We start from the raw sequence: 461,373 nt of genomic DNA, 5'->3' as shown, positions 1-461,373 counted from the left end.
AAGGAATTTCTAATTGGCTTTCCATTTTATATTTTAGCGATTTACTTGATCAAAAAACAAGTGAAGTTCAGTAAGTTATTATTAATCCCGGCAACTATTGGTTTTTTATCCATGATGAATACCTTTTTACATTTCCATATTCCGTTGCACCTCTCTCTCCTCCGTTCATTTTACGGAATTGTGCTCGGATATATAATCGGCGTTCTTTTCATATACATCTATAAGGTTTTATCACCAACTGTTCATCGTCTTTTTAAAGGGAGGGCATCCTAGTGCATGTTGTTTTGTCTGGGTATTATGGTTTTGACAACGTTGGAGATGAAGCAATTTTATATGCCATCATTGAAGCACTTAAGAATAACCAACCTTCGATAAAAATTACTGTTCTATCGAATAATCCTGAGGCTACAAAGGCTGCCTATCAAGTAGAGGCTGTTAATCGGCAGAAGTTGAGTGAATTGATACGTGCTTTAAAAGCTGCGGATGGGCTTATTAGCGGTGGAGGAAGTTTGCTACAGGATACGACGGGAATGAAATCAATTCCTTATTATACATCGATTATGCTGCTCGCAAAATTTTATAAGGTTCCTGTTTTTGTATATGCCCAAGGGATCGGGCCAATAAATAGAAAATTAAACAGAAGGCTTGTTGCGTTTACTTTAAACAAAATAGATAGATTAACGGTCAGGGATCCGAAATCAAAACAATTGTTGCAGAATTTAGGAGTAAAACAAGATGTTAGCGTTGTACCTGACCCTGCATTTGTTCTTGGTGGCGAGCATTTTGAATATAGGACATCTTTCAACAAGAAACGGACCATTGTTGTATCTGTTAGAAATTGGAAAGGGCATTCCCATTTTAAAAAACATTTAGCAATTTGCTTAGACGAACTTGCAAGCGACGGTTATACGATTCTCTTTTTACCGATGCATGCAAATCAAGACGAAATAGTTTCACTAGAAATTGCCCAGGAAATGAAAGCGAAAAGTGAAGTCGTTTCCTCTTCTCTTTCAATAAAGGAAAAATTGGAGCTAATCGCCAACGCTCAACTATTAATTGGAATCAGACTTCATGCACTAATTTTTTCTGCGATTACATACACACCATTTGTTGCAATTTCCTACGACCCTAAAATTGATGCTTTTGCTGAGATGTTTAATGAAACCGTTGTTGGACATGTGTCTACAGAAGATTGGGACAGCGAAGTGTTATATTCTACTATTAATGAAAAGCTAGAAAACAGTAGCCACGTAAAAAAGCTACTGAAACAGAAAGTTAATGTATTATATTACTCTGCAACAAACACTGCGAAAGATGCCTTAGAAGTTTTCAGAAATTCTAAGGCTTAGTTTTTATCTACTCTTGATTCATCTCCCTAACCTTCTCATCACTCGGCAGCCTAAATGTGAGTACACCTAAAAGTGGCAGGAAAGAAACAATAATCATTGTGTTTGTTAGCCCGATCCCATCGATCATTATTCCAAACAAAACAGAACCGACTGCTCCCATTCCAAATGCAAGTCCAACAATTAACCCCGACATCGTGCCAATTTTTCCAGGGACAAGCTCCTGAGCATAGACAACCGCTACGGAAAAACTAGAAAGAATAAGTACCCCAATAAGTGCAATTAAAATAATGGCTACAAATGAACCTACAAAAGGTAAAAGAATCGTTAAAGGTGCTGGAACGAGTAAGGAAATAGCAATGATTGTTTTTTTCCCGAATCGGTCTGCAAGCGGACCCCCAATAAAGGTTCCTACAGCTCCCATTAGTAAAAAGGTAAATATAAATGTTTGTGCTTGGGCGATTGTGACGCCATATTCCTGAATCGTATAAAATGCATAATAATTGGAAATTGCACTATGATAAAGCGATCTAGCAAATACTACAAAAACAAGCAAGATAACGGCATTTCGTATCGCTTTTGGCAACTTCACTTTTGTTTTCGGTTTCTTGTTGCCCGCGGTATTTTTCTTGATGATGCGAATTTGTTCCGCGTACCATCTTGAAATATAGACAAGTACCAATGAAGCAATAAACGCTATTGCAACAAACCAAATTGCTCCAAATTGTCCCATGGGAACGAGTACAAGTGCTGTAATGATCGGAGCAAGCGCTTGTCCACTATTTCCACCGACTTGATAGATCGACTGGGCAAATCCACGTCTTGGACCAGCTGCAAGATAAGCTACTCGTGATCCTTCTGGATGGAAAACGGCCGAACCAAAACCAATGAAGACAACACTAATTAAAATCGTCGGTAGGTTTGGTGCAAAGGCAAGACCTAGCATCCCGAACATACTTGATAATAATCCGATTGGAAGTGCATATGGCATTGGGCGTTTATCCGTGTACATGCCTACCACAGGTTGCATAACGGAAGCAACCATATTTAATGTAAAAGTTATCAGTCCAAGTTGCGTAAATGTCAGGCCAAGTGATTGTTCTAGTATTGGAAACATCGCTGGAACGACGGCTTGTAGTGAGTCATTTAATAAATGTGCTAATCCAATAATGATTAAGATGGAATACATTGTTTTATTTTCAGATTGATTTTTAGTTTTTGCTTTCAATTTTTTCGCTACCTTCTACTTTGTCTTTCTACTAATGATAGTGTAGCTTAAATTCCCTCGTTAGACATAATACTTCACTTTGTTTTCAAGAATAGTGTCATCTTTTGTTCGTACATTTCTATGATATACTGAAAAATGAGTAGGTGACAGAAATGAATATTGAAAAAGCAATGACAGAAATGCATGGGATGCTGATTAAGATTATGGATAAACTTGATGAGCATAGTAGGATGCATGAAGAGCACAGTAGAATGCTTAAAGAGCACACAATCCAACTAAAAGAACATAGTCAAATCTTAAACGCACTCAGCACTGGACAAGAGTATTTAAAAGCTGAATTTGACGGGATGAAAGTTTCAACAGCAAAAGAAATTGGTAGTGTGAAGGAAGATAACGAGACCCTTTCCATAAACCAAGAATTATTACGGAATGAAGCATGGACAAACAAAGTAGATATTGAACGTATTAAGAAAACGATGGGAATGAGCTAAAATAACCCTCTATTATAATTCCTCTGTCGTCTTCTTAAAATTAAACCTTCGTTAAAAACTTAAAGCAGCGTAGATTCCACGTCTACACTGCTTTTTTCTGTTTTAACTCTTAACGACCTTATGAAAACATCAAATCGACAATTCGATCAATATGAATTTCTGTTGTATTTAATTGTGGAATATCTAGATCATTTTCTTTAATAATCATCGGTAGCTCTGTACATCCCAAAATAACTGCCCCGACATTATCTCTTTCTACCATCTCATGAATAATTTCCAAATAACGTTTTTTCGTTACTTCGTTCACAATACCTTTTTCGAGTTCCGCAACTATTTTTTCATGGATATAATGTTGTTCTTCTTCTCTTGGAACAACTAATTCTATACCGGCTTTAGTAAAAGGCTTCTTGAAAAAGTCATTTTCCATCGTGAATTTTGTTCCAATTAAAGCAATTTTATCGAGGTTTAGATCTTTTGCTTTTTCTAATGTTTCTTCGACGATGCTATAGATAGGAATCTCCACTTGAGCCTGCACTTTATCGAAAACAATATGTGGGGTGTTTGCTGAAATAACTGCAAAGTCCGCTCCAACTTTTTCAAGAGGTTTTATGGCATCAACTAAATAATTTGTAAGTCCATCAAGGTCATCATTCTCAATAAACGCAAAAATTTGGTACATATTAATACTGTTAATGAAAAATTCTGGAAGTACTTCTTGATCACCGATTCTATCCTGGAATTTGGAAATAATTTTTTGATAATATTCTACTGTTGACTCTGGACCTAATCCACCAACCATACCAAATTTTTTCATATGATCTCCCCTTCTCCATGTTAGATTGCTTTTAGTAACAACCGCTTCAACAGTGGCGCAAAATGATCGGCTAGCTCTGAAACGGAAGGAACCATCAGTTTTTCTTTGCCATAAATATTTTCCATAATAACATCTTCTCGCTCTCCAATTTCCCCATCGGCCAAAAACATGCCTATGACATCAATACCTTTCTTTCTAGCTTCTGAAACTGCTAGATGGGTATCAATAATCCCGTTTTGTTCATAACCACTCGCAGCAGGCTCACCATCAGAAAACACGAGTAGAAATTTATGTTTTTCTCGTCTTGCTTCTAAGTCATGAGTAGCAACACGAATGCTAAAACCATCACGGTTATCTTCTTCAGGTGCTAGCTGCATTATTTTCGCTCCGTTATTTTGATAAAGTGAATCTGTATGAGAATGAATCACGTGAAAATAATTCGGTTGGTAACCTTCTTTCACTTGATTCGCATCTTCCCAAAATCCGTGAATCGCATGAGGTATTTTTAACGCTTTAAGCACTTCATGAAAAAGAATAACAACTTTCTTTGTTTCTTCCATTTTATTTACCATGGATGCCGAGCAATCAATAAGCAAAGTAAAAACAGCATCTACTTCTGGTGACTCTTGGTTTTTCTTATAGAATATCCGTTGTGAATTTTCAATGACAAGTGGCAGTAATTTCTTTGACAAACGCCCGACTAGTAAGTCACTGCGCGGACTATTCTTCTTGTGTTCAATTGTTTTTTCAATAACTGTACGCAGCTTTCTTTCGAGATGCTCCACTTCTAAAGCGATTTGATGGTAAAGCTGTTCCTCTAGGGCTGATGGTTTTTCGGCTTCTTTTAATAGGAGCACAGCGTCAGCATTCTCTTCGCCATAAACACTTTCAGACCCTTGCTTTTCTTTGCCTTCTTGTTTCTTGTCTAGTGCCTCTAATCGTGAGTAATCCTTCTTCTCACTTTCGCCTGAAGCCCCTTGAATCGATGCTAGCGCTTGGTCTGCGTCCTCCGTCTCCCGAGCCCCACCACCAAGCATACTTGATTTAGAGCCTTGCTCCAGTTCAAATTGAAGAAAATTTTGTTTGCGATCTTCATTTTTATTTTCTCTATGCCATGTGGAAAACTTCTCATCAAAGTATTCACTTTTCTCTTTATCCACTTCAGAAATATCATCATTTGCTAATTCATCTGTACGTGTAAGTTCATCAAATAATGTATTTTGCGTGTATGTTTCTAATGATCCAATTGGAAAAATAAAATACTCATTTAGCGAGTCTTTATATTTTTTATCTAAGCGAAAAACCACTTGCTCACAAATATCTGCGATTTCTGTCGTCGAACTTCCTTCGTAAGCGCTATATAATAACTGTCTCAATTTATCCAATTCATGGAGCTGTTCAGAGTTTGCTCGAGGAAAACTTGGGTCCGGCTGATCTGATTGAAGCAAAATGTAAATCATACAAAATAATTCATCAAGCGCGAAACCTCGCATTGCATTCGTTGCCAGTTGTTGAGAGAAATATTGGAAATAGTAATTTTTTCGTATTTGAAAATGTTCTTTCGTTCCAGGTCGCTCCTGTTTAATTAACTCCTCCAAACGGATATCTTCAAGCAATGCAAATAATTGTCCTGCAAATTTTGGCAAACTCGTCTCGTGAATGGAATCAAGATAGTTTTGCATCGGAGCGATTTTGGAATACTTTAAGGTGCCGATTGCACGTAAGAAAAGATCTGTCTTCAATCCAGCTTCTTTTGTGTCGTCGTCAAGTTTTTCCCAAAGTCTACTTGCTGTTACTTTATTCGCTTGGAGGTCAATTGCTGCTCCATAGCCATATTCAAAATTCAAGTCAGCATTTTCTGCAAACACAGTCGTCATATCTTGTAATTGTATAAAAATTCTCGTATCTACAACGGATTCATGGAAACGCACCATATTTTTGCCTCCCTTTTGAAAGCTGATGTGCTTTTAAAATAATGTGTTCGCTAGATTTTTCACGAATTCTCTTTCACGTTCTTCATCCAGTTTGTCAACGATGGAACGCAAGATTGCGCGCTTCGGTGGAATCAACACACTCAAATCACAAGCATCTAACAAAGCTCTGATTGATGCAGCTTCTTCTGGTAACTTCCCTTGAAAGACCGCTGTAATTAAATCCGTGGAAAGCTTCACGAATAACTTAATCATTGTTTCGTCCTTGAGGTTGGTAGTTGTGCGAATTAATTCCGTGAGCTGCTCCCCTTCAATATATGGAACATCAATAACAATAAAACGATTTTTCAGTGCTTCGTTTAGAGGCACAGTACCGATATATCCTTCATTGATTGCTGCAATCACACCAAATCCATTTTCAGCTGTGATAATTTCATTTGTAAAGGGGTTCGTGACGGTACGACGGTAGTCAAGCACACCATTTATCAATGGCAACGTTTCAGGCTTAGCCATATTTACTTCATCGATATATAAAAAAGTGCCAGCTTTCATCGCCTTTGTAACTGGCCCTGGGATAAACTCAATTATTTGCTTGTTGCCTTCATATGCAAGGGTTTTGAATCCGAGCAAACTTTCTGCATCTAGATCTACTGAACAGTTCACGCTAAACATTGGTTGCTGAAATAGCTCAGACAATGTCTCAGCGAATCTTGTCTTCCCTGCACCGGTTGGGCCTTTGAGTAATATATTTTTTCCTAATGATAATGCAGTAATCGCGTCTATTAATAACTCAATTGATGGAGGAATATAGCCACCAGGACGAATTAGGTTTTTATATTCACTTGGTTGTTGGCGTTGATTTTTTTCTAGTTCAAGTTGTATGTTTTCAGGTAATTGATTTATTAGATTCATTTTAAAAACTCCTTCCTCGTATAGTGTAACTTAAGTTGTGGAGAAGGAAAAATGATGTGGTTGGATGTGGAGGCTCGATGTTCGTGAGTCGAGCGAATCGAGGGCTAACAATCACCGAAGGAAGTTTATCGACTCGTAAATTCCGAAACGAAGAATAGCGACCGTTAAAAGAAAGATACTGGCTTGTAAATTTCGAAGCGAGGAATAGCGACCGATAAAAGTAGGATATCGGCTCATAAATATCGAGGCGGGGAATAGCGACCAATAAAATTATCGGTGGAACGAATTTGAGTTGGGAAGTTACAGGTGGAGCGAATTGGAGACCATTATGATTGTGGACGGTAAAAAACTCATGTAGTATATAATACAAGTTAAAGTATATGAAGAAAGAAATATCTCTATCTCAAGATTTCAGAATTGAAAGTGAATAAAACTAGCTACATAGTTTTAAATATAAAATACAATAGGAGGAATTTATCATGGCTTCAATTACATTCGGTCAAGAACCAGTTACATTATTAGGTACGGAGGTAAAGGTTGGAGATACGGCACCTAACTTTACTGTACTATCCAATGATTTAAAAGAAGTAACATTGGAAGATTACAAAGGGAAAGTTAAATTGATTGCAGCAGTGCCGTCGATTGACACAGGGGTATGCTCAGATGAAACACTTCGCTTTAATCAAGAAGCTGACTCCCTTCCTAACACACAGGTTTTAACTATTAGTATGGATCTACCTTTCGCGCAACGTCGTTGGTGTGCAGCAAATGGTGTGAAGAACTTAGACACATTATCTGACCATCGTGATGCAAGTTTTGGTGAAAGTTATGGTGCATTAATTAAAGAGAATCGTCTATTAGCGAGATCTATCTTCGTTGTTGATGCTGACGATAAAGTTGTCTATGTAGAATACGTAAGTGAAGCAACCGACCACCCTGATTACGAAAAAGCACTTGAAGCAGCAAGAAAAGCTTAAATCTTCTAGATAAAACCACATGAACGACGTTGAAAGTGACGTCTCATGTGGTTTCTTTTTTATGCTGATCTTCTTGAAGAAAAAATACCAACAAACAATTTCCCGCCTGTTGGTAATTACACTCTACATCAATTCTTCTTCTCCAGCTTTTTCCTGTAGCTCATTATAATACTGTACGCTAGTCATAGCGCCTTCATCGACCATCTTTGCGTCATCTGTCGCGCCTACCGCTCCTGGTCTTCCTAACTTTTTCACATATTCACTGTTGTCTTTACCAACGATTTTTTCAATCTGACCTCTTAACTTATCTCGATTTTCTTCCTTAGATAAGTATACGGCTCCCATTGCAGCTCCTGCAGCTGCGCCAGCAATACCAATTGTTTTCGTAAGTTTACCCATTCGATCTCATCCCTTCTAAAAAGTGATTAGACTCTTTCCCTTTATTATACCATCTTTACTCTACTTATTTAAATTTTCTGTTTATAAAATAGTTAAAAAAAGGGATAACGCATGATTATCCCTTTTCTAAGACTTATTTATCAGTGTTCATATATTCCAAAGTTGCTGCTCCTAATACTTTCGCTGCAACTAAAAGAGATTTTTCATCAATATCAAATTTTGGATGATGATGTGGATAGGAATGTTCTACGCCAAGCTTTTCAGCACCAACAAACAAAAAGCTTCCTTTCACTTTTTCTAAGTAGTACGCATAATCTTCTGCACCCATCTCTGGTGTAATTTCACGAACTGCTGTCACATCTGGAACTGTTTCTGCTAGTTTTGTAATGAATTTCGTTTCTTCCTCGTGATTCACCACTGCTGGGTAGCCGCGATTATAGATCAACTTCCCTTCGGCACCATATAATTGGCAACTCGCATTGACGACATTTTCCATTTCTTTTTCAATAAAGTCTCTTACATCATCATTATATGTGCGAACCGTACCTTTTAAAGTAGCCGTGTCAGCAATAATATTATTGGCATTAATTGCCTCAAATGTTCCTACCGTAATAACTGCAGGCTCTAGTGGATCAATTTTTCGACTAATAATTTGTTGGAGATTACCAACTAGTTCACTACCAATTACGATACTATCCTTTGTTTGATGCGGGTAGGCGCCATGCCCACCTTCTCCTTGGATTTTTATTTCAAAGAAATCCGCTGCTGCATACATTGGTCCAATGCTATAGGTTACCTCGCCAACAGGAGTCTGTGCTTGTAAATGAACACCAAAAATAACGTCCACTCCATCAAGACAGCCGTCCTCAATCATTGATTTTGCACCGCCTGGGATGACTTCTTCTGCATGCTGGTGAATAAACACGACAGTCCCAGCAAGGTCAGCCTTCATGCTATTCAACGCTTTCGCTAAACCGAGTAAAGTTGCAGTGTGCCCATCATGACCGCAAGCATGCATCACACCATCTACTTTTGAACGAAATGGGACATCTGTTTCCTCCTGAATTGGTAGTGCATCAAAATCCGCACGAAGCGCAACTGTTGGACCTGGTTTGTCACCTTTTAAATAAGCAACAACCCCGTTCCCACCAACATTTCTTCTGACTTCATGTCCTAAGTGCTCTTGGTATTCAGCAATATATTTCGCCGTATATGTTTCTTGAAAAGATAATTCCGGATTTTCATGAAGATGACGTCTAATTTTAACAATTTCATCGTAAAGCTCGTCAAGTGTTGTATATAATTTTTCCAATGCATTTCCCCCTATATTAACTAAATTTTTACACAATTTATACTTTTTATTTTAAAGATAATTCCTAGCTCTGTCAATCTGCAGGACGCAAGGATGAGCAACTTCAACTAACGGTATTTACTGGTTCACCATCAAGGAATTTTTTTAGATTATGCACGGCAATATCCAGTAGACGTGTTCTCGCTTCCAATGTCGCCCAAGCAATATGTGGAGTGATGATACAATTCTTCGCTGTGAGTAGTGGGTTACTAGTTTCAATTGGTTCTTTGGAAACGACATCAACAGCTGCTCCAGCAACCTTTCCGCTATTTAGTGCGTCAGCCAGATCTTGTTCTTGAATAAGTTGCCCACGTGCGTTATTGATAATAATGACTCCGTCTTTCATTTTTCCAATAGAATCTTTATTTATCATGCCTTCATTTTCATCTGTAAGTGGACAATGTAAAACAACTACATCTGATTTCTCATAAAGCTCATCAAGTGTTGCGTATTTTACTGTCTCTGTTTCGATAACTTTTTCTCGTGTTCGATTATGGGCTAGTATTTTCATTCCAAAGCTTTCAGCAATTCTTGCGGTTGTTTGGCCGATGCGACCGTAACCGATGATTCCCATTGTTTTACCTGAAAGCTCCATTAATGGGTGGTTCCAAAAGCAAAAATCTTCACTGTTTGTCCACTGCCCGTTCTTTACCGCTTGATTATGGCTGCCAACTCGGTTTGTCAGCTCGAGTAGTAAAGCGATCGCTCCTTGAGCAACTGTTTCTGAGCCATAATCAGGGATATTTGTAACAACGATGTTTCTTGCTTTCGCAGCTTCCATATCGACAACATTATAGCCTGTCGCAAGTACACCTATGTATTTCAGCTCTGGAAGTTTATTGATTATCTCAGCTGTAAGTGGTGTCTTATTCGTTATAACAATTTCAGCTTCCTTTGCACATTCGATAATCAACTCACTATCGGCGGCAGATAAAGACGTCCGATCAAAAATTTCAAAGTTAGCTAGATTTTTAAATGGCGTCCAATCTAAGTCGCCTGGATTTAATGTATAGCCGTCCAAAATTACTGCTTTTTGCACTTTGTAAGCTCCTCCTTTATCGTGAATGTTCTTATGATACCGTAATGATTTTGACGATATTTATTCATTTTATTGCTCAAGGCTTTCTATATCCCATTTCCAATAACCACTTTAGTTTCACAAAACTTAATATGACTTTCAATCGTCCTTATAATCGTTTTTTCATCTTTTCCTTTTACAGCTTCGTAAAGGTCTACATGTCTTTCGTAATGCAAGTCTTTTTGGTCTTCATGATAATGATGGGTTTCTGCTAGGAAGGAACGAATTTGAACGAGTAAAGTATAGTAAATATCGATAATCCGTGAATTATTGCATTGATTAATTAAATACCAATGAAAGTCTCTATCAACATTAAATGCTTCAAACCAATCATTTTGATCAATACTTTGTTTTAATCGCTCTAATATGTATTCAAGTTCGCGTTCATTTTCTTCTGTTAAATTTTTAGACGCTTGAATCAATGCTGGTCCTTCCAGTAAAAGTCTTATTTCCTGAACTTCTTGAGCATCTTTCTTTGTAAACTTGTTTACGTAACTTCCTTTCTGGTTCTTTGTAATAATCAACTTCTCCAACTCTAGTATTTTTAGTGATTCTCTTAATGCATTTCTGCTGATGCCATATTGACTAGTCAATTCTATCTCAAGAATTCTTTCCCCAGGTACGAGTTCTTTTTTCCAAATACTGTGAGCAATTTCGATTGCAATTGCTTCGCTTAGAGATTGGTGATTTATCCTACTCGTTAGCATCATTTAAACTCCTTCTTCCAACATATTTTGCATGCCAGCACTTATAATTGCTAATTTTAAGATATTACTGATAAAACATATTGTCAAACGACTGTATCTGATTTTTTATGACATAGAGTGAGAGATTCCTGTATGATAGAGGGTAAATAATAGATTAAGACTAAATTCAGTGATTGGAGGAGATATTCATGCGAATCTATTTTTCTATCATTATGCTATTCGTGCTTTTCTCTCCCTCAGTAATTTCTGCTGAACCGATTCAATTAGAAAGAACGGAATATATTCACTTTAATACACCAATAATTGACACACATGTAGATACGATGATGGAAGTTATTGATGAGTCAACCTGGCTACCTCAAACAGACATTGGGACAGAAACAAACTTTCATTTTGATTTAGAAAAGGCCAAGCTTGGTGGAGTAAACGTTCCATTCCTAGCTGCTTATACATCTGGATTCTATGAAAATACACCTCGTTCCATCAGTCGTACACTTGCAATGCTCAACGGTGTACATTGGACCCTTGAACAAAATACAAGTGAAATGGAAATTGCGACTTCATTAAATTCTTTAAAAGAGATTACCCGGAACGATAAAGTTGCCGCTTTTTCTTCTATTGAAGGAGCATATGCTTTGAACGAAGAAAATGCCGTTGAGCTCACCGAACAATTTTATGATATAGGTGTGAGAATGATTGGTTTCACTTGGAATTATTCGAATACCTTGGGCGAAGGAGCAAATCGTGTATATGGAAATACCGAGCAAACACCATCTGAAGGTGGCCTAACGGAACTTGGAGAAAATGTTGTAAGAAAAATGAACGAACTTGGCATGATTGTTGATGTTTCGCATATGGCGAGAGAAACCTTCTGGGATGTTTTGGAAATAAGTGAAGCTCCCATAATTGCTTCGCATTCTGGAGTGAATGCTTTGAAGGAGCATCAGCGCAATTTAACAGATGAACAGTTACTAGCACTTAAAGAAAATCGTGGTGTCATTAGTATTGTTTTCTATCCAGCTTTTTTAACGGATCACTCAACTGGTTATGTTAGCGATATCGTTGACCATATTGACTATGTCGTTGATTTAATAGGAATTGATTATGTCGGAATTGGCTCAGATTACGATGGAGCGTCGATGCCTGAGGATTTACAAAACGTTTCTGACTTCCCTAAGATAATTGAAGAGTTAGCGTTTAGAGGCTATACAAAACAAGAAATAGAGCAGATTCTTGGCGGAAATGTTTTACGTTTATTAGAGGAAGTCGAAGCAGCTGGAGTAAAGCCTGACTCAAGCACGACATCCATTTATCCTGCGATCGAAATGGGAGAAGCAATATCTGATAGAAATCCATTGTTGGCTGCTGAAGTTAAAGGGAAAAATATTGATAACAGTGCCTTTAACATTATTGTCGATGGGATTAGATATGAAGCTGATTATGAGGAGGAATCCGCAGTATTTTCATTGGCGGTTCCCGAGAGCTTAGAAGAGAAATTTCATATTGTAACCTTTGAAGTGGCAAGTGAAGATGGTGCTGTGAATAGAGAAACTAGAATATTTTATATCAGTGAATAGGAAGCTTTAGTAGTACTTAATAAAGAGAATGTCTACCTGCTAATAATTTGGCTCTGTGAAAGCATATTGTTGAGATTCATCCCTCAGTAAATAAGAAGGCTAAATTGAGCTTCGGAAATATATGAAGACTCCTGCGCAAAGCGAAGTATATTTCCGAAGAGTTGTTGTACTCATAACAACATTCCACTTTAACAGAGCCATTTATATTCTAATATTTTAAAGAGACATGTAGACTCCCTGCGATTAAATCCTTTATCTCTTCCGTTTTATTTTCATGAAAAAGCTGAACTATCTTACTGCCGACAATAACCCCATCACAACTCTCGCTCAAAGCTTGTGCTTGCTCTTTCGTTGACACACCAAACCCAGCTAGCACTGGAACTTTACTATAAGTTTTAAGTTGAGATAAATAATGAAGCACCTGTTTATCGTGCTCTGACCTTTCTCCTGTCGTTCCATTTACAGCCACAGCATAGAGAAATCCTTCCGAACGTTCAGCAAGCTTCATGAGACGTTCCTTTGGACTTGTCATTGCAGCTAAACGAATAAAGGCAATCTTTTCATGAGCTAAGGCCTCGGCAATTATCTCCTCTTCTTCCATGGGTAAATCGGGGATGATTACTCCGTCTACTCCAGCTGCTTCGCATTTTTCCGAAAATTCATTCACACCATAGGCTAAAATTGGATTTAAATATGTCATGATTACAATCGGGATGGGCCGACTTTCTTTTGTCTCTTCAAGTGTTTTTAGCACCTTTTCTAAAGTCGTACCATTTTCCAGAGCACGCAGACCGGCTACTTGAATTGTTGGCCCATCTGCGACTGGATCAGAAAATGGAATTCCAATTTCAAGCGTTGCTGCTCCACAACTAGCTAAAAAGTTAATCCGTTCTGGTAAAAGATCCAAGCCACCGTCTCCAGCCATGATAAAAGGAGAGAATATCTTTTCATCTCTATTTACTTTCTCTAGTAAACTACTTTCCAATCTTTCCTTTCCCATTATAGCTCCCCTCCAATTAAGCGTTTTACCTGTTCTACATCTTTATCTCCCCTGCCAGAGAGACATACAACAATCGATTCATCTTTATTCATTTCTTTTGCTAATTTCATCGCATAGGCGATTGCATGAGAACTTTCCAGTGCAGGAATGATTCCCTCAGTTTTTGATAAATACTGAAAAGCTTCTAGCGCCTCTCCATCTTCAATTGATGTATAGGTTACGCGGTTTGTTTCCTTTAGATGACTATGCTCTGGTCCAACTCCTGGATAATCAAGTCCTGCTGAAATAGAAAACGCTTCTTTAATTTGACCATCTTGATCTTGTAAAAGATGTGTCATTGTTCCGTGTAAAACACCTACAGTTCCGGATGTTAAGGTTGCAGCATGTTTATTTGATTCTAGCCCGGCTCCTCCTGCCTCTACACCTATAAGCGCAACTTCCTCTTCCTCAATAAACGGATAAAACATCCCCATTGCATTACTACCTCCACCAACACAAGCGATGATCGCATCAGGAAGGTTACCAACTGCTTTCAATATTTGTTCTTTTGTTTCCAACCCAATTACTGATTGAAAATCTCGTACAATTCTTGGAAATGGATGCGGACCAACGACAGATCCAATGATATAGTGCGTATCCTCTACGTGATTTACCCAATAGCGCAAGGCTTCGTTTACGGCATCTTTTAATGTCCCACTTCCTTGTGAAACACTGCGGACTTCTGCTCCAAGTAGCTCCATTCGGAAGACGTTTAGCTTTTGTCGTTTTATATCTTCTTCACCCATAAAAACAATACAATCCAAGCCGAGTAATGCGCAGACTGTTGCAGTTGCCACACCATGTTGTCCCGCACCTGTTTCAGCAACGACTTTTTTCTTCCCCATTCTTACCGTTAACAATGCCTGGCCAATCGTATTGTTAATTTTATGTGCCCCTGTATGATTCAGGTCTTCACGTTTTAAATATATTTTTGCACCACCGATTTTTTTCGTTAATTGTTCTACAAAATATAAAGGTGTTTCTCTTCCTACATAGTTTTTCAAATAATAGTCGACATCTTTTAAAAAATCCGCGTCCTGTATTGCTTTCTCATAAGCTTCTTCCAACTCTAAAACCGCTGGCATCAATAACTCTGGAATAAATCTCCCTCCAAAGTCTCCAAATCTTCCTCTTTTATCTGGCATTGTGTAGGTTGTCATTTTCTCCATCCTCCCCTTGTTTTGCGTTCTTTAAAAATTGTTGGATTTTTGAAAGACTCTTTTCTCCATTTATCTCCACTCCACTGGACACATCGACCGCTAATGGTCTGACTTCTTCAATTGCTAATGCTACATTTTCTGGTGTTAACCCTCCAGCTAGTATTAATTTATTGTGATTTAAATTAAGTTCTTCAAAAATGGTCCAATCATACGTTTTACCTGTCCCACCTCTTTGTTTTTTACTTGGTGTATCGATAAGGTAAAAATCACAAGGGTAAGATTGCATTTCTAACACTCGCTCTTTCTGTGCTGGGAAAGCTTTAATTATCTCATAAGGTAGGGAAGTTGCAGTCTCGTGTGACTCGTCACCATGTAGCTGAATCACATCTAATCCTACTTGTTCTGCAATAGCAATCATATTTTCAACCGTCTCATTTACAAAAACGCCTACCTTTTTAACTGTATTAGGTGTTGCTCTAGAAATCTTTGTTGCAGCTTCAGGTGTTATTCTTCTTTTACTTTTGGCAAAAACAAAACCGATAAAATCTGCTCCCTCTAGCACAGCGACTTCTGCAGCTTCAAATGTTTGAATCCCACAAATTTTAACAAGCATTTATTTAGCATCCTTTTGCAATAAAGGGATCTGCAGTGCTTTAAATGTTTTCTGTAGATTCTCAGTTTGCATCAAGCTTTCACCGACGAGAATCCCTACCGCTCCCGCAGCTGTTACTTTTTCTACATCTTCTTTCTTCTTGATGCCACTTTCACTAATTAAAATTATATTTTTGCTATCTACCATACTTGCAAGCTGCTCCGTCGTATTTAAGTTGACTTGGAATGTTTTTAAATCGCGATTATTGATTCCGATTATCTCTGGTTTTATTTTAAGTGCACGATGCATCTCCTCTTCGTTATGAACTTCTATTAAAACTTCTAGGCCAAGCTCCTGCGTGTAATTGTTTAAAAGGTTAAGTTGTTCATCTGACAATGCAGCAACAATTAATAAAATAATGTTTGCTCCCGCTGCATTTGCATGATCAATTTGCATGGTATCGATAATAAAGTCTTTACATAAAATTGGGAGATTACTAGTTTTTCTCACAGCACTTAAATCTTCAAAGGAACCTTTGAAAAAATGGCCATCTGTTAATACAGAGATTGCCGCTGCACCGTTTTGTTCATAATTCCTTGCTTGCTCTGCAGGGTCGATGTCAAGATTAATAGCACCTTTGGATGGGGAGGCTCGTTTTATCTCTGAAATAATATTCACATGCTTTGCTGAAGCTACAATACTTTTAAATGTTGGTACGTCTTTTTTCTCGGTAGTCATTAATGGTTTATGAATTAACTGAACAAGTTCTTTCTTCTTTTCAGCTAAAATTTTATCTAGGATCGTCATTTAATACACCTCACTTTTCACTTTTTTACTACTTGTAATTAAGCCTTCTAATTTTTTAAGAGCTGCTCCTGATACGATACTTTCACGAGCAAGATGAATTCCTTCCTCGATGCTATTCACAAGTCCACTCGCATAGATCCCTAGACCACTATTTAACAGAACCGTATCAAAATAGGCGCCACGCTTTCCATTCAAAACAGAAAGTAGAATTTCAGCATTTTCTTTGGAATTCCCTCCACGAATTGCGTCTTGCGGATACATTGCTAAACCGACTTCTTCGGGGTGCACTTGAAACGGGCTAGTCTCTCCATTTTCAAGGATAATCAACTCATTCAAGCCAGCAAGTGATGCTTCATCCATTGCATTTGCCCCAGTAACAATGACCGCTCGCCTTCTACCTAGTCTTTGGAGGGTTGAGGCAACCTTTGGCAGTAAATCTTTTTGGTAAACACCGATAAGCTGTGTATCTAAATCAACTGGATTTGTTAAAGGACCGATAATATTAAAGATGGTTGGAACGCCGAGATTTTTACGTACAATTGAAAATGGTTTTAATCCTTGATGAACATGAGGAGCATAGAGAAATGCTATTTTATTTTCGAGTAACATCTCTTCCATATGTTCTTGTGAAGATGTGAGTGAGACACCAAGCTGCTCTAACACGTCAGCACTTCCTACTTTGCTTGAGATGCTGCGGTTACCATGTTTTGCAACTGTAAGACCTGCCCCAGCCATAACAAATGCTGATGTCGTACTAATATTAAAGCTGTTCGATCTGTCGCCTCCTGTCCCACAGTTATCTATCGCACCAGCTACTCGGTGGAAATGGAATGTAGATTTTTCACGGATCACTTCTACTAATCCAGCAATCTCGTCTGCAGTTTCTCCTTTTATCTGAAGAGCAGTAAGTAGGGCTGCAATTTCTGATTCTGTGGCATGCTCAGTGAAACAATAAGAAGCAGCTTCCTTCATTTCTTCTAAGGACAAATCTTCCATTTGAATCAACTTTTCAAGATATTTCTTCATTTTTGGTCGCTCCTTTTCTATAATATTTCCATTAATGTCTTTGCTTTATTTAATGTTTCTTGGTATTCACTTGCAGGATCTGAACCTGCAACAATTCCCGCTCCGGCTTGTAGATATGCTTTTTGGTCTTTGATAATTAGGGACCGAATCGCCAAGGCTATATTTATATCCCCGTTAAAGTTGATATAGCCAATCCCCCCGCCATAAGCGCCACGTTTTTTCACTTCCAATTCGGCAATAATTTGCATCGCACGAGCTTTCGGTGACCCTGAAACCGTCCCTGCAGGTAGGCAGGTAATTAAAGCGTCTAGACTGGTATGGTTTTCAAGGAGTTTCCCTTTTACCTCCGAGACAATATGCATCACATGCTGGTATTTCTCAATTTCCATATAAGTTGGTGTCATAATGCTTGTCGGCTCACAAATTTGCAGAAGTTCACTTTTACTTAATGCAACAAGCATTTTATGTTCAGAGAGCTCTTTTTCATCAGAAAGCAATTCTTTTTCTAGCGCTTCATCTTCCGCTGTTGTTTTTCCTCTTGGTCTTGTTCCTGCGATCGGATTCGTAATGACCTTATTTCCGATTGTTTGCACTAAGCTTTCTGGTGAAGCACCAAGAATGAGATATTCTTCAAAATCGATTAAAAACATATATGGTGATGGATTTACTTTTCTTAATGTTTGGTAGAAAGCAAAAGGAAACCTAAAACTCTTATCAATCGTTGCTGTCATCCGCTGGGATAAAACAACTTGAAGAACTTCTCCGTTCAAAATATATTCTTTTGCCTGCCGAATTTTTTCCTTGAATTCTACTTCTGAGATTTCTGATCGGAAATCAATTGCTTTATAATCATCTTCATAGGTCTTATCACTTTTTTTGACCACTGTTTTTAACTGTTCTAACCTCTCGTCAAAAGTGTCAACTTGGTATTCGGTTGCTTCGATTACAATGAGATAGATTTCTTTATTGAGATGATCAAAAACAATTAAATCCTGGAAAAGCATAAAGTGAACATCGGGCATTTTAATGTCATCCTGTAATGAATGACTGAAGTCCATCTCATTTTGGAGCGCGTCATAGCCGACGTACCCGACTGCCCCACCGTAAAATGGTACTGGGATCGGTAATTCAAGTTTCGGCAAATACTGTTTTAAAAAATCTATCGCGTGTACATCCTCTAACCTCGTTTCTTTTGATTGGGAATTTCTTATCATTGTCTTCTTGCCGTTACTAATTACTTCCTCATATGGATTCACACCTAGAAACGAGAACTTCCCTTTTGTCTCATGCTTTGTCGTACTCTCTAAAAGAAACTTTTTCTTCCCTGTAAAATGACTCCAAACATCAATTGGTGTAATACCTTCAGCAGCTACTCTTTCGTAATGATAAGCTTTCTTTGTTTTTTGCATCTGTCGCCCTCCTTTTTTAGAAAATAAAAAAGCCCTCTATAAACACAATCAACATGTGTTTATAGAGGGCGTATTTGCGCGCGGTGCCACCTCAACTTAGGAAGAATGTATCTTCCTATCTTCTTCAGGTACGGATTCAGTCAAGCCGAAGCGATACCCTATCCGTGTAACGGCGGAACTCCGTGTTTTCCTACTCATGTACATACATTTTAAGAAAACCTCTCGTAAGTCCATTCAACAATAAGTAATGTGCTGGAATCTCACCTCCACCAGCTCTCTTTAACACTACAACAATTGTTTACTCCTCTTACTTAGCGATTTAGAGATATTTAATTACGATAAACATTCAATGCTAAAGACGACAAAAATCCCTCATCCGAAAAAGGACGAGGGACCGTGGTACCACCTTTATTAGCTAAAATAGCTCACTTTATAAGTACCAAGTTTACTTGATACTTTACCTCTGATAACGAAGAGGTGATTTCGCCAAAGCCTACTTAAACAAGTGTCTTTCAGTTTGGAAGCTCAGAAGTCCATTCATTTATCCGACCACACTAGTTTTCACCATCCACTAGCTCTCTATAGTGTCCAAATAAATTACTACTCTCCGTCATTGCTTTGCTATAAATTTATTAAAGATAAGATTATGACAATTGAAACTAATTGTCAAGTGTTTTTTAAAATTAATTTCAAAATAGCTCAAACTTTAAATGTTTAACTTTCCAATATCAATATTACCGCCACTTAACACACAAACTACATGTTTATCTTGGACTCCTAGCTTTCCACTGATTGCTGCTGCAACTGAAACTGCTCCAGATGGCTCAATCAACTGCTTCATTCTTTCTAAAACAAGTTGCTGTGCTTGCTTGATTTCTTTTTCAGTAACAAGAACGATTTCATCAATATATTCCTGAACTATTGGAAAAGTCATATAGCCTGGCACTAGAGTACGGAGCCCGTCCGCAATCGTATTTGGCGCAGCAATTTCAGTTAATTTTTCATTTTTCAAAGAAAGATAGGTATCATTCGCTAATTCCGGTTCTACGCCAATTACTTTTATTTTAGGATTCGATTGTTTAATAGCAGTCAAAACTCCAGCAATTAAGCCACCACCGCCAATTGGGACAACGACAATATCTGCATGTGGGACTTGCTCGAGAATTTCGAGTCCAACTGTACCTTGGCCTGCGATGATTCGTTTATCATTATATGGAGGGATAAAGACGCCTCCACGTTCCTTCGCTAGATCTTCAGCTCTTTGAATTCTCTCTTCTGACGTATATCCACATTTCTCGATTGTTCCGCCATATGCTTCAATCGCTTTTTGCTTACTTGGATTCACGTCTTCTGGAACAACAATTGTAGCTGGTATTCCGAAGTGATTTGCCATATAAGCAACCGCTTGGCCATGGTTTCCACTTGATGCCGCAGTTAGGAAAGGCGCTTTTTCTTTAGCCATTTCACTTACCATATTAGCTGCTCCACGGATTTTAAATGAACCTGTTTTCTGTAAATGTTCTGCTTTAAAATATAAATGATTGCCGCTTAACTCACTAAGTTGTTTTGATTCAAGAACTGGTGTTGTATGAATAATGTCGGCTATCTCTTTTTTTGCCTGTAAAATATCTTGTAAATTAATCACGCATAATCCTCTCCCCTACATAATTTCTATACTTCTATTAAAACGATTTTAATCATTTGCGTCCAATTTAAATGATTATCATTTGACTATCGATTCCCACTTATTTATCATTCTAGCAAAGTACTTTATTAATGATGAAAGGGTTGAATAACATGGAAAAATATATTTATGGAAATACACCAACCTTCCTTGGAGCGAAAAACCTTTCGAAAAGTAAAAATTATGAAGATGTTGATGCGATTGTCTATGGTGTGCCTTGGGAGGGTGCCGTCACTTGGGGTGATTATACGGGATGTGAACTCGGACCAAAAGTAATGCGAATAACATCTGAACGTTATAGTGGCTATTTACCAGAATTAAATCATATCGATGTTTTTGAGCATCTAAAAATTGGAGATATCGGTGACTTTGACCTTGTCCCTGCAGACGTTAATGAGACAATGACAAGGATTACCAACTACACGAGTGAGTTATGGAAAACAGGTAAATTTCTAATTGGACTCGGTGGAGACCATGGGATCACTTTCCCTATCGTTAAAGCACTTGCTGAAGAAGGGAAAAAAGTTGGGATCATTCATTTGGATGCACATTACGATAATCTTCCTTCACATAATGGCGATGAGTATGCACGTTGTAGCCCATTTGCAAGACTTTATGAACAAGAAGGTGTTCGTAATGAAAGTATTATTCATACTGGAATTCACGGGCCGAGAAATGAGCCGCAAGCTGGAAGAAATGCACGTGATGCAGGAGCAGTGACGGTTACGATTAATGATATTCGGAATCATCCTGACTTAAAGCAACTTGCACGCGAACTTTATGATTTGGCGAGTACAGATGTCGATGTTGTCTATTTAAGTATTTGTAGTGATGTATTGGATTTTGCCTTTAACCCAGGTGGACCTGTTGATGGGAATGGACTTACTTCTTTTGAGTTACTAACACTTGTCCATGAAATTTCGAAGTTTGGTGTCGTGGGAATGGATTTTGTCGAAGTTTATCCACAACAAGATTCCAATCAAAATTCTGCACATTTTGTTTCAACTGTTATTTTATATGCACTTGCAGGCCTTATTGAACATCGTAAGGACAATTAGTGACAATCGATAATTTATGTGACAGCTGCCCAAGTTTTCCCGTATACTGGAAGTAGAAGAAATTAGGGGGAGTTACATGGAAGAAATGATTTTTAGATACATGGATACCATTCGAGATTATACGATTGAAAAAATTAAGGAGATCCCGGAAGATAGAGCAGATATAATTCCAGCAGGGTTTACAAACAATATTCGCTGGAATATCGGTCATATTGCTTTTATTCAAGATAGGGTTATTTTTCATCAGCAAGGAGCACAAATGGGTGTGCCAAAGCTATATAAATTACTTTTTGCACCAGGCTCAAGCCCTGCAAATTGGCAATTCCCTACGCCTTCCTTAGACGAGCTATGTGAAGAACTGCATAGCCAAAAAGCAAGGATTAGAGAATTCCTAACAGGCAGACTCGATGAAAAATTAGACCCACCGTTTACAAATGGAATCGGATTAACCTTCTACACAGTCGGCGAATGCCTACAATTCAGCTTTTACCATGAAGCATTGCATATGGAAGTAATTAAGCGGATTAACCAGGCTTTGAGATAGTGAGCATTTAAGCATTGATGTTTTGAAATCTATTAAAAAGCTGCAAAAGCTGAAGTTCACAGTGAAGTCGCCGAAGTTCACTGGAAAGTCGCCCAAGTTCACAAGAGACTTGCCTAAAGTTCACAATTAGTTCGCCCAAGTTCACAATTAATCATGATTTGATACGACTTTTTTAATAAAAAAAAGTAAAAAACCTTCCCTCGGGTTGTCAATCTAAACTCTAGCTTTAGATTGACACCCGTTGAGAAGGTTTTTTATTATCTAGGATTACGACACATCCCAGGAATAAGAAAAATATCAATAAACATCCAAATCCATAAAAATATCAAAGGAATATACCCGATGAAAATCCATGCCGTTCCCCAACCGATAACTCCTAAAAGCAACATCATAATTCCAGTAAATATTCTACCTGTATACATGCGGTGAAGCCCAAAGTGGCCGAAAATAATCCATAAAATATATGCAATAACAATGTTTTTTTGATACATCATCTTACCTCCATATTCACATGTTCCCTACCCATAATTAGAGTATGTCAAAACATATGAAAAACAACAAGCAATTGCGGATGTCAAAGAAGTTTATCTTTCGAGAGAATCACGCCATCTTCATCAGCATAAACATAATCACCCGGATTCCATCTTACATTTCCAAAAGCAAAACTTACATTGCGCTTGCCAATTCCATTTTTTCTACTTTTTAATGGATTTGTTCCGAGAGCAAATACCCCGACATCCATTGTTGCAATATCTGCGGAATCACGAATGCACCCATTTATAATCACGCCTGCTAGGTTGCGCTTTTCAATAATCCCTGCAAGCCTGTCACCCATCAATGCACAGTTCATCGAGCCACCGCCATTTACTACGATAACAGATCCAGCTGGTACGCTTTCCAGTGCTTCTTCAAACAATACATTATCTTCGTAAACATGAACCGTTTCAATTTTTCCAGCAAAGCGTTTTTTCTTACCAAAAGATCGAAAAGGTGTCTGACATACTTCTAGCTGTTTTGCATAATCATCACACAGGTCGGCTGTTTTAAATGCTTCCATTATTTTTCCCCCTTGTTCTTCCTTTATATTCTTGGGTTGGGTTCCCCTTTAATAAATTCCCATAACCCTTCAAATACCTTCGCATCGTATAAAGACATGATTAAAACCAAGCTAATTGGACCAATAATAAGCCCGACAAGACCAAATAATTGTAACCCTGCAAAGAGAGAAACCAGGATAGCAAGCGGGTTCAACTTCATACTAGATGATAGCACTTTTGGCTCTGCGACTTGTCTTGCAACTACCGTTGACGCATATAAAATTAAAAGACCTACACCTAAGAAAATATCTCCCGTAATAAAGCTATAAATGCTCCACGGAATAATAATGAGACCTGGGCCAAGATATGGTAATAAGTCGATTAGCCCGAGAATGACTGCAATCGTAAACGCTTGGTCAACTCTAAGAATCAATAACCCAATAAAACTAACCAAAGCAGTGAGTACCATCAAAATGACTTGTGAGCGGAAAAATCCAAAAATCTTTGTTTTTAAATCTATAATGACATTCCAAGTTTTTCTGCGGAAAATAGCTGGTAGTTTTTCCTGATAAACCTTTTTATAGTGTTTCGATTCCTTGCTAATGAAATACACAGCGAGCATCGAGAAAATAATTACTGTAAATGTAATTGGTAGCGCGCCGATAAATGACGTCACTCCGTTGGCAACGCTTTGTCCAATGGTACCTAATACTGCAGCGAGGTTGCTTCCGACGATTTGAAAACCTTCTTGCATCACCTGTTGCTGCGAAGTATCAAGGGTATCAAGAAAACCGATTCCTTGAATCCATAATGGCAAAACGACTTCATTAAAATAACTTTGTACGTTCCCCGAGATTACTTCAATTTGATTTGGGATATACTCTGATAAATAGATAATCCCATCCACCGTTAATTTTACTAGTACGGTTAAAATACTACCGATAACGCCAATTAAAAATAAGATTCCCATCAAGATGGCGAGAGGTCTTGGAAAACGCAAATATTTTTCAAATAATTTTACGATCGGTTGAATAAAAAATGCAAATAACCCTGCAATTAAGAAAGGATATGTGAGCCTTATAAAATGAAAGAGCAAAAACAATCCAATTACTGTAACGAGGAGAACGATTAGAATGCGAAAAATGATTTGAATGTTTGGATGGTTCAAAGGCTGACACTTCCCTTCAATTATTTTACATATATTTAAATTATTCTTACTTTTATATGTTCTATCGTATCATAATTCAGCTTAAAACTACATTTTTAAAAGGCGAGTTCATGTAAAATTTTCTTAACTTGTGAAAGATGTTTAACAACTCTTTAAAAGTGGATTTACCCTGTTGGAATGGTCGTTAATCTTATTTTATTTCGTGTGGGAAAAGGTTGGCTTAAAAATTTTAAATAAAGTCTTTACATCTTTTGTAGAAGCTTGTAGAATAGAGAATGGTTAAACTAAAGTTTAATTATTAAACATAAGTTTTCAAAAGGAGGCAAGAGCATGCGCGATGCAGAAAAAACCCCTTTAAATAAGAATGAAAAGAAATTATACGAATTAATTAAACAAGACCCTTTTATTAGCCAACAAGCACTGGCAGATGAAATGAATTTATCCCGCCCATCCGTTGCGAATATGATTTCAGCTATGGTTCAAAAAGGATATATTCTTGGAAAAGCATATATTTTAAATGAAGGCCAACAGGTCATTTGTATTGGTGGCGCGAACGTCGATCGGAAGTTTTATCTAAAAGATTCTATCCAGATGGAAACGTCGAATCCAATTCGCTCTGAACAAAGTGCAGGTGGTGTCGCTCGGAATATCGCAGAAAATATTGGTAGACTCGGACTCGACACAACTTTACTTACAGCTGCTGGAAAGGATCCTGACTGGACGTTTATTGAAGAAGTATCCGCTCCTTACATGAATCTTGATCAAGTCAATCAATTTTTAAATGAATCAACAGGCTCGTATACTGCGGTTATTGATGACGCGGGAGATTTGGTTGTCGCACTTGCCGATATGGACGTTTTCGAAAAAATATCCTCAGAATATATGATGTCCAAGGTGAATTTATTAACACAGGCAAAAATGATTATCGCAGATTTGAATTGTCCGAAAGAAACGTTAGAGCAGCTCGTTATTTATGCAAAACATCATCAAGTTCCGCTAGCATTCATCACGGTTTCCACTCCAAAAATGAAACATATGCCAGAAAATCTCGAGAGTTTATCTTGGTTGATCACGAATGTGGATGAGACTGAAGCATTTTTCAAGGGAACGATTGCAACGGAGGAAGATTGGAAAACAGCTGTTCAAGATTGGTTAGATATGGGTATTGAAAATGTAATCATTACGAATGGTAGTGAAGGCGCGATGGTTGGGAATAATGAGGAAGGAATTCATCATGTTCCAGCCGTTAAAGCGGACAAAGTCATTGATGTGACTGGCGCTGGAGATGCTTTTTCATCGGCGGTATTATTTTCTTGGTTAAATAACAAGCGTTTGACAGAGATTGCCCATATTGGAGCAGTCCACGCAGCAAAAACAATTGCATCACCCTATACCGTTAGACAAGATTTATCAGCAACACAATTACAAAAAGACATGGAGGAAACAAAATGAAAGAATATATCGTTTTATCAAAAGAAGTTCAGGAAGCAAAGGATGCTGGAAAACCAATTGTTGCACTAGAATCTACTATTATTTCTCACGGAATGCCATACCCGCAAAACGTTGAAACTGCACGTGCTGTCGAAACAATCATTCGTGAAAATGGAGCCGTTCCTGCAACGATTGCTCTTATTGATGGGAAAATTAAAATTGGATTAACAGATGAAGAATTAGAAGCTTTTGGAAATAGTGATGATGTTGCGAAGGTTTCGCGTCGTGATTTCCCTTATATTCTTGCGACTCGAAAAATGGGAGCAACAACGGTTGCAGCAACAATGATTGCCGCTGCACTAGCTGATATTAAGGTTTTTGCAACTGGTGGAATCGGTGGGGTTCACCGTGGTGCGGAAACAACAATGGATATTTCTGCGGACTTGGAAGAACTTGCGCAAACAGATGTTGCAGTTGTATGTGCTGGAGCAAAATCAATTCTCGATTTGGGATTAACCATGGAATACCTTGAAACAAAAGGTGTGCCTGTGATTGGTTATGAAACAGATACTTTGCCAGCATTCTTTAGTAGAGAAAGTAATTTTCCAGTGAATTTCCGTGCAGATGATGTTTCAGTAATCGCTGCGACACTGAAAACGAAATGGAAATTAGATCTTCATGGCGGAGCAGTTATTGCTAACCCGATTCCTGTAGAAAATGAAATCCCGCGTGCTGAAATCGATTCTATTATTGATCAAGCAATCGCAGAAGCGGAAGAAAATAATATTCAAGGAAAAGATGCTACCCCATTCCTTCTAGCAAAAGTAAAAGAACTGACAGAAGGAAAAAGTCTTGAAGCTAATATTGCATTAGTTAAAAATAATGCTAAAGTTGGCGCACAAATCGCTGTGGCTTTAGAAAAATAAATTTTAATTATGTACGAGAAAACAGTCCCGCTACATTTTGGTAGTGGGACTGCTTTTTTATGTTATTTTTCTAGAAGTTCCATGATGTTTTTTTCTGCCTGAGGATGACGTAATTTTCTTCTGGCTTCTTTTGCCCAGCCCTTTACAGCTTCGACGGAGACATTTTCCTTCTCGGCAATTTCTTTTAATGATATGTCTTCAATAATATAGTATTGCACCCACTTCCACTGTTTTTCTGTTAAAAGTTCTCTAATTTGCATCCAGAGGTGGCTGTTGTCTGTGAGGTGCTCTGTAATGATGTCTTTTTGTGGTTCGGTGTTAGTTGAATTTTGGTAATTTGCTCGGTCTAATGTTTCTTCCTCTTCTGTTGCCATTGGTGTTTCTTTGTTTATTCTCCGACTTTCCTTCCGAATCAAATCAATTAAACGACGATGAATAATAAAATTAAAATAGGTTGAAAGTGGCCCTTTATCTGGCTGGTATTTTTTATATGCACTCCACATGGCAATTAGCCCCTCCTGATAAAATTCCTGGTGCGGATCCTGAATCCTTAACTTATGAAGATGATAATGAATCCGCCGCTCATTCTGCTCAACAATCTCCTCAAACGAAAACCCCTTCATAAAATCCCCCCTACCAAATACATCCTCACCCCTATAATCGAAAACCAACTCGGAAAGGGGGTGAATGAAACATGGGGACGGTTCTCATGTTGCAATGAATGCAACGCGAGAACCGTCCCCATGTTTCACTTTTCTTCTAGATCGACTGGCCAGTGTTGTTGTTTTTCGGCCATTTCCCAGAACATGTATTCAAATAGGCTTGTTTTTACTACGATTTCTTCTAATTCTTTTAGATCACGTTCTGGTTTTCCTTCGGTTATTTCATTGATGAGCGTTTTACAGTCCTCGGCTAATGCTGTGAAGCCGTCTGAGGAATACATTCTCACCCAATGTCCGTAAAATTCATGCTCCAATGCGCCGTCCCATTTGGCTAATTCTTTTCCAATAAAATTATAGCTCCAAGCACAAGCCAAAACGGATGCAACGACATTTTCAACTCCGCCTCGCTGCGATACGTTTAGCATATAGCTTGTGTATGCAGTCGTTGTTGCTGCTGTCTCTGTTTCCTCAAGTTCTTCATGCGTTATTCCAAATCTACTTGCATATTGGCGGTGTAAATCCATTTCCATGTTCAATGTTCCATCAAGTAGCTTTGCAAAAACGGACATCGTTTTTAAGTCAGGCGCTTTTGCACTTCCGAGAGCAAATAAACGAGAGTATTCAATTAAATAAACATAATCTTGGTTCAACCAATGTTTAAATTTATCCTGCTCCAGCCAACCTTCTCCGAGCCCTTTCACAAATGGATGCTCTAAATATGATTCCCAAATCGGTTCAACTTTGTCCCATAATCGATCTGTAAATTGTTTACTCATTATTTTTCCTCCTAATTTTTTTGATAATGCATTAGAACTTGATTCGAACAGGATCACCTCTTTTGACTAGGAAAAGAAAACACAAAAAACCCCATCACTAGAGTACTAGAAATGGGGTTAGCAATTTATAAATAAATTCAGCTAGATTTCTTCATCCACTTCCCTACGCTAGCGTTAACTAGATCAGGTTCGAAGGGTCGATTACACATCTCTCAGCATTTCCATGCTCCCCTAGTCGATTCTTTAATATTCACTTAACACATACCATTATAGACATAGCGACATGAGCAAAGCAAGGAGATTGAAACATGGGGACGGTTCTCTTGTTTCAATTAATGCAACATGAGAACCGTCCCCATGTTTCACTAAATTTGTAGTTTATTTGAATTATGTTAGGGAAAGGCTAATTGTGGGTAGTACTATTGGTTGGTCAAAATAAATGGAGGGAGGTTTTTTGGTGAAGGAGTCTGAAAATAGACAAGAGCATGAAAATCCTGAAGAGGAACTTTCTTTTAAGAGTGCTTTGTATTCGTCTGTTTTATTTGTAGGTGGAGGAATTGTTTTGTTTTGGTTTCTATTATTTATCGCTTTTTCCCTAAGAGTATAAGGAGGTAAAAATAATATGCATCGTTATGAAAAGATTTGGCTCACATTAGCAGCTGCAATGTTGGTAATTGCAGTTGTATACAGTGGTTATCAAACCTTTGCACTTGGGCACGGACCCCCGAGCGGAGTTGGAACGATTGATCCAGAAAATGTAGAGAATACTGCTCCATTTGATAATCCAGGTGTATTTGAAGTAGGTGAAAATGAATATGAGGTTGTTATGATTGTAAGGGCTTTCTCTTTTGAACCTAGTGAAGTAGTCGTTCCTGCTGGTTCTACTGTTAATTTTATAATGACTTCTCCAGATGTTATCCATGGTTTTCAGGTAATTGATACAAATATTAATGCGATGGTCATGCCAGGACATGTTCAGGAGGCCTCACAAACATTCAATGAACCTGGTGAATATTTGGCTGTGTGTAATGAATATTGTGGAGCGGGACACCAGATGATGAGTATGACAATTACTGTTGAATAGGAGGGTTGCAATTGGAAGCGACTACGACACTTCGAACGAAATTAGATTCTGTATCTGGAAAAAGATCAGAAGATTCACGGATTACATTAACTTATTTTTCCATAGCATTTCTTACAATAATTATCGGAGGATTTTTTGGTTTACTGCAAGTGTTAAATCGGGCAGGCTATCTTGAACTTCCTGCTTGGCTAGATTACTATCAAGTATTAACTGCACACGGGGTATTACTAGTCTTAGTATTCTCTGTGCTATTTGTGTTTGGTTATTTTTATGCTGTACTTTCACATACAACGGACGGCTTACTTCCTATTGTAAGAAAAATGGGCTGGGCAGCATTAGGCATTATGCTCGTCGCTGTAGTTTTTGTTGTCACAACAATTCTAAATGGAACAGCCTCTGTCATGTATACTTTTTATGCACCAATGCAGGCTTCTCCTTGGTTTTATGTGGGGCTCTTCATTCTTGTTGTGGGAATTTGGACGGCTGCATTCAGCGGGTTTATTCAAATAGCCAAGTGGAGAAAAAGAAACAAAGGAAAACATATCCCAATTCTTGCGTTTTTTGCGATGGGTGTTTTTACGCTTATGTTTTTTGGGAGTCTTGGTGTAACCGCAGAAGTTTTAATGCTTATTCCTTGGGCTTTTGGCTGGACAGAAACGATTAATGTCATGCTTAGTAGAACGTTATTCTGGAGCTTTGGACATACATTTGTAAACATTTGGTATTTAACAGCTGTTTCTGTTTGGTATGTAGTCGTTCCGAAAATTATTGGTGGTCGATTATTTAGTGATACATTAATTAGAGTTGTCGTTATTTTATTAGTTATTGCAAATATCCCTGGTGGTTTTCACCATCAGATTGTTGACCCTGGAATGTCAGAAGGTGTGAAACTTATTCACGCAGGAATGAGTATGGTAATTGGTTTCCCTTCTTTGATGACTGCCTATGCGATGTTTTATGTATTTGACCGAACAGGAAGGAAAAAAGGTTCAAAGAGCATCTTTGGTTGGGTAAAGAAAATGCCATGGGGTGACGTTCGTTTTCTCGCTCCAATGATTGCAATGATTGCATTTATTCCAGGTGGTGCAGGTGGAATTGCACAAAATGCCAACCAGCTGAACCAAGTCGTCCATAATACTTTATGGGTTGTCGGACATTTCCATCTAACTGTTGGTGTTACTGCAGTGCTCACCTTTTTCGGTGTGGTATATTGGTTAATTCCATACCTTTCAAAACGTGTGCTTACTCCACAAATGAATCGATTAGGTGTTATTCAAACTATATTCTGGGCGGCAGGTATGTTAATTATGACGACTGGAATGCATAGTGTTGGTGTTTTAGGTTCACCACGGAGAACATCCTATTCTACGTATGGAGATAACGCTGTTGCACTAAGTTGGGATCCGTATTTAGTTACGCTAGTGATCGGTGGGACTCTCCTTGCGATCGGCGGAGTATTAATGCTATATATCGTAATCAATTTAATGTTCTTCGCACCAAAAGGACATACAGAATTTCCAATTGGTGAAGTAGAAGACAATGCCAGTACAACACCACTATGGACAGATCGATGGAGCATTTGGATTTCCATCATGATCCTAGTAATCGCATTCGGCTACGTCTTCCCAATCATAGAAATGATCCAACATGCCCCACCAGGCTCCCCACCATTTATAACCTGGTAGCATAACGGGGACATGGCGAGTGAGTGAAACATGGGGACGGTTCTCGTGTTGCAATGCGTGCAACATGAGAACCGTCCGTCCCTCTGTTTCACTCTTTTTTACTTGTTACAACTTTGTTAACCCTCTCAAAAATTGACGTAGGTCAAATATTTAGTTTCTACTATGGTGGTATTATTAACTCACAGACTTGTGAAAGTTTGAACATAACAGAAACTATAGGAGCTGAGTAGATATGATTATGGATTTCCTTAGAGGTAATAAAGTTGTTGCTGGTATTTTAACAGTATTGAGAATATATATTGGATATAAATGGCTTACTGCTGGTTTAGGTAAACTCAAGATGGACACGTTTGATGCAGGTGGGTTTATCATGATGGCTGCAGAAAGCTCAACAACTCCAGCATGGTGGCAATCATTTTTACATACAGTAGCAGTGCCAAATACAGAGCTATTTTCATTTATGGTTATGTGGGGAGAAGTTTTGGTTGGTGCCGCTTTAATTTTAGGAGTATTTACTAACTTCGCAGCCTTAATGGGAATTTCCATGAACTTATCATTTCTTTTCAGTGGTGCAGGATTACTCGATGCACAAATGGCAATTTTGACGGTGTTCATCGTAATCACAGGAACCAACGCCGGCCGATATGGCTTAGATCGCTGGATTCAACCAATTATAAAAAAAGTGATTTTCCAGAAAAAACAATGCAACGAACAAATGGAAAAAGAAGTAGCCGCAGTTTAAATTATAGATGAAGCGTGGGGACGGTTCTCATGTTGCAATGAGTGCAACGCAAGAACCGTCCCCATGTTTCACTTAACTTTTAATGATGAACATGTCCGCCTTTTGAAGGGTTTGTTATCGTAAAACCTGGATTATCTCCTACATAGAAATATTGAATCCATATTCCGTCAAGAAATTCTTCTCGTGAATCAAGCAAGATATCAACTTCTTTATCCGTTTTCACAATCTCATCATGTTCTTTTGGAGTATCAAGATCGATCCCATAATGTGCATGATTTCCGTGCATTTCTGTAATATATACACGAATCATCTTCCCTTGCGCCTCTTCATCTGCTAGTATCTTTTTTAATTCCTTCGCTGCATTCCTATTTATTTTTACTTTCATATTCAAATCTCCAATCTATAAATTTTGTTTTATTATTATCTCATGAATATATAATGAATAGCAACGAGATTGCAACATGAAGGCCACATGAATGCAACATGGGGACGGTTCTCGTGTTGCACTTAATGAAACAGTAGAACCGTCCCCATGTTTCAATTATAATAAACTTCAGGGAGGGATTTTTATGTCGGACTCGTTTTTAGATATTGTTGAGCCTTATATTTTAAGTGATGATAGTTTGTTGAGAGATTTTGCTTTGGATAGTATTAAGAGTGCCAGGATTGGTTCAGAGGAGACTTTTCATTATATTTTGGAAGCGTTGGATAAAGTAGAGCCTAATGCCATGGTGAATAGAGTTTTGCCATACGCTTCAAACATATCTATAACAGAAAGCATGTTAAAAGAACTACTAAAAAGAATTAAATTAGATGACGATAATCAAATTTGGTATATATCACTTCTTTCAAATTGTGACTTTGATTTAATGGTTAAATATCAAGAGGACATTGCTCCATTCGTAAATAAAGATTATCTAGAATCTGTCGTCAGCCTCTATTCCATGGATTCTGTTCAGTTATTTTCCGAAATAGATGATATAGTTCATTCACTAGGAGCTGATTATTTTAATCAACCGCTTTTTAAAATGGGCAAAAAGATTTATAAGGAATTAATTAGACGTGGAGAAATTACTGATTCTTATATACAAGGAATTGATGCTTCGATTAAAAAGGAATCCAAAAAAGAATTTATCACCTATGAGGGAATTTATAAAATATATCTAGCTGGTGAGTTAGAGAATACAACATCAATACTTCCTACTCTCGCTGGACTTCTTTTACGTGGGAATGAAGAGGTTCTATTAGAAGTAGTTACAGAAACTATAATTAAAATCGGTTCACCTGAGATATTCCCTCTTATCGAAAAGTATATATCGCATGAACAAACTTTTTATGAAGCAATCGATATTTTAAAAAACATCAAAGATCCTCGTGCAGAAGAAATACTTTTACATCATTTCGACTTGGTTACAAATATAACAGCTAAAACGCTTATTGCTGACTCCTTATGCTATCAACTTTCAAAGAAATCTATTACTAAAGTAGGCCAACTTGTGGAAGATGGCTACGATAGCGGGGTACTTGATTTGAAAGAATCTTTATATGCAAATTGCATGATAAACGGTATAGAACACCCAAAACTTCCTAAATGGAAAGATGAAATTTCACAAAAATACAACGATCTTAGCCCTATGATCACCACAATACAACCCAAAAAAGTAGGCCGCAACGAACCTTGCAGCTGTGGCAGCGGTAAAAAATACAAAAAATGCTGCGGAAAGTGAAATATAGGGACGGTTCTCGCGTTGCACTGACTGCAACATGAGAACCGTCCCCATGTTGCATACCCATCTTTCACGCTCGATGAACTAAGCTAGTGGAGACTCCGAGGATTCTTGCTGTTTGTCTTTGGGAGATTCCTTTGATGGTTTTGAGTTTTCTTAGGTAGGTGTCTCTTTCTGATTTGGGAAGTGTTTTGATTTGAGGGATTGTTATTGGTCCTAAGATTTCTTTGAAGATAGCCCGAGCTTCGTCATCGGTTAGTCTTAGATGATAGGTATTTTCTAAACAAGAATCATTGTTTACTCGTTCGTTGAACTCTTTGAATCTCGCGCGCGCATCTTTTAAATTGTTAGAAAGTAAGTCTAAAATAATATGATAATCGAGCAGTCCCGACGGGTAACAAGCTTCACCATAATAGCCATTACAGCTGCTCCACTCCCATTGATCTACTCGCTTCGTGATGCCTGCCTTTACTGGGTTTTGGTGGATATACCTGACGACAGTAAATAAATATCTTCTCGACTCCACATTCTCACTGCGATAACGATCTTGAAATAAATGACCAGTCGTTCGGTACTTGGTATTGTAATAATGAGCATAACTCACACTAATTCGCTTGAGTGTAGAGGATATTTCTTCACTTCCTTCCTGTAATAATAAGTGCACATGATTATTCATCAAGCACCACGCTAAAACTTTCATCTTGGAGAGGTTTTTAAATCGGTGGAGGGTTTCTAGAAAACGCATATTATCATCTGAATCATGGAAGATTTCTTGTTGATTCGCTCCCCGATAAATCACATGATAGATATCACTGCGGCTTTTCGTTCTTGGCATTCGAGGCATATTTTCACCACTCACTTTACTAGTTTTTGTATTTGAGGAAACACATAGAGGACAATCTATCTATAAGATAAACTATCATTTATCAGTAGTCAAAAGCACACTGCACCCGCAAAATACAATTATCACACCTAGAAAACTCGTGAAAATACATCCTCACAGTAAATCTCACAAGAAAAAACACAATTCACCAAAATTTCATCTATCAAAAAACGATAACCTACATATTAAATTATTTTTAGTGAAACATGGGGACGGTTCTCGCGTTGCAGTCAGTGCAACACGAGAACCGTCCCCATGTTTCATTTTTATTCTTCTGTGTTTCCTTCGGGTGGGATTGGGTTTTCTTTTAGGATGTTGGCAAGGTGGACGAGGTTGTGGCTGGCGATTTGTGCGTTATTAATCGTGAACTCGTTGTTGTGGCCGTTTGCTTCTATATAAGAAGGCCCTGGACCAGCGTCACCTACCCAATAAGATAGCGGATTAGGTGGTAAGGAAAATCCGAAATGTCCTAGGCTAAAGAGAATATCACGAGCTGCGTGTTTTGCACCATCTTCATTTCCTGTTACGACTGCACCAGCAACTTTATTATAGTAAATTGGCTGTCCTTTTTGATTCGTTTCCGAGCCCGATCCACTAATACGCTCCAATACCATTTTAGCAACACTACTTTTTTCACCAATCCATAAAGGAGTTCCAAAGAGAAGAATATCAGCCTGCTCGATTTTTTCAGCAATTTTCGGCCATTCGTCTCCTTCTCCCATGTCGGCTTCAACACCAAACGCTATATTATAATCAGCTGCACGTACGGTCTCAACTTCTATCCCTTTTTCTTTAAATACATTAATAAACTCCATCATCAGAGCATCTGTATTTGACGGCTCACTCGATTTTTTAAGGGAACAATTTAATACTAAAGCTTTCACTAAAATAGCACTTCCTTTCTTTTCATATATTTTCTCTCTACCCCATTTTGTCGAAATTAATCGTAAACCTCTTTCTATAGGTTTAACGTATCATCAAATAGGCTAAAGTGAATTAACCCCTATTATTGAAAGAAAGGACCAGACCGAATGATTTTATTTGAAAATGTTACTAAAAATTTCACAGAAGACAAACCAGCAGTAGACACAGTAAATTTCAGAGTAAACAAAGGAGAATTCTTTGTATTAATTGGTCCAAGTGGCAGCGGAAAAACCACGACACTAAAAATGATTAATCGCCTGATTCCACTGACGAAGGGAACAATATCGATTGATGAAAAAAGGATTAGCGATTATAAAATCGATGAACTCAGGTGGAATATCGGCTATGTGCTTCAACAAATTGCATTATTTCCCCATATGACAATTGAAGAAAATATCGCTATCGTTCCTGAGTTAAAACAATGGGATAAAAAGAAAATCCAAAATCGTGTAACTGAATTACTGGAGATGGTAGGACTTGACCCAGATACATATCGAAATCGCATGCCACATGAACTTTCTGGTGGCCAACAGCAACGTGTTGGTGTCCTCCGAGCTTTAGCAGCTGATCCAGAAATTATTTTAATGGATGAACCTTTTAGCGCGCTAGATCCAATTAGTCGGGAAAAACTACAAGAAGATCTCATTGAGCTCCATCGCTCCATAAAAAAGACAATTGTATTTGTTACCCATGACATCAAGGAGGCGATGAAGCTTGCAGATCGAATTTGTTTAATGCGGGCTGGTAAAGTTGTTCAGTTAGGAGCGCCCGCTGAATTGTTGAATAATCCTGCAAATGAGTTTGTTAGCGAATTTGTCCAAGGGGTTTCCCAAATTGGAAGTCATTTTGATTTGGAAATGTATATAACTCCTTTATCAGCAGAAAATAATCAAGTATATCCAGTGATTTCCACTTCGGCAACATTAGCTGAGGTGTTAGAGCAATTAGCTCATCATGATCGACTTACTGTTGAAAAAGATGGCATCCCAATTGGCATGGTAAATAGACAAACGATGATTCATTATTTTTCCCAACAGATGTTAGAAGGGGGAAATAGCGATGAATAACTTTTTCGAGATATTCCAAAATCGTCAAGGACAATTGGTTGAAGCATTAATTGAACATATTCAAATTTCGTTTATTGCACTCTTTTTTGCTGTAATTATTGCAGTTCCATTAGGAATTTATTTAACAAAAAAAGATCGCATCGCTGAAGGTATCATTGGTGTGTCGGCAATGCTACAAACGATTCCTTCGCTAGCATTGCTCGGGCTACTTATTCCGCTACTCGGGATTGGTAAAATTCCTGCGATTATTGCACTTATCATTTATGCCCTGCTCCCCATTCTGAGAAATACATATACGGGAATTAAAGAAGTTGATGCTTCTTTAATTGAAGCTGCGATGGCAATGGGAATGAACACAGGAAAAAGATTGGTAAAAGTGGAATTGCCACTTGCAATGCCTGTGATTATGGCTGGGATTCGGACAGCTATGGTTTTAATTATCGGAACAGCGACACTTGCTGCATTAATTGGTGCTGGAGGCTTAGGGGATCTTATTTTACTTGGGATAGACCGCAATAATTCCTCTCTAATTCTACTAGGCGCGATACCTGCAGCATTGCTGGCAATTTTATTTGACCTTGTTTTAAGAGGGATAGAAAAGCTTTCTTATAAAAAATCACTTGTGACAATTGCTGTGATTGTTATTTTAACGATTGGAATATCTGTTGTTCCTAATTTGCTCAAAGATGACCAAGAAACGTTGGTGATTGGTGGAAAATTAGGTTCTGAACCAGAGATTCTAATTAATTTATATAAAATTTTGATTGAAGATGAAACGGATTTAACGGTGGAATTAGAGCCAAGCTTAGGAAAAACAACTTTCCTATTTAATGCGCTCGTATCCGGAAACATCGATATTTATCCAGAATTCACTGGTACTGTCATTACGCAATTCTTAGATGAAACACCTATAAGTAATGATAAAGAAGAAGTTTTTGAGCAAGCGAAGGAAGGATTATTGGAAAATGATGACCTCATTTTATTAGAGCCGATGGAATTTAATAATACGTACACATTAGCTGTGTCTGAGGAATTTGCTGAAGCGCATGATTTAGTATCAATTTCCGATTTGCGAGGGATTGAAAATGAAGTAGCTGCTGGTTTTACCTTGGAATTTAGCGATCGTGAAGACGGGTATCTCGGGATTCAAGAGCTTTATAATCTGGAATTTTCTAATATGGTTACGATGGAACCAAAGTTACGCTATACTGCAATCGAGCAAAATGACATCAATCTCATGGACGCTTACTCAACAGATAGTGAATTGAGACGTTATAATCTTACCGTGTTAGAGGATGATTTGGAATTATTCCCACCATACCAAGGTGCTCCTTTGATGCGTAGCGAAACACTTGAGGAATATCCACAACTCGAAGAAATTCTAAATCAATTAGCAGGAAAAATAACCGACGACCAAATGCGCGAAATGAACTACCAAGTAGCCGTCGAAGGCCGAAGCGCAGCCGAAGTAGCCCAAGAATTCCTAGAATCAGAAGGAATCAGATAGTGCATGAAACATGGGGACGGTTCTCGTGTTGCACTGACTGCAACAGTAGAACCGTCCCCATGTTTCACTCATCTTGCTAGATTTTGATAAAAAACTATTGTAATTTTATCTATTAGGTCTAAAGGATTCTTTTATTTTATGGTTTATAATGATGGCAAGTTAAATTTGTGGGAGATAATTATTATATGTGAGTTTATTCACATAATCATCCTTCTTTTTTATTTAGAGCAATTATTTATTGAGTAGTATATGATATGATTATAGCTCTTAACATTGTATTATCTTATATAACTATATAGAACTTTATTTTAGGGAGGCGTTTACTTTGGAACCATTTAACCGAGACAAACTTAGAGAATCTGGTATTAGTGAAGATTTACTACCAACAAAACCATCTGACAAAAATTGGACAACGACAAACTTCTTTTCCGTATGGATGGGATCCGTACATAACATTCCAAACTATCTAGCTATCGGAGGACTTTTTGCGTTAGGAATGTCTGTTGGACAAGTATTTTCTTCAATTATGTTAGCTGCTCTAATCATTGCCGCTATCATGGTTTTAAATGGACATGCTGGTTCAAAGTATAGCTTACCATTCTCCATGCACGTGCGTACTGTTTTCGGGATTAGAGGCGCCATCATTCCAGGTATTATTCGTGGAGTAATCGCAGCTATTCTATGGTTCGGTCTACAAACTTTTGCAGGAAGTCAGGCTTTATTTATCCTTATCGCAAAAATGTGGCCAGGCTTTACAGAGTTAGGTGGAAATTGGGATCTCCTTGGATTATCACTCCCTGGACTTATCGCATTCTTGTTATTCTGGGTGCTGAACGTAGCTTTAATCTTTGGAGGTATGGGCTTCCTTGGAAAATTCACGAACATTTTATCCCCGCTTGTTTATATCGTATTTGGAGGTATGGCAATTTGGGCAGTGAATCTTGCTGGCGGAATCGGGCCAATTTTAAATTATACTGCTGATGGTATAGAAGGAAATGTAATTATTGTATTTTTAGGTGCAATTGTCGCAGTTATTGCAGCATGGGCAGCTCCTATGGTTAACGTTTCTGATTTTACCAAGCTTGCTCGTTCTACAAAAGCTCAAGCAGTCGGGCAATCATTAGGATTAATCATTGCTTATCTATTATTTGCTGTAGCAAGTATTGCAATTATCGTAGGATCTGAAATTGCTTTCGGAACGCCTATTTGGAACGTGTTAGATGTAATCGATCGATTTGATAGCGGATTTGCTGTTGGGATTTCAGTGTTGACGCTTTGTTTAACAGCTTTAGCAGTTAACGTAACAGGTAATATTGTTCCAGCTGGATATCAACTAGCATCCCTATTTCCAAAAATGCTTAACTTCAAAAGTGGAGCTATGATCGCAGCGATAATCGGGGTACTGATTCTTCCATGGAAATTAATGGAGAATCCAGAAAGTATTTTAGGTTTCTTAAATACAGTTGCAGGTCTTCTTGCACCAATAACAGGAATCATGCTTGCACATTACTTTGTAGTAGCAAAAACTGAAATCGATATAGACCACTTATTCTCAAAACAAGGAAAATATCATTATAAAAATGGATTCAATTACAACGCTATCATCACGCTGGTTATTTCCGGCGTCCTAAGCTTAATCGGAAACTTTGTACCATTCCTAGAACCCCTCTACACCATCTCATGGTTCGTAGGAATAATCTCAGCATTCATAATCTATCTGTTGTTAGAAAAAATACGATAAACGTAGGTATGAAACATGGGGACGGTTCTCCTGTTGCACTCGAGTGCAACGCGAGAACCGTCCCCATGTTTCATCTATGTTCCAATAAAAAAAGTATTGACCATTTATCTTTTTTTGCTATAAAATGTAGTGTACTCTTTTTTCAAGAGCATCCAAAATGAAGGGAGTGGGGTTTTGAAAGTTTTACAAAGCGCCAGTGCTATTTTTCGTTCGGTAGAAGAATAGCTGACGAGGTGGAGGTTTATCGAATTTTCGGCGGATGCCTCCCGGCTGCATATCTCAGTCGTATGTTTTTCCTTAAAACAATTGGGTGACCTATTGCACAAAGGGAAAGTCGCAGATATAAAATTGTGAAGAGGGGCAACGAAATGCCTCCTTTTTCCAGATGGTATTTTGCCTTGCCCCTCATAGGAGGAAAGAAACATGTGCGGAATCGTAGGTTATATCGGGCAAAAAGATGCAAAAGAAATCTTATTGAACGGATTAGAAAAGTTAGAATACCGCGGATATGATTCAGCAGGAATTGCACTCTTGAATTATGAAGGTATTCAAATGACCAAGGTAAAAGGAAGAGTTTCTGTTCTGAGGGAAAAAGCGGATGATGGAATCTGTGGTTCATTTGGAATCGGGCATACACGCTGGGCAACTCATGGTGCGCCAAGTACCATCAATGCCCACCCACATCAGAGCAAATCAGGTAGATTTACACTTGTTCATAACGGTGTCATTGAAAATTACAATCGATTGAAAAAGGATTTTCTCTTGGATGTTCCTGTAGTTAGTGAAACAGATACAGAAATTGTTGCACAGCTAATGGAAGTATTTTTTGAAAAACATCAGAATACGCTCGTAGCTTTTCGTGAAACGATGAAGCAGCTTAAAGGCTCTTATGCAATTGCAATGATTGATACGCAAAATCCGGAGACGATGTACGTTTCAAAAAATAAAAGTCCTCTTTTGATTGGTCTTGGCGATGGATTTAATCTTGTTGCGAGTGATGCCATGGCAACTTTGGCAGAAACTATTCGCTATATGGAAATTCATGATGAAGAAATCGTGCAAATCAGTAGAAATCATGTAGTGATTCAAACGTTAGAAGGGAATCAACTCAAGAGGGAATCTTTTATAGTAGAAATGGACGTTACAGACACGGAAAAAGGGACCTATCAACATTATATGTTAAAGGAAATTGATGAGCAGCCCTTTGTCATTCGAAAAATCATCGAGAAATATCAAGATGAAAATAATAATATTGCTATCGGAGACAATATTCGTCATGCAATAAGCCAAGCAGATCGAGTTTATATTATAGCCGCTGGTACGAGTTACCATGCAGGATTAGTTGGGAAAAGTTTTCTCGAAAAGTTAACAGGAATTCCGACAGAGGTGCATATCGCCAGCGAATTTAACTATAATATGCCTGTACTAGAAGAGAATGCGTTTTTCATTATTATCTCTCAAAGTGGCGAAACGGCAGATTGTCGTTCTGCATTAGTAGAAATTAAGAAAATGGCATATGAAGCACTTACGATAACGAATGTTCCAGGGTCTACGCTATCACGGGAAGCGACCTATACGTTACCTTTACACGCCGGGCCAGAAATTGCAGTTGCATCAACCAAAGCTTATACTGCACAACTTGCGGTTCTAGCAATATTGGCAGTAGATGTAGCTAGAGCGCTTGGTGTCGTTCCTAATTTTGATCTCTTCCAAGAATTAGCGATTGTTGCAAATGCAGTTGAAGTACTGACAGATCAAAAAGATAGGATAGAAAACTTTGCCTATGATTATTTAGAAACTTCCAGGAATGCATTTTTTATCGGAAGAAATCTTGATTATTATGTAGTATTGGAAGCAGCTTTGAAGCTAAAAGAGATTTCGTATATCCAAGCAGAAGGTTTTGCAGGTGGAGAATTGAAGCATGGAACAATCGCTTTAATTGAAGAGAATACACCAGTCATTGCGCTTGCAACACAACAAAATGTAAACAGCGCCATTCGCAGTAATCTTCAAGAAGTAGCTGCCAGAGGAGCAAAAACGATGGTGATTAGTCTTGATGGATTACATGAAGAGGATGACGGACTCGTTTTACCAAAAGTGCATGAGTTACTTACGCCATTAATAAGTGTAGTTCCATTTCAACTACTCGCTTACTACGCAGCACTGCACCGCGATTGTGACGTCGACAAGCCAAGAAACCTAGCCAAAAGTGTAACAGTGGAATAATGAAATAGGGATGAAACATGGGGACGGTTCTCGCGTTGCACTCGAGTGCAACATGAGAACCGTCCCCATGTTTCATTGTATTATGTATATAGTCAAAGAAATGCTTTTAGTTCGCTGCTTCTGAAACTGTATAAATTCAATCACTCTACTCACAGATTCCAGTAGCTCTACTTACATAATCTAGTAGGAAAAAGCGATCTACAATTCATTTATACATCTAATTGATTTGCTGCTCTTTCCTTAAATTAATTACCTATAGACGGGATCCATAATGTTAAACTTGGTACGAATGTAACTAGGAGTAATACAAGTATAGCTACTGCAACAAAAGGCCATAATGCTTTAACAAAAGTTTCGATTGGAACCTTTCCTAGGGACGTTGCTAAAAATAAACCTGATCCTACAGGGGGTGTTAATAATCCAATCGTAACATTTAAACAAATAAGTACACCAAAATGAATCGGATCGATACCAAAGGCTGGTAATATTGGAACAAAGATTGGTGTCAAAATAATTATTAATGCAATTCCTTCCACTACCATACCTAGTAGTAAAAGTAATATATTTACTAGAATTAAAAAAACTATTGGACTACTTGCAATTGTTGTCATCCATTCTGCTATTGTTTGGGGCACTCTTTCAAATGTCATTGCCCAACCAAAAACGCTAGCCATTGCAATGAGTAGAGTTACAATTGCTGTAGAAATTGCTGTATTTACCATAATGCTTGGTAACTCTTTTAAATCTAACTCCCTATAGAAGAAGAAGCTTACTACTAACGCGATAACACATGCAATACCGGCTGATTCGGTAGGAGTAAAAACCCCTGTGACAATACCCCAAATTAAAACTCCTGGTACTAAGAGTGCTGGTATTACTTGTATAGAAGATTTACCTCTTTCCTTCCAACTAGCTTTTTCTTTTGAAGGGAAGTCTTGCTTATAGCCGATATAAGCAACCAAAATCATAAAAGAAATAGCTATTAATATTCCAGGAATGATACCTGCCAGGAACATTGCTCCAATTGAAGTACCTGAAGTTGCTCCATAAATAATAAATAACATACTTGGAGGAATAATTGGACCGAGCATACCTGAAGCCGCAGTGGTTGCAGCCGCGAATTCCCGCTTGTATCCTTCTCTTTCCATTGCTGGTACCATAACTTTTGTCATCATAGCAATTTGTGCAGCCGCTGATCCTATTATTGATGCAAGGAATGTATTTGCCACAATATTTACATATGCCAGCCCACCTCTAAAATGTCCTACAAATTTTTGAGCAAAGTCAATCAAGCGCCTCGTAATACCACCTGAGTTCATAATTTCACCAGCTAGCATAAATAGAGGTATTGCTAATAGACTATAACTTTCCAAAGAAGAAAATAAACGCTGCGGTCCATTCATTATCATCCCTTCATTCCCACTTACAAATAAAAGGACGACACCTGAAATTCCCAAAACAATTGCTATTGGAACCCGTATAAAAAGAAATATAGCAAAAACTACTAATGTCAGCGTCATGTAATCACCTTTCCTTCTCTAGAAACCTGTATCGCTTGAGTAAGCCAATGAATAAAATGGATAGACATAAACAATAAACTAACCGGGATACAGAGATACATATAGACCATCGGCATCTGCGTAGTCACAGTTTTTTGTAAGAGAATAACTGGATTCATTATCCATGTTAAAGAAAGATAAAAGATATAAACAGAAAAAATTGTTGATGCCGCTAAACCAATTATTATCAAAATGTTTTTTAGTTTCGTTTGCATTTTATCAACAAATAAGTTTACAGCTACTGCTTCTTTGCCCTTTATACTCATACTAGCTCCTATGAAACTAGACCAGACAAAGGTGTATAATGCAATTTCCTGAGCCCATACTAGTGGTGAATTCACAAAGTACCTAAAAAAGATATCAAATACCATTGCTAGAAGCATTGCTGGGATTAATATAACTACCAATACTTTTTCTAATTTATATATCTTATCACTTATGATTTGTGTAAACTTCATATCATCCTCCACCTTTAGTAAATATTAAATCGTTCTGCAATTACTTTAAATTGTCCTCCTGAAGTCAAGCCACCATCTAGAACTAATTCAGATCCAGACATATATGATGAGTCGTCGGAAGCAAGATACGTCACTGCTTTAGCAATTTCAATTGCTTCTCCAGGTCTCCCTAGAGGATTCATATCTTTTGTCGCTTCGATTAAATCCTTTATAGTTTCATTCAACGGCGTATCTATGAAACCTGGATGAACCGAGTTTACACGAATGCCAAATTTCCCAAACTCTATTGCAGCTGATTTAGTTATGCCTCTTATCGCCCATTTAGATGCCGTGTAGGCCACCGCAAAATAACCTGTCAGTCCTGTTATTGATGATAAATTAATTATTGAAGCATTCCCCGATTTTTTTAATAAGGGCAAGCAGTATTTCATTCCAAGAAACACACCAGTTTGATTAATTGATATGATTTGGTTCCAATCTTCAAGTGTACAATCCTGAATTGTATCACGTTTATTCACACCAGCATTATTTACCAATATGTCTAATTTATTGATTTTACTAGTTAATAGATCCGTTAATGTTTTCCATTCGTTTTCACTTGATATATCAATTTCATAGGTTAGGATAGTGGAATTTCCATATTCTTGTACTAACTCTGCCGCTTCATTCAATTTTTCTATATTTTGACTAACCATAATTACCGTTTCTGCATCTTCTTTTACAAATTCAATGGCATCAGCTAGGCCTAGTCCACTTGAAGCACCGGTCACTAATGCAGTCCTTCCTTTTAATCTCCCTGCCATATTTCCCCTCCATAATAAGATTGGAATAGAGGCTGTCACGCGAAACATCTATCGCGTTCCAATGACAACCCCGATCCAAATGGTTATTACTTTTGTACTGCTTCGATGAATTCTTTTATTAATTCATGTTCATTAGAGTATTCTTCATAGATTTTCTTCGCTTCTTCGATGAACGCCTCTTTATTTGCTAGTTCAACTACATTTACTAATCCTTCAAGCTCTTTTAGGTTTTCAGCTTCACTGGCAACTATTTCTTTTTCGCCCCATTCAACAGCTGCTGCAAGAGCTTCGTCAACAATAGTTTGATCAGCTTCACTCATTTTCTCATAATTAGCTTCACTTCCTGTTACAATGCCTCCAAACGCCATATGATTTGTCAGAACATAGTGTTCACCAATTTCAAAATACTTTTCTGATAACATTGGGTTTGTATCTACTGACACTCCATCAATAACTCTTGTCTGCATAGCATTGTATACTTCAGGTAGTCCCATCGCTATTGGACTTGCACCTAATCCTTCCCAATAATCAATTACAGATGCTCCTCCAGTGAAACGTAACTTTCTACCATCCACATCTTCCATACTCTCAATCGAATCACCATTCACAAGTAGGTTGTGATTGGCTGCGAAAAAGTAATCCAGTCCTAAAAGTCCTTGTTCCTCAAGCAAACCAAGCATTTCCTGTGCTGGTTCTGTATCTTGCGCAGCTAGAGAGGATTCTAAGTCTTCAAATAGAAATGGCATATTCCATCCATCCAACTCAGGAAATCGTGTACTCATGTAAGCATTGGTTAGTAACGCAAAATCAAGTGCTCCACTAGATAATTGTTGAACCATATCTGCTTCAGGTCCGAGCTGAGCTGCTGGAAAAAGTTCTAATGTCATTCTACCGTCAGATTTAGCTTCTAATTCTTCACCAAATTTTTCTGCGAATTTATGCCAGATATGGCCTGTCTGTGTAACATATGACATTTTAAATTCATATGTTTCACCTTCGCCATCAGAGCTATCAGCAGCACTTGTCTCACTATTGTCATCACCACATGCACTTAGGAATAAAGCAACTGACATTAAAATCATAATAAATAGCGTTTTCGAACTTTTCATAAACCTTCCTCCTTCATTATCTTTTAGTTTCTAACCAATTCATTAATACCGAGGAAATCTAATGCATTTTGTCCAAGCATCAATCTAGCATCTTCTTCTGAAATATCTATAAGACTATCTATTACATTTCCAACTGGATTTTCTCTTAGTAGAAAAGGATAGTCAGAGCCTGCAATAATCTGTTTCACACCAAATCGATCCATCATGAATTTTAAATTATCCTTATCATAAACTAGCGAATCATAGTAAAGTTTTTTCGCATAAGTACTAGGTAGATCTTTCGTATTTCTAGTTTCAGGCCACACTTCCCAGCCTTTATCCATTCTTGGTAGGATGAACGGTAAAGACCCTCCCCCATGTGCAAAGCATATTTTCAGATCTGGTAGCCTATCTAACATGCCACTCATAATAATGCTTCCGGCTGCAAGAGCTGTTTCTGACGGCATACCAACAGTGTACATAGAATTAAACTTTTGTAGTCTTTCACCACCTAGTGTTGCCCATGGATGAACAAATAATGGAACATTCATATTTGCCGCCGCCTCAAAAAATGAATATATACTATCCTCGTCTAAATTTAATCCATTTACATTTGTACCTATTTGAATTCCTTTAAGATTTAAATCATTAACAGCCCTCTCCATCTCAGTGATTGCTAATTTTGCATCCTGTAATGGAACAGTACCCATACCGATAAACCGTTCGGGGTATTTTTTTGCTACAGAAGCAATAAAATCATTTTGTGATCGAGCAAGCTCTAAGCCTGCTTCTGGGTTCGACCAATAAGAGAAGGTGACTGGTATTGGTGAAAGGACTTGAATATCAACACCTTCCTTATCCATATCTTCAATCCTTCTTTCAGGATCCCAAGCTTGATCAGTAATTTTTCTAAAAGTTTTACCTTTAACTTTGATTTCAGCGCCACAACTACATGTTTTATGTAGTTGTGGAAAACGATCATCGCCATATTTAGCTACTAAATCAGGGAAGTCTTCAGATATAATATGTGTATGAAAATCGACCCTTAATTTTTTCTTCATAGAGTTATCTCCCCCTACCCTTTTACATAACTTTCAAAATTACTTCTTATTTTTTAATTTCTGTACCGTATGTTAAGTAACTCTCAGGTGGTGTACTTCCCCACATATCAAGCCCAAACCCTCCAGTTCCTGATTGCCATTCAATTGGCTCCCAATCCGGTGCAAAAATTAACATTCCACCAGTCCATAATTCAATCCTATTACCAGAAGGTTCGAAAGCGTACAGGAATTGCGCTCCGCTTGTGCCGTGTTTACCTGGACCCCATTCAATTTTAATATCGTTTTCAGCCATAAGATTAAGAGCTCGTAGTAGTTCATCTGGTGAATCAAGAAAATATGCTACATGATGAAGATGTGCTCCTGTCTGATTACTATTACGCATGAATGCAATTTCATGGGCAACATTCGTTTTGCTTAACCATGAGCCAAGACGAACATCTTCTTCATTTTGTATATAGTAACGATGATGGATGCCAAGGAAATTAGTCCACCATTCTTGCTCATGCTTAACATCATCAACCATGACATTCACATGATCAAATCGACGTGGTGCTGCACCTTTTCCACTGTATTTCATTGGATGACTTGGTAATTTTGATGCAGTCAGAGGATTAGAGTATGCTTCCATTTCCCAGTAGAGTTCAATTGGAATTCCTGCAGGGCTATAAAATTTAATTGCATCCCCTTGTGCCAGTTCAGTGCCAGCTTCCACCCATTTATATTCAGTTCCGGAATCTATTAATGCTTTTTCAAATGCATAAAGCGATTTTTCCGAATTTACACGCCAACCAAAGTGATCTAGACCTGAAGTTTCAGCTTGATTGATAACTAATGTATGATGATCCCAATCTTGCCAAGCTCTAAGGTATACCTTGCCTTCCTCTTCCGCTGTTACATGTAGTCCAAGAACCTCTGTGAAAAACCATAGAGATTTTTCCAAATTCGTTACATTAATAGATGCATGGCCGATATGTGCAACATTTGATAATTTTAGATCTAGTTCTGTTAAAGTTACCTCTTTTTGATTCATATTTGATACAGTCATTTTGTTATTCCTCCTAAATTTTTATTCTTATTTTAAATATTATCTTCAAATTGGAAAACGCTTACATTTAGTGTTTAATAAGGGATTCCAATTAACAAGAGCTTTCATAAAATAAAAGTTAAAACTTTTAGATAATTTCATTATAATAAGGTGAACTAGGAATAAAAAGGCTTGAGTTCTTCTATACGGAACAAACACAAAATTATTATTTAATTTAGAAGATTCCCTTTCACATACTCTTTAAAAAAGTAACATTATTCGTTTCCTTACATTATAATAGCAATAATATAATATATTAAAAGAGTTCTGTTCCTTTATAAGCAACAATATTAATTTATTTGATATTTCTAATAGTCTTATTGAAAATAAGTCATCTTTATATACATTATCAAATATAAATGATAGAATATTTTAAACTTTATTAATAACGTTCCTCTATATGAAAATAGTTAAAAGGAGATTAAATAAAATGACTACAAAGAATAATAATCCACAAATTCTCTCGTCTGTAAGTAATGCCCTACGTATTTTAAAAAGTTTTTCTACATTTGAACCAACTCTAAAAGTTAGTCAAATCGCTGAATCACATAATTTAGCTAAAAGTACTGTTAGTCGCTTACTTTCGACCCTTGCGCATGAAGGGTTTGTAGAAAAGGATAAAAAGACTGGTGCATATAAATTGGGATTATCAGTGTTGACATTAGGAGGTATTGTTACAAATAACCTTGAAATTCATAAAGAAGCTTCACCAGTTATGAATAAATTAGTAACTGATACTGGAGAAACTGCACATCTTTCCATATTGGATGGACTCGATACCATCTATATTCATAAAGAGGAATGCAATCATCCAGTTCGAATTCTTACCCATCTAGGTAGAAAAAACCCAGCCTACTGTACGAGTTCGGGTAAAGTCTTACTTGCTTTTACTGAAGGAAACCTCGTTGAAGAAATAATCAGTAAGGGTTTGAAGAAATATACAAGTAATAGCATAACTGATCCTAATAAGTTACGGGAAGAAATGGAATTGATAAGACAAAGAGGATATGCAATCAGTACGGAAGAGTTAACAGAAGGTACTAGATCAGTTGCAGCACCAATTCGCGACTATACTGGAAAAGTTGTATCTGCGATTAATGTAGTAGGACCCCTACAACGTATGAAAGACTACAGAATTCCTGACATTGCAAAGAAAGTAGTTTTTGCGAGTGAAGAAGCTTCGGAAAGATTAGGTTATGATAAGCGATTTTTAGGATAAGGAAGAAGTTTAATTTTTAGATATGTAATTTTTCAGTTTAAAAAGCCTATCTTTCAAGTTAAGAAAGGTAGGCTCTCATTTTTACTTTTTTTAATTAATCATTAGTGTGTCTATTTATTGCTGCATTATCAATCAACACAAAATATTTCCGCTGCTATCTACCCAAATCCTTTACGCTAGTTCCACCAATTGACCAGTGTGTTTTTGGAATTTCTGTTACAATCACACGAACATTTTGTTTGGGTGCACCTAATGATTCGCTAATGGTCTTTGCTACATTTTCCATTAAACTATTGATTTTCTCTTCCGACCTACCCTCCAAAATTTGAATATTAACTAATGGCAAGCAAATCACCTCCTCTAATCTTTTCTCGTTAAAAATATTGTACTCATTTTACCAAATCTATTTAATAAAAAACGAGATATCTCCGAGTCCACCATACTTAGCGCTAACATAATCACCTGGTGATAAATGCACTGCTTCAGTAAGACCACCTGTTAATATCGGTTGTCCAGCCTTTACTTTTTCACCCTTTTTGCTAAGCATATTCGCTAGTCTCGCTACCGAATTCGCTGGATGTCCGAGTACTGCAGCCCCTGCCCCCAATGCTTTAATTTCACCATTTATCGATAAGGTTACTCCAACTACATCTAATTCAAGGTTATCTGGTCGCTTCAAATTTGTACCAAAAATTGCTCCGGCCGCAGATGTGTTATCAGCAATCACATCTGGTAAGGTGAAATTAAAATTTTCGTAGCGACTATCGATAATTTCGAGTGCTGGAAAGACATACTCTGTTGCTCTTAACACATCAAGTGCAGTTACCCCAGGCCCTTCCAAATCTCTTGATAAAATAAAGCCTATTTCCGGTTCGACCTTTGGGTGGATATAATCTTCAAAAGCTACTACATCACCTTCATCGACAACCATATAATCAAATACGTATCCATATATTGGATCCTTGACATTCATTTGCTTCATCTTTGCTTCACTGGTGATTCCCATTTTAGGTCCTACAATTTTCTGACCATCTGCGAGCTTTTGTCTAACTAGTTCCTCTTGGACTAAGTAAGCATCTTCTATAGAAAGCTCTGGATGTAATTCAGCTGTTATTTTAATTATTTCCTTCTTTTCTATTTCTGCATTATGTGTATAATTGGCTAATTCTTTAATCAAATTTTTGTCCATCTTATTCCTCCTGAAAATGACAACTAGAATCTTAGATCGTCACTTTATTCTTCTTCGCCAAAGCTGCTGCGACGTCGATAATCATATCTTCCTGTCCACCAACAATTTTTTGTCTTCCAAGTTCAATAAGAATATCACGAGAATCTACGTTATAGCGTTTGGCTGCACGATTCGCATGTAATTGGAAGCTAGAATAAACGCCAGCATACCCCATTGTTAGACTATCTCTTGTGATTTCCTGTGGTTTCGGTAAAATTGGTGCAACAATATCCTCTGCGATATCCATCATTTTATAAAGATCTATACCTGTATCTATTCCCATTTTCTGCAGAACTGCTACGAGAACTTCTGTCTGTGTGTTCCCCGCACCTGCACCAAGGCAACGAACACTTCCGTCTATTCTAGTAGCTCCATTTTCTATTGCTGCTAATGTATTCCCCATCGCTAGAGATAAGTTGTTATGGGCGTGAAAGCCGATGTTTGCCGATAACTCTTGGCGTAATGCCTTCACTCGCTCTGCAACCTGGTTTGGCAGTAAAGCTCCAGCAGAATCGGTTATATATACTGTATCAGCACCGTAACTTTCCATTAATTTTGCTTGTTCAACAAGTTTATCGATTGGTGCCATATGACCCATCATTAAAAAGCCTACCGTTTCCATGCCTAAATTCTTTGCCGTTTCAATGTGTTGTTTTGAAACATCAGCCTCAGTCACATGTGTAGCTACACGTACCATTTTCGCACCAATGTTATGAGCTACTTTCAGATCTTCAATTGTTCCAATCCCGGGTAATAAAAGAACAGAAATTTTCGAGAAATCTGAAACCTCAACAGCTGCTTCAATCAATTTTAGTTCATCCACTTTTGATAGACCATATTGTATAGAGGACCCACCAAGTCCATCTCCGTGTGAAACATCAATATAGTGCATGCGAGCTTCATTTAGTGCTTTAGCTACATTTGTAACTTGTTCAACAGTGAATTGGTGACTCATGGCATGACTACCATCTCTCAATGCAACTTCAGTTATCTTTATTTCAGACATAATAATCCCCCTCTCTTTTATTAATTCACTGTCGCTTCAGCACGACTTTTTGCAAATTCTTCTGCTACTTTAACTGCTGCAGAAGTCATAATATCTAGGTTTCCTGCATATTTCGGTAGATAATGACCCGCACCCTCAATTTCTAAGAATACGGTAACTTGGTTACCTTCAAAAATCGGCTCTGTCCTTAATGTATAGCCTGGAACATAAGACTGCACTTTAGCTGCCATCTCCGTAATAGATGTAGTTATTTTTTCTTCATCCATCGTACCTTCTTCAACAATCGCATGAACGGTATCGCGCATCATAATTGGTGGTTCAGCAGGGTTCAAAATAATAATTGCCTTCCCTTTCTTCGCTCCACCAACTTGTTCTATCCCTTTAGCAGTTGTCTCGGTAAATTCATCGATATTCGCACGGGTTCCTGGCCCAGCACTTTTACTTGATATGGTTGCAATAATTTCACCATACACCACAGGGGCTACCTGATTGATTGCATGAATAATTGGAATTGTTGCTTGTCCACCACAAGTGATTAAGTTAACGTTTTCCGCATCTAAATGGTCCCGCAGATTAACAGTTGGTACAACAAAAGGACCAATCGCTGCAGGAGTTAAATCTAGCATTTGCTTTCCTAATTTTTTTGCTACCTCCGCGTTATGAACATGGGCGGAAGCACTTGTTGCATCAAAAACAATATCTACAAGTTCTGGTTTTTCAAGTAATCCATCTATGCCGTTGTCGAATACTTCAAGCCCAATTTCTTTAGCATGCTGCATCCCTCGTGAAGATAAGTCTACTCCCATCATCGTGGTTAACTCTAAACTATTTGACTTCGTTAATTTAACCATTAAGTCTGAACCGATATTTCCTGAACCGATAATTCCTACTTTTAATTTTCCCATCCATATCCCCCCTTATTTATTCAGTAAACGTAACACTAACTTCTCCAAGTTCAGCAAATTTAGCTCGAAAACTGTCTCCAGGTTGAGCCTCTATAGCTGCAGATAATGCTCCTGATAATATAACTTCCCCAGCTTTCAAGGTGATGTCATACTCCGCTAGTTTGTTCGCCAACCATGCCACACACTTAGCTGGATCGCCTAGTGCCGCAGCACCTACACCAGTATTTTGTAATTCTTCGTTTTTATAAAGAGCCATACCAATTTGTTTGATGTCGATATCAGTAACTTTTTTTGGAATGTCACCGAGTAGATATAGTCCACTAGAAGCGTTATCAGCTACTGTATCTTCTAATGTAATTTTCCAATCTTTAATTCTACTATCAACAATTTCAAGTGCTGGAAGGATCACATCGGTAGCTTTGAGGACATCAAGTGAAGTAATATTTGGTCCCACTAAATCCTCCTTGAGAATAAAAGCAAGCTCTCCCTCTACTTTTGGTTGTAGCACACGATTGAAAGAAATTGTTCCACCATTTTCTACTTCCATATAGTCAGTTAAATGACCATAGTCTGGCTCACCGACACCGAGCATATCCTGCATCGCTTTCGAAGTTAAACCAATTTTCTTTCCTGTAACTCGCTGACCGTTTTCAACATATTCTTCAATCGTGTGCAATTGAACATAATATGCCTCATCAATAGATAGAGTAGGGTCCAGCGTTGTTAATGGCTGAACTCCTTCTCTATTATTCCAAGCATCTCTTAAATGTTTTGCATGACTTTTTGTTTTTGAAGAATTAATTGCTACCATATACATCCCCCTAGAGTTTTAGTGTTACGTTAGTCACTTCTGTATAAAAGTCCATACTGTGTGTACCACCTTCACGCCCAATTCCACTATGCTTTGTTCCACCAAATGGTGTACGTAAATCACGAAGGAACCATGTATTTACCCAAACCATACCGGCTTCAATTTGTGAAGAAAATCGAGCGGCACGTTTCACATCAGATGTCCAAATACTTGCACTCAAGCCGTAATGTGTGTCATTCACTTGCTCAAGTACTTCTTCTTCTGTATCAAATGGGATGACCGTTACAACTGGACCAAAGATTTCTTCACGAACACATCTAGAGTCTTTACCTAAACCAGTAATAATTGTCGGCTCGATATAATATCCTTTATCTTCATATAAGGTGTTTCCTCCAACCAGGAAATTTCCACCTTCTTCTTTTGCAATATCCAAGTAACTAACTACTTTGTTATAATGTTCTTCACTTACCATTGCTCCAACTTTCGTATCTGGATCAAAGGGATCTCCAACTTTTAATTCTTTTGCTTTTACAGCAAATTTCTCTAGAAACTCATCATAAATTCCTCGTTGCACATAAATTCTTGAACCACAGAGACAAACTTCACCTTGGTTAATAAAGCTAGACCTTAAAGTAGTCTCGATAGTGTCTTCTAAATCAGCATCATTAAAAATAATATTTGGATTCTTTCCACCGAGTTCAAACGAAAGTTTCTTCAGTGTTGGAGCTGCAGCTTTCATAATTGTAGTTCCAGTAACTGTTTCACCAGTAAATGCAATAGCATCTACATCTTCATGCGAGGTGATTGCAGCACCTGTTTCACCAAATCCATGCACCATGTTTACAACGCCGTCAGGAACTCCTGCTTCTGTACAGATTTCCGCTAGAACCGTAGCGGTCATTGGTGTTACCTCAGAAGGTTTCATCACTACAGTGTTTCCTGCTGCAAGAGCTGGAGCCAATTTCCATGTTAAAAGTAGTAATGGAAGATTCCATGGATTTATTAAACCTACTACTCCAACAGGTTTACGAATAGAATAGTGAATAGCAATATCATCTTGTTGATAAGATTCATTTGTAACAGATGTTACATAGTCAGCAAAGAAATGGAAGTTGTTAGCCGCGCGATCAATGTCTACACTTTTCGATAGCCAAATTGGTTTTCCTGTGTCTAGCGATTCAAGTTCCGCAAGTTCAGGAAGTCTTTCAAGAATTAAATCGCCAATTTTACGGACAATCTGTGAACGCTTTTTAGCAGGCATTGTTCCCCATTCACCTTTAAGCGCTTTTCTCGCAACTTTTACTGCTTCGTCTACTTCTTCTTTTCCACCTACTTGAACTGTACCAAGTACCTCTTTAGTAGCCGGATTGATATTTTCAAACGTCTTTCCGCTTTTTGATTGCACATATTTACCATTAATATAATGGGAGCAATCGATTGGTTTTACCTTTACTGTCGTTTTACTGACCTGCATAAAAAAACTCCTCCTTATGTTTTGGAAACGCTTAAATTATTTCCAAGTCTTAAATTGTTATTTTGTTAAATGAATAAATATTTGTATTTATCTTGCATTTTCATTATAGGTTCGATAAGTGAATTAAAAAAGTCCGCAGTTCTTCTATGTGGAACAATTGGAGATTTGTTTTTATAATATTTGGTTTACGGAGAAGGAAAATGAAACATGGGGACGGTTCTCGCGTTGCACTCGAGTGCAACATGAGAACCGTCCCCATGTTTCAATTATTTATTATCGATTACTACTTCGTTTACGATTAGGTTTTTTCTTGGTTTGATGTTGTTGATGATGATGTCGGCTACGTCGTCTGGATCCATGAGTCCGGGTTTTTCTTCTACATCAAATATGCCGTCCCAGAAGTTTGTTTTCATGCCACTCATATAAGCGCCGTAGACTCTTACTTCTGTGCCTTTTAATTCTTCATTTAGACTTTCCGTGAAGCCTCTCACTCCGAATTTACTTGCACAATAAACGCTTTCTGTCACTTTCCCTTGTTTACCCGCAGTCGAAATGACGTTTGCGATTATGCCTTCGTTACGTTCCTTCATATCTTCAAGAACTTCCTGCGTACAAAAGATGGTTCCCTTTAAATTAATATCAATCATATCATGCGTTGCTTCCTCTGGAATATCTTCAGCCATCTCAAATACCCCAAGCCCAGCATTATTGATTAAAATATCGATAGTGCCCAAATCTTTCTTTATTGAATCAAAAACTTTAGATACATCATTTTTATTAGAAACATCTACTGTATAAATCGAATAATCTCCAGTTAATAACTCTGCTGTTTTCTCTAATTTTTCCAATGTTCTTCCAAGCAAAACAACATGGTTACCCATTTCCGAATATTTTTTTGCGAGTGAAGCACCTAACCCACTACCTGCTCCAGTGATTACTATATTCTTTTTATCCATTTTATCATTCCTTTCTTCAAAAAGAATCCATATAAACTTCGTTATAACTACAGCACGCTAATTATTCCAAGTCTGTGTGCTGCCGCTATAATATATTATTTAGTTAATTAACTCAAGCTTTATTAGTATGAAATATTGCCAGGATGCAACATGGGGACGGTTCTCTTGTTGCAATGAATGCAACGCGAGAACCGTCCCCATGTTTCGTTATTATTCTTCTACAAAATGGTCTTCTGTAATTACTTCTGTGTTTGATGATGTGAATGTGATAGTATATGCGTCATCAACGCCTACTTCTTTCACAACTACATTTTCAGAGTCTGCGTAAGCTTCGTTCATTTCTTCATATGAACCAGCGAATTGTTTGTCTTCGAAAAGGTCGCTATTTGTTCTTTCCGTTACGTTAAGCTCTAAAGATAATTGTAACTCTTTATCTAATAATGCTTCTTTGTCCGCACCTTTTAGTGCAAAACCAAGAACATTTTCTTCATCAATTGTAAATTCGTATGCTACGAAACGATCTTTACCTTCGTCATCTTTCAATACTAGACGGTAAATTTCTGTTCCAGCTGGTAAGTTAGTATCCATCGTAACTTCCATATTGCCGTTTACAACATCGATACTTGAAACTTCATATGTTAAATCAAGCATCTCTCTTTCTACTGCTGACTGCTCTTCAACATTCTCAGTATCCCCGCTGCCATCAGCTTGACTAGCGTCCTCGTCATTACTGCTACCACACGCTGCTAGAACGAGTGCCAGGAAGATAAATAATACAGATGTAAATAAGTTCTTTCTCATGAAGCAAATCCCTCTCTTTTGTTGAATTTTGCGGCATTTAGCATTTAGTTATATAGATTTAACCCATGCCAATTAAAAATGCCCAACAAATCAATTTTACTATAAATGGTAGAAAATTACTAGTGAGAGACATTGGTGGTGCGAGTTGATGGTGGGTGTGGCGTGAGCGCAACGTGAGTGCAACGTGAGTGTAACGTGAGTGTATCTTGAGTGCAACATGAGTGCAACATGGGGACGGTTCGAGACCACTGAAAAAGTCCATCTGAAAATTCAAAAATATAGATAAACATAAAGAAATACCCCTTCCTTTTTGGTATAATGTAGTTATCGAGACAACATACACCGAAAAGAGAGGGGTATTTCCATGCTTAAAGAAAAAGATAATCAGTTAAGCATCTATACAATATTATACAATAAAATTCCAGCGAATCACAGACTAAAAGTTTTAAAAGATGAATTAGATTTTAGCTTTATTAATAAGATGTTAGCACCTACATATAGTAAACGTTATGGTAGACCAGCGAAAGAACCAGAAATGATGGTAAAACTATTAATTCTAAAGCATCTATATGATTTATCCGATGTACGAGTGATTGAAGAAGCTACTTTAAACCTTGCTTATTTGTATTTTCTAGGGGTTAATCCTGAAGACGAACTTCCAGATCCTAGCCTTCTGACGAAGTTTAGAAAGAATAAATTAGAAGGGAAAGTTACGATGGATGAAATTATCATTCATATCGTAAATCAATGTGTGGAGAAAGGTATATTAGAAGGAGCTAGTATTACTATAGATTCTACACATACCCAAGCAAACACGTTCAAATGTACACCTGAACGTGTAATGAAGCGCGTCGCAAATAAAGTATTCCAGACTATAAAAGAAGAAAACCAAGAAATACCTAAAGAAATCAATCAAGAAATTCCAAACTACAAAGAAATCGACAATCCTAAAGAAGCAAAATCTGAGATGAAAACTTACTTAGAAGAAACGATAGAAACTGTTGAGAACACAATCGATTTAGAAGCATGCCCTAAAACAAAAAAAGTAATGGAGAACGCAAAAGAAATAATCGAAGATCCAAAGTTTATCCAACAAAAAGGAGCTCGCTCGATTGTTGATCAAGACGCAAGAGTAGGGTATAAGAGTAAGACATCGCATTTCTTTGGTTATAAAACGGAATACATGATGACGACACAGGATAGAATTATTACCGCAGTACATGTCGATAACGGAGCATATGTCGATGGAACAGAATTCGAAAAATTAATTGAACTTACAAAACAAACGGGACTTCCAATTAGAGAAATTTATGGTGACAAAGCATACTTCAGAAAACCGATTCTAGATAAAATTAAGGAGTTAGAAGCGAAAGCTTATATCCCAGTAAGTGAAATGGTATATAGAATTAACGAGGATTTATATAGTTATAATAAAGATTCAGATGAATGGTTTTGTGCGCAAGGAAATAAAACGGTAAATAAGAAATACAAAAAAGATAAAAGCGGAAAAGAAACGCTAAGATATTATTTCGATAGAGAAACCTGTAGAAACTGTCCGTTACGAGAAACTTGTATAAAAGCTAGTGGTACGGTTGGAAAAATCTTGGTGTTAGGCGTAAACACACCAGAATTTTATGAACTTAGTCAACAACAAAAAACGGATGCATTTAAAGAAGCTTATAAGAAAAGAGCTTGTCAAGAATGGAAGAATGGAGAAATGAAAAATCATCATGGGTTAGACCGTGCCAAAGGGTACGGTCTAAAACCCATGGAGTTACAAGCCAAACTTACTGCATTAGCAGTAAATATGAAGAGGGTAGCAGCAATACTATCCTCAAAAATGAGCGCATTTTCGAATTATATTTTTATATTCTCGAAAAAACAGCAAAAAATTATATTTTTCTTCAGAAAAAAAGAAAAGCCCTTATTTCTTAAAAAAATAAGAGGCTTTTTTCAGTGGTCTCGGACGGTTCTCGTGTTTCACTCGGAACTGCAACACGAGAACCGTCCCCATGTTGCATACTTGTATTTATTTTTGCTCTATAAGAGAATAGGGATACAGGTTATTATTTTGCTAGTTGGAAAGGATTTTTTAATTGAAGAAGATAATTGGTGGAAGTAGAATAATTAAAACTGGGGTAGCTATTTTATTAACTGCCTGGATCTGTGAGCTTTTTGGATGGCCACCTGTTTTTGCGGTGATTACTGCCATTGTTACGATTGAGCCGACTGTTTCCGATTCGATTAAAAAAGGTATCGTTCGTTTCCCTGCTTCAGCAATTGGCTCGGCTTATGCTGTATTATTCATTTCTTTTTTCGGAAATTCTCCTATTACATATACACTTGCAGCCGTGCTGACGATTGCAACTTGCTTTAGATTAAATCTTCACGCTGGGCTTCTTGTAGCAACGTTAACATCTGTTGCAATGGTAGAAGTAATTCACGATAATTATTTTCTTGCCTTTTTAATCAGACTCGGCACGACAACGATCGGACTTGTTGTTTCAACGATTGTGAACATGTTCGTCTTACCACCTGACTACCGTGAGGACATAACTACAAATATAGACAAAATAAAGAAACACACTGCGACCGCGCTGGATAAAATTAGCAGCGATATTTTAACCGCTGATTCAGGAAATAAAGCTCAACGATACACAATGTTAGCTAAACTAAAAAAAGAAATAACAAATACAAATACATTAATTCGTTTTCAAAAAGATGAGTCAAAGTATCACCCACTAGTCACTAGTGAAGAAAAGTTATTTCAACTTATAGAAAAACAAGCGGAAATATTACGCAGAATACATGATGATTTGGATGATTTACTCCGTCAGCCGACAGAGGGTTTGTCTTGGAGCGAGAAAGATAAGGAAATTATTCGTTCAGCAGTGATGGCACTAACTGCCAGCTTAAAATCCACTAGAGATTACGACCACCAAACCCATCAATTAAATAAACAAAAAATCACAGAAATATTCTGGAGATACAACAGCACTATTACAGAAACTAACGAACAAACTTCACCTAGCCTACCACCCGAATTGATTGTCCTATACGAATTACTATCCATCTACGGATTAGTAGAAGAATTTTATGAAGAGTGAAACATGGGGACGGTTCTCGCGTTGCACTGATTGCAACACGAGAACCGTCCCCATGTTTCATTCCATGCTATAATCTAGCTATTAAAACATTTAAATTGCGAGGGGATAAAATGAGGCAGCGTTTTTTGCAGAACAAAAAGTTAATCGTTCATTATTATATTGTTGCAGTTATCGCTATGTTTTTATTTTGGTTTTTCGTGAGCAAAGAAGCTGCGATCGATCCAGTTATTTTTACGATTTTAATAATTTATCTCCTCGTGTTTCCATTAACTATTCTTTATATAAGGAAGTATGCTGTTCATATTTTCTTATTTCTTTTAGCGTTCATTACTGGTTTTTATAGTTTTTATCATTATTCTCTTGATGATCACTCTATACTAAACGCATTTTATTTCACTTTTCAACTCTTTTTATTAATGGTAGCAGATGTATTTTCGTCTGATGGCTCTGTTTTATTAGAATATCCTCTAATCGTTGAAATTGCTCGTTGGTCGGCAGCTCTCTATACCATCTCGACGATATTTATCGCGATGTATCGAATGCTGGAAAACTCTATTTTACTGATTTTCTATCAATTAAAAGGAAATCACACCATTGTCTTCGGCTACAATAAAAATAGTTTGGCCTTGATAGAAGATTTACGAAAAAAGAAAAAGCATATCATTCTAATTGCAGAGCACCCTCCACAAGAAGTTGTTGACTACTTAGAAACGCTGAAAGTAGCCGTTATACATCACTATGATTTGAATGAAAATATGTATGCAAAATGTGGTGTAGAACGGGCTGAAAATATTATCTTATTACATGAAGATGATGTTGATAATTTGAATGAATTCATGAGTTTACGCGATAGCTTTGAATCGCATAAATGGAATAACCGTAAGTTAACTGTATATATTCACCTTCAAGAACCCATGTCTCGTAAGCTTTTCATAGAACTTGAACAAACGACAGTGAAGAGTAAACAATATTTTCAAATACAGCAGATAAATTTATATGAATCGTTTGTTGATGACTTATTTGAGCGTCATGCGATTTCCATTCATGGCGAAAAATCGAGTCCGATGCATTTATTGATAATTGGGTTTGGATTGTTAGGTCAGCAAATTGCTTTAAAAGCAGCTACTGAGAATAATTCGTTAGAAAAAAGCCAACTAAAAATTACTGCACTTGATAAAGCAATGAAGCGCATCAAACCTGAGTTTGGGCGGAATTATTCAGAGCTTCAGCAACTAACGGATATGACCTTCCACACTTTCGATGTGACAATAGACACAATTGAAAAAGTGATAAAAGAACAAGTACAGCCAATCACACATATATTCATTTGCCTCCACGATGACGCGCTGGATTTATGGTCAGGAATTGAACTATCAAACCAATTCCCAGACATCCCAATTTACCTCGAGTTTTCCGACGGCAGCTTCGCTGAAAAGTGGATCGAATCAGAAGTAAGTGGGGACAGATTAATGTACAGCCTAGGAACATTTGACAAAATACTAACCGAAGAAAAATTACTAAAGTGAAACATGGGGACGGTTCGAGACCACTGAAAAAGTCCATCTGAAAATTCAAAAATATAGATAAATATAAAGAAATACCCCTTCCTTTTGGTATAATGTAGTTATCGAGACAACATACACCGAAAAGAGAGGGGTATTTCCATGCTTAAAGAAAAAGATAATCAGTTAAGCATCTATACAATATTATACAATAAAATTCCAGCGAATCACAGACTAAAAGTTTTAAAAGATGAATTAGATTTTAGCTTTATTAATAAGATGTTAGCACCTACATATAGTAAACGTTATGGTAGACCAGCGAAAGAACCAGAAATGATGGTAAAACTATTAATTCTAAAGCATCTATATGATTTATCCGATGTACGAGTGATTGAAGAAGCTACTTTAAACCTTGCTTATTTGTATTTTCTAGGGGTTAATCCTGAAGACGAACTTCCAGATCCTAGCCTTCTGACGAAGTTTAGAAAGAATAAATTAGAAGGGAAAGTTACGATGGATGAAATTATCATTCATATCGTAAATCAATGTGTGGAGAAAGGTATATTAGAAGGAGCTAGTATTACTATAGATTCTACACATACCCAAGCAAACACGTTCAAATGTACACCTGAACGTGTAATGAAGCGCGTCGCAAATAAAGTATTCCAGACTATAAAAGAAGAAAACCAAGAAATACCTAAAGAAATCAATCAAGAAATTCCAAACTACAAAGAAATCGACAATCCTAAAGAAGCAAAATCTGAGATGAAAACTTACTTAGAAGAAACGATAGAAACTGTTGAGAACACAATCGATTTAGAAGCATGCCCTAAAACAAAAAAAGTAATGGAGAACGCAAAAGAAATAATCGAAGATCCAAAGTTTATCCAACAAAAAGGAGCTCGCTCGATTGTTGATCAAGACGCAAGAGTAGGGTATAAGAGTAAGACATCGCATTTCTTTGGTTATAAAACGGAATACATGATGACGACACAGGATAGAATTATTACCGCAGTACATGTCGATAACGGAGCATATGTCGATGGAACAGAATTCGAAAAATTAATTGAACTTACAAAACAAACGGGACTTCCAATTAGAGAAATTTATGGTGACAAAGCATACTTCAGAAAACCGATTCTAGATAAAATTAAGGAGTTAGAAGCGAAAGCTTATATCCCAGTAAGTGAAATGGTATATAGAATTAACGAGGATTTATATAGTTATAATAAAGATTCAGATGAATGGTTTTGTGCGCAAGGAAATAAAACGGTAAATAAGAAATACAAAAAAGATAAAAGCGGAAAAGAAACGCTAAGATATTATTTCGATAGAGAAACCTGTAGAAACTGTCCGTTACGAGAAACTTGTATAAAAGCTAGTGGTACGGTTGGAAAAATCTTGGTGTTAGGCGTAAACACACCAGAATTTTATGAACTTAGTCAACAACAAAAAACGGATGCATTTAAAGAAGCTTATAAGAAAAGAGCTTGTCAAGAATGGAAGAATGGAGAAATGAAAAATCATCATGGGTTAGACCGTGCCAAAGGGTACGGTCTAAAACCCATGGAGTTACAAGCCAAACTTACTGCATTAGCAGTAAATATGAAGAGGGTAGCAGCAATACTATCCTCAAAAATGAGCGCATTTTTGGATTATATTTTTATATTCTCGAAAAAACAGCAAAAAATAATTTATTTCTCTAGAAAAATAGAAAAGCCCTTATTTCTTTAAAAAATAAGAGGCTTTTTTCAGTGGTCTCGGACGGTTCTCCTGTTGCATCCACTGCAACACGAGAACCGTCCCCATGTTTCACTCTTAAACTAGATTCATAGGATAAGTGGTTTTTACATACCTGACCTGTTTTTCTCTTCCATCAACTAAAATAGAGGAGGTAATATAATCTTTGTTAGTCGTTTCAATGCCTCTCATGATGATATTGTCTGTAATACCAGTTGCAGCTAAGAGACAATCGTCTGTATTTACTAGATCATTTTGCATTAATACGCTGTCCACATTTAAAATACCCATTTCTAGACACCTGTTAATTTCTTCTTCATTTCTTGGTAATAACTTTGCTTGCATTTCTCCACCAAGAGCACGGGTTGCTACTGCCCCCAGCACACCTTCTGGAGCGCCACCGATACCAATAAACATATCCACTCCTAAACCTTCAATACAAGTTGCAATAGCGAAAATGACATCTCCATCATGAAAAGTAGAGACTTTCGCACTCGTTCCTCTGATTCTTTCAATCATTTCCTGATGTCTCGGTCGGTCTTGAACGAGAATATTTAGTTCTTCTACTTCTTTACCAAGTGCTTTCGCTACATTATAAATATTTTCTTCAAGTGGGGCATCTAAATCAATATGCCCTTTTGCTTTTGGCCCTACTGCAATCTTTTTCATGTACATGTCTGGAGCATGAAGCAAGCTCCCCTTCTTAGCAGCTGCGATAACTGTTATTGCATTCCCCTGTCCGTTTACAGTTGGAGTTGTTCCTTCAATCGGATCAACCGCAATATCAACTTCATGCTCTCCACCAATACCAAGCTTTTCTCCGATATAAAGCATTGGTGCTTCATCAATTTCTCCTTCGCCAATTACAACTGTGCTTTTCATTTTCAGTTGATTCAATCTCTCTCTCATAGCTGCAGTGGCTGCTCCATCTGCAGCTATTTTATCACCACTACCTACCCAAGGTAGTGCCGCAACAGCAGCTGACTCAGTTACTTTTAAAAAATCTAATAATAGTGATTGCATGTCTAACCTCTCCCTGACTAATAAGTATTTATTAGTTACTGGTGCAATTACTTCCAGCTACTGCGTCTTTGTAATTTTCTCCAACAAATTGTCCTTCTTTTTCAATGATCTTATCCACTTTTCTCTTTGAACCTTCCGCCCAAGTAACATTCAAATAAGCAGCTACAACTTTTTTCGCAACTTCTGGTCCGATAATTTGAGATCCCATAGCAATAATTTGTGCATTATTACTTAATTGTGCTCGTTCTGCAGAGTAGACATCATGCGCTACACCTGCACGAATCCCTGGATACTTATTAGCAGCTATACTAACTCCAATTCCAGTTCCACATAGTAAAATTCCTCGCTCAGCTTTCCCTTGACTGATTGCTTCCGCTACTTCAAAAGCCACATCTGGATAATCTACAGCGTCTGCTGAATGACAACCGAAATCAACTACCTCATGTTCAGTGCCAGCTAAAAAATCCTTAATGATTTCTTTTAAATCAAAAGCGTTATGATCACTACCGATTGCAATTTTCATTTTAAATTCCTCCAATTATTTTTCGTTATATTATCACTTAGTTTCATTTTAATATATATCCTATCGTTTTACAAGATAAACGTTTTCGTTTACTTTCGTTTTGCTCCAAAAATCTTCATTCACACATATTTATAAAAATAGGAATCAGAAGATTAGTTTCTGATTCCTATTTTTTATTTTACTTATCTGATCATCTTGAACTTAAATTATTTATTCACTTTTCGCTTCAATAAAAGATAGAAAAGCTTCTACAATCATATACGCAGAAGTTGCCCCAGGATCTTGATACCCAATTGATCTATCACCTAAGCGACTTGAACGCCCTCTTTTTGAAATAATGTCCTTCGTAGATTCCATTCCAGCTTTCGCTGCGGTAACTGCTTTAGCAAATGCATCTGTAAAATCATTTGATTTTGCAAAGTTTTCTTCTAATGCATTTGCAAACGGATCAAGCGTATCTACCATTGTTTTATCTCCTACCTCAGCTTGACCACGCTCTTGAATACCTCTTGCAAAGGCAATCCAAAATTCTGCTAAATCCTGATCATTTAAAATTGTTTTACCCTTTACCGCTTTTGCGCCTCTCATAAAGCCAGTTGCATAAAGTGGACCAACCGAAGAACCTACTGCACTAAGAAATGTCTTTCCTACAGTAATACTAATTTTTGCACAGTCCTCTTCATCTACAAGCTCATTCTCTAGCTTTTCGTTTACCGCTTGCCAACCAATGGACATTGTAACACCATGGTCACCGTCACCTAATTTACGGTCAAGTTCACAAAGGTAGTCTTTTTCTTTCTCCACCATTGCCACAATCTCTTTATAATAAGCTTTTAATTCTTTTGCTGTAAATTGCATATTAGAACCTCCATCAAATTATTTTTGCACAAACATTGGACAATCAACAGGGTGATCAATTGTTTTGATGAGTTCATCGTCTAACTTCATTAATGTAACAGAAGCTCCACCCATTTCAAGTGAAGTGATATAATCACCTACGTAAGATCGATAAATTTCTATCCCTAAATCACTTAACATTTGTTCTACTTTGCGAAAAACAATATATAATTCCATTCTTGGAGTTGAACCAAGACCATTTACTAAAACAGCAACTTTATCCCCACGGTTAATTTCAATATCAGCCAGAATGTCATTTACTAAACGCTCTGCAACCTTATCTGCTGATTGAAGTGGCCCTTTTTCAATTCCAGGCTCGCCGTGATGCCCTAGTCCGATTTCCATTTCGTCATCGCCAATCTCAAAGCTTGGTTCCCCAGTTTGAGGTAATGAACAAGGAGTCAGGCCTACTCCCATTGAACGTGTATTTTCATTCGCTTTATTTGCAACTCTGACAACATCTTCTAGATTATATCCGAAGTCTGCTGCCGCTCCTGCTGCTTTATATATAAAAAATTCACCCGCAATACCACGACGTTTTTCTTTTTCTTCCTTGGGAGCAGAGGCTACATCATCTGAAGCTAAAGCCATCTCCACTTGAATATCTTCCTCTATATCTGCCATCTCTGCAGCCATTCCGAAATTCATTACATCTCCAGCATAATTACCATATAGATAAACAACACCAGCACCTTTATCGATTGCTTTTGTTACTTCTAATATCGGATCTGGTGATGGTGAAGCAAAGATATTACCTATAGCAACACCATCCGCCATACCTTCACCAACATAGCCTAGAAAACCTGGCTCGTGACCTGATCCCCCACCAATTAAAACTCCTACTTTTCCTTCTCTCGTCTCTTTTGTAGTAACAAGTGCTCTATCATTTTCAGGTAATTGCCTTATGTAATCAGGGTGCGCTTTCACGTAGCCGTCCACCATTTCTTCGACTACATATCTAGGATCGTTCATAAGTTTCTTCATTATACAATTCTCCTTCTATATTCATTTAATTAAACTGATTATGTTGATTATAACAAATTCCTTTATATATTTATTCTGTATATTTGACTTCACCATTAACTTATTCATCATCTAATACTGTCTTTAGAAATTATCATTTTCTACGAGTAGGCAGATAATTAGATTCTTACTAATACTTAATAGAAGAAACACTACAAACAGGGTGAATAAATTTCAATGAAATCGTTTACAATATATTTTATATGTTATCATTTTTTTTCGTTTTGTCAATATTGTTAGTGTATACTTTCGTAAATTGTGCAATCTAATTATATAATTTCAATTCTTCGAGTCACAAAGGAAATCTATCAATTGACTAATTTATTTTATTCTTCTATCATAAGATATATTTTAACCATAGGGGTGTATCTACAATGAGAATGTTTGCAGGTGAAAGTAGAACGAAACCTACATATATTACAAAGTATAGGAAAGATTACTGTAAAAGAACTTGCTCCGAGTCTCAAGGTATCAAAAGATACTCCCAGAACTGATTTGGGGAAATAGAAATAAACGGACTTCTCAAAAGAATGCAAGGTAGAGTGGTTGTAAATAATGTGTCAATTAGTAATAAAAGCTTCTCCGTTCGGGAAAAACCAATGGTAAAACGCTCTAAAAAATTGTTACAATGATTGACAGCAGTAAAACTGACAAAGTCTTTTGTTCTGTATTTGCGACTACAAAAAAACCTCAGCTTATCCATGATAAAAGGATTCGAGAGGAAATCTCCTCGAAATTACAAAAGTATTACATTCGTTTAGCTGATTGCTATCAAATAAAATACTTAAAATAAAGGCACCTTCTTCACTATGAAAGATAGGTGCCAATTATATGTTTGATTAGAAGTAAATCATTTCATTTATAACTTTCCTAACAAGAAACGCTATTTCCCTCTAAACATAGAAATACAATGGTATTTTCCGTTAGCATCACTAATCTCTACGCCTAGCGTTCAATAAATTCTTTATGCCCTAACTTTTCCAAAACTTCATCATAACTTGGTAAACCCTTATTATCTCCATTAACTTCAACTACTATGCAGCCAATTGCATTAGCAAATTTAAGTGTTTTTTCTAGTGGCCAATCCTGTAAGATACCATATAGAGCCCCAGCATCAAAGCCATCTCCTGCACCAACCGTATCGACGACCTTTGTCGCCTCAATTGCAGACACTTCAGTGATTACTCCCTTATGATAGCCTGTAGAACCTTTTTCTCCTTGTTTAATTGCAACAAAGGAAACGCCCATCTTTTTAACTTCTTCGATTATTTTTAAAGGGTTTTTTTCTCCAATTATGATTTCCATCTCTTCATCACCTGCTAGGAGAATATCAACCTTGGGTAATATTTTTTTTAATACATCTCTTGCTTGTTCTTTACTCCACATACGTAAGCGTATATTCGGATCGAAAGAAACTTTAACACCATGCTTTTTGGCAAGATCAATTGCTTTTTCCATTACAGAGATATTCTTTGGATCAATAGCTGGATATATTCCAGTTAAATGTAGAATTTTTGCATTTTTAATATATTCTTCATCAAGTAAATCGGCTGTTAATGTTAGGATTGGTGACTTATGTCGGTAATAGATTGTTTTGGTTGTCCCATCTGCGCGAATTTCTTTAAAATTGAGTGAGGTTGGGTAGTCTTCAACTAACTCAACTTGCGAAACGTCCACTCCCTCACCACGAGCAAAATTGTAAATATATTCACCAAAATCATCTTTTCCAAGTCGACTTAACCATCCGGTTTTCATTCCTAGTCTAGAGCAACCGATAGCAACATTTAACTCTGCTCCTCCAACCGATTTCTCAAATGTATTGGCATATTTTAATCTCTCTTTTACAGTGGGAGTTAGTGTAACCATTGATTCACCCAATGTAATCACATCTTTCATGAAAGCACCCTCCATCTTTCCATGTGTTTCTATGATGTTTATTTTTCTATAACTTTTACTCCATTAGCTTGAGCAACAATCAACTTGCTAGTCATATTAGGAAAAATACCTGTCTCCACAACACCAGTTAGCTGTTTTAATCGAGTATGCAGCTCTTCAGGGTTTTTAATTAAACCAAAATCACAATCTAAAATATAATTTCCATTATCTGATAGAAATCGTTCTCCACCTCTTGTTCGAATAGTAGGCGTTCCACCAATTGCTGCTATTCTTCTTGCAGTTACTTCCCAACCGAACGGTAATACTTCGACCGGTAACATGAAAGTGCCTAGCTGTTCTACTAGTTTCGACTCATCAACAATGATAATAAGTTCCTTAGCATACCCATCTACAATCTTCTCACGCACTAAGGAACCGCCTCCACCTTTAAGTAGATTAAGATCACTATCTACTTCGTCGGCTCCGTCAATTGCTATATCTATTCTCTCGACCCTAGAAAAATCAGTAAGTGGAATACCAACTTCATTTGCTAGTCGCTCCGTTTTCTTTGAGGAAGGAATTCCCTCAACCCTTAAACCAGCTTTTACCTTTTCGCCTAGTTTATGAATCATCCAATTAACCGTAGATCCAGATCCTAAGCCAATAATCATATCATCTTTAATAAAATCAACTGATTTTTCAGCTGCTAACTTCTTTTGCATATCCATTTGGTGCATTTTGTACCTCCTAATAAATTGAAGTTCAACTTCAAAATAATTATCTAATTAGAAATAGCGATAGTTGTGGTACGAATGTGACAATGAGAAGTGCAACGACGAGCACAATAATAAATGGAATGATTCTTCTTACCAACGCTTCGAAGGAGACACCTGATATTCCTTGGGCGACAAATAAGTTTACCCCAACTGGTGGAGTAATAAATCCAACAGCTAATCCAACAACCATAATAATCCCAAAGTGAACAGGATCATAACCAAGACTTGTAGCCATTGGCAATAAAATTGGTGTTAAAATGATAATAGCTGCGAGTGTATCCATGAAACATCCAACAATTAATAATAAGATAATGATTAAAAGCATAATAACAATGCGATTTTCAGAAATTGCTAACATGCCTTCTGCAATTTGATTTGGAATTTGTTCTACAGTTAGTAGTCTACCAAATGCAGTCGCTGTACCTATAATTATTAACACAGTTGCACTTGTTAAAGATGAATCAATCAATATTCTTGGTAAATCCTTCAATTTCAGTTCTTTGTATATAAGTAAACTAGCTATTAAACCAACAACTACAGCTACAGCCGCAGCTTCTGTTGGTGTGAAAATTCCACCATAGATACCACCTAAAATAATAACCGGTATCAAAATAGCCCACTTTGCTTCCCATATTGATTTAAGTATATTTATAATAGAGAATTTTTCTCCATTTCCTTTAAACCCTTTTTTCTTTGCGTAATAATAAGAATAAGCACTAAGCAGAAGAGCAATAGAAATTCCTGGGATAATACCTGCTATAAATAAATCTCCGATAGAAGCAGATGCTGAAGTTCCATAAATAACCATCGGAATACTTGGTGGAATAATTACACCTAGAGATCCAGCAGCAGCAACCACTGCAGCTGCAAATGTTCGATCATAACCGAGCTTTACCATTGCTGGAATCATAATTCCTCCGATAGCTGCAACAGTAGCTGGTGCTGAACCTGAAATAGCTGCAAAGAACATACAGGTAACAATAGTTGCAATTGCAAATCCACCTGTAATATTACCAACCATTGAGTTTGCTACTCTAAATAACCTTTCAGATATACCACCTTTACCCATAATTTCCCCAGCAAGAATAAAGAATGGTACAGCTAAAATAGGAAAACTATCAACAGATGTAACTAACCCTTGTGCCAGAAATTCAATTGGTACTGAACCAGAATATATAATAGTAACCACTGTAGAAATACCAAGCGCAATACCTACGGGTACACTTAGTAATAAAAATATTGCAAAACTACCAAATAAAACTGCTATTGTCATTGTTATTACCCCCTTCGCTTAGTGATGTAATTTGTCTCCATCTTTTGCATCTTCAACAATCATGTCCTGCTCTGTCTTCACTTCAAAATGCTCTTTACCTCTTAATGTTTGAATTTGTAAGATAATCTGTTGAACCAGTCGAATAGAAGTTAAAGTAAAGCCAACTGGTGTAGCCATATAAACAACACCCATTGGAATTTTAAGTGCAGGAGTTATTTGTCCCCAACCAAGCAACTGTTTACTGATATCGTAACCATAAATAATAATTAATATAGAGAATGCTAAGAATAGTAGATTAGCTACAATCCCCATAATTATTTTTTGTTTGTCTTTTAGATAATGCATTAAAACATCGACTTTAATATGTCGTTGCATTTTTACACCGTAACTTATACCGATATAGACCAACCAGATGAAACAATACCTCGCCAGCTCCTCTGACCAAGATAAGGACGAACCCATGACATGTCGCATGAATACTTGTAAAGCAATAACAACTGTCATCACGCCACTCAATATAACTAGTATCGATTCTTCAAAATGTCTATCTAACCATTTAATTATCTTCATGAATATCCTCGCCTTCTAAAAATAGATTAGAAAATAGTTTTTTATTTTATTAGAGCTGCCAACAGGATAAGTCTAGAATAGATTCATTTATTCATAAAATATTCTCTTTTTCAACTGTATACACAGACAGAGTAATTAATTTCATTACTGGAATTGTTTCCACTCTTCAAATTTACTGACATACTGTTTCGCTCGTTCTGTTAATTGTAATAACTCATCCGACGTAACTTCCATATTCCCTTTTACCAATGAACTACCTAACCCAACTCCAATGGCCCCAGCCTGGAGAAAATCTTGCATATTATCTAAATGAATCCCACCTGTAGGAAGTAGGGGAACTTGAGGTAACGGTCCATGAATATCCTTTATATAGCTAGGACCTAAGCTTCGCGCTGGAAAAAGCTTGATAATATCTGCTCCAGCTTCGTAAGCTGTCAATATTTCTGTCGGCGTCATTGCAGCTGGCATACTAAGCACACCATATCGCTTCGTTAATCGTATCGTTTCCGTATTCATTGTCGGTGAGATAATAAATTTTGCACCACTATTGATTACTGCCTTTGCCGTCTCAGGATCAAGCACAGTACCAGCGCCAATGAATACTTCATCTCCGAATGCTTTCACAGCATCTTCTAGCGCAAAATTTATACCAGGCGTATCGGCAGTAATCTCGACAGAACGAACGCCACCATTCAATAACGCTTCAATAATAAACACAATATTTTCACGTTGTTGACCTCGTATAATTGCTACGATCCCATTTTCTTTAATTCGGTTTATACTACTCACATCAAAAACCTCCAATCAATTTAACGAACGGTAGAAGTATTCCTTTTCTACCGGATAGCGTAGGATTTATACTCAATTTTTAGAGCGGTAATTCCTCACTATTTTGTTCACGAAAAATAGAAGATGCTCTCCTGAACATAATAGGATCAAATCGATGGATATCTGAGCCACTCGTATCTCCAGTTGAAATTTGTTCCATCAATAATTCGGCTGCCTTTGTGCCGATATCAAAGGCCGGTTGAGCTACAGTTGTAATTGGGGGAGAAAAGATATCTGCATAAGAGATATCATCAATTCCAATAATAGCTAACTCTTCAGGTACTTTTACTTCATGTTTCTTTACAAACTTTAGGATTTGCATTAGCGTTAGATCATTCGTAGCAATTATTGCTTCAGGCAGTTTAGCTGTATTTGCTAACCTTTCTAGTTTTGCCTCCATTTCATCGAGGGGAGACGAAATTATATATTCCTCATCGTATAAAAGATCGTGTTCAATTATAGCATCTTTATAGCCCTGGATGCGTTCTCGTCTCGCTGTTATCGTTGTAGGTGACATCGTCATGATGGCAATTTTTTTATATTTATTAGCTACCAAATCTTCCACGCATATACGTAATGCCTTCTCATTATCTAAAAGAACTGAAGTAACGTCAATATCAGATAAAATTCGATCAATAAAAACCAATGGGAAATTTCGCTTTTTCAACGTCTTGTATAACTCAGTATTGCCATTCGTCGGTATAGAAATAATACCATCTACTTGATTTGCTAATAACATTTCAATATAGTGCTTTTCTTTCGCTGGATTATCATCAGCATTACAAATTATCACATGATAGCCTTTTTCATTGCACACATCCTCAATCGAACGCAAAATCTTTGTAGAGAAGTCGTATAAAATATTTGCTAGTATAACCCCAATTGTTGTTGTGTTTTTCTGTTTTAAGCTTCTAGCAATTTTATTTGGACTATAGCCCAGTTCAGCAATTACTTTTTTTATGCGTTCTTTTGTATCCACTCCCATATATTCATATCTGCCATTTAAATATTGGGAAACAGTACTTTTAGAAACACCAGCACGTTCTGCAACATCTTTAATCGTTACTGTCCTCATCCAGAAACCTCCTCCGAAACCGTTTTCTATTTAATCATGCATAGATAGACACGGTATCCCCTGCTTCTTTAAACAGATCATCTTCCTAACCAGCCACCGTCAACCGCAAGTAAATGCCCATGTACAAAGTTAGAGGCGTCGGAAGCTAAATATACGACAGAACCTTTGAAATCATCTGGATTTCCCCATCGTTCAGCAGGAATTCTTTCCATTATCTGACGACTTCTTACTTCATCTTTAATGAGAGCTTCATTCATTTCCGTAGCAATATAACCAGGGGCAATTGCATTCACATTAACTTGATGTTTTGCCCATTCATTGGAAAGCGCCTTTGTTAATTGAGCAACGCCACCTTTTGCAGAAGCATAAGCAGGAATGGTTATTCCTCCTTGGAAAGAATTTAAAGAGGCAATGTTAATAATTTTCCCTCCACCGTTAGCTACCATAAACTGTCCGGCTTTTTGAGATAACGTCCATACAACCTTTAGATTTATATTGATTACATCATCCCAATCTTGTTCTGTGAAACTCACTGCCGGAGCTCGTCGCTGAATCCCTGCATTATTTACTAAAATATCTATTTTACCAAATAGATCTATAACAGTTGGAATAGCTTTTTCTACTTGATCTTTTTCAAATAAATCACCAGGAATAATTTCGCATCTTCTACCCAAAACTTCTATTTCTTTCTTTACATGAAGTTGAGTAGGATCTCGTTGCAGTAACGCTATGTCAGCACCTGCTTCTGCCAGAGCGATCGCCATGGCTGAGCCAATCCCACGCGTTCCACCTGTTATTGCAGCTACCTTACCTTTCAAAGAAAATAACTCCTGCATACTTCTCTCTCCCTTAAAAGTATTGTGTTATATGTATTTCTTAAAAAATTATGAAATAAATGGAATATATAATGAAAAAGAAGGGAGAATAATATACCTCCCTTCTCTCCTTACGTGAATAGATGTCTTTCAAGCTTACAATCTAAAATTGATAAACCATTCACGCACTTTGATACTTATATGTTATTGTGCAGCTTCAATCGCATCGTATAGTTCATCAAATAGAGGCGAACCTAACTCTTCTGCGAACTCATCAATTACTGGTTGAACAGCTTCACGCATTTCAGCCTTCGCTTCATCGGATACTTCTGTAAATTCTACTCCCTCATCGATTAAAGATTGTACATACTCTTCGTTCGCTTTACGGTTCACTTCACGTTGGTGTACCCCTGCTTCAACTGCAGCAGAACGAAGAACTTCTTGATATTCTTCTGGCAGGCCATCGAAGAATGGTTTACTTACTAAGAATACAAAAGGTGTGTAGATATGATTCGTTGCAGAAACATAATCTTGTACTTCATGGAATCCTTCTAAATAAATAGTAGCAATTGGATTCTCTTGACCGTCAACAGTACCCTGTTGTAATGCTGTAAATAATTCCGTAAATGCCATAGGTGTTGGATTTGCTCCTAACGCACTAAAAGCACTTAAGTGTAAGTCATTTTCCATTGTTCTTAAAGTTAAGCCTTTGAAATCTTCCATTGTTTCAATTGGGCGGACACTATTGGACATATCACGATATCCATTTTCCCAATATGCTAATCCAACAAGGTTCTGATCTTCTAGTAGATCTAACATTTTCTGTCCTACTTCACCATCTAAAACTTCATCTGCAACTTCTGAGCTTGGCATTAGGAACGGGATATCAAATAGTGCAAATTCTGGAACGAAGTTAGCAACAGGTGCTGTTGATGGAACAGTTACTTCTTGTGATCCAAGCTGAAGCGCTTCCATCGCAGTTCTGTCATCACCTAACTGACCACTATGGTAAGTCTCTACAAAAACTGCTCCATCAGTTTCTGCTTCTACAATTTCCTTGAACTTTAACAAACCATCGTATTGTGGGTGATCTGCATTCAGACCAATACTTGCTCTAATTGTAAATTCAGCGTCTCCACTTGCTTCTGTATCTTCATTAGATGCATCTGTTTCACTTGTATCATCCGTATCGTTTGCATTACTTGACGTATCATCGTCATCTCCACATGCTGCTAGTACTAGTAAGAGCATCACGCTAGCAAAAATTAATAATAGCTTTCTCATTATTTTTCCTCCTTTAATGTATGAAACTCCTCGCCTTACTTCTACCCCCCTTAATAAGATAAAGAGGCTACATTACCCTAGCCTCTTATTCAATTAGGACAATTAGATTAACTCAATAATCTCTAGAGCTAAATCGATTTAGTAAATCGAGTTAGTCATATTATAATATGAATGAAAGCGTTTTACAAGAACTATTTATAATATTTAAATTTAAATAAGTTAAAATATCAACACAGCGCTGTAGCATAGATTTTGGCCTGTCTTTATTGAACTACTATTCACTTGAATAAATGTTTTAATATTGCTATGTAGCCTATACTTCCATTAACTAAATTCTTTAGTCCAGCTAAAATAACATTATTCGTTTTTAATGTTATTTCTATTAACAACGGCATCTTTAAATAAACAACCACAATCTATCAGTTCATATTCTGTACCTTTTAAAAAAACCTTAAGTGTTTCTTTTCGAATTAAAAGCAAACGAAAGTATTAATGCTTTCAAATTATATTTTTCTTAATCATTTCATTTCTTATCACGATATGATAAATTAATATTACTACGAGGAAGTACGAGGTGGAAAAATGGTTAAGATGTTTGCTGAAGAAAGGCGTGGAATAATTTTAAATCATTTACAACAAGAAAAACGCATAACGGTTAAAGAACTGGCAACGCTTTTAAAAGTATCTGAAGCTACTCTTCGTACTGACCTAAATGTGTTAGAACAAGATGGATTATTAACGAGAACTCATGGAGGCGCAGTATTAAACGAAGCAAAGCCAAAAATGAATAGATTCTCTGAAAGAGCATCTCAGAATATTAAAGATAAGAAATCGATTACGAATAAAGCTATAAACCTTATCGAATATAAGAGTAGTATTTTTCTTGATGCTAGTACTACTGCTTTAGAGTTAGCTCGACAATTAAAAGAATTAGATATCAGTTTAACAGTAGTAACTAACGGATTAATGACAGCAATTGAATTAAAAGAAAACCCATCAATTAATGTTATTCTTTTAGGTGGAATTGCTCGAAAAGATTCTATGGCAACTGAAGGCCTACTAGGGATTTCACTATTAGAAAGAATTAACATCGATTCTTTCTTTACATCTGCACAAGGTTTCACCATCAATGAGGGATTAACAGATTTTAATGTGTATGAGGCTGAACTTAAAAAGAATATCGTTAAAAAAGCAGATAAGGTCATTGCTTTATTGGACCACTCAAAGATAGGTAGGAGCTCTATTGCCTCTTTTGCTTCAATAGACGATATCGATATATTAATTACAGACAAAAAATTATCAAGTGAAACAGCTACTGCCCTAGAATCAAATCAGATAGAATTTATTGATGAGTGATGCATGGGCATAAAAAATAAATAGTAACTAAATATTCTATAGGAGTGAAAGTTATGAAAGTCGGATTTATTGGTCTTGGGATTATGGGAAAACCAATGGCAGGTCATCTAATTAAAAATGGTTATGAAACCTACCTGTTTGATTTAAATACTGAAGCAGTGAAGGAATTGGCTGCAACAGGGGGGCGTGCTTGTAAATCAATTAAAGAAGTAGCTCAAAATAGTGATGTGATTATTACGATGCTTCCTGCAGGGAAACATGTTTCTACAGTACTTTTCTCTGAAGATGGTGTCGCTTCTAATAGTAAGACCGGTACAATTATTATTGATATGAGTTCTGTAAAACCTGAAGAATCTATAGAATTCGCATCTAAATTAGAAGCATACGACCTTCATCTGATAGATGCACCAGTAAGTGGCGGCGAACCGATGGCTATTAGTGGTCAAATGTCAATCATGGCAGGTGGAAGTGAAGAGAACTTTAACAAGGTATTACCATTACTTGAAGTTATGGGTGGTCATATCGTTTATATGGGACCGACTGGAACAGGATCTGCAACTAAATTGGCAAATCAAATTCTTGTTAGCAATCACCTAATTGCATTGGCTGAAGCTTCCATCTACGCAAGCAAAGCTGGTATTGATTTAAATAAACTATACCAGGCAGTTCACGGTGGACTTGCAGGCAGCGCTGTAATGGATGCCAAAATGCAACGTATTATTGATCGTGATTTTGAGCCTGGTGGAAAAATTGAAACTAACTTTAAAGACTTAAGTAATATCCAATCATCAGCAAATGCACTTGGTGTACAGCTACCAGTAACAAATATGGTTAAAGAGATATTTGGTTCAGAAATTGCGAATGGTAATGGTGGAAAAGACCATAGCTATGTCCTCAACTTTTTTGAAAAGATGTCCAACCATCAAATTAACAGTTAATAAAAAAACTGCACTTCTATCATTAGACATGATCTAATAAAAAGAAGTACAGTTTTTTTACTTTAAAAAGAGTGAGTTTTTATAGACGGAATATATTAACCTAACAAATCTACCTCTTGTAAAATTCCTTTTAATTCTTGTATTTTATCTTCACTTAACGGCTGAGTCGGTGGCAACACATATGTAGATATATCTATTCCTCTCATCTTCATTGCTTGTTTGATAACACCAATAAATGGAGAATCTAAGCTATACATACGTGGTAATACTGATATTTTTTTATGAAGCTCAATAGCAGTTTCAAAATCCTTTTCCCTAAAAGCTTTATACATATTAACAGCGAATTCAGGAGCAAAGTTTACACTAGCACAAATTGCTCCATCCCCTCCGAGGCTTAAAGTATTAAATAAATGATTATCAAAACCAGCAAAGACAGCAAAATCTGGATGCTTAGCCTTTACAGTGGTAATCATTTTTTCAATATGAGCAACGGAATCAATTGTTTCTTTTATCCCAATAAAATTATCATATTTATCTACAAGTCGTAAAACAAATTCAGGAGTCAAATCCTGACCTGTTAAAGTTGGAAAATTATAAAGCATAATTGGCAGATTTATAGATTCTGCAATCGTAGCATAATGATTGAATAAGTTCTCTTCTGATAAACTCCAATAGTAAGGGTTAATAACCACGACACCATCAGCACCAACACTTTCAGCATGTTGGCTTAAAAGCACTGCTTCTTCTGTGCTTGAACTACCCGTTCCAATTAAAACGGGTACTCTACCTGCTACATATTCTGTCGTGTAAGCTGCAACTTCCTTACGTTGTTCAACAGACATCTGTGAAAACTCGCCACCACTACCTAAGAAAAATAATCCGTCAACTTTTGCTTCGATTAGAAAATCAATCACAGTTGCCATTCCTTTTTTATCTAATTGACCTTTATCATCTAAAATAATCGAAACGGGTGGAATAATTCCATGAAAATTGTTTTTATCCATTAGATAATCCCCCTTTAGAATTTGTATTCGTCTCTCATTTCAAAATCGTTTAAAGATACCTGCTCCGTTACGGTTTTATTAACAAGATATTTCGGGTATTGACCATGAATAAGTACATCAATAACACCAAGCGCTGCTTTCGAACGCATTTCCTCTGCAGACTCTTCTGAATAACCAGCCATATGAGGTGTAATTACGACATTATCCATTTTTAAAAATGGATGGTTACGATCAATAGGTTCTACTTCGATAACGTCAAGACCTGCTCCCTGAACCGTATCATTTTCTAAAGCTTGTATTAATGCTTCTTCATCAATTACAGGACCTCTTGCTGTATTTACGATAAATACACCTTTTTTCATCATCTGGAATTGTTCTTTGCCAATCATCCCTTTAGTAGCTGGAGTCAATGGAGCATGTACAGATATGACATCCGATCGCTTACATGCATCTTCTAAAGAAACTAATTCGACTCCATGTTCTTTCGCAACTTCTTCAGGAAGAAATGGATCAAAAACAATAACATGCATTCCAAAGACTTTCACCTTTTCAGCTAAACGTCGAGGAATATTACCGAACCCAATAAGACCTACAGTCAACGTATTTAATCTTCGAATCGGCTTGATTGTATTTACATCCCATGTATCACGTGTAACGATATGGTTCGCTAGATTAACTTTGCGTAAAAGGGTTAAAATCAGTGCAAATGCATGATCGGAAACTTCATCGATTCCATAGTCGGGAACATTTCCCACACAAATTCCTTTTTCAGTCGCAGCTTCTAAATCAATTGTATCTACACCAACTCCAAATCGAGTAATGATTTTACAATTATCAAGAGTTTCAATCACACGGCGTGTCAGTGGCGCGTACATATTAATAATTCCATCAGCTCCACGACAAGCTTCAATTACATCTTCTTCTGTTTTGCATTGATAAATTTCTAATTCTATATCCTCATGCGCAAGTACCTTTTTTTCATATTCTAAATTAGGATACTCGTGGTCAGTAATAACAACTTTCATGTTTCCTTACACCTCGCTTAATTTTCTACTGTATTTTCTAAAGCTTTCATTAGTTTTTCTCGTAGGTTTCGTTCATTAAGATAACATGTTTCCAGATTATCTTTCCCACGGACTTCAGCTGCAACTCGAAGCCCTTTCTTTGATTGAATTCCTAGTGACCGCGCCTTCTTCAAGATTTCACTTATACGTTCTACAGTTAAAAATCCTGGTTCTCCAATTTCCATATGGTAGTCACCATAAAGATTGCTAGATTTATCTAGTACAGCATTTGAGAAATGAATCTGTTGGATAAGATCCTTGCCTTTTTCAAGAGCAACAAAAATATCTTCTTCGTTTAAGGCAGCATGTGCTGTATCAAATGCTATCCCCACATTAGGATAAGATTGTTGCACCCGTTTTAATAAATCAACCGTTTCATCTGTCGTTCCGATAATGCGTTTTTTATGAGCAAAACGGTCAAGTGGTTCAATTAATAAAGTCATTTGATATTCTTGCGCTGCTTCAGCAATTTCACAAAGGCTCTCATAAAGACCTTCTACTCCATCTCTCCACAGCTCTCGCCCTGGATCATCTCCTGTTACAAGTGCGATATTCTCTGCTCCAATTTCTGCTGCAAGTGGTAAACTTTCTTTAATTGCACGAACAGTTTTGGCTCGTAATTGAGAATCCAAAGATGAAACGTCTAAATTGTTCTCTTCAATGAGAAAAGTTAGCCATTGTGTAATGCTTAAATGATGTTGTTCCTTTGCACGTAAAATTCTATTTCTTTCTTCTTTTTCGAAGCCATCGCCTAATTCAATTGATTTATAAAAATCATATTCTACTACACGCTCAATAACATCCGCTGCCAAATTTCTTTCTCTCTTGACTGGATGAAAGACCTCTGGCAATAGTAAAGATGGGAGGAAGTTAGTCATCATTCTACTCCCCTTTTACAATTGGATCTATGTATTCTCTGACATATTTACCAATTTCCACAATCGTTTCGCTTGTTTGTGTTTGTGCTTCAGGAGTTTCTTCTTCTACAATTAGCCATCCATCATAACCATTATCTTTCAGTACTTGTACACACCCAGGAATATCGATATCACCTTCACCCATCTTTTTCCACTCTTGATTTTTAGATGCATCTTTAAAGTGGACATGCTTAATGAGAGGTAAAGACTCTTTCATTATTTCTACTGGATCCATACCACCAAAGATAATATGACCAACATCAGGTGTATATCCCATATATTTTGGATCTAAGCCATCAAATAAAACATCATAATCCTCTTTGAATCTCCAATATGATGTTTCATAAGAAATAGGGTGGAATGAAGTTACAATCCCATTTTCATAAGCGCGCTTCCCAAGTTCATTTGCGCCCTGGATGATTTCCTTTTGTCGCTTCAATAAATTATCTCTATTTTCCCCTACCCGAGAAGGAATATTCAAAATTGCTCCCGGGAATTTTTTTATATAATCAAAATAAAAATCTTGAAGTTTTCTTTCTTCATCTGATGACTTCCCATCGATAAATGCGTGAGGTAACGTTAAAGCAGCTAATTCTAAACCTCTTTTATCAAGTTCCTCTTTGAACCGGCTCGGGTCATTTTTATATCTTCCTAGTAAAGATACTTGCATATCAAGCCCTGTAAAACCGCCTCGCTGAACGTCATCCATGATTTTATCCATCATGTCTTTCTCAATATCATAATTTAATACCCATGTTGAACCTTGGCATCCATATTTCATACCCATTTACACGCACGCCTCCTCTTATAGACTTATAGCATCACTTGTAATCGTTTTCACAATAATATATATTTATAGTATCATTCATTTTTGTTTTGTCAATAATTCTCTCACTTGGCCTTTTTATAAAAACAAACGATAAAAAACAACAATTATTGATATATAAAAGTATGAGTATATTTTTGGGGGATGTGATAGATATGAAATTATTTGTAGATGAAAGACGGTTAGAAATTATTAAGCGATTGAAAGATAAAAAAAGAATAACTGTAAAAGAACTTGCTAAGGAAATCTCTGTATCTGAAGCTACATTACGAGCAGATTTGAATCACTTAGAAATCGCTGGACACTTAAGAAGAACGCATGGTGGAGCTGTTTTACCAGAGAAGCAAGATAACAATACCAGTTTTTCGGTTAGAACGAAAAGAAATGTAACGGAAAAAATGAAAATTGCTATTAAAGCATTCGAATTAATTCAGGATCGCCAATGTATTTTCCTTGATGCAAGCTCAACAGCTTTAGAGCTTGCTCGCTATATAAATACCCAATCAATAAATCTAACAGTAGTTACCAATGGGATTCAAACAGCAATTGAATTAAAAGAAAATCCTAGAATAACAACCATAATAATTGGAGGTGTAGCAACGAAAGATTCTAGTGCAATTGAAGGAACACTTGGTTTGGACATATTGGATAGTCTAAATATTGACTTCATGTTTACGTCCGCTAACGGTTTTTCAGTTACCCAGGGATTAACTGATTTTAATTTATACGAAATATCATTGAAAAGAGAATTAATGAATCGAGCAAAACATGTTGTTGCACTTATTGATAGCTCAAAAATAGGTAAAACATCAAGTGCTTTCTTTGCCTCGCTTCAGGATATTGATACATTTATAACGGATCAGCCATTAGAAAAGGAAATAGCAAAAACTATTACAGAAAACCAGGAAGTAGAAGTTATTATAGCTAATTAGTGACTTTTTCCTCACCCATATTTAGAAAAGCTTTTCTAAATCAGTTGAAGAGTCGACTAAAACTAGCTGGTAAAATAATGAACATTTTAAAAGCACCGTATTATTGGGTTTTATCCCAAGAAGACGGTGCTTTTTATTATATCCTTTACTTCGTTCAATTAAAACCAGTTCGTATGGAATGTCCCTGGTTTGTCTTTGCGTTCATACGTATGTGCTCCAAAGTAGTCACGCTGTGCCTGAATTAAATTTGCAGGCAAATCTTCTGCACGATAACTATCGTAATAAGCAATCGCACTAGAGAATGTCGGTACAGCTATGCCATGTTCAATAGCTAGTGCTACGACCTCCCGTAATGCTGTTTGATAACTTTCAAGGATTTCTTTAAAATATGGATCTAACATAAGATTTGCTAATGCTGGCTCATTATCGAATGCTTCCTTTATTTTTTGTAGGAATTGTGCGCGAATAATACAACCACCACGCCAAATCATTGCAATGTCCCCATATTGAAGGTCCCAATTGTTTTCTTCAGAAGCAGCACGCATTTGAGCGAATCCTTGGGCATAAGATACAATCTTACTCATATACAATGCCTTACGAATCGATTCGATTAACGCCTCACGATTTCCTTCATACTTCTTCTTTTCCGGTCCTTTTAATATTTTACTTGCAGCGACTCGTTCCTCTTTAAGCGAAGATATAAAGCGGGCAAATACAGATTCTGTAATCAGCGGCAATGGAACACCAAGATCGAGTGCATTTTTACTCGTCCATTTCCCTGTACCCTTCTGCCCTGCTTTGTCCAGGATCACTTCTACAAGTGCTTCACCAGTTTCTTCATCCTTCTTTTTAAAGATTTCTGCTGTTATTTCTATTAAGTAACTATCTAATTCACCTTGATTCCATTCGCTAAAGACTTCACTTAATTCTTCCGCTTCCATCCCAAGCACATGCTTTAAGATAAAATAAGCTTCCCCAATCAACTGCATGTCACCATATTCTATTCCATTATGGACCATTTTCACAAAATGTCCTGCTCCGTCGGGACCGATATAGGTAACACAAGGTCTGCCATCTACTTTTGCAGAAATCGCTTCAAATATTGGAGCTACTAATTCATAGGCTTCTTTCTGACCACCAGGCATGATAGATGGACCATTTAATGCGCCTTCTTCTCCACCTGATACCCCTGTTCCAATAAAGTGAATTCCCGTTTTATCTAATAATTCGTTACGACGTATAGTATCTTCGTATAAAGTGTTCCCTCCGTCAATTAGGATATCACCTTTTTCTAAATATGGATGTAAGGATTCAATCACAGCATCTGTGACAGAGCCAGCTTTCACCATTAAGATAATCTTACGTGGTTTTTCTAGCGAATCAACAAATTCCTCAATTGTTTTTGCACCAAAAATTTGTTTTCCTTCTGCTTCATTTGCTAAAATAGCTTCTGTTCTCTCATACGAGCGATTATATACAGAAACAGAATAACCTCTACTTTCTATATTAAATGCTAAGTTCTTTCCCATTACAGCAAGTCCAACTACACCTATTTGTTGTGCCAATATTGCTCATTCCTCTCTTCGTTAATTTCTTTTATTTAAATATTACTATTTTAAAAACATTATACTTAAATGAGTAGATACATTATTTCAAATGTAGTATTTTCATAAATAAAGCAAATCTTACAATTCATATGATATAGTTGAAGTGAATAATTTACAAGTTAGAATCAATATAAATACAATACATTTAACCCCTCAAAAGGACTTTTAAATTACACCATATGATTGATTTACCTACTAACAACCATTGGAATTAATAAAGGATGACTACGATGAAAAAGAAATTAGCAATCGGCTTAGATATTGGAACAACTAGTGTGAAAGCAATTGCCTTTGACTATAGTGGAAAGCCTCTCTTTGAGGAAGAAAGCCTAATTAAAACCTATTATCCAGAGCATGGCTATGCAGAACAAAATCCTGAAGAAATAGAGATATCTGCTAGAGGAGTCATGCGACAATTGATTGCCTCCATTGATGATTCGAAATATGAGCTTGTGGTTACTGGACTTGGGTCTGCCATGCATTCTTTGATTTGTGTAGATGCAAAAGGTAAAGCACTATCGAATATGCTGATTTGGTCAGATGGACGTGCTGGCAAGCAAGCCAGCGAACTTCTCCGTACAAACGGCAAGGAAATTTACTTAAGAACTGGAACTCCCATACATGCAATGTCCCCTTTCACAAAACTAATATGGATGAGCGAGAATCAATTCCCTGCTTACAAAAACGCTACATATTTCATGACTATGAAAGAATACCTTATCTATCACTGGTTCAATCAGCGAATCGTCGATTATGGACTTGCTTCATCCACAGGTATGTTTGATGTAAAAAATCGAGTTTGGGATCAGGAAGCACTTGATATTGCAGGTATTAAAGAAGAGCAACTATCTGAGATAGTAGAACCAACGAAACAGCTAGCTGGGTTGCAGTCAGACATCGCTAAAGAATTTGGACTTACAAAAGCATTACCGTTTATTATTGGATCGGCGGATGGCCAACTAGCAAATCTTGGTAGCGGGGCTACTTCCATTGGTGAAGTTAATATTTCAGTTGGAACAAGCGGAGCAATCCGACAATTTGTTAAAGGGACACCAATTAATACTAAAATGGAAACCTTCACCTATGCCTTTACGAAAGACACTTCTATTATTGGAGGACCAACAAATAACGGTGGAATTGTTTTACAATGGCTTAAGGAATTACTTGATTTTAAAGGAAGTTATACTGAACTAATTGCGGAAGCTCGGGATGTTGCAATTGGAGCTGAAGGTATACTTTTTCTCCCTTATATTAATGGAGAACGTGCACCTTTATGGGACCAAAAAGCAAAAGGTAATTTTTACGGCTTAAGTGTCGCTCATTCCAAGAAACATATTATTCGAGCACTGTTAGAAGGTATTGCTTTTAATATATATGAAATCAGTCAATCACTTGAGACACTAGCTGGTAAGCCTACCAAGGTGACGATAAATGGTGGGTTATCACGCTCTACACTATGGACGCAAATTCTAGCAGATGTGTTAGGAGAAGATTTGTATCTCTCCGAAACCCATCACAATGCTGCATGGGGAGCTGCATGGACGGGGCTACTGGCAATTAACGAGGTACCTTCTATGTCTGCAATTAAAGAAAATTTGCCGCAAGAAAAGAAAGTTACAGCAAATTTAACGGCACACACCGAATACATGCAGATTTATAAAAAATATAAAAAACTATATATTTCCTTACAACACTTAATGACAGAGTAGTTTTTATGAAACATGGGGACGGTTCTTCCGTTGCATTCATTGCAACAGGAGAACCGTCCCCATGTTGCATTCTGGTTATGGATAATTTACGCTTTCGTTGACACAGGATGGTAATTTTTTCTTGTTGAGTCCAGCTACGATATTATCAACTGTTAGTGACGCCATAGCCATTCTTGTTTCGGTAGTAGCGCTTCCAATATGTGGTGTTATCAATATATTTTTTAGACTCATAATTGGATGATCGATACTTAAGGGCTCTGGATCTGTTACATCTAAAGCAGCATAAGCAATTTCCTTATTCAACAGGGCTTCGTAGAGTGCGTCGGTATCAACAATTGCACCTCTGGAAGCATTTATAAAATAGCTTGTTGGCTTCATTTTGGAAAACTCTTCTCTTCCAAACAGTCCTTTACTTTGTTCTGATAGTGGAACAAGAACGACTACAAAATCCGATTCCTCCAACAGTGTTTGAAAAGAAACATAGCTCGCACCAAGTTGCTCATTCTCCTCTCGTGGATTCCGATTGTGATAAATGATATTCATTCCACTTGCTTGCGCTCGCTTTGCCACAGCTCTTCCAATATTACCCATACCAACAATACCAAGCTTTTTCCCATACAAATCTATAGCTAATGGTATATTCGTACCAGTCTTCCACTCTCCAGCTTGAACAAACTCCCATCCCTCATGAATTCGTCTTGCCGAGGTTAGCAATAATCCAAAGGTCAAATCAGCTGTTGCCTCTACTAAAACTCTAGGCGTATTTCCAAATGGAATAGATCGCCTTGTACATGCATCAATACTGACATTATCGAAACCAGCAGATGGCTGAGCAATCACTCGTAACTTAGGTGCATTAGATAGTAATTCATCATTTATCTTTATATCACCCCTACTAATCAAACCATCTGCATCCTTCACCCATTCTAGTAATATCTCTCGCGGAATTGGATCTGATTTATCCCATATGATTAATTCACATTGTTCATGCAAACGTTCCAATAAAGTACCATTCATCTTTCCAATCATAACTACTTTGAATTTGGCCATCTAAGTACTCCTTCAGGTTTATTATCTTCGACTAACTATTTTTGTTCATTAGTTTTTCTATTACCACTCCGCTATACTACCATCCTCATGCCGCCAGACTGGATTTTTCCAAGAGTGGCCTACTGCAGCTCTTTCCCGGACATATTTTTCATTAACCTCAATTCCTAAACCTGGTCCCTCCGGAAAACTTGCATAACCATCCTTGAATTGAAAGACATCTTTATTTAATAAATAATCCTGCAAATCATTGTCTTTGTTATAATGAATTCCCATACTTTGTTCTTGAATAAATGCATTATGAGAAATAGCGTCGACCTGTAGACAAGCTGCTAATGCGATTGGTCCCAATGGGCAATGAGGTGCTAAAGCGACATCATAAGCTTCAGCCATTGCCGCTATCTTACTTACTTCAGTTATTCCGCCAGCATGTGAAAGGTCTGGCTGGATGATATCTACAATACCTTCTTGTAGGATTGTTTTGAAGTCCCATCTTGAATACATTCTTTCACCTGTTGCTATTGGTATTTGCGAGTACTTTGCTATTTCGCGTAGTGCTTCATTGTTTTCAGGTAGGACAGGTTCCTCGATAAACATCGGTCGATAAGGTTCTAATTCTTTCATTAGTATTTTCGCCATTGGTTTATGTACTCTGCCATGAAAATCAATACCTATTCCCATATCTTTGCCTACAGCGTCCCGAATTGCAGCTACTCTTTCTAGTGATTCATCCACTTTTTTATAGGTATCGATATATTGTAGCTCTTCTGTCGCATTCATCTTTACTGCAGAAAATCCTTTTTCTGCTGCTAATTTAGCAGCTTCTCCTACATCAGATGGACGATCTCCACCAATCCATGAATAAGTCCGAATTTTGTCCCTGACTTTTCCTCCCAATAGGTCATAGACTGGAGCATTATGAAACTTTCCTTTAATATCCCACAGTGCTTGATCAATCCCTGCAATGGCACTCATTAGAATTGGACCACCACGATAAAATCTCGCACGATACAGTTTATTCCAAGTGTCTTGAATATTTAATGGATTTGAACCAATGAGGTAGTCACTTAGCTCCTCAACCGCAGCTTTCACAGTAGATGCACTGCCCTCAATTACTGGCTCACCCCATCCAATAATTCCTTCATCCGTTTCTATTTTCAAAAAACACCATCTCGGTGGGACTAAAAAACATTCCATTTTTGTTATTTTCATTTGTTCCGCACTCCTTCTATTTTTCATTTGCATACAATTCTTCACTTCATTAAGTTTTCTGCTATTTTTAATGGTCCTATTACTATAGCTTTTTCCATTTGATCATCAGTAGCTTGAATAACGTTCCAGTCTTGATAATGCTTTTCTATTAGATGACTAAGAGCGCTTCGTAAAGGATTGGAACCACCTATAATGGCCCACTTAATATTAGTTTTATTTACTTTTGTTTCTAGTGATTTCAAATCATGATAGAGGACAGAACCAACAAAGTAATTCGAAATCTCATTTTCATTTAAATCGGAAAACATTTGTAATAAACGAATATGATAGAAACTCCTTGTTAAACCATGTTTTTCTGCTGCTTGAAAACCTTTCTCTAAATTCTCTTTATCTAAGGATTTAATTAAATTTTTCCCCAGTGAATCGGATAGAATTGTCTCACTTTGTATGGCGAAAAGCATCTCACCTCCAAGTGTAGATAAACAGTTTTCTAATGCCTTATCTTCGCTAATAAAGATAAATTTTGTGTGAGAACCTGGTAAAATAACAACTCCTTCACCATGGACATCAAATTGATCTAATAGACCAATCGTTTCCACCTCTTCACCACGCATAATATCAAATTCATTAATTCTCTCCACAATATCATTCTCATGTATGTTTGTATTATTTTTTAATCCCGGTGTGAAAATCCAGGGTATATCAAAAAAGCCCTGTATTTTAGTGACTACAGACCCTTTAGAAAAGTTTTCAATATAAGCTGGTCCGGTGATATGTGGTACTTCATGGATACCTAAATTGGAAGTAATCATACCTGAGGCAATAATATATTTAACTTTCACAGCGTCTAATTGATTTCTAGCTAAAATTCTTTTTAAACCAGATTGAACATTACTTTTCAAGCTACTATTATTACCTTCAATAGCAGTATTTCGAATTCCAACTTTTATTTTTTCAGAGTCTATTATTTCTGTTCTGTTTTCTTTTATTAATCTAATTCTTGTATTTGTTGTCCCCGAGTCTATTAATATTACATACATGCGTATTCACCACTTTTTTTACTATTTATTTAAGTTTTCAATTTAATCTAAATTAAATTTGCTATTTTTTAATTGCTTTATCCTGCCACTTTGTACAGCGGTTTAATTAATTTAATTAAGCGAATATTATCATAATAGGTATAATTTGTCTATGTTCAATACTAAGTTTGCTAGAGTAATACTATATCCAAGCAATGAATAAAGTGAAACATGGGGACGGTTCTTGTGTTGCATTCACTGCAACACAAGAACCGTCCCCATGTTTCATCAATTATTAACTAATTCAAACTCATGAACCCAAACTTTCATCTCTGTTTGCCACTTCATTCCTGGGTGTAGCGAAAGAATTGAATCTTTATATCCTTCGAGATTTTGATAACCTTCCATCACCGCATCTTCATCGGTAACCTCGCCAAGCTTCTGTCTATATACATTTTTCACGATCAATTCCTTACCTTCTAATGACCATGTATCGCCAACGTCTGCAAATCTACCACTTCGACGCGTTGCTGTCTTTTTGCCTTTTAAAACTTTTTCTATATCTGCTGACTTAGTAACAAGCTTATCTAGCTCACCAGTTTTTGGTGGTAGTTTTGTTTTTTCTTCCATAAATATCCCTACCTTCTTCATGCGATATCCACTTTTAAAAAAAGTAACATCACTACTATTAATAATATTATTATAACAGTAATTCCTCATCTAGACGTATTTGGCGATTGAAACGAAACATGGGGACGGTTCTTATATTGCAGTGAATGCAACACGAGAACCGTCCCCATGTTTCACTCTGAAAATAGATCCGAGGATAAATACCGCTCTCCTGTGTCGGGAGCTATGCTTAGAACTTTGGCTGATGGGTGGAGATTTTTTGCTATTTGGATGGCGAAGTATGCGGAAGCTGCTCCGGATGCTCCGACGAATATTCCTTCTCGGGCAGCGAGGCTTCGTGCCATGTTTTGTGCATCATCATCTTCAATATGTAAAATTTCATCAAAAATATCTTGATTTAATATTTTCGGAATGAAACCTGGGCCTGTACCAGGTATTTTATGGGAACCAGGCTGGCCACCTGATAGGACAGGGGAACCTTTAGGCTCGACAACATAAATTTTAAGATTAGGGATATGCTTTTTTAATTCCTCCCCTGCACCAGTCACCGTTCCTCCGGTTCCTGCAGTCAGTACCAGAGCATCGAGTTTACCATCAAAGGATTCTAGTATTTCAACCGCTGTTGTGTTGCGGTGAGCATCAACGTTTGCTTGATTTTCGAACTGCATCGGAATAAAACTATTAGGAATATCATTTGCTAGTCTATTTGCTTCATCGATTGCTCCCTGCATTCTCTGACTGGAAGGCGTCAAAATAACTTCCGCTCCATATGCCTTCATTATTTTTATACGTTCTTTTGTAGCATTATCTGGCATGGTGATAATCGTGCGATACCCTTTCACAGCACTTACCATACAAATTCCAATCCCTGTATTTCCCGATGTTGGTTCAATAATCGTGCTTTCGCCTGGAGTCAGTTTCCCTTCTTTTTCCGCTTGTTCAATCATATTAAAAGCTGCACGGTCTTTGACACTGCCACCTGGATTATACGATTCAAGTTTCATATATACGTTCGCACCACTTGGCTCAGGTAATTTATTTAACTTAACGATAGGTGTATTTCCGATTAGCTCGAGTACTGAGTTGTAAATTTTCATCTTTATTCCTTCCCTTCACTATCTATGTAAATTCCTTTGAAACATGGGGACGGTTCTCCTGTTGCACTGAATGAAACGCGAGAACCGTCCCCATGTTTCACTCGAAGTTTCCTTTCACTACTGTGACTCCATTTTCCACCATTTGTTTTCCTTTTGCGAATAGGTGTTTTAGTTCTAAAGTTTCTCTGTCGAGTATTAGTACATCTGCGTCATAGGTTTCTTTTAATAGCCCTTTGTTTTTTAAATGTAGGGCGGTTGCTGTGTTTTTGGTGACAAGGGAAAGAGTTTCTATGATGCTTAAATTATTTTGTTCAATTGTTTTAATTACTTGATCAAACAAAGTTCTAGTCGAAGCAACCTCTAACCTCACCATATTTCCTTCATCATCGAAAACAGGAAGACTGCCATTACCATCTGAAGATAATGTTAGTTGATTAAGATTACCACCATTTTCTTTATAATAATTAATCCAGTCAGGTGTTTCCGAATCTGCAGTAATATCCACGAACGAACCTTTATTAGCAAGGCTTATTGCATCATCAATAAGCTCCTTGCTTCTCGTAATATGTGTTGCATAAAGCTTGGCCGCTGGGATTTCGTAATTTTCTAATAGAGCGTGTAAAGGCGATAATTTTCCTTTTCCAGGACCTACATGAAAATGAGTGACACCTGCTTTATTCGCAAGTAACCCACCTATTCTTGCTTCTGCAACCAACTTTGCTAGTTCGTCTAGACTCGGCTGAGCCGAACGAGAATCAGAAATGGCGATTTCACCAGCTCCAATTACTTTATCAATGAGGATAAGATCGTCCCTAACAGAGTCGGTAATCGTCTGAGTTGGAACATGGTAATTTCCCGAGTAAATATAAGTAGTAAGGCCCTCTTCTTCTAGCCCTCTTGCCTTCGCTAATAAAGATGTCATGTGTCTAGTTGTTCCATCCGTTCCTAAACAACCAACCACCGGAGTAATCCCTGATTTTATAATATTGCTCAACTGAATTTCTGGTGTTCTTGTAGCAAATCCGCCCTCTCCTCCACCACCGATTAAATGAACATGAGGATCAATAACACCTGGAGTAATTATAGCATTTTCAGCGTCGATGACTTCAATATCTAAACCTGCATTTAAAAGTTTTTCTTCATTCAAGCTACCAATCTTTGCAATTTTATCACCTATTATTAAAACAGATTGTTGCCCTAAATATTCAGGAGCATAAACTTCCCCATGTTTCATCCACTCCAAAAAAAAACCTACTAATTTATCTGTTCTTTCTACACATACTACTCCTATCTAGAAAGGAGGCACTACAATGGGTAGAGACGAACATCGAAAAACAAAGAATTCTTTTCTTGCACAAACACCTAGACAGCAACTGCGTGATGGAAAAGACATCGAATTCTCCAAAGAACTAGCAGACAATGAAGACCTAAAAGCAATAGAAAGAAGCAAAGAAGCTCGTAAACGAATGAAGAAGAAATAATGCAACATGGGGACGGTTCTCGCGTTGCACTGAGTGCAACAGGAGAACCGTCCCCATGTTTCATAGGTATTTCTGATTTAGTCTTATGTATCGTTTTGCTTCTGTCATTATTGTTTTATATTTGATAGATTTGTTTTGTTGTTGACGATAATCTTGTAAACCTATGATTATAGACCTTCCAAGGTCGTCAATTTCCCTCTCCTCTGACTCCTTTCGATTGACTAAATGATATAATTTATTTTCTTTTCGTCTCGCTTTTTCTCTTTTTGTTGATGGCATTATAGAGTACATATTCTTCCCCCTAATATAAATAGACTACACTCTTTTAGCGTAAAAAAACCTTTGCGAGATAGATAAGATATCCATCTCGCAAAGGTCGGTTGCACCACTGACTCCATACGTTTTCGGTGCCCAAACTACAAACGTACTTCAAAGTTCCCTTATTTAATAGTTCCATTTTACCATGATTTTAGAATCATGTAAATAGCTATATTTGGAAAAGATGTGAGCCTAACATTTTAAACTTTGTACTGTTTGACGGATTAGAAAGATTACAATTCGTAAATTTCATCTCTTGCTTTTAACTAACTTCTTAAAAACTTTACAACCAAAGATGTTTGCAAACTTGAAAAAGGCATAATAAGAGGGCTGAAAGAAAACTCCTTAGTCAAAACATTTCTAAAGTATTATCTCGCGAATATATTTCAAGTATCTGGACTTATGACCTGGTGACAAAAATGTAAGCGAAAAAAGACGGTTTCAGTTCTTAAGTTTGCTGACAATGCAGCTCAAGAAGCGAAACCATCCATATATTCTACCTCATAATCAATCCACCCAAAATTCCCCTTTTCCAATCTACAGTTTCTTTATTTAAAGATTCCTGCCTTAGCTCACTCCATTTTAATGGTGTGATAAAGTATGCGCGATCTCGCAATTGACTTTCTGGTGCAATTGCAATTAATTCACCAGGAGCCAAATCCCCGATTACTTCAATTTGTCCATTTTCTTCAAAACCAGTATCGACAATTAACTCAATAAGCTGTCCTTCTTTATTCATTCTCCATACTGCTCCATCTATTAAATGAGCCCTATCTATCGCTGTAACTCCTAATCGTTCCTCAAGAATGATGGCAAGTGTACCGTGGTAACCAGGTAAAAGAGTCGATTCGTTTTCATAGTCACCTAATTCTAACTCTTCTTCCTCCTCCACTTCTTCAACTACTTCAACTGCATCTTCTGCCTCTGGCTCTGCTAAAGCAGCAATCAAATCATACTTACTCTCGCCTCTAACACTTACTTTATCTGGAACATCCGCCAATTCATCTACATAGGCAGTTAAAGTCTCATCAACTGCATTTACTCTTACCTCCGCTAGCATTCCTTCTTCTACTATTGCTCTTTCCTGCTCCGTAAGGCTCGTCTCTGCTTGTAAATCGAAGCTTTCGATTGTAAGAAGTGGAGACGCTAGCTCATCCGAAAGATTATTAACCCTCCCCGCATAAGGGCTTATGTATGTAATCGTATCCCCTGTACTTTGCAAGGATTGCAGCTGGCTATTTACCGCTTCTCGTTCTGCATTTAGTTGCGTAATTTCTTTTTTCTTTTCAGCTATGAATTGCCTTTTCATAAATTCTGCTTCCATTGAAGAAGCTGGCACCTCTACCGTAATACTAAACTCTTCTACAATAGGAGGAACAAATTCATTCTGTACAAACGTAACTGCCTCTACCTCAGCCATCGCCTGTTCAGCCGCAGTAATTGCACCATTAATGCGTTCAACCTCACTTAAGAATTCAGCCTCTGCTTGATAATAATTTTGTACCTGATAAATAAACAAGTCCTGTCCGACAGTTACTTCATCACCCACTCCGACAAGAAACTCTTGAAATATACCTTGATTATCTGAGAAGTAAATTGGCATTTCTTCTTTTGGTGCAAGAACAGCCTTTTTCAAAAGTTCTTCTCTCATGTCAGCAGTCGTACTCTCTTCCCATTCATTTATATAAGCCAACCTATTAACTTTACCTTCATTATCCTTATAAATAAGTAAACCATTTATAACAACAAATAAAATGACCCCTATTTGAATCCAATGAATCACTTTCAATCCACCAAGCCTCAATCGAACCACCTACCTATAATAAAAGTATCTCCTAATGCAACTGTGGCTGCGAGTGCCCATCCAATTATTTGTAATAAAATAACAAAACCAATTAATGGAACTCGTCTTTCTTCCGATAGCTGTGATAGAAATCGATATTGGAACCAAATCACCCAAATTTGAAAGAGTGAAATAGCACCAAAGAAATAAATCAACCAATCTATTTCTGTAAGGTAAGAGACTATTACTCCAAGAGACAACGGTGATACATACCAATCTAACCCAGCGAGTGTCGCCAAGGGTATCCAAATGATACGTTCCAATAACAATACAAATAGCACTACCTGTTGCATGACGACCAATTTTTGATAAGGTACGTCTGCTAGATAATAAAATAATAGACTAGGAACGAATAATATTAAGACAGCAAAAAGGATTCCATATCCAATTCTCCCAATCATGAACCATAATTTATTTCCTTCATATGTAGTTGAATCTATTAAACTAGCATCCATTGATAAAAATTGCGAACCGATACCAAGTGAACCCATCCAACCATATATGATTGCAGACATGATGATTAATAAAATGCTAGATAACCAGAGTCCCCTAACTTTCTCTGATAATTTTAAACGATAAATATGATCCTTTATAGAAAATAAAAACTTTAAAACATGAGGCCGATATATCATAGATTTACTTCCTCTTCTCTGAATTGTTATACATATCAGTATACATGAATTAGAAATAATGAAGAAGTAATATAATGAAAAGTTAGATTTTTAGTGAAACATGGGGACGGTTCTCGTGTTGCATTAGTGCAACGCGAGAACCGTCCCCATGTTTCATTCTATTAATTTACTGCTACAGTTTTTTTGTTTCTTATAAATAACACTAAACCAGTTAGAATTAAGCCTAACCCAATTGCTAGTAAATTGAACATACTTGTAGCTGTTTGTGGTAGTACATTGCCTGGGCCATTTGTTCCAGTAGTTGCTGTTTCGTCGGATTCTTCATCTTCTGTAGAATCCGTGGTTCCATCTCCGGCTGCTTGATCTCCTGATCCCGGAACTTCTACGATACCATATTCACTAAAGTGGTAAACTTCTACGACTACTTCACCAGTTTCTGCATTGTAGCTAAGTACTTGATTTTTATAGTCTGTATACGTACCATCTTCTTCAAAGTAACGCAAAACAAGGTCATTCCAATTTGTTACTTTACTTGGATCAACTTTAAAAGTGAGAATAAATGGTTCTGAGAACTCGCCATCGTATGTTTCTAATCCCACTCCTAAGTTAAATCTATACACACTACTTACAAGTCCTTCGATTTCCTCATAGTTTAAAGTGACATCCTCTAAAGATACCGATACTCTAAAGTCATCACCAACAATTTGTTTAAGAACACTTGCAGGAATTGATAAGTGAACACCGTCGATTGATAGATTCACTTTAGCATCGTCATTTAAATCTTTTAGAACTTTACTATCTAATAACAGTGTTCCTGTATTTGGTAGATTGACATTACCTTTATTATCGAGATATTTTGCTAATTCATCTTTATCCCATAGATTTCTGTATGCATTGTCTGTTACAGTTTCTTCGTATTCATCCTCTGATTCATCGACACCTGAATCTTTATGATCACCAGATCCTGGAACTTCTACTAAGCTGTATTTACCAGATTGATAAACATCAAAGATTACTTCACCAGTGATTGTATTATAGTACATTTCTTGACTTTTCAAGTCAATGTAATTTCCACTCTCATCAAATGAACGTAAAACAAGATCTTCCCAATTACTTACTTTGTTTGGATTAATATTTATTACCATACCAAATGGCTCTGAAAACTCTTCTTCGTATGTTTTCATACCAACCCCAAGATTCACTTCGTATAGATTACTAACAAGTCCTTTAATATTATCGTATTGTGATGTGAAATCATACAAAGATACAACTACTCTAAAGTCATCTCCAATGGCCTGTTTTAGAGTATCTATAGGTATCCATAACTCAGCACCCTGATTTGACATATGGATGTGCGTATCATGATCTATACTTGTAAGTGTTTCATTACTTATTATCACAGTACCTGTATGAGGTAGAGAAATAATACCATTTTCTACTTCATCAATATCCCACAAATACTTATATGCACTTTCAGTTACAGTCTCATCATCTTCATAATACTCATCATCTTCTCCGTACACATCGTCACGCACGTCGTAAACATCATCTCTTACCGAATCATCATTATCAGCTTCTGCAGCGTATGTAGTTGTCATAGGAGTAATTAATGTTAAAATTAAAGCAAAAGCAATTAAACCACTTAGAAATGATAAATTACTAGTCTTCATTTTCTAATCCCCTTTACTTAATTGTTTAAAATGACTTGCTTTAAAACCTCAACCCTCCTTTTTTGACAAAATAATCAAACAATTACCTCTCCATATTAGTGATAATTTTCCATTATGTCAATACTAAAGTCTGATAATACTGTCAATCCGAAAATAAGTTAGGATAAACTGCTTGGTATTTATGCACTAACTTACCCCGTTCATCATTTTTATTTAATCTCTCTAAAGTAGAAAGAAGAAAATAAACCACTTGTTGTTCACCCTCACCTGGTTCTTTGAAATGGGTAAGTATATCTCTTATTAAATCGGAGTCATTTAATAAATAGCCAGCTTCTGCTGCATAAATCATTGCTTCTTCAGATAAATGGAAATCCCTACTATTATGATATTCTGCATAATCTAGTGATAAAGTTTCTTCAACTTGTTCCACAAGATTCCTATATGTTTCCACTACAGTATGTAATATAGCTTCTTTTTCGAGAATATTGTTTTCAATTGAAGCTCTCTTTAAATTAATACTCATATGTGTCTCGTAATTAACTAATCCATATGGGTCAAGATCCATTGCCATCTCAACATATTCATCTGCCAACTCTAATTCGTTAATATCCTCAAGTAATCTAGAAACTTGCGAGTAAAGGAACGCATTATTAGGTTCAAGCTCGACTATTCTATTACTTAGCTGAATTACATTTTTTGTATTAGTCTCTACGTCATGATTTTGTTCAGCTAAAGAAGCACGTAAACTCGCTAATCTTAATAAATACCGATAATTATAACTATTCTTTTCTACAGCTTCTGATAGGTAATTAATCTTTTCATAGGGATTTTTTACAGAGTTAGCTTTACGAAAGCTTTGTTCAGCATTCATAAATTGATAAGACATGAAGACACCGACAAGCACTAGCGTTACAAATGCATAACTAAAATAACGAGGAATCATTTTACTGTTATTCTTTGTTACAGTTTCCACTTTTTGATATGTCAATCCCATAACCAATAGCCATAAAAGCATAAAACAAACTGTCCCAAAGGCTAAGTCAAAATCTATAAAACTATGGAATAGTATTGTAAAACTAGCAATTAATATAGCCGGAAAAATCATATTCTCTTGCTCATCTTGATAACTCCTAAAAATAATGAAGAAAAAGTAACCAATAACAGCTATAAAGAACACTAATCCAATCCAACCAATATCTACAGCAAACTCCATGTATTCATTATGTATTTTATTTGCTTGGTAAGGTAATTGTTGGTAACTACGATATAATGGCTCCCATGCATCCCCTCCATGACCAAATAAAGGAGCGTCCATTGATATTTTAAATGAGTCTTGCACAAAGAGAGTACGTTCTCTTGCAGATGCACTGCCACTCATACTTGAAATTCTCTCTTGTAAGTCTCCAGGGAGTTGCTGGTAGACAAATCCTTTAAAACCAAAATCCATTAATAACAGTAGTGCCATTACAACTATTAATACTGGCACAACAAGACGGTAGACCCTTTTAGATGATATTTTCTGTACAAAGTTATTCATCTTATCTTTCTGGAGGAATTTATCATATGTATGAATAAACAGAGCTATTCCAACTGAAAGTATTAATAAAAATAACCAAGCGAGGTCACTTTGTAGACTAAACACGCCAAGAATGCTAGCGATTAAAGACATTAAAGTATAAACAATATAGCTTAATTGCTTAGCTTGTCGAAGTAATAATAGTCCTGAAAACCACATGATTGGCAGAATTAATAACATGCCACGTGAGTAAGTTTCAATAAATGTAACTAGAAAAATAACTAATGGTATTCCATAAATAATTTTGTGTATCGCTCTAAGACGTGGGTGCAATAACATGAATATACTAAATAAAAAATACATCCCCATGACAGCACTTAATGTATTAGGGTACTGAAAGACTCCAGCAAAGCGGTTGAAAATAAAGGCGGAGGAGAACTCCATCCAACCAAATTCATTTAATAACATATGTATAGCAATCCATATTCCTGTTACTTGAAAAATGAAGGGAAGTAAATATTTAATTTTTCTTTCTTTACGCGCAGCCCAGTATAACAAAATAAAAAATGCAGTATATCCTATCCATCTTAATAAGGAATTCCATGCTCCTATAGGGCTTTCCGCACCGATTAATGAAATAAGGTAGAAAAATGGAAGAATCATTATGACCCATATAGGCTTTATAGAATCGGTTTCCTTTTTTACTAATAAAGTTATATATAACATGATAAAAAGACCAAAGATGACTAGTTGGATACTATATAAATCCCTATCAAAGTAAAGTCCTCGGTCATAAGGTGAAATAATAAAAATTAATCCTAATATAAGTAAAATGAACCAATTCATGTTATTTTCAGCCTCCAATCTTCTTATACAATAATATTATACAATACTTTAGTCCTTATCGGTGAAAAATTATAAATATTATAATAAATGAACATAAAAAATGGTTCTTCAGTCTATATAATTTCAACTGAAGAACCGATTTCGAATAAAGTGAATTATATAGTTTTATATAAAAGTGGAATTTAGCAGCAAAAAGTGACGCTCTTAAAGTTCTATATTCAGTCGATTAATATCGCTCCGAAAATACTTTGCTTTGAGCATAATTTCCAAATCCACACCTTCTAAACTCAGGACCTACGATTAATCACTTTTTTTATATCATAAACAAATCATATCTCCGAGGTAGGCTTCTCTTCAAAAGACATTGAACCTATCTTAAGAATAGAAGTAAACAATACTTTGCTAATTACCGTTTCTGGCAAATTAAAATCTCTGCGGTATTTTGTTAAATTCCATCCTTCTGCTATTGCTCTTTCTCCAAATGATTCACAAGAAGTAATTACAGTGTTGGATGCGTGATTTTTATACAACTTTCCTTCTTGATACAATTTAGTACTGTTTGCTATAGACTTATAAATAATACTATATATTTGTGCGACTGAAAAATACTCTAAAAGCCTCTCTAAGACTTTTATTGTTTTAGCTCCCTTTTTTTCATTGAACCCTACTTTTTCCATACTATATGATAGATATTCTAATGATTCATTAACTGCTATCTTCTTCCACATTTGAAAGCAGAACTCTTTATCCTCTTCGAACTCCTCTTGAGATGGATACAATAATCTCTGAACCATGTTAAAATAGCTTCCATCGTGAGGTTCAATGTTTAGTGTATAAATCACTTCGTATATGTAGTACCCGAACGGGAAATCCTCGTCATCTGGAAAAGCGCGTAAAGAAGAATCTGGGTGAGGTGCAATAAGATCTCTTCCAGTTAATGTTTTTATCAATTCAGTCGTGAACTCTGATGTAGGTGTTAATTTCTCAGACGCCTGTTTCACTGGTAAAATGTAATTCAAATTTTCATCCATACAACTTCTTATTAAAACTGACAGATATAATTTATCTTCTAAAGTTAAGTTTTTTTCATCAACTTTCTTTAAACTGGATAAATCATATGTCTCAGCGATACGCTGTTTTTTAAGTTCATTCTCTTGCTCTATTAATGCATTTCTCATATTTATACAATTCTTACAGTAACAGGAGCCTATCCCTGTATGATTACAATTCGGGCAGTATGATTCATTAGAAAGTGCAGCAGATCTCGATTGCCAATCTATAATTAATTCAACATTACAATATCTGCAATCTTGTTCCGTTCGTCTTTTAGGGAAAATTTTTACCAATTGTGAATTGGCAACTTTTATATCATATTCTTTTTTTAATTCCGATATATTCGAGCCGTTATAGTACTCTTGTATCAATTCCGCAATTCGCTCTTTATCAAGATGATCAATTCTATTATCAATATTCGAAAAATCAATCATATCTACATTTAATTCCATAATTAACACCACCAAAATAATATTAACACTTATCCTTCATTGAACGAAAAAGCTACCTAATCAACCTCCTACTCGACCTCCTCTCCCGGACTCATAACCGTAGTCAAAAAACCCCAATTCAATATCATGGAATATATTTATAACTTTCTTATCAGAAAATCTTATTTCGAGATATGCCAATAATTCTCCCATTGACTCTCTGAATCCTGCCCTTATATTATCGATAGCATTTTTGTGAAAATAACCCACTACTCCCCCCCATTAAACGGTCACTTGATCTAACAGGTGCAATACGCGTTATTTCATTCGGATAAGACTTTTAAAAAATTATGCCGTTGATAAGAATTTTCATTTTCACTGCATGTTTTGTCTTATTTCCTAAATAATAAACTCCATACAAAATATCCTACTCATTATCCTGCCTAGCTTTGTTAATTGATTGGTTTGAATTTAATAAAAACAGTTCATTATTATTGTTTAATTTCCCTAAAATCTATATCCCTTTGGCAAACAAAAGATTTACCATAGTGAAAAATCTATATATTCGAAATTATATCATTGAAAAAATAAAAAACTAGTCCTATTGTTATGTTTCAATATATGCATCTTACTTCTAAATTTCGAGAAGAGAAGTGGTAATGGAAAGAGAAGAACTTATTACACATGAGATTCTTTCTATAACAATCAACTATCCATATAAGAGCACCAACACCATTATTTAGAGGATGGTATTTTTATACCATGATGATATAATCAATTTATAAATGTTATATAAATTGCACCAAAAAATTGAATAAGAACCTATAAAGGCGGGATAAAATTGAGAAACAACAAATATTTTATTGAAAAGTATTTCATAGCAACAACAATACTCCTATTTCTACTAACACCACTACATATTTCAGCTGAAAGCAGCAATGAAGGAATAATGGCAGAAGGAAACCACGGTATTGACTGGCGTTTAACGGAGGATGGAATATTATATCTTGGAGCAGGTGAATTAAAGCCACGGGAAGGTTCTCGTTATAATGAAACTTATCCTTGGTCAAATTATAAATCTATCATTCGATATGTGGTTATAGAGGGAGAAGTAATTTTACCAGACTCTCCCCATTTATTTAGGGGATTTAGCAATCTTATAGGAATAGAAAACTTCGAGTTACTAGATATTTCAAATGTTACGGACATGAGTTATATGTTCGACAGTGCTTCTAAATTAGAATCATTAGACTTATCCACATGGGACACATCTAATGTTACGAATATGCGATACATGCTTTCAAGAATGCCAAACTTAAAATCTATTGAACTTAAAAACTTGGATGTATCTAATGTAACCGATATGGGTAGCCTATTTTTTGACACTAGTAGCCTAGAGTCACTAGATTTGAATAATTGGGATGTATCCAGCGTAACAGATATGGGTTCAATGTTTGGAAATACCTTTACTACTTCTTCCAAACTAAATGATTTAAAAATATCTGCTTGGAACACTTCTAATGTTACGAATATGAGTGGCATGTTTAGGTATGCTAAAAGTTTAACAGCTTTGGATTTATCTAATTGGAATGTATCTAAGGTTACAAATATGAGCAATATGTTTAGTAATGCATCTAGTTTAAGTGTTTTAGATTTATCTAGTTGGGACACATCTCTTGTAGAAAGTATGAGTTATATGTTTGAAAGTACTAATTTGAACTCATTAGATCTATCTAACTGGGATGTATCTAAGACTACAAAAATGACAATGATGTTTACAAATTCTATATTTTCCTACCCTTTTGAGAAACTAGATCTATCCAATTGGAATTTATCAGGGATTACAGATTTAGATGGATTATTTCAGAAAAGACGGGGGCAAGCAGGGGTTAGAGCAGATTACCTCGATTTATCTAATTGGAATATTGATAAGTTGTATAATTTAGAAGCAATAAAGCTGATTGATTATGCTAATACGTTAAATTTAAAGAATTGGCAGGTATCCGAAGAATTAGATTCTTTTGTGCATTCCTTAATAAATAAGTTTCCATATATGGAGATTATCGGTCTAGACTTCGAACCAAGTATAGAAATACTACAAGGAACGAATAGACATAAAACATCCGTTGAAATAAGCAAAATAGCTTACGAAAAAGCAGATACAGTAATCTTGGTAAATGGGTATGATTTTCCTGATGCGTTAGCTGGAGGCCCACTAGCTACTTCAATGAATGCACCAATATTATTAATCCAGAGAAATAATGTTCCTGTTGAGATATTCGAAGAAATTGAAAGATTAGAAGCATCGAATGTAATTTTACTTGGTGGCCCAATAGTAATAAGTGAAGATGTTGAGAAAAATCTAAAGAAAAACTATACCGTATCTAGAATTCAAGGATCTAATCGATTCGCAACAGCAGTAGCTATAGGAAATAAACTTATAGAAAAAAGTCACAGTAAAACTGCTATGCTAGTGGCAAGCACAGATTACCCTGATGGATTAGGAGTTAGTCCACCATCTGGAAGAGATGGAAATCCAATACTATTTACCTCAAAAAACAGTTTACACGCTGCAAGTAAAGAAGCACTAAAAAAGTGGGGAATAGAAAAGGTTAATATTATTGGCGGCCCGTTGGTAATCAGTGAAAAAGTAGAAGCCGAATTAAAAGAAGAAGGATATATTGTAGAAAGAATCAGTGGATCTAATAGAGAACTAACAGCACTAGCAATAGCTAATGGAATGTACGATAACCTAGATACATTAGTGCTAGCGAACGGATATAATTTCCCCGATGCATTAGCAGGAGGGCCATTAGCTTCTCAAAAAAATGCACCTTTGTTATTAACTAATGTTAATAGAATAGCTCCTGAAGTATTAGATTTTATAAGAGATAATTCTATATCAAAAGTATATATTTTAGGTGGTCCTCTAGCAGTTAGTGACAAGGTAATTGAACAAGTTGACAATGTAACAGTCAAAAGGATCGCGAGGAATAATTAACAGAAAAAAGATGAGTAGAGTATAAGATTGAAGCTTTAGTAATTATAAAAAGCGTGATACCTCCCGACTAAGATGGAAAAAGGTATCACGCTTATTTTATGCGTTACAAGTTACGAATAGCTCTCAAGATATCGACTTCTCACTCTCCATTACCACTTCATTCTTCGGTATTCTATTTCTATGAAGCAAGAAACCTAATCCGACCCACAAGACAAAGATCAATATAATTGAAGGAGCATCCAATAACGCCAGCGTAATAAACACAATATTACTAATTACTCCCAAAATTACTGTCAGCTTCAGTAATCCTGGTTTCACTCGGAAAGGAGCTGCTTCATATAAAGCTTTTTCCTTCTTCGGAAGATGCCATGCTGCGATACCAATCACAACAGCGTTAAAGAGTAAGCCGACAATTGTAATGGTTGTAAAATAAACTACAGATAATCCACTAAAGATACCGATAATTGCTAGCACACTCATGAAAGCGATCGGCACAACTGGAGTACCGTTTACTGTTTTGCTATGCAATTTCTTATTGAAGATACCTTCGTTACTTAATGCGATAAAATCTCCTGGTACTGTCATCAATACAGCATGAATCGTTGTTGCCGTAGCGAATAATGCCCCGATACTAATAAAGAAGATGACAGAGCTAGGCAAGAAGACTTGTGCTGCTTCTGCGACAGATGCTCCCGAATTTGCTAGTGTATCCCAAGGGATAACTCCAATCGCTACAAAACAGACGAAAGCATATACAACTGCGATAATTCCTAAACTAATAAATATCGCCTTTGGAACGTTCTTCGTTGGATCTTTAATATTTCCACCAATTTCAGAGATAATTCCATAACCGACATAGGAGTAAACCGCAAGTACTGACCCCATCATCAAACCACCGAATCCGTTCGGAAACATTGGTGTTAGATTTTGTGTGTCGACTGCAAACAGGCCTGGTACGATGAACACGAGGAGAGCCAACAATATCCACAATGTCATGAGTATTTGAAATATCTCCGCCGTTTTTAGTCCTAATAAATTAATAGCTAATAACACGAGAACTATTCCGGCTGCAGTCAATTGAATATTTAAGTTTGGGAAGAAGAACTGTAGATACTCAGCGAATCCTAGGGACAGCATAACAATTGCTCCAATTCCACCCAGGATCAACGACATAACTACCATATATCCTGCCTTTGCTGAGAGTAACCGCTTCGAATAAAAGTATGACCCGCCGGTTGTCGGCATTGCAGCTCCCAACTGCGCATAATAAATACTACCAAAGAAGGCTGGGATAAACGCAATCATATAAGCTAAATATAAAGCTGGACCTGCCTGCCCTGCTACCGGTCCTAATAAAATAAAGATGGATGCCCCAATAACTGTACCAATAATGATCGCTATTGCACCGACCAGACTTATTTTTCCAGACTGCTCATTCATTTGTTAATCCCCCTTTTATTTTTCTGTTCTCCAAATCTCTTCTACTCGGTCATAAGAGTCCAATCGTAGATCAGCTTTTTCTTTTATTAGTAGATGTTTTGCCACACGTTCTGACGGGGTAAGTGGTAGATCTTTTTTCACTTCCCAATACCTCGGTATCTTAAATGCGGCAAGATTTTGTTCACAGTGAGCGATTAGTTCTTTTATCTGACTTTCTTCATCAGACACCTCTTCATTAAAAACAAGATACACCTTCACTTCTTCTCCCCGAATCTCGTCTTCTACTGGAACACAAGCTGCCATCTTCACTACGTTATGCTTCAGAATAGTTGTTTCAACTTCAGCAGAAGATATGTTTTCTCCACTTCTTCTGATCATGTCTTTTTTGCGACTGACATAATAAAAGATGCCGTCTTCATCTTGTCTGACAAGATCCCCCGTATGGAACCATCCATTTTTGAAAGCCTCCATTGTTGCCTCTTCATTCTTAAAATAACCATCCATCATGCCTGTTCCTCTAAGTACGAGTTCACCAACTGCTCCCCGCTTTACTGGTCGGTCTTTATCATCTACTACCCGTACTTCTCTGCCCTCCGCTGGTCTACCAAGGGAACCCTTTCCAATATAGTGATCATGCTCCTCTTCCGTCATCGATAAGTCATATCCAGTTTCTGTCATCCCGAAAATTTCATACCATTTAACTCCCCATCTTTCCTCGAGTTGCTCATGAAGACCTGATGGGATTGCCGAACAACCTACTAATCGCAGACTATGGTTACGATCTTCTTCCGATTTAGGCATTTTCAAAAGCAATGCTGGCATACTCCCTAGGCAATAAAAGAAGGTAGCTTTGTGCTTTCGAATTTTTTCAAAAAAGCTCGAAGGACTGAATCTATCTAAAACAACTAATGTTGCACCTGTGGATAGAGCTGCAATCGTATTCCATTGTGGATCCATATAGTAATATGGTTGGGCTGTTAATAAAACATCGTTCTGATCAAATTCAGAAAAACTACTATCAGAAAACTTTTTCCCGATGGTTAACCAATAGTTCTGAGAAAGCATGCACCCTTTAGGGTTACCAGTTGTGCCTGAAGTATATTGGATATTCACTAATGTTTCTGGGTACACTTTTATATCTGTTGGTCGATCTAATTTGAAATTCAATAAATCTGGAAGATATGCGTTTGCATGGAGGTGAGGTTCGTCGATGGTAATGATTCTGAATGCTAACTGCTCCTCTTCCCTTATCGTGTGTAGCATGTCTACTTTTTCAGAAACTGTAATTACTAAGCTCGTTTCAGAATTGCTTAAAACATAAGAAGCATCAAAGAATTGGTAACGAATGTTCATGGGAATCATCGTCGCACCAATTGATCCGATAGCTAACCAGGTTAATGGGAATTCAGGAACATTTGGAAGCATTAAAGCAACTTTATTTCCTTGAACAATTCCTTGATTCGATAAAATGGCAGATAGCTCCTTAACGCGTGCATTAATTTCATTAAAAGTAATTTTTTCATCTGTCTCATCAAAAATTAATCCGTACTTATCTCCCCATTGGTTAGCCGCTTCTTCTACCAACTCAAGAAAGTTAGTAGCCGACTTTCTCTTTAATCCTTGCATCTCTCAATCACTCCATTCGATTTATCTATTATTGGATAGTAACTCCTGTACGACTTCTATTTCTTTGACAAGTGCAGGCTGTAAAGTTGAATCCATACCTTGATTCAAGAGTTTCTTTGCTGCTGCTAATGCATGTGCTGGTTTAGTTACTAATTCCTTTGCCCACTTCTCTGTTTGTTCTTGCAACTTATTTTCCGGAACGACGATATTGATCATTCCTAATTCGAGCGCTTTTTCAGCTGAAAAGTTTTCACTAAAAAATAGTAGTTCTTTCGCTTTTGCTAGTCCTACCATTCTTGGAAGATAGTAAGAAGTCCCCTGTGTAATGGATAGGCCAACCTTTACTTCTGGAAATCCGAAAACTGCTTTTTCAGATGCAAGAATAAGATCACAATTCATCGCAATTTCACAACCAGCTCCAAGCGCATAACCATTTACAGACGCAATGACAGGCACTGGCATGTTTACAATCAGTTGCGTTATCTCTTGAAGTTGTTGCATGAACTTTTGTGCTTCCATACTACTTGGATCAAGAGGTGGTCCTTCTAAATCATGCCCTGCACTGAATGCCCGACCTTTTCCTGATAAAACAACGACTTTAGGATTTTTTTCCGCTACCTCCTTTAAAGCTTTATGTAAATGAGATACAACTTCTTCTGAAAGCGCATTCATTTTTTCCGGTCTATTAAAATATATGAAGGCGATCTCGTCGTCCCACTCCGTAAGAATAGTTGAACTCATCGGTCACCCTCCTTCATCCCTAAAAGGTTTAGAGCATTCTTATATAATAATTTTTCAACTACCTCATCTTTTAATCCCAGATTCTTCCATTCTTCAACCGCACGCTCCATTGGGATAACTGGCCAATCCGTTCCGAATAAAACTTGATTTGACAGCAAATTGTTCATGAGTTGGAAAAGCGGATCCCAACCACTTCCAGGTCGACCAATGTATTTCGGAGCAACTCCGCCAAATTCGATATAAACATTGGCGTGCCTTCTTGCGACAGCAACCATTTCATGTACCCATGGCCAGCCACCATGACAAGCAATTATTTTTAAGTCAGGGAAATCTGATGCTATCTGATCGATGAAAATTGGACTGTTTTTTGCCAAAGAGTGCTGTGTTGAATAGTGAATGCCTGTATGGAAAGAGATAATTAATCCCAATTCAGAAGCAGTCGCATAAAGCGGATATAATTTAGCGTCGAGTGGATCTACATTAAAAAATACTGGTTGTAGATTGATTCCTTTTAGTCCCGCCTTGTGAATAGTTTTCGCTTGTTCTACAACCCTCATCGGCTCTAAATTATTAAGAGAAACTGCACCAAATCCTGCAAACTTATCCGGTTGCTTTGCCACTATTTTAGCCAATGCTTCATTCATTTCGTCCGCTGTATCCCCAAATTCATATTCAGCATGAATCACCGCAAACCCAACTTTTGCTTGTTCCATTTCTAGTTCAAGATCTGCTAGTGTTTTACTATTGTTGTCTAACACATTTAAAACCTCATCATACCTACCGTAAAAGTCCTCCTCTTCTACTTTCGGACGGAATTCTTGTGGCAGTCTAACCCTGATGTCAATGGCTTTCATGTATACATCTCCTCCTCTTTGATTAGATTTTATTAAGATTTACCGCTTTTGCTCCGACCATTTGTAATCCTAATTCCATATATTGATTAATGACATCTTCGATAGAGAAACGCTTTCCCTCAACATACCAGTGTGCAACTCCAGTACACATTTGAATGAGCGCATAAGCCGTCACTTTGACATCAGGAATATTGAATACCTCTTCCTCAACTCCGCGTTCTAGTACACGTAGCCACTTCTCTTCGTATTCATTTCTTAATCCCTTTACTACTTCTCTGTCTTCGCCAACCATGGATCTGTATTCCGTGTCCACAACAAGAGCTGGTAGTTGTTCCGTTCCGTGCGTTCTTACATGCAAACCTATAAGGCTAGCAAGCGCTTCGTCTGGTGACTTTGATTCAAGTTCCATTGACTCTGTTTCTGCGAGTAACATTTTTAAGTATTTTTCCATGATTAGAATTAATAGTTGATCTTTTCCTTTAACATAGTAATAAAGGGTTGAAGAAGTTAATTCTGTCTCCGCTGCAATATCGCGGATACTTGTCGCTGCATAACCTTTTTGTGAAAATAATTTAACTGCTGACTTAATAATAAGTTCTTCTGTTGTCAAATATAGCATCCTCTCTTTTTCAAGTATCTGAATACTTAAATATATTTTATCAATCGTTCGATAGAAATGCAAGGGGTATTTTTACTGATTTTAGCTTAACTAATAAGATTTAAAAAATGCTTGTCATCATTAAAACTTTTCAAAGGGTATAAATAAATCCCCATTGGTTAGAATACTATGAAACTATTTAAATGTGAGGAGTGAAGGAAATGAGTAATTTAGAGGGAAAGTTATTAAATAAGATGGAAATTGTAGACTTAAAGTATCATGTATTATCTATATTTCATAGTTTACAATTCGATGAAGTCTATGATAAAGAAGATTGTATTAAAGATTTAAGTAAGCTATTAAAACAACTAGACGAGAATGAACCACCCTACTCTTTGATGATCACGAATAATAATAGAAATGAGATCATAGAAAGTACTGTAATCTAATTTATGTTTCATAATGAAAGATTTTAACCGGAGTATACAGCATTTTTTATTAGTACAATATAGTGCTTCAATTTCATTAAAAGAAATATGGCCCCCGTTCTTTTACATTTAAAATTATTTACGTCATGGGGCCTAACCCATTGATCGCAGGAATGATTCTAGCCTTGCTTTAATCTTTTGCTTTTACTCTATTTTAACCAGTTCACTACCATTTATTAAAATACCTTTTTGTCTATCAATCTTCAAAAACTTCAATACAAAATCATGATCCCGTATAGTTCTAATTAGGTGTAACATAGATAGTTTTTCAATCGTTGATTGAATCGTTTCTGGCTTGTGTAAATCATGAGTACCCAGCGGACGATATGCGAATATAGGGAGAATAATCTATTCGATTCACCCATCCTAATTTTATAATTTAAGATTCACAATCAATGTTATCCACAATATATGGTACAACTTCATTAACCATATTAGCTAATTCATTCAGTAGATTTTGTTTACTCTCATCGTTGAGTAGTACCACTGGTCGCTCCCCAGGTGTATTCTAACCAATAGAATATCCATTTAATGTTGTGATAAATTGTACAACTCCACCTTCAAAATAATTAAAAATCTTCCTCTGTCAAATCGGAAATTACAATACTAAATATATTAACTAGCGTTTCTCCTTCATCCATAAATGTAAAATCAATTGTTTTAATCGAATTTCTCTGCCAATTCCTCGTACTGACTGCATACCTGTTTCTAAATGATTCTGCCAAATTAATTGTAAAACTATATTCCTCAACTTCATATTTCAAGGAATCCATTGTTTTAAGTTTATTGTATTCATCTAAAGGGGGCTTTGGTTCATCATTATCTACTATAATTGCTTCAACATTGATTCATAAGTTATACCAAAAAAGTCTAATAGAGCTGCCTCATTACTATTTTCTCTTTTCACAGAATAAGTTGGATTTTGAACCGCTAAAGTTACATTTCCAGAAGCAAATCCACCCTTTATAGTATATTCTTCCATAGAATTTATATTTCCCACTGTAATTATCGCCTCATGTCCGACACGAGGAACATGTAAGTAAGAGTCATTAGGGGCGTCAATTATATATGAAACCGTTGGCGTATTATTCATATATACTTCCTGCTTTTGTAATTTCTATTTCACTGTAAGTATATAATCTCTAATCATATTTTGAATATTTAGGTATGACCCTAAACCAATCAGCATCATTGGCGAATCAATTGAAACAAGTAGATCCGATGCATCTGGGCTAGTAATAGATGGTATAGTAAATATGATTAAAATCAGCATCATATGTAAGTTTGGAAGTTGCAAGTTCAGGATGAACTTTAGAAAATATCTCCTGTTTTTTTCTGTTTTATGATAAATCATATTTTCATGTGCTTCTTCAATATGATGAAAATACTCTTCAAATATACTCTGTGAAGACTCTCCTACATTTACTAATTCTAACTGGACACCCTCTCGAGGATTATTTACTTGCTTTTCAGCTTGATTTATCGAAGTGTCATCCTTTGAAGTTTTTTTCATTTCATTCTAGTTATCGCAAGAGAATAGAATAATAGACAAGAACACTAATATAAGTATTAGCCTTTTAATTTTTCTCACAACCCTTCCTTAACGCACCTTAATATAAGCTATCCCATACATGTCATCAGCAAATTTAAATTTCTATCACTTTCGATAAAATTCGGGAATTGACCCTAAATTAAAGCTGTGAGAAGCTGAACACTTCTCTTCTTTCCCTAAACTCTTTCAATAAGTCCAAACACAATATATTGTATTTGAATCGAATAAAACCCTATTATGTATCTATATGTAGTTTTTTGTGCTATATTCTTAATATAAATAATAATAATTCATTAGGGGGTTTTAAAATGGATGAAAGTTTACCACTTTCTGTATATCTAATTAAAGCAGAGTTCAAAGAATATGATCAAATCTTGAAGAATATGGATGAGATTACTGATACCCTTGAAATCAAAAGCACCTTGAATTTAGATGGGAAAGCTTTTATTGGAGATAATAAACAAAATCCTCCAAAATGGGATGGCTTTCTAGATAATATCCTGAAAGATTACAGCACTCAATTAAATCAATCAACTAGAGCCGTCTTATTTATAAAAAGAAAGAAAAGGATTTTTGCCTTCACTTTTGGATATGGTAGGCACCTACTAAAAGACGACGTTTATGAACGTAACTTCGGCTTCAAAGTAATCTTAAATAATGCAAAAAGAGATAGTATAAAGAGCATTGACTCTTCTGTAATAGATGAAAAAACTTTTCAAAATCGCAGCCAAGCCCCAAGAGCTTCTAGAATGGAAGATTTTAATCTAACAGATATAAGAACTATGTTCCGATCTATCACAGCGGAAAGCAAATTAGAGGATAGATATGGTCACACAATTACAGGTAAAGATAACTTTAACTTCAATAATAAATTTGGTTTAACAAACCTTAACTACCTGTGTGAGATATTACTAGATGATTTCCAAAATAAAACTTATCTAGATAAGTTCCCTGAAATAGATAGAATAAAAGAAATTAGCGACCCAACAATGATTGATAGATTGAACGTGTTGATGATCAATAAGTTTATGAAAAATGAGAATATTTATCTCATGATTCCAGATATTATTGACTGGACTGAGGTTGAAGGATTTTCTTATACAGCAGCAGGTACGATTTATCCTTCTCCATCAATTGATGATTTCTGGAAAAATAAAAGTAAGATATACAATGGAAAACTTACAGTTGAGAAATTAAAAAACCATTATTTATACCAAAGGATGAACGATGATATAGTAGAAAAATGGAGTATTATCAAATGTATTTTTACAGAGATAGAATATGAAGGTCATCATTACATCTTTTATAATGGTCTGTGGTTTGAAATCAAAAAGGAGTTAATAGAAAAAGTAAATCACTTTATAACTGAACTTCCTTTATGCGAGATTGAATTTCCAATCATACATGGGTATCACGAAAAAAATGCTAATATCATATTTGCAAATGAAAATTCTAATCTATTAAACATGGATCGTAATAATATGCGAATAGATGATAGTAAATATGAGGTCTGTGACTTACTCACTAAGGATAGTAAATTAATCCATGTTAAATGGTGGGATAGCTCTGCTACATTAAGCCACCTCTTTTCACAAGGGAAAGTAAGTGGAGAAATATTAGCAAACGATAACACCCAACGAATAGAAATAAACAAAAACATCGAAGAACTTAATCCTGATTTTGTAAATATAATAAAAAATGATGATTTTTCACCTGAGGACTACACTATCGTCTTTGCAATTATTTATGAAGGGGAAAAAACATTCACTGAAAGACTACCCTTCTTTTCCAAAATAAACCTTATGCAAGCTACTAAAGAATTACGTTCTATGAGATACAACGTGGAGATAGTTCATATTGAATCAAGTTGCAATAGACTTAGTACGGAAGAAAATACAAAAGCGATTGCAGAGTATGAACATGCTGCAACTTTATAAGGTTTAGCCTAGAAATCAAAATAATATATTCTGGAATTTAAAGCCTTAAGCGGAGCCTCTGACTTAATAGCGTGACTTCATTATCCGCACGTGGTGCCGCAAAACTTACTATTATTAATAATCATAGAACTTTCCAAAAAAACAGGAAAAACTTAGCGTAGGGATTGGGGAGTCGAAGGGCAATAATTATTTCATTTTAAAGCTTTAAAAGAGAAGGGACTGACCTTTTTTCCCAGGTAAAGCATGATGTCGAAATGTATTTAAAATTAAGCAATGAGGGTCTGACTAATGTAACTTATACTTATTTTCATTATACTATACAATATATATTAAATATTTAAATATAAAATTGGAGATGAGAATATTGCCACATGTACCTGCTATTTGTGATAGTTGTGGAACTGTATTTAATTCTGGTATTTTCATAGAAAACTCAACTAATGTTAGTTTATCAGGCAATAAATCAGGTCCTTGCCCTAATTGTGGAGGGTGGGGGCATGTTCCAGATGGAGTATTTAATTTTATTGGTAATGCAATAGAAATTTTATCTGCTCCTGAACGAACAATTCAAGATTTAAAAAAGTTGTCAGTTATTCTTCAAGCTGCTAAAAATAATAATAGTTCATATCAAGAAATTGAAAAATCCCTTGAAAAAGAAACACCCGCTTTGAGTGAGTTATTACCAAAAAACAGAGAAGAAGTGCGCAAAGACCTCAAGTTTTGGATTACTAGTATATTAATAATCTTACAAATATTGTTACCGTTAATACAGGAGAATAAGCAGACTCCAGATAAAAATATTGAGGTTAATCAAGTTATAAATCAGTTTTATATTGATACAGAAATTAATAATCCAACTAATATAAACAAAAACAATCGCAGTATCGACCCACCAAATGTATACCAACCGATTTGGATTGAAAAGATAGGAAGAAATGAATTGTGCCCTTGTGGAAGTGGGAAAAAATATAAATACTGTCACCTTAATCAGGAATAAATGGAGACAAAAAGAATAATTAAGATAGATACCTGATGTATCTCAATGATAAAACTTTAACACTCTAAAGCGGTGGGGGGGTCTGACCCTCTAGTCCAAGAATATTCCATGTTTCGACGTTTTAAACAGATTATTACTAATTGCAGATGAATTGAGACAAGTTAGATCATTCTACCCGCTATAATCAATTTACGGATTATTTGAAGCTTACGAAAATATACAGATATGATTGACTAGGAAATAATTCCTTACATAAAAGACCCTACTAGCAGATATTAAGCCAGTAGGGTCTAATTAAATAAATTAACTAATACAATAAAAATTTCTAGTAGCCGCATTTAATATCGACTGTCCCAGTAGGAATTGGTAAATCAACAGTCATCCGATGAGCATCATATTCAACAAAATACAGGAAGTGACAGGCACCCTAAATCTCAACTCCGGAAAACCCAACTTCACTTTTATGATATAGTATTTCTAAAGTAATATAGGGAGATTTAATTAAAATGAAAAAGGACAAAATAGACTATGTAAAACAACAACACTTTATGCCGCAATTCGTACTAGAAAATTTCAGAACAGAAAATAATCAAATTCTATTTATTAATACTTCAAATAATCCATTGGTAGTTTGTAAAAGTAACCCTAAAAAACTTATGAGAGAAAATGATTTTTATGAAGTTAAAGATGCTAAAGGAAATTATGTTTTACGAAATTCTATAGAAGATATATATTCAGCTTGGGAGAGTGATATTAAGCCAAATTACCAAGCATTTATTGATTTGAGTAGAAAAGATAATTTTCAAGATGAATTTGTAAAGATAATACAAAACGGGCGCTGGTATGATATTGAAACAAGCCTTTTAAAATATTTAATAAAAACTCTCATTAGAGGTAAAGCAGTAAAGAATTTAATGTATTCTAATGAAAATCTGAACGATAGTGAAAAGCATATTATGTATTTACTTGCAACGACTAGTCAAGTGTACACTATTGAATTCGCTAAAAAAATGTACGCAGGTCAAGACTTAAAGAATATTCTATTGTTTATCAAGAGCTCTACGGAGGAACCTTTAAAGGTATTCATTGAGCACATTTTACATGGATATCAAATTAGAGTTCATAAAGCTTCTGGAAATAAAAAGTTTTTCTTATCCGATAACCCAGTTATTGTGCAAAAATTTGAAGGTGAGGATTATCATTTACCGATTTCATCAGAAATTTGTATTGGACTTACTCCGATAAAGATAGATGGTGATACCCTTTTAACTGATAACACAATTTATCATATAAGTGATAAAAATATTGAACGGATTAATGAGCAGTCTGTATTGAATACAGATAAGTTACTCATCATCTCAAATGAAGAAGATCTAGAGTTCGTATCAAATATACAATCTAGAAACAACAGTTAATAAAATCAGATTAAATTCAACAAAATTTAGGAAGTGGCAGGCATCTTAAATCCCTTGCACACTAAACCCTACTAACAGGTACTAAGCCAGTAGGGTCTTATTAATTAAAATAACTAACACATTATAAATCGCTAGCAGCCATATTTAAGATCGACTCCCAAAGCAAAAAAACTACTCCAATCCATAATAATACCCCACATACCACTCCGCAAACTCTCTCAACCCATCCTCAATAGAAGTCTCTGGCTTAAAGCCTACTGCCTTCTCTAATAAGTCAGTCGAAGCATATGTCGCATGAACATCACCGGGTTTCAGTGGTTCATATTCTTTTTCAAAAATTACTTCTCTACCTAATGTGTCACCTAAAGTCTTTTCTAGAATCTGAATAAAAACCATCAATTTCTCTGGATTGCTATTGCCAATGTTAAAGACTCTATGCTTAACTTGTTCATCACTCGGAGGATTATTTAACAATCGAATAATTCCTTCCACAATATCATCTATGTACGTAAAATCACGGTACAAATCATTCTCAAAGTCTCCGTTATTAAATATTTTTATTGATTCACTATTGAAGTACTTATCTGCAAATGCAAAATAAGCCATATCTGGTCTTCCCATCGGTCCATATACAGTAAAGAATCTTAAACCTGTTGCAGGTATCTTATAAAGGTGGCTATATGTATGAGCCATCAATTCATTTGATTTATTTGTTGATGCATATAGAGAGACTGGCGTGTCCACAAAATCTTTTTCTTCAAAAGGAACTTTCTTATTTGCACCATATACCGAACTCGAAGAAGCGTAAATTAGATGTTCTACAGGACGATGCCTGCATGCCTCTATAATATTATAGAATCCAATAATATTACTTTGTATATATACATCGGGATTTTCAAGAGAATATCTAACCCCCGCTGGTGCTGCGAGATTCACTACATAGTTTGGCTTATATTCTTTAAACAGCTTATTAACCTGCCCCTTATCCGAAATATCACCTTTAATGAAAATAAACTTCTCATATGGATTCAATAATTTTAACCGCGATTCTTTCAATGTAACATCATAATAATCATTCATATTATCGATTCCTATTACACGGCATCCTTGTTCTAGTAACCTTTTAGAAAGAAAACTTCCTATAAATCCAGCTACTCCTGTTATTAACTATACACCCCTGGTATCCAAGTTATTATCTTTCAATTCCCCCACCCCTTTGCTTTCTTCCACAAAGCAAGGTTCGTAATAAGAGGCAATGACATCTTAGCACCGTGTTTCTCCAATAATTCACTAAATTGTTTATTGAATTCTTCAATTGCTAACTGATCTTCAAGCAGATTCATAAAGGTAGATTCAAATGGATAAAAATTAAGCTTCTTATTTTCCCATTTATCCTGTGCTGCCTTCCATCTTTCTTCAATCTCAATTTTATTTAATTTTGTTTTCATTACGAAAAAGATTTCTGGTTTTCCGCCTCGTATTAACTCTCGTGTTAGACCCAAAAATTGAATGCTTTCATACAAGATATCATTTCTTGTTAGTCCAAGTTCTTCAATACCTTCTCTTATAATTGCAAAAGAATCTAAGGTTTGGCCAGATGCAATACCATGAGTTCTTACTGCGCCTGAAATAGAAGCAGATAATTCTAACGGTGCATAGCTCACCTTGTCTGATCGTTGTGGCATGATTAAATATCCAGCAGGTGTAAAGACAAGAATGTTTATACCTAAATGGTTTGCCAACTGTGAATCATGAATAGAAGTTAGTTTTCCTTGAATATGAATTCTCTCACGTAGTGACTTTCCATCTTTTGGTTTATAGTCCATTAACATATTTGATTACATATAGCTTTGATAATATACGGGTTGTGTTTCAAATGTATAGATATCATTTTCAAACTTTACATTTGATAATCGCAAGTTCTCCCCATTGGTATATTTCATTGTTTTAGTAAGGTTTGTATAAGCATCAGATGCAAAGTCCTTTATATTTTCTGGTAATTGGTACACTTCTTCATTAAACTCAAATATAAATTGTTTCATTTCTAACGTTTTGAAGTATTATCTATTTCAAGTAACTGTGATAAATACTCTATTTCATTATTAAAATTTAGTTGTAACAAGTTACTTTTTTCAGCTTGATAGTACTGTAGCATCTTTTCAAAATTGTTAATGGCATTTAATAAATGTACCTATTGGCAATTAAGTGTATGCAATAAATAATGAATAACCACAGCTTTACTTGGAGAGGTGGTCATGATAGGCTTCCATGCCAGACAAGCCATAAGCTTGCCACGCTGCCTTATATCATGACCATAGAGGCTCCATGTCAAGCTCGCGATGTATGAATAAAAATACGATTCAATGCATTCCCTTAATTGCCATTTCATACAAAAGTTAAATGCCGAAATACATATATTTCAAAATTAACATCTAAAGACTTATTGTTGGGATTGTTTTTCATCTTTTTGAATACCCACTTCATTAATTCTGTTGGTAAATGAACAAAATTGCTAGCTAAATTTAAAGAGTCATCCACAAGAGCATCTAAAAAAACTATCGGCCATCATATTAATCTCTCCTAAGAATAAGTCTTGAACTTCCTATTCGTGTCTATATTAATATATTATACCTTTAAATTTGAACTATTTGAATATTGTTTAGATAAATTAATTAACTTTCAGAAAATATTCGGTACTGCAGTGAAAATAGTCTACAGGTCTTCTTAGGTCAATCTAATTCCCAAAGCAGATGCCGAGACAAAACAGCAAGATAAGGATAAGACGAGGAAAGGATTCCATAATAATCCAGAATTAATACTAGACGTTTTACATCACACTATCAAAAAGTGATTCGGGCGTGCGGAGCTTTGTCTATTTCTATTTTTAAAGATATACATGTACAGATATGCAGGCTAGGGACTAAAGTTCCTTACATAAAAGACCCTCTCAGCTGATTTTAAGCCAGTAGGGTCTTATTAAATAAAATAACTAATACAATATAAACTACTAGTAGCCGTATTTAAGATCGATTGCCCCAGTGAAAATCGATATACCAACATTTATACAACCGACATCATGTTCGATTTAATTCTAAAAGTGACAAGACTATTAATTAAACTCTGCGTTTTATTCCTACACGTGCAAGCCCATTGGGGCTGACCTTGTTATCCTATTCCTTTTATTTTATTTCTAATTAATTTAATTAAAATCATTAAATCACTTAACTTCATTAAATAAATTAGTATAAAATATATTAAAATTCCTGTTAGTATAGTGATTACTAAAGAGAGATTATGGGCAAACATATCTTCTGACAATACAGTGAATATCGGCTTTATTATTAAAACCATTAATATTGATGCAATAAGTATCTTTATATTTGTACTTAAAAGCCCTTTCAAACTAAAAGAACCTATCTTCTTCCTGATTGATATATATAATAATATACTAGTAATAATTGCAGAAATACTTGTAGCTAAAGCTAGCCCTCCAATACCTAAGATAGGGGCAAGTATAATATTGAGTATAATATTTATAATTAAACCTATGGTGGCATTAACAGTCGGAGTCTTTGAGTCTTTAAGGGAATAAAAAACTCTCGATATTACTTCACGAATCCCTATTCCGATTATACCCAGTGAGTAGAAGAATAAGGCTGAAGCTGTTAAAGTAATTGCATTTGAATCAAAAGCTCCTCTACCAAATAAAAATATTACTATTGGCTGTGCAAAGAAAATTGTACCTATCGTTGCAGGGATTAAAAGTATATTCATACCATTTATCGTCTTAACTATTGATTTCTTTAATCCTTCTATATTATCATCCGAAGCCATTTTTGATATCAGTGGATACATCACAGTAATTAGTGACAGTACAAATACACCCTGAATGAATAGATTGATTTGATTTGCGTATGTAAGTGAGGAAATACCTCCTACAATTATATTCGATGCAAAAGTTCTATCTACAAGAACGTTTATTTGATTGACAGAAACGCCTAAAATAGTTGGAAGAGCTATTTTTGTGAATAACATTAAGCTTCTATCTTTCAAGTCAATAATAAACGCATATTTATATCCCGCTTTAATTATTGATGGAACCATAAATAAAAATTGAGCTATAACCGCCAACAAATAACCATAAGCCATATAAGATAATGTATTACTCTTAGCACTCCAAATAATTGAAACAATAATAATAATATTTAGCGGAAATCCTATTAATGCTGGAATATAATAATTACCTTTTACTTCTAGAAATCCTTTAAAAACGTAAATTAATAAAGTGAAGTAAATTGTAAATATATTAACTCTTGTAAAAAACACAGCGATATTAAGTGTTTCACTATCAAAACCTGACGCAAAAATCTTTACAATATTCGGAGTGAAAACTAATAGTGTTAACACAATAAATGTACAAACTACAATTAGGTTATTAATTAAATTTGATGTGAAGATATTACCATTTTCTTTACTTTTTTTTTTTATCGTTTGAGTGAATACCGGTATAAACCCTGTCACAATAGCAGTTCCAATAAACATAAACATAAAACTTGGAATTGTACTAGATATCAAGTATGCATCAGTTATGTTGGTTGCACCATAATAGTAAGATAATACTACATCTCTTAAGAAACCAAATATTTTAGAACCAAGAGTAATTAGCATTAAGAACATCGCAATTTTTCTCAACTTAACTGCCTCAAACTACAATTTTTATTATTGGTTTTATCTGCTATTAATGAGCCTACGTTCCAAAGTGCTAATAGACCGTTCAATTTATGTAATATCAAAAATTTATTCTCTACTAAATTCAATAATTCTTTGTTAAAAATCTTTTTATCAGTTATAAATAAACTTCGAATTAATGAACGATTTCCATTGAAACAGCCATACCTATTATCGAATAGTCGCTCAGTGTATATTTTTAATTTATTTACATTTGGGTTAGCTTTAAGTATATTTTTCATCATATATTGGTCTGAATATTCCAAGAATAACTTTCTACCATATCTAAATTCTAATGGAACTTTACTCCAAAAATCCATAATTTCACTATCCCATAAAGGTAATCTCCATTCGTATCCTTTCACTTCAAACGCTTTAATGGATTTACTAACGAACTTTGATTGCCTTTCTTGCCATTCCCATTGCTCAAAAATACTTGCAGCCATTTCAGCCTCTATATCATCACGTGTGCCGATAACCTCGAATATTCTATCTTTTAGGTGTTTTTCAAAGGTAGGATTCTTTAATTTAAATAATCGATGGTTCTTCTTAAATATTAGCTCTGCTATTTCAGAAGTTGTAAAATAATCTTTTTCCAATATTTCTTTCGGTATATGTTCTCCTTCAATAAAATCACCACTATTTCCTGATACAAAAATACTATCTTTTGGAATAAAATATTTTCCTTCTAGATATTCAATAGATATATTTTCTTGAAGGTAAGGAATCGACGATATGTGACCCGTCACATTATTAACATCGGAGTATTTTTCACTTTTAAACCACTGATACCAATCTTTTCTCTTATGATCAATTCTGATCCATTCATAATTTAATCTGCTCGCAACATCTTTAGCTATTTTTACTTGCCAGTCATTTTTTTTACCCCAAGTAATACATAGGACATTGTTATAATTAAACTTTCTTAGCATTTCTACAATTAATCTGGAATCATATCCCCCACTAAGTGGAACTATTACTTTTCTACCTTTTAAAGAATTTGTAAAACGTTTGAATACCTCATCATGAACTTCACTCAATTTATTAACTAATTCCTTTTCGGATATATCATAAGGAAATACTGAGTGTTTATATTCATAATATCTGTTAAGATGTAATGAATTAGCATCTATATTATAATATAAATACTCACCTGGTTTTAATTGTTTTATATCAGCGTAAAGTGTGTAGTTACCAGTCGTATATCCTAAACTTAAATACTCTAAAACAGATGTACTCTCTATATTATCTTTATCTGTTGGCATATAATCAGCATAGTCAGACAGTAAAAGAGTTTGTCCTTCCGCAAAGAATATTGGAGTAGAGTTAATTCTATCAGTTGCAGCTATTACAAATTCATTTTTTTTTATTACGATTGCAAAGTAACCATTTATTTCATTAATTAAGTCCACAAAATCCTTTTCTGATTTCACATTGTCAAATACAGCAATCATTTTTTCTTTTTCGTAGTAATGATTACGCCAATAGAAAGAACCCTTTATGTTAACTCCCTTTCCTGAGTACCACTCAAAATTCTTACTACTTTTTAATTTGATTTCCATTAATTACACCTTCTATTATTTAAGAGTATTTTCTTTTTAAATTTTAATTTTTAATGCTAAGTATCTATTGTTTTTTTATCTCTAGGTATAAAATAGAGTGCAAATGTAATAAATATAAATCCATGTGTAAGTAAAACAGTGAAAAAAGAACTGTTCACAAAATTTATTGTGAAAATAATACTTACTGCGAATAAAATTCTATAATCGATACCTTTTGCACAATAGTCAAAGAATCTTAATGCAAATATTAATAATAATGGATAGAAGAGCAAACCTACCCAGCCAAAGTTTGCGAAGGCATCTCCTGCCATACCATTATTTGCCCCACCAACTCTTCCTGTATAATCAACGGAGATAATAAATGGGATAGGCATATCATAATTTGATTCAAACCCAAATAATCTTAAGATACTTTGTTGTAGGTAGTCTGGTTCGTTATTTGAAAAGAATTCGTAATACCAAGAAGAGATTAAGTTTGTTTGAAACATATTTCTTCTTTGCAAAAAGGCTACGATGAAAGATAACCCATCATTATACAAACTCTCTATCATACCTAATATATTAACAATGATTAACAATGGAACTAACTGTTTTTTATAGTTTTTCTTGAGAATATATACTGCCATTACTGAAATAACAAGGATAAATAATGCTGTTTTATGCCCCCCAAAGGCAAATAGAAATAGTTGAACTAAAGACATTAATGTAAATAAAATATATCTCTTCTGTAACAGAAATAGAACCGCTCCTAATGGAACAATTGATGAAGCTACTGGTTTAAAATAACCAACAATTCCTGGTAAGCTCATATCAGAAACAGATTCTCGCAACTCATACACGTTAAATAAACTCAAGTTAAGTCTAAATCCATTATATATCCCTGTAATTATAATGGAACCACCAACTATAATAATTAGTATAAAATTAAAAATCAAATTTCTATTGACTACTTGTTTTATTCCAAAATCTATAGGTGGTATTAACTTATTCCAATAGTTCAGTAGAAACCAATAGACAACGAAAAAGGAAAAAAAATATTCATCTACACTAGAAAATGCAAAAAATGTACAACCAGGTATAAAATAAACTAAGTTAATTAATAGTATAATTAAAGAAGATGGGGCAGTTTCGTTATACAGAGAAACTATCCTTATACATGCAATAATAAAAATAAAAGTTGATAGTAAATATTTAAAGATTCCTGGTGAATAGTCCATACCAGTATAGGAGTAATGAGGTATTATAAAAAAAACATATAAAATATCTAAGGATAACTTATACATGACCAAACCAATAAATGCTTTGCTGTTATTCCTTATTTTTTCTAAGCTTATACTCATTAACGCATATATCCGTTCACAGCTTTAGCAACCTTAACAACATCTTCCTCCGTCAAATAAGGATGCATTGGTAATGATAGAACAGTGTCACATAATCTATTAGTCACTTCAAAATCAGCTTCATTATAAGTTTGATCTGAAAAAGCACCTTGTTTATGCATGGGTTTTACATAGTAAACCATCGTAGGGATTCCTTGTTCTTTTAAATGATATTGCAAAGCATCACGTTGCTCTTTAGAGTCTAATTGAATTGTATATTGAGCAAAGCTAGAGTAGTAGCCTTCTGGAATAATCGGTTTTACAACCCGATCTGTAAGTTTTTCATTGTACAAATTAAATGCTGTGTTTACATCATCTAATTCATGTTCTCTAAATGCTTTGAGTTTAATTTTCAATATCGCTGCTTGCATTGTATCTAATCTAGAGTTCACACCAATTCGGACGTTATCATACTTATCAATACCTTTTCCGTGTACCTTTAAAGAATTTAATAGTTCTGCTAGTTCATCATCATTCGTAAATATTGCTCCACCGTCACCATAGCAACCTAATGGTTTAGCAGGGAAGAATGAAGTCGTTGCAGCATCTCCAAAACTACATGCCATTTTGCCATTAATATTACCCCCAAAGCCTTGAGCGCCATCTTCTAACACTAATAAGTTATATTTCTTAGCTATTCTCTCAATCTCAGGATAATTAGCTGGTAATCCAAATAGATCAACAGGCATAATTACTTTTGGAGTAAGCTTGCCTTCTTTAATCGTGTTTTCAATTGCTTCTTGAAGTTTATTAATATCAAGATTAAAGGTTCTGTCATGTACATCAACATATACTGGTGTTGCACCACAATAAGATACAACTTCTCCAGATGCAAAGAAAGTAAAGTCAGGAACGAATACAGCATCTCCTTCTTTAATACCCCAAGCCATTAAAACTAAAGAAAGCGCATCTGTTCCGTTGGCACATGAAATACAGTGTTTAACGCCTACGTAATCTGCTAATACTTGCTCTAATTCCTTAACAACAGGTCCACCAATGAAACCTGCATTGCTCATTACATCTTGAACTGCTGTATCAATTTCCTCTTTATATGTATAATATTGGGTCTTTAAATCTCTGAATTGCATTCGAATCACTCCATCTATTTAAAATGATTTTATTGAAATTGCTTGTTTTACACAGAACCTTTTCCTAAGATTACTTGATATATAGTTTTAAATAAGATCTTCAAATCTAAAAATAAACTTATATTTTTGACATAATATAAATCATGTTTAATTTTTTCTCCATGATTCATATCACTTCTACCATTCACCTGGGCCCAACCAGTAATGCCAGGTTTAACAGCTAAACGTATTTTTTGTACTTCGCTATAGTACTTAGTAATTTCAATTATTTCTGGTCGAGGTCCGATTACACTCATTTCACCTTTTAATACATTTATGAATTGTGGAAATTCATCTAGACTATATTTGCGGATGATTTTACCTATCTTTGTTATATTTGGGTTTTCTACAGAGCTTGTTTTAAATACAAAATCATCTGGTACACCATTTTTCCAATCATAAATACCGCCTTTACTTTTCCCTTCAGAAGGCTGCTTAACCTTCATCGATCGGAATTTATACATTTTAAAATATATGTCATCTTTACCACTACGGCGCTGTTTAAAAAATACAGGGCGTCCATCTTCTTTAATAATTAGTATCGCTAAAATGAAAAACAATGGGGATAACAATATTAAAATGAACAAGCTAAATACAATGTCAAATATACGTTTAAATATTCTTTGAAATGGATTGTTTGATTTTTTGTATCCTGCTTCTGTCTGATTCACTAAGCTGCTCATCACTTTTAACTCCTCCACTTCCATCAGCTATACCAATTACTTGATAAGGTTCTTTGATATTATCTACAATTACAGAGCCTTGCTTACCTATATAGCCACCCGAAACAACTACAATTCCATTAACTTCTGATTGACCAAAGATATCTTTGAAAAAGCTTGTTGTATAATCATGTTCTGAAAGCAATTGATAAGGTAGAGCTATTCTAGTATCAAGTCTTGTAATTCGAACATTATTATCTAACATACGTTGAATAAATTCAGCACTGAAGTTATTTATGCCACCATCAATTATAAATGTATTCTTATTAATAAATGGTGTTAGCTCATCTTCCTTTTTAAACTGACCTGATAAAAAAGAAATAACTATATCTAAGTTGTCATCTTGATTTATTGCTTCTACAGTTTGTATTATATTTGTATATTTAGGTAGAAAAGAGTTTAAGGCTTCTACAATATTCTTTTCTTTCTTTGTTGTTCTACCCGCTATATAAACAATGGCTTGTCGCTCAGCTAAACGAACTGCTAATTTGCTCGCTAAGTTTCCAGTCCCAATAACTAATATTTTTTTTCCTTGTAAATCATCATTATAACTACTCCTTATAAGGAGATCACAAGACTCTACAGTTGTATCATTCGGCTTCACAGTAATTATATTTGTATCTTGAACAATGTCTTTTGCAACTTTTAAAATGTTTAGAGATTGTTTTTGTTCTACATCTATAAATATTTTATTTATTTTACCATCGAAAAAAGCAAGTGTATCTTTTAAATACACTTCATTATTAATCATAAAATTTGAAATTGCCATGTCAAATACAGTCTTCCTTGGAAGTATTTTAAAGTCTAATGCATGCTTAGCTGTAGTAGTAAGCATAATAGAATTTAATTTATAACTTTTTAGATAGTCAAGTTCTACTTGGCATTTTTTAATAATATTCATTTTATACAACACCTTTTTTAGTTAGCAGACTTTAAAGTTAACCTCTATACTTCTTACTACACCTAATGTTTATATCCTATGTAATTTAAGAGTCAAAATATCCTTTAAAATATTGTACTAATTTTATAAAATACTTTCACTTAATTCTACAATTTTATTATAATTATAATTGTTATCAAACTCTTTCATTAAAGCTTTTAATGCATTTTTCTTATACTCAATAAGAGTTTCTCTATTATTTATATAATACTTTATTTCATTAACCATATCTTCTTCACTTCTAACTGTATGACCACATTTATATTTATTCAATAATTGCCCCATATCACCATTTTTAGAGTTTCGAGCTATAATAACTAAACCAGCAGAAAGATAATCAAATAATTTTGTTCCATAGGCAATATCTTGATATATTCCGTCTGGACTATATGTAAATCCAATTGAAAAGCGCGATAATTTTTCAGTTAAACTTTCTTTTGATAGAAATCCATTGAATTTAACTTGTGTCAGATTGTTATTTTTAATAAATTTTTCAATGTAATCATCAAGTTCACCTTTTCCATATATAATGAAATTTACATTCTGTTCATTTTTCATCAGTTTAGCAACTTCCAAAAAAAATTTAATACCCGTATGATTGCCTAGTGACCCAGAAAACACTACTGATATTCTTTTTTTATTTGCTATTTCTAACGAAGATTCCTTCTTTATAACCGTCTCTTCTATCAATGAGCCATTAGGAATTACAACAATATTAGAATTTTTATTACCCTTTCTATTAAGTAAAATCCTTTTAATTCCCGGTGTTAAAGCTACAATCACTTTTGCATGATTACAGATCTTATTATCTAAAAATAAGATAATTCTTTTTAGTATTCTATTTTCATTTAATCTATCAAATGATTCTGGCCAAGGATCACGTATTTCATAGATTAAAGGTACATTATAGAATTTTGATTTAACAACTCCTGCTAGACCAGTAAAAAGACTTGGGCTTGAAGCATATATTATATCTGGTTTTACTTTTTGTCTTTCTAAGATAACTTTAATGAAAAAAGTAAAATAGACAATTAACCTTGCAATGAAACTTTTTCCTACTAAAGGGATTTTCAAATTATTAACTCTCACACCGAAATTATCATGATTTGTAATTTGTTTCTTTTTTTTTCCATTAGTGTAATCAGTTAAAGTAGTTAATACATCAACATCCCAGGTTTTCTCATTAAATTTCTTTGCAATTTCATAAAATCTACTACTACCAAATTCATGAGGGTAATTAAAATACTGAGTTATATATAAGAGTCTTTTTTTAGACATTTTTTCATATTTCTCCTCTAACCTTTAATTATGAATTCCTGATTATCTTCAATGATTCTGGACCGTGATTAAACATAAGATCTAGAATTGACATCTTTTCTTCAAATCCATTCCATTTTTGGTTATATTCAGGATGATTAAAGTCTTGATATTTCAAATTTATATTATTATTTTTAAAGCTCTCTTCGTTGTTATATTTCCTCGCTCCCTGTCCAGAGAGGTATGTATCTGCATTCAAATACTTACAAATATTAACAATTCTTTCACTACCAATACCAAATTCTTGACTAATTTCTGATTCAATTACAATTTCAGTCTTTATTTGTAATGATTCTCTTATGAACAATATTAATTCTATATTAAATAATGACAGCGATTCCCAGTCTTTTTGATATATTTCAGAAAGTAACTGACTATATAACCCCCAGTAATCAGACTTTTTATAATTACTTTCTATAGTTTCCCAGTGCTTTCTTCTCCAGTTCTGGCTATTATTTATAAATACTTCATTAATAGGCACCCTTTTAGTTTTCAATGGTACTGTTAACATTGTTGGTCCTTGAGCTGTTTTGATTTTATTTCTATTTGTATAAGATCCTTTTGAATATATCGCTGTATCTAGTAACATAAATCTGTCAACTTGTGCCATCTTGTGGAAATATCCAATCCATGGTATATAGTTTGGTTGGTGGATAGCAATCATCATAAATAATGTACCCCCTAATTATTTGATTGTAGATTAATTTAAGTCTACTTTTAGTATCTTCTTCATTAAAAAGTCATTAGTTCTTTCTTCTATTAACTTGAAATCGTTATTTCTGTAGAAATTTATTGCTCCTTCGTTTGATTTATCAACGTAAAGAGTGATACTGTTATACTTTGATTTTATCACATTTTCTTCTAAGTAATTAAGTAATGTTTTTCCTAAACTTGCGCCTCTGTATTCATTCTTTACTGCAAATTTATGAATATGAATGGAATCGAAATCATCTTTTATAGACGCAATTATACAACCAACTATTTTTCGTTCATTCTCTATTATTGAACAGGAAAAAGACCATTTACCTTTTCTCTCAAGAAGGTAATTTTCAACATCCCAATTTTCATTTGGTATGCCTTTTACCACTTCCATCAGTTCTTTTATATGTTTTACCATGAATTTTTTTGATATTGGTTTTACTTGAATTCTATTCATTATCTTTCTGCCCCTTAACAAATTAGGTTTACATCACACTTTGTATGTTAAATAATTAATCTTAAGACTTCAAAGCATTCTGCGTAATCTTTTTTTACTTGAGTTCCTCTAAACTTGGCCCAACTATAAATATAATCTTCACTTAGATATTCTCGATGTTTTTGTGTATTATAACACTGGAGTGCATCATACTTCGCTCTAACATCTTTTTCATCCAAAATAGAAAAACACACATTTCCAAAAGTTAAGTTATTCCACGGTAATTCATAAGCTAATATTGACTTGTTTTTAAATGCTCTTAATCCTTCATTACTAATGATTTGATGATCTTGGTGGATATCATTTTGTGAGGGAAGTAATACTAAATCCGGCTTAAATTTTTGATTGAGTTTAACTAGTTTTTCTAATATTTCTTGTCTATATTCACTTAGTTTCCTAACTGGATACCTATCAATTTTTACATTTTCTTCAATGTTTATACCCAGTTTTTTCGTTGCATTAATCACTTCTTTTCTAAGTGCATCCTTAGGAAATCCTGGTGGTACTGATTCTTCAGCTGCAGAAAATGCATAGTAAAAAACTTCCTTCCCTTGGGATATCCATTTATTGATCGATGCGCCACATCCTAGTTCACCATCATCTGTATGTGGTGCTAAAATGAGTATTCTTTTATAATTATCCATATTATAAACCCCTATCAATAAAGTTATAAATCTCTATTATTCCTAAGTAGTTGTTCATTTGGTACACTCCTTAGTTTTCTTGCTGGTGCTCCTACTACCAAGTCTTCTGATTGAACATCTCTTGTTACTACACTTGCTGCAGCTACAGTACCGTCTTCTTCGATTATTTTCCCTGGTAATATTGTTGAATTTGCACCAATTCTTCCACCCGTTTTAACAGTAACACCCTTAAACTTCTCAAATCTCTCTTTACTTCTACCCATGTAATTATCATTAGTAGTAACAACATACGGTGCTATAAATACATAATCACCTAGTTTTGAATATGCAGTTATATAACAATTAGTTTCTAGTTTACAGCGCATTCCAATTGTACAATCATTTTCAATTGCAACACCACGACCAATTATGGTGTCTTCACCTATTATTACTCTCTCTCGGATAGTTGCAAAATCCGCTATAAAAACATTATTAGCTACCTCACAATTTGCATAAAGAATTGATGAAGTGCCTATAGTTACTCCTGATCCAATATTTGCTGCTTCTAATTTTTTAGTCTCTGGTAGAATCGATGTTCTTGCTCTTGTTGGTTGTTTCCCAACTACTACATTATCTTGTATTATTACATTATCTCCAATGGTTGTACCTTCATAAATAATTACATTATGGCCAATAATAACATCTTTCCCAAATGTGACATCTTCCATTATTACTGCATTAATACCAATCGACTTTGGTTGATTCATTAAATACACCTACTTTCCATTATTTAAAATTAGGTTTTTTAAATTCATAATCTATAATAATTCAATAGTGTTGCATAATTAATGTTTAAATCTTCTGTTTTAATGTTTCTTCTAAGTAATCCAAAAAAGTATATACTTAACTAAAGATGCCTCCATCCATTTGGAGAATCTCTGCATTTAGACTAAAGTGGCAACGACATTTCGTTTGTTAAGAATCACCTTTTCCTACTACTTTTAGAGGCTAGATATAACCTCGTTTCCATAGAGCAGTTAAAAATAACGGCTGTTTTAATAGAGTGTTCGTTCACTTTTTGTCTATTTTATCAAGCAAATTCAGAAAAAATGCGATAAGTACAATAAATACCTGATTTAAAATTACCATTTCACTTTGACCGTAGAATTTCTTGATATTGACGTGTAGTTTCATCTACTTGAAAAGTGACTCTATAGCCTAGCTCAATTTGTATATATCTAAGATTTCATCAGCGTCTAAATCAAAACGATTCTTAATTAATGAAAGAAGACCCCCTAAACATCTTTAACTTTAAGAAGGCGAAAGTAATTCTCCACACGGTTCTATGTTGTGTCGATAAGTATCATTTTGTCGGATAAACCGCTAGAATCCTTAGGTATCCTTGAAAATCATTATCAATTATTTGTACAACTGTATTTTTTGTGGTCTTAAAAGAAAAAAAGAAGCCATTATCCGTCATGCGATTGAAACGCTTGTAATTCAACTAGTAACGATCAAACACATACATGTATTCTTTGTCATCAACCTATAATTCTAGTTGGCTACGAATGTGTTCTTTCATATTCGTGATTATCGCTCTTTCAGAATAAGATAATCCTTTCTCCATTAACAAGAGTTTGAGCTGTACTTTCACACCAGCTTTGGTTTTACGAAATGTAGCCCGTTTAATATTAATTAAATCAAAGGTTATGTCGTTGAATCAATATTTTTCAATCGCATTGCTGTCTTTGAATGAGGTGCTTTTCCATGAATTTGAGAAACTAAATAAAGGAATAATCTCTAAAATATTACTGGATTTATGCCATTTAAACAGCGAGATAGCTAAGAAATACTGATGGAATGAAGATCAATTTCCTTTTGAAGTTGGCCTTCAAAAAAACAAGTAATTAAGGGGTGGAGACTCTCCATCTCATCTAACTGTGCAAAAAATAATAATTTCAGAAAAAATTCAGTCGTTAATTTTTTTGTATAGTAATCTAATTTCAACATTTTCATATTTTCTTCAACTAATTGAAGATATATCGATTAAAACCATTATTCAAATAAAGTTTTTCGTGAAACTTTATTCATGAGATTTGTCCTTAATAATTGAATTTGGATGAGTCGCCATCTGACTATATCCATTGTAAAAGGACTTTTACTTTGCAAGAAAGTAATTTCCCGAATATCTTGGGTGTTCCTAATTTTTAAATATAAAACTAGTTGCGATAATTCAATAAATACTTTTATACAATTTAATTAGTTCTTTACTTTCCGTCTCCCAATTATATTTGTTTTCTACTGCATTTCTACCGTTATTCCCCATCATTGCAGCTTCTATAGGGTTTTTAAATATCCATTCTACAGCATTTTTAATTTCCTCTATATTTAATGGGTTAACACAAATTCCGCAATTGTTTTTTTCTATAATCTCTTGCCATAAGGGAAAATTTGAAGCTATAACTGGGATACCAGCTGCCATATACTCAAACATTTTAATCGGAAGAGAATCGATAAAATTCAGTCTGGGTTCTAATATTACAAACCCAGCGCTTGATTTTGAAAGCATCTTTCTAATTCCATCCCGATCTAAGTACCCATGATAATTAACTTTTGTTTCAATTTTTATAGCTTCTTTGAATTTTATTTTTTCTTCTTGGTTTACAAAATTCCCGGCTATTTCTAGTGTGCCCTGTGTTTCTTCAATTGCTCGTACCATAGCAATGCTTCCTCGCTCCTCTGTAATACCTCCTATATATAGCATCTTTTTCTCAACATTCTTTTTCTCTTCCGGTTTATATAGTTCATTTAGAATCGGGAAGTTATTAATATTTACTACTCTTCCATTTAGATTCTCGAACCTTTTTTTTATATGCGGAGTTGCCGTCACAATAGCATCCATTTTTCGAACCTTATTATTCTCATACATTTCAAATGCATATGAGAATGGTTTTCTCAACATTTTCGGTATCCAATGTTTGTTCAGGATTTGTCTTGGTACATCTTCATGTACATCATAAATCACTACCTTACCCTCCCTCTTAAGTTTTTCACCTATTGGAAGGAGTTCCGGATCATGAAAATGATATATATTAGCATCAATTTCCAAAGCTTTTAAATATACGTCTTTTGTGAATTTTTTTACCCTTTGAATTCTACTTTTATAATTGTTCATTAAACCATGAATGTAGACATCACCAAATTTCTTTTCCTTAGTATTGGGTGCTATTAGATGAACCTCATACCCAACTTTCGCAAGAGATTGAGCTTCTTTAATTGTAATACGTATATCATCATATGGATGAACAGACGTCATATGGCAAACTTTCATTAAATTATCCTCTCATAATATATATAACTCAATTATATACTTCAAATGTTATATATTCTGTGTTTATAAGTTAAAAGATATTCGACTATACAGGCAAACTTCTATTAACAATTATAACAAACGATATTTTTTTCCTTCATCCAACCAACTACTATAATTTATAATATTTTTCATTATCAATATTTCCATTAAATGAATTTCTCGTATCAAATATCACATTACCCTTAGCTGCGATTTGTTCATAATCGAATAAACTATGGTTAGTGGCAAGTAGTATTAAGTCCGCCTTTTCTAACATTTCATTTGTAGTTCTCTTTGTTGGGATCTGTATTTGATTTTTAAATTTAAATTCTGGTACATATGGATCTACGGCTGTCCAATTAGCTCCACTTTCATCAAGTTTCTCTAAAATTGGTAATACAGGTGATTCGCGATAATCATCAATATCTCTTTTATAAGCAACACCTAAAACAAGTATTTTAGATCCGTTTAATGCCTTACCTTCTTTATTTAGAATTTCTATTATACGTGAAACTATATAATCTGGCATATCATTATTTATCTCGCCAGCAGTTTCAATTAATTTCGTGTGATAATTATACTCACGCGCTTTCCAAGTTAAATACCAAGGATCTATAGGAATACAATGTCCTCCTAATCCTGGACCTGGATAAAACGGCATAAAACCGTATGGCTTTGTTGCAGCTGCATCGATTACTTCCCAAACATCAATTCCCATCTTATTACAGAGAACAGCCATTTCATTGGCTAAGCCGATATTGATATTTCTGAATGTATTTTCTAGTATTTTTTCCATTTCAGCCACTGCGGGACTCGACACTTGGTGAATATCACTTTCTAAGACATTACCATACATTGTAGCTGCTACTTTGGTACAATTCCCTGTTACACCACCGACTACTTTTGGTGTGTTTTTTGTTTTAAATTCTTTATTTCCTGGATCTACACGTTCTGGTGAATATGCCAAGAAGAAATCTTTTCCACAAACCTTATCTTTTCCTTCTAATATAGGCTTTAATAATTCTTCTGTCGTACCCGGATAAGTAGTGCTCTCAAGAACTACTAACATTCCATCTTTAAAGAACTTAGCGATCTCTCCCGCTGAACTCTCTACGTAAGACGTATTTGGTTGTTTATAAATATCTAGTGGTGTAGGAACACAAATAGCGACTGCATCTACTTCTTTTATAAAAGAGTAGTCAGAAGTTGCTTTTAATTTCCCGTTTCCCACTAAATCTTTTAATTCTTCATCCACTACATCACCAATATAGTTAATTCCTTGGTTAACTTCATCTACTTTAGATTCTTGTACATCAAATCCAATGACATTGTATCCAGCTTTAGCTTTTTCTACCGCCAATGGTAGTCCCACGTAACCCAGACCAACTACACCAATTACTGCAGTTTTGTTGTTCAGCTTCTCTATTAGTTGCTCAGCAAGCTTATTGCTTTTTTCCTCAGTTGTTAACATATTATTTCTCCTTTGATAATTGAATTGGTTGATTCCTTCTTGCAGATTCGTAAAATGATAATACTAGTTCGAGAGACTTTCTTCCCTCTATTCCAGATACTGCGGGATCTCTGTCTTCTTTAATTGCTTCTACCATATCTTCAATTATACATTGATGACCTGGAACTCCGAATGGATCTGCCTTCACTTTTTCCACAAGATTATTTAATTCTTCTTCTGTCTTACTTTCAATCTCAATGTGCTCGAAGTAAACAGCGTTTTTTCCACCAATCTTAACAGTTCCTTTTTCACCAAAAAGAGTTATAGATTCCTCGAAATTTTGACCATAGGTTGTAGTAGATGCCTCCACCAGGCCTAATGCACCAGACTTAAATTGAATAATGCCCATAGAAACATCTTCGGCTTCAATATCTCTTAATCTAGTTGCTTCTGCACTAAACACTTGTTCAGCATCGCCCATAAACCATTGTAATAAATCTAAATTATGTATTGCTTGATTCATTAGTGCTCCACCATCAAACTCTTTTGTACCTCGCCATTTCGCTTGGTCGTAGTATTCTTGACTTCTATTCCAGTTCACTAGTGCATTTGCATGACTTATCTTTCCCAACAAGTTTTGTTCAAGTATTCTTCGTAACTCTTTTACAACTGGTCTAAATCTATTAGGATGAACAATAGATAGTTTTACATTGTTCCTATCACAAACTTCAATAATCATATCAGTTTCTTCTAAAGTCATTGCAATAGGCTTTTCTAATATAACGTGCTTTTTTGCATTCGCTACTCTAATAGCTAAAGGAGCATGAAGTCCCGTAGGAGTACATATTGACACTACATCAATATCATCTCTTTTTAGCATCTCATCCATATCTTCGTAGGTTTCTACACCATACTCTTCTGCATATGGCTGCATTGCTACTGGTACTTTATCGCTTACTGCTACTAAATTAGCATTCTCTACTTCTTGAATTGCTTTTGCATGTTTTTTTGCAATAAAACCACAGCCTACAATTGCAAAGTTCATTTTCAACACTTCTTTCTTTTATGTTTAGTTTCATGTTGTTTCATTATTTACTAACCGAATCAAGCCTTTTCAGCCAACTGCTCCCTCTCAAGGTAAACAATGCCCATTAAAGCATCCTTCAATTCAATATTGTCATATTCTCTAAAACCTTCAATTAAATTCTCAATCATACTCGGATGAACTTCAACTGTTCTTCCAACATAAATCTTCTCATAAACTTCCCCAGGGAGAATCTCATCCTCTCCCAATAATTCCTCAAACATCTTCTCACCAGGACGTAAACCTGAATATTCAATTCGAATTTCGTCCTCAGCATAGCCCGACAACTTAATTAGGTTTTTGGCTAAATCAACGATTTTCACAGGCTCACCCATATCCAGCACAAAAATCTCTCCACCTTGAGCAAGCGTTCCAGCTTGGATTACAAGTCTTGAAGCTTCTGGAATCGTCATGAAGTATCTAGTTATATCAGGATGTGTAATTGTAATAGGCCCACCTTTTGCAATCTGCTTTTTAAACAATGGGATAACACTTCCACGGCTTCCTAATACATTCCCAAATCTTACAGCTACAAATTTTGTTTGGCTATTTTTCGCCAAGTTCTGCACAACCATTTCAGCAACTCGTTTTGTTGCTCCCATGACATTCGTTGGATTTACAGCTTTATCTGTTGAAACAAGAACGAAAGTATTCACAAAAAACTTATCAGCAGCTTCTGCAACGTTTCTTGTCCCGATAACATTATTTTTCACTGCTTCATGTGGGTTATACTCCATCAATGGCACATGCTTATGTGCTGCAGCATGATAAATAATCGCAGGCATATAAGTTTCAACAATCTCAAAGATTCTTTTACGATCTTTTACATCACCGATAATCGGAATAATTTCTGTTTCTGTTTCTCCAAACGTTTTTCTTAATTCCATATCAATATTGTAAATACTATATTCCCCATGCCCAACAAGGAGAATTTTTTTCGGAGTGAAGCGCATCAACTGACGACAGATTTCAGAGCCAATCGACCCACCTGCTCCAGTTACCATCACCGTGTTCCCAGTCACATATTCAGAAATAGCATCAATATCCAGTTTTACTGGTTCTCGACCTAGTAAATCCTCTACTTCGACATTTTTCAAACTACTAACAGAAACTTTTCCTGTCATCAGGTCTTCGATTTTTGGAATCATTTGCACCTGTGCTGATGTACCACTGCAAGATTCGACTATTTTCTTTAGTTGGCCATTCTTAAGTGATGGGATCGCAATGACAATATGATCAATGTTGTATTTTTCTACAACTTCTGGAATATTAGCTACAGTTCCTACAACTGGTAAGCTATACAACTCCATTCGTTGTTTACTTAAATCATCATCAACAAAAGCAACGGGCTGGAGATCAATATTATGCTCATTGCGAAGTTGACGAACGATCATCGCTCCAGCTGCTCCAGCACCTACGACTAGAGTGCGTTTTTGCGAAGAAGCTTTATTATTGATATAGCGGTCTCTGTAAATTCTCCACATAAAACGAGAGCCACCTATAAAGATAATATGTAATAACCATGCAACTACTAATGCGCGTCTGAGGATTGTAAAGTCGTTAAGTAAAAGCATAACGACCCCCGCGCTAAGAATGGAAAGCGTGACTGCCTTCACAATAGCTGCCAATTCTCCGACGCTAGCGTAAGACCACACTTTATTATAAAGTTTGAATACTGCGGCATAAATATGATGGAAGATTAATAGAGCGACTGCACTAGTGATGATTGCTGTAGAAGTTAGGATGTTATCATAGGCAGGATAGACAATCCACGCTGCGATAAAAATTGCAGTTATCACGATAACTGAATCTAGCAGTATAAGAAGTGCTAATCTCTTTCGATAAGTCATGAAGCTACTCCTTTCTCATGAGGTTAATTCCTTCATGTTTGATTAGTATGTATCCATATCTTTTCCATTTATTTGACAAACTCTATCATACTATAAAAAAAGTCATATTTTAAGTGACTTTTTAAACTTGAAAGTCAAATATCGAGTTCTTTCATCATTCTTTGAAACAAGTCTATCACACGTTTACGAGAGCGAATATTAAGTTTGTTATAAATTTCACTGATATAGTTCTTCACTGTACCTTCACTCAAGTTTAATACCGAAGCTATCTCACTATTTGTGTAACCTTTTTTCAATAGATAAGCAATATCGAGTTCTCGATTCGTAAGACTATAACCGTGATAGAAAAGACGGGAGAGGAAAATATCTTTCTGTCCCAAAGATAGTTGCTTAATTCTTCGCACAAGCACTTCAGCGACTGGCCCTGATAAAACAGTATCTCCCATGATTACATTTTCAATAGACTGTATGAGTCGATCTGTAAATTCCTGCTTCATTAAGATTCCATTTGTTCCTGCGAGAATACTTTCAATAATAAAATGTTCATTCATTTCCGACACCAAAGTCAGGATACGAGTCTTAGGAAATTTCCTTTTGATGAGATTTATTGTTTTAATCACATCAGTATTTTCTAATTCTAAATTAATTAATAAGAGATCTGGCTGTACGGTACTTTCCTTTAAGAATTGATATGCTTGTCTCCCTGTATCAAAGGATCCAAGCACACTATATTCTTCACTCGCTTCAAGAATTACTTGCAGACCTTCACGGAATAAGGTTTGTTCATCTACAATCATTACTTGAACCATGCTAACACCTCTTTATTATGTATTAGCAGTATGTTGGTTTTGTCTCTAAGTGAGCGAAGCATTGCAAAGGAAGAATTAACCAGTACTGCTTATTTATTTTTAAAAGAGCCCTAAGAATTTCTTTCGCTTAATATGTTCAGGTTCCATTTGGTTAATATTTTGATTGGCAATTAATAGTTCGCTATTTTCTAGTAGCATATAGTATAAATCGCTACCATATTCCTTTTTTATATGTTCAAAGGCCTGATCCATGAAGAAACCTCGGGATGAAGTATTATGTGCATCAGACGCAATAAAGTGTGTAAGATTTGCTTCGATTAGTTGCTGACTGAATTTCTGAATACTTTTTCCAAAGTTACCAACAAGACTGCCTGCAGTAACTTGTGTTAGTGCACCCTTTTTTACGAAGTCATAGAGACGTGAGGGGTGTTCGATAAGTTCTTGGTTGCGTTCGGGATGAACAATAATTGGAATATAGCCTGCTACCTGAATATCGAATAACATTTGACTTGTGTACCTTGGTACATGCGCTGTTGGTAACTCGACAAAAACATATTTCGAATGGTTAATTGGTAGAATAATATTCTCCTCTAACTCTTCAATCATCTCTCCATGTATCCGCGTTTCTTGACCTGGAAGAACTTTCAGTGGAATGCCTTCATCTTTGAAGAATGCTTGAAGCAACTCAACCCACTTTAAGACGGCTTCTCCTTCATTATCGAATTGACCATTCCTATGATGTGGTGTTGCTACAATCGTCGTAATTCCTTCCTCAAATGCGGCTCTTGCCATGTCTAAACTATCTTGTTGTGTTTTCGCCCCATCATCAATACCTGGTAGAATATGAGAATGAATATCGATCATTAAGAGCCACTCCCTTCTCTATGTTAATAAACTGATTTTTTAAACACTTTTCTGATTTTTATAATTATACCATAACCTTCAATTTTTTTACATAAATCGACCGTTATTTTTTAGTAATACTTAAGTTGTTACTTTTATTAATTATATTTGGTAATTTTATCCCACAAAAATACAGCCCTGTTGGAGTAACTATCATTACTGAAAAATATATCAGTTATGTTTACTCTCTTTGGGCTGTAAGTTTTATTTTGTTCCATAATAGTAATAATAATTTGATGCTGATTTTTCCCTACCATTTAGCACTGTACCCAGTAACTTCGCTTTTGCTGGTTCTAATGCTTCCTTCGCTCGCTGTGCAGCTTCAATTTCAGTCTTTTCACTACGAACGACGAGGACGCTACCATCCACAATATTAGCTAGAATCTGAGCATCTGTTACTGCTAGCACTGGTGGTGTGTCAAAAATAACCATATCATAGGCTAGTAACGCTTCTTTCAAAAGCTTTTCCATTCGTCTTGAAGCTAGTAATTCAGATGGGTTAGGTGGAATTGGGCCACATGTTAATACATCTAGCGTTTCCATATCCGTCGTATTAACCGCTTCTTCTAGAACATTTTCGCCTACGAGAACATTACTTAATCCTGTTAGGTTGTTCAATCGAAAGGTGTAATGCACGGTTGGTTTACGTAAGTCAGCATCAATAAGTAAGACCCGCTTCCCTTGCTGTGCATAAGCAACTGCAAGGTTTGCTGTTACTGTTGATTTCCCTTCTTCAGGTCCTGATGATGTGACGAGGATTGTTCTTAAATCTTTATCAATCGATGAAAACTGGATATTTGTACGAATTGTGCGGTATTGTTCTGAAATTGGTGATTTTGGATTAATCATTGTTATTAAGTGGCGAATATTACTTGCCGCTTTAAACCGATTTCTTTTGCGTGACATTATATCCACCTCGCTTTCCTTTATTATTTCGGAAGGAAGCTTGGCTTGGTTGAACATCATCAGCATCCATCATAGAAATAACACCAAGAACAGTTAAGCCTAAATGTTTGTCAATGTCATCTTCTGTTGTAATTGTATTGTCTAGATATTCTAGTAAGAAGGCTAGACCAACACCAAGCATTACTCCTAATACAAGTGCAATTGCGATATTGAGCAATGGGTTCGGTGCTACAGGCGTTGGGTTCGAACTTAGTTGAGCTTCTGTTAATACATTTACGTTATCAACATTCATAAATTCTTGAATACGGTCTTGGAAGACAGCTACCGTTGTATTCGCGATATCAACTGCGAGTGCTGGATTTTCATCCGTTGCAGTAACAGTCACAACTTGAGAATTCTGTGCGTTTGAGACACTGATATTTGAACTAAGTCCTGCAACTGAATATGGTAGATTTAGTTCTTCAATTACGACACCTAGAATTGCAGGACTCGTAATAATAACATTATATGTATTAATGATTTCAACGTTTGCTCGGATATCATTTACGTTATAAGGTACCGTTTGATCGGTTTGACTTTGGTTTACGATAAACTGAGAACTAGATTGATAGGTTGGCGTTAAAACAAAGTAACTAATGACTGCTGCGATTATGGCAGCGACAAGCGTTATTGAAGCTATAAGTAAAAATCGCTTTTTGATAACATTAAATATTTCCTTCAAGGAAATTGTTTCTTCCATGACTGTACCTCCAAGTATCGTTGTTAATTTGTGGTTTTATGATTAATTTGTTTATATTGCAATAATTATTTCGGTTTACCCTTTTACATTGAATGATTATATCATAAATAAGTTGATATGATAGAGGGTATTTAATAGTTTTTTCAATTTTAATGAGAAATTAATTTTTTTAAACTGACTTGCAAGTTGAAATGTATCATTTAAACCTATAATTCAAAGTTATATTACAAAAACATTACAAATTCGTTAATTTTCTTTTTACATATGAAATAATTGGTATAATATGAGTTATTAAGTTTACATATTTTGCAGAAAATACACTAAGTAGATTTAATAGTTTTATAGTAATTAACAACTAAGAAGGGGGATTTAGCATTGTCAAAAAAGAAAATGTTCATGTCCGTAACAGCCACAGCAGCTATCGCATCAGCAATCTTCGCGGCAGAAGAAGTCGAAGCCGCAACGCATAAGGTCCAATCTGGTGATTCACTTTGGTCAATTGCCCAGAAGTATGGCACAAGCGTATCCACTCTAAAAGCAGTAAACAACCTAACATCTGACATAATTTATCCGAATCAAATTATTGAAACAAGTAACACTGCAGGATCTAACTCAAGTGGGTCGAATAAAGTTGAAAAGCCTAGTTCTAATAGCTCTGCAGGAAATACTTCGAATTCATCAACGGGATCAAATACATACACTGTAAAAGCAGGAGATACTTTAAGTGGTATTGCATCGCGCCATAATATATCCCTACAGAATTTGATGAAATGGAATAACCTTGATACGACATTAATTTTTCCAGGGAATGTTTTTGTAGTAAGTGAGCCCGGGAAGGAGTCTAGTAGTGGATCGACTGGAAATTCTAATAGTTCATCTAATAATAGCTCTTCTGGGGCGCCGTCTAGTAGCCAGCAAACTGGAAGCTCAAGTGTCTATACCGTAAAATCAGGAGACACACTTTCTCGCATCGCTTCCCAGCATAAAGTAACAGTTGCCAACTTGAAGCGTTGGAACAATTTAAAATCTGACTTGATCTTAATTGGACAAAAGTTAAATATCGGTGAAGGTTCTAGTAGTTCAGGCGGGAGTTCTAAACCTGCAGCGCCACCTAAAGTAGATGTAAGCTATAATATTGATAACCTATTAAATGTTGCGAACAGTCAATTAGGTGTACCATATGTATGGGCAGGCGCTACGCCAAGCGGATTTGACTGTAGTGGATTTATCTATTATGCATATAAGAACGCAGGTATGGACATTAGTCGTACATCAAGCGCAGGCTATTTTGATCGTTCGTATTACGTAAATCAACCACAAGTGGGTGACCTTGTATTCTTCGCAGGAACATATAAGGCTGGCATCTCGCATATGGGGATTTATATTGGCGATAATAAATTTATTCATGCTGGCTCATCAACAGGTGTTACAGTTGCAAGTTTGGATAGTTCTTATTGGTCGAAGCATTTTGATAGTTTTAAGAGATTTTATTAAAGTGATTAGTGAAAGTCCTTCTTGGGAGAGAGGGGCTTTTTTTGTTTGGCGGTGCGGAGGAGGGGGATGTGCGTGGATTGGGGATAGAGGTGCGTCAATTTGGGGTGAGGGTGCGTGGATTGGGGGTGGAGATGCGTCAATTTGGGGTGAGGGTGCGTGGATTGGGGGTGGAGGTGCGGCAATTCGGGATGGGGGTGCGTGGATTTGAGTTTGAGGATTTTACTCCAATCAAACTACGGGAAAATAGAGGGGCAATCGCTCCTCTGTTTTATTTTCTTTCCCATCTATAGCGCTCTTTATTGAATTCGAGGTTAGGCATTTTCCGAAGTAATCCTAGGCAAGTGTTGCGGGAGGTGATGACAAGAAAGTTTTGGCATTCTTTGTTGGTTATCCAAGGTTTTATTAGTAGTAGGTATTCATTAATTGTCTTTTCGGCTGCGAGTTTATCTTCGACATGACACCTCTTACATTTCCACGTCCAGCCTTTTCTTTGCATACCAAGCGTGTTACATCCTACACAACGTATTCCTGGCATTATCTCATTTGGGTGGATAGAGTACTCTTTTAGAATATCTTTATTAAAATCGGTTGCAGCGTTCTTGAGTTTGTAGCCGATTATTTGATGTGGGAAGTTATGAGTTTCCTTATAGCGTTTTTCCAACTCCATTATTTTCCATGGGATGTGTTCACCATGAGAGAGGAGCAGAGAGTTTTCTGTCGGCTCGCCAACAATAGTGAGGACTGTCTGAGAATCACTGATAACAGCGAAACAGTGAATTGGAAGGTCTGGTTCATTATTTATACTTAGCCACATGCGTAGTCGCTCTTTTTGAATTTTTGCTTGATTAATAGGGTTGGCTGTACCAAATGTTCGGTGACCATTATTTAAAACAAATGTATCTGATGCAGTATGATAGCTGACGCTGCTTAGGAAGTTTTTTACCTCTACAATGTAGATTGCGTTTCGTGTGAGGATCAGGTTGTCCATTTGGAAGGTCTGATGGTTTACTTTGAGGGTGAGATCTTGAAGGATGGTGTAGTCGGCTGCCGGGAGGAGCTTAAGATAGTAATCGACGGCGAGTTCACCTTCATAGCCTTTCAGACAGTTTGTTGCGTCAAAGGCGACTTGACTGTGATGAGGGGAATGCTGGGATAAGCGCGACACTAGTATTTCGTATTTCTCTAGTAAGAGAGGCTTTTTGCGATATTTAATTATCATTTTTGATTTCCTTTCTTTGATATAGTATATTTCTTCTTCTGATTTCATAGAATGAGGCAAGGGGGAAATGCGATGGATAATGTTCAGATTCGGCAGGACATGCTTGCACGGTTTGATGATTTGAATCGTCTTAAAAAAGAGATTGATCAGGAATTGAATGAGTTGAAAGAGCAATTTAATGCTTATTTTGATGAGACGGTTGGTGTAAATCTGAAGGGTGAGCTTGAGATAGACGGGTATCGGTTGCAAAGGCAGATTCGTAGGTCGGAGCGTTTCGATGAAAAGCAGACTGTTGAGAGATTAAGAGATTTGCAGATGGAAGATTTAATCGAGACCGTGCAGGTGCCTGATAAAGTAAAAATTCAAGCGGCGATTGAGCTTGGATTGTTGCGCGAGGATCAGGTGGAAGATTTGATTGTGCGGAATTATTCTAAGGTAATTGCTGTGAAGAAAATAGGTACCCTCTAACAAAATGTGTTAGAGGGATTTTTTTAATTATCTCCCCATGCTGCTTCATCAATAATGACAGTCGCATTTGGATGCTTGTGTAACGCTGTGGCTGGTACATCTTCTGTAATGACACCACTTAATAGTTGCGTAACCGCTTCCTGCTTGCTTTCACCTGAAATAATCATGAGAATTTCTTTGCTATCAAGGATAGTCCCAATTCCCATCGTGATTGCTTTTGTAGGCACTTCTTCAATCGAATCAAAAAATCTTGCATTTGCTTGGATGGTAGATTCATCTAGATCAACAACATGGGTTCTGCTTTCGAAAGATGTCCCAGGCTCATTGAAACCAATATGGCCATTGCCGCCAATACCTAAAAGCTGAAGATCAATTTGACCAGCTTTTTTTATCGTTGCTTCATAGTCTTCGCATTCAACTTGTACGTCTTCAGCAACGCCACTTGGCAGGAATATATTTTCAGCTGGGATTTCAATATGATTAAATAATTTATCATTCATAAAATAATGATAGCTGCTTGGATGCTCGTCGTCGAGTCCGATATATTCATCAAGATTAAAAGTTAATGCACTAGATAAATCCATATTTCCTTTTTTACATTCGTCTATTATTAGTTGATAAAGGCCTTCAGGTGTCGAGCCTGTCGCCAGACCAATTCGTGGTTGCGCTAAATCTTTAATTCGATCGGATAAAATTTCATATGCTTTCTGACTTAATTGTTCATAGTCTTTCACTTTTATAAATTTCATTGTAGTACCTCCATTAAGGGTAGACTTCTCTCTAAAATGCTTTATGTACTTAAGATTAATACATTGAGTTTCTTTATTATAAGCGAAAATGTATAATTTGGGAATTATTTTCTATAGGAAGAAAGCCCCTTCTACTTTCATACCCAGAAGGGGCCTTCGATTAACCAACTTTTTTATTTTTCTCATTCTCACGCTTTCAGTTTAATTTGTCGGGTAACTGTTGGATGGAATCGATTAGCAGGTTGAGTTTGCCTTCGATTCGGTATAACAAATAAAACGTGACACCGATGGGAAACCCGACTTCTGCGATAAACGCATACCATACTTCCATAAGATAACCTCCTTATTTTTTGAAAAAGAAGACCAGCAGCCTTTGCCACTGGTCTTCTTTGGATTATAGGATTTCGATTTCTTCTACAATTTGTTCTACTACTCTTGCGCTTCGTTTTCCGACTAGGTCACCACCAGATGAAGTGAAGACATTCTCTTCAATTACTTGATCCATTACTGCGTTTACTGATGTAGCATCAAGATCTTCAAGTGGGTAATCAAGGCTGTAAGTTACTACTCGGCCTTCTTGGTTTTCAAATCGCATTTCTAATTTTTTCATGGGAATCCTCCTTTCTTTTCGGAATTTCTGTTAGCTGTACTGTACGGTGTTATGCTGGGCGGATGTCTGAAGTATCTCTTCGACCAACAGATTCAAGCGGGCGTTCTTGCAAGCCTTCGAATGCAATCGCAATATTATATAATTGCGCAGGCGTTGCTTGAGATTTTACGTTGTTAAAACTCTTCGTCTGGAATACCGGCTCTCCAGATAACGGATCAAGTCCATTCTGGAAAACAAGCTGCAACGTGGATTGTGTGATTGTTGAAGTTGCCATGTTTCTCACCTCCCTTCCACCCTTATAATCGAATGAAGTATCTGGGAGGGGGGAATTTTTGAAGAAATTAAAATACCTCCAGCCTGTTCGGGGAAACAGGCTGGAAGTTAGGGGGTAACGGACTATGCTATTTTCACAAATTTATCGGGTTTACGCCATTTAATTATGGCGGTTATACAAAATATTGGAAACAGAAAGTAGATAAGTTTTTTCTTCATCTATATCCCTACTTTCTGCCAATTAGTAATTGTTGCTGGATAAAGGATTGCTTTAAACTTTTCTAGCTCTTTTGTTGCAATCAATATATTGGGATACATTCGCAGAAAATTCATTTTCTCAATTGTATTTATCGTGAAAGTTATGATTTGGATGTTCATTTTTTCTAATTGTTGCATTTCAGGGTTATCCATCATATGAAAATTGAATTTCACCATATAATGCGTGGCATTCAATTCTTTTAAAAGATGGATATCAGATGCGGTTATTTCATTTGAAATCAGGCCAAGTTTAAGATTCTTTGAAAGCATTCGTATTCTTGCCAGGGAATGATGATTACGTGAAAGTATAAAGACATCGTCATGACAATCTAGCTTTTCAATGATTTGGAAGACTTTTTCCTCAAGCCCTTGGTAAAAGCCGAGTTGCTTGATTTCAATCCCTGTGATGACTTTTCCTTTAGTAAATAGAAGAACCTCTTCTAATGTAGGGATTCGCTCATCATGATTGATAGAAAAGCGTTGAAGTTCCTTATAGGTATAGTCTGCTACCTCACCAGTGCCATTCGTAGTTTTATCCAGTGTGAAATCATGGATAACAACGGGGATCTGATCCTTTGTCAGATGGACTTCCAGCTTGATATGGGTAAAATTCTGCTCGGTGGCAGCGCGAAAAGAAGACAATGTATTCTCAGGAAACTGCGCAGCATATCCACGTTCAGCAATTCCACGAATCTTCATCTTTTTCTCCTCTCAACAAATTGTTTCTATCTTTATTATAGTTGAAGGATGTGAAGTTTGTGTTAAATAGGAGTGAAGAATGTGTTAAGGATTTGTTAGGTTTATGCGGTTGATGACTTTGGGAATAGAATGCGCAAATTAGACATGGAGGTGCGTAGATTTAGGTGTAAAGTGCGTGGATTAAACATGGAAGTGCGTGGATTCAGATGTAGAGTGCGTGAATTAGACATGGAAGTGCGTGGATTCAGGTGTAGAGTGCGTGAATTAGACATGGAAGTGCGTGGATTGAGGTTAAAGGTACTCAATTTACCAAAAAGGAAAAGACAGGACGCCCAACCGCGTCCTGTCCACTGTTCTATTCTATCATTATCCAAAGAAAGACCAGATCTTACCAATTATACCAATCACTTTACCGATTACTTTTTTAACGATATCTTTAACACTTGGTTTGCCTGGCTTTTCAGGTTCCTCAGGGTCAACCGGTTCTTCTGGCTCTTCTTCCTCAGCTTCAACTTTTTCAATCGTAATATACTCAACTGTTTCTTGGCCGCTTAGGTCGACTATTTTGAATTCGAAGACGTTTTCTCCCATATCAAGTGCTAGATCGAATTCGAGTTCTTCGTCAAAGCTCTTGCTGCCATAAGGTGTTGATAGACTGTTGAAGTACACGTGATCGCCGTTAATGTACACGTCGATTTGATCGAATCTATCTTGGATATGGGCCTTCACTGTTGTTACATCTTCAGTAGTTTCTTCTTCAGCAGTGATTGTGACACTTGCTGCTGTCGAGTCTACAAAATATCTGCGGCTGAATTCGGCTTCGTTACCTGCGTTATCGACTGCTTTAAATCTTGTTAGGTAATAGCCGTCTTCTTCATGTGTTAGTGTGTATGTGAAGTTGTAACGCTCGTTTGCTTCGTCATATACAAGTTCCACTGGATTGCCATCAACCGTTACTTCTTTCACACCAGATTCTTTATCTGATACGTATCCAGTGATTTCAACGTCTTTTGTGGTTGATACCGCAAGTGCTCCAGGTGTTTCCACACGTAGGTCTGGCGCTGTTGTATCTTTTGGTTGAAGTTCTGCTTCGCCTTCACCAGCGTTACCAGCGTAATCCACTGCAACAACTGTTACTGTTTGCTCTTCAGCGTCAAATCCTTCTGGAAGTGCATGCTCTGTTTCGCCATTTACATATGGCATTTCTAAGACAGATTCACCATCGACTAATACATCCCAGTAGGAAACGCCACTACCGTCTCCGTCGTTTAGGTCAACTGTTAAAAGATTATTATCTTGGTTAATTTTCGCGCTTACTTCAGGTGCTGTCACATCAAGCATAACTGGAATCGTTATGTCTTGTGCTTTTGCTCCTGGGAAGTCAATTGTAGCTTGTGCTTGCAGGTAGTATTGTCCTTCTTCTGCAAGTCTGCCAGCAATTTTTCCGTCCCATGCACGTGCGCTAGATAATGTGTAGTAAGCAGCGCGGCCACGGTCATAGTAATTTTTGCGTAAAAATGATTCATTACGAATCGTGCGTACAACTTCGCCGTCTTGATCAAGAACGCGGAAGCTTGCATCTTTCACGTTTCTCATTAGCGATACTACGAGTAAGGCATTATCTTGATTGCCATCCCCATTCGGTGAAAAGGCAATATTTTCTGGATTGAATGCGCCAGTTGCTAGGTCTTCGCCAAGGAAGCCGTAACTATCGTCACCAAGATTTGTCGCTATACCTGTCATGCCGTAAAATGACAATGGATCCCACATTGGTGTATCGAAAATTGGTGCTGCATCCCATTCGCCTTTGAAGCCAACATATGGAACGGACAGGTCTGGATTCATGTCAGTTGGATCTGATAATGTAACGAACCCTTCTAACCAGTAACCATTTTCAAAAATACTGCTAATTGATGCGTCAACTGAGCTAACATCAATTGTTACTTCAAATGATGTTTTTCCATTTGCTGGTACTGTAATTGCTGTTTCGCCACCGTTAATTGTCGCAAGGTCGCCAAGGTCATAGGCACCGAACATATTCGGAGCTGTAACTAGAACGCCCCCACCATTAACTGGTGTATCGGTTTGAACGCTCGCACTAGCTTCGTACGTAATCACTTCGTCAGAGAAGTTTTCTGCTGTTAATTCGAAAGTAACTGTGTTTGACGTCACTTCTTTTAACGCGACTTTCCCTTCATTTGTCGAAGATTCCGTCACGACAACTGGTGTAGATAATGCGGAGTGTAGCTGCATCATACCTGCGCCTTGACGACGAGGAGAGACAGGTGCTCCGTCAAAATCAACGACTTTTGCTGTGTTTAATAAGAGATTTTCTGCTAAATTAACACGATTTGCTCCTTTATAGCCAAATTCACTATCCACACGTTCAAGAATAAGTGCTCCCCCACCTGCAATATGTGGTGCTGCCATGGAAGTTCCACTCATTAGACCGTATTGATTATCATTTAATGTTGATAAAATTTGTCCACCTGGCGCAGTAATTTCTGGTTTGAAATCAAGGTTTGGAGTTAGTCCCCATGAAGAGAAGTCACTCATTTTTCCTGCATCAGGGTTATCAATTGTAGTCGTTTCACCTTCAAAGTTAATGGTAACTGCTTGTCCTGCATTTAATGCTGCAGCTAAGCGATCTCCGTCACTTTTCAGCATGAATAGCTGTGGAATTTTGATTCCCGGATCTGATGCCATATTTACAATGCCATCTTCGTTATTGTAAATAAAAATACCTGCCGCTCCATTATCCTGTGCGTTGAATGCTTTATCCGTAAAAGCAATTGCTCCGCGCTGAACAAGGGCATATTTTCCTTCGACATCAATATCTTCAAAGTCTTCAGGTTGTCCAAGGCCTGCATTGACAACTTCGAATTCCTTTTGCTCCACGTCATGTGGATGTATATTACTTACAGATAGGAACGCTGCAACACCTGACTCACCGTCAATGGTGTAGGTTACCCCTGCAACATCCATGAAGGAATTTTCAAAAGATGCAACTTGGAGCGAGTCATAAGCAACCCCTGGTGAACCTGCTACCCCGTAATCTGGATTTGTTGCATACGGGTAGAAGAAATCATCACCAAAGTAGGATGAGTTCCCTGCTGAAATCGACATAAGCACGCCGTTATCAACCGCACGAGTTACTGCTTGTTGCTCTGGAGAGTCCTCATTTACAAATCCTGCTCCAGAACCTAAGCTCATATTTAGTACGTCTGCACCTAGTTTAATAGAATCGTCAATTGCTTTAATATAAATATCACCAAAAGTAGATTGCATATTCGGGTCGTTACCGAATACCTTCAATGCAAGAATTTGCGCTTCTGGTGCAATTCCTAGGATACCACCGTTTTCCTCGTCCCCATTTGCGCCAACTGTTCCAGCAACGTGCATGCCATGGTAGTTTGCACCTGCATGGATTTCACGGATTTCTTGATTTTCATCCATATAGTTGTATCCATAAGGAACTTTTTCCGTGTGATATTTTCCTGGAAGGTCTTCTTTTGCAATCGTATCGTTCACAAATTGCTCTGTTAGTTTCCCAGTTTCATTGTCTGAAAGCACCATGTCGCGATGTGACGGATCAACACCTGAGTCAATCACTCCGACAACCATACCTTCCCCTTTAAAACCATAATCGCGCCAAGCTTGCTGTGCCTCAACTAGGTCTTTACTATAAACCATGTCAGGTGTAGCGTCTGGTCGCTCATATTCATTTACAAGATGTACTGCTTTTACGTCTGGCAGTTTCTCAATTTTTTCAATATCAGCATGTTTTACTTCGATACTGAATCCATTGATAACTGCTGTAAATTCTTGAAGCTCTTTTGTTTTAATTCTTTGCTTTTCTATGTTTGTTTTAACCGATTTCTGTTTTGCTTTTGCTGACCTTTCTAGGCTCAGTTTTTCAGATTGTCTAAGGTCATTATATTTCACTCCACGTTGAGTTGCGTATTCTATAGGAGCTTGGTCCTCAACTTCAACGATGACTCTGACTTCCTTTTCAGGATCAATTGTCTCTTGGACTTCATCTGCTTTAAGTGATTGCTTGTCCAATGCTTGCTGTGGTAATTGCTTTGTTGGCATCGCACTTGCGACTGTGAAGTTACTGAATACGAGTAAAAATGCTAAGAAAATAAATGTTATTCTTCTGCCCATGCTTCTCCCCCTAATTTAATAAATAATAATGAGTTGTGATGCTTTTGGCGCATGAAACTTCATTTCACATCCTTTCAAAAATTCAGATATCTAAATTTTACATATATAGGAAAGCATGTACTAGAGCAGAAAGACATAGTAGGATAGTTCATTATTTTCAGAATTATAGGCATTTAGTTTGGGTGCATAAAAAATAAGCTTCTTCAAGGGAGAGGTGTCACCTTTGAAAAAGCTTATTCTTTATTTTTCTTTTTGTTTAGAGAGTTTCCATTTAAGATTTCTTAATCGATTAACAACTGGGCGTTTCCCACCCATTACAAGACCTGCAAGCTCTGCAAGAATATGCAAGAACAACAAGACGAAGATTGTTACGACAATCGAAAATTTTGCACTAACTGTTGAAAATAAAATCGCTAAACCGCCAAATACACCACTAAATAGATAGAAAATCAATACAGTTTTTCGGTGACTATAACCCGCTCCAATGAGTTGATAATGCAAATGTTTATTGTCTGCAGCCATAATACTTTCTTTGTTATATGCTCGTCTCACAATCGAGACAATCGTATCAAAGATTGGTAATGCAAGGACGATAATTGGAACGACGAAACTAAAGAACGCGATGTTTTTAAAAAGCCCAAGCATGGAAACAACGGCAATCATATAGCCGAGGAAGTTTGAGCCTGTGTCTCCCATGTATATTTTGGCGGGATAAAAGTTGTGATAAAGGAATCCAAGATTTGCACCGATTAAAACGATACTTAAGAAAGCTGCGATTAATTCGGCATCAATAATAGCCATGATAAACATACTAATAAGGGCAATTGTCGTGACACCTGTCGCAAGTCCATCGAGTCCATCGATAAGGTTGATTGCATTTGTAATACCGACAACCCAAAGGACGGTGACGAGAACACTAAAGAAACCAAGATCGATCATGCCGATAAATGGCAAGGTAATACGTTCAATAATCAAACCTGATGAAACTAAGAAAGATGCAGCAACGAGCTGACCGGTCAATTTCACAATTGGCTTGATTTCGAAACGGTCATCTAGAACCCCTGTGATGATAATAATGAGTGCACCGAAAAAGATTTCCGGCAGATGCTCATGTTGTGGGGCTAAATATAAACCACCAAGTAGTGCGCCAAGGAAAATCGCAAGTCCACCGATTCTTGGGGTAACTTCTGTATGGATTTTTCGATAATTTGGAAAGTCAACAGCACCAATGAGAAATGCGAAGCGCTTCACTGGGTAGGTTAACAGAAATGATGAGATTAGAGCTATTAAAAATGCGATTACTAAATCGACGGGATTAAACATAAAATTCTCCTAATCATATATTAAACAAATGTAAAGCTGTATCGTTTAAATTATAGCGAATTATATACCCTTCTAGCAACTTTTGTCGTAATTCAGAGGGTTTGTGTTACTGATTGAATGAATTTCGCTTTCTTTCTATTATAATATATTTTCCCTCCCTTACCAATTCTGGTATGATAGTGCTGGTAAGGGGGGATAACATGGGATTATTACTTTATGTAGTTGCTGCTGCGATGGCAGTATTGGGTGTGTTGTTTTTCTATAAAACGAATGTGGAAAAATTAAAAGAAAATCCAGAAGATGCACCAAAGATTCAGCAAAAGTTTTTTATCGGTGTTGCAGCTTCAGAGGCCATTCCAATTGTGTTTTTGATTCTGGCGTTGGTAACGATTGAGCCAATTTATACGATGAATGATATTATTTTGCCAGCTGTGTTTATTGGCTTAATTATGGTTTTCTCTATTTTCTTCATTTTTATGCAACGTTCTGTTGGTGTTCCTGAAGAAAGTAAAGAAGCTGTCACACAGTTTTCGTTTATTGCAATCGCAATGTCACTGGCTGTTCCGATTTTGTCGATTGTCTTTTTATTTTTAACACTGGCTTAAATAGAGATGGGTGGTGGCACGGTGCAAGAGAAGGCAACTGTGGAGAGAGTCTGCATGATTGCAGGGAAAATATTGCTTGTAAGTGGGGCTGAAACGCACCGGGTGGAGGATACGATGAATCGGATTGCTAAGGCGTTCGGTTTGGAGCATGCGCAGAGCCATGCAACACCTACAGGGATTAGCTTTTCGGCCGGTATGATGGAAGTGAATAATTTCATACGGATTCAAAAGCGACCGACAGATTTACATAAAATAGATGAAGTTAACAGAGTTTCAAGGGAAATTGTTGCTGGCGAATTGAATTTAGCTGAAGCTTATCAGGCGTTGCAAGCAGTTGAAAAGCAAAAAGCGATTTATCCGTCTTGGGTACAGGTTTTGGCTGCAGCACTTGCGAGTGGTTGTTTTTCGATCATGTTTCAAGGATCGTGGATGGATTTTATGGCAGCTTGTTTTGTCGGCGGTCTTGGTTTCGCTGTGATGCTTTGGATGGATGATTTATTAGAAATTCGATTTTTGGCTGAATTTATCGGAGCGTTCTGTATTGGGATAGTCGCCTTTTTGCTTGTAGCTATTGGAGTTGGCGATGAGTTGGATAAAGTCATCATCGGATCCGTGATGCCACTCGTTCCAGGGCTACCAATCACAAATGCCATACGAGACCTCATGGCCGGGCACTACTTCTCCGGCATGTCCAAAGGGATCGAAGCAACACTAACCGCCTTCGCAATCGGCGCAGGCGTCGCACTCACATTTACAATATTTTAGATGGCGTGGTGGTGAAACATGGGGACGGTTCTCGTGTTGCACTCTCAATGAAACGGGAGAACCGTCCCCATGTTGCACTCATGAAAGGGGCATTCGGATGGAAATTGTGGCTCAGCTTGTGACGAGTTTTATTGCTGCTAGTGGTTTTGGTGTGTTGTTTGGGGCTCCGAAAAAAGCGCTGATCCAGTGTGGTTCTGTCGGGATGCTCGGATGGATTTTATTTTACTTTTTAACCCAGAACGGCATGGACATTATTGCAGCGACGATATTCGCAGCTATTCTTGTTTCGGTCTTGAGTTATATTTGTTCAAAAGTATATAAAACGCCAATTATTATTTTTAATGTCTCGGGAATTATTCCGCTTGTTCCAGGGGGGATGGCTTACAATGCCATGCGTGCTTTTGTGGAAAAAGATTATACATTAGCTGTCGAACTCTCCGCGCAAGTGATGTTAATTGCTGGAGGAATTGCAATTGGGTTAATGTTTTCAGAGGTCATCAAACAAATCAACCAAAAGATCATTGCAAAAAATAAGTGATTTTGAGATGCGTTTTGCTTACTAATTAAAAAGCAGAACGCTTTTTTCATTACGTTCTGCATTTTTCATGTATCAAAAGTGGGGCTTAGTTGCCACCGTTAGTATTGCCGCCATTGCCATTTCCGTCGCCGCCATCCATCATATCTCCGCCGTTATCAAATTCTTCGTTTAAAGGTTCGTCGGCGGGGTCATTATTCGTTCCACAACCTGTTAACAGCGTTATAGCCAGAACGGACGCACCGAAGCGGAGAAGCCATTTGTTTTTCATGATTTGCATGCCTCCTTTTCCATTGGAATCACTCGCAGTTAGTTTAACCAACTTTAGAAAGGGCATACAAATAGCGGATGGGAAATTTTTGAAGTGTGGGTTGCGACATCAATTGCAACATGGGGACGGTTCTCGTGTTGCACTTTGACTGCAACGCGAGAACCGTCCCCATGTTTCATCTTATTGAATAGCGAATGTGATTTCGGCTTCACAGGCTAGTTCGCCGTCTACTGTTGCTCTGCCTTTGCCTTTGCCGATTGGTCCTTTCATGCGGGTAATTTCCACTTCAAGGCGAAGCTGATCACCTGGTTTCACTTGGCGTTTGAATCGACATTTATCAAGTCCAGCAAGGAAACCAATTTTTCCTTTGTTTTGTTCCATATTTAAAACAGCGATAGCACCAACCTGTGCCATTGCTTCAACAATAAGTACACCTGGCATCACAGGATAGTCAGGGAAATGCCCTTGGAAGAATGGCTCATTAATCGTCACATTCTTAATCCCTACCGCTCGCTTCGCTTCCTCTACCTCAATAATCTTATCTACTAATAAAAATGGATAACGATGTGGAATAATTTCTTTTATCTCTTCAATGTTCATTTATAATATTCTCCTTTATTAGCTGCAACATGGGGACGGTTCTCATGTTTCACTTCTTAATGCAACATGAGAACCGTCCCCATGTTGCAGTGTTTCTATGTATTATATCAAACTTTTATAGCCTGTGAGTTAAGTTTTTTTGTATGAAAGGTTTGGTTTGGGTGAAAATAAGGTAATACTCATTATACAAAGCTACAAAGATTCTATAGTCAAAGAACAAAGGAGGAAAACAGCATGCTTTGGACGATAATTGTAATCCTGTTAATTTTATGGCTTCTTGGCTTTACATTTGAAGTCGCAGGTGGACTTGTACACATTCTTCTTGTGATTGCATTAATTGTATTCATTTTCCAATTAGTAACAGGGCGTAGAGGGGCCTAGCCTATCTAAACTAAAAATTATAATGATGAAAAAAACAAGCATTTCCTATTATAGGGTGCTTGTTTTTTTATTAGTTTTCACTTATTACAATATCAATTAGATGTTGCCATGTTTCAACTTTTAAAGCGTCTAGGGGAGCGCCGTCACCAATAACACCATAACCTATCATCAATCCACCAATAAGGGCTGCGAAGGTAATAAGTGCAACGACTATAATTCGAAGCCATAGAGGAAAAATACGGACACGCACTGGTTTACTCGAAGTTGTTTCAGTACGAGTTTCTTCCTCGGCTTTAACTTGTTTTTTGGATTCATTTTTAGCAGAACGTTGGTAGGCTTTTTTTGTTTCTTTATCATTCAAAGCCTTTTCCGTTTGCTTTTCTTCAATCTGTTTTGTTGCCATTGGTCAGTACTCCTTAACTCCTCAGTTGATTGACTAATCCCATCATCTGATCACTTGTAGAAATCGTACGTGCATTAAATTGATAAGCACGCTGCGCTTGTAATAAGTCCGTCATTTGCTCGGCAATATTGACGTTAGACTGTTCCAGCGCACCACTTTGAACCACACGATTCGTTAGTGGTATCTGTTGAATAATCTCATTCGGGTCATAATCAACTTCGTCAAGATTCGGCAGTCGGAACATATTGGCTCCAGTTGCTTCTAGAAGTCTCGGACGAATTGCTTGTGAAATTGCAATTTCTCCAGCAATCTCGCTTTGATTATTACGCTGAACAATGATTTGTCCACTATCATTAATTGTAATGTCAGTGAAGCCATTCGGAATAATGATTGGACCGTTTTGACCCAGTACTGGATTACCTGCACCTGTCGTCAACATCATAGCTTGGTTATCATTCGTTGGATTTAAATAAAAACTACCATCTCTTGTAAAACGCGTTTCAACAACACCATTTTCTTCCGTTTGAATTTGGAAAAAATGACTCTCGTTCATTAAAGCTACATCAAGTTCGCGGTTTGTTGTGTTTAAAGTGCCGATATTCAAGTTATGATTAATTGCGCCAAGTCGCGCACCTGCGCCAACTCTTACACCAACTGGAGATAGGCGGTTTTCTGCGTTAGCAGGTGAATTTAAGTTATTAATATTTTGGAATAAAAGAGATGAAAATTCACTTCTTCTCTCTTTGTATCCTGTTGTTTGGCTATTTGCCATATTATGTCCGATTAAATCTAATTTATTTTGTAATTGATTCATCGTTACAGCCGCTTGAATCATTATTTGTGACATAAAAGTCCCTCCATTTTAACGATGAAATATGATTTAGCCTAGTCGACCAATTTCAGTTACTGCTTTTCCTAAGCTCTCGTCATACGCTCTTAGTACTCGTTGGTTCACTTCAAAAGCTCTGTAAGCATTCATCATTTCAGTCATTGTCGTTGCAGCGTCAACGTTTGATCCTTCTACATAACCTTGACGAATATTATACGTAGTTCCAGCGGGCACAGCTACTGCTTCCCCGTTATATATATTATCGCCCTCTTTGACCAGGTCGTTAACATTTTCTACATAAAGAATTCCAAGTTGTGTATTTTGTTCAGGAGTTTGTAACATTCCGTTCTCTGTAACGGTAAATTCCATACCACCAGTTTGAATCGGGTTACCTGCTTGATCTAAAACATAATGGCCCTGATTTGTAACTAGCATTCCTTGTCCATCAACAGTTAAATTTCCATTTCTAGTCAAGCGAACTTCTCCATCGTCGTTTTGAACACTAAAGAAAAGTCCTCCTGTAGCATCTGGAACCTGTGATTGTATAAGTGCAAGATCCGTTGAAAGCTGTGTTTCACGAATGTCACCTTGGCTAAAATCAGGTAGCATTTCTTGTACATAAACACCTGTATGTATCGAGCCAATTTGTTGGTTGATTGGAATATTTAATCCTCTTGTTGTTGGGATTTGTTTATTGCCTTGCGCTTGAATCAGCATTTCTGGAAAAGAACGAATCACAGCCTGATCTGCCTTATACCCCGGTGTATTCATATTCGCAATATTATTCCCCAAAGCCTCCTGATAACGCTGTTGCGCCATCATCCCACTCGCAGCAGAATAAAAACCTCTAAGCATGAACATAACCTCCTTCTTGCAACATGGGGACGGTTCTCCCGTTGCATTGTTTGCAACATGAGAACCGTCCCCATGTTGCATTTTTTAGCTTATTTTTGTGCGTTCGATTTTGTCGATGTTTTCGAGCATGATTCCTGTTCCTTTTGCGACACAGCTCATTGGTTCTTCGGCGATGAAGACTGGTACTTTTAGTTCTTCTGCTAAAAGTTGGTCCATGCCGTGAATTAATGCGCCGCCACCTGTTAAGATGACACCGCGGTCAATGATGTCTGCTGATAATTCTGGTGGTGTTTGTTCAAGAACTTTTTTCGCAGCTTGCACGATAAGTTCTACAGATTCTCTAAGTGCTCTTTCGATTTCATCCGAGTAAACTGTAATTGTTCTTGGAAGTCCACTCACCATATCGCGGCCTCGGATTTCAAGTTCTTCTTTTCTCGCACCTTCGAAAACTGTTGCTACATTGATTTTAATATCTTCAGCGGTTCTTTCACCGATTAATAACTTATATTCTTTTTTAATATATTGTAAAATTTCTCCATCAAAATTATCCCCTGCCATTTTAATGGATTCAGAGGTTACAATGCCACCCATTGAAAGTACGGCAACGTCAGTCGTACCGCCACCTATGTCAACAACCATATTTCCGCTTGGCTGATAAATTTCCATACCTGCGCCGATTGCTGCAACTTTTGGTTCTTCTTCAAGGTAAACTTTCTTTCCACCAGATTTCTCTGCTGCTTCCTTGATTGCTTTTTGTTCTACTTTAGTAATATTTGTCGGACAACAAATTAACATTCTCGGTTTCGAGAAAAGTCCTTTTACATTGATTTTATTTATAAAATGTTTTAACATCGCTTCTGTAACATCAAAGTCTGCAATAACTCCATCTTTTAAAGGTCGAATCGCTTCAATATTTCCTGGCGTTCTTCCGACCATCTGGCGGGCTGCTTCCCCAACTTCAAGTACTTTTCCAGTATTTCTATCCATCGCTACGACAGCTGGTTCGTTTAATACAATTCCTTTACCTTTTACATGAATTAAAACGTTGGCAGTTCCAAGGTCAATTCCAATATCTCTAGAAAACATCTATCTTAGGTCCTCCTAAATTGCTATCTTGCATCGTCATTTGAGTACAATGCTACTAATATTATATTTTACCATATAACTCAACAATTAACTTCATTTATATTAAATTTTTTTATTAAGTTTTGTCGGAAATAATGGGAAGGGTAGATATATTAAAAAGTGGCAAACTTCAAAGAGGGTTGCTTCAGGCTGACCCTCTTTTTGCTCATTGATGATTAGACATGTTTTTTGTACTTTAGTCGGGTAGCTTCTCCTCCTCTAAGATGACGGATTGCCTTGTGGTATTCTAGGATTTCTTTGACTTGGTTGGCGAGTTCGGGATTTATTTCGGGGAGTCTTTCGGTTAGATCTTTGTGAACGGTACTTTTAGATACGCCAAATTCCTTAGCAATTTTTCGTACGGTTTGTCTCGATTCAATGACGTGATTCCCAATTCGAATTGCTCTTTCTTTAATATAATCATGCACACCATTCGCCTCCTAGGTTGTATATTCTGAGGTGTTTGGCTACTTCTACTTGGTGTATGAGTATTTCACTTATAAAGATGAGCACTATTATGTTTAACAATCCTCAGAAGTTTTCTTTGCTAGTCTGTAACATTTTATTACAAGCTAGGAGAGAATATGATTAAAAGCAAAACAAAAATGCAACATGGGGACGGTTCTCGTGTTTCACTCTGAAAGTGAAACGCGAGAACCGTCCCCATGTTGCAATGTTATTTATTCTTCTGTGTCTTCTTCTTCGGCTGGATCTTCTGCGTCTGCGTCAGTTTCTGCATCGTCTGCTTCTGAGTCGTCACTTCTTTCGTCATCTTCTTCTGCTCCAGGTTCTGACTCTGTATCAGAATCAGCATCTGAGTCTGATTCCGGCTCGTCACTTGGCTCATCAAGATTGATGACTGGATGGTTGACGTATGCTTCTGGATTTAGGATCTCATCGGCTTTACGTAGTTCGAAGTGAACATGCACGCCATTTTCCTTACCAAAATTATTTTTCCCTGCTGTACCAATCACGTCACCTTGTTTAACTTTATCGTCAGCACTTACATTGACATCTTCAAGGCTTGCATAGTAGGTTGAAACATCGTTATCATGAGAGATTCTGACGATATTACCCATTAACGGGTCGAATTTCACTTCAGTTACTGTTCCACTAAGGGCAGCAACTACATCGAATGATTCGCCATCTTCTCTTGCGATATCAACACCAGTACTTTGATAATAACGTTTGTTGTAATGGATTAGAGCATTAGCTTTTACTGCTTCATCTGCGTTATAATCAAAAAAGTTCGTTACGATTTGGGCTTCATCAAGATTTGCGACTGGTAGTTGAATCAACTCTTGATGTTCCATGACAGGCTCTGCGTCTTCCTCATTAATTACTGGTACGTAATCCTCTGAGTTTAGCAATACCTCATTTCCATCTGCTATCTGCTCATCGTCACTTGTTTGATACCAGACAACCGCAGAAATAAGTAGAGCTGCTAGAATCAAATAAACACTAGGGAAAAACCATTTCTTTCGGAAAATTCTTGTCCACCGTTTTTTTGGACTGAATTTGTTTTCCTCATTCATTTCTTCATCACCTCAACAACCATTCTGTTCAGAAAATATCAAATCTATACATCTAGTAGAAACTTTTTTTCTGAAATGGCAGTGAAACATGGGGACGGTTCTCCTGTTGCAACGACTGCAACGGGAGAACCGTCCCCATGTTTCATTATTTTGAGGCGAGGGCTGGTACTGTGTCGTTGATTTTGTTGATTTCGATATTTTGGTAGTAGTGTTTTAGGATTTCTTGGTAGGTTTGGCCGGCTTTGGCCATGCTGTCTGCTCCGTATTGGCTCATACCGATGCCATGTCCATTCCCTTTTGTTGTGAATATATAGTGGGTATTATTTTGTTTAATGGAGAAGTCACTAGAGCGCAAGCCCAGTTTTTCCCGAACTTCTCGACCAGTAAAAGCCTCCCCATTTATCTGTAGTTGTTCCACTCGACCGCTTGGTTTTCTTGATATTAAAAGATCTGGAGTATCTGTTAAATCTACCTCAAGTAGTTTTCCTAATTCCTCCATTGTAAATGTTTCTTGGTTAACGAGCTTTGGTTGGTTTAAATCCCACGGACTTTCAACACTGCGAAGATACGCAACTTCATTTTCCCAGTAATCTTCTGAGTTTTCCGTGTACCCATTACTCATTGAAAAATATGCTGGCGTTATTGGTTTATCATTATAGGTTATAATTTCCCCTGCAGTTGCTTCTACAGCTTCTCTGATTTTTGCGATATTCTTTTCGTAAGCATCTCCCCAGAGTTGCTGTAATTCTGCATCGTTCTTATATACTTGATGCTGAATCGTATCTGTTAGATCATAATCATCTGTTTGATCGCCGCCTAATATTCGACTAACTGCATACGTTCTTGCCGCGAGCGCTTGTGCTTTCATTGCTTCCATATCGAAATCAGCGGGCATTTCAGCAGCAACAACACCGACTATATAATTTTCCAATGGAATATCTTCCACTTTGTCAGCTTTTGTTCGCATCACCGCTACTGAGATTGCTTCATCGTTCATATCAAGTGTACGATCCTCGGCTGATTGGAAAGGTTCTTGTGGTGCATTCCCAAAGAATAGGACGATCATGCTTGGGATTGCTACGATTAAGAATAATAAGGAGAAAAAAGACAAGATAACTGCTGGTATCTGATAGGACCTCTGCCTTCTGGGAAAAGTTACTGGCTTTTTCTTTTGATATGCTTTTGATTGTAGAACTTTCGAATGTGTGCGCTTGCTACTAAATGGATTTCGTTTTGTTTTTAGACGTTGATTATTGTTATCCACAAATTCCCTCCTTATAAATTATCATCTACAAAAACACATGACTCTATTATAAAGTTTATACGAAATAGCAAAAAATAGACCTAACGCGAATAAAAATCATCAATCAAACGTTTGATTAAACGCAAATAACAGGTGAGTTTTCACCCACCCGTTGCTTTTAAAATATTCTTATCATGAATAGAAGCAATCAGTCATATATTATAATAATTGCGTTGCATTAAATATTACTTAGGAAATTTCTACGCTAGGTTTGCTTGTTTCCACAACGTTACCATCTTCATCAACACGTTCGATGATTGCACCAAGACCAGTTAATTTGCCGACAATATCAACATATCCACGATCTAAGTGTTTTAATTCTGTAACACGTGTATTTCCTTCTGAAACTAACCCAGCCAAAATTAGTGCTGCAGCTGCACGTAAATCTGTCGCCGCAACTTCTGCACCTTGAAGATCTGATTCGCCATCAATGATGACACTGCGTCCTTCAATTTTAATATTTCCATTCATTCTTCTAAATTCTTCCACATGCATAAAGCGATTTTCGAATACTGTTTCTGTTAGTACACTTGTACCTTTCGCTTTTAACATGAGAACCATCATTTGGGACTGCATATCTGTAGGGAAACCAGGGTAAGGTAATGTTTTAACGTCCGTTGCCTTTAATACTTCTGGTCCAATTACACGAAGTCCATTGTCTTCTTCTGTGATTGTTACATTCATTTCTTCTAATTTAGAAATAACAGAACGTAAATGCTCAGATTCAACGTTTTCAATTAGCACATTTCCACCAGTAACAGCTGCTGCTACCATGAATGTACCTGCTTCTACGCGGTCTGGGATAATCGAGTGCTCTGCACCATGAAGTTTGTCCACACCTTGTATACGAATCGTTTCTGTTCCTGCGCCAACTACATTAGCACCCATCTTGTTCAAGAAGTTCGCTAAATCAACTATTTCTGGCTCTTTTGCACTGTTTTCGATAGTTGTAGTGCCTTCAGCAAGCGCTGCAGCCATCATAATATTCTCTGTTGCGCCTACACTTGGCACGTCTAAATAAATTTTAGCACCTTTTAGTCGTCCATCAACTTTTGCTTCGACAAAGCCGTTGCCTACATGAATTTCAGCGCCCATTGCTTCAAAGCCTTTTAGGTGTAAATCAATTGGACGTGAACCAATCGCACATCCTCCAGGCATTGCAACATTGGCATGGCCATAGCGGGCGAGTAGTGGTCCCAATACAAGCACAGATGCACGCATTTGACGGACAAAATCAAATGAAGCTTCTGTTGAAAGCTCATTTGTAGCGTCGATTTCTACTGTATTTGTATCAGCATTAAATTCAACTTCTGCATTTAGGTTTTTTAAAACTTCATTAATCGTATATACATCCGCTAAAACCGGAACATCTGTAATAACACTTTTGCCTTCACTGGCAATTAAACTTGCAGCCAAAACTGGTAACACAGCATTCTTAGCACCTTCAATTCTTACTGTACCATTTAATTGCTGTCCACCTCTTACGATGATTTTTTCCATATTAAAATTCTCCTTCAAATCCAGTTTCTAAAGTATTAGTATTCATTTATTAACAATGGTGTGCCTATCTTGTACGATATTTTTTCATTTTCTAGTGTGGTAATTGCTATTTGTATGTTGAGTGAGGTACCTTTGACTATAAAGAAATTATCCCATAGTGATGTATACCCATAAATGATTGTGTTAACCCTCGAATTTTGAATTTTATCTTCTTGTATTTTCTTGTTCTTCAGTTCAAGAACTGAAGCATACGAATTTATAATCACTCTATCCTCTATTGTATCATCTATTTCAAGACTAATACAAGCAAATGTTTTTCCATCTTGTGAGAATAGTGTCTTGTCCAATTTTTCGCTGATCTGTATGTATTTTTCTTCGATGGAATCGTTCCATTCTGTACCTATGATTACCGTTGTAACCTCAACGTTTTTTAAGCTTTTTTCCGATATTATTATCTTGTATTGCACAGTAAATAAATCATTCGAAATGGACATGTCTTCAAATAAATAGTTTAAACTATTTTCGTTTTTAATCATAGTCATATCTTCATTCATTCGGAATTTGTTCACAAAGCGCTCTGGATCTTTTTTAGAGAAAGATTCTTTACGTACGACTTCCCAATTTTTAAGTGGGTATTTATTCTCTTCTGCGATGTTAATAAATGTTAATAAAGGATCAGCTTCTGTTAATTGAGCTGCACCAGTTAAAAAAACAGAGATCACAATAAGGATTAAAAGTAGAAAGTTTTTCAACGTATATTCCCCCAGAAATTCAATTTAAATCAGTATTGACATCTAGGGGGGATTTATTCATATATTAGTAGATTCATAGAGGTGTTCTATTAGAGGAAATATTTAGGACCCATAGTTTTTTCGGGTCCTAATTTCTTTTAAGTTATTTTTTAAAACATGTAAGGTAGATCTCTTGTCCATTGTAAAATATCTAAGACAAAGTTACTGACACCTGTTCCAATGACGATAGCTATAAATAACAAGAGCATTCTACCTTCAGATGCTGCACCTTTGCGAATTATTGGATCAATGTTTAATTTTTGCATGAGGCGCCAGGTAAGGTAAATAAAGATGAGGTGTGAAAACATCCCAACTAATGCGATTTGACCAATTGAAGCCATGGAAGTCTCCTTTCTTTGTTGATTATATTTTTATCGTTTTTTTATATATTCTCGCCGGAATAAAAACATTTCCCGGGCAATATCGACAAATAGCTGTAAAAAAAATCTCTTACAACTTGGGAGTCATAAGAGATTTTGTTTTAATTTGATTTTACGCTTAAGCGGTTTAACGCGCGTTTGAGTGCTAATTCAGCTCGCTGGAAATCAGTATCATCTTGTTTATCTGAAAGACGTCGCTCGGCTCTTGCTTTTGCTTCGTTGGCACGCATAATATCAATTTCGCTAGCCAATTCAGCTGCTGGAGCTAGAATTGTTACCTTTTCTGGACGTACTTCCATAAAGCCACCGGTTACAGCAATTTGGTATGTTTCGTTATTTTTCTTTAAACGAATTGCACCAATATCTAGTGGAGCAACTAAAGGAATATGTCCAGGTAAGACACCTAATTCTCCATTTACCGTCTTACAAACAATCATCTCATAATCCTCTTCCAGGACTGGACCACTAGGAGTTACAACACTCACAGTTAGTGTTTTCAGGATAAACCCCTCCTAATATTGTTAAGAAGGAAGCAATGACCAAATCCCTCATTGCTCGCTTCTTCCATTGTAATTAATTCTGTAGTTGACTAGCTTTTTCTACAACTTCTTCAATACGTCCAACTAAGCGGAACGCATCTTCTGGAAGGTGGTCATACTTACCAGCAAGGATTTCTTTGAATCCTTGAACTGTTTCCTGCACAGGAACGTACGAACCTTGTTGACCAGTAAATTGTTCTGCAACGTGGAAGTTTTGTGATAGGAAGAACTGAATACGACGTGCACGAGAAACAGTTAGTTTGTCCTCGTCACCTAGCTCATCCATACCTAGAATTGCAATGATATCTTGTAATTCACGGTAACGTTGTAGTGTCATTTGTACTTCTGTTGCAACTTTATAATGCTCTTCCCCAACTACTTCTGGGTCAAGTGCACGTGAAGTTGATGCAAGTGGATCCACCGCTGGGTAGATACCTTGCTCAGAAAGTTTACGATCTAAGTTTGTTGTAGCATCTAAGTGAGCGAAAGTTGTTGCCGGCGCTGGGTCAGTATAGTCATCCGCCGGTACATAAATCGCTTGAATAGATGTAACAGAACCCTTCTGTGTAGAAGTGATTCGCTCTTGTAATTGTCCCATCTCAGTAGCAAGTGTTGGCTGGTAACCAACCGCTGAAGGCATACGGCCTAGTAGTGCTGAAACTTCCGAACCTGCTTGTGTGAAACGGAAAATATTATCGATGAACAGTAGAACGTCTTGTCCTTGCTCATCACGGAAGTATTCTGCCATTGTAAGACCAGTTAGAGCAACACGCATACGTGCTCCAGGTGGCTCGTTCATCTGACCGAATACCATTGCTGTTTTTGCAATAACTCCTGAATCTTTCATTTCGTAGTAAAGGTCATTACCTTCACGTGTACGTTCTCCAACACCTGCGAATACGGAAATACCACCGTGTTCTTGTGCGATGTTGTTGATTAATTCTTGGATAAGTACTGTTTTACCTACACCCGCACCACCAAATAGACCGATTTTACCACCTTTAATATAAGGAGCTAATAAGTCTACAACTTTAATTCCTGTTTCAAGAATTTCAGTTTCTGTTGATAGTTCTTCGAATTTCGGTGCCTCACGGTGAATTGGATCAAGACGAACATTAGCATCTAATGGCTCATCTAAATCGATGTTCTCACCTAAAACGTTAAATACTCTTCCTAATGTAACATCTCCAACTGGTACGGAGATTGGTCTACCTAAGTCAGTAACAATTGCTCCACGTTTTACTCCGTCTGTTGAAGACATTGCAATCGTGCGAACACTGTTATCGCCTAAATGAAGGGCAACTTCTAATGAAAGAATGTTTACTTCTCCACTTAGTTCTACTTGGACTTCTAAAGCGTTATATATTGCTGGGAGCTGGCCGTCTTCAAACTTAACGTCAACAACAGGTCCCATTACTTGTATAACATGTCCTTTACTCATCGATTTCCCTCCTAACTAACTTTGCCAATCCATTTGAACTATTCGAGTGCTGCTACTCCACCAGCAATTTCGGTGATTTCTTGTGTAATTGCAGCCTGACGTGCGCGGTTGTAAACAAGTGAAAGGTCGTCGATAAGCTCTCCAGCGTTATCTGTCGCACTCTTCATTGCTGTCATACTTGCCGCGTGTTCACTTGCTTTTCCATCTAGTAATGCACCATAGATTAAACTCTCTGCATACTGTGGTAAAAGCTGTTCCAAAATTTGTGCTTCATTCGGTTCATATTCATAATCACTATTTGCATCTGCGTGTTCTGCAATATCTCCGATAGGTAATATCTGTTTTTCTGTAGCCACATGTGAAATCGCACTTACATAGTGGTTATAGAAAATAATTAGCTCATCAATTTCTTCATCAATATACATCTGTAAAGTTTCAGCTGTGAATTCTTTAATGTCGTTAAAAACCGGTTGGTCTGAAACGCCTAGTAAGCTATTTGCTACTGGAATATCACGTTTACGACAGAAGTCATAACCTTTAGAACCCATTACTAGAACTGTGTATTCAGATGAGTCTTTATGACGTGAATTAATTTTATCAACTAACTTTTTCAAGACATGACTGTTGTATGCTCCTACTAAGCCTTTATCAGACGTAATAACGAGGTAGCCAGTCTTTTTGACAGGTCGTTTTGAAAGCATCGGGTGTGTAACATCTGGGTTACTACCTGCAATACTCGCAACAACTTCTTGAATTTTATCACTGTATGGTACAAAGCCTCTTGCGTTACGCTCTGCTTTACCCATTTTTGATGCGGAAACCATTTCCATTGCACTTGTGATTTGTCTTGTTTTCTTTGTTGAGTCGATTCTTGCCTTTAGATCTCTAAGTGATGCCAAGCTATTTCACCACCCTTTCGTAGCGATTTAGGTGGGTTCAGTAAAGCTTCGATCACTGAACCCTATATATTATTAATTAATTAGACGGTAAGAAAGTGTTCTTGAATCCTTCAACTGCTTTATTCATTGCATCTGTATCTGGAAGGTTTCCAGTTGTGCGAATTTCTTCAAGCAATTCAGGAGCATTTGTATCTAACCAAATGTTCATTTCAGATTCGAAACGTAGAATATCTTCAACTGGAACATCATCAAGATATCCTTTAGTTAATGCATAGATTACCATTACTTGATATTCAACAGCTAATGGCTTGTGTAAGCCCTGTTTTAGTACTTCTACTGTTCTTTCCCCACGGTTTAGTTTTGCCTGTGTTGCTGCATCTAGGTCAGAACCAAATTGTGAGAATGCTTCTAGCTCACGGAATGAAGCAAGGTCTAGACGTAATGTACCAGCTACCTTCTTCATCGCTTTAATTTGTGCTGAACCACCAACTCGGGATACAGAAAGTCCTGCGTTAATTGCTGGACGTACACCTGAGAAGAATAAGTCAGATTGTAAGAAAATTTGTCCATCTGTAATCGAAATTACGTTTGTTGGGATATAAGCAGAGATATCTCCAGCTTGTGTCTCAACGAATGGAAGTGCTGTAAGTGATCCGCCACCTTTAGCATCACTCAATTTAGCTGCACGCTCTAGTAAGCGTGAGTGTAGATAGAATACATCCCCTGGGAATGCTTCACGTCCTGGTGGGCGACGTAATAGTAATGAAAGTTCACGGTATGCAGTTGCTTGTTTTGATAAATCATCATAAACAACTAATACGTGTTTACCGTTGTACATGAATTCTTCACCCATTGCTACACCTGCATATGGCGCTAGGTATAGAGATGGTGCTGGGTCAGATGCCCCTGCTGATACAACGATTGTATAGTCTAGTGCACCGTAACGACGGAAAGTTTCAACTGTAGCGCGTACAGTAGATTCTTTTTGTCCGATTGCAACATAAATACAAATCATATCTTGATCTTTTTGGTTAATAATCGTGTCCACCGCTACAGTTGTTTTACCTGTTTGACGGTCACCGATGATTAATTCACGTTGTCCACGTCCAATTGGTACAAGTGCATCGATCGCTTTAATACCTGTTTGTAATGGTTCGAAAACTGATTTACGATCCATAACTCCTGGTGCTTGCGCTTCGATTGGGCGAGTTTTTGTTGTATTGATTGGTCCTTGTCCATCGATTGGTTGACCTAATGTGTTTACAACACGTCCTAATAATTCCTCACCAACTGGTACTTGCATGATTCTTCCAGTACGACGAACTTCATCGCCTTCTTTGATTCCTAAATAATCTCCAAGGATTACGATACCTACGTTACTTTCCTCAAGGTTCTGCGCTAATCCCATTACACCGTTTTCGAACTCTAAAAGTTCTCCAGCCATTGCGTCTTCAAGTCCGTGTGCACGTGCAATTCCGTCCCCGATTTCAATAACTGTTCCAACGTCCGAAACTTCGATATCTGTATCGAAACTTTCGATTTGCTGTTTTATTAGTTTGCTAATTTCTTCAGCATTAATGCTCATACCATTTCACCCCTATCTTTAAATGTTTGCCGCTGTTATTTGTCGTTCGATTCTGTTAAGTTTTCCGCTAATTGAACCATCATAAATTGTGTTTCCTACGCGAATCTTAACGCCACCGATAAGTTCAGGTTCAACAACATTTTTAAATTCAAGTGTATTCTTACCAATTTTTTGTGCAAATGACACTTGTAAACTTTGTAATTCTGCTGCTGTTAGTTCGCGAACGGAGTAAACAGTTGCAACTTCTATCCCTTTCGCATCGTTTACGTTTTTAATAAATGCATCAACAATGAAAGGAATAAGCGTTGTACGGTTTCGTTCAACGAGCAAACGAACAGTGTTTAAAACATCCGTATGTATACCTTTCAAGCTAGCTATTAAAAGCTGTTCCTTCTGTGCTGCATTCACTTTTGGATGCAAGAGGAATGAATTTAATTCTTTATTTTGAGTAAAGACTTCTCCAATTACGGACATGTCCGTTACTAATGTGTCGAGTGTAGATTTTTCTAAACCTATTTGAAAAAGAGCATCTGCATAACGTTTCGCTACAACAATTTCACTCATCGCTCTTCTCCTACCTCTTTAATGTAATCGTTAATAAATTGTGCTTGATCAGCCGCATCAATTTCTTTTTCAATTACTTTACTTGCTACTAGTACAGAAAGGCTTGCAACCTGTGCTTGAAGCGCATTAATTGCTTGCTCTTTTTCGTTTTGAATGTCAGCTTGCGCCATTTTCTTGATGCGGTCTGCTTCTTCACGTGCTGAAGCAATGATATCTTGCTCTTGACGGATTCCAGCATTCTTTGCATCTTCAATCATTTTCTGTGCTTCTTGTCTTACTTGATTTAATTGTGTCGTCGCTTCAGCTGCTGCTTTCTCAGCTTCTGCACGGCTTTTTTCTGCTGCTTCAATTTCGTTAGCAACGTAATTCTCACGTGTTTCCATCATATTCATGAGGGGTCCCCATGCGAATTTTCTAAGTAGTGCTAGTAGAACAACGAAGAAGAATAATGTTACGAACATATCTCCTAAACGTAGTCCTCCTACGGTTGCACCAACTACCATAAAGTCAAAATATGAATGCACTGTGTCCACTCCTTTCACAATACTTGTTGATAAAGTGATTTTCAGTTATTTGGTTTTTATTTTAAGTTTTCATTAAAAATCTGTTTTTAGCTTGAGTGTCAAGGTTTTAAAGTTTTAACGGGACTCTCCGCTTTTGTTCCATAAAACAAAGGCGAAGATTACATAAATCCTATCCCCGCCATTACAAACTTATTAAAGTACCATGAATGCAATAACTACCGCCATAATTGGAATCGCCTCTACTACCCCGATACCGATAAACATTGTTCCTTGTAATGAACCTTTAAGTTCTGGCTGTCTTGCAATACCCTCTACTGTTTTACTAACGATCATACCGTTACCTAGACCTGCACCAAGTGCCGCTAATCCTACTGCTATTGCTGCTGCTAAAGCTCCCATTTCTAATTTCCTCCTTTTATTATTAAAGCATTGTTTTTTATTTAATGGTCTTCGCTCACTTTATGAGACATGTATACCATTGATAACATTATAAATACGTAAACCTGAATACCACCGATGAATAGCTTGAAGCCCATCCATGCGAGTGTCGGTAATGCTGCTCCAAAGAAGCCAAATACTGAAGTTGTTGCTAAACCAATTAACATCGTAAGCAAGATTTCACCTGCGAACATGTTACCAAATAAACGTAGCCCTAGCGTTAAAGTGTTTGCAAACTCTTCAACTAGTTTAAGGGGAAGCATAATTGGATTTGGTTCTAAGAATGTCTTGAAGTAATTCTTCGATCCGCGTATTTTCACACCGTAATAATGTGTCAAAAGCACAACCATTCCTGATAAAGTTAGTGTAATGGTTGCATCCGCTGTTGGAGCTTTCCACCAAAGGTCGGTTCCCCAAACCCCGATCGTTACAATCCCAGTTATGTTACCTACTAGGATAAATAGTGCAAGTGTTAGAGCGAAAGGCAGGAACACTTTCCCCACTTTCCAATCCATTGTTTGACTAATAATCCCTCTAATAAATTCGACAACCCACTCAATCATGTTCTGTTTTCCAGTTGGTTTCATTTGTAGGTTGCGAGTCATCCACACAACTACTACAAAAACTATTGTCGATACTACTGCGAGCATGAAAACGTTCGCAAGATTAATGTCGAGCCAGGAAAGTCCAAATACATTTTCCACTATTGGAGCTGTATGATCCAAAATTATCACCTCTTTACTTTGTTTATTTTTAGAATACAGTGTTGTCACAAAGCTTTGGGGTGACAACTATAGTTGTACTCATGCAGTAATAAAGGATTTACACTCTCTTAGCTGCCATTAAAAACCTACATATCTGCACTGTATGTAGCTAAGACTTACTATTATTTTCTTTTCTCATGGCTAGCATCCTAACAATTCCGTCAAGGCCTATCACTAGATAAGAAGACATTAAGCCTATTACTACAGCGATAATATGAAAGTTTTCTTCAAAACGCGTTGCAACAAATACAGCTAACAGTGCCGCTGCCATTCTTGAGAATGTACCTAAACCAGATCTAAATTCTCCTGTTTCCGCAACAGCTTCACCTATTAATCCAGTCTTACGCTGCAACAACCACAAGTTATAAAGGCTGATTACTCCACCTAGTACAAGTCCATTAAAAACTCTCGTATAAGGGAGAAATCCCGCTCCAAGCACGAACAAGGCTAGAAGATAGAGCATCCATTTCCGTTGACGTGCAACCATACTGTCAAATTCAAACATGTTCACTCTACTCTCCTGTATAAACATCCTAGATTAGCTTTAAGACTTACTGTACATACTTTTAACCTAGAAATCGCACTTATTATCTTTAGTAAAACTTGCAGTAAAAGAACGCACTTTCCTATGTATCATTTTGTGAGAATTAAACCTTTTCAGAAACGACAATTTTTGCACTAAAAATTCTATGAAAAAAGAATCATTTTTGATCGAAAGCTATCCATCCCACACTAAAACAGTGTACATTAAAAAAGCCTTGATTGTCAATTGAAATCACATGATTCATGGGTGAGTTTCGAGTACCTGCTATTTACACGATGAATACAGTGATAACTGCATAACTACAAGTGTTTAGATAAGGTCAACAATGTATATGTGCACCTAATATTGTCTGATCTGTGAACGGAGTCGCAATATTTCATAAAAAACGATATTTTACGCATTTCAATCAGTGAGATTTACTCAATGATTAAAATGCGTTCTTCTTGTTCGATTATGTTAGATTTTGTAGTTGCAGTTAGTAATGCGGTGTAAATTCCCGGCTTTAGTTTATGTTTCGCTATTTCACCTTGATTATTACCGACAGTCATTTCTTCATCACTGATGATTCTAGATAGATGGGTGAGTGTGTCAGGGTCGTAAAGGTCTACAGTAAAACTCTCCAATTCTTCTGTAGCATATACCTGATATTCATATGCTTCGTTGGAAAAAGACTTTAATGCAAATTCAAATCCATATGTCTTTGGCTGATTCGCTTGCTTGTTGATGAAAAGATATGGAAGGTGATAGGCTTTGTTTTCTTGTTTTTCAATGACTTCTAGATAACCTTCATGAACCCCTTCGTCTAGTCGCTTGCTGTTGATTTGAAGATTTATGTCGATTGGCTTTGTTTCATTGGCTTCCACAGTAACTGTTAGTGGGAGCTTCCAATCGATTCCTTGTTTGTTTTTTGGTAATTGAAAGGTAAAGTGTTTGGCTTGATTTGAGCGATTCTCGATTTTGATTGTTTGCTTTTTAAATTGATCGGTTGGTGTTAGCATTCCGAACTGCAGGTTTTTGTCATGAATGATGATATCTGTGTTGATTGCTTCTGTAGGCTGGATAACGCCATTTCCTTGAATCGATGGAGCAAATGGTTCTGCGTTTTCGTCTGTTAATAGTTTTGCTGTTGTTTTTAGAGCATTAAAGATAGTTTCTGTATTCCAGGTCGGGTGGGCTTCTTTAATTTGCGCGATTACGCCAGTTACATATGGTGCTGCCATGCTTGTTCCATTGAAAAATTCATATCCACCAGGCACTGTACTTTTGATATTTGTTCCTGGGGCGAGGATATCTGGTTTAATATGCCAATTAACAGCGACTGGCCCACGCGAACTAAAATCAGCGATTGTTGTGTCAATTTCTTCGTGAATGAGTTCGAGATAGTCTCCTTCATTTTGACTTAGCCATTCTCCGTCTGCTTGTGAAATACCCGCGACAGGGATTGTAATTTCCACATCTTTATTTTCAATGGCTCCGAGCAGTTCTCCCTCTTCTGAATTATAGATGAGAACAGCAGCTGCTCCTTTTGCCTGTGCTGTTTCTGCTAGCGTTTGAAATGGGATCTCTCCTCGTTGGTATAATGCAATTTTTCCATGGATTGATGTGGTTGTGTTATCAGCATTGATGATTTTATAATCCTTTTTTGTGAGTTCCCATGGTTTGGAGCCCTGCATGGTTACGATGGGAATTAGTCTGTCATTCTGGCTATGTTGAAGTAGTGGAATTTTCGCTGGTGTCGTTGCGGCGCCAACAGACAAAGCTCGCTCAGCAGTCGCAGGTGCACCAACCGTCCAACTTGCTGGTCCACTATTTCCATTGGCAATGACGACCGGAATTCCTAACTCGACAGCTTTGTTAACTGCGATACTTGTTGGGTAGTCTGGTCCATTTACGTTATTGCCTAGGGAAAGATTGATAACATCTACTTCATCGTTTACCGCTTGTTCAAGTGCTGCGAGGACATGGACGGTGGATCCGAAGCCGCCTGGACCGAGCGCTCGATAGGCATAGATGCTCGCATCCTTCGCAACTCCCTCCATTTCTCCATTCGCAGCAATAATTCCTGCCACATGTGTTCCATGATTTGTCGGCATTCCGTCTTGTGGCTTGGTTTCCATTGGATCGGTGTCGAAATCATAGACGTCATAACCTTCTTTGTAGTTCGTTTTTAGGTCTGGGTGAGTATAGTCGATTCCTGTATCAATGACGGCTACTTTGATATTTTTTCCAGTGAAAGTTTGATTGGTTGGTTTTTTTGGGGCTTCTGGAATGTCGGTTGCTTGGGCTGGCGTAGCTTGATAAGTTTGCACATCATGAATTGCTCGGATAAACTCTTCAGCTTTTATTTTCTCGAAATGCGCTGCTTTACCCTCCAATGCCAAGCCATTAAAAATAGTAGAGTAACTCGTGATGATACGAATAAATGGGTGGTGCGTTTTTATATATTCCATATGCTCTTTCACATCGCCCTCGACTTCAATAATGATTGTTTCGAGTTCGCTTGCTTGGATTGAGTGTGGGATCGTTAGTATGAAAATTAAAATTGCTAGGAAGATCGTGCGTCGCATTTTTTCACTCCTCGGTCGTTATTTATTTAGTTTCTTTAATTTTTGATTTTATATGTATTTTTCAATGAAAAAAGCAGCTATTCCGCTGAATCTGGAATAACTGCTTTTGTTTGTTTTATTATTTTGTACCGAATAAACGGTCTCCTGCGTCACCAAGTCCTGGAACAATATAGCCTTGTTCGTCGAGGCCTTCGTCAATTGCTGCAAGATAGATGTCAACTTCAGGGTGATCATTTTTAATTACTTCGACACCTTCTGGAGCTGCAACGAGACACATTAATTTAATGTTTTTCGCGCCGCGTTTTTTCAAGGAATGAATTGCATCATTCGCAGAACCACCTGTTGCAAGCATTGGGTCAATCACAATCAGTTCACGCTCAGAAATATCTGATGGTAGTTTAATATAATACTCTACTGGCATCAATGTTTCTGGATCGCGATAAAGTCCAACATGCCCAACTTTAGCAGCCGGAATCATTTTGCGCATCCCTTCAACCATCCCAAGTCCAGCGCGGAGTATCGGGATTAAGCCTATCTTTTTACCGACAAGTTCTTTCGTTGTCGCAGTCGTTACTGGTGTTTCTGTTTCTACATCCATTAAAGGAAGATCTCTGGTAATTTCAAAAGCCATAAGCATTGCTACTTCATCAACTAGCTCTCTAAATTCCTTTGTCCCAGTGTTTTTGTCACGGATACGCGTTAATTTATGTTGAATTAACGGATGATCTAATACGAATACCTTGCTCATTTACAGATCACTCCTTCGAAATATTAATATCTCTAAAATTGTACAGAATATCTGTGGGTTATTCAAGTGTGGGTGCGGGAAATGTTGAAAATTGGTGATTTGGGGGTGTTGGCGGTGATGTGTGGGCGCGTTGGGTTGTGAACTTGGGCGACTTATTTGTGAACTTTGAGTGACTCTACTGTGAAGTTCGGCGACTTTCATGTGAACTTCGGCGACTCCACTGTGAACATCAGCGATTCGACATAATTCGACACAAATGCGAGCTAACTATTCTAGATATTTTCTACCGCCTCTCTCCAAACTGTTGAAATATAGTAATTTGAGGGGCTGGCGTTGATGTGTGAGCGCGTTGGGTTGTGAACTTGGGCGACTTATTTGTGAACTTTGGGTAACTCTACTGTGAAGTTCGGCGACTTTCATGTGAACTTGGGCGACTCCACTGTGAACATCAGCGATTCGACATAATTCGACACAAACGCGAGCTAACTATTCTATATATTTATCGATATTTATGTGATATTTTCTCCCACTTCTCTCTCCAAACTGCTGAAAATTCTCTTTTAGCAACAATCTTTTAGTTACGTCTCTAGATTTTAACTGTAAAAATTCTTTTACCTCTTGATTACTAATGTATTCGTTAACTAACAGTGCATAATCTAACAGCGCTGCTTGATGTGCATTTTTAGAAGTACTTTGGCAACCAGAACAAAACCATTTACCGAAAGCTCTACTCATTGGAATGAAGGAGCACTCCTCACACGCAACACCTTTAATTATCTCATCTTTTCTAATCCCGTATTTTTTAAAAACATCGAATTTGGCTTCTGTATGTTCCAAAATGAGTTGATAGGCTAGCTTTAACAATTCATCGTCGGACACACGTTTCTCTTGGTGCATATTAGAAATTTCATTAATCTTATCTAGAATCTTTTCTTTGTGCATCACGACTTTTGGTAGGTCATCTTTCTTTGTGAGGTTCTTTAAAAAAGTGGTTGGGTTTGTGTAGGTTACGATTTTTTCAATTGGTATAGGGGGTAGTTTAAGCTTTTTTAACCATCTGAGTAAACGAAGATGCTGAAGATTCACTTGATCAACAGGATTAGAGAAGCCCTGGATAACATCATGTTCTTCGCGAAAGGTTTGTCCCATGTCATCGAAAGTTATCGTATCTCTAATATTCTTAACTTCTATTATTAAAATGTAGTTGGTGGAAAGGAGTAGGGTATCGATTTGGAAAAAACCTTGTTTGTCTGGGAGGCGTAGATGATGAAAGATAAGGAAGTCATCTTCAGGCAGAAAACTAAGTGGAAACTGAAGGGCGCGTTCTCCATTATAGCCAGCGCGTAGATTTCGAGCTTTCAAGGAGATTTCTTCTTTTAAAATATGGTGGGGTGAAAGCCTTTTGTCCAGTGCCTCAATTTGTAGAAGTTCGTGAGTGGGTTTAAGAGGTTTAATAATCAATTCGTGCACTACCTTTCTACTATTTTAGTATCCATGCTTATTATTCAACATTTGAATGGAAAGTCCTGCTTTTTATGAGAATAGTTGTTGTGAATTGTGAACTTGGGCGAAGTAGATGTGAACATTGGGCAACTCTCTTGTGAACTTCAGCGACTTTCATGTGAACTTGGGCGAGTCCCTTGTGAACTTGGGCGACTTCAGCAATTCACACAAAAATCCAAGCACAAAAAAAGCAGCCCACCCTCAAGTGAACTGCTTCCCACCTAATTAATTCTCATACAAAGGAAATCGATCCGTTAAATTCTTCACGCGCTGCTTTAATTCATCTAACACCGCTTGATCTTCATGATTCTCAAGAGCAGATGCCATGATCTCAGCGATTTCGTCCATTTCTGCTTCTTTGAATCCGCGTGTTGTTACTGCTGCTGTTCCGATTCGCACGCCGCTTGTGACGAATGGGCTTTCTGTATCGAATGGAATTGTATTTTTATTTGTTGTGATTAAAATGTCATCTAAGATTTTCTCTGCATCTTTTCCTGTGAAGCCTAGTGCTTTCACGTCCAATAGTAGCAAGTGATTATCCGTTCCACCTGATACGACGCGAACTCCTGCTTTCGTTAAAGCTTCACCTAGATGTGCTGCGTTCTTCACGACTTGCTTCGCGTATTCCTTGAAGTCATCAGATAGCGCTTCTTTGAATGCCGTTGCTTTTGCAGCGATTACGTGCATTAGAGGGCCACCTTGCATGCCTGGGAAAACAGAGCTGTCGATTTTTTTAGCGAATTCTTCTTTACAAAGGATGACACCACCACGTGGGCCGCGTAACGTTTTATGAGTTGTTGTCGTTACGAAATCTGCATATGGAACTGGGTTTTGATGGATGCCTGCAGCTACTAGACCTGCAATATGTGCCATGTCCACCATGAAATATGCTCCAACTGCATCAGCGATTTCACGGAACTTCGCGAAATCAATTTTTCTAGAATAAGCACTCGCGCCAGCAACAATCAGTTTAGGCTTTACTGCTTTTGCTTTTTCTAAAACAACATCATAATCAAGTTGTTCTGTTTCTTTTTCCACACCATATTCTTCAAAATTATATAGTTTACCACTGAAGTTAACTGGACTACCGTGCGTCAGGTGGCCACCATGATTTAAATTCATACCAAGTACCGTGTCGCCTGGATCAAGAATGGCAGAGTATACAGCCATATTTGCTTGTGCACCTGAGTGGGGTTGAACGTTTGCATGATCTGCACCGAATAATTCTTTCACTCGGTCGCGTGCTAAATTCTCAGCAACGTCTACAAATTCACAGCCACCATAATACCTTTTGCCTGGATAACCTTCTGCATATTTATTCGTAAGCACTGAGCCCATTGCTTCCATCACTGCTTGTGAAACAAAGTTCTCTGAAGCTATAAGCTCAATATTGTCCTGCTGACGCTTCTTTTCATTTTCCATTGCTTGATATAAATCTGGATCTGACGTTTTAAGATGTTCCATTTTCTGTCCCCCTATATGTAAAATATGTATGTAGTAAAGGAAAAAGCCTTGCTCGCTCCCGTACCCATTTGAAAGTCAATGATACCCTAATCTGAACCAAATGTTAATAGAAAAGACAAAAAGTAGTGCGAAAATAACATAAATTATTTCGCACTACTTTATTAAAAGATCATTATTTGTAAACTGCGCGACTCCCGCCGATTAACTTTGGCCTTGTACGTGCAGCAGTCAAACGCGCTTCGCCAATGAATTTTTGGGAAAATCTCAGCGGAACGACAACGGCTTTAAAATGCATTCCAATCATCGTTTCACCAATATCGATTCCCGCATGCGCTTTATTTTCGAGCGTCTCAACAACGACAGGGTCTTGCATATTCTTATAAGCAAACGAAGCCATAGAACCGCCTGCTTCTGGAACGGGAATCACATTGACTTCCGTTAGCCCGTGCATTTCCATTGTCGCTCTTTCCATAACGACTGCGCGATTCAAATGTTCACAGCATTGGAAAGCTAGCTGAATATCTGACGCAGCCTGCAGTCGAGATAATTCCGTGAAAAGAATTTCCGCAGTTGCTTCTGTTCCTGCAGTACCAATGCTTTCACCAATCACTTCACTTGTTGAACAGCCAATTACAAACGGCTGATCCTTCTGTAAAAAATCAGTTGCCAGCCATTCATCAACAACCGCTTTGATATCCATTGCAATCTTATTCTCTGAAGCCATAGAGTATGCACTCCGTTTCTAATCAAAAAAATTTATTTTTCTTCGTAAGCCGTGATTTTATCGATTCTGTTTTGGTGACGGCCACCTTCGTATTCTGTTTCTAACCATATTTTTGCAATGTCACGTGCAAGACTTGGTCCGAGTACACGCTCACCCATTGCAAGTACGTTGGAATCGTTATGCTGTCTCGTTGCTCTTGCGCTAAAAGTATCGCTAACTAAGGCACAGCGAATTCCTTTTACCTTGTTTGCAGAGATTGATATACCAATTCCTGTCCCACAGATAAAAATCCCGCGGTCGAATTCACCGCTTGCAACACGTTCTGCTGCTGGTAATCCGTAATCCGGATAGTCAACAGAAGTTGTACAGCTTGCGCCTGCATCCTCATATTCAATGCCCATTTCATCTAATAAATTAGCAACCTCATTACGCAACGTCATTCCTGCGTGGTCGCCTGTAATTAAAACCTTCATTCAGACACATCCTTTCAAAATCGTAGTACTTAAATTTGAAACTGATGAATTTGTTTTTTCAATAGGTTGGATTGCGCTTCAATTTCTGAAGCGAGACGATCGACTTCTTCAATACTCGAAACTTGTTCCTGAATTGCTGCGTTTACTTCTTCAGCACCTGCAGATGTTTCCTCAGCAATCGCTGCTACTTCTTGTGATTCCCGACTTGTATCTTGAATAGTTACTAACTGTTTATCCACAAGGCTTGAAATCGTTTCAATCTCTGTTGCAACTTCATTTACTGAGCCAGACATTTCTTCAAAAGCTTTGTTGGTTTTTTGACCATTCTTTGCTTCATTATTTGCAAAAATTACATTTTGATTAATGTTTTCAACAACGTTTTTCACATCATCTTGAATCGCGCCAATTAGGCTTGAAATCTGTTGCACCGCTTGGGCACTTTGGTCAGCAAGTTTTCTGATTTCGTCAGCTACAACTGCAAAACCTTGGCCATGTTCGCCAGCTCGAGCAGCTTCGATTGACGCATTCAGTGCAAGTAGGTTTGTTTGCTCCGCAATTTCACCAACCATTGTAATAATTGACTCTACTTGTTGAGCATTACGTTTTAAGTTATCCACATCTTTCAATGATGCTTCCTGCTCTGTAGCTAGTTTATCAATTCCTTCCACAAGACGTGTAACAATATGCTTACTATTTGTTAACGTTTCTAACATTTGATGCGATTTTTCTTTCGATTGTTCTGCACGGTCTTGCACATTCATTGCAAGTGTCGAGGCAACTTCAACTGATTCTGCTGTATTTTGAATCGCTTCAGATGAATTCTCAGCACCGTTAGAAATTTCTCTAATCGATGAACCAATCATTTGTGAATGTGAATAAGCTTGTCCTGAAGCTTGTTTCATTTTTACCACTGATTCATTGGTAATTTCAAAGTTTTGATCAATGTTATTTACGATACTATTTAAATTCTTAAGCATTTTATCAAATGAAATTGCCAATCCACGAATTTCATCATCTGATTTTGGAATTTCTACTGTCTGGCTTAAATTACCTTCTGCTGCTTCTGTTGCTACTTTTTCTAATTTTTCAATAGGCTTCGTAATTATTCTGGCAAAGAAAAACGCCAGAATCCCTGACCAGATAATCCCCAGTACAAATGTGATAATCGTAAACCATTCGACGCTGAGTGCGACATAATCTTTTAAGTAATCATAAAGGAAAAAGATAAATACAAATGATGTTGAATATGTAATAATTGCTAGTGTAACAGTAAATAGGACGAGCTTTAAACGAATACTGAATCCATGCTTTCTCTCCACAACAATATCCTCCCTGAACGAATGTTACTTGTTCTCTTCCAATTTTTTAAAGAGCTGGTTAATGTTTTCTTCAATTTCTTCTAACGTGTGCTTGTACGTTTCAAGTTCGCCACCAAATGGATCGGAAATATCAAAATCCGCTGATTCACCGCCACTTGTGTATTCCTTCAACGTGAAATAATTTTCCTGTTGATCAGGATATTGCATGATTAATAGTTGCTTATGGTTGATTGTCATTGTTAAAACTAAATCAGCCCAGTCCAGCAACTCTTGGGTAATTGGAGAGGATTGATGGTTCATTGTTATCTCTTTCTCTGCCAATGCTTTTATTGCATTTTCACTAGCATTCATTCCCAATCCAGCGTGAACACCTGCCGATTTTACCGCTACCTTAGGATAACGCTCCCTAAGAATTGCTTCTGCCATGGGACTTCGACATGTATTACCAGTGCATACAAATAAAATTTTCATCAATAAACCCCCATTATAATTCTCTATACAATATACCATATTCTCTAAGTTGTGTTAATATAAATCTGCGCTTTTTTGTGAGAAAAGACCTATTTTCTCAATAAAAAACTCTCTGGCGAAACTCTGAGTTTAGCCAAAGAGAATATGGATTCCAAAGCCACAGAGAATACTTCCTCCGAGCAATTCACTATATCTACCGAGAAATCCTTGTACCTTACGTCCTACCCATAAAGCAATACAAGATAAAATCATACTAAATAAACCGAATAAAAATAAAGTTAGAATGACGCGAAAACCAGATACACCTAATCCAAAGCCTACCGTGAAGCTATCCATGCTCACTGTTAAAGCTAAAAGAAAAAGACCAAAACCAATTGGAGGCAACAGAAGATTTTTTTCCTGCTTAAAAGCTCCAAAGAACATTTGAGCACCAATAAAAAATAAAATTACTCCCCCAATGAGTTGTGCATAACTTTCAAGTGGTGCTGCAATCATTTTACCAAGTAAAATTCCTAAAAGTGGCATTACGATATGAAAGCTCCCGATTACAAAACTTATCCACAAAATACGTTTTAATCGCAGTTTTTGCATTCCGATTCCTAAGCAAACGGAAAAAGCATCCATTCCAAGCGCAATTGCCATAAAAATTAAGACGGTTATTTCACTGCCATTCGTTTCCAGCAACTTCCCCTCCCATACATTCGTGCTTGTACACTATATGCATGAGAGAGAAACCATATTCTACCTGTCTTCTGGATCTAACTCGATATAACTTGTCATCGCTTTTCTCAAACGATTCATAACTGCCGCGCCAATCTCTTTTTCTGTAAATGCTTCTGCAATAATCAAATCAATTTCTGATGCTTTAAAAGATCGCAAGCCGTCATAAAGATTTATCGCGACTTCGGAAATGTTCGTGCCAAGATTTACTCTTCTGTCCGCAGCTACTTGTTGATAAATAGCCTCACTTGCTAACAGTCCGACACGTTTTCCATTTGCTTGCTCTTCCTGAATGAGTTTTTGTATAGATTGTGCATCTCCGTCTACCAACCAGAGTGGCATTTCAGGGGAGTAATGCTTATATTTCATTCCAGGCGCTGTTGGCTGCTCTGGAGTTTCTTCTGTTGTCGTCGTTACATTAACAAATCGCTCTAACTGTTCTTGCGTTATCCCACCAGGCCGTAAAATAACGACATCCTTTTCGCGACAAGCAATGACTGTTGATTCTAACCCAACACCTGTTGGACCTCCATCAACAATTCCAGAAATTTTTCCGTCCAAATCTTCGTGAACATGCGCTGCAGTTGTCGGGCTTGGTTTGCCTGAGAGGTTAGCGCTTGGTGCTGCAATTGGGATATTCGCTTCTTCAATAATCTGAAGCGCAACCTCGTGATCTGGAATACGTACGGCAATTGTTGATAAGCCTGCTGTTACATTATTTGCACAGCGACCATTGCTTGGGAGTACATATGTTAGGGGACCAGGAGAAAATGCTTCGATTAATGATTCCACATAGTTTGGTATGTTATCCACAAGATTTTGAAGTTGTTCATATGTAGCAACATGTGCGATCAGTGGATTATCCTGTGGTCTGCCTTTTGCCTCGAATATTTTTGAGACTGCTGCTTCGTTCGTGGCATCAGCACCGAGGCCGTATACCGTTTCAGTTGGAAATGCTACTGTCTCTCCTTTTAGTAAAAGCGCTGCAGCTTCTTTTATTATAATTTCATTATGTTTGGCTTCATTCGTTTTGATTGTCCATTGCTTCGTTCTCATTTTGTAACCCTCGTTTCTATGTACATAAGTGTAGTTGATTCTAATGTTTTATTCAATTAGATTATGTTAATAAATACTGTATAAATTTATACACAAAAACAGTCTGTGCATTTTGTCCACAGACTGATGGGAGGAACTATATTGAATTGTCAGGGGTTATGGGGTATTTATTGAAAAATATTGGTAGTTACTCACAAGTTATGAACAGGATAATGTTCATAACTATTCAAGCTTTTAAGAGACATGGTAACTCCACCAACTTCCTGATGCTGAAGGTTTTGTAGGGATGCTTAGTTTGTTTTCTGTAACTTGAAACTTTAATGCTTCGAGTAAGATATCCACAACTGGTTGGTGACTGTGTACATATACACTTTTTGCATTGCGTTTTCTAGCAAGTTGTAAGATGGTTTCTAATAGAGCAGGTAATTTCGCTGCCTGCGCTTGTGTGATATATAGTTGTTTCAGCCAGAGTGTAGCCTCATCAATTTCTTCTAAAACAAAGCTTCCTTCAATTTTCCCAGAGATCTCCACAACATATCCATTTTCCAATAGAACATTTTTTGAGATGTATTCATTTCTATCCAAGTAATCCTGAAGTTCTTTATAAACAGCTTGTTTTACCGACATGATTTTCATTCTTTCACCTCTAGCATATTATTTAGTTTTCATTCTTTCTATTATCCTATGCCCTTCAGATAGATTTATGACCAACCTAGCCATTCGAAAAGGAAAAACTTAACTTCGACTTCCTCTGATTCATCAGTTGTTGCAGTTTCTTCCGCTGTATCACTCTCTACTGTTGTCCCAAACGAAAAGTCTAGAAAGCAAAGTGGTGGAAAAAGCACGCACCACCAATTTGTGCCCTTGCCTTCGCCTATAGTGACTAGAATTGCTTCATACTCTCCCGCTGGGTAAAGATAATCTCCGTACAACTTCATGGGAAATGTAATATTACTATCATAAGCTAGAGTGAAATTTGAATTTCCTACGACATCCTTTATAATATTTTCAATTTCTGCGAGATTTTCTTGAATAAGTTTACGTGCTTCTTCAATATCAGTTATGTTCGCAACCCATTCCGTGATTTCTGCATTGACAGCGTCTCTTACTTTTTCTTTCATTGCTTGATCATTTGGACTTTCACTATTTGCTAAAATCCGTAGACGAATTGCCTCGTCAGGGATTACCTGATAATCTTCGTTTGAAACTGCCTGGCCAAATTGATTATAATTTATAAAAAAGACAATGGTAAAAATGCCCAATAAAAATACTAGCTTATTCATCTTATATCCCCTTTTCACACTGATTTATTCACAGTATGGCCAGGAAAATAAATAAATAAACTAGTATTCTAGTAAAACCTTATTAGTTTTATAATTTTGCAAGGATTATTCGGTCCTTTTTATTAATATCTTGGATGATATCAACAGTCGCTTGTGGATAAGTTTCCAGAATAATCTCTTTGATTGCAGAACCCTGTGTGTGACCCATTTCAAAAACAATTATGCCATTTGAAGCGAGCACTATTTTCGATTGTTCAATTATTTTCTTATATGCAGCAAGACCGTCATCATCTGCAAATAACGCTAGTGATGGATCAAAATTCTTCACGGTATCTGCTAACTGATCCCGTTCTTTTTCCGAAATATATGGCGGATTAGAAACAATGATATTCACTTCTATCCCATGGTCTATCAATGGTTGTAAGAAATCTCCTTGAAAAAATTCTACACTTGCTTCTAAGTGCTTTGAATTTTTTCTAGCGACCTCGATTGCTTCTAATGAAATATCAGTAGCTATTAGCTTAAATTTATCTAATTCTAATGCAAGTGTGATCGCAATGACTCCACTGCCCGTTCCAACATCAACGATTCGCTTGGATTCATTTTTGAAATTCCGCGCTTCTTTTACAATCAATTCAACAAGTTCTTCTGTTTCAGGTCGGGGGATAAGCACAGACTTATCCACAAAAAATGTTCTTCCATAAAATTCTTCGTGACCGATTAAATGTTGAATGGGGATTCCAGTTTCTACATGCTCATTTATATCTGCCATAAAGCTTTCATGGACGGCCTCAGAAATAGCTTCTCTCATATTTAAAATAAATTCATTGCGGGAAAGTCGAAGATGATGTTGCAATAAGAGTTCCGCAACTCTTGATTCTCGATTATGTTTTTCTAAAAAAAGAGAAGCCCGTTTGAGGACTTCATATTGTTTTCGTTCATTCATATTATTCACCTATTCGTGCAAGCTTTTCTGACTGCTCTTCTAGAGTAAGTGCTTCAATAAACTCTTCCATTTTCCCATCAAGAATTTGATCAAGTTTTTGAATTGTTAAACCAATTCGGTGATCTGTTACACGGTTTTGTGGGAAGTTATATGTGCGAATTCTCTCGGAACGGTCTCCTGTTCCGACAGCTGATTTACGACTTTCATCGTATTCAGCTTGTGCTTCTTGCTGGAATTTATCATAAACTCTTGCACGAAGTACTTTCATCGCTTTTTCTTTGTTCTTAATTTGTGATTTTTCATCTTGAATGGATACGACAATTCCTGTCGGCTCATGTGTTAAACGTACTGCTGACATTGTCGTGTTAACACTTTGTCCTCCAGGTCCACTTGAAGCAAATGTATCCACACGAATATCGTTATCATGAATATCAATTTCAACTTCTTCTGCTTCGGCTAAAACAGCAACTGTTGCTGTTGACGTGTGAATACGTCCACCTGATTCTGTCTCTGGAACACGTTGCACACGGTGCGCACCATTTTCATATTTCAATTGGGAGTATACATTTTTACCACTAATCATGAAAATTATTTCCTTGTAACCACCAACACCTGTTGAGTTTGCTTCCATAACTTCCGTTTTCCAGCCGTGATTTTCTGCGTAACGTGAATACATTCGATATAAATCACCTGCAAATAAAGCTGCTTCATCTCCACCAGCTGCACCACGAATTTCCATAATAACGTTTTTACCATCGTTTGGATCCTTTGGTAAAAGAAGGACTTTCATTTTTTCTTCTAAAGCAGTGATTTGCTCTTTTAATTCATCAATTTCTGCTTCAACCATTTCTTCCATTTCATTATCAAGCTCATCTTCTAGCATTTCTTTTGCATCGCTCAGTTGTGAAGAAAGATCTTTATGCTCACGGTATGCTAAAACAACTTCTTCTAAGCCTGATTGTTCTTTTCCGTAATCACGAAGTTTTGTCGGATCACTCGCGACTTCAGGATCGCTGAGCATTTCATTCAATTTATTATAACGGTCTTCTAATGCTTGTAATCGATCTAGCATGGTTAACACCTCTATTTTCTTTCTTTACTTGGATAGCTTAACGGCTTGTTGGCCATCTATTATAGGTTTATTCGGTACATCATGATGATGTCTGCATCTTGGTTCATATGATTCCGATGCACCAACAAGAATAATCGGATCATCATAAGATGCGGGTTTTCCATCAATTAAACGCTGTGTACGAGTAGCTGGTGAACCACAAACTGGACAAATTGCATTTAATTTCGTCACATATTCACTCATTGCCATTAGCTTCGGCATTGGGCCAAATGGTTCCCCACGGAAATCTGTATCTAGTCCAGCAGCAATAACTAGGATTCCTTGATTTGCCAACATATCAACAACTTCGATTATCGCTTCATCAAAAAACTGTATCTCATCTATTCCTACAATTTCCGTTTTTTCATCAATATTTTCTAAGATATCTTTTGCATTCTTCATCGGTCTTGCCATGATTGATGTCCCGTTATGGGATACAACTGATTGCTCGTCATAGCGATTATCAATAACAGGTTTGAATACACGGATGGACATATTTGCGTATGTTGCACGGCGCAGTCTACGTATAAGTTCTTCTGATTTACCCGAAAACATACTTCCACAAATTACCTCAATCCAACCATTTTGCTTCATCACATACATGAATTTGTACCTCTTTTCTTGCAATAAAATTTATGTAAAAAAATCTATATCCTTTAATAGTGTATACCAATATTCTAGAAAGTTTAACCCTATTCGATAATTTATTTATAAGTTATACAAATAAAAAACAGGCAAAAGTGTTTTCGACATTTTGCCTGTCTGTTATAGCCGCGAAGGAATGCCATCGTGGCTTTGTAATTAATCTTACTGAGAAGAAAAATAATCTCCTCAGCCATTTTGTAAACTTAGTTAATGTTATATTTCTTCTTGAAGCGATCCACACGTCCACCAACACGGTCAGCTTTTTGCTTACCTGTGTAGAACGGGTGAGAGTCTGAACTGATTTCTACTTTGATTAGTGGGTATGTGTTACCATCTTCCCATTCAATCGTTTCTTCTGAGCTTTTTGTAGAACCACTCAAGAATTTGAAATCTGAACTCGTATCAAGAAAAACTACTTTTCGGTATTCTGGATGAATATCCTTTTTCATTTTCTTCCACTCCTTTTTGCCCTGAATCCTGTGGAAACAGAGTTATTGTAAGAGCCGTCATAAGTGTAAAACCTTATCAAAACTCACATAGAAAGATTATACCAGTCAACGGTTCTATTTGCAATATTTTTTTGATACTTTTAGCTTCCTTTGTTTGAGTGGTGCAAAATCCACCTTTCTCTTGGAAGTCCGCAATCCCGATACACCTACGCTTTCCGTGGGCGGCTAATGAGCTACCTCAGACGCAAGCGTCTTCGGCATCTCATTAAAGCCTTTGTTCCCACAGGAGTCTTCGGTGTATCGGGATTGCTCCCTGCTAAAATTATTAATGTATTATTTTACCGCGAGTGGCATTCGAACTGCGGAACTCAAAAAGTAGTGCATTTTTTATTTCAAAGTAATTAATCTCTAATTCTTCTTCATACCTTTACGTTTCATTTCTTCGTTTAGTTGCTCGAAGAATTCTTCGTTGGATTTGGTTGATTTGATTTTCTTTAGGAAGCGCTCGAGGAAGTCGTTGGAATCTTGCATGGTTTTGCGGATCATCCACATTTTGTCCAACTGTTCTTTATCAACAAGCAATTCTTCTTTTCTTGTACCCGAGTGTAATATATCAATTGCTGGGAAAATTCTGCGGTTTGCTAGATTACGGTCAAGGTGTAATTCCATATTACCAGTACCTTTGAATTCTTCATAAATTACATCATCCATACGTGATCCCGTATCGATTAGGGCTGTTGCTAAAATTGTGAAGCTACCGCCTTCTTCAATATTACGCGCCGCTCCGAAGAAACGTTTTGGACGGTGGAAAGCTGCTGGATCAATACCACCTGATAATGTTCTTCCACTTGGAGGGATGACTAGGTTATATGCTCTCGCAAGTCTAGTAATACTATCCATTAGTACGATTACGTCACGTTTATGCTCTACAAGACGCATGGCACGCTCTAGAACGAGTTCTGAGACGCGAATATGACTCTCTGGTACTTCATCGAAAGTCGAGCTTACAACGTCAACGTCAGGAGCAACTGAACGTTCGATATCCGTAACTTCTTCAGGTCGTTCATCAACTAGTAAAATAATTAATTTTGCTTCTGGGTGATTCTGTGAAATACTGTTCGCAATTTCCTTGATTAACATCGTTTTTCCAGCTTTTGGCGGTGCTACGATTAGCCCACGTTGGCCAAAACCTACTGGAGTCATCATATCAATGATTCTTGTAGATAATTGGTTATGCTCATTTTCTAGTTTCATAAAACGGTCTGGGTATAGTGCTGTAAGTCCTGGGAAATGCACGCGTTCCTTCGAAGAATCAGGGTCTTCGCTATTTACCGCGTCTACATGTAGTAAACCGTAATAACGCTCATTTTCCTTTGGAGGGCGTACTTTACCAGACACTTTATCACCATTACGAAGATCGAATCGACGAATTTGTGAAGCAGATATGTAAATGTCCTCTGCACTTGGTGAATAGTTGATTGGTCTTAAGAAACCGAAGCCTTCTGAAGGGATAATTTCTAAAACACCATCCATAAATAAGAAGCCGTCTTTTTCTGCTTGTCCTTTTAGGATGGCAAAAATAAGTTCTTTTTTTGTTAATTTTGCATAGTAAGAGATTTTATATTCTTTTGCCAGGGCATATAACTCTTTTAAAGTTAATGTCTCTAATTGAGAAATTGTTAGTTCAGCCATAAAATTATCACGCCTATTCTTTTTTTCGTGTTTTGATTGGTCATACGTTTGAGAATGTTCCATTTCTTAATATGAAAGTCTTTAGAAGAAACGAAGAGTTAAGTTGGAAGTATACTTAGAAGTGTTAAAAAATATTCCTTTGAGAGAATTGTTCTTTGATAAATATACTGTAAACATCTTTTATAATACACTTTCGACAACAAATATTCAACAATTCCTATAAAAATCCTGAAAGCGTTTTTAAGTCTTAAAAGATTTGCTAGAAAATGAAGGAAGGAAGCCAGTGTGAGGCTTCCTTCACTATCCATTAAAATCTATTGTTCCATAACTAAATTTGGCTTCTTAATTAGACTATGTTCTCCTTGAACGAATCGTACAGTACCGCTTTTCGCGCGTAAAACAACTGTTTCTGTCGTTGCTTTTGAGCCCTTGAACTGAACACCTTTTAAAAGTTCTCCGTCGGTAACACCTGTAGCTGCAAAGATTGCGTCATCTCCACTACAGAAGTCATCCATATAGAATACTTTGTCTAAATCTTCGATGCCCATCTCTTTACAACGTGCACGTTCTTCGTCATTTGAAGGAATTAGTTTTCCTTGAATTTCACCACCGAGACATTTTAATGCTGCTGCTGCAAGTACTGCTTCTGGCGCGCCACCGACTCCTAAAAGGATATCGACACCCGTATGATCAAAAGCTGTATTTATTGCTGCTGCAACGTCACCGTCTGGTATTAATTTAATTCTTGCACCCGTGTTTCTAACCTCTTGAATGAGTTTTTCATGTCTAGGTCTGTCTAGCACGGTTACTAGTAAATCTTCTATTTTTTTGTTTTTTGCTGCTGCAACAGCTTTTAGATTATCAACAACTGATGCATTGATATCTACTTTGCCAACTGCATCAGGTCCAACTGCTATTTTATCCATATACATATCTGGAGCATGGAGTAATGTACCTTTATCTGCGATTGCAACTACTGCTAGGGCGTTCCATGTACCTTGTGCCACGATTGATGTACCTTCGAGAGGATCAACTGCAACATCGACACCTGGACCATCACCTGTACCTAGCTTTTCGCCAATATAAAGCATTGGTGCTTCGTCCATTTCTCCTTCACCGATGACAACTACTCCCTGCATCGGAATCGTATCGAAGACGGTGCGCATTGCGGTTGTTGCTGCATCGTCAGCCTCATTCTTCAAACCTCTCCCCATCCAGCGGGCAGAACCCAAGGCTGCTGCTTCCGTCACACGAACTAACTCCATTGATAAACTTCTTTCCATCAGCTGTCCTCTCCTCTTTCATAAAGTTCCCTCATCCCAAAAAGGAAATTATATATGAATGATGAGAAGTACTTTAAAACTTTTTTTCTATATAAATTAGGCGCAGTTAACATTTAATGTTGTCTTGAGGGTAACCCCGCTTCGGAAATATACTTCGCTTTCCGCGGGCGGCTGGTGAGCCTCCTCATTCGCAAGCGAATTGCGGGGTCTCACCGTTGCCTTGCTTCCCGCAGGAGTCTTCGTATATTTCCGAAGCTTAATTTACACTTCTTACTTTTCTATCGTTGATAATTCAACAACAATAAGCTTCAACATAGCCATTAATCATGAATTTTGTATTTGTAAAATTTCACTTTCTGTCATATCTTCCCTCCAGATTTTGGCTCCGAGAGCTGACAGTTTTTCTGTGATATCTTCATAGCCTCTATCTATATGATCGACACCTGTGATTTCAGTAATGCCATTTGCCATCATTCCAGCAATAATTAAAGCTGCTCCAGCACGTAAATCTGATGCTTTCACGCGAGCACTTTCTAATTGTACTGGTCCATTGACGATGACAGAGCCACCCTCAACTTTGATATGTGCATTCATTCTTCTCAGTTCGTCAATATGCTTTAGGCGTGCGGAATAGATTGTATCTGTAATGACACCTGTCGTTTGTGCTTTTGTTAAAAGCGTTGTGAAAGGTTGTTGTAAATCTGTCGGGAATCCTGGGTATACGAGTGTTTTAATGTCTACACTATTTAGCTTTTTGCTTGGTATAATGAGCAATTGTTCATCACTTTCTTGAACAGATACACCCATTTCACGAAGCTTGGCAATAACGGATTCAATATGCTGGGAAATGACGTTATCAATAATTACTTCTTCTCCCATTGCAGCTGCTGCAATTGCATATGTTCCTGCTTCAATTCGGTCAGGAATGATTGTATGTCTACATCCATGAAGTTTTTCCACACCTTCAATACGAATAACATCTGTTCCTACACCTTTAATTTTAGCACCCATATTATTAAGTAATGTGGCGACATCGATAATTTCTGGCTCTTTTGCAGCATTTTCGATGACTGTTTTTCCTTTAGCCTTCACTGCTGCGAGCATAATATTAATTGTTGCACCAACACTTACTACGTCAAGATAAATACGGGCTCCACGAAGCTCGTCCGCACGAAGATAAATAGCACCTTGTTCATTCGTTACGGTTGCACCAAGTGCTTCAAATCCCTTGATATGTTGATCGATTGGGCGAGGTCCAAGATAACAACCTCCAGGCAGACCAATTACTGCTTTCTTAAATTTCCCGAGCATTGCGCCCATAAAATAATAAGAAGCTCTTAGCTGCTTCACTTTCCCATTAGGAAGTGGCATGGAAACCATTTTCTCGGGATTAATTGTTAGGTCTTGTCCGTCCCAAGCGACTTCTCCACCAATTTCTTGAAGTAAATCACTTAATGTGAAAACGTCTGAAATATTTGGTAGCCCTTCAATCGTAACTTCAGTATCCGCAAGAATGGATGCTGGTAATAATGCAACTGCACTATTTTTTGCACCACTTATTCTTACCTTCCCATTTAAAGGATGTCCACCTTCGATTAAAATTTTCTGCATCAATTACTCACTCCTAGTGAGGCATTTCAATTTTATATTTTTGGTGTTGTTAGAGTTGGATAAGTGGAAGGACCCGCTCGGAAAAATACTTCACTTCTAATCCTTTAACGAGTAAAACTTCAATAATCCACTTTAACATCACCATTTATTTAACGTTATCTTTTGCTTTGTTCCAGTCTTCTAGAAAACGTTGAATGCCTTGATCTGTCAATGGATGTTTGACGAGTTGCTCCAGTACATTATAAGGGATTGTTGCGATGTGCGCACCATTTAGTGCTGCCTCTGTTACATGTAATGGATGGCGAATGGATGCTGCGATAATTTCTGACTTAATGCCATGAATGTCAAAAATATTTGCGATGCTAGAGATTAAGTCCATTCCGTCATGTCCGATATCATCTAAACGTCCCAAGAACGGTGATACATAGCTTGCTCCAGCACGTGCAGCAAGTAATGCTTGGTTCGCATTAAAAATCAACGTAACGTTTGTTTTTATATTTAATTCACTCAATGTTTTTACTGCTTTTAGGCCTTCGAGTGTCATTGGAACTTTAACTGTGATATTTGGTGCGATTGCAGCAAGTTCTTTTCCTTCTTCAATCATGCCTTCTGCATCTTCTGCAATTACTTCAGCACTTACTGAACCGGAAACTTCATCTGTAATCTCTCCAAGTCGTTCATGAAAAGATACGCCTTCCTTTGCTACAAGAGAAGGATTTGTTGTTACTCCCGCAAGAATACCTAAAGCATTTGCTGCGCGAATATCTTCTATATTTGCTGTATCAATGAAAAATTTCATTCATAATCCCTCCATTTTTTGTATTACATCGTTGTTGTTGTCTCGTTTGTATGGCTCGAGATGCACTTTTATACTTACGCTTGATTCGAAGAACCAAACTCACGCATTTTACCTTTAACCGTTTCTTTAATTGCTTCTGTACCTGGTCCAAGGTATTTACGCGGATCATATAAATCAGGCTTCTGTGCTAAAACTTCACGGACTGCCTTTGCTTGAGCAATTTGGTTATCTGTATTAACATTAATTTTTGCTGTTCCTAAAGAAATTGCTCTTTCAATATCTTTTGTCGGGATTCCCGTTCCACCATGTAGTACAAGAGGAACATCCACAAGTCCAAGAATTTCTTCCATTTCTTTAAAACCAAGATTAGGTTCGCCTTTGTATGGTCCGTGAACAGAACCTAATGCAGGTGCTAAGCAATCTACATTTGTTTCTTTCACTAGTCTCTCACATTCTTTAGTATCTGCATACATGATGCCACCGATAACGCCGTCTTCTTCTCCACCAACTGTACCTACTTCGGCTTCAACAGACACACCGTGAATATGTGCGAGTTCTACTACTTGCTTCGTGATTCGAATATTATCTTCGATTGGTGAATGTGATGCATCAATCATAACGGATGTGAACCCAGCATGGATTGCTTCTGCACAAGCTTTAAAACTTGAACCATGATCAAGATGAATTGCTACAGGAACGGTCGTACCATATGAATCCATAAGGGATTTCACCATTGCAACGACAACATTGAATCCACCCATATATTTTGCAGCACCTTCAGAAACACCAAGAATAACTGGTGATTTTTCTTCTTCTGCTGCTTGGAGAATCGCTTGAGCATATTCCAAGTTATTTATGTTATATTGGCCAATTGCGTATCCATTTTCTTTACCCTTTTCTAGCATTTCTTTCATAGAAACAAGTGCCATAATCCATTTCCTCCTCGAAAATTATAATCAAAATTACGATTTAAATTGAATTACCCCAAGCTTTCGTTATGTATTCAGATTTCAAGGGTTACATTTGAATCGATTTTATAGTATAAGAATAACAAGTCCTTTGCTAGAGCGCAACTTATAAAGGGTTAACTGCATACGAATAGAGTGATAAATGGCGTGCCCCAAAAAATTAATTGAAGTTATGAAAAGTAAATGCTTTTCATAACTTCTTATCTTTTGCGAGAATCCTTTTAACTTCTTCGCCAATATCAAGTACATTAAATGGTTTTGCCATTATTTTTTTTACAAGTGGTATTTTTTCAATATCCATTTGGAAATTCTCAACGAGTCCCGTCATTACGATTACTGGAATGTATATTCCGAGTTCCTCCATTTTTTTCAGGACCTCTTTACCATCAATAATGGGCAATTTATAATCGAGCATTAGTAAATCAAATTGTTTTTCTTTAAGTTTATTAAGGGCTTCTTCACCCGTGCTAGCTGTAGTTACACGATAACCTTCATATATTAGAATATCCGATAATAATAATCGTATTCCAGGCTGGTCATCTACAATCAAGATTTCTTCCTGCATTTTTAAATTGCCTCCTCCTTCATTTTTATCCCCTATATTGACTTCTCTATCTTTGTTAGTTTTTCCTTCTTTTTGAAGTAACTTTTTTAAAAATCGGAATAATTTAGTTAATAACATTTTAAATTTGCGATTAATTTCCGGGTGAATTTACCAAATTTGTATTTGAAAGAAGAAAATCTATAGACGAAAAAACAGAGCATCTCATTATAAGATACTCTGTTTACTTTCAATTAATTCTCTGCATGTTGAACGGATGCGCCGATAAAGCCTTGGAAAAGAGCTTGTGCTCTTGTTGGGCGTGACGTGAATTCTGGGTGGAATTGGCTTGCTACAAACCATGGATGATCTTGCAGTTCAATGATTTCCACAAGTTTTCCATCAGGGCTTTTTCCAGAAGCAATAAAACCTTTCGCTTCAAGTTTTTCTACATACTCATTATTTAATTCGTAACGATGGCGGTGACGTTCTTCGATCATGTCAACGTTATTATATGCTGCTTTTGTTTTTGTTCCATCAACAAGCTTACATGGATATGCGCCGAGGCGTAGAGTTCCACCGATATCGATAACATCTTTTTGATCTGCTTGAAGTGCGATAACTGGATGTGGTGTATCAGGTGCAATCTCTGTTGAGTGTGCATCTTCTAAGCCAAGTACGTTTCTCGCAAATTCAACTGCTGCAAGCTGCATTCCTAAGCAAATTCCTAGGAAGGGAATTTTATTCTCTCTTGCGTAACGAATCGCTTCAATTTTTCCATCGATTCCACGGTCGCCAAAGCCACCTGGTACAACGATCCCGTCTACATGTGCTAATTCTTCTGCAATTGCTTCTTTTGTTAATGTTTCTGAATTAATCCAATGAACATTAATGTCTGTGTCGAAGTCATAACCAGCGTGCTTTAAAGACTCTACAACAGAAAGGTAAGCATCAGGTAATTCTACATATTTTCCAACTAAACCGATTTCGGTTACTTTCGAAAGATTACTTACTTTGTCAATTAGCTTTTTCCATTCAGACATATCTGCTTCAGGGAAAGTTAATTTAAAACGATTTAAAACTAGTTGATCTAAATGCTGCTCTTGAAGCGAGATTGGAATCTCGTACAAGTTTTCTGCATCAGGCATTTCGATTACTGCTTCTTCGTCGATATCACAGAATAATGCAATCTTCTCTTTTTGTTCTTTTGATACATCTGCTTCGGTACGTAAAACGATAATATCTGGTTGGATACCGAGGGAACGCAACTCTTTAACGCTATGCTGAGTTGGCTTTGTTTTCAACTCACCTGCAGCTTTGATATAAGGTACAAGTGTACAGTGGACATACATGACACTTTCTTTACCTACTTCATTCTTAATTTGACGAATGGCTTCAAGGAAAGGAAGTGATTCAATATCCCCAACTGTTCCACCAATTTCCGTAATAACGACATCTGCATTTGTAGCTGCTCCAGCACGGAAAACTTGGTCTTTAATTTCATTTGTAATATGTGGAATCACCTGAACAGTTCCGCCAAGATAATCTCCGCGACGCTCTTTTTTGATGACCGTCGAATATACTTTTCCTGTCGTAATATTGCTGTACTTATTTAAATTAATATCAATAAAACGCTCGTAATGGCCTAAGTCTAAATCAGTTTCTGCACCATCATTTGTCACAAAAACTTCTCCATGCTGATATGGGCTCATTGTTCCTGGGTCAACGTTGATATATGGATCGAACTTTTGGATGGTTACTTTTAATCCACGATTTTTCAAAAGACGTCCGAGTGATGCTGCTGTTATTCCCTTACCTAACGAAGAAACCACGCCACCTGTTACGAATATAAATTTAGTCACTGTTTTCCCTCTTTCTTCCTGTTATTCTATTTTCAAGCCCGTCCAATGACGAGTTATCAAGTATTTCGAAGAGACTCTTCTATAAAAAAATAAAAGCGTCTTCCCAATTTAAACTGGGAAAACGCCTGTTAATGAATTTAAGGAGCCCAAATAAAATTGTACTCATAGTGAAATAAAATGTCAAGTAACGCTTTAGAAAAATATTAGTCTTCTTCCTCTTCATCGTCAACATTGTCAGATATTTCTTCTTCAAGGTCCTCTTCTTCTACATCTAATTCTTCGTCGAGTTCGATAAAGTCTTCATCTTCCTCTTCATCGTCGTCATCCTCGTCTTCTTCTTCTCCGAGTTCTACTAATTCAAGATCATCTTCTAACTCTAGATCATCTTCATCAAGCTCGTCTAGTTCATCTTCGTCTTCATCTAGATCGTCGTCAGCTTTTTTCTTGGTTTTACGCTTCTTCTTCTTCGGTGGAGCTGTGATTTCTTCATCTGCTTGTTCTACTGGGTACCAAACTTTTAATCCCCAAACGTTTGAACCAAGCGTGATAAATCCTCCATCTACATTTAGTTCTGTGTAGAATTGTGCAATTTTTTCTTCTTTTTGTTTTTTTGTTAGTCCTTTTATTTCAGCAACTTGATCGTAAATTTCTTGGAAAGATAATGCTTTTTTTGCATCTTTTAAAATAAGTTCTGCTATTGCTAGCATTGGTTTTGTTTTCAATTCTTCTTTGCTAAAGTCTTTTAAACTCACGTCTATGCACTCCTTTTACTGTATTGATAATGGCAAATACCTTTTGCAACCATAATGAATCTTGCAGAAATGTGCAAGTGTTTCTTATAAAATATTATTTAATTATCAACTATAATAAACATACCTTTTCATTATATACAAGTCTATAGTCAATATGCTATAGATAAATGTTTATATTTAATAAAATTCTGCTGATAAAGTTTTATGTAGTTGGGAGTGTCTATCCGCTTTGGAAAATTACTTCGACCGTCGCTTTAACTGACTTGAGATTAGATAGTATGCAACAAACAGCCCCAGGAATATACCCAGCGCTCCATTGATAGCTTATAGGGCTATCAACATTAAGGAGTGCTGTTCTATTCCTGGAGCTGTTGCGCTTATTACATGCTCTTAGATAAATAATTTGTTACATATTTCTTCTGTATTGCCCGCCTACTTCGTAAAGAGCGCTTGTGATTTGGCCAAGGCTTGCTACTTTTACTGTTTCTAGAAGTTCTGCGAAAATGTTGCCTCCTGAAACGGCTACTTGTTTTAGTTTAACTAATGCTTCTTCTGTCTTATCTGCGTGGCTCTTCTGGAATTTACGCAGCTCTGTAATTTGATGCTGCTTTTCTTCTTGGGAAGCACGTGCCAATTCCATTGAATCAATGTCTTCATCTGAAGGTGGATTCGGATTTAGGTAAGTGTTTACCCCAACAATTGGTAGTTCACCAGAATGTTTTTTATGCTCATAGTAAAGTGATTCTTCTTGAATTTTACCACGTTGGTATTGACGCTCCATTGCACCAAGTACGCCACCGCGATCATTCATTTTTTCAAACTCTTGTAGAACTGCTTCTTCGACAAGATCTGTCAGCTCTTCAACAATAAATGAACCTTGTGTTGAGTTCTCATTTTTTGTTAAACCAAATTCTTTGTTAATAATCATTTGGATTGCCATTGCACGACGAACGGATTCTTCTGTTGGTGTTGTGATTGCTTCGTCATATGCATTGGTATGAAGTGAGTTCGTGTTATCTTGAATCGCAAGCAATGCCTGTAATGTCGTACGAATATCATTAAAATCGATTTCCTGTGCGTGCAGAGAACGTCCTGAAGTTTGGATGTGATACTTCAACTTCTGGCTGCGTTCACTTGCTCCGTATTTCTCTTTCATCGCAATTGCCCAAATACGACGTGCTACACGTCCAATTACTGTATATTCTGGGTCAAGTCCGTTTGAAAAGAAGAAGGATAGATTCGGTGCAAATTTATCGATATCCATGCCACGGCTCAGATAATATTCTACATATGTGAATCCATTCGCTAGAGTAAATGCAAGCTGCGTAATTGGGTTTGCTCCAGCTTCTGCGATATGGTAGCCAGAAATAGAAACTGAGTAATAGTTACGAACTTGTTTTTCAATAAAGTACTCTTGAATATCTCCCATCATGCGAAGTGCGAACTCTGTAGAGAAAATACAAGTGTTTTGTCCTTGGTCTTCTTTTAAAATATCTGCTTGAACTGTACCGCGAATAACTGAGATGGTTGACTGCTTAATCTCTTCATATTCTTCTTGGTTTGGTTCACGATTATTTTCTTCTTTAAAAATCGCTACTTGCTGGTCAATCGCTGTATTGAAGTACATTGCTAAAATAATCGGCGCTGGCCCATTAATTGTCATCGACACAGATGTTAATGGATCCGTTAAATCAAAGCCATTATATAATTTCTTCATATCTTCAAGTGTACAAATGTTTACGCCACTCTCACCAATTTTCCCGTAAATATCCGGGCGTTCTGCTGGATCTTCCCCGTAAAGTGTTACAGAGTCAAATGCCGTTGATAGACGTTTTGCTTCTGCATCTTTCGATAAATAGTGGAAACGACGGTTTGTACGTTCTGGTGTTCCTTCTCCAGCGAATTGTCTTGTTGGGTCTTCGCCTTCACGTTTGAATGGGAATACTCCTGCTGTAAATGGAAATGCACCTGGAACGTTTTCTTTCATCAGCCAGCGTAGACGCTCGCCCCAATCCTTGAAGCGTGGGAATGCTACTTTTGGTATTTTTAGACCTGATAGAGATTCAGTTGTAATTTGTGTAACGATTTCTTTGTCACGAACCTTGAATGTTAATGTTTCTTGGCTGTATTTGTCCTGCGTATCTTCCCATGAGTCAAGGAGCTCACCGGCCGTATGATCCAATTTCTTCTCGTATTGGTCAATCGTTTGTTTGATTAATTCTGTTACCTCTTCGTCTTCGATAACCTCAAGCGTACCTTGCAATTGGTATAGCTTTCTAGCAACCTCACTTTGTGATTCTACTTTTTCATTGTAACTACGAATGAAATTAGAAATCTCTCTTAAATAGTGACGACGATCAGAAGTAATGATTTGATTTTGTTTTTCGGAAAGCACATTTCTTTCAAATGTAATTTCTTCTTCCCAACCATAACGCTCATTCAATGTATCAATTATTGATGCAAATAATGAGTTTGTTCCTTTGTCATTAAATTGACTCGCAATGGTACCGAAAACTGGGAACTTCTCTTTATCCTTACCAAATAACATACGACTACGCTCGTATTGTTTGCGAACTTGGTTCAATGCATCTTCTGAACCTCTTTGTTCAAATTTATTAATAACAATGAAGTCAGCATAATCAATCATATCGATTTTCTCTAATTGCGAAGGTGCACCGAATTCTGCTGTCATAACATACATAGACAGATCCGTTACATCAGTAATCGCAGCGTTTCCTTGCCCGATTCCACTTGTTTCCACAATCGCAAAGTCGAATCCAGTTGCACGAACAACATCAAGTGCATCATTGATTGCAGTGGAAAGTTCGTCACGTGAATCACGAGTAGCAAGCGAACGCATATATACACGGTCACTGAAAATAGCATTCATACGAATACGGTCACCGAGTAGCGCCCCACCTGTTTTTCTTTTCGTTGGGTCAATGGAAATAATCGCAATCTTTTTATCTGGAACTTCGTTTAAGAAACGACGGATGAGTTCATCTGTTAACGAACTCTTACCTGCTCCACCTGTTCCAGTAATTCCGAGAACTGGAAGGTTTTTATTTCCTTTTTCTCTAAACTCTTTTAGAAGGTTTTGTTTTTCTTCTGATGCACTATCAGTATTTTCCATAAAGGTAATAAACTTCGCTAAGGCATCGCGCTCACTACTGTAGAGGCGTTCTTTTTCCTTTGCTATGTCAATTGGTAGCATCGTATCACATTGTTCGACCATGCGATTAATCATGCCTTGCAGTCCGTATTTACGGCCATCTTCTGGTGAGAAAATCCAGTCTACTCCATATGCATGAAGTTCTTTAATTTCTCGCGGAATAATTGTTCCACCCCCACCACCGTACACTCTAATGTGATCTGCACCTAACTCTTTAAGTAGGTCTACTACGTATTTGAAATATTCCACGTGACCACCTTGGTAAGATGAAATTGCGATTGCTTGTGCATCCTCTTGAACCGCTGCATATACAACCTCTTCCACCGAGCGATTATGGCCAAGGTGAATAACTTCCACACCAGTTGACTGTAAAATTCTACGCATAATATTAATCGAAGCATCGTGTCCGTCGAAAAGACTTGAAGCCGTAACAAAACGAACAGGATTCTTCGGTTGATAAACCTCTACTTGACTCATCTTCTTTCTCCTCCCTATATTAAAATTATTTATCCGTTCCAATTCCCCTTAAGTTCAACTTAATTTGTTCTTCGATATATTCATCCAATGTGTAGGTTTTTTGTAAAATCCATCTTCTGAAACCCCACATATGCCCTTGAACAAATATATTATTCGCTACTAATGCTGCTGTTTTCTCTGATATGCCGTCTGGAATACAGGCAAGAATTACTTTTTCAAGCATTTTTACCATGTCTTTTTCTTTTTGAAGGACGTATCTTCTTGTCTCTTTGTTTAAGCCCTTCATTTCTTGGTAAAGAACGAGAATTTTCTCCTGCATATCATCCATCAGGATAAAATAAGATCTGATTACTGCTTCTAAGCTTTCAATCGATGGATTATCAAGATGAATCGCTTTATCCATTCGTTCTTGCACTTCTTCGTAAATGGAATCACATACGAGAAAAAGTACGTCTTCTTTTTTACGAATATATTCATAAAGCGTGCCTATACTGAAGCCTGATTCTTTTGCGATTTCCCTTGTGGTTGTGCGGTGGAAGCCTTTTTCTTTAAAAAGCTTTACTGCACCTTGAATCATCTGCTCTCTTCGCACTTTAATCAAATCTTGGTCTTTCACTGAGGAAAGCACTTGACTATTTTTCATATCATTTCTTGCCTCCTTCCTTTTTCCAACTTTCATACCAGTCGCTAGCAAGTTTATATGGATCCGCATTTTCATCGATTTCGTGTAGCTCTTGGTTTTTTCCTACAAAACTTTCTACATCTCGCCAAATTTCTTCACGAATTAATTCATAAATTTCTAATTCTCTCTGGAAAACGCGTTTCTTTTTTCCTTGTTCTGTACTGTAAAGGAATGTGTGATGTTCTTTCAACTTCTCCCAAAGCTTATCTATTCCTTTATCTTCAGTAGTAATTGTTTTAACAATCGGAACTTGATAGTCCTCGGTTGCTGTAATCATTACTAATTCTTTCAATAAAGCTTTTAGTTTCCCAAACCCGTGGAGGTCTGCTTTGTTAATGACAAAAAGATCCGCAATTTCCATGATTCCTGCTTTAAAAACTTGCAAGACATCGCCACTATTTGGTGTCAGGACTACTGCTGTTGTATCAACAATTTTCATGATATCGAGTTCGGATTGGCCGACACCTACTGTTTCTACAATGATGACGTCAAATCCATACGCATCACAAACGCGAATCGCATCTTTTGTTGCTCGGGCCAGCCCGCCCAAGCTTCCACGAGTTGCCATGCTTCGGATATAAACGCCGTCGTCATTGAAATGTTCGTTCATACGGACGCGGTCTCCGAGCAATGCTCCGCCACTGAATGGACTTGTCGGGTCGACTGCGATTACGGCTACGGTTTTATTTTCTTTACGAATTTGTGTAATTAATCGGTTTACAAGGGAGCTTTTTCCTGCTCCAGGTGAGCCTGTCAGACCAACGTATATGGCATTTTTTTGCTGGGAAAAGACATCGCTTAATAGCTCAAGCTTTTCAGGATGATCGTTCTCCACCATCGTGATCGCTTTAGCTAAAGCACGTATATCCTTTTGCTTCATTCTTTCAACAAGTTTATGCATCGTGGCCTTCCTTTCGACTTCTATTTATCATTTATGCATGTGGTGAAAATATTATGGTTAGCTCTTCGGTCGTCGCTTCGGAAAAACGCACTCCGCTTTCCACGGGCACGGCCTCAGCCTCCTCGGAAGAAAACCACTTCCTGCGGGGTCTTCGGGCTCGTGCTTTTTCCGTAGGAGTCTCCGTGCGTTTTTCCTTTGCTGGGTATAGAGTATTCCTATTATAAAAGACTCAATCAATACGATACCCAGTTCAGAATAAGCTAATAATAATTAAAGAACTAACTATTAACTTTTCCTGGGAGCAGTTCGAATACCCCGACACTCCAACAGGAGGATAGGCTTAGGTGAGACCCCGGAGTGCTTTAGCACGAGGAGGCTCACCAGCCGCCTGTGGAAAGGGAGGGGTATTCGAACTGCGGACCTCCATCAGAACAGTTGCAAGTAAAATTCTATGTGTTCTATCACCAAAAGTAACTATTTTAAAATTCCCTAATTATTTCGTTAGCATTCTGCCAATAACGAGGCGTTGGACTTCTTGGGTGCCTTCGTAGATTTGGGTGATTTTGGCGTCGCGCATGTAGCGTTCGACTGGGTAATCTTTCGTGTAGCCGTAGCCACCAAAGACTTGAACTGCTTCGACAGTAATGCGCATTGCAGCATCTCCTGCGAATAGTTTCGACATTGCTGATTCTTTACCATATGGCTTGCCTTCACTTTCTAACCATGCCGCTTGGTACGTTAACAGACGAGCTGCTTCAACTTCTGTTGCCATGTCTGCAAGCTTAAATGAAATTCCTTGGTTATGCGCGATTGGCTTTCCGAATTGTTCACGCTCTTTCGCATAGTTTACAGCTGCATCTAATGCTCCTTGAGCAATTCCAACTGCTTGTGCAGCGATTCCGTTACGACCACCGTCAAGTGTTGTCATCGCAATTTTGAATCCGTCGCCTTCTTCTCCTAGTAAGTTTCCTTTTGGAATACGGCAGTTTTCAAAAATAAGCTCTGTTGTAGGAGATGAACGAATACCTAGTTTTTTCTCTTTTTTACCGAATGAGAATCCTTCTGTTCCTTTTTCAACGATAAACGCACTAATTCCGCGGTGCTTCGATTCTGGATCTGTTTTCGCAAATACGATGTAAATATCACCTACACCACCATTTGTAATCCAAACTTTATTCCCGTTTAGGATATAATCGTCGCCATCTTTTTTCGCTAGTGTTTGCATTGCTGCTACGTCACTTCCAGCTCCAGGCTCTGATAATGCATATGCTCCTAATGCCTCTCCTGTTGCAAGACGTGTTAGGAAGTTTTTCTTTTGTTCTTCATTTCCGTATTTATAGATTGGCCAGCTTGCTAAAGATAAATGCGCAGAAAGAGTTACACCTGTTGATGCACAAACACGCGACAATTCTTCAACAGCGATACAGTAGCTTACATAATCTGCTCCAATTCCACCATATTCTTCAGGCCATGGAATTCCTGTTAGTCCAAGTTCAGCCATTTTATCGAAAATTCCACGGTCAAAACGTTCTTCTTCATCACGCTCTGCTGCTGTTGGTTCTACTTCTTTTGCTGCAAAATCTCGTACCATTTTTCTTAGCATTTGTTGTTCTTCTGTTAATTGAAAGTTCACTTCGTTTCTCCCCTTATTTAAGTAGATTTTTGGCTATTACAATATGTTGAATTTCATTTGTTCCTTCATAGATCTGGGTTACTTTCGCGTCACGGAAAAATCTTTCCACAGGATAATCTTCAGTAAATCCATATCCTCCAAAGATTTGTACCGCTTCAATTGCCACTTTCATTGCTGTATTTGATGCATACATTTTCGCCATCGATGCTTCCTTCACACATGGTTGGTCACGCGCTACAAGGTCTGCTGCTTGATAGACTAGTAGTTTCGCTGCCTCAACTTGAGTTCCCATGTCTGCGAGTTTGAATGATACTCCTTGGTTATGCGCAATTGGCTTACCGAACTGCTCGCGCTCTTTTGCATAAGCTGTCGCAGACTCTAAAGCTGCCTCAGCAATTCCTAATGCCTGTGCTGCGATTCCGATTCGGCCGACGTTTAAGTTAGCTAAGGCAATTTTATATCCTTCGCCTTCTTTTCCTAACAGTTGAGATTTCGGAACTTTACATTGGTCAAAGCTCAATTCTTTCGTACCTGAACCATGCAGTCCCATTTTTCTTTCTGCTTTTCCGACGTTGAAGCCTGGTGTATCTTTTTCAATAATAAACGCACTAATTTCGGATAAATCTTCACCCGTTCTAGCAAAAGTAATATACGTATCAGCTGCCCCGCCATTTGTAATGAAAATCTTAGAACCGTTTAAAATATAATTTTCACCATCAAATTTAGCAGTTGTTTTGATATTTCCCGCGTCAGATCCCGCGCCAGGTTCTGTTAGCGCAAATGCCCCGAGATATTCTCCTGAAGCAAGTTTTGGCAGATATTTTTCCTTCTGTTCATAATTTCCAAAATATAAAATTGGGTTTGTCCCAACCGATGTGTGTACAGAAAGGATAACACCAACCGTTGCACTCACTTTCGAGATTTCATTGATTGCAATAATGTAAGAGATGTAATCCATCCCACTTCCACCGTACTCCTCGGAAATTGGTATTCCCATGAGTCCAAGTTCACCCATTTTATCAATGACTTCTATAGGAAAGCGGTCTTCTGCCTCCATACGCTCGATTTCAGGTACGATTTCTTCTTTCGCAAAGTCACGAACCATTTTACGCATCATTTCTTGTTCATCTGTAAAGGTTAAATTCATGCTGCATACCCCCTTGTTGTTGCCTTATTAGTTGTATTCATAGAAGCCACGGCCTGATTTCTTCCCGAGCCAGCCAGCTTTCACATATTTTCTTAGTAGCGGGCATGGTCGGTATTTACTATCGCCAAAGCCTTCATGTAAAACTTCCATGATGTAGAGGCAAGTATCGAGTCCGATAAAGTCAGCGAGTTGAAGTGGCCCCATTGGGTGATTCATTCCAAGCTTCATCACTGTATCGATATCTTCCGGAGATGCAACACCTTCATAAACAGCGTAAATTGCTTCGTTAATCATAGGCATTAAAATTCTGTTCGCTGCAAAACCTGGAAAGTCAGCAACTTCAACAGATGTTTTATTCAGTGCTTCCGTTGTTTTCGCAATTACTTCATATGTCTCATCACTCGTTTGAATGCCACGAATAACTTCCACAAGCTTCATGACTGGCACTGGATTCATGAAGTGCATCCCAATAACTTGTTCTGGACGGTTTGTCACAGCTGCAATTTCCGTTATTGGTAGGGACGATGTGTTTGTGGCTAAAATCGTATGTGCTGGTGTGATGCGATCTAATTCTTGAAATACTTTTGTTTTTACTTCCATGTTTTCTACAATCGCTTCAACCACTAGGTCACGATCTTTCGCGTCTTCTAGGTTTGTCGATGTCGTTAAGCAACTTAGCGTAGCATCTTTTTCTTCGCTCGTGATTCTTTCTTTATCTACTGCACGTGTTAAGAGTTTTTCAATATTTTGGATTGCTTTTTCTAGTGCTTCTGCGTTCATATCATTAAGGATTACGTCAAAACCTGCTTGTGCATGAACTTGAGCAATTCCTGCACCCATCTGACCTGCTCCAATAACCATTACTTTTTTTATATTCATAAGAAAAAAATCCTCCTTGTTCCTTAGGCTCTTTATTTCACTTCAATTAGGATTGCGTCGCCTTGACCGCCACCACTACAAATTGCCGCGATACCTAAGCCACCACCACGACGTTTTAATTCATGGATTAAAGTCAGAATGATACGAGCGCCACTTGCTCCGATTGGATGCCCTAATGCTACTGCTCCACCGTTCACGTTTACTTTTTCCATATCAATACCAGCAATTTCTCCACTTGCAAGTGATACAACAGCAAATGCTTCATTGATTTCGAATAGGTCAATGTCTTCTTTTTTGTAACCTGTTTTTTCTAAAAGTTTATTGATTACAAGTCCTGGAGTTTGCGGGAAGTTTTCTGCTTCGACGGCAACTTCAGCATGACCATGTATGGTAGCGAGTGGTGTTTTTCCTAATTCTTCTGCTTTGTCCTCACCCATAACAACGAAAGCACATGCCCCGTCATTAATTCCTGGTGCGTTTCCTGCAGTGATTGTTCCGTCTTTTCCAAATGCTGGACGAAGTTTTCCTAGTACTTCTGTCGTCGTATCTTTACGTGGTGCTTCATCTTGGTCAACGACGATGGGATCACCTTTACGTTGAGGAACTTCTACTGGAATAATTTCTTCGGCAAATTTACCTGATTCGATTGCTTCCGTTGCACGCTGATGACTGCGATATGCCCATTCGTCTTGTGCTTCACGGCTAACATTGAATTCCTCAGCAGTGTTGTTACCATAGCTTCCCATGTGAACGCCTTTGAATGTACAAGTTAGACCATCATGAACCATTAAATCGACAACTTTTTTATCACCCATGCGATTGCCCCAACGAGCATCTGGCAAGATATATGGCGCATTGCTCATGCTTTCCATTCCACCTGCGACAATAACATCTTCATCGCCTAAACGAATCAACTGATCTGCAAGTGTGACACTGCGCATTCCTGATGCACAAACTTTGTTGATTGTTTCTGTTTTTACTTCCCATGGGAGTCCTGCTTTATGAGCTGCTTGGCGCGAAGGAATTTGTCCTTGGCCACCTTGTAAGACGGTACCCATGATAACTTCGTCGATCTTGTTGTTTTCGATCCCTGCGCGTTTTACTGCTTCTTCGATTGCAATTCCACCTAGGTCAGATGCTGTGAAATTCTTTAAAGCGCTTCCAAATTTTCCGAATGGGGTTCTTGCTCCTGAGACAATTACTGATTTTCTCACTTTTTAAATCCTCCTTTATGGTTTTGGTGCCTTGCTTTTGTTAGATTGCTAGATTTTTGCGTTGTTGGGTTGCTGTCAATTGTGAACTTCGGGATTTTGTGTGGCGACTTCGGGATAAGTTGTGTCCACTTCGGGTTTTTCTGTGACAACTTCAGCATAAATTGTGTCCACTTCAGCATTTCGCCACATCCACACCCGAAAACCCTTCACGATTGAACGCTCGTTCAGTCTCTATTCTTGAAGCGAGGGTATATTTTCATATACCCTCTCATCTTTATAAAATTATGCTGTTTTCGCTTCGTCTTCTACAAATACAGATAGTGCTAGGATTTCAGCAACGTCCATTGTGCTGATATCTTCATCTACTTCTTTTGCTTTTGTTCCATCACTTAACATTGTTAAGCAATACGGACAACCAGTTGAGATGATTTCTGGTTTTACTTCTAGTGCTTGTTCTGTACGAGCAACGTTGATACGGTTTCCTGTAGTTTCTTCTGTCCACATGAGTCCGCCACCTGCTCCACAACACATACCATTTTCTTTCGTACGAACCATTTCTACAAGCTCAAGTCCTGGAATAGATTTCAGGATTTCCCTCGGTGGATCATAAACTCCGTTGTAACGGCCTAAGTAACATGAGTCATGATACGTTAAGCGTTGGTTTATAGGAGCATTTGGCATAAGTTTGCTGTCCATGATCAAGTCAAATAACAATTGTGTATGGTGATAAACTTCTGCTTTAAAGCCAAAGTCTGGATATTCGTTCTTGAAAATATTATATGCATGCGGGTCTATTGTTACAATCTTCTTCACATCATACTTTTCAAATTGCTTGATATTCTTTTCAGCGATTTCTTGGAAAAGAAATTCGTTTCCGATACGGCGAGCAGTGTCACCAGAGTTTGCTTCTACGTTTCCTAAAATTGCAAAGCTTACGCCAGCTTGATTCATTAGTTTTGCAAAAGCAAGTGCAATCTTTTGGCTACGCGCATCATAAGCACCCATTGAGCTAACCCAGAATAGGTATTCAAATTCTTTATCTTCTTTTTTCAATTCTTTTACTGTTGGTACGTAAACAGTCTCATCTTCGTCACGCCATTTCACGCGATCTTTCTTAGAAAGACCCCATGGGTTTCCTTGACGTTCGATGTTCTGAACTGCACGTTGGATATCAGAATCCATTTTACCTTCTGTCATTACAAGGTAACGACGAAGGTCAATAATTGTTCCAACATGTTCGTTATTTACAGGACAAGCATCTTCACAGTTACGGCAAGTTGTACAACCTGAAAGTTCTTCTGCTGTAATAACGTCACCTACTAAGTTCATGCTTTGAACCGTTGCTGCAGCTTCCCCGCCAGCGCTTGCTAGATTACCAGTAGCGTCAGAGAAAGCATAGCTTGGTACCCATGCAGATTTACCAGTTACAGCTGCACCTTTTTCCGTTAGGTGATCACGAACTTTAATCATGATATCCATCGGAGAAAGCATTTTTCCTGTTCCTGATGCTGGACATACATCCGTACAGCGACCACATTCTACACAAGCATAGAAGTCAATCATTTGGTTTTGGTTAAAGTCTTCTACTTTCCCAACACCGAAAGTAATCTCTTCTGCTGATTCATCATCTTCATCGATATCGAAATCTATTTTTTCTAATTTACCTGGAACTTTTTTACTTAAAAATACGTTAATTGGTGCTGCAATCAAGTGTGCGTGCTTCGATTGTGGAATGTACACTAGGAATGCAAATAGTGTAATTGTGTGAATCCACCAAGCAACAAAGAAAGTAACCATTGCAGCAGTTGTTGGCAACCAACTAAATGCCATTGCGATTAAGCTTGCTACTGGAGCCGTCCAAGTTAATGGTTCGTCATACCAGATCATCATCATTCCGTTACCTACTAACACGGAAAGCATTAATGTACCAATGAAAATAAGTACAATTCCTGCTTTAAATCCACGTTTTAATCGAACTAATTTTTCCATGTAACGACGGTAGAATGCCCATACTACCGCTACTAGAATCATTAAAGTAACGAGTTCTTGGAAAAATACAAATCCTGGATAAAACGGCCCTAGTGGAAGGTGATTACCAGGGGATAATCCCTTGATAAACATATCAATCGCGCCAAATTGAACCAATAAGAATCCATAGAACATCATGACGTGAATAATACCTGATTTTTTATCCTTCAAAAGCTTGGATTGTCCAAAGACAATTGTCCAAACACGCTTAAGACGTAACTTTATTTCGCCATCAAACTCCACTTTCTTCCCGAGTTTGATATAGGAAACTCTCGTCGAAACAACCTTAGCAAATAAATAGAGTGCATAAGCAGTAACAAGTAGAAATGCAACCCAGTTGATAATTAAAAATGTATCCATTTATATGCTCCCCCTCTTTTTTAGTTAATTCAAAATGATAGCGATTTCATTCTACACCAAAAAAATATGTATCGTGTTTCTTTCTAGAATATTAATTAAATACTAGTTTACAAGTGAATGACCATTCAGTCAACAGTTTTCGAGAAAAAGATATAGATATTTAGATTATTGGATAGATTAGTTCTTTTAATAACAAATTAGGTTTTATAAAAAACACCCTGAAATTCAATCTTCAAGAGAATTCCAGGGTATTCGGATATTTTTAATAGCTACATTTTTTCTGGTGCTGTAACACCGATTAGGTTTAGTGCGTTTGCAATTGTAATGCGAACGGCTTTCATTAGAGCGATTCTTGCACTTGTTCTTTCTTTGTCTTCTGAATCAAGAACTTTTTCTGCATTATAGAAGCTATGCAATAGTGCTGCAAGTTCAAATACATAGTTGGTGATACGCTGTGGAGCGTGCTTCTCTGCTGCATCAGCTATCATTTGCGGGAACTCCCCTAGTTTTTTCAAAAGATCTTGTTCTTTTTCAGAAGTCAGTAACGCGTCATCATATTCTGCTTCAACGTCAAAACCTTTACTTCCTGCTTGTTCAAGCATCGTGCTAATTCTAGCATGTGCGTATTGAACATAATAAACAGGGTTTTCATTTGATTGTGAACGTGCTAGATCCATATCGAAATCAAGTTGTGTATCGTTTGAACGTGCCACAAAGAAATATCTTGTTGCATCGATTCCAACTTCTTCCATGAGGTCTCGCAGGCTAACAGCTTTTCCAGTACGCTTACTCATACGTACCTTCTCGCCGCCTTCAAAGAGATTTACCATCTGAATAATTTTTACATCGAGCTTGCCTTCTGGGTAACCCATTGCTTGAATCGCTGCTTGCATTCTTGCAATATATCCGTGGTGGTCAGAGCCCCACACATTAATTAATTTATCAAAGCCACGTTCTAATTTATTATTATGATAAGCAATATCTGGTGTTAAATACGTGTAGCTACCGTCTTGCTTAATGATGACTCGATCTTTGTCGTCACCGAATGCAGTCGATTTGAACCAAGTTGCACCATCTTTTTCATAGACATAATCTCCTGTGCGCAGTTTATCAATCGCATCAGGAATTTGATTCCCTTCATAAAGCGTGCGCTCAGAGAACCAGTTATCAAAAACAACATGGAAATCCTTCAAATCTCTTTCAATATTTTTCAGAGTTGCTTGTAAGCCATACTCTTTCATATAATCCATGCGTTCTTCATGTGTTTGGTGTAGCCACTTGTCGCCATCAGCTGCAACGATTTCTTTAGCCATGTCGATAATAATCTGACCGTGGTAGCCATCCTCAGGCATCTCTACATCCTGCCCAAGCGCTTGAAGGTAGCGTGCTTCAACAGATAGACCTAGATTATCTATTTGGCTCCCAGCATCATTTATATAATATTCACGTTCTACGTCATAGCCGGCTTTTGCAAAAATATTACAAAGCACATCACCATATGCCGCTCCTCGTGCATGTCCAAGGTGAAGGTCTCCTGTTGGGTTCACAGATACAAACTCAACTTGAACTCTTTCGCCATTTCCTGCATTCGTTTTCCCATAATCCTCGCCTTGCTTCAGAATGGTTGGGATTATTTCACGTAAAAAGTCATCCTTCATGAAAAAGTTAATAAAACCTGGGCCAGCGATTTCAACCTTTTCAATTGATGCTGCATCTTTATCCAACTCTGCTGCGATATCTGCTGCAATTTGTCGTGGTGCTTTTTTAGCGATTCTTGCTAATTGCATAGCTATATTTGTTGCAAAATCACCATGAGATTTATCTTTCGGCTTTTCTAAAATGATCTCTGGAAGCTCAGCTTCTGACGCAAGTTCCGCTGCCATGATCGCTCTACCAACTTCCTGTTTTAATTTATCTTCTGTTTGTTCTAGTACGTTCACTTAGAGTCCTCCTCTACAAATTCAAGCTCCAATGTATGCTTTCTTTCATCTTCTCCATTTAATTTTACTGTGTAATTCATTTCAAGCCTGCCTGCATCTGCTTTTGTCGGCGGGGAGTAGTGAATCTCATCCGTAAAAGTTTCCATAAGAATATTTCCATGTGGGTGTCTGTAAACATTTTCTGTCAACTGGTTCAAACGAAAGTTCTGTTGCATCGTTACAACACCAGTCCGCTTAATCGACACTTTTTCTTGCTGCATCGTGATAAAAGTGTTCGCTTCACCATATCCATCAATCTCTTCTGAATACGTGAGGGCAGCCAAATTATTTCTTTGTTGAAAAATTCCTACTGCTTTCACTTCATTTTTTTCTGTCTCGCCAGCATCTACAATTTTCATTTTTAAACGAATCGATACCTGACTTTTCGGCTGTACCATTTTTATCGCCTCTAACTTTTATTAATGTCCTTATTATAGCGATAATACAGCTACATTATCAATGATTATCTGAAGTTTTCCATTATCACTGTTTAATTCCGTTCAGTTTTTCCCATACTGAAGACAAAGGTGTAAGCGCTCGTTCAGCGACGTACAAACTGGAGCGCTTTGAAATGAGATAAAGGAAACACGGTGAGGTACGAACCGATGTTGACTTATCGATTGGAAAAGTGTGAAGTTTGATAGTCGTTGAGCGCTGGAGCCGGACGTGGCTATACCACTTTAATTAGCTACGAAAAAAAGATTTTATAATTGCTTAAAAAAGGAAAAAGGACAAAACAGGGAGATGGGTTGAAGTGAAATATAGAAAATATCGATATGCTCGGAAATTCACTTCCCTCATGTTTAAACTTGTAGGTTTTGGTGTTTTTGGGCTGCTATGCCTTTTGGTAATTGTATTTTTCATGGGTCCACCACCAATAGCAATGGAAGAAAGCACGACTGTTTACAGCGCGAATAACGTTGTCATCGGGGTAGACGATCAAGATATTAATCGACAAAAAATATCCATCGACGAATTGCCTCGTACATTAAAAGCTGGAACAATCCTAATTGAGGATCAACATTTTTATAAGCATTATGGTTTTGATTTTAAAAGAATCGTAGGGGCAATGTGGAAAAATATTCGCACTGGCTCTTTAAAAGAGGGAGCAAGCACGATTACGCAACAGCTTGCTAGAAATCTTTATTTGACGCATGAAAAGACATGGGAACGTAAATTAAAAGAAGCTTTTTACACCATTCGTCTCGAAATGCATTATTCAAAAGATGAAATTTTGGAGGGTTATTTAAATTCCATTTACTATGGCCATGGTGCTTATGGCATTAAAGCTGCAAGTGAACATTTTTTTAATAAAACAGAGAGCGAATTAACAGATGCTGAGATTGCGATGTTGATTGGGATTCCCAAAGGTCCTACCTACTATTCTCCTTTGAATAATGAAGAAAATGCTAATGCGCGCAAGGATATGATTCTATTGAAAATGTGGTATGAAAAGATATTAAGCGATGCTGACTATCATACCGCTCGTCAACAAAAATTAATATATGCTCCCTTAGAAACCAGTACTCAACCAACATTTGCTCCACACTTTCACGATATTGTGCTTGAGGAAGCGGCAAGCATCCTTGAAATTACAAAAGAAGAAATTCGCTCAAGTGGCTATCAAATTTTCACGACATTAGATGAAAACCTTCAAGAAACGCTGGAGCAGGCATTGCAGGAAAAAATACCTGGAGATAGTGAGCTTGAAGCTGCGGCTATGTCTGTCAATCCAATGACCGGGGCTGTTCTTTCGATGGCAGGCGGGAGAGATTATAAGCAAAGCGAGTTCAACCGTGCAGTGATGGCCGAGCGAATGCCAGGCTCGACCTTTAAGCCTTTTCTCTACTACGCTGCGTTGGAAAGAGGTTATACTCCGCTGACGAAGCAAATGAGTAAGCCTACAACTTTCAAACTTTCGGACGGAAAAAGTTATCAGCCAAGCAATTTTAATCACTACTATGCAAACAAACCAATAACGCTAGCTCAAGCAATCGCACTTTCCGATAATGTTTATGCCGTAAGAACAAACCTTTTTCTCGGCGCAGAAACACTAGCAAGGACGGCAAATAAATTTGGTTTCAAGAATGACTTCCCAGCAGTTCCTTCGCTCGCATTAGGAACTGCTGTTGTTTCGCTTGAGGAAGTTGTTTCCGCCTACGCTATGCTTGCCAACGGTGGGAAAACATTGGAAACATATACGATTGATAAAATTATTGATAGAAATGGAAAAACTATTTTCGAGCATTCCCCAGGTAAACAAAAACAAGCCCTCGATCCGCGGACAACTTTTATACTTAGCCATTTATTAACGGGGACATTTAATCCAAAGCTTAATGGATATATGCCTGTTACTGGTACGAGTATTTCTCATAAACTATCAAGGGAATATGCGGGAAAATCAGGAACAACTCCAAATGATAATTGGATGGTTGGCTATAGCCCGAGTGTTGTAACAGGGGTGTGGACGGGATATGACGATCACCGAATAATTGAAAACGTTGCAGATGCTGCTTATGCAAAAGAGATTTGGGCTGAGGTAATGGAAGCTGCGCATGCCGGGCTCCCTCAAGATAGTTTTCCGACGCCACGCGGAGTAATTGGCCTACCAATCGACATTGAATCCGGACTGCGAGCAGCGCCTGGGTGTGGGGAAAGTATCATTATGTATTTTCTACCAGGGACGGAACCAACGGATTATTGTCAGCAGCAACAAGAGGAGCCTAGTAATCAAGGTCTTTTTGAGAAGTGGTTTCAGTTGTTTTTTAATTAGTATGTAGAGGTTGGTGTTAGGAAGGTTTGGGGAGCGAATTGAGTTGGTAAGTGCGTGGATTTGGAGAGTGAGTGCGCGAATTGAGATGGTAGGTGCGTGGATTGGGAGGGGCAGTGCGCGATTTGAGATGGTAGGTGCGTGGATTGGGAGGGGCAGTGCGCGAATTGAGATGGTAGGTGCGTGGTTTTGGAGGAGCAGTGCGCGGTTTAGCATGGAATGGAGCGAATTTATTATAGGCAAAAAAATAACCAACGATCAGTGAATACCCAGTTCACTCGATGTTGGTTACTTTTCTGTCCTAGCAATTCATGGATAACCCATGTATGTTCATTCTACAAAGTTCTATGTTAAAGTACAACTTTTTATGCTTTTTTTAGGAATTCGTCACAGAAAGTTCAAGATTAGGAATTAAGTGCTGTTTTTAATTCCTCAGAAGAATTCTCCCAAAAATCGTTATTAAACTCAATTAAATATTCGCGTAGCAAGCGTTTTGAAGTATCGTCCATATGGTCTACAATAATTGTTCCTTTTAATGATTTTTCCATATGTTTTACATGCTCGCCCATTGATTTATATGCACGTCTAATTTCACGGTCCACACGAATTTCACTTCCCGCGACACCTGCATAATATATTCCATTTTCATTACGATCTAAATTTACCCAAACAATCCAATATAATTTGCCGTTTGGAACTTCATCTTTGTTAGGTAGCCACTTTACTCGGCGTTCCACTTCACTTCTTGCGTGCATTGCCCCCATATCAAGGTAGGCTTTATTTTCAGTCGGATCAATAATTACCGACGACATATTTTCTAGACTTATTGCACCTGCTCCGTATCCACCATGACCATCTGTTGAGTCATCTTTTATAATCGTAAACATATTTTTCTTTTTCTTTTCTTGTTCATTACTCATGTAGAAAACCCCTTTCTTTATTTCCTTCCCACATACAAGATATCTAGTATTTTCTCTTTTAATGTGGTGTCTTCCATTTCTTCAATCTTCTCTAATGGAAAATATAATTTATGGTCTGTCCGTATTTTACCTGAAATCGATTCAACAATATCGGAATGGCGTGATAGTTCTTTCAGGCTGCCATCTGGAATTTGTAAGTGGATTGGCATGCGCTCTTCCACCTCACCAGGCCGATAAAAATCATATGGCAAGTCAGATGATGAATCAACAATTAAATAATAGTTTGGATCTATATTAGCTTCTATAAATAATTCCTTCAACTCTTCTTTCTTACTCTCGATGGAATCATTATACTCTACATATTTAAATAAATGGCGATTCATGAACCGTTCACATAAATCTCTAAGAATCTCATCTGTTTCTTCCTGCCAAAGTAGGAAATAATACTGAACAATATTTTCATCTAGCTTTAGGTAGTCTTCTAGCTTCACATTTTTTTCAAAGAAAGAAAGAAAATGGATGGGTTCTAGTTTGAATGTATAGTTTGGATTTTCATGTAAGTACTTTGCCCTGTGGAAAATTTTCGAAAGAATCACTTCACCACTACGGGTAACTGGATGGAAATAGACCTGCCAATACATTTGATAACGGCTCATAATGTAATCTTCTACCGCATGCATGCCAGTTGCTTTGATCACTACCTGATCTTTCATCGGGCGCATCACGCGGAGTATTCTTTCCATATCGAAATGTCCGTAACTAACACCTGTATAATAGGCATCCCTTTGGAGGTAATCCATCCGATCAGCATCAATTTGACTAGAAATCAGACTTACGACGAGCTGATTTTCATACGTTTTAGCAATGACATCTGCTACTTTTTGTGAAAAGCCTGGACTCACTTTTTCTAGAATTTCATTTATTTTTGTATTTCCTTTAATGATGGCTTGTGTGAAATATTCATGATCTAGCTCGAAAACTTTTTCAAAGGAATGTGAAAATGGCCCATGTCCCAAATCATGTAGCAATGCTGCACATAAGCTTAATAGACGATCATCTTCATTCCAATGAGGGCGTCCCTCGAAGTTATTTATGATCCGTCTAACAATTTCATAAACTCCTAGAGAATGGTTAAAACGACTATGTTCTGCGCCATGGAAGGTTAAATTTGTTGTACCGAGTTGCTTGATTCTGCGCAAACGCTGAAATTCAGGTGCTGCGATTAAGTCCCAGATCACACGGTCTCGCACATGTACATAACGATGAACCGGGTCTTTAAATACTTTTTCTTCTGACAATTGCTCATCTTTGTATGCCATTTTAATCTCCCCATCCGTTTCAATTTGCTAAGGCTAATCATTTTCATAATTCCTATTTTAGTCTACCTCAATCTACATACAGTTAAATTGAGTCGATTTAAACTGTATGTAGATTGAGATTAGGTTTTGGTAATTATGAAATTGACTCGGTTTACATTCATTATATAATAGATATTAGAATGAACAAACAATAAGGAGACGAACATGAAAAATTGGGATGAGGTAATCCGTTATAATACGTTTCGATATATCAATCATACAGAGCTAGATACCTTTGAGGGCGAGCCTTATACTGCGATGACTTCTTTCGCGATTGACGATGCGCTTGCAACCGCAGTAAGTAATGGTAATTCGCCTCCAACCATACGCTTATGGTCGCATCCTCAAACGATTGTACTCGGGATTCCTGATGCGAGGCTTCCTTATATTGATGAGGGTACGCGTTATTTAAAAGAAATGGGCTACAATGTTATTGTACGAAATTCAGGTGGACTTGCTGTCGCGTTAGATGAGCATGTTTTGAATCTGTCTTTAATCATTCCTGAAGTAAAACAGGTGTCGATTCATGATGCGTATGATGCAATGGTCCGCTTTATTGAATATATGTTCCGTGATCTGACCTCATCCATCAAGGCTTTCGAAATCGTAGGCTCTTATTGTCCAGGAGATTATGATTTAAGTATTGGCGGGCGAAAGTTTGCAGGAATCTCACAACGTCGAATCAAAGAAGCTGCTGCAATTCAAATATATCTAGATGTGGACGGAGAAAGTTTTAAACGGGCTGAGCATATTCAAAGATTTTACCAAATTGCCAAGCAAGGAGAAACGACAAAGTTCGAATATCCCGATGTCGAACCAAGTGTTATGGGATCTTTAGCTGATTTGCTTGGAGTGCCACTGACGGTTGATGATGTGATGCATAGGGTGTATGAAACATTGAATGATTTTAGTGATGAAATAGTTGTCGTGGATTTTTCTGCGGAAGAAAAAGCAACATTTGAAAAGCGCTATCTGCAGATGGTGAAGCGTAATGAAGTTGTGAGTGAGTAGTTGGGTGTGGGATGGAGCGAATTCGGGGTGCGGTCGAGCGAGTTGATCGGTACATGGAGCGAATCAGGTGCCGCGTCGAGCGAGTTGACCGTAGCATGGAGCGATTTGGATGTCGAGTGGAGCGATTTCACACGCACCCACCATACACTATATTTCAAAAATAAAAACTGGCTGGTCCTTTATCCTTCAAAGGCCAGCCAGTTTTATATTTAGTTTTCCATCGCTTGTACTGCTGTGATAATTGCTAGATTATACACATCCTCAGTTGAACAACCCCGAGACAAATCGTTCACAGGTTTATTTAAGCCTTGTAAAATGGGTCCGACTGCTTCAAAGTTGCCGAGGCGCTGGGTGATTTTATAAGCGATATTTCCAGCTTCAAGACTTGGGAAAATAAATACATTCGCATCTCCTTGAATGACCGCATCAGGTGCTTTTTTCTTGGCAACACTTGGAACAAATGCTGCGTCGAATTGAAACTCCCCGTCTATAATAAGACTAGGTTCCTTCTCTCTCGCCATTTCTAGAGCTTTTACAACCTTTTCCGTTTCCGGTGAAACTGCCGATCCCTTTGTTGAAAAACTGAGCATTGCTACTCGAGGATCAATATCAAAAAGCTTTCCTGTTGTCGCACTTTCTATAGCTATTTCAGCTAGATCTTCGGCGTCTGGTGCTATATTGATTGCGCAATCTGCAAAAACATACTTTTCCTCGTCACGCACCATGATGAAAACTCCTGATGTTTTATTGATTCCAGGTTTTGTTTTTATTAATTGTAGCGCAGGGCGCACGGTATCTGATGTTGAATGTACTGCTCCACTTACAAGCCCATCCGCTTTATTTAAATAGGTGAGCATTGTTCCGAAATAATTTCCATTTTGTAAAATCTCACGAGCTTCTTCTTCTGTTGCTTTCCCATTACGGCGTTCAACAAAAGCTGCAACTACCTCGTCAAAATCTTCATATGTTGCCTGGTCAATAATCATACATCGGGAAATATCAATTCGTAATTCTGCTGCTTGTTCTTTCACTTTTTGATCATTACTAATTAAAATTGGCTGTAAAATCCCTTCTTCGCTTAGCCTGCTTGCCGCTCTTAGTATCCGTTCATCTAATGCTTCTGGGAAAATAATTCTTTTATTTGCTGAGGATATTTTCTTAGCTAGTTCTTGAAAAAGAGTACTCAACTTAAAAACCTCCTACTTTTATACGTTCTGTATTCCTTCATTTTACCGAATAGATGATTAGATTGAAAGTAATCTAGTTAAATGTTGTATTCATTCGGATGGACTATTTAGCTTGAATATCTTAAGTCCGAAATGTTTTATCTTTTTCCAGTCATTTTTTTCTTACGCTTGCATACTAATAATTAGTGGGTGATTGCCTTAGGAAGTGAGGGTTTTCGATGTCTGTTGTGGCACATACGGAAAAGGATGTAGATTTATTAGCAAGGTTAATTCGAGCTGAAGCCGAGGGTGAAGGCGATCTTGGGATGCTTATGGCTGGGAATACAGGTGTGAATCGCGTGATTGCTGACTGTCTTGATTTCATTGACATACGTACAATTGAAGCCATGGTTTTTCAGAGTCCTGGTGGTTTTGAAGCAACACAAAAGGGTTACTTTTATCAACGTGCACGCGAACACGAGAAGAACTTAGCTCGACGTCTTCTTAAAGGGGAGCGTCAACATCCTGCAACGAACACATTATGGTTTTTTATGCCTGCAGGTCCTTGTCCTGAACAATGGTATGGACAATGGAATGTAGGTAGATATAAATCCCATTGCTTTTTTGCCCCGACTGCAAGTGATTGTCCGAGTGTGTATTAATTGTTTTTGTGAAGTAGAAGGAGGAGATTCTTTCGATGAATGAAGAAAAAGAAACACCGCAACAACCTGAATATAATTATGGTTTTCAAGCTCCACAGTTTCCACCGAACCCCTATGCCGCTCAGCCGATGCCAATGTTCCAACAAAGACAGATGGCACCACAAGGCACTGGGACTGGTCAAGGGATGCTTCCGATGCAGCAATCTTATATTGAAAATATCCTAAGATTAAACCGTGGAAAGCAAGCAACTGTTCATTTAACTTTTGAAGGTAATAATCAACGAACGTTTACAGGGATTATCGAAGCAGCAGGTAGAGACCATATTATTTTGAGTGAAGAGGGTACTGGAAGAAGAGTGCTTTTATTGATGGTTTATTTGGATTATGTCACTTTTAATGAAGAAATAAATTATGAATATCCATATAGCGATGCACAGTTTGCGAATTATCCACCGAGATAAAAAATACGCATTAATTAAGGTACGATATATAAGATAACATTTAAAAGGAGCTTGATTATTCGAGCTTCTTTTAAATTTATTGTACTACACCAATTTTTAATTATACAATTTTTCCACCCTCTTCCTTACCTCAATTGGCAAGGGCTGTTTCAGTGCATCCTCTATAATTCTTGGATGCTCTACACCATTCCTCATCAAATATTCTTCAATTAAAATCGCCTTTTCTTGTTTGTTTGGAATTAACCAATACAAGATGTACCAATCTTCAAGTGAACATAATGGTATCTCTATTCCATTCACTAATTTGCTAGCTACTATAGATTCCTGTTTATGTGCTAATTTATAAATGCCTACATCATGTTGTATAGCAAGCCCACCCATGACATCTATCTCCACTTTGTTCATCTCGTATTCAGAAAAATATGTTGTACAAAATGGACGTATACTTGTTGCTTCGCACGCACTCCCAATAGATAACATTATTTTATTTAAACGGGCAGCATCTGCTTCATCTACTAATATATCTATATCATTCGGTTTATCTATTAGTTTATAAAAATTTAAGAGTAGTGAACCTCCAACTCCCCAAGTTATCTTGTGTTCATTTAATTCTTCCGCGATAAAAGCCAATGTTTTTAGCAAATGAATTCTCCTCTAGTGTATTGATAGTTTAGCAAGACTATCTAGCTTTTGCTGCTTACCGTGTTTAAATTCTATCCTAGCCTAAGCAGAAATTAAAGTCCTTACTAGTAATTTCTTGTTGCTTCATCACATAAGGTTTAATAAGGACAAACTTTATGCTCTAACACCACGTAAAATATATTCAAGGGAGAGAATTTAAAATGAAGTACAAGAATCCAAACACAGAAGGTGCAGTGATTACATTTAAGGAGCGCTATGATAATTTTATTGGGGGCGAATATGTTCCACCAGTTAACGGGATGTATTTTCAAAATGTTAGCCCTGTTACTGGAGAAGTCTTCTGTGAAATTTCACGATCGACAAAGGAAGATATCCAGTTAGCTGTTGATGCGGCAACGGAAGCGAAAGAAACATGGGGGAAAACCTCTGTTGCAGAGCGTTCAAATATCTTGAATAAAATTGCAGATCGAATCGAGGACAATTTAGAAATGCTTGCAGTCGCTGAGAGCTGGGATAACGGGAAAGCGGTCAGAGAAACATTAGCTGCTGATTTGCCTTTAGCTGTCGATCATTTCCGTTATTTTGCAGGTGCTATCCGCGCACAAGAAGGCGGTATTAGCCAACTTGATAATGATACAATCGCTTATCATTTTCATGAACCTTTAGGAGTTGTTGGACAAATTATTCCGTGGAACTTCCCTCTCTTAATGGCAACATGGAAACTCGCACCAGCACTTGCGACAGGAAATTGTGTCGTACTAAAGCCAGCAGAACAAACGCCAGCATCTATTCATGTTCTACTCGAGTTAATTCATGACTTACTACCACCTGGTGCATTAAATGTAGTAAATGGATTCGGTCTTGAAGCAGGAAAACCTCTCGCGACGAATCCTGGAATAGACAAAGTTGCGTTCACTGGAGAAACGACGACTGGTCGCTTGATTATGCAGTATGCTTCTGAAAATATCATTCCAGTAACATTAGAATTAGGTGGAAAATCACCGAATATCTTTTTTGAAGATGTCATGGAAAAAGATGATGGATTCCTTGATAAAGCAATAGAAGGTTTTGCGATGTTCGCTTTAAACCAAGGGGAAGTTTGTACATGCCCTTCTCGCGCTTTAATCCATGAGTCGATATACGATGAGTTCATGGAACGGGCGATTGCACGTGTGAAGGAAATTAAAATTGGTCACCCACTCGATACATCAACAATGATGGGTGCCCAAGCATCAACAGAGCAGATGGAGAAAATTACCTCCTATCTTGATATTGGAAGGCAAGAAGGTGCGGAAGTTCTGCTTGGCGGGAAAGTTAACAAGCTCGGGGAAGAGTTAGCGAATGGCTATTATGTGGAGCCTACAATCTTTAAAGGCCATAATAAAATGCGTATCTTCCAGGAAGAAATTTTTGGCCCAGTGCTGTCCGTAACAACTTTTAAAGATAAAGCAGAAGCATTAGAAATTGCGAATGATACACTTTACGGTTTAGGTGCAGGCGTTTGGACTAGAAATATCAACACAGCCTACCGTTTTGGTCGCGATATTCAAGCTGGTAGAGTGTGGACAAATACGTATCATCAATATCCAGCACACGCTGCATTTGGCGGCTATAAGAAATCTGGTATTGGACGAGAAAATCATCAAATGATGCTCTCCCATTACCAGCAAACAAAGAACTTGCTTGTTAGTTATAGTGAAGGACCAGCAGGATTGTTTTAAATTTTAGCGTTGGGAAAGTGAGTAATTGTTTTGGAAGCTAATCCGCCTGAAAGATTAGCTTCCTTTTGCATCTATTATATTTTAGGAGGGATTTTAGATGGTTGATCGTGTAGTAGCGACAGATTCTGCTTTAGAACTCATTGAAAAACTCCATAACATTCATGGTCCACTCATGTTTCACCAATCTGGTGGTTGCTGTGACGGTAGCTCGCCAATGTGTTATCCAAGAGATGAATTTCGTACGGGTGATTCCGATGTATTGTTAGGTAAAATTGGAGATACACCCTTCTACATGTCAAAAGATCAATACGAGTACTGGAGGCATACACAACTTATTATTGATGTGGTAGATGGTATAGGTGGCATGTTTTCATTAGAAGGTCCCGAAGGCAAACGCTTTTTGACAAGGTCTCGGGTATTTACGGAGGAAGAACGAAAGGAATTATCTCTTCCTAATTGAAAAATGGTCCACTCTAATCCTTTTCATTGCTTCAGCTAAATGTGTATGCTAACTTTAGAGAAGTATAGTTATTCAATAACTTCGGGGCAAGGTGAAAATCCTTACCGGCGGTGATCAAGCATAACGCTTGTCAGTCCGTGACCCGTTAATCTATCTAATAGATAACGGTGGAGCTAGTGAAACTCTGGCACCGACAGTTAAAGTCTGGATGGGAGAAGTTATTTAGATATACTATGCCATACGCTAAAATCAACCTCTCTATAATTACTGAAAGGAGAGAATCTGAAAACATTTCTAATAATAGCAATAGAGGTATATTTATTTTGCGTATTTTTATTTCATGACGGTTTACGAAGACATCTTTCCAAAAGATGCTTTTTCCACTTTCTTTTCGTAACCGCTCTTCAAACCAATCCTTTCCTTACCACCCATACGCCCCTTGGTGGAAAGTATCCAACAACAATATTTTTTAAATGTTTAACGTAATAAAAATGATTCCTTATAAAATATCTGGACAACCCTTAGAATGTAATTTTTACATTCTTATTAAAGATGTTCATATAAAGAGAATCATATCATTGGAGGTAGATAAAATTGTTTACTGGAATTGTAGAGGAAATTGGACGTATTCAATCCATCCAACGCAACCCCAACTCTTTACAATTTACAATTACCTGTAAAAAGATTTTGGCAGACGTCAGTATTGGCGATAGCATTTCTGTAGACGGTGTTTGCTTAACAGTGAGAGATTATACAGATTCAAACTTTTCAGCAGACGTTATGCCTGAAACAGTAAAATCGACAACACTTCATAAACTGGAAGTAGGTAGTTCTATCAACTTGGAACGCGCCATGGCAGCAAACAGTAGATTTGGTGGTCATTTTGTTAGTGGCCATGTCGATGGAACTGGAGAAATAATTTCTATTAAACGACGTGAGAATGCGATTTATATGGAAATAGAAATCGACCCCAATTTGCTAAGCTATTTCATAGAAAAAGGCTCCGTTACGGTTGATGGAACCTCTCTAACCGTATTTGGTGTGACCGAAAGTGGATTTGTTATTTCACTGATCCCTGTTACACAGTCCGATTCAATAATTGGCCATAAACAGATTGGTGATTTCGTCAATATCGAGTGTGATATGTTGGCTAAATATATCGAAAATCTTCTTAGTAGAAAGACAGAAAAAGCGACAAGTAACATTACAATGTCAACACTTGTCGAGAATGGATTTTTGAATTAAACATACGTTTCGTTAAGAGGTGAAATAACTTGTTTTCAACAGTAGAGCAAGCAATTGAGGAATTAAAATTAGGAAAAGCAATTATTGTTATAGACGATGAAGATCGAGAAAATGAGGGTGACTTTCTTGCTTTAGGTCAGTTTGCAACTCCAGAAATGATTAATTTTATGGCAAGCGAAGGAAAAGGTCTAATTTGTACACCAATAGAAGAACAGTTGGCAGAACAATTGAATCTACCCTTAATGGCTCGTGATAATAGTGATCCATATCGAACAGCATTTACAGTTTCAATCGATCATGTATCAACAAATACAGGTATTTCGGCATTTGAACGTTCGGCAACCATTTTAAGCATGCTGAATTCAACAGCGAGCCCTAAAGATTTTAATAGACCTGGCCATATTTTCCCTTTAATTGCAAAAAAGAACGGTGTATTGGAGCGACAAGGTCATACGGAAGCAGCTGTAGATTTGGCCAAGCTTGCTGGATCAGAGCCAGTCGGAGTCATCTGTGAAATTATGAATGTTGATGGAACAATGGCAAGAGTTCCAGATTTGCAGAAAATAGCAAAGCGCTTTGACTTAGTTATTTTAATGATTAAAGATCTAGTAGAATATCGCAGAGCTGTAGAAAATACAGCTAAAAACTAGTTTGACGTAATAAAAATTATCAGAGTCTGCAGGAGGAAACAGAATGAGTACAATATATGAAGGTCATTTAGTTGGACAAGATTTAAAAATTGGAATTGTAGTTGGTAGGTTTAATGATTTTATTACAAGTAAGCTATTGAGTGGCGCAGAAGATGCATTGCGTCGCCATGGTGTACAAGAAGCGGAAGTTGAAGTCGCCTGGGTACCAGGTGCATTCGAAATCCCTCTTGTAGCAAAGAAAATGGCTAGTTCTAAAAAGTATGATGCTGTCATTACCCTTGGTACGGTGATTCGTGGCTCTACTCCACACTTCGATTTTGTTTGTAATGAAGTGGCTAAGGGTGTTTCTGCAATTAATCTGCAGGAAGGTATTCCAGTTATTTTCGGTGTCATCACAACAGACACAATTGAACAAGCAATTGAACGTGCTGGCACAAAAGCTGGGAATAAAGGTTGGGATGCTGCCACATCAGCAATTGAGATGGCGAATTTACTGAAACAGTTTTAAATTAATTTTGAAGGGGCTTTTCAATGCCAGTGATGGCTTTGAAAAGCCTTTTTCCGTCAGAGCCCTTCCTTCTACTTTCTTGCTTCTCAATTTAACGGTTGACCTATCGAAGTACCTATATGGCACATTTGTCTCTAGAAATAAAAAAAGCAAGCTCATTAGCCTGCTTTTTTTGTATTTCAATTTTTATAAATGCTTCATAATTGCTGTACCCAACAGAACCCAACCAACTAGAAATGCTACTCCACCAATTGGTGTGATCATCGCAAATGTTTTGATTGCGGTTGTTGAGTAAATATATAAACTTCCAGAGAAAAGAATGATTCCAATTAGAAATGCCCAACCAGCACCAGTAAGACTTGCAGCTTGAAACTTCATCATGAGGAATCCTGTAAGTAATATTGCTACCGAATGGAACATCTGGTAGTCGACAGCTTTTTCCCAAGTTCCTAATTGCTTTTCTGTAACTTTCCCTTCTAAACCATGTGCACCAAACGCACCCAATGCAACAGCTAAGAATCCATTAACAATCCCAATAAGTAAAAATAATTTCATTTTGTTTATCTCCTATCTTTAAAAATCAAAAATTGAATCGCCATTTGCATCATCAAAATCTACGGTTGAGCGCTCTTCTTTTTTCGATGGATCCTGCTTTTGCTCACCTAACATCGCTTTGATTTCTTGTTCTGTAATTTCAGATGCTGACGATTTTGTCGTTGCCTCGTTTGATGTATCATCTTCTAGAAATAGCTCACATAATAATTTTACATGACTGATATGTGTTAAGAGCTCTTCTCTAGCATTCGTCTTTTCTTTTGCGAGATTCAATTCCTTGATCATTTTGTTGATAATCGTAATATCCTTCACTATATCTCGTCTCCCTTGTTTGAAGTCTTTCGTGGAGAAGCAAGTCCTATTATAGCATGATTGGATGCTTATATGCTTCTTTTGCGCCACAAGAAAAAAGCCTTAGTAGCATACGACTAAGACTGAAATATATGTTATTAAAACTCTTATGTTGTTTGTTCTTGTTTTAATTTTGATTCCTCACAATGTCTTTCAAATACCCAGTAAAGGAATTTAATTTCTTTCTCTTCCAATACCCTTCCCAGTTCTTGACTTGTTTTCTGACACAGTAATTCAAAACTCTCCATCACCATTGCCCCCTAAAATAAATCCGAACTGTTTTGTATATTATAATGCATTAGGAGTTCTTTAACAAGAACAAAAGTCGAGCAGAGAGATTTTATAGGTCAATTCTGCTCGACAATCGTTTTAAAGCTCATTATCTTTATTATTTAATTTAATTTCTAGCTCCATAATTTGTGCTTGTAAGGAAGCAATGTCTTCTTTTGTTGCTAGACCAAGATCTTCTGCTGTTTTACGTGTTTGTTCCATTTGTTTTGCAGACCACTCTTCTTGTTTGAGTTCGCCTTTTTCGATAAAGTTATTCATTACTTCTTTCGCTTGTTCTTGAGAAATTTCATTCTTGTCGACAAGCTCATTCAGTTTTTTCTCTAACTTTTCTTTCCCGCTAATTGCAGCACCAAGACCTAATAGAAAACCTTTTCTAAGAATATCACTCATTCTCTACACCCCCTTTATTTTCTGATTTCTTATCATTCTACGATGAAAAATTAAAATTATATTTAGCAATGTTATAAAAATAATTAACATTGTTAAGCCAACATAGGTGAAAAAGGATCCACTGATACTATATCCGTATAAGGTAATTATCAATCCTCCTATAACCATCATAAAGGATATGACCTCAAGTAGTAAATAATATTGATGCCTCATTTTTATATAAAATTTCTCTTGATCCCAAACTCGGTCCCGTTCCCCGCTTTCAAGGTAATTGAGCAGAGCTCTTGGATAGGAGAGAATCGGCTCTGTAGCATTTTTTACATATTGTTTTGCGACGGATTCCACAATACTTTTCGTCCCAAACCAGACTTTAATTTTTTGTTTGCCCCAGGCTACAATATCAACTTCTGGGTTAATCGCATATAGAATTCCGACGACAATCGAGACGGCTCGCATTAAATAGGTATAGTCAGCAGGCATTTGAATTGGCTGCTCCTGAATTATTTCCCCTACCTCATCAAAAATCTGATTAACCGTTTGAGCGTTCATTTCTTTTATTGAACCATCAGAATACATATCTACTGTATCCTTCAACACTTCCTTGATTTTCTTGCGATCGGCATTCGGTAAAAGAAAGTTCATTTTATCTAATGCATCAATCACAATTTCATAATTCTCAATAATAAAGCCTTGTACTAATAACTTAAAATACTCTGTATCTTGTTTTTTAATTTCACCAATCATCCCAAAGTCGAGAATAGCAACACTTCCATCATGCCGAATAAGAATATTACCTGCATGTGGGTCAGCGTGAAATTTACCTGGATTTAAGAACTGGTCCATATAAAAATCAAATATCGTCTTCGAAACGAGTTCACGATCAATTTGATGTTTCTGATAAAAAGCTATCTCTGTAATCTTTTCCCCTTCTATCCATTCCATAACAAGCACACGTTCTGTACTTAGCTCTTCATAAAATTTTGGGATATGAATATTTTCGAAGTCTGCGTATCTTTCAGTGAAATATTTTCCGAATTCGAGTTCTTGTCGATAATCTAATTCGCGTATCATCACAGTAACTAATTCTCTATGAAGTGCTTTTAAGTCTGCTTTTTTACCAAACGATGTAAATACTTTAATAAGCCAAAATACCATGCGTAAAGCAACGAAGTCTTTATGAAATACCTCTTCAATTCGGTGCCTTCTAACTTTTATTGCTACTTTACTTCCATCATGTAAAATCCCAAAGAACACTTCCCCGATTGATGCCGATGCAATCGATGACTTTCTAATAAGTTTTACCTTATCTTCAATATTCTCTGTTCGCCAATCTTTTTTTAACGTTTCTTCTGCATATTCATATGGCATTGGTGGAACATGGTCAACAAGATGTGTTAATTCATTTATAAATATGTCTGGTAGAAAGTCTTTTCTTGTACTCAGAAATTGGCCAACTTTAATTAACAGGCCTCCAAGTTTTTCTGCTTTCTTGCGATATTCAATTGCTAAGTTCTGAAGTAATTTATTCCACTTTTTATTTGTAGGCTCGTCCCACACAGTGTTCGTATATAAGAAAAAATAAATTTTTGCAATAAACTTTATGGCTAGTGAAACGATTACTACCCACCGATACAGAAAATTGTATTTGAATCCCTTCGTCAAAGTTACCACCTCTACTTCTACTACATTCCCTCATTCCACCTTATCTTAATCCTATTTATTGCACAAATTTAGAAGTGAGAAAATACCAATAATTTAAAAGCTATTGCATATTACTGTATTGCTTTGTATAATTATGCAGTGCTATTATAGAGGTACTTTATAAAGGGTTAGATTCTTTAAAAAATGGGGAATTACATTAGTTATAGTTCCTGCAGAGTGAGCATATTATTTAGGAACGCTCCCTTGAAGGACATGCTAGAAAAAACATTATAACGGAGGTTAAGAAATGAAAGCGAAGTACAGATTGAAGGACTATTTATTATTTATAATTCCTTCGCTTATTGGTATTTTATTATTTATTACACCAATTAATGTTGGGGACGGAACAACGATTCCCATTGCTTTACTTGCAGGTTGGGTCGAAAGCTTACTTGCAGATCAACTATCATTTATTATGATGATGATTATTGTACTCACGGCTGTGTTTACAGTGATTGGATGGCTTACGAAAGGTTGGGCATACGAGAAAACACCATTTTTTAAGCAATTATTTACTACTTCTTTGTTTTGGACTATTACTCGTGTCGTTGCAGCAGTGTTTGCCATAATGGTATTTTTCAACCTAGGACATGAGGCGATTTACGGTGAGGATACAGGTGGAGTTCTTCTAGACGGATTATTACATACATTATTCGCTGTATTCCTATTCGCTGGTTTGTTCCTACCACTATTAACGAATTTCGGTTTGTTAGAGTTCTTTGGATCACTAATGACAAAGATTATGCGCCCGCTATTTAAACTTCCGGGTCGTTCATCTATTGATGCACTCGCTTCATGGGTTGGAGATGGTACGATTGGTGTTTTACTAACAAGCAAACAATATGAAGAAGGCTTCTATTCAAAACGTGAAGCTGCTGTTATCGGGACAACGTTTTCTGTCGTTTCGATTACCTTCTCATTAGTTGTTCTTGCTGAAGTAGATCTTGCATATATGTTTGTTCCATTTTATTTAACAATTGTTGCTGCTGGATTTGTCGCAGCACTCATCATGCCAAGGATTCCACCTTTATCAAGGAAGCCTGATAGCTATATTACTGACAGTACAGAAGAGCTTGACGAGTCAATCCCTAATGAACATAATGTTGTTAGTTATGGGGTTCAAAATGCTGTCGAACGTGCAAAAAAACAAACAAGCTTTTATAAATTTATTAAAGAAGGCCTACAAAACATTTTAGATATGTGGATGGGTGTTGCACCAGTTGTAATGGCTTTTGGTCTTATCGCTTTAATTATTGCTGAATTTACACCATTCTTTAGCTGGATTGGCGCACCATTAATTCCAGTTCTAGAATTGATGCAAATCCCTTATGCAAAAGAAGCATCAGAAACATTACTTATCGGTTTTGCAGATATGTTCCTTCCAGCAATTATCGGTGCAAGTATTGAAGCTGAGATTACTAGATTTATTATTGCAGCAGTATCTGTTACACAGCTTATTTATTTATCAGAGGTCGGAGGACTACTGCTCGGTTCAAAAATTCCAGTAAACTTCTTTGATCTAGTTGTTATTTTCTTACTACGTACAGCAATCACATTACCTATTATCACGTTGATTGCGCATATGATATTCTAAATTTAGAAAAATCGCCTGACACAGTTTGCATGTGTCAGGCGATTTTTTAGTTGTCTGTTTGTGTTTTCTTTTGTTCTAATTTTTCCTTTATCCAAGTTGCTTTACCTTCAATAAGTGGTTGCGTTATTCCAACGACAAATTTAGTTGCTAGCAAGTATACAAGCCCAGCAGATATCGCTGCTAAACCGATGACATCCATGAAGTTAGTTACCGTAAATATTGAAGCTTCACGGAAATATTGAATGAAAAATCCATGCAGTAAATAAACCGTTAATGTGTTGGCACCGATTGATGTAAAGCCAACAATATGATTTTTTGGAATCCAAGCGAGAACACTAACTACCATGATGGCGGCTAGTAGATAAACGGCAAGACGAATCAAGCCACCATATGTCGATGCACCAAGGTCTGCATATGAACTCGAATGCAATAACCACCCCGTCGAGATACCGGGTAACATGTGGACGGCAATCGCGATTAAAGCTAGTACTAGCAATCCGATGCGCATAACTGTTGTTTTTTTAACAAGCATTAGTTGTTTTTCCGTTACAAGATATCCTAGTAGGAAGAACGGGAAAAATACCAATGTACGTGACAAGCTAAACATGTGACCAATCGGCGTGATATACCCAACAAGAATTCCGATTAGTACTGCCAGTGAGACGGCATAACCAGGTTTTAATTTTTTATAGAAATACAATAAAATATGCCAGAAAAATAGACTCATTAAAAACCAAAGTGACCACTGTGGATGGAATAATCCTGAGAGCCATCCTGATTTACCAATTAGGAAATAATATGCTGTATAAATCATTTGGAAGATAAAATATGGTACCAAGATTTTTTTAAATAAGTTCCAGATGTATTCTTTCGTTCCTAAGCCTTTTGCGAAAAAGCCAGAAATAAAAATAAATGCCGGCATATGAAAAATATATATCCATGTATATAGCGAATTAATTCCATTCGCATCGCTTGTGTAGGGTTGGATCATATGTCCAAATACAACAAAAAAGATTAATATTACTCGTGCATTATCAAAAAACGCGTTTCTTTCCATCTTCTGCTTCATCCCTCTTGTCTATAATTGTTGTAAATTAAATTGCTGTTTATCTACTCTATCCGTTTTGCGAGCAGGTTAGGCAAAAGACACTGGAAAATCATTCAATTGTAAGTTCGGTGTAATTATTGTGCAAGAAAGTTACTTGTTTGTCATTGAGGTGTAAAGATGTTGGATTATTTTGGGTGCTCGGGGTTGGGGTGGTGCTGTGAAATGTGAACTTCGGGATAATGTGTGTCTACTTCGGGATATTCTGTGAAGACTTCAGGATTTTCTGTGTCCATTTCGGGATATTGTATGGCAACTTCGGGATTTCCACTAAATGAACTCTTTTTCAGTTAAAAATAGGACTGTACATTACTTAAAGATAGCTCTTCAGTATTTTTTTTGAGCTTAAGTCGAAATGCTTGCTCGGAATTGTGAACTTCAGCTTTTTGTGTGTCCGCTTCAGCATATTGTGTTACGACTTCAGCATAAGTTGTGTCTACTTCAGCATATTTTGTTACAACTTCAGCATTGTCACAAAACAACCACCAAAAAACCGCCCCTCCACAAAGGAAAGGCGGTCTTACTAATTTAAAATTAAACTGTTGCTTGGTCAGCTACTGAATCTTTATCGTTGAACTTCGTTGCATCATGGTTACCCATAATTTTCGACGTAAGTGTTCCTGAAAGCATTGAACCGTTTACGTTTAATGCAGTACGGCCCATGTCGATAAGTGCTTCAACTGAAATTAATAGACCTGCAAGACCAACTGGTAGACCCATTGACGAAAGTACGATGATTGCTGCGAATGTCGCACCGCCACCAACACCAGCTACTCCAAATGAGCTAATCGCAGTGATTAGAACAAGTGGAATTAAGAAGTCCATTGCTAATGGGTTAATTCCTACAGTTGGTGCAATCATTACTGCAAGCATTACTGGATAAATTCCAGCACACCCGTTTTGCCCCATTGTTGCTCCAAATGAAGCTGAGATATTTGCTGTTCCATCATCTACTCCAAGACCATTTTTCTGTGCTTGAATATTGATTGGAATTGTTCCGGCACTTGAACGTGAAGTGAAAGCAAAGATTAAAGCTGGAGCTGCTTTTCTCACGTATGTGATTGGATTCAATCCGAATACACCTACAAGAATTAAGTGAATAATAAACATTGCGATTAACGCAACATATGAAGCAAGTACGAATTTACCAAGCTCTAAGACGCCTGCATAGTTTGTAGTTGCTACCATGTTTGTCATCATTGCTAATACACCATATGGCGTAAGACGTAGAATTAATGTAACAATTCGCATGACAACACTGTAAATAGCATTGACTGCTCTCACAAATAATTCTGCGTGTTCTGGTTGTTTTCTTCTAACTCCAAGTACTGCTACCCCAACAATTAGTGAAAAGATTACTACTCCGATAACAGATGTTGGACGTTGGTTTGTCATATCTAAGAAAATATTATTAGGAATAAAGTTCAAAATTCTTTGTGCTGTTGTTTGATCTTCGATTGATGCATAGCGCTCTTCAATTGATGCTGCACGGTCATTTTCTGCTTGACCTGCTTCAATCTGTTCTGCGTTTAAATCAAAAACAAATGCAGTTCCAATACCGATAACTGCTGCGATCATTGTTGTACCAACTAAGATACCAATAACCCATCCAGCCATTTTTCCTAGTTGCTTTGTTTTTTCTAAGTTAATGATTGCACGAATAATGGAAACCATTACGAGTGGTACAACGATTAACATTAGTAAGCGAACATATCCGCTCCCAACAATGCCAAACCAATCCAATGTGCCAGTTAAGACTTCTGAGCCAGCACCATAGATTCCTTGTAAAATTGCACCGAAGACAATACCGATAGCCATTGCAGTAAATACACGTATTGCAAATGAGATGTGTTTCTTTTGCATGTATAGTAAAACACCGATAATTGCTGCCAGCGCTAGAATATTAAGTAATATAAAAACAGTATTCAATATGATGTTCCTCCTTTAATTCGCACTACTATCAACGTTAATCACTTTGTTGATAATTCCTATGCGTTTACTCTGATATAGACTATACAGTCATTTTCATTTTTGTGCAAGAGAATTTATTTATTATGTTTATTTTTATCTTTTCTATACATTAAAAAAGTCGGTCGGCTAAAAATCCCCGTCAATTAACTCAACTTTGGTTGAAGTTCGAGCTCTACATTTCCTTTGATTGCTCGAGAAATCATACAGCTGGATTCTGCTTTCTCAACTAGAATTCTAAGCATCCGATGATCTTTTTCAGTTGCATCATCAGTTAAAACGACTGTTGGTTTATGAATTATTTTTTTATACGTAAAGACACCATTTGTTACATCCACTATTCCTTCAGCATCATGAGACATTTCCTTTAAAGGTAGTTTTCGACGCTCGATAAGTGCAGCTAATGTGATGACATAGCAAGTAGCAGCTGCTGCAAGTAACATTTCATCTGGATTTGTTCCAATTCCTGGTCCATCCATTTCTTCTGGTATAGATATTTTCGTCTTTAATTTTCCTGCGTCAAGAGAGCCTACGTTATTTCGCCCACCTGGCCATTCTGCTTTCAAATAAAAATGATGTTCCGCCATATTATCACCTCACGCGTCATTTTAGCATAAACCTTTCTTAAGTTATGCAAATATGCACTAAAGGAAGATAAGCCTTCGCTCATCTTCCTTTATTAGTATGCTGCCTATTCTACTTTTGTTTTTGTTTTGTCTTTTGAAAAGAACCAACCACCTACTGCAATACCTACAAGAACAATGTAGAAGGTTAGCTTCCAAGCTGTTGAATGCGGGAAGGCCTGAGGGATTAACATGACGTCATCATGTGCTAATACAAGGACTGCTAGTTTCACACCTACCCAACCAACAATAAGGAAAGCTGCTACTTCTAAGCCCGGACGTTTCGCTAGTAAACCAACGAAAATATTGGCTGCAAAACGCATAATAATAAGTCCGATCATTCCCCCGATAAAGATAACTGCAAATTGCCCTGTATCGAGACTTCCTATTTCTCCAAGTCCAGTTGGCGGTAATGCTACTGCAAGCGCCACTGCTGCAAGAATAGAGTCAATAGCGAATGCTAAGTCAGCAAACTCAACTTTTAAGACAGTAAGCCAGAACTCTTTTGGTGATGCTTCTTTGAGCACTTTTTTCTCAACAATAACTTCTTCTTTCTTTGGTTTAAATCGATCGTATAAATTCTTGAAGGAAATTCCGAGTAGGTAAACCGCACCTAACGCTTGAATCCACCATACTTCTACTAAGAATGAAATAACGAATAATGACCCGAAACGTAAAACAAATGCACCTGCTAAACCATAAAATAATGCTCTTTTCCGTTGTTTTTCAGGTAAGTGTCTAACCATAATTGCTAATACTAAGGCGTTATCTGCTGCTAAAAGTCCTTCTAAACCTATTAATACGATAAGTACCCATAGATATTCTAAAATGAGTTCTGCTCCCAATTCACTCACTCTCCTTTTTGTGATTTGATTAATGAATTTCTATAATTGTGCCGCTGAATAGTGCAACGATTTTATGAGTAAAATCTCGATACTTAGTTTTAACATAGCCTTTTATTACAAAAGCTAATCCTCTAACCAACTTACTAATTGCTTTTTCAAATCAAGCGTCATATGTTTTTTCATATGTACTACATCAACTTTTACCTCTTTTCTCCATAAAAAAATGGCCTTATCGACGGATAAAGGCCAAAAAAAGACCTTTACCCCCCTAAGTTGGTAAAGGTCTCGCTAACAACGGATGTTGCCAATCAAGCCGGAGATATTATCTCGTAATGACGACTTAAATTGTGCAGCTACTCCCCTTTAAGAACTATATTAATACTATTATTAAACAGCATTCGTATTAAAAAGTCAATTTCTAAAAACTACTAGCGGGATTGTAATTTATTCATTTCAATTACATTTCCCGAATCTTATTCTTTTACTCCTAATACGTCTCAAGAAGATCTGCTACGATTTGTTCCAATGCTGTTTTTAATTCATTTATTCTATCTATGCTATCTGCCTTACTAGTTCCCTTCACACCATAATAATATTTCAATTTTGGCTCTGTTCCTGATGGTCTGAAACTAACCCAGGAATCATCAGCTAAAATAAATTTCACCATATTTTCTTTTGGTAAATGAAGCTGCTCTGTTTCTTTCGTTTCGACAAGTAGGCTTTCACTTGTTAAATAATCTTCTATCTTTTCTACTTTTAAATCAGCAATTTCTGAAGGCGAATGCTTCCTAATCCCTTCCATAATATGCGCGGTTTGAGATTGCCCAGCACGACCTTCTAATTGTAAATGATTCAATCCTTCTAGATAATATCCGTGCTTTTCATATAAGTCTTCTAATGCTTGAAAAACTGTTTTGCCTTTGTTTTTCCAGTAATAAGCCATTTCGGCTGTTAAGACAGCTGCTTGCACTGCATCTTTATCACGAGAAAAGTCGTTAATTAAGTAGCCATAGCTCTCTTCAAATCCAAAAACAAATGTTTCGCCGGTTGAACCGAATGTTGAGATTTTCTCAGAAATATATTTAAATCCAGTCAGTGTTTCAATTGTTTCTACACCATAGGAGGAAGCAATTTCTCGTCCCAGTTCTGTAGTGACAACTGTCTTAATCATTCTCGGGTTACGGTAAATATGTAAATCTGTATGTATTAAAATATAATCCAAAAGTAAAGAACCTAGTTGATTTCCCGTTAAAACAATATAATTTCCATTTTCGTCTCTAACCGCTGCTCCTAACCGATCTGCATCAGGGTCGGTTGCAAGGAGAAGATCTGCGTTGATTTTCTCTCCGTACGCTATTGCGAGATTAAACGCTTGATGTTCTTCAGGATTGGGTGACTCGACAGTCGAAAACTCTGGGTCTTCTGTCAGCTGCTCCTCCACTAGAGTTACATTAGGAAAGTTTATTCTTTCAAACCCTTGGCTTACTAAACTTGTTCCCGTTCCATGTAAGGGCGTATAGACAATTTTTAAATCCTTTTCTTTTTTCTGTTCCTCTTCACTTAATTTCGTTATCCCATGCAACTGCTCCAAATAAGCAAGGTCAATTGCCTCGTCCAACCAGATTAAATCCCCTGCATCTTCAAGTTCAGCCTGTGTAGAAATTGGAACAAATAACTCATTATCAATTTGTTTGATTGCTTGAATGATTTGCAGTGCTTCCTCTTGAACGATTTGCCCACCTGTTTCATTGTAAACCTTCAACCCATTATATTCTGGTGGGTTATGACTAGCTGTAACCATTATTCCCGCTACAGCGCTTAAATGACGTACAGCAAAAGAAAGTAGTGGCGTCGGTTTAATCGTTTGAAAAACATAGCTACGAATTCCATGTGCTCCCAATACTTGTGCCGCTTCTATAGAAAATTCCTTTGACATGTATCTGGAATCATACGCAATAACGACCCCACGGTGCTTTACATTTACTTCATTTTCTAAAAGATAATGCGCGAGCCCGTGGACAGCTTTACGTACAGTATAAATATTCATGCGATTTGTACCAGGTCCAAGCAAACCTCGAATACCACCTGTACCAAAAGTTAACTCTTGGTAAAAGGCATCTTCTAAGTTTTTTTCATCTATTTTCAATATATCTAACTCTTCTTTAAGGGCATGATTTAAATCTGGATACCCAGCCCACTGTTCATACGTTTGTCTCCAACTTCTACCCATCGTTATTCCTCCATCAAATCTCTCTACCCAAAATAGTATCATATTGAAATTTAATATTCTATTAAACTCGTATATATCGCCATTCATCCGTCTATACTAATTAATAACTCCTTCTATTATAAGCTTTTATAGGAAAATTAATAGAATTAATTAAATTCTGCAGAAGAAAGTTGGGATTTCCATGAAAAACAAAAGATTTTTTGAAGTATTAACTGGTATCATCTTAATTTTCCTATTGGTTTTATTGATTTCCGCAACGGACTTTATCTTTCTACCATTGTTTCAATTAATTAGTGCTGTAGCATTTCCAATCATTGGAGCGGGCATACTGTATTACTTAACAAGACCACTCATGTTTTTCTTCATGCGCCTTAAAATTCACCGGATACTCGCAATCGTTTTTGTTTTCATTATCATTATCGTGCTTGCATTCTTATTTATTATGTATATTTGGCCAGTTGTACGAGATCAGACAACTAATTTTATAGCAACCATACCTACGATGATGACGGTTGCGCAAGATTTTATTGCTTACTGGGAGGAAAATTATATTTTAATTCCAGATCAGTTTATTGGTACGATAGAAGATTTTATCAATAGTTTCCCTTCAAGAATTGATGATATTTTTAATAACCTTGTCTCATTTTTAAGTGGCTTGATTGGGCAAGTGATTAGTTTCTTTATCGGATTCTTCTTAATTCCGTTTTTCTTATTCTTCATGTTAAAAGATGGGGAAAAACTAATGCCCTTTATCCTACAATTTTTTTCAAGAAAAAAAGCAGCAAATTTACGTAGTTTATTCATGAAAATTGATATTGTTTTAAAATCGTTTATCCAAGGTCAGCTAATTGTTAGTTTTGCTGTGGGAATTCTTCTATTAATTGGTTACTGGATTATTGGTTTAGAATACGCAGTTGCTCTCGCTTTATTTGGAATGGTGACAAACGTTATCCCGTATTTAGGTCCGTTTATTGCTGTTGCACCAGCTCTTTTAATTGGTGCTTTTCAAGACCCTATGAATCTCATTTGGATCTCGATTATTATGATTGTTGCACAACAAATCGAAAGTAGTTTGATTTCGCCAAATGTGATGGGCCAAATTTTAAGTCTGCATCCACTGACCATTATTACCGTGATATTGGCTGCTGGAAGCATCGCAGGTTTTATTGGAATTTTATTCGCAGTTCCGTTCTATGCAGTCATTCGTACGATTATCGTTCATTTTTATGAAACTTATGTTGATACGAAGAAAGATAAGGAAGATGCATTGTTGTAGTTTTCCCTATGAAAAATAGCTTTTGCATATTACAATGTGAGTAATGGTGGTTTTTATAGGGGGGATTATTTTGACACGTAAGGAACTAGAAGCAAAATTAGCCGAATTGAAATCGGATTATGTCCGCATTCAAAGCGACATGGATAAATTAGAGTATGTGAAAGGTAGAGTTTCTTCAGCAGAAGGTCAACTTATTAGGCTGGAAGGTGAAATCTCTGAGGTTAACCGTCAACTCGACGCCCTAGACGAAGAGTAAAGCAGTCGCTTTGCTCTTTTTTATTTTCAAAAGACCTTCTTCTAACTGGAGGTTCGCAGTCCGAATACCCCTCCCTTTTCCACAGGCGGCTGGTGAGCTTCCTCCTGTAGGAGTGTCGGGGTATTCGGACTGCTTATATGAAATATCTTACTTAGCCTTTTGAATATTGTAAGAATAAAATAATAGCATTCACTACTACATTTCAATATATTCTAGGATTGATTTTCTTTCAATTTGGGGATTGTTCTTAGTCATGTTAGATACTTTTATAATTACACGCTATAAAATAACTATGTTAACTCTCCAACAAATTTGATAGATTACACAGTTAAAAATTTATGATAGGATTAAGCTATATTACTAGAAAGGAGTGGGTAAGGAAATGTTAGTTAAGGAAAAAAATCTTCTTCAGACCTATTTTGGGTTTGAAACTTTCCGTCCTGGACAGCAGGAAGCGATTGAACATATTTTAAAGTTCGATAATACGCTTGCTGTGATGCCAACTGGTGGCGGAAAATCTCTAATCTATCAAATCCCCGGATTATCGATGGAAGGCACCGCACTTATTATTTCTCCACTTATTTCACTCATGAAAGATCAAGTCGATGCATTAGAATCCTTAGGTATACCAGCAACATACATTAACAGCTCGCTTTCACCAGAAGAGCTACATACGTGCCTACGCAATATTGCTGATGGGCGGTATAAGTTTGTCTATGCTGCACCAGAGCGTTTTGAATCTGCTCATTTCACGGATCTCATGCGCCGAACCAATATTAATCTAGTAGCTTTTGATGAAGCGCACTGTATTTCACAGTGGGGACATGATTTCCGACCAAGTTACAGATCCATCGTTCCGCAACTACAGGAACTCGGAAATATTCCGGTTTTTGTTGCACTTACTGCGACAGCTACAGATGAAGTTATCAAAGATATTCAATCCTTGCTCTCCATCGAGGATACACAAACAATTAACACTGGATTCGAAAGAGCAAATCTAGCTTTTCATTTGGTAAAAGGCAAGGATAAAAAGAGTTATGTTCGTTCATTTTTAAATGAACATGCCGATGAGTCAGGTATTATTTACACGGCAACTAGAAAACAAGCTGACTCTCTTTATGAGGACTTACATGCACGAGGAATTCCTGTAGCGAAATATCATGCAGGACTTTCTGAAACAGCTAGAAAAAATGCCCAAAATGATTTTCTGCATGACCAAGTCTCTGTCATGGTTGCAACAAATGCATTTGGAATGGGAATCGATAAATCAAACGTCCGTTTTGTTATACACTATGCGATGCCAATGAATATCGAATCTTATTATCAAGAGGCTGGAAGGGCTGGGCGAGATGGGGAAGCAAGTGACTGTATTCTATTATTCTCTCCTCAAGATGTTCAGCTACAGAAGTTTTTAATTGAACAATCATTAATGGATGATGAAGCCAAACAGAATGAATATCGAAAACTACAGGCAATGATCAATTATTGTCACACGCATAGCTGTCTAACAAACTTCATCTTAGATTATTTTGATGATACGGTAGAAAAAACAAGCTGTGATCGCTGTAGTAACTGTACGGAATTACAAGATAAAACCGATATCACCGAAGAAGCGCAGATGATTTTGTCCTGTGTGAAGCGTATGGGTGAACGGTTTGGTGCATCAATGACAGCAAAGGTTCTCAAAGGTTCGAAGGATAAGCGACTCATCGAGTTTCGTTTGAATCAGCTTTCTACCTATGGCCTGCTCTCTGCCTATACAGAGAAGGAAATTACAGAAATGATTCACTTCCTAATTGCTGAGAGTTTCCTAGCAAGTGAGGAAGGGCGTTTTCCAACGCTTAGGTTAAATGAAAATTCCTTACCTGTACTAAAAGGTGAAACAACAGTAGAAATGTATACTGCACCAATTCCTACGACAACAGAAGCAGATTTCAATACCGAGCTTTTCTCAGAACTACGAGCACTTCGAAAACAGCTTGCTGATGAACGAAATGTTCCACCATATATTTTATTCTCAGATGCAACATTAAAAGAATTAAGTCGTTATTTCCCAATATCAAAAGAAGAAATGCTTGATATTAAAGGGATTGGACAGATGAAATATGAGCAGTATGGAGAATCTTTCCTTGAATTAATTCAAGAATGGCGAGAGAAAAATCCATCTGTACAAAAAAAAGTCAGAATTTCTGATGCACCACGTGTTAGAAAGAAGAAAACATCTGATGAAGGGCCAAGCCATATTGTTAGTTATAAGCTTTTCCAATCAGGTAAAACAATTAAGGAAATAGCCGCAATTCGTGAATTTACTACTTTAACCGTGGAAAATCATATTTTTAAAGCGTATAAAGAAGGACATCCTTTAGCTTGGAATATCTTTTTTAATGAAGAAGAAGAACAAAAAGTACTCGCTACAAGAGAAGAAGTAAAAATTGAGAAACTAAAACCACTCAAAGAAGCATTACCAGAAGGCTATGATTATACGAAGATTAAAGCTGTATTAGTGAAAAATGAAATTATGTAATCAGTAGATGTGGTGCTCGAATTGGAGCCAAATCTACTATTCAATCTTTTGAACAAATATTAAAACCCGGATGTCGTGGGAGTTATCCTACACAGCATCCGGGTTATTTTTTAGTCGCCTTTTACATTAAGTGCCCAAGTTCCATTACGGAAAACTGGCTCAGTTGTACCATCTTGCATGACTCCATCGATATCCATTTGTTCAGAACCAATCATAAAGTCAACGTGTACAAGACTATCATTCACACCATGCTTATCTAATTCCTCTGCATCCATTTTTGAACCACCCTCTAAGTTCGTCGGGTAAGCTTTTCCAAGTGCAATATGCACAGATGCATTTTCATCAAATAATGTGTTATAGAAAATCAATCCTGATTGCGAAACAGGTGATTCATGAGGAACAAGTGCGATTTCACCAAGACGACGCGCGCCGTCATCAGAATCTAGTAGATGTTTCAATACCTCTTCGCCTACTTCTGCTTGAAAATCAACTACTTTCCCATCTTTGAACGTTAAGCTGAAATTATCGATTAAGCTTCCACCATAGTTTAATGGTTTTGTACTTGAAACCGTTCCATTCACACCATATTTATGTGGCATTGAAAATACTTCTTCTGTTGGAATATTCGGGTTAAAAGTAGCACCTGTTTCTGCAACAGCTGACCCACCCTTCCAAATGTGACCTTCTGGTAATTCTAACTCTAAATCCGTACCTGGAGCTTTAAAAATAAGTTTCTTATAGTTTTTATCGTTTAGCACTTGATGTGCTGTTCTTAATGTTGCGTTATGCGCATCCCACGCAGCAATCGGGTCTTCCTGGTCAACTCTCACAATTTTTAAAATTGCTTCCCAAAGGCTTTCTACTGCGTCTTCTGCTGATTTATCAGGGAAAATCTTTTGTGCCCAATCTTTTGATGGGATTGAAATAATTGACCAAGGAATTCTGTCGTTCATTGTGTACTCACGGAAGTTCCCTGTTGCTTGAGCTGCTGCTTTGTTAGCACTTGCAACGCGTACTGGGTCAATATCCTTTAATAAATCTGGGTTTGTTGAGCGTATATTAAGTACTGCTGCTCCGTCTTCTGCAAACTCATCAAGGAGTTTTACGCGCCATTCAGGGAATGATGCAATAACTGATTCTGGGGCATATTCGTATCTAAGTAGAGTCATTTCATCATCTACCCAGTTCACGTAAACATCTTTCGCTCCCATTTCATATGCTTTTCTTACGACTAATTTTGTGAAATCAGCGCCCTCTAGTGGAGCGTTGATCATTAATGCTTGGCCTTGTTGAAGATTTACACCTGTCTTCAATGCTAGTTCTGCATACTTTTCTTGTAATTCAATACTCGCCATTATTTAACCTCCAATTGATACTTTTTCAATCTCCATTATTTCATAAATCATACGATTCACCAACTATTTAGAAGTTTATTTTAAATTCTCTTAGTTTGCGGTTAATGGTTGGTTATTAAGAAAACAACGAAAACAAGCACACCTGTTTCAGTTCCGCAGTTCGGCTGCTACTCGCTTTCCGCAGGCGGCTGGTGAGCCTCGACGCATAGGACGTGCTAATGCAGACGTTGCCACAGGACGTGGCGATCTTAGTCTGCCTCGCACGCTTCGCGATGCTGTGGGGTCTCACCTATGCCTTCTTCCTGCAGGAGTCTCGCAGCAGCCGAACTGCTCCGAGAAGATATTAATTCTTGATTCACCGGATTTAATTTGTTAAAAAATACTCAACCTCGGATGGAAGTTGTTTAAAAAGGATATTATCACAAGATCTCTATTGCTTTCTTAAATACATTTATCATATAATATAATCTTGGTTAAAGTCTTGTCTTTATGGTTAGATTATTTACAATATGAAGTGTTATGTGTTAAACTATTATTAAGTTACTTTTTGTAATTAACGTAAATTCTTATTTTAGGAAATCTATATAGAAATCGAGGTGATCATTATGGAGGAAGTCTTATGTCCACGGTTTGAGAAGGCAATGGGACTGTTGAGTACGAGATGGGTTGGGTTAATTTTATTCGATTTGCTTAAAGGTACGAAACGATTCTCAGAAATGGAAGCTGATTTACCTATTAGTGGAAGATTGCTCTCTGATCGCTTGAAAATGCTTGAAAAAGAAGGCATTGTAGAACGTAATATTTATTCTGAATTCCCGGTTCGAATTGAGTATTCTTTATCTGAAAAGGGCAAGGCATTAGAGCCTGTTATTCGTGAAATTCAATCTTGGGCTGATGGTTATGTTACAAAAGAGGAAGTTGCAGAAGATGCGAAATAAATAATAGCTTGCTTATAACTAAAAATCCCCCATTCGCTTTAGCGTCTAGGGGATTATTTTTATTCTTTATGTTCAATCTTTCCTTTCATAAATTGCAACATGAGATAAGCTGCCACACGACTCGTCATATTACGAAAATCGAGTGTGGGGTCAATTTCAACAATATCCATCATCTTCACTTTGTTATGTTGAGCAGCATATGCAATACTTTTAATTAAAGAATTACTATCCATTCCACCTGGTCCTATTGCTGGGCAACCCGGTGCAAATGCTTGATCAAGAACATCCATATCTACCGAAAGATATATACTATCCACTAAGTCTGATAATCTCTCTACTTCTGCTTTCATGATATTCAAGATTCCTTTGTCCTCTACATCATTCATTGTATAAATTATGATTCCCTGTTCTTTCGAATAATTATCGTAGTCTTTTGCATTCATGAAATCTCGAATACCAATTTGGGTAATATGTTCACCCTTTATTATTTTATCTTCTAATAGTCGACGAAAAGGCGTTCCATTTGTTGGTCCGCCATCCTCTGTGTTTCTTAAATCATGATGGGCATCAAATTGAATGATTCCTATTTTTTTTTCATTGGAAGCAGCTTTAATCGTTGAGTAAGTTACTCCATGATCTCCACCTAAAAACATCCAATTCTCAACAAAACTCTTTTCCATTACATGTGCTACTTCAGCTGTTATTCTACGCTGGCTTTCGACAATATCTGTTGGATGCATGAGCACATCACCAAAGTCCAGAATCGATTCAGTTAAATCCAGCCCCATCTCTCCAGAATAAGTAGTAAAACTTGCTAAGCTGGAACGAATGGCACTTGGGGCGAATGATGCTCCTGAATGACTAATCGAAGACTTTGATAATGGGAGTCCAATTAACCCAAATTTACCTGATGCTCCTACCTCACTATCGACTAATAATTCATTTGCTCTCGTCGTATAACGATCTTTAAAAATTGCTTGACCTGATTGCTTTAAGTAATTCTCTTTTTTCATGTTATCTCCTGCCTTTTGAAAACAACATCTCCCTTTTTAATTACGGTATTCACATGGTTTACTCCGTAGTGATATGGAATATATAAATGATTTGGTGCATCCCAAATAACGATATCCGCTTTTTTTCCAACTGTAATTGAACCTGCATCGTCTCCTCGATTAATTGCATGAGCAGCGTTAACTGTTACAGCATGCCAAATCTCTGCAGGTGACATTTTCAATTTCAATGCAGCGATAGACATAATCAGTTGGAGGTTTTCTGTCACTGAGCTTCCTGGATTAAAGTCAGTTGAGATTGCGATAGCTGCTCCGGCATCAATCATTTCACGAGCCTTGGCATAGCTATCTTTTCCTAAATAAAAGCTTGTTCCTGGTAAAATAACTCCAATTGTATTGGAAGCTGCAAGCTGTTTAATTCCTTCATCAGAAGTAACTGCTAAATGTTCTGCACTAATCGCTCCGACTTCGACAGCAAGCTCCGTCCCTCCAAGCGTATCAATTTCATCGGCATGGATTTTCACTTGGAAACCAGCATCTTTTGCCACTTGTAAAAATTCTCTTGATTGATCCACTGTAAATACTCCTGTTTCGGTAAAAATATCTACAAATTCCGCAAGACTTTTTTCTTTAATCTCAGGAAGCATTGCCTGCATTTCATCTAAAAACCCTTGAGGGTCTTCTTTAAATTCAGGTGGAATAGCATGTGCACCAAGGAATGTGGAAACAAGGTCAACCATATGATTTTCTTTTAATTTAGCTACTATCTCTAATTGTTTTAGCTCTGTTTCGCGGTCTAGTCCATAGCCACTTTTTGCTTCGACGGTTGTCATTCCATAGGAAAGCATGCGATCAAGATGGAACTTTGCTTTTTCATACAAAACATCAAAGTCTGCGTCTCTTGTTGACTGAACAGTAGATAGAATCCCACCGCCCTTTTTTAGGATTTCTAAATAATCTACCCCCTGTTGTTTTAAAGCCATTTCCTTCTCCCGAGAGCCACCAAATACTAAATGTGTATGAGCCTCAACAAGCCCTGGTGTTACTAATCGCCCTTCAGCATCGATTACTTCATCTGCTGTATAGTCAGTCGCTTCTTCAGCTTTTCCTACCCAAGCAACTTTTCCGTCTTTTATTCCTAATGCAGCATTTTCTATTATCGTTAAATCATTCATTGCTTTTCCTTTTACAGGTCCAACTTGATCCATCGGTAATAATTCGCCGATGTTTTGAATTAGTTTATCAAAATGCATTATGATTCTCCCTTCGTTTGATTCATTGGTATTTTAATTTCATTTTCATTTGCAAATTTTATTGCTTGCGCGTAGCCTGCGTCTGCATGACGAATGACACCCATTCCTGGATCGGTCGTTAAAACACGTGCAAGTCTTTCTTCTGCTAGCTCTGTTCCGTCAGCAACAACTACCATGCCAGCATGAAGTGAATAACCCATGCCGACTCCTCCCCCATGATGGAAAGAAATCCATGAGCCCCCGGCAGCTGTGTTAATTAAGGCATTTAAAATAGCCCAGTCACCAACTGCATCACTTCCATCCTTCATTGCTTCTGTTTCGCGATTCGGGGAAGCGACTGAACCGCTATCCAAATGATCACGACCAATCACAATTGGTGCTTTTAATTCTCCTTTTCGAACAAGCTCATTAATAGCAAGCCCCATCTTTTTCCGTTCCCCATAACCAAGCCAACAAATTCGTGCTGGCAGTCCTTGAAAAGCAACCTGTTCCTGTGCCATATCAATCCATCGCATTAACGCTTTATTTTCTGGGAAAAGTTCTTTAAGTAATTGATCTGTGCGGTAAATATCTTCAGGGTCTCCAGATAATGCAACCCAACGAAAAGGTCCTTTGCCCTCTGTAAAAAGTGGACGGATGAAGGCTGGAACAAAGCCTGGAAATTGAAAAGCCGCTTCAAGTCCTTCGTCATACGCTACTTGTCGAATATTATTTCCATAGTCGAATACAATTGCACCTTTCTCTTGATAGGTAAGCATTGCTTCGACATGTTTCTTCATACTTTGCTTTGATTTTTCCACGTATTGCTGTTTATTTTCTGCACGAAGTTTCGTTGCCTCTTCTAGAGAGTAACCAATCGGCACATAGCCATTTAATGGATCGTGTGCTGACGTTTGATCTGTGACAATATCAATCTGGATATCTCTTTTTAATAATTCATGATGCACTTCTGCTGCGTTACCTAAAAGTGCGATGGAGAGAGGGACTCCTTTTTCTTTCGCATCCAGTGCTAATTGAATTGCTTCGGAAATGTCTGTTGTCTCGACATCACAATATTTTGTCTCCAAGCGCTTCTTAATTCTTGAAGGATCAACCTCGACAGCAATCACCACTCCGCCATTCATCGTCACGGCAAGAGGCTGTGCACCTCCCATTCCACCAAGACCAGCTGTTAAAGTGATCGTTGATTGAAGGGAACCATTAAAATGCTTTTTTGCGAGAGCAGCAAACGTTTCGTAGGTTCCTTGTAAAATTCCTTGTGTACCAATATAAATCCAGCTACCAGCAGTCATTTGTCCATACATCATCAGCCCTTTTCGGTCGAGTTCATGGAAATGCTCCCAGGTGGCCCACTTCGGAACGAGTAACGAATTGGCAATTAATGCACGTGGTGCGCGCTCGTGTGTTTTAAAAACACCAACTGGTTTACCAGATTGAATAAGCATTGTTTCATCATTTTCTAAGGCTTTTAATGTCGCAACAATCGCATCAAAGGCCTCCCAGTTCCGTGCTGCCTTACCGATTCCACCATAAACGACTAACTCCTCAGGTTTCTCTGCCACCTCTGGATCAAGGTTGTTATAGAGCATGCGCAAAATTGCTTCCTGCTCCCAGCCTTTACATTCTAATTCTGTCCCTCTCTTCGCTACTACTTTTCTCATTTATTTCCCCACTTCCACAAGATATTTTTGTACATCACTTTCCTGCGCATCTTTTAACCAACTTGTTACGCTTTCAATATCTTTCGAAAAAATTCTGTCCTTTTTTATTGAAGGCACAATCATTCTTGCTTTTTCATAAAAATCTCGGGTGGTTGTCGCCATTTTCGAAGTTCCCCGAATTTCACATGCTTGCAAGGCACAAATAAGTTCAATCGCGACCACTCTTCGTGTATTTCCTAGCATCTCTAAAGCATGACGTGCTGCAATTGTACCCATACTCACGTGATCCTCCTGATTTGCTGAGGAAGGAATCGAATCTACACTTGCTGGATGTGCCAACGTTTTATTTTCAGAAACAAGTGAAGCTGCACTATATTGCATAATCATTGCACCAGATTCAAGTCCAGGATTCGGACTTAAAAAAGCTGGAAGATCATTTAATTGAGGATTTACTAACCTTTCAATGCGTCGTTCTGAAATATTTGCGATTTCAGCAATACCTAGTTTAATAAAATCCATTGCAAAAGCTATTGGCTGGCCATGGAAATTCCCACCCGAAATCACTTTTCTTTCTTTGGAAAAGATTAATGGATTATCAGTCACCGCATTCATTTCAATCGTTAATTTTTCTTTTGCATAATTTATCGTTTGCCAACAAGCACCCAAAACTTGGGGAATACATCTCAAAGAATAGGCATCTTGTACACGTAATTCTCCTTGTCTGGTTGTTAGTTTGCTACCATGTAAATAATTCTTTAATCTTTTAGCCGTGTCGATTTGCTCTTGGTGCCCACGGGCTCGATGTAAGTCTTCATTAAATGCATCGGTAATTCCTTGCAGTCCTTCGAAGGTTAAAGCTGCAATTAGCTCACTTTGCTTTAATAATTTTTCTGCTTCCAGATAAAGAATGACACCAACTGCTGTCATAGCTTGGGTTCCATTGATAAGTGCGAGGCCTTCTTTTGCTTTCAGTGTTAAGGGTTCAATATTTGTTTCCTTCAAAACTTCCTCTGTTGCACAGCGCTGTCCGCGATAAAAAACCTCACCTTCTCCGAGTAACGCTAAGGCTAAATGAGACAGAGGTGCCAAATCACCACTTGCTCCAAGCGAACCTTTTTCCGGGACAACAGGGTGGATTTCCTCATTTAGAAAATCAACAAACTGTTCAATTAATCTAGGACGCACGCCTGAAAAACCTTGAAGCAATGCATTTGCTCGTAGCAATAACATCGCTCGGCTTATGGATTCAGAAAAAGCATCCCCAACCCCACATGCATGCGAATGGATTAGATTTAATTGCAGTTCTTCTAGATATTTTTCATCGATAATGATGTTGCTGAAATTTCCAAAGCCAGTATTGATTCCGTACATAATTTTCTTTTCATCTACAAGTTGTTCCACAAGCTTACGATTTTCTGCGACGAGTTCAACTGCTTCTTCAGCTAGCATTACTTTTTCTTTGCCAAATACTACGCGTTCAATTTCATCCATCGTTAGCGTCAAGCCGGTTAATAATATCATCTTGCACCCCCACGGTATCGCTTTAGTAAAGTAAAGCGAACAAAGTAAAAGGAGGCGCTAGTCGAAACTGCGCCTCCTTGCTATTTAAACAATCTAATGAAAATATCTTGTGATTCATTGGAAAACCTCCAACGTTCATCTTATGAATGAATTCTGAATCTTATCTACTATTGTAAACGCTTTCTTATTTATTGGCAAGTAAAAAAGCCGAGACAATAGATTCGTCTCAGCTTTTTTTTATTTATCCCAAATATAATCGGATCCAATTTCTTGAGCGAAGGATTTCGACTCATTTCGACGGGCTTTACGGTGGGCTGCACGTTCGCTAGCAGATTCGTGTAAAGACTTTTCATAATCTGATTCTGGGTAAACGGGTGGTACTGGAGTTGGTTTTCCATTTTCATCAATCGCTACAAAGGTTAGGAAAGCTGTATTACAAACCTTCTTCTCTTCCGAAACAAGGTTTTCTGTAATTACCTTCACAAATACTTCCATAGATGTTCTACTTGTGTAAGTTACAAATGCTTCAATGAAAATCGCATCCCCTGCACGTACTGGTGTTAAAAAGTCAACAGAGTCAATGGATGCTGTTACTACATTTTTTCTACAATGTTTTACCGCGGCAATTGCAGCTAAGTCATCGATATGTGCAAGTAACATACCGCCGAATAACGTTCCGTGAAAATTCGTATCTGGTGGCTGAACATGTGTTGTTTTTACTGACAATGAATTAGAACATGGTTTTGCTTCCATAATTTCCTCCTAGTAGTTTGGCTATGTTAAGTTCGATGTTGTTAAGATTGCATTCATTTAAAAATAAGAATGCTGTAATGAGCTTCGGAAATATACGAAGACTCCTGCGGGAGGAAAGGCTTAGGTGAGATCCCGCAGTACGCAAAGCGTACGAGGAAGCTCACCAGCCGCCCGCGGAAAGCGAAGTATATTTCCGAAGCGAGTAGATGCTCATAACAAAATTGAACTTAAACAAGACCTATAATGTAAACAATATTATAATACTGGTGATAATAACCGCGCGATGGATTCTTTGAATCGAATGCCGAGCGATCGTTTATCGTATAATTTCTTCGTCATTTGCGTGGAAAGTTTAATATCATTATGAAAAGCTTCTTCTAGCTTTCCGGTAATTTCTTTATCATATATAAATGCATTCACTTCAAAATTCAATCTAAAACTACGTACATCAATATTAGCTGTTCCAACCGTTGCAATTTTACCATCGACGATAATTTGTTTTGCATGTAAAAAGCCATTTTGATAAATATAAATTTCGCCGCCCGCTTCAAGCAAATCCCCACTGTAGGATAATGTTGCCCAATAAACAAATGGATGATCCGGCTTATTCGGAATCATAACCTTTACATCCACACCTGAAAGTGCGGCAATACGCAGTGCATCACGCAAGCTATCATCTGGAATAAAATACGGTGTTTGGATATAGATATACTCTTTTGCTTCCATAATCATCTTAATATAGGCTGTTTTAATTTGTTCAAGTTCCTGATCGGGACCACTTGAAACAATCTGCATCCCTGCATCACCAGCACTTGTTGCTTGATAGTAACGATCTTCGTATAGGATTTCATTTTTAGATGCTTGGTTCCAGTCGAGGATAAATCTTGTCTGCATGCTTTCAACAGTAGAACCTTTAACAATTAAATGGGTATCTCGCCAGTAACCAAATTTCTTATCTTTCCCAAGATATTCATCCCCAATATTAAAGCCACCAATATAACCAATTTTTCCATCAATAATGGCTAACTTTCGGTGGTTTCTATAATTTATTTTAAAGTTAAATATTTTCGCTGGGAAAAATGCTTCCGTTTCTACCCCTGCATGATTCAAACGGCTAATATATTTTTTCCCTAGACTCCTGGAACCCATTGCGTCAAAGAGAAAACGAACCTTTACGCCTTCGTTCGCCTTTTTAATTAGTACCTCTGCAAGCTTGTTCCCAAGTTCATCGTCACGAACAATATAATAGACGAGATGGATATGGTCTTTCGCTCTTCGCAAATCTTGGAGTAAGCGATCGAACTTTTCCTTTCCATCTATAAGAATTTCAACATCATTATCCTGTGAAAAAATTGCTGCATCCGTTCTCATATTCAAGTAGATTAAGCTTTGGTAATCCGCCATGTCTGGGTCTGCATATTCGAATTGATTGGTCTCCATTTCACGTAGTTGCGCTTGTACCGCTGCTTTCAGACCTAAACGACTCTTTGTGTCCCAGATAAAAATACGGCCTTTACTGATTGGTTTTCCAAAAATAAGGTAAAGTAAAAATCCTACGATCGGAATAAAGAGCAGAACCATGAGCCATGCCCAAGTAGAAGATGCATTTTTTCTCTCGAGGAAAACGATCGAACCTCCGAGAATGATATTAACTATTATGACTAAAATTGTAAGAATAGAAATTAAGCTCATCGCCTCACCTGCCCATCGTTCGATTGTTTGCTATTATCTAATATAGCATAACCTTGCGTTTTGTTGCATTTCAAGCGAGTTAAAATTAGGAAGTATTTGGGATTTTATCACAGTAAAAATATAAAAGAAAAAACGCACGTAGAAAATGTGCGTTTATTCAAGCTTTCTTAATTTATAATGAACGGTTTTCTTGATGAAATGATTGGAGCATAATCGCTGTGGTATCTTATCAATCAGCATGAACCTCTCCATTGTAAAATCTGTTGCTTTTTAAAGTAGATCAAGTGCTTGTTCTAGATCCTGCCAAATATCATCCCATGCTTCAAGTCCGACAGAAAGACGAATAAGTTGGTCAGTAATGCCCATTTCGACACGTGCATCTTCTGGGATAACTGCATGTGTCATTGTTGCAGGGTGTTCGATTAGCGTTTCTGCGTCTCCAAGACTTACTGCAATTTTTATAAACGCTAAATTATTCATGAAGCGCTGTGCATCTTCTTTTGTTCCTTTAACTTCAAAGGAAATCATTCCACCTGCATATTTCATTTGTTTCTTAGCAATCTCATAATCCGGGCTATTTGGATCATCAGGAAAATATATTTTGTCCACCTTAGGATGTTCTTTCAACTGTTCGTAAATCTTACTCGCATTCTCGCAATGGCGATCCATTCTAATCGGTAAAGTTTTCAAACCGCGAATAAGCAAAAATGCATCTAGTGGAGACATTATTCCACCGATATCTTTATGCGTTGTCATTGCGACTTCATCCATAAAGTCTTTTTTCCCAACAGCTAGACCTGCGATGACATCTCCATGACCACCAATATATTTAGTTGCACTATGAACAACGACATCACAACCTAAATCCAATGGGCGTTGTAAATATGGTGAGCAAAAAGTATTGTCAACAACTACTGGAATATCAAATTCTTTAGCTACTTTTGCAACAAGCTCTAAGTCAATTAGTTTCATTGTTGGGTTAATCGGTGTCTCCACATAAATAACTTTTGTTTCTGGTTTGATTCTAGCACGAATTTCTTCCTCTGAATCTAGCATGGAAAAGTCAGATGTAATATTATATTTATCCTTCATCATCATTAATAAGCCGTACGTGCAACCATATAATCCTGAAGAACAAAGAATATGATCATTGGCTTTCGTCATCGCAATTAAGATAGCGGAAATTGCTGCCATCCCTGAACCGAATGCTAACCCTCTTTCTCCATTTTCAAGAGCTGCAATTCGTTCTTCTAAAACTCGAACAGTAGGATTCCCAAGTCTTGAATAAATATAGCCATCTTCTTCTCCTGAAAAACGTTTTTCACCCTGCTCTGCTGAGTCGAAAACATATGTCGATGTTTGAAATAGTGGTACAGCTAAACTCCCTAGCATTTCTTTTGGTTCATAACCTTCATGAATGACAGCTGTTTCAAACTTTTGATATTTTTTTGTCATCTTCTTCTACCCCTTTACTAAAATACTTTTTAAATAGGATGACTAGTTTTCTCTCCCTATTTTATGGCTTGTTTCTATAACCTTCTTTCTTTAGCATACTGTAAATTCCAGTACAATGAAAGCGTTTTCTTCATTTGAAAGTATGATGCAATAGTTTGCATGGAGATAAATCTTTTTCGCTTTAATGAGTTAAAGAATTTGCGTTTTATAAATTTTACTTCTAGAATTAATCTATAGATAAGGAAAAGGGAGATGAAAAGTTGGAGTCTAGGGAGTTCAAATTGGGTAGCCTCTCGACGTTTAGTGCGTATTTGATTTGGGGCTTTTTAGTCATCTATTGGAAGTGGATTGATCATATTCCCGCTGCAGAAATTCTTGCGCATCGTTTAATCTGGTCTTTTGTTTTTATGTTAATTTTGCTTGTACTCTTAAGACAATTTTCCTCTTTTCTTAAAGAAACAAGAAACTTATTCCGAGAGCCTAAAAAATTGTTATTAATAACTGCTGCAACAATATTAATCACGATCAACTGGTATTTATTTATTTGGGCAGTTGCTAATGAACATGTCCTGCAAGCGAGTCTAGGCTATTACATAAATCCACTCGTAAGTATTTTATTAGGAATCGTTATTTTACGTGAATCTGTGACTTGGAAACAAGGAGTAGCATTCGTGCTAGCTGCGATTGGAGTACTTTATCTTACATTCCAAAGTGGTATTTTTCCTTGGATTTCTATCGTACTCGCGGTGAGTTTTGCTACTTATGGTTTGATTAAAAAGAAAACAAATCTTTCTGCCGTCCATAGTATTACAATTGAGACAATGATTATTGCTCCGGTAGCTATATTATATTTAGTATTTTTACCAGAACAATCTTTTCAGGTTACCACACCATTTGTTCAAGATAATTTATTATTAATTGGCGGTGGAATTGCAACAATGGTACCTTTAATTTTATTCTCAATGGGAGCTAAAGTTATTCCATTATCGATGGTTGGTATTTTACAATTTATAACGCCAACACTCATGTTAATTCTTGGCGTATTTGTTTATAATGAACCTTTTTCTAAGGATAATTTAATTGCATTTGCATTCATCTGGACAGCATTGTTTCTATACTTAAGTACGGTTTACTACCGGCCCGCGAAGCAAAACAAACGTTTGAGTGAACGTCAATAAAGAAAGTTAATGTACTGCACGCGAACCTATTCTAAGTAGGTTACTAGATCACTAATTTTTGATCAAAATAAAACTATTTAAATTATATGGTTGACATTAGATATCAACTCAGGCTATAATCATCTTTAAATTTAGAAAAGGCCGAACAATTTTTATTGATCAGTCTTTTATAACAATTACATCTCTTATCAAGAGCGGCGGAGGGAATAGGCCCTGTGAAGCCCGGCAACCTAAGAGCAGATATTTTGCTTTTGATGGTGCTAAATCCTACAGATCACAATCGATCTGGAAGATAAGAGGAGGAACAGTATACTTAAAACTATACGCCCTCTTCTTAGGAAGGGGGCTTTTTGTCGCCTTCCTCCAGATGAAATGAGCTTCAAGCAAGGAGTACATTTTTCACAGCCAGTTCTACTGCGCTAAAATCAAAGGAGGAATTATTTATGTCAAACTTTCATTTTCAAAAACCAGAAACACTAGCACTACATGCGGGGCAAGAACCAGATCCAACTACAGGAGCTAGAGCTTTACCAATCTATGATACAACGGCTTATGTTTTCAGAGATACAGAACATGCTCAAAATCTATTTGGTCTTGCCGAGTCAGGGAATATCTATACAAGAATTACAAATCCAACTGTTGCAGCATTTGAAGAAAGAATTGCTCAACTAGAAGATGGAGTTGCAGCAGTAGCAACATCATCAGGAATGGCTGCAATTACTTTTGCAATCTTTAATATCGCTGGAACTGGCGATGAAATTATCGCAGACAGCAATCTATATGGTGGTACGTATAATCTATTTGTCCATACACTTCCAAAGTACGGAATTACTGTGAAACTAGTTGATGGTACAAATCCTGAAAACTTCCGTGCTGCGATTACAGATAAAACAAAAGCAATTTTTGGAGAAACAATTACGAACCCTAGTCTATATGTTTTCGATATTGAAGCTGTAGCTGAGATTGCACACGAAAATGGATTACCTTTAATCATTGATAATACTTTTGCTACACCATTGAATACTAAACCTATTAGCTGGGGAGCAGATATTGTCGTTCACTCTGCAACAAAATGGATAAGTGGACATGGAACAACCGTTGGCGGAGTTGTAGTTGATGGTGGACGCTTCAACTGGGATAACCCACGTTTCCCAGAATTTACGACACCTGACGAAACTTATAACGGATTGAAATATGTTGACGTTGGTGCAGCAGCTTATGCGACAAAACTACGTGTACAGCTTTTACGTGATATTGGTGCTTCACTAAGTCCGAAAAGCGCATTTACATTTGTTCAAGGCCTTGAAACATTAGAGGTACGTCTTGAAAAACATTTATCGAATACAAAAGAAGTTGTTACTTATTTAGAAAACCATCCTGGAGTAGAGTGGGTTAACTATCCTGGTTCAGAAAACCATGCTTCCTACCAACTTTCACAGAAATATTTACAACGAGGTGGCGGATCAGTTGTCACGTTCGGTATCAAAGGTGGTCGTGAGGCTGGTAGAAAAGTAATCGATAATATTAAACTATGGTCACATGTAGCTAACGTCGGCGATGCGAAATCGTTAATTATCCACCCTGCTTCAACAACGCATCAACAACTAAGTGCTGAAGATTTGAAGAAGAGTGGAACAACGGAAGAACTTATTCGTCTTTCGATTGGACTTGAGTCAACAACAGATATTTTAGCTGACTTAGACCAAGCAATCGCAAAAGCTACTGGAGAAGCACCACAGCTTCAAGCGACGAAACAGGATGCCATCGAATGGTTACTACACTCACCATTTGACCGAAGCGAAGGCCTAAGACATAAAACAGTTGCAGTCTTTGCGGTTGATGAATCTACGAAGAAAAAACTTACAAACTATGGTTTTAAAGTAGTTAGTGTAGGAGAAAATGAAGATGTCTCCGAGCTTACAGCAATTGAAGATTCTCTTGATGCACTATTAGTTGGTAACGCTGAGCTTCCTGCTGAGACAATTGAACAGTTAATTAATAAACAGAGTAAGATTCTTTGGTTAGAAAACGAAGGTGCAGGTTCCGTATCTGAGCATGCAGAAGCTGCAGGGATTTTTGTTATCAAGAACGAGGGTATCTTAGAAGCATTAGATAAAGTTCGTGGTAGTAAAATAAGCAAGTCACCTGTAACACAATAAATAATAGTTTATCCCACAGGAAAGGTTCCAATTTCCTGTGGGATTTTTTATATTCACCTCGTATTCCACTGCAATTCCTCTAATCATTCGTTGATATTTCATAAAAAGTTTAACTTCCGCTTTTTAGGATTAAAATAATAGGGTAAAGTTTAAAAAGAAGGTATAATATAATCCTTATCTAATATTAGTTAGGTGTGAGTGAAATGAAGAAAAGACTGTTTATTATTATTCCCACTATTATACTTGTAATCATTGGGAGTATTTTTATCATATACACACAAAGTCAACCAATTACTCAACCTTTAATTCCACCTGAAGATGAGGTTGAACTTGAGGAAGAAGTAACTGAGATGGAAGACGATATTGAAAATGGTGATGAGAATAACGAAGTAGAAGTCAGTATTGCTGAAAGAATCTCGCAAGCCATCCAAGGTACAATTGACCGGATGTTTACTCGTGAAGTAAATATTGTAGCAATTGGAGATTCCCTAACCCGTGGTGTAGGTGATCCGACCAAGGGCGGCGGTTATGTAGGAATCCTCGAGCGCTCAATTAATGTAGATGTAGAAATAGCTGATTTTGAGAACTTTGGAGTACCTGGAAACCGTACAGAACAATTACTGAAACGATTAGAACAAGAAGAAATTCAAGATGGTTTATCCAATGCGGATCTTGTCCTTATTACAATTGGTGCAAATGATATTATGCAAGTTGCTAAAGAAAACATTACTAATCTAGAAATTGAAGATTTTATTGAGGAAAGAAAAGAATACGAACGACGCTTAGCCGAAATTCTTGATACAATTCAAGAGTTAAACCCTGATGCAGATATTTATTTACTAGGGATCTATAATCCTTTCGAAAAATACTTTCAAGATATTGCAGAGTTAAATATGATTGTTGAAGCTTGGAACGACACTGGAAGTTCTCTAGCTCTGCAAGCAGAAAATATTACCTTTATTCCGGTTGAAGATTTATTCACTGGGAATGAAGATGATATTTTCGCTGAGGATAATTTCCACCCAAATTATAATGGCTATTATTTAATTGCGGGGCGCGTATTAGAATATATTTCAAATGAAGAAGGATGACGACGCGATGTCAAAAACATCTAGACGAGAAAAAAATTCGAATAAATGGAAGGGCTTCTTCTATCTGCTACTTGGGGTAAATATAGCAGTGATTTTAGTAATCATAAGTTTAATCTTTTGGCCTGTTGAAGAAGTGACCTCACCTTTTGAAGATATCGACTTTGAGGAAGATAGTTCGGAATTCACCGTTCGAACAACAAAGAAAAATTTAAATGAATTAATCAATGCTTATATCGCACAGTGGACGAGCGGAACGGGCCTGCACTATCGTGTAGAATTGAATGATGATGTGCACCTAATTGGTGAGTTTCCTGTCTTTTCAACAACAGTCCCTTTCTCTGTTCATTTCGAACCGCTTGTTGCGGATAATGGAGATATCATTTTGAAACAACGCTCGATTTCATTGGGATTATTGGAATTGCCTAATAAAAAAATAATGGAGTATCTAGCAAGATATCTACCAATGCCAGAATGGGTAGTTGTTAATCCTGACGATGAAGAAATATTTATCGCTGTTTCACAGATGGATATTAAAAGTAATTTCCGAATCGCTGTTGAAACGATTGATCTTGAAGCTAATAATCTAGCATTTAGAATTAGCGTTCCATATGGGACTTTAGGAATTGACTATTTAGAAGCTGAAAATGAATAAAAATAAAAACTATATAATTGATTAGCTCCGGGAACAGAAGTTCATTCCTGGAGCTCTTTTTCATTGTAAGGCTTCTATTTCTAATGATATGTTATTATTATGAGGATGGTAATGAGGAGGAATTCATATGAAACGAAGAGTAGTAATTACTGGTACTGGTAGTATTTCCCCTTTAGGTAATGATGTTGATTCTATGTGGAAAAACATCAAAAATGGAAAGTCAGGAATTAAGCCACTAGATGGTGAAGAATTCCAAGATATTCAAACAAAAATTGCAGGAACCGTAGAGAACTTCGACGGTAAAAAATATATGGATCCAAAAGAAATGAAAAGATATGACTTATACACGCAATATGGCTTTGCAGCTGCTATGCAAGCATTGGAGCAAGCAAATGTCGATTTAGATACGATCGATAAAGACCGTGTCGGAATTTATGTAAGCTCTGGTGCTGGTGGGATCGATACCCTTTTAGCTAACCATAAAATCCTTCTTGAAAAAGGTGCAAGACGTGTTTCGCCATTTTTTATTCCGATGTCAATCAATAATATGCTTTCCGGATTGCTTGCTATTCAGACTGGCTTTCGTGGACCAAGTTTTGCGACTGTTTCCGCATGTGCAACAAGCAACCATTCAATTGGAGAGGCCTATCTAAATATTGCCCACGGTTATACAGATGCATTTTTAGCTGGTGGAGCTGAAGCAACAATTAATCCATTATATTTTGCTGGATTTTCAAAAATGCGAGCAATGTCTGTGAGAAATGATACGCCAGAAACTGCTTCTCGACCGTTTGATATGGAGCGCGACGGTTTTGTTATGTCTGAAGGATCTGGGGTTTTATTTTTAGAAGAATATGAGCATGCAAAAAAACGTGGTGCTACCATTCTTGCTGAAATTATTGGCTATGCTAGTACGACAGATGCGCATCATATTACGGCTCCAGATTATTTGGGAGCAGCGAAAGCAATGGAGTTAACAATTGAGCGCGCAAACATTGGTGCACATGAAGTTGATTATATTAACGCGCACGGGACAAGCACACCAGTTGGTGATATATCTGAGACAAAGGCGATTAAAGAAGTCTTTGGAACGCACGCATACAACTTAAAGGTGAGCTCAACCAAATCGATGACTGGACATTTATTTGGAGCAGCTGGTGGAATCGAATCAATCATTACAATCCAGGCATTGAGAGATAATATTTTCCCTCCTACGATAAATCTGGAGAATCCTGATGAGGAATGTGACTTAGATTATGTTCCTAACGTAGCAGTCGAAGGAAATATAGACATCGCATTATCCAATGGATTTGGTTTTGGTGGACATAATGCAGTCATCGCTTTTAAAAAATACAAAGGAGAATAAATGGATGGAATCGCAACTGACACTCGAACAAAGTATTTCAGAACGTAGAAAAGCCATTGAAGAAAGGTATCCTGTTTGGCCACGCGATACGATTGCACGCCATTTCGCAAAAACTTGTGCATTGTATAAAGATCGACCATATCTTTACATCAATGACGAGGAATATACATATAACGATGTTTGGCAAGAAGCTGTGCGTTATGCGAAAGCGTTTATCAAACTCGGAGTGAAACGTCGTGATCACATCACGATATTCATGCAAAATGACGCGACTTTTCCTGCATTAATGATTGCATCATCTTTAGTTGGTGCTGTGTTTATTCCGATCAATGCAATGCTAAAAAAAGCTGAACTAAAATATATCTTATCTCAATCAGATACACAGTATTTAATTTTTAAACAAACACCGGAAAATAGTGAAGATAGTCAGATGATTGTGGAGCTTTTAAGTGATGAAGAATTTGCCCGGAATAATTCTTTAGAAAAAATTATTTCGATGAATACAGGAAGCGCTGATGATGTCCATGAAGACTTTTTACCATGGGATCGTTTCCTTGCTGGAGCAGATGAAATAACAGATGAAGCTTTTGAAATTAGATGGGAGGCCTCACGCTATCCAGATGAAGTTGCAATTATTATGTACACTTCTGGTTCAACAGGAAGCCCTAAAGGAGTAATGCTAACAGATGATATGCTGCTCCGTTCAGGCTATGGAACCGTATTAAGCAGAGCGATTGAGGACGGCCGAGTCACTTTTGCCCCCCTTCCTTTCTATCATTGCTTTGCCATAATTGAAGCAATTATTGCGATGTCCTTTGTTGGTGGTTCTTTTATTTCTGCTGTTGGTGCCTCTCCCCTTTTATCTTTACAATTAATGGAGAAGTACAAAGCGAATGATTATCTATGTGTACCAACGACATTAGTGCCTTTATTAAATCATCCAAACGTTAAAGACTTTGACCTTTCTAATTTATTTGCGATGTGGTGTGGCGCGGCACCTGCTCCAATTCCCGTTTGGCAACAAGCGATTGAAACACTTGGCTTAACAGAAATTATTACTGGTTACGGACAAACCGAAGTTGCTTCTTCTGGAGTAACGACAGAAATTGGTGACTCCTTAGAAATAATCACGACAAGAGTTGGACGTCCAAAGCTTAACGGAATCACTGGACTTCCAGAATTTAATCATAGCTCTGTACAATATAAAACAATCGATGTTAATACTGGAAAAGACTTGCCTGAAGGTGAAATCGGAGAACTTGCTGTAAGAGGAAATACGGTTTCACATGGTTATTATAAAAAACCTGAGGAAACTGCAAAAACCATTGATAAAGATGGTTGGCTAAGAACAGGTGATGTAGGAAAAATTCATCCAGATGGCTACTTACAAATTCTCGGAAGAAGCAAGGAAATATTCAAAGTATCTGGGGAACTTGTCTCCCCTCGTGAGGTTGAAATTGTTATTTCCAAGCACCCAACGGTTAACCAGGTTAATGTAATTGGTATACCTGATAAGCTCACAACAGAAATTGGCGCAGCTTTTATCGAATTAAAGACTGGAGAAAACATTACCCGAAGAGAAATTGTCGACTGGTGTTCCGAGCAACTCGCTCGTTTCAAAGTACCCCGCCACGTCTGGTTTATTGATGCCGACGCATGGCCAATGACAAGCACAGGAAAAGTACAGAAGTTCCGCCTACAAGATATAGCATTAGAAAAATTAGCTAGAAAATAAAAATAGCAGAGATGGAGGATTATATGTCGAATAATTGGCATCAAAAAAATATGCGTGTTCAATATAAAGATACCGATCAAATGGGCGTTGTCCATCATAGCAATTATATAACTTGGTTTGAAGTGGGCCGAACAGAATCCATGCGCGACCAAGGCATTTCCTATCGTAAAATGGAAGAAATGGACTTACTGCTCCCAGTTTTAGATGTACAACTATCCTATAAGCGCCCTGCTCACTTTGATGACTGTGTCGCTATTTATACAAAGTTAGCTTCCTATTCTCCAGTTCGTCTAGAATTTCATTATGAAGTAAGAAGAATTAGTGAAGAGGGATTTGTTCCAGATAACGCTGTAGTCGTTGAGCCTGTTGGAGAATTGCTGACAAAAGGTACAACGAAGCATATGTGGATTAATCCTGAGTGGAAGCCTGTGAGGTTAAACCGAGCAGCACCTGAGATTTATCAGAAGTTAGAAGAGTTGCTTGGGGAAGAAGAATAGAATATGTGTGAGAACGACCTTTATTATTTTGGAGAAGATAATGGGGGTCGTTTTTTTGTGTAGGTTGAGGTGATGGTGCGCGATTTGGTGAGCATAGTGCGTGAATTGGAGAGTGCGGTGCGCAATTTGGCGGGCATAGTGCGTGAATTGGAGTGTAGAGTGCGTGATTTCGTGGACATGGTGCGTGAATTAGAAATTCCCGTGTATTTTTACATGAAATGGGCAATCTAACAATAGAAATCTTTGTGAAAGAGGGATAATTACATGAGTGAAAAAGGAAAAGATCCGCACGAAACACATATTGAAAATGAGGATACATTAACGACCAGGCAAGGACATCCCGTTACAAACAATCAAAACATTAGAACGATAGGAAGCCGCGGTCCTGCGATGCTAGAGAACTATGATTTCATAGAAAAAATTAGTCATTTTGACCGGGAAAAAGTACCGGAGCGGATTGTTCATGCACGTGGAGCTGGTGCACATGGTTATTTTGAAACCTATGGAACTGTTGGTGATGAGCCAGTTTCCAAATATACGAGGGCGAAAGTTTTCCAAGAAAAGGGTAAGCAAACTCCTGTTTTTGTGCGTTTTTCAACTGTGGTGCATGGTGTACACTCCCCTGAAACAGTTAGGGATCCACGTGGATTTGCAGTAAAGTTTTATACAGAAGATGGAAACTGGGATTTAGTCGGAAATAATATAAAAATTTTCTTTATCCGTGATGCCATGAAATTTCCTGATATGATTCACGCATTTCGTCCTGACCCAGTTACAAACTATCAAGATAGCGAGCGATTCTTTGATTTCTGTGCAAATTCACCAGAATCCTTCCATATGGTCACATTTATTTATTCGCCTTGGGGGATTCCTGCGAACTATCGAATGATGCAAGGTTCGGGAGTGAATACGTATAAGTGGGTAAACCAGGAGGGTGAAGCAGTACTCGTGAAGTACCATTGGCAGCCGAAGCAAGGAATTAAGAATCTTACCCAAAAAGAAGCTCAAGAGATTCAAGGAAAGAACTTTAATCATGCAACACAGGATTTATATGAGTCAATTGAAAAAGGCGATTACCCGGAATGGGAATTATTTGTTCAAATCATGGAAGACGGCGAGCATCCAGAACTCCACTTTGATCCACTTGATGATACAAAATTATGGCCGGAAGAACAGTTTCCGTGGCTTCCTGTCGGTAAAATGATTTTAAATAAAAACCCTGATAATTATCATAATGAGGTAGAACAATCTGGTTTTGGTACGGGAGTATTAGTCGATGGAATGGACTTTTCTGATGATAAAATGTTACAAGGAAGAACTTTCTCCTATTCCGACACACAGCGTTACAGAATTGGTGCGAACTACTTGCAACTACCAATTAACGCAGCCAAAAAGCGGGTAGCAACAAATCAAGAAGGCGGCCAATTGCGATTTGAAAATGATAAAGCTCCAGGTCAAAATCTACATGTAAATTACGAACCTTCTAGCCTAAATGGTTTAAAAGAAGCAAAACAGTTAGGGAAGACTCATTCCCCACATGTAGAGGGTAATCTTGTTCGTGAATCCATTGAACGTGATGATAACACCAAACAAGCCGGAGAAACCTATCGTCAATTTGAGCAATGGGAGAAAGATGAATTAATTTCAAACCTTGTTGGTGATCTAGCCACATGTGCAAAAGATATTCAGGATAAAATGATCGCTCTAGCGGAGCAAGCTGATGAAGAATATGGACGGAGGCTTCGTGAAGGGATTGCGGAGACAATGGCGAGCAAGAAGGATTATGCCATGACTGAAACGGCTGAAGAAATGCACCCTTTAGGAGCAAAAGAAGCTGGCAAGGCAGTAAAGGATGCAGTTGAAAAAGGAAGAGATGCTGAGTCTTATTAAAATAGACTTTTGATGGTGATGTGCAAATAATTGCATATCACCATTTTTAAGTCAATTCGATATGAAACTAACAAGATTCAATTTTACTCTTGTTTAGTAGAGTAATCATTTCATTTCATTCTAGAAAATAATTGAATTCTCTCCATGCTCCCCCTACTCAAAATGTATTTTTGCGCTTTTGACACTACAATTAATCTCTATATATTATGGAAACAGAGATAATGAAAGTGCCAATTGATTGAATTGCCAAAATGCATTCTGTTATTTTTACAGTATTTGAGGTAAACTATAGAGAGTAGGGAGATAAATTGAGAATAACAAATCCACATGATAAGTTTGTTAAGGATACACTAAATAATATTAAAAATGCACAAAGTTTCTTAATAAATTACCTACCAGATACTCTAAGGAATGCTGTTGATATATCTACATTAGAGCCACAAAAGGATAGTTTTATTAATAAAAATCTAGAAGAGGGATTCTCTGATTTGCTATTTAAAGCAATGATAAACGGTCAAGAAGGTTATTTCTACTTTCTAATTGAACACAAAAGTTATGTGAGTAAAGATTTGCCCCTTCAATTATTAGATTATATGGTTTATATTTGGCAATCAAAAATGAGTAAAGAGCATGCAACAGAATTACCAGTTATTTTCCCATTAGTGTTGCGTCACAATGTTAATAATAGGAATAATATGAAGACCCTCGGGGAAATGATTAAGGGTTACCAATCATTTAACAAAGATATCCAACAATTCATTCCTGACTTTGAATTTCTATTATATGATTTGTCAACATACGACGATTCAGAAATACGTGGAACCGTACAACTTCGGATACTTTTTCTCCTACTTCGGGATATTCCTGTAAAAAAAGAAGAGGAATTATGGAAAACTGTTGAACGTGCGGTAGAATACCTATCTGAATTAGCAGATGAACAAACAGAACAAGAATTCTTTCAGACGATGATGATTTATCTATTCAGTGCCAGCAGATCACTCACCAAAAAAGATTTATACGAAATGAATAATCGTATTAAATTAATCGATCCAAAAAGGAGTGAAGAGATGATGAGTTTAGCTGATATTTTACGAAGAGAAGGAAAAATAGAAGGGAAAATGGAAGGGAAACGAGAAGGTAAAATCGAGGTTATCCAAAATTTATTAAATGAAGGTTTTAAAGTAGAAAGTATTGCAAAATTTACTGGGCTTTCAATGGAAGAAGTGAATAACATTATAAATAACTTATAGTGATGCCTAGCATAAATAAAGAATCTTATTTTCTATGATAAATAGCTCTTTATGACATGTATTAGAATCGTGATTTCTATAAAAAATAACCCTACCACAACCGGCAGGGTCCTTACTTGATAACAAAACGTCTAAATTTATTAGAAATATAATATATAAATGATTGCTTACTTCTAGTATTTTCTCCTAAAACAAGTTTCATAGGTTTCGGTCTATATTCACAAAGTTTTCCTTTAAAGACAAATTCATTGCCCGGGTATTTACGAATATCTGCAGGTGTTATAAAACAATTTGGTTTATCGAATTTAAACTTCTCGGATCCCTGGATAACCTCTGCAACGAACTGCGAACAAAATAATGCTGATTTTCGTTTAATCTGTATATGAAATAAAACTCCAACTAGCCCAATGAAATTGTAACGGTACTCATCGCGTTTTTCTTCTATTTCTTTAATTTTATTTATAATTTCATCATAATCTTCTTTACTGATTGCTTGCCTATAAATTTCGCATTTAGATTTGGCCATGAATTCATTTTGAATATCCTCGTTAACAAAGCCCCCGATAAATGGATTCCTTGGTCTCTTTCTACCAAAACTATATAGCGTGCTAAAATCTTCACTAAATGAAATTGATACATGGTTCAATTCTTCCTTGGTAAAGAAACCTATCATTCTCGATAAATAAGAGCCAGTATCCGTAAAAAGGAAATATATCTCTCTATCTTCCACTTTCTTTCCCCCTTTCACAGCTTGTCGAGCTACAAGCTAATTTAAATATTACATTAGAACCCTCGGATGTCAATATCATTTCACTTGACTTCTCCATAATAGACGATACCAACTCAAGTCAAAACAGACTTCCAAAACTCTTTTACAATGCACCACTTTTAAACTTTGAAGATAAATCCAACTATATGGTGAAATTAATGAAATTCACCTCATTTAATGCGTACCCCTGCTTGTTTTCGCATTGACGAATCGGCTTAAATAACGTAAGCTAGCCTTGGATACTAAATCATTTATTGGAGGATTCATAACGCATGATAACAGTTACAAATGTTAGTTTACGATTCGGCGACAAAAAGTTATTTGAAGACGTTAACTTAAAATTCACTCCCGGCAATTGCTATGGAGTTATTGGTGCAAATGGTGCAGGAAAGTCAACTTTCCTTAAAGTTTTATCTGGTGAAATCGAACCGCAAAGCGGAAATGTCTCTTTAGCATCTGGACAGCGTCTTGCTGTTTTGGAACAGAACCACTTTGCTTATGAAGAACATCCTGTCATTGAGACAGTTTTGATGGGTCATAGTAAATTATACGAAGTTAAGCAAGAAAAGGATTCAATCTATATGAAAGAAGATTTTTCTGAAGCAGATGGAATTCGTGCTGCAGAGCTTGAAGGCGAATTTGCAGAGATGAATGGTTGGGAAGCTGAGTCAGATGCAGCAATCCTTTTAAAAGGTCTTGGTGTAAAAGAATCCCTACATGATAAACTTATGTCTGAATTACAGGAAGAAGATAAGGTAAAAGTGCTACTTGCACAAAGTCTTTTCGGAAGCCCTGATATTCTACTTCTAGATGAGCCTACAAACGGTCTTGATATTCAAGCAATTCAGTGGTTAGAAGAATTTCTGATCAACTTTGAGAATACAGTTATTGTTGTTTCCCATGACCGTCACTTCTTAAATAAAATTTGTACGCATATTGCAGACGTTGATTTTGGTAAAATTAAGATATTCGTTGGGAACTATGACTTCTGGTATGAATCAAGTCAACTTGCAGCACAAATGGCAGCAGACCAAAACAAGAAAAAAGAAGAAAAAATCAAAGATCTCCAAGCGTTTATCGCGAGATTTAGTGCGAATGCTTCGAAATCCAAACAGGCAACTTCTAGAAAGAAAATGTTAGATAACATTACATTAGATGATATTCAACCTTCTTCAAGAAAATATCCTTATATTGCATTTACACCTGAACGTGAAGTTGGAAATGACTTATTACGTGTAGAAGGATTAACTAAAAAAATCGGTGATACTGTTGTACTAGACAATGTTAGTTTTATTATGAATAAAGATGATAAAATTGCACTTGTTGGGCGTGACGACATTGCTAAAACAACACTACTTCAAATTTTAATGGGTGAAATAGAGCCTGATGCTGGAACATATCGTTGGGGAGTAACTACTTCTCAATCGTATTTCCCGAAAGATAACTCTAAGTTTTTTGAAGGGAACGATCTACCTTTAGTTGATTGGTTACGTCAGTATTCTCCTGAAGATGAAACAGAGACTTTCTTACGTGGTTTCCTAGGAAGAATGTTGTTCTCTGGTGAGGAAGCACTGAAAAAAGCAAGTGTGCTTTCAGGGGGAGAAAAGGTTCGTTGTATGTTATCAAAAATGATGCTTTCCAATGCGAACGTGCTTTTACTTGATGAGCCAACAAACCACTTAGACCTTGAGTCAATCACGTCATTGAACAATGGTTTAATCAAATTCAAAGGTTCGATGCTATTCACATCACATGACCATCAGTTCGTAAATAGTATTGCAAATCGCTTAATCGAGATTACACCTAAAGGAATTATCGATAAAGAGATGAGCTATGATGATTATGTACGTGATCAGAAGCTTCAAAAAGAAATTAATGCGATGTATGCTTAACAATTAAGTTTTGCCATATTTAATAAGTTAAGAGGTAAAACCCGCTTCGGAAATATACTACGCTTTCCGCGGGCGGCTGGTGAGCCTCCTCGCACGCTTTGCGCGCTCCGGGGTCTCACCGTTGCCTTGCATCCCGCAGGAGTCTCCGTATATTTCCGAAGCTCATTTTACTCCTTTTGCTTTTTATGGGTGATATCATAATAATATCCTTAATTTTACCAATAATAAAACGCATGTAATCAATTCCCTGATTACATGCGTTTTCTATTTAAATCATATTTAAGCTAATTTAACTCTCAGCTTCTCAAGCATTTCTTTTGTCATTTTATCGATATCGTATTGGTAACTATATCCCCATTGTTTTACTGCTTCTGAGGAGTCGATTGCGTTGGGCCAGCTTTCGGCAATTTTTTGTCGAACTGGATCTACGTCATAATTTAATGTGAATTCAGGAATATGCTTTTGGATAGATTTTGCAAAATCTTCTGGTGCAGCCGATATTGCTGAAATATTGAATGCATTTCGGTGCTCGAGTTTTGCAGAATCTGCTTCCATTAGGTCAACAATTGCATTTAGAGCGTCTGGCAAGTACATCATATCCATATAGGTTCCTTCTTTAATGAAGGATGTATATGTTTTGTTACGAATCGCTTCATAGTAAATGTCGACTGCATAATCTGTTGTGCCCCCACCTGGAAGTGTCTTATAAGAAATCAATCCAGGGAAACGTACTCCTCTCGTATCAACTCCAAAACGGTGGAAGTAATAGTCACATAATAATTCACCAGCAACTTTATTTACTCCATACATTGTCGTTGGTCGTTGCAAGGTATCTTGTGGGGTCTGATCTTTTGGTGTTGTCGGTCCAAATGCTCCAATTGAGCTTGGCGTGAAAAATTGTAGGTCTAGTTCACGTGCAACTTCAAGAGAATTCATTAGGCCACCCATGTTTAAATGCCATGCTTTTTGAGGTTCAGCTTCTGCTTTTGCTGATAATAATGCTGCTAAATGCATAATCGTATCTACATTATGCTTTTTTGCAGTTTCATAGATTCCTTTAGCATCTGTACAATCAAGCGTTTCAAAGATTCCCTCACTTAATTCGCCAGAGGCAGCTTTGATATCTGTTGCAATTATATTATCTTCACCATAAATCTTTCTAAGTTTTATTACGAGCTCTGAACCAATTTGGCCACATGCTCCAGTTATGAGAATTTTTTTCATAATAAAAATCCCTTCTATTTTCTTTTCTCTCATTAGTTATTATTGCGGCAGAAAAACCCTATCTCGAAGGATTGTTCTATTCTTTAAGATAGGGAAAACTGCGAAAATGATCATTTCTCTCTTTAGGTTCGCCTTTTTAAATAAGGTCCATTTCTTTACCAATCTTTTCATAAACAGCAATTGCTTCATCAAGCATTTCTTTTGTATGTGCTGCAGTTGGCATATTGCGAACGCGCCCTGTTCCTCTAGGTACGGTTGGGAATACGATTGCTTTCGCATATACACCTTCTTCGAAAAGACGTTTACTAAATTCTTGTGCTTTCTTCTCTTCACCAATAATAACTGGTGTAATTGGTGTTTCACTATTTCCGATATCAAAGCCGATTTCTTTCAGGCCTGTTTTTAGGTAGTTACCATTTTCCCAAAGTTTCTCATTCAGCTCTGTACTTTCCATTAGCATCTCAATTGCCTTTGTACTAGCAACTGCATCTGCAGGTGATACTGCGGTTGAGAATAGGAATGGTCTTGAACTTACTTTTAACCAATCAATTAGATTTTGCTTTCCTGCTACGTACCCTCCAATAACACCAATTGCTTTTGAAAGTGTACCCATTTGGAAATCTACTTTATCCTGTAAGCCAAAGTGCTTCACCGTTCCAGCTCCATCACCAAGGACACCTGAACCATGCGCATCATCCACATATGTAATCAGGTCAAATTCTTCTGCGATTTCAACGATTTCTGGTAGCTTTGCAATATCTCCATCCATTGAAAATACGCCATCTGTAATTACCATGATTTTCTTATATAACCCAGATTCAACTGCTTCTTTTGCTTTTTGACGTAGATCATCCATATCTGAATGCTCGTAACGAAGAATCTTTGCTTTCGATAGACGGCAACCATCTATAATCGATGCATGGTTTAGTGAATCTGAAAGGATAGCATCATTTTTATTCATCACTGCAGAAATAGCTGCCATATTACAGTTAAACCCTGACTGGTAAGAAATTGCTGCTTCCGTTCCTTTAAATTCTGCTAATTTCTTTTCAAGTTCCACATGTAAATCAAGTGTACCGTTAATTGTACGAACAGCACCTGCTCCAACACCATGTGAATCTACAGCTTCTTTTGCATATTGTTTTAATTTTTCATCTGTTGCAAGACCTAGATAGTTATTTGAAGAAAGGTTAATCAAACGCTTACCACCGATTGAAATTGTTGGCCCGTTTGCACCTTCCACTGGATCTATTTCATTATATAAACCACGTTCTTTTAAATCAGCAATATTTTCATTCAAAAAATGATCTAATGTTTTACTAGACATAATCATTGCCCCCTTATATTTTTTGAAATTGTTTACGTTTACACCACTTTATATTTTAACATAGATGAGTAGAAAAGTTAAAAGGATGGGATGTCTGAGGTAATCGGATTCAAGTGGGAGAAGAGTAAATAAAAAAAGAAAGCCAACACAAAATTGTGCAGCTTTCTTTTTTATCATTTTTATTTAACTATTGTAATTTTAACTGTGCGTACGCCCCATGCAAAAGCTTCGTCCTTTGTTGGAACGTGAAGATCGATTTTGTTACCTTTGATAGCACTACCGATATCTGCTGCGATTGCATAGCCATAACCTTCAACATAAACTTCTGAACCTAATGGAATCACATTAGGATCTACCGCAATTACTTTTGCGTTACGGTTTTTGTTTAAGTTCACACCAGTGTAGGTAATTCCTGAACACCCTTCACACTCTGCAGTATAAGCAGTTGCTGTTACTGAAAAGGTTTTACCTTGTGGCTGTTCTGATGTACTAGACTTTGTTGCTGGTGCATTATTTGTCGTTTGATTTTTTGATGTCTGCGCGGTTGTTTGTTGTGCAGGAGCTTTTGCTTCTTCATCAAGCTCTGCATCTTCGCGATCTATGTTTACACCTTTAATAATCAATTCTTGTCCAATTACGATGAGGCTGGATTCTAATTCATTCCAATCCTTTAATTCATCTACTGAAACATCATATTCCTCACCGATGGCAATTAATGTATCACCACGCTGCACCACGTAAGTTTCATTTATATATATAATTTGCTTTGGTTGAATAGTTGTTGTCTTTAAATCGTTAATTGCCACAAGTTCATCTACAGTGGTGTTATATTCTTTGGCAAGACTCCAAAGATTTTCGCCTTGCTGTACTTCATGTTCATGAGCTGAAGCTGTAGATACAGCCGCACCAACAAACAGAATTCCTGCTGCTAAACTAGCTACTAATTTCTTCATGTCTTTCCTCCTCAAATTCTGACAGTGCTTAGCTTACCACAGAAATTTGAGGAAAACAGTTACAGCCAAATTAAGAGTACGTGACATCCATTACAGTTTTGTCCTGATATATGACATTTGTAACAGGTATGAAATATAACAGGTGCTAAAGACTTATTTTTATTACATTGTTACAGTTTTTTCGCTATATTATCTGAAAATTAACCTTTGTGTATCGCTAAATCATGCAATTTTCGAGCTTAATTAAAGACATTTTTAAAGAAATTACTGATTGAACCGAAGATTTCACTGAAGAAATTCGCTACATTTTGCCAAAATCCTTCATCTAATCCTAGCTCGTCTATTTTTTGAGTAACACTATCAGCAATATTTTGAAGCTGATCTTTTACTCCTGAGAAATCAATATTCAAATCACGCATTCTATCAATTAAGTCTATCAACATTTGTCGATCTTGTTCACTTAAGTTAATTTCTAGTCGTTCTAGTTGCTCACTAACGATTTGTTCGACTTCTTCACGCGTTACTGGATTTTGTTCAGCGATCATTTTCTTAATCTCTGTAAGGAGGTTACTTACCTTCTCTTCGTCCATTCCTTCACTTTCAGCTAAATCAGTTGCTACTGATAATTCGTCATTGGCTAGTTCCATACGTTCTTTATCTAGCTCGACACCTTCCTCGTCATACGCTTTGTAAATACCTGTTAAAGCTGAGTGACCTGTTACGGCAACTGGTGAAGTAACATCTACGGTTACATTCTCTGCACCTGCTGTGAGTAATGCGTTCTCATACATTTCACTTGTTACCTTCGTAATGTTTTCTGGAGTAACAATATTTACTACTAAACCTTCTCCAGCATTTTCTAAATTAATAAGCGCTGAAGAATACATATTTGAATTTGGGTTTCCATTAATATAGTTCGCGTAGTCTTGACCAGTAACTTCAAATTCCTGATGAGGGCCATCTGCAGTTAAATCAAGACTCTTCCTTACCTCTTCACGTTGTGCTTCCGAAAGCTGTGCTCCAAATACTAGGATACTATCTGATACAGCGAGTGCCGGTGTTGCTAAACCAAGTAACATTCCAACTACTAATAGAAGAGAAAGTGTGATTTTACGTATTTTTTTCATTATAAACGCCCCTTTAACCTTTTCTTGGTAAGAATAAATTATTATTCTTTAGCCTATTACGATAGATGGAAAATATTCCATGTCTAGACTTTTTCCTATTATAACGTTTTATGAGTAAAATGAACACTCTTTCTGCAGAATCCAAAATTGACAAGTTTGTGTAATCGTGAGCTTATCTCTTTAAATTTATTTCGAAATGCGTTATATTTAGAGTACCGAAGTATTTCGGCAGAAAGAAGGGTATTAAAAATCGATTCAGATAAAGTCTTAAAACGTAATTTATCTATTATGTGGTTTGCGAACTTTTTCATTAGTGGAAGTATGACTATGGTTATTCCGTTTATATCACTTTACGTCGCCTCATTAGGCAATTTCACGGATTCTTATGTTCAAACATGGTCAGGTTTAATTTTCGCTGTTACTTTTATAACAGCATTTATATTCTCTCCCATCTGGGGAAGAATTGGAGATAAAGTTGGAAGAAAAAAAATATTAATTATTTCTGCCGCGGGTATAGGAATATCCGTATTTTTAATGGGATTTGCTACCTCCGTTTGGCAACTATTCTTCCTCCGTCTAATTATGGGAGTCTTCACAGGATTTATTCCAATGTCACAAGCCTTTATTGCAGTCCAAACACCTAAAGAATCAGCTGGAAAAGTGCTAGGCACTTTACAAACTGGTGGAATCACTGGTGCACTTATGGGACCAATGCTTGGTGGAATGCTTGCAGATATGTTCGGCTTTGCAAGTACATTTAAATGGGTATCTGTTACCATTTTCTTATCAGCATTCCTTGTCTACTTTGGAATCAAAGAAATTCAAATGAAAATCTCATCAGATGCTCGCGACAATAAATCCTATACAAGTAAAGAAGTTATTAAGCATATTATAAGTAAACCTGTTTTACTAGTTGTCATGTTGCTTTCTGCCTTGGTTCAGATTGCACACTTTAGTATTCAACCAATTCTTTCTCTATTTGTAGAAGAGATCCATGGACCTGTAAATATTGCATTCTTCGCTGGGATGGCTTTCTCAGCAGCTGGATTAGGTAACCTTTTAACATCGAGAAGATGGGGTAAAATTGGTGACCGGGTTGGTTATATTAAGATCCTCATCATTTTATTATTCGCAGCAGGAATTGTTTATTTACCAGGTGCATTTGTAACAAATATCGGACAGCTCATTGCACTCAGGTTCTTACTCGGAATTGCAATCGGTGGAATCGTACCACTAAGAATTGCTTATATCCGACAAGAAGCACCATTATCCATGCAAGGTGAAGTGCTTGGTTATAATACAAGTTTACGCTTCTTAGGAAACGTAATCGGCCCTGCACTCGGTGGATTGATTGCTGCTCTTTATGGATTCTCGTCTGTATTCTTTGTAACAAGTGGACTACTCATCTTAAGCGGAATAATTATGTTGATCACTTGGTACACAACAGAATATGAACTTAAAGATTCAAAAAACGTCTCATATAAACACTAATTTAAAAGCTTGAGAAACCTTCGTTTCTCAGCTTTTTTAATGCAAATATATTGCGTCGACTCGAGAGATATGATTATACTAAGAGAACAAAGGCGTAAGCGCCCGTTCAGCGACGTACAAACTGGAGCACTTCGCAATGAGATATAGGAAACACGGCGAGGTACGAGCCGATGTTGACTTATCGATTGGAGGAGTGCGAAGTTTGATAGTCGTTGGGCGCTGGAGCCGGACGTGGCTATTCTTCAAAAAAAGAGATAGCCACCAAGTCTAAACTCCATAGTTTCTTATGCTTCAAGCAAAAATAGAAAGTGTGATTCACATGGGTATTGTTGTAGTAGAAATATGTGATGGAAATACAATTACTACTGTAGACGTTGAAGAAATTCTTGAAACTGAATTTCCAGAGGTCGCTGTCATTATGAATGAATGTTTGAACTTTTGTGGGCTGTGTGCTGTAAGGCCATATGCGCTTGTAAATAATAAAAGAATTTTCGGGAAAACTCCTGAAGAATGTCTTGATAAAGTAAGAATTGCAATTAAAGAGGAGCTAAGTTTATATCAATAAACTTAGCTCCTCTTTTTATGACATTTCCCGGGAAATATCGTCATGTTTCATGCTTATAAACTAGCTTGTAAAATTTCTAAAGAAGCTGCTTGATCAAGCTTTTTAAAGTTACCGTATTCCTTACGAACGGAAACTGCTTTTTCAGAGATTTTGTCTAAATCTGTTTCTGTAATATCATAATCAGATAATTTACTTGGTGCACCTATTTGATTCCAGAAAGACCGTAATGCAGCAATTCCTTCTAATGCTATTTCTCTATCTGTTTTTCCTTCCGTACTTACATCAAAGACTCTTATTGCAAGTTGCTTGAAGCGGTCGACATTATTTTCATCTAGTACATATTCCATCCAATGCGGGAACAATATTGCGAGTCCTCCACCATGTGGAATATCATGTACTGCTGAAACGGCATGTTCTAGGTTATGTGTTGCCCAATCTCCTCGAAGTCCAACACTAACCATACCATTCAATGCATACGTACCATTAAGCAAAACAATCTCACGATAATCGTAATTTTCCAAATCATTTACAAGTTTTGGCGCTGTCTCAATCATGGAAAGTAAAATCCCTTCACATAATCGGTCTTGCATAGGCGTATTTTCCGTTGTATGAAAATAATGCTCAAACACATGAGACATGATATCAACAATACCGTAAATTGTCTGATCTTTAGGAACAGATATGGTATACGCCGGATCTAAAATAGAAAATTTCGGGTAAGCATCTTTTGAAGACCAACCATGTTTCTCATTTATTTCCCAATTTGTAATGACAGAGCTTGGATTCATCTCAGACCCTGTTGCAGCAAGCGTAAGTACCGTGCCAAATGGTAATGCACCTTGAGGTTGTTCTTTTTTCATTACAACATCCCACATGTCAGCGTCTGTTTTAGCTCCGACTGCAATTGCTTTTGTACAATCGATTGTGCTTCCACCACCAACGGCTAGTAAAAAGTCAATTCCCTCACGTTTACAAATGTCCACACCCGCACGCACAGTTGAAATCCGTGGATTAGGTTCTACACCTGCCAGTTCATATACAGTAGCATCTATTTCTTGTAGTTTATCCATCACTTGATCGTAAATACCGTTTCGCTTAATGCTGCCCCCACCATAGATGACCAACACTTTACTTCCATATTGCTTTACTTCTTCGCCTAACTGTTCAATTTGTCCTTTTCCAAATATTAATTTGGTAGGATTATGATAAATAAAATTATCCAAATCTATTGCCTCCTATTTTTGAATATGAGCAACAACATCTATTTCAACCAATACATCCTTTGGTAGTCGACTTACCTCAACGGTTGCTCGAGCAGGATATGGTTCTATTAAATATTTTCCGTAAATTTCATTCACTGTAGCGAAGTCTTCCATGGAGCTTAAATAAATGGTGCATTTAATTGCTTGTGTAAAATCAGTACCTGCTTCTTTCAGAATAGCATTCAGGTTTTCCATCACTTGTTCTGTTTGCTTCTCGATACCCTCAGCAATTTCCCCTGTCTCAGGGTCAAGTGCAATCTGACCTGACACAAACAGGAAGTCTCCAGCCTGAATTGCTTGTGAATATGGACCAATTGCTGCTGGTGCGTTTTCTGTATGAATTGCTTTAACCATATAAACTCCTCCTTTTTATTAACTATTCTTAATATACCATCTCACCCTAGTCGACGCCATTAGAGACTATATTAGCTAGTCACTGACTACCTAAATAAATCCTTCTCTCTGAACTTCCCATATCTATAATAAAGAATGGCCACAATACTACTTATAATAAAGCTGCCGCCCATCCCCAATGCAATACCTATTTCACCATAAAGATTAGCAAATAATGCTGTTAAGGGATATCTTAATATCCAAAATGAGATAAGATTTAAAATCAGAACTTGATACATTGCACCTGCTGCTCGTACAATTCCATTTAGAATAAAGTTAATTCCAAGGAATGGAAAACATAATGCGATGATCGTTAAGTACTGTTTTCCAAATGCAACTGCTTCCTCGTCACGTATAAATAACTTGATTCCATATTCTGCAAAGATTATAACGAATATCCCGATAACAACCATAATACCGAAGTTATATAAGACTCCATACTTTGCAATCTTCTCAACACGATCCCAGTTTTTTATTCCTATATTTTGTCCAGCCATACTTGTGATAGCAATACTAAACGCTTGTGCTGGAAGCATGATCAAACTATCCAAGCGCTGTGCAGCACTAAATCCTGCGACAACTCCACCACCGAACATAGCAACAACACTCATTATTGCAGCCGAACCAGCTGATATAACGGCCATCTGTAAACCCGATGGGATACCTAAATGTAAGATTAAGCGAATTTCTTGCCAGCTCGGTAGTTTAGGAATAGAAAATGGTGCAAGTCTATGACGTCTTAAGTATATGTATCCATATATAAATGCTATTCCTTGAGAAACTACAGTTGCATAGCCTGCGCCAGCAATTCCCCAGTCAAAAACGGAGATAAATAATGGATCTAAAATTATATTTGCTAGTACTGCAACTGTTACAAATTTTAGTGGTGTTTTACTATCACCAAGTGCACGCATTACTGTACTAATAAAGTTATATCCGAATAAAAATAAAATTCCCAGGAAGTTTATTTGTAAGTAAGTTTTAGCATCCTGCAGCATCACTTCAGGTGTTCCAAGTAAGCCGAGGAGTTGCTCTGCAAAGAAATAACCTACTATTCCGAGGAATAGAGCAATGGTAGTCATCAGTACGACAAAGGCATTTAAATACCTTTTTAAACCCTCACCGGAATCTTTTCCTTTTTGTTGTGAGAGAATAGTTAATGCAGCATTGTTTAACCCAATAATAAACGCTAGAACGGTAAACAGAATTGTTCCTGAAATACCAACCGCTCCAAGTGCATTTGCTCCTAGTAAATTTCCTACCCATAAGCTATCAATAAACTGATAGGAAACCTGCAAGAGATTCGTTAATAAAATCGGCCCTGAGAAAAATACTAGCTGCTTTAATATATTCCCTTCTGTAAAGTCATATTGTTTTTTCATTTTAATACCAACCTTCATACATGCTACTAATCATCATACTGAAACAAGCCTTAAAAAAATATGAAAGTGAATTATTTGCGAGGAATCCCAATTAAAATGCTGCAAAAAAATAGGAGACCACTTATCTAAAGAGTGGTCCCCTATTATTATTCATTTAATTATGCATTAGATGGAGTCGGTTTATTTTCTTTTGTTGTTTTTTCTCTAGTCATAAATTGAATAACTAGCATAATAACAAAGATTACTGCTCCAAAGATATCTGAATAACCTTCTGGATAAATTAATAATAACCCTGCAACTACTGCAATGATTCGTTCAACCCAATTAAGTTTGCGATACCAGAAACCTATAAGCCCTGCACCAATCGCAATCATCCCTGTCAGAGCTGTAATAATAATCGAAGTTAAGCCCACGAAGGTAACATCAATCATCAATAGCTGTGGTTCAAAAACAAACATATACGGGATAATAAAGGCTGCAATTGCCAGCTTGGCTGCATTGATTCCTGTACGTATTGGTTCTCCTCCAGAGATTCCTGTGGCCGCAAACGCGGCTAAGGCAACTGGCGGTGTAATATCCGCCACGATTCCGAAGAAGAATACAAACATATGAGCAGCTAATACTGGTATTGCAAGTTCGTATTGATCACTTAGTGACATAATTGCAGGTAAAGCAATTGTTGACGTGATAATATAGTTTGCTGTTGTTGGTGATCCCATCCCAATAATAATGGAAGTAACCATCGTGAATGCTAATGTAAGTAAGATTAACGCCATTTCATTTGTTGCGATGGAAGCAGCTAATCCTACTAGTCCATTACCTAACTTTAATCCTAAACCTGTTTTCGTAACAACTCCTACAATAATACCAGCACAAGCTGTTGCTGCTGCTACACCGAGAGCCGTCCGAGCACCTTCTGTTAAAGCAGTAATTAACTTAGATAAAGTAAATTTACCTTCATTATTTAAGAACATATTCGTTTCTTTGCTAAACATACTTACAATGATACATGCGAGAATTCCATAAATTGCTGTTCTTTCAATACTATATCCATCAAATAAAAACCAGACGATTGCTAGTATTGGAAGAAGTAAATATAGTTTTTTCAGTACAGCGATTTTACTTGGTAATTCTTCTTTAGGCAGTCCTACTAAGCCTAAACGTTTTGCTTCAAAATGCGTCATCACCCAAATACCTGTGAAGTATAAAAGAGCGGGGATGACAGCTGCTTTAGCAATATCCCAATAAGGAACCCCAGCAAATTCAATCATTAAGAATGCGGCTGCACCCATAATTGGTGGCATGATTTGTCCACCAGTTGAAGAAGCTGCTTCAACGGCTCCAGCGAAGTTTGGTTTATAACCTAAACGTTTCATCATTGGAATCGTATAAGAACCAGTTGTTACTGTATTTGCTACTGAACTTCCTGAAATTGTTCCGTTCAACGCACTTGAGAAAATAGCAACCTTTGCAGGACCCCCAACTCGTTTCCCTGCAATAGCAAGTGCTAAATCATTAAAGTAAAGACCAACACCTGTTTGGACCAAGAATGCACCAAATAACAAGAATAAGAAAATATACGTAGATGAAACTTGTAATGGTGTTCCTAAGATACCTTCAGTTGTAAAGAACATCGAATTAATTAATTGTTCCAAGCTTAGCCCTCTATGAATCAACATTCCCGGCATTTGCGGGCCGAAAAGAGCATATAACAAGAATAAACCTGCAATGATTACTATCGGGAGTCCTACAGCACGCCTGGCTGCTTCTAACACTAGAAGTATTGCCAGACCTCCAATAAATACTTGCACTAAATCAATTGCGCCGACTTTTTGAACCAATGTATCGTAGAATACTGGCCAATATGCCGCAACTGTAATGGAAAGTGCAACTAGTATCCAGTCATACCATGGAACACTTGATTTCTTCAAACCTCTTTTTGCTGGGAACAGCAAGAATATTAGTGATAAAGCAAATCCTAAGTGGACCGTTCGTTGTATGTATGCAGTATAAGCACCAAAAATTCCTGTATATAAGTGGAATAAAGAGAATGCAATTAGTGTGAAAAATACAATCCAACCTACAATTCCTGTTAGTTTTCTTGTATTTGATTCTACGTCATATTTTTCCATAAGTTCTTGTTGTTCTTCTATTGATATTTGATTTGATTGGTTTTTATCCGACATCGATTTCCACTCCTTTCAAAAGCTCCCAAGTTGTTACCCTTTTTACCTGTACCCTAAACCAAGCACCTGGTTCAAAATAATCATTAAACCAAACCATATTTTGTTCCTCTTCTTCTCCTGCACTCCACAGAAGTCGATGTTCGGAAACCGTTTTTCCATTTCGAATATTTATAGACTCAAAGATGTTATTCAGATTAGAAATATGATATTTACCATCTTTATATTCAAATACCTCTTCACCTTCTGCATTGGAAGGCATACCTATCCCAAAATGCTCAAATATAATTTCATACTGCTTTATATTTAATTCTTCAGTAACCTGATATTTTTCTACAACATCTGTTAGATGAATCGAATGTGTAAATATAATTTCAAATGTTTCTCCTTCGTTGATGGGAAGAAACGCAGCGATTTTATCCGTGTTTTCTTCATAAAATACAATAGCTGTTTTTACGGGGAGGATAAAGAAAAGTATTATTATAAGTAGGATTAATATAAAAGATATTGCAAATTTAACCTTCATAGCTGACTCACCAGTTTACTCAGGATAAGTAATTCTAACTTCGAATGACTTTTATCATATGTATTTCTAATTTATAAAGCAGCCGGCTTCAAAACTAATAGGAACGTCTTGAACGCCGGCTACAATTTTAATTCATTTTATTCAAGTACTCCTTGTTCTTTAAAGAACTTTTCAGCACCTGGGTGGAAAGGAATTCCAATACCTGCTACACCATTTTCAATTGTAATAAATTCACCTTTAGAGTGAGTGATAGATCCTGCGTTTTCATAGATTGCTTTCGTAATTTCATAGACAGCATCTTCTGATAGAGTGTCTGTAACAGCAACCATCGCACCTACAGCAACTGTATTGATATCATCATCAAGACCACCGTAAGTTCCACCAGGAATCGTATCTGCCGAGTAGTACGGGTATTCTTCTATAATTGAATCAATTTTATCTTGTTCAATTGGAAGAATAATGTAATCTGTTGTTGCACCTAAACCTTCAACTGCACCTGTTGGCCAACCTGCAGTAATGAAAGCGGCATCAATATTACCATCTTGGATCCCACCTGTAGATTCACCAAAATCTAAATGCTCTGCATCAATATCATCCATTGTCATACCATGTGCTTCAAGAATTTGTTCAGCGTTAATGTACGTTCCTGAACCAGGTGCACCAACTGACACTGTAGCTCCTGCAAGATCTTCAACTGAATTAATTCCTGCATCTGCTCTTACAACAACTTGCACTGTTTCTGGGTAAAGGTTTCCAATTGCTAATACATTATCAACCTTGTTTCCATCAAATGCATTAATTCCTTCATAAGCAAACGCTACAACGTCGGTTTGCACGAATGCAAGTTCAGCATTTCCGTCAGCTAAATCTTGCACGTTATCTGCTGATGCGTTAGATGAAAGCGCATCCGTTTGAATGCCAGTTTCATTTGTAATAATTGTTGCCATCTCTCCACCAAGTGGGTAGTAAGTACCACTCGTACCACCTGTTAACATACTAATTAGTTCTGGGTCTTCCCCATCTTCTCCGTCTGCCCCATTATCGTCTCCTCCACATGCTGCTAGAAGTAACGTTACAGCAACTAACATCGCGAGAAGTGAATATAAATTTTTCTTCTTCAAAATAAAAACCCCCTTTATTTATGTAAGTTAGATTCTAACAAAAAATCACACTTTGTCAATAAAATAATCTACTATGAGCGCTAATTGGAAATAAATTAACATAATTTTCATAGTTAAAGACATTACTAATCTCCAATTATAGGTAGAAAATACTATAAACTGATTATTCCACCTTTAAAACTTCCTCTCTTCTTGACAATATTACGAAAATTCAATATGATGAAAGCAATTATACCTATTAACTATTTTCCAATAGATTGGAGTGAGCTTATGAAAATTAAAGTCGCAGCTTTTGGGACAAAAGATACGGTAGGACGTCTGATGGGTCTTGCTTCTAACTATGAAGATATTGAGATTCTTCCATTTATCTATAGAAAAGCGGAAGAAACTGTAGACCTACTTAATACAGTATTTGCTAGTGATGTCTATTTATTTTGTGATCCAATATCCTATCAGTATGCAAAAGATAAAATCTCTAAAAAGCGTTTAGCCACCGTCATGGTTGACTTTGATCCATATGCTCTTTCAACTAACTTCTATTCTATACAGCAAATTGATACTCAAAGACTAGCAATAGATGTTACGAATGAAAGTACGCTCGAAGAAACGATAAATGCATTAGACATTAAAGATAAGCCTACTTATGTATATGTACATGATCCTTACGAATATCCCAATATCCAAAAAATAGTTTCCTATTATCAAGATCTATGGGAAAACGAGAAAATTGATTATGTACTTAGTTCGCTTGAAGAAGTAACGGATCAATTAAAGGAAAAAAATATAGCTTGCGATACATTAAAAATTCCAGACTTTAATCTTGTGAATGCAATTGAAGATAGCCTCTCACTTGCGAACCTAAAGGATTCAGAAAACAAACAAATTGTTACTGGTTATGTTTCTGTCAAAGGATTGAATCGTACTGATGAAACTATCGCGCCTTACGCAGAAGATGTTTTAGATAAGTTAAAAGGGATTTTACAATCCTTTACCAATAAAACAGATGCTAACTTTGTACGTACAACGGATGACACGATTATGGTGTTTGGTACCGATAAGATATTAAAACATTTGAAAGAGCATTATAGGGAGTTTCCATTATTACAAGAGTTAAAATCTACTATGAAGCTACCTGTATACTTAGGTTTTGGATTAGGATTAAATGCAAAAGAATCCGCCGCAAATGCGAGTATTGCTCTTGAAGCATGTAAAAAAAGCGAGCATAGCATTTGTTACATCGTTAACGAAAGACAAGAAATGATTGGCCCAATCGGAATTAAAAAGGAAATTGATACGTCGAGTTTATACCGAGCACTTATTCATGATGCAAGGTTAAATAATGAGCTATCTTATAATTTTATAGATTTTATTAAGGAAAGAAATAATGAACCTTTCTCCACTAATGATGTTGCGTTATTCTATCAAGTTACGAAGCGTAGTGCAGAACGGACGGTTAATAAACTGCTAACTGGAAAGGTAATTAAAATTTCTGGTAAAGAACGTCCATATACAAAAGGTAGACCAAGAAAGTTATTTACTTTAAACCAATAAAAATGTAGCCCCCTGTCATCTAAATATTTTAGATACAAGGGGCTACTTTATTTTTAATGAATCATTATAAACTCAATAATTCTTTTATGTCATCTTCACTTAGGCTGCTTAGCATGGCTTCGCCTGGTTGAATGACTTGATTAATAAGTTCGCGTTTCTTCTGTTGCAGTTCGTAAATTTTTTCTTCGATTGTACCTTCTGCAATCAAGCGAATCACTTGGACAATATTTTTTTGACCAAAACGGTGTGCTCTACCTGTTGCTTGGTCTTCAACTGCTGGGTTCCACCATAAATCATATAGAATTACGGTATCTGCACCGGTTAAGTTAAGTCCAGTACCTCCAGCTTTTAAGGAAATAAGGAAGATATCCTTTTCCCCGCCATTAAAACGTTCACTCATTTCTAAGCGCTCTTCTGAAGGGGTTTTTCCACTTAGATAGAAGAAATCAATTCCATCTTTTTCTAATTCCTTAATGATAATTTCATGCATGCTTGTAAATTGTGAGAAAATCAGCATACGTTTTTTATTTTCCAATGCTGTCTTCACCGTGTCCATCAGCTGCTCCAGCTTTCCTGAAGTGCCTTCGTAATTCTCAATAAAGAGAGATGGGTGACAACATATTTGTCTAAGTCGCGTTAAGCCTGCAAGAATCTTCATACGGTTTTGGTTAAAGCCACTTTCATTGATTGACTGCTTTGCTTCCGATTGGACTTGCTGCAGGTAGCCGACATATAGTTCTTTTTGTTCCTGTGTAAGTTCTGAAACACTTACCGATTCAATTTTATCCGGCAACTCTTTTAATACATCCTGTTTCAAGCGTCTTAATATGAATGGCCTTGTAATAGCAGCTATTTTTTCATTGGATAATTGCTTGAATACACGCTGACTCGGCATTAACCCAGGTAAAACTACTTGGAAAATCGCCCAAAGTTCTTCAATTGAATTTTCGATAGGAGTTCCACTTAAAGCAAAACGTCGTGTTGCCTGAACCTGCCTTATCGCTTGAGAAGTCTTCGTTGCATAATTTTTAATAAATTGTGCTTCGTCAATAATCATCGACTGAAATACAATATCCTTGTAAAGCTCGATATCTTGACGCAATGTAGAGTAGGAAGTAATCCAGACATCCATATGTTTTTCTTCTTCGATTTTCTTTTGTCTTTCCTGTGGTGTTCCAGTTAAAATCGCCACATTTAAATGTGGTGTAAACTTATCAAATTCATTTTTCCAATTATAAACAACAGAGGATGGCGCAACTACAAGGTGAATCTTGTCGCTCGGCTCTGAAGCAATATAAGAGATCGTTTGAATCGTCTTCCCTAACCCCATGTCATCGGCTAAAATCCCACCTAAATGATAATGACTTAGAGACTTAAACCACTGATAACCTGTAACTTGGTAATTTCTTAAAGTTGCGTTTAAAGTAGTTGGTAACTCATACACTTGCTCTTCCGGTGCTTGCAAATGGTGCATAAGTGAACGGAATGCTGGATCATAGGTTTTCTTTGTTTCAATTAATTCATCAATTTGCGCACTTCGGTACAGTGGCATCTGAACATTTCCATCATCTGTTAAATCCTTATTTTTTACGTTCATATCATTAAAGAACTTATTAATAGAAGAAAATGCATCATTTTCAAGCGACATGACTGCACCACTTTGTAACCGGTAGAAACGTTTTTTCTCGATTACAGCCTGGAGAATTTCATGTACTTCCTGGTCATCTACGCCGTCGATATCAAAGCTAATTTCTAGAAGGTTCGTGGCAGAATCAAGTTTTACATTTGTTGTAGCAGATGGTTCATGCTCAACAATCATATATTTTAATTCTGAAGTTAAAAATAACTCAAGTTTCTCTGCAAGCTTCGGTAAGATATGATAAAGAAACTCATAGAGCTCCTCTTCGTTTTCAGATTCCAAAAATAATTCTTTTCCATTGTAATGAAAGTTCGCTAGCTCAATCAGCTGCATGATTTTCGCTTCACTTTCAACATCACGCATAATGATTACATCATGGAGCTCACGTCCATTAAATGGATCAATTAAATGTTTTCCATAATGGTATTCTAATTTTCCTGTGATAATATCTTCTTTCTGTTCGAGGTAAAACTTTGCTTGAAGAGGAACTTGAATGACTTCCTCTATAATTTCCTCAGCAACCTGTACATCCCCTATTACTTTTAATGAAGGAATGACCTCAGAGAAAAATTGATCTGCTTGAGCTTTTGATATGGCTAATTCAAAATGCTTCAAGTTAAAACGATTTAAGCTCTTTACAATATTTAACTGTTCCCTCTTTGAGTAGTAAAACACGCCTTCACTGTAAAGCATCTCGTATTCCATTAAAATCTCTACATCGTTTCCTTCTGTCAAACTTAGTGTGACATCTTTATTATCATTTTTTTCTAGAAGGAATTGGAATGGTAAGCTATCTTTTTCAACTACCAGGGGCTGATGTGTATGCTCTTGGACAGTTACAAAAGACGTACGCTCTTCTAACATTTCTAATATATTTTTTGCGATAAGTGTCGGGAGTAGGATAAATCGTTTATCCGCTGAACCCGAATGTGGTAAAAATGAAGATTGATAAATGCTTTCGTTATAGTAAATAGCGTATAATTTTTCAAAAATAGCTAAGTCCTGTTGTAAAAAATAATGCTCTCTAGGTTGATAAGTAAACTTCTTTGTAAAAAAGTGTTCACGTTCATCATGAACAGCCTCTAAGAATTGAAAGGCGTTTTTTACGACATAGCAGTGGCTCTCTCCTACTTTTAATTCAAGTAAGAGCTGTCCTTTATAATTTGTTTTTATATAATATTCAACTTGAAGTGGTAGTTCTGTTGATATACTTACCGTTTTCTTTTCATAACTTTGGAAAGCACTCATTGTATGGATGAAGTTATCTGTTAGCGTATAGTTTCGATTTGCATTTGCAACCCCGCCCTTTAAATCTTGGGCTTGCACACTTAATAAAACTGCAACAATATGTTTACAGGAGTTATACGTATCGAAAGCTGGACAATCACAATGCGTTTCGATGACGTTGTTCGCAATATCTTCCATACTAATTTCCACGAAATACTCTTCTGTTCCATACACAGTAGCCGTCCAAACTTGATGATTCATATCATAAGTTAAATCTGATACACGGTTTTTATTGAAATATTCCATTCCGCGCCTGAAAATAACGGACGGGAAAAATTTACTTAAATTAATATCTTTTAACGTTTTCACGTATTATAACCTACCTTTTGCCGTTTGCTCGCGTTTATTCTTTATAAAGAAATAAATATAAAATGCCATTGAAAATAGAATGGAAATCGCTGATGCAATATAAATCGACGCATAATTTAATGTAGAAGCTAATAAACCAAAGAAGATTGCTGCTGACCCAATTCCTAAATCAAAGAAGGAAAAGAAGGTCGCATTTGCCATTCCTTTACGATTTGCCTCTGCTTTATCCACTGCCCATGCCTGTAATGCAGGTTGTACGGTACCAAAACCGAATCCATAAATAGCTGCGGCAATTAGAAACACTGTCATATTTGGAAGCCAGGCTAATAAAAGCATGGATGAAAAGATCAAAATTGTGCCTGGTATGAATACATATAGGTGACCTTTCTTATCATAAATCCTTCCAGCGAATGTTCGTGAAATCATAAGGAAAATCGCATAAACAAGGAAGTATATCTCGATCCCTTCAACATTTCTTTCCATCGCATGTAGTGGTAAGAATGTCGCTATCCCTCCAAATGTAGCTGTTATAAAGAACATAAGGATAGCTGGTTGAATTGCTGTTTTTTCAAAAACATCGAAACGAGCAACTTTTACTGGTTCAGGAATCTCTTCTACTTTCTTGTAACGTATTCCAAATGAGAATAGAAGTGCAATTAATCCAAGGACAGCACAAATGAGAAATAGCGTCTGAAAGGATATAAACCCAATTAACCACAACCCAAGTGATGGCCCTAATGCGAGCGAGATATTACCTGACAATCCGAAATAACCCATCCCTTCCCCGCGTCTTTTTGGAGGAATTAGATCTGTCGCAATTGTCCCTCCAGCTGTAGTTGAGAGACCCCAACCTACACCTTGAATCAAACGAACAACTCCTAAAAATAGTATACTCGCTACAAATCCGTAAATTCCCATTGTCACTAAGAACAATGCTAAACCGAATATATAAATAAATCCTCGTCCCTTAGTTTCTAAAGCATGCCCTGCCCATGGTCTGACGAGTAATGCCGAGAATGTAAAGATCCCAACGATAAGTCCAATCGTTTGATCGCTGCCGCCCAGTTCTTTTACATAGAGAGGAAGCGTCGGTAATGTCATTTGAAAGCCAAGAAAAATAAAAAAGTTTGCAAGCCAGATATAAATAAAATCTCTTGTCCAAATCTTTTCCCTAATGGGCTGATTCTTTATCTTTTCTTCCATCACAATCCTAAACTTCCTCTCCTCATTGCTTAATACTCTATTATACAGTATTGCGAAACAAATTTGAATTAATCAAGACCAATTGGTTTTCTAAGTAAATTTAAATTCTTTAATCCATATCCAACTTTAGCTTTTGGCTATGGAAATGCTTCTTGTGTTAAACTTGTAAAACTTACCTTTATACCAGATAAATTTCCAAAAAAATAATAACTTATGAAACTTCCAAGCTATTTTTTCGTATCACTTATTATAACAAACTTAATTTTACATATTTTTATTGAAGGGTGGTTTATAAATGAAGGAAACAATACTTAAAGTAAATGGTCTAAATAAGTATTTTAAAGACAAACAAGTACTACATGATATTTCATTTGATGTTAAAAAAGGGGAAATCATGGCGATTCTTGGACCAAACGGTGCTGGGAAATCCACAACAATCCGAAACATCATGGGAATCATGTACCCCGATGAAGGTGAAATTACTTTTCATAACGAAAGTGGAAAAGGAATTCCAAAACATAAAATCGGTTACCTTCCTGAAGAGCGTGGTCTATACAAAAACGTAAAGGTTATGGATATTCTTCTTTATCTCGCTGATTTAAAAGATTATCCATTAGATAAAGCAAAAGAACGTATCCTTTACTATTTAAAAAAGTTCGATCTTGAGGGCAAAGAAAAAGTAGCGATTGAAGAACTTTCTAAAGGAATGGGCCAAAAAGTACAATTTATTGGTTCCATTATTCATGAACCCGAATTACTCATACTTGATGAGCCTTTTTCTGGACTAGATCCAGTCAGTCAAGATGTTTTCAAAAATGAAATTCGTCATTTAAGAGATAATGGTACAGCAATACTACTATCCTCACATCAAATGAATCTAGTAGAAGAAATGTGTGATCGTTTATTCATGATTCAACGTGGACAAAAAGTAATCTATGGCACATTAGATGATGTAAAAACAGAATATGCTAATTTTAAATGTACGATTAATGGAATGAACGACATTTCCTTACTCGAAAAAATTTCAGATGTCGAATCTGTGGAACAAGACGGTGACCAGTCCATTCTATACTTAACAAGAGATGTAAACCCTAGTGTATGGCTAAGAAACCTACCTGCAGAACTTACGATTAATGAATTATCAATTGACAGAGTTTCTTTACATGAAATATTCATTGATATTGCAACAGATAAACGACTGATTACGAAAGGTGGTAAGCCATTTGAAGAATTCAATGAAAGTAGCGAAATGGGAAATTAAGCGTAACGTAAAAAATAAATCCTTTATCATTAGCTTATTCCTAACACCATTACTTATAATCGGATTTGGTTTTATTGGAAGTTTAATAGGTGGAGGCTCTGAAGATGATGTAGCTGACGCTGATGAAATCTTATTGTATGTTCATGATGCAATTGGTGTCTATGACGAAATCGAAGCTACCGCCACCGCGGCTGATTTAAATTGGACAGTAAGTCAGACAGATATAACAGAAGACGAAGTTGAAAGTGAACTCGTTGATAGTGAAAATGTTGCTTATCTATTTTTAAATGAAGAAACAGTTTCTTCTGGCTCAATACCTGTCTACACAAGTGAAGGCATGGATGCATTTTTCATTCATCAAATAAGTACCCTTCAAGGACCTGTGCTTGCCTATCAAATGGATCAGTTGGGACTGACAGATGAACAAGCAGCAGCTGTCATGCAAGGGGTTTACTTTGAAGAGGTAAATATTGCTTCTGGAGAGACAGATGGGACTGTCGTTGAAGAATCGGGATTTGCTGATGATGAATTTATTGCTAAACTCGTCCCAGCTGGATTTGCAGCTATTATTCTAATTTCTATTGTCTTTACTGGTATGGCAATTTTCCAAAGTGCTTCACAAGAAAAGAAAGAAAAAATTGCTGAAATTATTCTTTCTTCCTTAACACCTGGTGAACTCATGCAAGGTAAAATTATCGGTTATTTTGTTTTAGGACTTATTCAGACGGCAGTATTGATGATTTTCTTAATTCCATATCTACTGTATCTGACAGATATACCATTCTTTGAATACCTATTCGTACCAGAGACAATTCTGTATCTTGCTCTAGCAGTCTTAAACTATTTAATGTTTGCAGCTATTTTCGTAGGAATTGGTGCGACAATGGAAGATATATCTACAGCTGGAAACTTCCAGGGTTTGGTTATGATGCTTCCATTCTTGCCAGCAATTTTCATTGGTCCAGTACTTGCAGACCCATCTGGATTGATGGCGCAAATTGGTACCTACATTCCATTCACAGCACCAGGTGTCTTACTCGTAAGACTTGCGATGCTTGATGTTTGGCCTTGGATTGAGATTATTATCTCGCTAGTTATTATTATTGTAAGTACAGGTCTATTTATTAGATTAGCAGGCAAGATCTTCCAAGTTGGTATTTTGATGTACGGTAAAAACGCCACACCTGGCGAAATTTGGAAATGGATTAGAGCATGACCTACCCTTACACAAAAGAAGTAATATGGTTCTATTTTCTTTTTGAGCAATTTATACTATAATAATAGTATAAGGTTGTTAAGGCAGGAGGTAATTAGTATGTTGATGTATGTTATAGCAATGGGGATCGGACTTTGCATCACTCTCGTAATTGCGAGTGAGGTATGGGATTAATGAGTTAAAGCAGTGGACAATATCGTTCCACTGCTTTTTTTGTTTAAAATATTTTTGTGGCTTCTAAAATAATAAAACTAATTTTCAATAATCTCTAATATTTACTTGTCTCCAATTTAGTTTCATATTATGATAGATTTATTGATTACATAATTTTTCCAACCAGGGAGGTCTACATGAAATCCATCAAATTATTTATAGCAATCATTCTTGTTCTTCCATTCTTTTTAATCGTACAAGACACAGCACAAGCAAACGGTGCAACATATGAAGTAAGCTCATCAATCCTACATGTTAGAGAAGAGCCCGCAGCAAACTCAACAATCATTGGGCTTTTGAAAAAAGGAGATAAAGTAACTATTTTCCAAGAGAAGTACGGCTGGGCACAAACCTACTACGCCGGAAAAGTTGCTTGGATAGCGAAGCATCACCTGATCGCGACGAATACCACGACCAAACAACCAACGCCCGTATCCCAAGTATCTGGAAATGAAGTAACTATTACTGCTTCAAGTGTTCATGTTCGATCAGGCCCGGGAGTTAATTATACTTCTATTGGTGGCACAACTGCTGGAAAAAACTTCACCGTAGTAGATCGCTCTGGTGATTGGCTGAAGATTTCATTAGCAAAGGGAAAAACCGGTTGGATTGCTGCTTGGCTCACAACGGACGCGAAGCAAAAAACAGCAACAACTCCTGCAGCAAGTGTACCTGTAAAATCTTCGAACAACTCATTGGCAGGAATTAATATCGTTATTGATGCAGGTCATGGTGGTAGAGATTCTGGAGCTATTGGTATCGATGGGGTTTATGAAAAAGACATCGTTGTAAACACAGCAAGACAAATCGCTAATACACTTCGAGCATATGGCGCAACAGTTATCGAAACGAGAACTGCTGATTATTTCTTAGCTTTAGATGAACGAATCGATATAAGTAATGCATATAATACGCATGCTTTTATCAGTGTTCATTATAATGCTTTTCCAGTCATGTCTGTGTCTGGACTAAATACTTTTTATACAGGAATCAATGGACGTGAACTTGCTCAAAATGTACATAACTCTCTTGCAACTTCACTCCCTCTAAATAACCGAGGAATGGTGCCTGCAAATTATAAAGTACTTCAACAAACGAATGCACCAGCTATTCTTTTAGAGCTCGGTTTCCTAACAAATCCATATGATATGTCAGTAATTCGTACTGCTGGTCATGAACAACAGGTGGCAGAAGCGGTTGCAAATGGACTTTTAAATTACTTTGATTAAATTTTGATCCCGTTTCTATTAGTAGAAGCGGGATTTTCTATTCCCTTTTATTTCTGGAACCTTTCGATACGACTAAAGAAATCAACGACAAATTCGTAAAATACTTTTTCCGTTGGTAATAATTCTCGGTCTTCCGGAATAATAATACCTACTGTTCTCGTAACCTCTGGGTCTATAATAGGAACCTGAACGGTGGAGCGAGGAGTATTTTCTAATAAAGCACTTTCTGGTATTAATGAAATTCCAAGGCCTGCTGATACAAAGCCTTTAAGAGAATCTAGTGTATCTCCTTCAATCGTGATATTCGGTGTAAATCCAATTTGCTCACATGCATCAACAATGATGTCTCGTAAAATATAGCTTTTAGGGAAAAGAATAAAGTTTTCTTCACGTAGTTGATGCAGTTTTATTGATGTTTCTCTTGCTCTTGGGTGCCCAGCAGGTAATAATGCTGAAATTCTCTCTGTTGATAATACTTTACCAATCAATCTTTTTTCTTGGGTCGGAACAGGTGCAAGGAATGCCATATTGGTTTTCCCTTGAATAACAAATTCTTTGAGTTCATAGTAATTCCCTTGGATAAAATGAAAATGGACTTCAGGATATAGCTTGCGAAAAGTAGAAATAATTGTTGGCATAATAAATAAAGCAAGGCTGCTGGCAAATCCAACATGAATCGTACCTTTTTTCGGATCTGTGTATTCTGTAATTACTTGTTTAGCATCTTCAATTACTTGAAGTGCTTGTTCCATATGTTCTAGAAAAATTTCTCCGATAGGGGTTAGTCGGACATTTCTTCCTTCACGAATAAATAGGTTCACTTCTAGTTCTTGTTCTAGTTTAGCAATTTGTCTACTTACTGCTGATTGAGCAACATGCAGACTGTTAGCTGCTTCTGTAACATGTTCTTTTTTAGCAACTTCAATGAAATATCGAATTTGTCTTAATTCCACTTTATCCCCCCTTTTTTCTATTATCTCATATTGGCATCAATTATATCTAATATTAGCATTGCTTAGATGAATGAAGAAGCGTAAAATGGAAATTAATTGTAGATAAATAAATTAGGGAGGGAAACCACAATGCAATCAACAAAAGATAACTCTGCACAAAAGATAGATGTTTCTGCGTATTTGGATGAAATTTATAATGAAGTGGTTAAAAGAGATCCGCATGAAGAAGAATTTCATCAGGCTGTTGCCTTATTCCTCCAATCAATCTTACCTCTCTTAGAAAAAGAGCCTTATTATATTGAAAAAGGTATTCTAAAACAAATAGTTGAACCCGAGCGAGTCATATCTTTTCGAGTAACTTGGGTGGATGATAATGGAAAGGCTCAAGTGAACCGTGGCTATCGTGTACAATTTAATAGTGCCATCGGTCCATTTAAAGGTGGCATTCGTTTTCACCCTACAGTTAGCTTGAGTGTTGTGAAATTCCTTGGTTTTGAGCAAACATTTAAAAATGCCTTAACTGGACAACCAATTGGTGGCGGTAAAGGTGGCTCTGACTTTGATCCAAAAGGGAAATCTGACATGGAAATCATGCGTTTTTGTCAAAGTTTCATGACTGAATTAGCGAGGTATATTGGGCCTGATGTTGACATCCCTGCTGGAGATATTGGAGTAGGTGCAAAAGAAGTTGGCTATATGTTCGGGCAATATAAACGGATTCGTGGCGCATATGAAGCTGGAGTTTTAACTGGTAAAGCTCAAGATTACGGCGGTAGTTTGGCAAGAAAAGAAGCTACAGGCTATGGAACGATATACTTTTTAAATGAAATGTTAAAAGATAATAAAATACCATTAAATAGAAGTAGAATTGTCGTGTCTGGTTCAGGCAACGTTTCGATCTATGCAATGGAAAAAGCAATAGAGTTCGGTGCTCGTGTTATTGCTTGTAGTGATTCTTCTGGCTATATTTATAATCCAGACGGTATTGATGTAGAAACGATAAAAGAAATTAAAGAAATCCATAACGGTAGAATTCAAGAATACCTAAATTATTATCCAAAGACTGTTTATAATGAGGATTGTTCTGGAATTTGGAATGTACCATGTGATATTGCACTTCCATGTGCGACACAAAATGAATTAAATGAAGTTCATGCAACACAGCTTGTAAGTAATGGTGTAAAAGCTATCGCTGAAGGCGCAAATATGCCAAGCACACCAGGAGCAATCGAAGTATTCTTGAAAAATAATATTTTATTCGGCCCTGCAAAAGCTACAAATGCTGGTGGTGTTGCAGTTTCACAATTAGAGATGGCACAAAACAGTATGCGTCTCAAATGGTCATTTGAAGAAGTTGATGAAAGACTACAGGAAATTATGAAGAATATTTATAAAAACTGTAGAGATGCAACAGTTGAATTTTACAATGCAACAAACCTAATTCAAGGAGCAAACATCGCAGGCTTCAAAAAAGTAGCTAACGCGATGATCGCTCAAGGTGTTGTTTAATTTTAAGAACAAAGGCGCAAGCGCCCGTTCAGCGACGTACAAACTGGAGTACTTCGTAATGAGATAAAGGAAACACGACGAGGTACGAGTCGATGTTGACTTATCGATTGGAGGAGTGCGAAGTTTGATAGTCGTTGGGCGCTGGAGCCGGACGTGGCTATCCCTGTCAAAAGGAGAGATCCACAAAGTTCAAATTTTATAGTTTCCTATGCCATTAAAAAGTGCTGTACTCCATCTAATGGAATACAGCACTTTTCATTTATATTTCATCCGTTGCTTTCTTTAATTGCATCGTCGTGATACATGTCTGCGCACCATCCGCAGTAGATATAATTCCTTCAGCAACTTTACCATCATGTGTCATTTTTACTTGGTAATCTTCATTACGTGGTAACCATAAATCAATGAAACCATTTTCCATTGTTTTAATATTTTCTTCCATTACCAAATTACCATCACTATCTAGAATTTCTACCAGAAAAGCTTCTTCTACCATTTCACCTTGGCATCCTGTTAGACTATGAATTTCACATGGATGTGTAACATTTTCATAAGGCGCAATGGAGACAAAGAATTTATCATCAGGAAGAGGATATCGTGTCTCTTCTTCATTTTCATCTGTAATAATTAATTCATTATACGTAATTGCTGCTTGAACATCTTCGAAAGTACCCACACTATATTCATGAACCATTTGTTTAATGTTTATTTCTGCATCATTTGCTGTATTTGCTTGTGTCGTTTCATTACATGCTGCTAGTAAGAGTATGCTTGCGAGTAATAATAAAATTACTTTATATTTTCGCATATTCGTTCTCTCCTTTAAAATTTCTGTCAGATACTCTACCATACTAGCATATTGACCCACCTATATGTCAAGTGATTGTGACAATTATATTACAATTTTTACATTTAGATTACAAAAAAATCCAATGAGCACAGCCCACCGGATTTTAAAATTTAAGATGTTTATTAAGTAGTAAGTTAGAATAAAAATAACCATGTTAGATTATTTATTACCCTAATACTACGCGATCATCCTCAAATTGTTCCCCACGAATGCGTTGGAATTCTTTAAGCAAGTCAGCTACAGTTAGCTTTTCTTTTTCTTCACCACTTGCTTCAAATATTATTTGACCCTTATCCATCATGATTAGACGGTTTCCTAGATCAAGTGCTTGTTGCATATTATGAGTTACCATCAGTGTCGTTAATCCTGAATCTTCAACAACATCCTTCGTTATCTTCGTAATTAACTCCGCACGTGATGGATCTAGCGCTGCTGTGTGTTCATCTAAAAGCAGAATGTCTGGATCAGTGAATGTTGTCATCAATAAAGAAAGAGCCTGCCTCTCCCCACCTGATAATAATCCGACCTTAGCTGTCAGGCGACTTTCAAGGTCTAGGTTTAATCGACCAAGATACTTGCTAAACATTTCGCGTCGGCTATTTGTCACACCAAATTTTAAACGACGTTTTCTGTTTCTCGAATATGCTATCGCTAAGTTTTCTTCGATTGTCATCGATGGTGCCGTTCCTGCCATTGGATCTTGGAAAACACGTCCAATAAACTGAGAGCGTTTAAACTCAGGTAAATGTACAACTTGCTTCCCATTTATATTTACATCGCCAACATCTGGGATTAACTGTCCAGCAATCACGTTCATTAAAGTAGATTTTCCAGCTCCATTACTCCCAATCACCGTAACAAAGTCGCCTTTATCCAGTGTTAAATTTATATTATTTAATGCTTTCTTTTCATCAACTGTACCTTCATTAAATACGATTGAAATATCTTTAATCTCAAGCATTTACATACCTCCTGCCTGATGTTTTAATGCAGCTCGTTTCTTCTGTCTGATTTTCTTTTCTCTCTGGGTTTGAAGAATTTTTGGCGAAATAAGTGCAATGATAACAATAATTGCTGTGATCAACTTCATATCACCAGCATCTAAGAAATCAACTCGCAGTGCTAAAGTAACGATCATTCGGTAAATAATCGCACCACCAATAACGGCTAATGTTGCACGGGCAATGGTTTTCGTCCCAAATAATGCTTCTCCAATAATAACCGAAGCAAGTCCAATTACAATTAACCCGATTCCCATACCCACATCAGCAAAACCACCATGCTGTGCAATTAATCCACCAGCAAGTGCTACGAGAGCGTTCGAAAGACCAACACCGAATGTTGTAAGATTATCTGTATTAGCAGATAAACTACGGATCATTCGCTTATTATCTCCTATCGCACGAATCGCAAGCCCTACCTCAGTTTTTAAGAAGTAATCTGTAATCAATTTAATTACAACCGTTACGATTAACATGATAATTAGAATGCCCCAAGTACTCGGCAATCGTTCAAGTCCAATCATACTAAGAATGCTATTCAAAAAGTCATCTATTCCTGTTACCCAAACAGCATTGAGCTGATCGAAAATAGTTGTTTCCATATGCATCGATAAGGTTGGTTGTCCTAAGATTCGTAAGTTAACAGAATACAAGGCTGTCATCATAAGGATACCAGCTAATAACGGATTAACTTTTCCTTTTGTATGCAATAAACCTGTTATTGTACCTGCTATAAATCCAGCTAGTGCCGCCAATACTGTTGCTAAAATCGGGGGTACACCATTAATAATAGATAGCGCTGCGACAGCTGCTCCCGTTACAAAACTCCCGTCAACCGTTAGATCAGGGAAATCAAGTACACGAAAGGTTAAATAAACTCCAAGTGCCATAATTGCATAAATAACTCCTGATTCTACGGCACCAAACATTGATATAAACATATTGCATTCCTCCAGCTGTCAATAAATATAGACAACCGCTCTTAAAACCTTTGAGCGGCTGTCAGTTTTTCTAGTTGTTCCTTTAACTATTCGATGAACTGTGCAAGTTCATCCCAAGCGTCATTCCATTCAACATTTTGCTCTTCTGCTGCAGTTTTATTAATGAATAGTTGAATTTCTGGTGGATACTCCACTAAGAAATCACTAGCAGCCTTTTCACCAGTTAAAATCTCGGCAGCAATTTCGCCCGAACGGTAGCCAATCGTTTTATAATCAATTCCAAAGGTTGCAAACCCACCTTTTGCAAGCGAGTCTGGCTCACCAACTATTAATGGAATGTCTTGATCATTTGCAACACTTATTACACTATCAAGTGCTGATACCACTGTGTTATCTGTGAAAATATAAAACACATCGATATCCTCTACTAAAGTTGTTGCAGCTTGATGAACTTCACCAGTGTTTGCAACTGTACGTTCAATAATTGTTAAATCTGTATTTGCAGCAGCTTCCTGCACTGCTTCAATTTGGGTTACAGAGTTCTGCTCACCAGCGTTGTAAACTACTCCCACATTAGCACCTGGGAAATACTCTGCGATAAAGTCAATTGTAGAACCAATCGCATCAGGATGAAGGTCAACTACTCCTGTAATATTCTCGCCAGCTTCTTCCATAGATGGGACAAGCTTTGCATCAACTGCATCTGTAACAGATGTAAAGACAATTGGAATCTCACTTGTAGCTTGTAAAGCTCCTAAAGCACTTGGTGTTGAGTTAGCAAAAATTAAATCAACGTCATCCGCAACAAATCCGTCTGATATTGGTTTAACATTATTTTGATCATTTTGTGCACTTTGGAATTTGTATTCTACATCTAATCCAGCATCTGCTAAAGCTTCTTTAAATCCCTCATAAGCAGCATCTAATGATGGATGCTCTACAATTTGTGTTGCACCTACAACATATGTCTCTCCATCATCTGCATTTTTATTATCTCCAGACTCCCCACTTGCATCATCAGAACTACCACATGCAGCAAGTAGAACTAGTCCAACTGCAATTATTGTTAATAAAAACTTTTTCATTTTCCTTCCTCCCTTTAGACTTTAACGCATTAATGCATTTATGTATAAAAGTGATTGTATCATAAAATTTTAATTAAAGATAGACTAATTTTTATAAGTAACCAATTGAAGAACTATATGTGACAGTTTTATATGGATAGAAAGTCTTTGCTTTCAATCATCATTAGTTTAAAAGTAATACTATTAATATTTTTGCTGTCAGAACGACTAACTTTTTGTAGACTCAGACAACTCTATCAATTACAATATATGAGGATTACTTTTGTTTTTTTTGAACCTTTCAGTGTTCTATTGTTGAATAATAAGAATTAAAAATCCCTAAACACCTTATTTACATTCATATTTTTAAGTCAAAACTAGCTTTCTTACTATTAAAAGAACTAAAAAGTTAGTTTATTGTACAAAATATCATTTTTTTAACCATATTAATAATTTTTATGGTATGATTAATAAGCACTAGGGAATTATCCTCATATTACATTTGTTTAATTTTGTTTAGAACAGGAGGTTCTCATTCATGGTAAACAGACTAAGAGCCTATATTTTTGCAATATTCATACTCTCATTTATTGTAGCTATAGCATCTGGCCCGCTTGAAATTGAATGGCCATTGTACGCTCAAGTATTTATTATATTTCTTTTATTTACGACATTATATTCTCACTTAAAAACCATCGTTAAAACAGGTAGAGTGAACGTAGACTACAGTATTTCTTATAGTCTTTCTTTTGGGTTATTTACTGGTCCTCTAGGAATATTCTTATTTGAATTAGTAAACCGGTTTTATATTTTCCTCTATCGTAAACGTACAGATACTGCCGATAAGGATGAGTTTTTGCATACCTTTTATAATATCGGTGCACCCACCTTGTTACATTCTTTAGGATTTTACATGTATTACATTTTAATACCTTATTTCGAAATGATTCCGGTGATCGGGTATTGGTTATTGATCATTGCTATTGTGTATATAATCGATACACTATCTTCTTTCTTCCTTGTCGGAGTATTTTCTATTATGGGAGATATTAAAACAAAGAAGGATGCATATGATTTAATTACTGGTAGGAGCATGCTAGAGTCGCTGCAAAAAGCGATTACAAATGGTCTTTTATTTATCTTTATGGTGAATCATCAGTGGGAATTGATGATCGCGTTGTTCTTGCTAAACTATATCTTTAGCCGCTCTGCTTTAACAAAGGCAGCGAGCATGCAACATAAAAAAGAAAGAGATCGCTTCGAACAAATGGCTTATACAGACTACCTAACGAAGATCCATAATCGAGCATACATGAATAAAGTAATGAATGACCTGAATCAATCAGGTGAGAACTTAGGGATTATTATATGTGATATTGATGAATTTAAACGTGTGAATGATACGTACAACCACTCTGTTGGGGATTCTGTTATTACTCATTTTGCATCTGAGATTAAAAAGTCTATTGATCCTGATGATTATATATTCCGTAGTGGTGGAGAAGAATTCACGATCATATTGCGTAATCGAACATTCTTGCAGTGTCAGTCATTAGTTAACAATATTCAAAGAGAAATCGCACAATCAGAAGCGAAAGCAGAGTTTCGTGGGAATGAAATTAGTGTTACATGTACGGCATCCTTTGGTTTATATTATTTTAAAGCATTGGAAACTACTGATATTAAAAAAGCTTATGTTGAAGCGGATGAACTGCTATACAGAGCCAAAGAGCTTGGGAAAAACCAAGTATCTTCTATGAATGCACATGGACAACTTAGTCTTTCTGCGAGAATATAAATAAGCGCAAGCTTCTAGTTTAAAATCTAACTAGGAGCCCGCGCTTTTTTTGTTTGGGTTTTAAATAATAATGTTTCTCTCTTTTGCTTCTTTTAATAGTTCGTCACGGAATTTGGGATGGGCAATGCTAATTAAAGCTTTTGTTCTTTCTCCAACTGTTTTTCCAAGAAGTTTTACGAGGCCGTATTCAGTGACAACATGATCAACATCATTTTTGCTTGTAGTTACAATTGATCCTGGAGTCAGTACGGATTTAATCCTACTAACTGTGCCACCTTTAGCAGTCGAAGGGAACGCTAAGAAGCTTTTTCCGCCTTCAGATAAAATTGCACCCCGTACAAAATCAACTTGTCCTCCAGTTCCAGAGAAGTGATTTGTTCCTACAGATTCCGCACAAACTTGTCCATAAAAATCAACCTCTATCGCTGAGTTGATTGACATGAATTTGGGAATGGTACGGATAATATTCGGGTCATTCACATATTGAATAGGGAGCATTTGCACTGCAGGGTTATTATGCACGTAATCGTATACGCGCTGAGAACCGAATGCAAAGGAAGCAACTGTTTTACCAGGGTAAAGTTCTTTGTTTTCATTCGTTACTGCTCCGTTTTCAACCAGTTCAACCATACTCTCGGTTAACATTTCCGTATGAATCCCTAAATCCTTTTTGTCTCGCAATGCTTTACCGACTGCATCCGGAATTGCACCGATGCCAAACTGAATGGTTGCGCCATCTGGGATTTCGTCTGCGATGTAGCTCGCGATTTTTTTACTAACGTCATCTAATTCAGTTCTTGGATAATCTGGCAGAGCAGTATGGTTTTCGCAGAAGGCTTCCACTTGGGAGATATGAATAACTGGGCCTGAGAGTGAACGAGGAACATGCTCATTCACTTCAAGGTAAATGCGGTCTGCTCGTTTAATTAACGCTTCACTTAGTGAACCAGCTACTCCCGTATTGAAATAACCGTTTTCATCCATTGGTGTCACACATAGAAAGACTGCATCTAGTCTTTCTTGTTTTTCAATCAGCTTTGGAATGTCATGAAAGTAAGCTGGCATGACATCGGCGATCCCTCGATTAACTGCTTTTCTCGACTGCGCTCCTGAAAACCATGTAACTCCTTTTATGCGTTCTTGTGCTTCTTGGTAAAAATTCATTGGAAACCAATCTAGCATGGTGTGATAAATAATATTATCAAGTTGCTTTTCTTCGACATGTTTCTCGACTGCTTGAACAATTGCAGGAGGTAGCGATAGTCCGATATCTGAACCACATACCCAGCCAGATTGGACATTTTCAGCGATATGCTCAGGTGTTGTTTTTTTATTTTCATATAAAGTTTTAATATTCTCTGTCATAGCCGTAATCCTTTCCTAATAGACTTCTTAAAATAAACTATGTTAAAGCTCCATATTGTAATGAGCACAAACCCGCTTCGGAAATATACTTCGCTTTCCGCGGGCCGCTGGTGAGCTTCCATCCCGCAGGAGTCTTCGTATATTTCCGAAGCTAATTTTACATCCTTCTTATTAATTATCCTCAACAATAGGTTTAACATAGCCCAAAAATAAGCCTCTTAGTGAACGGATGTTAGTCGGTTACTATTGGAGGCTTATGGTTTTATTATGATTATTATACTACTTTACGTTTTTTGTCTTTTATAATTTGTTTACTTCTCAGTTGTCCACATGCAGCATCGATATCTGCTCCGTTTTCCCAACGTACGCCTGAATTAATCCCATTCACTTTTAATGTTTCGTGGAATGCTTGGATAGAATCTGTTTCACTACGTTGGTATTGAATGTGTTCATCAACTGAGTTATATGGTATCAAGTTAACGTATGCAAGATGGCGGTGATTGTATAGTAATTTCGCTAGTTCTCTTGCATGTGCTCTATGATCATTGATATCTTTCAACATAATATATTCATACGTTATTCTTCGATTTGTTTTTTCTAAATAATAATCGACAGCTTTCATCAGTTTTTCAATTGGGAAAGCTTTGTTAATCTTCATTATCTGTGTTCGCAATTCGTCATTTGGAGCATGGATTGAAATTGCAAGGTTCACTTGGATTCCAGTGTCAGCAAACTCATAAATTTTATGAGCAAGTCCACTCGTGGAAACAGTGATATGACGCGCACCAATATTTAGGCCGTCCTCATCGTTTACTACATTTAAGAAACTCATTAGGTTGTTATAATTATCAAATGGCTCCCCAATTCCCATGACAACAATATGGCTCACTCGTTCGTCGTTGCCCTTACTATCTAAGTGCTTTTGCACATTCATGATTTGTTCTACAATTTCTCCACTTGTTAAGTCCCGACTTTTACTTAAAAGTCCACTTGCACAGAAGGAACAGCCAATGTTACAGCCGACTTGTGTTGTTACACATACAGAAAGGCCATAATCAAAACGCATTAATACTGTTTCAATCAAATTGCCGTCTGCTAGTTTGAATAAATACTTAATCGTACCATCTTTAGATTCTTGCTTTAATTCCTCTTCTAACGTATGAATGAAAAAGTGTTCCTCTAATAAATCAATTGTGGATTGATTTACGTTATGCATTTCTTCAAAATTATTAATTCTTTTCTTAAAGACCCAGTTCCACACTTGATTTGCTCGAAATCGTTTTTCACCATTTGCCACGAGCCATTCTTCTAATTCCTTATAAGTCAGTCCATAAATGGATGTCTTCGTCATAAATTACCCTCATTCCTATAACTTCATTCATTTTCTTTCATTTTTACATCTTTTCCGTGGATCACTTCTTTTAACTCATCCGCAACAGATATCTCAGACAATTTAACCTTGCTGCGATATGCAGCTCTTGTAACGAGGTGACCCGAAACTGGAGCAGTTAAGAACACGAAGATAATTCCTAAGACAAGTCTAACACTGAAATAGCCCTCTGCACCTATGATATATAACAATGCACCTGTTAAAGTTAATAATACACCAAGCGTAGAGCTTTTTGTCGCTGCATGTGAACGTGTATAAACATCCTTAAAACGGATAAGTCCAATTGCACTAACCAATGCCATCAGTGAGCCTATGAAAATTAAAAATACACCTATATACTCAACGATCACGCTTACGCTCAATGATTACACCTCTCTCGATATGTTTTGAAAAAGCAATCGTACCTATAAACGCTAAGATTGCCAAAACTAGAATTACTTCTAAGAATACTGGTGTATTCAGGAGGACGGTGATAATTGCAAGAGACGAAACAATTTGCACACTGATAACGTCAAGCGCAAGTACTCGGTCTGGCAGACTTGGGCCAATTATAATTCGTAAAACCGTTACTGCAATTGCAATTCCAAAGAATACTAAGGATATCGTTAAAATTGTTTCGACCATTATCTCGTTACCTCCTTAATTGCTTTTTCAAAACTACTTAGAGAACCAAGTAACATCTCTTTTGACTGTTCCACATCCATTGCATGAATATATAATGCATCCTCTTCCTCCGTCACTTCCATCACAACGGATCCAGGAGTTAAGGTTAGTAAAAGGGAAATCATCGTTATCTCCCATTCTCCACGCATATCAGTTTCATAGCGGATGATTCCTGGTTCATAATTTATTTTAGGGCTAAGAATTTGTGATAATACTAATATACTTGACGTAAAAAGTTCTCTACCGAAAATGAGAAGTAATTTAAATAATGCATATGGTCTCGCAAGATAAAATCTTTCACCAAAGAAACGATGCATTAAAAATACGATTCCGATTCCGACTATGAAGCCTGCTACGAATGTAGTAAATTGCAATTCTTGTTCGTCACTGATTAGCGTCCATAGAATCGCGATAAAAATATTTAAAGCGAATTGTGCTGGCATATCATCGTCAGCTCCTTTTCTAGAAGTCGTTCAATACAGCATCAATATATACTTCTGGGTTCATTAGCGTATGAGCAGCGTCTTTTACATAAGGTGCGAAGGCTTCCGCTCCAAACCCTAAGACAACCATCCCTATAGTTAGTAAAACGAAGGAAGTCATCCAACCTTTTTTAATTGGCACTTCATCATCAAAGCTAATAATTGTCTCGCCCCAGAAACTGTTCAAGAATATCCTCAATAAAGAGTATAGAACAAAGATACTAGATATAAACGCTAATGCCAATAAGATAAATGCTCCTGTCTCAACAGCACCTTGACCAACAAGAACCTTACCGATAAATCCACTTAGAGGTGGCACACCTGCTAATGAAAGCATGGTAATAAAGAATATCCACCCAAAGACTGGGTAATTTCGAATCAAACCACTCATTAAATTAAACTTTCTCTCCGCAGTTACAATAAGCATCGTACCCGCAAGAAGAAATAGTAATGTTTTTGCAATCATGTCATGCATTAAGTAATAAATGGCGCCCTCAATTGCTTCTGGAGTCATTACGGAAAGTCCTACTAGAATAAATCCAACAGCAATAATGACATTATAAGATACAATTTTCATAATATCCTTATAGGCAATTGCGCCAATACTACCACCGATTAATGTAAGTCCAGCAAGAATACCAATAGCTGTATGCGTAACCTGTGGCTCATGGTAGAAAATCAGAGTAAACATACGGAACATTACATAGATTCCAACCTTCGTCAGTAAACCACCGAATAAAGCTGCAACTGCGGCAGGTGGTGCACTATAAGAACCTGGTAACCAGAAATACAAGAGTAATCCTGACTTCAGTGCAAATACAATGAGAAAGACTAAACTAGTCACGGTTAGTAAAGGTGTTTGTCCTGATTCACTAATCAATTGTGAGAGATGTGCCATATTTAATGTACTAAGCTGTGCGTATAAAAAGGCAATCCCTACAAGGAAGAACCAAGAGGATAAGATATTAATAACCACATATTTCAGTGACTCACGTAGCTGAATCTTTCTTCCACCAAGTACAATTAATACATAGGAAGCTAGTAGCATGATTTCAAAGTTTACATATAGGTTAAATAAATCACCTGTTAAAAATGATCCGTTTACTCCTGCAATTAGGAAGTTAACGAAAGTATAAAAATACATATTTTCCATTTTCCTACCAATGGAAGAAAATGCGAAAATCAAACAAGTCAATGTGACAAAACTCGCCACTAATACAAGAATCATTGCGAATGAATCAGCAACAAATAATATACCAAATGGTGGTTCCCAGCCTCCAAAATCCAAACGAATGATTCCTTCTTTTTGAATGATGTTCAATAAATAAATGGCGATACCAATATTTACAATCATTGTTAATAAGCTAATCACTCGTTGCGTTTTAATATAAGGACGCAAAAATACTAATATAATACCTACCAAAATAGGAAGAACCATTGGTAGTACTATCAGGTTATTCATATTTACTACCTCGCAATTCTTCGAAGTTATCTGTACCTAATGTTTGATACGTTCGATATGCAAGGACAAGAACTAAAGCTGTTACGGCAAAACTAATAACAATTGATGTTAGAATTAATGCCTGTGGAAGTGCATCTGTTAATGCCCCTGGCTCCTCATCGCCAAGGATTGGCACTGTTCCACCTTTTAATCCGCCCATTGTTAGAATTAATAAGTGTGCAGCATGGGAAAAAATCGCTGTGCCCAAAATGACACGAAGCACACTTTTCGACATTATTAAATATGTTGCGACAGTAACCAATACACCTACTAGGATGGTTATTAACGTCTCCATATGCTACACATCCTCACTAATACTTGTAATAATCGTAATAACAACACCAACAACAGCAAGTGCGACACCTGCTTCAAAAATCGTCACTGTTGACAGCTCAATCTCTCCAAAGAAAGGGACTGTAAAATAACCAAAAGCCTGACTTAAGAATGGAACATCAAAAAGAAATGCTCCGAATCCTGTTCCTACAGCTAGTAACGCTCCAAGAGCAGCTACTTTTTTAAAATCAAATGGTATTGCTTTTCGAATCGTATCCATATCATAAACAATAAATAGTAGTACAAAAGCAGAAGCAAGCACAAGCCCGCCGACAAAGCCGCCACCTGGGTTATTATGTCCAGCAAGGAAGAGGTAGACAGCTAATGTCAAAATAATAAAGACGACAACCTTCGCTACGGTGCGAAGAATAACATTATTAATTTTCAAGCTTCTCCCCTCGCTTCCCAGCTTTAAGCTTAATAATTGAATAAACACCTATTCCAGCGATAAAGAGTACAACAACTTCAAGCATTGTATCAAAGCCACGGAAGTCAGCTAAAATTGCGTTCACAATATTTTTACCACCAGCTAATTCATAAGAGTTTTCAAAGAAAGCAGAAATACTTTCAAAGAGCCTATTATTTTGTACTGCTAGCGCGACAAGCGTAAATGTTAGCCCGACCCCAATAGATACAATTAGTTTTGAACTTCTTACTCTTCTGGACCCTGATTCCTTTTCCCACTCTGGCAAGAAGTAATAAGCAACCAAGAAAAGTACGGTTGTTACCGTTTCAATAACTAGTTGTGTAAGTGCAAGGTCTGGCGCTTGGAAAATAACAAATAGTAAGGCTACACCGTAACCTAATACACTATTTAGCACAATTGCAGTTAAACGAGATTTTGCAAATAACACTGATATTGCAGCTACAATCATGGATAACACAATAATCCACTCAAATGTTGATATTGGAACATCACTTAAGGCGATATATTCATAACCACCAGATGCTATAAACATACTACCGACAACTGCGATAAAGAAAATAAAGATATACATCATGTAATCACGTAAATTACCAGTCATATATTTATTCGTAATCTTCATTGATACTTCATCTGATTTTTCAATCGTATAGGCATAAAGCGTGTTAAAGGACCAACGTGTCGGGAATAAAACATAAATCCAGCGCCACGTTTTTGGAAACTTGTATAGTAAGGTTCCGAAGATAATAATACCTATCGTCATAATAAGTGCAAGATTGAAACCATGCCATCTTAATATCTCCACGCCTAAATTAGCCGTTTGCGAAAGTTCTGGGAATACACTTGCCATCGCCGGAGTTATCATATAATCCCCAATTAGATTCGGGAAAATAAAAATTGCAACTACTAAACTAACTAGAACTAATGGTGAAATTAGCATCCCCATTGGCGCTTCGTTTGCAGGATGTTCTAGGCGATCCTGTTGATATTTCCCTAAGAAAGTTTGGAAAACAATAATCATACTATAAACAAATGTTAAGATACTTGCGATCCAAGCAACAATTGGAATTAGATTACCTATTGTATCTGCATGGAATAAACCAAGTTGTGTAATATCTACTGAAGCTTGCAAAAACATTTCCTTACTCAGAAAGCCATTAAATGGAGGTAATCCCGCCATGGAAAAGCTACCGATTAATGAAATAGTAAATGTAATTGGCATTAATGTTGCAAGTCCACCGAGCCTTCTTATGTCACGTGTACCTACCTCATGGTCAATAATTCCAACTGCCATGAATAGCGCACCCTTAAATGTGGAGTGATTGACTAAATGGAAGAGAGCAGCAAAAGTTGCCTGCGTGAAAAGCACGGACTCTGTTGAATGGCCTATGTATAATGCGGCCGATCCCATTCCAAACATACTCATAATCATTCCGAGTTGACTCACGGTAGAGAAAGCGAGTAATGCTTTAAGATCTGTTTGTCTAACCGCTTGGAAGGACCCCCAGAATAATGTAAATAAACCGACGCCTGTTACTACCCAGAACCAAACACCCTCTCCACCAAAAACAGGTGTAAAACGGGCAACTAAATATATCCCTGCCTTTACCATCGTTGCCGAGTGTAAATATGCACTAATTGGTGTTGGTGCTTCCATTGCATCAGGTAACCAAATATGGAAGGGGAATTGAGCAGATTTCGTAAACGCACCAAAGAGGATTAATAACATTGCTGGAATAAATAATCCGTGGTCCGTAACTCCAGATATACTTGCAATCACTTCACGAACACTCATTGTTCCTGTCATTGCGTAAAGCATAATGAAACCAACAAGCATACCGAATCCACCACTTATCGTAATAAGTAATGATTTTTGCGCACCTTCTCTTGAGCGCTTACGCTGATACCAGAAAGCAATCAATAAGAAGGAAGAAATACTTGTTAACTCCCAGAACACATAAAGAACCATCATATTATCGGATAAAACCACACCTAGCATTGCACCCATAAATAACATTAAATAGGTGTAGAAATGACCAAGTTGCTCATTATCAGATAGATAATAGATGGAATATAAAATTACCAAAGCACCGATACCTGTGATTAATAAGGCGAAAATTAAACTTAGTCCATCAAGGTATGTAGTGAAATTAAAGCCATAGGTTGGAATCCAGGACATCGTATATCCAAAGGTTTCACCATTTGCTATTTTCGGAATAAAATTTAATAAGTATATAAAAAGTGCAGCAGCAATAAGCATTGGAAAGATACCAATATGTAATTTGGACCCTTTTTTATAAAGTAAGGGGATAAAAATTGCAGCTATGAAAGGTATAAAAACCGCGATGTTAAGAGCTATCAAAATCTGACCTCCATTCAAAAATTAACCTGCATTTTCATAACCGTCGGAATTAGAAACAGGATTTCAATTGTTTTAATTATAGGATTTATTAGCTATTAAGATACCTTGACTTAAAAAGTTACGCGTATGATAATAAGAGGCAACAACATTTAACTAGTAGAGTAGAGTTTGTTACGGTCTATTATATATTTTATATATAATTAGAATTGCTAAAAGGTAGTATTGAATTGTGGATAGTGAATTTCACATTAATTAAGTATACATTAAACTGAGGCTACATGCACTCATGGAGTACCGTAGCTATCGTTATTTTTATTTTTCATCCAATCAGAATTATTTTTCATTAAAGAGTATACCCTTTAATATGAAAGGTTAAAATTGATTTTGTAGCACTTATAAATATATAATTATACTTTTTCCAATATAGGGGTTCACGAAAGGTTAAATTCATGTTAGAATAACTAGGTTTCAAGGGATACGCAATATTATATAGCATGATACAAATATGGTTAAGAGGTGAATTGGCCATCATGAATAATTCAAAAAGTCAGATGGATGAAAGAATTTTAGTCTGTGTATACTATGGTCCAAACGGAGAACGATTGATTCGCAGGGGACATAAGCTGTCACAAATTATGAACTGTCCAGTATATGTCTTAACTGTAGATCCACTACCTTACGATGAATTTGATGCAGAAAAATCAGGTTATATTGATCGTTGGAGAGATTTATGTGGAGAACTTGGCGTCGATGAATTCATTATTCGCGATGACGAAAGACGTCCTTCAGTAAAAGCAATTGCAGAAGTAGCACACACACATAATGTCACCCAAATCATTGTTGGTCAAAGCCCACAAAATCGCTGGGAAGAAATTACAAAAGGCTCTTTCGTAAATTCTCTTTTAAAGGAAATGACTTTTGTAGATATTCATATCGTCTCAGTTGATCGCTCTCTAAGAAGTAATGTAGACACGACATTTGAAAAAGGTGTACGTGCATTTCTAAAAGCAGATGGAGACAACTTACGTATTAGCTTTACTCGAGCAAAAAATAATCTCTATGAAGGAATCTTCTATAAAGAGATTGGTACTGATTTTAACAACGGGATTTTTAGATTCGTAACAATTGAAGGTAAAACAGAAGAAATTCATATAACCGATGATTTAGTTGTCGGAATTGTAGACGAAAAACCAAATATAAGACTCGAAAAAGTAGAGAAGTAGATCATAAGTATTTTTTCTATAAAAACTAAAATAACACAGAGGCAATTAAGCCTTTGTGTTATTTTCTTTTACTATATTTTCTAACGTTCCGATGTTCTCTATTTCAATTCTAACAACATCATCTTTTTCTAAATACTGTGGCGGATTCATTGCTGTTCCAACCCCATCAGGTGTCCCAGTCATAATAATATCTCCAGGCTCTAAACGAATAATACTCGAGATGAACTCTATTAAATACGGTATATCAAATATAAATTTACTCGTATTCGATGATTGTCTCATTTCACCATTCACATAAGATTTAATTTCTAAATTACCTGGATCATTTATCAGCGTTGCAGGCACAACCCAAGGGCCAATTGGAGTAGTGTTATCAATTGTTTTCCCTTGCAGCCATTGCGGTGTACGTTTTTGTAAATCTCTTGCAGTCGTATCGTTTCCGATTGTATAACCTGCAATATAATCATAAGCATCTTCTTGAGACACTTGTGATGCTTCTTTTCCTATGATAAGCGTCAGCTCTGCTTCATAATCCAATTTCTCTGTCATATTCGGCTTAATGATCGCATCTTCCGGTCCAATCAATGCATTAGAAAATTTACCAAATAGAACTGGGATTTCTGGAATATCCCCTTTCATTTCGATTGCATGCTCGCGGTAATTTCTCCCTACACAAATTATTTTTCCTGGGTTTGGGATTGGCGTACCAGTTAAAACTTCTTCACGTGGATACACATTCACCTTATTCATCTGAACTAGTGTGAACTCGTATGCATCTTGTGCAATTTCTAAGTTTTCTTTTCCAGCCTTAAAAAACGCTGTTGGGTCAGCTGGAAAAATAGATTCAATAGATGTTAAGTTATCCTTTTTCCCTTTTGAGATAAGAGATTTTAAATAAGCATCTTGTAGATCAATTACTGTATCTTCATGTAAGCATCCAATTCGCCACCCATTATTACTGTTATGTAATTTGTAACTAATGATTTTCATTTCCTTCTCCCCATTCCATGCTTTCTCTTTAATTTGCTAGTAAGATTTTTTCAAGCTCTAAAGGTGCTACATATTCCCCTGCCCGGTAGACACGCATATTGCCACCTGAAATTTCATCTATTAACATGATTTCCCCATTATCGTCACGGCCAAATTCTAGTTTTATATCATAGAGATCCAACTCTTTTTTCGCTAATTCCTCTTTAACAATTGTGGAAATATCAATTGTTAGTTGCTTTAATGTCTCGTATTCGGAAGTGGTTAAAATATCCAACATGGCAAGTGCATCTTTACTGATTGGAGGATCATTTCTTTCATCGTCTTTTAACGTTACTTCCACAAATGCATCTAAGTTTTGTCCTTCTACGGCATATTTACCGTAACGCCTTAGGAAGCTGCCAACTGCCTTAAATCGACAAATAACTTCAAGCCCTTCTCCAAATACAGTTGCAGGTAGAACGGTCATTGTCGTTTCAGCCAAATTGCTTGAAATAAAATGAGTTGGAATATTTTTCTCGCGTAATTTTTCGAAAAAGAATGTTGTTACATGAAGCGCTGCATTACCTGCGCCTTCCATCGTCAAGCCTACTGTGTTTGCGCCTGGATCAAAGACACCATCTTCACCTGTTACATCGTCTTTGAATTTCAATAATACATTTCCGTCTTCTAGTTTATAAACGTCTTTTGTTTTTCCTTCATATAGCTTCTTCATCCTATCCCTCTATTCATCACGTAATGGGCAAATAATTTCACTATCTCCCTATCATTTTAGCATATCTGGTGTCTGCCACCAATAACTTATAAATATGTATGGGGAAGTATACGAACAATGTGTGTGACATTGAATAAAAACGCTTGCAATTACTTTAGGTAAGCACAAGAAAAGATATTTTTCTTGAATACTGTATAATAGAGGTTAGTAATTGCTGGTTAGGTATGGAGGTGAATATCATGGATGCTTCAAAAGTATTTTCAAAGTTACAAGACCGTAAGCCCTCGATTATGGGACAACATTTATTTAGACAATCCGCAGTACTTCTTCCACTAATTGATATCCAAGGAGACACGCATGTATTATTTGAAGTCCGATCAATGCAAATGCGCAGTCAACCTGGTGATATTTGCTTTCCAGGAGGAAGAATCGATCAAGAGGATAAAAACCCAAGAGAAACGGCAATCCGCGAAACGACAGAAGAACTAGGTATTGAATCTAGTAATATAGAATCAATTGTTCCACTTGATTATCTAGTAAATGATGGTGGAAGAATTATTTATCCCTTTGTTGGTAAAATCTTAAATCATGAACAGATTATCCCTAATGAATCTGAGGTTAGCGAAGTCTTTACCGTGCCGCTTAATCATTTCCTCGAAACGGAACCTGAAGTCTACAAAGTTCATATTAATATTGAACCAGAAAAAAACTTCCCGTTTGAACTTATTGTCGGTGGTAAAGATTATAAATGGGGCACAGGTCATATAGATGAACTATTTTATAAATACAACGGTAAAGTAATATGGGGATTAACAGCAAAGATCCTTACTCATTTTATCCATTTAATTAAGAGATAACGTAAAAGACCTACCAGTCATCTACCCACGACTGATAGGTCTTTTTCTATCTTAAAACCCCATTGTTTATTTACTTTTGATTTACTAACTCTCTCATTGTTCCGTTATTTACAAAGTTTGTATGCCATGAGAATGCCTTTTCTAGCACATGCGGTGTTTGTCCTCCACGCTCAAGTGCTTCTTGGTAATACTCCCAAAGTTGTTCACGGTACATTGGATGTGCACAATTTTCGATAATTAGAGGTACACGCTCACGTGGCGCAAGTCCTCGTAAATCCGCATATCCTTGTTCAGTAACAACAACATCCACATCATGCTCGGTGTGATCAATATGTGATGCGAACGGTACGATACTCGAAATATCGCCACCCTTTGCGATTGATTTCGTTACAAAGATTCCTAGTTTTGCATTTCGAGCAAAATCTCCAGAACCACCAATTCCATTCATCATCTTCGTTCCTGTAACATGTGTCGAGTTGACGTTTCCATAAATATCGAATTCTAAAGCAGTGTTAATAGAGATTAGTCCAAGTCGACGAATTAATTCTGGTTGATTCGAAATTTCTTGTGGACGGATCACTAGTTTATCACGGTATTTTTCAAAGTTACCAAATACTTGCTTCATCTTTTCTTCCGATAAGGTCATTGAACATGCGGAAGCAAAGTCTACTTTACCAGCATCCATTAAATCGAATACTGCATCTTGTAATACCTCTGAATAAACAACAAGGTTTTCAAACTCAGAATCAATCATGCCATGTAATACAGCGTTTGCAACAGATCCAATCCCTGATTGTAGTGGCATTAATTTCTCCGTTAGACGACCTGCTTTGATTTCTTCTCTTAGGAATGTAAGTAAGTGTCCTGCAATTTGTTCTGTTTCTTCATCTGGTGCAACAATCGTTGATGGTGAATCTTCTTGGTTTGTAAACACAATTCCTTTTACTTTGCTTACATCTAAAGGAATACCAATCTCACCAAGACGATCATCCACTTTTGTTAAAGGAATTGGCTGACGTTCGCCTTGTGCCTCAGGGCTAAATAAATCATGAATTCCTTCAAGCTCTTCAGGTTGCGCCATATTTAATTCAATAATAATATTTTCTGCTGTTTCAGCAAATGATAATGAGTTTCCAACAGATGTACTTGGAATTAATAAGCCATCTTCTGTTATTGAAATCCCTTCCAAAATAGCATAATCGATTCTGTCCATTACACCTGCACGTAACATTTCTGCTGTATGTGAAAGATGTTGGTCAACAAATAAATGATCGCCATTATTAATTGCTTTTCTCATCGTTGGTTCTGCTTGGAAAGGAAGGCGTTTATTCACGATACCTACCTCAGCAAACATTTTATCAATGTCTGAGCCTAGAGAGGCACCAGTGTATACGTTTACTTTAAATTGCTCACCATTTCTTGCACGTTCGACTAAAGCTGTTGGTACTGCTTTCGCATCGCCTGCCCGCGTAAAACCACTTAAGCCTAGTGTCATTCCATCTTCAATCCATGATGCAGCTTCTTCTGCTGTAATAACTTTATCCTGTAGTTCTTGTAAATGTATGCGCTTTAATTTTTCTCCCATGGAATAACTCCCCTTCATAAAATTCTATTACTACTAATTTTACATTAGAAATTAGGGGAGCTTGCTAAAGCGCGATAGATTTGCGGTTATTTTGCTTGAACGATAAAAAATAAAGAACAGAACAAAGAATTTTGTTTATTTAGAATCCGAGTAATTTACGGAAATAACTTGAATAGGATTGACTCACAGGTATCTGTGTTCCATCATTCATAGAAAGCAGTAACGTCGAATGTGTGTCAGGAAATATCTCATCGATATGGTGGACATTTACAATGAACGAACGATGACAACGCACGAAAATTTCCTTTGGTAAGATGTATTCGAATTCTTGAAGCGTATTTTTATGTGTGCCATTATAAAACTTAGAAATAATATGTGTTTTACGATCTTTTGCCTCGAAATACTTCACATCGTCAAATGGAATTGGCTTCCAACCATCTTCTGATTTTACCGTAACAACTGATTTCCCGTCCGTAAATGCTGGATAAATCGCTAATACACAGCCAGCAATCTCCTCGTCTTCAAAGTACGGGACAGCCATGCCATGGTAAGGCACACCAAAAACATCACGATTAATAAATTCAGATGTCTTCTGTTTGGTTGCAATTGCCATATGTGCAATTGTTCCTTCTTTGATTAAGTCTCCTGCATTAATTTTTAAATCAATCCGCTTGCTACGGCGATAATATATGTATTCTTTGGTATCTGTTACAGCGATGGATACCTCATCTGAAAAAAGTTCCCCCATTACATCTAGTAATGAGTCTAGATTTAGTGTTTGCATTCTCTCACTCCAAATATATGACTTTCGATCGTTTATTTTCACTAGTAATTACTAGGTTTACACGTTTATGAGTTTAATATAAGTATAGCATATTTCCACTTTTTCTTGAGTTTTGACTTTTACTAGAATACTTCTTGCTTTTCTTCGCTCATCCCGTGACAGTTGTGTGTAATTTTGGTAATCTAGAAGTTGGGCATAGAGTTTTTGATTGAACATGTAGGGGGTAATTTAATGAAAAGGCTAGTAATTTTAGGTGGAGGTTATGGTGGAATTAAGGTTCTCGCCGGTTTGCTAGATAATAACCTTTCCGATGATATTGAAATTACGCTGATCGATAGAAACCCATTTCGTTCTTTGAAGACTGAATTCTATACGATTGCTGCTGGAACGGTTGCTGATACTGAGGTACGTGTCGACTTTCCACAGGACAAGCGTGTAAATTATGTATTTAAAGAAGTAACTAAAATTGATTCTGAAAATAATCAAATTATCTTTGAAGATCCTGAAGACAAGCTTCCGTTCGACTATCTCGTTATTGGGCTTGGTTGCGAAGATAATTTTCACGGGATTGATGGGGCAGAAGAATTTACTGAAAGTGTACAAACTTTCTCGAAAGCAAGGCATACAGGGGTTGCAGTTGGTAACCTAAATGCGTATGGAAGGGTAACTGTAGTCGGTGCGGGCTTAAGCGGAATTGAAGTTGCATCAGAAATTCGGGAAAGCCGTCCTGATTTGAACATTCGCTTACTTGATCGTGGACCAACAGTTTTGAAAGCATTCGATCCAAAGATTCAAGACTATGTTAAACAGTGGTTCATTGCGAATGATGTTGATGTTATTCATCATTCTAGTGTAGAATACGTGGAAAAAGATGGCGTTTGTAATAATGGTGTCTGCTATTTAAATGACGTAACAGTCTGGACAGCAGGTGTACAACCAAGTCATTTAGTACGTGCACTTCCTTTTGAAAAAGATCGGCAGGATAAGGTAGTTGTAAATGATTTTTATCAAGTACCTGAGCAAAAGAATATTTATGTGCTTGGTGATTGTGCGTCTTCTGAACATTCTCCTAGTGCACAGCTAGCGGGGATGCAGGGTGAGCAACTAGCACCTATTTTATATTCTGTTTTAAATGATAAAGAGCCAAAACAACCTCGTCCATTTAAATTAAGAGGAACATTAGGTTCTTTAGGTAAGTCAGATGGATTTGGTAATATGATGACAAAACCAATGACTGGTCTTCTACCTCGTATCGCGAAGTCTGGGGTACTTTGGTTAAATAAGAGACATTAAAAAAGGTAAAACGCTTGAGCATATTGATGCAACAAGCGTTTTTTGTTTATAGCTTATTCAATGCAGTCTTAATATCGTGCTCGCCTGCGATTATATCAAAGCCTTTTCGGTGGGTCTTCTCGTTAGAAAGACTTTCTACTACTGTCTTTGCTACATCTTCTCTTGAGATAGAACCATATTCCTGCAGTTCCCCCGCTTCTACCTTACCAGTACCTGCATCGTTTACTAATCCACCTGGTCGAATAATTGTATAGTTTAATTTACTGTTCATTAAGATATTATCTGCATAATGTTTCGCTGCCATATAATACTTGATTGGACTATCCGCCCAGACCTCGCGATTATTTGCTTGAAAAGCACTGATCATAATAAAGCGATCAACATTTGCTGCTTCAGCTGCTTCCACAGTTTTAGCTGCACCATCTAAGTCGATGAGGATGGTCTTGTCTGCTCCAGTATGCCCTCCAGAACCAGCTGTAAAGATAACTGCATCCATGCCTTCCATAGACTTCGTCAAATCTGCTACAGAACCTTCTAAGTCTGCAAGCACCGTTTCTGTACCTTCTTCATTAAATGCAGCAGCCTGTTCTTCTTTACGCACCATTGCGGTAACGTTGATGGAGCTATCTTCTTTTGCGAACTTAACTATATGTCTTCCAATTTGTCCATTAGCACCGACAAGTAATACTTTCATTTACAAAACCCCTTTCTCTTCTTATTGTTTCCTCTATTTTTTCAGACAAAACATGGGAATGCAAATATTTGAGTTGGAGGGAGGTGCGTGGATTGGAGGGTGAAGTGCGCGGATTGAGGGAAGGAGTGCGTGGATTGGAGGGTGATGTGCGCGGATTGAGGAGAGGAGTGCGTGGATTGGGGATTGAAGTGCGCGGATTGAGGAGAGGAGTGCGTGGATTGGGGATGGGGGTGGAGCGAATTCAGGAGTTGATGATCGAATTGATGCGGAGATGGAGCGAATTCAACATTTGATGAGCGATTTAATAAAAAAACTCCCTGATCATTAACCGAGCAGGGAGTTTTCATTTAGATTATTCTTTTTTAAAGTCAATGGTGCTTCTTACTGTGTCGATTGGGCGTACCATTTTTTCGATTTGATCACGCTTTGGCTCTAGGAATGGTGGTAATGACAACTTCTCACCTAGTGTTTCATAAGGTTCGTCACCCATGAATCCAGGACCGTCTGTTGCAAATTCAAATAAAATTTGAGGTGCAACACGTGAATATAGTGACCCGAAGAAGAAGCGATCAACGAATCCTGAAGTTTGGAAACCGAAGCTATGCAGACGCTCCATCCATTCATCTAAGTGTGCGCGGTCAGCAACTCTAAACGCAGCATGGTGGACTGTTCCAAAGCCTTGTTGATGTGGAGGTAGCATAATATTTTTCTCTACGATAACCTGTGCTCCGTTTCCGCCTTCACCAACTTCAAATAAATGTGCTCCATTCTCTTTAGCGATTTCTTTAAAGAGAAGAACTTTTTCCATCATTTCTTTGAAGTAATCGAATTCAGCGATACGGACAAAAAGTGGCCCTAAACCTGTAATTGCAAAATCAAGTGGAACCGGTCCTTTTTGCCAAGGTGTTCCAGACTCTACGCCTGTATTATTTTCATCTGAAATAAGTTGGTAGTTTTGGTCATCAAAATCCACAAATGAAATGGTCTTTTTACCAAATTGTTCTTTAATGCCAGTATGTTTTACTTCCAAACGGTCAAAGCGTTCTACCCAATAATCTAATGCTGCATCTGTTGGGACACGGAAAGATGTTTTATATATTTCGTTTGTTCCATGAACCCCTTTTGGAATACCAGGGAAATCGAAAAATGTCATGTCCGTTCCTGCGTTCCCTTTATCATCAGCGAAGAATAAGTGATATGTCTGAATATCATCTTGGTTAACTGTCTTTTTCACAAGTCGCATTCCTAATACATACGTAAAAAACTCATAATTTTTCTCTGCACTACTTGTAATTGCCGTCACGTGGTGAATACCTTTAAAAAGATTCATTGAAGTTCCTCCATTTATTTAAAAACTTTATTTTAATTAAAGTATCTTTAATTCAGTATATTAATAATAACATGGATGAATAAATGATGTCAACAGCTTAAACTTATTTAATAAATGTAACCCCAGTTATCTAAAACTGGGGTTCAATGAAAAGTATAAAGGAAAATTCATTTGTTTAAACTTCACTGTTTGTAACCAGTCGATAAATTAATCTCTTGGTGGTTGATTGTTTTTGTCTACTTCAGATTCTGGATCGAATTCGTTTGCAAATTCTGTTCCAAAGCCTGGTTGTGTTGTCCGCATTCCTCGCCTATCAGCTGCTCCATCTGCTGTTTCAGGGTCGAAATAAAAACTCAGACAAATCAATCCACTAATCCCTACGAGTGTGTAAATAATTCTTGATAAACCTGCTTCTTGTCCTCCAAATAAACTTGCCACAAGGTCAAACTGGAATAATCCAATCAGCCCCCAATTGACAGCTCCGATAATAACTAGAGCTAAAGCAATTCTTCTTAATGTGTGCATAGACTGTTCACCTCCTAATGGTAGACAGCCTTAGTTTTTCTTTTAGAGGAGATTTTATGCATTTCGTTTCCATTTCGTTTGGATAACTTTTGTAATTTCCATTATTAGCAACGATCCGAACGCCAAAATTGTTGCAATTAGCCATTCAGTAAATCCAAAGCTAGCAGGTATATTGAATACGTCTCGAGCAAATGGGAGAGTTGTAATGCCGTAGAGAGCAAACCCTAACACTACTGCACCGATAACATATTTATTGCTAAAGAATCCAGCTTTAAAGGAGGTTTGAACATTGGATCTGGCTGCAAACGTTTGAAGGGTTCTAGATAAAATTAAAGTCGTAAATGCCATTGCAACTCCCATTTCATTAGAATGAGATAATCCAATATAAAAGGAAATGATAACAGCAATACTTATTATAATCCCTCTTGTTATAACAGCTCTTAACGTGCCTCCAGCAAAAATCCCTTCATTTATATCTCTAGGTTTACGTTTCATTGTATCTGGTTCAGATTTTTCCATGCCAAGAGCAATTGCTGGTAAAGAATCATTCACAAGGTTTATAAATAACAATTGCAGAGCAGTAAATGGGTTAGGCAAATTAAAGATAACCGCATATAAAATCGCAATAATTGCTCCTAAGTTTCCTGCAAATAAGTAACCAATTGCCTTTTTAATATTGTCATAAACTGTTCGACCAACACTTACAGCTTGCACAATAGACACAAAATTATCATCGGTTAAAATCATTGCAGCAGAGTCTTTCGCCACATCTGTTCCACTACCCATCGCTACACCAATATCTGCCTGTTTTAATGCAGGTGCGTCATTCACACCATCACCCGTCATCGCTGAAATCTTGCCTTTTTTCTGCCATGCACGTACGATGCGGATCTTATTTTCTGGTGATACACGGGCATATACGGAAATGCGTTCTAGTTTTTCATATAGTGCTTCATCAGATAAAGCATCAAGTTCTTGCCCAGTTAGTGCTAAATCACCTTCACTGGAAATACCAATTTCTTTGGCAATTGCAACCGCTGTTGTTTTATGGTCGCCAGTAATCATGACTGTTTTAATCCCTGCTTTTTTCGCTTCTGCAATGGAATCATAAACCTCTTCACGTGGTGGATCCATCATTGCTGTTAATCCAACAAGTACAAAATCTTGTTCATCTTCAGGTGAAAGTGTAATTTTACCTTTGGGCAATACTTTATAGCCGTATGCTAACACTCTTAAAGCTTTGTTCGCGTATGCTTCATTTGCTTTAGAGAATGTATCTAAATGTTCATCGGATAAAGGTAAAACTTCACCATTTTTAAGTACATGACTCGCCCGACTTAACATCACGTCAGGGCCACCCTTTATTAGCATGAGATGCTCATTATTAATCTCATGAATCGTAGACATTAATTTTCGATCCGAATCAAAAGGAAGCTCACCAATTCGTTTATAATTTGTACGTAGTTTTTTATAGTCTTGATTGTTTTTATTTACAAAATGAATCAAGGCGATCTCTGTTGGGTCACCAATTTCTGCGCCATCTTCATTGATATAAGAGTCATTTGTTAAACCAGCTGTGTAAAGAAGAATTTTTTCCGACTTCTGCCATTGGTCAGGGTCATTTTGGAAATCCGTCTTATGATCAAGTACAAAATAATCGGTTACAGTCATTTTATTTTGTGTTAATGTACCTGTTTTATCTGTACAAATGACACTCGTGCTTCCCAGTGTTTCAACTGCTGGAAGCTTCCTAATAATCGCATGTTGCTTCGCCATTTTGTTCGTACCTACAGAAAGGACTATGGTTACAATGGAAGATAAAGCCTCAGGAATCGCCGCAACGGCAATCGCAACAGAGAACATTAACGCATTCAAAATTGCTGTACTTGTGTCAACATCGTTATCTCCAAACCAAATTCGCATAGCTTGCACGGCAAAAATTAAAATACATAATAAAAGAATACCAATACCTAACTTCTTCGAAAAGTCTTCTAATTTTTGTTGGAGAGGTGTTTGTTTTTCTTCGGCTGTTGAAATCAAATCAGCAATTTTCCCGATTTCTGTATCCTGTGCTGTCCCAGTAACGACAAAATTCCCTCGTCCATTTACAACTAAGGAACTACTAAAAACCATATTGATTCGGTCACCGAGTGGTGCGTCTCCTTCGATTGCTTCCGTGTTTTTTAAAACAGCTTCAGATTCGCCTGTTAGCATCCCTTCATTTACCTTGAGCGTTTCACTCGTTATAATTCTTCCGTCGGCTGGAATGAAGTCTCCTGCTTCAATACTTACAACATCCCCTGGAACGAGTTCACGTGCCGGTATGACCGTGCTTTGCCCATCACGCCACACTTTCGCCTCAGGTGCAGACATATCACGTAAGGCTTCTAAAGAACTCTCTGCCTTTTTTGTTTGAACAACACTAATTACCGAATTTAATAAAAGCACAAGAAAAATAATAAGCGATTCAACAATTTCTCCTAGCAGAACTTGTATCCCTGCTGCTGCTAAAAGAACGATAACCATAGGATCTTTGAAAGTCTCTATAAAAAGTCTCCAGGTAGATACTTTTTCCTTATCCTCAATTTCATTATATCCATAGGTCTCTATCCGCTTTTTAACTTCAGCTGAAGCAATTCCCTCTTCCGTAGAATTCACAGATTGCAGTACTTCCTGTATCGATTTTTTATAATGACTCATCGCAAAAATTCCCTTCTCATGAACAAATATTCAATTTTAGCATTACCTATTTGTTTCCTTTCATTCTAAAGGATAAACATTATCATGTAAGGAGTAATAATCGAGACAATAACTGCACTGAGGACCATCGCAATTGTGCTTAAAGATGCTTCTAATTCACTTCTACCCAGAGCTGAAGCTGTTCCGATTGCATGTGATGCACTACCAATTCCTATTCCTCTACCAATTGTGGAATTTAACCGAAATAATTTAAAAATAATTGGGCTGATTAACACACCACTAACACCAGCAATCACAACAAATATTGCAGACAGAGCCATCGGACCGCCAATTGTTTCCGCGATTGAGATAGCCACAGGTGTTGTTACTGATTTAGGTGCTATCGCTAGCAGGTATGCTTCTTCAAATCCAAGTAACTTTGCTAAGCCAACTCCACTTAATACGCCAACGACCGCACCTGCTCCAACCCCAACAAGAATTGGTGCCGCCAGCTTTTTCAATATGTGAAAATGATTATATAATGGGATGCCTAATGCTACGACAGCTGGTCCCATAAGAACCTCTATCCATTTTCCACCTATCATATAGGTGTCATAAGGAATATTAAAGATAAGTAAGATAATAATAATAAATGCAGAAGTTAATAATATTGGCTGTGTCAATGGTGAATTAATTTTTCTATGAATTTTTACGAAGACTAAATAAAGTCCGATTGTACCCAAAATGGCTAAAATCAAGATGATACTCTCACTCATGTTGTACGTCCTTTCCTTTTGCAAGCTTTTGACTAACAAAGCCAGATACACCCATCACGATACCTGTGCTAATTATGGCGATCAACAATAAATAAAGTCCGCTTCCACTAAATAATTCTAGATATTCAATGAAACCAATCGTAACTGGAATAAAAAATAACGTTAAGTTCCTCAAAATAAACTGTGTTCCTTCTTTGATCCAATCCAGTTTTATAATGCCGAATTTTAATAAAGCAAATAAAAGAAGCATGCCGATAACACTTCCTGGAATGGAAAGTGATAGACTTGCTTGGATCCAATTTCCTATGTAAAGTAAGCCAAATAAAAAGGCTATATGTAAAATGCCTTTGAATAACTTCATGCTGTGCCGTCTCCTTGAATAATTCATTATAGTTAGCTTAGTATAGCAGAATTTGACAAGATTCAGAAGAATAAATACCCACAACAAAATAAGACTAGCACCATGGCTAGTCTTATTGTTTAATCCATTATCCAAAACGTCCTGTAATATAATCGTCCGTTCTACTGTCTTCTGGATTTGTAAATACCTTGCCTGTTTCATCAAATTCTACAACTTCTCCGTTTAAGAAGAACGCGGTTTTATCCGAAATTCTCGCTGCTTGCTGCATATTGTGCGAAACAATGACGATCGAGTATTTTTCTTTTAAATCATGGATAAGTTCTTCAATTCTTAAGGTTGATTTAGGATCCAATGCTGAAGTAGGCTCATCCATCAAAATGACATTTGGTTCAATCGCAAGTGAGCGAGCAATACAAAGTCTTTGTTGCTGTCCACCTGATAAACTTTGTGCCTGATCATGCAAGCGATCCTTTACTTCATCCCAAATCGATGCACCACGTAGGCTTTGTTCAACAATTTGATTTAATGTGTTTTTATTTCGAACTCCTTGTACTCGTAAGCCATATGCAATGTTTTCAAAAATCGATTTAGGAAATGGATTTGGTTTTTGAAATACCATACCGACTCTTGCCCTTAATTCTTCAACCGGAAAGTCTTCATCTAGAATGTTTCTACCTTTGTATTTTATATGACCGGTTGTACGTACACCTGGGACCATATCAACCATTCTATTTAACGTCTTTATATATGTTGATTTTCCACAGCCTGAAGGGCCGATAATAGCGGTAACTTCATTTTCTTGTATGGTGAGATCGATGCCTTTTAAAGCATGTGTGTCTGTATACCATAGATGAAGATCTTCTGTCTCAAATACTGGCGACTTTTTTACCACCGTTTGTGCTTGTTTTACATATGATTTCTCATCTAAATCCAGACTCATTTTACACTCTCCTTTGAGGAAATTACCAGTAAATTATTAACCGTTATTATTAAGAGGAAAAACCCGCTTCGGAAATATACTTCGCTTTCCGCGGGCGGCTGGTGAGCCTCCTCATTCGCAAGCGAATTGCGGGGTCTCACCGTTGCCTTCCATCCCGCAGGAGTCTTCGTATATTTCCGAAGCTCATTTTGCTCTGCATATCTTAAACGATAATCTCCACAATTAACCTTAGCCAAACTTACCACTTATATAGTCTTCTGTATCTTTCTTCTGTGGATTTGTAAATATATTATCTGTTTTACCTGTTTCGACGATATAGCCATTTAGGAAAAATGCTGTTTTATCGGAAACTCTAGCTGCTTGTTCCATATTATGAGTGACAATGACAACCGTATAGTCTTTTTTCAATTCATGAATGAGCTCTTCTACTTTAAATGTAGCGAGTGGATCAAGTGCTGATGTCGGCTCATCCATAAGAATGATATCTGGTTTTACTGCCATCACACGTGCAATACATAGACGCTGTTGTTGTCCACCAGAAAGGCCAAGTGCGTTCTCGTGCAAGCGGTCTTTCACTTCATCCCATAGAGCTGCTTGTTTCAAGCTTTCCTCAACAATTGGCATAAGTTCTTTTTTACTTTTGATCCCATTTGCTTTTGGACCATACGCGACATTATCAAAAATGCTTATTGGAAATGGGTTTGGTTTTTGAAAAACTGTACCTACAGATTTTCTTAGACGAACAACATCCACATTTGGATCATAAATCTCTTGATCAGCTATTTTAACGCTACCCTCCACTTTGGTTTTAGGGATTAAATCATTCATTCTATTTAATACTCGTAAGAATGTTGTTTTTCCACAACCAGATGGACCAATAAATGCAAATACTTCTTTCTCATTTATTTCTAGTGAAATATCATGCAGTGCCTGTGTTCTTCCGTAAAAAAAGTTTAAACCGTCGACTGCAATTTTCACTTTATTTTCAACTTGAGTGACCATCTTATTCTACCTCCTATACTGCTACTTACGCAGAAAATCTTCTAACTAATAATTTAAAGAGACCTGTAGCAGCAAAGTTAATGATTAAAATAAGAACGATTAGTACAGCTCCTGCACCAAATGCCATTTCCGTATTTCCTGTTTCCATTGCTACCAAGTATAAATGTAGTGCAAGTGTACGAGCACCATCAAAGACGGATGTAGCTAGTAACAAACTTCCACCTAATGTTAATAGAAAGGCTGCTGTTTCCCCGATAACACGTCCAATTGATAAAATAATACTTGTTGTTATACCAGGTATTGCTAAAGGAAGAACAACTTTTTTAATGGTATACCATCTTGTTGTACCAAGTGCGAGACTTCCTTCTTTTAAATTACCTGGAACACTTCGAAGTGCCTCTTCAGAAGCTCGAATGATGATAGGTAAAATCATAACTACACCTGTTAACGCCCCCGACAGAATTGACCAACCACCTGTATAATCTCCCAAAATAATTACGAAGAAGATAAAACCGAACATCCCATGAATAATGGATGGAATTGCTGCTAATAATTCTGTTGCAAAACGAATAATACTTTTAAACGGACCATCTGCCATGTATTCATTTAAATAGATTGCTGTACCTACTCCAATGGGAGCTGCAATTAGAATAACTAGTCCTACTAAATAAACAGTCCCTACAATCGCTGGAAAAATACCACCTTCTTGCCCCATACTACGAGGGGATTCAAGGAGGAATTCCATGCTAATGACGGAGAGCCCTTGACTCATGACATAAAAAACAATTGCGAAGAGGATCAGCACTGTAAATGCTGTCGCTAAACTTAATAGAATGAAGGCAAGCATTTGATCTCTTTTCACTTTTATTAAGTGATTTGGTTTTATTTCAAACATGAATTATGCCCCCTTCCTTCTAAGTACTAGCGTAATTGAGTTAATAACAATGATGAATAGGAATAGGATAATTCCCGTTGCAAATAATGCTTGACGATGTTCAGGACCTGCATAACCCATTTCTAATGCGATATTACCTGTCATTGTACGAATTGGGGCGAAAATTCCTTCCCAACCGGCATGTGGAATTTGAACTGAGTTCCCCACAACCATGATGATGGCCATTGTTTCTCCAATCGCTCGACCAATTCCAAGAACAACCGCTGCAATTACACCAGATTTAGCAGCAGGAACTACTACTCGAAAGATTGTTTGCCATTTTGTTGCACCCAAAGCTAATGCAGCTTCTTTATATTCAATCGGCACTGCTCGAATCGAGTCTGCTGAAATGGAAATAATCGTTGGTAGAACCATAATCGTCAAAATAAGTGCCCCAGCTAAAACAGAATAACCAGTCTGATAACCAGCTGGAAGATAATCAGCCAAAGGCCCTCTAGCAACTCGACGTATCAAATCTATCATGACCACCATACCAAAGAGTCCGATAACAACTGACGGAATTCCCTCCATTAACTGGATTGCTGGTTTAATTGCACGTGCTACTTTAGGAGGTGCAATTTCTACTAAATATACAGCAACAGCAACTCCAAGTGGCGCACCAATTACTATCGCTAATATCGTTGCTAAAATGGAGCCTACAATCATCGGAAAAATGCCATATACTTGGCCCGAAGGATTCCATGTCGTTCCAAATATAAAATCTGTAATGCCATAATCAATCATGAAAGGCAATCCTTCTTTAAAAATAAAAAATGCTATTAGACCTAAAGAAATAATAGAGGTCAAAGCCATTATTAAAAGAACTACTTTAACAATGCTCTCTTCTATATTACTTTTATTATTTCTTTCTTTTTGAAACATCAATTTGACCACCTCATGATCGATTCGGAATTTTAAGTGTGTACCATATGTAAAGAACAGGGCAGTTTAATGCCACCCTGTTCTATTTAATGCTTTACTTCTGAAATTAACTTTTTTGCTAGTTTGCTAGATTAGTTAACAGGAATAAATCCATTTTCTGAAACAACTGCTTGACCATCTTCACTTAGAATGAAATCAAGGAATGCTTGTGCTAATTCGTTTAATCCTGCTTCTTCATTAACTGCATAGTTGAATGGTCTAGATACTGTATAGTCTCCAGCTTGGATATTTTCTTCCGTTGGCTCAAATCCATCAACTGCAAGTCCTTTAACTGAATCAGACATAGATCCTGTTGAAGCATAACCAATTGCATTTGGATCATTTGCTACAGCTTCAAGTACTCCACCAGTTGAGTTATGAATTAGTGCAGATGCTACTAGCTCATTGTCTCCAAGTACAATATCAGTGAAAGCACCTCTTGTACCTGAACCATCTTCACGACTTACTACTACGATATCAAGATCATCTCCACCAACCTCAGACCAGTTAGTGATTTCGCCTGCGAAGATTTTCGTTACATCTTCTAAAGAAATATCTTCTAATGTATTATCAGGGTGTGCAATGATTGCAATCCCATCAAGAGCAATTACATAGTTTTCAATACCAGTTTCATCTTCTCTAATTTCACGAGATACTGCACCAAAGTCTGCTGCGTTTTCTTGAGCTGCAGTTACACCAGCACCAGAACCACCACCAGCAACCTCTAATCTTGTTTCAGGGTGAATTTCCATGAAAGCAGCTGCTAGTTCTTCAGATAAAGGTTGAACTGAAGTTGAACCAGCCATTGTGATTGTTCCTTCTAAACTTGAAGATTCGCTTTCCTCAGAATCTCCGTTATCAGACGCTTCTTCACTAGCGTTGTTTTCTTCTGTTGTTTCTTCTTCTGCATCGCTATCTCCACATGCTGCAAGTAAAGTTACAAGCATAAATAATGCTGCCATGACTAAAAGTAAATGTTTCTTTTTCATTTGTAATTTTCCCCTCTCAACTTTAACAATTTATTTTTTCCTACAAGACCAAGTATAGTTGATGAAGTTGAAGTTACAGTTAAGGGATTGTTAACTATTGTTGAGAGATTGTAAGGAAATATTTACATTCGCTCTTTGATACCTTACAAAGGCTTTAGTATCAGTTGTTTGCTTGGTTTTTCATAATTAAAAGAAATCGCAATTAGTTTGATTTAAAACGCTGTTTACTGTTGTTTTGAGGAAATACCCGCTTCGGAAATATACTGCGCTTTCCGCGGGTGGCTGGTGAGCCTCCTCATTCGCAAGCGAATTGCGGGGTCTCACCGTTGCCTTGCTTCCCGCAGGAGTCTCCGTATATTTCCGAAGCTTAATTTACACTTCTAATTTTTTAATGAATCAAATCTCAATAATAAGTATTAACATAGCCTAAAGTAAAGAATGTCTTAAAGAATAGAAAAAGAGGCCTCCACCAAGTTGCTTACTTGATGAAGACCTCTTTTTATTCTTCTTATCCAAAGCGTCCGGAGATGTAATCTTCTGTACGGCTGTCGTTTGGGTTTGTAAATAATTTATCTGTTTCGGTAAACTCAATAACTTCTCCACTTAGGAAGAAGGCAGTTTTATTAGATATACGTGCTGCTTGTTGCATATTATGTGTCACCATAATAATGGAGTAGTCCTGTTGTAGTTCTTGGACAAGCTCTTCAATTCTTAATGTTGATTTTGGATCAAGTGCTGAAGTAGGCTCGTCCATTAGGATTACATCTGGCTCAATTGCTAGACAGCGTGCAATACATAGACGCTGTTGCTGACCACCTGATAAACCATAAGCATTTTCATTTAAGCGATCTTTTACTTCATCCCAAATGGATGCACCACGAAGACTCTTTTCAACAACCTCATCAAGAATTTTCTTATTTTTGATTCCGTGTATTTTCGGGCCGTACGCAATATTTTCATAAATGGATTTCGGGAATGGGTTGGGCTTTTGAAAAACCATCCCTACCTTCGTTCTTAAATCCTCTACTTGAAAACTTTTATCGAGTATATTTTTTCCTTTATACTTGATTTCACCTGTCGTTCGTACACCAGGAACCATTTCTACCATTCTATTTAATGTTTTTAGGTAAGTTGACTTCCCACAACCTGAAGGACCGATAATGGCAGTTACTTCTTTTTCATTAATTGCTAAATTAATATCCTTCAAAGCATGTGTGTCTGTATACCAGAGGTTAAGGTTGTTCGTTTCAAATACAGCCTTTTTGTCCCCTGTCGATTGTTCCTGCGTATTTTGCAAATTTGTATATAATTTAACAGTAATCTGACTTTTATCTGATTGAGCACTCATTGTATTCTCTCCTTAACTCATGAATATTCATTAGTTTTTTTTAAAATCTTTTAGAATCTGTGCTGGAATTTGTTACGGATGAATATTGCAACAGAATTCAGTAAGAATAATAGTATTAATAGAACAATAATCGTAGCAGCTGCAAGGTATGCATATTCAGCAACTAATGATGCGTCGATCGTCCAGTAGTAAATCTGCATTGGTAATGCAGTAAATGTATCAAAAATGCTACCTGGGAACGGTAGTAATAATGCAGGAATCCCTAGAACTGTTAAAGGCGCGGTCTCACCGATTGCACGTGATAGAGCTAATATCGCACCAGTTAAAATCCCTGGTAATGCTGCAGGTAAGATAATTTTCTTAACCGTTTGCCATTTTGTTGCACCCATTCCATAGCTTGCTTCACTTAAAAATCCTGGAACAGCACGGATTGCTTCTTGGGATGCCACGATGACGATTGGTAATACGAGTAAGGATAAAGTTAATCCGCCAGCTATAACAGCATTTCCGAAGTCCATTGCTCGAACAAATATCGTTAAACCTAGTAAACCATATACTATAGAAGGAACACCAGCCAAGTTGGATATATTTGTCGCAATTAAGCCTTGGAATTTGCCTCGTTTCGCATAAAGTTCAAGATAGACCGCTGTACCAATCCCAATAATCATTGTTACTGGAATTACTACAAGCATTAACCATGAAGTTCCTAAGATGGCACCCATGATCCCTGCACGCTCTGGTAAATAGGATTGATGGCTCGTTAAGAAATCCCAATTTATCCAAGCTATCCCTTGTTCAAGTACGCGGTAGATAAGAATCGCGAGAACAACTAAACCAAATAATGTAGCTAATAGAAAAATACTTTTAAATATTTTATTGTTACGTACTCTTGCATTCATTCTTTTATGGACAATTGTTTCATCAATATATTTCATAATTAGTATTCCTCCCTAAACTTGCGAGAGACATATCTTGCTAATATATTCATTAGTAATGTAAAAATAAATAATGTTGCTGCTACAGCATATAGACTGTAGTAAAGGGTTGAAGCTGCCGGAGCATCTCCACTAGCTACTTCAACGATATAAGCAGTCATTGTCTGCATCGATTCTGTAATATCAAAGCTAAAGTTCTTTGAGCTACCACTAGCAATTGTTACAATCATTGTTTCACCAATCGCACGAGAAATTCCAAGTACAAAAGAAGAGATAATTCCTGATAACGCAGCCGGCATAACTACTTTGAAAGTAGTTTCAAGCTTTGTAGCACCAAGTGCAAGTGCTCCTTCTCTCATTGAGTTTGGAACAGCTGTCATTGCATCTTCAGATAGAGATGCAATCATTGGGATAATCATGACCCCCATTACAATACCTGGACTTAAAATGTTCGTTGCTGCTACTTCTGGAAAAATAGAGCGAATGACTGGCGTTACAAAAGTAAAAGCAAAGAACCCGTAGACAATTGTTGGAATCCCAGCAAGAATCTCTAACATAGGTTTAAGAATGCGACGTACACGATCTGATGCATATTCACTCAGATATATTGCAGACATAAGTCCAATTGGTCCTGCAACGAACATCGCGATTACAGATGAGATAATGGTTCCGTTAATCAAAGGTAAGACACCGAATTGCGGATTTTCACTCATTGGTCGTAATACGGTACCCGTAAAGAAATCCCATATCGGTACACGTCTAAAGAATTCAAATGCTTCACTAAATAATGTAAATATAATTCCAATTGTTGTTAGGAGTGAAACAGATGCTATTAATAAAAGTATGGTAGGTATAAATTTTTCTGTTAGATTAGAGAGATTTTTCTTTTGTTTCTTTTCTGCAATTATTTCTCTAATATTTACAGGATCGTTTTTTGCCGCCATTTGGTCATCTCCTCCCAGAGATACATCTCAATTTTATTCAAAAAACTATGTTAGAACTTTTTAACAATTCTATCATAATTCACAACAAGATGAGAGCATATCAATGCCCTCATCTTACTCGAACGATTATTATTTAATTATTTTTTAGTGCTTCTAATTCTTCTATAAATGCAGCAGCTTCTTCTTCAGGAATTGGCGCAAAACCTGCTTCACCAGCAAATTCTCTTCCATATTCCATCACATAGATTGCATAGTCTAACACTTGTTCTTTTTCAGCTGCTTGCTTCATGTTTAAATACGTAAACACTGGACGTGTAAAGTCTGCATAATCTCCATTTTCCGCGATGGTATCTAATGTTGGTTCAACTGGACCGTTACCAAAATCAACATGTACTGCTTGTAGTTTGTCCTGGTTGTTTACATAGTAACCATATCCAAAGAATCCGATAGAGTTAATATCTTCTGCAATTAAAGTAACTAAAGTTGAATATTGCTGTTGTAAGTTTACATCCGCACTTAAATCCTGTTTTTCTAAAATACTTTCATAGAAAAATTCGTATGTACCATGGTTTTCATTAGGGCCATACGTTTGAATTTCCTCTGTTGGCCAATCCGCATTAAGATCAGACCATGTATCATATTTCCCTAAGAAAATATCGACAATTTGTTCAGATGTTAATTCATTTGCCCACGTATTTTCAGGGTGGACAACTACTGTTAGTCCATCAAGTGCAACTTTTAATTCTTTTATTTCAAAGCCAAGTTCTTCAGCTCTTGCCGCTTCTTCTTCTTTTATTTGACGAGACGCATTATTAAGGTCTGTCCCATCCTCTACTAAAAATCTTTCGAAACCAGCACTTGTACCCGCACGACTAACCTCAACTGATACGCCAATTTCTTTATTCAACATGTATTCTTCAGCAAGGATTTGCATTAAAGGAAAAACGGTACCAGATCCGTCGACTACAACATTCCCGCTATAACCGTCTTCTGAAACGCCTTCTGTGCCACATGCTGCTAATGGAATTATAATTAATCCGGAGATAAGGAGTATAAGTATATTTTTTAACTTCATTATCGTTTGTCCTCTCCAATTGATGTATATAAATAATTCATTAAGTTTCTTGCCAACAGTTCCATTTTAACCACGAATTATGAAGAAAGTATTAGCCCAATGTAAAGTTTATGTAAAGTTTTTAGATATAAGGTTTATTGTTTGTGAAAGAAATAAAAATATACTCCCTTATCTCTGTATAAAGCCATATATCTACATACTTCCTTCATACCCCATTTTCTAGTTACTAATCGATTATAAAGTTGAGAATCATCTATTTATAGAGGAAGGAGGTAAAAAAAGTTGAAAATCTATTTGGACCCTGGGCATGGAGGTAGTGACCCGGGTGCAGTTGGTAATGGTCTGCAGGAAAAAGAAGTGGTACTTGATATAGCAAAACGAATAGAAAATCTATTGCAAGGCTACTCAAATACCTCTGTCAAAATGAGTCGAACAAGCGATGTTTCAAAAAGTTTAAGCGAACGAACAAATGAAGCAAATCGTTGGGGAGCTAATATTTATTTATCGATTCATTGCAATGCGTTTAATGGAAAGGTTCGCGGGTATGAAGATTTTATTTATAATCGACTTGATAAAAATGCAGTTTCAAAAGACTATCAAACAGCAATTCATCATTCTGTAAGTAAGCAGATTAATATACCAAACCGTGGGATGAAGCAAGCAAATTTTCATGTACTCCGCAAATCCACCATGCCAGCGATTCTTACAGAAAACGGATTTATCGATCATCCTTTAGATGCTGCGTTAATGAAGCAAAGTTCTTGGAGGGAAAGCGTTGCTACAGCTCATGTGGAAGGCCTCGTGAAGATATTCAATTTAAAAAGAAAAAATACTGCACTAGGAGAGTATTCGGTTATTGCAGGATCGTTTCAAAGTCGTACGAATGCAGAAAGTAGATCTTTACTGCTTGAAGCAACTGGGTTCCCTTCGAAAATTCTTCAGGCAAATGTAAAAGGAAATGCAGTCTTTCGCGTGCAATCGGGAAGATATCCAAGCAGTAACGCAGCGAAAGACCAAGTAAGAAAATTACAAGCTAAAGGGATACAAAGCTTTATACTGAAAGGTGAAAATTAAAAATGCAACCTGCTCCATTTAAATCGAGCAGGTTGCATTTTTTTATCGATCACCCATTTATCCTTGCTGAATTACCATAAATTGTTTACGATGCATATAAAGCTCCTACTATTGAATAATTATTAATAGCCACAAATAAGGAGGAAACAATCTTGGCACTCTATCGTTTACCACTTATGATTCTTACAACAGGTCTACTTTATATTTTTATCGTTCCAGATGAACCTTTCTTATTCAAACTCTTCTTTAAACTGCTTCCAATGGGGATCATTATATATTATGCCTATACCTTGCTCCCTAAAGAAAAAAATAAAACCCACTGGCTAATCTTAGCTGGGTTAATTTTTTCTACAGTTGGAGATGGAACTTTGCATTGGTTTCTTATTGGCTTAAGTGCATTTTTTATTGGGCATGTTTTTTATGTCATTGGATTTTTTACAAGAGCGAAGTTTACTAAATGGAGAATAGCTGCCACCTTACCAATTGGTATTTACGGGATTGTGTACGGCATGCAGTTGATTCCTGCTCTCTCGGAAAATGGTAATGAAGCTTTTACCATACCAGTAACTGCTTATATCATTATCATTTCCCTGATGCTGTGGTCTGCAGTGTTAACAGGTAATCTCTATGCCGGGCTGGGTAGTTTGTTGTTTGTAATCTCTGACTCCATTCTTGCTTGGAATATGTTCGTTGCTTCTGTAGGCACATTGCAGCCGTTAATCATGATTTGCTATTACGGAGGACAATTCCTAATCGCCACAAGCCTTTACTCGATTGCAGATAAAAATAGACGTATTGTTTGGTAGAAGTGTAACTATAATTAGGTAAGTTTTTAAAAAAATAATGAGCAAAATTCAGCGAAGGGGAAAAATGTACGAAGACTCCTGCGGGAGGAAAGGCAACGGTGAGACCCCGCAAGTCGCTTGCGACTGAGGAGGCTCACCAGCCGCCCGCGGAAAGCGAAGTACATTTTTCCCCGGAGCGAAATCATGCTCATTACACAAAAAAGATGTTCTACCGCAAATGGTAGAACATCTTTTTAATTTAATTATTTTCTTAAAGGTTGTAAAGCGCCACTCCAAGCAATAACTTGGTCTAGCATTTGGTTTGCATTATCTGCATGGTAATCAGCAGGCTTGAATACAGAGAAGTCCTCAAAGTCTGCCATTAATGAGAATGTAACTGCAGTTCTAACGTCAGCCACTTGTAACTCTCCAAAGATTAGGCGAAGGTTCTCATGTGCACGAGTTCCACCTAAGCTACCATATCCAACAAATCCAGCAGCCTTGTTAGCTACCTCTGGTTTTAGGTAATCAAGTGCGTTCTTAAGTGCTCCACCTACTGCATGGTTATACTCTGGTGCAACAATGATGTAACCATCAAATGATGCAATTTTATCAGACCATGCTTTGATTGTTGTGTTAGCTTTTTCTTGCTCAGCTTCTTCTAAAGCTTCACCAAGTAATGGTAATCTATATTCAGCCAGATCCACTAGCTCATATTCAACTTCTTGATCTTTACGGTTGTTAGCAAAGTCTAACATCCAGTTAGCAACTTGCTCTCCGTTACGTCCTTGTCTTACACTACCTAAAATAATACCGATTTTTAACAAAATAAATTCCTCCTGCTATGTCTATGTGTTTTTATTCTTAATTCAGTTTAAATCAATTAATTATAATATACCATGATTAGATTTAATGCGCAAACTTTAAGTCACTAACTTACTAATGAATAGTTATTGTTTTATTTTGAATCTTATATATATACCCTGGGGACCCGTTTTCCAATAAGACAAACAATCTCATAATGAATCGTATCTAATAGTTCTGCTACTTCATCAAGTGATATATGTCCTTCTCTTGGTTCACCAAAAACGACAACTTCACTCTCTTTGGAAATATCTTCTACCTTTGTTACATCAATCATCGACAGATCCATACAAACTCTGCCAACAATTGGCACACGTTGTGCGTTAATCGACATCTCCCCACGGTTAGATAAACGTCTCGATAGTCCATCTGCATAGCCAATCGGTAAAGTTGCAATCATTGCTCGAGATGATGATTTATAAGTGGCACCGTAGCTAATCGACTGTTCTTTTTCAACCTGTCTAATTAGTACTGGTTTTGTTTTTAATGTCATTGCTTGGGTGAGCTTAATTTTCTCACGCATTGAATCTGCTGGATAAAGTCCATACATACTGATTCCCACTCGACACATATCTAAATGCATTTCAGGGAAAGCGACAGTCGCAGCGCTATTACAACAATGCTTGATTGCGAAACGGAAATTTTTTTCCTCTAAGTAGGATACGATAGATAAAAAGCGCTTATATTGCTCCTGTGTAAAAGTAGTATCTAGCTCATCTGCTGTCGCAAAATGTGTATAGATTCCTTCGACTTCAATTGTGTTTTTAGGAATGCTTTTTAATAATTCTAAAGCATCTTCTCTTGTAGTAACTCCAAGTCTTGTCATACCTGTATCAATTTTCAAATGGATTTTTGTCGTTTTTTGAAGTTCTTTTGTAGCTTTTACAAGTTCCTTAATTACGTCTTCACTATATACAGTAAGGGTTATATCATTTTCAATTGCTCTTTTTACAACTTCAGGTTTTGTATAGCCTAGAACTAAAATAGAAGCGGTAATTCCTGCTTCTCTTAACGCAATTGCTTCATCGAGCAAGGCTACAGCTAAATAATCTGCACCTGCTTTAAGTGCTTCTTTTGCAACTTCGACAGCTCCGTGACCATAACCATCAGCTTTTACTACGGCCATCATTTTACTATTTTTATTAATATATTGTTTAAATGCTCGGACATTTTGGTTGATTGCGCTTAATGATATCTCAGCCCATGTATCACGGAAACTAGTTGACTTCATTTTTTTGACTCCTTTACTGAACGATTAACTTATTTTATCATTCCCAAAATAGAAATCAAATCAAAAAAAGGCAAGCAATGATTAAATCTGCTTACCTTTTTGGCTATTCTTGTAATCTTTAAAGATATTCACGAATGCTTCTGGCGATACTTTAACGATATAAGAAAATACTCCTCTATTTGTATGTAGATAAAGGAATCCACCCTCTTTTCCGATAAAACGATAAGAAATATCAATTACTTGTTCAATAGGAAACTCTCGATATTTCGTGACGACTCTATCTTCATACAAGAACATCGTTCGTTCTTGTTCCGTATCCACCTGCTTCAGACTATCTACCTCTCTTACAACCTTCACATATGGTTGCTGTGCTAGTAACTCTGTCATCACCGTTTACCCCTCAGCAAGTTGCAGATGATTAAGTCTCCATTGTAACCACTGATTTTCACGCGTTTTACGTGGAAGAAATTGGCGGATATCTTCTTCATGATATCCAACTTGTAAGCGTTTATCGTCAACCATAATCGGGCTTCTTAATAAACGTGGATGCTTATGAATAAGCTCTAAAAGCTCTTGTAGCGGAAGTGCTTCAATATCAAGGTTTAAATCTTTGTAAATTTTAGAACGCGTTGAGATAATTTCGTCCGTACCATCAACTGTCATTCTAAGAATACCTTGTAGTTCACTTACTGTAAGTGGATGCTTTAGAATATTTCTTTCCACATAATGAATCGTTTGCTTGTTAAACCACTGTTTGGCTTTCCTCGTCGACGAACATGCAGCACCGTATATTGTAACTGTCATTTATCATACCCCACTTTAATTTTTTTGATCTTTCATTTACTTACATTCTGCTTTATTTTGCTAAGCCTTTTTTCAATAACTTCATTTCAAATTTAAAATTACTAATCGCTTCATCATCTGTTAATTCCTTCGTAAACTTCTCCACGAAATTGCGAAAAGCAACTGCCGATATAATATGGATAACATGTGTTAGCTCTTTTTCAGAATCAATATTTAGTAAATCCTGATTAATAAGTTTCGTTAGTTCCTTGATTCCATCCTGCTTTACATGTCCTTCAATGATCTCATTAAAAATCGTTTCAATCTGATGCGTCACATTAAGTAGCGCATTGCGAAAGAAATTATATTCCTTTTCATCCGGTAATTCGATTAACAATTCATAGTAGAAAGCTGTAATCGCTTCAAAAAGATCTCCTTCATGATTCTGAAGATGGTTCTTAAACGCCGCGTTTCTCCTTGTTGCTTGTTCATGTAAAATATAAAAGTAAGCATCCTCTTTATCTTCAAAATACTGATAAAAGCTACCACGTGAAATTCCTGCAGCCTTAACGATATTAGCAATTGACGCTTCATATAATGGAACTCTTGAAAATTCCAATTCAGCAGCTTTCATTAAGGAATGTCGCTTTTTCTCTGGCAGATTAAAAAATGTAGCTTTCGGCATTCCCTTCCCCCCATTCTACCAGAAGGTGACACGGTGTCATAACTTATAATTACATACTAGATGACACCGTGTCATTTGTCAACGAAATTATGTAGATTACTTACTTTTTACATATTTGTTCCACAACTGAATTGCTCTACTTTAAGTGTTTCCTAATTTTATAATTATAAACTTTTATTTCCCCTGAGATTAGTGGAATTACACTATCAATCAAGCACCTTTTACAGGAATATTTTATACTAAAAAATATTTTTAAAAAGTGATTCTTTTTTAAATAAATTAATGTATAATATTCTGGAATCTGACAACGTATTTAAAGGAGAACGCAATGGAAAATGCTTCGATAATTCAGTTTAAAAATGTTACAAAACAATTTGATGACGATACGGTTGTATTAGATCAAGTGAGCTTCGAAATCGAAAGAGGAAAGTTTTATACACTACTCGGACCTTCTGGCTGCGGAAAAACAACGATCCTCCGTTTAATTGCAGGATTCACCGAGGCAACAAGCGGTGATATTTATTTTGATGGAAAGAAAATTAACCACTTACCTGCAAATAGAAGACAAGTAAACACGGTATTTCAAGATTATGCCCTATTTCCTCATTTAAATGTATTTGAGAATGTTGCTTTTGGCTTACGAATTAAGAAAATGAAAAAAACTGAAATTGATAAAAAAGTAAAAGAAGCGCTTAGCTTTGTAAATCTTACTGGCTACGAGGAAAGAGAACTTGATGAAATGTCAGGCGGACAAAAACAGCGTGTCGCAATTGCACGTGCGATTGTTAATGAGCCTAAGGTGATTCTTTTAGATGAACCATTATCAGCTTTAGATTTAAAGCTTCGTACACAAATGCAATATGAATTGAGAGAACTCCAACGAAGACTGGGTATTACTTTTATTTTCGTTACCCATGATCAAGAAGAAGCACTCGCTATGTCTGATGAAATTTTTGTTATTAATAAAGGAAGAATTCAACAGAGTGGAACGCCGATTGATATATATGATGAGCCGATTAATCGCTTTGTTGCAGACTTTATTGGTGAGTCAAATATTGTAAAAGGTACGATGCTTGAAGACTTTCTCGTAGAATTTGCTGGAGAGAAGTTTGTTTGTGTTGACCAAGGAATAAATCCAAATGAGCCTGTTGAAGTTGTTATTCGGCCTGAGGATTTAGAAATTACACAGACTGGAAAAGGAAAACTTGAAGTGACCGTGCTTTCTCAGTTATTCCGCGGGGTTCATTATGAAATTAATTGTCGTGACCAAGCTGGGAACGAGTGGTTAGTTCATACAACGAAAAAAGCACAGATTGGCGAGAAAATCGGTCTGGATTTTGAACCAGAAGCTATACATGTTATGCGTTTCGGCGAATCAGAAGAAGATTTCGATCGCAGATTAGATTCCTACTCTGAGGATATGGCTGATGAGCAGTAAGTTGATGCGTAATTTATATATGGTCCCTTATTATATTTGGATTGTTTTATTTGTTATCGCACCGATTGGACTTATTTTATATTATTCTTTTTTTGATATTCACGGAAATCTTTCCCTTATTAATTATGAACGATTTTTCACGACGGTTTATTTGCAACTGACTCTAAGCTCTTTTTGGTATGCATTTCTCATTACATTAATTTCATTACTTATTGCATACCCAACAGCTTATATTTTAACAAAAACAAAGCATAAGCATCTTTGGTTACTACTTATTATTGTTCCATCATGGATTAATTTATTATTAAAGGCCTATGCGTTTATCGGTATTTTTGGGGCGTATGGAGCAGCGAATAATTTCTTAGAGTTTATTGGAATTGGCTCCAGACAACTTTTATTTACAGATTTTAGTTTTATTTTTGTAGCTGTTTATATTTTTATTCCGTTTATGATTCTACCAATCTTTAATTCATTGAATAGTATGAGTCCTGCTCTACTCGATGCAGCAAATGATTTAGGTGCATCAAAATGGATGAGCTTTAGACGCGTTATTTTCCCTTTAACATTGGACGGGGTAAAAACGGGTTGTCAAATCGTTTTCATTCCAGCACTTTCCTTATTCATGATTACAAGATTAATTGCTGGAAACCGCGTCATTACACTTGGAACAGCAATTGAGCAGCATTTCCTTGTTACACAAGACTGGGGAATGGGTGCGACAATTGCAGTATTTTTAATTTTAATCATGTTTGGGATTATCCGATTAACTGGCTTTAGAAAGCGAGGTGCATAAGAGATGGCAAAAAGAACCTTCTCTGCAGCTAATATCTATTTGATTATTATTTTCGTTATTCTTTATGCACCAATCTTTTATTTGGTTTTCTATTCCTTTAATTCGGGTGGATCGATGAGTGGCTTTGAAGGGTTTACACTTGATTGGTACCGTGAACTATTACAGGATACACGTTTATTAATTATTGTATTGAATACCCTTGTCATTGCTTTGCTTTCGTCATTAATCGCTACGATTATTGGGATGTTTGGCGCTATCGGAATTCATTCTTTACGACGTAAAAACTCGATTATGGGATTGAACAATGTACTGATTGTAAGTCCAGACGTTATTATTGGAGCATCTTTTCTAATCTTATTTACGATTGCTGGGATTCGTTTAGGCTTCTATTCGGTATTACTATCTCATATCGCATTCAGTATACCGATTGTTGTGTTAATGATTTTACCAAAACTAGCTGAAATGAATCCATCCCTTATTGATGCTGCAAGAGATCTAGGAGCAAGTAGATGGAATGTATTTACAAAGGTTATTTTCCCATATATTACACCTGGGATATTTGCAGGGTTCTTTATGGCTTTGACCTACTCACTAGATGACTTTGCGGTTACTTTTTTCGTAACTGGTAATGGATTCACTACTTTATCTGTTGAGATTTATTCATTAGCAAGACAAGGAATTTCTTTGAATATTAATGCACTTTCTACCCTGCTTTTCCTATTTACAATTTTACTTGTAATTGTGTATTACTTTATCACCCAGCGTGCTGGTACGAAGCTTGGAGGGTTTAGTCGATGAAAAAACTAATGACAGCTTTCTTTGCGATTCTTATTGTCTCTGCAGCATTAATCTTTTTCATTGATCGTTTAAATAGTGCACAAGGTTACTCTGGGGATGACACACTTACGGTTTACAACTGGGGCGATTATATTGATACAGATCTAATCACACAGTTTGAAGTAGAAACAGGTTTATCCGTTATTTATGAAACATTCGACTCAAACGAAGCAATGATGACGAAAGTACAGCAAGGAGGCACGACCTATGATGTTGCTGTTCCGTCTGAATATATGATTGAAAAGATGAAGGAAGAAAATTTGCTCATTCCCTTGGACCACGAGCTACTGCCGAACTTACAGTACATTGATGATCGTTTTATGGATTTAGCGTTTGATGAAGGCAACCAGTATTCAGTCCCTTACTTTTGGGGAACCGTTGGCATTTTATATAATCCAGAATTGCTTCCAGGAAAAGATTTCTCTAGTTGGAATGATTTATGGAGTGCCGATTTAGAAAATGAAATTCTCTTGATTGATGGTGCTCGTGAAGTCATCGGAATGGGATTAAATTCACTTGGTTACTCTCTAAATGATACGAATGAAGAACATCTGATGGAGGCATTAGAAAAGTTAAATGAGCTAACACCAAATGTAAAAGCAATTGTTGGCGATGAGAATAAATTACTTATGGCCAATGAAGAGGCTACCGTTTCACTGGCATGGTCAGGAGATGCACGCGATATTATGTGGGAAAATGAAGCGCTAGATTATGTTGTGCCTGAGGAAGGCTCGAATTTATGGTTTGATAATATGGTCATTCCGAGTACTGCAGATAATGTTGAAGGAGCACACGCGTTTATCAACTTTATGCTCGACCCAGAAATTGCAGCACAAAACACGGATTATGTTAGCTATTCTACACCTAATAAAGAAGCCTTAAAATATTTAGATGATGAAGTTATTGAAGACGAACGCTTCTACCCTTCTCCAGAACTTACAGAAAGACTGGAAGTGTATGAAAATCTAGGTAAAGAAATGCTAGGGTTTTATAATGAATTGTTTTTAGCCTTTAAGATGCATCGGAATTAATAGTAAGTGAAGCGCTGTCTGTCTAAAGCTTTTAGATGGATGGCGTTCTTTTTACAAAATTACTGTCATTCAGGAATGAATTTCACTCTTGAAGATCAACATTCACATATCATTAATAGATTTCCATCTGGATCTTTAAAATTAAAAAAATGATTATGTTCGATTTCGGTAATCAAATGTACTCCCTTATTCTTCATAAACTGATAGGCTTCTTCAATATTTTTCGTGTTGATGTGGAATGCTGGTGTTTTAAAAACTTTATCCTCAGAATAAATCTTACTGTCTAGCACAATTCTCGTGCCTTCCATTGGAATAACGTAGAGATGTCCAAACTGAATTTCCCCGTCTGGATTTATTCCTAAAATATCACAGTACCAATCTCGCGCTTTCTCTAGATCACTCACTGGAATAAATACGGTTCCTATTTGGTTCATAATCGGACTTTTCATATAAACACTCCTTTATTTTTATTACTTCTACAAAAAAGGCTTTTTTCCTTCTTTCAATAGCATTATTTCAATTCTGGAAATCCGTTCTACGTTTCATGATTTATACGTATAGTTATAATGACTTTTTCACTACCATAAGATTAGCAAACAATCTATCGCTATTCGTAACTCTTTATCTAAGTAAAATTTAAAGGAGGGCATAATAAATATGGAAATAGCAGCAGTTGGAAAAGTAACAGGCTCTAAAATGCATATAGAAAACTTTATACGTTGGAAATTGTCACAAGGTTTTCGAGTTGTGACAGGAATCCTAGAAATAGTAGGGGCTATTTTATTAATCATAGGCTATTGGGCTCCATATATGGCGATGATAGGAGCACTACTACTTGTATTTATCGGTATAGGAGGAGTTCTTACACATCTTCGAATCGGGGATTCCTTTAAAGATACGGCTATGATTTTATTTCTAGCAATTCTATCTTTAGTTGTATTTATACTTTATGTGGTGTAAATGAGAAATAAAAAGGAGCTTATAATGACCTAACGGGTTCAGTTATGGGAGAGAAAACAATAAATAACACAATAAATAGGAGTGCAATTCGCATAGCGTTTCGTACTCCTATTTTTATTGATATGACAAGATTTATTCGTTTTTAACACCTTAATTGACTTGGTAAATAGCAACCTCATTAGCGAAAGTACATAGATTTATGTACAGTGTGCAATTTAGCTGCTAAATCGATTGTTAACAGCTATGTTAAATTGAATGTTATTTGAGGCACTAATAATGATTTATTCTATTTTTGAGAAAGAATTTTGGGAATTTATGTTAAGATATAGACAAGAGAAACAGGGCGACCTTGTTCAACTAACGAGGCAGGTTTGTGGAATAAGAACTATTTATTTTAGGGGGATTTTATGATAGGTATTGCAACGGTAATTGGATTTTATTTATCACCAATTTTAAGTATTGTGTTCTGTGCCAACCTTGTATCTATATTAAAAAAGGTAAAAAACAATGAGGATACTTATAAAAGTACATTTTGGTTAATTCTTTCATTTACAATAATTGTATGGAATTTCAGCGTACTTTTGTTGATATAGTACATCTTCAACAAACTGGTGCTTTACTTGAAAATCGTTATGCTAGATTTGTCGCTCTTTTTTCAAGTTCTACTAATGGAGCGGAAGAATTGAGATGTGTTCAGGTTTAAAGAAAGTGAGGTAGCATATGAAGAAATATCTTAGCTTAATTTCATTGATATTGATTATTGCTAATATATTGTTATACTTTATTTTCTCAGCATTAGTGCCCCCACCTGAATGGGATTATTGGACATTATCATTGATGTTATTGCTGTTGTTGGGTTCATTTTTTACTGCACTTTTTAGTGCGAGAGGTCCATTAAAAGTAGTTACATTAGTCATTTCCTCTACTGGTATGTTATTTCTGTTTGTTATACTTATATGGATTTTAGGTATTATGTTCTTTGGTAACTTTGGGACATAGTTAATGTTCTTCAAAACTTAGTTTTAGTAACGGGAGTTGAATAAGGATAATAAATTTTACGTAAAAAAACGCTCAGAAAAAATCTGAGCGTTTTTGCTTGCTATTTATACTGTGAATTCGCTTGAGAAATACTTGTTAAATAGTGTGCGTTTAACACCGTTATTACTGTTTTTCTCCCCCGTATCTGAACCCGTTAATAATGACCAAGCTCCTTTTTTGTATAAATATTCTTCTAGTAAAATTAAAGCATTACTTTACAAATATCATTCGTAAACGCTACTGGGTCTTCAATTGGTAAACCTTCAATTAGTAGTGCTTGGTTGTAAAGCAGGTTTGTATAAAGCGCAAGCTGATCTTCGCCTTGGTCTTTAGCTTTTTCTAACGCTTTAAAGATATCATGGTTAACGTTTAATTCTAATACTTTTTCAGCTTTTATCTGTTGGTTATCTGGCATTGCATTAATAATTTTTTCCATCTCGATTGAAATATCTCCATCAGCTGTAAGTACGACTGGATGTGATTTCAAACGACTTGATGCACGAACGGCTGTAACTTTATCAGCTAAGATATCTTTCATCTTATTGAATAACTCTTCATGCTCTTTCGCTGTTTCTTTTTCTTCTTCCTTTTCCTTCTCATCTTGCTCGATTCCTAGGTCACCACTTGAAACGTTTTTGAATTCTTTTTCCTTGTAGCTCATCAGCATACGAATCGCGAATTCATCGATCTCATCTGTGAAGTATAAAATCTCGTAACCCTTATCTTTCACAAGTTCCGTTTGAGGTAGTTTATCAATACGGTCTACCGAATCACCCTGTGCATAATAAATATACTTCTGGTCTTCTGGCATGCGTTCGACATATTCTTCAAGTGTTACTAATTTCTTCTCTTTTGAAGAATAGAATAGGATTAAATCTTGTAGTTCTTCTTTATTTTGGCCAAAATCACTATAAACACCGAATTTTAACTGCTGCCCGAATGACTCGTAGAAACGCTCATAGCCTTCACGGTCGTTTTTCAAAATTTGCGTTAATTGCTGTTTGATTCGTTTTTTAATGTTTTTCGCAATAATCGTGAGTTGGCGATCATGCTGCAACATCTCACGGGAAATGTTCAGTGATAAGTCTTCTGAGTCTACAAGTCCTTTTACGAAGCTGAAATAATCTGGTAGTAACTCTGGACTTTTATCCATGATTAACACACCACTTGAATATAGCTCAAGTCCTTTTTCAAATTCCTTTGTATAGTAGTTATGCGGCGCACTTTCAGGAATATAAAGAATCGCATCATAACGGACAGAACCATCAACATGAAGATGAATATGCTTTAGTGGCTTATCAAAACCATAATGCTTTTCATTATAAAATTTCTCATAATCTTCATCTGTTAGTTCGCTTTTATTTTTCTTCCAGATTGGAACCATTGTGTTTAGTGTTTCTTCTGTAATTACACCTTCATACTCGTCTTCTGTGCCCTCTTTTAGCTGGCTTTCGGTTACATCCATTTTAATTGGATAGCGAATAAAGTCGGAGTATTTTTTCACAATTTGTTTTAGACGATATTCCTCTAAGTACTCATCGTAGTTCTCTTCTTCTCCGTTTTCCTTAATGTGAAGAACAATTTCTGTTCCAACATCAGCTTTCTCTCCAGCCTCAATCGTATAACCGTCTGGACCATTAGACTCCCAAACATAAGCTTCCTCGCTATCAATTGAACGGCTTGTCACAGTAACTTTATCTGCCACCATAAATGCAGCATAGAAACCAACACCAAATTGACCAATAATATCATGGCCATCTTTTATTTCATTTTCTTCTTTGAACTGGTGCGAACCACTTTTCGCAATAATTCCGAGATTTGATTCCATCTCCTCCTTTGTCATACCAATTCCTGTATCTGTAATCGTCAACGTGCGTGCGTCTTTATTTGTATCAATTTTAATAAAATAATTGTCTTTATCAAAAGTAAGCTTGTCATCCGTTAGAGCACGGTAATAAATCTTATCAATCGCATCACTTGCGTTAGAAATTAATTCACGCAGGAAAACCTCTCGTTGCGAGTAGATAGAGTTAATTACCATATCTAATAATTTCTTCGATTCCGCTTTAAATTCAATCTTCGTCATGCTTCTCTCTCCTTCATTTTTCATATGTAAATATTTTTATTAGTCTTTAGCACTCTCGACACTGAAGTGCTAATCCATCTATTTAATATCATATCAAAAACCCTAAGTCAATTCATTTGATATGTCTGGATCGTTTTGAAATTCTCGCTATACTAGAAGTAATAGATGGGAGGGATTGTATGCTAAAGAAATGGATTGATGATGCAAAGTATACAGTTGTCTTTACTGGAGCTGGGATGTCAACAGAAAGTGGCTTGCCAGATTTTAGATCGGCGAATAAGGGACTATGGAAAACAAAAGACCCTACAAAGCTTGCAAGTACAGAAGCATTAAATAATAATGTCGATGAATTCATTGCTTTTTACCGTGAAAGAGTGCTTGGTGTGAAAGAATATGGTCCGCATAAAGGCCATGAGATTCTTGCTGAATGGGAAACGTCAGGGAAAGTAAAAGCGATTATTACACAGAATGTTGACGGATTTCATCAGGAAGCTGGAAGCAAGCATGTTGCAGAGCTGCATGGCACCTTACAAAAAGTCCATTGCGAAAGTTGTGGTCGTGAATTTGATAGTAATGAATATGTAAAAGAAGAATTCTATTGTAAATGTGGTGGTGTGCTTCGGCCTTCAATAGTATTATTTGGAGAAGGTCTTCCTCAAGATGCTTTCCAATTAGCAATTGAAGCGACGGAGAAATCTGATTTATTTATTGTCTTAGGGTCGTCACTGACGGTGAGCCCTGCTAATCAATTTCCAATGCTAGCAAAGGAAAATGGCGCGAAGCTTGTTATCGTCAATCAAGAACCTACACCATTAGATATGTATGCAGATTTGGTTATTCAGGATAAGAAAATTGGAGAGGTTTTAAAGGAAGCAAATAATTAAAAAGGAGTGCTGGATGCAGCACTCCTTTGATTTATGTTTTAAGCCATCCATTTCGGTGGTGTATTTTTATCCCAGTAGATGTCACCGATATGGTGATGTTCTTTAAATCCGTCATTGCTTAGGTGATAATGGAAGTTAAAGTAATACCCGTCTAGTGGACGATTGTCGCGGCGTACGTGGAATTTCGCTAAATCTTCCTCTGTACGTAAGTCCGTTACATTAAAAATTCGCTCGCCATATCCGTTTGCTGGGTTTTCTGTAATGCCGTAGTAAGGCACTGTGTCTTCGTCTGCTTCAGCGAATAAATCTGCCAATACTGTTTCTATTTGCGGTAGGATAATCGATATAAACTCATCCTCCACTTGTTCAGCAATTCGCGGACCAAATTTTAATAGACTTTGAGCTTTCGCTTGGGCTTGGATACTCGCCAAATAATCGACTTCTTCTTGAAGGGTCGTTTGATAATCACTTACTTGCTGCTTCTCAACGGTAACGGAATCAGATTTCGATGATAGATTATTTTTATTATCTTCCCCATGGATATCAAGTAATGCTGCAGGTGTATATGTTCCAAGGGTTAATATCGCAACCATTACAACCGCTATTTTCTTCATCCAAAGTTTCATGGCCATCACATCCCAATAGTCTCTTAACTTAATAGTATCATTTTCTAGTCAGATGTCTATGATAAATTCATCCTATTTTAGACAAATTTAGGTAGAATCATTGGATTTTAACGAGTGGAATACAAAGTAAAAATAAAGTGATCCAATCAAATATAATCCAGCTGTAATCGTAAAGACATTCGCATAACCCCAATAAGACCCGTAGTTAAGGACGATACCCGTAGACACTGGACCCATGAATGCCCAGCCAAGCTGGAATACCATTTGGTTTACAGAGTTGGCGAGCCCCTTCATGGAATCATCGACTTTTGCCATCATGAGCGACGATTGAATAGGGTTACCCGCATTCATAAGGGCTTGCCTAAATAGAAACCCGAGCGTTGCTAATAATAGATTCGTTGAAAATGCTGTGACTAGTAGAAACGGCAAGGATAATAGCTGTAAGGTAACAACAGCCCGCACTTCTCCTAATCGTTTAACTACCATTGGTCCAATAAACATGGCAACAGCTGTAGCTGCTTGTCCTAACGCAATAATTAATCCAATAACAGATGTCGATGCATCAAAGCGATCCGCAAAATAAAGATTTAAATACGGAATAACCAGTCCACTTCCTGTTCCGATAATCAATTGTGCGATGGCAAATAATGCAATGATTTTTAATCCCGTTTTATTTTTCGTGACAAAGTTGTTTAAATTGAATGTTCCTTTTGATGTTTGTTTCGGCTTTGGTTTTTCCGTCATTTTTACAATTGGGAAAAAGGCTAATATGTAAAATATGCTCCCGATAATTAATGTATAACGAATACTCATTAATTCAGTTGTAAAAAGGGAGAAAAAATCAGTAAGCCCACCACCAAGTAGGTTTCCAATTACATTGGCTGCCATCATTACTGCCGAATGCAAACTAAATAAATGAATTCGCTGCTTCGGTCCTGAATTTTCAGCAAGCCATGGAATAATAGATACTTGGAAAAAGGCTAGAGAGATCCCCGTCGCAAAACCTGCTCCAAGCAAGAAGGACTCCAATTCTACAATACTTCTCACAGTTAAAATAACTCCACCAAGTAGAATTCCAATCGCCATCACTTTTTTTCTTCCGATTCTGTCACTTAAAATCCCTGCCGGTACAAGGATCAATGCAGTCGCAAGCGATGTTAAAGCTATAATTTCACCATTCACATTTTGTGAGAGTCCGAGCTCTCGTATGTAAAAGTTATATACTACCATAAAAGCGCCAAGCCCTATTTGTGTAAGGATATTAGCTATAATCGCAAGGCGAATATTTTTATTATATGATTTAAATTGCTGTGTCCACTCTTCTCTAAAAGACATCTTGTTCGCCTTCCCCTAAGTTTTTTGCGCATAATACTTCGTGCCTCTAAATAGTTTAGAGCTTTTTGAGTGAAATGTAAATATAATAGTTGAATATTTGCTAGTTTGTGTAGTGGCAATTGTGAACTTCGGGATTTTGTGTGACGGCTTCGGGATATTGTATGGCGATATCGGGATATATTGTGTCCACTTCGGGATATTCTGTGAAAACTTCGGGATTCACCCTACCGATTGTGAACTTCAGCATATTGTGTTGCGACTTCAGCATAAGTTGTGTCCATTTCAGCATTTTCTGTGACGACTTCAGCATATCCTGTTACAACTTCAGCATTTACACTCCAACCGGCAACCCCAACACACTAATTCAACAAAATACTGCACAAAAAAACAGGGTGCCAGCTGTCATCCGACAATAGCCACCCTGTTTAAAATTAGTCATTAAAGTTCTCTGTTCGCTCAATAAATTCTTGCGCCGCGCTATAACCTTGCTGCTTTAAATACCAGCTATTCGCTGCAGCTTCGATTAATCCAGCAACATCACGCCCTGGTTGCAATTGGATTTTAATATGAGGAATTTCTACTCCCATATAATTTGTGTATTCTGTATTGAGTTCAAGCTCGTTATTTAATTCATGCTTGCCCCATTTCGTTAGTTCAATATCTAGGGTAATTCGCGTCTCTTCTTGAAACGACTTACTTCCATAAACGCGCACGATGTTTAATAAACCAACACTTCGGAGTGCCAAAAATTCTTTATTCATTTCATTATGAGTTCCCAATATTGTTTGGTGACTGAGTTTTCTAAGGACTACGATATCATCAGCTACCAAACGATGGCCTCGTCCAATTAAAGTATAAGCCGTTTCACTTTTACCAATCCCAGAATCTCCTCGAAGTAAAATTCCAATTCCAAATACATTTAGACAAACTCCAGGGATTGCAATTTCTTCAGCTAAAGATTTTGTTAAAAAGCCATCTAGCTTTGCAATAAAGTCATCTGTTTTTTCTCTTGTACGTAAGAGAGGAATATTTTCTTCGCTACAGTATTGTTCTAAATAAGTTAACTCCTCTTGATCTCTCGTTACGATAAAGCATGGGGGATGGTAGTTTACGATGTTGCCTATATGTAATTTTCGCTCATCTAAACTGAGTTGACGTAGATAGGTAATCTCTTTCCGTCCAAGTACTTGTACGCGTTCTGTCGGGAAGAAATCAAAGTATCCAATAAACTCTAAACCTGGGCGATGTGCTTTGTTTTTTGAGACCTTTCTATCTAGTGCCTTTTCACCTGCGAGAACCTCCAAGTTAAACTTGCGAGCAATTTGTTCTACAGTTATTATTTTCATCATTTTCAACCCTATCTATTTTCTATTTAAATGTTATCCATTATTTATTTATAATTATTCTTAATTATACAGTATTTTCATGAATTAATTAAGTGTGTTTTAAAAATACTGAAAAAAGAAGCCAAGCTGGTTTGCTCGACTTCTTGGTTTATGATTATTTTACTGCTGGATTATCGTCAATTTGGATCACGGTTCCTGATTTATAAACGGTTGATTCGCTAGCAAGTAACAGTGTCTGTGCTGCTACTTCTAAAGGTATTGCAGCGTCATTTGGTGTAACGGCATATACGCGAATTCCTTTTTCGTCATAGTCTTCACTTAATTGTTTTGTATAACCAAGAATGGCATGTTTTGCCGTTGTGTAAGCAGCATCGCCACCTGCTAGTGAAGCCATATTAATAATTACTCCATTGTCCCATTTCATCATATGAGGCAACATCAGGTTTGTTATATAATAAATACTTTTCACATTCATTTCCATGACATCATCCCATACATCTTCCGTCGTATCGAGTGATGCTTTGTTATCGACAGTTCTACTTATAGTATTTACTAGAATATCAATTTTTCTAAACTGATTGAGAGCAACTGTAAAGCTCTCCGCAATTTCTTCTTGAATTCTCACGTCTACTATCCAATAGGAAAAAGTGTCTGGGTACTCCTGCTTTAGCCTTTGTAAGTCTCGTTCTTCACGATCAATCGCAAAAACATTTGCACCAAGCTTTAGAAACTCCTCTGACTGTGCCAAGCCAATTTCTGAAGCTGCTCCACTAATATAAACCGTTTTCCCTTGAAACTCGTCAATTTTCAATATTACCATCCTTTGTTTTAATGTACATTTTAGTATATGGGATACATAGGAAGAATTCAAATGTTCCCCTATATTATTCTATTCCCATAAAAACCTAAAAAGACACCCAAATTTATGATTTAGGTGTCTTTTTTGATTAATTATATGCTAATTCTTTTTTATCATCTGCGGTATCTAGTTTCAGCGTTTCAGCTGTTGAACGTTTAACCTCACGTAGCAACTCTGGGTTTTCTCTTAAAATTCGCCCAAAAGAAGGTACCATTTCGATAATCTTCGCTTCCCACCCAGGTATTTCTTCTGGGAAACAACGATTTAATATGTCGAGCATTACTTGAACTGCTGTTGATGCACCTGGAGATGCCCCAAGAAGTGCAGAAATTGTACCATTCGCTCCAGTAACAACTTCTGTACCGAATTGTAATGTTCCTTTTCCGCCCTCTTCTGTATCTTTAATCACCTGCACACGTTGGCCAGCAACAATTAGATCCCAATCCTCACTCTTGGCATTTGGGATAAACTCACGAAGTTCTTTCATACGCTGTTCTTTTGATTGTAAAACTTGTGTAATTAAATACTTCGTTAATGGCAATTCTTTTGCCCCAGCTGCTAGCATCGTAAATACGTTACTTGCTTTTACAGAAGTAATTAAATCTAGATTCGATCCTGTTTTCAAGAATTTAGGTGAAAAACCTGCATAAGGACCGAATAATAATGATTTCTCATTGTTAATATAACGGGTATCTAAATGTGGGACTGACATTGGTGGTGCTCCCACTTTTGCTTTTCCATATACTTTTGCATGATGCTGTTCGATTACTTCTGGGTTATTACATGAAAGGAAAATTCCACTCACAGGGAATCCGCCAATATGCCTGCTTTCAGGTATACCGGTTTTCTGTAAAAGGTGTAAGCTTCCTCCACCTGCACCAATGAAGACGAATTTCGCAAACTGACTGCTTACTTCACCAGTCTTTAAATCTTTTACTTTAACTTCCCAGCCGTCTTCTGTTTGATTTAAATCTTCTACTTTATGTTTATAATTAATTTCCGTATCCATTTCCTCAAGGTATTCAAATAGCTTACGAGTTAACGCACCGAAGTTCACATCTGTTCCAGCATCAATTTTCGTCGCAGCAATCTCATCTTCCAATACACGATCATTCATGATCAGTGGAAGCCATTCTGCTAATGTTGCTGGGTCATCCGTAAATTCCATATCCTCAAATAATGGATTTTCTCTCATTAATTCATAACGTTTCTTTAAAAACTCCACATTTCTTTTGCCTTCTACTAAACTAATATGTGGTAATGCGCGAATGAACTTTTCTGGTTGTGTAAGTAAGCCCTTCTTTACTAAATAGGACCAGAATTGCAGTGAAACCTGAAATTGTTCATTTACACTATTCGCTTTTGTAACATTTATCGTTCCATCTGCGTTTTCTGAGGTATAGTTCAATTCACATAATGCTGCATGACCTGTTCCAGCGTTATTAAGCTCATGAGAACTTTCTTCCCCTGCTTTATCCAACGTTTCGAAAACCTTAATCGACCAATCTGGAGCTAACTCTTTAATAAGTGTCCCAAGTGTAGCGCTCATGATACCCGCACCTATTAAAATAACATCCGTGCTTTCCCTCTTGTTACTCATATTAACCGCTTCCTTATAATTAGTAGTATTTAAAACAAAGGCGCAAGCGCCCGAAAGACGTGGCTTAACCACATTATCCAACAGCAACTTAGATACTTTATCATTCTATCTAATTTTTAAAATTGAAAGTGCTTCCAGAATTCATCCTATCAATCTAAGAATTCCAAAAAAACACCGATAAGAATAAGAATTCACCCTTTCTATTTTAGCACAATTCATCGTTTCACACCATAGAAACTGACAAAAGCAAAAAAGAAAGTCTTAACCATGAAAATCTGATGACAAACCCTATAAATTAGTAGAATTTCACCTTTATGCTACTGACAAACAAGTGAATAAAATGTACAATAGAACTTGGTGTTAATTTATTATATGATCATATAAATATCTGTTCAAAGCATAGATAATAACGAGCAAAATATCCGTTTTTTATCTTCATGAACAATATTGAGAATGGAAAGGGATGCAGCAATGGGATATCGTATTGAAAAAGATTTTTTAGGTGAAGAAAAGATACCTTTAGAGGCGTATTATGGAATTCAAAGTCTTCGAGCAAAAGATAATTTCCCTATTACAGGATATAAAATGGATTCAACTTTAATACACGCAATTGGTTTAGTGAAAAAAGCAGCAGCACTTGCTAACAGTGAAATTGGAAAGTTAGACGAAAAGTTAGCTAATGCAATTGTAGAAGCTTCTGAGGAAGTAGCCACTGGAAAATTTGATGATCAATTTATTGTAGATCCTATCCAAGGTGGAGCAGGAACTTCATTTAACATGAACGCTAACGAAATCATTGCCAATCGTGCCCTTGAACTTTTGAATGAAGATAAAGGAAATTACAGCATCGTTAGTCCAAATTCCCATGTGAATATGGCACAATCAACGAATGATGTTTTTCCAACAGCAGTTAATATTTCTATCATTGAAAGATTACATCGCTTAACAGAACAATTAGCAATTCTAGTTGATTCGCTAAAAAGAAAAGCAGTAGAATTCGATGATGTAATAAAAATGGGAAGAACCCACCTACAAGACGCTGTACCTATTCGTCTTGGTCAGGAATTCATTGGGTACTATTCTGTTATAAATAGAGATTTAAACCGAATCCAGCGTTCCATTGATGGCATGCTTGGACTTAATCTTGGCGGGACATCTGTCGGGACTGGCCTTAATGCTCTTCCAGAATATACAGAGAAGGCAGTAGCATATCTAAAAGAATTTACAGGATTTGATTTAAGAAGTAGTGAAAGTTTAATTGATGCGACTCAAAATACAGATGTATATACAGAAGTTTCAAGTATGTTAAAAATAAATGCACTGAACTTATCGAAAATCGCGAATGACTTGCGCTTAATGAGTTCTGGGCCAACTGCTGGTTTACAGGAAATTAATCTTCCAGCGCGTCAAAGTGGATCTTCTATCATGCCAGGTAAAATAAACCCAGTGATGTGTGAAGTAATGAATCAGGTTTCTTACCAAGTAGTAGGGAATGATACAACGATTGCGATGGCTGCTGAAAATGGTCAGCTTGAATTAAACGTAATGAAGCCTGTACTTGTTTTCAATTTATTAGAATCTATTCGCATTCTTGAAAATGGTGTTCGCGTATTTAGAGACTATGCAATTGATGGAATAACTGCGAACATTGAACACTGTCGTAATGTTGTTGAGCGCAGTATCTCACTTGTTACTGCAATTAATCCATATGTAGGATATGAAAAAGCAACTGAAATTGCTAAAATCGCTGTTGAAACAAATAGACCTATCAGAGAAATCTGTGTGGATATTGGAGTATTAACAGAACAAGAAGTAGATGCAATTCTAGATTTGAAAAACTTAACATCACCAGGTATCTCCGGAGCAGAAACGATCAATACTGTAGCTGCAAAGTAAAACGAATTGTAAAAACCAAAATAAAGCTGATACAAAACGAATAGGTATTGTTTTGTATCAGCTTTTTTAAAATACTTTATTGTTCTTGATAGTAATTTTTCAAGGCAAAACCTGCCCATTTACAATTCGGATGGTCTTTAATATTCATAATCAAACCTTGAATCACGGCTGGACTCATCGATGGTTGGAGCAAATCTTCTTTTAATAATACTAAAGAATCCTTTACAATAGAAGGTTCTATATCTTCTAGTGCTTCATCTAAAATCTCCAGTAATTGTTCCTGTGAGAATGCACCTTGCTTTTGCATCAGATCTAGATGATTATGGATTTCTTCAGGAATATATGGTTTTTTCGTATACGTTGCAAGGAGGTCGGTTTTCTCTGTTAATGATGTCGCTAGTCTCGCTACATCTAAATGAATATTTTCTAAAAGAAATACCTCTGTGTATGATTTTATCAAACCCTGTACGGTATAAACCATATCGTGCTCCATATGCTTTATCTTATCCCCATATGTTTTTCGTAACATCGTCAATATAGATTGCTGGATTAAATCGGCATATCCATGTATCTTCGTAAGGAGCTCATTATCTAAGAAATGGGTTTGTTCTTTCATAAAAACTTTTGTAAAGTTCGATTTCTCGGATAAATTTTCAAAATGGTAATAAAAATAATTATATGGCAATTCTTCTTTTTTACTTTCACTGACCAGTTGGTCAATTTCAGCTGTGACTTCTTTTAAAAAATATTCCACTAATGAAAGTATTAAAGCATCTTTTGATTTAAAGGATAGGTAGAATGCACCTTTTGAAATCCCACATTGATCTGTAATCTCTTGAATAGAGGTAGCATTAAATCCATTTTTGGCAAATAGCTCTAATGATTTTTCCATTATCATTTGTTTTTTTATCATTAAATTCGCTCGCTTTCCAGCTTTTCTGTTTGACTTATGACCAACTAGTCATATATTATAAATACTTGTATGAAACAAGTCAATAAAGGGTAGGTGCAAAATGAAAGGTACAGTTAACTTTGTTCTGAAAAACAAACTTGCAGTATGGATTCTGACCATTATTATTGCTGCAACAGGTATGTATTCGGGAACACAAATGAAAACAGAATCCATTCCAGATATTACGATACCATATTTAATGGTAACAACCGTTCATCCTGGAGCTACTGCTGAACAAGTAATGGAAGAAGTATCCATTCCAATAGAACGAGCAGTCGAAGATTTAGAAGATGTAAAAAATGTCTTTTCGAATTCATCTTCAAGTATATCGAATATCCAGATTGAGTATGAATACGGAATTGATATGGCTGAAAAACGCAGACTATTACAAGATTCCATCGATGCTCTTACACTATCAGATGATGTACAAGAGCCATTTATTACTGCAATTAGTTTAAATATGATGCCTGTCGTGGCACTGAGCGTTAGTAGTACAGAAGATGATATTGTTGAGCTTACTTCTATAGTAAATGAAGCAATACTTCCAAACATAGAAAAATTAGATGGTGTTGCATCTGCAACAATGACAGGTCAACACATTGAAGAAGTCGAGCTCACTTATGATGAGGATCTTTTAGAAGAACTTGAGCTTACGCAAGAAGATGTAGAAGATATGATTCAAGCAAGTGACATGGCCGTTTCACTTGGTCTCTTTGAATTTGAAGAAGGTGAGCAAGCAGTTTCAGTTGATGGGAAGTTTATGACAGCAGAAGATTTAGAGGAATTAGTCATTCCGGTTACACCTTCTGAAACCTATCCTTCTCCATTCATTACACTTGGTGAAATTGCAGAGCTTGAAATTGTTGGTAAAGTGGAATCTGTTTCACGTACTAATGGTGAAGATGCAATCGCTATTCAAATCATTAAAGGACAGCAAGCAAACACTGTTGATGTTGTAAATGATGTAAAAGCTTTAATGGAAGAAGAAAAGGAAAGATTCGAGGGCTTAGTTGTTGATGTTTCATTGGATCAAGGAAAGCCTATCCAAGACTCGATCAATACAATGCTTGAAAAAGCTGTATTTGGTGGATTGATTGCGATTTTAATTATCCTTCTTTTCTTACGTGATATTAAATCAACGATTATTTCCATTGTATCAATTCCAGTATCCGTTTTTGCCGCGTTCTTGGTTCTAAACTGGTTAGGAATTACAATGAACATTATGACACTTGGTGCAGTGACCGTTGCAGTTGGTCGTGTTATCGATGACTCCATTGTTGTTGTAGAAAATATATATCGTAGATTGCATCTGAAAGAAGAGAAACTATATGGTAGAGAATTGATTCGTGAAGCAACACTTGAAATGTTCAAACCAATTCTTTCCTCTACTCTAGTAACTATTGCCGTTTTCGCACCGATGATATTCATTGGCGGAATGGTTGGAGAATTATTCATGCCATTTGCTTTAACGATGTCACTAGCACTCGTTGCTTCATTAATCGTCGCAGTTACAATTGTACCAGCATTATCACACACCCTATTTAAAAATAAATTGTATGACACTCGTAAAGAAGTTAAATTTAAAAAGCAAGGTAAGTTCACAAGTGGCTATAAAAAGGCTTTAAAGTGGACCTTAAATCATAAAGTAATCACTTCAGTAACTGCAATTGCATTACTAGTAGGAAGTTTATTCTTAATGCCACTAATTGGCTTTAGTTTCCTTGGTAGTGATGAAGAAAAAGTGATGTATCTAACATATTCACCTGCAACTGGTGAGTTAAGTGATGAAACACTTGAAAACATTACAGAAGTAGAACAAGAATTATTAGAACGTGAAGATATTGAGATCGTTCAAGTATCTGTTACAGATTCATCTGATCCAGCTGCTGCAATGATGCCTGGTAGTAGCGGTGCCCTAATGTTTGTTACCTTCGATCCTGAAATGGATGATTTCCCAGAGGTTCGAGACAACATTGTGGAATATCTCGATGAACTTGAACATTCAGGAAATTGGATTAGTCAAGATTTCTCTGGAATGGGTGGGCTTGGCTCTGATGAATTAAGCTACACATTCTATAGTGAAAACTTGGATAGCCTTAATGAAGCTGTAGCAATGGTAGAAGAAGTAATGGCTGACAATAATCGACTAGAAGATGTATCCTCTACAACGGATGATGCATATGTAGAACAAGTCCTTCGAATCGACCAAGCCGAATTACTACAATACGGTCTCACGACTGGCCAAATTGTTGGAATGCTAAGTAGTGGTGCTCCGTCAAATACTGTAACTACTGTTGAAAAGGATGGAGAAACACTTGATGTCATTGTGCAGCAAGAAGAACAAATTGCTGCAACTTCAATTGAGGAATTACTTGAAATCCCAGTTCCTATTGTGACACAACCTGGGACGGTTTTACCTCTATCTGATCTTGTAACATTAGAAGAAGATTCTACAGTGAATCAGTTGGACCGTAGTAATAACCAATACTATGCAACGGTTTCAGGAACAATTTTAGATCAAGATATTTCTATTGTGACATCTGAAGTTGATGAAGCAATTGAAGACCTAGAATTGCCTCGAGGCGTAGAAGTTGGAATTGCTGGTGTTGCAGCTGATATGCAAGAAACATTTACACAGCTAGGACTCGCAATGCTAGCAGCCATCGCGATTGTATACTTCATTTTAGTAGTTACATTCAGTGAAGGTATCGCACCATTTGCTATCCTATTCTCACTACCGTTTGCTATTATCGGTTCGTTTGTAGGACTATACCTAACAAACCAGACCATTTCTGTAACGGTAATGATGGGACTTCTCATGTTAATCGGGATTATCGTCACGAATGCTATCGTGCTCGTCGATCGAATTATCAAGATGGAGCGCTCTGGTATGGATTTACGTCAAGCAATCATTGAAGCTGGTGGAACTCGTCTGCGTCCGATTCTAATGACTGCTATTGCAACGATGGGTGCATTGATTCCATTAGCAATTGACGGTGGCGGTGGTGGACTTGTCTCCAGAGACTTAGGTATTACAGTTATTGGGGGACTAGCAAGTTCGACCGTACTCACGCTATTCATTGTACCTTTAGTATATGAATTACTATCGAAACTCTTCAAAAAAGATCGTAAAAATATAAGAGAAGACTAATACAGAAAAACACCCTATGTAAGGAAGAAGCACTTCCTGAACCATAGGGTGTTTTTATATTTAGGTTGTATTAAAGCGTATTTTTGAGTTTTCATCACATAAGTATTAAGAGGACCAAATTGAGCTTCGGAAATATACGGAGACTCCAGCGGGAGGAAAGGCTTAGGTGAGATCCCGAAGCGCGCAAAGCGTGCAAGGGAGCTCACCAGCCGCCCGCGGAAAGCGTAGTATATTTCCGAAGCGGGTTTTTCCTCCTTACCCAATTGAACCCTAAGAGCCTTTATTAAAACCCTGGGATATTAATGCCGCTAACAAGGTAAGTTAGAATGATTAGTACGAGTAAGTATCCGCTGATTAGCCAGAATAAGTCGTATTTTGGTTTATCAATATTAACTAAGAATAAGTACACATGAATCATACCAAAAAGCATAAGGCCGAAAATATACATTACAAAGAAATAATCCAGTAATAAGAAACCAAATAAGATAAATATTAAACAGAAGACTAATGCAAAAGGAATGTTAACAAGCGTATACTTCGTCAATAATGCTTTGTGTTTCATTTTATTATTTCCGAAGAATTGTAACATGAAGTATAAAGAAAAATACCCCACTGCAAAAGTGATCAGCCATCCGATCATTGTTTGGAACATAAAGCTAATACCAACATCAGGGGCAAATAACCCACCTAATCCGCCAGTAACAGCATCCAAATAACCTCGGTAAGCAAAATAAGCAACGACTCCAATAAGAATTGATAATACTACAAAAATAATGATACTTGTTTCGATGCTTATTGTTCGTGTTGATTTTATTAGTGAGTGTGGTCTTAATATAGCATCTTTCCAAATACCTTTCGTCTCGTCTAAGCTCTTTTCAAAGTCAAAGTTAATCTTTTTGCTATCAGACGACTTTGTCTTCATTTCGATATTTTCCATAGACGTCTCATCTATTGCCCGCTCTTCATAATGAGTAAATTCTGCTTTTTGTGTAGATGCGTGTTCATTAACCGTATCATTCTGACCAGTATTTAGTTCTTGTTCCTCTACCCTTGGTTCTTTCTCATCTTCAGGTCTTTGATTTAAATCCTTGTCCATACTTCCCCACTCCCTATGATATGTACTAATTCCCTATATCCTATGCGTCTGCTGTTTAAACATTCTCATATATTTCTAATTAATTTCTGACGGCTAGAATAGACGGTATTTTCTATACAATCATAATTCGTTACTCTGTACAATGGACTGAAGTCATAGGTAATGAGACTGCGAGCACTATATTATTTTGAAAATGTATCGGCAAGTATGCTCCTATATCTTTTTAACAAATTCTGATTTTAATTCCATTGGACCAAAACCAGGAATTTTACAATCGATATCATGGTCACCACTTTTTAGTTTTATATTTTTAACTGTCGTACCTTGTTTTAATGGTGTTGAACTACCTTTTACTTTTAAATCCTTAATTAATGTTACAGTGTCCCCATCTTCAAGAACATTCCCATTTGCATCACGGATAACAGGTCCTTGTTCTTCTGTTTCTCCTGCATCTGGTACCCACTCATGTCCACACATAGGACAAACAAGCATCACACCATCTTCATAAGCAAATTCCGAATTGCAACTCGGACAATTTGGTAAACTACTCATGTTTAAATCCCTCCATCAATATAATCACTTCACCTTTAAGTATACACTACCATTTGGCCATATGGTCTTCAGCCCAGCCGAAGAGGTCTTTTATCTCAATTTTCTCTCCTTCATCACTAATAATTTTTCCATTAAAATGACCAATCATTTGATGTACACTAGACTGAACAATTGCTGCATCTGTTGTTGCGACTCGCTCAAATATAGGGGTGAAAATGAGTTTCACACGATCAGATCCTTTGGTCGTTAAGTTCCAAGGTTTCATATAGTCCTCTGTATCATATTCCCAGATCATATCTTCATGTATTTTATGTAATCGATGATCGATAAGGATTCCATTTTCGTTCTGACCTGTTCCATCTGTCCATTGTCCACCAAAATTAAGACCAATAAGATGATTTTCCGAAACACCTGAAGCGGAAGCCCAGTTCCAAGTAGAAGCGTATTTCCAAATTCCTCTTCCATAGTCTAGACAGCCATAAGCATTGTTAGTATCTAGGTTAAATTCACGGTTCCCCCACTTTACAATTCCTTTGGCAGGTATGACTGGTTGCTTAGAAGTAAATTGATATTTTGATTCACTCCATGGTACAACAACATTTAATGATTCATAGTCTTCAGGTCTGTCTAAAGCAATTGTTGCAGTAAGATCATTTCCTTTTCCATCAAAATCTGGACAAGACACATTTATATGTGTTTCATTTTCCTGATCGATAAAGTAAATCGTCATCTCTTTATGATTAAATGTAATCGTTTCTTGTACTCCATTTGGCATCGACAAACCTTTGCCTAACGGGATAAGAATTGTTTTTTCATGAAAGTCTAATGTCTTTACATCTAAAATGTAGACGAACAAGACTGCTGCGTAGTCAATATGTGAAATCGTTGCTGAAAATAAAACATCAGGACTTGTTACACACCAATAATTCCACTTTTTCTTACGAAGAAAACTTCCTGATACGTTCGAATTTATGAATGGCTTCCTCGCCCAACCAATTGCTTCAGGATTAACTTTTCCATTCTTTAAGCTTAGATTCACTTGTTTTGTTATTTCATTTGCAATCATTTAAATCCTTCCCCTCTTGTATTAGACTCCCTCTAATTGTCGCACTACTCTAATTCTTTGTCGAATCTAGTCACCAAAAAAATGTTGACAATATAGAATGTATCAGTGTATTATTTAACTAGTACACTGTTACATTAAAAAGGAGGAATATTTATGAGCGCTTGGATTGCTTTAACGAAAAAAGAATTCCGATTAGGATTCCCTGTCTTTCTGGCAGCTCTCATTATCTTTTCAGGTATGGTCGTTGCCGCTTACTACATGGGGAAACACTTTAATGCCTTACAAGAAACACATTTAATCGCTTTCGGGATTATTTTGACAGTGCATGTCTTCTTCCCTTTGTTTTATTTATTCTATAGTTTAAATTACGAAAGGAAGTTGCTCCATCTCTGGTTGCATAATCCAATGTCAACAGCCGGCTTGATTTTAGCAAAATTTTTTACCGGGATCGTTTATATGTCGATTACATTTGGTTTGACCTTGTTAGCATTGTTCCTATTCTTTATCGACACGAGAATTTTCACAGAATATATTATTGCTAATAACTTCTTTGGAACCATTACTCTCACACTCTTCCAGGCTGGAATATTTATGGGTGCTACCTTCTTGCTATTCTGGTCGATTTTCTTAACTTACAGCCAAAAGATGAATGACTTTTTAAGTTTTCTTCTAAGTATTGTTCTGATGGGATTTATTTCATGGGGATATCAAAGTTTTACTGACCTTTCCTTTATTCAAACACTGACAAACTGGGGCGGTATTCAAATAAATGACGTCATCGGTTTTGAATTCAATATCTCTAGCGATCAATTTGAATCAAGTGCCCTTACCGAGCAAACGATATTTTATATTGGACATATGTTACGAGATTTAATTGTAGTTGTGATTTTATTCTTCCTTAGTAGCTTCATTATCGATAAAAAGGTTGAGGTGTAAACGATGGCGGACATCTTTCATTCTTCTCAACCAATTTATATACAATTAGCAGAACGAATTAAAAAACAAATCATCCGGGGAGAGTTAGCTTTGGGCGAGAAGCTCCCTTCTGTTCGTGACACAGGGATCCAAGTGAATGTAAATCCGAACACCGTACAACGAACGTATAGGGAGCTGGAAGCAATGGATATTGTTGAATCAAGACGAGGACAAGGAACGTTTGTGACCGAGGATCAAGCAATCCTCCAAGGAATTCGTGACGAAATGAAGCAAAAAGTGATGAATGATTTCTTCACAGAGATGCAAGAAATGGGATACTCAGAGGCGGAAATTAGACAGGGAATCGCTAGCTTCTTGGATAAGAAAGGAGACGAGCAGAAATGATTACCTTCGAAAATGTAACGAAAAAGTACGGAATGAAAGCAGCACTAAATGACATTAATTTAAAATTAACAAAGGGAAAAATCATCGGGCTAATCGGAGAAAACGGTAGCGGTAAATCAACTACACTTAAGCTAATTGCTGGCCTTAATTTTCCTACAAGAGGGGAATTGCTTGTCAATGGAGAAAAAGTGACTCGTAAAATCGTCAATTATGTTTCGTATTTATCTGAGCTTGATGAATACTACCGGTTTTTTACAGTGGAAAAAGCCATTCAGTTTCAAGCAAGCCAATTTGAGGATTTTGATATTGAAAAAGCATATGAGATTATGGATTTTATGAAGCTAAATCCTACTGATAAATTAAAGCAACTCTCTAAAGGTAATCGTGGACGCTTGAAAATCGTACTTTCCCTTGCACGGAATGTGCCAATCATTTTAATGGATGAACCTTTTTCAGGACTTGATCCAATGGTTAGAAATTCTATCGTCAAAGGACTTATTTCTTTTATCGATTTAGAAAACCAACTTATCTTAATTACAACGCATGAAATTCGTGAAGTCGAAAATATCCTTGATGAGATTGTAGCAATCAAAGCTGGTTCCATTATTGGCCATCATAATGTGGAAGAATTACGTGAAAAAGAAGAAAAGAGCATTATCGATTGGATGACGGAAGTTTACGAATAAAATTCGGGATAGAAAGTAAAATGCTTTCTATCCCAAAAACTTCGTTATATTTTCATCGGAATGATTACTATAAATTGCTTTTAATTTATTTTTATTTACTTTCCCTACAACTGTTTTTGGTAATTCATCTAGAAAATAAAACTGCTTCGGAACTTTGTAACTCGTTAGTTTCTTCCTGCAATAGTTTTCAAGTTCTTCTTTTGATAGAGCCTGTTTTGTTACCACAAACGCAGAGACTGCTTCTCCCCACATATCATCAGGTAGACCAACAACTGTTACTTCATCAATTGCCGGATGTGACTCTAACCAATGTTCGATTTCTAATGGATAAACATTCTCTCCACCAGTAATAATCATATCTTTTTTTCTACCGACAATATAGACGAAGCCTTCCGCATCTTGTCTTGCCAAGTCACCAGTGCGCACCCAGCCATCTTTTAATGTTTTATTCGTTTCTTCTGGTTGATTCCAGTAGTACATAAATGCATGATTTCCGCGGACATATAACTCGCCAACTTCATTTGCTTTGGTGAGTGTCTCTCCGCTTTCTGCTACGATTTTAATGTCATTAAATAGCATGGGTTTTCCAACGGACCCTCTTTTTCGCATGACATCTTCTTGCTCGATATAAAAGTTATTTGGACCTGCTTCTGTTAATCCATAGCCTTCTTTAAAATCAATTCCTTTGGTAGAAAATGCTTCATAAATAACATATGGACAGGGGGCCCCACCTGAGAGAAATAACTTCACAGATGGGAATGTTGCATCTTGAAATGTATCTGCTTCGATTAACATATGATAAATGGTTGGAACCAACATAACAATGGTACATTCATATCCTTGGATATCCTCAATGATTTGATTTGGGTTCGTATCTGCAGAGAGAACTACTTTCCCTCCAATCAATAATAACGGCAAAGATAAAACATTTAAGCCTCCTGTATGGAACATTGGCAAACAAGTTAACGTCGTATCGTCCTCCTGTAGTCCCCAGCTAACAATCGTATTTAATGCATTCCAAAGGATAGAACGATGAGAAAGAATAACTCCTTTTGGCTTCCCAGTTGTTCCTCCTGTATAAATCATTGCTAATGCGTCCGTTTCTTTTATAGATACCTTAACGAGATTATTTGTATTTTTATAAAAATCTTCAATATAATTATGGTCGTTTATGATAAGCACTTCTGCGCTTGTGTTTGTTTTATCTAGATTTTCCTTGAATGTGGGAGCAACCCCTATTAACTTTGGATTGCTATCCTCCACGCAATATCGTAGTTCGTCTGTTGCCAGCCGCCAATTCAATGGTACAAAAATTGCACCTAGCTTCATCGCTGCAAAGAAAAAATCAAAATAACTAATTTGATTTGGTGCCAAGAGGGCAACGCGATCGCCCTTTTCTATTCCTTTTGTCTGAAAATAACTTGCCGTCTTTTTTACCCGCTCAAATAATTCTTCATATGTCCATGATTCGTTTGTTGCTGAATCAATGATTGCTATTTTTTTTGGCGAAAGTTGTACACGACTTTCAAACCAATTCATATCGTAAAGCATCCCGACACCCCTAACCACCGCAATGTAATTAACCTGAGTATAAAGCGGGTTAGTTACAAGATAGTTACAGGTGGTATTAGAATAAAGCTTGAGATAAGAATATCTAACAAGGTAGAGACCGAACAATATGAAAATAGAGGAATAAACAGCTCCGGGAATATACTTCGCTTTCCGTGGGCGCGTGATTAGCCCCCTCGTGCTAAAGCACTTCGTGGTCTAATCTATCGCTTTATTCCCACAAGAGTCTACGTATATTCCCGGAGCTAATGTCCCGAATTGTTCGGTTTTTAGTTGCTATATAAAATTACAATTCTATCACTTTTTACTACATCATTATCCCACCATCGACATGAAGTGCGTGGCCGTTTACGTAAGATGATTCGTCGGATGCGAGGAATAGGTATGCATTTGCTATATCACTTGGTTTCCCTAGTCGTTGTTGTGGAATTTGAGCTTTTATTGAGTTGATTACTTTTTCAGGTACGGCATCAACCATACTTGTTTCTGTAAAGCCTGGAACGACGGCATTTACATTAATCCCTTTTCGAGCGAGTTCTTTAGCCCAACTTTTCGTCATTCCTATGATACCCGCCTTTGCAGCAGCGTAATTCGTCTGACCAACATTCCCGTAAACTCCAGATACCGAGGAGGTACTAATTATTTTTCCTGCTCCTTGTTCTACCATGTAAGGCAGAACTGCTTTTGTACAATTAAAAACGCCTGTTAAATTCACATCAATCACTTGCTGAAACTGTTCAACTGACATTTTTGAAAGCATTGCATCTCTCGTAATCCCAGCATTATTCACTAAAATATCAATTTTTCCAAAACGCTCGTTGACCTGTTCTGCCAGCGCGTTTACACTTTCCCACTTCGACACGTCAACACTTATAAACGTACAATTGATGCCTTCACTTTTTAAATCCTCCTCACGTTTCTTTCCAACCTCTTCATCAAAATCTGCAAGCACAACTTCTGCGCCTTCTTTTGCAAAAACACGTGCTGCTTCCAAACCAATTCCATTTGCTGCTCCTGTAATAATTGCTACTTTACCATCCAGTCGACCCATCTATAAAACTCCTTTACTCGTAGTTGCTCCTTGAAAGAATGATTCCATTGTTTCTAGTAGGAGATCTAGGTCATCAATCAATGGTGAGTGTCCACAGTTTTTTAGTTCTTTGTGGATTGCTTTATCACCAAAGTCTTCAATTAATTCATCTGTCATATCTTTTGTAACTACCATATCTGTTTCGCCCCAAGCAATCAGGACTGGGATATCAATATCTTTTATTTGATTGGTACCTTCGACAAGCCCATTATGGACACCACTAATATTAAAAGCATTCAAGGCTTGATAACATTCGGCTAAATTCCTTTGTGTTGTCATGTCTTCAAGGTATTTTTGATAACGCTCGGGCTCAGGTTTTTTATTTACATAGATGACCATGTCCCACATTTGTTTAAGGAATTCATAATTCGATGTATCGTAAGCTGTCTGAACAATCTTGGCCTTATCATCGTCTTGCAGATCTTTTAAGGAACGCAAGCGATTATTCGTATCTGGAAGTCCATCCTCTCCAATTGGATAATAAGCATAGCCACGAGAAGAACCAGATGCTAGTAAAAATAAACGCTCACAGTAGCCTGGATAATCTGCACAGAATTGCTGGCAGACCGTACCACCAAGTGACCAGCCTACTAGCGCAAAATCTTTTAAGTTTAATTCATCTACAAATAGCTTTAAATCATCGGAGAAATCTTTAATCTTCGTAATTGGTTTGTTATAGCTAGATTCACCGAACCCACGTAAATCAATCGCGTAAACTTTAAACTGTTCTGCAAGATTTTCTATAACTAAATCCCAATGTACGGAAGAAGTCATGTTTCCATGAACTAGAATTACAATATTTTCGCCACCTGAACGTTCTTGATATGCGATTTCTTCTCCGTTTGCCAGCTTTACTTTTTTCACTTCAATTTGAGTCATGGAACTCCCCCTATTTCCCCCATTTTATTATTGTTGCACCCCATGCATAGCCGATCCCAGCTGAAACCAAAACAACGATGAAACCATCTTTTAATTTCCCTTCCTTCTCAGCAAGCTCTAAGGAAAGAATTTGATCCATTTGCCCAATATGTCCATAATTTTCTAGATAGATAGACTTTTCTAATGGCACTCCCAGTTCTCCTAGGACATATGTATGTGCAGAACGCTTCATGTGAAGGATCGCCACATAGTCAATGTCAGCTTTACTATAGCCACTTTTTTCTAATGCTTTCTCGACACATGCAATAAAATTCACCATTGATTTTTCTTCTAAACGTTGTTTCATTCCAGGAGGATCTGGAACATCAAATGAAAAGAGCCCTGCATCTAATGCTTCTTTTGTTAATGGATTTTTTGTGCCACCTGCTTGAACAATGACATCCTCAGAAAATGCTCCATCTGTAATTATATGAGAAGCAAGGACCTGATTTTCTACCGTATCCCGTTGTAATATAATTGCAGCCCCACCTGCTCCAAGGTTAAACATAAAGCGTGTATTACTATTTTCATAATTAATTAAATCTCCATTACGATAGCCGCCTGCTAATAAAACGGTTTGAATACTAGGATCTGCAACCATCATATCCTTGGCAACCTTTAATCCCATGACAGTTGTGCCACATCTGAGCGCTGTATCAAAAGCCCAAGCATTCGTTGCTCCAATATCATGCTGGAGTTTAATTCCTGCCGTCCAAACTGGATATTCCTTATACTCCTCACCAATATAGATAACAAGATCAATGTCTAGTGGGTCGATGCCTGCTTTTTCAATTGCTTGCTTTGCTGCTCTAACCCCCATCTCTACTGTATGATCGTTTTCACCAGGGATAGGTTTTTCCTTTATACCCATTTTAGTTTCGACAATTTCAACAGGAAGTCCTGCCCGTTCGGCAATTTCTTTTGAAGTAATTCTTTCTTTTGGAAGATAAACACCTGTACTTAAAATTCCTATCCCCATTTTCTTTTTTCACCACCTAACTTATCTTTCACTTTATGATTTGTTCGTCGAGGTTTCACTGGTCGATTGGTAAATTTCGAATGAATCGTACCAACAATTCCTTGTGGGAAAAAGATCACGACTAATATATAAACGGTTCCATATAAAATGATCCAACGTTCAAAAATCCAATGGACATCCGTCATATTCGATAACCAGTGATGTGCAACTTCAACTAATCCCGCTCCAACGATTGGCCCGATTAATGTGCCAACTCCACCAATAATCGTCATAAGTAGAACGTCGATGGTTAAATCTGTGGCGAACACTCCTGTATTTACAAATCTTAAAGATAAGGCATATAAAACACCCGCATAACTTGCGACAACACCAGCAACAACACTTGCAATTACTTTATAATGAAGCACTTTGTAACCGAGTGATTCTGTTCGTTGTTCATTTTCTCTGATTGCCATTAACACTTTACCAAAGGGAGATTTCGAAAATCTTCTTAATCCGAAAAATATCAGTACTAACGAAATTAAACAAAGTAAATATAAATTGGTAGATTCACGTAATATTTCAGGTAGTTTAAAAGTAAATCCATCATTTCCACCAGTAAGCGTCCGCCATTTTTCTGCCGCAACAAGGAACAGGCCTGCGAGTGCTAAAGTCAGCATCGCATAGAAGTGACTCTTGAGCCGTAATGTCAGAATTCCAACAAAAAAGCTTACAATCGCAGCAAGGATAATAGCAATAAGAACGCCGATTCCAAGAGCACCAATCGTTGCATCCATTCGGCTCATCGCAATACCTGTAGAATACGCACCAATCCCAAAGAACATCACATGCCCGAACGAAATAATTCCGGTAAAACCTAGTAAAATATCATAACTCATGGCAAAAATCGCAAAAATAAAGATTTGAATGATGATGAATTGCATACTCCGCCCTGTAATGATAAATGGAACAATTACTAGTAAAATACTAAATGCTAGATAGATCCATGTACTTCTTTCTACACTTCGTAAATTCATATTGCCTCACCCCTTCCCGAATAAGCCTTGTGGTCTGAATATGAGTACGACTGTCATCAATAACATATTTACTGCTAGTGATAATGATGGAACATAATAGGCCATGAATGCTTGCGCTAAACCTACTAAAATTGCAGCAAATAAAGACCCTGGAAAACTTCCCATTCCCCCAATAACTACAACAATAAAAGCAAGGATCGAAAACTCTAATCCCATTTCCGCGTAAATTACTCCAGAATAAACGGCATGAAGGATTCCACTTAATGCTGCAAGTCCTGCTCCAACCATGAATACAAGCATAAATACTACTTTGATATTTATCCCTAACGTTTGCACCATTTCTCTGTTCATAACTCCCGCTCGAACAATGAGTCCAATTCTTGTTTTCTTCAATATGAATGTCGCTACAACAAAGATAAGAATACCAACAGCTATAATAAATAAACGGTATTTAATAAAAACAATATCTCCTACCATAAAGCTTCCAGCTAAAAACTCTGGAGGATAAACAGCTTTTTGTTCTGGCCCAAATACCACCTTGATAAACTCTTGTAGCACGAGCATGAAGCCAAGCGTAATTAAAATCTGTTGAATATGATTTCCATACACGGGACGAATGATTAACCTTTCCGTCACAAGTCCGAGAAGTAACCCTATAATGATTGCGACGATGATTCCTATAATGAAACTATTGGTCATCTGAAAACTCCAGACACCCATGTACGCTCCCCAGATAAATAGTCCACCGTGGGCAAAGTTAAGCACACTCATTAAACCAAATATTAAGGTTAACCCTGCAGCGAGGAGGAAAATTAACATGCCTGTTGCAAGGCCATTAACTGTTAAACTAATAATTAATTCCATATCGTTCCCCCCTACGAAATCCCAAGGTATTTTTTCATAAGTACTTTATCTTGTTTCAATTCATCCATCTTCCCTTGGTGAACCGTGTTGCCATCATCGATAATATAAAATTGATCGCCAATTTTACTAGCCATCATGAAATTTTGTTCGACTAAAACAATCGTCGTATGTTCTTTCATTTGTTGAATGGTCTCGGTTACTTTATCAACAACAATTGGTGCAAGCCCTTTACTTGGCTCATCAATTAAAAGTAAGTCATTTTCATTTACATATGCACGAGCAATCGCGAGCATTTGCTTTTGGCCTCCACTTAATTGACCACTTTCTTTTTTCCAAAACTTCTTTAAGTCAGGGAATAATTCCAGTACTGCTTCCAATCTTTTTGTCGTTTCTTCATTTTCCTTTTTCATTGCTACACGAATATTTTCGCCTACTGTTAATTCGCCAAATACCCCTTGATCTTCTGGAACATAGCCAATTCCTTTATTCGCAATTTGATATGGCATCAGATTACTGATATTTTCACCCTTGAAAGAAACTTCTCCTTTAGATACACGATTGAGGCCCATAATTGTTCGAAGTGTCGTTGTTTTTCCTCCTCCATTTCTCCCAAGTAAAACGGTCACTTCGCCCTCTTTTACATCAAAAGAAATATCATGCAAGATATGAAACTTTTGAATAAAAGCTTCAACATTCGTTAATTTAAGTAAGCTCGTCATCGTATGAACCTCCTAAATATGCCGACTGAACCATTTCATTATCAATAATTTCTTGTGGCGTCCCTTGCGCAATTAATTCTCCGTGGAAGAGGACGAGCACTTCCTCCGACATGTCCATGATCATGTCCATCTTGTGTTCAATCAAGACAATCGTTCTGTCTCCTCTGGCTTTTATTCGATTAATCACTTCAATTATTGCTGGAACTTCTTCCAAGGCCATTCCTGCTGTCGGCTCATCTAGTAATAACAATTCCGTATCCAAAGCAACCAACATAGCGATTTCCAGCTTTCTCTTTTCACCATGCGCTAGATTAATAGCAAGAGCGGAGGCTTTATCATCTAAGTACACTCTTTTCAAAATATCATGTGCTTCCTCTTGGAACTTCTTATAGTGAAGGAAATGTGCGACCATATGATATCTAACCTTTTCTCTTGATTGAATTGCTAAGCGCACGTTTTCTAGAACAGTTAAATTAGGAAATACGTTAGTAATTTGAAATGATCTTCCAACGCCAAGACGTGTACGATCTGTCGTTTTCATCTTCGTAATATCTTGACCTCTATAATAAATCGTTCCATTTGTAGGAGATAATTGTCCGCTAAGTAGGTTAAAGAAAGTGGTTTTACCAGCTCCATTTGGCCCAATAATCGAGGTGAACTTCTTCTCTGGTATCTTTACAGAAACATTATCTACCGCTACCTGCCCACCAAAAGCGATGGATAAATTTTTTGTTTCTAAAATCGCACTCATGCCTTCCCTCCTCAAAAATACAATGATAGAACACGCTCTCATTACTCGAAGGGGGGAGTAATAAGAGCCGTGTTCAGGTTAAACTACTGATTCATAATTGGTGGTGCCGTTTCTTCTGGTGTTAAAACTCGTTCTAGAACTGGCACTGGGTAATCGACTTCATCACTTTCCTCTAATGTAATCGAATATAGCTCTTGTAATGCTTGGTGATCTTCTGGACGGAAAGTCATCGTACCTTTTGGCGTTTCAAAGCTCATGCCTTCCATAATATCAATTAGTACATTTCCATCAGCGTCACCTTCTGATTGTTTAAGCGCTTCCACAATTGCGATTGCTGCAGACATTCCACCTGGAGTAAATAAATCTGGAACAGCGCCATCATAACGTGCCTTATGCTCTTCAACTAGCCAATCATTAACCTCATTATCAGGTAATGTATGATAATAAACTGTAAATCCTTTCATACCGACTAACTGTGTCATTGTTGCAAGTGCTGCAATATCAGGTGCTCCTGTAGAAATTTGGATTCCTTGATCTTGTAATCTCATATCCGAAATCTGGTTCCAAGGTGAGTTTGCTCCGGCCCACACAACGAATAAGTAGTCTGGATCTGCTTCAATTACCTTTTGAATATTTGCTGTAAAGTCTGTCGCGTTTTGATCTGCGTATTCTTCAAGAACAATTTCTGCTCCTAGTTCTTCTGCTGCTGTGATAAATGCTTTTGCCCCGTCATGTCCAAATGAATAATCTGGTGCAAATGTAGCAATCTTAACGCCTTCTCCTGCAATCGCTGCAGCTGCTGCAACAGCATCCTGTGCAGAGTTACGCGCCGTTCTAAAAATAAAGTCATTGTATTCTGATCCTGTGATACTATCTGCTGCTGCAGGCTCAACAATCATAATTTTTTCGTATTCTTCAGCTAAAGGTGTAACAGCTAATGTATCCCCTGAGCTTGATGAACCTACGAGGAAATCAACTTCATCATCTTCAAGTAAACTGATTGCTGCTTGTCTAGCAACAGTTGGATCTGTTTCGGTATCTTTTGTGATGACTTCAATTTTCTTACCTGCAACTTCCATTGTTCCGTCTGTTGCATATTCAAGTCCAAGTTCAAAACCTCTGGTTGTTTGTTGTCCATATGCCTCTAACGCTCCAGTAAGTGAAGCAAGCATCCCAATTTTAATTGTTTCTTGGTCACCACTAGCTTCTGCCCCGTCCCCTGATGCAGCTACTACCCCATCATCTTCATTTGTTGTGTCATCATCTCCATTACAAGCAACGAGCGCTCCAATAAGTAAGATACCGACAAGCAACAAAAGATATCGATTTAACTTCATACTTTTTCCTCCCCCATATTAAACTTCAATTTACTTGTTCTTAGCATAGTTTTTTAAAGTTACAAGTTAGTTACAAACTAGGAATCTAGCAGCTGACTTTGCTTATTACGAACTTTAATAGTTGAAATCCAAGGTTTTAATTAATAATACAAAAAAGCAGAGATTTTAATATTCTCTGCGTTGTTAACCCCCTTATTGACTTGTCTTTCCCTGAAGCACTGGATACCATTAGAAAACTAATTAGTACGTTTTATTCTTTTTGTCTACCTTCTTAAAATATGTAGGCAGTAACGCTGTAAAAATAGCTAGTAAACTCCACCATAAAAATCCCCATTGCTGCGTAACTAAAGAAAGTACGAAAAAGAATACAAAAACAACAACTGCAACATAGATCGTAGCTTTTTGATGTTTGTTCATCCTGCAAACCTCCTTTTTTAGATTAGCGCGTACTATATTTTAATATGGTGTTTTTTATAATCTGACTTCGTTAATCCATATATTTCCGAATCCTCGAATACACCTGATTTTATGATATCTTGTTTTAAGACGCCCTCTTTTTTCATTCCTATATTCAACATTACTTTGGTTGAAGCTGGGTTCTTTGTCATTGCCTTTGCCCATATCCGGTTAAGCTTTAATTGATTAAAACCATACCTTACTACCTCTTTTGCTGCTTCCGTTGCATAACCATTCCTCCAATATTCCTTTCCTACCCAGTAAGCTAATTCACCCTTTTTATGAGTATCATTTACTCTTATTGTCATCGTTCCAATTAATATATCATCAGATTTTATAATAATCGCAAAAGGAAAAATACCATTCTGTATCATTTGTGGATGATTTTTAATCCAATCTTTCGCTGCTTCTATTGAATAAGGACTCGGTATGTTTAATGTCGTTTTAGCCACTTCCTTGTCATCTGCCAATTCTTGAACTCGGATTGCATCATCCATTGTAAATTGGCGCAGCGTTAATCTCTCCGTTTCCAATGTCGTTAACATATCTTCACTCCCCTAAACTCATTGTTGAATGGATCTTTTTAAACTGTTATAAACAACTAGTATAATAAATCCTATAAAAACGTTTATTAATGAAGGTTATTTCCAGTAACAAATTTGTAGCTTATTCCCATCTAAATCATATATGTCTATGAACTTATTCACACCATCATTTTGTATTTCGCTAACTTTCACTTCTTTTTCTATTAATTTCATGTGTACTTCTTCAATATTTTCCGAGTAAAAAATAGGATATACTTGATTTTGTGAATTATTTACTATCCCTTCTTCAATAGTTAAAGGTACTTCGCTATTTCCAATACTTAAAACACGATAATTTTCACCTATGAAAGATTCATTTAGTCCTAATATTTCTTGGTACCATTTACTAGCTTTCTCTGCATTACGTATCGTTAAACAAACTGTGTCAATCTTCTTCAATAAATCCATTCGATCACTACACTCCCTTTAGCATCTTTTATCTATATAATCCCTGCCAACTCACTTTCAATTTCCTATCTTTTCCTCTCTATCTCAAATCCTGCATTCTCCAGCAATTCCTTAAATCAATATACAAAGTAATCATTTGGTAGATCGTAAGAGACCTCCCAGAAACAGCTGGTCCAATTGACTCTAGTCTAGTAAAACCTGAGCTTCCACTTCCTTAAATTTAACAATCATTTCTTTAAACAATTCTTTCTCTTCGATAAATGGACTGTGGTTACTATAATTAAATTTAAAAAGAATAGAGTTAAATAGATTCTCATTTATTTCCTCTGAAAATACGAATGGACATTGTGCGTCGTGCACTCCGCAATATACGAAAACTGGAATCTTTATATCTTTCAATTGATCTACTACATTAAATGTTGGTAATTCAGTATAAGAGTAATAATCTAAGCGTTTTGCTACTGTCCTACCACTACTCGGGTTTTTAAAATATTCCTCTCTCTTTTCTGGATAATACAAAGACATATTTGACCATTCTATGCCTGCACTAATTCTTTCATCGCGATCATTGGAGGTCTTTAAGATCTCTAAAATTTCCAACACTCTCTTATTCATTGGTGATTTTGGACAATACATACTCCCTGGATGCTCCATATACTTATTGGATGCAGCTGCTCCCCCAACAACCATCTTCGTAAGAGAGTTTTGAGCAATAACTCCATATTTCAAACCAAGCATTCCTCCAGTAGAGTGCCCACCAAACGCCCACTTTTTATATCCTAGAGTTTCTCTTATCGCTTCCAAATCATAAACGGTCTCATCCATGCTTAGTAAATATTCCTCTTCTGCTTTACAGGAATTTCCTGTTTCCCGTAAATTCACTAAAATTACTTTAAAGTAATCTGTAAACTCATCAGCGAAATAGGAGCCTAGTTCATTGAATTCACTATACAGATGAGTGATGCAAATAGGTTCTCCTTCACCTTTTATAAATATTTCAAACTCTCCTCGAGTAGTATTTACGATTTGTTTCTTCCACATGATAAACGCTCCCATTATAATTGTTTTGTTCTAGAAAACACCATTAAGTTCTACAACAAAAGTAGTTAATACCTCTTTAATTAACATAGCCTTTAGCATAGTAAGTTAAATTTATTAACAGACCAGCATTTCCGTTAAAAAAATTATAAAGAAACCATGCACTGTTAGGTTCTCCTTGATAGATTGTTATATAGTTAAACGAAAATCCATAACTGTATCTTCCCATTCCTTCGCTCAAAAATTTACTCGGGATTAAAAGCGTTAGTACTATACAGAACACTAAACTCCAACTCAAATGTTTCATATTTAATGTCTTCAAGGAATACCTCCTATTAAACTTTTCTGTCTTACTAACTAAAAAGACAAATGCGCACTTTACGATGATACCAATAGACTCAAACCTTCAGCAATAACGGGCTTTTCATTGGTGATCCTGATTTCAATAGCTGGAGATGCTTCTATGTGAATAAACGAGTCTTCTAATCTTATTACAACTGATGTTAATCTTTCCTGATTTGACTCAAAAAAGCCATAGCATGATACTCCCTGTATTAGATCCTTCTCGGTATAGAAACTGGAGGCTAAAACAATATACTTCTGATTAGGACTATCAATAATCTCAAAGTCCAGTGGTTCTGGTGTTCTCCCTTCATTTATCAAAAGAACATCATCTCCTGTTTCAAGTTCTTCCCATTCGAACAACCAAAATTGTTCATCTAAGTTACCTTTAGAAGAATGAAAGCTCATAAGTGGCTCCGAGCAATGGATAATAATCTCGTCATTATATTTATGAACATGAAGAGTTCTTCCGTAGATTCCCCCAAATAGCTTTCCTTTAATTGACTTTATAAGATTTAAGTTTGTCATCACTTTTATCTCCTTTGGCTGAGCTATCGCATCAACAACTTCATATCAATAATTACATTTATTAGCGTAATATAAGCGTTTGAATAGAACTTGAAAATAATAATAGAAAAACAACCACAAGAAACCAACCTGACGCTTTTTGCTCTTCTCGAAATGCTTCTAACCCCATAATCAATAACATTAAACCAAAGAAAAGCAGCATATAAGGTTGTAGTATAAGATCGCTTGTAATTAATCCGTAAATGGCAAATAACATAGCTACTAACGCAAAAACATACCGAAGTATCTTAAGCAAATAAACACCTCTCTTTAATCATTACTCTTATGTATATTCCAATTACTGTTAAATTTACCTTTCCTTTAACTACTTCTACAAAAAGAGCGATAATTCTTCATGGATTATCGCACACCTAGTTTGACTTATTCAGATTCCTTTTTTATTGCGTTGATGGAAATAATTTTAATCTCCCCAAATCAATAATGAAGTTATATCGTTTTAAAATATCTAATCAATTAGAGCAGGGTGTTCTTTTGGTAGCATCCCTACATCTACTTCAAACTTCTCCATTGTGAATGTATCAATTTTAAACTATCCATTGTTTTTGTATAAAAGGGAACGCTACCCCCAATACCATAGGCTTCGTAGATGGTATCTCCGTTTTCATAAGTAACACCAATCTTTTCTAATATATCAGGAGAAATAACAGTGTGGGAGGACCCTGTATCTATGATAGCATCATCTATCTTTAATGACTTGCTACGGTAAGTTACGATGAAGGAAGTAGTAATAAGTTGTCCATCATAAATGAGTTCCATTAGAATTTTCTCACTTTCATCAAAGGATCTTTACGAATATGAATGATAAAGTCCTCGTTGGCCGTATGGTAAACCATTGTGCCTTCTTCTGCATTAAAAAAAGATTCATTCGCTTCATCTTCTTTAATTGGACGGATTGGCGCTACATCATCAACAATTTTCTTGTCACCATCATAATGGTAATCTAGAATAGACACTAAAAGAAATTGATTCGGAAATAACTCTCTTGCTTCCTGCCACTTCATTTAACCCACTCCTTTCCTATAATTATATACTCATATAACAGAATAGTCACATATATCTTCCTCCACATTCGGTTTAAAAGTTATTGACAAATACTATCGTGATCTTCTAACAATTAAATAACTAATCTTTGATTAAATTAATCCTCATCGGGTATAGAGAAAACAAACGTACCAAAGGAGGGCTTGATATGAACAAAAGAATTATCGGTGGAGTATTCTCCGATGTAGCAACTACTGAATTAGTATTAACTGATTTGAGAGATAGTGGCTATAATAAAAAGGATATTTCTGTATTTGTACATGACAAGAGTAAAGCCCATGTACTAGAGGAAGAAACGAATTCTGGAGTTATTACAAATGATGAAGGACGCGGGAAAAATGCCGGTAAAGGTGCAGGCATTGGTGCCGCAACTGGTGGCGTGCTCGGTGGACTTAGTGGATTGGTATTAGGTCTTGGACTGTTAGCGATACCAGGTGTTGGTCAAATCGCTGCAGCAGGTCCGATAGCAGCAGCACTAACCGGGGCTGGTATTGGAGCAGGTGGCGGTGGTGTCGTCGGTGCACTCGTTGGACTTGGTATCCCAGAGGAACAAGCAAAACAATACGAAGGGTATCTTAGAGACGGAAAAATTATTGTCTTGGTTGAAGTCGAAGAAGAACAAGAAAACAATGTCTATCAAACATTCCTAGCACATGACACGGAAAACAGAAGTATGTTCCCAAGCCATGATACAACCCACAATAGGAATACAAATCATTTATAAATAGGTTTTAAAAAAGGAGGTGCTTTAAGTAAGCATCTCCTTTTTTAACTATTCACTTCATAAACATAGTCTAATTAACCTTTTTATAAATATAAAATTCATAGATAAAGATAAATAATGGAACCACCAATAAGATTAAACCTATTAAAAAATTAAAGTAAAGGGATAACGACCAACCCCCTAATAGATTAACACCAGCTAACGCACCAAAAGACCTAAAGTATCTTTTATGCTTCGTATTTCTAAAAACGTAAATACCAACTAAAATGGAACAAATAGCAATCAAAAAAGGCGAGAGATTCCACAGCATTTTATTTTACCTCCGCTTAGTATATCTCCAACTCTTCAGCTTCAATAATCATTTCGTACATTTCTGTCGTCGGCTCCATTGGTTCTATTCCTAGTTCTTCTTCTAACACTTTGCAACATTGATCATACCACTTCATCGCTTGCGGTCGATTATTATTTTGGTAATAGCAATACATCAACAAACGATAAGCTTCTTCCCAAGTGTTATCTAATTCAAGAATTCTCTCGCACCAATTAATACATTGGTTAAATTGCTGCAACCTAACATGTATTTGGGCAAGCTTCTCTGCTCCTCTTATAAAGATTTGTTGCAATCTTTTTCTTTCCGTTTCGATCCAGCTTGTATATTGCAATTCAGCTAAATAATCTGCCTGATATAACTTCAATCCTTTTTCTAATATTTCTTGTGCTTGCTCATCATTCGCTTTTTCTATGCCCTCTTGAATTAGTTTTTCGAAATAAAAACTATCCAGCTCCACACCTGAATCTGCATTCAATTGATAGGAACTGCCTTCTCGATTAATAAAAAATGCTTCTTGTCTTGCTTTTCTATCAGGTTCAATTGCTTTATGAAGAGCATTCAATGCAACTTTAAAATTCTTATTTGCAGTTTCTTCATCTAAGTTTGGCCATAAAAACTGAAAGATTTCTTCTCTCCTTAATAACTGTTCTTGGTAAGTGATAAATAGCATAAATAATTCTTTTGCTTTTCCACGTTGCCAGTCTTGTACTTCTCTTTCTTCGTCCCCTAACCAAACTCTAAGTTGGCCTAGGCTTTGTATTTTCAATGTATAACCTGGATGGTTTTCTATTTGACCATCTAAACCAAGTTCATTTATTATCCGCAAGGTAAACTGAGGTTCGATTTCTAGCTTTCTAGCTTCCAATAATAATGGAATAATATTTTGCATATCATTTGGACCAAAGATAGTTCTTCTTTTTAGAAAGAAAATAAAATCTTCTTCTTCAATTTTCTTAAGAAAGTTGGTCATTTCCTGAATAAAAGCTTTGTTATCCTTTTCTAGGTATGCAATATAGGAAAGCCAAAAGGACACAATCGCTAAACCATATTGATCACCACACACTTCCAATTCGGTACGTGCTTGATGGAATAATTCCTTTGCTCTATCAAATCGTCTTTCATAAACTTCGGTCATGCCGTAGCCTATTCGAATCAAGCTAGATAACCAACGATCACTTACTTTATCCGTTTCAACCAAGGCTTTCTCCGCATGTTTTCTTGCTTGATTATATTCACGATTTATTCCATATAAAATGGCTAGCCCCATATATGGTTCTGCTTTTCCACGAGATACATTAATATTTTCCATCATATTAAGTGCCGTTTTATAACATTGAATTGCGAGTTCACTGTCATAGCGGTCAAGCAAATGAACTGCATGACCCAATCGCATCCAGCCACAAGCTTCAACAAAAGGAGATTGGATGGTTAAACCTAGCTGAATTCCTGATGTAGCTAATTCTTTACTTGTTTCTGCTTCCCCCATTAATCCATTGATAAAGGATAAAAGTAGATTCGTTTCTCGATGTGCTTGGGCTAGATGACTTTCCTCCATATTTGCATGAGAGTAATTTTTCATTAATAATTCTTTTGCTTTTTGTAATTTTCCTGTTCGTAAATAAATTCTAGCTTGAAGATTACTATTTTCTAACGGCAATTCGATTTCATTCGCACGTTCAAACCAAGTTTGTGCTTCTTCCGCCTTGCCAGCGTTTAGTAAATTTTCCGACATTAATAGATATAATTTTGCCATCTCATCTACAGAAGCAGCAGTTTTCTCTCTTCGCTTGATTGCCTCACTGACATAGCGTTTTGCATGGTCTGGTTGAATGGTATCTAAGTATATCCGCGCCTTTCCTTCGAATGCCAAACTCAATAGATAATCACTTTTTTTATTTTCATCAGTAATTGAAGTAATTAGAGCATCATAACTTTTTTCTGCTTGCTCATATAAAGAACGGTAACGCTCAATTTCACCTTGGTAAAAATACAGAATAGGATATTTTCCCTTATCAATCGGATCAACACTAAGCAATAAATCATAAAGCGCTTGATGTCTTCCAGAGTGAAGAATCTTTAAACCATATTGATAAATTAGCGAAGATATTCTACTCGAATCTCCTATTTGTTTATAATGGTAGAGTGCTGACTCAATATCCGTTTTACCTTTATAATACTCTGCAGCTCGTCGATGAAGCGTTTTATATTCAGCTTCATGTCTTTGGATAAATAAGTTTTCTAGGAAAGCTTGGAAAAGTGCGTGATAACGATAGACATTTCCCTCGATTTCCTCAATAAATAAATTCTGTTCCACAAGACCACTCAAAATAGCTTTTGAACCACCTACTTCAAGTACTTGATCACAAACTTCTGGAGTTAGCTCTTGAAAAATACTTGATTGCATCAGAAATTGCTGTGTAATTAACGATTGTTTCGCTAAAACTTCTGTAGCTAAATATGCAAAGAAGTCTTTTAATGAAGTCTTTTGGTTTTGAAGAATTAATTGGATGGAATCTGCACTTTCTATTTGTTGTACTAACATATTAAAAGCGATTGCCCATCCCTCTGTCATCCGATAGATTTTCGATATATCTTCTTTTGTCACTTCAATCGCATAAACCTCTTCTAGTAGGTAGGACATTTCTTCAGGTGTAAAAATCAAATCATATTGCGTTAGCTCCAATAACTCTCCTTGTCCACGTAGCCTCGGCAGTAATTTCCAACGAGGTTTCTTTCGACTAGAAATAATGATATGTAGATTGGCAGGCATATACTCAAGGATATGAAAAATCCACTTTTCAATTTCAGAGGACTGTAGTACATGATGAAAATCATCTAAAATTAGAATGATTTTATCCTGTTGTTTTACGGCGTCATTAATAAAAAGCGTTGCTAATCTATATATCTCTTCATCTGTAATATAGTTGTCCAGATGCAATAATTCCTGTTCAATCGATTTCCCAAAGGTAGCATACTTTTGACGAATGGATTCTATAAGTTTTATGAGAAAAGGAAAGAGATCATCATCATTTTTTGAAATAGCATACCAGCAGACAGGCTTTTGATTACTATTTGCATAAAGAGCTAGAGCTGTACTTTTACCATAACCTGCACCGGCAAACAACAAAGTCAACGGGTAATTAGCCAATCCAGCAAGCTTTTTATTCATATTACTCCGTTGAATAAAACGATTGCGAATCGGCGGTGGTGAAAGTTGGCTGTGAATGATAGGTATATTTCTCATTCATTTAATCTCCAATTCTAATTATTTGTATATTCTATATTTTAACACATTACCAAGATACTATAAATAAAATTTATTTAGTGTTTCGTTAATTAATGTATATTAAGTAGATTTATTTTTAAGAATCCCTATTGAAAAGTTCTCCTCCACACTTAAAAATTCTCGTTTTCTTATTTGTGATATTTATGTGACATTCTACACAAGTATATTGCATTTATACTATGGATATATTATATTTAAATCAAAAAAATTGTGAATTATTTCACATAATAAATTGGTAAAGGAGAATGAGAGATGAAAAACATATTAAAAGGTTCAAAAATGGCTATTGTATGGACGGTATTGAGAATTTGGCTTGGTATTCAATGGTTTAACGCTGGTATTGGAAAAGTCACAGGAGATTTCGATGCAAGTGGATTTCTGCAAGGTACATTAGCAAACGCTACTGGAGACAACCCAACTGTACAAGGCTGGTATGCCTCATTCGTAGAAGGTTTTGCTTTACCTAACATCGGACTTATTAATATTCTTATTCCTTGGGGCGAGCTTTTCGTTGGTTTAGGACTGATCTTAGGAGTTGCAACAATTCCTGCATTACTCGCAGCTGCTTTTATGAATCTGAACTTCTTATTAGCAGGAACACTTAGCACGAACCCTACATTATATACACTCGCAATTGTTTTATTATTCGCTGGATCAGCAAGCTATTATTATGGTTTAGATCGAATCACTCTTCCATATATTTTAAAAAGATTTAAAAAGAACAACATCTCTACAACTAAAAATGAAACAATTAATATGCCTGCTTAAGGCAAGAAAATGCGTGTTTCCTAAACTAGAAAATTAGTGCAGGTAACATGCATTTTTCTTTTCTCTAGAATCGATTGTTGTAATAGCTTCCCAACGTTGTGCCTTCTTCCAAATTCAATCTTTAGATATATTTTTCATCATAGTGTATAAATGAATAAAGAATCAATCAAGAAATCAATAATGCCTTGTTAGCATTAATTCTAATGAAAGATAATATATTGGAGGAAAATAAATGTCAAAATTTGAAGTTGGTATATTTACCCTAGCTGATATAGGGGAAAATCCCTTAACCGGAGAGACACCATCTGCTAAGCAAAGAATGGATGAGATTGTTAAAGCGGCGCAACTTGCAGATGAAGCTGGGTTGGATATTTTTGGAGTTGGTGAACATCATCGCCTAGATTATGCGGTATCTTCTCCTGCTGTTGTTTTAGCAGCGATTGCTCAGGCGACAAAGCAAATTAAATTAACAAGCACGACTAGTGTTTTAAGTACACTTGACCCTATACGTTTATTTCAGGATTTTGCATCTTTAGATTTACTATCAGGAGGTCGGGCGGAGATACTTGCTGGCCGGGGAGCTTTCATAGATTCCTTCCCACTATTCGGTTACCGTCTAGATGATTATAATGAACTTTTTGAAGAACATATGGATCTTCTCTTGAAAGCAAACGAGAATGAAGTTGTCTCGTGGAACGGAAGATTTCGTCCTTCGATTGAGCACGCTGAAGTCGCACCTCGTCCTTACCAAGAAAAATTGCCAATTTGGATTGGTGTTGGTGGAACGCCTGATAGTGCTGCTAGAGCAGGAAGACTCGGCGTAGGAATGGCTTTAGCAATACTCGGCGGAGAACCGGAACGCTTTCAGCCACTTGTTGATATTTACAAGCAAGCAGGTGCACAGGCAGGACATTCACCTGATAAATTAAAAGTTGCAGTTACAGGTCATATGTATATTGGCGAAACGACTGAACAAGCAATGGATGAATTTTATCCTTTCTACTCAAACTACTGGGATTATGTAAGCAAACAGCGTGGTTCTTATATGCACATGAACCGAGCAGATTTTGAAGCTGCAGCCGCTCCGAACACCGCTTTATTTGTAGGAAGCTCTGACCAAGTCGTCGAGAAAATCCTCAGGCAACATGAATTATTTGGTCACACACGATTCATTGGACAAATGGACATTGGTGGTCAGCCATTTGACATGGTAGCAAAGAATATTGAAAGACTAGCTACTGAGGTTGTTCCGAAATTGAAGAAGTATTTGTAAGTAAAATTCCATCAAAAAAGAGCTTCAAAATTCTTGTGATTTTGAAGCCCTTTTTTTGATATTTAATTATTGTGCCGTATACCCACCATCAAGAATAAGTGAGTTACCTGTCATAAAGGAAGAGTCATCACTAGCAAGATATAAAACCGCTTTTGCCATTTCTTCTGATGTACCTAAACGCTTCATCGGCGTTGCGTTTGATAAGAACTCTCTATCCGTTTCACCAAGAATTGGCGTTTCAATAAATCCAGGACAAAGGGCATTTACTCGAATGTTACGCTCTGCATATTCTAATCCTAATGAACGAGTAAGGTTGATGACCCCACCTTTTGCAGCATTATATGCAGCACTTCCAGGTGAACCTACCCAACCATACATGGAAGCAGTATTGACGATTACGCCTTTTCCAGACTTCAAGAACTCTTTAATAGCAGCTTGCGAAAATAGAAATACAGCATCTAAATCAATCTCTACTGTTCTTCTCCATTCTTTATAGTCTAATTCCTCTGTTGGTTTTACAGCTCCAATGCCTGCATTATTAAACATAATGTCTAATCTACCATACGTTGATAATGTCGTTTCGAAGATATTTTTCACATCTGCTTCGTTCGTTACATCCGCTTGAATAAATACAACATCTCTACCTTGGGATTTTAATTTCTCTTCAAATTTTGTACCTACCTCCTCATTCACATCCACTAGAACTAGCTTTGCTCCCTCTTCAGCGAATAGTTCTGCGGTTGCAGCTCCAATACCTGAAACACCCCCTGTAATTATTGCAACCTGATCTTTTAATTTACCCATTGCACATTCCTCCTACTTTATATTTTTTATTTACTTGATACCAGACGGAGTAAAATTTACTTCTTTCTAAGTAATTTGCATCCATATTTATTAAACTTTCAATTAATGATAAGGTTATGATAAACAAAACGAGTGTATATTTTTATACATTCCCTATTAGGAGGGATTTTATGCCTGAAATTATCGATTATTTAGGAAGAAAATTAAATATAAATGAAAAACCACAGCGAATCATCTCATTAGTGCCTGCAATAACAGAAACTTTATACCATTTAGGTCTCGAAAATAAAATCATTGGTCGAACGAGATTTTGTAAGTTTCCAGAAGACAAAGTAAAATCCGCTGTGAATATTGGTGGAACAAAAGAAATTAAATTAGAAAGAATTCATGAACTAAAGCCCGATTTAATTATTGCCGAAAAGGAAGAAAATACTCCAGAAATCGTTGAAACCTTAGAAAAAGACTATCCCGTATTTGTTTTTGAAATTCAAGACTTTAACGATGTATATCGAATGATTCAGGATGCAGGAAAGATTACTTCTCATCAAGAAGAAGCACATACGCTAGAAACAAATATAAAAACTGCATTCAAAAAAATGCCTAGAGAACAAAATAAACGAGTGGCATATGTCATATGGAAAAAACCATACATGGTCGTTGGTAAAGAAACCTATATCCAGTCTTTATTGGATCATATGGGCTTTATCAATCCATTCATACATATGGAAGGAAGGTATCCCATCGTCACGGAAGAAGACTTATTAGCAGCCGACCTCGATGAGATTCTCCTAGCAACCGAACCTTTTCCTTTTCGAGAAAAGCACTTAGAAGAATTCCAACAGATGCTTCCAGAAGTTAAACCTAGAGTTATTGATGGCGAGATGTTTTGGTATGGCGCGAAAATGGTTGAAGCGGCAGATTATTTTAGAAAAGAGTTTTCAGAGAAACGTTAAGAAATTGATACGTCATCGACTATAAAAATTAGTAATTTTAACCTGAACAAGCACAGAGCTAAGTCTGTGCTTGTTTTGTTTTTTAAATAAATACAAACTCTATGATGTATACATACTCCCTATTAGTACAAGCTAAAAAAAACACCATGAGATAGAGGTGCTAGCGATGGTAGTGAAAAATAAAGAAGATATGAAGCAAATTAATATGCCTACTATTCGACAGAGATTGTCTCTTGAGAATATAAAAAAACAATTAAATAACACGGATGATTTAAAAAGCCGTGACATTCAAATAAAAGAAGAACCATATATCATACTATATATTTCACCCTTGGTTGATCAAGAAAAGCTAGAATCTAAAGTCATTGAACCACTTACAAAATTAAAGGATAACGATATTATAAATGTACTAATCAGCAAGGAAATTAAAGTTATAACTACTAATGAAGAAGCCATAAATGGGTTATTAGAAGGTAACGGACTGTTAATAAAAAGAACAAACCCACAGGAGTGTATCTTGCTGGATGTAGCAGCATCGATTGGAAGAACGATCTCTGAACCTATTATAGAAAAAACAGTTTTAGGACCACATGAAGGCTTTGTAGAAAATATTGATAATAATATCTATTTACTTCGAAAAAGGGTGAAAACACCTCGCTTTACAGTGAAGAAATACACGTTAGGAAATATGGCTACTACAGATGTCTGCTTGGTATATATAGACGAGTTAGCAGATCCCAAAATTCTAAAAGATATAGAAGAAAGAATTCAAAGTATAAGTTTAGATTATATCCGGTCACCAGGAGAAATACAGGATTGTGTGGAAGATCAGACATTTTCCCCTTTCCCTCAACTTTTAGATACGGAGCTTCCTGGGCGGGCATCAGCAAATTTAAAGGAAGGCAAAATAGTTTTAATTGTAGATGGCAACCCAAAAGTGTTGATTTTACCAGCTACATTTGTGATGTTCCTCCAATCACCTGATGATTATACTAGCCGTTGGGAATTAGGATCGTTCTTTAGGTTTCTTAGATTTATAAGTTATTTTACTGCGTTGATTTTACCGGCACTTTATATAGCAATCGTTACCTTTCATTATGAAATCATCCCCATAGAGCTTGTCTATTCCTTTCAATCATCTTTAAGCTATGTACCTTTTAGACCAGTAGTAGAATTGATGACGATGCAGTTGATTTTTGAACTATTAAGAGAAGCATCCATACGTTTACCATCATCTGTTGCCTCAACGTTTGGTATCGTTGGTGCTATCGTAGTTGGAACAGCAATGGTTGAAGCTGGATTTGTTTCCTATGGAGGGTTAACAATCGTTGCCTTGACTGCTGTTTCTTCTTTTGTTCAGCCGAATATGGATATGGGTAGCTCTATTCGCGTCCTTGGGTTTCCATTAATGATTCTAGCAGCAACACTCGGATTTCTCGGGATTATGATAGGGGTTATCGTAATCATGATCCACTTTTCCCGTATTACTTCCTTTGGTGTTCCTTACTTCACTCCCTTTGCTCCATTAAAAGTGAGTGAATTTAAAGACACACTCATTCGAAGTCCTATCTGGTTGAAAAAAGAAATTCAAGAAGATTCTACTCGAATTCAAAAACGAAAAATGGAAAGAGAGTGGAAGTTAAATGAAAGTGAAGACCCGTATTAGTCAGCCTGAACTGTTTTTTATAATAGTACAGACAATAGTAGGGCTCGGTATTCTGTCACTACCCTTTCATGTCTTTAGAATATCTGCTCAAGATGGATGGATTTCAGTATTACTTACAGGACTTTCTATTCCATTCTTCATTTTGTTGATCTGGTTCTTATGTAAAAGGTTTCCTCATCTAACCGTATTTGATTTTAGCAAACTAATTGTAGGTAAAATACTTGGAAGTATCATTAACTTCCTATATATAACTCACCTCTTAATAATTGTTAGTTATATTTTTGTTAATATCAATGATATCTTCATTCGCTGGATTTTTCCTGACACACCAGGATCTATATTTCTTGCTATCGGAATATTGATTCTCATCTATGGGTGTATTGGGAAGATTAAAAATATGGTCTATTTATTTTCCTTTTTATTTGTCTTTGTTTTATTTTTGTTTTTCATTACTCTCTTTACTTTCTTTGATCCTTATTTTGATTTTCGCTACCTTTTTCCTGTGGGTGCCAACGGATTTCGAACGATTCTTCATGGTTCTATTAATGCTATGCCAGCCTTTACCGGTTTTGAAACTTTACTCATTTATTTTGCTTTTGTAAAGCAACCACAGAAACTTTCATCTACTAAGGGATCTATAATTGCAGTACTTTTCATTACTTTGCTTTACACCTATGTAACTTTTATATCAACCATGATGTTTAGTCCACATGAGTTCCCTTTGGTATTAGAACCTGTACTTTTTATGTTGAGAGCAATAGATATTCATGTCATACAGCGTTTGGATTTAGTGTTCTTAATGATTTGGGGAATTGTAATAGCCACCTCTATTATCAGCTACGGCTATGTTGGTAGTATCGGGATTAGTAAATTATTTCATGTGAAGCATAAGCTAGCCGTGTTTTTATCTGGTATAGCAGTCTTTTGCTTATCGATTGTATGTCATAATTATTTAGAAATACACGATTTTAGAGGATGGATTCAGCTATTAACCATTATTTTTGGTTTGATTATCCCTTCCATCCTTCTTTTAATAGCGATTATTTTTAAAAGAAAGGCGTAAACAGCTATGAAGAAAAAAAGGATCATTTTAATATTTCTAATCCTACTCATTTTACCTATTGTAACCGGTTGCTGGAATGAGAGGCTATTGAAAGATATACGCACCGTCTATTTGACAGGGGTAGACTTAGACAAGCAAGGTAACTTTGTAGTAACTGCAGTAATCAGAAATTTAAATATAAGCAATTCAAGTAGAGGGGAAACATCTATCTCAAATGAAGTCTTAGCTGGAAAAGGAAAAAATATTAAAGAAGCCAGTTTAAATTTGGACGTTAGTGTAGCTGGAGACTTTGACCCGGTAAAAGGAAGAACAGTCATTTTAGGTAATGATATCGCAATGGATGATGTTTACTATATTTTTGATTCCCTTTATCGTGAGCCAAGAACAAATGTGAATTCTAAAGTTGTTTTAAGTTCAGAAAGCGCCGAAGAAACCATTCAAAGCTTGAATGAAAATGAAATGGAAAAAGCAGAATACTTTTATGAAATGATTACTAGTAGTGAAGATTTAACACAAATTCCTTCTGTCACGGTGCAAACTGTTGTGAGACACATCTTTGATGAAGGACGAGATTTTTTTCTTCCTTACGTAGAAATCGATGATGAAGATCAGATTTTAAAAGTGCAAGGAACTGCTTTATTCCATGACCGTAGCTTCACAGGAAACTATCTTTCAATAGAAGAAAGCACCTTATTATTACTATTTATGGAAAAGAAAGGCCGAAAGACTGTCCTTACAAATAAGTTGGAACAAACAGAAGATGAAGTCGTTACCTATAGTATAAGTAAAGTAAAAAGAGACCTAGAAGTGACAAAAGAAGAAAAAGTGAATATGGATATCTCTATTGCACTTGATGTAAATATCAACGAGTATCCCCAAGGTATCCTAGATAATCAGGAAAAATTAGAATCTCTGAGTAAACAATTATCAAAACAGCTTACTAAAGAAGCTGAAGGTTTATTTAATAAACTTGCTGAAAGTAAAAGCGATATCCTAGGTTTAGGCAGAGAATTAATTGCCTTCCACCCTTCCATTTGGAATGAAATTAAAGGAGAAAATTACTATGAACAGATTAAAGTAAATCCAAAGGTGGAGATAACAATTTTGAACCAAGGACTTATTCTTTAAGAAAACAACTTCCAACTTATTGGGAGTTGTTTTAATACTTTTCTTTTCTAATAAATATAAAAACTATTGCATAAATATACATAATAAAGTATAATTATAATTATTCTTTTAAAAAGTTGGAGTGAATCAAATGGAAACTAAAAATATAATTATAATTGGTGCGGCTGGAAGAGACTTTCATAATTTTAATACGTATTATCGTGATAACCATGAATATAATGTGGTGGCATTTACTGCTGCTCAAATCCCTGATATAGATGGAAGAAAATATCCAAGCGAATTAGCAGGAGAATTATATCCTGAAGGAATTCCAATATATGCACAGGAACATCTACCAAGTTTAATCAAAGAGTTTGATGTGAATGAATGTGTATTTGCTTTCAGCGATATTAGTTATGAAGACGTAATGGGAATTGGTGCAATTGTAAATGCTGCAGGTGCTGATTTTAAATTACTTGGACCAAATAATACGATGCTAAAAAGTAACAAACCTGTTATTTCCGTTACTGCAGTGAGAACTGGAACAGGGAAAAGCCAGACATCTCGTAAAATCATAGAAACACTACTAAAATATAATCTAAAAGTAGTCGCTATTAGACATCCAATGCCATATGGTGATTTAACTGCGCAACGTGTCCAACGTTTTGCGACAATTGATGACCTTAAAAAGCACAACTGTACAATTGAAGAAATGGAAGAATATGAACCACATGTGGAGAGAGGCAATATCATTTATGCAGGTGTAGATTATGAAGCAATCTTAGAAGCTGCAGAAAATGATCCAGACGGTTGTGATGTCATTGTTTGGGATGGTGGTAACAATGACTTCTCTTTCTATGAGCCTGATTTAGCTGTGACTGTTCTTGATCCCCATCGTCCAGGTCATGAACTCAAATATTATCCAGGCGAGGTCTGTCTAAGAACTACCGATATTGCAATTATTAATAAGGTTGATAGTGCTCCACAAGAAGCAATTGATATCGTAGAAAATAATATTAAAACGGTAAGTCCAAATAGCAAAATTATTAAAGCAGAATCAACGATTACCGTAGATAAACCAGAATTAGTTACTGGAAAACGTGTGTTAATCGTAGAAGATGGTCCGACTTTAACCCACGGAGAAATGAAGCTTGGTGCTGGAACTGTAGCTGCTGAACGTTTAGGTGCAGCTGAAATTGTCGATCCAACTCCATTCCTTGTTGGGTCTTTAAAAGAAACGTTTAAAACGTATCCACATATTGAAAATCTCGTCCCTGCCATGGGATACGGGGAGAAACAATTGAAAGACTTAGAGGATACAATTAATAATTCAGATTGTGATACTGTCATCATTGGTACACCAATTGATTTATCCAGAGTCATTTCAATTAATAAACCTACTGTACGTGTTCATTATGAACTAGATGAAGTAGAAGGCCCTAATCTTGAAGGTATCTTATGTACTTTCATGCAAAAGCATCAGTTAGAACTAGTTTAGTTCGTTTTATAGTGTTCTTTTCACCCCCCTTAAGACAGCCTTAAACACAACTTTAGTTTGAGGCTGTCTTTCTTATAAATTCTTATTGAAATATCTAAGTAAAAGTTTACTCTTTAAAAACTAGTAGATTAGCATTCTAGAGGTTTATCTTCGTTTCACTAAGGGTAGAAAACAAACTACAAAGGTAATTATTTCTAATAGCTACAAAGAGGTCTTTAGAGATAGAACTAGCTTTATAGATTTCGAAATATTAGGCACTTTGTAGGTATTTAAAAATAACTTAGCTATTTTAACCTAAGTCACAATACGGGGAGGTCATCTTATGAAAAACAAAATTCTTATATTCTCCAGTATCTTTATCATGTTGTTCTCAGCGAATGTCATTGCTGAACCCTCTGATGCAGATGAATTTTTAAAAATAGATGAAGCACATAATGAACTAATTGAACTAACACAAGAAGCAAATGCACTCATAGAAATAATCGATGAAACTATAATCGTTTCTGAATTAGAAGCCTCAATTGATAACGTTGAAGAAGCTGTAGCAAATAATCAAGCCACTGAAGCTACCCTTCAAATGTTAGAAGCTGAACTACATACAGAAATTATTCACACCGAAGAACGCTATCAAGAATTTCTCCAATCAGAAGATGAAAGTTTAAACGAGTCAACTACAGAAGAAGAAAACCCAGCAACGCAAGAAAGTGAAGCAATAGACGAACTAATAACAATTGTTACAAATGGTGAGTATGATCGTTCGGAAGCAACAAAAATGGTAGAAAGACTTCAAAGTATCTACCCAGTCTTATACCAAGGTCTTATTGATTCAGGTGTAAAAATGTATCTAGTAAACTTTCCAATTACAGAACTAGAGCAATTTTCCGACCTAGCTGGAAAGATTCCCGCTGGTTGGGAAAATGAAGGGAAAACTTGGGATGACGTACCAGGTGCAGGCGGGATTAACTCTGTTGCGAGAATTGGATACAGTGAGCCACTTATTGAAAATAGTCATGGATCATTTAACTTAGAATTACATGAAATTGGCCATCCTGTTGACCAGTTTGTTTTAGGCAATATTAGTGATTCAGCAGAATTTAAAGAAATTCATCAGGCAGAACAGCTAAATTTCCTTCCAGATGTGTATTTCGATGCACCATCAGAGTATTTTGCTGAAGCGTTCTCTTATTACTTTTTAAGTGATGAAAGTCGTAATCAATTAAGAGTACAGGCACCAAGAACATATAGCTTTTTCCAAAGTCTTTCAGGTGAAGAACAACCGCCAGAGCCTTCTATCGAAAGGCTGACACAAGCAATTGAAGAGTTACGTGCGATGGATGACAGTCTTATTACAGAAGAACTTTATAATGCCTTCGATTATGCAATCACAGTACGTGATAATCCCCTTGCTACCCAAGAGGAAATCGATACAGCTGAGGTGCAGCTACGAGAAGCGATGCAATTTGCAGTAAGTCAGCCGAAAGATGAGGAAGAAGTAATTTCCGTCGACAAAAATCTTTTAAATACAGCGATTGATGAAGCAATCCATCTTGTAGAAGAAACGAGTCCAACAAATTTTATAAACGCATTAGATAATGCTTATATTGTCAGTCAAGATCCATATGCAACACAGGAAGAAGTCGATACAGCTTTAGAAAATTTAGCTACAGAAATAGCTAATGCTCAGTCGGAAAATCCAACAGATCTTTCCGAAGATGAGGTCGATGCTGTAATACATGAGAAGAGTAACGACTCTGAATCAGAGGATATAGTTGTTGCTGCAAGTGGTGGAAGTGAACTACCAAGTACAGCGACACATACTTTTAACTATATATTTGTAGGATTAATGTTGATTATCTTAGGAATAACAACGATGGTTAGTAGAAAGCTTCAACCATTATTTTTAAATAACTATTTAGATGAAAAAAAATTCACTATTTCCCGGTAAAGTTCCTATAGACAGTTGAAAACCTCCCTCAACTGTCTTTTTTATTGGCATTTTTAGTTAGATAGAAGATTTCTCAATTTTGTGATATATTAAATAAAAAACAACAGGTTAGAACAACTTCATATTCCTTTTTAGTAAATTATAAAATATGAGGGGGAAGATATTAGTTGAAAAGAAAATTATACAAAGTCATTACCTTGGTATTACTTTTTGTAGTTGGCTTTTTGTTTTATGGATTTGAGGAAACTTCTGCTGAAAAACAGGTGGAAGAAAAGGTTGATGATCTTTTTATGATTGTGACAAAAGGGGAATATGACCGCGAAGAAGCATTCAAAATGATTGAACGCGTGCAACGCATTCCACCAGATCTCTACAATGGTTTAATCGAAGAGGGTATTGTGTTCAAATTAATAAATTTTCCCATGACAGAACTTGTGGACTTTATCCATTTAAAAGGTGTTGTACCAAGAGGTTATGAAGGTACAGGGAGAACTTGGGATGATGTTGTAGGTGGAGGCGGTCCAGTTACTTTTGGCATCATTGGAAGAAGTGACCCTGTGGAGGGCGTACACAGTTCGATTAATTTAGAATTACACGAAGTTGCACATCCAATTGATTTTTATGTACTCGATGATATTAGCCAATCCAATGAATTTCTCCGTATTCATCGAGAAGAACAACAACATTTCTTAGCAGATGATTATAATGCTTTTCCTGAAGAATACTTTGCGGAATCATTTGCTTATTACTATTTGAGCATTGAAACACATGAAGAATTGAAAGAAAAAGCTCCGAAAACCTATGCATTTATTCAAAACTTAGGTGAACCCATTTCGAAGGATAACCTCAAAACGACGATTGATCGTGCAATGGCTTTAGATGATTCGAAACTCGAAAGCGAGTATCAAGAAGTATTCAAGCTAGCACAATCCACAATGGAAAACCCAATTGCAACACAAATAGAAGTTGATGAGGCAGATGAAAAACTAGCTCTTTTGACAGCAAGTTATATTGCTGAAAAAGAGAATCAAAGGAATTTAATGTTTGCAGCGATTATTATTGGAACATTATCGCTTGGCATTTTTTTATTATTTTATTTACGAAAAAGAAAAAATAAGCTTAAAAAGGAACAAAACCATTAAAGTTTTGTTCCTTTTTTTGTTATTTAATAGCTTCCGTTACTTCGTCTTACCATATATAAAGCGAGATACCAAAATACCAATCAACCCAATGAAAACAAATAAAATGGATCTTGTAGTTAGGCTAATAAAAACTAAATCAAAGAATATCAGCTTCAAGAGTGTAAAGAAGATTAATCCGATACCGAGCATCCGGAACGACTTGAGTTCTCTGCTCATCCCTAAGTAAACAAAAGCTAATGCATATAAAGCCCAACCAGCCGTTGTTAAGAGTACCTGTCCATTATGAGATTCGGTAATTAATTCCCCAGCAAGATAGGAAATGAATTGCAGATGAATCAAAATATTTATCGCAAGGTATACTCTCCTCATCAGAGTAGTCATATCTTTTTTCGTTAAGCGATACAGAACATAAAGCGAAGCGATAATTACAGCCCAGTGGAGCGGCCCAAGTGCTAAATGATAATAATCAAGGTTCGTTAAATAAAGAACATGAACAAGCAAGGCAATAGATACGTTTACATGGAAAAGTGTTTCTTCTTTATTTCTTTGATTAAATATGACATGGAGGTATAGTGTTCCAATTAAGATTCCCCATAAAATTATTCTTTCATATCCATCAATATAGTATTCTGTAACAACGGTAAAGGCTGTAAAATAATAGATGAAATATCCAATAACCTTTTGCATCTTCGATTGGAAAGTATATCCTACATAAACAGCTAAAGTTCCTTGGATAAGAAGAAGAGAACCCATCGCATATTGATTTTCTACCAAATCCAAAGTCAGAACTAAAATACCTAAAGTAGCTAGAGTAGTTCCAATGGAAAGTAATTTGGCATTTTGTTTCAATTTAGCTTGATAAGCAACCCATCCATAACGAATGGTGGTAACAATAAGGTAAACGGTAAATAAATAAGCCAGTTCATAAAACGCAAAGCCCCACTTCGCCCAGAGTATCGTGACAAGGAAGCTAGAGAATAAAAGTGGAAAAGCATTTAATTTTTCTATCTTTCCTTTTATCAACGTATAGAAGATAACTTCATGCTGCATCAAAATTCCTACTGTCATCAGAAGTGCGTGGGCAGGTTCCAACACCCTTGCACCCACAATTAATAAAGCAAAATAGACAACATGTAAAAGAATTGTAGACATATAGAAGAGGATTCGGTAATCGTTACGAATCGCAAACCATAATAAAGCTAGGTAATAGATGAGTTCATATAGAATAATCATATGCAAGGAAGCCGAAGTGCCGAATCCTGCTACTAAGAACGGAATCAAATAACCTGCTATCGCAACCATTACACCCATTGCCTGGGAACGATGCAAATGGGATAAATAAATACCTAAAGCAACCCAAATGACATTTAATATAAATGCAAAGCTAGTCGGAATCATGCTATAAAGGATATGCATGGCAAAGGTTGTAACTAGTAACGTAGCAATAAAACCAACTAACAAAACCTTCCCTAATGCGATGCGATCCTTTTTAATTTGCCTATCTCCTAGGTAATAAAAGAGGCCAGCAACAATAAAACCAATGATAATTCGATTGATTTCATTTAACCATCCAGCATCGATTGCTATTTTGAATCCCCACACAACACCCAAAAGTAAAACAAAGATAAAAATTCGTGGTAGCCATATTTTCCCGATTAGTGTTTCCCAATCTGTTGGTTCCTTTTTCTCTTGTTGCTGGAGATGAGGTGGTACCAACTGTTGATCTGACTCAGGTTCTTGATGCCTACGTACTTTTTCAACTGGAGGGATGCGGGATTTTTTTCTGCCCTCTTTAAGTTGTTCAACTTCTTTTTCCAATTGCGTAATCCGCGCTTCAAGCTTGTCTATTTTATCGTTTTCCATGATTTTCCTTCTCTCCGTTTAGAAGATTTTGAAGATATCTTTATAGCTATTCGCAGTTTAGATATCTTAATAGTAACATAATATTCCAATTACTTTTTCAATAAAAAACGACGAACCATTCTGCGTTCGTCAATATAGAATAGTTTCTTTAAATATTCGGCTCAATACTCCGAACAAATTTCTCTGCAGCTTGTGAAAATGGTGCGGATTTCAATTTTACAATTCCAATATGCCTGCTTGGTATTTCTTCTTCTAGCATAACTTCATGTAGAATACCTTTTTCCAGATACTCCTCTGAAAACTCTCTCACAACGCAAGATATCCCTAGGTTGCTCTTTGCAAAATCCATAATCAATTCATAAGAACCTAGCTCAAAATCAGGTGCAGGCGAGTAGCCTTTCTTTTTAAAAAATCCATCGACATATTTTCTGGAAATCGTATTTTCTTCAAAGAAAATGAGCGGTAATTGCATTAAGTGGTCGAAGCTGATTGCTTGTTTGGATATTCGTTTATATTTATCGCCACAAACGAAGATATCATGAATTTCCATGCAAGGGATCACTTGGAACTGCTCATCATCGATTGGTAAATTACATACCCCTACATCTGCTTGGCCAGCTTTGATATATTCTAAAATCTCTGGGGTTGTTCCGTTAAGGATTTTCAACTTTATACCGGGAAAACGCGCATTAAAATCTTCGAGATAAGGAAGTAAGAAATAGCGTGAAATCGTATCACCTACCGCAATTCTTAATTCCCCCCTTCTCAACCCTTTATATGCTTGAATCATCCCTTCCCCACTATCTAGAATTCCTAGCGCTGCATTTACATGTTCATGCAAGACTTTTCCTTCATTGGTTAGTACTGCTCCCTTGGGTGTTCGATGGAATAGCTTCACTTCAAGTTCTTTTTCTAATCTTGAAATCGCCTGACTAACTGCAGATTGGGTCATATAAAGTTCTTCTGCCGCTTTTGTAAAGCTATTGTTTTTACTCACGATATGAAAAACACGATATAAATCCAAATTTGCAATCATATTAGCTCTCCTAATGTCTGTCATTATTTATATTAATTTTACTTATAACATGGAATAAAGGTATAGTAAAGGTAGATGAAAGTGAATATTAACTCATAACTTTATTATTTAGAGGAGAGATTATTTTGGCAAGAGCAGTTGGAACGACAGCTAGGGGCCTTCGCGCACCCATTATTAATGAAGGTGACGATTTAGAAAAGATTGTTGTAGAGACAGTCTTGAATGCTGCAGAAGTTGAAGGCTATTCCATTAAAGATCGTGATATTGTCTCCATTACTGAATCAATTGTCGCCCGTGCACAGGGTAATTATGCAACGGTTGATGCTATTGCAACAGATATTAAAGAAAAATTTGGTGATGATACAGTCGGTGTCATTTTCCCTATTCTTAGTCGTAACCGTTTTTCAACGATACTTCGCGGGATTGCAAAGGGCTTACAGAAAAAAATCGTGATTATGTTAAGCTTTCCTTCCGATGAAGTCGGGAATCATCTTGTGAGCATTGAAGAACTCGATGAAAAAGAAATCAATCCATGGTCAGATGTTTTAACTGAAAGTGAATTCCGTGAGCATTTCGGTGTTAAAAAACATGCTTTTACTGGAGTGGATTACATTGAATATTACCGAAGTATTGTTGAAGCAGAAGGTATTGAATGTGAAATCATCTTCTCAAATAATACGAAGACAATTTTAGATTATACAAAAAATGTCCTTGCTTGTGATATTCACTCACGATTCCGCACGAAAAAAATGCTGCATAAATACGGCGCAGAGAAAGTTTATGGTTTGGATGACATCCTAAGTAAGTCTATTAATGGTAGCGGATTTAACGAGGAATATGGTTTACTTGGTTCGAATAAAGCAACCGAGGATAGCGTAAAATTATTCCCTAATGCTTGTCAGGCTCTGGTAAATGGCATTCAGGATAAAATTAAAGAAGCAACAGGTAAAATGGTGGAAGTCATGGTTTATGGCGATGGAGCATTTAAGGATCCAGCAGGTAAGATTTGGGAACTTGCAGACCCAGTTGTTTCACCAGCCTACACAAAAGGGCTCGAAGGAACGCCTAATGAAATAAAACTAAAATACCTTGCAGATAATGATTTTTCACACTTGCGCGGGGACGAACTAAAAGCAGCAATCTCCGATTATATTGAAAATCGCGAGGATAAAGCTGTTGATGCAATTGCTGCACAAGGCACAACTCCTCGTAAGATCACTGATTTAATCGGTTCTTTATCCGATCTTACTTCAGGGAGTGGCGATAAAGGAACGCCGTTTGTTTATATACAAGGTTATTTTGATAAGTTTACTGATTGAATTTATGAAGAAACCCACAACGAGAGCCTACTTTCGCTGTGGGTTTTGTTATGTACTAAGGCAGAAGTTTTTCTTCTACTTTTATTTTTGGGTTTTTTTCTAGTAATAATGCAATAAATTCCGATTCTCGTTTGGGAGCAATTAAAGTCCCATTATAATAACCATAATCAATAGCAAGTCTATTCGTTGCTAGAGCAGGAGCTGACCAAATACTATTGCTACTGCTAATTGAATTAATTTCTTCTATCTTTATCCGTGTTCTTAATGGACCACTTCTAACGATAAGTACGTCCTCCTCAACCTTATAGCCAGTTCCAAACGTGACCCAAAGAAATAGACAGAGAAACAATACCCCGAGAATTGCTCCGATGACATCAAGGCTATCGCCAGTTAGGCTGTCGATGATCATGAGCACCATGAGGAGGTTTGTTCCTCCAAGAATAACACCATACATTACATCTATCTTTGACGCGAAATAAATAATATCACCACCATGAACAATTATTTGCTTTTAATTACTGAAATTTGCTGCGTTTGTTGCAGCTGAATCTTCTGCCTTTGCACAATCAATGGCAACGACAAGTGCAATAATTAATGTTTCTTTTGTTTCGTCCATAATTTGTACTTTATAGCTATCGCCCCAACTAAACCATTCCTTATTAACCTGACCGATCACTTCCCCACCCCGAAAGATTTGAAAGTCCATATCCCACCAATTACCAACTACTTCAATATCAGAGGATTCAATGGTAAATTTAGACTTCAAGAAAGTAAATTCTTTTTTAATCATGACTATTTCTTCACCTTGAACATCCACAAAAAATTTAGGTAGAAAAGAGAATGTTTTCTTCGTAATAACCGCTATTTCCTGTCTATTTGTATCCATGATTTGAAAGGTCTTTGGTATCTTCATAAAACTTCCTTCAACAAAATACACATCGTTTTCTTGTGCGTCTTTAATCGTAAACTTCTCTCCAACGCTAAAGACCTTCTGCTTTATAAATAGTTCTTTCATCAAAAGTCCCCCCATTCATGTGCTAGCTACTATTCATACGAAAAATCGGCTGTTTGGTTCCAGAAATCTAAAATATATTTTCACAGGAAAAAACATGATGGGTTATAATAAAGATAACATTCATTTAAATCATCAGGAACAGGAAGGTGCTTATATGGTCGGTATGGGCTATCGCACAATTAAAACAGCAGTTGGTGCAGGAATTGCCATTTGGCTTGCGACTTTGCTCGACTTAGAATTCGCAAGTTTTGCAGCAATCATTGTGATTATGTGCATTGAAAGAACAAGAAAACGAACATTAACGACGATAAGTGATAAGTTTTTCGCATCGATTCTCTCGCTTGTCCTAGGTGTTTTCTTCTTTGAGCTACTTGGTTATAATCCGATTGTCTTTGCTGTCTTTATTTTACTATTCGTCCCTATCCTTATCCAAACAAATTTACAAAGCGGATTTATTACAGCGATGGTTATCGTTTTGCATATTTACACGGTTCAAGAAGCTAGTGTACAGACCGTTTTAAATGAACTTTATATTATTCTTATCGGTATGGGAATTGCGATTCTCGTCAATCTTGTCATGCCAAATCATGAAAAAGATATCCAAAAAAATATGATCCGAGTAGAAGAAAAGTTTGCAACGATCCTTTATGAATTCGCTGCATTTTTAAGGAACAGTCGCAGAGAATGGGATGGTCAAGAACTTCTCGATGTGGAAGAACTTATTAATAAATCGAAAGCGATTGTTATAGAAGATATTGAAAATCATTTTTTCCGTGCCGATAATAAAGACTATAATTATTATCAGATGCGCGGGGATCAATTAGAAATATTAAAGAGAATGGTAGCGATTGTCGGTATTGTCTCTACCGCCAAGGTTAATGTGAAACAACGAGGAATGCTAGCGGATTTTTTCGAATATATTAGTGAGAATGTACACTCAGGTGCAACAATTGATGAGTCATTGCAGCGTTTAGAGGTGTATGAAGAATCAATTCGTGAAACAGAACTTCCAAAAACAAGAGAGGAATTCGAGGTCCGCGCGAATTTATTTTATTTGAACTTTGAAATTAAAAATTATTTGACGATTAAAAAGCGTGTTTTTATGAGAATGGAAAGATAGTTATTGTTAGCAACTGGAGGTAGCGGCATTGAAAATAACAAGTGTAATCATTCATCATTTACAAATGAAAATGAAAAATCCATTTAAGACGAGTTTCGGCACGTTGCAAAATAAAGAGTTTTTACTACTTGAAGTAACAGATGCAGATGGGACGATCGGTTGGGGAGAAGCCGTTGCATTTGATACGCCATGGTATACGGAAGAAACCGTGAAAACAACTTGGCATATGTTAGAGGATTTTTTAATTCCCTTACTTTTAAATCGTGAAATCAGTCATCCAGATGAAGTCAGTGAAATTTTTTCCCCTATTCGTAAAAACAACATGGCGAAAGCGTCAATTGAAGGCGCGATTTGGGATATTTATGCACAGCAAACCAATCAATCTCTTGCTCAAGCATTGGGCGGTACCAAGGAAAGAATTGAAGTTGGGATTAGTATTGGGATTCAAGATTCCCCTGAAAGATTAGTGGAAGTTGTTGGGAATTATGTAGAGCAAGGATATAAACGTGTGAAGGTGAAGATTAAGCCTGGGCTAGAAATAGGTATTTTAAAGACATTGCGTGAGCATTTTCCTGATACTGCTATGATGGCTGACGCAAATTCAGCGTATAGATTAGAGGACTTGGAGCTTTTAAAACAACTGGATGAATTTAATCTTACGATGATCGAGCAACCGTTAGATGCGGATGATATTATCGACCATGCCAAGCTACAAAAAGAAATACGTACGCCAATTTGTCTTGATGAAAGTATTTGTTCTTTGGAAGATGCAAGAAAAGCAATCGAACTCGGCAGTACAAAGGTTATTAATATTAAAATTGGGCGGGTTGGCGGGTTGACCGAAGCCAAGAAAATTCATGATTATTGTGAGACTAAAGGGATTCCTGTCTGGTGTGGTGGCATGCTAGAAGCAGGGATTGGACGTGCGCATAATATTGCTTTAACCTCGCTTTCTAATTTTGATTTGCCTGGAGACACTGCGGGTTCTAGTCATTATTGGGAGAAGGATATTATTTTACCAGAAGTTGTGGTGAATGATGGCTATATTGAAGTTCCACAAGTAGCGGGGATCGGTTATGAGATCGATAGAGAAACGGTTGAAGCATTTACGATTGGAAAGAAAATTTATCGCTAAGGAGATGATGAAATGTGCTTATGGCATGAGGCTTTACTTGAGAAATTACCTAGGCAACAGCTACTCGGGCAACATCGAGAGTGTGCGGCATTGCGCGGAAATGGTTGGGGTAAAAAACACGCGACAGTAGATTATGTCTTCACGCATTCTCCTTATAAGCTGTACCTTTACCATATGAAGGTTATCAATGAAATGAAGCACAGAGGTTATCAGGTTGACCCATTATGGGAGGATCCCTATTATCGCGGAAAAGTTTCAGAGCCTCATACAGAAGAGACATTAATGAAAGAAAATGTGGATGACTTTTATCCGGAACATGATGATGATTATCTAGAAGAATGCATTCATAATTTGCAGCAGAAGGGGATTTTTATTTAAATTTTTGTTGCGTGTATATTTTATATAGGGGGATTTTTTATGATTCACTTGAATCCAGAAAGCTTCGTTTTAAAGCCTTCTTTTGCGACGATTCATTGTGAGACGAATTGGAAATGGAGAATGCGAAACACGCCAATGCCGAACTTTGATTTATTTTATGTTTGGAATGGTGAAGGTGAATTACGGTTGAATGGCAAAGATTTTCCGCTCCATAAAGGTACTTGTTTCTTATTTCAACCGGGTGATGTTACTTCGGCAACACATCATCCCCAGAATCCCCTTGTTTTAACTTATATCCATTTTGATGTTTCCGCAGCCGTTCGTATGATTCCAGCTTCGTTTCGTATAATTGAAAATACGATTAGTTTTGAAGCATTGCTATCGCAATATGTACGTCTTTTATTAGTAAAATCATATGGCGCGGAAATGGAAGCCAGGTTAATTTTAAAACAATTGATGATTCGTTTGCTTAGAGAGGACCTGGATAGCATTGAAGAAGTCGAAGTAAGCAGCACGAATCTTTTTGAGAAAATCAGTGAGATCGCAAACTATATTCAGCAACATCCTGGAAAATCCCACTCACTCGAAAGTCTTGCAGCTCGAGCAAATTTATCCGAGCGCTACTTTTCACAAAAGTTTAAAGAAATTACTGGGCATACCGTGAAGCACTTTATCGTCATGTCACGAATTCAACGAGCAGAGCATCTCCTTCATTTTACAGGAATGAGCGTCACAGAAACCGCAGCAGCACTCGGCTACAACGACTTACACTTTTTCAGCAGACAATTCAAACAATACACAGGAAAGAAACCATCCGAATTGCGGTGATACATGGGGACGGTTCTCCTGTTGCACTGAGTGCGACAGGAGAACCGTCCCCATGTATCATTATATTTATGTAAAAAAGTGCAAATTTTTTACTGTTTATTCCAAATACACCTCTTTATTTTCTTGGTAAAATAGCAAAATAAAAATTTAGGGGGAGTAATGTAATGAACAGAAATGAGATTTTGGAAGTCGTGAAGGAACAAAATGTCCAGTACATTCGTCTACAATTCACGGATTTATTTGGAACGGTGAAAAATGTGGAAATCCCTATTAATCAATTGCAGAAAGCGTTAGATAATAAAATGATGTTTGATGGCTCTTCGATTGAAGGTTTTGTGCGTATAGAGGAATCGGATATGTATCTGTACCCTGATTTAGATACATTCGTTATTTTTCCATGGGGCTCAGAAAAAGGGAAAATTGCACGGTTTATCTGTGATGTCTACCATCCAGATGGAACGCCGTTTGAAGGTGATCCTCGAAATAATTTAAAACGTGTGTTGAAGGAAATGGAAGCACTTGGATTTACAAATTTTAATGTTGGTCCAGAGCCTGAATTTTTCTTATTTAAACTGGATGAGGCTGGCGAACCGACGTTAACATTGAATGACCATGGAGGTTACTTTGATCTTGCCCCAACTGATTTGGGAGAGAATTGCCGACGTGAGATTGTTTTAGAACTTCAAGCTTTGGGCTTTGAAATTGAAGCATCTCACCATGAGGTGGCTCCTGGACAACATGAAATTGATTTTAAATATCAAGATGCCTTAAAAGCATGTGATGACATACAGACCTTTAAATTAATTGTGAAAACAATTGCTCGGAAACATGGATTACATGCTACATTCATGCCGAAACCACTATTTGGCGTTAACGGCTCAGGAATGCATTGTAACTTAAGTTTATTTAAAGGGAATGAAAATGTATTTTATGACCCAAATGGAGATTTGGAATTAAGTGATACCGCTCGGAGCTTTCTAGCAGGACTACTTCATCACGCGAATAATTTTACTGCCATTACGAATCCGATTGTAAATTCTTATAAACGATTGGTTCCTGGCTATGAGGCGCCTTGTTATATTGCATGGTCTGCCCGAAATCGAAGCCCACTGATTCGTATTCCTGCTTCACGTAAGTTGAGTACAAGAGTCGAGCTTCGTAGTGTCGATCCAGCCGCAAATCCATATCTAGCAATGGCAGTGTTGTTAGCTGCTGGGTTAGATGGTGTGAAGAGTCAGCTGACAGCACCCGAACCAGTAAATCAAAATATTTATGCGATGTCTAAAGAGGAAAGAAAAGAAGCAGGGATCGGGGATTTGCCTTCTTCGTTAATAGAAGCCCTCGATTATTTAAAAGCAGATGATGTGATTAAGAACGCCTTAGGAGAACACTTATATAATCATTTTGTAAAAGCAAAACAAATAGAAGCAGATAATTTTCGCATCACCGTGCATCCGTGGGAGCGCGAGCAATATATGAAGCAGTATTAATGAGACATGGGGACGGTTCTCTTGTTGCAGTGAGTGCAACAGGAGAACCGTCCCCATGTTTCACTCTTGCTAAATAATCGGAAAATGCTATTATTGTATCTAACTTATAGAAAAGGAGTGAAAGAATGAGATTAATTGTTAAGTTATTACTTGGTATTATTATTGGTATTATTATTGGTTTAATTGCTCCCGAGTTTCTACTTCGAGGAATTGTTACTTTTAAAGATATTTTTGGACAATTTCTTAACTTTGCAATACCATTAATTATTGTCTTTTTCGTTGTTAGTGGGATTGCTAGTTTTGGTAAGGAATCAGGGAAAATGCTGGGTTATACTGCGGGGATTGCTTATGCATCAACAATTATCGCTGGAACTTTAGCATTTATTGTTGCTCTTTTAGTCCTTCCTTCAATCTTAAGTAATGGAGGGGCATCTGCTCAAGAAACTGTCGGATTTGAGGCTTTCTTTACTGTAGAAATTGATCCAATTATGGGTGTGATGACTGCGCTTGTCTTGGCATTCGTACTTGGAATTGGAATTACTCAACTCCCTAGCCCGACGATTAAAGGTTTTTTTGATGAAGGTAAGGAAATCATTGAGAAGATGATTTGGAAAGTTATCATTCCAATTTTACCATTTTATATTGGAAGCATTTTTGCAGAGATCGCTGCTGATGGTGCGGTTGTCGACACATTGCAAGCCTTTGGTCTTGTCCTTGTATTGGCTGTTGCTATGCATTGGGTCTGGCTGATTATTCTCTACGTAATCGCAGGTACATATACTGGAAAAAGTCCATTTTCCTCACTTAAAACGATGCTCCCTGCCTACTTTACTGGTTTAGGAACAATGTCGAGTGCAGCCACAATCCCAGTTACCGTTCGTTCTACCAAAAACAATAAAGTAAGTGATGCAGTTGCTGATGCAGCAGTTCCATTATCAGCTACCATTCACTTATCTGGGAGTACTATTACTCTAGTAACTTGTTCTGTAGCAGTCATGGCTTTAGCGAATAATATGGAACTACCGACATTTGGGTTGATGATGCCATTCATCCTTATGCTTGGTATTATTATGATCGCTGCTCCAGGCGTACCGGGTGGTGCTGTAATAGCTGCCTTAGGACTTTTAGGTACAATGCTTGGATTTGACGAAACAGCTCTCGGCCTAATGATTGCATTATATATGGCACAAGATAGCTTCGGTACCGCAGCTAACGTAACAGGCGATGGTGCCATTGCAATGATGGTAGATAAAATAGCAAATAAAAATAAATCTGCTTAAATGAGACATGGGGACGGTTCTAATGTTGCACTGAGTGCGACACGAGAACCGTCCCCATGTTTCATTCTACATTTCTTCTGGTGCTTGGATTCCTAATAGTCTTAGGCTTTCTTTTAGGACTATTTGAGTTGCGTGGACGAGGGATAGTCTTGCTTGTTTATGTTCTTCGTCATCTAAAATACGGACGGAGCCGTAGTATTTATTAAATGTTTTCGCTAATTCGAGTACATATTTGGCGATTTGAGATGGATCATTTCCTTTATGAGCTCGCCCTACTGTTTCTGGGAAATCGAGTAGATTTTTCACGATTGGCCATGCTGCTTCATCAGTAATTTTCGCTGATTCACTCTGTTCCACATAATTTCCTTTTCTTAAAATAGAGCTTGCACGGGCATGTGTATATTGGACGTAAGGCCCTGTTTCCCCCTCAAATTTGAGCATTTCTTCTAGAGAAAATTCCACATCGTTGAGACGGAAGTTTTTCAAATCATGAAAAATTACTGCGCCTGTTCCGACTTGATGGGCAACGGATTCTCTTGATGCCAGAGTTGGATTTTTATCCATAATATTTTGGTTTGCCAGCTGAATAGCGTCTTTCAATACATCCTCTAATAATACGACCTTCCCTTTTCTTGTGGACATTTTCTTTCCGTCTTTGAGCATCATTCCAAATGGTACATGCTCAAGTCCTTCATGCCAGTCAAAGCCCATTTTCTCTAGCACTGTAAAAATCTGCTTAAAGTGTAAGGCTTGTTCATTGCCGACTACATATAATGATTTTTTAAAATTATACGTATGCTGTCGATAAATTGCCGCAGCCAAGTCACGTGTCGCATATAATGTTGTGCCATCTCTTTTCTTGATTAAGCAAGGTGGTAAGTCATTTGGCATTTCGACTACTTTTGCACCGTCAGAGTCATTTATTAGCTGCTTATCTTCAAGTAATTTTACTACAGCATCCATTTTATCATTATAAAAAGCTTCCCCATGCGTTGAATCAAATTGCACGCCTAATAAATCATATATCTTCGAGAATTCCTTTAATGATTCCTCTCTAAACCATTTCCACAATTCTAAAGCTGACTCATCACCATCCTCTAAACGCTTAAACCATAATCTTCCTTCATCATTTAAATTTTCATCGGATTCTGCTTCCTCATGAAAACGCACATATAATTTCAATAACTCTTTAATCGGATTTTCTTTAACAAGTTGCTCATCTCCCCATTTTTTATAAGCAACAATTAACTTACCAAATTGCGTTCCCCAGTCACCCAAATGATTGATTCGTACAACTTGATAGCCACTTTTTTCAGCAATTAAAGCTAAAGAATTTCCAATCACTGTTGAGCGCAAATGTCCCATCGAAAAAGGCTTCGCAATATTTGGGGAGGAGAAGTCAATGGTGATGGTTTCTTGATTTCCAATTTCTATGTTTCCGAAGGCTGCTTTTTTCTTGAGCACTTCATCTATGACAGTAGCGGAAACTTCCTCTTGATTGAAATAAGCATTAATATACCCATTAACAACTTCTATCTTTTGAATGATCGTTGGTAATTTAAGCTTTTCAGCAAGTTCAGTTGCAATAATATTTGGAGATTTTCGGAAAACTTTGGCCAATTCAAAACAAGGAAAAGCTAAGTCTCCCATATTATTGTATTTTGGTTTCTCAATCATGCTTGAGATTTTTTCTAAATCTAACTCGTCTTTTAATTCGTCATGTAAAACTTTTGCAAATTCCTTTTTCATATTCATGCTCGTTTCCTCCTATAAAATTAAAAAACTCCCGCCTCTTTTTCATAAGAAAAGAGACGGGAGTTTTATTTTCCCGCGGTACCACTCAATTTGTTCATAGAAACCACTCTATTTGATAACGAGGCTCATCCCCGACCAACCCTACTAATGTTCAGGTAAGTATCTACAAAGTGCGGTTCACTACTCGCTTCATCATCAGGCTCCCACCATCCCTGATTCGCTTCATATCCACAAATAGTTACTCTCTTTGTCATCGACGTTAAAAATATAATTTAGTTTATTATAAGACTATTTCCAAAAAAAGCAAGAGCAAAGTGAGACATGGGGACGGTTCTCTTGTTGCACTGAATGCAACAGGAGAACCGTCCCCATGTTGCATTATTTCGAGTGAAACGCTACTTGCAGTTCACGAACTTTCTCTGCTAAGTCTTCAACTGGGCCATTCACAACTACGTCTCGAACGACTTCTTCTATTGGTAAGTTTCGAACACGTGAGGGTCCGACTCCCAACTCTGTTAACCACTCAACCAGCTGCTCTGATGAACTTGCATATACAATTCTACCTAAACCAACCCATCCATGAGCTGCGGCACACATCGGACAATGTTCTCCTGAAGTATAAACTGTTGCCAAGCTTCGTTCTTCTGGCGTCATATTCTCAGCTGCCCACCGGGCCAAAGCAAATTCTGGGTGCTGGGTGTGGTCACCACCTGCAACATGATTATGGTCTTCAGCTAGAACTTCGCCGTCTACAGAAACAAGTACAGATCCGAATGGCTCATCACCTTTTTCTAGAGCTGTTCTCGCTAGTTCTATGCAACGTTCTAAATGCTTGCGATCAATTTCTGTAATCATTCTGCCATCTCCCTCTAGATTTATTGAATATATTATCTACAAGCATACTATTCTACCTCTTATTTTTCAAAATTTTGAAGCGCCAAAAAACCCAACCTACACATATGTAAGTTGGGTTTAATGAGACATGAGGACGGTTCTCTTGTTGCACTGAGTGCGACAGGAGAACCGTCCCCATGTTGCATTTATATTAATGTGCGTGGTCTTCGAAGTCTCCTTCTAATTCAAGCGGAACTTCATCTTCTGTTCCGGGTTCAACAAGTAAGAACTGCCCCATCATGCCGGAGTCTTCATGCAATAATATATGACAATGGTACATTAGTGGATTATGCAAATCCTGATAATCGGCAAACTCAATTACAATTTTTACACTCGCACCTGATGGCACAAAAACAGTATCCTTCCTACCGCTTTCATATTCATTTGGTGGATCTCCGTTTACCTCTACCACGCGGAAGGCTGCCGTATGGACGTGGAAGTTATGCTCTGGGCCCATATTATTAATTTCCCAAACTTCTGTTGTACCTGCGCCGACAACTTCATCAATACGACTCATATCCATTTTCTTACCATTGATATCATTGTCACCAGTTAAAGTGAAATGTCTTATCGTAGGGTTCTCTGGTTCTTCAATCGGTGGCACACTAGAAATCTCGCGAGGCAAAGCTTCTGACTCTTCTAATTCAGGTGCTGCGACCATTTTTACCAAATCAAATTCCCCACTACCAATTCCAACATTCCCGTTAAAACTACGGAAAATAACTTCCTCGCCAGGTTCAAAATGAACAACAATTTCTGCACGCTCTCCAGGACTTAGCATTACTCGGTCTAACGTAATCGGTTCATTTAAAAGACCTACATCATTCCCGACAATATCGAATAGTCTATCATCCGTAAAACCAAAATTATATGCCCTTGTGTTCGACCCATTCAACACACGGAAACGAACTTTTTGTGTAGTGACTTCAAAATATGGATCATGGGTACCGTTAATTAATATTTCATCCCCCATAACACCATGAACACCTTCATATTCCATCGTCATTTGTCCGTCTTCTGTAAAATCTTTATCCTGTACAATTAATGGAATATCGTCCACTCCATATTCATGAGGTAATTTATCCGAATCCTCATCTTCAATGAGAAATAATCCAGATAGTCCCCAGTAAACATGTGGCCCAGTGTTCCCGTGTAGATGTGGGTGGTACCAGTTCGTAGCTGCTGGCTGGTCAATCGTCCAATGCGGTGACCATGTTTCACCATCTTCAATTATTTGATGTCCCCCACCATCCATTTCTGGAGGTAGCATCATGCCATGCCAATGTAACGTTGACGGTTCACCTAGATCGTTATTCACATCAAAAGAAACTTTATCTCCACGTTCCACACGAACGGTTGGACCAAGATAAGTTCCATTGATTCCCGCAGTGTCTGTCATCACCCCGGAGAAAAATTCTGTCTGTCCTTGTGCCATTGTTAGGTCAAAATGTTTTGTACCGTCAGCTTCTATGGTAGGTTCCGCAAGCTCCGGTATTTTCAAAGGATTCTTAAATTCCAATTCCCCAACATTCGTGACAAGGTCGTTATTACTACAACCAACTAAAAAGAATATGAATAAAACAATGACTGTAAATTTATGTTGTATTTTCAATCTATATTAAACTTCCTCTCTGTAATCTAGGTTTCACTAACTCTTCTATTTTAACCTATTTTCACGTTGAGTAGGTAGATGATGATTTAACAATTTTATGAAACATGGGGACGGTTCTCTTGTTGCATTTATTGCGACATGAGAACCGTCCCCATGTCGCATGAATCAAAACTCTGATAAACTTAGGGGACTATATAATATTAGGTGATGAAATGACAAATGTAGTGAAGGTCTCGGTTAGAAATTTAGTTGAATATGTGTATCGTAGTGGGAGCATTGAGTCTGGATTTCGCACTGCTTCATCGATGACGGAAGGAACTCGCATCCATCAAATCATCCAAAAAAGTTATAAGGAAAAGGATGAGAAAGAAGTTTTTCTGGTAACAGAAATTCCTTATGATGATTTCGTTGTTCGTGTGGATGGACGTTGCGATGGATTACTTTATAACGAAGATGCCATAACCATTGATGAGATAAAATCCACTGCCCTCGAATTGGACGACATTCAGGAAGATTCCTATCCTGTACACTGGGCACAGGCTATTTTTTATGGCTACATTTATGCTGGGGACCATGATTTATCTGAGGTTACGATCCAACTTACCTATGTTCAAGTAAAGACGCTCGAACAGAAAAAATTTCAGCGACTGATGACTTATGAAGAAATGGAGACCTTCGTTAATCGTGTAATTGAAGAATATGCAACGTTTTTAAGAGTGAGAATCAATCATAAGAACAGGCGGAATGAAACGAGCAAGATACTTAAGTTCCCATTTGAAACCTACCGTGAAGGCCAGCGAAAACTAGCAGGCTCCGTATATAAAACTATCGTCGACAAGAAAACATTGTTTGCAAGTGCATCTACTGGGATTGGTAAAACCATTTCTACAATTTTCCCCGCTGTTAAAGCAATTGGCGAGGGCAAATTAGAGAAGATGTTCTATTTGACTGCGAAGACAATTACTAGAACAGCAGCAGAAGAAGCATTTCGTTTACTAATTGATCAAGGGCTAGATATTCATGTCTTAACAATTACCGCTAAAGATAAAATTTGTTTTCAAGAAAAACCGATTTGTACAAGCAAGGATTGTCCTTTTGCAAATGGCTTTTATGATCGGATTAACGGAGCTATTATTGATATTTTAGAGAATGAGAGGCTGATAGATCGGGGAATGATTGACCAGTACGCTAGAAAGCACACGGTTTGTCCTTTTGAGTTTTCTATTGAATTGGCGTACGCAGTTGATGCAATCATTTGTGATTATAATTATATATTTGATCCGAGAGTCTCACTAAAACGTTTGATGGAAGATCAGAAAAAGCAAACGGCCATCCTCGTAGATGAAGCACATAACTTAGTGGACCGCGCGAGAGAAATGTATTCAGCCGAAATTTATAAATCTAATTTTCTACAATTAAGTCGGGAATTTAAAGGGAGTTCACTGGCTAAAGCTGCGAAGGCAATCAATGACCACTTATTGCAAGTAAAGAAATCCGAGGACTATTTGCGAAAAGACCTGGATAAAGAGCTAGTGGAGCTACTCGATGCATTCATTATCGAGGCCGAAACTCTGCTTGTGCAGCAAGAGCACGAATTATTACTGGAAACGTATTTTGCTGCGAAAGCTTTTGTGAACATAGCTGAACTATACAATGACCAATTTATTAGTTATGTGGAAGTGCAGAAGAGTGAAGTGAGAATGAAGTTATTTTGCCTAGATCCATCCGAACAGATCCTAAAAATGGGAAAAGGCTTCAAAGGCAGAGTATTCTTTTCTGCCACTTTAAGTCCTGCAGGTTATTATATGGATTTACTAGGTGGGCAGCCAGATGATTATGTCGTTTCCATCCCCTCCCCTTTTGCGAGAGAAAATACAGAAGTAATCATTCAACCACTTTCCACAAGGTACAGAGACAGAGATCAGACAATAGAGCCTATGGTAGATTTTTTTAAAAATGTAATCGATAAAAAGCACGGAAACTTCCTTGTCTTCTTCCCGTCCTATCAATACATGAGAAATGCGTATGAACAATTTATCGAGCATTATCCTGACGAGTCAACGATTATTCAGGATGTTGGGATGTCTGAAATGGAAAGGGAAGAATTTTTGGCAGCGTTTAGTACTGAGCGTACGAGCCGATTGGTTGGTTTTGCCGTACTCGGTGGAATTTTCTCTGAAGGTGTGGATCTAAAAGGTGACAGACTACAAGGTGTCATTGTAGTTGGAGTTGGCATGCCACAGATTGGTTTCGAAAGGGATATTATAAAGAATTACTTCCAATCAGTTGGTAAAAATGGCTTTGATTATGCTTATGTATACCCGGGGATGAATAAAGTGCTGCAAGCAGGCGGGAGACTGATACGTACTGACTCTGATACTGGTGTCATTGCTTTAGTGGATGATCGATTTTTACAACAGAAATATCAAGCCTTGTTGCCTTATGAATGGCAGCATTATCGGGTTGGGCTGTAAGATTTTTATGAATAGGTTTGGTTCAAAATTAATCCATCACTTTTCACCCAGAAGAAATCTGCTTGATACATCAGTAAGAAATAAAACTATATTGCTAAGGTAAGCGAAAACATTATTTATCAAACTTTTAATTGATGATTATTTTGTTCCGCTTCCTTAGCTTCTTTTTTCTTTTTCCTAAGAAAATGCCCAACCCAAAATGAAAAAATAGCTAAAACAATAAAACCAACTATTTTAAACAAAACAGAACTTAAATTCATCATAAAACTGGATGCTAGAATTAGAATCAATACGTAAATAATGGCCACTGTTAACTCGAATTTTTTGTAAACCTTTAAACTATTCATTTTAAATCCCCCCTTCGATTAGTAATTTCACCTCCCTTGCGCTTAAACCTGGAGGGTCTGTAAATAGTATGATGGGTTTAAAAACAGCTGTGATTTCACTACCTATTACCAACTCTCTATAATCTATTTCCTCACCATCTGCATTTGTTATCACGGCATCTTCTAAATTTAGTGATGCTCGTTTGTAAGTTGAATTTAATAATTTGTTACTTTCAATCCAAATAAATGTGTCTGTATCCTTTTCAGTAATTGTAAATGTCTCTTCTTTTAGTAATTCCACGAGTATAAACAAAACTCCTGCTGATAATATTATTATTAAGAAAATCTTTGCGAATTTGTTTTTCATATTAGTTAGTCATCTCCATTTATGGGAAAGAGCGGCCCAGATGATTACAGAAGTAAACTAAACGTTATAACGAACACTCCAGCTTTTCGGAAATTGAATTTTATTAGCATAAGCATAGCGAATTAGCTGCCCGTGATGTTGTACCTCATGTTCTAATAAATCAATTAGTAAATTATTGTTTATTTTAGTTCTATCATTAGCTTGCAAAAAGCTCTCTATATTTCTATGCGTTTCTTTCAATTTGTTACTTATTAGAGTTTTATCATTTGTCTCAGCTAGACTACAATTAAACCCTTCCCATTGACCAAATTTTAAAGCTTTTAAATAGCTTTCTCTTGCCCCAATAATACAGTAAGCCTGTTCTCCAATTGTATTTGAAGGTACATCTAAAATTCTTAATCCTAAACAATCTTCATTTATATGATTATAAAATTCATCTGTTAAACTTAAAGCTTGTAAAACTCTCTCTTTTAATATTTCCATTCATGTTTCCTCCGACTTTTAACTTTGTGAGAAAAGCACCCAATCGTTGAAGAAGTAACCAATCACTCTTTTACTACCAGTTCAAAAGACTCCTCATTATCATCCCATTTAACTTTTACACTGACCACCGTATCTTCCGTCATAATTAAGCCGCCTTCACTACCACCTAATGATTTAAACTCTTTAGTAGTGACAGGTTCATCAAAGGTCATCGACGAGCTTCCACCACCAGTTGACCCAAGTTTATATTCATAATTTAAATGTTCCATTGAAGCTATTTCATCTAAATCTCCTTTGTAAATTAACGTAAAGTTATATTGATCTTTACTTGAATACGCCTCTTGTTCCCTTTTTTCTGTGGCTTCGTATTCTAGCTCTGCCCTCCAGTACTCTCCCTCTCCAACAAATTGATAGCTATGTTCGGTTATATCTTCGTTGTTTGAACAGGCACTTATTAACAACATAAATAGGAGTAAAAAAATTAAGCGTTTCATTAGAGAACCCCCTCTCTATAATTATTTTACTGTTATTTATTTATCATTAATAAACAATTCTGTCCTGTGGTATAAATTTAACAAAAGTAGTGTTTTTCATTTTTCAAGTATTGCACCCGTTACCTGAACAGAGTAATTAACTTTTCTTTTCATTCTCAAGCTCATTGATCCTCTTTTTAAGATTTGAAACTTCTCCTTTTAAGTCATCAGTTGGACTTTTTATTCTATGCGTTACTCCTTTAATAATCTATATTATAGCTATAATAAAAACAATGAATCCTGCTATAAACATAAAAATTATTTCCATACAAATTCACCCCTTGTTGAAGATTCGCACCCGTTTGTTATTGTTGTATATTACCATTTCGACATTATTTACCATATTCCTGCTTTCTATTAAAGAAATATCTTATTGCACTAAACTGCCCCTATAGCGTAAGTACATTTCTTCACATTCTCAAAATGCCACATAAATCTGTGTAGACTACTTAAAGCATTTTCGATCAATTGAACTTTCTACTAAAACATGCCATTCTCATTGTGAATTTCCTCTGGTATTTGCTGCCCCAAATCCCACATCTCTACAATTTTATTTTCATGAAAACGAAAGATATGAACAACCGCTACTCCTAAATCGTTGGCATTCTGTTTGAGATGAGAATGAACAGCTACAACTTGCCCGTCTTCAATTGCATGTTTAACTTTCCAGACTTTGTTTGGCGACTGTTTTTGACTTTCTTTCATACCTTCTTTTAGAGAAGCAGCATCGCCAGGGAAGTAAGGATTGTGATGAGAAAAATCACTGCCAATATGTGTATCATAGGCTTCATCTATTCTTCCGTCTGTTACAAGCTGTAAAAAGGACAATGCACGTTCTTTGAGTGAATAGGATTCGTTAATCTTTTTATTCATTTTCTCATACCTCACTTTTGTTTTAATTCGTTTTTATTCAGCTTTCCATAAATCTTCTACTCCCAAAGCTCTTTTGATTCCATTGATCGACCCTTGATGGACGGCTTCATGAAAGTTCGCAAAACTAATTCCTTCTCCTAGTGTATTAAAATGAAATTCTTCTCCAAACTTAATTGGATTTTTACCTTCCATTTCTATTTTTCCAGTACATATTTTAACCATTCGGTCGTATTGTTTTTCCAGTTCATCTTTTATTTCAGAAAGAGTGGGAACTTCCTTATTCCCCCAATCATTTGGAGAAGTTCCTCGATTGAATAATTCATTGTAACCGACTGGCAATGTCACTTCATTCCCAAGATAACCACTAATTATATGTTCCTGTATCACTACGATATGCCCAAAATTCCATAGTAAATTATTCCGAAATCCCTGTGGAATCTCAGTTGCCAGCTCTTCCGATGTAGCATCGAGCATTGCAATCGTGCGATTACGAATAAACTTCATTTGTTTAAATAACATCTCTTCATTCATATAAACAGCTCCTATTATTTACTCTTTGATTAAAGTATATTATAAAATTTAGAATTGGCAAACAATTAATAGGAATTTTATGGTAGAATGAAATTAACTTTTTGCAACATGGGGACGGTTCTCGTGTCGCACTCATTGCGACAAGAGAACCGTCCCCATGTCTCAATTGCTTGAATAATACATAGGTGGGGGTTATTCTTTAATTAAGTGGTTAACGGTCACATATGATAATAATTAATTGCTTTTAGCACATAAAAACGAGGTGGAAATAAGTGTCTGAACAGAAAGTAGAGCAGCTAGAAGTAGATAAGAAGTCCTTTCGAGTTCAAGGTTTTTCGTGTGCAAATTGTGCGGGGAAATTTGAAAGAAATGTAAAGAAACTACCTAATGTTCATGATGCAAAAGTGAATTTCGGGGCATCTAAAATCTCTATATATGGTGATGCGACTGTTGAGGAATTGGAAGAAGCAGGCGCATTTGAAAACCTCAAGGTAGAGCCTGAAAAACCAAAACGTCAACCTCCAATTGTTGTGCACCAAGATAAAAATGTATACCGTGTCGAAGGCTTTTCCTGTGCAAATTGCGCGGGGAAATTCGAAAAGAATGTAAAGAATATTCCAGGGGTAAAAGAGGCTGAAGTTAACTTTGGCGCATCCAAAATTTCCGTTTATGGTGAAGCAACAATCGGAGACCTTGAAAAAGCAGGAGCATTTGAAAACTTAAAAGTTTATCCCGAAAAGCCCCCTAGACAAGCTGCTTCAGCTACGGCTGATAGTGGAGATAGCAAGCACGAAGAAAAAATTCCATTTTATAATAAACATAATACTTTATTATATGCTGCCTTATTAATTGTTTTTGGCTTTATTTCTCAGTTTGTGAATGGGGAAGAAAATATCCTCACCTCCCTGCTATTTGCCACAGCGATAATAATTGGAGGATATCCACTTTTCAAAGTTGGCCTTCAAAATTTAGTAAAGCTTGATTTTGATATGAAAACTTTAATGACAGTGGCTATTATTGGCGCAGCTCTTATTGGAGAGTGGACAGAAGGAGCCATCGTTGTTATTCTCTTTGCAATCAGTGAGGCTTTAGAGCGCTTTTCCATGGACCAAGCAAGAGAATCGATTCGCTCGCTAATGGATATTGCTCCTCAAGAAGCTCTTATTAAAAGAAACGGCCAAGAAATGATGATTCATGTCGAGGATATCGCAATTGATGACATTATGATTGTGAAACCCGGTCAAAAACTTGCGATGGATGGAATCGTCGTAAAAGGGTATTCAGCTGTGAATCAAGCAACGATTACTGGAGAATCTCTACCTGTGAAAAAAACAGTTGATGATGAAGTTTTTGCTGGAACCTTAAACGAAGAGGGACTCCTTGAGGTAAGAGTAACAAAGCTTGTGGAAGATACCACAATTGCTAAAATCATTCATCTTGTTGAAGAAGCTCAAGGCGAACGTGCACCATCCCAAGCTTTTATAGATAAATTCGCTAAATATTATACTCCGTTCATTATGATTGTTGCAGCACTCGTTGCTGTCATTCCACCACTTTTATTTGACGGGACTTGGGAGACGTGGGTTTATCAAGGTCTAGCTGTACTTGTAGTTGGTTGTCCTTGTGCATTAGTTATTTCAACTCCAATTTCCATCGTTTCAGCGATTGGAAATGCAGCTAAAAAAGGTGTGCTAATTAAAGGTGGAATTTATCTAGAAGAAATGGGTAGCTTAAAAGCTATTGCATTTGATAAAACTGGAACACTTACAAAAGGTGCTCCAATCGTAACAGATTTTAACCTGTTGAATGATCAAGCAAATGTTGATAAAACATTGTCTATCATTACTGCTTTGGAATATCATTCAGGGCATCCTTTAGCCTCAGCGATTATGAAAAAAGCTGATGAAGAAAATATATTTTATAAAGATTTAAACGTTGTTGATTTTTCTTCTATTACTGGTAAAGGAATTAAAGGGACGATAGATGGAACTCCTTATTACATAGGTAGCCCGCAATTATTTAAAGAGCTAAATGTAACATTCAATCAAGAAAAAGAACAACTTGTTCAGAGCCTTCAAAAGCAAGGAAAAACAGTCATGATCGCAGGAACTGAAACAGAAATTCTCGCTGTTATTGCAGTAGCAGATGAAGTCCGTGAATCGAGCAAAGAAGTTGTTGAAAAACTGCATCAACTTGGTGTCAAAACAACCGTCATGCTTACGGGTGATAACAAAGCTACGGCAAATGCGATCGGGGCTCATGTTGGAGTAACCGATATTCAAGCTGAGTTAATGCCTGAAGATAAATTGGCGTTCATTAAACAATTACGAACCAAATATAAAAACGTAGCGATGGTTGGAGATGGCGTTAATGATGCACCTGCATTGGCTGCTTCCACTGTAGGTATTGCTATGGGTGGATCTGGAACCGACACATCACTTGAAACAGCAGATGTTGCTTTGATGGGAGACGACCTAAGAAAGCTACCATTTACCGTGAAATTAAGTCGCAAAGCTCTACATGTGATCAAACAAAACATTACATTTGCTCTTGGTATTAAAGTGATTGCTCTATTATTAGTTATCCCAGGCTGGTTGACCCTATGGATCGCCATCCTCTCCGACATGGGAGCAACAATCTTAGTAGCACTAAACAGTTTAAGACTAATCCGAGTAAAAGAAAAGTGAGACATGGGGACGGTTCTCGTGTTGCAATGAATGCAACAAGAGAACCGTCCCCATGTCTCATCTCTTTAAATCTAGTAAATAGTCTTGGACAATCTCTAAGGATTGATTTTAGATTTTCAGAAATTGATAGTTAATGCGCTTCAGTTGGATGTATCGTAATCGTAAGTTTAGAGAAGGAGACAAGCTTTCTTGTAAAAAAGCAGGACTATTACATTATTTATGGAATATATACAAATAGAGATAGATGAATATTTAGGGGGGCTTCTATGTACTACACCTTGGGAACAGACTTCTGGGGAAGACTAATCTTACTTTTAGCTATCGTTGGATTATTGCTTTTCACATTTAATTTTGTAATGAGAAAAATATTAAAAGTTGAGAGGCCTGAATTCTTCTCCTACAATCACATTAATGATAAACATAAACGTATTGATTGGACCATCCGGATTAGCTTTTTTATTTTGTTATTACTTGGTTTCACCATTAATGTCATGAGAGAGCCACATGAGATTATAGCCATTTTTGAACCGTATAATTTATTAGTATTTTTTATTGTGGCTTCAGAAGGCGTCCGAGCATATATGGAATGGAAATATGCTGAAAATAGGAATGCCTATATCTTCACTATAAGCCAATTGGTGTTTGCCATCATATTACTAATAACATTTTTTATTATCATAGATAATACTAATTTCTTTGGGTGGTTTGAATGAAACATGGGGACGGTTCTCCTGTTGCATTTAATGCAACAGGAGAACCGTCCCCATGTCTCACTCTAAATATTGTAGTACATTTTTTACTGCTTGTTCTGCTTGGCCGATGCAGTCGGGGATGCCTACTCCTTCATAGGAGCTTCCGGAGAAGAAGGCTCCTGGTAGATGGGCTGTCATTTGGTCACGAACTTTGTTAATTCTTTCTTTGTGGCCCACTGTGTATTGGGGCATTGCTTCTTTCCATCGTGTGACAACAGTAAATTCTGGTTCTTCGGATATCTGCATCGTTTGTTTTAAATCTTTTAAGACAATATCTAGCAATTCCTCGTCCGTTAAATCTACTACTTCTTGATTCGATGGTTTTCCAACATAGGCACGAAGCAATGCTTTACCTTCAGGAGCTGTATGTTCCCATTTTTTATGAGTCCATGTACAAGCAGTGATTTGGAAGTTACTGTTTCTTGATACGACAAAACCTGTCCCATCCAGTTCTTGCTCGATTGCGGATTGATCAAAGGCCATCGCAACATTTGCTACTGAAGTGAATGGGGTTTCTTCAAAGGTTTGGAAAAAGTCATGTTCTGGGAAAAAATTCGACAAAACATGATTCGGTGTCGCCATCACGATGGCATCTGCTTCTATATTATCCTTCCCATGAATGATGTATTTATCATTGGCAAAGGTAACTTGTTCAACTGCATGGTTCAAGAGAATCGTCTCTTCACCTATTTCTTCAACCAACCGTTGTACGAGCACATCCATACCACTTTTAAATGCGTAAAACTGTCCGGGTGTTTTTCCAGGCTGAGATTTCCGCTCGCCAATTGTATGTTCAAGCCCTTTAATTAGGCTTCCATATTGCTGCTCCAGTTCAAGGAAATTTGGAAACGTAGCAAGTAGGCTCATCTCATCAATGTCACCTGAATATATCCCTGAGAGCAGTGGCTCAATTACATTTCCAACTAATTCATCTCCAAAACGCCCTCGAAAAAAGCTTCCCAAAGACTGATCATTTCTAGCTTCACTCTCTGGAATTGTAACTTCTTCTGCTGCTCTTTTCTTTCCTTCTTCAGACAATACAGAAGTATCCTGAAGCGAGTCCAAACTCATCGGCACACCCATAAAGAAACCTTTAGGCATCTTATGTAATTTATCATCGATAAGAATATAAGCCTGCCCTGTTTGGTTTCTAACAAGTTCATTTTGTAGTCCTAGATTTTCTGCTAAACGAACGGCTGGTTCCTTGCGAGCCAAAAATGAATCTGGACCACGTTCAATAATAAAGCCGTCCCGTTTTTCTGTTCGAATTTTTCCTCCGACTTGTCCACTTGCTTCAAGCAATTTAATTCCATATGGTAACTGCTGCTCTTTGATTTCTTTCTGTAAATAATAAGCTGCTGATAACCCTGTGATTCCACCACCTATAATTGCAATGGTTTTTTGGCTACTCATGCTTTCACGCGCACCATTTGTTTTAAAACAGCATCAGCAAGCGTTGCTATGAACAATGGATGGACATTCGGCATTTCAGGTCGGTAATAAGATGCACCAAGTTCGTCACAAACTACTTTACATTCGTAGTCATTATCATATAGAACTTCCAAGTGATCAGAAACAAATCCTACAGGCGCATAAACAAACGTACGATAGCCTTTTTCATGATATAACGTACGGGTTAAATCCTGAACATCTGGGCCAAGCCATGGTTCTGGTGTATTTCCTTCACTTTGCCAGCCAAGCTCATAATCCGTGATACCTGTCGCTTCTGAGATTAGTCGAGCTGTTTCAGCTAATTGCTCAGGATAAGGATCGCCGTCCGTTAGAATCTTTTCTGGTAAGCTATGAGCGGAAACAACTAAGACAGCTTTCTCGCGCTCTTCAGCGGACATTTCTTCATATGTTTTCGTAATTTCATCTGCCCAGTATTGGATATATCCTGGCTCAGCGTACCAATCCACCACCGAGTGCATCTCGATACCATACTTACTCGCTTCTTCTTGTGCACGTCCATTATATGATTTCACACTGAACGTCGAGTAATGAGGCGCAAGTACAATGGATGCTGCCTTCTTAATTCCATCATCTGCCATCTGTTTTACTGCATCTTCAATGAATGGATGAATATGTTTCAATCCAATATACAATTCGAACTCGTAATCGTCTTGATTTTCATTTAAGTGATTTTTAAGTGCAGTTGCCTGCTCCTCTGTAATTCTCGCTAAAGGTGAGATACCACCAATTGCCTCATATCTTTCCGTTAAGTCCTGTAACGCTTCAGGCGAAGGCTTTCGTCCATGTCTGATATGTGTATAATACGGTTCAATATCCTCTTCTTTGTATGGTGTTCCGTATGCCATAACAAGCAATCCTACTTTTTCCTTTTCCATTAGTTACACTCCTTTAATTTTGTTCTGTGTATACGTATGAATAAATTCTGTTAATCTTTTTAATGTCGCTGGCTGAACATCAGGTGTCACGCCATGCCCTAGGTTAAAGACATGCCTGCCATCCTCAAGGCCCTCATCCAAAATAGCTCTCGTCTGAGCCTCTATCGTTTCCCAATCAGCTAATAATAGTGCAGGATCGAGATTTCCTTGTAACACTTTCGTTACACCAAGTTCACGAGCTTCTCTAATGGATGTACGCCAGTCTAAGCCAATAACATCCACCGGTAAATCATTCCACTCGAGAAGTAAATGACGCGCATGAATACCGAATAAAATCAATGGTACATCTTCTTCACGTAAAGCAGTAAAAATTCTTGTCATTACTGGTTTAATGAATATACGATAATCTGCTGCATTCAACGCTCCAACCCAAGAGTCGAAAATTTGAATTGCTTGGGCACCAGCTGCTACTTGAGCTTTTGTGTAAGAAATAATCATGTCGCCTAATTTCTCCATTAATAAAAACCATGCCTCTGGCTCTTTATACATAAATGCTTTTGTTTTCGCATGCGTTTTTGAAGGTCCGCCTTCAATCATATAGCTGGCCAAAGTAAATGGGGCACCACTGAAACCAATAAGTGGCACGTTCAATTGTTCCGTCGTCAAAAGGCGAATCGTTTCCAACACATATGGCACATCTTCTTCTGGTTGAAGTGGTTTTAGTTTTTTAATATCGTCAATCGTTTGAATTGGTTTATCGATAATTGGCCCGACATTTGGTTTCATTTCCACATCGACTCCCATTGCTGGAAGTGGGCTCATAATGTCTTTATATAAAATTGCTGCATCATTATTATAATTTTCAACAGGAAGACGCGTTACGTAAGCACAAAGCTCTGGATTATGTGTAATCTCGAATAACGTATATTTTTTCCGAATCTCTAGATATTCTTTCTGTGAACGACCAGCCTGACGCATATACCAAGCAGGTGTATAATCCGTTTTTTCACCCTTATATGCACGGATAATCGTATCGTTAAACTGTCTTGTCATCTCCATCACACTACTTTCAATATTTTGCTTAAATCACTTCACCAAAATAAAAATTTATAGTCCCGAAAACACTTTTTCCACAGCTTCTATCGTTCGATCAATATCTTCATCTGTATGTGCAGTTGATAAAAAGAGCCCTTCAAATTGGGAAGGTGGTAAATAAATGCCTTCGCTAATCATCCCTTGATAATAGGCTTTAAATAAATTCAAATCAGAAGTTTGCGCCGTTTTATAGTCCACAACATCTTCATCTGTAAAGAAAAATCCAACCATCGAACCTGCGCGATTAACAGTCAACGGTATGCTATATTTCTTAGCCGCCCGTTTATACCCATCAATTAATCGATCAATTTTCTCGTTCATGCTTTCATAGCTTTCAGGTGTTAATGCGCTTAAGGTTTCATAGCCAGCCGTCATCGCAAGTGGATTTCCCGATAATGTTCCAGCTTGATAGATCGGCCCTGCGGGAGCGACCTGCTCCATAATCTTTCGTTTCCCACCATAGGCACCTACTGGCAATCCGCCTCCAAGTACTTTTCCAAGGCAAGTTAGATCCGGTGTAATATTAAAATGACCTTGTGCTGAATGATAGCCTACTCTAAACCCTGTCATTACTTCATCAAAAATAAGTAGTGCACCATAATTTGTAGTAATCTCACGCAAATCCTGCAAGAATGTATCTGCTGGAGGTACGACTCCCATATTTCCTGAAACAGGTTCCACAATAACTCCAGCTATGTCATCACCATATTGTTGGAACGCTTCTTTTACACTCTCGCTATTATTATATGGAACAGTTATCGTGTTTTTGGCAACACTCTCAGGCACTCCAGGACTATCCGGTAGCCCTAATGTAGCAACACCAGACCCTGCTTTGATTAAAAGAGAATCTCCATGTCCATGATAATTACCTTCGAATTTCAAGATTAAATTTCTTCCAGTATACCCACGCGCTAATCTCAATACGCTCATCGTTGCTTCCGTCCCAGAGTTCACCATGCGCACCATCTCAATAGATGGGATTCGCTCGATTACAAGCTTAGCCAGTTTATTCTCTAGCAAAGTTGGGGCGCCATAGCTTGTCCCGTTTTCTACAGCTGATTTCAGAGACCTAACGACGTTTTCAGCTGCATGCCCAAGAATAAGCGGTCCCCAGCTCAGCACATAATCAATATATGTATTCCCATCGACATCATATATTTTTGAACCTTTTCCTTTATCCATAAAAATCGGTGACATCTCGACTGATTTAAATGCTCGTACAGGTGAATTCACACCACCAGGCATGAGATGAACCGCTTCTTTAAAAGCATTTTCCGAACGTGTAAATTCCATTACTGAATTCCTCCTCTAACCTTTTAGCCATCTCGCGACATCTTTTGCAAAGTATGTGATGATTAAATCCGCTCCAGCACGTTTCATCGAGGTTAACTTCTCCATGACAATCGCTTGTTCATCGATCCAGCCTTTTTCCGCTGCAGCTTTCACCATGGCATATTCTCCGCTCACATTATAAGCAACAACTGGCAGATCAAAATTATCTCTAACTTCACGAACAATATCCAAATATGCGAGTGCTGGTTTCACAATTAAGAAGTCAGCACCTTCCTCTACATCGGAATACGCCTCTCTTAATGCTTCACGGCGATTGGCCGGGTCCATTTGATAAGACTTCCGATCACCAAATTCTGGCGTACTGTCAGCTGCATCACGGAAAGGACCGTAAAAGGCTGAAGCATATTTCACTGCATAAGACATGATTGGAATATGAGCAAACCCTGCTTCATCTAACGCTTCACGAATCGCTGAAACAAAACCGTCCATCATATTAGATGGAGCAATAATATCAGCACCCGCTTTTGCTTGGGATACTGCAGTTTTTGCATGCAATACTAGTGATGCATCATTGTCTACTTCTTGATTTTTAATCACACCACAATGACCATGCGATGTATATTCACATAGACATGCATCTGCTACGACAAGTAATTCAGGAAAATGTTGTTTGATTAACTTTGTTGCTTGCTGAACGATTCCTTGATCTGCATAAGCACCTGAACCAACTGCATCCTTTTCTTCAGGAATACCGAAGAGCATCAGTGCCTGAATTCCAAGTTCTTTGATTTCTTGAAGCTCTTCTAGTAAATTGTCCAAGGAAAGTTGAAAGACTCCAGGCATGGAAGGTACTTCATTTTTGATATTTTGACCCTCCATCACAAATAACGGATAGATGAAATCATTTGGTGTCAGTTGAGTTTCTCTAACCAAGTTCCTCATTGCTTGTGACGAACGTAAGCGTCTGTGCCTTGTAAAATTTAACTCGTTCATTATTTTCATTCCTTCCACTTAAAAATTGCTCATTGCCTCCACCATTCCTTCGATTGTAAAATGCTCGGGAACAATCGTTTTCTTAAAGCCCTTATGAATCGCAGCCTGCTCCGTTGTTGTTCCAATACACGCTACTGGCAAGTCGAGATACGCTTCTGGATTCTCCGTAAGTTCGAAAAAGGCATGAATTGTTGAAGGACTTGTAAATGTTAATAGATCGATCTTTTCTTGTTGTAAAGTGGTGTTAAGTTTGTTTTTCATTTCGACGTTCGATACTGTTTCATATACTTCTAGACAGGTAAAGTTGCGACCAGCCTGATTAAATGCTTTAGGTAAAACTTGGCTCGACAAGGTGCCGCGCACAAATAGGACGGATCCGACTTCTTCATAAGTTGATAGGAATTCGGAGGCCATCACGTCTGCGTTATACGTGCTAGGTATAAATTCAACTTGAAAACCATGTGCTTCAAGCGCTTGTGCAGTTTTAGGACCGACCGCTGCAATTCGATAACTCGCGAGTGCAGTCTTTAGGGCGTTATTTTTTAAAAAGCAATCTACACCATTTTTACTTGTAAAAAACACCCATTCTGTTTCCTCCGTTAAAATATCTGCACTTTTTACAGGGAGACAATTAATCGTGAGAAGTGGTACGGTGATAGCAACGCCATTATGGTTCGTAATTAATTTTTCAAATCGCTCTGCCGCTCTCACTTCTCTTGTCACTAAAATTCGCTGCCCTTTTAGGTTAATCATCTTTTCTGAATCTCCATTTTTGCGTTTGCCACTATTTCCATTGCTCCATGATTGATGAGCGCATTCGCTACATCTCTTGCAACTTCCGCCGAATCTTTCCCAGAGGATTCAGCTGTTAATACTGTCTGCCCGTCCAAAGAAATCACCATACCAAACAAGTGAATTACCCCTTCAGAAACAGTTGCATAAGCTCCAATCGGTGCTTTTTCATCTTCATCCAACGCACGAAGAAATAAACGTTCTGTTGTAACGGATTTCGCTGTTGCTTCATCGTGAATGGTTGCTAATAACGCTTTGGTTGCCTCATCGTCTTCTCGACATTCAATCGCAAGTGCCCCTTGTCCCATCGCCGGTACAAATTCATCATCATGCAGAATCTCAGTAATTAGCCCTTCATCAAGTCCCAAACGTTTAATTCCTGCCATCGCAAGGATAATGGCATCGTAGTTACCATTTTGTAATTGTTCGATTCGCGAATCAATCGGACCACGGATCCACTCTGTTTTTAGATCTGGACGTTTAGCAAGAATTTGTGCCGAACGTCTTAAACTGCTCGTACCGATGCTTGCATTTGGCGGTAAATCTTCTAGGCTGATATGGTTATTTGCTATATAAACATCTCGATGATCTTCTCTGTGTGGAATCGCTGCAATTGTTAAACCTTCAGGTAGAGTAAGGGGGACATCTTTTAGGCTATGAACCGCAAAGTCAATTTTTCCTTCTAGCAGTTGTTCTTCCAGTTCCCCAAGGAATACGTCGCCTCGTTTCATCTTAGCTAGTGGGATATCGAGCTTTTTATCTCCCTCTGTTTCTATCTTTTTTATCTGGAAAGAAGTTCCTGGGTTCTGCTGTTTCAGTGTTTCGACGACCATTTCCGTTTGTCTTACGGCAAGCTTGCTCCCTCTTGTTCCCATGATAACCTCATGCATGATTCAGCTCTCCTATCCTGTTAAAAATCATCTATTTCTCTAGTCAGTTACTTGTCCTTCGTTAAGTTCTCTTCAAGCCCAAAAGTTTCGATAAACATTGCTTTGAATAAAGCTTTTGTCTCCTCTGGATACTGACTTGCCCCAATCTGTTTGACTTGCCTTATCGGCTGTTCAAGTAGCTGATGAACAATACTTTTTGTATGTTTTTGCAGCACTTTCACTTCCCGATCCTCTAGGTCAGGAATCTTTCGAATAATACTATCCATCGTTTCTTCCTGAATACGACTTGATTTCTCATTTAATGCTTTTATGATCGGAACCACATCTAGCATGATTAGCCATTCTTTGAAAGAGGACAGTTCGTTTTCAATTTCTGATTCTAGAAGTTTAGCTGCTTTTTTTCTTTGTTCTAAATTTTTATCTGCTACGGATTTTAGATCATCAATATCATATAAAAAGATGTTCTCTAAATCTCCTGCACTCTCTTCCACATCACGCGGCACGGCAATATCAATGATAAAAAGGGGCTTGTTTTTTCGTTGGTTATTTATTTTATCCAGTCGCTCTTTCGTCAGGATGACTTCATCTGCTCCAGTCGAAGTAATTAAAATATCTGCTTGAACAAGTGACTGATCGAGTTCTTCCATCGTGTCAGCGTTAGCCTCCATCCGATCAGCGAGCTCTTTTGCCTTTTCAAAGTTTCGATTAATAATTGTTATTTCAGAAACACCAGCACCATGTAAGTTTTTCAGCGTGCTTTCTCCCATTGCTCCAGCACCTAAAATAACAGCATGTTTGTTCCGAATATCTCCAAAAAGATTTTTCGTTAATTCAACAGCAACATAACTGATTGACACCGCCTGTTTACCGATTTCCGTGTCACTATGTGCTTGTTTACCAAAAGTAATAACTCTTCGAAATAATTCATTGAAGTGTTTTCCCGTTGTTTTATTTTGTTGTGCCATCATGAATGCTTCTCTCACTTGGCCAAGGATTTGCGTTTCTCCAAGTACCATAGAATCCAACCCTGCTGTAAGTCGAAACGCATGGCGAACAACTTCTTCTGATGCTGAATACTTCAAATGCGGTTCAATTTCTGTAGGATTTCCTTCAAACCAGTCAGTGAAAAATTCTGTGATCTCTTCTTTTCCTTTTACTTCATCTTCTACAACCGCAAAAACTTCTGTACGATTACATGTTGATAAAATGACGTTTTCTAAGACATGTTCTTTTTTATTTAATGCAAGCATTGCTTGTTCGACACTTGATTCTGAAAAGGTTAACTTCTCTCTTACGTCAAGTGGGGTAGTATGATAATCAACTCCCATTTTTATAAAATGCAAGAACCTTTTCCTCCTTTTATAAATCAGTCATTCTCTATTTTTACCTTCCAAGGAAATACGTGTTTAAGTCATCTTTATGTAACTGTTCTCCCAAAATGAAATAAGGGAAAATTCCATAGACTGCACTTGCTTCATCAAAGCGCATTTCATAAACAATATTTTTAAATTCATCAAAGTCATCGCCCCATAAAGTAACGCCCCAATGATAATCATCAAGTCCAAATGAGTTGGCAACGTAATGCCCTAATTTTTCAGCATAGCTTGCCCCAATTCGTCCGTGGGAAGCCATCATGCGTTGACGCTCTGCCACTGGTAGTGAGAACCATTCACGTTTTTTGTCCATTGGGTAGAAACAGAAATATTTCTGTTCACCAAATCTTGGATATAACTTTTTTTGAATATGTGCGTTATCAAGTGTTAACTTCTCAACAAGATAGTTTGTCGCTTCGTTTACTGATAGAAAGCTAACATTTAATTCTGCTTCGTCAAAAAGATCTAAACGCTTCAATTCATCCTGCCAATCGGTTAATTGCTGTATGTCTTCATGCAGAAGCATGATAGAGAAATCTGACTTATGCCCGATGACCCGGCCGAAAGTATAGCTTCCTTTATTTTCTTCTGATGCTTTTTCAAATTCCTTCGTCAGTTCATATAATTCGTCTAATTGTTCTTTTCGTTTTTCTTTATCCACCTGTTTATATTCTTTCCAATCAATCTTCCAGAATAACTGTAGAGAGTACCAACCATTTAACGCTTCGAATTCCATTTGAAATCCTCCTTTAAAAGTTGCAATAAATATTGAGAAAGATAGGATATACAATTAGCATTTTACTTCTTATATGAATTTAATATGAATGAATGTAAAGTTTTCTGTTAATTGTATTTAAAAAAATTCTTTTCTTTCGTCAGCGATAATAGGTTAAACCAAATAATCATTACAATCAAGGATTTTGTATAATTTTACATAGTTTTTACTCAATTTATTTTTTTATAAAATAAGGTGAAAGACAATTATATAAAGGATTATACTTCTTTTTATTAGGCCAGATGTTACAATATAAAGAGAAAGACGATCTATTAAATAAAACCTAAATATCTTACTACAGGAGAATAGATATGAAAAATATATTGATTGTTGATGATGATATTCATATTTTAGAGCTTGTTTCCATTCATTTAACGGAACAAGGATTTCATGTCTATAAAGCAAATGATGGAATTGAGGCACTCGAGCTTCTTAAGCGAGAAGTATGCCACCTTGCGATTGTAGATGTCATGATGCCATTTATGGATGGTTTTACCTTAACAAAGAAAATCCGTGAGCAATACAATATCCCCATCATTCTTTTGACAGCAAAAAGCCAGATTGAAGATAAGGAACAAGGCTTTTTAGCGGGTACAGATGACTACCTAGTGAAACCTTTTGAACCAAAGGAATTAGCTTTCAGAGTCAATGCTTTACTTAGAAGATTTGATAAGGAGCTTGAGCATTCCGTTATTCGAATTGGAAAAACAACGATAAATAAAGAAACCTTCGAAGTTGGAATCAGTAATCGGACAATTATTTTGCCACTAAAGGAATTTGAATTGCTCTACTTTCTCATGGCTAGTCCGGGGCAACCTTTCACAAGGCAGCATCTTGTGGAACAAATTTGGGGTGCAGACTATGAAGGCGATGTGCGTACAGTGGATGTCCATATTAAGAGATTAAGAGAACGTTTTTATCAATTAACCGATGATTTTAAAATTAAAACGGTCCGTGGAGTCGGATATGCATTGGAGAAAAAAGAAGCATGAAGACGTTATATGTAAGATTTACCGTTATCACCGTCACTATTATGGTGTTAAGCAGCCTTGTTGCTTTTTTCATTACAAATTTGTATTATCAAATGAATTTAAAACCGTATAATGATGAAAAAATTACAAGCTTTGCTGTCTCGATCACAGATTTTATTGAAGAAAATCCTGACTTAAAATTAGAGGATTACTTAGATACGATTTCTTCGATCGGTTACCAGATGTATCTCATTGATGGAACAGGAGAGGATGCTTCTTTTGGTACTCCTTATAGGGTAAACAACCTTCCTGAATCAACAGCGAGTCATGTATTAGACGGAAATATGTATCATGGGATTCTTGAATACGATTCGAGTTTGTTTGTGACTGGGTTTTTCGCCAATGAATTGAAAAACTCCATTGGAATTCCTTTTCAACATAATGAAGTTGATTATGCTCTTTTCTTGAGGCCAGATATTAAATTACTTTTTAATGAAGCAAGGTATTTATTAGCGGGGACACTGCTCTTTACTACTATTTTGAGTATCGTGCTGATTGCGTTTAGTATGATTTATCTTGTGAAGCCGATTTCTAAGCTGACCCAAGCAACAAAATCACTTTCTGATGGTGATTTCCATGTGGAACTTGCAACTGGGCGGCGTGATGAGTTGGGGGAGCTTTCTCGTAGCTTTTTAGGGATGGCGAATCAATTGGAGCAAATGGAAGATGTGAGAAAAGAATTCATTTCCAACATTTCCCATGATATTCAGTCTCCACTATCGAATATAAAAGGATATACGAATTTACTTGGGAAAGAAACGATTACAAAAGATGAAAGAGAGCATTACGTATCCGTCATTCAAGATGAAACACAGCGACTATCAAGTTTAACGAAACAATTACTACTGCTTGCTTCCTTAGACCGAATGGATGATTTGATGGATAAAAAGCGATTTAATGTCGGCAAGCAATTGAAAGAACTTATTCGAACGCATCAATGGCAGGCTGGAGAAAATGGAATTATGATGAGTTACTCCTTACCAGATATTGAAATCAATGGAGATGCCTCTCTGCTGAATGCTGTTTGGGATAATCTTTTAACAAATGCGATTAAGTACAATCGACCTGAAGGAACAATTGAAGTTACATTGGAGCAAAAAGGTGATCTTGCTGTTGTTACGATTAAAGACACAGGTGTGGGATTAAACGAAATCGAGCGCGATCGAATCTTTGACCGTTTTTACCGCGCAGACGCCGCCCGCTCCCGAACCATCGAAGGAACAGGCCTCGGCCTCTCCATCGTCCACACCGTCGTCAAATTACACAGCGGCAAAATCAAAGTAGACAGCCAAGAAAACAAAGGCTCAACCTTTACAATAGAATTACCAATTAGATGATGAAACATGGGGACGGTTCTCGCGTTGCAGTCAATGCAACACGAGAAACGTCCACACGTTGCATTTGTATGGAAATATTTTAGATAGTAGTCTTTTAAGGAAAAGGTGAGTAAAATGAGTTTTCTAAAGAAGTTAGGCGTTGCCATACTATCTACCTTTGTCTTTTCAATAGCGTTGGCAATTTTGGAATATGTACCAGAACATCATCAAGAACCGAATGTAGGTTATTCTTCTTTTTCAGGTCTGGTGATTCTATATTTTATTTATGCATTACCCATTTATTTGATTGCTGGTGTACTTTACTCTTACCTTGTAGACTTAACAATCGGCAGGGTTCTGTTTCACAGTAAATTTATGAAATACGTGAGTTATTTTTCTGCATATGTAGTTGGAGGTTTATTCTCAATTATCATTCTTTTGGGATTAACTTATTTAATCGATGGCCACCTCGATCACGTCCTCTTTATTAATTTATTCATTCTTGGTATTGGTGCATCGTTGATTTTTTATCATGTGTCGCTTCTCTTAAATAAAATAAAATGGAATAACTATGAAAAAATCATTCATTCCTAATTCAGGATGAAACATGGGGACGGTTCTCGCGTTGCAATGAGTGCAACACGAGAACCGTCCCCATGTTTCATAAAGGCTGGGTTTGTGCCTAACTACTTTGTTAATTTGATTTATTTGCATCAGCTGGATATAGTTGTTTTCCATAATTTTTTATTCTATTTCTTAAATCATCAGTTGCATCTTCATACTTAATTAAGTCTAAATGAAGCAATGTATCCAGTTCATCTTCCAGAATAAATGTAAATTTAGTCCATTCCTTTGCGGTCATTGTTGGAGCAACAAATGCAAGGTCAATATCTGATTTTTTCTCATTATCGCCGATTGCTCTAGAGCCAAAAAGAATGATCTTTTCTATTTTTTCTATTTCTTCACCAAAGTTTCTTAGTTGCTCTATTATTCGCTTATCGAGCATCACAACCCACTTCTTTTCTCAGAAAAATTTTCCTTTAGTTTTTCAAAAGTCGCATCCATTATAGGAAAATGACTAACAATATTGTCATAAATTTGTTTCGCTTTCTCTTCATCATAAACATGCGAGGTCTCATTTCTATCACGCAGCATTTGTAACCACGCCGCTTCATCTTGAATCCAGTCAATAGCATAAGCTTGTTTTAACGTTTCTCTGGGAGTCTTTGTTTCAATTCCTTCTTCAGTTAAGAGGCGTTTTAATGTTTTCCAATATAATTCAATACAGAATTCAAAACGCTGGATTGTCCCGTCAATATAAAGACTATTTATTTCTTTTTCTTGTAATGCTTCTTCTAATCTTTTTAATGCATTTTCCAGATTAATCAGGCTCTCATCTACTTTTCTTCGAGACAAAATAATACCTCCCTTATATATTTTCGAAATAATTACTATTTGCATCTATGTTACTATACGAAATGCTGGATAGGCAAATAACGGAATGCAACACGAGAACCGTCCCCATGTTTCATTGCACTTAAAAATTATTTTTTTCGCCTTGTAACAAATGTTCTTTTCATGCTACTAATATATAAACGTGAAATATTAAGCTCTCGGTGTTAGGAATTTAGAGATGAGGTTCGCTATGAAACTGGAGGATCTGTATAAGGAAGTGTATCCAAGAATTTATGCTTATCTTTACTTAAGGGTTGGTAATCAACCAATGGCGGAGGATCTCGTGCAAGAGGTTTTCTATCATGCAATCAAAAATTTCCATACGTTTTCCTCTAACTCTACCATCGAGACATGGCTATTTGGAATTGCTAAAAACCGGTTGCGAAACTTTTATCGCAGTAAAAAGTACCAGGAGCAACTAATGAAAATGGCTGCTGAACAGAAGCAAACGTCTGAGTCTCCAGAAGATCAATTAATGGAGAAGGAAAAAAGAAAAAGTTTACTTGAAACCATTCATCAGCTTGAAGAATTACCCAAGGAAATTGTCACATTACGCGTATATGGAGAGCTATCTTTAAAAGAAATCGCAGTTTTGGTGAACAAGAGTGAAAATCATACCAGAATCATTTTCCACCGGGCAAAGTTAAAAATTCAAAAAGAATTGGATGATGATCAAGATGGATAAACACGTACAACATATTGTAGAAGATTTACTTCCTCTTTATCAGGAAGGACTGTTGAGTGATGAAACGACGAAATGGCTAGAGAATCAACTAGAGAATAATGCCGACTGGAAAAAGCTTGCTCAAGGGCTGGAGGAACCTTTGGAAAAAGAGGGGATTCCTCATTTCCCTGAGGCAGAGCAAGATAAAATGTTTAAGAAGATTAATCGTAAGCTAACAATATATCAATTTATTTTTATAGCAATCTCTCTCGTTTTAGCGTTTCAAACTGCAATTTGGAATGATAGCTTTGGCTTCATTTTTTGGTATACGGTCCTCGGATTTGTGATTTACCTTTTCTATTCCAGTATGAAAATTGTTTTTCTTTTTTCCTTTGTCCCTATTTTTATTTGGTCCGTAATTGTAGGTTTTTCTGATTATGAAGCTATCCCAGAAGTTTCGATGTTTGCTCTTGGATTTGAAGTCTTTCAAATGGCAATAATGGTGGCTGTTATTCATTATTTATTTGCGGTAATCGGCAGTGTCATTGGATTCATTATTAAAAAGCTCACAAATAAGGAGGTTTTCTAATTGAAGATAGGGAAGGTTATTTTGGTTATTCTGTTGGTCCTTTTAGTTGGATTTGTGCTCTTTTTATATAATGGTTTTAATGGAAATCCAGTGAGTAAATATCTATCTGCCAAGGCTTTAGAAAATTATGTAGAAGAGACGTATCCTGAAAAGGAATTTCAGATTAGCGATGGATTTTATAACTTTAAAAATAGTGGTTATGATTATACCGTAACGGAGATCGGCACAAGTTCAAAAGAACATGATTTCACTGTATCGGGAATCGTATTTCCGGAAGTGAATTTCGATGGGATATATTATGGAAACTTAGACCATCGGCTGGCCACCCGCTTCAATAATGAAATAAACGAAGAGCTTTCTCCTCTTTTATCGGAAAAAATTAACTCCGTGCTTGATATTGAGTTTTATATCGAAGTTTTAAAAGGCACCTATCCAGATGATATTGCTTGGAGTAAGGACTTAACTTTTGAAAAACCAATGCAAGTCTTTGTCCACTTGGACTCAACGGAACAATCAGAAGATGCGTTTTTGGCAGCCGCAGAGGAATTTAAAAACATTTTAGATACAGAAGGCTATTCCTACGAATCCATCATGTTTAATGGAAGCTTTGTCGAAAAAGAAGAATCAACAGATGCCTTCACAAGCTACTTGAAATATTCCATCAGAGTAGATAAAGAAGAAGAAATAAATCCCCGAAAAGTAGAAAAGCATAACGAAGAGTGAAACATGGGGACGGTTCTTGTGTTGCACTCGAGTGCAACATGAGAACCGTCCCCATGTTTCATTATTTTCTTCTTTCGACTAGGTTGATGCCGATTCCCATGCACACGACTCCGATTAGGAGCATGAGTGAGAGGGGGAGGGCGATGTCGGTCCATGTTGCTTGGTTTTGTGCGATATCCATTAATGCGTCGATGGCGTGAGCGAGTGGGAATAGATCTGCAATAAATAAAAGTACAGGATTTGTTAATATTCCGGGTGGCATATATACCCCACTGATTATTGGTAAGACTGGAATAATCGATGGATAAACCATATAAAATTGTTCTGGCGTTTTAACGAATCCAGTAAATAACATTGCCAAGCTCACCATACTAATAGAGAATACTGCCGCTACCGCAAGTATCATACCGAAATGGTAACCAAGATCATAATCCAAAATATAATTAAAAATAACCAACACAATCGAAATCTGCAAAAATCCTATTATGAAACTGTAAAATAAGTGTCCAGCATACATTTTTGTTTTCGTCACGGGTGAAAGAATCAATCGATCCCATACCCCACTTACTTTGTCAGCTGTCACCGCATTGACTTTGAAGCCAATCGTGAACATCGCCATGAAAAAGGTGAAGCCAAATAATAATTGTAATTGCATATTGTATCCTGGAACTTCTCCACCCTCAACAGATTCAATCTCCATTTGTAATGGCGCATTTTCTAAATAATTTTCCAATGCTGCCCGAACACTCACAACATCACTCGTCCCAGCTACTGCCCGTAACTGTGCCTCCTTTGTAAATGTCGAGTGTACGTAGTCCTCAATCACTTGCATCTTTTGAGTTACGGAAGCTGCAATCAATTGATAATCGTGTTCGAATAGCTGTATCACTACCTCGACATTACCTTCTTCAATCGCTTCACGCGCTTCTTTTTCATCCATCCTAACAAAGTTGAATTCTGGATGGCCGTTTAACAGCACTTCCCATTTCGTTTCAACTTCATTACTATTTGCCTCATTACTAAAAATCGGAACCGTCACTTCCGTCTCGTTATCCATCCCAGCAAATACAATCGTTAAAACAATACTTCCAATCATAAACAATAAAACTGTCCATGGATTTCTTTTGTCTTTATTAAATTGCGCTTTAAATACTGCCCACATTACGCTCTCCCCCTTTCAGGAAATAATGAAATTCCAATGAGGAGAAACAGAGCAAAGAACCCAAATTGCTTCAACGCCACGGGAGCAAATGAAATCGATTCACTATGTTGCAGAAAATCCGTAAATGCAGTAACGGTAATCCCATTTGGTGTCCAATTACTCAAACCCTGTATCCAACTCGGTAACTGTTCCATAGGAAAGAAGTTTCCGCCTAAAGCAGCAAACCCTATAATGACGACCATAAATACTCCGTTTGCGGTGTTCACATTTTGTACTCTTAAAATTACTGACGTGAAGATCGTTGATAAACCGGCAATAGTTAGGGAGAATAGCGTAACAATCACTATAATTCCTAGCCAAAAGTCCGCTGATTTATTTGGAAAAATACCCAAAAACAAATCCGTGGTTACAAATATAATCATCAACTGTAGCCAAACAAAGCAGAAGGTAGAAATAACTTTACCCATTAAATAGGATAGTGGGCGACGATTCGTTAAAAGAATTCGATTAAAGACACGTTCCCTTTTCTCCGTTTCTGTCTTTGTTGCTACAGTTATTGCAATAAACATGGCAAAAAGTGTACTCATCGCAACTGTAAAATATTGTGCGAGATCAATTTCTACAATATTTTCATTGATAATTTCCCTTCCGCCTTGTGGTAGTTCTGCTTCGACTGCATCTATTCCAGTTAGAGTACCGAGGGCAAGCTGGAAATTAACTGTCTCCATGAAGTTGCCGATAATATTCGCCAATATTTCCGTTTCAATGGAATATTCTTCGATCTGAACACGAATTGCAGTATCTGCTTTTTCCTGTAGTAACACCTGATTCAGCACATCATACGTATAACCAGCAGGTATTTTTATAATCGCATCTAACGCATTATCTTCAATCTTTTCGACTGCTACTTTTTCACTTAATTCCTCTGTATGAATCCAAGAACTTAATTCTGGATTATTAAAAAGAGAATGAATGAACTCATTTGGTAAAAGACTCTCTGCTTGTGTAAGCATTCCCTCTATTTCTACCTCAGACAATCCCATGTCTTGTAAGCTTTCTGCAAATTGTTGCACCCCAAGTGATTCCTCGTCTTCAAATACAATACCTACGTTTAAGTCCATTTCACCAGCATCATCAAATGTAACTCCAGAGAAGATAAAGTTCAGCACAATAATAAGTAAAATTGGCGACAAAACAGAAATGAGAACTTCTTTACGATCACGCCAAAAAACTAATAAATCTTTTTTCAAAAATGTACCCATACCGCTTTTCTCCCCCTCCTAATCTCTCAATGTTCGTCCTGTCAAATGAAGGAAAACATCTTCAAGGCTCGGTGTTTCCATTTGATAATTTGTTAGCTGGATGTCTTCACTTTCGACCGCATGCACCAAGTTACTGAGAATATTACTTCCTTTTTTAGCTATAATCCGGATATCTGTATCTGTTACATCAACACGTCGTATGTTTTCCAATGTTTTTATTTTTTCTATCACACGGTCATTCATTTTGCTTAAACTTATTCGAATCGTATCTTCACTTGAAAGAATACTTAAAAGTTCGGTTTTGGTTCCTGCTGCTACAACTCTGCCATGGTCCATAATGTATACACGTTTACATAATTGCTCTACTTCTTCCATGTAGTGACTCGTGTAAATAACAGTCGTTCCATTTTCTTCATTAAGCTTACGAACTGTTTCAAGAATGTGATTTCTCGATTGTGGGTCGATTCCTACAGTTGGCTCATCAAGAATAAGTATTTTCGGTTGATGCAACAATGCTGCTGCAATATTTACTCGGCGTTTCATTCCACCTGAAAATGTTTTGACAAGCTCTTTTTGTCTTTTTTTCAAGCCAACCATCTCAAGTACATCCTGGATACGCTCTTCTAAAATCCCTTTTGGAACATAATACATTTCACCAAAAAACTTCAGATTTTCATATGCAGAGAGCTCTTCATACAAAGCAATTTCTTGAGGAACGACACCGAGAACCTTTCTAATTTCTGCAGGGTTTTTTATCGTACTTTTCCCATTAAATTTTACATCCCCTGAGGTTGGTTTTAATAAGGAAGAAATCATAGAAATGGTCGTTGATTTGCCAGCACCGTTGGGACCGAGCAAACCAACGGATTCCCCTTCATTCAAATACATATTGACTTCGTCGACTGCTTTCGTATCTTTATATACTTTTGTAAGATTTATAATTTCAAGCATGCATGAACACCCCTTATCGTTTCTTCTTCATTTAATGTACAAAAAAAGAGACAACGCTGCTATTGTCTCTAGTCACGAGTTTCTCTCACACCCATTACTTCCGTCACTTTTTCTTTTTTAGACGAGATTATGGCGAATTGCATAGATGGCTAATTGCGTTCGATCCCGTAAATTTAATTTATGTAAAATTTGGCTCGTATTGTTTTTTACCGTTCCCACAGAGATAGCGAGTCTTTCTGAAATTTCTCCATTGCTTAGACCTTCTCCGATACATTTTAAAATATCTCGCTCACGTGGCGTTAAGGAAGGGTCTGCTTTATTTTCGTCTTCATGTTGGAGTAATAATGGCATGACCTTTGCTGCTACTTGATCTTCAATCGAAAGACCTCCAGACAAAGCACTCCGAATCGAACGAAGCAAGGCGTCCGTGTCACCAGTTTTTAAAAGATAACCACTCACACCAATTTTCAATGACTCCAAGACATAGCTATCGTCATCAAAAGTTGTGAGCATCAATATTTTCATTCCTGGCCAGCGGGTATGCATGATTTTCGCTGCCTCAATTCCGTCCATCTCTGGCATTCGAATATCAAGAATGGCAATATCAAAATGCTTTTCCTCACAAAATTGTATCGCTTCTTTTCCATTATTTGCTTCACCAATTACTTTCATTTCACTGTCAGATTCAATCATCATTTTTAATCCTTGTCGCACCATCACTTGGTCTTCTGCTAATAATATCCGAACCACATCAAGCCCCCCTATCCAATTTTATATAGCCTTGAACAACGAATCTTTCCTCTGTTTGATAGACATTAAGTTCTCCGCCGAATTTTTCTACACGTTTTCTCATGGAAGTGATCCCAAAACCTTCTTGGTACATGTGATGTTTTGCAATCGGATTATTAATCTCGAAGCGAAAAATACTTCCACCAGGCGCTTCAAACATTACTTCTGCTTCTCTCGCTTGGCTATGTTTCATAATATTGGTTAAAGCCTCTTGGACGGCGCGATAGATAACGAAGGACTGTTCACCTGACAAAGGCGCACTAAATGCACCATGCTTTACTGAAAAATGAATACGGATAAACTGCTCCATTTCTAATTTGCGTATCAGTTGTAAAATTCCCGTGAGCCCACCAACTTCCGTTTCCTTCAAAGATTTTACGGCTCGCCTTGTTTCTTCAAGGCTGTCACTAGCAAGTTGCTTTAGGTCCCCAACTTGTTTCTTATACGCTTCCGGGGTATGTAATCGAAACATTTCTAATTGCATTAAAAGAGCTGTCAATTTATGACCAACAGAATCATGTATTTCCTGTGCGATAAAGACCCGTTCCTCTTGCCTGATTACTTCCTCTTCTGAAGCAGTTCTTCTTTTTATTTCACGGTATTCCATGAGTAGTGCCTGATACCTTTCATCCAAATCAACCGAGTAATCCCGAGTTTTCTTATATAATAACATGGCAAAAAGAAGTAAGAGGAGATAGACTCCAATGAACGTTTTTAAAAATAGTGTGTGATCAGAAAAAAGAGAAGCTATGATTAATCCTGCTGCTCCATGCAATCCTATAAAAATGCTCGAGAGAAAATCCAGTCGATAAAACCCCTCCGCAATTAAAACGGATAAAATAAGGATGAGATATGGGTTAAAGCTGCCATTTTCATAAGGAAATAAAATAGCAGTTGCTAAAATAATATTCACACTCAAAACGATTACCAAATAGCGTGGTTTCCGTTCAATTAACGGAATAATAAAGAAGTTAATTAAATAAAGAAAAACCCCCAATAAAGGGAAAATCATATCACTTAAAGGCTGTTCATAAAAAAGAATAGCAAAAGGCCAAATAATTATATTCAACAAAAGCCACAACCAATAACTACTCATAAAACCACCACCCCCACCAATATAAATATAGCACTTAATGAGGAGGAGTGAAACATGGGGACGGTTCTCCTGTTGCAGTCGAGTGCAACATGAGAACCGTCCCCATGTTTCATTCTATTTATAGTTCAGAAATTTGTTTTCGTTCGTCTGCTGTTAGTTCGAAGTCGAAGATGTCTAGGCTTTGTGCTTGGCGTTCTTTGTTGTGGGATTTTGGAATGACGATAACGTCGCGTTCAATTTGGTAACGTAATAAAACTTGTGAAAATGTTTTCCCGTACCTCTTCCCAATTTCTTCTAATGTTTGCTTCGCTTCTTCATCATTTACACGCAAGGGAGACCATGCAACCGTTGCGATGTCTTTACTTTTATTGTAAGCAATTAATTCTTCATTCCATTTTCCTGCATGAGATTCAATTTGGTTCACAGCTGGTTTTACTTTTCCGTTTTCCAGAATTAAATCAAGCTGTTCTTTTTGAAAATTGGATACGCCGATTGCTTTAAATTTGCCACGGTCGTAGTAATCCTCTAATATATTCCAAGCCTCTAAAATTTCATCATGATTATCCCAAGGGAAATGAATAAGGTATAAATCGATATAATCTGTTTGTAATTTCTCTAAACTGTTTTTAATTTCATTGTGCACCCAGTTCGCACCAGCGTATTCTTTACGTGTGTTTAGCTTTGTTGTGATGAAAAAGTCTTCACGTGGCAAACCGGACTTTTTCCAACCTTCTCCAAGAACTTTTTCGTTTCTATATAGTTCGGCAGAGTCGAAATGACGATAACCATTTTCAATTGCCCAATCAACCTCTTGAGTGTCACCTCTTAAATCACCTGAATATTGATTATCTACTTTACCGTACGTATTCGTACCACTACCTACTATTGGAATTTCAATCCCATTGTTTAATTTCATTTTATTCATGATCATACCTCCTACGTATAACCTTATCTTACTTTCAGAAGAAAAACGAAGCAATAAATAGGCATTGCGCATATGGATGCAACATGGGGACGGTTCTCCTGTTTCACTCGCTAGTGCAACACGAGAACCGTCCCCATGTTTCATTACGTTTTATCTTTTTCAAACAGTAAAATAATCGATGGTAAGAGCATGCCTCTTACTAGGAAGGTGTCGATGATTATTCCAATGGCGACGATAAAGCCGAATACGAATAAATCGGCAATGGGCATGGTCATTAGTACTGCGAATGTTGCAGCTAGAATAATACCTGCTGAGGAAATGACTCCTCCTGTATTCCGTAAGGCAACTTCTAAAGCATCTTTCAGCTTACGAGTCTTACGTTCCTCCAAGAAGCGACTGACAAGAATGATATTATAGTCGACTCCTAAAGCTACTAAGAAGATAAACGCATAAACAGGCGCACGCGTTGAAATTGCATCATAGCCAAATAGAACATCCACTAAGAATATCCCTAATCCAAGTGCAGATACATACGAGAATAAAATTGTTGTAATCATGTAAATAGACATTTTAATCGATCGCGTTAGGAAGAATAATAACACTAAAATCAAAATCGTTTCCAACACAACAATCTTCTTAATGTCTGAGTTATTTACCAGCTGCTCATCCACTAATCTAGCAGTCATGCCGGCATACATTAATTCAACATCTCCATTATCGGATAAACGATACATAGCATTTTCTTCTCGGAAGGCTTCCAAGAATTCAATTGCTTCGATACTATATGGGTTCTCCTTTAAGGATACGGTTAATTTTCCATAGGCCCCATCCTCTGTAAGTCCAGATGGCCTTACTGACCCAATCGCTTCCTCCTCAGAGAATACTTCAGCGATTTCTTGAAGATTTTCTTGTGTTAATTCATTGCCCGCAACTAAAACAGTTGTTTGCGCTAAATCTCCCTTATTGAACTTCTCCTCCACAATTTCAAATCCTACTCGTGAAGGTAAATCTTCAGGGAAGCTTTTCACGGAGTTAAACTCATATTCTAGGTTAAATACGTTCAAAGCTGTCACAATCAAGAATAAAAGTACCGTACTACCAATAATCACTGGTTTTCCAACCACAAATTTGGCAATCGGACCCCAAATTCCATGTTTTACTCCTTTTGCTTCGCTATATTTAGGAACTTTCGGCCAAAATGCTTTACGTCCAAACAGCGCAAATAATGCTGGGATCAGTGTTACAGAAGCAATCATTATGACGACTAGTGCTGTACCGAAAACTGGTGCAAAGTTTTGGTAATCTCGGAAATCAGCGAAATACAAAATAATCATCGCTGCAAATACAGTAGCTCCCGCAAATAATACTGGTTTAGCAGTTGCACGCATGGCACTTCGCATCGCTTCATACTTACCTTCAAAATGATTCAGCTCTTCACGGTAACGAGAGAATACAAATAAAGAATAATCAATAACTGCGGCAAATAATAAAATACTCATAATTGATGTCGTCGAATTATTGATTTCAAGTCCACTTTTACCAAGTATAGCTACCGTTTGGTTCACAACTTGATAAACAATCACTGTCGCAAATAATGGAATAATCGCTAGTAACGGGGAACGGTAAATAACAATTAAAAGCACTAAAATAATACCAATTGTAGCAAACAATAAGTTTAGATCAGCAGATTCAAACAGTTTTACTGTGTCTCCTGAAATACCTGCAGGACCAGTAATATAGAACGCTACATCATACGCTGCTGCAAGCTCTGTACCTAGTTCTGTTGTTTCATCATTTATATCTGCATACTGTGCATTTCCTAATCCAGCTTCAAGATTCATCGGAACAATCATCGTCGTGTTATCTTCGGATAAGAACGCAGTTAATGCTTGTGGTGGCAGTTGTGAGATATCGACAATCTCTTCTATCCCCTCAATATTCGCGGCTTTAATTCCATCAATAATTTCGATAACATCTTCTACAACTAATTCACCATTTTCTTTATGAAAAACGTAAACCCCTGGTGTTCCTTGGTCATTCGGGAAATATTCATCGAGTTTCTTTTGGGTAATAATGGACTCGGCATCATCTGGTAAAGACTGGAAATTCGTGACTTTATAATCCCCTAACTGAGGACCTGCACTAAGTCCAATCATAATCACAAGCCATAGGATGATTGTAATCCATGCGCCTTTTCTTGTAGCTACTTTGTCTGTTAATAATCTTAATACGTTCATTACTTTCCTCCTGGTCACATCTCTTTAAAAGTTTAAATTACATTTTCCTTTGTATTCCTTATGTCTTTAAACCAAGCGCAGGCCAACGATAACAACAATACCAATGCCCAGCAGCATGGAAATTAACAGGAAATTTGCATAAACTTTCGTAAGAGCTGCGAGTGACCTCTCCTTCTTTGATGGCGCACCTTGTAACTTCTTCGACAAGCGAACACTATATATGGACACTAAAATAATCGTTAATAGAATAATCAAGGATCCACCTTGCTCCATTAACGTTAAATATAACGGTAAAGAATCACGATTGAATTGTAAAATCATGTATACACCCGATAATAAAATCACCACTAAACTCGGAAGAACCCCAAGCATTACCCATTTTTGGATTCGCTTAATGACGGAAGAAAAATCTTCGAGTTTGCTCACATTCTTAACTAAACCTCTCAATAAATAACCAAGTGCGAAAAATGATCCAATCCATAACGCAACACCAACAATATGTAAAATATAACTTAAAGAATACATACTCTCCATCCTTTCTCTTTTAACTACCTCTTACCATAGCAAGCGAATATGAACACTATGTTAACAAGCAGATTCTGGGATGGAGAGTTTAAACTAATTACTGATGCAATAGAAGCTTAAAAGAAAATGTTGTCCCTTTTCCAAGTGTTGTTTCCACTTTTACTTCTGCTTCATGTAAGTCCAAAATAGATTTAACAATAGCCAAGCCAAGACCCGCCCCTGATTTACTTGAACGAGCTTCGTCAACTTTATAGAATCGCTTCCAAATCAAATCTAAATGTTCTTCTTTCATGCCGATTCCATCATCTTTTATTTGCACTTGTACATGTTGATCAATTCTTATTAGTTTGATGTCAATCTTGCCTTCCTGCTTTGAAAATTGCACGGCGTTGTGAATGAGATTAACAATCACCTGCTCCATCCGTTCTTTATCGGCATAGACAATATAATCCCGCTCTCTGTCCGTATGAAGTCGTAATTTTAACTGTTTCTCTTTACAATGTGGTTCAAACTTCTGAATGATCGCTTGTATTTGCTCCGTCAAATTATAACTCGTAAGCATCAGTATCCCGTGTCCTTCTTCCAGCTGATTCATATCAAGCGTATCATTAACAAGTTTAATCATTCGCTCTGTCTCGTCCTTCATCAGCCCATAATAATGGATTTCTTTTTCTTTTGGTATAGTCTCATCCATGAATGCCGTGATGAATCCTTTGATTGACGTCAGTGGAGAGCGTAATTCATGTGACACATTGGAAATATACTGCCTCCGCCTGGTCTCTAAATGATGCAGTTCATCGGCCATATAGTTGAAGGATTTTGCCAATTGCCCAACCTCATCATCCCCACGATATTGCACAGAAGTGGAGAAATCTCCCTTCGCATAGCGCCTTGCCGTATCACTCATCTCCCTTAAAGGAGCGGTTATCTTTTTCGACATAAACCATAGAATTACCCCTGCAAATAAAATAGCAATTAAAGAAGTAAATACAGTCATTAAAATCACACGACTATATTCATGGTTCAATTCATAGAAAATCATCACCATAATCGGCTGCGTTACCCCGCTAAGACTCGCATCAATTGGACGGGCAATCATATAGCGAAATTCCCCATCCTCAAATGATCCCCCTGACACTTCCTCCCCTGCATTTACCAGCGTAATAATATCAGTAGGTAAAGGAAGGAAAGCTACTTCTACATTCGGACCAAGTATTTGCTCTCCAGCTTCATTAACAAGATAAATATGATAGCCAGGTTGATTGAAGGCATAGCTTAATATTTCCGCTGTTTCGTCTGGTGTCCAATTATGATTTTGCTTATTTTCTAGTTGTCTTTCAATCTGAAAATATTGATGCTCGTAGATCTCTTCATAATCTTTATAAAGATTCACATGAAACAAGTAAAAAAAGACTGCTATAAAAAATAAAAAGCTAAGAATGATGATAAACGAATAACTTAAAAACATTCTTGAAAAAATACTGTTCTTTTTAATCATCTGCGCTCACCTCAAACCGATAACCGACACCACGTATCGTATGGACCGACCATTGGGCCTCATGTGTAAGTAGCTTATCGCGTATTCGCTTAATATGCACATCCACCGTACGAGAATCCCCTTCAAAATCATAACCCCATATCTTATCTAATAACTGTTGTCTTGTTAGTACTTGCTTCGGGTGCATTGCCAAATAATAAAATAACTCCATCTCTTTTGGAGGCATTGGCACATTTTCACCATTTATCCAAATGCGATATTCCTTTAAATCAATGACAAGATTGTCAAAATGAAGTTTATCTTTTTCACTTTCCGAAAGAACGGTTCGTCTAAGAACAGTTTTCACACGTGCTGTCAGTTCATTCGGATCAAATGGTTTGACGATATAATCATCTGCTCCAATGTCCAATCCATTGATAACATCATAGGTTTCACCCTTTCCTGTCAGCATAATAATCGGAACTTTTTTATCCTCTAGACGAATCGCTTTACAGACTTCCCAGCCACTCATCTTTGGCAACATAATATCAAGCAGTATACAATCAGGCGATTCCTTGAAAAATAGCTCCAACCCCTCTTCCCCATCATGAGCGTAAATCGAGGAGAACCCAACCTTATCCATATATAACTGAATTAACTCAACAATATTTCCATCATCTTCTATAATCAAAACCTTAATCGGTCGCTTCACCTGCTCACCCCTTTTCATAAGTATGCCACAAAAATATGAACAAAATGTTAATGAACATGAATGAAACATGGGGACGGTTCTCCTGTTTCACTCGTTATTGCAACACGAGAACCGTCCCCATGTTTCACTTCAGGCAATCTATTTTACACTATGTAAAATTGGTGTATAATAATAGTATAAGTATGAAGGAGTGATTTTGATGGGTAAATTAGATAACAAGGTAGCAATTGTAACTGGGGCAGCGCAAGGTATGGGTGAATCACATGCTCGTACGCTTCTAAGAGAAGGAGCAAAGGTTGTTATTACAGACTTGAATAGTGAAAAAGGTAATGCGTTAGCTGAGGAGCTTGGTGAAAACGCTTTATTCCTTTCACATGATGTAACAAATGAAGAGGATTGGAAAAAAGTGATTACGGAAGCAGAAGCAGCTTTTGGACCAATTCATATTCTTGTGAATAACGCTGGGATTAGTTTCAACAAATCTTTTGCAGACTGTTCATTAGACGATTACATGAAAATTATTAATATAAACCAAGTCTCTGTATTTTTAGGTATGAAATATACTCAGCCGTCCATGGCAAAAGCAGGTGGGGGATCGATTGTTAATATTTCTTCGATCAACGGAATTGTTGGAGGCGCAGTAGGTTACACCGATTCTAAATTCGCAGTACGTGGAATTACAAAAGCTGGAGCAATCGAGTTTTCAAAGGACAATATCCGAGTGAATTCTGTCCACCCTGGAGTTGTAGAAACACCGATGGTAACAGAAGGCGATTCTTATGAAGTCATTAAAGAATACTCGAAAATGATTCCGGCAGGACGTATGGCAAAGCCACAAGACATTTCTGATCTAGTATTATTCCTTGCATCTGATGACTCTAAGTATTCTACAGGTTCAGAGTTTATCGTTGACGGCGGAATTACTGCTCAGTAAGTAAGAATTAAATTTTGGGAGGAAAAATAATGAGATTAAAGGATAAAGTTGCAATTATCACTGGAGCTGCTGGTGCACAGGGAGCTGCAGAAGCAAAACTTTTCGCTAAAGAAGGTGCGAAAGTTGTTGTAACAGATATGAATGAAGCTGGTGTTCAATCTGTGGTAGACGAAATTAAACAAGCTGGTGGAGAAGCAATTGGTGTTGTTCACAATGTAACTTCTGAAGATGATTGGAACAAGGTCGTAGATGAAACAATAAAAGCATTTGGCTCCATCCATATTTTGGTAAATAATGCTGGTATCACTGGCAAAATCCAACAACCAATAGAAGAAATGACGACAGAAGAATTTGAAAAAGTAATGGCGATTAATTCAACTGGTCCTTTTCTTGGGATAAAAGCAGTGATTGAGGAAATGAAAAAAGTAGATGCAGCTAGTATTGTTAACATCTCTTCTCTTTCTGGAATCTATGGGATTGGTAACCCGGCTTATAACTCATCCAAAGGGGCTTTAAGATTACTGACGAAAAACGTTGCACTAGATTATGCAAAACATAATATTCGTGTCAATTCCGTTCACCCAGGTTCTGTGGAAACACCAATGATTACGGAAGCGCTTGATGCTAACGATGGCGCTGGACGAAAGATTGCGTTAGGTATGATTCCATTGAATTTCATTGGATTACCTGAAGATATCGCGAATGCCGTTCTCTTTTTAGCAAGTGATGAGTCCCGTTACATCACTGGTACGGAGCTTGTTCTTGATGGTGGTTCTTTATTACAGTAATTGAATAAAATAAGTTATACTATAAAGAAGACCCAGGAGTCCCTGGGTTTTCTTTTGATTTTTAAGAAAGATTTAAAAATGGAGGTGAGTGGTTTGACAGAGGTAGATCCAAGACAAGCACGATCAAAGAAAAAGCTATACGAAGCATACCTCAATCTACTACTAGCAGGCCATGCGCAGTTAAACATTCGTCAATTATGTCAGGAAGCTAATATAACAAGACCGACCTTTTATAATAATTTTTCCGATATCCTCGACTTGAGAAAGCAGCTGCATGACGAGATATTAGATGATTTAAATGAATCGTTAACAATCATTGACCCGAAACCAATCGATGCATTTAAAGAAAATGAATTACCTGAAAACATGGTAGGCCTCTTCAAACATATCTTTGAAAACAAAAAGGCATATGAAGTCTTACTTCTGCATCAACCAGACTCCCTTTTCATTAGAGATGTAAAAAAGATGCTTGAGCATTTCATTGTCGAAGGGATGAAATATGCGTCCTCGAAAGAACAGGTATGGGAAACCGAAATTCCTTTTGTCGTATCATTCACAACAGGAGCCTATTACGAAAGTATCATTTGGTGGATCCGTAACAATTACTGTTACACCCCCGAACAAATGGCTAAACTACTATTAAAAATCTCCCTACACGGACCTTATGACAGAGGATAAACCTGGATGCAACATGGGGACGGTTCTCCTGTTGCACTAGAGTGCAACGCGAGAACCGTCCCCATGTTTCATTCATTTAATATTTATAAGATTGGCCGCCATCGATTGGGATGACTTGTGCGTTAATAAATTGTGCGTGTTCGGATAGTAGGAATGCTACTAGGTAGCCAACTTCCTCTGGTTGTCCGAAACGTTTCATTGGATTGACGCTAACGAATTCTTTTCCTGCTTCTTCCCAGTTATCTCCTGCCATTTGCTTTAATGAACCTTCAACCATTGCAGTCATGATAGCACCTGGAGAAATCGCGTTAATATTAATGCCAAACTCTCCGTATTCGATTCCTGAGTTTCTTGTTAAACCAATCACTCCATGCTTACTTGCAGAGTATCCAGATTGATTTCCAACTCCACGGATACCACCAACTGAAGAAGCATTACAAATTGAGCCATACCCTTGCTTTTTCATTACTTGTAAAACATATTTCATTCCGTAAAATACACCGTTTAAGTTAATATCAATAACACGTTGGAATTCTTCTGTACTGTAATCACCAGTTAAATTTTGTTTCCCTTCGATTCCAGCATTATTAAAGAATCCATCAATTTTACCAAACATTTCTACTGTTTTGTCTACATAATTTTTTACTTCATCTTCATTTGCAACGTTTGCCGTAATATTTAGTACCTCTGCTTCTGGATGATCTTTTAAAATCAATTGCTTCGTCTCTTCAAGACCTTCATTGTTCAAGTCAACTAAAACAAGCTTTCCGCCTTCAGCTGCAATTTGTAATGCTGCTGCTTGACCTAAACCTGCTCCACCACCAGTAATAATAACAACCTTGTCGTCAAATCTTTTCATGTCGATTCTTCCCTTCATTATTATATTAGAGATGCACAACTATACCTTACCCAAAAACATAAGAAGTCATCTCATTGAAACCAAAGGAAAACACTATTACGATGAAACTTATTAGTTTGTGAAACATTTCACAAACTATACTATTAGTATAAGACATAACCAAGACCCTGTCAATAGCCTAGTGAAACATGGGGACGGTTCTCCTGTTGCATTCGAGTGTAACACGAGAACCGTCCCCATGTTTCATTGCTCACAATATTTTTAGAGATGCAAATTTATTTTTGGTTATGCTGTGATGGCGCTATATAGGGAAACGTTTTCTTTTTGGTAATTGTGTCTAAATTGTGAAGTCATAGGGTTGGGTTTTCTGAAAACTGTATTGACACAGAAAGAAAAAATTTGATATTGTAAGTAGCGTGCTTCAAAACACATTGTTTTATCAAACTTCATTTTGTTATATAACAGTATTAATAGATGCACATATTACAAGGATAAGTCTGCTGATCGGATTTGGTTCTTAATTTAAAGGAGTTATGGAATGAGTAAAAATGAATTAAACGTTAGAAACCCGAAGACTGTTGCATTTATCTTAATGGCAGGTACCTTTATAGGACTTTTCGGGGAAACAGCATTAAACATGGCCTTAACAAACATCATGGAGCAATACTCAATAAACGCTGGTATTGCACAATGGTTAACAACAGGTTACTTATTGGTTCTAGCTATTTTAGTTCCAATTTCTGCATTATTAATGAAATGGTTCACAACAAGACAATTGGTTATCGGTGGTCTATCGATTTCGTTAATCGGAGCGTTACTTGCTGCGGTATCACCAAGTTTTGCAATCTTAATGGTAGGTCGTCTTGTTCAAGCGATTGGAACAGGGATACTAATCCCCGTCATGACGAGCGTACTTTTAATTATTTTCCCAGTTCATAAAAGAGGGATTGTGTTAGGAATTATGGGACTTGTTATTACACTAGGTCCAGCATTAGGACCGACACTTTCCGGCGTTATCATTAGTACGTTAAGCTGGCCATATATTTTCTGGTTCAGTGCAATATTCTATGTAGTTTTAACTACTTTTGCAGTAATGAAAATTGTCAACGTAACTGAAATTACAAAACCAAAAATCGACGTTCCATCTATTGTAATGTCAACACTAGGTTTCGGCGGAATTATATTTGCCCTAAGTAATATGGCAGGAGCATCTCTTACATCTCTTAGAGTTTTAATCCCATTATTTATCGGAGTGGTTTCTCTTCTATTATTCGGAAACCGTCAAATGAAAATGGAACAACCAATGGTAAACTTACGTGTATTTAAATATCCGATGTTTACATTAGGAACGGCAATGATGTTTTTAAGTATTCTAGTTATCCTATCAACCGGTATTCTTTTACCATTATATTTAAAAGGTGCTTTACTAGTCAGCGCAGCAGTAGCGGGAATGTTATTATTACCTGGTAATGCGGTTAACGTAATCTTGTCACCTATCGTTGGGGCATTATTTGATCGCTTTGGCCCTCGTATGTTTGTTATCTTCGGATCAATCATCGTATTAATCGGAAATATCATGTTCGTAGTATTTGTTTCTGCAACGACGCCTGTGTGGCAAATTACGCTAGCGTTCATGGTTTTATTCTTTGGATTAACGATGGTCACAATGCCTTCTCAGACAAATGCATTGAATCAGCTTCCACGTGAGCTTTATGGGGATGGTTCAGCAGCAATGAATACATTGAATCAAGTTGCTGGTGCAGCAGGTACAGCGATTGCGATTACACTATTTACAAGTGGGCAAGCAAGTCATATGGCTGCAATTCCAACTGCAACAGAACCTGAAGTCTTAGCAGCCGGGATTAAATTTGCATTCTACTTTATCGCAGGAATTTCAGTTCTGAATGTAGTTCTTTCATTCTTTGTTAAGAAAAAGAGCGATGTAAAAGAAATATCTCCAGCTGTTTCAAGACAAACAGCACAGGAAAAATATTAAAAATCAAAAAAACGAATCGCAAGCTTCAGTGCTCGCGATTCGTTTTTATTTTTCTAGCATTTTAGCAGCAATCGTATGAATGATATCGCCACGGCTCAGTACACCAACAACTCTACCCGCCCCATTTACTACTGGGAGTTTTTTAAAATGATGCTTTGATAAAACGCGTATCGCTGTTTCAAAATCATCATCAGGTGAAACATAGGTAATATTTCTTTTTGTCATGATTTCCTTCACTTCGGTTTGAAGTTTTTCCCGAAGCACATCTTCCATTTCGCCATCCTCGATGATATATACAAGACCAGCAAATCCAACTGGCTTTGGAGAAAGATATCGTAAAACGTCTCCATCTGAAATCATTCCAATTAAATTTCCCTGCTCATCGACAACCGGCACACCACCAATTCGGTTCGTGTGTAGCATTTCTAATAGTTCTCTAACCGTACTTGTTGGGTTAATTGTGAATACTTTCATTATCATAAAGTCTCTAACTAACATATTGCCCCTCTTTTCATAGTTGTCATAACTCATAGAGATGAAACTTTAATCCAAACGGGTCTGCAATCATGACACTTTTTTTATTGTATTCTTGCGTGACTTTACATCCGGCCTTGATGAGCTTTTCTTTTTTGAGTTCAAAATTTTTGACTGCAAATTCGAAGAAAACATTGTTACCTTTTGCGTTTTCAATATAAAAGTTTTGCCCATCGATTGAGAACTTCGCTTCATTTTCAAAGGGTTGCTCAAGCTTCATTCCTAATGTGTTTTTGTAAAAATCGAGTGCTTTCTCGTAGTTATCCACCTGAATAGCAACATTATTCGTTAAATGAAAAGGAGATTGTGAGTCGTACCTAGCTTTTGGATGGAAGTCCTCTGAACCCGATGGTAAAAGGTCGAATAAATGCCAGGTGACATTATAGTCATCTCCTGGACCAAGTGCCGCTTTCGCGTGATGGAAGATGTTTCCTTGCTCATCTTTTCTGAAGGTCGAGACCCCAGGGTAAGAATCGCCATTTTTTTGAAAGCCAAAGTCCTCTTTAAAGGTAGTTCCTGCAGTTGAAACGACAGGAAAACGCCAAGCCCGTGATGCTGCAAATGAAGCTTGTTCGTCAGGGCTATCAGGGGAAGAAAGGACAAAACTAGCTTTTTCCTTTAGATGATTGTAGACACCATTAAAGCCATCCGCCCACATGGTGCAGTAAGAACAGCTTTTTCCCATATTATGAATAATAATAAGTTCATTCTTGTCATTGAATAAATCGAGTAAATGAATTTTCTCTCCCTCTGAAGTCACAAATTGATAATTTTCAACCTGTTGTTCAGGAACAGACTTCCTTAACGCAGCAAGCTCTTTCTTTTTTATCATTATTTCTTGTTCCAGCGCATCAATTTCTTTATAAATCGAGTCATTTAAAATAGGGAAAGCCTCCTATTGATAACAGTTTATTTTAAAAGATTACAATCTCCCTAAACCATATCATATGAAAATTAAATTGAACAGGGGCGCTCCACTGCAACATGGGGACGGTTCTCCTGTTGCATTCGAGTGCAACAGGAGAACCGTCCCCATGTTTCATCAATCATTATTTTACTAGGCGGCCGACGAGGAGCCAGTATATTGCTAGGGCTGCGACTGCGACGATTGCGAGTACGATTAGTACGGTGCTAAAGGCGAGTGCGTCGATCATGGATGCTGTGTATGCTATTCCAATGGAGGCTGCTATATTTAGTACTAGGTTATAGAAGCCTACTGCGGTTCCTGATTTTTCTGTTGGAATCGTGCTTACGCAAGAATCTAACATCGGTGCATACATGAGGGCAAACGCCCCTGCGAAGACAATCATCGAGATTACGAACACAATCGGTGAGCTTTGTACAAAGAATGCTGGGAATAATAGACTTCCAGCAATAGCTAACATTGCTACCATAATCGTTTGTTTGTTACTCAACTTTTGTGCAACTTTTCCGGATAATGCTCCTATAATTACTGCTGCAATATACCCTGGAATTAAGAGCCAAGAAATCAGATCAAGCTCTAACCCGTAAATTTCTTGTAGCAAGAATGGGAACATGAAAATATACCCAAGCTGTACCGTGTAGATGACGAAGGCTGCACCAAGTACAGATATAAATCTTTTATTTTTGAAGAAAGATACTCCAATAATTGCATTATCGTTCTTACTTATATAAAGAATAAATAATACAACTCCAACGAATAGAAGCGCAATACTATACCAGCTGAAATTTGTGAAGTATAGCATGATTGACGTTGCGATTACCCCGATGAGGAATAGACCAACAACATCGACCGAGCTTTTTCTTGCTGCTTCTTTTGGTAGATATTTTAGAATAAAAGGTAGAATCAATAACGATAATAAAGGAATTAGGAATAAAGTTGTCCAATGTAAATAGGTAGAAATGTATCCACCAGTTAGTGAACCAACAATCATGGATAATGAGTAACTACTCGTACTAAATCCTAGAAACTTCCTTTGTTCATTTTTCGGAAGATGCTTGGTAACAAAAATTACATATAGTGTTTCAGCTGCAGCCAATCCAGCGGTTTGAATTATTCTTGAAACGATAATTAAAGGAAATGAATCCTGAAAAAGATACCCCATTAATGACCCGATAACAATAAATATAATCCCGACACTTAAGAGCGTGCGAATGCTAATTGTATCAGCTAGAGACGCGTAGACGACAGCGCCAATACCGATAATTAAACCAGCTAGCGTTGCCTGCCAGCTTACCGTTGTTGCAGATATTCCTAAATCGTTTGCCATCTCAACAGAAATCAGCTTGAACGAGTTATCGATCACTAAAGCAAATACAAAAAAGAACAATATAATTGGAACTGCTTTTCTTATAGAACGTTGCTGATCATCTTGTAAATTTCCTGTTGTTGCTGCCATTAAAAATACTTCCTTCCTGAGTTAAAACAGCCTAAGCTAGTTCTAAAGCAATCTCCATCATTTTTGTGAAAGCTGTTTGTCTTTCTTCTTGAGTTGTTTGTTCATTTTTGAAAATATGATCACTTATCGTAAGAATACAAAGTGCATTTACCCCTGCCTGAGCAGCATTTAGATAAAGCGCGGAAGATTCCATTTCTGCACATAAGATTCCCATATCTGCCCACTTCTGGATTGCAGTAGGATCTGCGTTATAGAAAATATCACTAGATAAAACATTTCCAACACGAACCGCTTGATTCTTCTCGTCAGCTACTTTTTTCGCTTTTTCTAAAAGATCAAATGAAGCTGTTATAGAATAATCGCCTGGTAAATTGAACTGGTGGCCATAATTTGAATCCGTAGATGATCCCATTGCAAAAACAATGTCATATAAATTTAAATCATCTTGAATAGAGCCTGCAGAGCCAACGCGAATTAAATTTTTCACACCAAAGATATTAATGAGCTCCCATGAGTAAATTCCCATGCTTGGGCCGCCCATACCAGTACCCATTACGGAAATCTTTTTCCCGTTAAATGTCCCCGTATATCCGAGCATTCCTCTAACTTCGTTAAATTGAACAACATCCTCTAAATAGGTTTCTGCAATAAACTTCGCGCGCAGTGGATCACCTGGTAGTAGAATCGTTTCAGCAATCTCAACTCCGTTTGGTTTAATATGTGGCGTTTCTAAATGTTTATTTGTACTCATTTGTTATTTCTCCTCTTATATTAAATTTTTTAAAGGGTATTTGCGTAAACTGTTTACGCTTTCAATCTCTGAATAAAAATCACCAATTATACATAGTAGTACGTTGTATAATAAGTTGTCTAATTTTTATACTTCAATAATACTACACAGTTTTAGCTTTAGCAATATATTTTTTCTTATACTCGTATACTGGATATTCGCTTATGTAAATAATAAAAGACAGTGCTTTCCCTATGGAATAACACTGCCTTTTATATGTAATTGAAAAGTTGCACCAAGATTATCTCGATGCATGTATTCTAATCTGGCTGAATTCTTCTGGTATATAATATTTATTGTAGACAACAGGATACTTTTCATTTATATATACACTTTCTAAAATCAAATCACAATTTTCGCCACCGACAATTTCATGTTTTTGTGACGAGGAGTTGACTGACGTGGAACGCTTGATTTCTAGAGTTGATGCATTTGCTAGGTTATACACTTCTTTTTCTAGCATTTCTAAAAGCTGTTGCTCATCCTGTAAGTCGATGTTCATTTCAGAAACCGTTTCAATTGCCATAAAAGTAAAAGCATAAGCGACAACTCTTCCGGCACTTTTATACCAACGCTCACAAGCCACAACCGCCGCGGCCTTTCTTTTTAAAACTTCTTGAGTATAATCGCTTATTAGATCTAACCTAAAGTCTAATTCGACACCATCAATTTTTTCAGTATGAATTTTATAAATTGGATTTCCGATCTTTTCTAAGCCTACTTCATTACTTTTAGGTTTCGGTCTTGTAATAAAATTCCCTTTTCCATGCACACTTCGAACCAAACCATCATCTTGCAAAAGAGAAATAGCTTGTCTCAACGTCATCCTGCTCACACCAAGTTCCTTCGCAAGCTCCGTTTCCGTTGGCAACTTACTATCCACCTGAAAAGTACCATCCGTAATTAATTTATAAAGATTATCATACACCGTGATATACAACGGTTTCTTACCCTTCTCTATCCCATTAAGCTTCTTCTCCATCAATCTCACCCTACCCCAACTATTCACCCAGTCGTCTATACAACTATAAATATATTATACCTTCCCAAAAAAGGATTGCAACATGAGTGAAACATGGGGACGGTTCTCGTGTTGCAGTCGAATGCAACGGGAGAACCGTCCCCATGTTTCATGATATTTTAATCCATTTGTTGTCTTGGAGGTAGATGTACCATTCGTCGGTGTCGAAGTTGACTTTTACTATTTTGAGGTCGCCTTCTACGGAAACGATATGGTCTTCTGTGTAACGTAATCGTCTTTTTCTGGTCATCGATTGTAAATGTTCTTTATAGGTTTTATCAAAAATATTCTTTTGGCTGAGCGTAAGTTCTTCATAACCTTCAACATCTTTCATACTTAACTCCCTAAATAAATTTATTACTTTAACCATTTTATCCACCTTCTTCGAATGGCGATAAATTATAATCCCTTCCCGCAATCATATTCGATTAATATTATAGTTTAAATTGATTCAATAGGTCATTTAGTTTTTCTGCTAGCTTCGCTAAATCAGCTGTACTTGCCGTTACTTCTTCCATTGCTGCGTTTGATTGCTCAGAATTCGCTGAGGTTTCTTCTACTCCTGCTGCCGCTTCTTCTGAGATGGCGGCTACTTCTTCAATTGATACGTTCATCTCTTGACTATTAGCTGTTATATCGTTTAAATTCTGGGTTACTTTATTTACTCGTTCTATCATATCTGAAACCGCTCTACTTATTTCAGTAAACGTTTCTCCTGTAGTCGCAATTTTACTTGAACCTGCTTGTACCTCTGTATAGCCCGATTGTAATGAAGTAGTTACTGCACTAGATTCATTATGATTTCTTTCTACAATATTTGTAATATCAGTCACTGAAACGGAAACTTGTTCTGCTAGTTTACGCACTTCATCTGCTACAACAGCAAATCCTTTCCCATGCTCCCCTGCTCTTGCTGCTTCAATCGCTGCATTCAATGCAAGCAAGTTAGTTTGGTCAGCAATCTCTTGAATAACGAGAACTAATTTAGATATTTCTTTAGAGTTTTCATCTAATAGATCAACTTTTTTAACAACATCTTGGACAATCTGATCAATTTTTTCCATCTGAATTGTTGAAGCTTCCATCAACTCTGTCCCTTTAGTTGTCATATCAAGTACCTGCTGTGTTGATTCATGAATGTGATCGCCGTTTTGATTGGCTTCTTCAATCATCAATGTAAATGAATGCATCGCAGAAGAGAGCTCTGTCGAATGATTTGCTTGTGACTCAGCTGCTGTTGCAAGATCTTGCATTGTTAAAGAAATTTGTTCTGTACCCGCCATTACTTCGCCTGATGATTGAGTCAACTCTTCACTTTGAGTACTTACTGTTTCCGAAACGATATGAATTTTTTGTAATAAATCACGCATTCCCTCATTCATCTCATTAGTTACCAAGATAAGCTGTCCAGTTTCATCATTTGCCTTTGTATGTAATGGTTCTAAACTTAAATCACCGGAAGCAATTGATCTCATTCGTTCCATAACAGTTTTAATTGGTTTTGCAATCATATTTGCAGTAACAAAAGAAATAACAATACTAATAATCACTACGAAAATGGTTACAGCTACTCCAATTAACATAACGTTATTTCCATTAGAGATAACTTCATTTTCTTTTTGCATGATGGAATTCTGGCTAGCTTCGACCATCGCTTTATATTCATCCATCAAAGCTTGAACATCGCCAGCAGACTGCTGTAATCGTTGTTGAGCGAGTGTAGCATTGCCACTGTCATACACATCAAAAACTTCGCTTGAAATAAACTGGCCCCACTCAACCACTCGATTCATTAAATCATCAAATGCTGCCGACGAATGAAGTTCTCTTATCTGCCTTTCAAATTCTAGCCCTTGTTCAGTAAATTCTTCAAATCTGTCCTTATAACTTTCTTCCCCAAATAAAACATAACCATATGCGACTGCAATTCTATCCCCTAAAGATGTCACTAAACCATTTGTTACCATAACTAAAGGGAGATCCTCATTTGCTATACTTTCAACAGATTCGTTTGTAGATTTTGTCATCAGAAAATTGTAAATACCTAGGATCACAACAAACATAACCATGATAAAAAAACTCAATATCAACTTCTGTCTAATACTCGTAAATCTAACTCTCTTTTTCATCCGTTTTCCCCATTTCCATTCTTTTGGAATTTGTATTACTCATTAAATCTAGGTATATCTATCTCTATATTCGTACCTTTGCCCTTCACCGAGTTGATATTAAATTCTCCACTTAATAACTCCACGCGCTCTCTCATACTAAATAAACCAATTCCAGCTTGTTTACTACTCGCTACCTCATCTTCTAATAAAAATCCCTCCCCATTATCATTTATTTTAAGTAAGATGTTGCTGTTGCTAACGTCTATATGTAAATTTATTCGGCTCGCATTTGAATGCTTTGCCGTATTAAATAGCGCTTCCTGACAAATCCTGTAAAGATTCGTTTCTTGTTCTGGACTTAATCTCTCTTTGTCACCAGAGAATGTGTATACTACTTTTATCCCGCCATAGATTTGTTCAAATTCTTCAATATAAGACTTTAATGCAGGCATTAATCCAAGATCATCTAATATTCCTGGACGCAGCGCTTTTGCCATCCCTTTTACTTCTTTCATTGCTTGCTCTGTAATTTTCATCACATTTTCAATCGTTACTTTTTGATTTATTTCTGATTCTTGTTGATGAAGAACCTTTAAATTTATTAAAATACTATATAAATATTGACCGATGCTATCATGCAATTCTCTCGCGACGCCTTTTCTCTCTTCCTCTTGTGCTTCAAGAACTAGCTTTGACATTTTCTGTTCGGTTTCATTGAGTTGTTTTTGCGTTTTAACATACTTTTTCTCTGTTTTTTGAAGTTGGGAAAAAATAAAATGATTAAAAAAAGACAAGCCTTCCGTTCTCGCTTCCGCAATGGATTCTCGAATAGATAAGTAAAAACCGATGAAACAGTAAATAGTTAAAATAAATCCAATAACTATTAGCGAATTCACTAATACTCTCGTTTGAAGTAATTCTTGTTTCCGTTCGTTCATAAAATCTTGAAGTGTCATAATCTCGAAATCAAGTAAAGCGAAAATACTATCGATTGTCGTGGTGACATAAGAATAATCCTCTTCTAATGACATGAGCTTTTGGTTTTCTGAAATTTGATATTCCACATAATTAAGAAACTCTTCTGTTTCGGATAACACTTTTTCACTAATTCGCAAAAAGTCATTTTCAAGTAAAAAGTCAGTAGCTACAATCACTTGATGTCCGTGTTCAACCTCTGACACATAACCTCTCGCACTATTTATTAAGTATAAAACTCTGTTAAAATATTGTTCTCGATTTTCATTTTCTAGTAGTGCTCTCGCAGAACGAATTTTCCCCAAATCCTCTGTTAGTGAAGGTAACAAATGATTATTATTTGTGGTCAAATAGTATGCAACCTCATTGTCAGAAAGGATTAAACCCGATTGGTCCGTTATTTTTCTTTTGAAATCGATAATATATTCAATGAAGAGATCATAAGCAACAAGAGCCTCATGTAGTTCTAAATTAGCAACGTTTTTTCGGGAAATATCCCATTGTTTTTCAAGCTCCTCATATAATGCAGCTGTTTGAAGTTTTTCTTCGACTTCTAGCCCATATTGCTTGATCCTATTTAATTGACTGGAAATCGTTTGTTGTTTTTCTTCTATTTGAAAACTCTCTTCCGAATCACTAGCTAACATAATGCTAGATAGACCTCGGAGTTGCTGGGTCTCCTGAAGCAAATCATTTAATAAAATATTGTATTGGATACCTAACTCACGGTTTTCAATTATTTTGATATCTTCATTTAGATCAAGCGTAACTCCTAACGTCATTAATACGATAGGAATCCCTAAAATAATGCCGATAAAACTAAATTTAAATCGACTATTCAAGTTTCTCATCAGCTTCGTTATTGGTTTAAATAATTTCAATCTCTATCATCCCCTATGGGTTATTGCGTCCTACAAATGAAAGTCAAAATATCCATGTTTTAAAGCATATTTCACCAAATCTGAACGTGTTTTTAAATTCAGCTTCCCCATAATACTCGAGCGATGTGCTTCAACTGTTTTGACGGATAGGAATAATTGCTCTGCTACTTCACGATTTGTATAACCCATCACTAGATAAGACAAGACTTCATCCTCTCTATCTGTGAGCTTTACAAATTCTTTTTCTTTATTTAAATAATCTTCGAGTACAAATTTTGTTGCTTCAGGGTATAAATACGCTTCTCCACGGTTAACCGCGCGAATTGCTTCGATTAAATCATTCTCTTCATGACTTTTTAATATATAGCTGGATGCACCTGCTTGTAATGCTCTAAATATGTATGCTCGATCTTCATGCATCGTTAAAACAATTATTTGATTTGCGCAATTTGCTTCTTTTATCCTTTTCATTGCTTCAAAACCATTTAACTTTGGCATATTTAAATCCATAATCACGATATCTGGTTTGGTTGTTAACGCCAGTTGTACAGCTTCCTCTCCATCTACTGCTTCACTTAACACCTTCATATCGGGTTGATTGTTAATTAAAAGCTTCACACCTGAACGAACGATGGCATGATCTTCAGCAAGTAAAACAGTGATCATTGTTATTCCTCCTTTGTAGGTGGTTCTATATAGATTCGAATGATAGATATAGTTGTCGGTATCTAAATATATTAATTAAACTGAATTTCCTCCATATATTTCATTTTAAATTCATTTAGTGGCAAAGGTTTACTGAATAAAAAACCTTGGAAGCGATCACATTGAATACTTCTTAATATATCTAACTGTTCTTCAGTTTCGACACCTTCAGCAACTACGAGTAACCCTAATTGATGTCCTAGCTCAATAATCATTTCGACAATTTTTTGATTATCAACACTAGTGGCTAATTCTCTAATAAAAGAACGGTCAATTTTTATTTCATCTACAGGCAAATCCTTTAAATATTGTAAAGAGGAATAAGAGGTTCCAAAGTCATCGATTGAAACACGAACTCCAGCTTTCCTTACACTCTTCAATGCCGCAACGTTTTCTTGTTTTACTAAGAAACGTTCTGTTATTTCTAATGTTAAATGCTCTGGGGGAAATGAGTGTAGTTTAAGAATGTCTGCCACCTTAGCAGGGAAATCTTCATCTTCTAATTGTTGAGCTGAAATATTAACTGCTAGCTTGAGATGTGGTAAACCTTCTTCTTTTAGCTTTTTTGCTTCACAAACCGCATGTTTCAATACCCATTCCTCTATTTCTAAAATAAATCCTGTTTTTTCTAAAACTCCTAGAAATGAAGCTGGTGCCAATAATCCTGTGTTTGGATGGTTCCAACGAAGTAATGCCTCCATACAAATGTCTTTATTCTGAATTCCAAAAGAAGGCTGAAAATATAATTCAAACTCGTTGCGTTCTAAAGCTTCTCTAAACTGAGAGCGTAAGAGGTCATTTTCTTTATTTTCATCGATTTTGTACATATAGCCCACGTTACTTGTCTCTGCATAAGCCATTTCAATTGCGATAGATGCCAGACGAATATAATTATCTACTTTTTGCATATAGATTGGATCAGGAAGAAAAGTAGTTTTATAATATAAAGCAAATGTTCCTAACAGCTCTTTTTTTGTTGATAAAATTGGTATCGAGCAGCATGCCTTAAAACCATAGTTCAGTGCGTCTTCACGGTATTTATCCCATAGTGGGTCATGCAGAATATCTGATACAATCACAGTTTTTCTGAAAAACGCAGCAGTACCACAGGAACCTTCATAAGGGCCAACTTCTACTTGCTCAAGTTTCCTTTGATAATCCTTCGGTAATGACTGACTGATCACTCGTTTAAGTTGGTTATCGGAATGACGAAATAACAAGATGGACCCATAAACTGGGACAGTCTGACAACTTCTTTTTAAGCTACGAAGGATAAAATATAATATATCCTCTAAAGCAACACCTTCAGAAATTAACCGTATTATTTTCGTCTGATCCTCGCTAAAATTCTGGTCATTCCACATCTCACACCAACTCACATTCCCTAGATATTTTATTTGCAACATGGGGACGGTTCTCCCGTTGCATTCGAGTGCAACAGGAGAACCGTCCCCATGTTGCAATTTTATAGAATCATGTTCTCGTTATGGCGAAGGAGGTTTTCGTCATATATGCAGTATTGGTTTTTTCCTTTTTCTTTGGCATGGTATAATGCAATGTCTGCTTTTTTATATAGTGTGTCTGAATAACTGCTATGTTGTGGTGAGAAGCAGATTCCTATACTTGCTGTTATATTAAAGCCAGTTAACTCTTTTTGAAGTTTAATAGATTTCTCTAATGAATAAATAATTTGTTCCGCTACTTCTTCTATTTCATCCACTGTTGTGGAAGGAATAATTGCTACAAATTCATCGCCACCTAGGCGGAAAACTTCTCCTTTTGCTTTCACTGATTCCTTTATCGTTTGAGCAACTGTATACAATAAGTAATCTCCCTTATCATGACCTAAATAATCATTCACAAGTTTAAAATTATCTAAATCTATCATCATAATTCCTGTCATTGTATCTTTATTTTTTCCTAATTCATTCTCAATATATTCTTCAAAGGCAGTTCTATTTTTTAATTTTGTTAAATTATCATGGTATGCCAGGTACACTTGTTTTTTAACCCATTGATGAATAACGAAAGAAATCACTGAGATAATAAGAAGTACAGAAATTAATTGGAAGAAAAAGATTTCCCTGTTTTCTTTTAAAATCGACTGCAATTCTCGGTCATTATATATAATCTCGATTGCTTTATTCTTCGATACTCCCGTTTCAAAGTTGGAAACATAAGGGAGATAACGATAAATGGCAAACTCACTCTTCCACTCACCGCTAAATTCAATCTTGCTATTTTCTTCGATAGATTGCTTCAAAGCTGACATTCTCTCATTTGAAAGTTTCGACTCTGCTGCAGTTTTTCCGAATACGAGTCCACCATTATGAAGAATATTTATCTCATTTATTGATGGATGACTTTTTAATAATTCATCTGTTACATCAAGAAAGTTAAAGGCTTGAAAAACCTCACCATTCTCTAGGTTTAATCCCAATTCGATAATATATTTCTTATCTGGCGTAGCCATATAGCTATACTTTTTGATCATACCTGTTTCTTGCTCGATCTCCATTCCATCTTCATAAAACTCCCCTGTGCTTCTTCTAACATCTAGAACCTTGGCTAGGGATTGGCAACAAGCTTCAAAATCTAAATTGATGTCAGCGGTAACATTACTATGAGTAATGACATTTTTTTCATTAATAATATAAATATCCATTCCAAGCATCTCTTGAAGTTGATGAAAGTCCCATTCTTCAAAATCATGCTGTTGATCATACTGATTTAGTAAATAATCCATATTTGATTGCATAACTCTACTTGCTTCTTTATCAAATAATGCATAGGCTTTTTCCACTGATCGGATTGAATTTTCTACTATGTCAGCTGTTTGATTGAGCGTTCGTTCATGATTTTCTATCGTGAAGCTTTTCTGTCGTAAATAGTCAGTTGTGGCTATCGCAAAAGAAACAAGAATTGCACATATAATCATTACTATTGCTAGTTTCAACCTTTTTTTTGATTTCAATTTAGCCCCTCCAACCAAATTACTATTTCACTTATTATACTAGTCATTTATACCTGCTCATTCCACATAAAAATTCGGCTCTCAACTCTAATTCGAAAGCCTTCTCGCGGTTCTTATATATTTCAGTAAACTATCCTATATTATTTCAAAATAATATAGTAAATACTATAGGGGAAAACCCTAATAAAGTTACAAGTTTGTGTACTTTTTTAAAATAAATAATAAGAAAAAGGGAAATAGCTTGCAGGCGGGGATAGGATTGGATAAACTAACTTGAACAATGAATTAATGACAGTGTTATAACTGCATGAATTCAAGAAAATTATATGAGGAGTTGATTTTAAATTGGTGAGAATAAGTCCTGAACAAATAACAACAGGCATGGTATTTTCTTTGAAAAGAAATGATGAATTTTATTTTTGCAGAGAAATTGGATTATCCGAAACTGGAGTTGGCGTGAACCCGCCATTAGAGTCTGAATTAACGATTGTAAAACCACCTTACAGAGAAGTTGGGGGAGATCATATTGACTTTACAATTAACGGGGATTCGAAACACTACACAACCCAGTGGCAAATCTTTCGAAGCAACACCAGATTGATATCCGAAAAACCAACAACGAAGAAAAGAGTTAAGAAACTTACAACACCTGGACCATTTAACGGTTTTGATATAAATGTGAGAAGAACAATCATTGAAGATTATAGGTACTTAAACTTCAGTGCGTTAAAAGTTATTATAGAATTTGTCGGAACCGGGCAAAGAATAAATGCTAAATTGGTTAACGATATAAAAGCATCACCTGGTTTCGCAGACAGATTGCGAGAAGTGCTATTAGAAGAATTAAATAGCAGAAAAACTAAAGTTTTAAATACGATTGAAGATTACGATCCACAAAAATTAGATGACTTTACGAAAAAGTATAATCGAGCGCCTGTTGAAACAAGGTTCAAAAATGGCAGAATAGCTTTTGTTATGTACCTAACAGATGAATATGATGTTATTGTAGAAAACATGGAAAAACAAGTGGAACGCTTTGTTGAAGTCGAAACAAAGAATCCAGTAAAGTAAATTTCCTTAAAAATTGAAAAGGCTCCACATATAAAAGCCAGAACCATCGTTAAGACATGATGTTTCCGGCTTAATTTTTTTGAGATAATTTTAGTGATTTGTTTTAAAAAACATGATGAAAAAGTTTATTGTAAGTAAAATGATTGTGCAATTGTTACTTAAATTCACTTTACTATCGATAGTGGAAATCCCTTGCCACCATTGACCTAGATGTAGCTGCTCTATCAATTACTCCCTTTTTATGTTAAAATGGTAGGATAGGATTAGTTGTAGTAGCTTTTGCTACCCCTATATGGAAGGGAGATTAAACAATGGAACACATCAGTGTCTTTCTCGATGACTACCGCACAGCGCCTGAGGGCTACGAGTTGGTGGAAACGATTGACGAGTGTATTTACCTACTGAGAAACTTTTCTATTGAACACCTTTCCTTGGATCACGATTTACTAAGTAACACCCGGAATGGTTTTAAACTTGTTAAAATCATGGTGAAGAACAGGCTATATGCCAACCGCATTACCATTCACTCTGCAAATTCAGTTGGAGGTAAAGCGATGTACAAACACTTCAAACAAGCCCAGGATGATTCTATAATGCCCACTGAGATTATAGTATCCTTACGACCATTGCCTCTGAACTTCATTCCGCCGAGGACTATGAAGCATTATATTGAAATTCGTTAAATTAAAACTGAATATAGCCCTATCTCTTTGGATGCTAAACGAAGAGATAGGGCTATTTTAATTTTCTGCTGTGTATGGGAATGGAGCAAGTTTCGTCGCGCGAGCCTATTCTGTTTCCTCAAAAATAAGAATTACAGTATTTGATAATGGAGCAAGCGCGCCGCCTCTAAGCACAGATTGAAATTTGATGTCTACTAATCTAGCACCGTTTTCATCTTCGTCGGCTATGATAGTGTTCATTTTTGCTTCTAATTCAGACGTGTCTTCCGAGTATATTACTCTGGTATATCTATACATATGTGAGTATTCTCCTTCTTTGGATTGGCTTGGTCGTTTAATATAATGGTAAGGTATTAACCTATAGAAGACAAATCGGAAACCGCACTCTCGCTCGCAGAGTGCAACACGAGAACCGTCCCCATGTTTCATCCATGTTTCAAAAAGGTCGTATTCTTTGAAGTCGGTGGGATTAAGGGTATAATCATAGTTAGAACTAATTATCTTCTAGAGTCTCACAATCACAAAAAAATATGTCTGATTTAATAGAGTTATTGAATTGCTGTATCATGAGGGATCACAGCCTTGGAAAAACTGGTTAACAGTTTATTTCTGGGCTTTTTTATATGGGTGTTCAGCCTGTATAACCGCCAATAAATCCATCTATAGCAATAATCAATTTTAACAAGATCTTATAAAAGAATTTTTTTTAATAAATCCCCTAAACAGACGTCACTTTTAAATGTCGCAAATTTATCAGTGGTAGGGTCATATTGTGGTTCTAGGTATGAAATGGGGTGAGCAACGTGCATAAAATGTTAGATAGTTTATTATGGGTATTAATAATAGGTGGTATCGTTGGTTTTATTGCTCTCATAGCTGTTGGAGGATTAACATACTTTAATTTTAGTTAAGAGCACTTTTCGACCAAGAAAAAAGCAGCACCCATTTTATAGGTGCCGCTTTTTTTATTTAACGCTTAGCAACAATTACAATATGTCTCTTATCCAGTTCTTCTTCATAGCGGTTTGCTTCTGCCTCAGTTAATCCAAGACTTTGGAATTGTGAACGGAGCTCATCGCCACGTTTACGGAAGACATTTGCAACTGTTTCCATCAAGCCTTCTTCTTTCATTCCTACTTCATTTACATCTAGCTTATCTGATAACGTATCTGTACGATCTTTTTCGTGGTCAAACACGTAAATTTCTTCTTTCGTATATCCTTGTAACGTCAGTTCGTCAATTTTTTCTTTTGCTTTCACACTGTTTTCTACAACATATACATTTTCCATGCATTTAGCCTCCTAATATAGTAAGTGTTAATGTCATGTACAGAATATATATATCCGTTATTTGAAAAAGTAAAACATTGTGGGGGTAATTCTACATAAATCAATGATTCAAAAAGGAACAAAGAGCACGTCATTCACTCCTTGTTCCTTCCTAAATTTTATTCTGTTTCTGCAGCCCAATTATCTAATTTTTCCATTGCTGCTTCTAATGTTCGATAAGAGATATCAGGTAACTTGCCTCCAAATGCTTCTTCAGCGGCACGAAATCCTCCTTCAATGGCTCCTCTTAATGTTTCCAACTTACTTCTGTCTCCACCAGAAATCGCAATTGCAAAATCGACGAGGCGATCACTTACATTCTCGACGCTGTGTTCTCCGCCTTCTGAAATGGATGCTTGTGCTTCTAGTCGGGTTGCCTCATCTACCTCTAGCGGAATAGATCTGTCCCGTACTTCAGCTAATGTGTATCCTTGTTTCTCTAGTAATTGCTTTACCAAGTCTTTTAATTGTTGATAATGCTGTTCACTTTCTGCTTTTAATCGTTCGATTGTCTTTGTATCAGGTTTTATCGACGGCTTCTCATAAACAATTGACTCTACCTTTTCCGACGGCGTATAGGTGTCCACACGATTTGCTTGCGAATTTGCGTGAGTTTCCTTTGATTGGCTTTTACTTTGCTTGTTAGGCTCCAATCGTTCTGTAAGATTTGGTGGTCTGTAATTTGTACTTTGCGAATTAATCTTATTGTCCATCTTTTTCCCTCCTATGATTTAGGTGTAAAAGCTAGTGGCTAATAGGGAGTGTTCTTATTATCTATAGTATCGGACTGGTTTAGAGAAAAGTGAAAGATAGTCTGTCGAAAAACATCCATTATATAATGAGCGTTCTAGTCTTCCAATGGTGTCGGTGCTGGTTTTCCAAAATAATATCCTTGAAAGAGCTCGTATCCTGCTGCTTTTAACCATTCGAATTCAGCTTGCTCTTCTACCCC

434 protein-coding genes, 2 pseudogenes, 4 riboswitches and 3 other annotated features (2 of these 443 running past the window's edge) are annotated in these 461,373 nt (G+C 37.0%); of the genes and pseudogenes, 121 read left to right on the top strand and 315 right to left on the bottom strand.

The annotated features are described in order from the left end of the window. Together ACXYMZ_RS02750 and csaB are read left to right on the top strand one after the other, a co-directional pair. Positions 1-273 carry the final stretch of a DUF5693 family protein gene (locus tag ACXYMZ_RS02750; protein ID WP_458946822.1) on the top strand. The gene continues 1,584 nt to the left of window position 1, outside the view, so 273 of the gene's 1,857 nt are visible here — the last part of the coding sequence; the start codon falls outside the window, past its left edge; it ends in the stop codon at positions 271-273. Then, complete coding sequence (csaB, locus tag ACXYMZ_RS02745) at positions 273-1,349, top strand: polysaccharide pyruvyl transferase CsaB (RefSeq protein ID WP_458946821.1); 1,077 nt, start codon at positions 273-275, stop codon at positions 1,347-1,349. The genes ACXYMZ_RS02750 and csaB overlap by 1 nt, the downstream gene beginning before the upstream one ends. A 7-nt stretch (positions 1,350-1,356) precedes the next feature. Here the strand turns inward: csaB and ACXYMZ_RS02740 are convergent, their stop codons facing one another. Then, positions 1,357-2,535 (bottom strand): MFS transporter, encoded by a 1,179-nt coding sequence (locus ACXYMZ_RS02740; protein ID WP_458946909.1) that lies wholly within the window; start codon positions 2,533-2,535, stop codon positions 1,357-1,359. A 191-nt stretch (positions 2,536-2,726) separates the two neighbouring features. Between ACXYMZ_RS02740 and ACXYMZ_RS02735 the strand changes: the two genes are divergently transcribed. Next, positions 2,727-3,065, top strand: coding sequence for a hypothetical protein (locus ACXYMZ_RS02735; protein WP_458946820.1), 339 nt, complete (start codon positions 2,727-2,729; stop codon positions 3,063-3,065). A 118-nt stretch (positions 3,066-3,183) separates the two neighbouring features. Here the strand turns inward: ACXYMZ_RS02735 and ACXYMZ_RS02730 are convergent, their stop codons facing one another. From ACXYMZ_RS02730 to ACXYMZ_RS02720, 3 genes are read right to left on the bottom strand one after another with little or no spacing between them, the layout of a single operon-like run. Further along, positions 3,184-3,879, bottom strand: coding sequence for an aspartate/glutamate racemase family protein (locus ACXYMZ_RS02730; protein WP_458946819.1), 696 nt, complete (start codon positions 3,877-3,879; stop codon positions 3,184-3,186). A gap of 20 nt (positions 3,880-3,899) precedes the next feature. Next, positions 3,900-5,813, bottom strand: coding sequence for a vWA domain-containing protein (locus ACXYMZ_RS02725; RefSeq protein ID WP_458946818.1), 1,914 nt, complete (start codon positions 5,811-5,813; stop codon positions 3,900-3,902). 33 nt (positions 5,814-5,846) lie between these two features. After that, entirely contained in the window at positions 5,847-6,722 is an 876-nt protein-coding gene (locus tag ACXYMZ_RS02720) for an ATP-binding protein (protein WP_458946817.1), read from the bottom strand. Between the two features lie 479 nt (positions 6,723-7,201). Here ACXYMZ_RS02720 and tpx point away from each other — a divergent pair, with 479 nt between their 5' ends. After that, positions 7,202-7,699, top strand: coding sequence for a thiol peroxidase (gene tpx, locus ACXYMZ_RS02715; protein ID WP_458946816.1), 498 nt, complete (start codon positions 7,202-7,204; stop codon positions 7,697-7,699). Between the two features lie 123 nt (positions 7,700-7,822). On the opposite strand, the gene ACXYMZ_RS02710 is transcribed toward tpx, so the two are convergent. From ACXYMZ_RS02710 to ACXYMZ_RS02695, 4 genes are all read right to left on the bottom strand, one after another. Beyond that, positions 7,823-8,098 carry a hypothetical protein gene (locus ACXYMZ_RS02710; RefSeq protein WP_458946815.1) on the bottom strand — a complete coding sequence of 92 codons (276 nt, stop codon included), beginning with the start codon at positions 8,096-8,098 and terminating at the stop codon, positions 7,823-7,825. Positions 8,099-8,231: 133 nt separating this feature from the next. Further along, positions 8,232-9,410 carry a M20 metallopeptidase family protein gene (locus ACXYMZ_RS02705; protein WP_458946814.1) on the bottom strand — a complete coding sequence of 393 codons (1,179 nt, stop codon included), beginning with the start codon at positions 9,408-9,410 and terminating at the stop codon, positions 8,232-8,234. A 103-nt stretch (positions 9,411-9,513) separates the two neighbouring features. Then, positions 9,514-10,488, bottom strand: a complete 975-nt coding sequence (locus tag ACXYMZ_RS02700; protein ID WP_458946813.1) for a D-2-hydroxyacid dehydrogenase — start codon at positions 10,486-10,488, stop codon at positions 9,514-9,516. 86 nt (positions 10,489-10,574) lie between these two features. Further along, positions 10,575-11,234 carry a GntR family transcriptional regulator gene (locus ACXYMZ_RS02695; RefSeq protein WP_458946812.1) on the bottom strand — a complete coding sequence of 220 codons (660 nt, stop codon included), beginning with the start codon at positions 11,232-11,234 and terminating at the stop codon, positions 10,575-10,577. A gap of 188 nt (positions 11,235-11,422) precedes the next feature. Here ACXYMZ_RS02695 and ACXYMZ_RS02690 point away from each other — a divergent pair, with 188 nt between their 5' ends. Then, positions 11,423-12,811, top strand: coding sequence for a dipeptidase (locus tag ACXYMZ_RS02690; RefSeq protein WP_458946811.1), 1,389 nt, complete (start codon positions 11,423-11,425; stop codon positions 12,809-12,811). Between the two features lie 208 nt (positions 12,812-13,019). Here ACXYMZ_RS02690 and trpA read toward each other — a convergent pair whose 3' ends face one another. The 7 genes from trpA to ACXYMZ_RS02655 all read right to left on the bottom strand — a co-directional run bounded on the left by trpA (position 13,020) and on the right by ACXYMZ_RS02655 (position 20,489). Continuing rightward, positions 13,020-13,811 carry a tryptophan synthase subunit alpha gene (trpA, locus tag ACXYMZ_RS02685; RefSeq protein ID WP_458946810.1) on the bottom strand — a complete coding sequence of 264 codons (792 nt, stop codon included), beginning with the start codon at positions 13,809-13,811 and terminating at the stop codon, positions 13,020-13,022. After that, the gene (gene trpB, locus ACXYMZ_RS02680; protein ID WP_458946809.1) at positions 13,811-15,010 is read right to left on the bottom strand and encodes a tryptophan synthase subunit beta; all 1,200 of its coding nucleotides are present in this window, start codon (positions 15,008-15,010) and stop codon (positions 13,811-13,813) included. The genes trpA and trpB overlap by 1 nt, the downstream gene beginning before the upstream one ends. Then, a complete protein-coding gene (locus ACXYMZ_RS02675) occupies positions 14,985-15,623 on the bottom strand; it encodes a phosphoribosylanthranilate isomerase (RefSeq protein WP_458946808.1) in 639 nt (212 codons plus the stop codon). Before ACXYMZ_RS02675 ends, trpB begins: the two co-directional genes overlap by 26 nt. Next, positions 15,624-16,409: an indole-3-glycerol phosphate synthase TrpC gene (gene trpC, locus ACXYMZ_RS02670; RefSeq protein WP_458946807.1), complete on the bottom strand. Its 786-nt coding sequence runs from the start codon at positions 16,407-16,409 to the stop codon at positions 15,624-15,626. It lies immediately after the preceding gene. Next, positions 16,410-17,435 carry an anthranilate phosphoribosyltransferase gene (trpD, locus tag ACXYMZ_RS02665; protein ID WP_458946806.1) on the bottom strand — a complete coding sequence of 342 codons (1,026 nt, stop codon included), beginning with the start codon at positions 17,433-17,435 and terminating at the stop codon, positions 16,410-16,412. Between the two features lie 17 nt (positions 17,436-17,452). Continuing rightward, positions 17,453-18,844 (bottom strand): anthranilate synthase component I, encoded by a 1,392-nt coding sequence (gene trpE / locus ACXYMZ_RS02660; protein ID WP_458946805.1) that lies wholly within the window; start codon positions 18,842-18,844, stop codon positions 17,453-17,455. A gap of 61 nt (positions 18,845-18,905) precedes the next feature. Beyond that, positions 18,906-19,168 (bottom strand) — a binding site (T-box leader). Between the two features lie 55 nt (positions 19,169-19,223). Continuing rightward, positions 19,224-19,467: a binding site (T-box leader), on the bottom strand. Between the two features lie 83 nt (positions 19,468-19,550). After that, positions 19,551-20,489 (bottom strand): threonine ammonia-lyase, encoded by a 939-nt coding sequence (locus tag ACXYMZ_RS02655; RefSeq protein WP_458946804.1) that lies wholly within the window; start codon positions 20,487-20,489, stop codon positions 19,551-19,553. Positions 20,490-20,641: 152 nt separating this feature from the next. Here ACXYMZ_RS02655 and ACXYMZ_RS02650 point away from each other — a divergent pair, with 152 nt between their 5' ends. Together ACXYMZ_RS02650 and ACXYMZ_RS02645 are read left to right on the top strand one after the other, a co-directional pair. Continuing rightward, positions 20,642-21,586 carry an agmatinase family protein gene (locus ACXYMZ_RS02650; RefSeq protein ID WP_458946803.1) on the top strand — a complete coding sequence of 315 codons (945 nt, stop codon included), beginning with the start codon at positions 20,642-20,644 and terminating at the stop codon, positions 21,584-21,586. 76 nt (positions 21,587-21,662) lie between these two features. Then, complete coding sequence (locus ACXYMZ_RS02645; protein WP_458946802.1) at positions 21,663-22,130, top strand: DinB family protein; 468 nt, start codon at positions 21,663-21,665, stop codon at positions 22,128-22,130. Positions 22,131-22,387: 257 nt separating this feature from the next. On the opposite strand, the gene ACXYMZ_RS02640 is transcribed toward ACXYMZ_RS02645, so the two are convergent. The 3 genes from ACXYMZ_RS02640 to ytvI form a co-directional block, all read right to left on the bottom strand. Beyond that, positions 22,388-22,621 carry an NINE protein gene (locus ACXYMZ_RS02640; RefSeq protein WP_458946801.1) on the bottom strand — a complete coding sequence of 78 codons (234 nt, stop codon included), beginning with the start codon at positions 22,619-22,621 and terminating at the stop codon, positions 22,388-22,390. A gap of 83 nt (positions 22,622-22,704) precedes the next feature. Then, a complete protein-coding gene (gene rraA / locus ACXYMZ_RS02635; RefSeq protein WP_458946800.1) occupies positions 22,705-23,187 on the bottom strand; it encodes a ribonuclease E activity regulator RraA in 483 nt (160 codons plus the stop codon). Between the two features lie 23 nt (positions 23,188-23,210). Continuing rightward, entirely contained in the window at positions 23,211-24,335 is a 1,125-nt protein-coding gene (gene ytvI, locus ACXYMZ_RS02630; RefSeq protein ID WP_458946799.1) for a sporulation integral membrane protein YtvI, read from the bottom strand. A 330-nt stretch (positions 24,336-24,665) separates the two neighbouring features. On the opposite strand from ytvI, the gene ACXYMZ_RS02625 reads away from it, so the two are divergent. Together ACXYMZ_RS02625 and ACXYMZ_RS02620 are read left to right on the top strand one after the other, a co-directional pair. Continuing rightward, a complete protein-coding gene (locus ACXYMZ_RS02625; protein ID WP_458946798.1) occupies positions 24,666-25,787 on the top strand; it encodes a carbohydrate kinase in 1,122 nt (373 codons plus the stop codon). Continuing rightward, a complete protein-coding gene (locus tag ACXYMZ_RS02620) occupies positions 25,784-26,692 on the top strand; it encodes a pseudouridine-5'-phosphate glycosidase (protein WP_458946797.1) in 909 nt (302 codons plus the stop codon). Before ACXYMZ_RS02625 ends, ACXYMZ_RS02620 begins: the two co-directional genes overlap by 4 nt. A 62-nt stretch (positions 26,693-26,754) precedes the next feature. Here ACXYMZ_RS02620 and ACXYMZ_RS02615 read toward each other — a convergent pair whose 3' ends face one another. Together ACXYMZ_RS02615 and tenA are read right to left on the bottom strand one after the other, a co-directional pair. Further along, positions 26,755-27,315, bottom strand: coding sequence for a sigma-70 family RNA polymerase sigma factor (locus tag ACXYMZ_RS02615; RefSeq protein ID WP_458946796.1), 561 nt, complete (start codon positions 27,313-27,315; stop codon positions 26,755-26,757). A gap of 125 nt (positions 27,316-27,440) precedes the next feature. Beyond that, entirely contained in the window at positions 27,441-28,130 is a 690-nt protein-coding gene (gene tenA / locus ACXYMZ_RS02610) for a thiaminase II (protein WP_458946795.1), read from the bottom strand. Between the two features lie 143 nt (positions 28,131-28,273). Continuing rightward, positions 28,274-28,373, bottom strand: a riboswitch (TPP riboswitch). 214 nt (positions 28,374-28,587) lie between these two features. Here tenA and ACXYMZ_RS02605 point away from each other — a divergent pair. The 4 genes from ACXYMZ_RS02605 to ACXYMZ_RS02590 all read left to right on the top strand — a co-directional run bounded on the left by ACXYMZ_RS02605 (position 28,588) and on the right by ACXYMZ_RS02590 (position 31,641). Next, a complete protein-coding gene (locus ACXYMZ_RS02605) occupies positions 28,588-28,737 on the top strand; it encodes a cytochrome c oxidase subunit 2A (protein ID WP_458946794.1) in 150 nt (49 codons plus the stop codon). Positions 28,738-28,752: 15 nt separating this feature from the next. Next, the gene (locus ACXYMZ_RS02600) at positions 28,753-29,214 is read left to right on the top strand and encodes a cytochrome c oxidase subunit II (RefSeq protein WP_458946793.1); all 462 of its coding nucleotides are present in this window, start codon (positions 28,753-28,755) and stop codon (positions 29,212-29,214) included. 11 nt (positions 29,215-29,225) lie between these two features. Then, positions 29,226-30,899: a cbb3-type cytochrome c oxidase subunit I gene (locus ACXYMZ_RS02595; RefSeq protein WP_458946792.1), complete on the top strand. Its 1,674-nt coding sequence runs from the start codon at positions 29,226-29,228 to the stop codon at positions 30,897-30,899. Between the two features lie 232 nt (positions 30,900-31,131). Continuing rightward, on the top strand, positions 31,132-31,641 hold the full coding sequence (locus ACXYMZ_RS02590) for a DoxX family protein (RefSeq protein ID WP_458946791.1): 510 nt from the start codon (positions 31,132-31,134) through the stop codon (positions 31,639-31,641). A gap of 79 nt (positions 31,642-31,720) precedes the next feature. On the opposite strand, the gene ACXYMZ_RS02585 is transcribed toward ACXYMZ_RS02590, so the two are convergent. Next, complete coding sequence (locus tag ACXYMZ_RS02585) at positions 31,721-32,026, bottom strand: iron-sulfur cluster assembly accessory protein (protein WP_458946790.1); 306 nt, start codon at positions 32,024-32,026, stop codon at positions 31,721-31,723. A gap of 184 nt (positions 32,027-32,210) precedes the next feature. On the opposite strand from ACXYMZ_RS02585, the gene ACXYMZ_RS02580 reads away from it, so the two are divergent. Next, positions 32,211-33,368 carry an SEC-C metal-binding domain-containing protein gene (locus ACXYMZ_RS02580; RefSeq protein ID WP_458946789.1) on the top strand — a complete coding sequence of 386 codons (1,158 nt, stop codon included), beginning with the start codon at positions 32,211-32,213 and terminating at the stop codon, positions 33,366-33,368. 70 nt (positions 33,369-33,438) lie between these two features. Here ACXYMZ_RS02580 and ACXYMZ_RS02575 read toward each other — a convergent pair whose 3' ends face one another. Both ACXYMZ_RS02575 and ACXYMZ_RS02570 read right to left on the bottom strand, forming a co-directional pair. Beyond that, positions 33,439-34,203 (bottom strand): transposase, encoded by a 765-nt coding sequence (locus ACXYMZ_RS02575; RefSeq protein ID WP_458946788.1) that lies wholly within the window; start codon positions 34,201-34,203, stop codon positions 33,439-33,441. 314 nt (positions 34,204-34,517) lie between these two features. Further along, complete coding sequence (locus ACXYMZ_RS02570; RefSeq protein WP_458946787.1) at positions 34,518-35,135, bottom strand: flavodoxin family protein; 618 nt, start codon at positions 35,133-35,135, stop codon at positions 34,518-34,520. A 147-nt stretch (positions 35,136-35,282) separates the two neighbouring features. Between ACXYMZ_RS02570 and ACXYMZ_RS02565 the strand changes: the two genes are divergently transcribed. From ACXYMZ_RS02565 to glmS, 4 genes are all read left to right on the top strand, one after another. Next, on the top strand, positions 35,283-36,242 hold the full coding sequence (locus tag ACXYMZ_RS02565; protein WP_458946786.1) for an ABC transporter ATP-binding protein: 960 nt from the start codon (positions 35,283-35,285) through the stop codon (positions 36,240-36,242). After that, positions 36,235-37,749 carry an ABC transporter permease/substrate-binding protein gene (locus ACXYMZ_RS02560; RefSeq protein ID WP_458946785.1) on the top strand — a complete coding sequence of 505 codons (1,515 nt, stop codon included), beginning with the start codon at positions 36,235-36,237 and terminating at the stop codon, positions 37,747-37,749. The genes ACXYMZ_RS02565 and ACXYMZ_RS02560 overlap by 8 nt, the downstream gene beginning before the upstream one ends. Before the next feature lie 325 nt (positions 37,750-38,074). Beyond that, positions 38,075-39,490, top strand: a complete 1,416-nt coding sequence (gene allW / locus ACXYMZ_RS02555) for an allantoin permease (RefSeq protein ID WP_458946784.1) — start codon at positions 38,075-38,077, stop codon at positions 39,488-39,490. 423 nt (positions 39,491-39,913) lie between these two features. After that, complete coding sequence (glmS, locus tag ACXYMZ_RS02550) at positions 39,914-41,716, top strand: glutamine--fructose-6-phosphate transaminase (isomerizing) (RefSeq protein WP_458946783.1); 1,803 nt, start codon at positions 39,914-39,916, stop codon at positions 41,714-41,716. Positions 41,717-41,961: 245 nt separating this feature from the next. Here glmS and ACXYMZ_RS02545 read toward each other — a convergent pair whose 3' ends face one another. The 6 genes from ACXYMZ_RS02545 to ACXYMZ_RS02520 form a co-directional block, all read right to left on the bottom strand. Beyond that, a complete protein-coding gene (locus ACXYMZ_RS02545; RefSeq protein WP_458946782.1) occupies positions 41,962-43,236 on the bottom strand; it encodes a TRAP transporter large permease in 1,275 nt (424 codons plus the stop codon). Beyond that, positions 43,233-43,733 (bottom strand): TRAP transporter small permease, encoded by a 501-nt coding sequence (locus ACXYMZ_RS02540; RefSeq protein WP_458946781.1) that lies wholly within the window; start codon positions 43,731-43,733, stop codon positions 43,233-43,235. The genes ACXYMZ_RS02545 and ACXYMZ_RS02540 overlap by 4 nt, the downstream gene beginning before the upstream one ends. Before the next feature lie 14 nt (positions 43,734-43,747). Further along, entirely contained in the window at positions 43,748-44,536 is a 789-nt protein-coding gene (locus tag ACXYMZ_RS02535; RefSeq protein ID WP_458946780.1) for an SDR family NAD(P)-dependent oxidoreductase, read from the bottom strand. Between the two features lie 86 nt (positions 44,537-44,622). Further along, positions 44,623-45,645, bottom strand: coding sequence for a TRAP transporter substrate-binding protein (locus tag ACXYMZ_RS02530; protein WP_458946779.1), 1,023 nt, complete (start codon positions 45,643-45,645; stop codon positions 44,623-44,625). A gap of 23 nt (positions 45,646-45,668) precedes the next feature. After that, complete coding sequence (locus tag ACXYMZ_RS02525; protein ID WP_458946778.1) at positions 45,669-46,685, bottom strand: amidohydrolase family protein; 1,017 nt, start codon at positions 46,683-46,685, stop codon at positions 45,669-45,671. A 46-nt stretch (positions 46,686-46,731) separates the two neighbouring features. Next, positions 46,732-47,730 carry a VOC family protein gene (locus tag ACXYMZ_RS02520; protein WP_458946777.1) on the bottom strand — a complete coding sequence of 333 codons (999 nt, stop codon included), beginning with the start codon at positions 47,728-47,730 and terminating at the stop codon, positions 46,732-46,734. Between the two features lie 469 nt (positions 47,731-48,199). Here ACXYMZ_RS02520 and ACXYMZ_RS02515 point away from each other — a divergent pair, with 469 nt between their 5' ends. Beyond that, complete coding sequence (locus tag ACXYMZ_RS02515; protein ID WP_458946776.1) at positions 48,200-48,988, top strand: IclR family transcriptional regulator; 789 nt, start codon at positions 48,200-48,202, stop codon at positions 48,986-48,988. A gap of 154 nt (positions 48,989-49,142) precedes the next feature. Here the strand turns inward: ACXYMZ_RS02515 and ACXYMZ_RS02510 are convergent, their stop codons facing one another. The 8 genes from ACXYMZ_RS02510 to ACXYMZ_RS02475 form a co-directional block, all read right to left on the bottom strand. Beyond that, the gene (locus ACXYMZ_RS02510; protein WP_458946775.1) at positions 49,143-49,334 is read right to left on the bottom strand and encodes a 4-oxalocrotonate tautomerase; all 192 of its coding nucleotides are present in this window, start codon (positions 49,332-49,334) and stop codon (positions 49,143-49,145) included. 57 nt (positions 49,335-49,391) lie between these two features. Continuing rightward, positions 49,392-50,177 (bottom strand): 2-keto-4-pentenoate hydratase, encoded by a 786-nt coding sequence (locus tag ACXYMZ_RS02505; protein ID WP_458946774.1) that lies wholly within the window; start codon positions 50,175-50,177, stop codon positions 49,392-49,394. Between the two features lie 31 nt (positions 50,178-50,208). After that, on the bottom strand, positions 50,209-51,222 hold the full coding sequence (gene dmpG, locus ACXYMZ_RS02500; protein WP_458946773.1) for a 4-hydroxy-2-oxovalerate aldolase: 1,014 nt from the start codon (positions 51,220-51,222) through the stop codon (positions 50,209-50,211). Between the two features lie 20 nt (positions 51,223-51,242). Continuing rightward, on the bottom strand, positions 51,243-52,127 hold the full coding sequence (locus tag ACXYMZ_RS02495; RefSeq protein WP_458946772.1) for an acetaldehyde dehydrogenase (acetylating): 885 nt from the start codon (positions 52,125-52,127) through the stop codon (positions 51,243-51,245). A gap of 16 nt (positions 52,128-52,143) precedes the next feature. Next, positions 52,144-52,938 carry a 2-keto-4-pentenoate hydratase gene (locus tag ACXYMZ_RS02490; RefSeq protein WP_458946771.1) on the bottom strand — a complete coding sequence of 265 codons (795 nt, stop codon included), beginning with the start codon at positions 52,936-52,938 and terminating at the stop codon, positions 52,144-52,146. 10 nt (positions 52,939-52,948) lie between these two features. Continuing rightward, on the bottom strand, positions 52,949-54,412 hold the full coding sequence (locus ACXYMZ_RS02485) for an aldehyde dehydrogenase (RefSeq protein WP_458946770.1): 1,464 nt from the start codon (positions 54,410-54,412) through the stop codon (positions 52,949-52,951). 266 nt (positions 54,413-54,678) lie between these two features. Further along, positions 54,679-55,368 carry an SDR family oxidoreductase gene (locus ACXYMZ_RS02480; RefSeq protein ID WP_458946769.1) on the bottom strand — a complete coding sequence of 230 codons (690 nt, stop codon included), beginning with the start codon at positions 55,366-55,368 and terminating at the stop codon, positions 54,679-54,681. A 210-nt stretch (positions 55,369-55,578) separates the two neighbouring features. Next, entirely contained in the window at positions 55,579-56,169 is a 591-nt protein-coding gene (locus tag ACXYMZ_RS02475; protein ID WP_458946768.1) for a hypothetical protein, read from the bottom strand. 364 nt (positions 56,170-56,533) lie between these two features. Here ACXYMZ_RS02475 and ACXYMZ_RS02470 point away from each other — a divergent pair. The 4 genes and pseudogenes from ACXYMZ_RS02470 to ACXYMZ_RS02455 form a co-directional block, all read left to right on the top strand. Further along, positions 56,534-58,045, top strand: a pseudogene (locus ACXYMZ_RS02470) (IS1182 family transposase); the annotation flags it as partial. Positions 58,046-58,265: 220 nt separating this feature from the next. Beyond that, positions 58,266-59,276 carry an aromatic acid exporter family protein gene (locus ACXYMZ_RS02465; protein ID WP_458946767.1) on the top strand — a complete coding sequence of 337 codons (1,011 nt, stop codon included), beginning with the start codon at positions 58,266-58,268 and terminating at the stop codon, positions 59,274-59,276. A gap of 125 nt (positions 59,277-59,401) precedes the next feature. After that, positions 59,402-60,802: an NAD-binding protein gene (locus ACXYMZ_RS02460; RefSeq protein WP_458946766.1), complete on the top strand. Its 1,401-nt coding sequence runs from the start codon at positions 59,402-59,404 to the stop codon at positions 60,800-60,802. A 138-nt stretch (positions 60,803-60,940) separates the two neighbouring features. Then, positions 60,941-62,512, top strand: coding sequence for an IS1182 family transposase (locus tag ACXYMZ_RS02455; RefSeq protein WP_458946765.1), 1,572 nt, complete (start codon positions 60,941-60,943; stop codon positions 62,510-62,512). A gap of 84 nt (positions 62,513-62,596) precedes the next feature. Here the strand turns inward: ACXYMZ_RS02455 and glpX (ACXYMZ_RS02450) are convergent, their stop codons facing one another. The 4 genes from glpX (ACXYMZ_RS02450) to ACXYMZ_RS02435 form a co-directional block, all read right to left on the bottom strand. Further along, a complete protein-coding gene (glpX, locus tag ACXYMZ_RS02450) occupies positions 62,597-63,541 on the bottom strand; it encodes a class II fructose-bisphosphatase (RefSeq protein ID WP_458946764.1) in 945 nt (314 codons plus the stop codon). A gap of 31 nt (positions 63,542-63,572) precedes the next feature. Beyond that, a complete protein-coding gene (gene rpiB, locus ACXYMZ_RS02445) occupies positions 63,573-64,064 on the bottom strand; it encodes a ribose 5-phosphate isomerase B (RefSeq protein WP_458946763.1) in 492 nt (163 codons plus the stop codon). Between the two features lie 210 nt (positions 64,065-64,274). After that, the gene (dhaL, locus tag ACXYMZ_RS02440) at positions 64,275-64,922 is read right to left on the bottom strand and encodes a dihydroxyacetone kinase subunit DhaL (protein WP_458946762.1); all 648 of its coding nucleotides are present in this window, start codon (positions 64,920-64,922) and stop codon (positions 64,275-64,277) included. 18 nt (positions 64,923-64,940) lie between these two features. Then, a complete protein-coding gene (locus ACXYMZ_RS02435) occupies positions 64,941-65,945 on the bottom strand; it encodes a dihydroxyacetone kinase subunit DhaK (protein ID WP_458946761.1) in 1,005 nt (334 codons plus the stop codon). Positions 65,946-66,374: 429 nt separating this feature from the next. Here ACXYMZ_RS02435 and ACXYMZ_RS02430 point away from each other — a divergent pair, with 429 nt between their 5' ends. After that, positions 66,375-66,491 (top strand): DeoR family transcriptional regulator, encoded by a 117-nt coding sequence (locus tag ACXYMZ_RS02430; RefSeq protein ID WP_458946760.1) that lies wholly within the window; start codon positions 66,375-66,377, stop codon positions 66,489-66,491. 438 nt (positions 66,492-66,929) lie between these two features. On the opposite strand, the gene ACXYMZ_RS02425 is transcribed toward ACXYMZ_RS02430, so the two are convergent. The 8 genes from ACXYMZ_RS02425 to ACXYMZ_RS02390 all read right to left on the bottom strand — a co-directional run bounded on the left by ACXYMZ_RS02425 (position 66,930) and on the right by ACXYMZ_RS02390 (position 74,480). After that, on the bottom strand, positions 66,930-67,880 hold the full coding sequence (locus ACXYMZ_RS02425; RefSeq protein ID WP_458946759.1) for a sugar kinase: 951 nt from the start codon (positions 67,878-67,880) through the stop codon (positions 66,930-66,932). Positions 67,881-67,918: 38 nt separating this feature from the next. Beyond that, positions 67,919-68,596, bottom strand: coding sequence for a ribose-5-phosphate isomerase RpiA (gene rpiA, locus ACXYMZ_RS02420; RefSeq protein WP_458946758.1), 678 nt, complete (start codon positions 68,594-68,596; stop codon positions 67,919-67,921). Positions 68,597-68,636: 40 nt separating this feature from the next. After that, the gene (locus ACXYMZ_RS02415; protein ID WP_458946757.1) at positions 68,637-69,908 is read right to left on the bottom strand and encodes a TRAP transporter large permease; all 1,272 of its coding nucleotides are present in this window, start codon (positions 69,906-69,908) and stop codon (positions 68,637-68,639) included. An 18-nt stretch (positions 69,909-69,926) separates the two neighbouring features. Further along, complete coding sequence (locus tag ACXYMZ_RS02410; protein ID WP_458946756.1) at positions 69,927-70,478, bottom strand: TRAP transporter small permease; 552 nt, start codon at positions 70,476-70,478, stop codon at positions 69,927-69,929. A 144-nt stretch (positions 70,479-70,622) separates the two neighbouring features. Beyond that, positions 70,623-71,267 (bottom strand): bifunctional 4-hydroxy-2-oxoglutarate aldolase/2-dehydro-3-deoxy-phosphogluconate aldolase, encoded by a 645-nt coding sequence (locus ACXYMZ_RS02405; protein WP_458946755.1) that lies wholly within the window; start codon positions 71,265-71,267, stop codon positions 70,623-70,625. A 79-nt stretch (positions 71,268-71,346) separates the two neighbouring features. Beyond that, entirely contained in the window at positions 71,347-72,381 is a 1,035-nt protein-coding gene (locus ACXYMZ_RS02400; RefSeq protein WP_458946754.1) for a LacI family DNA-binding transcriptional regulator, read from the bottom strand. A 77-nt stretch (positions 72,382-72,458) separates the two neighbouring features. Next, entirely contained in the window at positions 72,459-73,217 is a 759-nt protein-coding gene (locus ACXYMZ_RS02395; protein WP_458946753.1) for an SDR family NAD(P)-dependent oxidoreductase, read from the bottom strand. Between the two features lie 183 nt (positions 73,218-73,400). Then, entirely contained in the window at positions 73,401-74,480 is a 1,080-nt protein-coding gene (locus tag ACXYMZ_RS02390; RefSeq protein ID WP_458946752.1) for a DctP family TRAP transporter solute-binding subunit, read from the bottom strand. A gap of 582 nt (positions 74,481-75,062) precedes the next feature. Here ACXYMZ_RS02390 and ACXYMZ_RS02385 point away from each other — a divergent pair. Both ACXYMZ_RS02385 and ACXYMZ_RS02380 read left to right on the top strand, forming a co-directional pair. Continuing rightward, the gene (locus ACXYMZ_RS02385; RefSeq protein WP_458946751.1) at positions 75,063-75,836 is read left to right on the top strand and encodes a DeoR/GlpR family DNA-binding transcription regulator; all 774 of its coding nucleotides are present in this window, start codon (positions 75,063-75,065) and stop codon (positions 75,834-75,836) included. A 53-nt stretch (positions 75,837-75,889) separates the two neighbouring features. Beyond that, entirely contained in the window at positions 75,890-76,774 is an 885-nt protein-coding gene (locus ACXYMZ_RS02380; RefSeq protein WP_458946750.1) for an NAD(P)-binding domain-containing protein, read from the top strand. 95 nt (positions 76,775-76,869) lie between these two features. Here ACXYMZ_RS02380 and ACXYMZ_RS02375 read toward each other — a convergent pair whose 3' ends face one another. Genes ACXYMZ_RS02375 through ACXYMZ_RS02360 form a run of 4 tightly spaced genes read right to left on the bottom strand, consistent with a single transcriptional unit; the run spans position 76,870 to position 80,546 of the window. Further along, positions 76,870-77,778, bottom strand: a complete 909-nt coding sequence (locus ACXYMZ_RS02375) for a dihydrodipicolinate synthase family protein (RefSeq protein ID WP_458946749.1) — start codon at positions 77,776-77,778, stop codon at positions 76,870-76,872. 14 nt (positions 77,779-77,792) lie between these two features. After that, on the bottom strand, positions 77,793-78,803 hold the full coding sequence (locus ACXYMZ_RS02370; RefSeq protein ID WP_458946748.1) for a C-terminal binding protein: 1,011 nt from the start codon (positions 78,801-78,803) through the stop codon (positions 77,793-77,795). A 17-nt stretch (positions 78,804-78,820) separates the two neighbouring features. Then, on the bottom strand, positions 78,821-79,720 hold the full coding sequence (locus ACXYMZ_RS02365; protein ID WP_458946747.1) for a sugar phosphate isomerase/epimerase family protein: 900 nt from the start codon (positions 79,718-79,720) through the stop codon (positions 78,821-78,823). A gap of 4 nt (positions 79,721-79,724) precedes the next feature. Continuing rightward, complete coding sequence (locus ACXYMZ_RS02360) at positions 79,725-80,546, bottom strand: sugar phosphate isomerase/epimerase family protein (RefSeq protein WP_458946746.1); 822 nt, start codon at positions 80,544-80,546, stop codon at positions 79,725-79,727. Between the two features lie 194 nt (positions 80,547-80,740). On the opposite strand from ACXYMZ_RS02360, the gene ACXYMZ_RS02355 reads away from it, so the two are divergent. Beyond that, on the top strand, positions 80,741-81,517 hold the full coding sequence (locus ACXYMZ_RS02355; protein WP_458946745.1) for a DeoR/GlpR family DNA-binding transcription regulator: 777 nt from the start codon (positions 80,741-80,743) through the stop codon (positions 81,515-81,517). Between the two features lie 158 nt (positions 81,518-81,675). Here ACXYMZ_RS02355 and gndA read toward each other — a convergent pair whose 3' ends face one another. Then, a complete protein-coding gene (gene gndA / locus ACXYMZ_RS02350; protein ID WP_458946908.1) occupies positions 81,676-83,085 on the bottom strand; it encodes an NADP-dependent phosphogluconate dehydrogenase in 1,410 nt (469 codons plus the stop codon). A gap of 269 nt (positions 83,086-83,354) precedes the next feature. Here gndA and ACXYMZ_RS02345 point away from each other — a divergent pair, with 269 nt between their 5' ends. After that, the gene (locus ACXYMZ_RS02345) at positions 83,355-84,833 is read left to right on the top strand and encodes a gluconokinase (protein ID WP_458946744.1); all 1,479 of its coding nucleotides are present in this window, start codon (positions 83,355-83,357) and stop codon (positions 84,831-84,833) included. 75 nt (positions 84,834-84,908) lie between these two features. On the opposite strand, the gene ACXYMZ_RS02340 is transcribed toward ACXYMZ_RS02345, so the two are convergent. The 6 genes from ACXYMZ_RS02340 to iadA form a co-directional block, all read right to left on the bottom strand. Beyond that, positions 84,909-85,883, bottom strand: a complete 975-nt coding sequence (locus ACXYMZ_RS02340; RefSeq protein WP_458946743.1) for a 2-hydroxyacid dehydrogenase — start codon at positions 85,881-85,883, stop codon at positions 84,909-84,911. A gap of 60 nt (positions 85,884-85,943) precedes the next feature. Next, entirely contained in the window at positions 85,944-87,092 is a 1,149-nt protein-coding gene (gene dgoD / locus ACXYMZ_RS02335) for a galactonate dehydratase (protein WP_458946742.1), read from the bottom strand. 41 nt (positions 87,093-87,133) lie between these two features. After that, positions 87,134-88,132: a 2-dehydro-3-deoxygalactonokinase gene (locus ACXYMZ_RS02330; protein ID WP_458946741.1), complete on the bottom strand. Its 999-nt coding sequence runs from the start codon at positions 88,130-88,132 to the stop codon at positions 87,134-87,136. Between the two features lie 267 nt (positions 88,133-88,399). Beyond that, complete coding sequence (locus ACXYMZ_RS02325) at positions 88,400-88,762, bottom strand: ASCH domain-containing protein (RefSeq protein ID WP_458946740.1); 363 nt, start codon at positions 88,760-88,762, stop codon at positions 88,400-88,402. A gap of 152 nt (positions 88,763-88,914) precedes the next feature. Then, positions 88,915-89,838, bottom strand: coding sequence for a cysteine synthase A (gene cysK, locus ACXYMZ_RS02320; protein WP_458946739.1), 924 nt, complete (start codon positions 89,836-89,838; stop codon positions 88,915-88,917). A 97-nt stretch (positions 89,839-89,935) separates the two neighbouring features. Then, complete coding sequence (gene iadA, locus ACXYMZ_RS02315) at positions 89,936-91,072, bottom strand: beta-aspartyl-peptidase (RefSeq protein WP_458946907.1); 1,137 nt, start codon at positions 91,070-91,072, stop codon at positions 89,936-89,938. A gap of 76 nt (positions 91,073-91,148) precedes the next feature. Between iadA and ACXYMZ_RS02310 the strand changes: the two genes are divergently transcribed. Then, positions 91,149-91,319, top strand: a complete 171-nt coding sequence (locus ACXYMZ_RS02310) for a YfhD family protein (RefSeq protein ID WP_458946738.1) — start codon at positions 91,149-91,151, stop codon at positions 91,317-91,319. A 60-nt stretch (positions 91,320-91,379) separates the two neighbouring features. Here the strand turns inward: ACXYMZ_RS02310 and ACXYMZ_RS02305 are convergent, their stop codons facing one another. The 6 genes from ACXYMZ_RS02305 to ACXYMZ_RS02280 all read right to left on the bottom strand — a co-directional run bounded on the left by ACXYMZ_RS02305 (position 91,380) and on the right by ACXYMZ_RS02280 (position 99,649). Further along, a complete protein-coding gene (locus tag ACXYMZ_RS02305) occupies positions 91,380-91,610 on the bottom strand; it encodes a hypothetical protein (protein WP_458946737.1) in 231 nt (76 codons plus the stop codon). A gap of 74 nt (positions 91,611-91,684) precedes the next feature. Next, positions 91,685-91,768, bottom strand: a riboswitch (cyclic di-GMP riboswitch). 365 nt (positions 91,769-92,133) lie between these two features. After that, a complete protein-coding gene (locus tag ACXYMZ_RS02300; RefSeq protein WP_458946736.1) occupies positions 92,134-93,420 on the bottom strand; it encodes an efflux RND transporter periplasmic adaptor subunit in 1,287 nt (428 codons plus the stop codon). A gap of 17 nt (positions 93,421-93,437) precedes the next feature. Further along, complete coding sequence (locus tag ACXYMZ_RS02295) at positions 93,438-94,112, bottom strand: hypothetical protein (RefSeq protein WP_458946735.1); 675 nt, start codon at positions 94,110-94,112, stop codon at positions 93,438-93,440. Positions 94,113-94,273: 161 nt separating this feature from the next. Then, positions 94,274-95,782: an LPXTG cell wall anchor domain-containing protein gene (locus tag ACXYMZ_RS02290; protein WP_458946734.1), complete on the bottom strand. Its 1,509-nt coding sequence runs from the start codon at positions 95,780-95,782 to the stop codon at positions 94,274-94,276. Between the two features lie 142 nt (positions 95,783-95,924). Beyond that, on the bottom strand, positions 95,925-98,144 hold the full coding sequence (locus ACXYMZ_RS02285) for an O-antigen ligase family protein (RefSeq protein ID WP_458946733.1): 2,220 nt from the start codon (positions 98,142-98,144) through the stop codon (positions 95,925-95,927). 329 nt (positions 98,145-98,473) lie between these two features. Continuing rightward, positions 98,474-99,649 carry a hypothetical protein gene (locus ACXYMZ_RS02280; protein WP_458946732.1) on the bottom strand — a complete coding sequence of 392 codons (1,176 nt, stop codon included), beginning with the start codon at positions 99,647-99,649 and terminating at the stop codon, positions 98,474-98,476. Positions 99,650-100,469: 820 nt separating this feature from the next. Between ACXYMZ_RS02280 and ACXYMZ_RS02275 the strand changes: the two genes are divergently transcribed. Then, positions 100,470-102,629 (top strand): BspA family leucine-rich repeat surface protein, encoded by a 2,160-nt coding sequence (locus ACXYMZ_RS02275; RefSeq protein WP_458946731.1) that lies wholly within the window; start codon positions 100,470-100,472, stop codon positions 102,627-102,629. A 123-nt stretch (positions 102,630-102,752) separates the two neighbouring features. On the opposite strand, the gene ACXYMZ_RS02270 is transcribed toward ACXYMZ_RS02275, so the two are convergent. From ACXYMZ_RS02270 to ACXYMZ_RS02250, 5 genes are read right to left on the bottom strand one after another with little or no spacing between them, the layout of a single operon-like run. Continuing rightward, positions 102,753-104,069, bottom strand: a complete 1,317-nt coding sequence (locus tag ACXYMZ_RS02270) for an APC family permease (RefSeq protein ID WP_458946730.1) — start codon at positions 104,067-104,069, stop codon at positions 102,753-102,755. A 15-nt stretch (positions 104,070-104,084) separates the two neighbouring features. After that, positions 104,085-105,695: an AMP-binding protein gene (locus tag ACXYMZ_RS02265; RefSeq protein WP_458946729.1), complete on the bottom strand. Its 1,611-nt coding sequence runs from the start codon at positions 105,693-105,695 to the stop codon at positions 104,085-104,087. Positions 105,696-105,716: 21 nt separating this feature from the next. Continuing rightward, positions 105,717-106,436 carry an enoyl-CoA hydratase/isomerase family protein gene (locus ACXYMZ_RS02260; RefSeq protein ID WP_458946728.1) on the bottom strand — a complete coding sequence of 240 codons (720 nt, stop codon included), beginning with the start codon at positions 106,434-106,436 and terminating at the stop codon, positions 105,717-105,719. Beyond that, complete coding sequence (locus ACXYMZ_RS02255) at positions 106,433-107,290, bottom strand: amidohydrolase family protein (protein WP_458946727.1); 858 nt, start codon at positions 107,288-107,290, stop codon at positions 106,433-106,435. The genes ACXYMZ_RS02260 and ACXYMZ_RS02255 overlap by 4 nt, the downstream gene beginning before the upstream one ends. 22 nt (positions 107,291-107,312) lie before the next feature. Further along, positions 107,313-107,900 (bottom strand): TetR/AcrR family transcriptional regulator, encoded by a 588-nt coding sequence (locus tag ACXYMZ_RS02250; protein ID WP_458946726.1) that lies wholly within the window; start codon positions 107,898-107,900, stop codon positions 107,313-107,315. Positions 107,901-108,109: 209 nt separating this feature from the next. Here ACXYMZ_RS02250 and ACXYMZ_RS02245 point away from each other — a divergent pair, with 209 nt between their 5' ends. Next, on the top strand, positions 108,110-108,337 hold the full coding sequence (locus ACXYMZ_RS02245) for a hypothetical protein (protein WP_458946725.1): 228 nt from the start codon (positions 108,110-108,112) through the stop codon (positions 108,335-108,337). Between the two features lie 608 nt (positions 108,338-108,945). On the opposite strand, the gene ACXYMZ_RS02240 is transcribed toward ACXYMZ_RS02245, so the two are convergent. From ACXYMZ_RS02240 to ACXYMZ_RS02230, 3 genes are read right to left on the bottom strand one after another with little or no spacing between them, the layout of a single operon-like run. After that, positions 108,946-109,149: a hypothetical protein gene (locus tag ACXYMZ_RS02240; RefSeq protein ID WP_458946724.1), complete on the bottom strand. Its 204-nt coding sequence runs from the start codon at positions 109,147-109,149 to the stop codon at positions 108,946-108,948. Positions 109,150-109,202: 53 nt separating this feature from the next. After that, entirely contained in the window at positions 109,203-109,469 is a 267-nt protein-coding gene (locus ACXYMZ_RS02235; protein WP_458946723.1) for a hypothetical protein, read from the bottom strand. A 24-nt stretch (positions 109,470-109,493) separates the two neighbouring features. After that, positions 109,494-109,889 carry a hypothetical protein gene (locus ACXYMZ_RS02230; RefSeq protein WP_458946722.1) on the bottom strand — a complete coding sequence of 132 codons (396 nt, stop codon included), beginning with the start codon at positions 109,887-109,889 and terminating at the stop codon, positions 109,494-109,496. A gap of 347 nt (positions 109,890-110,236) precedes the next feature. On the opposite strand from ACXYMZ_RS02230, the gene ACXYMZ_RS02225 reads away from it, so the two are divergent. The 3 genes from ACXYMZ_RS02225 (at position 110,237) to ACXYMZ_RS02215 (ending at position 114,277) form a co-directional block, all read left to right on the top strand. Beyond that, entirely contained in the window at positions 110,237-111,865 is a 1,629-nt protein-coding gene (locus tag ACXYMZ_RS02225; protein ID WP_458946721.1) for a DUF6119 family protein, read from the top strand. A 364-nt stretch (positions 111,866-112,229) separates the two neighbouring features. Next, positions 112,230-112,862 (top strand): SEC-C metal-binding domain-containing protein, encoded by a 633-nt coding sequence (locus tag ACXYMZ_RS02220; protein WP_458946720.1) that lies wholly within the window; start codon positions 112,230-112,232, stop codon positions 112,860-112,862. Between the two features lie 506 nt (positions 112,863-113,368). Beyond that, positions 113,369-114,277 (top strand): DUF4238 domain-containing protein, encoded by a 909-nt coding sequence (locus tag ACXYMZ_RS02215; protein WP_458946719.1) that lies wholly within the window; start codon positions 113,369-113,371, stop codon positions 114,275-114,277. Positions 114,278-114,448: 171 nt separating this feature from the next. Here the strand turns inward: ACXYMZ_RS02215 and ACXYMZ_RS02210 are convergent, their stop codons facing one another. From ACXYMZ_RS02210 to ACXYMZ_RS02100, 23 genes are all read right to left on the bottom strand, one after another. Beyond that, positions 114,449-115,441: a GDP-mannose 4,6-dehydratase gene (locus tag ACXYMZ_RS02210; RefSeq protein WP_458946906.1), complete on the bottom strand. Its 993-nt coding sequence runs from the start codon at positions 115,439-115,441 to the stop codon at positions 114,449-114,451. 35 nt (positions 115,442-115,476) lie between these two features. Beyond that, the gene (locus tag ACXYMZ_RS02205; RefSeq protein ID WP_458946718.1) at positions 115,477-116,103 is read right to left on the bottom strand and encodes a hypothetical protein; all 627 of its coding nucleotides are present in this window, start codon (positions 116,101-116,103) and stop codon (positions 115,477-115,479) included. Between the two features lie 12 nt (positions 116,104-116,115). After that, positions 116,116-116,319 (bottom strand): hypothetical protein, encoded by a 204-nt coding sequence (locus ACXYMZ_RS02200; RefSeq protein WP_458946717.1) that lies wholly within the window; start codon positions 116,317-116,319, stop codon positions 116,116-116,118. A gap of 1,123 nt (positions 116,320-117,442) precedes the next feature. Beyond that, the gene (gene murJ / locus ACXYMZ_RS02195; protein WP_458946716.1) at positions 117,443-118,969 is read right to left on the bottom strand and encodes a murein biosynthesis integral membrane protein MurJ; all 1,527 of its coding nucleotides are present in this window, start codon (positions 118,967-118,969) and stop codon (positions 117,443-117,445) included. Then, positions 118,966-120,567: a hypothetical protein gene (locus ACXYMZ_RS02190; protein WP_458946715.1), complete on the bottom strand. Its 1,602-nt coding sequence runs from the start codon at positions 120,565-120,567 to the stop codon at positions 118,966-118,968. The genes murJ and ACXYMZ_RS02190 overlap by 4 nt, the downstream gene beginning before the upstream one ends. 56 nt (positions 120,568-120,623) lie before the next feature. After that, a complete protein-coding gene (locus ACXYMZ_RS02185) occupies positions 120,624-121,421 on the bottom strand; it encodes a hypothetical protein (RefSeq protein WP_458946714.1) in 798 nt (265 codons plus the stop codon). A gap of 485 nt (positions 121,422-121,906) precedes the next feature. Then, positions 121,907-123,034: a DegT/DnrJ/EryC1/StrS family aminotransferase gene (locus ACXYMZ_RS02180; protein ID WP_458946713.1), complete on the bottom strand. Its 1,128-nt coding sequence runs from the start codon at positions 123,032-123,034 to the stop codon at positions 121,907-121,909. A 47-nt stretch (positions 123,035-123,081) separates the two neighbouring features. After that, complete coding sequence (locus ACXYMZ_RS02175; RefSeq protein ID WP_458946712.1) at positions 123,082-123,744, bottom strand: sugar transferase; 663 nt, start codon at positions 123,742-123,744, stop codon at positions 123,082-123,084. Next, positions 123,686-124,696, bottom strand: a complete 1,011-nt coding sequence (locus ACXYMZ_RS02170; RefSeq protein ID WP_458946711.1) for a hypothetical protein — start codon at positions 124,694-124,696, stop codon at positions 123,686-123,688. The genes ACXYMZ_RS02175 and ACXYMZ_RS02170 overlap by 59 nt, the downstream gene beginning before the upstream one ends. A gap of 123 nt (positions 124,697-124,819) precedes the next feature. After that, positions 124,820-126,013 (bottom strand): glycosyltransferase family 4 protein, encoded by a 1,194-nt coding sequence (locus ACXYMZ_RS02165; protein WP_458946710.1) that lies wholly within the window; start codon positions 126,011-126,013, stop codon positions 124,820-124,822. A 28-nt stretch (positions 126,014-126,041) separates the two neighbouring features. Further along, a complete protein-coding gene (locus ACXYMZ_RS02160; protein ID WP_458946709.1) occupies positions 126,042-126,719 on the bottom strand; it encodes a WbqC family protein in 678 nt (225 codons plus the stop codon). A gap of 33 nt (positions 126,720-126,752) precedes the next feature. Then, positions 126,753-127,208, bottom strand: coding sequence for a GNAT family N-acetyltransferase (locus tag ACXYMZ_RS02155; protein WP_458946708.1), 456 nt, complete (start codon positions 127,206-127,208; stop codon positions 126,753-126,755). A gap of 47 nt (positions 127,209-127,255) precedes the next feature. Further along, the gene (locus ACXYMZ_RS02150; RefSeq protein ID WP_458946707.1) at positions 127,256-127,891 is read right to left on the bottom strand and encodes a PIG-L deacetylase family protein; all 636 of its coding nucleotides are present in this window, start codon (positions 127,889-127,891) and stop codon (positions 127,256-127,258) included. A 23-nt stretch (positions 127,892-127,914) separates the two neighbouring features. After that, positions 127,915-128,637 (bottom strand): DapH/DapD/GlmU-related protein, encoded by a 723-nt coding sequence (locus ACXYMZ_RS02145; RefSeq protein ID WP_458946706.1) that lies wholly within the window; start codon positions 128,635-128,637, stop codon positions 127,915-127,917. A gap of 1,075 nt (positions 128,638-129,712) precedes the next feature. Next, positions 129,713-129,886, bottom strand: coding sequence for a DUF4372 domain-containing protein (locus tag ACXYMZ_RS02140; protein ID WP_458946705.1), 174 nt, complete (start codon positions 129,884-129,886; stop codon positions 129,713-129,715). Between the two features lie 217 nt (positions 129,887-130,103). Beyond that, positions 130,104-131,201, bottom strand: coding sequence for a glycosyltransferase family 4 protein (locus ACXYMZ_RS02135; RefSeq protein ID WP_458946704.1), 1,098 nt, complete (start codon positions 131,199-131,201; stop codon positions 130,104-130,106). Positions 131,202-131,352: 151 nt separating this feature from the next. After that, on the bottom strand, positions 131,353-132,693 hold the full coding sequence (locus ACXYMZ_RS02130) for a nucleotide sugar dehydrogenase (RefSeq protein WP_458946703.1): 1,341 nt from the start codon (positions 132,691-132,693) through the stop codon (positions 131,353-131,355). 1 nt (position 132,694) lies between these two features. Next, the gene (locus ACXYMZ_RS02125; RefSeq protein WP_458946702.1) at positions 132,695-133,717 is read right to left on the bottom strand and encodes a Gfo/Idh/MocA family protein; all 1,023 of its coding nucleotides are present in this window, start codon (positions 133,715-133,717) and stop codon (positions 132,695-132,697) included. Positions 133,718-133,776: 59 nt separating this feature from the next. Continuing rightward, positions 133,777-135,606: a polysaccharide biosynthesis protein gene (locus ACXYMZ_RS02120; protein WP_458946701.1), complete on the bottom strand. Its 1,830-nt coding sequence runs from the start codon at positions 135,604-135,606 to the stop codon at positions 133,777-133,779. A gap of 134 nt (positions 135,607-135,740) precedes the next feature. Continuing rightward, positions 135,741-136,415, bottom strand: a complete 675-nt coding sequence (locus tag ACXYMZ_RS02115) for a LuxR C-terminal-related transcriptional regulator (RefSeq protein ID WP_458946700.1) — start codon at positions 136,413-136,415, stop codon at positions 135,741-135,743. Between the two features lie 99 nt (positions 136,416-136,514). After that, positions 136,515-137,279 carry a tyrosine-protein phosphatase gene (locus ACXYMZ_RS02110; RefSeq protein WP_458946699.1) on the bottom strand — a complete coding sequence of 255 codons (765 nt, stop codon included), beginning with the start codon at positions 137,277-137,279 and terminating at the stop codon, positions 136,515-136,517. Positions 137,280-137,522: 243 nt separating this feature from the next. Then, the gene (locus tag ACXYMZ_RS02105; RefSeq protein ID WP_458946698.1) at positions 137,523-138,224 is read right to left on the bottom strand and encodes a CpsD/CapB family tyrosine-protein kinase; all 702 of its coding nucleotides are present in this window, start codon (positions 138,222-138,224) and stop codon (positions 137,523-137,525) included. Next, positions 138,199-138,963, bottom strand: coding sequence for a YveK family protein (locus ACXYMZ_RS02100; RefSeq protein WP_458946697.1), 765 nt, complete (start codon positions 138,961-138,963; stop codon positions 138,199-138,201). The genes ACXYMZ_RS02105 and ACXYMZ_RS02100 overlap by 26 nt, the downstream gene beginning before the upstream one ends. Positions 138,964-139,338: 375 nt before the next feature. On the opposite strand from ACXYMZ_RS02100, the gene ACXYMZ_RS02095 reads away from it, so the two are divergent. Continuing rightward, the gene (locus ACXYMZ_RS02095) at positions 139,339-140,457 is read left to right on the top strand and encodes a C40 family peptidase (protein WP_458946696.1); all 1,119 of its coding nucleotides are present in this window, start codon (positions 139,339-139,341) and stop codon (positions 140,455-140,457) included. Positions 140,458-140,725: 268 nt separating this feature from the next. Here the strand turns inward: ACXYMZ_RS02095 and ACXYMZ_RS02090 are convergent, their stop codons facing one another. Further along, the gene (locus ACXYMZ_RS02090) at positions 140,726-141,724 is read right to left on the bottom strand and encodes a nuclease-related domain-containing protein (RefSeq protein WP_458946695.1); all 999 of its coding nucleotides are present in this window, start codon (positions 141,722-141,724) and stop codon (positions 140,726-140,728) included. Between the two features lie 24 nt (positions 141,725-141,748). Here ACXYMZ_RS02090 and ACXYMZ_RS02085 point away from each other — a divergent pair, with 24 nt between their 5' ends. Further along, positions 141,749-142,144: a hypothetical protein gene (locus ACXYMZ_RS02085; protein WP_458946694.1), complete on the top strand. Its 396-nt coding sequence runs from the start codon at positions 141,749-141,751 to the stop codon at positions 142,142-142,144. Positions 142,145-142,167: 23 nt separating this feature from the next. On the opposite strand, the gene nagB is transcribed toward ACXYMZ_RS02085, so the two are convergent. The 7 genes from nagB to ACXYMZ_RS02050 all read right to left on the bottom strand — a co-directional run bounded on the left by nagB (position 142,168) and on the right by ACXYMZ_RS02050 (position 150,223). Next, on the bottom strand, positions 142,168-142,893 hold the full coding sequence (gene nagB / locus ACXYMZ_RS02080) for a glucosamine-6-phosphate deaminase (protein WP_458946693.1): 726 nt from the start codon (positions 142,891-142,893) through the stop codon (positions 142,168-142,170). 196 nt (positions 142,894-143,089) lie between these two features. Further along, the gene (locus ACXYMZ_RS02075) at positions 143,090-143,224 is read right to left on the bottom strand and encodes a YvrJ family protein (protein ID WP_458946692.1); all 135 of its coding nucleotides are present in this window, start codon (positions 143,222-143,224) and stop codon (positions 143,090-143,092) included. A 63-nt stretch (positions 143,225-143,287) separates the two neighbouring features. After that, positions 143,288-143,503, bottom strand: a complete 216-nt coding sequence (locus tag ACXYMZ_RS02070) for a DUF2922 domain-containing protein (RefSeq protein WP_458946691.1) — start codon at positions 143,501-143,503, stop codon at positions 143,288-143,290. Positions 143,504-143,552: 49 nt separating this feature from the next. After that, the gene (locus tag ACXYMZ_RS02065) at positions 143,553-143,777 is read right to left on the bottom strand and encodes a DUF1659 domain-containing protein (RefSeq protein WP_458946690.1); all 225 of its coding nucleotides are present in this window, start codon (positions 143,775-143,777) and stop codon (positions 143,553-143,555) included. A gap of 218 nt (positions 143,778-143,995) precedes the next feature. Then, on the bottom strand, positions 143,996-144,733 hold the full coding sequence (locus ACXYMZ_RS02060) for a glycerophosphodiester phosphodiesterase (RefSeq protein WP_458946689.1): 738 nt from the start codon (positions 144,731-144,733) through the stop codon (positions 143,996-143,998). 366 nt (positions 144,734-145,099) lie between these two features. Further along, positions 145,100-148,900 carry a S8 family serine peptidase gene (locus tag ACXYMZ_RS02055; RefSeq protein ID WP_458946688.1) on the bottom strand — a complete coding sequence of 1,267 codons (3,801 nt, stop codon included), beginning with the start codon at positions 148,898-148,900 and terminating at the stop codon, positions 145,100-145,102. Positions 148,901-149,140: 240 nt separating this feature from the next. Then, a complete protein-coding gene (locus tag ACXYMZ_RS02050) occupies positions 149,141-150,223 on the bottom strand; it encodes a glycosyltransferase family 4 protein (RefSeq protein ID WP_458946687.1) in 1,083 nt (360 codons plus the stop codon). 200 nt (positions 150,224-150,423) lie between these two features. Between ACXYMZ_RS02050 and ACXYMZ_RS02045 the strand changes: the two genes are divergently transcribed. The 3 genes from ACXYMZ_RS02045 (at position 150,424) to ACXYMZ_RS02035 (ending at position 152,131) form a co-directional block, all read left to right on the top strand. Beyond that, complete coding sequence (locus ACXYMZ_RS02045) at positions 150,424-150,828, top strand: hypothetical protein (RefSeq protein WP_458946686.1); 405 nt, start codon at positions 150,424-150,426, stop codon at positions 150,826-150,828. A 39-nt stretch (positions 150,829-150,867) separates the two neighbouring features. After that, on the top strand, positions 150,868-151,593 hold the full coding sequence (locus tag ACXYMZ_RS02040) for a threonine/serine exporter family protein (RefSeq protein ID WP_458946685.1): 726 nt from the start codon (positions 150,868-150,870) through the stop codon (positions 151,591-151,593). Positions 151,594-151,690: 97 nt separating this feature from the next. Next, the gene (locus ACXYMZ_RS02035; RefSeq protein ID WP_458946684.1) at positions 151,691-152,131 is read left to right on the top strand and encodes a threonine/serine exporter family protein; all 441 of its coding nucleotides are present in this window, start codon (positions 151,691-151,693) and stop codon (positions 152,129-152,131) included. Positions 152,132-152,216: 85 nt separating this feature from the next. Here ACXYMZ_RS02035 and ACXYMZ_RS02030 read toward each other — a convergent pair whose 3' ends face one another. Together ACXYMZ_RS02030 and fabZ are read right to left on the bottom strand one after the other, a co-directional pair. Further along, positions 152,217-152,399: a hypothetical protein gene (locus tag ACXYMZ_RS02030; RefSeq protein ID WP_458946683.1), complete on the bottom strand. Its 183-nt coding sequence runs from the start codon at positions 152,397-152,399 to the stop codon at positions 152,217-152,219. A gap of 180 nt (positions 152,400-152,579) precedes the next feature. Next, positions 152,580-152,999 (bottom strand): 3-hydroxyacyl-ACP dehydratase FabZ, encoded by a 420-nt coding sequence (fabZ, locus tag ACXYMZ_RS02025; RefSeq protein ID WP_458946682.1) that lies wholly within the window; start codon positions 152,997-152,999, stop codon positions 152,580-152,582. A gap of 234 nt (positions 153,000-153,233) precedes the next feature. Between fabZ and ACXYMZ_RS02020 the strand changes: the two genes are divergently transcribed. Further along, positions 153,234-153,380: a lmo0937 family membrane protein gene (locus ACXYMZ_RS02020; protein WP_458946681.1), complete on the top strand. Its 147-nt coding sequence runs from the start codon at positions 153,234-153,236 to the stop codon at positions 153,378-153,380. Positions 153,381-153,450: 70 nt separating this feature from the next. On the opposite strand, the gene ACXYMZ_RS02015 is transcribed toward ACXYMZ_RS02020, so the two are convergent. From ACXYMZ_RS02015 to ACXYMZ_RS01755, 53 genes are all read right to left on the bottom strand, one after another. Beyond that, complete coding sequence (locus ACXYMZ_RS02015) at positions 153,451-153,783, bottom strand: DNA-directed RNA polymerase subunit beta (RefSeq protein ID WP_458946680.1); 333 nt, start codon at positions 153,781-153,783, stop codon at positions 153,451-153,453. Positions 153,784-153,796: 13 nt separating this feature from the next. After that, the gene (locus ACXYMZ_RS02010; RefSeq protein ID WP_458946679.1) at positions 153,797-154,630 is read right to left on the bottom strand and encodes a flagellar hook-basal body protein; all 834 of its coding nucleotides are present in this window, start codon (positions 154,628-154,630) and stop codon (positions 153,797-153,799) included. A 33-nt stretch (positions 154,631-154,663) separates the two neighbouring features. Next, positions 154,664-155,467 carry a flagellar hook-basal body protein gene (locus ACXYMZ_RS02005; protein WP_458946678.1) on the bottom strand — a complete coding sequence of 268 codons (804 nt, stop codon included), beginning with the start codon at positions 155,465-155,467 and terminating at the stop codon, positions 154,664-154,666. 84 nt (positions 155,468-155,551) lie between these two features. Further along, positions 155,552-156,553: a rod shape-determining protein MreB gene (mreB, locus tag ACXYMZ_RS02000; protein WP_458946677.1), complete on the bottom strand. Its 1,002-nt coding sequence runs from the start codon at positions 156,551-156,553 to the stop codon at positions 155,552-155,554. 215 nt (positions 156,554-156,768) lie between these two features. Beyond that, entirely contained in the window at positions 156,769-157,020 is a 252-nt protein-coding gene (spoIIID, locus tag ACXYMZ_RS01995; RefSeq protein WP_458946676.1) for a sporulation transcriptional regulator SpoIIID, read from the bottom strand. 252 nt (positions 157,021-157,272) lie between these two features. Beyond that, the gene (locus tag ACXYMZ_RS01990) at positions 157,273-158,127 is read right to left on the bottom strand and encodes a peptidoglycan DD-metalloendopeptidase family protein (protein ID WP_458946675.1); all 855 of its coding nucleotides are present in this window, start codon (positions 158,125-158,127) and stop codon (positions 157,273-157,275) included. Positions 158,128-158,272: 145 nt separating this feature from the next. Continuing rightward, the gene (gene spoIID / locus ACXYMZ_RS01985; RefSeq protein WP_458946674.1) at positions 158,273-159,391 is read right to left on the bottom strand and encodes a stage II sporulation protein D; all 1,119 of its coding nucleotides are present in this window, start codon (positions 159,389-159,391) and stop codon (positions 158,273-158,275) included. Positions 159,392-159,619: 228 nt separating this feature from the next. Continuing rightward, positions 159,620-160,930 (bottom strand): UDP-N-acetylglucosamine 1-carboxyvinyltransferase, encoded by a 1,311-nt coding sequence (gene murA, locus ACXYMZ_RS01980; RefSeq protein ID WP_458946673.1) that lies wholly within the window; start codon positions 160,928-160,930, stop codon positions 159,620-159,622. 35 nt (positions 160,931-160,965) lie between these two features. Beyond that, positions 160,966-161,682 carry a YwmB family TATA-box binding protein gene (locus ACXYMZ_RS01975; protein ID WP_458946672.1) on the bottom strand — a complete coding sequence of 239 codons (717 nt, stop codon included), beginning with the start codon at positions 161,680-161,682 and terminating at the stop codon, positions 160,966-160,968. Between the two features lie 149 nt (positions 161,683-161,831). Next, entirely contained in the window at positions 161,832-162,062 is a 231-nt protein-coding gene (locus ACXYMZ_RS01970) for a DUF1146 family protein (RefSeq protein WP_458946671.1), read from the bottom strand. Between the two features lie 140 nt (positions 162,063-162,202). Next, positions 162,203-162,601, bottom strand: a complete 399-nt coding sequence (locus tag ACXYMZ_RS01965) for a F0F1 ATP synthase subunit epsilon (RefSeq protein ID WP_458946905.1) — start codon at positions 162,599-162,601, stop codon at positions 162,203-162,205. A gap of 73 nt (positions 162,602-162,674) precedes the next feature. Next, positions 162,675-164,081, bottom strand: coding sequence for a F0F1 ATP synthase subunit beta (atpD, locus tag ACXYMZ_RS01960; protein WP_458946670.1), 1,407 nt, complete (start codon positions 164,079-164,081; stop codon positions 162,675-162,677). A 38-nt stretch (positions 164,082-164,119) separates the two neighbouring features. Continuing rightward, positions 164,120-164,980: an ATP synthase F1 subunit gamma gene (atpG, locus tag ACXYMZ_RS01955; RefSeq protein WP_458946669.1), complete on the bottom strand. Its 861-nt coding sequence runs from the start codon at positions 164,978-164,980 to the stop codon at positions 164,120-164,122. A gap of 76 nt (positions 164,981-165,056) precedes the next feature. Continuing rightward, complete coding sequence (atpA, locus tag ACXYMZ_RS01950) at positions 165,057-166,565, bottom strand: F0F1 ATP synthase subunit alpha (protein ID WP_458946668.1); 1,509 nt, start codon at positions 166,563-166,565, stop codon at positions 165,057-165,059. An 18-nt stretch (positions 166,566-166,583) separates the two neighbouring features. Next, positions 166,584-167,129, bottom strand: coding sequence for a F0F1 ATP synthase subunit delta (locus tag ACXYMZ_RS01945; RefSeq protein ID WP_458946667.1), 546 nt, complete (start codon positions 167,127-167,129; stop codon positions 166,584-166,586). After that, positions 167,126-167,653: a F0F1 ATP synthase subunit B gene (atpF, locus tag ACXYMZ_RS01940; RefSeq protein WP_458946666.1), complete on the bottom strand. Its 528-nt coding sequence runs from the start codon at positions 167,651-167,653 to the stop codon at positions 167,126-167,128. The genes ACXYMZ_RS01945 and atpF overlap by 4 nt, the downstream gene beginning before the upstream one ends. Positions 167,654-167,845: 192 nt before the next feature. After that, positions 167,846-168,052: a F0F1 ATP synthase subunit C gene (gene atpE, locus ACXYMZ_RS01935; RefSeq protein WP_458946665.1), complete on the bottom strand. Its 207-nt coding sequence runs from the start codon at positions 168,050-168,052 to the stop codon at positions 167,846-167,848. 41 nt (positions 168,053-168,093) lie between these two features. Beyond that, the gene (gene atpB, locus ACXYMZ_RS01930; protein WP_458946664.1) at positions 168,094-168,816 is read right to left on the bottom strand and encodes a F0F1 ATP synthase subunit A; all 723 of its coding nucleotides are present in this window, start codon (positions 168,814-168,816) and stop codon (positions 168,094-168,096) included. A gap of 148 nt (positions 168,817-168,964) precedes the next feature. Next, a complete protein-coding gene (locus tag ACXYMZ_RS01925) occupies positions 168,965-169,360 on the bottom strand; it encodes an ATP synthase subunit I (protein ID WP_458946663.1) in 396 nt (131 codons plus the stop codon). A gap of 455 nt (positions 169,361-169,815) precedes the next feature. After that, on the bottom strand, positions 169,816-171,966 hold the full coding sequence (locus ACXYMZ_RS01920; RefSeq protein ID WP_458946662.1) for a S8 family serine peptidase: 2,151 nt from the start codon (positions 171,964-171,966) through the stop codon (positions 169,816-169,818). Positions 171,967-172,084: 118 nt separating this feature from the next. Beyond that, a complete protein-coding gene (upp, locus tag ACXYMZ_RS01915; protein WP_458946661.1) occupies positions 172,085-172,714 on the bottom strand; it encodes a uracil phosphoribosyltransferase in 630 nt (209 codons plus the stop codon). A 486-nt stretch (positions 172,715-173,200) separates the two neighbouring features. Then, entirely contained in the window at positions 173,201-174,175 is a 975-nt protein-coding gene (locus tag ACXYMZ_RS01910) for a nuclease-related domain-containing protein (RefSeq protein ID WP_458946660.1), read from the bottom strand. A gap of 267 nt (positions 174,176-174,442) precedes the next feature. Next, positions 174,443-175,681, bottom strand: a complete 1,239-nt coding sequence (locus ACXYMZ_RS01905; RefSeq protein WP_458946659.1) for a serine hydroxymethyltransferase — start codon at positions 175,679-175,681, stop codon at positions 174,443-174,445. Positions 175,682-175,853: 172 nt separating this feature from the next. Then, on the bottom strand, positions 175,854-176,405 hold the full coding sequence (locus ACXYMZ_RS01900; RefSeq protein ID WP_458946658.1) for a TIGR01440 family protein: 552 nt from the start codon (positions 176,403-176,405) through the stop codon (positions 175,854-175,856). Between the two features lie 32 nt (positions 176,406-176,437). Further along, complete coding sequence (gene rpiB, locus ACXYMZ_RS01895; RefSeq protein WP_458946657.1) at positions 176,438-176,878, bottom strand: ribose 5-phosphate isomerase B; 441 nt, start codon at positions 176,876-176,878, stop codon at positions 176,438-176,440. Between the two features lie 29 nt (positions 176,879-176,907). Next, complete coding sequence (locus tag ACXYMZ_RS01890) at positions 176,908-178,197, bottom strand: methyl-accepting chemotaxis protein (RefSeq protein WP_458946656.1); 1,290 nt, start codon at positions 178,195-178,197, stop codon at positions 176,908-176,910. Positions 178,198-178,221: 24 nt separating this feature from the next. After that, entirely contained in the window at positions 178,222-178,668 is a 447-nt protein-coding gene (locus ACXYMZ_RS01885) for a low molecular weight protein arginine phosphatase (RefSeq protein ID WP_458946655.1), read from the bottom strand. 129 nt (positions 178,669-178,797) lie between these two features. Beyond that, a complete protein-coding gene (locus ACXYMZ_RS01880; RefSeq protein ID WP_458946654.1) occupies positions 178,798-179,352 on the bottom strand; it encodes a manganese efflux pump MntP in 555 nt (184 codons plus the stop codon). A 57-nt stretch (positions 179,353-179,409) separates the two neighbouring features. Further along, positions 179,410-180,444: an L-threonylcarbamoyladenylate synthase gene (locus tag ACXYMZ_RS01875; RefSeq protein WP_458946653.1), complete on the bottom strand. Its 1,035-nt coding sequence runs from the start codon at positions 180,442-180,444 to the stop codon at positions 179,410-179,412. A 234-nt stretch (positions 180,445-180,678) separates the two neighbouring features. Then, on the bottom strand, positions 180,679-181,080 hold the full coding sequence (locus ACXYMZ_RS01870; protein WP_458946652.1) for a GNAT family N-acetyltransferase: 402 nt from the start codon (positions 181,078-181,080) through the stop codon (positions 180,679-180,681). Positions 181,081-181,145: 65 nt separating this feature from the next. Next, the gene (gene spoIIR / locus ACXYMZ_RS01865; RefSeq protein WP_458946651.1) at positions 181,146-181,727 is read right to left on the bottom strand and encodes a stage II sporulation protein R; all 582 of its coding nucleotides are present in this window, start codon (positions 181,725-181,727) and stop codon (positions 181,146-181,148) included. 88 nt (positions 181,728-181,815) lie between these two features. Then, positions 181,816-182,673 carry a peptide chain release factor N(5)-glutamine methyltransferase gene (gene prmC / locus ACXYMZ_RS01860; protein ID WP_458946650.1) on the bottom strand — a complete coding sequence of 286 codons (858 nt, stop codon included), beginning with the start codon at positions 182,671-182,673 and terminating at the stop codon, positions 181,816-181,818. A gap of 1 nt (position 182,674) precedes the next feature. After that, a complete protein-coding gene (gene prfA, locus ACXYMZ_RS01855; RefSeq protein WP_458946649.1) occupies positions 182,675-183,745 on the bottom strand; it encodes a peptide chain release factor 1 in 1,071 nt (356 codons plus the stop codon). A gap of 24 nt (positions 183,746-183,769) precedes the next feature. Next, complete coding sequence (locus ACXYMZ_RS01850) at positions 183,770-184,387, bottom strand: thymidine kinase (RefSeq protein WP_458946648.1); 618 nt, start codon at positions 184,385-184,387, stop codon at positions 183,770-183,772. 245 nt (positions 184,388-184,632) lie between these two features. Further along, positions 184,633-184,878 (bottom strand): type B 50S ribosomal protein L31, encoded by a 246-nt coding sequence (locus tag ACXYMZ_RS01845; RefSeq protein WP_458946647.1) that lies wholly within the window; start codon positions 184,876-184,878, stop codon positions 184,633-184,635. Between the two features lie 408 nt (positions 184,879-185,286). Further along, complete coding sequence (gene rho / locus ACXYMZ_RS01840) at positions 185,287-186,570, bottom strand: transcription termination factor Rho (RefSeq protein WP_458946646.1); 1,284 nt, start codon at positions 186,568-186,570, stop codon at positions 185,287-185,289. A 314-nt stretch (positions 186,571-186,884) separates the two neighbouring features. Beyond that, positions 186,885-187,853, bottom strand: a complete 969-nt coding sequence (glpX, locus tag ACXYMZ_RS01835) for a class II fructose-bisphosphatase (protein WP_458946645.1) — start codon at positions 187,851-187,853, stop codon at positions 186,885-186,887. 324 nt (positions 187,854-188,177) lie between these two features. Continuing rightward, positions 188,178-189,464, bottom strand: a complete 1,287-nt coding sequence (locus ACXYMZ_RS01830; protein ID WP_458946644.1) for a UDP-N-acetylglucosamine 1-carboxyvinyltransferase — start codon at positions 189,462-189,464, stop codon at positions 188,178-188,180. Positions 189,465-189,609: 145 nt separating this feature from the next. After that, positions 189,610-190,263: a fructose-6-phosphate aldolase gene (gene fsa, locus ACXYMZ_RS01825; protein ID WP_458946643.1), complete on the bottom strand. Its 654-nt coding sequence runs from the start codon at positions 190,261-190,263 to the stop codon at positions 189,610-189,612. A 74-nt stretch (positions 190,264-190,337) separates the two neighbouring features. Further along, on the bottom strand, positions 190,338-191,192 hold the full coding sequence (gene fba, locus ACXYMZ_RS01820) for a class II fructose-1,6-bisphosphate aldolase (RefSeq protein WP_458946642.1): 855 nt from the start codon (positions 191,190-191,192) through the stop codon (positions 190,338-190,340). Between the two features lie 229 nt (positions 191,193-191,421). Continuing rightward, entirely contained in the window at positions 191,422-191,913 is a 492-nt protein-coding gene (locus tag ACXYMZ_RS01815; protein ID WP_458946641.1) for a response regulator, read from the bottom strand. Positions 191,914-192,026: 113 nt separating this feature from the next. Further along, the gene (locus ACXYMZ_RS01810; protein ID WP_458946640.1) at positions 192,027-193,634 is read right to left on the bottom strand and encodes a CTP synthase; all 1,608 of its coding nucleotides are present in this window, start codon (positions 193,632-193,634) and stop codon (positions 192,027-192,029) included. Positions 193,635-193,837: 203 nt separating this feature from the next. Beyond that, positions 193,838-194,386, bottom strand: coding sequence for a DNA-directed RNA polymerase subunit delta (rpoE, locus tag ACXYMZ_RS01805; protein WP_458946639.1), 549 nt, complete (start codon positions 194,384-194,386; stop codon positions 193,838-193,840). Positions 194,387-194,792: 406 nt separating this feature from the next. Further along, on the bottom strand, positions 194,793-198,035 hold the full coding sequence (gene icmF / locus ACXYMZ_RS01800) for a fused isobutyryl-CoA mutase/GTPase IcmF (protein ID WP_458946638.1): 3,243 nt from the start codon (positions 198,033-198,035) through the stop codon (positions 194,793-194,795). A gap of 25 nt (positions 198,036-198,060) precedes the next feature. Beyond that, a complete protein-coding gene (locus ACXYMZ_RS01795) occupies positions 198,061-198,678 on the bottom strand; it encodes a TetR/AcrR family transcriptional regulator (RefSeq protein WP_458946637.1) in 618 nt (205 codons plus the stop codon). Position 198,679: 1 nt separating this feature from the next. Next, a complete protein-coding gene (meaB, locus tag ACXYMZ_RS01790) occupies positions 198,680-199,618 on the bottom strand; it encodes a methylmalonyl Co-A mutase-associated GTPase MeaB (RefSeq protein ID WP_458946636.1) in 939 nt (312 codons plus the stop codon). Positions 199,619-200,111: 493 nt separating this feature from the next. Next, positions 200,112-201,251, bottom strand: a complete 1,140-nt coding sequence (locus tag ACXYMZ_RS01785; RefSeq protein ID WP_458946635.1) for an acyl-CoA dehydrogenase — start codon at positions 201,249-201,251, stop codon at positions 200,112-200,114. A 13-nt stretch (positions 201,252-201,264) separates the two neighbouring features. Continuing rightward, positions 201,265-202,398 carry an acyl-CoA dehydrogenase gene (locus ACXYMZ_RS01780; protein ID WP_458946634.1) on the bottom strand — a complete coding sequence of 378 codons (1,134 nt, stop codon included), beginning with the start codon at positions 202,396-202,398 and terminating at the stop codon, positions 201,265-201,267. Between the two features lie 27 nt (positions 202,399-202,425). Then, a complete protein-coding gene (locus ACXYMZ_RS01775; protein WP_458946633.1) occupies positions 202,426-203,277 on the bottom strand; it encodes a 3-hydroxybutyryl-CoA dehydrogenase in 852 nt (283 codons plus the stop codon). Positions 203,278-203,309: 32 nt separating this feature from the next. Next, the gene (locus ACXYMZ_RS01770; RefSeq protein ID WP_458946632.1) at positions 203,310-204,491 is read right to left on the bottom strand and encodes an acetyl-CoA C-acetyltransferase; all 1,182 of its coding nucleotides are present in this window, start codon (positions 204,489-204,491) and stop codon (positions 203,310-203,312) included. Between the two features lie 282 nt (positions 204,492-204,773). Next, entirely contained in the window at positions 204,774-206,879 is a 2,106-nt protein-coding gene (locus ACXYMZ_RS01765; RefSeq protein ID WP_458946631.1) for a (Fe-S)-binding protein, read from the bottom strand. Positions 206,880-207,148: 269 nt separating this feature from the next. Continuing rightward, positions 207,149-208,819: an arginine--tRNA ligase gene (gene argS, locus ACXYMZ_RS01760; RefSeq protein ID WP_458946630.1), complete on the bottom strand. Its 1,671-nt coding sequence runs from the start codon at positions 208,817-208,819 to the stop codon at positions 207,149-207,151. After that, positions 208,816-209,256, bottom strand: a complete 441-nt coding sequence (locus tag ACXYMZ_RS01755; RefSeq protein ID WP_458946629.1) for a YwiB family protein — start codon at positions 209,254-209,256, stop codon at positions 208,816-208,818. Before ACXYMZ_RS01755 ends, argS (ACXYMZ_RS01760) begins: the two co-directional genes overlap by 4 nt. A gap of 356 nt (positions 209,257-209,612) precedes the next feature. Between ACXYMZ_RS01755 and ACXYMZ_RS01750 the strand changes: the two genes are divergently transcribed. Then, a complete protein-coding gene (locus tag ACXYMZ_RS01750; protein WP_458946628.1) occupies positions 209,613-211,631 on the top strand; it encodes a transglycosylase domain-containing protein in 2,019 nt (672 codons plus the stop codon). Between the two features lie 401 nt (positions 211,632-212,032). On the opposite strand, the gene ACXYMZ_RS01745 is transcribed toward ACXYMZ_RS01750, so the two are convergent. After that, a complete protein-coding gene (locus tag ACXYMZ_RS01745; RefSeq protein WP_458946627.1) occupies positions 212,033-212,548 on the bottom strand; it encodes a YwhD family protein in 516 nt (171 codons plus the stop codon). 17 nt (positions 212,549-212,565) lie between these two features. Continuing rightward, the gene (locus tag ACXYMZ_RS01740; RefSeq protein ID WP_458946626.1) at positions 212,566-213,867 is read right to left on the bottom strand and encodes an HD domain-containing protein; all 1,302 of its coding nucleotides are present in this window, start codon (positions 213,865-213,867) and stop codon (positions 212,566-212,568) included. Between the two features lie 204 nt (positions 213,868-214,071). Between ACXYMZ_RS01740 and ACXYMZ_RS01735 the strand changes: the two genes are divergently transcribed. After that, a complete protein-coding gene (locus ACXYMZ_RS01735) occupies positions 214,072-214,917 on the top strand; it encodes a lipoate--protein ligase family protein (RefSeq protein ID WP_458946625.1) in 846 nt (281 codons plus the stop codon). A gap of 209 nt (positions 214,918-215,126) precedes the next feature. Here the strand turns inward: ACXYMZ_RS01735 and pta are convergent, their stop codons facing one another. After that, the gene (gene pta, locus ACXYMZ_RS01730; RefSeq protein ID WP_458946624.1) at positions 215,127-216,104 is read right to left on the bottom strand and encodes a phosphate acetyltransferase; all 978 of its coding nucleotides are present in this window, start codon (positions 216,102-216,104) and stop codon (positions 215,127-215,129) included. A 218-nt stretch (positions 216,105-216,322) separates the two neighbouring features. Here pta and ACXYMZ_RS01725 point away from each other — a divergent pair, with 218 nt between their 5' ends. Then, positions 216,323-216,745, top strand: coding sequence for a cell wall hydrolase (locus tag ACXYMZ_RS01725; RefSeq protein ID WP_458946623.1), 423 nt, complete (start codon positions 216,323-216,325; stop codon positions 216,743-216,745). 35 nt (positions 216,746-216,780) lie between these two features. Next, positions 216,781-217,206 carry a spore coat protein GerQ gene (gene gerQ / locus ACXYMZ_RS01720; RefSeq protein ID WP_458946622.1) on the top strand — a complete coding sequence of 142 codons (426 nt, stop codon included), beginning with the start codon at positions 216,781-216,783 and terminating at the stop codon, positions 217,204-217,206. Positions 217,207-217,302: 96 nt separating this feature from the next. Here gerQ and ACXYMZ_RS01715 read toward each other — a convergent pair whose 3' ends face one another. Then, positions 217,303-217,848: a nucleotidyltransferase family protein gene (locus ACXYMZ_RS01715; RefSeq protein ID WP_458946621.1), complete on the bottom strand. Its 546-nt coding sequence runs from the start codon at positions 217,846-217,848 to the stop codon at positions 217,303-217,305. A gap of 200 nt (positions 217,849-218,048) precedes the next feature. Here ACXYMZ_RS01715 and adh point away from each other — a divergent pair, with 200 nt between their 5' ends. From adh to ribH, 5 genes and pseudogenes are all read left to right on the top strand, one after another. Beyond that, positions 218,049-219,569: an aldehyde dehydrogenase gene (adh, locus tag ACXYMZ_RS01710; protein WP_458946620.1), complete on the top strand. Its 1,521-nt coding sequence runs from the start codon at positions 218,049-218,051 to the stop codon at positions 219,567-219,569. A 97-nt stretch (positions 219,570-219,666) separates the two neighbouring features. Continuing rightward, positions 219,667-220,029 (top strand): DUF779 domain-containing protein, encoded by a 363-nt coding sequence (locus ACXYMZ_RS01705; RefSeq protein ID WP_458946619.1) that lies wholly within the window; start codon positions 219,667-219,669, stop codon positions 220,027-220,029. A 73-nt stretch (positions 220,030-220,102) separates the two neighbouring features. Next, positions 220,103-220,253: riboswitch (FMN riboswitch) on the top strand. A 370-nt stretch (positions 220,254-220,623) separates the two neighbouring features. Beyond that, positions 220,624-221,274 carry a riboflavin synthase gene (ribE, locus tag ACXYMZ_RS01700; RefSeq protein ID WP_458946618.1) on the top strand — a complete coding sequence of 217 codons (651 nt, stop codon included), beginning with the start codon at positions 220,624-220,626 and terminating at the stop codon, positions 221,272-221,274. A 29-nt stretch (positions 221,275-221,303) separates the two neighbouring features. Next, a pseudogene (ribB, locus tag ACXYMZ_RS01695) lies at positions 221,304-221,897 on the top strand (3,4-dihydroxy-2-butanone-4-phosphate synthase); the annotation flags it as partial. 70 nt (positions 221,898-221,967) lie between these two features. After that, complete coding sequence (ribH, locus tag ACXYMZ_RS01690; RefSeq protein ID WP_458946617.1) at positions 221,968-222,432, top strand: 6,7-dimethyl-8-ribityllumazine synthase; 465 nt, start codon at positions 221,968-221,970, stop codon at positions 222,430-222,432. Between the two features lie 186 nt (positions 222,433-222,618). Here ribH and ACXYMZ_RS01685 read toward each other — a convergent pair whose 3' ends face one another. The 5 genes from ACXYMZ_RS01685 to ACXYMZ_RS01665 form a co-directional block, all read right to left on the bottom strand. Continuing rightward, positions 222,619-222,987 (bottom strand): DUF423 domain-containing protein, encoded by a 369-nt coding sequence (locus ACXYMZ_RS01685; protein ID WP_458946616.1) that lies wholly within the window; start codon positions 222,985-222,987, stop codon positions 222,619-222,621. Between the two features lie 18 nt (positions 222,988-223,005). Continuing rightward, positions 223,006-223,299 carry a YwdI family protein gene (locus ACXYMZ_RS01680; RefSeq protein ID WP_458946615.1) on the bottom strand — a complete coding sequence of 98 codons (294 nt, stop codon included), beginning with the start codon at positions 223,297-223,299 and terminating at the stop codon, positions 223,006-223,008. 146 nt (positions 223,300-223,445) lie between these two features. Continuing rightward, positions 223,446-223,586: a hypothetical protein gene (locus ACXYMZ_RS01675; RefSeq protein WP_458946614.1), complete on the bottom strand. Its 141-nt coding sequence runs from the start codon at positions 223,584-223,586 to the stop codon at positions 223,446-223,448. Positions 223,587-223,707: 121 nt separating this feature from the next. Then, positions 223,708-224,019 carry a phasin family protein gene (locus tag ACXYMZ_RS01670; RefSeq protein WP_458946613.1) on the bottom strand — a complete coding sequence of 104 codons (312 nt, stop codon included), beginning with the start codon at positions 224,017-224,019 and terminating at the stop codon, positions 223,708-223,710. A 3-nt stretch (positions 224,020-224,022) separates the two neighbouring features. Beyond that, the gene (locus tag ACXYMZ_RS01665) at positions 224,023-225,681 is read right to left on the bottom strand and encodes an ABC1 kinase family protein (protein ID WP_458946612.1); all 1,659 of its coding nucleotides are present in this window, start codon (positions 225,679-225,681) and stop codon (positions 224,023-224,025) included. Between the two features lie 286 nt (positions 225,682-225,967). On the opposite strand from ACXYMZ_RS01665, the gene ACXYMZ_RS01660 reads away from it, so the two are divergent. Beyond that, positions 225,968-227,314, top strand: a complete 1,347-nt coding sequence (locus tag ACXYMZ_RS01660; protein ID WP_458946611.1) for a YjiH family protein — start codon at positions 225,968-225,970, stop codon at positions 227,312-227,314. A gap of 46 nt (positions 227,315-227,360) precedes the next feature. Here ACXYMZ_RS01660 and ACXYMZ_RS01655 read toward each other — a convergent pair whose 3' ends face one another. The 6 genes from ACXYMZ_RS01655 to ACXYMZ_RS01630 form a co-directional block, all read right to left on the bottom strand. Further along, the gene (locus ACXYMZ_RS01655; protein ID WP_458946610.1) at positions 227,361-228,371 is read right to left on the bottom strand and encodes an acyltransferase family protein; all 1,011 of its coding nucleotides are present in this window, start codon (positions 228,369-228,371) and stop codon (positions 227,361-227,363) included. A gap of 338 nt (positions 228,372-228,709) precedes the next feature. Then, the gene (locus tag ACXYMZ_RS01650) at positions 228,710-228,901 is read right to left on the bottom strand and encodes a hypothetical protein (RefSeq protein ID WP_458946609.1); all 192 of its coding nucleotides are present in this window, start codon (positions 228,899-228,901) and stop codon (positions 228,710-228,712) included. 52 nt (positions 228,902-228,953) lie between these two features. Then, positions 228,954-230,348, bottom strand: coding sequence for an L-cystine transporter (locus tag ACXYMZ_RS01645; RefSeq protein WP_458946608.1), 1,395 nt, complete (start codon positions 230,346-230,348; stop codon positions 228,954-228,956). Between the two features lie 185 nt (positions 230,349-230,533). Further along, on the bottom strand, positions 230,534-230,974 hold the full coding sequence (locus ACXYMZ_RS01640; protein ID WP_458946607.1) for an OsmC family protein: 441 nt from the start codon (positions 230,972-230,974) through the stop codon (positions 230,534-230,536). Between the two features lie 104 nt (positions 230,975-231,078). After that, the gene (locus tag ACXYMZ_RS01635) at positions 231,079-231,855 is read right to left on the bottom strand and encodes a TerC family protein (protein ID WP_458946606.1); all 777 of its coding nucleotides are present in this window, start codon (positions 231,853-231,855) and stop codon (positions 231,079-231,081) included. A 487-nt stretch (positions 231,856-232,342) separates the two neighbouring features. Continuing rightward, on the bottom strand, positions 232,343-234,085 hold the full coding sequence (locus ACXYMZ_RS01630) for a phospho-sugar mutase (RefSeq protein ID WP_458946605.1): 1,743 nt from the start codon (positions 234,083-234,085) through the stop codon (positions 232,343-232,345). A gap of 181 nt (positions 234,086-234,266) precedes the next feature. Here ACXYMZ_RS01630 and ACXYMZ_RS01625 point away from each other — a divergent pair, with 181 nt between their 5' ends. The 3 genes from ACXYMZ_RS01625 to recQ all read left to right on the top strand — a co-directional run bounded on the left by ACXYMZ_RS01625 (position 234,267) and on the right by recQ (position 238,141). After that, entirely contained in the window at positions 234,267-235,361 is a 1,095-nt protein-coding gene (locus ACXYMZ_RS01625; protein ID WP_458946604.1) for an AI-2E family transporter, read from the top strand. Positions 235,362-235,431: 70 nt separating this feature from the next. Next, the gene (locus ACXYMZ_RS01620; RefSeq protein ID WP_458946603.1) at positions 235,432-235,617 is read left to right on the top strand and encodes an SE1832 family protein; all 186 of its coding nucleotides are present in this window, start codon (positions 235,432-235,434) and stop codon (positions 235,615-235,617) included. A gap of 382 nt (positions 235,618-235,999) precedes the next feature. Continuing rightward, entirely contained in the window at positions 236,000-238,141 is a 2,142-nt protein-coding gene (recQ, locus tag ACXYMZ_RS01615; protein ID WP_458946602.1) for a DNA helicase RecQ, read from the top strand. 110 nt (positions 238,142-238,251) lie between these two features. On the opposite strand, the gene ACXYMZ_RS01610 is transcribed toward recQ, so the two are convergent. Further along, positions 238,252-239,496, bottom strand: a complete 1,245-nt coding sequence (locus ACXYMZ_RS01610; protein WP_458946601.1) for an aminopeptidase — start codon at positions 239,494-239,496, stop codon at positions 238,252-238,254. A gap of 605 nt (positions 239,497-240,101) precedes the next feature. Between ACXYMZ_RS01610 and ACXYMZ_RS01605 the strand changes: the two genes are divergently transcribed. Continuing rightward, complete coding sequence (locus ACXYMZ_RS01605) at positions 240,102-240,434, top strand: winged helix-turn-helix transcriptional regulator (RefSeq protein ID WP_458946600.1); 333 nt, start codon at positions 240,102-240,104, stop codon at positions 240,432-240,434. A 59-nt stretch (positions 240,435-240,493) separates the two neighbouring features. On the opposite strand, the gene hutG is transcribed toward ACXYMZ_RS01605, so the two are convergent. The 7 genes from hutG to megL form a co-directional block, all read right to left on the bottom strand. After that, complete coding sequence (gene hutG, locus ACXYMZ_RS01600) at positions 240,494-241,447, bottom strand: formimidoylglutamase (protein ID WP_458946599.1); 954 nt, start codon at positions 241,445-241,447, stop codon at positions 240,494-240,496. Further along, the gene (gene hutI, locus ACXYMZ_RS01595; protein ID WP_458946598.1) at positions 241,444-242,697 is read right to left on the bottom strand and encodes an imidazolonepropionase; all 1,254 of its coding nucleotides are present in this window, start codon (positions 242,695-242,697) and stop codon (positions 241,444-241,446) included. Before hutI ends, hutG begins: the two co-directional genes overlap by 4 nt. Then, complete coding sequence (gene hutU / locus ACXYMZ_RS01590) at positions 242,697-244,358, bottom strand: urocanate hydratase (RefSeq protein ID WP_458946597.1); 1,662 nt, start codon at positions 244,356-244,358, stop codon at positions 242,697-242,699. The genes hutI and hutU overlap by 1 nt, the downstream gene beginning before the upstream one ends. Further along, entirely contained in the window at positions 244,359-245,879 is a 1,521-nt protein-coding gene (gene hutH, locus ACXYMZ_RS01585; RefSeq protein WP_458946596.1) for a histidine ammonia-lyase, read from the bottom strand. Between the two features lie 237 nt (positions 245,880-246,116). Next, positions 246,117-246,632 carry an acyl-CoA thioesterase gene (locus ACXYMZ_RS01580; RefSeq protein ID WP_458946595.1) on the bottom strand — a complete coding sequence of 172 codons (516 nt, stop codon included), beginning with the start codon at positions 246,630-246,632 and terminating at the stop codon, positions 246,117-246,119. A gap of 255 nt (positions 246,633-246,887) precedes the next feature. Further along, positions 246,888-248,324, bottom strand: coding sequence for a cardiolipin synthase (cls, locus tag ACXYMZ_RS01575; RefSeq protein WP_458946594.1), 1,437 nt, complete (start codon positions 248,322-248,324; stop codon positions 246,888-246,890). A 270-nt stretch (positions 248,325-248,594) separates the two neighbouring features. Beyond that, entirely contained in the window at positions 248,595-249,779 is a 1,185-nt protein-coding gene (megL, locus tag ACXYMZ_RS01570; RefSeq protein ID WP_458946593.1) for a methionine gamma-lyase, read from the bottom strand. A 260-nt stretch (positions 249,780-250,039) separates the two neighbouring features. On the opposite strand from megL, the gene rarD reads away from it, so the two are divergent. The 9 genes from rarD (at position 250,040) to ACXYMZ_RS01525 (ending at position 261,597) form a co-directional block, all read left to right on the top strand. Further along, complete coding sequence (rarD, locus tag ACXYMZ_RS01565) at positions 250,040-250,957, top strand: EamA family transporter RarD (RefSeq protein WP_458946592.1); 918 nt, start codon at positions 250,040-250,042, stop codon at positions 250,955-250,957. Positions 250,958-251,139: 182 nt separating this feature from the next. Further along, a riboswitch (SAM riboswitch) is annotated at positions 251,140-251,256 on the top strand. Between the two features lie 144 nt (positions 251,257-251,400). Continuing rightward, positions 251,401-253,116: an O-acetylhomoserine aminocarboxypropyltransferase/cysteine synthase family protein gene (locus tag ACXYMZ_RS01560; RefSeq protein WP_458946591.1), complete on the top strand. Its 1,716-nt coding sequence runs from the start codon at positions 251,401-251,403 to the stop codon at positions 253,114-253,116. 203 nt (positions 253,117-253,319) lie between these two features. After that, positions 253,320-254,207 (top strand): SGNH/GDSL hydrolase family protein, encoded by an 888-nt coding sequence (locus tag ACXYMZ_RS01555; protein WP_458946590.1) that lies wholly within the window; start codon positions 253,320-253,322, stop codon positions 254,205-254,207. 7 nt (positions 254,208-254,214) lie between these two features. Then, entirely contained in the window at positions 254,215-254,859 is a 645-nt protein-coding gene (locus ACXYMZ_RS01550; RefSeq protein WP_458946589.1) for a YpmS family protein, read from the top strand. Between the two features lie 127 nt (positions 254,860-254,986). Next, positions 254,987-256,225, top strand: coding sequence for a beta-ketoacyl-ACP synthase II (gene fabF / locus ACXYMZ_RS01545; protein ID WP_458946588.1), 1,239 nt, complete (start codon positions 254,987-254,989; stop codon positions 256,223-256,225). Positions 256,226-256,229: 4 nt separating this feature from the next. Continuing rightward, complete coding sequence (locus ACXYMZ_RS01540) at positions 256,230-257,960, top strand: class I adenylate-forming enzyme family protein (protein ID WP_458946587.1); 1,731 nt, start codon at positions 256,230-256,232, stop codon at positions 257,958-257,960. A 23-nt stretch (positions 257,961-257,983) separates the two neighbouring features. Further along, complete coding sequence (locus ACXYMZ_RS01535; protein WP_458946586.1) at positions 257,984-258,457, top strand: acyl-CoA thioesterase; 474 nt, start codon at positions 257,984-257,986, stop codon at positions 258,455-258,457. A gap of 264 nt (positions 258,458-258,721) precedes the next feature. Next, the gene (locus ACXYMZ_RS01530; RefSeq protein WP_458946585.1) at positions 258,722-260,347 is read left to right on the top strand and encodes a catalase; all 1,626 of its coding nucleotides are present in this window, start codon (positions 258,722-258,724) and stop codon (positions 260,345-260,347) included. Positions 260,348-260,655: 308 nt separating this feature from the next. Beyond that, complete coding sequence (locus ACXYMZ_RS01525) at positions 260,656-261,597, top strand: Rpn family recombination-promoting nuclease/putative transposase (RefSeq protein ID WP_458946584.1); 942 nt, start codon at positions 260,656-260,658, stop codon at positions 261,595-261,597. A gap of 112 nt (positions 261,598-261,709) precedes the next feature. On the opposite strand, the gene ACXYMZ_RS01520 is transcribed toward ACXYMZ_RS01525, so the two are convergent. Then, entirely contained in the window at positions 261,710-262,327 is a 618-nt protein-coding gene (locus ACXYMZ_RS01520) for a hypothetical protein (protein WP_458946583.1), read from the bottom strand. Positions 262,328-262,638: 311 nt separating this feature from the next. Between ACXYMZ_RS01520 and ACXYMZ_RS01515 the strand changes: the two genes are divergently transcribed. Continuing rightward, positions 262,639-264,258, top strand: a complete 1,620-nt coding sequence (locus ACXYMZ_RS01515; RefSeq protein WP_458946582.1) for an ABC-F family ATP-binding cassette domain-containing protein — start codon at positions 262,639-262,641, stop codon at positions 264,256-264,258. Between the two features lie 279 nt (positions 264,259-264,537). On the opposite strand, the gene ACXYMZ_RS01510 is transcribed toward ACXYMZ_RS01515, so the two are convergent. From ACXYMZ_RS01510 to ACXYMZ_RS01495, 4 genes are all read right to left on the bottom strand, one after another. Beyond that, entirely contained in the window at positions 264,538-265,482 is a 945-nt protein-coding gene (locus tag ACXYMZ_RS01510; RefSeq protein ID WP_458946904.1) for an L-threonine 3-dehydrogenase, read from the bottom strand. 136 nt (positions 265,483-265,618) lie between these two features. After that, positions 265,619-266,809: a glycine C-acetyltransferase gene (locus tag ACXYMZ_RS01505; protein WP_458946581.1), complete on the bottom strand. Its 1,191-nt coding sequence runs from the start codon at positions 266,807-266,809 to the stop codon at positions 265,619-265,621. Positions 266,810-266,988: 179 nt separating this feature from the next. After that, positions 266,989-267,762, bottom strand: a complete 774-nt coding sequence (locus ACXYMZ_RS01500; protein ID WP_458946580.1) for a 3D domain-containing protein — start codon at positions 267,760-267,762, stop codon at positions 266,989-266,991. A gap of 239 nt (positions 267,763-268,001) precedes the next feature. Beyond that, positions 268,002-268,889: a DUF1002 domain-containing protein gene (locus tag ACXYMZ_RS01495; protein ID WP_458946579.1), complete on the bottom strand. Its 888-nt coding sequence runs from the start codon at positions 268,887-268,889 to the stop codon at positions 268,002-268,004. A gap of 288 nt (positions 268,890-269,177) precedes the next feature. Between ACXYMZ_RS01495 and ACXYMZ_RS01490 the strand changes: the two genes are divergently transcribed. After that, positions 269,178-270,380, top strand: coding sequence for an MFS transporter (locus tag ACXYMZ_RS01490; protein ID WP_458946903.1), 1,203 nt, complete (start codon positions 269,178-269,180; stop codon positions 270,378-270,380). 319 nt (positions 270,381-270,699) lie between these two features. Continuing rightward, positions 270,700-270,945, top strand: a complete 246-nt coding sequence (locus ACXYMZ_RS01485) for a YuzB family protein (protein WP_458946902.1) — start codon at positions 270,700-270,702, stop codon at positions 270,943-270,945. A gap of 53 nt (positions 270,946-270,998) precedes the next feature. Here ACXYMZ_RS01485 and ACXYMZ_RS01480 read toward each other — a convergent pair whose 3' ends face one another. From ACXYMZ_RS01480 to ACXYMZ_RS01455, 6 genes are all read right to left on the bottom strand, one after another. Continuing rightward, positions 270,999-272,168 carry an iron-containing alcohol dehydrogenase gene (locus tag ACXYMZ_RS01480; protein WP_458946578.1) on the bottom strand — a complete coding sequence of 390 codons (1,170 nt, stop codon included), beginning with the start codon at positions 272,166-272,168 and terminating at the stop codon, positions 270,999-271,001. A 12-nt stretch (positions 272,169-272,180) separates the two neighbouring features. Continuing rightward, positions 272,181-272,561 (bottom strand): RidA family protein, encoded by a 381-nt coding sequence (locus ACXYMZ_RS01475; RefSeq protein ID WP_458946577.1) that lies wholly within the window; start codon positions 272,559-272,561, stop codon positions 272,181-272,183. A gap of 86 nt (positions 272,562-272,647) precedes the next feature. Further along, positions 272,648-273,982, bottom strand: a complete 1,335-nt coding sequence (locus ACXYMZ_RS01470) for an MATE family efflux transporter (protein ID WP_458946576.1) — start codon at positions 273,980-273,982, stop codon at positions 272,648-272,650. A 158-nt stretch (positions 273,983-274,140) separates the two neighbouring features. Then, the gene (locus tag ACXYMZ_RS01465; RefSeq protein ID WP_458946575.1) at positions 274,141-276,168 is read right to left on the bottom strand and encodes a TRAP transporter permease; all 2,028 of its coding nucleotides are present in this window, start codon (positions 276,166-276,168) and stop codon (positions 274,141-274,143) included. After that, entirely contained in the window at positions 276,158-276,691 is a 534-nt protein-coding gene (locus ACXYMZ_RS01460) for a DUF1850 domain-containing protein (protein WP_458946574.1), read from the bottom strand. The genes ACXYMZ_RS01465 and ACXYMZ_RS01460 overlap by 11 nt, the downstream gene beginning before the upstream one ends. Positions 276,692-276,828: 137 nt before the next feature. Beyond that, positions 276,829-277,812 (bottom strand): TAXI family TRAP transporter solute-binding subunit, encoded by a 984-nt coding sequence (locus tag ACXYMZ_RS01455; RefSeq protein ID WP_458946573.1) that lies wholly within the window; start codon positions 277,810-277,812, stop codon positions 276,829-276,831. A 270-nt stretch (positions 277,813-278,082) separates the two neighbouring features. Between ACXYMZ_RS01455 and ACXYMZ_RS01450 the strand changes: the two genes are divergently transcribed. Next, positions 278,083-279,363, top strand: a complete 1,281-nt coding sequence (locus tag ACXYMZ_RS01450) for a hypothetical protein (RefSeq protein WP_458946572.1) — start codon at positions 278,083-278,085, stop codon at positions 279,361-279,363. Positions 279,364-279,427: 64 nt separating this feature from the next. Here ACXYMZ_RS01450 and ACXYMZ_RS01445 read toward each other — a convergent pair whose 3' ends face one another. Together ACXYMZ_RS01445 and ACXYMZ_RS01440 are read right to left on the bottom strand one after the other, a co-directional pair. After that, on the bottom strand, positions 279,428-282,598 hold the full coding sequence (locus ACXYMZ_RS01445) for an SNF2 helicase associated domain-containing protein (RefSeq protein WP_458946571.1): 3,171 nt from the start codon (positions 282,596-282,598) through the stop codon (positions 279,428-279,430). A gap of 3 nt (positions 282,599-282,601) precedes the next feature. Next, positions 282,602-283,801, bottom strand: a complete 1,200-nt coding sequence (locus tag ACXYMZ_RS01440) for an MFS transporter (protein WP_458946570.1) — start codon at positions 283,799-283,801, stop codon at positions 282,602-282,604. 295 nt (positions 283,802-284,096) lie between these two features. On the opposite strand from ACXYMZ_RS01440, the gene ACXYMZ_RS01435 reads away from it, so the two are divergent. From ACXYMZ_RS01435 to ACXYMZ_RS01425, 3 genes are all read left to right on the top strand, one after another. After that, positions 284,097-285,062 carry an ABC transporter ATP-binding protein gene (locus tag ACXYMZ_RS01435; protein ID WP_458946569.1) on the top strand — a complete coding sequence of 322 codons (966 nt, stop codon included), beginning with the start codon at positions 284,097-284,099 and terminating at the stop codon, positions 285,060-285,062. Then, positions 285,025-286,278: an ABC transporter permease gene (locus tag ACXYMZ_RS01430; RefSeq protein WP_458946568.1), complete on the top strand. Its 1,254-nt coding sequence runs from the start codon at positions 285,025-285,027 to the stop codon at positions 286,276-286,278. Before ACXYMZ_RS01435 ends, ACXYMZ_RS01430 begins: the two co-directional genes overlap by 38 nt. Before the next feature lie 350 nt (positions 286,279-286,628). Then, entirely contained in the window at positions 286,629-287,720 is a 1,092-nt protein-coding gene (locus tag ACXYMZ_RS01425; RefSeq protein WP_458946567.1) for an N-acetylmuramoyl-L-alanine amidase, read from the top strand. 47 nt (positions 287,721-287,767) lie between these two features. Here ACXYMZ_RS01425 and ACXYMZ_RS01420 read toward each other — a convergent pair whose 3' ends face one another. Further along, the gene (locus ACXYMZ_RS01420; protein WP_458946566.1) at positions 287,768-288,673 is read right to left on the bottom strand and encodes a LysR family transcriptional regulator; all 906 of its coding nucleotides are present in this window, start codon (positions 288,671-288,673) and stop codon (positions 287,768-287,770) included. A 129-nt stretch (positions 288,674-288,802) separates the two neighbouring features. On the opposite strand from ACXYMZ_RS01420, the gene gdhA reads away from it, so the two are divergent. Further along, the gene (gene gdhA / locus ACXYMZ_RS01415; protein WP_458946565.1) at positions 288,803-290,182 is read left to right on the top strand and encodes an NADP-specific glutamate dehydrogenase; all 1,380 of its coding nucleotides are present in this window, start codon (positions 288,803-288,805) and stop codon (positions 290,180-290,182) included. A 259-nt stretch (positions 290,183-290,441) separates the two neighbouring features. Here gdhA and ACXYMZ_RS01410 read toward each other — a convergent pair whose 3' ends face one another. The 4 genes from ACXYMZ_RS01410 to ACXYMZ_RS01395 form a co-directional block, all read right to left on the bottom strand. Beyond that, a complete protein-coding gene (locus ACXYMZ_RS01410; RefSeq protein WP_458946564.1) occupies positions 290,442-290,990 on the bottom strand; it encodes a CueP family metal-binding protein in 549 nt (182 codons plus the stop codon). Between the two features lie 208 nt (positions 290,991-291,198). Continuing rightward, on the bottom strand, positions 291,199-291,993 hold the full coding sequence (locus ACXYMZ_RS01405) for an ABC transporter ATP-binding protein (RefSeq protein ID WP_458946563.1): 795 nt from the start codon (positions 291,991-291,993) through the stop codon (positions 291,199-291,201). Further along, entirely contained in the window at positions 291,994-292,974 is a 981-nt protein-coding gene (locus ACXYMZ_RS01400) for an ABC transporter permease (protein WP_458946562.1), read from the bottom strand. It lies immediately after the preceding gene. An 86-nt stretch (positions 292,975-293,060) separates the two neighbouring features. After that, complete coding sequence (locus tag ACXYMZ_RS01395) at positions 293,061-294,059, bottom strand: ABC transporter substrate-binding protein (protein WP_458946561.1); 999 nt, start codon at positions 294,057-294,059, stop codon at positions 293,061-293,063. 517 nt (positions 294,060-294,576) lie between these two features. Between ACXYMZ_RS01395 and ACXYMZ_RS01390 the strand changes: the two genes are divergently transcribed. Beyond that, positions 294,577-295,836 (top strand): GGDEF domain-containing protein, encoded by a 1,260-nt coding sequence (locus ACXYMZ_RS01390; protein WP_458946560.1) that lies wholly within the window; start codon positions 294,577-294,579, stop codon positions 295,834-295,836. A gap of 60 nt (positions 295,837-295,896) precedes the next feature. Here ACXYMZ_RS01390 and ACXYMZ_RS01385 read toward each other — a convergent pair whose 3' ends face one another. The 9 genes from ACXYMZ_RS01385 to ACXYMZ_RS01345 form a co-directional block, all read right to left on the bottom strand. Continuing rightward, complete coding sequence (locus tag ACXYMZ_RS01385) at positions 295,897-297,201, bottom strand: acetyl-CoA hydrolase/transferase family protein (protein WP_458946559.1); 1,305 nt, start codon at positions 297,199-297,201, stop codon at positions 295,897-295,899. A 274-nt stretch (positions 297,202-297,475) separates the two neighbouring features. Then, positions 297,476-298,552: a 23S rRNA (adenine(2503)-C(2))-methyltransferase RlmN gene (gene rlmN / locus ACXYMZ_RS01380; RefSeq protein ID WP_458946558.1), complete on the bottom strand. Its 1,077-nt coding sequence runs from the start codon at positions 298,550-298,552 to the stop codon at positions 297,476-297,478. A 23-nt stretch (positions 298,553-298,575) separates the two neighbouring features. Beyond that, positions 298,576-298,953, bottom strand: coding sequence for a Na+/H+ antiporter subunit G (locus tag ACXYMZ_RS01375; protein WP_458946557.1), 378 nt, complete (start codon positions 298,951-298,953; stop codon positions 298,576-298,578). Then, entirely contained in the window at positions 298,931-299,215 is a 285-nt protein-coding gene (locus ACXYMZ_RS01370; protein ID WP_458946556.1) for a Na(+)/H(+) antiporter subunit F1, read from the bottom strand. The genes ACXYMZ_RS01375 and ACXYMZ_RS01370 overlap by 23 nt, the downstream gene beginning before the upstream one ends. Continuing rightward, a complete protein-coding gene (locus ACXYMZ_RS01365) occupies positions 299,215-299,697 on the bottom strand; it encodes a Na+/H+ antiporter subunit E (protein ID WP_458946555.1) in 483 nt (160 codons plus the stop codon). The genes ACXYMZ_RS01370 and ACXYMZ_RS01365 overlap by 1 nt, the downstream gene beginning before the upstream one ends. A 19-nt stretch (positions 299,698-299,716) precedes the next feature. Next, entirely contained in the window at positions 299,717-301,198 is a 1,482-nt protein-coding gene (locus tag ACXYMZ_RS01360) for a Na+/H+ antiporter subunit D (protein WP_458946554.1), read from the bottom strand. Then, positions 301,191-301,532 carry a Na(+)/H(+) antiporter subunit C gene (locus ACXYMZ_RS01355; protein ID WP_458946553.1) on the bottom strand — a complete coding sequence of 114 codons (342 nt, stop codon included), beginning with the start codon at positions 301,530-301,532 and terminating at the stop codon, positions 301,191-301,193. Before ACXYMZ_RS01355 ends, ACXYMZ_RS01360 begins: the two co-directional genes overlap by 8 nt. 3 nt (positions 301,533-301,535) lie before the next feature. Next, positions 301,536-301,958 carry a Na(+)/H(+) antiporter subunit B gene (locus ACXYMZ_RS01350; protein WP_458946552.1) on the bottom strand — a complete coding sequence of 141 codons (423 nt, stop codon included), beginning with the start codon at positions 301,956-301,958 and terminating at the stop codon, positions 301,536-301,538. Then, positions 301,948-304,356, bottom strand: coding sequence for a Na+/H+ antiporter subunit A (locus ACXYMZ_RS01345; RefSeq protein WP_458946551.1), 2,409 nt, complete (start codon positions 304,354-304,356; stop codon positions 301,948-301,950). Before ACXYMZ_RS01345 ends, ACXYMZ_RS01350 begins: the two co-directional genes overlap by 11 nt. 530 nt (positions 304,357-304,886) lie before the next feature. Between ACXYMZ_RS01345 and ACXYMZ_RS01340 the strand changes: the two genes are divergently transcribed. Then, complete coding sequence (locus ACXYMZ_RS01340) at positions 304,887-305,579, top strand: histidine kinase (protein WP_458946550.1); 693 nt, start codon at positions 304,887-304,889, stop codon at positions 305,577-305,579. Between the two features lie 45 nt (positions 305,580-305,624). Here the strand turns inward: ACXYMZ_RS01340 and ACXYMZ_RS01335 are convergent, their stop codons facing one another. Continuing rightward, entirely contained in the window at positions 305,625-306,569 is a 945-nt protein-coding gene (locus ACXYMZ_RS01335; RefSeq protein ID WP_458946549.1) for a fumarylacetoacetate hydrolase family protein, read from the bottom strand. 28 nt (positions 306,570-306,597) lie between these two features. Further along, entirely contained in the window at positions 306,598-307,281 is a 684-nt protein-coding gene (locus ACXYMZ_RS01330; RefSeq protein ID WP_458946548.1) for a phosphoribosylaminoimidazolesuccinocarboxamide synthase, read from the bottom strand. A 239-nt stretch (positions 307,282-307,520) separates the two neighbouring features. On the opposite strand from ACXYMZ_RS01330, the gene ACXYMZ_RS01325 reads away from it, so the two are divergent. Further along, entirely contained in the window at positions 307,521-308,138 is a 618-nt protein-coding gene (locus ACXYMZ_RS01325) for an NUDIX hydrolase (RefSeq protein WP_458946547.1), read from the top strand. Positions 308,139-308,208: 70 nt separating this feature from the next. Here ACXYMZ_RS01325 and ACXYMZ_RS01320 read toward each other — a convergent pair whose 3' ends face one another. Both ACXYMZ_RS01320 and ACXYMZ_RS01315 read right to left on the bottom strand, forming a co-directional pair. Next, positions 308,209-309,723: an acetyl-CoA hydrolase/transferase family protein gene (locus ACXYMZ_RS01320; protein WP_458946546.1), complete on the bottom strand. Its 1,515-nt coding sequence runs from the start codon at positions 309,721-309,723 to the stop codon at positions 308,209-308,211. A 139-nt stretch (positions 309,724-309,862) separates the two neighbouring features. Further along, positions 309,863-310,507, bottom strand: a complete 645-nt coding sequence (locus ACXYMZ_RS01315) for a LytTR family DNA-binding domain-containing protein (RefSeq protein WP_458946545.1) — start codon at positions 310,505-310,507, stop codon at positions 309,863-309,865. Between the two features lie 231 nt (positions 310,508-310,738). On the opposite strand from ACXYMZ_RS01315, the gene ACXYMZ_RS01310 reads away from it, so the two are divergent. Beyond that, positions 310,739-311,800, top strand: coding sequence for an NAD(P)/FAD-dependent oxidoreductase (locus tag ACXYMZ_RS01310; RefSeq protein ID WP_458946544.1), 1,062 nt, complete (start codon positions 310,739-310,741; stop codon positions 311,798-311,800). A 46-nt stretch (positions 311,801-311,846) separates the two neighbouring features. Here the strand turns inward: ACXYMZ_RS01310 and ACXYMZ_RS01305 are convergent, their stop codons facing one another. The 15 genes from ACXYMZ_RS01305 to ACXYMZ_RS01235 all read right to left on the bottom strand — a co-directional run bounded on the left by ACXYMZ_RS01305 (position 311,847) and on the right by ACXYMZ_RS01235 (position 327,253). Beyond that, on the bottom strand, positions 311,847-312,494 hold the full coding sequence (locus ACXYMZ_RS01305) for an SDR family oxidoreductase (RefSeq protein ID WP_458946543.1): 648 nt from the start codon (positions 312,492-312,494) through the stop codon (positions 311,847-311,849). A 352-nt stretch (positions 312,495-312,846) separates the two neighbouring features. Beyond that, the gene (locus ACXYMZ_RS01300) at positions 312,847-313,824 is read right to left on the bottom strand and encodes a ring-cleaving dioxygenase (protein WP_458946542.1); all 978 of its coding nucleotides are present in this window, start codon (positions 313,822-313,824) and stop codon (positions 312,847-312,849) included. Positions 313,825-314,031: 207 nt separating this feature from the next. Next, positions 314,032-314,349, bottom strand: coding sequence for a DUF378 domain-containing protein (locus ACXYMZ_RS01295; RefSeq protein ID WP_458946541.1), 318 nt, complete (start codon positions 314,347-314,349; stop codon positions 314,032-314,034). Positions 314,350-314,403: 54 nt separating this feature from the next. Next, positions 314,404-317,049: a cation-translocating P-type ATPase gene (locus ACXYMZ_RS01290; protein WP_458946540.1), complete on the bottom strand. Its 2,646-nt coding sequence runs from the start codon at positions 317,047-317,049 to the stop codon at positions 314,404-314,406. 65 nt (positions 317,050-317,114) lie between these two features. After that, positions 317,115-317,804, bottom strand: a complete 690-nt coding sequence (locus ACXYMZ_RS01285) for an LrgB family protein (protein WP_458946539.1) — start codon at positions 317,802-317,804, stop codon at positions 317,115-317,117. Beyond that, positions 317,797-318,165 (bottom strand): CidA/LrgA family protein, encoded by a 369-nt coding sequence (locus ACXYMZ_RS01280; protein WP_458946538.1) that lies wholly within the window; start codon positions 318,163-318,165, stop codon positions 317,797-317,799. The genes ACXYMZ_RS01285 and ACXYMZ_RS01280 overlap by 8 nt, the downstream gene beginning before the upstream one ends. A 127-nt stretch (positions 318,166-318,292) precedes the next feature. Then, entirely contained in the window at positions 318,293-319,105 is an 813-nt protein-coding gene (pstB, locus tag ACXYMZ_RS01275; RefSeq protein ID WP_458946537.1) for a phosphate ABC transporter ATP-binding protein PstB, read from the bottom strand. 228 nt (positions 319,106-319,333) lie between these two features. Continuing rightward, complete coding sequence (pstB, locus tag ACXYMZ_RS01270; protein WP_458946536.1) at positions 319,334-320,107, bottom strand: phosphate ABC transporter ATP-binding protein PstB; 774 nt, start codon at positions 320,105-320,107, stop codon at positions 319,334-319,336. 25 nt (positions 320,108-320,132) lie between these two features. Continuing rightward, on the bottom strand, positions 320,133-321,002 hold the full coding sequence (gene pstA, locus ACXYMZ_RS01265) for a phosphate ABC transporter permease PstA (protein WP_458946535.1): 870 nt from the start codon (positions 321,000-321,002) through the stop codon (positions 320,133-320,135). 3 nt (positions 321,003-321,005) lie between these two features. Next, positions 321,006-321,923, bottom strand: coding sequence for a phosphate ABC transporter permease subunit PstC (gene pstC / locus ACXYMZ_RS01260; RefSeq protein ID WP_458946534.1), 918 nt, complete (start codon positions 321,921-321,923; stop codon positions 321,006-321,008). Between the two features lie 131 nt (positions 321,924-322,054). After that, complete coding sequence (locus ACXYMZ_RS01255) at positions 322,055-322,951, bottom strand: phosphate ABC transporter substrate-binding protein (RefSeq protein WP_458946533.1); 897 nt, start codon at positions 322,949-322,951, stop codon at positions 322,055-322,057. Between the two features lie 508 nt (positions 322,952-323,459). Then, on the bottom strand, positions 323,460-324,299 hold the full coding sequence (pstB, locus tag ACXYMZ_RS01250) for a phosphate ABC transporter ATP-binding protein PstB (RefSeq protein ID WP_458946532.1): 840 nt from the start codon (positions 324,297-324,299) through the stop codon (positions 323,460-323,462). Between the two features lie 50 nt (positions 324,300-324,349). Next, positions 324,350-325,234, bottom strand: a complete 885-nt coding sequence (gene pstA / locus ACXYMZ_RS01245) for a phosphate ABC transporter permease PstA (RefSeq protein ID WP_458946531.1) — start codon at positions 325,232-325,234, stop codon at positions 324,350-324,352. 2 nt (positions 325,235-325,236) lie between these two features. Next, positions 325,237-326,178, bottom strand: coding sequence for a phosphate ABC transporter permease subunit PstC (gene pstC / locus ACXYMZ_RS01240; protein ID WP_458946530.1), 942 nt, complete (start codon positions 326,176-326,178; stop codon positions 325,237-325,239). A 133-nt stretch (positions 326,179-326,311) separates the two neighbouring features. Then, positions 326,312-327,253: a PstS family phosphate ABC transporter substrate-binding protein gene (locus ACXYMZ_RS01235; protein WP_458946529.1), complete on the bottom strand. Its 942-nt coding sequence runs from the start codon at positions 327,251-327,253 to the stop codon at positions 326,312-326,314. Between the two features lie 282 nt (positions 327,254-327,535). Here ACXYMZ_RS01235 and ACXYMZ_RS01230 point away from each other — a divergent pair, with 282 nt between their 5' ends. Then, complete coding sequence (locus tag ACXYMZ_RS01230; protein WP_458946528.1) at positions 327,536-328,327, top strand: N-acetylmuramoyl-L-alanine amidase; 792 nt, start codon at positions 327,536-327,538, stop codon at positions 328,325-328,327. Positions 328,328-328,479: 152 nt separating this feature from the next. Further along, positions 328,480-329,133 carry a lysoplasmalogenase gene (locus ACXYMZ_RS01225; protein ID WP_458946527.1) on the top strand — a complete coding sequence of 218 codons (654 nt, stop codon included), beginning with the start codon at positions 328,480-328,482 and terminating at the stop codon, positions 329,131-329,133. Between the two features lie 242 nt (positions 329,134-329,375). Here the strand turns inward: ACXYMZ_RS01225 and ACXYMZ_RS01220 are convergent, their stop codons facing one another. The 5 genes from ACXYMZ_RS01220 to ACXYMZ_RS01200 form a co-directional block, all read right to left on the bottom strand. Next, complete coding sequence (locus ACXYMZ_RS01220; protein ID WP_458946526.1) at positions 329,376-329,939, bottom strand: NADPH-dependent FMN reductase; 564 nt, start codon at positions 329,937-329,939, stop codon at positions 329,376-329,378. 143 nt (positions 329,940-330,082) lie between these two features. Next, positions 330,083-331,207: an alanine racemase gene (alr, locus tag ACXYMZ_RS01215; protein ID WP_458946525.1), complete on the bottom strand. Its 1,125-nt coding sequence runs from the start codon at positions 331,205-331,207 to the stop codon at positions 330,083-330,085. Between the two features lie 81 nt (positions 331,208-331,288). Continuing rightward, positions 331,289-331,594 carry a hypothetical protein gene (locus ACXYMZ_RS01210; protein WP_458946524.1) on the bottom strand — a complete coding sequence of 102 codons (306 nt, stop codon included), beginning with the start codon at positions 331,592-331,594 and terminating at the stop codon, positions 331,289-331,291. Positions 331,595-331,600: 6 nt separating this feature from the next. Then, complete coding sequence (locus ACXYMZ_RS01205; protein WP_458946523.1) at positions 331,601-332,011, bottom strand: Spx/MgsR family RNA polymerase-binding regulatory protein; 411 nt, start codon at positions 332,009-332,011, stop codon at positions 331,601-331,603. A 52-nt stretch (positions 332,012-332,063) separates the two neighbouring features. Beyond that, positions 332,064-332,675, bottom strand: coding sequence for a TetR/AcrR family transcriptional regulator (locus ACXYMZ_RS01200; protein ID WP_458946522.1), 612 nt, complete (start codon positions 332,673-332,675; stop codon positions 332,064-332,066). Between the two features lie 328 nt (positions 332,676-333,003). On the opposite strand from ACXYMZ_RS01200, the gene ACXYMZ_RS01195 reads away from it, so the two are divergent. From ACXYMZ_RS01195 to ACXYMZ_RS01180, 4 genes are read left to right on the top strand one after another with little or no spacing between them, the layout of a single operon-like run. After that, complete coding sequence (locus tag ACXYMZ_RS01195; RefSeq protein WP_458946521.1) at positions 333,004-334,113, top strand: ABC transporter ATP-binding protein; 1,110 nt, start codon at positions 333,004-333,006, stop codon at positions 334,111-334,113. Beyond that, complete coding sequence (locus tag ACXYMZ_RS01190) at positions 334,103-334,906, top strand: ABC transporter permease (protein ID WP_458946520.1); 804 nt, start codon at positions 334,103-334,105, stop codon at positions 334,904-334,906. Before ACXYMZ_RS01195 ends, ACXYMZ_RS01190 begins: the two co-directional genes overlap by 11 nt. Positions 334,907-334,909: 3 nt before the next feature. Further along, complete coding sequence (locus tag ACXYMZ_RS01185; protein WP_458946519.1) at positions 334,910-335,704, top strand: ABC transporter permease; 795 nt, start codon at positions 334,910-334,912, stop codon at positions 335,702-335,704. Beyond that, positions 335,701-336,774 (top strand): ABC transporter substrate-binding protein, encoded by a 1,074-nt coding sequence (locus tag ACXYMZ_RS01180; RefSeq protein WP_458946518.1) that lies wholly within the window; start codon positions 335,701-335,703, stop codon positions 336,772-336,774. The genes ACXYMZ_RS01185 and ACXYMZ_RS01180 overlap by 4 nt, the downstream gene beginning before the upstream one ends. Positions 336,775-336,869: 95 nt before the next feature. Here ACXYMZ_RS01180 and ACXYMZ_RS01175 read toward each other — a convergent pair whose 3' ends face one another. After that, on the bottom strand, positions 336,870-337,223 hold the full coding sequence (locus tag ACXYMZ_RS01175; protein WP_458946517.1) for a VOC family protein: 354 nt from the start codon (positions 337,221-337,223) through the stop codon (positions 336,870-336,872). Between the two features lie 208 nt (positions 337,224-337,431). Here ACXYMZ_RS01175 and ACXYMZ_RS01170 point away from each other — a divergent pair, with 208 nt between their 5' ends. After that, positions 337,432-337,734, top strand: a complete 303-nt coding sequence (locus tag ACXYMZ_RS01170; protein ID WP_458946516.1) for a DoxX family protein — start codon at positions 337,432-337,434, stop codon at positions 337,732-337,734. Positions 337,735-338,454: 720 nt separating this feature from the next. Further along, positions 338,455-338,733, top strand: a complete 279-nt coding sequence (locus ACXYMZ_RS01165; RefSeq protein ID WP_458946515.1) for a histidine kinase — start codon at positions 338,455-338,457, stop codon at positions 338,731-338,733. 241 nt (positions 338,734-338,974) lie between these two features. Here the strand turns inward: ACXYMZ_RS01165 and htpG are convergent, their stop codons facing one another. Then, positions 338,975-340,858: a molecular chaperone HtpG gene (gene htpG / locus ACXYMZ_RS01160; protein ID WP_458946514.1), complete on the bottom strand. Its 1,884-nt coding sequence runs from the start codon at positions 340,856-340,858 to the stop codon at positions 338,975-338,977. 179 nt (positions 340,859-341,037) lie between these two features. Between htpG and ACXYMZ_RS01155 the strand changes: the two genes are divergently transcribed. Then, positions 341,038-341,742 carry an NAD-dependent protein deacylase gene (locus tag ACXYMZ_RS01155; protein WP_458946513.1) on the top strand — a complete coding sequence of 235 codons (705 nt, stop codon included), beginning with the start codon at positions 341,038-341,040 and terminating at the stop codon, positions 341,740-341,742. Between the two features lie 38 nt (positions 341,743-341,780). Here the strand turns inward: ACXYMZ_RS01155 and ACXYMZ_RS01150 are convergent, their stop codons facing one another. From ACXYMZ_RS01150 to mqo, 5 genes are all read right to left on the bottom strand, one after another. Then, positions 341,781-342,368, bottom strand: a complete 588-nt coding sequence (locus ACXYMZ_RS01150; RefSeq protein ID WP_458946512.1) for a YpjP family protein — start codon at positions 342,366-342,368, stop codon at positions 341,781-341,783. Positions 342,369-342,455: 87 nt separating this feature from the next. Continuing rightward, complete coding sequence (locus ACXYMZ_RS01145; protein ID WP_458946511.1) at positions 342,456-343,703, bottom strand: MFS transporter; 1,248 nt, start codon at positions 343,701-343,703, stop codon at positions 342,456-342,458. Positions 343,704-344,134: 431 nt separating this feature from the next. Beyond that, positions 344,135-345,049, bottom strand: a complete 915-nt coding sequence (hprK, locus tag ACXYMZ_RS01140; protein WP_458946510.1) for an HPr(Ser) kinase/phosphatase — start codon at positions 345,047-345,049, stop codon at positions 344,135-344,137. A gap of 154 nt (positions 345,050-345,203) precedes the next feature. Further along, positions 345,204-345,860, bottom strand: a complete 657-nt coding sequence (locus ACXYMZ_RS01135; RefSeq protein ID WP_458946509.1) for an SDR family NAD(P)-dependent oxidoreductase — start codon at positions 345,858-345,860, stop codon at positions 345,204-345,206. 136 nt (positions 345,861-345,996) lie between these two features. Then, entirely contained in the window at positions 345,997-347,580 is a 1,584-nt protein-coding gene (gene mqo / locus ACXYMZ_RS01130) for a malate dehydrogenase (quinone) (RefSeq protein WP_458946901.1), read from the bottom strand. Between the two features lie 381 nt (positions 347,581-347,961). Here mqo and ACXYMZ_RS01125 point away from each other — a divergent pair, with 381 nt between their 5' ends. Further along, positions 347,962-349,404, top strand: a complete 1,443-nt coding sequence (locus ACXYMZ_RS01125) for an aspartate ammonia-lyase (protein WP_458946508.1) — start codon at positions 347,962-347,964, stop codon at positions 349,402-349,404. Positions 349,405-349,480: 76 nt separating this feature from the next. On the opposite strand, the gene ACXYMZ_RS01120 is transcribed toward ACXYMZ_RS01125, so the two are convergent. Next, positions 349,481-350,296, bottom strand: coding sequence for a TetR/AcrR family transcriptional regulator (locus tag ACXYMZ_RS01120; RefSeq protein ID WP_458946507.1), 816 nt, complete (start codon positions 350,294-350,296; stop codon positions 349,481-349,483). Positions 350,297-350,417: 121 nt separating this feature from the next. Between ACXYMZ_RS01120 and ACXYMZ_RS01115 the strand changes: the two genes are divergently transcribed. Then, complete coding sequence (locus tag ACXYMZ_RS01115; protein WP_458946506.1) at positions 350,418-353,507, top strand: efflux RND transporter permease subunit; 3,090 nt, start codon at positions 350,418-350,420, stop codon at positions 353,505-353,507. A 283-nt stretch (positions 353,508-353,790) separates the two neighbouring features. On the opposite strand, the gene ACXYMZ_RS01110 is transcribed toward ACXYMZ_RS01115, so the two are convergent. The 3 genes from ACXYMZ_RS01110 to ACXYMZ_RS01100 form a co-directional block, all read right to left on the bottom strand. Then, positions 353,791-354,603, bottom strand: coding sequence for a hypothetical protein (locus ACXYMZ_RS01110; RefSeq protein WP_458946505.1), 813 nt, complete (start codon positions 354,601-354,603; stop codon positions 353,791-353,793). A gap of 213 nt (positions 354,604-354,816) precedes the next feature. Continuing rightward, complete coding sequence (locus tag ACXYMZ_RS01105) at positions 354,817-355,155, bottom strand: zinc ribbon domain-containing protein YjdM (protein WP_458946504.1); 339 nt, start codon at positions 355,153-355,155, stop codon at positions 354,817-354,819. A 46-nt stretch (positions 355,156-355,201) separates the two neighbouring features. Continuing rightward, positions 355,202-356,221, bottom strand: a complete 1,020-nt coding sequence (locus tag ACXYMZ_RS01100) for a DUF2804 domain-containing protein (protein WP_458946503.1) — start codon at positions 356,219-356,221, stop codon at positions 355,202-355,204. Positions 356,222-356,374: 153 nt separating this feature from the next. Between ACXYMZ_RS01100 and ACXYMZ_RS01095 the strand changes: the two genes are divergently transcribed. Genes ACXYMZ_RS01095 through ACXYMZ_RS01085 form a run of 3 tightly spaced genes read left to right on the top strand, consistent with a single transcriptional unit; the run spans position 356,375 to position 358,227 of the window. Then, positions 356,375-357,157 carry a hypothetical protein gene (locus ACXYMZ_RS01095; RefSeq protein WP_458946502.1) on the top strand — a complete coding sequence of 261 codons (783 nt, stop codon included), beginning with the start codon at positions 356,375-356,377 and terminating at the stop codon, positions 357,155-357,157. Between the two features lie 3 nt (positions 357,158-357,160). Then, positions 357,161-357,541, top strand: coding sequence for a GntR family transcriptional regulator (locus tag ACXYMZ_RS01090; protein ID WP_458946501.1), 381 nt, complete (start codon positions 357,161-357,163; stop codon positions 357,539-357,541). Then, complete coding sequence (locus tag ACXYMZ_RS01085; RefSeq protein ID WP_458946500.1) at positions 357,538-358,227, top strand: ATP-binding cassette domain-containing protein; 690 nt, start codon at positions 357,538-357,540, stop codon at positions 358,225-358,227. Before ACXYMZ_RS01090 ends, ACXYMZ_RS01085 begins: the two co-directional genes overlap by 4 nt. A 27-nt stretch (positions 358,228-358,254) precedes the next feature. Here the strand turns inward: ACXYMZ_RS01085 and ACXYMZ_RS01080 are convergent, their stop codons facing one another. From ACXYMZ_RS01080 to ACXYMZ_RS00995, 18 genes are all read right to left on the bottom strand, one after another. Continuing rightward, positions 358,255-359,766, bottom strand: coding sequence for a class I adenylate-forming enzyme family protein (locus ACXYMZ_RS01080; protein ID WP_458946499.1), 1,512 nt, complete (start codon positions 359,764-359,766; stop codon positions 358,255-358,257). Between the two features lie 337 nt (positions 359,767-360,103). Continuing rightward, complete coding sequence (gene fabG, locus ACXYMZ_RS01075) at positions 360,104-360,847, bottom strand: 3-oxoacyl-ACP reductase FabG (RefSeq protein WP_458946498.1); 744 nt, start codon at positions 360,845-360,847, stop codon at positions 360,104-360,106. Beyond that, the gene (phaZ, locus tag ACXYMZ_RS01070) at positions 360,848-361,765 is read right to left on the bottom strand and encodes an intracellular short-chain-length polyhydroxyalkanoate depolymerase (protein WP_458946497.1); all 918 of its coding nucleotides are present in this window, start codon (positions 361,763-361,765) and stop codon (positions 360,848-360,850) included. It abuts the gene before it with no gap. Between the two features lie 10 nt (positions 361,766-361,775). Beyond that, positions 361,776-362,783: a 3-oxoacyl-ACP synthase gene (locus tag ACXYMZ_RS01065; protein WP_458946496.1), complete on the bottom strand. Its 1,008-nt coding sequence runs from the start codon at positions 362,781-362,783 to the stop codon at positions 361,776-361,778. Continuing rightward, positions 362,774-363,799 (bottom strand): branched-chain amino acid ABC transporter permease, encoded by a 1,026-nt coding sequence (locus ACXYMZ_RS01060; RefSeq protein ID WP_458946495.1) that lies wholly within the window; start codon positions 363,797-363,799, stop codon positions 362,774-362,776. Before ACXYMZ_RS01060 ends, ACXYMZ_RS01065 begins: the two co-directional genes overlap by 10 nt. 6 nt (positions 363,800-363,805) lie before the next feature. After that, positions 363,806-364,663 (bottom strand): branched-chain amino acid ABC transporter permease, encoded by an 858-nt coding sequence (locus tag ACXYMZ_RS01055; RefSeq protein WP_458946494.1) that lies wholly within the window; start codon positions 364,661-364,663, stop codon positions 363,806-363,808. Positions 364,664-364,674: 11 nt separating this feature from the next. Next, positions 364,675-365,382, bottom strand: a complete 708-nt coding sequence (locus ACXYMZ_RS01050) for an ABC transporter ATP-binding protein (RefSeq protein WP_458946493.1) — start codon at positions 365,380-365,382, stop codon at positions 364,675-364,677. Further along, on the bottom strand, positions 365,366-366,133 hold the full coding sequence (locus ACXYMZ_RS01045; protein ID WP_458946492.1) for an ABC transporter ATP-binding protein: 768 nt from the start codon (positions 366,131-366,133) through the stop codon (positions 365,366-365,368). The genes ACXYMZ_RS01050 and ACXYMZ_RS01045 overlap by 17 nt, the downstream gene beginning before the upstream one ends. Before the next feature lie 83 nt (positions 366,134-366,216). Further along, positions 366,217-367,470 (bottom strand): substrate-binding domain-containing protein, encoded by a 1,254-nt coding sequence (locus ACXYMZ_RS01040; RefSeq protein ID WP_458946491.1) that lies wholly within the window; start codon positions 367,468-367,470, stop codon positions 366,217-366,219. A gap of 240 nt (positions 367,471-367,710) precedes the next feature. Continuing rightward, entirely contained in the window at positions 367,711-367,887 is a 177-nt protein-coding gene (locus ACXYMZ_RS01035; RefSeq protein WP_458946490.1) for a hypothetical protein, read from the bottom strand. 32 nt (positions 367,888-367,919) lie between these two features. Next, a complete protein-coding gene (locus ACXYMZ_RS01030; protein ID WP_458946489.1) occupies positions 367,920-368,471 on the bottom strand; it encodes a GNAT family N-acetyltransferase in 552 nt (183 codons plus the stop codon). Positions 368,472-368,567: 96 nt separating this feature from the next. Beyond that, on the bottom strand, positions 368,568-368,918 hold the full coding sequence (locus ACXYMZ_RS01025; RefSeq protein WP_458946488.1) for a VOC family protein: 351 nt from the start codon (positions 368,916-368,918) through the stop codon (positions 368,568-368,570). Positions 368,919-369,101: 183 nt separating this feature from the next. Continuing rightward, on the bottom strand, positions 369,102-369,959 hold the full coding sequence (locus ACXYMZ_RS01020; protein WP_458946487.1) for an alpha/beta fold hydrolase: 858 nt from the start codon (positions 369,957-369,959) through the stop codon (positions 369,102-369,104). 76 nt (positions 369,960-370,035) lie between these two features. Further along, positions 370,036-370,278, bottom strand: a complete 243-nt coding sequence (locus ACXYMZ_RS01015; RefSeq protein WP_458946486.1) for a hypothetical protein — start codon at positions 370,276-370,278, stop codon at positions 370,036-370,038. Positions 370,279-370,334: 56 nt separating this feature from the next. Then, complete coding sequence (locus tag ACXYMZ_RS01010) at positions 370,335-370,826, bottom strand: hypothetical protein (protein WP_458946485.1); 492 nt, start codon at positions 370,824-370,826, stop codon at positions 370,335-370,337. A 61-nt stretch (positions 370,827-370,887) separates the two neighbouring features. Continuing rightward, on the bottom strand, positions 370,888-371,121 hold the full coding sequence (locus ACXYMZ_RS01005) for a DUF3953 domain-containing protein (RefSeq protein WP_458946484.1): 234 nt from the start codon (positions 371,119-371,121) through the stop codon (positions 370,888-370,890). Positions 371,122-371,375: 254 nt separating this feature from the next. Further along, positions 371,376-371,642 carry a retropepsin-like aspartic protease gene (locus ACXYMZ_RS01000; RefSeq protein WP_458946483.1) on the bottom strand — a complete coding sequence of 89 codons (267 nt, stop codon included), beginning with the start codon at positions 371,640-371,642 and terminating at the stop codon, positions 371,376-371,378. Next, a complete protein-coding gene (locus tag ACXYMZ_RS00995; RefSeq protein WP_458946482.1) occupies positions 371,642-371,887 on the bottom strand; it encodes a hypothetical protein in 246 nt (81 codons plus the stop codon). Before ACXYMZ_RS00995 ends, ACXYMZ_RS01000 begins: the two co-directional genes overlap by 1 nt. A gap of 188 nt (positions 371,888-372,075) precedes the next feature. On the opposite strand from ACXYMZ_RS00995, the gene ACXYMZ_RS00990 reads away from it, so the two are divergent. Further along, a complete protein-coding gene (locus ACXYMZ_RS00990; RefSeq protein ID WP_458946481.1) occupies positions 372,076-372,651 on the top strand; it encodes a general stress protein in 576 nt (191 codons plus the stop codon). 326 nt (positions 372,652-372,977) lie between these two features. Here ACXYMZ_RS00990 and ACXYMZ_RS00985 read toward each other — a convergent pair whose 3' ends face one another. Further along, positions 372,978-376,226, bottom strand: a complete 3,249-nt coding sequence (locus ACXYMZ_RS00985; RefSeq protein ID WP_458946480.1) for a BTAD domain-containing putative transcriptional regulator — start codon at positions 376,224-376,226, stop codon at positions 372,978-372,980. Between the two features lie 294 nt (positions 376,227-376,520). Here ACXYMZ_RS00985 and ACXYMZ_RS00980 point away from each other — a divergent pair, with 294 nt between their 5' ends. After that, positions 376,521-377,036, top strand: coding sequence for a DoxX family protein (locus tag ACXYMZ_RS00980; RefSeq protein WP_458946479.1), 516 nt, complete (start codon positions 376,521-376,523; stop codon positions 377,034-377,036). Positions 377,037-377,268: 232 nt separating this feature from the next. Further along, positions 377,269-378,309: an LLM class flavin-dependent oxidoreductase gene (locus tag ACXYMZ_RS00975; protein ID WP_458946478.1), complete on the top strand. Its 1,041-nt coding sequence runs from the start codon at positions 377,269-377,271 to the stop codon at positions 378,307-378,309. Between the two features lie 66 nt (positions 378,310-378,375). On the opposite strand, the gene ACXYMZ_RS00970 is transcribed toward ACXYMZ_RS00975, so the two are convergent. Next, positions 378,376-379,113: an SDR family NAD(P)-dependent oxidoreductase gene (locus tag ACXYMZ_RS00970; protein ID WP_458946477.1), complete on the bottom strand. Its 738-nt coding sequence runs from the start codon at positions 379,111-379,113 to the stop codon at positions 378,376-378,378. A 170-nt stretch (positions 379,114-379,283) separates the two neighbouring features. Here ACXYMZ_RS00970 and ACXYMZ_RS00965 point away from each other — a divergent pair, with 170 nt between their 5' ends. From ACXYMZ_RS00965 to ACXYMZ_RS00935, 7 genes are all read left to right on the top strand, one after another. After that, on the top strand, positions 379,284-380,066 hold the full coding sequence (locus ACXYMZ_RS00965; RefSeq protein WP_458946476.1) for an ABC transporter substrate-binding protein: 783 nt from the start codon (positions 379,284-379,286) through the stop codon (positions 380,064-380,066). A gap of 166 nt (positions 380,067-380,232) precedes the next feature. Then, positions 380,233-381,732 (top strand): spore germination protein, encoded by a 1,500-nt coding sequence (locus ACXYMZ_RS00960; RefSeq protein WP_458946475.1) that lies wholly within the window; start codon positions 380,233-380,235, stop codon positions 381,730-381,732. Further along, positions 381,710-382,795 (top strand): GerAB/ArcD/ProY family transporter, encoded by a 1,086-nt coding sequence (locus ACXYMZ_RS00955; protein WP_458946474.1) that lies wholly within the window; start codon positions 381,710-381,712, stop codon positions 382,793-382,795. Before ACXYMZ_RS00960 ends, ACXYMZ_RS00955 begins: the two co-directional genes overlap by 23 nt. Before the next feature lie 6 nt (positions 382,796-382,801). Then, entirely contained in the window at positions 382,802-383,923 is a 1,122-nt protein-coding gene (locus ACXYMZ_RS00950; RefSeq protein WP_458946473.1) for a Ger(x)C family spore germination protein, read from the top strand. Positions 383,924-384,053: 130 nt separating this feature from the next. After that, positions 384,054-385,400 carry a cyclic 2,3-diphosphoglycerate synthase gene (locus ACXYMZ_RS00945; protein ID WP_458946472.1) on the top strand — a complete coding sequence of 449 codons (1,347 nt, stop codon included), beginning with the start codon at positions 384,054-384,056 and terminating at the stop codon, positions 385,398-385,400. A gap of 322 nt (positions 385,401-385,722) precedes the next feature. Then, positions 385,723-387,345 (top strand): anthrax toxin lethal factor-related metalloendopeptidase, encoded by a 1,623-nt coding sequence (locus ACXYMZ_RS00940; protein ID WP_458946471.1) that lies wholly within the window; start codon positions 385,723-385,725, stop codon positions 387,343-387,345. Positions 387,346-387,512: 167 nt separating this feature from the next. After that, positions 387,513-388,487, top strand: a complete 975-nt coding sequence (locus tag ACXYMZ_RS00935) for an anthrax toxin lethal factor-related metalloendopeptidase (protein ID WP_458946470.1) — start codon at positions 387,513-387,515, stop codon at positions 388,485-388,487. Positions 388,488-388,523: 36 nt separating this feature from the next. Here the strand turns inward: ACXYMZ_RS00935 and ACXYMZ_RS00930 are convergent, their stop codons facing one another. Both ACXYMZ_RS00930 and ACXYMZ_RS00925 read right to left on the bottom strand, forming a co-directional pair. Beyond that, entirely contained in the window at positions 388,524-390,350 is a 1,827-nt protein-coding gene (locus tag ACXYMZ_RS00930; RefSeq protein ID WP_458946469.1) for a DUF2339 domain-containing protein, read from the bottom strand. 148 nt (positions 390,351-390,498) lie between these two features. Then, positions 390,499-391,386 (bottom strand): LysR family transcriptional regulator, encoded by an 888-nt coding sequence (locus tag ACXYMZ_RS00925; RefSeq protein WP_458946468.1) that lies wholly within the window; start codon positions 391,384-391,386, stop codon positions 390,499-390,501. A 125-nt stretch (positions 391,387-391,511) separates the two neighbouring features. Between ACXYMZ_RS00925 and ACXYMZ_RS00920 the strand changes: the two genes are divergently transcribed. Then, entirely contained in the window at positions 391,512-392,705 is a 1,194-nt protein-coding gene (locus ACXYMZ_RS00920) for a coenzyme F420-0:L-glutamate ligase (protein ID WP_458946467.1), read from the top strand. A 55-nt stretch (positions 392,706-392,760) separates the two neighbouring features. Here the strand turns inward: ACXYMZ_RS00920 and ACXYMZ_RS00915 are convergent, their stop codons facing one another. Both ACXYMZ_RS00915 and ACXYMZ_RS00910 read right to left on the bottom strand, forming a co-directional pair. Beyond that, entirely contained in the window at positions 392,761-393,159 is a 399-nt protein-coding gene (locus tag ACXYMZ_RS00915) for a PH domain-containing protein (RefSeq protein WP_458946466.1), read from the bottom strand. A gap of 57 nt (positions 393,160-393,216) precedes the next feature. Next, entirely contained in the window at positions 393,217-393,720 is a 504-nt protein-coding gene (locus ACXYMZ_RS00910) for an LURP-one-related/scramblase family protein (protein WP_458946465.1), read from the bottom strand. 97 nt (positions 393,721-393,817) lie between these two features. Between ACXYMZ_RS00910 and ACXYMZ_RS00905 the strand changes: the two genes are divergently transcribed. The 6 genes from ACXYMZ_RS00905 (at position 393,818) to ACXYMZ_RS00880 (ending at position 399,951) form a co-directional block, all read left to right on the top strand. Further along, positions 393,818-394,840, top strand: coding sequence for an aromatic acid exporter family protein (locus tag ACXYMZ_RS00905; protein ID WP_458946464.1), 1,023 nt, complete (start codon positions 393,818-393,820; stop codon positions 394,838-394,840). A 28-nt stretch (positions 394,841-394,868) separates the two neighbouring features. Continuing rightward, complete coding sequence (gene menC / locus ACXYMZ_RS00900) at positions 394,869-395,975, top strand: o-succinylbenzoate synthase (RefSeq protein ID WP_458946463.1); 1,107 nt, start codon at positions 394,869-394,871, stop codon at positions 395,973-395,975. 12 nt (positions 395,976-395,987) lie between these two features. Continuing rightward, the gene (locus tag ACXYMZ_RS00895) at positions 395,988-396,353 is read left to right on the top strand and encodes a TIGR02328 family protein (RefSeq protein WP_458946462.1); all 366 of its coding nucleotides are present in this window, start codon (positions 395,988-395,990) and stop codon (positions 396,351-396,353) included. A gap of 39 nt (positions 396,354-396,392) precedes the next feature. Next, positions 396,393-397,181: a helix-turn-helix domain-containing protein gene (locus ACXYMZ_RS00890; protein ID WP_458946461.1), complete on the top strand. Its 789-nt coding sequence runs from the start codon at positions 396,393-396,395 to the stop codon at positions 397,179-397,181. A gap of 164 nt (positions 397,182-397,345) precedes the next feature. Next, positions 397,346-398,671 (top strand): type I glutamate--ammonia ligase, encoded by a 1,326-nt coding sequence (gene glnA / locus ACXYMZ_RS00885; protein WP_458946460.1) that lies wholly within the window; start codon positions 397,346-397,348, stop codon positions 398,669-398,671. 125 nt (positions 398,672-398,796) lie between these two features. Further along, positions 398,797-399,951, top strand: coding sequence for a dicarboxylate/amino acid:cation symporter (locus tag ACXYMZ_RS00880; RefSeq protein WP_458946459.1), 1,155 nt, complete (start codon positions 398,797-398,799; stop codon positions 399,949-399,951). 66 nt (positions 399,952-400,017) lie between these two features. On the opposite strand, the gene argS (ACXYMZ_RS00875) is transcribed toward ACXYMZ_RS00880, so the two are convergent. The 3 genes from argS (ACXYMZ_RS00875) to ACXYMZ_RS00865 all read right to left on the bottom strand — a co-directional run bounded on the left by argS (ACXYMZ_RS00875) (position 400,018) and on the right by ACXYMZ_RS00865 (position 404,212). Continuing rightward, a complete protein-coding gene (argS, locus tag ACXYMZ_RS00875) occupies positions 400,018-401,706 on the bottom strand; it encodes an arginine--tRNA ligase (protein ID WP_458946458.1) in 1,689 nt (562 codons plus the stop codon). Positions 401,707-401,755: 49 nt separating this feature from the next. Further along, positions 401,756-401,969 (bottom strand) — a binding site (T-box leader). 115 nt (positions 401,970-402,084) lie between these two features. Continuing rightward, positions 402,085-402,561: a nucleoside deaminase gene (locus ACXYMZ_RS00870; protein WP_458946457.1), complete on the bottom strand. Its 477-nt coding sequence runs from the start codon at positions 402,559-402,561 to the stop codon at positions 402,085-402,087. A 190-nt stretch (positions 402,562-402,751) separates the two neighbouring features. Next, complete coding sequence (locus tag ACXYMZ_RS00865; RefSeq protein ID WP_458946456.1) at positions 402,752-404,212, bottom strand: multicopper oxidase family protein; 1,461 nt, start codon at positions 404,210-404,212, stop codon at positions 402,752-402,754. A gap of 212 nt (positions 404,213-404,424) precedes the next feature. Here ACXYMZ_RS00865 and ACXYMZ_RS00860 point away from each other — a divergent pair, with 212 nt between their 5' ends. After that, a complete protein-coding gene (locus ACXYMZ_RS00860; RefSeq protein ID WP_458946455.1) occupies positions 404,425-406,686 on the top strand; it encodes an ATP-dependent DNA helicase in 2,262 nt (753 codons plus the stop codon). A 119-nt stretch (positions 406,687-406,805) separates the two neighbouring features. Here the strand turns inward: ACXYMZ_RS00860 and ACXYMZ_RS00855 are convergent, their stop codons facing one another. The 6 genes from ACXYMZ_RS00855 to ACXYMZ_RS00830 form a co-directional block, all read right to left on the bottom strand. Continuing rightward, positions 406,806-407,033, bottom strand: coding sequence for a hypothetical protein (locus tag ACXYMZ_RS00855; RefSeq protein WP_458946454.1), 228 nt, complete (start codon positions 407,031-407,033; stop codon positions 406,806-406,808). A 1-nt stretch (position 407,034) separates the two neighbouring features. After that, complete coding sequence (locus tag ACXYMZ_RS00850; protein ID WP_458946453.1) at positions 407,035-407,379, bottom strand: hypothetical protein; 345 nt, start codon at positions 407,377-407,379, stop codon at positions 407,035-407,037. 57 nt (positions 407,380-407,436) lie between these two features. Then, positions 407,437-407,862, bottom strand: coding sequence for a hypothetical protein (locus ACXYMZ_RS00845; RefSeq protein WP_458946452.1), 426 nt, complete (start codon positions 407,860-407,862; stop codon positions 407,437-407,439). A gap of 62 nt (positions 407,863-407,924) precedes the next feature. Continuing rightward, positions 407,925-408,356: a hypothetical protein gene (locus ACXYMZ_RS00840; protein ID WP_458946451.1), complete on the bottom strand. Its 432-nt coding sequence runs from the start codon at positions 408,354-408,356 to the stop codon at positions 407,925-407,927. Between the two features lie 519 nt (positions 408,357-408,875). After that, positions 408,876-409,268, bottom strand: a complete 393-nt coding sequence (locus ACXYMZ_RS00835) for a nuclear transport factor 2 family protein (RefSeq protein ID WP_458946450.1) — start codon at positions 409,266-409,268, stop codon at positions 408,876-408,878. A 33-nt stretch (positions 409,269-409,301) separates the two neighbouring features. Then, positions 409,302-409,799: a DinB family protein gene (locus ACXYMZ_RS00830; RefSeq protein ID WP_458946449.1), complete on the bottom strand. Its 498-nt coding sequence runs from the start codon at positions 409,797-409,799 to the stop codon at positions 409,302-409,304. Between the two features lie 272 nt (positions 409,800-410,071). On the opposite strand from ACXYMZ_RS00830, the gene ACXYMZ_RS00825 reads away from it, so the two are divergent. Both ACXYMZ_RS00825 and ACXYMZ_RS00820 read left to right on the top strand, forming a co-directional pair. Next, positions 410,072-412,486 (top strand): heavy metal translocating P-type ATPase, encoded by a 2,415-nt coding sequence (locus tag ACXYMZ_RS00825; RefSeq protein WP_458946448.1) that lies wholly within the window; start codon positions 410,072-410,074, stop codon positions 412,484-412,486. Positions 412,487-412,752: 266 nt separating this feature from the next. Continuing rightward, positions 412,753-413,199: a DUF4181 domain-containing protein gene (locus ACXYMZ_RS00820; protein WP_458946447.1), complete on the top strand. Its 447-nt coding sequence runs from the start codon at positions 412,753-412,755 to the stop codon at positions 413,197-413,199. Positions 413,200-413,256: 57 nt separating this feature from the next. On the opposite strand, the gene hemY is transcribed toward ACXYMZ_RS00820, so the two are convergent. The 9 genes from hemY to ACXYMZ_RS00775 are packed head-to-tail and all read right to left on the bottom strand — an operon-like array spanning position 413,257 to position 422,758. Next, positions 413,257-414,651 (bottom strand): protoporphyrinogen oxidase, encoded by a 1,395-nt coding sequence (hemY, locus tag ACXYMZ_RS00815; RefSeq protein ID WP_458946446.1) that lies wholly within the window; start codon positions 414,649-414,651, stop codon positions 413,257-413,259. After that, positions 414,648-415,586, bottom strand: coding sequence for a ferrochelatase (gene hemH / locus ACXYMZ_RS00810; RefSeq protein WP_458946445.1), 939 nt, complete (start codon positions 415,584-415,586; stop codon positions 414,648-414,650). The genes hemY and hemH overlap by 4 nt, the downstream gene beginning before the upstream one ends. Positions 415,587-415,589: 3 nt before the next feature. Beyond that, entirely contained in the window at positions 415,590-416,639 is a 1,050-nt protein-coding gene (gene hemE, locus ACXYMZ_RS00805) for a uroporphyrinogen decarboxylase (protein WP_458946900.1), read from the bottom strand. A gap of 54 nt (positions 416,640-416,693) precedes the next feature. Beyond that, positions 416,694-417,974, bottom strand: coding sequence for a glutamate-1-semialdehyde 2,1-aminomutase (gene hemL / locus ACXYMZ_RS00800; RefSeq protein WP_458946444.1), 1,281 nt, complete (start codon positions 417,972-417,974; stop codon positions 416,694-416,696). 15 nt (positions 417,975-417,989) lie between these two features. Next, positions 417,990-418,967, bottom strand: coding sequence for a porphobilinogen synthase (hemB, locus tag ACXYMZ_RS00795; RefSeq protein WP_458946443.1), 978 nt, complete (start codon positions 418,965-418,967; stop codon positions 417,990-417,992). A gap of 18 nt (positions 418,968-418,985) precedes the next feature. Further along, the gene (locus tag ACXYMZ_RS00790; protein ID WP_458946442.1) at positions 418,986-419,720 is read right to left on the bottom strand and encodes a uroporphyrinogen-III synthase; all 735 of its coding nucleotides are present in this window, start codon (positions 419,718-419,720) and stop codon (positions 418,986-418,988) included. After that, positions 419,717-420,649 (bottom strand): hydroxymethylbilane synthase, encoded by a 933-nt coding sequence (hemC, locus tag ACXYMZ_RS00785; protein ID WP_458946441.1) that lies wholly within the window; start codon positions 420,647-420,649, stop codon positions 419,717-419,719. Before hemC ends, ACXYMZ_RS00790 begins: the two co-directional genes overlap by 4 nt. Before the next feature lie 47 nt (positions 420,650-420,696). After that, positions 420,697-421,992: a glutamyl-tRNA reductase gene (hemA, locus tag ACXYMZ_RS00780; protein ID WP_458946440.1), complete on the bottom strand. Its 1,296-nt coding sequence runs from the start codon at positions 421,990-421,992 to the stop codon at positions 420,697-420,699. A gap of 40 nt (positions 421,993-422,032) precedes the next feature. Then, positions 422,033-422,758, bottom strand: coding sequence for a chlorite dismutase family protein (locus ACXYMZ_RS00775; protein ID WP_458946439.1), 726 nt, complete (start codon positions 422,756-422,758; stop codon positions 422,033-422,035). Between the two features lie 350 nt (positions 422,759-423,108). Here ACXYMZ_RS00775 and ACXYMZ_RS00770 point away from each other — a divergent pair, with 350 nt between their 5' ends. From ACXYMZ_RS00770 to ACXYMZ_RS00760, 3 genes are all read left to right on the top strand, one after another. Then, a complete protein-coding gene (locus ACXYMZ_RS00770) occupies positions 423,109-423,789 on the top strand; it encodes a response regulator transcription factor (RefSeq protein WP_458946438.1) in 681 nt (226 codons plus the stop codon). Continuing rightward, positions 423,786-425,165 (top strand): sensor histidine kinase, encoded by a 1,380-nt coding sequence (locus ACXYMZ_RS00765; RefSeq protein WP_458946437.1) that lies wholly within the window; start codon positions 423,786-423,788, stop codon positions 425,163-425,165. Before ACXYMZ_RS00770 ends, ACXYMZ_RS00765 begins: the two co-directional genes overlap by 4 nt. A gap of 114 nt (positions 425,166-425,279) precedes the next feature. Then, positions 425,280-425,738 carry a hypothetical protein gene (locus tag ACXYMZ_RS00760; RefSeq protein WP_458946436.1) on the top strand — a complete coding sequence of 153 codons (459 nt, stop codon included), beginning with the start codon at positions 425,280-425,282 and terminating at the stop codon, positions 425,736-425,738. Positions 425,739-425,838: 100 nt separating this feature from the next. On the opposite strand, the gene ACXYMZ_RS00755 is transcribed toward ACXYMZ_RS00760, so the two are convergent. Next, a complete protein-coding gene (locus tag ACXYMZ_RS00755; RefSeq protein WP_458946435.1) occupies positions 425,839-426,150 on the bottom strand; it encodes a nucleotidyltransferase family protein in 312 nt (103 codons plus the stop codon). Continuing rightward, a complete protein-coding gene (locus ACXYMZ_RS00750; protein ID WP_458946434.1) occupies positions 426,150-426,560 on the bottom strand; it encodes an HI0074 family nucleotidyltransferase substrate-binding subunit in 411 nt (136 codons plus the stop codon). The genes ACXYMZ_RS00755 and ACXYMZ_RS00750 overlap by 1 nt, the downstream gene beginning before the upstream one ends. Before the next feature lie 229 nt (positions 426,561-426,789). On the opposite strand from ACXYMZ_RS00750, the gene ACXYMZ_RS00745 reads away from it, so the two are divergent. Genes ACXYMZ_RS00745 through ACXYMZ_RS00735 form a run of 3 tightly spaced genes read left to right on the top strand, consistent with a single transcriptional unit; the run spans position 426,790 to position 428,575 of the window. Beyond that, positions 426,790-427,284, top strand: a complete 495-nt coding sequence (locus ACXYMZ_RS00745) for an RNA polymerase sigma factor (RefSeq protein ID WP_458946433.1) — start codon at positions 426,790-426,792, stop codon at positions 427,282-427,284. After that, on the top strand, positions 427,277-427,852 hold the full coding sequence (locus tag ACXYMZ_RS00740; RefSeq protein ID WP_458946432.1) for a hypothetical protein: 576 nt from the start codon (positions 427,277-427,279) through the stop codon (positions 427,850-427,852). Before ACXYMZ_RS00745 ends, ACXYMZ_RS00740 begins: the two co-directional genes overlap by 8 nt. Next, positions 427,853-428,575 (top strand): YfjL-like protein, encoded by a 723-nt coding sequence (locus ACXYMZ_RS00735; protein ID WP_458946431.1) that lies wholly within the window; start codon positions 427,853-427,855, stop codon positions 428,573-428,575. 61 nt (positions 428,576-428,636) lie between these two features. Here the strand turns inward: ACXYMZ_RS00735 and ACXYMZ_RS00730 are convergent, their stop codons facing one another. From ACXYMZ_RS00730 to ACXYMZ_RS00685, 10 genes are all read right to left on the bottom strand, one after another. Further along, a complete protein-coding gene (locus tag ACXYMZ_RS00730) occupies positions 428,637-429,737 on the bottom strand; it encodes an ABC transporter permease (RefSeq protein ID WP_458946430.1) in 1,101 nt (366 codons plus the stop codon). Next, on the bottom strand, positions 429,737-430,987 hold the full coding sequence (locus tag ACXYMZ_RS00725) for an ABC transporter permease (protein WP_458946429.1): 1,251 nt from the start codon (positions 430,985-430,987) through the stop codon (positions 429,737-429,739). The genes ACXYMZ_RS00730 and ACXYMZ_RS00725 overlap by 1 nt, the downstream gene beginning before the upstream one ends. 30 nt (positions 430,988-431,017) lie before the next feature. Continuing rightward, positions 431,018-431,950: an ABC transporter ATP-binding protein gene (locus ACXYMZ_RS00720; protein WP_458946428.1), complete on the bottom strand. Its 933-nt coding sequence runs from the start codon at positions 431,948-431,950 to the stop codon at positions 431,018-431,020. Positions 431,951-432,067: 117 nt separating this feature from the next. Continuing rightward, entirely contained in the window at positions 432,068-432,700 is a 633-nt protein-coding gene (locus ACXYMZ_RS00715; protein ID WP_458946427.1) for a response regulator, read from the bottom strand. A 1-nt stretch (position 432,701) separates the two neighbouring features. Next, positions 432,702-433,835 (bottom strand): sensor histidine kinase, encoded by a 1,134-nt coding sequence (locus ACXYMZ_RS00710; RefSeq protein WP_458946426.1) that lies wholly within the window; start codon positions 433,833-433,835, stop codon positions 432,702-432,704. A 118-nt stretch (positions 433,836-433,953) separates the two neighbouring features. Beyond that, the gene (locus tag ACXYMZ_RS00705) at positions 433,954-434,760 is read right to left on the bottom strand and encodes an aldo/keto reductase family protein (RefSeq protein ID WP_458946425.1); all 807 of its coding nucleotides are present in this window, start codon (positions 434,758-434,760) and stop codon (positions 433,954-433,956) included. A 143-nt stretch (positions 434,761-434,903) separates the two neighbouring features. Continuing rightward, the gene (locus ACXYMZ_RS00700; protein WP_458946424.1) at positions 434,904-436,997 is read right to left on the bottom strand and encodes an MMPL family transporter; all 2,094 of its coding nucleotides are present in this window, start codon (positions 436,995-436,997) and stop codon (positions 434,904-434,906) included. 66 nt (positions 436,998-437,063) lie between these two features. Further along, on the bottom strand, positions 437,064-437,522 hold the full coding sequence (locus tag ACXYMZ_RS00695) for a hypothetical protein (protein WP_458946423.1): 459 nt from the start codon (positions 437,520-437,522) through the stop codon (positions 437,064-437,066). A gap of 97 nt (positions 437,523-437,619) precedes the next feature. Next, on the bottom strand, positions 437,620-439,020 hold the full coding sequence (locus tag ACXYMZ_RS00690; protein WP_458946422.1) for a sensor histidine kinase: 1,401 nt from the start codon (positions 439,018-439,020) through the stop codon (positions 437,620-437,622). After that, positions 439,013-439,711, bottom strand: a complete 699-nt coding sequence (locus tag ACXYMZ_RS00685; protein WP_458946421.1) for a response regulator transcription factor — start codon at positions 439,709-439,711, stop codon at positions 439,013-439,015. The genes ACXYMZ_RS00690 and ACXYMZ_RS00685 overlap by 8 nt, the downstream gene beginning before the upstream one ends. Positions 439,712-439,910: 199 nt before the next feature. On the opposite strand from ACXYMZ_RS00685, the gene ACXYMZ_RS00680 reads away from it, so the two are divergent. From ACXYMZ_RS00680 to ACXYMZ_RS00670, 3 genes are all read left to right on the top strand, one after another. Beyond that, complete coding sequence (locus tag ACXYMZ_RS00680) at positions 439,911-440,645, top strand: glucose 1-dehydrogenase (RefSeq protein ID WP_458946420.1); 735 nt, start codon at positions 439,911-439,913, stop codon at positions 440,643-440,645. 29 nt (positions 440,646-440,674) lie between these two features. Continuing rightward, positions 440,675-441,433 (top strand): SDR family NAD(P)-dependent oxidoreductase, encoded by a 759-nt coding sequence (locus ACXYMZ_RS00675; protein WP_458946419.1) that lies wholly within the window; start codon positions 440,675-440,677, stop codon positions 441,431-441,433. A gap of 93 nt (positions 441,434-441,526) precedes the next feature. Next, positions 441,527-442,111, top strand: coding sequence for a TetR/AcrR family transcriptional regulator (locus tag ACXYMZ_RS00670; RefSeq protein ID WP_458946418.1), 585 nt, complete (start codon positions 441,527-441,529; stop codon positions 442,109-442,111). 76 nt (positions 442,112-442,187) lie between these two features. On the opposite strand, the gene ACXYMZ_RS00665 is transcribed toward ACXYMZ_RS00670, so the two are convergent. Continuing rightward, on the bottom strand, positions 442,188-442,970 hold the full coding sequence (locus ACXYMZ_RS00665; RefSeq protein ID WP_458946417.1) for an SDR family oxidoreductase: 783 nt from the start codon (positions 442,968-442,970) through the stop codon (positions 442,188-442,190). Between the two features lie 538 nt (positions 442,971-443,508). Here ACXYMZ_RS00665 and ACXYMZ_RS00660 point away from each other — a divergent pair. Beyond that, the gene (locus tag ACXYMZ_RS00660) at positions 443,509-444,966 is read left to right on the top strand and encodes a DHA2 family efflux MFS transporter permease subunit (RefSeq protein WP_458946416.1); all 1,458 of its coding nucleotides are present in this window, start codon (positions 443,509-443,511) and stop codon (positions 444,964-444,966) included. Positions 444,967-445,011: 45 nt separating this feature from the next. Here the strand turns inward: ACXYMZ_RS00660 and ACXYMZ_RS00655 are convergent, their stop codons facing one another. The 11 genes from ACXYMZ_RS00655 to ACXYMZ_RS00605 form a co-directional block, all read right to left on the bottom strand. Beyond that, entirely contained in the window at positions 445,012-445,464 is a 453-nt protein-coding gene (locus ACXYMZ_RS00655) for a CBS domain-containing protein (RefSeq protein ID WP_458946415.1), read from the bottom strand. A 22-nt stretch (positions 445,465-445,486) separates the two neighbouring features. Then, positions 445,487-446,347 carry a DUF899 family protein gene (locus tag ACXYMZ_RS00650; RefSeq protein WP_458946899.1) on the bottom strand — a complete coding sequence of 287 codons (861 nt, stop codon included), beginning with the start codon at positions 446,345-446,347 and terminating at the stop codon, positions 445,487-445,489. 202 nt (positions 446,348-446,549) lie between these two features. Further along, positions 446,550-447,881: an MFS transporter gene (locus ACXYMZ_RS00645; protein ID WP_458946414.1), complete on the bottom strand. Its 1,332-nt coding sequence runs from the start codon at positions 447,879-447,881 to the stop codon at positions 446,550-446,552. 31 nt (positions 447,882-447,912) lie between these two features. Then, complete coding sequence (gene deoD / locus ACXYMZ_RS00640) at positions 447,913-448,632, bottom strand: purine-nucleoside phosphorylase (RefSeq protein WP_458946413.1); 720 nt, start codon at positions 448,630-448,632, stop codon at positions 447,913-447,915. Positions 448,633-448,912: 280 nt separating this feature from the next. After that, positions 448,913-449,653, bottom strand: coding sequence for a GntR family transcriptional regulator (locus ACXYMZ_RS00635; RefSeq protein ID WP_458946412.1), 741 nt, complete (start codon positions 449,651-449,653; stop codon positions 448,913-448,915). A 148-nt stretch (positions 449,654-449,801) separates the two neighbouring features. Beyond that, the gene (locus tag ACXYMZ_RS00630) at positions 449,802-450,062 is read right to left on the bottom strand and encodes a hypothetical protein (protein ID WP_458946411.1); all 261 of its coding nucleotides are present in this window, start codon (positions 450,060-450,062) and stop codon (positions 449,802-449,804) included. 64 nt (positions 450,063-450,126) lie between these two features. Beyond that, on the bottom strand, positions 450,127-451,821 hold the full coding sequence (locus tag ACXYMZ_RS00625; protein WP_458946410.1) for a methyl-accepting chemotaxis protein: 1,695 nt from the start codon (positions 451,819-451,821) through the stop codon (positions 450,127-450,129). Between the two features lie 35 nt (positions 451,822-451,856). Then, entirely contained in the window at positions 451,857-453,659 is a 1,803-nt protein-coding gene (locus ACXYMZ_RS00620; RefSeq protein ID WP_458946409.1) for a sensor histidine kinase, read from the bottom strand. A gap of 30 nt (positions 453,660-453,689) precedes the next feature. Continuing rightward, positions 453,690-454,325 carry a response regulator transcription factor gene (locus ACXYMZ_RS00615; protein ID WP_458946408.1) on the bottom strand — a complete coding sequence of 212 codons (636 nt, stop codon included), beginning with the start codon at positions 454,323-454,325 and terminating at the stop codon, positions 453,690-453,692. A 71-nt stretch (positions 454,326-454,396) separates the two neighbouring features. Then, entirely contained in the window at positions 454,397-455,770 is a 1,374-nt protein-coding gene (locus tag ACXYMZ_RS00610; RefSeq protein ID WP_458946407.1) for an EAL domain-containing protein, read from the bottom strand. A gap of 59 nt (positions 455,771-455,829) precedes the next feature. Then, positions 455,830-457,338: a diguanylate cyclase domain-containing protein gene (locus ACXYMZ_RS00605; protein ID WP_458946406.1), complete on the bottom strand. Its 1,509-nt coding sequence runs from the start codon at positions 457,336-457,338 to the stop codon at positions 455,830-455,832. A 345-nt stretch (positions 457,339-457,683) separates the two neighbouring features. Here ACXYMZ_RS00605 and ACXYMZ_RS00600 point away from each other — a divergent pair, with 345 nt between their 5' ends. Together ACXYMZ_RS00600 and ACXYMZ_RS00595 are read left to right on the top strand one after the other, a co-directional pair. After that, a complete protein-coding gene (locus ACXYMZ_RS00600) occupies positions 457,684-458,409 on the top strand; it encodes a hypothetical protein (RefSeq protein WP_458946405.1) in 726 nt (241 codons plus the stop codon). A 311-nt stretch (positions 458,410-458,720) separates the two neighbouring features. Then, positions 458,721-459,092: a cyclic-phosphate processing receiver domain-containing protein gene (locus ACXYMZ_RS00595; protein ID WP_458946404.1), complete on the top strand. Its 372-nt coding sequence runs from the start codon at positions 458,721-458,723 to the stop codon at positions 459,090-459,092. 105 nt (positions 459,093-459,197) lie between these two features. Here the strand turns inward: ACXYMZ_RS00595 and ACXYMZ_RS00590 are convergent, their stop codons facing one another. The 4 genes from ACXYMZ_RS00590 to ACXYMZ_RS00575 all read right to left on the bottom strand — a co-directional run. Beyond that, entirely contained in the window at positions 459,198-459,389 is a 192-nt protein-coding gene (locus tag ACXYMZ_RS00590; RefSeq protein ID WP_458946403.1) for a hypothetical protein, read from the bottom strand. A 672-nt stretch (positions 459,390-460,061) separates the two neighbouring features. Then, complete coding sequence (locus ACXYMZ_RS00585) at positions 460,062-460,382, bottom strand: general stress protein (protein ID WP_458946402.1); 321 nt, start codon at positions 460,380-460,382, stop codon at positions 460,062-460,064. 158 nt (positions 460,383-460,540) lie between these two features. Next, complete coding sequence (locus ACXYMZ_RS00580) at positions 460,541-461,134, bottom strand: hypothetical protein (RefSeq protein ID WP_458946401.1); 594 nt, start codon at positions 461,132-461,134, stop codon at positions 460,541-460,543. A 134-nt stretch (positions 461,135-461,268) separates the two neighbouring features. Continuing rightward, positions 461,269-461,373, bottom strand: the end of a protein-coding gene (locus ACXYMZ_RS00575) for an EAL domain-containing protein (RefSeq protein WP_458946400.1). 888 nt of this gene lie beyond the right edge of the window; the window shows 105 of its 993 coding nt (coding positions 889-993); its start codon lies beyond the right edge, outside the window — the gene reads right to left on this strand; it ends in the stop codon at positions 461,269-461,271.

This window comes from Oceanobacillus sp. CAU 1775, from assembly GCF_054482815.1.
The sequence above is the reverse complement of the archived record's forward strand: the minus strand, read 5'-3'. Positions and strand labels throughout refer to the sequence as shown.

What these genes read in the sequence shown, in the direction of transcription:
- ACXYMZ_RS00880 (WP_458946459.1), top strand. Translation starts at nt 398,797, where the DNA reads ATGAGATTAATTGTTAAGTTATTACTTGGTATTATTATTGGTATTATT.
- ACXYMZ_RS01335 (WP_458946549.1), bottom strand. Translation starts at nt 306,569, where the DNA reads ATGAAAATCATTAGTTACAAATTACATAACAGTAATAATGGGTGGCGA.
- ACXYMZ_RS02055 (WP_458946688.1), bottom strand. Translation starts at nt 148,900, where the DNA reads ATGGGCAGAAGAATAACATTTATTTTCTTAGCATTTTTACTCGTATTC.
- ACXYMZ_RS00905 (WP_458946464.1), top strand. Translation starts at nt 393,818, where the DNA reads ATGGGTTATAATAAAGATAACATTCATTTAAATCATCAGGAACAGGAA.
- ACXYMZ_RS01625 (WP_458946604.1), top strand. Translation starts at nt 234,267, where the DNA reads ATGAAAAACAAAAGATTTTTTGAAGTATTAACTGGTATCATCTTAATT.
- ACXYMZ_RS02150 (WP_458946707.1), bottom strand. Translation starts at nt 127,891, where the DNA reads ATGGATAATTATAAAAGAATACTCATTTTAGCACCACATACAGATGAT.
- ACXYMZ_RS02200 (WP_458946717.1), bottom strand. Translation starts at nt 116,319, where the DNA reads ATGAAACAATTTATATTTGAGTTTAATGAAGAAGTGTACCAATTACCA.
- dmpG (WP_458946773.1), bottom strand. Translation starts at nt 51,222, where the DNA reads ATGTCTGAAATAAAGATAACTGAAGTTGCATTGAGAGATGGTAGTCAT.
- ACXYMZ_RS00740 (WP_458946432.1), top strand. Translation starts at nt 427,277, where the DNA reads ATGGATAAACACGTACAACATATTGTAGAAGATTTACTTCCTCTTTAT.
- ACXYMZ_RS00665 (WP_458946417.1), bottom strand. Translation starts at nt 442,970, where the DNA reads ATGAAAAGATTTGACGACAAGGTTGTTATTATTACTGGTGGTGGAGCA.
- ACXYMZ_RS00630 (WP_458946411.1), bottom strand. Translation starts at nt 450,062, where the DNA reads ATGGTTAAAGTAATAAATTTATTTAGGGAGTTAAGTATGAAAGATGTT.
- alr (WP_458946525.1), bottom strand. Translation starts at nt 331,207, where the DNA reads ATGAAGTCAACTAGTTTCCGTGATACATGGGCTGAGATATCATTAAGC.
- ACXYMZ_RS01435 (WP_458946569.1), top strand. Translation starts at nt 284,097, where the DNA reads ATGAAGGAAACAATACTTAAAGTAAATGGTCTAAATAAGTATTTTAAA.
- ACXYMZ_RS00710 (WP_458946426.1), bottom strand. Translation starts at nt 433,835, where the DNA reads ATGAGTAGTTATTGGTTGTGGCTTTTGTTGAATATAATTATTTGGCCT.
- htpG (WP_458946514.1), bottom strand. Translation starts at nt 340,858, where the DNA reads ATGACGAAGATTGAATTTAAAGCGGAATCGAAGAAATTATTAGATATG.
- rraA (WP_458946800.1), bottom strand. Translation starts at nt 23,187, where the DNA reads ATGGAAGCATTTAAAACAGCCGACCTGTGTGATGATTATGCAAAACAG.
- ACXYMZ_RS01970 (WP_458946671.1), bottom strand. Translation starts at nt 162,062, where the DNA reads ATGGCTTCAATTGGTCAAATCGCATTAGTTGGGATGTTTTCACACCTC.
- ACXYMZ_RS02170 (WP_458946711.1), bottom strand. Translation starts at nt 124,696, where the DNA reads ATGAATATTATTAAAAAATGCCAAGTAGAACTTGACTATCTAAAAAGT.
- ACXYMZ_RS00950 (WP_458946473.1), top strand. Translation starts at nt 382,802, where the DNA reads ATGAAGAAAAAAAGGATCATTTTAATATTTCTAATCCTACTCATTTTA.
- mreB (WP_458946677.1), bottom strand. Translation starts at nt 156,553, where the DNA reads ATGTTTTCTAGAGATATTGGAATTGACCTTGGAACTGCCAACGTTTTA.
- ACXYMZ_RS01795 (WP_458946637.1), bottom strand. Translation starts at nt 198,678, where the DNA reads ATGAAAAATAGTCAAGTGCTTTCCTCAGTGAAAGACCAAGATTTGATT.
- ACXYMZ_RS02360 (WP_458946746.1), bottom strand. Translation starts at nt 80,546, where the DNA reads ATGGGTATGAAATATGGATGCCAAGGTTCAACATGGGTATTAAATTAT.
- ACXYMZ_RS00730 (WP_458946430.1), bottom strand. Translation starts at nt 429,737, where the DNA reads ATGTGGGCAGTATTTAAAGCGCAATTTAATAAAGACAAAAGAAATCCA.
- ACXYMZ_RS02115 (WP_458946700.1), bottom strand. Translation starts at nt 136,415, where the DNA reads ATGGTTCAAGTAATGATTGTAGATGAACAAACCTTATTCCGTGAAGGT.
- ACXYMZ_RS01400 (WP_458946562.1), bottom strand. Translation starts at nt 292,974, where the DNA reads ATGTTTATATCAATGTTTGGTGCCGTAGAATCAGGAGTTATTTATGCA.
- tpx (WP_458946816.1), top strand. Translation starts at nt 7,202, where the DNA reads ATGGCTTCAATTACATTCGGTCAAGAACCAGTTACATTATTAGGTACG.
- ACXYMZ_RS00970 (WP_458946477.1), bottom strand. Translation starts at nt 379,113, where the DNA reads ATGGGTAAATTAAAAGATCAGGTTGCAATAATTACAGGGGGTGTTTCA.
- ACXYMZ_RS02625 (WP_458946798.1), top strand. Translation starts at nt 24,666, where the DNA reads ATGCGCGATGCAGAAAAAACCCCTTTAAATAAGAATGAAAAGAAATTA.
- ACXYMZ_RS01675 (WP_458946614.1), bottom strand. Translation starts at nt 223,586, where the DNA reads ATGGAGAGTTTTGAATTACTGTGTCAGAAAACAAGTCAAGAACTGGGA.
- hemC (WP_458946441.1), bottom strand. Translation starts at nt 420,649, where the DNA reads ATGCATGAGGTTATCATGGGAACAAGAGGGAGCAAGCTTGCCGTAAGA.
- ACXYMZ_RS00680 (WP_458946420.1), top strand. Translation starts at nt 439,911, where the DNA reads ATGGGTAAATTAGATAACAAGGTAGCAATTGTAACTGGGGCAGCGCAA.
- fabZ (WP_458946682.1), bottom strand. Translation starts at nt 152,999, where the DNA reads ATGAACATTGAAGAGATAAAAGAAATTATTCCACATCGTTATCCATTT.
- ACXYMZ_RS01155 (WP_458946513.1), top strand. Translation starts at nt 341,038, where the DNA reads ATGCTAAAGAAATGGATTGATGATGCAAAGTATACAGTTGTCTTTACT.
- ACXYMZ_RS02345 (WP_458946744.1), top strand. Translation starts at nt 83,355, where the DNA reads ATGAAAAAGAAATTAGCAATCGGCTTAGATATTGGAACAACTAGTGTG.
- ACXYMZ_RS00840 (WP_458946451.1), bottom strand. Translation starts at nt 408,356, where the DNA reads ATGAAACGCTTAATTTTTTTACTCCTATTTATGTTGTTAATAAGTGCC.
- ACXYMZ_RS01755 (WP_458946629.1), bottom strand. Translation starts at nt 209,256, where the DNA reads ATGGTACAGCCGAAAAGTCAGGTATCGATTCGTTTAAAAATGAAAATT.
- gdhA (WP_458946565.1), top strand. Translation starts at nt 288,803, where the DNA reads ATGCAATCAACAAAAGATAACTCTGCACAAAAGATAGATGTTTCTGCG.
- ACXYMZ_RS01490 (WP_458946903.1), top strand. Translation starts at nt 269,178, where the DNA reads ATGTGGTTTGCGAACTTTTTCATTAGTGGAAGTATGACTATGGTTATT.
- ACXYMZ_RS00870 (WP_458946457.1), bottom strand. Translation starts at nt 402,561, where the DNA reads ATGATTACAGAAATTGATCGCAAGCATTTAGAACGTTGCATAGAACTA.
- atpD (WP_458946670.1), bottom strand. Translation starts at nt 164,081, where the DNA reads ATGAGTAAAGGACATGTTATACAAGTAATGGGACCTGTTGTTGACGTT.
- ACXYMZ_RS00675 (WP_458946419.1), top strand. Translation starts at nt 440,675, where the DNA reads ATGAGATTAAAGGATAAAGTTGCAATTATCACTGGAGCTGCTGGTGCA.
- ACXYMZ_RS02730 (WP_458946819.1), bottom strand. Translation starts at nt 3,879, where the DNA reads ATGAAAAAATTTGGTATGGTTGGTGGATTAGGTCCAGAGTCAACAGTA.
- ACXYMZ_RS02580 (WP_458946789.1), top strand. Translation starts at nt 32,211, where the DNA reads ATGTCGGACTCGTTTTTAGATATTGTTGAGCCTTATATTTTAAGTGAT.
- ACXYMZ_RS02240 (WP_458946724.1), bottom strand. Translation starts at nt 109,149, where the DNA reads ATGGATTCCTTGAAATATGAAGTTGAGGAATATAGTTTTACAATTAAT.
- ACXYMZ_RS01830 (WP_458946644.1), bottom strand. Translation starts at nt 189,464, where the DNA reads ATGCAGAAAATTTTAATCGAAGGTGGACATCCTTTAAATGGGAAGGTA.
- ACXYMZ_RS00700 (WP_458946424.1), bottom strand. Translation starts at nt 436,997, where the DNA reads ATGAACGTATTAAGATTATTAACAGACAAAGTAGCTACAAGAAAAGGC.
- atpA (WP_458946668.1), bottom strand. Translation starts at nt 166,565, where the DNA reads ATGAGCATTAATGCTGAAGAAATTAGCAAACTAATAAAACAGCAAATC.
- ACXYMZ_RS01630 (WP_458946605.1), bottom strand. Translation starts at nt 234,085, where the DNA reads ATGGGTAGAAGTTGGAGACAAACGTATGAACAGTGGGCTGGGTATCCA.
- ACXYMZ_RS01450 (WP_458946572.1), top strand. Translation starts at nt 278,083, where the DNA reads ATGAAAATTAAAGTCGCAGCTTTTGGGACAAAAGATACGGTAGGACGT.
- ACXYMZ_RS02005 (WP_458946678.1), bottom strand. Translation starts at nt 155,467, where the DNA reads ATGCTTAGAGGTTTTTATTCTGCTGCGAGTGGGATGATGGCGCAACAG.
- phaZ (WP_458946497.1), bottom strand. Translation starts at nt 361,765, where the DNA reads ATGACTCAAATTGAAGTGAAAAAAGTAAAGCTGGCAAACGGAGAAGAA.
- ACXYMZ_RS02310 (WP_458946738.1), top strand. Translation starts at nt 91,149, where the DNA reads ATGGGTAGAGACGAACATCGAAAAACAAAGAATTCTTTTCTTGCACAA.
- ACXYMZ_RS02415 (WP_458946757.1), bottom strand. Translation starts at nt 69,908, where the DNA reads ATGACAATAGCAGTTTTATTTGGTAGTTTTGCAATATTTTTATTACTA.
- ACXYMZ_RS00790 (WP_458946442.1), bottom strand. Translation starts at nt 419,720, where the DNA reads ATGATTAACCTAAAAGGGCAGCGAATTTTAGTGACAAGAGAAGTGAGA.
- ACXYMZ_RS02160 (WP_458946709.1), bottom strand. Translation starts at nt 126,719, where the DNA reads ATGATGATTGCTATCCACCAACCAAACTATATACCATGGATTGGATAT.
- ACXYMZ_RS01095 (WP_458946502.1), top strand. Translation starts at nt 356,375, where the DNA reads ATGAGCGCTTGGATTGCTTTAACGAAAAAAGAATTCCGATTAGGATTC.
- ACXYMZ_RS02545 (WP_458946782.1), bottom strand. Translation starts at nt 43,236, where the DNA reads ATGACGCTGACATTAGTAGTTTTTGCTATATTTCTTTTTATACGGGTT.
- dgoD (WP_458946742.1), bottom strand. Translation starts at nt 87,092, where the DNA reads ATGAAAATAACAAAAATGGAATGTTTTTTAGTCCCACCGAGATGGTGT.
- trpC (WP_458946807.1), bottom strand. Translation starts at nt 16,409, where the DNA reads ATGACGATCCTAGATAAAATTTTAGCTGAAAAGAAGAAAGAACTTGTT.
- ACXYMZ_RS02295 (WP_458946735.1), bottom strand. Translation starts at nt 94,112, where the DNA reads ATGATATATCGGCCTCATGTTTTAAAGTTTTTATTTTCTATAAAGGAT.
- spoIIR (WP_458946651.1), bottom strand. Translation starts at nt 181,727, where the DNA reads ATGAATAAGCTAGTATTTTTATTGGGCATTTTTACCATTGTCTTTTTT.
- ACXYMZ_RS01020 (WP_458946487.1), bottom strand. Translation starts at nt 369,959, where the DNA reads ATGTGGAAGAAACAAATCGTAAATACTACTCGAGGAGAGTTTGAAATA.
- ACXYMZ_RS01745 (WP_458946627.1), bottom strand. Translation starts at nt 212,548, where the DNA reads ATGAGTAATGAACAAGAAAAGAAAAAGAAAAATATGTTTACGATTATA.
- hutH (WP_458946596.1), bottom strand. Translation starts at nt 245,879, where the DNA reads ATGATATTATTAACCGGCTTGACGCTAACGATGGATGAAATTGAACGC.
- ACXYMZ_RS02155 (WP_458946708.1), bottom strand. Translation starts at nt 127,208, where the DNA reads ATGAATAGAATTCAAGTAAAACCAATATCAAAAAAATTCATGGTAAAA.
- ACXYMZ_RS01885 (WP_458946655.1), bottom strand. Translation starts at nt 178,668, where the DNA reads ATGAAAATTTTATTTGTATGCACTGGTAATACATGTCGAAGTCCCATG.
- ACXYMZ_RS00890 (WP_458946461.1), top strand. Translation starts at nt 396,393, where the DNA reads ATGATTCACTTGAATCCAGAAAGCTTCGTTTTAAAGCCTTCTTTTGCG.
- ACXYMZ_RS02120 (WP_458946701.1), bottom strand. Translation starts at nt 135,606, where the DNA reads ATGACTTATCGAAAGAGATTAGCACTTCTTATACTGCTAGATTCAGTT.
- ACXYMZ_RS02535 (WP_458946780.1), bottom strand. Translation starts at nt 44,536, where the DNA reads ATGGCAGGGAGATTAAAAGGAAGGACTGCATTAGTGACCGGTGCTTCA.
- ACXYMZ_RS01390 (WP_458946560.1), top strand. Translation starts at nt 294,577, where the DNA reads ATGGTAAACAGACTAAGAGCCTATATTTTTGCAATATTCATACTCTCA.
- ACXYMZ_RS02065 (WP_458946690.1), bottom strand. Translation starts at nt 143,777, where the DNA reads ATGGCAACTTCAACAATCACACAATCCACGTTGCAGCTTGTTTTCCAG.
- ACXYMZ_RS01670 (WP_458946613.1), bottom strand. Translation starts at nt 224,019, where the DNA reads ATGAGTGATATTCTTAGAAAAGGTTTTCTATTAGGTCTTGGTGCTGCA.
- ACXYMZ_RS00590 (WP_458946403.1), bottom strand. Translation starts at nt 459,389, where the DNA reads ATGTATAGATATACCAGAGTAATATACTCGGAAGACACGTCTGAATTA.
- ACXYMZ_RS01165 (WP_458946515.1), top strand. Translation starts at nt 338,455, where the DNA reads ATGAAGAAATATCTTAGCTTAATTTCATTGATATTGATTATTGCTAAT.
- ACXYMZ_RS02015 (WP_458946680.1), bottom strand. Translation starts at nt 153,783, where the DNA reads ATGGCAACAAAACAGATTGAAGAAAAGCAAACGGAAAAGGCTTTGAAT.
- ACXYMZ_RS02390 (WP_458946752.1), bottom strand. Translation starts at nt 74,480, where the DNA reads ATGAGAAAGCTATTATTAATTTTTGCTAGCGTGATGCTCTTACTAGTA.
- ACXYMZ_RS00965 (WP_458946476.1), top strand. Translation starts at nt 379,284, where the DNA reads ATGCCTGAAATTATCGATTATTTAGGAAGAAAATTAAATATAAATGAA.
- ACXYMZ_RS01735 (WP_458946625.1), top strand. Translation starts at nt 214,072, where the DNA reads ATGAAAAATTGGGATGAGGTAATCCGTTATAATACGTTTCGATATATC.
- ACXYMZ_RS00770 (WP_458946438.1), top strand. Translation starts at nt 423,109, where the DNA reads ATGAAAAATATATTGATTGTTGATGATGATATTCATATTTTAGAGCTT.
- ACXYMZ_RS02205 (WP_458946718.1), bottom strand. Translation starts at nt 116,103, where the DNA reads ATGGACTATAAACCAAAAGATGGAAAGTCACTACGTGAGAGAATTCAT.
- glpX (WP_458946645.1), bottom strand. Translation starts at nt 187,853, where the DNA reads ATGGAAAGAAGTTTATCAATGGAGTTAGTTCGTGTGACGGAAGCAGCA.
- ACXYMZ_RS02050 (WP_458946687.1), bottom strand. Translation starts at nt 150,223, where the DNA reads ATGTTTAATCCCGTCGATTTAGTAATCGCATTTTTAATAGCTCTAATC.
- ACXYMZ_RS02045 (WP_458946686.1), top strand. Translation starts at nt 150,424, where the DNA reads ATGGGATTATTACTTTATGTAGTTGCTGCTGCGATGGCAGTATTGGGT.
- ACXYMZ_RS01640 (WP_458946607.1), bottom strand. Translation starts at nt 230,974, where the DNA reads ATGGCGGAACATCATTTTTATTTGAAAGCAGAATGGCCAGGTGGGCGA.
- adh (WP_458946620.1), top strand. Translation starts at nt 218,049, where the DNA reads ATGAAGTACAAGAATCCAAACACAGAAGGTGCAGTGATTACATTTAAG.
- hemE (WP_458946900.1), bottom strand. Translation starts at nt 416,639, where the DNA reads ATGACAAGACAGTTTAACGATACGATTATCCGTGCATATAAGGGTGAA.
- hemY (WP_458946446.1), bottom strand. Translation starts at nt 414,651, where the DNA reads ATGAGTAGCCAAAAAACCATTGCAATTATAGGTGGTGGAATCACAGGG.
- ACXYMZ_RS01085 (WP_458946500.1), top strand. Translation starts at nt 357,538, where the DNA reads ATGATTACCTTCGAAAATGTAACGAAAAAGTACGGAATGAAAGCAGCA.
- ACXYMZ_RS01150 (WP_458946512.1), bottom strand. Translation starts at nt 342,368, where the DNA reads ATGAAACTTTGGATGAAGAAAATAGCGGTTGTAATGGTTGCGATATTA.
- ACXYMZ_RS02305 (WP_458946737.1), bottom strand. Translation starts at nt 91,610, where the DNA reads ATGTACTCTATAATGCCATCAACAAAAAGAGAAAAAGCGAGACGAAAA.
- ACXYMZ_RS01370 (WP_458946556.1), bottom strand. Translation starts at nt 299,215, where the DNA reads ATGGTCGAAACAATTTTAACGATATCCTTAGTATTCTTTGGAATTGCA.
- ACXYMZ_RS00610 (WP_458946407.1), bottom strand. Translation starts at nt 455,770, where the DNA reads ATGTTGCAAATAAAATATCTAGGGAATGTGAGTTGGTGTGAGATGTGG.
- ACXYMZ_RS02475 (WP_458946768.1), bottom strand. Translation starts at nt 56,169, where the DNA reads ATGAGAAAGAACTTATTTACATCTGTATTATTTATCTTCCTGGCACTC.
- ACXYMZ_RS02650 (WP_458946803.1), top strand. Translation starts at nt 20,642, where the DNA reads ATGGAAAAATATATTTATGGAAATACACCAACCTTCCTTGGAGCGAAA.
- ACXYMZ_RS02165 (WP_458946710.1), bottom strand. Translation starts at nt 126,013, where the DNA reads ATGTCTAAAAAAAGACTCTTATATATAACTCAGTATTTTAATTACCCT.
- ACXYMZ_RS01870 (WP_458946652.1), bottom strand. Translation starts at nt 181,080, where the DNA reads ATGAAAATCATGTCGGTAAAACAAGCTGTTTATAAAGAACTTCAGGAT.
- hutI (WP_458946598.1), bottom strand. Translation starts at nt 242,697, where the DNA reads ATGCATTTTGATAAACTAATTCAAAACATCGGCGAATTATTACCGATG.
- ACXYMZ_RS00690 (WP_458946422.1), bottom strand. Translation starts at nt 439,020, where the DNA reads ATGATTAAAAAGAACAGTATTTTTTCAAGAATGTTTTTAAGTTATTCG.
- rho (WP_458946646.1), bottom strand. Translation starts at nt 186,570, where the DNA reads ATGGCTGAACTAACAATTTCTCAATTAGAGACATTAACTTTAAAAGAG.
- ACXYMZ_RS01115 (WP_458946506.1), top strand. Translation starts at nt 350,418, where the DNA reads ATGAAAGGTACAGTTAACTTTGTTCTGAAAAACAAACTTGCAGTATGG.
- ACXYMZ_RS02515 (WP_458946776.1), top strand. Translation starts at nt 48,200, where the DNA reads ATGACTACAAAGAATAATAATCCACAAATTCTCTCGTCTGTAAGTAAT.
- nagB (WP_458946693.1), bottom strand. Translation starts at nt 142,893, where the DNA reads ATGAAATTTATAAAAGTGAAAGACTATGAACAATTAAGTCAGAAAGCA.
- ACXYMZ_RS00985 (WP_458946480.1), bottom strand. Translation starts at nt 376,226, where the DNA reads ATGAGAAATATACCTATCATTCACAGCCAACTTTCACCACCGCCGATT.
- glmS (WP_458946783.1), top strand. Translation starts at nt 39,914, where the DNA reads ATGTGCGGAATCGTAGGTTATATCGGGCAAAAAGATGCAAAAGAAATC.
- ACXYMZ_RS01025 (WP_458946488.1), bottom strand. Translation starts at nt 368,918, where the DNA reads ATGGATTTATTGAAGAAGATTGACACAGTTTGTTTAACGATACGTAAT.
- ACXYMZ_RS00955 (WP_458946474.1), top strand. Translation starts at nt 381,710, where the DNA reads ATGAAAGTGAAGACCCGTATTAGTCAGCCTGAACTGTTTTTTATAATA.
- ACXYMZ_RS02495 (WP_458946772.1), bottom strand. Translation starts at nt 52,127, where the DNA reads ATGGGAAAATTAAAAGTAGGAATTATCGGTTCAGGAAATATCGGTTCA.
- ACXYMZ_RS02325 (WP_458946740.1), bottom strand. Translation starts at nt 88,762, where the DNA reads ATGAAGAAGGTAGGGATATTTATGGAAGAAAAAACAAAACTACCACCA.
- ACXYMZ_RS02710 (WP_458946815.1), bottom strand. Translation starts at nt 8,098, where the DNA reads ATGGGTAAACTTACGAAAACAATTGGTATTGCTGGCGCAGCTGCAGGA.
- rpiB (WP_458946763.1), bottom strand. Translation starts at nt 64,064, where the DNA reads ATGAAAATTGCAATCGGTAGTGATCATAACGCTTTTGATTTAAAAGAA.
- ACXYMZ_RS02645 (WP_458946802.1), top strand. Translation starts at nt 21,663, where the DNA reads ATGGAAGAAATGATTTTTAGATACATGGATACCATTCGAGATTATACG.
- ACXYMZ_RS02280 (WP_458946732.1), bottom strand. Translation starts at nt 99,649, where the DNA reads ATGGAATTAAATGTAGATATGATTGATTTTTCGAATATTGATAATAGA.
- ACXYMZ_RS01780 (WP_458946634.1), bottom strand. Translation starts at nt 202,398, where the DNA reads ATGAATTTAACCTTTACAGATGAACAAGAAATGATGCGTAAAATGGTT.
- ACXYMZ_RS01065 (WP_458946496.1), bottom strand. Translation starts at nt 362,783, where the DNA reads ATGGGGATAGGAATTTTAAGTACAGGTGTTTATCTTCCAAAAGAAAGA.
- ACXYMZ_RS01440 (WP_458946570.1), bottom strand. Translation starts at nt 283,801, where the DNA reads ATGGAAGAAAAGATAAAGAATCAGCCCATTAGGGAAAAGATTTGGACA.
- pstC (WP_458946534.1), bottom strand. Translation starts at nt 321,923, where the DNA reads ATGTTTCAAAAAGAAAGAAATAATAAAAGTAATATAGAAGAGAGCATT.
- ACXYMZ_RS01320 (WP_458946546.1), bottom strand. Translation starts at nt 309,723, where the DNA reads ATGGGAGAAAAATTAAAGCGCATACATTTACAAGAACTACAGGATAAA.
- ACXYMZ_RS01610 (WP_458946601.1), bottom strand. Translation starts at nt 239,496, where the DNA reads ATGGCGAGTATTGAATTACAAGAAAAGTATGCAGAACTAGCATTGAAG.
- ACXYMZ_RS01875 (WP_458946653.1), bottom strand. Translation starts at nt 180,444, where the DNA reads ATGAGAACGAAGCAATGGACAATCAAAACGAATGAAGCCAAACATAAT.
- ACXYMZ_RS02455 (WP_458946765.1), top strand. Translation starts at nt 60,941, where the DNA reads ATGCTTAAAGAAAAAGATAATCAGTTAAGCATCTATACAATATTATAC.
- ACXYMZ_RS00845 (WP_458946452.1), bottom strand. Translation starts at nt 407,862, where the DNA reads ATGGAAATATTAAAAGAGAGAGTTTTACAAGCTTTAAGTTTAACAGAT.
- ACXYMZ_RS01285 (WP_458946539.1), bottom strand. Translation starts at nt 317,804, where the DNA reads ATGAGTGAGAGTATCATCTTGATTTTAGCCATTTTGGGTACAATCGGA.
- ACXYMZ_RS01845 (WP_458946647.1), bottom strand. Translation starts at nt 184,878, where the DNA reads ATGAAAAAGGATATTCATCCAGAATACCGAAAAGTAGTTTTTCTTGAT.
- pstC (WP_458946530.1), bottom strand. Translation starts at nt 326,178, where the DNA reads ATGGCGGCAAAAAACGATCCTGTAAATATTAGAGAAATAATTGCAGAA.
- ACXYMZ_RS02260 (WP_458946728.1), bottom strand. Translation starts at nt 106,436, where the DNA reads ATGAGTTCAACTATTCTTACGGAGTGGGACGACGAGATCGCCTTCATA.
- ACXYMZ_RS01495 (WP_458946579.1), bottom strand. Translation starts at nt 268,889, where the DNA reads ATGAAAAAAATACGTAAAATCACACTTTCTCTTCTATTAGTAGTTGGA.
- hutU (WP_458946597.1), bottom strand. Translation starts at nt 244,358, where the DNA reads ATGAGAAAAGTAGTAGCGAAGAGAGGGACAGAATTAGAATGTAAAGGC.
- ACXYMZ_RS01010 (WP_458946485.1), bottom strand. Translation starts at nt 370,826, where the DNA reads ATGACAAACTTAAATCTTATAAAGTCAATTAAAGGAAAGCTATTTGGG.
- ACXYMZ_RS01365 (WP_458946555.1), bottom strand. Translation starts at nt 299,697, where the DNA reads ATGCCAGCACAATTCGCTTTAAATATTTTTATCGCGATTCTATGGACG.
- ACXYMZ_RS01405 (WP_458946563.1), bottom strand. Translation starts at nt 291,993, where the DNA reads ATGCTTGAGATTAAAGATATTTCAATCGTATTTAATGAAGGTACAGTT.
- ACXYMZ_RS01170 (WP_458946516.1), top strand. Translation starts at nt 337,432, where the DNA reads ATGGAAATAGCAGCAGTTGGAAAAGTAACAGGCTCTAAAATGCATATA.
- ACXYMZ_RS02060 (WP_458946689.1), bottom strand. Translation starts at nt 144,733, where the DNA reads ATGAAGATTCGTGGAATTGCTGAACGTGGATATGCTGCGCAGTTTCCT.
- ACXYMZ_RS02180 (WP_458946713.1), bottom strand. Translation starts at nt 123,034, where the DNA reads ATGCAATTCAGAGATTTAAAGACCCAATATTATACATATAAAGAGGAA.
- ACXYMZ_RS01540 (WP_458946587.1), top strand. Translation starts at nt 256,230, where the DNA reads ATGGAATCGCAACTGACACTCGAACAAAGTATTTCAGAACGTAGAAAA.
- ACXYMZ_RS01090 (WP_458946501.1), top strand. Translation starts at nt 357,161, where the DNA reads ATGGCGGACATCTTTCATTCTTCTCAACCAATTTATATACAATTAGCA.
- ACXYMZ_RS01925 (WP_458946663.1), bottom strand. Translation starts at nt 169,360, where the DNA reads ATGTTTGAATTTGACAGTATGGTTGCACGTCAACGGAAATGGATGCTC.
- ACXYMZ_RS01300 (WP_458946542.1), bottom strand. Translation starts at nt 313,824, where the DNA reads ATGAATCTTTTTAAAGGTATTCACCACGTGACGGCAATTACAAGTAGT.
- fsa (WP_458946643.1), bottom strand. Translation starts at nt 190,263, where the DNA reads ATGAAATTTTTCATTGATACAGCAAATATAGAAGATATTCGCGCAGCA.
- ACXYMZ_RS02135 (WP_458946704.1), bottom strand. Translation starts at nt 131,201, where the DNA reads ATGAAAGTTTGCCATATGACGTCTGTTCATCCATATGATGATATACGT.
- ACXYMZ_RS01425 (WP_458946567.1), top strand. Translation starts at nt 286,629, where the DNA reads ATGAAATCCATCAAATTATTTATAGCAATCATTCTTGTTCTTCCATTC.
- ACXYMZ_RS02520 (WP_458946777.1), bottom strand. Translation starts at nt 47,730, where the DNA reads ATGACTGTATCAAATATGAATCAAAAAGAGGTAACTTTAACAGAACTA.
- ACXYMZ_RS00835 (WP_458946450.1), bottom strand. Translation starts at nt 409,268, where the DNA reads ATGAATAAAAAGATTAACGAATCCTATTCACTCAAAGAACGTGCATTG.
- ACXYMZ_RS00645 (WP_458946414.1), bottom strand. Translation starts at nt 447,881, where the DNA reads ATGGCAGCAACAACAGGAAATTTACAAGATGATCAGCAACGTTCTATA.
- ribH (WP_458946617.1), top strand. Translation starts at nt 221,968, where the DNA reads ATGAGTACAATATATGAAGGTCATTTAGTTGGACAAGATTTAAAAATT.
- ACXYMZ_RS01385 (WP_458946559.1), bottom strand. Translation starts at nt 297,201, where the DNA reads ATGACAGAGAATATTAAAACTTTATATGAAAATAAAAAAACAACACCT.
- ACXYMZ_RS02690 (WP_458946811.1), top strand. Translation starts at nt 11,423, where the DNA reads ATGCGAATCTATTTTTCTATCATTATGCTATTCGTGCTTTTCTCTCCC.
- pstB (WP_458946536.1), bottom strand. Translation starts at nt 320,107, where the DNA reads ATGGTCACTCAAGTTGAAAATAAAGTGAAAATTGCAGTCGACGGTTTA.
- megL (WP_458946593.1), bottom strand. Translation starts at nt 249,779, where the DNA reads ATGACAAAAAAATATCAAAAGTTTGAAACAGCTGTCATTCATGAAGGT.
- ACXYMZ_RS00975 (WP_458946478.1), top strand. Translation starts at nt 377,269, where the DNA reads ATGTCAAAATTTGAAGTTGGTATATTTACCCTAGCTGATATAGGGGAA.
- ACXYMZ_RS00580 (WP_458946401.1), bottom strand. Translation starts at nt 461,134, where the DNA reads ATGGACAATAAGATTAATTCGCAAAGTACAAATTACAGACCACCAAAT.
- pstB (WP_458946532.1), bottom strand. Translation starts at nt 324,299, where the DNA reads ATGAGTGCTCAATCAGATAAAAGTCAGATTACTGTTAAATTATATACA.
- ACXYMZ_RS02110 (WP_458946699.1), bottom strand. Translation starts at nt 137,279, where the DNA reads ATGATCGATATTCATTCTCATATTCTACCAGGTATTGATGATGGGGCG.
- ACXYMZ_RS02100 (WP_458946697.1), bottom strand. Translation starts at nt 138,963, where the DNA reads ATGGAAGAAACAATTTCCTTGAAGGAAATATTTAATGTTATCAAAAAG.
- atpE (WP_458946665.1), bottom strand. Translation starts at nt 168,052, where the DNA reads ATGGGAGCTTTAGCAGCAGCAATAGCAGTAGGATTAGCGGCACTTGGT.
- cysK (WP_458946739.1), bottom strand. Translation starts at nt 89,838, where the DNA reads ATGAAAATTTACAACTCAGTACTCGAGCTAATCGGAAATACACCTATC.
- ACXYMZ_RS01990 (WP_458946675.1), bottom strand. Translation starts at nt 158,127, where the DNA reads ATGAATGAGGAAAACAAATTCAGTCCAAAAAAACGGTGGACAAGAATT.
- ACXYMZ_RS00910 (WP_458946465.1), bottom strand. Translation starts at nt 393,720, where the DNA reads ATGAAAGAACTATTTATAAAGCAGAAGGTCTTTAGCGTTGGAGAGAAG.
- tenA (WP_458946795.1), bottom strand. Translation starts at nt 28,130, where the DNA reads ATGAGTAAACAATTTACAGATCGATTATGGGACAAAGTTGAACCGATT.
- ACXYMZ_RS00705 (WP_458946425.1), bottom strand. Translation starts at nt 434,760, where the DNA reads ATGAATAAAATGAAATTAAACAATGGGATTGAAATTCCAATAGTAGGT.
- argS (WP_458946458.1), bottom strand. Translation starts at nt 401,706, where the DNA reads ATGAATATGAAAAAGGAATTTGCAAAAGTTTTACATGACGAATTAAAA.
- ACXYMZ_RS01315 (WP_458946545.1), bottom strand. Translation starts at nt 310,507, where the DNA reads ATGCAAACACTAAATCTAGACTCATTACTAGATGTAATGGGGGAACTT.
- ACXYMZ_RS00915 (WP_458946466.1), bottom strand. Translation starts at nt 393,159, where the DNA reads ATGTATGGTGTTATTCTTGGAGGAACAAACCTCCTCATGGTGCTCATG.
- ACXYMZ_RS00945 (WP_458946472.1), top strand. Translation starts at nt 384,054, where the DNA reads ATGGAAACTAAAAATATAATTATAATTGGTGCGGCTGGAAGAGACTTT.
- ACXYMZ_RS01775 (WP_458946633.1), bottom strand. Translation starts at nt 203,277, where the DNA reads ATGAATATAAAAAAAGTAATGGTTATTGGAGCAGGTCAGATGGGTGCA.
- prfA (WP_458946649.1), bottom strand. Translation starts at nt 183,745, where the DNA reads ATGCTAGATCGATTACAAGCATTAGAAGACCGTTATAATAAATTGAAT.
- ACXYMZ_RS02365 (WP_458946747.1), bottom strand. Translation starts at nt 79,720, where the DNA reads ATGACTAACTTCCTCCCATCTTTACTATTGCCAGAGGTCTTTCATCCA.
- ACXYMZ_RS00755 (WP_458946435.1), bottom strand. Translation starts at nt 426,150, where the DNA reads ATGCTCGATAAGCGAATAATAGAGCAACTAAGAAACTTTGGTGAAGAA.
- rpiB (WP_458946657.1), bottom strand. Translation starts at nt 176,878, where the DNA reads ATGAAGGTTTTAATTACAGGCGACCACGCAGGAATGACGTTGCGTAAT.
- ACXYMZ_RS02255 (WP_458946727.1), bottom strand. Translation starts at nt 107,290, where the DNA reads ATGAAAGCCATTGACATCAGGGTTAGACTGCCACAAGAATTCCGTCCG.
- ACXYMZ_RS01815 (WP_458946641.1), bottom strand. Translation starts at nt 191,913, where the DNA reads ATGTTATTAACTAAATTATTCCGATTTTTAAAAAAGTTACTTCAAAAA.
- ACXYMZ_RS00850 (WP_458946453.1), bottom strand. Translation starts at nt 407,379, where the DNA reads ATGAAAAACAAATTCGCAAAGATTTTCTTAATAATAATATTATCAGCA.
- murA (WP_458946673.1), bottom strand. Translation starts at nt 160,930, where the DNA reads ATGGAAAAAATCATCGTAAGAGGTGGACAGCAATTAAATGGTACAGTA.
- ACXYMZ_RS00745 (WP_458946433.1), top strand. Translation starts at nt 426,790, where the DNA reads ATGAAACTGGAGGATCTGTATAAGGAAGTGTATCCAAGAATTTATGCT.
- ACXYMZ_RS00830 (WP_458946449.1), bottom strand. Translation starts at nt 409,799, where the DNA reads ATGAATGAAGAGATGTTATTTAAACAAATGAAGTTTATTCGTAATCGC.
- ACXYMZ_RS02385 (WP_458946751.1), top strand. Translation starts at nt 75,063, where the DNA reads ATGGTTAAGATGTTTGCTGAAGAAAGGCGTGGAATAATTTTAAATCAT.
- ACXYMZ_RS01410 (WP_458946564.1), bottom strand. Translation starts at nt 290,990, where the DNA reads ATGCGAAAATATAAAGTAATTTTATTATTACTCGCAAGCATACTCTTA.
- ACXYMZ_RS00635 (WP_458946412.1), bottom strand. Translation starts at nt 449,653, where the DNA reads ATGGAGAAGAAGCTTAATGGGATAGAGAAGGGTAAGAAACCGTTGTAT.
- icmF (WP_458946638.1), bottom strand. Translation starts at nt 198,035, where the DNA reads ATGAGTCAAGTAGAGGTTTATCAACCGAAGAATCCTGTTCGTTTTGTT.
- fabG (WP_458946498.1), bottom strand. Translation starts at nt 360,847, where the DNA reads ATGGGTCGACTGGATGGTAAAGTAGCAATTATTACAGGAGCAGCAAAT.
- glpX (WP_458946764.1), bottom strand. Translation starts at nt 63,541, where the DNA reads ATGCAATCACTATTATTAGATTTTTTAAAAGTAACTGAGTCAGCTGCT.
- ACXYMZ_RS01705 (WP_458946619.1), top strand. Translation starts at nt 219,667, where the DNA reads ATGGTTGATCGTGTAGTAGCGACAGATTCTGCTTTAGAACTCATTGAA.
- ACXYMZ_RS01185 (WP_458946519.1), top strand. Translation starts at nt 334,910, where the DNA reads ATGGCAAAAAGAACCTTCTCTGCAGCTAATATCTATTTGATTATTATT.
- ACXYMZ_RS00960 (WP_458946475.1), top strand. Translation starts at nt 380,233, where the DNA reads ATGGTAGTGAAAAATAAAGAAGATATGAAGCAAATTAATATGCCTACT.
- trpD (WP_458946806.1), bottom strand. Translation starts at nt 17,435, where the DNA reads ATGAAGAAATATCTTGAAAAGTTGATTCAAATGGAAGATTTGTCCTTA.
- ACXYMZ_RS01030 (WP_458946489.1), bottom strand. Translation starts at nt 368,471, where the DNA reads ATGTTAACGACATTGGAAACGGAGAGATTAACGCTGCGCCAATTTACA.
- ACXYMZ_RS00925 (WP_458946468.1), bottom strand. Translation starts at nt 391,386, where the DNA reads ATGATTGCAAATTTGGATTTATATCGTGTTTTTCATATCGTGAGTAAA.
- ACXYMZ_RS02380 (WP_458946750.1), top strand. Translation starts at nt 75,890, where the DNA reads ATGAAAGTCGGATTTATTGGTCTTGGGATTATGGGAAAACCAATGGCA.
- ACXYMZ_RS01945 (WP_458946667.1), bottom strand. Translation starts at nt 167,129, where the DNA reads ATGAGTGAAATTGTTGTAGCGAAACGTTATGCAGATGCTCTTTTTCAA.
- rlmN (WP_458946558.1), bottom strand. Translation starts at nt 298,552, where the DNA reads ATGACGAAGACATCCATTTATGGACTGACTTATAAGGAATTAGAAGAA.
- ACXYMZ_RS01460 (WP_458946574.1), bottom strand. Translation starts at nt 276,691, where the DNA reads ATGAAGGTTAAATTTGCAATATCTTTTATATTAATCCTACTTATAATA.
- ACXYMZ_RS01045 (WP_458946492.1), bottom strand. Translation starts at nt 366,133, where the DNA reads ATGAGTGCGATTTTAGAAACAAAAAATTTATCCATCGCTTTTGGTGGG.
- ACXYMZ_RS01355 (WP_458946553.1), bottom strand. Translation starts at nt 301,532, where the DNA reads ATGGAGACGTTAATAACCATCCTAGTAGGTGTATTGGTTACTGTCGCA.
- ACXYMZ_RS02425 (WP_458946759.1), bottom strand. Translation starts at nt 67,880, where the DNA reads ATGAAAGATGTGATTACATTGGGTGAATCAATGGTTACACTAACTCCC.
- ACXYMZ_RS02600 (WP_458946793.1), top strand. Translation starts at nt 28,753, where the DNA reads ATGCATCGTTATGAAAAGATTTGGCTCACATTAGCAGCTGCAATGTTG.
- upp (WP_458946661.1), bottom strand. Translation starts at nt 172,714, where the DNA reads ATGAGCAAGGTATTCGTATTAGATCATCCGTTAATTCAACATAAATTA.
- meaB (WP_458946636.1), bottom strand. Translation starts at nt 199,618, where the DNA reads ATGCATAAACTTGTTGAAAGAATGAAGCAAAAGGATATACGTGCTTTA.
- ACXYMZ_RS02245 (WP_458946725.1), top strand. Translation starts at nt 108,110, where the DNA reads ATGAGTAATTTAGAGGGAAAGTTATTAAATAAGATGGAAATTGTAGAC.
- ACXYMZ_RS02140 (WP_458946705.1), bottom strand. Translation starts at nt 129,886, where the DNA reads ATGAAAATGTTGAAATTAGATTACTATACAAAAAAATTAACGACTGAA.
- glnA (WP_458946460.1), top strand. Translation starts at nt 397,346, where the DNA reads ATGAACAGAAATGAGATTTTGGAAGTCGTGAAGGAACAAAATGTCCAG.
- ACXYMZ_RS02525 (WP_458946778.1), bottom strand. Translation starts at nt 46,685, where the DNA reads ATGAAGAAAAAATTAAGGGTCGATTTTCATACACATATTATATCTGAA.
- iadA (WP_458946907.1), bottom strand. Translation starts at nt 91,072, where the DNA reads ATGAAACATGGGGAAGTTTATGCTCCTGAATATTTAGGGCAACAATCT.
- ACXYMZ_RS02145 (WP_458946706.1), bottom strand. Translation starts at nt 128,637, where the DNA reads ATGAATCAACCAAAGTCGATTGGTATTAATGCAGTAATAATGGAAGAT.
- ACXYMZ_RS00695 (WP_458946423.1), bottom strand. Translation starts at nt 437,522, where the DNA reads ATGTATTCTTTAAGTTATATTTTACATATTGTTGGTGTTGCGTTATGG.
- ACXYMZ_RS02565 (WP_458946786.1), top strand. Translation starts at nt 35,283, where the DNA reads ATGATTTTATTTGAAAATGTTACTAAAAATTTCACAGAAGACAAACCA.
- ACXYMZ_RS02620 (WP_458946797.1), top strand. Translation starts at nt 25,784, where the DNA reads ATGAAAGAATATATCGTTTTATCAAAAGAAGTTCAGGAAGCAAAGGAT.
- ACXYMZ_RS01280 (WP_458946538.1), bottom strand. Translation starts at nt 318,165, where the DNA reads ATGAAGTTATTCAAAGGCATTTTACATATAGCCTTTTTATTTGGCTTA.
- fabF (WP_458946588.1), top strand. Translation starts at nt 254,987, where the DNA reads ATGAAACGAAGAGTAGTAATTACTGGTACTGGTAGTATTTCCCCTTTA.
- ACXYMZ_RS01190 (WP_458946520.1), top strand. Translation starts at nt 334,103, where the DNA reads ATGAGCAGTAAGTTGATGCGTAATTTATATATGGTCCCTTATTATATT.
- ACXYMZ_RS00895 (WP_458946462.1), top strand. Translation starts at nt 395,988, where the DNA reads ATGTGCTTATGGCATGAGGCTTTACTTGAGAAATTACCTAGGCAACAG.
- ACXYMZ_RS02575 (WP_458946788.1), bottom strand. Translation starts at nt 34,203, where the DNA reads ATGCCAAGAACGAAAAGCCGCAGTGATATCTATCATGTGATTTATCGG.
- ACXYMZ_RS00930 (WP_458946469.1), bottom strand. Translation starts at nt 390,350, where the DNA reads ATGGAAAACGATAAAATAGACAAGCTTGAAGCGCGGATTACGCAATTG.
- trpE (WP_458946805.1), bottom strand. Translation starts at nt 18,844, where the DNA reads ATGCAAAAAACAAAGAAAGCTTATCATTACGAAAGAGTAGCTGCTGAA.
- ACXYMZ_RS00585 (WP_458946402.1), bottom strand. Translation starts at nt 460,382, where the DNA reads ATGGAAAATGTATATGTTGTAGAAAACAGTGTGAAAGCAAAAGAAAAA.
- ACXYMZ_RS02410 (WP_458946756.1), bottom strand. Translation starts at nt 70,478, where the DNA reads ATGAAGATAATTAAATGGTTAGATAGACATTTTGAAGAATCGATACTA.
- ACXYMZ_RS02615 (WP_458946796.1), bottom strand. Translation starts at nt 27,315, where the DNA reads ATGAAGGGGTTTTCGTTTGAGGAGATTGTTGAGCAGAATGAGCGGCGG.
- ACXYMZ_RS01100 (WP_458946503.1), bottom strand. Translation starts at nt 356,221, where the DNA reads ATGATTGCAAATGAAATAACAAAACAAGTGAATCTAAGCTTAAAGAAT.
- ACXYMZ_RS02480 (WP_458946769.1), bottom strand. Translation starts at nt 55,368, where the DNA reads ATGGATAAAAAGAATATAGTAATCACTGGAGCAGGTAGTGGGTTAGGT.
- ACXYMZ_RS01485 (WP_458946902.1), top strand. Translation starts at nt 270,700, where the DNA reads ATGGGTATTGTTGTAGTAGAAATATGTGATGGAAATACAATTACTACT.
- ACXYMZ_RS02330 (WP_458946741.1), bottom strand. Translation starts at nt 88,132, where the DNA reads ATGTATGTAATATTAATAGACTCGGGGACAACAAATACAAGAATTAGA.
- ACXYMZ_RS01765 (WP_458946631.1), bottom strand. Translation starts at nt 206,879, where the DNA reads ATGGATACATTTTTAATTATCAACTGGGTTGCATTTCTACTTGTTACT.
- ACXYMZ_RS01465 (WP_458946575.1), bottom strand. Translation starts at nt 276,168, where the DNA reads ATGTCGGATAAAAACCAATCAAATCAAATATCAATAGAAGAACAACAA.
- ACXYMZ_RS01180 (WP_458946518.1), top strand. Translation starts at nt 335,701, where the DNA reads ATGAAAAAACTAATGACAGCTTTCTTTGCGATTCTTATTGTCTCTGCA.
- ACXYMZ_RS01000 (WP_458946483.1), bottom strand. Translation starts at nt 371,642, where the DNA reads ATGGAACTCATTTATGATGGACAACTTATTACTACTTCCTTCATCGTA.
- hemH (WP_458946445.1), bottom strand. Translation starts at nt 415,586, where the DNA reads ATGGAAAAGGAAAAAGTAGGATTGCTTGTTATGGCATACGGAACACCA.
- ACXYMZ_RS02695 (WP_458946812.1), bottom strand. Translation starts at nt 11,234, where the DNA reads ATGCTAACGAGTAGGATAAATCACCAATCTCTAAGCGAAGCAATTGCA.
- rpiA (WP_458946758.1), bottom strand. Translation starts at nt 68,596, where the DNA reads ATGCACCAAATGGATATGCAAAAGAAGTTAGCAGCTGAAAAATCAGTT.
- ACXYMZ_RS02725 (WP_458946818.1), bottom strand. Translation starts at nt 5,813, where the DNA reads ATGGTGCGTTTCCATGAATCCGTTGTAGATACGAGAATTTTTATACAA.
- trpA (WP_458946810.1), bottom strand. Translation starts at nt 13,811, where the DNA reads ATGGGAAAGGAAAGATTGGAAAGTAGTTTACTAGAGAAAGTAAATAGA.
- ACXYMZ_RS01200 (WP_458946522.1), bottom strand. Translation starts at nt 332,675, where the DNA reads ATGCCGAAAGCTACATTTTTTAATCTGCCAGAGAAAAAGCGACATTCC.
- ACXYMZ_RS01605 (WP_458946600.1), top strand. Translation starts at nt 240,102, where the DNA reads ATGGAGGAAGTCTTATGTCCACGGTTTGAGAAGGCAATGGGACTGTTG.
- ACXYMZ_RS01920 (WP_458946662.1), bottom strand. Translation starts at nt 171,966, where the DNA reads ATGCGACGCACGATCTTCCTAGCAATTTTAATTTTCATACTAACGATC.
- ACXYMZ_RS01510 (WP_458946904.1), bottom strand. Translation starts at nt 265,482, where the DNA reads ATGAAAAAAATTCTCATAACTGGAGCATGTGGCCAAATTGGTTCAGAG.
- ACXYMZ_RS01205 (WP_458946523.1), bottom strand. Translation starts at nt 332,011, where the DNA reads ATGACAGTTACAATATACGGTGCTGCATGTTCGTCGACGAGGAAAGCC.
- ACXYMZ_RS00720 (WP_458946428.1), bottom strand. Translation starts at nt 431,950, where the DNA reads ATGCTTGAAATTATAAATCTTACAAAAGTATATAAAGATACGAAAGCA.
- pstA (WP_458946531.1), bottom strand. Translation starts at nt 325,234, where the DNA reads ATGAAATATATTGATGAAACAATTGTCCATAAAAGAATGAATGCAAGA.
- ACXYMZ_RS02485 (WP_458946770.1), bottom strand. Translation starts at nt 54,412, where the DNA reads ATGCAGGTCAGTAAAACGACAGTAAAGGTAAAACCAATCGATTGCTCC.
- ACXYMZ_RS01035 (WP_458946490.1), bottom strand. Translation starts at nt 367,887, where the DNA reads ATGAACAAACATCAAAAAGCTACGATCTATGTTGCAGTTGTTGTTTTT.
- ACXYMZ_RS01740 (WP_458946626.1), bottom strand. Translation starts at nt 213,867, where the DNA reads ATGGCATACAAAGATGAGCAATTGTCAGAAGAAAAAGTATTTAAAGAC.
- ACXYMZ_RS02125 (WP_458946702.1), bottom strand. Translation starts at nt 133,717, where the DNA reads ATGAACTTTGCAATTGTAGGCTGTGGTTTTATTGCAAAAAAACATGCA.
- ACXYMZ_RS01310 (WP_458946544.1), top strand. Translation starts at nt 310,739, where the DNA reads ATGAAAAGGCTAGTAATTTTAGGTGGAGGTTATGGTGGAATTAAGGTT.
- cls (WP_458946594.1), bottom strand. Translation starts at nt 248,324, where the DNA reads ATGAGCTTAATTTCTATTCTTACAATTTTAGTCATAATAGTTAATATC.
- ACXYMZ_RS01505 (WP_458946581.1), bottom strand. Translation starts at nt 266,809, where the DNA reads ATGTCTAGTAAAACATTAGATCATTTTTTGAATGAAAATATTGCTGAT.
- ACXYMZ_RS01725 (WP_458946623.1), top strand. Translation starts at nt 216,323, where the DNA reads ATGTCTGTTGTGGCACATACGGAAAAGGATGTAGATTTATTAGCAAGG.
- ACXYMZ_RS02400 (WP_458946754.1), bottom strand. Translation starts at nt 72,381, where the DNA reads ATGAGGACAGTAACGATTAAAGATGTTGCAGAACGTGCTGGTGTTTCT.
- ACXYMZ_RS02355 (WP_458946745.1), top strand. Translation starts at nt 80,741, where the DNA reads ATGAAATTATTTGTAGATGAAAGACGGTTAGAAATTATTAAGCGATTG.
- ACXYMZ_RS00660 (WP_458946416.1), top strand. Translation starts at nt 443,509, where the DNA reads ATGAGTAAAAATGAATTAAACGTTAGAAACCCGAAGACTGTTGCATTT.
- ACXYMZ_RS01305 (WP_458946543.1), bottom strand. Translation starts at nt 312,494, where the DNA reads ATGAAAGTATTACTTGTCGGTGCTAATGGACAAATTGGAAGACATATA.
- ACXYMZ_RS01125 (WP_458946508.1), top strand. Translation starts at nt 347,962, where the DNA reads ATGGAAAGGGATGCAGCAATGGGATATCGTATTGAAAAAGATTTTTTA.
- ACXYMZ_RS00820 (WP_458946447.1), top strand. Translation starts at nt 412,753, where the DNA reads ATGTACTACACCTTGGGAACAGACTTCTGGGGAAGACTAATCTTACTT.
- ACXYMZ_RS00940 (WP_458946471.1), top strand. Translation starts at nt 385,723, where the DNA reads ATGAAAAACAAAATTCTTATATTCTCCAGTATCTTTATCATGTTGTTC.
- ACXYMZ_RS01210 (WP_458946524.1), bottom strand. Translation starts at nt 331,594, where the DNA reads ATGACAGAGTTACTAGCACAGCAACCATATGTGAAGGTTGTAAGAGAG.
- ACXYMZ_RS02735 (WP_458946820.1), top strand. Translation starts at nt 2,727, where the DNA reads ATGAATATTGAAAAAGCAATGACAGAAATGCATGGGATGCTGATTAAG.
- ACXYMZ_RS01580 (WP_458946595.1), bottom strand. Translation starts at nt 246,632, where the DNA reads ATGGAAGCAAAACCATGTTCTAATTCATTGTCAGTAAAAACAACACAT.
- ACXYMZ_RS01325 (WP_458946547.1), top strand. Translation starts at nt 307,521, where the DNA reads ATGGATGCTTCAAAAGTATTTTCAAAGTTACAAGACCGTAAGCCCTCG.
- ACXYMZ_RS00595 (WP_458946404.1), top strand. Translation starts at nt 458,721, where the DNA reads ATGGAACACATCAGTGTCTTTCTCGATGACTACCGCACAGCGCCTGAG.
- ACXYMZ_RS02105 (WP_458946698.1), bottom strand. Translation starts at nt 138,224, where the DNA reads ATGTCACGCAAAAGAAATCGGTTTAAAGCGGCAAGTAATATTCGCCAC.
- ACXYMZ_RS02560 (WP_458946785.1), top strand. Translation starts at nt 36,235, where the DNA reads ATGAATAACTTTTTCGAGATATTCCAAAATCGTCAAGGACAATTGGTT.
- ACXYMZ_RS01550 (WP_458946589.1), top strand. Translation starts at nt 254,215, where the DNA reads ATGTCAAAAACATCTAGACGAGAAAAAAATTCGAATAAATGGAAGGGC.
- dhaL (WP_458946762.1), bottom strand. Translation starts at nt 64,922, where the DNA reads ATGCAATTTACAGCAAAAGAATTAAAAGCTTATTATAAAGAGATTGTG.
- ACXYMZ_RS00625 (WP_458946410.1), bottom strand. Translation starts at nt 451,821, where the DNA reads ATGAAAAAGAGAGTTAGATTTACGAGTATTAGACAGAAGTTGATATTG.
- ACXYMZ_RS01905 (WP_458946659.1), bottom strand. Translation starts at nt 175,681, where the DNA reads ATGGAACATCTTAAAACGTCAGATCCAGATTTATATCAAGCAATGGAA.
- ACXYMZ_RS02675 (WP_458946808.1), bottom strand. Translation starts at nt 15,623, where the DNA reads ATGCTTGTTAAAATTTGTGGGATTCAAACATTTGAAGCTGCAGAAGTC.
- ACXYMZ_RS00655 (WP_458946415.1), bottom strand. Translation starts at nt 445,464, where the DNA reads ATGTTAGTTAGAGACTTTATGATAATGAAAGTATTCACAATTAACCCA.
- hemL (WP_458946444.1), bottom strand. Translation starts at nt 417,974, where the DNA reads ATGGAATTTACACGTTCGGAAAATGCTTTTAAAGAAGCGGTTCATCTC.
- ACXYMZ_RS02505 (WP_458946774.1), bottom strand. Translation starts at nt 50,177, where the DNA reads ATGGACAAAAATTTGATTAAAGAATTAGCCAATTATACACATAATGCA.
- ACXYMZ_RS01330 (WP_458946548.1), bottom strand. Translation starts at nt 307,281, where the DNA reads ATGAAGAAGCTATATGAAGGAAAAACAAAAGACGTTTATAAACTAGAA.
- ACXYMZ_RS02130 (WP_458946703.1), bottom strand. Translation starts at nt 132,693, where the DNA reads ATGTTAACAACTGAGGAAAAAAGCAATAAGCTTGCTGAGCAACTAATA.
- ACXYMZ_RS02215 (WP_458946719.1), top strand. Translation starts at nt 113,369, where the DNA reads ATGAAAAAGGACAAAATAGACTATGTAAAACAACAACACTTTATGCCG.
- ACXYMZ_RS02265 (WP_458946729.1), bottom strand. Translation starts at nt 105,695, where the DNA reads ATGCAAGGATTAAAGAGAAAGTCGGCTACTAACTTTCTTGAGTTGGTA.
- ACXYMZ_RS02435 (WP_458946761.1), bottom strand. Translation starts at nt 65,945, where the DNA reads ATGAAGAAACTTATGAACGATCCTAGATATGTAGTCGAAGAAATGGTG.
- ACXYMZ_RS02075 (WP_458946692.1), bottom strand. Translation starts at nt 143,224, where the DNA reads ATGGAAGTATGGTATGCGTTTATCGCAGAAGTCGGGTTTCCCATCGGT.
- ACXYMZ_RS01060 (WP_458946495.1), bottom strand. Translation starts at nt 363,799, where the DNA reads ATGAATTTACGAAGTGTAGAAAGAAGTACATGGATCTATCTAGCATTT.
- hemB (WP_458946443.1), bottom strand. Translation starts at nt 418,967, where the DNA reads ATGAACGAGTTAAATTTTACAAGGCACAGACGCTTACGTTCGTCACAA.
- ACXYMZ_RS02395 (WP_458946753.1), bottom strand. Translation starts at nt 73,217, where the DNA reads ATGCAGGAGTTATTTTCTTTGAAAGGTAAGGTAGCTGCAATAACAGGT.
- ACXYMZ_RS02090 (WP_458946695.1), bottom strand. Translation starts at nt 141,724, where the DNA reads ATGAAATCAGAAGAAGAAATATACTATATCAAAGAAAGGAAATCAAAA.
- ACXYMZ_RS00980 (WP_458946479.1), top strand. Translation starts at nt 376,521, where the DNA reads ATGAAAAACATATTAAAAGGTTCAAAAATGGCTATTGTATGGACGGTA.
- ACXYMZ_RS01040 (WP_458946491.1), bottom strand. Translation starts at nt 367,470, where the DNA reads ATGAAGTTAAATCGATATCTTTTGTTGCTTGTCGGTATCTTACTTATT.
- ACXYMZ_RS01475 (WP_458946577.1), bottom strand. Translation starts at nt 272,561, where the DNA reads ATGGTTAAAGCAATTCATACAGAAAACGCACCAGCAGCAATTGGTCCA.
- prmC (WP_458946650.1), bottom strand. Translation starts at nt 182,673, where the DNA reads ATGAATGAACGAAAACAATATGAAGTCCTCAAACGGGCTTCTCTTTTT.
- ACXYMZ_RS01655 (WP_458946610.1), bottom strand. Translation starts at nt 228,371, where the DNA reads ATGGAAAGAAACGCGTTTTTTGATAATGCACGAGTAATATTAATCTTT.
- ACXYMZ_RS01535 (WP_458946586.1), top strand. Translation starts at nt 257,984, where the DNA reads ATGTCGAATAATTGGCATCAAAAAAATATGCGTGTTCAATATAAAGAT.
- ACXYMZ_RS02230 (WP_458946722.1), bottom strand. Translation starts at nt 109,889, where the DNA reads ATGAAAAAAACTTCAAAGGATGACACTTCGATAAATCAAGCTGAAAAG.
- ACXYMZ_RS01660 (WP_458946611.1), top strand. Translation starts at nt 225,968, where the DNA reads ATGAAAGCGAAGTACAGATTGAAGGACTATTTATTATTTATAATTCCT.
- recQ (WP_458946602.1), top strand. Translation starts at nt 236,000, where the DNA reads ATGTTAGTTAAGGAAAAAAATCTTCTTCAGACCTATTTTGGGTTTGAA.
- ACXYMZ_RS01290 (WP_458946540.1), bottom strand. Translation starts at nt 317,049, where the DNA reads ATGAGTCATTATAAAAAATCGATACAGGAAGTACTGCAATCTGTGAAT.
- ACXYMZ_RS01055 (WP_458946494.1), bottom strand. Translation starts at nt 364,663, where the DNA reads ATGGAATTAATTATTAGTTTAACAGTTAATGGCCTTGCAACAGGCATG.
- ACXYMZ_RS00775 (WP_458946439.1), bottom strand. Translation starts at nt 422,758, where the DNA reads ATGGAATTCGAAGCGTTAAATGGTTGGTACTCTCTACAGTTATTCTGG.
- ACXYMZ_RS02740 (WP_458946909.1), bottom strand. Translation starts at nt 2,535, where the DNA reads ATGTATTCCATCTTAATCATTATTGGATTAGCACATTTATTAAATGAC.
- ACXYMZ_RS02375 (WP_458946749.1), bottom strand. Translation starts at nt 77,778, where the DNA reads ATGGATAAAAACAATTTTCATGGAATTATTCCACCCGTTTCGATTATT.
- ACXYMZ_RS02585 (WP_458946790.1), bottom strand. Translation starts at nt 32,026, where the DNA reads ATGAAAGTAAAAATAAATAGGAATGCAGCGAAGGAATTAAAAAAGATA.
- ACXYMZ_RS01515 (WP_458946582.1), top strand. Translation starts at nt 262,639, where the DNA reads ATGATAACAGTTACAAATGTTAGTTTACGATTCGGCGACAAAAAGTTA.
- ACXYMZ_RS01235 (WP_458946529.1), bottom strand. Translation starts at nt 327,253, where the DNA reads ATGAAGTTAAAAAATATACTTATACTCCTTATCTCCGGATTAATTATA.
- ACXYMZ_RS00760 (WP_458946436.1), top strand. Translation starts at nt 425,280, where the DNA reads ATGAGTTTTCTAAAGAAGTTAGGCGTTGCCATACTATCTACCTTTGTC.
- ACXYMZ_RS00995 (WP_458946482.1), bottom strand. Translation starts at nt 371,887, where the DNA reads ATGAAGTGGCAGGAAGCAAGAGAGTTATTTCCGAATCAATTTCTTTTA.
- ACXYMZ_RS02190 (WP_458946715.1), bottom strand. Translation starts at nt 120,567, where the DNA reads ATGGAAATCAAATTAAAAAGTAGTAAGAATTTTGAGTGGTACTCAGGA.
- ACXYMZ_RS01555 (WP_458946590.1), top strand. Translation starts at nt 253,320, where the DNA reads ATGAAGAAAAGACTGTTTATTATTATTCCCACTATTATACTTGTAATC.
- ACXYMZ_RS01685 (WP_458946616.1), bottom strand. Translation starts at nt 222,987, where the DNA reads ATGAAATTATTTTTACTTATTGGGATTGTTAATGGATTCTTAGCTGTT.
- ACXYMZ_RS01560 (WP_458946591.1), top strand. Translation starts at nt 251,401, where the DNA reads ATGTCAAACTTTCATTTTCAAAAACCAGAAACACTAGCACTACATGCG.
- ACXYMZ_RS01105 (WP_458946504.1), bottom strand. Translation starts at nt 355,155, where the DNA reads ATGAGTAGTTTACCAAATTGTCCGAGTTGCAATTCGGAATTTGCTTAT.
- ACXYMZ_RS01255 (WP_458946533.1), bottom strand. Translation starts at nt 322,951, where the DNA reads ATGAAAAAGAAACATTTACTTTTAGTCATGGCAGCATTATTTATGCTT.
- ACXYMZ_RS01500 (WP_458946580.1), bottom strand. Translation starts at nt 267,762, where the DNA reads ATGAAGAAATTAGTAGCTAGTTTAGCAGCAGGAATTCTGTTTGTTGGT.
- ACXYMZ_RS01050 (WP_458946493.1), bottom strand. Translation starts at nt 365,382, where the DNA reads ATGACGAGCTTACTTAAATTAACGAATGTTGAAGCTTTTATTCAAAAG.
- ACXYMZ_RS02530 (WP_458946779.1), bottom strand. Translation starts at nt 45,645, where the DNA reads ATGAAAAGTTCGAAAACGCTATTTATTATGATTTTAATGTCAGTTGCT.
- ACXYMZ_RS01340 (WP_458946550.1), top strand. Translation starts at nt 304,887, where the DNA reads ATGAATAATTCAAAAAGTCAGATGGATGAAAGAATTTTAGTCTGTGTA.
- ACXYMZ_RS02540 (WP_458946781.1), bottom strand. Translation starts at nt 43,733, where the DNA reads ATGAAGTTTACACAAATCATAAGTGATAAGATATATAAATTAGAAAAA.
- ACXYMZ_RS01120 (WP_458946507.1), bottom strand. Translation starts at nt 350,296, where the DNA reads ATGGAAAAATCATTAGAGCTATTTGCCAAAAATGGATTTAATGCTACC.
- ACXYMZ_RS02020 (WP_458946681.1), top strand. Translation starts at nt 153,234, where the DNA reads ATGCTTTGGACGATAATTGTAATCCTGTTAATTTTATGGCTTCTTGGC.
- pstA (WP_458946535.1), bottom strand. Translation starts at nt 321,002, where the DNA reads ATGTTTGAAATAAAACCAAATCACTTAATAAAAGTGAAAAGAGATCAA.
- deoD (WP_458946413.1), bottom strand. Translation starts at nt 448,632, where the DNA reads ATGAGTACAAATAAACATTTAGAAACGCCACATATTAAACCAAACGGA.
- ACXYMZ_RS00615 (WP_458946408.1), bottom strand. Translation starts at nt 454,325, where the DNA reads ATGATCACTGTTTTACTTGCTGAAGATCATGCCATCGTTCGTTCAGGT.
- ACXYMZ_RS02720 (WP_458946817.1), bottom strand. Translation starts at nt 6,722, where the DNA reads ATGAATCTAATAAATCAATTACCTGAAAACATACAACTTGAACTAGAA.
- ACXYMZ_RS00855 (WP_458946454.1), bottom strand. Translation starts at nt 407,033, where the DNA reads ATGAATAGTTTAAAGGTTTACAAAAAATTCGAGTTAACAGTGGCCATT.
- ACXYMZ_RS02235 (WP_458946723.1), bottom strand. Translation starts at nt 109,469, where the DNA reads ATGAATAATACGCCAACGGTTTCATATATAATTGACGCCCCTAATGAC.
- ACXYMZ_RS02640 (WP_458946801.1), bottom strand. Translation starts at nt 22,621, where the DNA reads ATGTATCAAAAAAACATTGTTATTGCATATATTTTATGGATTATTTTC.
- hprK (WP_458946510.1), bottom strand. Translation starts at nt 345,049, where the DNA reads ATGAAAATAATAACTGTAGAACAAATTGCTCGCAAGTTTAACTTGGAG.
- ACXYMZ_RS01080 (WP_458946499.1), bottom strand. Translation starts at nt 359,766, where the DNA reads ATGAATTGGTTTGAAAGTCGTGTACAACTTTCGCCAAAAAAAATAGCA.
- ACXYMZ_RS02010 (WP_458946679.1), bottom strand. Translation starts at nt 154,630, where the DNA reads ATGTCACAAATAATGATTCAAGCGGCTGTAACGATGAATCAATTACAA.
- ACXYMZ_RS01175 (WP_458946517.1), bottom strand. Translation starts at nt 337,223, where the DNA reads ATGAAAAGTCCGATTATGAACCAAATAGGAACCGTATTTATTCCAGTG.
- ACXYMZ_RS02030 (WP_458946683.1), bottom strand. Translation starts at nt 152,399, where the DNA reads ATGAAAAACAAATGGCTTCTCCGCTTCGGTGCGTCCGTTCTGGCTATA.
- ACXYMZ_RS02085 (WP_458946694.1), top strand. Translation starts at nt 141,749, where the DNA reads ATGGATAATGTTCAGATTCGGCAGGACATGCTTGCACGGTTTGATGAT.
- ACXYMZ_RS02490 (WP_458946771.1), bottom strand. Translation starts at nt 52,938, where the DNA reads ATGGTAGCAATTAATTCTTCAAAAACAAAAAGTCATGCAAAACATTTA.
- ACXYMZ_RS01850 (WP_458946648.1), bottom strand. Translation starts at nt 184,387, where the DNA reads ATGTATGTGATGAAGCAAAATGGTTGGATTGAGGTAATTTGTGGAAGT.
- ACXYMZ_RS01195 (WP_458946521.1), top strand. Translation starts at nt 333,004, where the DNA reads ATGGAAAATGCTTCGATAATTCAGTTTAAAAATGTTACAAAACAATTT.
- ACXYMZ_RS02035 (WP_458946684.1), top strand. Translation starts at nt 151,691, where the DNA reads ATGGAAATTGTGGCTCAGCTTGTGACGAGTTTTATTGCTGCTAGTGGT.
- pstB (WP_458946537.1), bottom strand. Translation starts at nt 319,105, where the DNA reads ATGAGTCTGGATTTAGATGAGAAATCATATGTAAAACAAGCACAAACG.
- hutG (WP_458946599.1), bottom strand. Translation starts at nt 241,447, where the DNA reads ATGAAAAAAGAGAATTACTTAAAGCAATCAGGTCAAGCAATTTTTAAA.
- fba (WP_458946642.1), bottom strand. Translation starts at nt 191,192, where the DNA reads ATGGCACTTGTTTCTATGAAAGAAATGCTAGAAAAGGGTAAAGAAAAT.
- ACXYMZ_RS01530 (WP_458946585.1), top strand. Translation starts at nt 258,722, where the DNA reads ATGAGTGAAAAAGGAAAAGATCCGCACGAAACACATATTGAAAATGAG.
- ACXYMZ_RS00990 (WP_458946481.1), top strand. Translation starts at nt 372,076, where the DNA reads ATGAACAAAAGAATTATCGGTGGAGTATTCTCCGATGTAGCAACTACT.
- gerQ (WP_458946622.1), top strand. Translation starts at nt 216,781, where the DNA reads ATGAATGAAGAAAAAGAAACACCGCAACAACCTGAATATAATTATGGT.
- ACXYMZ_RS02070 (WP_458946691.1), bottom strand. Translation starts at nt 143,503, where the DNA reads ATGAAAAAATTAGAAATGCGATTTGAAAACCAAGAAGGCCGAGTAGTA.
- ACXYMZ_RS00860 (WP_458946455.1), top strand. Translation starts at nt 404,425, where the DNA reads ATGACAAATGTAGTGAAGGTCTCGGTTAGAAATTTAGTTGAATATGTG.
- ACXYMZ_RS02370 (WP_458946748.1), bottom strand. Translation starts at nt 78,803, where the DNA reads ATGAAAGTTGTTATTACTGACCACGAGTATCCTAATTTAGAATATGAA.
- ACXYMZ_RS01295 (WP_458946541.1), bottom strand. Translation starts at nt 314,349, where the DNA reads ATGCACACATTAAGAAGAATTGCTTTAGCTCTAGTTATTATCGGAGCT.
- ACXYMZ_RS01470 (WP_458946576.1), bottom strand. Translation starts at nt 273,982, where the DNA reads ATGAAAAAACAATATGACTTTACAGAAGGGAATATATTAAAGCAGCTA.
- ACXYMZ_RS00765 (WP_458946437.1), top strand. Translation starts at nt 423,786, where the DNA reads ATGAAGACGTTATATGTAAGATTTACCGTTATCACCGTCACTATTATG.
- ACXYMZ_RS01360 (WP_458946554.1), bottom strand. Translation starts at nt 301,198, where the DNA reads ATGAATAACCTGATAGTACTACCAATGGTTCTTCCTATTTTGGTAGGT.
- ACXYMZ_RS02225 (WP_458946721.1), top strand. Translation starts at nt 110,237, where the DNA reads ATGGATGAAAGTTTACCACTTTCTGTATATCTAATTAAAGCAGAGTTC.
- ACXYMZ_RS02290 (WP_458946734.1), bottom strand. Translation starts at nt 95,782, where the DNA reads ATGAAGACTAGTAATTTATCATTTCTAAGTGGTTTAATTGCTTTTGCT.
- ACXYMZ_RS02590 (WP_458946791.1), top strand. Translation starts at nt 31,132, where the DNA reads ATGATTATGGATTTCCTTAGAGGTAATAAAGTTGTTGCTGGTATTTTA.
- ACXYMZ_RS02340 (WP_458946743.1), bottom strand. Translation starts at nt 85,883, where the DNA reads ATGGCCAAATTCAAAGTAGTTATGATTGGAAAGATGAATGGTACTTTA.
- ACXYMZ_RS01395 (WP_458946561.1), bottom strand. Translation starts at nt 294,059, where the DNA reads ATGAAAAAGTTTTTATTAACAATAATTGCAGTTGGACTAGTTCTACTT.
- trpB (WP_458946809.1), bottom strand. Translation starts at nt 15,010, where the DNA reads ATGACAACCTACACAATGCCAGATAAAAGAGGAAGATTTGGAGACTTT.
- ACXYMZ_RS02270 (WP_458946730.1), bottom strand. Translation starts at nt 104,069, where the DNA reads ATGAATGAGCAGTCTGGAAAAATAAGTCTGGTCGGTGCAATAGCGATC.
- ACXYMZ_RS01110 (WP_458946505.1), bottom strand. Translation starts at nt 354,603, where the DNA reads ATGGACAAGGATTTAAATCAAAGACCTGAAGATGAGAAAGAACCAAGG.
- ACXYMZ_RS01900 (WP_458946658.1), bottom strand. Translation starts at nt 176,405, where the DNA reads ATGGCTTCAGAGAATAAGATTGCAATGGATATCAAAGCGGTTGTTGAT.
- ACXYMZ_RS02285 (WP_458946733.1), bottom strand. Translation starts at nt 98,144, where the DNA reads ATGAATTGGTTCATTTTACTTATATTAGGATTAATTTTTATTATTTCA.
- ACXYMZ_RS01145 (WP_458946511.1), bottom strand. Translation starts at nt 343,703, where the DNA reads ATGTCTTTTAGAGAAGAGTGGACACAGCAATTTAAATCATATAATAAA.